General features: G+C 66.0%; 474 protein-coding genes, 12 tRNA genes and 9 pseudogenes (2 of these 495 only partly in view). 255 read left to right on the plus strand and 240 right to left on the minus strand.

From position 1 onward, the window contains the following. Positions 1 to 119 carry the 3' end of an Hsp20/alpha crystallin family protein gene (locus tag LT974_RS00615; RefSeq protein WP_232588611.1) on the plus strand. It extends 283 nt beyond the left edge of the window, so only the last 119 of its 402 coding nucleotides appear in the window; its start codon lies off the left edge, out of view; the stop codon is at positions 117 to 119. A 24-nt stretch (positions 120 to 143) separates the two neighbouring features. Here the strand turns inward: LT974_RS00615 and LT974_RS00620 are convergent, their stop codons facing one another. After that, positions 144 to 614, minus strand: coding sequence for a hypothetical protein (locus LT974_RS00620; protein WP_232588612.1), 471 nt, complete (start codon positions 612 to 614; stop codon positions 144 to 146). A 131-nt stretch (positions 615 to 745) separates the two neighbouring features. On the opposite strand from LT974_RS00620, the gene leuS reads away from it, so the two are divergent. After that, the gene (leuS, locus tag LT974_RS00625; RefSeq protein ID WP_232588614.1) at positions 746 to 3,691 is read left to right on the plus strand and encodes a leucine--tRNA ligase; all 2,946 of its coding nucleotides are present in this window, start codon (positions 746 to 748) and stop codon (positions 3,689 to 3,691) included. Between the two features lie 50 nt (positions 3,692 to 3,741). Next, complete coding sequence (locus tag LT974_RS00630) at positions 3,742 to 3,930, plus strand: DUF7535 family protein (protein ID WP_232588616.1); 189 nt, start codon at positions 3,742 to 3,744, stop codon at positions 3,928 to 3,930. Positions 3,931 to 4,232: 302 nt separating this feature from the next. Here LT974_RS00630 and engB read toward each other — a convergent pair whose 3' ends face one another. After that, complete coding sequence (gene engB / locus LT974_RS00635; RefSeq protein WP_232588618.1) at positions 4,233 to 4,850, minus strand: GTP-binding protein EngB; 618 nt, start codon at positions 4,848 to 4,850, stop codon at positions 4,233 to 4,235. Between the two features lie 112 nt (positions 4,851 to 4,962). Here engB and LT974_RS00640 point away from each other — a divergent pair, with 112 nt between their 5' ends. Together LT974_RS00640 and LT974_RS00645 are read left to right on the plus strand one after the other, a co-directional pair. Beyond that, positions 4,963 to 5,715 (plus strand): SIMPL domain-containing protein, encoded by a 753-nt coding sequence (locus tag LT974_RS00640; protein WP_232588620.1) that lies wholly within the window; start codon positions 4,963 to 4,965, stop codon positions 5,713 to 5,715. A 48-nt stretch (positions 5,716 to 5,763) separates the two neighbouring features. After that, positions 5,764 to 7,059 (plus strand): TIGR00341 family protein, encoded by a 1,296-nt coding sequence (locus tag LT974_RS00645; protein WP_232588624.1) that lies wholly within the window; start codon positions 5,764 to 5,766, stop codon positions 7,057 to 7,059. Here the strand turns inward: LT974_RS00645 and LT974_RS00650 are convergent, their stop codons facing one another. Then, a complete protein-coding gene (locus tag LT974_RS00650) occupies positions 7,060 to 8,046 on the minus strand; it encodes an NOG1 family protein (RefSeq protein WP_232588627.1) in 987 nt (328 codons plus the stop codon). Positions 8,047 to 8,138: 92 nt separating this feature from the next. Here LT974_RS00650 and LT974_RS00655 point away from each other — a divergent pair, with 92 nt between their 5' ends. Further along, positions 8,139 to 8,495, plus strand: a complete 357-nt coding sequence (locus tag LT974_RS00655; RefSeq protein WP_232588629.1) for a DUF5518 domain-containing protein — start codon at positions 8,139 to 8,141, stop codon at positions 8,493 to 8,495. Here LT974_RS00655 and LT974_RS00660 read toward each other — a convergent pair. Genes LT974_RS00660 through LT974_RS00680 form a run of 5 tightly spaced genes read right to left on the minus strand, consistent with a single transcriptional unit; the run spans position 8,492 to position 10,949 of the window. After that, positions 8,492 to 9,349 (minus strand): alpha/beta fold hydrolase, encoded by an 858-nt coding sequence (locus tag LT974_RS00660; protein ID WP_232588630.1) that lies wholly within the window; start codon positions 9,347 to 9,349, stop codon positions 8,492 to 8,494. The genes LT974_RS00655 and LT974_RS00660 overlap by 4 nt on opposite strands. Positions 9,350 to 9,392: 43 nt before the next feature. After that, positions 9,393 to 9,677 (minus strand): phosphoribosyl-ATP diphosphatase, encoded by a 285-nt coding sequence (hisE, locus tag LT974_RS00665; RefSeq protein ID WP_232588632.1) that lies wholly within the window; start codon positions 9,675 to 9,677, stop codon positions 9,393 to 9,395. Further along, on the minus strand, positions 9,674 to 10,120 hold the full coding sequence (locus LT974_RS00670) for a bifunctional nuclease family protein (RefSeq protein ID WP_232588635.1): 447 nt from the start codon (positions 10,118 to 10,120) through the stop codon (positions 9,674 to 9,676). The genes hisE and LT974_RS00670 overlap by 4 nt, the downstream gene beginning before the upstream one ends. 22 nt (positions 10,121 to 10,142) lie before the next feature. After that, entirely contained in the window at positions 10,143 to 10,742 is a 600-nt protein-coding gene (pdxT, locus tag LT974_RS00675) for a pyridoxal 5'-phosphate synthase glutaminase subunit PdxT (protein ID WP_232588637.1), read from the minus strand. A 45-nt stretch (positions 10,743 to 10,787) separates the two neighbouring features. Further along, on the minus strand, positions 10,788 to 10,949 hold the full coding sequence (locus tag LT974_RS00680) for a preprotein translocase subunit Sec61beta (RefSeq protein ID WP_058980779.1): 162 nt from the start codon (positions 10,947 to 10,949) through the stop codon (positions 10,788 to 10,790). Positions 10,950 to 11,099: 150 nt separating this feature from the next. On the opposite strand from LT974_RS00680, the gene trxA reads away from it, so the two are divergent. Together trxA and LT974_RS00690 are read left to right on the plus strand one after the other, a co-directional pair. Continuing rightward, complete coding sequence (gene trxA, locus LT974_RS00685; protein ID WP_232588639.1) at positions 11,100 to 11,369, plus strand: thioredoxin; 270 nt, start codon at positions 11,100 to 11,102, stop codon at positions 11,367 to 11,369. Positions 11,370 to 11,453: 84 nt separating this feature from the next. Next, the gene (locus tag LT974_RS00690) at positions 11,454 to 13,316 is read left to right on the plus strand and encodes an SLC13 family permease (RefSeq protein WP_269785420.1); all 1,863 of its coding nucleotides are present in this window, start codon (positions 11,454 to 11,456) and stop codon (positions 13,314 to 13,316) included. Between the two features lie 12 nt (positions 13,317 to 13,328). Here LT974_RS00690 and LT974_RS00695 read toward each other — a convergent pair whose 3' ends face one another. Both LT974_RS00695 and LT974_RS00700 read right to left on the minus strand, forming a co-directional pair. Beyond that, a complete protein-coding gene (locus LT974_RS00695) occupies positions 13,329 to 14,510 on the minus strand; it encodes an inorganic phosphate transporter (RefSeq protein WP_232588642.1) in 1,182 nt (393 codons plus the stop codon). Positions 14,511 to 14,547: 37 nt separating this feature from the next. Beyond that, complete coding sequence (locus tag LT974_RS00700; RefSeq protein WP_232588644.1) at positions 14,548 to 15,348, minus strand: hypothetical protein; 801 nt, start codon at positions 15,346 to 15,348, stop codon at positions 14,548 to 14,550. Between the two features lie 282 nt (positions 15,349 to 15,630). On the opposite strand from LT974_RS00700, the gene LT974_RS00705 reads away from it, so the two are divergent. Together LT974_RS00705 and thiD are read left to right on the plus strand one after the other, a co-directional pair. Continuing rightward, positions 15,631 to 16,560, plus strand: a complete 930-nt coding sequence (locus LT974_RS00705; RefSeq protein ID WP_232588646.1) for a sulfide-dependent adenosine diphosphate thiazole synthase — start codon at positions 15,631 to 15,633, stop codon at positions 16,558 to 16,560. Beyond that, complete coding sequence (gene thiD, locus LT974_RS00710; RefSeq protein WP_232588649.1) at positions 16,560 to 17,936, plus strand: bifunctional hydroxymethylpyrimidine kinase/phosphomethylpyrimidine kinase; 1,377 nt, start codon at positions 16,560 to 16,562, stop codon at positions 17,934 to 17,936. Before LT974_RS00705 ends, thiD begins: the two co-directional genes overlap by 1 nt. Here the strand turns inward: thiD and npdG are convergent. The 4 genes from npdG to LT974_RS00730 are packed head-to-tail and all read right to left on the minus strand — an operon-like array spanning position 17,907 to position 20,266. Continuing rightward, positions 17,907 to 18,575 carry an NADPH-dependent F420 reductase gene (npdG, locus tag LT974_RS00715; protein ID WP_232588652.1) on the minus strand — a complete coding sequence of 223 codons (669 nt, stop codon included), beginning with the start codon at positions 18,573 to 18,575 and terminating at the stop codon, positions 17,907 to 17,909. The genes thiD and npdG overlap by 30 nt on opposite strands. Positions 18,576 to 18,618: 43 nt before the next feature. Next, positions 18,619 to 18,903, minus strand: a complete 285-nt coding sequence (locus LT974_RS00720) for a hypothetical protein (protein WP_232588653.1) — start codon at positions 18,901 to 18,903, stop codon at positions 18,619 to 18,621. Positions 18,904 to 18,947: 44 nt separating this feature from the next. Then, complete coding sequence (locus tag LT974_RS00725; protein ID WP_232588658.1) at positions 18,948 to 19,823, minus strand: TIGR01548 family HAD-type hydrolase; 876 nt, start codon at positions 19,821 to 19,823, stop codon at positions 18,948 to 18,950. A gap of 32 nt (positions 19,824 to 19,855) precedes the next feature. Continuing rightward, entirely contained in the window at positions 19,856 to 20,266 is a 411-nt protein-coding gene (locus tag LT974_RS00730) for a UPF0146 family protein (protein WP_232588659.1), read from the minus strand. A 40-nt stretch (positions 20,267 to 20,306) separates the two neighbouring features. On the opposite strand from LT974_RS00730, the gene LT974_RS00735 reads away from it, so the two are divergent. Then, on the plus strand, positions 20,307 to 20,828 hold the full coding sequence (locus LT974_RS00735; RefSeq protein WP_232588662.1) for an archaemetzincin family Zn-dependent metalloprotease: 522 nt from the start codon (positions 20,307 to 20,309) through the stop codon (positions 20,826 to 20,828). A 313-nt stretch (positions 20,829 to 21,141) separates the two neighbouring features. Here the strand turns inward: LT974_RS00735 and LT974_RS00740 are convergent, their stop codons facing one another. The 3 genes from LT974_RS00740 to LT974_RS00750 all read right to left on the minus strand — a co-directional run bounded on the left by LT974_RS00740 (position 21,142) and on the right by LT974_RS00750 (position 24,466). Continuing rightward, a complete protein-coding gene (locus LT974_RS00740; protein WP_232588666.1) occupies positions 21,142 to 22,110 on the minus strand; it encodes a hypothetical protein in 969 nt (322 codons plus the stop codon). A gap of 218 nt (positions 22,111 to 22,328) precedes the next feature. Continuing rightward, positions 22,329 to 24,164, minus strand: a complete 1,836-nt coding sequence (locus LT974_RS00745; protein WP_232588667.1) for a ribosome biogenesis/translation initiation ATPase RLI — start codon at positions 24,162 to 24,164, stop codon at positions 22,329 to 22,331. A gap of 2 nt (positions 24,165 to 24,166) precedes the next feature. Then, a complete protein-coding gene (locus LT974_RS00750; protein ID WP_232588669.1) occupies positions 24,167 to 24,466 on the minus strand; it encodes an EMC6-like membrane protein in 300 nt (99 codons plus the stop codon). A gap of 120 nt (positions 24,467 to 24,586) precedes the next feature. On the opposite strand from LT974_RS00750, the gene LT974_RS00755 reads away from it, so the two are divergent. Beyond that, positions 24,587 to 24,865: a MarR family transcriptional regulator gene (locus LT974_RS00755; protein WP_232588672.1), complete on the plus strand. Its 279-nt coding sequence runs from the start codon at positions 24,587 to 24,589 to the stop codon at positions 24,863 to 24,865. 19 nt (positions 24,866 to 24,884) lie between these two features. Here LT974_RS00755 and LT974_RS00760 read toward each other — a convergent pair whose 3' ends face one another. Together LT974_RS00760 and LT974_RS00765 are read right to left on the minus strand one after the other, a co-directional pair. Then, a complete protein-coding gene (locus LT974_RS00760) occupies positions 24,885 to 25,655 on the minus strand; it encodes a hypothetical protein (RefSeq protein ID WP_232588674.1) in 771 nt (256 codons plus the stop codon). Positions 25,656 to 25,710: 55 nt separating this feature from the next. Continuing rightward, entirely contained in the window at positions 25,711 to 27,558 is a 1,848-nt protein-coding gene (locus tag LT974_RS00765; protein ID WP_232588676.1) for a PINc/VapC family ATPase, read from the minus strand. Positions 27,559 to 27,693: 135 nt separating this feature from the next. Between LT974_RS00765 and LT974_RS00770 the strand changes: the two genes are divergently transcribed. From LT974_RS00770 to LT974_RS00795, 7 genes are all read left to right on the plus strand, one after another. Then, positions 27,694 to 28,818: a M20 family metallopeptidase gene (locus tag LT974_RS00770; RefSeq protein WP_232588679.1), complete on the plus strand. Its 1,125-nt coding sequence runs from the start codon at positions 27,694 to 27,696 to the stop codon at positions 28,816 to 28,818. A 66-nt stretch (positions 28,819 to 28,884) separates the two neighbouring features. Beyond that, entirely contained in the window at positions 28,885 to 30,396 is a 1,512-nt protein-coding gene (locus LT974_RS00775) for a carboxypeptidase M32 (protein WP_232588682.1), read from the plus strand. 91 nt (positions 30,397 to 30,487) lie between these two features. Next, positions 30,488 to 31,528, plus strand: a complete 1,041-nt coding sequence (locus LT974_RS00780; protein ID WP_232588685.1) for a zinc-dependent alcohol dehydrogenase family protein — start codon at positions 30,488 to 30,490, stop codon at positions 31,526 to 31,528. Between the two features lie 63 nt (positions 31,529 to 31,591). Continuing rightward, a complete protein-coding gene (locus LT974_RS00785) occupies positions 31,592 to 31,768 on the plus strand; it encodes an HVO_0416 family zinc finger protein (protein WP_169793377.1) in 177 nt (58 codons plus the stop codon). A gap of 68 nt (positions 31,769 to 31,836) precedes the next feature. Beyond that, on the plus strand, positions 31,837 to 31,995 hold the full coding sequence (locus LT974_RS18005) for a DUF7563 family protein (RefSeq protein WP_169793378.1): 159 nt from the start codon (positions 31,837 to 31,839) through the stop codon (positions 31,993 to 31,995). A 70-nt stretch (positions 31,996 to 32,065) separates the two neighbouring features. Then, positions 32,066 to 33,895: a UvrD-helicase domain-containing protein gene (locus LT974_RS00790; RefSeq protein ID WP_232588688.1), complete on the plus strand. Its 1,830-nt coding sequence runs from the start codon at positions 32,066 to 32,068 to the stop codon at positions 33,893 to 33,895. Further along, positions 33,896 to 34,921: a M24 family metallopeptidase gene (locus LT974_RS00795; RefSeq protein WP_232588691.1), complete on the plus strand. Its 1,026-nt coding sequence runs from the start codon at positions 33,896 to 33,898 to the stop codon at positions 34,919 to 34,921. It begins immediately after the preceding gene. Here the strand turns inward: LT974_RS00795 and LT974_RS00800 are convergent. Beyond that, positions 34,915 to 35,151, minus strand: a complete 237-nt coding sequence (locus LT974_RS00800) for a DUF7533 family protein (protein WP_232588692.1) — start codon at positions 35,149 to 35,151, stop codon at positions 34,915 to 34,917. The two genes, LT974_RS00795 and LT974_RS00800, sit on opposite strands and share 7 nt — an antisense overlap. Before the next feature lie 377 nt (positions 35,152 to 35,528). Between LT974_RS00800 and LT974_RS00805 the strand changes: the two genes are divergently transcribed. After that, entirely contained in the window at positions 35,529 to 36,119 is a 591-nt protein-coding gene (locus LT974_RS00805) for a riboflavin synthase (protein ID WP_232588694.1), read from the plus strand. Here the strand turns inward: LT974_RS00805 and LT974_RS00810 are convergent. Further along, on the minus strand, positions 36,113 to 37,195 hold the full coding sequence (locus LT974_RS00810; protein WP_232588697.1) for a PrsW family intramembrane metalloprotease: 1,083 nt from the start codon (positions 37,193 to 37,195) through the stop codon (positions 36,113 to 36,115). The genes LT974_RS00805 and LT974_RS00810 overlap by 7 nt on opposite strands. A gap of 120 nt (positions 37,196 to 37,315) precedes the next feature. Between LT974_RS00810 and LT974_RS17710 the strand changes: the two genes are divergently transcribed. From LT974_RS17710 to LT974_RS00820, 3 genes are all read left to right on the plus strand, one after another. Continuing rightward, entirely contained in the window at positions 37,316 to 37,447 is a 132-nt protein-coding gene (locus LT974_RS17710; RefSeq protein WP_269785422.1) for a hypothetical protein, read from the plus strand. A gap of 253 nt (positions 37,448 to 37,700) precedes the next feature. Then, a complete protein-coding gene (locus LT974_RS00815) occupies positions 37,701 to 38,093 on the plus strand; it encodes a DUF7532 family protein (RefSeq protein WP_232588700.1) in 393 nt (130 codons plus the stop codon). Beyond that, complete coding sequence (locus tag LT974_RS00820; protein ID WP_232588701.1) at positions 38,090 to 39,514, plus strand: DUF402 domain-containing protein; 1,425 nt, start codon at positions 38,090 to 38,092, stop codon at positions 39,512 to 39,514. The genes LT974_RS00815 and LT974_RS00820 overlap by 4 nt, the downstream gene beginning before the upstream one ends. On the opposite strand, the gene LT974_RS00825 is transcribed toward LT974_RS00820, so the two are convergent. From LT974_RS00825 to LT974_RS00845, 5 genes are all read right to left on the minus strand, one after another. Next, positions 39,511 to 39,882, minus strand: a complete 372-nt coding sequence (locus LT974_RS00825; protein ID WP_232588703.1) for a NifU family protein — start codon at positions 39,880 to 39,882, stop codon at positions 39,511 to 39,513. The genes LT974_RS00820 and LT974_RS00825 overlap by 4 nt on opposite strands. Before the next feature lie 132 nt (positions 39,883 to 40,014). After that, entirely contained in the window at positions 40,015 to 41,460 is a 1,446-nt protein-coding gene (locus tag LT974_RS00830; protein WP_232588707.1) for a PGF-CTERM sorting domain-containing protein, read from the minus strand. Positions 41,461 to 41,763: 303 nt separating this feature from the next. Continuing rightward, positions 41,764 to 42,732, minus strand: coding sequence for an ROK family protein (locus tag LT974_RS00835; protein ID WP_232588708.1), 969 nt, complete (start codon positions 42,730 to 42,732; stop codon positions 41,764 to 41,766). Between the two features lie 57 nt (positions 42,733 to 42,789). Next, on the minus strand, positions 42,790 to 43,401 hold the full coding sequence (locus tag LT974_RS00840) for an AIM24 family protein (protein ID WP_232588710.1): 612 nt from the start codon (positions 43,399 to 43,401) through the stop codon (positions 42,790 to 42,792). Between the two features lies 1 nt (position 43,402). Beyond that, positions 43,403 to 43,855, minus strand: a complete 453-nt coding sequence (locus LT974_RS00845; protein WP_232588712.1) for a universal stress protein — start codon at positions 43,853 to 43,855, stop codon at positions 43,403 to 43,405. Between the two features lie 60 nt (positions 43,856 to 43,915). On the opposite strand from LT974_RS00845, the gene LT974_RS00850 reads away from it, so the two are divergent. Further along, positions 43,916 to 44,656 (plus strand): SDR family NAD(P)-dependent oxidoreductase, encoded by a 741-nt coding sequence (locus LT974_RS00850; protein WP_232588714.1) that lies wholly within the window; start codon positions 43,916 to 43,918, stop codon positions 44,654 to 44,656. Between the two features lie 184 nt (positions 44,657 to 44,840). Here LT974_RS00850 and LT974_RS00855 read toward each other — a convergent pair whose 3' ends face one another. Beyond that, entirely contained in the window at positions 44,841 to 45,026 is a 186-nt protein-coding gene (locus tag LT974_RS00855) for a hypothetical protein (RefSeq protein ID WP_232588715.1), read from the minus strand. A gap of 99 nt (positions 45,027 to 45,125) precedes the next feature. Here LT974_RS00855 and LT974_RS00860 point away from each other — a divergent pair, with 99 nt between their 5' ends. From LT974_RS00860 to LT974_RS00880, 5 genes are all read left to right on the plus strand, one after another. Further along, complete coding sequence (locus tag LT974_RS00860) at positions 45,126 to 45,596, plus strand: YbaK/EbsC family protein (RefSeq protein ID WP_232588717.1); 471 nt, start codon at positions 45,126 to 45,128, stop codon at positions 45,594 to 45,596. Between the two features lie 170 nt (positions 45,597 to 45,766). Further along, positions 45,767 to 48,733: an excinuclease ABC subunit UvrA gene (uvrA, locus tag LT974_RS00865; RefSeq protein WP_232588718.1), complete on the plus strand. Its 2,967-nt coding sequence runs from the start codon at positions 45,767 to 45,769 to the stop codon at positions 48,731 to 48,733. An 85-nt stretch (positions 48,734 to 48,818) separates the two neighbouring features. Then, positions 48,819 to 49,529 carry an HNH endonuclease gene (locus LT974_RS00870; RefSeq protein ID WP_232588720.1) on the plus strand — a complete coding sequence of 237 codons (711 nt, stop codon included), beginning with the start codon at positions 48,819 to 48,821 and terminating at the stop codon, positions 49,527 to 49,529. A 93-nt stretch (positions 49,530 to 49,622) separates the two neighbouring features. Beyond that, the gene (locus LT974_RS00875) at positions 49,623 to 50,279 is read left to right on the plus strand and encodes a lactate utilization protein (RefSeq protein ID WP_232588722.1); all 657 of its coding nucleotides are present in this window, start codon (positions 49,623 to 49,625) and stop codon (positions 50,277 to 50,279) included. A gap of 39 nt (positions 50,280 to 50,318) precedes the next feature. After that, positions 50,319 to 51,452, plus strand: a complete 1,134-nt coding sequence (locus tag LT974_RS00880) for a geranylgeranyl reductase family protein (protein WP_232588725.1) — start codon at positions 50,319 to 50,321, stop codon at positions 51,450 to 51,452. Here the strand turns inward: LT974_RS00880 and ygfZ are convergent, their stop codons facing one another. Continuing rightward, positions 51,453 to 52,538, minus strand: a complete 1,086-nt coding sequence (gene ygfZ / locus LT974_RS00885; protein ID WP_232588726.1) for a CAF17-like 4Fe-4S cluster assembly/insertion protein YgfZ — start codon at positions 52,536 to 52,538, stop codon at positions 51,453 to 51,455. Between the two features lie 55 nt (positions 52,539 to 52,593). Continuing rightward, positions 52,594 to 52,887, minus strand: a complete 294-nt coding sequence (locus LT974_RS00890; protein WP_232588731.1) for a DUF6432 family protein — start codon at positions 52,885 to 52,887, stop codon at positions 52,594 to 52,596. Positions 52,888 to 52,968: 81 nt separating this feature from the next. Here LT974_RS00890 and LT974_RS00895 point away from each other — a divergent pair, with 81 nt between their 5' ends. From LT974_RS00895 to LT974_RS00910, 4 genes are all read left to right on the plus strand, one after another. Continuing rightward, positions 52,969 to 53,877 (plus strand): DUF7093 family protein, encoded by a 909-nt coding sequence (locus LT974_RS00895; RefSeq protein ID WP_232588733.1) that lies wholly within the window; start codon positions 52,969 to 52,971, stop codon positions 53,875 to 53,877. A 37-nt stretch (positions 53,878 to 53,914) separates the two neighbouring features. Beyond that, positions 53,915 to 54,310, plus strand: a complete 396-nt coding sequence (locus tag LT974_RS00900) for a DUF5611 family protein (RefSeq protein ID WP_232588736.1) — start codon at positions 53,915 to 53,917, stop codon at positions 54,308 to 54,310. A gap of 204 nt (positions 54,311 to 54,514) precedes the next feature. Continuing rightward, positions 54,515 to 54,904, plus strand: coding sequence for an IS200/IS605 family transposase (tnpA, locus tag LT974_RS00905; protein ID WP_232588738.1), 390 nt, complete (start codon positions 54,515 to 54,517; stop codon positions 54,902 to 54,904). Between the two features lie 2 nt (positions 54,905 to 54,906). Further along, a complete protein-coding gene (locus LT974_RS00910; protein WP_408611691.1) occupies positions 54,907 to 56,085 on the plus strand; it encodes an RNA-guided endonuclease InsQ/TnpB family protein in 1,179 nt (392 codons plus the stop codon). A gap of 12 nt (positions 56,086 to 56,097) precedes the next feature. On the opposite strand, the gene LT974_RS00915 is transcribed toward LT974_RS00910, so the two are convergent. The 4 genes from LT974_RS00915 to LT974_RS00930 are packed head-to-tail and all read right to left on the minus strand — an operon-like array spanning position 56,098 to position 58,341. Next, positions 56,098 to 56,454, minus strand: a complete 357-nt coding sequence (locus tag LT974_RS00915) for a cell division protein SepF (protein ID WP_232588742.1) — start codon at positions 56,452 to 56,454, stop codon at positions 56,098 to 56,100. A 51-nt stretch (positions 56,455 to 56,505) separates the two neighbouring features. Then, positions 56,506 to 56,841, minus strand: coding sequence for a rhodanese-like domain-containing protein (locus LT974_RS00920; protein ID WP_232588744.1), 336 nt, complete (start codon positions 56,839 to 56,841; stop codon positions 56,506 to 56,508). Then, positions 56,838 to 57,131, minus strand: a complete 294-nt coding sequence (locus tag LT974_RS00925) for a sulfurtransferase TusA family protein (protein ID WP_232588746.1) — start codon at positions 57,129 to 57,131, stop codon at positions 56,838 to 56,840. Before LT974_RS00925 ends, LT974_RS00920 begins: the two co-directional genes overlap by 4 nt. Positions 57,132 to 57,165: 34 nt before the next feature. Beyond that, the gene (locus tag LT974_RS00930) at positions 57,166 to 58,341 is read right to left on the minus strand and encodes a YeeE/YedE family protein (protein WP_408611728.1); all 1,176 of its coding nucleotides are present in this window, start codon (positions 58,339 to 58,341) and stop codon (positions 57,166 to 57,168) included. A gap of 238 nt (positions 58,342 to 58,579) precedes the next feature. Between LT974_RS00930 and LT974_RS00935 the strand changes: the two genes are divergently transcribed. Further along, positions 58,580 to 59,293 (plus strand): DUF1028 domain-containing protein, encoded by a 714-nt coding sequence (locus LT974_RS00935; protein ID WP_232588750.1) that lies wholly within the window; start codon positions 58,580 to 58,582, stop codon positions 59,291 to 59,293. Here the strand turns inward: LT974_RS00935 and LT974_RS00940 are convergent, their stop codons facing one another. Beyond that, positions 59,294 to 59,773 (minus strand): RNA-binding protein, encoded by a 480-nt coding sequence (locus LT974_RS00940; RefSeq protein WP_232588751.1) that lies wholly within the window; start codon positions 59,771 to 59,773, stop codon positions 59,294 to 59,296. Between the two features lie 331 nt (positions 59,774 to 60,104). Between LT974_RS00940 and LT974_RS00945 the strand changes: the two genes are divergently transcribed. Beyond that, positions 60,105 to 60,383 (plus strand): DUF7562 family protein, encoded by a 279-nt coding sequence (locus LT974_RS00945; protein WP_232588753.1) that lies wholly within the window; start codon positions 60,105 to 60,107, stop codon positions 60,381 to 60,383. 43 nt (positions 60,384 to 60,426) lie between these two features. Beyond that, positions 60,427 to 61,713 carry an RNB domain-containing ribonuclease gene (locus LT974_RS00950; protein ID WP_232588754.1) on the plus strand — a complete coding sequence of 429 codons (1,287 nt, stop codon included), beginning with the start codon at positions 60,427 to 60,429 and terminating at the stop codon, positions 61,711 to 61,713. 26 nt (positions 61,714 to 61,739) lie between these two features. Here LT974_RS00950 and LT974_RS00955 read toward each other — a convergent pair whose 3' ends face one another. From LT974_RS00955 to LT974_RS00965, 3 genes are all read right to left on the minus strand, one after another. Then, positions 61,740 to 62,771 (minus strand): matrixin family metalloprotease, encoded by a 1,032-nt coding sequence (locus LT974_RS00955; protein WP_232588756.1) that lies wholly within the window; start codon positions 62,769 to 62,771, stop codon positions 61,740 to 61,742. A 79-nt stretch (positions 62,772 to 62,850) separates the two neighbouring features. Next, a complete protein-coding gene (locus LT974_RS00960; RefSeq protein ID WP_232588757.1) occupies positions 62,851 to 63,915 on the minus strand; it encodes a DNA cytosine methyltransferase in 1,065 nt (354 codons plus the stop codon). A gap of 4 nt (positions 63,916 to 63,919) precedes the next feature. Beyond that, positions 63,920 to 64,084, minus strand: coding sequence for a hypothetical protein (locus LT974_RS00965; protein ID WP_232588758.1), 165 nt, complete (start codon positions 64,082 to 64,084; stop codon positions 63,920 to 63,922). Between the two features lie 127 nt (positions 64,085 to 64,211). On the opposite strand from LT974_RS00965, the gene LT974_RS00970 reads away from it, so the two are divergent. Genes LT974_RS00970 through LT974_RS00980 form a run of 3 tightly spaced genes read left to right on the plus strand, consistent with a single transcriptional unit; the run spans position 64,212 to position 66,003 of the window. Next, positions 64,212 to 64,505 carry a transcriptional regulator gene (locus LT974_RS00970; protein WP_232588759.1) on the plus strand — a complete coding sequence of 98 codons (294 nt, stop codon included), beginning with the start codon at positions 64,212 to 64,214 and terminating at the stop codon, positions 64,503 to 64,505. After that, the gene (locus tag LT974_RS00975) at positions 64,502 to 65,485 is read left to right on the plus strand and encodes a hypothetical protein (RefSeq protein ID WP_232588760.1); all 984 of its coding nucleotides are present in this window, start codon (positions 64,502 to 64,504) and stop codon (positions 65,483 to 65,485) included. The genes LT974_RS00970 and LT974_RS00975 overlap by 4 nt, the downstream gene beginning before the upstream one ends. Then, positions 65,482 to 66,003, plus strand: coding sequence for a hypothetical protein (locus LT974_RS00980; RefSeq protein ID WP_232588761.1), 522 nt, complete (start codon positions 65,482 to 65,484; stop codon positions 66,001 to 66,003). Before LT974_RS00975 ends, LT974_RS00980 begins: the two co-directional genes overlap by 4 nt. Before the next feature lie 425 nt (positions 66,004 to 66,428). Here LT974_RS00980 and LT974_RS00985 read toward each other — a convergent pair. From LT974_RS00985 to LT974_RS01010, 6 genes are all read right to left on the minus strand, one after another. Then, positions 66,429 to 66,500, minus strand: a tRNA-Ala gene (locus LT974_RS00985). A 143-nt stretch (positions 66,501 to 66,643) separates the two neighbouring features. Further along, entirely contained in the window at positions 66,644 to 66,952 is a 309-nt protein-coding gene (gene rpsJ, locus LT974_RS00990; RefSeq protein WP_058980897.1) for a 30S ribosomal protein S10, read from the minus strand. A 3-nt stretch (positions 66,953 to 66,955) separates the two neighbouring features. Then, complete coding sequence (gene tuf / locus LT974_RS00995) at positions 66,956 to 68,221, minus strand: translation elongation factor EF-1 subunit alpha (RefSeq protein WP_232588763.1); 1,266 nt, start codon at positions 68,219 to 68,221, stop codon at positions 66,956 to 66,958. 142 nt (positions 68,222 to 68,363) lie between these two features. Beyond that, positions 68,364 to 69,305 (minus strand): homoserine dehydrogenase, encoded by a 942-nt coding sequence (locus LT974_RS01000; protein ID WP_232588765.1) that lies wholly within the window; start codon positions 69,303 to 69,305, stop codon positions 68,364 to 68,366. Next, positions 69,302 to 69,823, minus strand: coding sequence for an amino acid-binding protein (locus LT974_RS01005; RefSeq protein ID WP_232588767.1), 522 nt, complete (start codon positions 69,821 to 69,823; stop codon positions 69,302 to 69,304). Before LT974_RS01005 ends, LT974_RS01000 begins: the two co-directional genes overlap by 4 nt. Positions 69,824 to 70,172: 349 nt before the next feature. Continuing rightward, positions 70,173 to 72,362, minus strand: a complete 2,190-nt coding sequence (locus tag LT974_RS01010) for an elongation factor EF-2 (protein WP_232588769.1) — start codon at positions 72,360 to 72,362, stop codon at positions 70,173 to 70,175. Positions 72,363 to 72,527: 165 nt separating this feature from the next. On the opposite strand from LT974_RS01010, the gene LT974_RS01015 reads away from it, so the two are divergent. After that, positions 72,528 to 73,292: a DUF5781 family protein gene (locus LT974_RS01015; RefSeq protein WP_232588770.1), complete on the plus strand. Its 765-nt coding sequence runs from the start codon at positions 72,528 to 72,530 to the stop codon at positions 73,290 to 73,292. A 16-nt stretch (positions 73,293 to 73,308) separates the two neighbouring features. Here LT974_RS01015 and LT974_RS01020 read toward each other — a convergent pair whose 3' ends face one another. The 9 genes from LT974_RS01020 to LT974_RS01060 all read right to left on the minus strand — a co-directional run bounded on the left by LT974_RS01020 (position 73,309) and on the right by LT974_RS01060 (position 84,501). Then, entirely contained in the window at positions 73,309 to 74,673 is a 1,365-nt protein-coding gene (locus LT974_RS01020) for a PQQ-dependent sugar dehydrogenase (protein WP_232588772.1), read from the minus strand. A gap of 116 nt (positions 74,674 to 74,789) precedes the next feature. Beyond that, positions 74,790 to 75,404, minus strand: coding sequence for a 30S ribosomal protein S7 (locus LT974_RS01025; RefSeq protein WP_232588774.1), 615 nt, complete (start codon positions 75,402 to 75,404; stop codon positions 74,790 to 74,792). Between the two features lie 2 nt (positions 75,405 to 75,406). Then, positions 75,407 to 75,835: a 30S ribosomal protein S12 gene (locus LT974_RS01030; RefSeq protein ID WP_157500124.1), complete on the minus strand. Its 429-nt coding sequence runs from the start codon at positions 75,833 to 75,835 to the stop codon at positions 75,407 to 75,409. A 478-nt stretch (positions 75,836 to 76,313) separates the two neighbouring features. Continuing rightward, positions 76,314 to 76,739 (minus strand): NusA-like transcription termination signal-binding factor, encoded by a 426-nt coding sequence (locus tag LT974_RS01035; RefSeq protein ID WP_232588776.1) that lies wholly within the window; start codon positions 76,737 to 76,739, stop codon positions 76,314 to 76,316. After that, positions 76,739 to 77,926 carry a DNA-directed RNA polymerase subunit A'' gene (rpoA2, locus tag LT974_RS01040; protein WP_232588778.1) on the minus strand — a complete coding sequence of 396 codons (1,188 nt, stop codon included), beginning with the start codon at positions 77,924 to 77,926 and terminating at the stop codon, positions 76,739 to 76,741. The genes LT974_RS01035 and rpoA2 overlap by 1 nt, the downstream gene beginning before the upstream one ends. Positions 77,927 to 77,970: 44 nt before the next feature. Continuing rightward, the gene (locus LT974_RS01045; protein ID WP_232588779.1) at positions 77,971 to 80,883 is read right to left on the minus strand and encodes a DNA-directed RNA polymerase subunit A'; all 2,913 of its coding nucleotides are present in this window, start codon (positions 80,881 to 80,883) and stop codon (positions 77,971 to 77,973) included. Next, the gene (gene rpoB / locus LT974_RS01050; RefSeq protein ID WP_232588783.1) at positions 80,880 to 82,706 is read right to left on the minus strand and encodes a DNA-directed RNA polymerase subunit B; all 1,827 of its coding nucleotides are present in this window, start codon (positions 82,704 to 82,706) and stop codon (positions 80,880 to 80,882) included. Before rpoB ends, LT974_RS01045 begins: the two co-directional genes overlap by 4 nt. Before the next feature lies 1 nt (position 82,707). Further along, positions 82,708 to 84,273, minus strand: coding sequence for a DNA-directed RNA polymerase subunit B'' (locus tag LT974_RS01055; RefSeq protein ID WP_232588785.1), 1,566 nt, complete (start codon positions 84,271 to 84,273; stop codon positions 82,708 to 82,710). After that, complete coding sequence (locus LT974_RS01060) at positions 84,274 to 84,501, minus strand: DNA-directed RNA polymerase subunit H (RefSeq protein ID WP_059055416.1); 228 nt, start codon at positions 84,499 to 84,501, stop codon at positions 84,274 to 84,276. It lies immediately after the preceding gene. 178 nt (positions 84,502 to 84,679) lie between these two features. On the opposite strand from LT974_RS01060, the gene LT974_RS01065 reads away from it, so the two are divergent. After that, positions 84,680 to 84,752, plus strand: a tRNA-Asp gene (locus LT974_RS01065). A gap of 418 nt (positions 84,753 to 85,170) precedes the next feature. Here the strand turns inward: LT974_RS01065 and LT974_RS01070 are convergent. Beyond that, a complete protein-coding gene (locus LT974_RS01070) occupies positions 85,171 to 85,416 on the minus strand; it encodes a type II toxin-antitoxin system HicA family toxin (protein ID WP_232588786.1) in 246 nt (81 codons plus the stop codon). Beyond that, entirely contained in the window at positions 85,416 to 85,679 is a 264-nt protein-coding gene (locus LT974_RS01075; protein ID WP_232588787.1) for a type II toxin-antitoxin system HicB family antitoxin, read from the minus strand. The genes LT974_RS01070 and LT974_RS01075 overlap by 1 nt, the downstream gene beginning before the upstream one ends. 616 nt (positions 85,680 to 86,295) lie before the next feature. Here LT974_RS01075 and LT974_RS01080 point away from each other — a divergent pair. Continuing rightward, positions 86,296 to 86,895: pseudogene (locus LT974_RS01080) on the plus strand (RNA-guided endonuclease TnpB family protein); the annotation flags it as partial. A gap of 50 nt (positions 86,896 to 86,945) precedes the next feature. Here the strand turns inward: LT974_RS01080 and LT974_RS01085 are convergent. Further along, complete coding sequence (locus LT974_RS01085) at positions 86,946 to 87,305, minus strand: helix-turn-helix domain-containing protein (protein WP_232588791.1); 360 nt, start codon at positions 87,303 to 87,305, stop codon at positions 86,946 to 86,948. Between the two features lie 234 nt (positions 87,306 to 87,539). On the opposite strand from LT974_RS01085, the pseudogene LT974_RS17845 reads away from it, so the two are divergent. Further along, positions 87,540 to 87,847 (plus strand): annotated as a pseudogene (locus tag LT974_RS17845) (toxin-antitoxin system TumE family protein). Continuing rightward, positions 87,828 to 88,295 (plus strand): HVO_A0114 family putative DNA-binding protein, encoded by a 468-nt coding sequence (locus LT974_RS01095; RefSeq protein ID WP_232588795.1) that lies wholly within the window; start codon positions 87,828 to 87,830, stop codon positions 88,293 to 88,295. The pseudogene LT974_RS17845 and the gene LT974_RS01095 overlap by 20 nt, the downstream one beginning before the upstream one ends. Positions 88,296 to 88,339: 44 nt before the next feature. Here the strand turns inward: LT974_RS01095 and artA are convergent, their stop codons facing one another. From artA to LT974_RS01125, 6 genes are all read right to left on the minus strand, one after another. Beyond that, positions 88,340 to 89,242, minus strand: a complete 903-nt coding sequence (gene artA, locus LT974_RS01100) for an archaeosortase A (protein ID WP_232588797.1) — start codon at positions 89,240 to 89,242, stop codon at positions 88,340 to 88,342. 51 nt (positions 89,243 to 89,293) lie between these two features. Further along, positions 89,294 to 89,689 (minus strand): PIN domain-containing protein, encoded by a 396-nt coding sequence (locus LT974_RS01105; protein ID WP_232588799.1) that lies wholly within the window; start codon positions 89,687 to 89,689, stop codon positions 89,294 to 89,296. Positions 89,690 to 89,692: 3 nt separating this feature from the next. Further along, the gene (locus tag LT974_RS01110) at positions 89,693 to 89,950 is read right to left on the minus strand and encodes an AbrB/MazE/SpoVT family DNA-binding domain-containing protein (RefSeq protein ID WP_232588800.1); all 258 of its coding nucleotides are present in this window, start codon (positions 89,948 to 89,950) and stop codon (positions 89,693 to 89,695) included. 90 nt (positions 89,951 to 90,040) lie between these two features. Further along, the gene (locus LT974_RS01115) at positions 90,041 to 90,295 is read right to left on the minus strand and encodes a type II toxin-antitoxin system HicA family toxin (RefSeq protein WP_232588802.1); all 255 of its coding nucleotides are present in this window, start codon (positions 90,293 to 90,295) and stop codon (positions 90,041 to 90,043) included. A 7-nt stretch (positions 90,296 to 90,302) separates the two neighbouring features. Then, entirely contained in the window at positions 90,303 to 90,584 is a 282-nt protein-coding gene (locus tag LT974_RS01120; protein ID WP_232588804.1) for a type II toxin-antitoxin system HicB family antitoxin, read from the minus strand. 86 nt (positions 90,585 to 90,670) lie between these two features. After that, a complete protein-coding gene (locus tag LT974_RS01125) occupies positions 90,671 to 90,991 on the minus strand; it encodes a MarR family transcriptional regulator (RefSeq protein WP_232588806.1) in 321 nt (106 codons plus the stop codon). A gap of 222 nt (positions 90,992 to 91,213) precedes the next feature. Here LT974_RS01125 and LT974_RS01130 point away from each other — a divergent pair, with 222 nt between their 5' ends. Further along, a complete protein-coding gene (locus LT974_RS01130) occupies positions 91,214 to 91,546 on the plus strand; it encodes a helix-turn-helix domain-containing protein (protein ID WP_232588807.1) in 333 nt (110 codons plus the stop codon). A 51-nt stretch (positions 91,547 to 91,597) separates the two neighbouring features. On the opposite strand, the gene LT974_RS01135 is transcribed toward LT974_RS01130, so the two are convergent. The 5 genes and pseudogenes from LT974_RS01135 to LT974_RS01150 form a co-directional block, all read right to left on the minus strand. Then, positions 91,598 to 91,777, minus strand: a complete 180-nt coding sequence (locus tag LT974_RS01135) for an AbrB family transcriptional regulator (RefSeq protein ID WP_232588808.1) — start codon at positions 91,775 to 91,777, stop codon at positions 91,598 to 91,600. A 205-nt stretch (positions 91,778 to 91,982) separates the two neighbouring features. Further along, positions 91,983 to 94,205, minus strand: a complete 2,223-nt coding sequence (locus LT974_RS01140; protein ID WP_232588810.1) for a DUF7827 domain-containing protein — start codon at positions 94,203 to 94,205, stop codon at positions 91,983 to 91,985. Positions 94,206 to 94,478: 273 nt separating this feature from the next. Next, positions 94,479 to 94,568, minus strand: a pseudogene (locus tag LT974_RS17850) (surface glycoprotein); the annotation flags it as partial. A 329-nt stretch (positions 94,569 to 94,897) separates the two neighbouring features. Beyond that, positions 94,898 to 95,125 (minus strand): hypothetical protein, encoded by a 228-nt coding sequence (locus tag LT974_RS01145; RefSeq protein ID WP_232588812.1) that lies wholly within the window; start codon positions 95,123 to 95,125, stop codon positions 94,898 to 94,900. A gap of 281 nt (positions 95,126 to 95,406) precedes the next feature. Further along, on the minus strand, positions 95,407 to 96,435 hold the full coding sequence (locus LT974_RS01150; RefSeq protein WP_232588813.1) for an ATP-binding protein: 1,029 nt from the start codon (positions 96,433 to 96,435) through the stop codon (positions 95,407 to 95,409). A 75-nt stretch (positions 96,436 to 96,510) separates the two neighbouring features. Between LT974_RS01150 and LT974_RS01155 the strand changes: the two genes are divergently transcribed. Further along, complete coding sequence (locus tag LT974_RS01155; protein WP_232588814.1) at positions 96,511 to 96,975, plus strand: carboxypeptidase-like regulatory domain-containing protein; 465 nt, start codon at positions 96,511 to 96,513, stop codon at positions 96,973 to 96,975. On the opposite strand, the gene LT974_RS01160 is transcribed toward LT974_RS01155, so the two are convergent. Both LT974_RS01160 and LT974_RS01165 read right to left on the minus strand, forming a co-directional pair. Continuing rightward, positions 96,972 to 97,703 carry a protein-L-isoaspartate O-methyltransferase family protein gene (locus LT974_RS01160; RefSeq protein WP_232588816.1) on the minus strand — a complete coding sequence of 244 codons (732 nt, stop codon included), beginning with the start codon at positions 97,701 to 97,703 and terminating at the stop codon, positions 96,972 to 96,974. The genes LT974_RS01155 and LT974_RS01160 overlap by 4 nt on opposite strands. A 21-nt stretch (positions 97,704 to 97,724) precedes the next feature. Beyond that, entirely contained in the window at positions 97,725 to 98,645 is a 921-nt protein-coding gene (locus tag LT974_RS01165; protein WP_232588817.1) for a methyltransferase domain-containing protein, read from the minus strand. A 117-nt stretch (positions 98,646 to 98,762) separates the two neighbouring features. Between LT974_RS01165 and LT974_RS01170 the strand changes: the two genes are divergently transcribed. Then, positions 98,763 to 99,047: an AbrB/MazE/SpoVT family DNA-binding domain-containing protein gene (locus LT974_RS01170; protein WP_232588819.1), complete on the plus strand. Its 285-nt coding sequence runs from the start codon at positions 98,763 to 98,765 to the stop codon at positions 99,045 to 99,047. Beyond that, on the plus strand, positions 99,040 to 99,507 hold the full coding sequence (locus tag LT974_RS01175; protein ID WP_232588823.1) for a hypothetical protein: 468 nt from the start codon (positions 99,040 to 99,042) through the stop codon (positions 99,505 to 99,507). The genes LT974_RS01170 and LT974_RS01175 overlap by 8 nt, the downstream gene beginning before the upstream one ends. Positions 99,508 to 99,695: 188 nt before the next feature. Here the strand turns inward: LT974_RS01175 and LT974_RS01180 are convergent, their stop codons facing one another. The 5 genes from LT974_RS01180 to LT974_RS01200 all read right to left on the minus strand — a co-directional run bounded on the left by LT974_RS01180 (position 99,696) and on the right by LT974_RS01200 (position 103,116). Then, positions 99,696 to 100,355: a protein-L-isoaspartate(D-aspartate) O-methyltransferase gene (locus LT974_RS01180; RefSeq protein ID WP_232588825.1), complete on the minus strand. Its 660-nt coding sequence runs from the start codon at positions 100,353 to 100,355 to the stop codon at positions 99,696 to 99,698. A gap of 21 nt (positions 100,356 to 100,376) precedes the next feature. Further along, positions 100,377 to 101,036, minus strand: coding sequence for an HVO_0476 family zinc finger protein (locus LT974_RS01185; RefSeq protein WP_232588826.1), 660 nt, complete (start codon positions 101,034 to 101,036; stop codon positions 100,377 to 100,379). Between the two features lie 293 nt (positions 101,037 to 101,329). Continuing rightward, positions 101,330 to 102,274, minus strand: a complete 945-nt coding sequence (locus LT974_RS01190) for an aminopeptidase (protein WP_232588827.1) — start codon at positions 102,272 to 102,274, stop codon at positions 101,330 to 101,332. 168 nt (positions 102,275 to 102,442) lie between these two features. Then, on the minus strand, positions 102,443 to 102,844 hold the full coding sequence (locus tag LT974_RS01195; RefSeq protein WP_232588828.1) for a hypothetical protein: 402 nt from the start codon (positions 102,842 to 102,844) through the stop codon (positions 102,443 to 102,445). After that, on the minus strand, positions 102,841 to 103,116 hold the full coding sequence (locus LT974_RS01200) for an AbrB/MazE/SpoVT family DNA-binding domain-containing protein (protein ID WP_232588829.1): 276 nt from the start codon (positions 103,114 to 103,116) through the stop codon (positions 102,841 to 102,843). The genes LT974_RS01195 and LT974_RS01200 overlap by 4 nt, the downstream gene beginning before the upstream one ends. Positions 103,117 to 103,293: 177 nt before the next feature. Between LT974_RS01200 and LT974_RS01205 the strand changes: the two genes are divergently transcribed. Then, positions 103,294 to 104,301, plus strand: a complete 1,008-nt coding sequence (locus tag LT974_RS01205; protein WP_232588831.1) for a type II glyceraldehyde-3-phosphate dehydrogenase — start codon at positions 103,294 to 103,296, stop codon at positions 104,299 to 104,301. 43 nt (positions 104,302 to 104,344) lie between these two features. Beyond that, entirely contained in the window at positions 104,345 to 104,728 is a 384-nt protein-coding gene (locus LT974_RS01210) for an Hsp20/alpha crystallin family protein (protein WP_232588832.1), read from the plus strand. Here LT974_RS01210 and LT974_RS01215 read toward each other — a convergent pair whose 3' ends face one another. Together LT974_RS01215 and LT974_RS01220 are read right to left on the minus strand one after the other, a co-directional pair. Further along, positions 104,729 to 105,580 (minus strand): ATP-grasp domain-containing protein, encoded by an 852-nt coding sequence (locus tag LT974_RS01215; protein ID WP_232588833.1) that lies wholly within the window; start codon positions 105,578 to 105,580, stop codon positions 104,729 to 104,731. A 104-nt stretch (positions 105,581 to 105,684) separates the two neighbouring features. Next, the gene (locus tag LT974_RS01220; RefSeq protein WP_232588834.1) at positions 105,685 to 106,215 is read right to left on the minus strand and encodes a 50S ribosomal protein L16; all 531 of its coding nucleotides are present in this window, start codon (positions 106,213 to 106,215) and stop codon (positions 105,685 to 105,687) included. A gap of 184 nt (positions 106,216 to 106,399) precedes the next feature. Between LT974_RS01220 and LT974_RS01225 the strand changes: the two genes are divergently transcribed. From LT974_RS01225 to LT974_RS01240, 4 genes are all read left to right on the plus strand, one after another. After that, a complete protein-coding gene (locus tag LT974_RS01225) occupies positions 106,400 to 107,623 on the plus strand; it encodes a carboxylate--amine ligase (protein ID WP_232588835.1) in 1,224 nt (407 codons plus the stop codon). Positions 107,624 to 107,829: 206 nt separating this feature from the next. Then, positions 107,830 to 109,176, plus strand: coding sequence for an LLM class flavin-dependent oxidoreductase (locus tag LT974_RS01230; RefSeq protein WP_232588836.1), 1,347 nt, complete (start codon positions 107,830 to 107,832; stop codon positions 109,174 to 109,176). Positions 109,177 to 109,226: 50 nt separating this feature from the next. Further along, positions 109,227 to 110,903 (plus strand): helicase HerA domain-containing protein, encoded by a 1,677-nt coding sequence (locus LT974_RS01235; RefSeq protein ID WP_232588837.1) that lies wholly within the window; start codon positions 109,227 to 109,229, stop codon positions 110,901 to 110,903. A gap of 59 nt (positions 110,904 to 110,962) precedes the next feature. Next, complete coding sequence (locus tag LT974_RS01240; protein ID WP_232588838.1) at positions 110,963 to 111,802, plus strand: aldo/keto reductase; 840 nt, start codon at positions 110,963 to 110,965, stop codon at positions 111,800 to 111,802. Positions 111,803 to 112,060: 258 nt separating this feature from the next. Here LT974_RS01240 and LT974_RS01245 read toward each other — a convergent pair whose 3' ends face one another. From LT974_RS01245 to tnpA (LT974_RS01260), 4 genes and pseudogenes are all read right to left on the minus strand, one after another. After that, complete coding sequence (locus tag LT974_RS01245; RefSeq protein ID WP_059055516.1) at positions 112,061 to 112,255, minus strand: cold-shock protein; 195 nt, start codon at positions 112,253 to 112,255, stop codon at positions 112,061 to 112,063. A gap of 107 nt (positions 112,256 to 112,362) precedes the next feature. Beyond that, a complete protein-coding gene (locus LT974_RS01250) occupies positions 112,363 to 113,022 on the minus strand; it encodes an HAD family hydrolase (protein ID WP_232588839.1) in 660 nt (219 codons plus the stop codon). Between the two features lie 210 nt (positions 113,023 to 113,232). Then, positions 113,233 to 113,306, minus strand: a tRNA-Phe gene (locus LT974_RS01255). Between the two features lie 292 nt (positions 113,307 to 113,598). Further along, a pseudogene (gene tnpA, locus LT974_RS01260) lies at positions 113,599 to 113,777 on the minus strand (IS200/IS605 family transposase); the annotation flags it as partial. Between tnpA (LT974_RS01260) and LT974_RS01265 the strand changes: the two are divergent. From LT974_RS01265 to LT974_RS01285, 5 genes are all read left to right on the plus strand, one after another. After that, positions 113,752 to 113,901: a hypothetical protein gene (locus LT974_RS01265; protein ID WP_232588840.1), complete on the plus strand. Its 150-nt coding sequence runs from the start codon at positions 113,752 to 113,754 to the stop codon at positions 113,899 to 113,901. The pseudogene tnpA (LT974_RS01260) and the gene LT974_RS01265 sit on opposite strands and share 26 nt — an antisense overlap. Positions 113,902 to 113,996: 95 nt before the next feature. Further along, the gene (locus LT974_RS01270) at positions 113,997 to 114,221 is read left to right on the plus strand and encodes a hypothetical protein (protein ID WP_232588841.1); all 225 of its coding nucleotides are present in this window, start codon (positions 113,997 to 113,999) and stop codon (positions 114,219 to 114,221) included. 276 nt (positions 114,222 to 114,497) lie between these two features. Then, a complete protein-coding gene (locus tag LT974_RS01275; protein WP_232588842.1) occupies positions 114,498 to 115,481 on the plus strand; it encodes a tyrosine-type recombinase/integrase in 984 nt (327 codons plus the stop codon). 65 nt (positions 115,482 to 115,546) lie between these two features. After that, the gene (locus tag LT974_RS01280; RefSeq protein ID WP_232588843.1) at positions 115,547 to 115,819 is read left to right on the plus strand and encodes a hypothetical protein; all 273 of its coding nucleotides are present in this window, start codon (positions 115,547 to 115,549) and stop codon (positions 115,817 to 115,819) included. Between the two features lie 4 nt (positions 115,820 to 115,823). Continuing rightward, positions 115,824 to 116,150, plus strand: coding sequence for a hypothetical protein (locus LT974_RS01285; protein ID WP_232588844.1), 327 nt, complete (start codon positions 115,824 to 115,826; stop codon positions 116,148 to 116,150). A gap of 6 nt (positions 116,151 to 116,156) precedes the next feature. Here LT974_RS01285 and LT974_RS01290 read toward each other — a convergent pair whose 3' ends face one another. Further along, positions 116,157 to 116,513, minus strand: coding sequence for a hypothetical protein (locus LT974_RS01290; RefSeq protein WP_232588845.1), 357 nt, complete (start codon positions 116,511 to 116,513; stop codon positions 116,157 to 116,159). A 690-nt stretch (positions 116,514 to 117,203) separates the two neighbouring features. On the opposite strand from LT974_RS01290, the gene LT974_RS01295 reads away from it, so the two are divergent. After that, complete coding sequence (locus tag LT974_RS01295; RefSeq protein ID WP_232588846.1) at positions 117,204 to 118,370, plus strand: hypothetical protein; 1,167 nt, start codon at positions 117,204 to 117,206, stop codon at positions 118,368 to 118,370. 338 nt (positions 118,371 to 118,708) lie between these two features. On the opposite strand, the gene LT974_RS01300 is transcribed toward LT974_RS01295, so the two are convergent. Then, complete coding sequence (locus LT974_RS01300) at positions 118,709 to 119,020, minus strand: helix-turn-helix domain-containing protein (protein ID WP_232588847.1); 312 nt, start codon at positions 119,018 to 119,020, stop codon at positions 118,709 to 118,711. 90 nt (positions 119,021 to 119,110) lie between these two features. Here LT974_RS01300 and LT974_RS01305 point away from each other — a divergent pair, with 90 nt between their 5' ends. Together LT974_RS01305 and LT974_RS01310 are read left to right on the plus strand one after the other, a co-directional pair. After that, on the plus strand, positions 119,111 to 119,335 hold the full coding sequence (locus tag LT974_RS01305) for a hypothetical protein (RefSeq protein ID WP_232588849.1): 225 nt from the start codon (positions 119,111 to 119,113) through the stop codon (positions 119,333 to 119,335). After that, a complete protein-coding gene (locus tag LT974_RS01310; protein ID WP_232588850.1) occupies positions 119,307 to 119,579 on the plus strand; it encodes a hypothetical protein in 273 nt (90 codons plus the stop codon). The genes LT974_RS01305 and LT974_RS01310 overlap by 29 nt, the downstream gene beginning before the upstream one ends. Before the next feature lie 2 nt (positions 119,580 to 119,581). On the opposite strand, the gene LT974_RS01315 is transcribed toward LT974_RS01310, so the two are convergent. Next, positions 119,582 to 119,980: a hypothetical protein gene (locus LT974_RS01315; protein ID WP_232588851.1), complete on the minus strand. Its 399-nt coding sequence runs from the start codon at positions 119,978 to 119,980 to the stop codon at positions 119,582 to 119,584. 139 nt (positions 119,981 to 120,119) lie between these two features. Here LT974_RS01315 and LT974_RS01320 point away from each other — a divergent pair. The 17 genes from LT974_RS01320 to LT974_RS01395 all read left to right on the plus strand — a co-directional run bounded on the left by LT974_RS01320 (position 120,120) and on the right by LT974_RS01395 (position 134,839). Beyond that, positions 120,120 to 120,203: transfer RNA gene (locus LT974_RS01320), tRNA-Leu, on the plus strand. Between the two features lie 212 nt (positions 120,204 to 120,415). Further along, a tRNA-Ala gene (locus LT974_RS01325) sits at positions 120,416 to 120,487 on the plus strand. 2 nt (positions 120,488 to 120,489) lie between these two features. Continuing rightward, positions 120,490 to 120,564, plus strand: a tRNA-Thr gene (locus tag LT974_RS01330). 533 nt (positions 120,565 to 121,097) lie between these two features. Beyond that, positions 121,098 to 121,448, plus strand: a complete 351-nt coding sequence (locus LT974_RS01335) for a hypothetical protein (protein WP_232588852.1) — start codon at positions 121,098 to 121,100, stop codon at positions 121,446 to 121,448. Between the two features lie 58 nt (positions 121,449 to 121,506). Beyond that, complete coding sequence (locus tag LT974_RS01340; protein ID WP_232588853.1) at positions 121,507 to 121,764, plus strand: hypothetical protein; 258 nt, start codon at positions 121,507 to 121,509, stop codon at positions 121,762 to 121,764. A gap of 71 nt (positions 121,765 to 121,835) precedes the next feature. Continuing rightward, on the plus strand, positions 121,836 to 122,477 hold the full coding sequence (locus tag LT974_RS01345) for a hypothetical protein (protein WP_232588854.1): 642 nt from the start codon (positions 121,836 to 121,838) through the stop codon (positions 122,475 to 122,477). 96 nt (positions 122,478 to 122,573) lie between these two features. Further along, a complete protein-coding gene (locus LT974_RS17855; RefSeq protein WP_408611729.1) occupies positions 122,574 to 122,843 on the plus strand; it encodes a S24/S26 family peptidase in 270 nt (89 codons plus the stop codon). A gap of 65 nt (positions 122,844 to 122,908) precedes the next feature. Then, on the plus strand, positions 122,909 to 124,756 hold the full coding sequence (locus LT974_RS01350; RefSeq protein ID WP_232588855.1) for a carboxypeptidase regulatory-like domain-containing protein: 1,848 nt from the start codon (positions 122,909 to 122,911) through the stop codon (positions 124,754 to 124,756). Between the two features lie 71 nt (positions 124,757 to 124,827). Then, positions 124,828 to 125,028, plus strand: a complete 201-nt coding sequence (locus LT974_RS01355) for a hypothetical protein (protein WP_232588856.1) — start codon at positions 124,828 to 124,830, stop codon at positions 125,026 to 125,028. 58 nt (positions 125,029 to 125,086) lie between these two features. Beyond that, on the plus strand, positions 125,087 to 126,454 hold the full coding sequence (locus LT974_RS01360; protein ID WP_232588857.1) for a carboxypeptidase-like regulatory domain-containing protein: 1,368 nt from the start codon (positions 125,087 to 125,089) through the stop codon (positions 126,452 to 126,454). Between the two features lie 115 nt (positions 126,455 to 126,569). Continuing rightward, positions 126,570 to 128,141, plus strand: coding sequence for a hypothetical protein (locus tag LT974_RS01365; protein ID WP_232588858.1), 1,572 nt, complete (start codon positions 126,570 to 126,572; stop codon positions 128,139 to 128,141). A 116-nt stretch (positions 128,142 to 128,257) separates the two neighbouring features. Beyond that, positions 128,258 to 128,980 (plus strand): hypothetical protein, encoded by a 723-nt coding sequence (locus LT974_RS01370; protein WP_232588859.1) that lies wholly within the window; start codon positions 128,258 to 128,260, stop codon positions 128,978 to 128,980. Between the two features lie 131 nt (positions 128,981 to 129,111). Next, the gene (locus LT974_RS01375) at positions 129,112 to 129,888 is read left to right on the plus strand and encodes a hypothetical protein (RefSeq protein WP_232588861.1); all 777 of its coding nucleotides are present in this window, start codon (positions 129,112 to 129,114) and stop codon (positions 129,886 to 129,888) included. Further along, complete coding sequence (locus LT974_RS01380) at positions 129,872 to 131,047, plus strand: zonular occludens toxin domain-containing protein (protein ID WP_232588862.1); 1,176 nt, start codon at positions 129,872 to 129,874, stop codon at positions 131,045 to 131,047. Before LT974_RS01375 ends, LT974_RS01380 begins: the two co-directional genes overlap by 17 nt. A gap of 749 nt (positions 131,048 to 131,796) precedes the next feature. Continuing rightward, the gene (locus tag LT974_RS01385) at positions 131,797 to 132,456 is read left to right on the plus strand and encodes a hypothetical protein (protein WP_232588863.1); all 660 of its coding nucleotides are present in this window, start codon (positions 131,797 to 131,799) and stop codon (positions 132,454 to 132,456) included. Positions 132,457 to 132,566: 110 nt separating this feature from the next. Beyond that, positions 132,567 to 133,091, plus strand: coding sequence for a hypothetical protein (locus LT974_RS01390; protein ID WP_232588864.1), 525 nt, complete (start codon positions 132,567 to 132,569; stop codon positions 133,089 to 133,091). A 2-nt stretch (positions 133,092 to 133,093) separates the two neighbouring features. Beyond that, positions 133,094 to 134,839 carry a DUF262 domain-containing protein gene (locus LT974_RS01395; protein WP_232588865.1) on the plus strand — a complete coding sequence of 582 codons (1,746 nt, stop codon included), beginning with the start codon at positions 133,094 to 133,096 and terminating at the stop codon, positions 134,837 to 134,839. Here the strand turns inward: LT974_RS01395 and LT974_RS01400 are convergent. Beyond that, entirely contained in the window at positions 134,836 to 135,528 is a 693-nt protein-coding gene (locus LT974_RS01400; RefSeq protein ID WP_232588866.1) for an MjaI family restriction endonuclease, read from the minus strand. The two genes, LT974_RS01395 and LT974_RS01400, sit on opposite strands and share 4 nt — an antisense overlap. Positions 135,529 to 135,716: 188 nt before the next feature. Here LT974_RS01400 and LT974_RS01405 point away from each other — a divergent pair, with 188 nt between their 5' ends. The 5 genes from LT974_RS01405 (at position 135,717) to LT974_RS01425 (ending at position 137,807) form a co-directional block, all read left to right on the plus strand. After that, positions 135,717 to 135,935: a hypothetical protein gene (locus LT974_RS01405; RefSeq protein WP_232588867.1), complete on the plus strand. Its 219-nt coding sequence runs from the start codon at positions 135,717 to 135,719 to the stop codon at positions 135,933 to 135,935. After that, a complete protein-coding gene (locus LT974_RS01410) occupies positions 135,932 to 136,174 on the plus strand; it encodes a hypothetical protein (RefSeq protein ID WP_232588868.1) in 243 nt (80 codons plus the stop codon). The genes LT974_RS01405 and LT974_RS01410 overlap by 4 nt, the downstream gene beginning before the upstream one ends. Before the next feature lie 193 nt (positions 136,175 to 136,367). Then, complete coding sequence (locus LT974_RS01415) at positions 136,368 to 136,589, plus strand: hypothetical protein (protein WP_232588869.1); 222 nt, start codon at positions 136,368 to 136,370, stop codon at positions 136,587 to 136,589. Between the two features lie 316 nt (positions 136,590 to 136,905). Continuing rightward, positions 136,906 to 137,193, plus strand: a complete 288-nt coding sequence (locus tag LT974_RS01420; protein ID WP_232588870.1) for a hypothetical protein — start codon at positions 136,906 to 136,908, stop codon at positions 137,191 to 137,193. Then, positions 137,190 to 137,807, plus strand: a complete 618-nt coding sequence (locus LT974_RS01425; RefSeq protein WP_232588871.1) for a tyrosine-type recombinase/integrase — start codon at positions 137,190 to 137,192, stop codon at positions 137,805 to 137,807. The genes LT974_RS01420 and LT974_RS01425 overlap by 4 nt, the downstream gene beginning before the upstream one ends. Before the next feature lie 6 nt (positions 137,808 to 137,813). Here the strand turns inward: LT974_RS01425 and LT974_RS01430 are convergent, their stop codons facing one another. Further along, the gene (locus LT974_RS01430) at positions 137,814 to 139,295 is read right to left on the minus strand and encodes a hypothetical protein (protein ID WP_232588872.1); all 1,482 of its coding nucleotides are present in this window, start codon (positions 139,293 to 139,295) and stop codon (positions 137,814 to 137,816) included. 91 nt (positions 139,296 to 139,386) lie between these two features. Between LT974_RS01430 and LT974_RS01435 the strand changes: the two genes are divergently transcribed. Continuing rightward, on the plus strand, positions 139,387 to 139,743 hold the full coding sequence (locus LT974_RS01435; RefSeq protein WP_232588873.1) for a hypothetical protein: 357 nt from the start codon (positions 139,387 to 139,389) through the stop codon (positions 139,741 to 139,743). Between the two features lies 1 nt (position 139,744). Here LT974_RS01435 and LT974_RS01440 read toward each other — a convergent pair whose 3' ends face one another. The 6 genes from LT974_RS01440 to LT974_RS01465 form a co-directional block, all read right to left on the minus strand. Further along, positions 139,745 to 140,245: a hypothetical protein gene (locus tag LT974_RS01440; protein ID WP_232588874.1), complete on the minus strand. Its 501-nt coding sequence runs from the start codon at positions 140,243 to 140,245 to the stop codon at positions 139,745 to 139,747. Further along, entirely contained in the window at positions 140,245 to 140,733 is a 489-nt protein-coding gene (locus LT974_RS01445; protein ID WP_232588875.1) for a hypothetical protein, read from the minus strand. Before LT974_RS01445 ends, LT974_RS01440 begins: the two co-directional genes overlap by 1 nt. Then, positions 140,730 to 140,963 carry a hypothetical protein gene (locus LT974_RS01450; protein WP_232588876.1) on the minus strand — a complete coding sequence of 78 codons (234 nt, stop codon included), beginning with the start codon at positions 140,961 to 140,963 and terminating at the stop codon, positions 140,730 to 140,732. The genes LT974_RS01445 and LT974_RS01450 overlap by 4 nt, the downstream gene beginning before the upstream one ends. Continuing rightward, positions 140,953 to 141,297 carry a hypothetical protein gene (locus LT974_RS01455; RefSeq protein ID WP_232588877.1) on the minus strand — a complete coding sequence of 115 codons (345 nt, stop codon included), beginning with the start codon at positions 141,295 to 141,297 and terminating at the stop codon, positions 140,953 to 140,955. Before LT974_RS01455 ends, LT974_RS01450 begins: the two co-directional genes overlap by 11 nt. Before the next feature lie 82 nt (positions 141,298 to 141,379). Beyond that, positions 141,380 to 141,664: a hypothetical protein gene (locus tag LT974_RS01460; protein WP_232588878.1), complete on the minus strand. Its 285-nt coding sequence runs from the start codon at positions 141,662 to 141,664 to the stop codon at positions 141,380 to 141,382. Positions 141,665 to 142,106: 442 nt separating this feature from the next. Further along, a tRNA-Val gene (locus tag LT974_RS01465) sits at positions 142,107 to 142,180 on the minus strand. A gap of 82 nt (positions 142,181 to 142,262) precedes the next feature. On the opposite strand from LT974_RS01465, the gene LT974_RS01470 reads away from it, so the two are divergent. Continuing rightward, on the plus strand, positions 142,263 to 142,745 hold the full coding sequence (locus tag LT974_RS01470) for a DUF192 domain-containing protein (RefSeq protein ID WP_232588880.1): 483 nt from the start codon (positions 142,263 to 142,265) through the stop codon (positions 142,743 to 142,745). Positions 142,746 to 142,829: 84 nt separating this feature from the next. Next, positions 142,830 to 144,746 carry an ABC transporter ATP-binding protein gene (locus LT974_RS01475; protein ID WP_232588881.1) on the plus strand — a complete coding sequence of 639 codons (1,917 nt, stop codon included), beginning with the start codon at positions 142,830 to 142,832 and terminating at the stop codon, positions 144,744 to 144,746. Positions 144,747 to 144,791: 45 nt separating this feature from the next. Here LT974_RS01475 and LT974_RS01480 read toward each other — a convergent pair whose 3' ends face one another. Then, complete coding sequence (locus tag LT974_RS01480) at positions 144,792 to 145,079, minus strand: DUF5789 family protein (RefSeq protein ID WP_232588882.1); 288 nt, start codon at positions 145,077 to 145,079, stop codon at positions 144,792 to 144,794. Between the two features lie 334 nt (positions 145,080 to 145,413). On the opposite strand from LT974_RS01480, the gene LT974_RS01485 reads away from it, so the two are divergent. Further along, complete coding sequence (locus LT974_RS01485) at positions 145,414 to 146,151, plus strand: creatininase family protein (protein ID WP_232588883.1); 738 nt, start codon at positions 145,414 to 145,416, stop codon at positions 146,149 to 146,151. 2 nt (positions 146,152 to 146,153) lie between these two features. Here the strand turns inward: LT974_RS01485 and LT974_RS01490 are convergent, their stop codons facing one another. Both LT974_RS01490 and LT974_RS01495 read right to left on the minus strand, forming a co-directional pair. After that, entirely contained in the window at positions 146,154 to 146,597 is a 444-nt protein-coding gene (locus LT974_RS01490) for a DUF5790 family protein (RefSeq protein WP_232588884.1), read from the minus strand. Between the two features lie 60 nt (positions 146,598 to 146,657). Beyond that, a complete protein-coding gene (locus LT974_RS01495) occupies positions 146,658 to 146,984 on the minus strand; it encodes a dihydroneopterin aldolase family protein (RefSeq protein ID WP_232588885.1) in 327 nt (108 codons plus the stop codon). Positions 146,985 to 147,104: 120 nt separating this feature from the next. Between LT974_RS01495 and azf the strand changes: the two genes are divergently transcribed. From azf to LT974_RS01515, 4 genes and pseudogenes are all read left to right on the plus strand, one after another. Then, entirely contained in the window at positions 147,105 to 147,872 is a 768-nt protein-coding gene (gene azf / locus LT974_RS01500; protein WP_232588886.1) for an NAD-dependent glucose-6-phosphate dehydrogenase Azf, read from the plus strand. 95 nt (positions 147,873 to 147,967) lie between these two features. After that, positions 147,968 to 148,081, plus strand: a pseudogene (locus LT974_RS01505) (NAD(P)-dependent oxidoreductase); the annotation flags it as partial. A 136-nt stretch (positions 148,082 to 148,217) separates the two neighbouring features. Beyond that, positions 148,218 to 149,027 (plus strand): M48 family metallopeptidase, encoded by an 810-nt coding sequence (locus LT974_RS01510; protein ID WP_408611730.1) that lies wholly within the window; start codon positions 148,218 to 148,220, stop codon positions 149,025 to 149,027. Then, positions 149,028 to 149,264: a hypothetical protein gene (locus LT974_RS01515; protein WP_232588888.1), complete on the plus strand. Its 237-nt coding sequence runs from the start codon at positions 149,028 to 149,030 to the stop codon at positions 149,262 to 149,264. Here LT974_RS01515 and LT974_RS01520 read toward each other — a convergent pair. From LT974_RS01520 to LT974_RS01530, 3 genes are all read right to left on the minus strand, one after another. Beyond that, a complete protein-coding gene (locus tag LT974_RS01520; RefSeq protein ID WP_232588889.1) occupies positions 149,261 to 149,872 on the minus strand; it encodes a DUF309 domain-containing protein in 612 nt (203 codons plus the stop codon). The two genes, LT974_RS01515 and LT974_RS01520, sit on opposite strands and share 4 nt — an antisense overlap. 36 nt (positions 149,873 to 149,908) lie before the next feature. Continuing rightward, the gene (locus tag LT974_RS01525) at positions 149,909 to 150,664 is read right to left on the minus strand and encodes a PHP-associated domain-containing protein (RefSeq protein ID WP_232588891.1); all 756 of its coding nucleotides are present in this window, start codon (positions 150,662 to 150,664) and stop codon (positions 149,909 to 149,911) included. Between the two features lie 179 nt (positions 150,665 to 150,843). After that, positions 150,844 to 150,916: transfer RNA gene (locus LT974_RS01530), tRNA-Arg, on the minus strand. Positions 150,917 to 151,099: 183 nt separating this feature from the next. On the opposite strand from LT974_RS01530, the gene LT974_RS01535 reads away from it, so the two are divergent. Continuing rightward, positions 151,100 to 152,515, plus strand: coding sequence for a single-stranded DNA binding protein (locus LT974_RS01535; RefSeq protein WP_232588892.1), 1,416 nt, complete (start codon positions 151,100 to 151,102; stop codon positions 152,513 to 152,515). Here the strand turns inward: LT974_RS01535 and LT974_RS01540 are convergent. Further along, a complete protein-coding gene (locus LT974_RS01540; protein WP_232588893.1) occupies positions 152,512 to 152,739 on the minus strand; it encodes a hypothetical protein in 228 nt (75 codons plus the stop codon). The two genes, LT974_RS01535 and LT974_RS01540, sit on opposite strands and share 4 nt — an antisense overlap. A 91-nt stretch (positions 152,740 to 152,830) precedes the next feature. On the opposite strand from LT974_RS01540, the gene LT974_RS01545 reads away from it, so the two are divergent. Both LT974_RS01545 and LT974_RS01550 read left to right on the plus strand, forming a co-directional pair. Continuing rightward, positions 152,831 to 153,262 carry a histone family protein gene (locus LT974_RS01545; protein WP_232588894.1) on the plus strand — a complete coding sequence of 144 codons (432 nt, stop codon included), beginning with the start codon at positions 152,831 to 152,833 and terminating at the stop codon, positions 153,260 to 153,262. After that, positions 153,259 to 154,098, plus strand: a pseudogene (locus LT974_RS01550) (histone deacetylase family protein); the annotation flags it as partial. The gene LT974_RS01545 and the pseudogene LT974_RS01550, both read left to right, overlap by 4 nt. On the opposite strand, the gene cca reads toward LT974_RS01550, so the two are convergent. Next, a complete protein-coding gene (gene cca / locus LT974_RS01555) occupies positions 154,044 to 155,432 on the minus strand; it encodes a CCA tRNA nucleotidyltransferase (RefSeq protein ID WP_232588895.1) in 1,389 nt (462 codons plus the stop codon). The pseudogene LT974_RS01550 and the gene cca sit on opposite strands and share 55 nt — an antisense overlap. Before the next feature lie 100 nt (positions 155,433 to 155,532). Here cca and LT974_RS01560 point away from each other — a divergent pair. Beyond that, positions 155,533 to 155,605: transfer RNA gene (locus tag LT974_RS01560), tRNA-Asn, on the plus strand. A gap of 379 nt (positions 155,606 to 155,984) precedes the next feature. Then, a tRNA-Ile gene (locus tag LT974_RS01565) sits at positions 155,985 to 156,093 on the plus strand. Positions 156,094 to 156,224: 131 nt separating this feature from the next. Here LT974_RS01565 and LT974_RS01570 read toward each other — a convergent pair. Beyond that, positions 156,225 to 156,452, minus strand: a pseudogene (locus LT974_RS01570) (sensor histidine kinase); the annotation flags it as partial. Between the two features lie 307 nt (positions 156,453 to 156,759). Here LT974_RS01570 and LT974_RS01575 point away from each other — a divergent pair. Continuing rightward, complete coding sequence (locus tag LT974_RS01575; protein ID WP_232588896.1) at positions 156,760 to 157,605, plus strand: DUF7260 family protein; 846 nt, start codon at positions 156,760 to 156,762, stop codon at positions 157,603 to 157,605. 199 nt (positions 157,606 to 157,804) lie between these two features. Further along, positions 157,805 to 158,620 carry an SAMP-activating enzyme E1 gene (gene ubaA / locus LT974_RS01580; RefSeq protein ID WP_232588897.1) on the plus strand — a complete coding sequence of 272 codons (816 nt, stop codon included), beginning with the start codon at positions 157,805 to 157,807 and terminating at the stop codon, positions 158,618 to 158,620. A 3-nt stretch (positions 158,621 to 158,623) separates the two neighbouring features. Here ubaA and LT974_RS01585 read toward each other — a convergent pair whose 3' ends face one another. Further along, positions 158,624 to 159,517 carry an alpha/beta fold hydrolase gene (locus LT974_RS01585; protein WP_232588898.1) on the minus strand — a complete coding sequence of 298 codons (894 nt, stop codon included), beginning with the start codon at positions 159,515 to 159,517 and terminating at the stop codon, positions 158,624 to 158,626. A gap of 156 nt (positions 159,518 to 159,673) precedes the next feature. Between LT974_RS01585 and LT974_RS01590 the strand changes: the two genes are divergently transcribed. Then, positions 159,674 to 160,078 (plus strand): DUF7522 family protein, encoded by a 405-nt coding sequence (locus LT974_RS01590; protein ID WP_232588899.1) that lies wholly within the window; start codon positions 159,674 to 159,676, stop codon positions 160,076 to 160,078. A gap of 15 nt (positions 160,079 to 160,093) precedes the next feature. Here LT974_RS01590 and LT974_RS01595 read toward each other — a convergent pair whose 3' ends face one another. The 6 genes from LT974_RS01595 to LT974_RS01620 all read right to left on the minus strand — a co-directional run bounded on the left by LT974_RS01595 (position 160,094) and on the right by LT974_RS01620 (position 169,718). Then, positions 160,094 to 161,482, minus strand: coding sequence for an FAD-dependent oxidoreductase (locus LT974_RS01595; RefSeq protein WP_232588900.1), 1,389 nt, complete (start codon positions 161,480 to 161,482; stop codon positions 160,094 to 160,096). Between the two features lie 101 nt (positions 161,483 to 161,583). Beyond that, the gene (locus tag LT974_RS01600) at positions 161,584 to 162,831 is read right to left on the minus strand and encodes a hypothetical protein (RefSeq protein ID WP_232588901.1); all 1,248 of its coding nucleotides are present in this window, start codon (positions 162,829 to 162,831) and stop codon (positions 161,584 to 161,586) included. A 111-nt stretch (positions 162,832 to 162,942) separates the two neighbouring features. Continuing rightward, positions 162,943 to 163,893: a bifunctional 2-dehydro-3-deoxygluconokinase/2-dehydro-3-deoxygalactonokinase gene (gene kdgK1 / locus LT974_RS01605; RefSeq protein WP_232588902.1), complete on the minus strand. Its 951-nt coding sequence runs from the start codon at positions 163,891 to 163,893 to the stop codon at positions 162,943 to 162,945. Between the two features lie 24 nt (positions 163,894 to 163,917). Next, positions 163,918 to 165,930 (minus strand): DNA mismatch repair endonuclease MutL, encoded by a 2,013-nt coding sequence (mutL, locus tag LT974_RS01610; protein ID WP_232588903.1) that lies wholly within the window; start codon positions 165,928 to 165,930, stop codon positions 163,918 to 163,920. 40 nt (positions 165,931 to 165,970) lie between these two features. After that, complete coding sequence (gene mutS / locus LT974_RS01615; protein WP_232588904.1) at positions 165,971 to 168,607, minus strand: DNA mismatch repair protein MutS; 2,637 nt, start codon at positions 168,605 to 168,607, stop codon at positions 165,971 to 165,973. A gap of 82 nt (positions 168,608 to 168,689) precedes the next feature. Beyond that, on the minus strand, positions 168,690 to 169,718 hold the full coding sequence (locus LT974_RS01620) for an AIR synthase family protein (RefSeq protein WP_232588905.1): 1,029 nt from the start codon (positions 169,716 to 169,718) through the stop codon (positions 168,690 to 168,692). Positions 169,719 to 169,835: 117 nt separating this feature from the next. Between LT974_RS01620 and psmA the strand changes: the two genes are divergently transcribed. Together psmA and LT974_RS01630 are read left to right on the plus strand one after the other, a co-directional pair. Continuing rightward, positions 169,836 to 170,558 (plus strand): archaeal proteasome endopeptidase complex subunit alpha, encoded by a 723-nt coding sequence (psmA, locus tag LT974_RS01625; protein ID WP_232588906.1) that lies wholly within the window; start codon positions 169,836 to 169,838, stop codon positions 170,556 to 170,558. A gap of 72 nt (positions 170,559 to 170,630) precedes the next feature. Then, positions 170,631 to 171,023 (plus strand): thioredoxin family protein, encoded by a 393-nt coding sequence (locus tag LT974_RS01630; RefSeq protein WP_232588907.1) that lies wholly within the window; start codon positions 170,631 to 170,633, stop codon positions 171,021 to 171,023. Position 171,024: 1 nt separating this feature from the next. Here the strand turns inward: LT974_RS01630 and LT974_RS01635 are convergent, their stop codons facing one another. Together LT974_RS01635 and LT974_RS01640 are read right to left on the minus strand one after the other, a co-directional pair. Next, the gene (locus LT974_RS01635) at positions 171,025 to 171,744 is read right to left on the minus strand and encodes a DNA-directed RNA polymerase subunit epsilon (protein WP_232588908.1); all 720 of its coding nucleotides are present in this window, start codon (positions 171,742 to 171,744) and stop codon (positions 171,025 to 171,027) included. A 277-nt stretch (positions 171,745 to 172,021) separates the two neighbouring features. Continuing rightward, entirely contained in the window at positions 172,022 to 172,648 is a 627-nt protein-coding gene (locus LT974_RS01640) for a DsbA family oxidoreductase (protein ID WP_232588909.1), read from the minus strand. Between the two features lie 238 nt (positions 172,649 to 172,886). On the opposite strand from LT974_RS01640, the gene LT974_RS01645 reads away from it, so the two are divergent. From LT974_RS01645 to nucS, 3 genes are read left to right on the plus strand one after another with little or no spacing between them, the layout of a single operon-like run. Next, positions 172,887 to 173,555, plus strand: coding sequence for an adenylyltransferase/cytidyltransferase family protein (locus LT974_RS01645; protein ID WP_232588910.1), 669 nt, complete (start codon positions 172,887 to 172,889; stop codon positions 173,553 to 173,555). A gap of 38 nt (positions 173,556 to 173,593) precedes the next feature. After that, positions 173,594 to 174,370 (plus strand): NAD+ synthase, encoded by a 777-nt coding sequence (locus LT974_RS01650; RefSeq protein ID WP_232588911.1) that lies wholly within the window; start codon positions 173,594 to 173,596, stop codon positions 174,368 to 174,370. Positions 174,371 to 174,424: 54 nt separating this feature from the next. Further along, positions 174,425 to 175,132, plus strand: a complete 708-nt coding sequence (gene nucS, locus LT974_RS01655) for an endonuclease NucS (RefSeq protein WP_232588912.1) — start codon at positions 174,425 to 174,427, stop codon at positions 175,130 to 175,132. Here nucS and mutS (LT974_RS01660) read toward each other — a convergent pair whose 3' ends face one another. Together mutS (LT974_RS01660) and LT974_RS01665 are read right to left on the minus strand one after the other, a co-directional pair. Continuing rightward, positions 175,133 to 177,850, minus strand: coding sequence for a DNA mismatch repair protein MutS (mutS, locus tag LT974_RS01660; protein WP_232588913.1), 2,718 nt, complete (start codon positions 177,848 to 177,850; stop codon positions 175,133 to 175,135). A 58-nt stretch (positions 177,851 to 177,908) separates the two neighbouring features. Continuing rightward, complete coding sequence (locus LT974_RS01665; protein ID WP_232588914.1) at positions 177,909 to 178,340, minus strand: CopD family protein; 432 nt, start codon at positions 178,338 to 178,340, stop codon at positions 177,909 to 177,911. Positions 178,341 to 178,454: 114 nt separating this feature from the next. Between LT974_RS01665 and LT974_RS01670 the strand changes: the two genes are divergently transcribed. After that, positions 178,455 to 180,194, plus strand: coding sequence for a MutS-related protein (locus LT974_RS01670; protein WP_232588915.1), 1,740 nt, complete (start codon positions 178,455 to 178,457; stop codon positions 180,192 to 180,194). On the opposite strand, the gene LT974_RS01675 is transcribed toward LT974_RS01670, so the two are convergent. The 5 genes from LT974_RS01675 to LT974_RS01695 all read right to left on the minus strand — a co-directional run bounded on the left by LT974_RS01675 (position 180,195) and on the right by LT974_RS01695 (position 185,318). Next, positions 180,195 to 180,851: a DUF2306 domain-containing protein gene (locus tag LT974_RS01675; protein WP_232588916.1), complete on the minus strand. Its 657-nt coding sequence runs from the start codon at positions 180,849 to 180,851 to the stop codon at positions 180,195 to 180,197. It lies immediately after the preceding gene. 131 nt (positions 180,852 to 180,982) lie between these two features. Then, positions 180,983 to 181,573 carry a 50S ribosomal protein L15e gene (locus LT974_RS01680; RefSeq protein ID WP_232588917.1) on the minus strand — a complete coding sequence of 197 codons (591 nt, stop codon included), beginning with the start codon at positions 181,571 to 181,573 and terminating at the stop codon, positions 180,983 to 180,985. Positions 181,574 to 181,763: 190 nt separating this feature from the next. Further along, positions 181,764 to 182,732 (minus strand): restriction endonuclease, encoded by a 969-nt coding sequence (locus LT974_RS01685; protein WP_232588918.1) that lies wholly within the window; start codon positions 182,730 to 182,732, stop codon positions 181,764 to 181,766. A gap of 79 nt (positions 182,733 to 182,811) precedes the next feature. Beyond that, complete coding sequence (locus tag LT974_RS01690; protein ID WP_232588919.1) at positions 182,812 to 184,515, minus strand: DUF7282 domain-containing protein; 1,704 nt, start codon at positions 184,513 to 184,515, stop codon at positions 182,812 to 182,814. A gap of 164 nt (positions 184,516 to 184,679) precedes the next feature. Further along, the gene (locus LT974_RS01695; RefSeq protein ID WP_232588921.1) at positions 184,680 to 185,318 is read right to left on the minus strand and encodes an NAD(P)-dependent oxidoreductase; all 639 of its coding nucleotides are present in this window, start codon (positions 185,316 to 185,318) and stop codon (positions 184,680 to 184,682) included. A gap of 136 nt (positions 185,319 to 185,454) precedes the next feature. Here LT974_RS01695 and LT974_RS01700 point away from each other — a divergent pair, with 136 nt between their 5' ends. Further along, entirely contained in the window at positions 185,455 to 185,793 is a 339-nt protein-coding gene (locus LT974_RS01700) for a winged helix-turn-helix transcriptional regulator (protein WP_232588922.1), read from the plus strand. A 58-nt stretch (positions 185,794 to 185,851) separates the two neighbouring features. Here LT974_RS01700 and LT974_RS01705 read toward each other — a convergent pair. After that, a pseudogene (locus LT974_RS01705) lies at positions 185,852 to 186,583 on the minus strand (IS6 family transposase). A 272-nt stretch (positions 186,584 to 186,855) separates the two neighbouring features. Between LT974_RS01705 and LT974_RS01710 the strand changes: the two are divergent. Beyond that, the gene (locus LT974_RS01710) at positions 186,856 to 190,824 is read left to right on the plus strand and encodes a thrombospondin type 3 repeat-containing protein (protein ID WP_232588923.1); all 3,969 of its coding nucleotides are present in this window, start codon (positions 186,856 to 186,858) and stop codon (positions 190,822 to 190,824) included. Positions 190,825 to 191,783: 959 nt separating this feature from the next. Here the strand turns inward: LT974_RS01710 and LT974_RS01725 are convergent. Further along, on the minus strand, positions 191,784 to 192,686 hold the full coding sequence (locus LT974_RS01725) for a serine/threonine-protein kinase RIO2 (protein ID WP_232588924.1): 903 nt from the start codon (positions 192,684 to 192,686) through the stop codon (positions 191,784 to 191,786). Between the two features lie 427 nt (positions 192,687 to 193,113). Next, complete coding sequence (locus LT974_RS01730; protein ID WP_232588926.1) at positions 193,114 to 194,748, minus strand: transposase; 1,635 nt, start codon at positions 194,746 to 194,748, stop codon at positions 193,114 to 193,116. A gap of 444 nt (positions 194,749 to 195,192) precedes the next feature. Between LT974_RS01730 and LT974_RS01735 the strand changes: the two genes are divergently transcribed. Further along, positions 195,193 to 195,816, plus strand: a complete 624-nt coding sequence (locus LT974_RS01735) for an ATP-binding protein (protein ID WP_232588927.1) — start codon at positions 195,193 to 195,195, stop codon at positions 195,814 to 195,816. A 137-nt stretch (positions 195,817 to 195,953) separates the two neighbouring features. Here the strand turns inward: LT974_RS01735 and LT974_RS01740 are convergent, their stop codons facing one another. Beyond that, entirely contained in the window at positions 195,954 to 197,120 is a 1,167-nt protein-coding gene (locus LT974_RS01740; protein WP_136361172.1) for an ISH3 family transposase, read from the minus strand. A 234-nt stretch (positions 197,121 to 197,354) separates the two neighbouring features. Here LT974_RS01740 and LT974_RS01745 point away from each other — a divergent pair, with 234 nt between their 5' ends. From LT974_RS01745 to LT974_RS01765, 5 genes are all read left to right on the plus strand, one after another. Next, a complete protein-coding gene (locus LT974_RS01745) occupies positions 197,355 to 198,668 on the plus strand; it encodes a hypothetical protein (RefSeq protein ID WP_232588928.1) in 1,314 nt (437 codons plus the stop codon). Positions 198,669 to 198,710: 42 nt separating this feature from the next. Then, positions 198,711 to 199,814: a DNA adenine methylase gene (locus tag LT974_RS01750; protein ID WP_232588929.1), complete on the plus strand. Its 1,104-nt coding sequence runs from the start codon at positions 198,711 to 198,713 to the stop codon at positions 199,812 to 199,814. Between the two features lie 185 nt (positions 199,815 to 199,999). Beyond that, the gene (locus LT974_RS01755) at positions 200,000 to 200,614 is read left to right on the plus strand and encodes an adenylate/guanylate cyclase domain-containing protein (protein WP_232588930.1); all 615 of its coding nucleotides are present in this window, start codon (positions 200,000 to 200,002) and stop codon (positions 200,612 to 200,614) included. Positions 200,615 to 200,616: 2 nt separating this feature from the next. Continuing rightward, positions 200,617 to 201,108, plus strand: coding sequence for a Pycsar system effector family protein (locus tag LT974_RS01760; protein ID WP_232588931.1), 492 nt, complete (start codon positions 200,617 to 200,619; stop codon positions 201,106 to 201,108). 158 nt (positions 201,109 to 201,266) lie between these two features. After that, a complete protein-coding gene (locus LT974_RS01765; protein ID WP_232588933.1) occupies positions 201,267 to 201,800 on the plus strand; it encodes a homing endonuclease associated repeat-containing protein in 534 nt (177 codons plus the stop codon). A gap of 209 nt (positions 201,801 to 202,009) precedes the next feature. Here LT974_RS01765 and LT974_RS01770 read toward each other — a convergent pair whose 3' ends face one another. Continuing rightward, positions 202,010 to 202,210, minus strand: coding sequence for a hypothetical protein (locus tag LT974_RS01770; protein WP_232588934.1), 201 nt, complete (start codon positions 202,208 to 202,210; stop codon positions 202,010 to 202,012). 377 nt (positions 202,211 to 202,587) lie between these two features. On the opposite strand from LT974_RS01770, the gene LT974_RS01775 reads away from it, so the two are divergent. The 6 genes from LT974_RS01775 to LT974_RS01800 all read left to right on the plus strand — a co-directional run bounded on the left by LT974_RS01775 (position 202,588) and on the right by LT974_RS01800 (position 209,214). After that, positions 202,588 to 203,238: a hypothetical protein gene (locus LT974_RS01775; protein WP_232588935.1), complete on the plus strand. Its 651-nt coding sequence runs from the start codon at positions 202,588 to 202,590 to the stop codon at positions 203,236 to 203,238. Further along, positions 203,231 to 203,725, plus strand: coding sequence for a hypothetical protein (locus LT974_RS01780; RefSeq protein ID WP_232588936.1), 495 nt, complete (start codon positions 203,231 to 203,233; stop codon positions 203,723 to 203,725). The genes LT974_RS01775 and LT974_RS01780 overlap by 8 nt, the downstream gene beginning before the upstream one ends. A gap of 3 nt (positions 203,726 to 203,728) precedes the next feature. After that, a complete protein-coding gene (locus tag LT974_RS01785; RefSeq protein WP_232588937.1) occupies positions 203,729 to 205,402 on the plus strand; it encodes a ThiF family adenylyltransferase in 1,674 nt (557 codons plus the stop codon). Positions 205,403 to 206,540: 1,138 nt separating this feature from the next. Beyond that, positions 206,541 to 206,924: an ArsR/SmtB family transcription factor gene (locus LT974_RS01790; RefSeq protein ID WP_232588938.1), complete on the plus strand. Its 384-nt coding sequence runs from the start codon at positions 206,541 to 206,543 to the stop codon at positions 206,922 to 206,924. 2 nt (positions 206,925 to 206,926) lie between these two features. After that, positions 206,927 to 207,886, plus strand: a complete 960-nt coding sequence (locus LT974_RS01795; protein ID WP_232588939.1) for a permease — start codon at positions 206,927 to 206,929, stop codon at positions 207,884 to 207,886. Between the two features lie 518 nt (positions 207,887 to 208,404). Next, positions 208,405 to 209,214 carry a lipoate--protein ligase family protein gene (locus tag LT974_RS01800; protein WP_232588940.1) on the plus strand — a complete coding sequence of 270 codons (810 nt, stop codon included), beginning with the start codon at positions 208,405 to 208,407 and terminating at the stop codon, positions 209,212 to 209,214. Here the strand turns inward: LT974_RS01800 and LT974_RS01805 are convergent. Further along, positions 209,207 to 209,740 (minus strand): redoxin domain-containing protein, encoded by a 534-nt coding sequence (locus LT974_RS01805; RefSeq protein ID WP_232588942.1) that lies wholly within the window; start codon positions 209,738 to 209,740, stop codon positions 209,207 to 209,209. The two genes, LT974_RS01800 and LT974_RS01805, sit on opposite strands and share 8 nt — an antisense overlap. Positions 209,741 to 209,819: 79 nt before the next feature. Between LT974_RS01805 and LT974_RS01810 the strand changes: the two genes are divergently transcribed. From LT974_RS01810 to LT974_RS01820, 3 genes are all read left to right on the plus strand, one after another. Further along, positions 209,820 to 210,656 carry a deoxyribonuclease IV gene (locus tag LT974_RS01810; RefSeq protein WP_232588943.1) on the plus strand — a complete coding sequence of 279 codons (837 nt, stop codon included), beginning with the start codon at positions 209,820 to 209,822 and terminating at the stop codon, positions 210,654 to 210,656. Between the two features lie 86 nt (positions 210,657 to 210,742). Beyond that, the gene (locus LT974_RS01815) at positions 210,743 to 211,537 is read left to right on the plus strand and encodes a class I SAM-dependent methyltransferase (RefSeq protein ID WP_232588944.1); all 795 of its coding nucleotides are present in this window, start codon (positions 210,743 to 210,745) and stop codon (positions 211,535 to 211,537) included. A 67-nt stretch (positions 211,538 to 211,604) separates the two neighbouring features. Continuing rightward, positions 211,605 to 212,699 carry an aminopeptidase gene (locus LT974_RS01820; protein WP_232588945.1) on the plus strand — a complete coding sequence of 365 codons (1,095 nt, stop codon included), beginning with the start codon at positions 211,605 to 211,607 and terminating at the stop codon, positions 212,697 to 212,699. Between the two features lie 129 nt (positions 212,700 to 212,828). Here LT974_RS01820 and LT974_RS01825 read toward each other — a convergent pair whose 3' ends face one another. After that, the gene (locus tag LT974_RS01825; protein WP_232588946.1) at positions 212,829 to 213,476 is read right to left on the minus strand and encodes a DUF7095 family protein; all 648 of its coding nucleotides are present in this window, start codon (positions 213,474 to 213,476) and stop codon (positions 212,829 to 212,831) included. Between the two features lie 132 nt (positions 213,477 to 213,608). Between LT974_RS01825 and LT974_RS01830 the strand changes: the two genes are divergently transcribed. The 3 genes from LT974_RS01830 to ncsA all read left to right on the plus strand — a co-directional run bounded on the left by LT974_RS01830 (position 213,609) and on the right by ncsA (position 216,759). Further along, a complete protein-coding gene (locus tag LT974_RS01830; RefSeq protein WP_232588947.1) occupies positions 213,609 to 214,994 on the plus strand; it encodes an HD domain-containing protein in 1,386 nt (461 codons plus the stop codon). A gap of 288 nt (positions 214,995 to 215,282) precedes the next feature. Then, on the plus strand, positions 215,283 to 215,651 hold the full coding sequence (locus LT974_RS01835; RefSeq protein WP_232588948.1) for a hypothetical protein: 369 nt from the start codon (positions 215,283 to 215,285) through the stop codon (positions 215,649 to 215,651). Between the two features lie 145 nt (positions 215,652 to 215,796). Continuing rightward, complete coding sequence (gene ncsA, locus LT974_RS01840) at positions 215,797 to 216,759, plus strand: tRNA 2-thiolation protein NcsA (RefSeq protein ID WP_232588950.1); 963 nt, start codon at positions 215,797 to 215,799, stop codon at positions 216,757 to 216,759. 54 nt (positions 216,760 to 216,813) lie between these two features. Here the strand turns inward: ncsA and ftsZ (LT974_RS01845) are convergent, their stop codons facing one another. The 3 genes from ftsZ (LT974_RS01845) to LT974_RS01855 all read right to left on the minus strand — a co-directional run bounded on the left by ftsZ (LT974_RS01845) (position 216,814) and on the right by LT974_RS01855 (position 218,868). Beyond that, positions 216,814 to 218,004: a cell division protein FtsZ gene (gene ftsZ / locus LT974_RS01845; protein ID WP_232588951.1), complete on the minus strand. Its 1,191-nt coding sequence runs from the start codon at positions 218,002 to 218,004 to the stop codon at positions 216,814 to 216,816. Between the two features lie 2 nt (positions 218,005 to 218,006). Next, positions 218,007 to 218,174, minus strand: coding sequence for a ribbon-helix-helix domain-containing protein (locus LT974_RS01850; protein WP_058981067.1), 168 nt, complete (start codon positions 218,172 to 218,174; stop codon positions 218,007 to 218,009). 175 nt (positions 218,175 to 218,349) lie between these two features. Beyond that, positions 218,350 to 218,868: a zinc ribbon domain-containing protein gene (locus LT974_RS01855; RefSeq protein ID WP_232588952.1), complete on the minus strand. Its 519-nt coding sequence runs from the start codon at positions 218,866 to 218,868 to the stop codon at positions 218,350 to 218,352. A 378-nt stretch (positions 218,869 to 219,246) separates the two neighbouring features. On the opposite strand from LT974_RS01855, the gene LT974_RS01860 reads away from it, so the two are divergent. After that, positions 219,247 to 219,320 (plus strand) — tRNA-Tyr (locus LT974_RS01860). A gap of 100 nt (positions 219,321 to 219,420) precedes the next feature. Here the strand turns inward: LT974_RS01860 and LT974_RS01865 are convergent. Next, positions 219,421 to 219,609, minus strand: coding sequence for a hypothetical protein (locus LT974_RS01865; protein WP_232588953.1), 189 nt, complete (start codon positions 219,607 to 219,609; stop codon positions 219,421 to 219,423). 181 nt (positions 219,610 to 219,790) lie between these two features. Between LT974_RS01865 and LT974_RS01870 the strand changes: the two genes are divergently transcribed. The 3 genes from LT974_RS01870 to LT974_RS01880 are packed head-to-tail and all read left to right on the plus strand — an operon-like array spanning position 219,791 to position 221,551. Then, positions 219,791 to 220,261 carry a hypothetical protein gene (locus LT974_RS01870; protein WP_232588954.1) on the plus strand — a complete coding sequence of 157 codons (471 nt, stop codon included), beginning with the start codon at positions 219,791 to 219,793 and terminating at the stop codon, positions 220,259 to 220,261. Next, the gene (locus LT974_RS01875) at positions 220,254 to 221,027 is read left to right on the plus strand and encodes a nucleotide-binding protein (protein WP_232588955.1); all 774 of its coding nucleotides are present in this window, start codon (positions 220,254 to 220,256) and stop codon (positions 221,025 to 221,027) included. The genes LT974_RS01870 and LT974_RS01875 overlap by 8 nt, the downstream gene beginning before the upstream one ends. Further along, positions 221,024 to 221,551, plus strand: a complete 528-nt coding sequence (locus LT974_RS01880; protein ID WP_232588957.1) for a hypothetical protein — start codon at positions 221,024 to 221,026, stop codon at positions 221,549 to 221,551. The genes LT974_RS01875 and LT974_RS01880 overlap by 4 nt, the downstream gene beginning before the upstream one ends. Here the strand turns inward: LT974_RS01880 and LT974_RS01885 are convergent, their stop codons facing one another. The 7 genes from LT974_RS01885 to LT974_RS01915 are packed head-to-tail and all read right to left on the minus strand — an operon-like array spanning position 221,552 to position 228,314. Next, positions 221,552 to 222,049 carry a DUF7261 family protein gene (locus LT974_RS01885; protein ID WP_232588958.1) on the minus strand — a complete coding sequence of 166 codons (498 nt, stop codon included), beginning with the start codon at positions 222,047 to 222,049 and terminating at the stop codon, positions 221,552 to 221,554. Next, entirely contained in the window at positions 222,046 to 222,471 is a 426-nt protein-coding gene (locus LT974_RS01890; RefSeq protein WP_232588959.1) for a DUF7262 family protein, read from the minus strand. The genes LT974_RS01885 and LT974_RS01890 overlap by 4 nt, the downstream gene beginning before the upstream one ends. Next, positions 222,464 to 223,126, minus strand: coding sequence for a DUF7263 family protein (locus LT974_RS01895; protein ID WP_232588960.1), 663 nt, complete (start codon positions 223,124 to 223,126; stop codon positions 222,464 to 222,466). The genes LT974_RS01890 and LT974_RS01895 overlap by 8 nt, the downstream gene beginning before the upstream one ends. After that, positions 223,123 to 223,599, minus strand: coding sequence for a DUF7266 family protein (locus LT974_RS01900; RefSeq protein ID WP_232588961.1), 477 nt, complete (start codon positions 223,597 to 223,599; stop codon positions 223,123 to 223,125). Before LT974_RS01900 ends, LT974_RS01895 begins: the two co-directional genes overlap by 4 nt. Next, positions 223,596 to 224,306, minus strand: coding sequence for a DUF7289 family protein (locus tag LT974_RS01905; protein WP_232588962.1), 711 nt, complete (start codon positions 224,304 to 224,306; stop codon positions 223,596 to 223,598). Before LT974_RS01905 ends, LT974_RS01900 begins: the two co-directional genes overlap by 4 nt. Beyond that, complete coding sequence (locus LT974_RS01910; RefSeq protein WP_232588963.1) at positions 224,303 to 226,147, minus strand: type II secretion system F family protein; 1,845 nt, start codon at positions 226,145 to 226,147, stop codon at positions 224,303 to 224,305. Before LT974_RS01910 ends, LT974_RS01905 begins: the two co-directional genes overlap by 4 nt. Before the next feature lie 25 nt (positions 226,148 to 226,172). After that, positions 226,173 to 228,314 carry a type II/IV secretion system ATPase subunit gene (locus LT974_RS01915; RefSeq protein ID WP_408611692.1) on the minus strand — a complete coding sequence of 714 codons (2,142 nt, stop codon included), beginning with the start codon at positions 228,312 to 228,314 and terminating at the stop codon, positions 226,173 to 226,175. Between the two features lie 112 nt (positions 228,315 to 228,426). Between LT974_RS01915 and LT974_RS01920 the strand changes: the two genes are divergently transcribed. Genes LT974_RS01920 through LT974_RS01935 form a run of 4 tightly spaced genes read left to right on the plus strand, consistent with a single transcriptional unit; the run spans position 228,427 to position 231,806 of the window. Continuing rightward, positions 228,427 to 229,374: a DUF4129 domain-containing protein gene (locus LT974_RS01920; RefSeq protein ID WP_232588965.1), complete on the plus strand. Its 948-nt coding sequence runs from the start codon at positions 228,427 to 228,429 to the stop codon at positions 229,372 to 229,374. Beyond that, positions 229,374 to 229,949, plus strand: coding sequence for a DUF7269 family protein (locus LT974_RS01925; RefSeq protein ID WP_232588966.1), 576 nt, complete (start codon positions 229,374 to 229,376; stop codon positions 229,947 to 229,949). Before LT974_RS01920 ends, LT974_RS01925 begins: the two co-directional genes overlap by 1 nt. 1 nt (position 229,950) lies before the next feature. Further along, on the plus strand, positions 229,951 to 231,312 hold the full coding sequence (locus tag LT974_RS01930) for a DUF58 domain-containing protein (RefSeq protein ID WP_232588967.1): 1,362 nt from the start codon (positions 229,951 to 229,953) through the stop codon (positions 231,310 to 231,312). Then, positions 231,309 to 231,806, plus strand: a complete 498-nt coding sequence (locus LT974_RS01935) for a DUF7519 family protein (protein ID WP_232588968.1) — start codon at positions 231,309 to 231,311, stop codon at positions 231,804 to 231,806. The genes LT974_RS01930 and LT974_RS01935 overlap by 4 nt, the downstream gene beginning before the upstream one ends. Here LT974_RS01935 and LT974_RS01940 read toward each other — a convergent pair. Continuing rightward, positions 231,788 to 232,756 (minus strand): AAA family ATPase, encoded by a 969-nt coding sequence (locus tag LT974_RS01940; protein ID WP_232588969.1) that lies wholly within the window; start codon positions 232,754 to 232,756, stop codon positions 231,788 to 231,790. The genes LT974_RS01935 and LT974_RS01940 overlap by 19 nt on opposite strands. A gap of 101 nt (positions 232,757 to 232,857) precedes the next feature. Here LT974_RS01940 and LT974_RS01945 point away from each other — a divergent pair. Both LT974_RS01945 and LT974_RS01950 read left to right on the plus strand, forming a co-directional pair. Continuing rightward, positions 232,858 to 232,942 (plus strand) — tRNA-Ser (locus tag LT974_RS01945). 116 nt (positions 232,943 to 233,058) lie between these two features. After that, on the plus strand, positions 233,059 to 234,312 hold the full coding sequence (locus tag LT974_RS01950; protein ID WP_232588970.1) for an RNA-guided endonuclease InsQ/TnpB family protein: 1,254 nt from the start codon (positions 233,059 to 233,061) through the stop codon (positions 234,310 to 234,312). A 416-nt stretch (positions 234,313 to 234,728) separates the two neighbouring features. Here the strand turns inward: LT974_RS01950 and LT974_RS01955 are convergent, their stop codons facing one another. Both LT974_RS01955 and LT974_RS01960 read right to left on the minus strand, forming a co-directional pair. After that, positions 234,729 to 236,264 carry a 2-isopropylmalate synthase gene (locus LT974_RS01955; RefSeq protein ID WP_232590295.1) on the minus strand — a complete coding sequence of 512 codons (1,536 nt, stop codon included), beginning with the start codon at positions 236,262 to 236,264 and terminating at the stop codon, positions 234,729 to 234,731. A gap of 111 nt (positions 236,265 to 236,375) precedes the next feature. Then, positions 236,376 to 236,723 carry a DUF192 domain-containing protein gene (locus LT974_RS01960; protein ID WP_232588971.1) on the minus strand — a complete coding sequence of 116 codons (348 nt, stop codon included), beginning with the start codon at positions 236,721 to 236,723 and terminating at the stop codon, positions 236,376 to 236,378. Positions 236,724 to 236,782: 59 nt separating this feature from the next. Between LT974_RS01960 and LT974_RS01965 the strand changes: the two genes are divergently transcribed. From LT974_RS01965 to LT974_RS01980, 4 genes are all read left to right on the plus strand, one after another. Then, a complete protein-coding gene (locus tag LT974_RS01965; RefSeq protein ID WP_232588972.1) occupies positions 236,783 to 237,298 on the plus strand; it encodes a DUF7097 family protein in 516 nt (171 codons plus the stop codon). 149 nt (positions 237,299 to 237,447) lie between these two features. Beyond that, a complete protein-coding gene (locus tag LT974_RS01970) occupies positions 237,448 to 237,885 on the plus strand; it encodes a VOC family protein (RefSeq protein WP_232588973.1) in 438 nt (145 codons plus the stop codon). 46 nt (positions 237,886 to 237,931) lie between these two features. Then, a complete protein-coding gene (locus tag LT974_RS01975; RefSeq protein ID WP_232588974.1) occupies positions 237,932 to 238,483 on the plus strand; it encodes a GMP synthase subunit A in 552 nt (183 codons plus the stop codon). A gap of 4 nt (positions 238,484 to 238,487) precedes the next feature. Further along, complete coding sequence (locus LT974_RS01980) at positions 238,488 to 240,440, plus strand: DUF2070 family protein (RefSeq protein ID WP_232588975.1); 1,953 nt, start codon at positions 238,488 to 238,490, stop codon at positions 240,438 to 240,440. 66 nt (positions 240,441 to 240,506) lie between these two features. Here LT974_RS01980 and LT974_RS01985 read toward each other — a convergent pair whose 3' ends face one another. From LT974_RS01985 to LT974_RS02010, 6 genes are all read right to left on the minus strand, one after another. Beyond that, positions 240,507 to 240,764 (minus strand): DUF3194 domain-containing protein, encoded by a 258-nt coding sequence (locus LT974_RS01985; RefSeq protein ID WP_232588976.1) that lies wholly within the window; start codon positions 240,762 to 240,764, stop codon positions 240,507 to 240,509. Positions 240,765 to 240,767: 3 nt separating this feature from the next. Further along, positions 240,768 to 241,148 (minus strand): prefoldin subunit beta, encoded by a 381-nt coding sequence (locus LT974_RS01990; protein ID WP_232588978.1) that lies wholly within the window; start codon positions 241,146 to 241,148, stop codon positions 240,768 to 240,770. Between the two features lie 86 nt (positions 241,149 to 241,234). Then, positions 241,235 to 241,492, minus strand: a complete 258-nt coding sequence (locus tag LT974_RS01995; RefSeq protein WP_232588979.1) for a KEOPS complex subunit Pcc1 — start codon at positions 241,490 to 241,492, stop codon at positions 241,235 to 241,237. A gap of 6 nt (positions 241,493 to 241,498) precedes the next feature. Beyond that, positions 241,499 to 241,633, minus strand: a complete 135-nt coding sequence (locus tag LT974_RS02000) for a DNA-directed RNA polymerase subunit P (protein WP_230887819.1) — start codon at positions 241,631 to 241,633, stop codon at positions 241,499 to 241,501. 2 nt (positions 241,634 to 241,635) lie between these two features. Next, a complete protein-coding gene (locus LT974_RS02005; RefSeq protein WP_232588981.1) occupies positions 241,636 to 241,956 on the minus strand; it encodes a 50S ribosomal protein L37ae in 321 nt (106 codons plus the stop codon). A 142-nt stretch (positions 241,957 to 242,098) separates the two neighbouring features. Next, the gene (locus tag LT974_RS02010) at positions 242,099 to 242,821 is read right to left on the minus strand and encodes a DUF2103 domain-containing protein (protein WP_232588982.1); all 723 of its coding nucleotides are present in this window, start codon (positions 242,819 to 242,821) and stop codon (positions 242,099 to 242,101) included. Positions 242,822 to 242,931: 110 nt separating this feature from the next. Between LT974_RS02010 and LT974_RS02015 the strand changes: the two genes are divergently transcribed. Further along, positions 242,932 to 243,258 (plus strand): hypothetical protein, encoded by a 327-nt coding sequence (locus tag LT974_RS02015; RefSeq protein WP_232588983.1) that lies wholly within the window; start codon positions 242,932 to 242,934, stop codon positions 243,256 to 243,258. 14 nt (positions 243,259 to 243,272) lie between these two features. Here LT974_RS02015 and truD read toward each other — a convergent pair whose 3' ends face one another. Both truD and pth2 read right to left on the minus strand, forming a co-directional pair. Beyond that, on the minus strand, positions 243,273 to 244,625 hold the full coding sequence (gene truD, locus LT974_RS02020) for a tRNA pseudouridine(13) synthase TruD (protein WP_232588984.1): 1,353 nt from the start codon (positions 244,623 to 244,625) through the stop codon (positions 243,273 to 243,275). A gap of 2 nt (positions 244,626 to 244,627) precedes the next feature. After that, positions 244,628 to 244,966, minus strand: a complete 339-nt coding sequence (gene pth2, locus LT974_RS02025; protein WP_232588985.1) for a peptidyl-tRNA hydrolase Pth2 — start codon at positions 244,964 to 244,966, stop codon at positions 244,628 to 244,630. Between the two features lie 162 nt (positions 244,967 to 245,128). Between pth2 and LT974_RS02030 the strand changes: the two genes are divergently transcribed. From LT974_RS02030 to LT974_RS02040, 3 genes are read left to right on the plus strand one after another with little or no spacing between them, the layout of a single operon-like run. Then, positions 245,129 to 245,389, plus strand: a complete 261-nt coding sequence (locus LT974_RS02030; protein WP_232588986.1) for a hypothetical protein — start codon at positions 245,129 to 245,131, stop codon at positions 245,387 to 245,389. A 33-nt stretch (positions 245,390 to 245,422) separates the two neighbouring features. Then, positions 245,423 to 246,010: a dCTP deaminase gene (gene dcd / locus LT974_RS02035; protein WP_232588987.1), complete on the plus strand. Its 588-nt coding sequence runs from the start codon at positions 245,423 to 245,425 to the stop codon at positions 246,008 to 246,010. Further along, positions 246,007 to 246,909: a thiamine-phosphate synthase family protein gene (locus tag LT974_RS02040; RefSeq protein WP_232588988.1), complete on the plus strand. Its 903-nt coding sequence runs from the start codon at positions 246,007 to 246,009 to the stop codon at positions 246,907 to 246,909. The genes dcd and LT974_RS02040 overlap by 4 nt, the downstream gene beginning before the upstream one ends. Here LT974_RS02040 and LT974_RS02045 read toward each other — a convergent pair. The 3 genes from LT974_RS02045 to LT974_RS02055 form a co-directional block, all read right to left on the minus strand. Next, on the minus strand, positions 246,901 to 247,665 hold the full coding sequence (locus LT974_RS02045) for a DUF7552 domain-containing protein (RefSeq protein ID WP_232588990.1): 765 nt from the start codon (positions 247,663 to 247,665) through the stop codon (positions 246,901 to 246,903). The genes LT974_RS02040 and LT974_RS02045 overlap by 9 nt on opposite strands. 96 nt (positions 247,666 to 247,761) lie before the next feature. Next, positions 247,762 to 248,505, minus strand: a complete 744-nt coding sequence (locus LT974_RS02050) for a 4-phosphopantoate--beta-alanine ligase (RefSeq protein WP_232588991.1) — start codon at positions 248,503 to 248,505, stop codon at positions 247,762 to 247,764. Between the two features lie 65 nt (positions 248,506 to 248,570). After that, entirely contained in the window at positions 248,571 to 249,407 is an 837-nt protein-coding gene (locus tag LT974_RS02055; RefSeq protein WP_232588992.1) for a pantoate kinase, read from the minus strand. An 89-nt stretch (positions 249,408 to 249,496) separates the two neighbouring features. Here LT974_RS02055 and LT974_RS02060 point away from each other — a divergent pair, with 89 nt between their 5' ends. Both LT974_RS02060 and LT974_RS02065 read left to right on the plus strand, forming a co-directional pair. Further along, a complete protein-coding gene (locus LT974_RS02060) occupies positions 249,497 to 249,799 on the plus strand; it encodes a UPF0175 family protein (protein ID WP_232588993.1) in 303 nt (100 codons plus the stop codon). Further along, on the plus strand, positions 249,796 to 250,314 hold the full coding sequence (locus LT974_RS02065) for a hypothetical protein (RefSeq protein ID WP_232588994.1): 519 nt from the start codon (positions 249,796 to 249,798) through the stop codon (positions 250,312 to 250,314). Before LT974_RS02060 ends, LT974_RS02065 begins: the two co-directional genes overlap by 4 nt. Before the next feature lie 42 nt (positions 250,315 to 250,356). On the opposite strand, the gene aspS is transcribed toward LT974_RS02065, so the two are convergent. The 3 genes from aspS to LT974_RS02080 form a co-directional block, all read right to left on the minus strand. Beyond that, positions 250,357 to 251,661, minus strand: coding sequence for an aspartate--tRNA(Asn) ligase (gene aspS, locus LT974_RS02070; protein ID WP_232588995.1), 1,305 nt, complete (start codon positions 251,659 to 251,661; stop codon positions 250,357 to 250,359). A gap of 82 nt (positions 251,662 to 251,743) precedes the next feature. Beyond that, positions 251,744 to 252,448 carry a phosphoglycerol geranylgeranyltransferase gene (locus LT974_RS02075; RefSeq protein WP_232588996.1) on the minus strand — a complete coding sequence of 235 codons (705 nt, stop codon included), beginning with the start codon at positions 252,446 to 252,448 and terminating at the stop codon, positions 251,744 to 251,746. A gap of 103 nt (positions 252,449 to 252,551) precedes the next feature. Then, on the minus strand, positions 252,552 to 253,514 hold the full coding sequence (locus tag LT974_RS02080; protein WP_058981163.1) for a transcription initiation factor IIB: 963 nt from the start codon (positions 253,512 to 253,514) through the stop codon (positions 252,552 to 252,554). Positions 253,515 to 253,693: 179 nt separating this feature from the next. Here LT974_RS02080 and rnhA point away from each other — a divergent pair, with 179 nt between their 5' ends. After that, on the plus strand, positions 253,694 to 254,290 hold the full coding sequence (gene rnhA / locus LT974_RS02085; protein WP_232588997.1) for a ribonuclease HI: 597 nt from the start codon (positions 253,694 to 253,696) through the stop codon (positions 254,288 to 254,290). Next, positions 254,283 to 254,867 carry a DUF7108 domain-containing protein gene (locus tag LT974_RS02090; protein WP_232588998.1) on the plus strand — a complete coding sequence of 195 codons (585 nt, stop codon included), beginning with the start codon at positions 254,283 to 254,285 and terminating at the stop codon, positions 254,865 to 254,867. The genes rnhA and LT974_RS02090 overlap by 8 nt, the downstream gene beginning before the upstream one ends. A 55-nt stretch (positions 254,868 to 254,922) precedes the next feature. Here LT974_RS02090 and LT974_RS02095 read toward each other — a convergent pair whose 3' ends face one another. Further along, on the minus strand, positions 254,923 to 255,273 hold the full coding sequence (locus tag LT974_RS02095; protein ID WP_059055725.1) for a PadR family transcriptional regulator: 351 nt from the start codon (positions 255,271 to 255,273) through the stop codon (positions 254,923 to 254,925). Between the two features lie 222 nt (positions 255,274 to 255,495). On the opposite strand from LT974_RS02095, the gene LT974_RS02100 reads away from it, so the two are divergent. The 5 genes from LT974_RS02100 (at position 255,496) to LT974_RS02115 (ending at position 259,734) form a co-directional block, all read left to right on the plus strand. After that, a complete protein-coding gene (locus LT974_RS02100; RefSeq protein WP_232588999.1) occupies positions 255,496 to 256,029 on the plus strand; it encodes an inorganic diphosphatase in 534 nt (177 codons plus the stop codon). 136 nt (positions 256,030 to 256,165) lie between these two features. After that, entirely contained in the window at positions 256,166 to 256,294 is a 129-nt protein-coding gene (locus LT974_RS17715; protein WP_269785427.1) for a hypothetical protein, read from the plus strand. Between the two features lie 61 nt (positions 256,295 to 256,355). Then, positions 256,356 to 257,465, plus strand: coding sequence for a DHH family phosphoesterase (locus LT974_RS02105; protein ID WP_232589000.1), 1,110 nt, complete (start codon positions 256,356 to 256,358; stop codon positions 257,463 to 257,465). Between the two features lie 87 nt (positions 257,466 to 257,552). Continuing rightward, a complete protein-coding gene (locus tag LT974_RS02110; RefSeq protein ID WP_232589001.1) occupies positions 257,553 to 258,899 on the plus strand; it encodes an alkaline phosphatase family protein in 1,347 nt (448 codons plus the stop codon). Between the two features lie 112 nt (positions 258,900 to 259,011). Next, positions 259,012 to 259,734 (plus strand): universal stress protein, encoded by a 723-nt coding sequence (locus LT974_RS02115; protein WP_232589002.1) that lies wholly within the window; start codon positions 259,012 to 259,014, stop codon positions 259,732 to 259,734. 38 nt (positions 259,735 to 259,772) lie between these two features. Here LT974_RS02115 and LT974_RS02120 read toward each other — a convergent pair whose 3' ends face one another. Further along, positions 259,773 to 260,846, minus strand: a complete 1,074-nt coding sequence (locus tag LT974_RS02120) for a tubulin/FtsZ family protein (RefSeq protein WP_232589003.1) — start codon at positions 260,844 to 260,846, stop codon at positions 259,773 to 259,775. A 79-nt stretch (positions 260,847 to 260,925) separates the two neighbouring features. Here LT974_RS02120 and LT974_RS02125 point away from each other — a divergent pair, with 79 nt between their 5' ends. Genes LT974_RS02125 through LT974_RS02195 form a run of 15 tightly spaced genes read left to right on the plus strand, consistent with a single transcriptional unit; the run spans position 260,926 to position 275,501 of the window. Then, the gene (locus LT974_RS02125) at positions 260,926 to 261,378 is read left to right on the plus strand and encodes a DUF7310 family coiled-coil domain-containing protein (RefSeq protein ID WP_232589004.1); all 453 of its coding nucleotides are present in this window, start codon (positions 260,926 to 260,928) and stop codon (positions 261,376 to 261,378) included. Further along, positions 261,375 to 261,863 carry a DUF7311 family protein gene (locus LT974_RS02130; RefSeq protein ID WP_232589005.1) on the plus strand — a complete coding sequence of 163 codons (489 nt, stop codon included), beginning with the start codon at positions 261,375 to 261,377 and terminating at the stop codon, positions 261,861 to 261,863. Before LT974_RS02125 ends, LT974_RS02130 begins: the two co-directional genes overlap by 4 nt. After that, positions 261,811 to 263,607 carry a type II/IV secretion system ATPase subunit gene (locus LT974_RS02135; protein WP_232589006.1) on the plus strand — a complete coding sequence of 599 codons (1,797 nt, stop codon included), beginning with the start codon at positions 261,811 to 261,813 and terminating at the stop codon, positions 263,605 to 263,607. The genes LT974_RS02130 and LT974_RS02135 overlap by 53 nt, the downstream gene beginning before the upstream one ends. After that, on the plus strand, positions 263,600 to 265,177 hold the full coding sequence (locus tag LT974_RS02140; RefSeq protein ID WP_232589007.1) for a type II secretion system protein: 1,578 nt from the start codon (positions 263,600 to 263,602) through the stop codon (positions 265,175 to 265,177). Before LT974_RS02135 ends, LT974_RS02140 begins: the two co-directional genes overlap by 8 nt. 32 nt (positions 265,178 to 265,209) lie before the next feature. Continuing rightward, positions 265,210 to 265,680 (plus strand): DUF7283 family protein, encoded by a 471-nt coding sequence (locus LT974_RS02145; protein WP_232589008.1) that lies wholly within the window; start codon positions 265,210 to 265,212, stop codon positions 265,678 to 265,680. Further along, on the plus strand, positions 265,658 to 266,050 hold the full coding sequence (locus LT974_RS02150) for a DUF7285 family protein (protein WP_232589009.1): 393 nt from the start codon (positions 265,658 to 265,660) through the stop codon (positions 266,048 to 266,050). Before LT974_RS02145 ends, LT974_RS02150 begins: the two co-directional genes overlap by 23 nt. Further along, complete coding sequence (locus tag LT974_RS02155; protein ID WP_232589010.1) at positions 266,047 to 266,505, plus strand: DUF7284 family protein; 459 nt, start codon at positions 266,047 to 266,049, stop codon at positions 266,503 to 266,505. Before LT974_RS02150 ends, LT974_RS02155 begins: the two co-directional genes overlap by 4 nt. Next, positions 266,502 to 269,465: a DUF7286 family protein gene (locus LT974_RS02160; RefSeq protein WP_232589012.1), complete on the plus strand. Its 2,964-nt coding sequence runs from the start codon at positions 266,502 to 266,504 to the stop codon at positions 269,463 to 269,465. The genes LT974_RS02155 and LT974_RS02160 overlap by 4 nt, the downstream gene beginning before the upstream one ends. 51 nt (positions 269,466 to 269,516) lie before the next feature. Further along, a complete protein-coding gene (locus LT974_RS02165) occupies positions 269,517 to 269,948 on the plus strand; it encodes a DUF5791 family protein (protein WP_232589013.1) in 432 nt (143 codons plus the stop codon). Further along, positions 269,948 to 270,850, plus strand: a complete 903-nt coding sequence (locus LT974_RS02170; RefSeq protein WP_232589014.1) for an SDR family oxidoreductase — start codon at positions 269,948 to 269,950, stop codon at positions 270,848 to 270,850. The genes LT974_RS02165 and LT974_RS02170 overlap by 1 nt, the downstream gene beginning before the upstream one ends. A 20-nt stretch (positions 270,851 to 270,870) precedes the next feature. Then, the gene (locus tag LT974_RS02175; RefSeq protein WP_232589015.1) at positions 270,871 to 271,959 is read left to right on the plus strand and encodes an aldo/keto reductase; all 1,089 of its coding nucleotides are present in this window, start codon (positions 270,871 to 270,873) and stop codon (positions 271,957 to 271,959) included. Between the two features lie 39 nt (positions 271,960 to 271,998). Continuing rightward, positions 271,999 to 273,198, plus strand: a complete 1,200-nt coding sequence (locus LT974_RS02180; protein ID WP_232589016.1) for an MFS transporter — start codon at positions 271,999 to 272,001, stop codon at positions 273,196 to 273,198. A 26-nt stretch (positions 273,199 to 273,224) separates the two neighbouring features. After that, positions 273,225 to 274,421 (plus strand): glycosyltransferase family protein, encoded by a 1,197-nt coding sequence (locus LT974_RS02185; protein ID WP_232589018.1) that lies wholly within the window; start codon positions 273,225 to 273,227, stop codon positions 274,419 to 274,421. Next, positions 274,418 to 274,861 (plus strand): DUF7109 family protein, encoded by a 444-nt coding sequence (locus LT974_RS02190; RefSeq protein ID WP_232589019.1) that lies wholly within the window; start codon positions 274,418 to 274,420, stop codon positions 274,859 to 274,861. The genes LT974_RS02185 and LT974_RS02190 overlap by 4 nt, the downstream gene beginning before the upstream one ends. A 46-nt stretch (positions 274,862 to 274,907) precedes the next feature. Further along, positions 274,908 to 275,501, plus strand: coding sequence for an NUDIX hydrolase (locus LT974_RS02195; RefSeq protein WP_232589020.1), 594 nt, complete (start codon positions 274,908 to 274,910; stop codon positions 275,499 to 275,501). Between the two features lie 8 nt (positions 275,502 to 275,509). Here LT974_RS02195 and LT974_RS02200 read toward each other — a convergent pair whose 3' ends face one another. Continuing rightward, the gene (locus tag LT974_RS02200; protein WP_232589021.1) at positions 275,510 to 275,677 is read right to left on the minus strand and encodes a hypothetical protein; all 168 of its coding nucleotides are present in this window, start codon (positions 275,675 to 275,677) and stop codon (positions 275,510 to 275,512) included. A 121-nt stretch (positions 275,678 to 275,798) separates the two neighbouring features. Here LT974_RS02200 and LT974_RS02205 point away from each other — a divergent pair, with 121 nt between their 5' ends. Beyond that, positions 275,799 to 276,932 carry an NAD(P)/FAD-dependent oxidoreductase gene (locus LT974_RS02205; RefSeq protein WP_232589022.1) on the plus strand — a complete coding sequence of 378 codons (1,134 nt, stop codon included), beginning with the start codon at positions 275,799 to 275,801 and terminating at the stop codon, positions 276,930 to 276,932. Positions 276,933 to 276,938: 6 nt separating this feature from the next. On the opposite strand, the gene LT974_RS02210 is transcribed toward LT974_RS02205, so the two are convergent. Further along, positions 276,939 to 277,373, minus strand: a complete 435-nt coding sequence (locus tag LT974_RS02210) for an Hsp20/alpha crystallin family protein (RefSeq protein ID WP_232589023.1) — start codon at positions 277,371 to 277,373, stop codon at positions 276,939 to 276,941. Then, on the minus strand, positions 277,370 to 277,528 hold the full coding sequence (locus LT974_RS02215) for a DUF7559 family protein (RefSeq protein ID WP_169793380.1): 159 nt from the start codon (positions 277,526 to 277,528) through the stop codon (positions 277,370 to 277,372). The genes LT974_RS02210 and LT974_RS02215 overlap by 4 nt, the downstream gene beginning before the upstream one ends. Positions 277,529 to 277,635: 107 nt before the next feature. Between LT974_RS02215 and LT974_RS02220 the strand changes: the two genes are divergently transcribed. Then, positions 277,636 to 278,913, plus strand: coding sequence for a glycosyltransferase family 87 protein (locus LT974_RS02220; protein ID WP_232589024.1), 1,278 nt, complete (start codon positions 277,636 to 277,638; stop codon positions 278,911 to 278,913). Between the two features lie 35 nt (positions 278,914 to 278,948). Beyond that, positions 278,949 to 280,643 carry a radical SAM protein gene (locus LT974_RS02225; protein WP_232589025.1) on the plus strand — a complete coding sequence of 565 codons (1,695 nt, stop codon included), beginning with the start codon at positions 278,949 to 278,951 and terminating at the stop codon, positions 280,641 to 280,643. An 18-nt stretch (positions 280,644 to 280,661) separates the two neighbouring features. Here the strand turns inward: LT974_RS02225 and LT974_RS02230 are convergent, their stop codons facing one another. The 4 genes from LT974_RS02230 to LT974_RS02245 form a co-directional block, all read right to left on the minus strand. Further along, a complete protein-coding gene (locus LT974_RS02230; RefSeq protein WP_232589026.1) occupies positions 280,662 to 281,066 on the minus strand; it encodes a TRAM domain-containing protein in 405 nt (134 codons plus the stop codon). 75 nt (positions 281,067 to 281,141) lie between these two features. Further along, positions 281,142 to 281,837, minus strand: a complete 696-nt coding sequence (locus LT974_RS02235; protein WP_232589028.1) for a YkgJ family cysteine cluster protein — start codon at positions 281,835 to 281,837, stop codon at positions 281,142 to 281,144. Between the two features lie 232 nt (positions 281,838 to 282,069). Beyond that, complete coding sequence (locus tag LT974_RS02240; RefSeq protein WP_232589030.1) at positions 282,070 to 282,840, minus strand: MBL fold metallo-hydrolase; 771 nt, start codon at positions 282,838 to 282,840, stop codon at positions 282,070 to 282,072. 38 nt (positions 282,841 to 282,878) lie between these two features. Further along, complete coding sequence (locus LT974_RS02245) at positions 282,879 to 283,148, minus strand: MarR family transcriptional regulator (RefSeq protein ID WP_232589031.1); 270 nt, start codon at positions 283,146 to 283,148, stop codon at positions 282,879 to 282,881. 254 nt (positions 283,149 to 283,402) lie between these two features. Here LT974_RS02245 and LT974_RS02250 point away from each other — a divergent pair, with 254 nt between their 5' ends. Together LT974_RS02250 and LT974_RS02255 are read left to right on the plus strand one after the other, a co-directional pair. Continuing rightward, positions 283,403 to 284,107: a class I SAM-dependent methyltransferase gene (locus tag LT974_RS02250; RefSeq protein WP_232589032.1), complete on the plus strand. Its 705-nt coding sequence runs from the start codon at positions 283,403 to 283,405 to the stop codon at positions 284,105 to 284,107. 89 nt (positions 284,108 to 284,196) lie between these two features. After that, positions 284,197 to 285,117, plus strand: a complete 921-nt coding sequence (locus LT974_RS02255; RefSeq protein ID WP_232589033.1) for a glycosyltransferase family 2 protein — start codon at positions 284,197 to 284,199, stop codon at positions 285,115 to 285,117. A gap of 27 nt (positions 285,118 to 285,144) precedes the next feature. On the opposite strand, the gene LT974_RS17720 is transcribed toward LT974_RS02255, so the two are convergent. Genes LT974_RS17720 through LT974_RS02270 form a run of 4 tightly spaced genes read right to left on the minus strand, consistent with a single transcriptional unit; the run spans position 285,145 to position 287,537 of the window. Then, positions 285,145 to 285,267: a hypothetical protein gene (locus LT974_RS17720; RefSeq protein ID WP_269785428.1), complete on the minus strand. Its 123-nt coding sequence runs from the start codon at positions 285,265 to 285,267 to the stop codon at positions 285,145 to 285,147. Positions 285,268 to 285,314: 47 nt separating this feature from the next. Further along, the gene (locus LT974_RS02260) at positions 285,315 to 286,133 is read right to left on the minus strand and encodes an amidohydrolase family protein (protein WP_232589034.1); all 819 of its coding nucleotides are present in this window, start codon (positions 286,131 to 286,133) and stop codon (positions 285,315 to 285,317) included. A gap of 42 nt (positions 286,134 to 286,175) precedes the next feature. Continuing rightward, entirely contained in the window at positions 286,176 to 286,979 is an 804-nt protein-coding gene (locus LT974_RS02265) for an SAM hydrolase/SAM-dependent halogenase family protein (RefSeq protein ID WP_232589035.1), read from the minus strand. A 42-nt stretch (positions 286,980 to 287,021) separates the two neighbouring features. Then, positions 287,022 to 287,537: a nicotinamide-nucleotide adenylyltransferase gene (locus LT974_RS02270; protein WP_232589036.1), complete on the minus strand. Its 516-nt coding sequence runs from the start codon at positions 287,535 to 287,537 to the stop codon at positions 287,022 to 287,024. A 206-nt stretch (positions 287,538 to 287,743) separates the two neighbouring features. Between LT974_RS02270 and lonB the strand changes: the two genes are divergently transcribed. Then, the gene (lonB, locus tag LT974_RS02275; RefSeq protein WP_232589037.1) at positions 287,744 to 289,825 is read left to right on the plus strand and encodes an ATP-dependent protease LonB; all 2,082 of its coding nucleotides are present in this window, start codon (positions 287,744 to 287,746) and stop codon (positions 289,823 to 289,825) included. 224 nt (positions 289,826 to 290,049) lie between these two features. Then, positions 290,050 to 290,715 carry a CPBP family intramembrane glutamic endopeptidase gene (locus LT974_RS02280; protein WP_232589038.1) on the plus strand — a complete coding sequence of 222 codons (666 nt, stop codon included), beginning with the start codon at positions 290,050 to 290,052 and terminating at the stop codon, positions 290,713 to 290,715. Here LT974_RS02280 and LT974_RS02285 read toward each other — a convergent pair whose 3' ends face one another. Beyond that, the gene (locus LT974_RS02285; protein WP_232589039.1) at positions 290,716 to 291,171 is read right to left on the minus strand and encodes an MGMT family protein; all 456 of its coding nucleotides are present in this window, start codon (positions 291,169 to 291,171) and stop codon (positions 290,716 to 290,718) included. Positions 291,172 to 291,293: 122 nt separating this feature from the next. Between LT974_RS02285 and trpC the strand changes: the two genes are divergently transcribed. From trpC to LT974_RS02305, 4 genes are read left to right on the plus strand one after another with little or no spacing between them, the layout of a single operon-like run. Then, positions 291,294 to 292,049 (plus strand): indole-3-glycerol phosphate synthase, encoded by a 756-nt coding sequence (gene trpC / locus LT974_RS02290; RefSeq protein ID WP_232589040.1) that lies wholly within the window; start codon positions 291,294 to 291,296, stop codon positions 292,047 to 292,049. Beyond that, positions 292,046 to 293,401 (plus strand): tryptophan synthase subunit beta, encoded by a 1,356-nt coding sequence (gene trpB / locus LT974_RS02295; protein WP_232589041.1) that lies wholly within the window; start codon positions 292,046 to 292,048, stop codon positions 293,399 to 293,401. Before trpC ends, trpB begins: the two co-directional genes overlap by 4 nt. Continuing rightward, positions 293,398 to 294,228: a tryptophan synthase subunit alpha gene (gene trpA, locus LT974_RS02300; RefSeq protein ID WP_232589042.1), complete on the plus strand. Its 831-nt coding sequence runs from the start codon at positions 293,398 to 293,400 to the stop codon at positions 294,226 to 294,228. Before trpB ends, trpA begins: the two co-directional genes overlap by 4 nt. Before the next feature lie 24 nt (positions 294,229 to 294,252). Beyond that, entirely contained in the window at positions 294,253 to 295,047 is a 795-nt protein-coding gene (locus tag LT974_RS02305; RefSeq protein ID WP_232589043.1) for a 2-amino-3,7-dideoxy-D-threo-hept-6-ulosonate synthase, read from the plus strand. 19 nt (positions 295,048 to 295,066) lie between these two features. On the opposite strand, the gene LT974_RS02310 is transcribed toward LT974_RS02305, so the two are convergent. After that, positions 295,067 to 295,366 carry a hypothetical protein gene (locus tag LT974_RS02310; RefSeq protein ID WP_232589044.1) on the minus strand — a complete coding sequence of 100 codons (300 nt, stop codon included), beginning with the start codon at positions 295,364 to 295,366 and terminating at the stop codon, positions 295,067 to 295,069. Between the two features lie 113 nt (positions 295,367 to 295,479). Here LT974_RS02310 and LT974_RS02315 point away from each other — a divergent pair, with 113 nt between their 5' ends. Next, positions 295,480 to 296,646: a 3-dehydroquinate synthase II gene (locus tag LT974_RS02315; RefSeq protein ID WP_232589045.1), complete on the plus strand. Its 1,167-nt coding sequence runs from the start codon at positions 295,480 to 295,482 to the stop codon at positions 296,644 to 296,646. Positions 296,647 to 296,660: 14 nt separating this feature from the next. Here the strand turns inward: LT974_RS02315 and LT974_RS02320 are convergent, their stop codons facing one another. The 3 genes from LT974_RS02320 to LT974_RS02330 form a co-directional block, all read right to left on the minus strand. Beyond that, positions 296,661 to 297,116 carry a DUF6677 family protein gene (locus LT974_RS02320; RefSeq protein WP_232589046.1) on the minus strand — a complete coding sequence of 152 codons (456 nt, stop codon included), beginning with the start codon at positions 297,114 to 297,116 and terminating at the stop codon, positions 296,661 to 296,663. Between the two features lie 47 nt (positions 297,117 to 297,163). Next, entirely contained in the window at positions 297,164 to 297,847 is a 684-nt protein-coding gene (locus LT974_RS02325; RefSeq protein ID WP_232589048.1) for a type I 3-dehydroquinate dehydratase, read from the minus strand. 366 nt (positions 297,848 to 298,213) lie between these two features. Then, positions 298,214 to 299,167 carry a transcription initiation factor IIB gene (locus tag LT974_RS02330; protein ID WP_059055800.1) on the minus strand — a complete coding sequence of 318 codons (954 nt, stop codon included), beginning with the start codon at positions 299,165 to 299,167 and terminating at the stop codon, positions 298,214 to 298,216. A 135-nt stretch (positions 299,168 to 299,302) separates the two neighbouring features. Between LT974_RS02330 and LT974_RS02335 the strand changes: the two genes are divergently transcribed. Then, complete coding sequence (locus LT974_RS02335; protein WP_232589049.1) at positions 299,303 to 300,133, plus strand: helical backbone metal receptor; 831 nt, start codon at positions 299,303 to 299,305, stop codon at positions 300,131 to 300,133. Positions 300,134 to 300,157: 24 nt separating this feature from the next. Continuing rightward, positions 300,158 to 300,658 (plus strand): DUF84 family protein, encoded by a 501-nt coding sequence (locus LT974_RS02340; RefSeq protein ID WP_232589050.1) that lies wholly within the window; start codon positions 300,158 to 300,160, stop codon positions 300,656 to 300,658. A 2-nt stretch (positions 300,659 to 300,660) separates the two neighbouring features. On the opposite strand, the gene LT974_RS02345 is transcribed toward LT974_RS02340, so the two are convergent. Continuing rightward, positions 300,661 to 302,496, minus strand: coding sequence for a flippase-like domain-containing protein (locus tag LT974_RS02345; protein ID WP_232589051.1), 1,836 nt, complete (start codon positions 302,494 to 302,496; stop codon positions 300,661 to 300,663). A gap of 194 nt (positions 302,497 to 302,690) precedes the next feature. On the opposite strand from LT974_RS02345, the gene LT974_RS02350 reads away from it, so the two are divergent. Further along, positions 302,691 to 302,930: a DUF7123 family protein gene (locus LT974_RS02350; protein ID WP_230887757.1), complete on the plus strand. Its 240-nt coding sequence runs from the start codon at positions 302,691 to 302,693 to the stop codon at positions 302,928 to 302,930. 170 nt (positions 302,931 to 303,100) lie between these two features. Here the strand turns inward: LT974_RS02350 and LT974_RS02355 are convergent, their stop codons facing one another. The 5 genes from LT974_RS02355 to pyk all read right to left on the minus strand — a co-directional run bounded on the left by LT974_RS02355 (position 303,101) and on the right by pyk (position 307,733). Next, positions 303,101 to 303,709 (minus strand): winged helix-turn-helix transcriptional regulator, encoded by a 609-nt coding sequence (locus tag LT974_RS02355; protein WP_232589052.1) that lies wholly within the window; start codon positions 303,707 to 303,709, stop codon positions 303,101 to 303,103. Positions 303,710 to 303,777: 68 nt separating this feature from the next. Continuing rightward, entirely contained in the window at positions 303,778 to 304,947 is a 1,170-nt protein-coding gene (locus LT974_RS02360) for an SPFH domain-containing protein (RefSeq protein ID WP_232589053.1), read from the minus strand. A gap of 72 nt (positions 304,948 to 305,019) precedes the next feature. Continuing rightward, positions 305,020 to 305,541, minus strand: a complete 522-nt coding sequence (locus tag LT974_RS02365; protein ID WP_232589054.1) for an NfeD family protein — start codon at positions 305,539 to 305,541, stop codon at positions 305,020 to 305,022. Positions 305,542 to 305,780: 239 nt separating this feature from the next. Beyond that, the gene (locus tag LT974_RS02370; protein WP_230887753.1) at positions 305,781 to 305,951 is read right to left on the minus strand and encodes a DUF7312 domain-containing protein; all 171 of its coding nucleotides are present in this window, start codon (positions 305,949 to 305,951) and stop codon (positions 305,781 to 305,783) included. Positions 305,952 to 305,999: 48 nt separating this feature from the next. Further along, complete coding sequence (gene pyk, locus LT974_RS02375) at positions 306,000 to 307,733, minus strand: pyruvate kinase (RefSeq protein WP_232589055.1); 1,734 nt, start codon at positions 307,731 to 307,733, stop codon at positions 306,000 to 306,002. A 105-nt stretch (positions 307,734 to 307,838) separates the two neighbouring features. On the opposite strand from pyk, the gene LT974_RS02380 reads away from it, so the two are divergent. Continuing rightward, positions 307,839 to 308,126 (plus strand): GYD domain-containing protein, encoded by a 288-nt coding sequence (locus LT974_RS02380; protein WP_232589056.1) that lies wholly within the window; start codon positions 307,839 to 307,841, stop codon positions 308,124 to 308,126. A 356-nt stretch (positions 308,127 to 308,482) separates the two neighbouring features. Here LT974_RS02380 and metG read toward each other — a convergent pair whose 3' ends face one another. The 5 genes from metG to ppsA all read right to left on the minus strand — a co-directional run bounded on the left by metG (position 308,483) and on the right by ppsA (position 316,006). After that, a complete protein-coding gene (gene metG / locus LT974_RS02385; protein WP_232589058.1) occupies positions 308,483 to 310,582 on the minus strand; it encodes a methionine--tRNA ligase in 2,100 nt (699 codons plus the stop codon). 135 nt (positions 310,583 to 310,717) lie between these two features. After that, a complete protein-coding gene (locus LT974_RS02390; protein WP_232589060.1) occupies positions 310,718 to 311,290 on the minus strand; it encodes a VTT domain-containing protein in 573 nt (190 codons plus the stop codon). 26 nt (positions 311,291 to 311,316) lie between these two features. After that, positions 311,317 to 312,387 carry a tyrosine decarboxylase MfnA gene (gene mfnA / locus LT974_RS02395; protein WP_232589061.1) on the minus strand — a complete coding sequence of 357 codons (1,071 nt, stop codon included), beginning with the start codon at positions 312,385 to 312,387 and terminating at the stop codon, positions 311,317 to 311,319. 45 nt (positions 312,388 to 312,432) lie between these two features. Beyond that, the gene (locus LT974_RS02400) at positions 312,433 to 313,671 is read right to left on the minus strand and encodes a M48 family metallopeptidase (protein ID WP_232589062.1); all 1,239 of its coding nucleotides are present in this window, start codon (positions 313,669 to 313,671) and stop codon (positions 312,433 to 312,435) included. Positions 313,672 to 313,756: 85 nt separating this feature from the next. After that, the gene (gene ppsA, locus LT974_RS02405) at positions 313,757 to 316,006 is read right to left on the minus strand and encodes a pyruvate, water dikinase (protein WP_232589063.1); all 2,250 of its coding nucleotides are present in this window, start codon (positions 316,004 to 316,006) and stop codon (positions 313,757 to 313,759) included. A gap of 174 nt (positions 316,007 to 316,180) precedes the next feature. Between ppsA and LT974_RS02410 the strand changes: the two genes are divergently transcribed. Next, positions 316,181 to 316,618: a hypothetical protein gene (locus tag LT974_RS02410; protein WP_232589064.1), complete on the plus strand. Its 438-nt coding sequence runs from the start codon at positions 316,181 to 316,183 to the stop codon at positions 316,616 to 316,618. Here LT974_RS02410 and LT974_RS02415 read toward each other — a convergent pair. Together LT974_RS02415 and LT974_RS02420 are read right to left on the minus strand one after the other, a co-directional pair. Then, positions 316,615 to 317,532 (minus strand): PhzF family phenazine biosynthesis protein, encoded by a 918-nt coding sequence (locus tag LT974_RS02415; RefSeq protein ID WP_232589065.1) that lies wholly within the window; start codon positions 317,530 to 317,532, stop codon positions 316,615 to 316,617. The genes LT974_RS02410 and LT974_RS02415 overlap by 4 nt on opposite strands. Before the next feature lie 403 nt (positions 317,533 to 317,935). Then, positions 317,936 to 319,315: an alpha/beta hydrolase gene (locus LT974_RS02420; protein ID WP_232589066.1), complete on the minus strand. Its 1,380-nt coding sequence runs from the start codon at positions 319,313 to 319,315 to the stop codon at positions 317,936 to 317,938. Between the two features lie 129 nt (positions 319,316 to 319,444). Between LT974_RS02420 and LT974_RS02425 the strand changes: the two genes are divergently transcribed. The 3 genes from LT974_RS02425 to LT974_RS02435 all read left to right on the plus strand — a co-directional run bounded on the left by LT974_RS02425 (position 319,445) and on the right by LT974_RS02435 (position 322,048). Further along, on the plus strand, positions 319,445 to 320,146 hold the full coding sequence (locus LT974_RS02425; protein WP_232589067.1) for a phosphoribosyltransferase: 702 nt from the start codon (positions 319,445 to 319,447) through the stop codon (positions 320,144 to 320,146). A gap of 251 nt (positions 320,147 to 320,397) precedes the next feature. Continuing rightward, entirely contained in the window at positions 320,398 to 321,252 is an 855-nt protein-coding gene (gene mtnP, locus LT974_RS02430) for an S-methyl-5'-thioadenosine phosphorylase (protein WP_232589068.1), read from the plus strand. Between the two features lie 88 nt (positions 321,253 to 321,340). Then, complete coding sequence (locus LT974_RS02435) at positions 321,341 to 322,048, plus strand: DUF7504 family protein (protein ID WP_232589069.1); 708 nt, start codon at positions 321,341 to 321,343, stop codon at positions 322,046 to 322,048. Here the strand turns inward: LT974_RS02435 and LT974_RS02440 are convergent. From LT974_RS02440 to LT974_RS02450, 3 genes are read right to left on the minus strand one after another with little or no spacing between them, the layout of a single operon-like run. Then, on the minus strand, positions 322,045 to 323,100 hold the full coding sequence (locus LT974_RS02440) for a segregation and condensation protein A (RefSeq protein ID WP_232589070.1): 1,056 nt from the start codon (positions 323,098 to 323,100) through the stop codon (positions 322,045 to 322,047). The genes LT974_RS02435 and LT974_RS02440 overlap by 4 nt on opposite strands. Beyond that, complete coding sequence (gene smc / locus LT974_RS02445; RefSeq protein ID WP_232589071.1) at positions 323,093 to 326,665, minus strand: chromosome segregation protein SMC; 3,573 nt, start codon at positions 326,663 to 326,665, stop codon at positions 323,093 to 323,095. The genes LT974_RS02440 and smc overlap by 8 nt, the downstream gene beginning before the upstream one ends. Before the next feature lie 18 nt (positions 326,666 to 326,683). Continuing rightward, positions 326,684 to 326,971, minus strand: coding sequence for a DUF7518 family protein (locus LT974_RS02450; RefSeq protein ID WP_232589072.1), 288 nt, complete (start codon positions 326,969 to 326,971; stop codon positions 326,684 to 326,686). A 131-nt stretch (positions 326,972 to 327,102) separates the two neighbouring features. On the opposite strand from LT974_RS02450, the gene gatB reads away from it, so the two are divergent. Next, positions 327,103 to 328,578: an Asp-tRNA(Asn)/Glu-tRNA(Gln) amidotransferase subunit GatB gene (gene gatB, locus LT974_RS02455; protein WP_232589073.1), complete on the plus strand. Its 1,476-nt coding sequence runs from the start codon at positions 327,103 to 327,105 to the stop codon at positions 328,576 to 328,578. On the opposite strand, the gene LT974_RS02460 is transcribed toward gatB, so the two are convergent. Continuing rightward, complete coding sequence (locus tag LT974_RS02460; protein WP_232589074.1) at positions 328,575 to 328,856, minus strand: hypothetical protein; 282 nt, start codon at positions 328,854 to 328,856, stop codon at positions 328,575 to 328,577. The two genes, gatB and LT974_RS02460, sit on opposite strands and share 4 nt — an antisense overlap. A 133-nt stretch (positions 328,857 to 328,989) precedes the next feature. Here LT974_RS02460 and LT974_RS02465 point away from each other — a divergent pair, with 133 nt between their 5' ends. Further along, positions 328,990 to 329,307 carry a winged helix-turn-helix domain-containing protein gene (locus tag LT974_RS02465; protein WP_232589075.1) on the plus strand — a complete coding sequence of 106 codons (318 nt, stop codon included), beginning with the start codon at positions 328,990 to 328,992 and terminating at the stop codon, positions 329,305 to 329,307. 460 nt (positions 329,308 to 329,767) lie between these two features. Here LT974_RS02465 and LT974_RS02470 read toward each other — a convergent pair whose 3' ends face one another. Next, entirely contained in the window at positions 329,768 to 330,124 is a 357-nt protein-coding gene (locus LT974_RS02470) for a hypothetical protein (protein WP_232589077.1), read from the minus strand. Positions 330,125 to 330,311: 187 nt separating this feature from the next. On the opposite strand from LT974_RS02470, the gene LT974_RS02475 reads away from it, so the two are divergent. After that, positions 330,312 to 332,798, plus strand: coding sequence for a DNA topoisomerase I (locus LT974_RS02475; protein WP_232589078.1), 2,487 nt, complete (start codon positions 330,312 to 330,314; stop codon positions 332,796 to 332,798). 3 nt (positions 332,799 to 332,801) lie between these two features. On the opposite strand, the gene LT974_RS02480 is transcribed toward LT974_RS02475, so the two are convergent. Next, complete coding sequence (locus LT974_RS02480; protein WP_230887732.1) at positions 332,802 to 332,939, minus strand: hypothetical protein; 138 nt, start codon at positions 332,937 to 332,939, stop codon at positions 332,802 to 332,804. A gap of 220 nt (positions 332,940 to 333,159) precedes the next feature. On the opposite strand from LT974_RS02480, the gene nreA reads away from it, so the two are divergent. The 3 genes from nreA to LT974_RS02495 all read left to right on the plus strand — a co-directional run bounded on the left by nreA (position 333,160) and on the right by LT974_RS02495 (position 335,531). Further along, positions 333,160 to 334,425: a DNA repair protein NreA gene (gene nreA / locus LT974_RS02485; RefSeq protein WP_232589079.1), complete on the plus strand. Its 1,266-nt coding sequence runs from the start codon at positions 333,160 to 333,162 to the stop codon at positions 334,423 to 334,425. Positions 334,426 to 334,474: 49 nt separating this feature from the next. Then, complete coding sequence (locus LT974_RS02490; RefSeq protein ID WP_232589080.1) at positions 334,475 to 334,693, plus strand: hypothetical protein; 219 nt, start codon at positions 334,475 to 334,477, stop codon at positions 334,691 to 334,693. A gap of 61 nt (positions 334,694 to 334,754) precedes the next feature. Beyond that, positions 334,755 to 335,531: a CPBP family intramembrane glutamic endopeptidase gene (locus tag LT974_RS02495; RefSeq protein WP_232589081.1), complete on the plus strand. Its 777-nt coding sequence runs from the start codon at positions 334,755 to 334,757 to the stop codon at positions 335,529 to 335,531. Here LT974_RS02495 and LT974_RS02500 read toward each other — a convergent pair. The 3 genes from LT974_RS02500 to LT974_RS02510 all read right to left on the minus strand — a co-directional run bounded on the left by LT974_RS02500 (position 335,528) and on the right by LT974_RS02510 (position 338,190). After that, positions 335,528 to 336,022 (minus strand): DUF302 domain-containing protein, encoded by a 495-nt coding sequence (locus tag LT974_RS02500; RefSeq protein ID WP_232589082.1) that lies wholly within the window; start codon positions 336,020 to 336,022, stop codon positions 335,528 to 335,530. The two genes, LT974_RS02495 and LT974_RS02500, sit on opposite strands and share 4 nt — an antisense overlap. A 71-nt stretch (positions 336,023 to 336,093) precedes the next feature. Continuing rightward, on the minus strand, positions 336,094 to 337,842 hold the full coding sequence (locus tag LT974_RS02505) for a methyl-accepting chemotaxis protein (RefSeq protein WP_269785431.1): 1,749 nt from the start codon (positions 337,840 to 337,842) through the stop codon (positions 336,094 to 336,096). Positions 337,843 to 337,905: 63 nt separating this feature from the next. Then, entirely contained in the window at positions 337,906 to 338,190 is a 285-nt protein-coding gene (locus tag LT974_RS02510) for a DUF5789 family protein (RefSeq protein WP_232589083.1), read from the minus strand. Positions 338,191 to 338,397: 207 nt separating this feature from the next. On the opposite strand from LT974_RS02510, the gene LT974_RS02515 reads away from it, so the two are divergent. Further along, positions 338,398 to 339,309 (plus strand): DUF7139 domain-containing protein, encoded by a 912-nt coding sequence (locus tag LT974_RS02515; protein ID WP_232589084.1) that lies wholly within the window; start codon positions 338,398 to 338,400, stop codon positions 339,307 to 339,309. Here LT974_RS02515 and LT974_RS02520 read toward each other — a convergent pair whose 3' ends face one another. Genes LT974_RS02520 through LT974_RS02530 form a run of 3 tightly spaced genes read right to left on the minus strand, consistent with a single transcriptional unit; the run spans position 339,310 to position 341,983 of the window. After that, on the minus strand, positions 339,310 to 339,750 hold the full coding sequence (locus LT974_RS02520; RefSeq protein WP_232589085.1) for a DUF5615 family PIN-like protein: 441 nt from the start codon (positions 339,748 to 339,750) through the stop codon (positions 339,310 to 339,312). Continuing rightward, a complete protein-coding gene (locus tag LT974_RS02525) occupies positions 339,747 to 341,552 on the minus strand; it encodes a helix-hairpin-helix domain-containing protein (RefSeq protein ID WP_232589087.1) in 1,806 nt (601 codons plus the stop codon). The genes LT974_RS02520 and LT974_RS02525 overlap by 4 nt, the downstream gene beginning before the upstream one ends. Further along, the gene (locus LT974_RS02530; protein WP_232589088.1) at positions 341,549 to 341,983 is read right to left on the minus strand and encodes a DUF5788 family protein; all 435 of its coding nucleotides are present in this window, start codon (positions 341,981 to 341,983) and stop codon (positions 341,549 to 341,551) included. Before LT974_RS02530 ends, LT974_RS02525 begins: the two co-directional genes overlap by 4 nt. A 621-nt stretch (positions 341,984 to 342,604) precedes the next feature. Here LT974_RS02530 and LT974_RS02535 point away from each other — a divergent pair. From LT974_RS02535 to LT974_RS02545, 3 genes are read left to right on the plus strand one after another with little or no spacing between them, the layout of a single operon-like run. Further along, entirely contained in the window at positions 342,605 to 343,561 is a 957-nt protein-coding gene (locus LT974_RS02535) for a rhomboid family intramembrane serine protease (protein ID WP_232589089.1), read from the plus strand. A 1-nt stretch (position 343,562) separates the two neighbouring features. After that, a complete protein-coding gene (locus LT974_RS02540; protein WP_232589090.1) occupies positions 343,563 to 344,375 on the plus strand; it encodes an endonuclease V in 813 nt (270 codons plus the stop codon). 51 nt (positions 344,376 to 344,426) lie between these two features. Continuing rightward, the gene (locus tag LT974_RS02545; RefSeq protein WP_232589091.1) at positions 344,427 to 345,242 is read left to right on the plus strand and encodes an SDR family oxidoreductase; all 816 of its coding nucleotides are present in this window, start codon (positions 344,427 to 344,429) and stop codon (positions 345,240 to 345,242) included. Here the strand turns inward: LT974_RS02545 and LT974_RS02550 are convergent, their stop codons facing one another. Continuing rightward, positions 345,243 to 346,277, minus strand: a complete 1,035-nt coding sequence (locus LT974_RS02550; RefSeq protein WP_232589092.1) for an ArsA family ATPase — start codon at positions 346,275 to 346,277, stop codon at positions 345,243 to 345,245. 112 nt (positions 346,278 to 346,389) lie between these two features. On the opposite strand from LT974_RS02550, the gene LT974_RS02555 reads away from it, so the two are divergent. Continuing rightward, positions 346,390 to 346,584: a hypothetical protein gene (locus LT974_RS02555; RefSeq protein WP_232589093.1), complete on the plus strand. Its 195-nt coding sequence runs from the start codon at positions 346,390 to 346,392 to the stop codon at positions 346,582 to 346,584. 1 nt (position 346,585) lies between these two features. On the opposite strand, the gene LT974_RS02560 is transcribed toward LT974_RS02555, so the two are convergent. Beyond that, positions 346,586 to 347,692, minus strand: a complete 1,107-nt coding sequence (locus LT974_RS02560; protein ID WP_232589094.1) for a pyridoxal phosphate-dependent aminotransferase — start codon at positions 347,690 to 347,692, stop codon at positions 346,586 to 346,588. 103 nt (positions 347,693 to 347,795) lie between these two features. Between LT974_RS02560 and LT974_RS02565 the strand changes: the two genes are divergently transcribed. The 3 genes from LT974_RS02565 to LT974_RS02575 are packed head-to-tail and all read left to right on the plus strand — an operon-like array spanning position 347,796 to position 349,237. Further along, on the plus strand, positions 347,796 to 348,146 hold the full coding sequence (locus tag LT974_RS02565; RefSeq protein ID WP_232589095.1) for a nuclear transport factor 2 family protein: 351 nt from the start codon (positions 347,796 to 347,798) through the stop codon (positions 348,144 to 348,146). A 40-nt stretch (positions 348,147 to 348,186) separates the two neighbouring features. Then, complete coding sequence (locus LT974_RS02570) at positions 348,187 to 348,705, plus strand: CinA family protein (RefSeq protein WP_232589096.1); 519 nt, start codon at positions 348,187 to 348,189, stop codon at positions 348,703 to 348,705. 49 nt (positions 348,706 to 348,754) lie between these two features. After that, the gene (locus tag LT974_RS02575) at positions 348,755 to 349,237 is read left to right on the plus strand and encodes a metal-dependent hydrolase (RefSeq protein WP_232589097.1); all 483 of its coding nucleotides are present in this window, start codon (positions 348,755 to 348,757) and stop codon (positions 349,235 to 349,237) included. Here LT974_RS02575 and LT974_RS02580 read toward each other — a convergent pair. Next, positions 349,234 to 349,989 carry a PHP-associated domain-containing protein gene (locus tag LT974_RS02580; RefSeq protein WP_232589098.1) on the minus strand — a complete coding sequence of 252 codons (756 nt, stop codon included), beginning with the start codon at positions 349,987 to 349,989 and terminating at the stop codon, positions 349,234 to 349,236. The two genes, LT974_RS02575 and LT974_RS02580, sit on opposite strands and share 4 nt — an antisense overlap. Before the next feature lie 344 nt (positions 349,990 to 350,333). Between LT974_RS02580 and LT974_RS02585 the strand changes: the two genes are divergently transcribed. Both LT974_RS02585 and LT974_RS02590 read left to right on the plus strand, forming a co-directional pair. Then, the gene (locus LT974_RS02585) at positions 350,334 to 350,675 is read left to right on the plus strand and encodes a DUF7565 family protein (RefSeq protein ID WP_232589099.1); all 342 of its coding nucleotides are present in this window, start codon (positions 350,334 to 350,336) and stop codon (positions 350,673 to 350,675) included. Positions 350,676 to 350,727: 52 nt separating this feature from the next. After that, positions 350,728 to 351,450 (plus strand): fumarylacetoacetate hydrolase family protein, encoded by a 723-nt coding sequence (locus tag LT974_RS02590; RefSeq protein ID WP_232589100.1) that lies wholly within the window; start codon positions 350,728 to 350,730, stop codon positions 351,448 to 351,450. A 411-nt stretch (positions 351,451 to 351,861) separates the two neighbouring features. Here the strand turns inward: LT974_RS02590 and LT974_RS02595 are convergent, their stop codons facing one another. Together LT974_RS02595 and LT974_RS02600 are read right to left on the minus strand one after the other, a co-directional pair. Continuing rightward, positions 351,862 to 352,299 (minus strand): transcription elongation factor Spt5, encoded by a 438-nt coding sequence (locus tag LT974_RS02595; RefSeq protein WP_058981570.1) that lies wholly within the window; start codon positions 352,297 to 352,299, stop codon positions 351,862 to 351,864. Between the two features lies 1 nt (position 352,300). Further along, positions 352,301 to 352,474 carry a protein translocase SEC61 complex subunit gamma gene (locus LT974_RS02600; RefSeq protein WP_230887710.1) on the minus strand — a complete coding sequence of 58 codons (174 nt, stop codon included), beginning with the start codon at positions 352,472 to 352,474 and terminating at the stop codon, positions 352,301 to 352,303. A 95-nt stretch (positions 352,475 to 352,569) separates the two neighbouring features. Between LT974_RS02600 and LT974_RS02605 the strand changes: the two genes are divergently transcribed. Beyond that, entirely contained in the window at positions 352,570 to 352,854 is a 285-nt protein-coding gene (locus tag LT974_RS02605) for an amphi-Trp domain-containing protein (protein ID WP_232589101.1), read from the plus strand. A gap of 161 nt (positions 352,855 to 353,015) precedes the next feature. Here LT974_RS02605 and ftsZ (LT974_RS02610) read toward each other — a convergent pair whose 3' ends face one another. The 4 genes from ftsZ (LT974_RS02610) to LT974_RS02625 all read right to left on the minus strand — a co-directional run bounded on the left by ftsZ (LT974_RS02610) (position 353,016) and on the right by LT974_RS02625 (position 357,963). After that, a complete protein-coding gene (gene ftsZ, locus LT974_RS02610; RefSeq protein WP_232589102.1) occupies positions 353,016 to 354,179 on the minus strand; it encodes a cell division protein FtsZ in 1,164 nt (387 codons plus the stop codon). 26 nt (positions 354,180 to 354,205) lie between these two features. Then, positions 354,206 to 355,561 (minus strand): D-aminoacyl-tRNA deacylase, encoded by a 1,356-nt coding sequence (locus LT974_RS02615; RefSeq protein WP_232589103.1) that lies wholly within the window; start codon positions 355,559 to 355,561, stop codon positions 354,206 to 354,208. Between the two features lie 68 nt (positions 355,562 to 355,629). After that, on the minus strand, positions 355,630 to 356,949 hold the full coding sequence (locus tag LT974_RS02620; RefSeq protein WP_232589104.1) for a sodium:calcium antiporter: 1,320 nt from the start codon (positions 356,947 to 356,949) through the stop codon (positions 355,630 to 355,632). 57 nt (positions 356,950 to 357,006) lie between these two features. After that, the gene (locus LT974_RS02625; protein ID WP_232589106.1) at positions 357,007 to 357,963 is read right to left on the minus strand and encodes a calcium/sodium antiporter; all 957 of its coding nucleotides are present in this window, start codon (positions 357,961 to 357,963) and stop codon (positions 357,007 to 357,009) included. A gap of 78 nt (positions 357,964 to 358,041) precedes the next feature. Here LT974_RS02625 and LT974_RS02630 point away from each other — a divergent pair, with 78 nt between their 5' ends. The 6 genes from LT974_RS02630 (at position 358,042) to LT974_RS02655 (ending at position 362,996) form a co-directional block, all read left to right on the plus strand. Then, positions 358,042 to 358,845, plus strand: coding sequence for a shikimate dehydrogenase (locus tag LT974_RS02630; RefSeq protein WP_232589107.1), 804 nt, complete (start codon positions 358,042 to 358,044; stop codon positions 358,843 to 358,845). Positions 358,846 to 358,890: 45 nt separating this feature from the next. Then, entirely contained in the window at positions 358,891 to 359,400 is a 510-nt protein-coding gene (locus tag LT974_RS02635) for a helix-hairpin-helix domain-containing protein (protein WP_232589108.1), read from the plus strand. A gap of 45 nt (positions 359,401 to 359,445) precedes the next feature. Next, positions 359,446 to 360,924: an aminodeoxychorismate synthase, component I gene (pabB, locus tag LT974_RS02640; RefSeq protein WP_232589109.1), complete on the plus strand. Its 1,479-nt coding sequence runs from the start codon at positions 359,446 to 359,448 to the stop codon at positions 360,922 to 360,924. Beyond that, positions 360,921 to 361,505: an anthranilate synthase component II gene (locus tag LT974_RS02645; protein ID WP_232589110.1), complete on the plus strand. Its 585-nt coding sequence runs from the start codon at positions 360,921 to 360,923 to the stop codon at positions 361,503 to 361,505. Before pabB ends, LT974_RS02645 begins: the two co-directional genes overlap by 4 nt. Beyond that, positions 361,490 to 362,344, plus strand: coding sequence for an aminotransferase class IV (locus LT974_RS02650; RefSeq protein ID WP_232589111.1), 855 nt, complete (start codon positions 361,490 to 361,492; stop codon positions 362,342 to 362,344). Before LT974_RS02645 ends, LT974_RS02650 begins: the two co-directional genes overlap by 16 nt. Positions 362,345 to 362,576: 232 nt before the next feature. Next, on the plus strand, positions 362,577 to 362,996 hold the full coding sequence (locus LT974_RS02655; RefSeq protein ID WP_232589112.1) for a Rieske (2Fe-2S) protein: 420 nt from the start codon (positions 362,577 to 362,579) through the stop codon (positions 362,994 to 362,996). On the opposite strand, the gene LT974_RS02660 is transcribed toward LT974_RS02655, so the two are convergent. Continuing rightward, on the minus strand, positions 362,993 to 363,283 hold the full coding sequence (locus LT974_RS02660; protein ID WP_232589113.1) for a transcriptional regulator: 291 nt from the start codon (positions 363,281 to 363,283) through the stop codon (positions 362,993 to 362,995). The genes LT974_RS02655 and LT974_RS02660 overlap by 4 nt on opposite strands. Positions 363,284 to 363,341: 58 nt before the next feature. Here LT974_RS02660 and LT974_RS02665 point away from each other — a divergent pair, with 58 nt between their 5' ends. Next, entirely contained in the window at positions 363,342 to 364,310 is a 969-nt protein-coding gene (locus LT974_RS02665; RefSeq protein ID WP_232589114.1) for a sugar phosphate nucleotidyltransferase, read from the plus strand. Here the strand turns inward: LT974_RS02665 and LT974_RS02670 are convergent, their stop codons facing one another. Further along, complete coding sequence (locus LT974_RS02670; RefSeq protein ID WP_232589115.1) at positions 364,311 to 364,934, minus strand: rubrerythrin family protein; 624 nt, start codon at positions 364,932 to 364,934, stop codon at positions 364,311 to 364,313. A gap of 60 nt (positions 364,935 to 364,994) precedes the next feature. Here LT974_RS02670 and LT974_RS02675 point away from each other — a divergent pair, with 60 nt between their 5' ends. Next, complete coding sequence (locus LT974_RS02675; RefSeq protein ID WP_232589116.1) at positions 364,995 to 366,116, plus strand: MBL fold metallo-hydrolase; 1,122 nt, start codon at positions 364,995 to 364,997, stop codon at positions 366,114 to 366,116. Position 366,117: 1 nt separating this feature from the next. Here the strand turns inward: LT974_RS02675 and LT974_RS02680 are convergent, their stop codons facing one another. Further along, complete coding sequence (locus LT974_RS02680; RefSeq protein WP_232589117.1) at positions 366,118 to 366,444, minus strand: 2Fe-2S iron-sulfur cluster-binding protein; 327 nt, start codon at positions 366,442 to 366,444, stop codon at positions 366,118 to 366,120. Positions 366,445 to 366,552: 108 nt separating this feature from the next. Between LT974_RS02680 and LT974_RS02685 the strand changes: the two genes are divergently transcribed. Beyond that, positions 366,553 to 367,968: a geranylgeranyl reductase family protein gene (locus LT974_RS02685; protein WP_232589119.1), complete on the plus strand. Its 1,416-nt coding sequence runs from the start codon at positions 366,553 to 366,555 to the stop codon at positions 367,966 to 367,968. Here the strand turns inward: LT974_RS02685 and LT974_RS02690 are convergent, their stop codons facing one another. Continuing rightward, complete coding sequence (locus tag LT974_RS02690; protein WP_232589120.1) at positions 367,969 to 369,306, minus strand: amidohydrolase; 1,338 nt, start codon at positions 369,304 to 369,306, stop codon at positions 367,969 to 367,971. It abuts the gene before it with no gap. An 87-nt stretch (positions 369,307 to 369,393) separates the two neighbouring features. Between LT974_RS02690 and LT974_RS02695 the strand changes: the two genes are divergently transcribed. Together LT974_RS02695 and LT974_RS02700 are read left to right on the plus strand one after the other, a co-directional pair. Then, the gene (locus tag LT974_RS02695; protein ID WP_232589121.1) at positions 369,394 to 370,950 is read left to right on the plus strand and encodes a Na+/H+ antiporter NhaC family protein; all 1,557 of its coding nucleotides are present in this window, start codon (positions 369,394 to 369,396) and stop codon (positions 370,948 to 370,950) included. Continuing rightward, the gene (locus tag LT974_RS02700; RefSeq protein WP_232589122.1) at positions 370,947 to 371,210 is read left to right on the plus strand and encodes a DUF7513 family protein; all 264 of its coding nucleotides are present in this window, start codon (positions 370,947 to 370,949) and stop codon (positions 371,208 to 371,210) included. Before LT974_RS02695 ends, LT974_RS02700 begins: the two co-directional genes overlap by 4 nt. A gap of 62 nt (positions 371,211 to 371,272) precedes the next feature. Here the strand turns inward: LT974_RS02700 and LT974_RS02705 are convergent, their stop codons facing one another. Next, positions 371,273 to 371,605, minus strand: coding sequence for an uS10/mL48 family ribosomal protein (locus LT974_RS02705; RefSeq protein ID WP_232589123.1), 333 nt, complete (start codon positions 371,603 to 371,605; stop codon positions 371,273 to 371,275). Positions 371,606 to 371,730: 125 nt separating this feature from the next. On the opposite strand from LT974_RS02705, the gene LT974_RS02710 reads away from it, so the two are divergent. Together LT974_RS02710 and LT974_RS02715 are read left to right on the plus strand one after the other, a co-directional pair. Then, entirely contained in the window at positions 371,731 to 372,162 is a 432-nt protein-coding gene (locus LT974_RS02710) for a bis(5'-nucleosyl)-tetraphosphatase (protein WP_232589124.1), read from the plus strand. 100 nt (positions 372,163 to 372,262) lie between these two features. Further along, a complete protein-coding gene (locus LT974_RS02715; protein WP_232589125.1) occupies positions 372,263 to 373,279 on the plus strand; it encodes a DUF5787 family protein in 1,017 nt (338 codons plus the stop codon). Between the two features lie 267 nt (positions 373,280 to 373,546). On the opposite strand, the gene LT974_RS02720 is transcribed toward LT974_RS02715, so the two are convergent. Further along, a complete protein-coding gene (locus LT974_RS02720; RefSeq protein ID WP_232589126.1) occupies positions 373,547 to 374,059 on the minus strand; it encodes a DUF5797 family protein in 513 nt (170 codons plus the stop codon). A gap of 79 nt (positions 374,060 to 374,138) precedes the next feature. On the opposite strand from LT974_RS02720, the gene LT974_RS02725 reads away from it, so the two are divergent. Genes LT974_RS02725 through LT974_RS02735 form a run of 3 tightly spaced genes read left to right on the plus strand, consistent with a single transcriptional unit; the run spans position 374,139 to position 375,569 of the window. Continuing rightward, complete coding sequence (locus tag LT974_RS02725; protein ID WP_232589127.1) at positions 374,139 to 374,909, plus strand: enoyl-CoA hydratase/isomerase family protein; 771 nt, start codon at positions 374,139 to 374,141, stop codon at positions 374,907 to 374,909. Between the two features lie 49 nt (positions 374,910 to 374,958). After that, positions 374,959 to 375,216, plus strand: a complete 258-nt coding sequence (locus LT974_RS02730; protein WP_232589128.1) for a DUF5789 family protein — start codon at positions 374,959 to 374,961, stop codon at positions 375,214 to 375,216. Between the two features lie 38 nt (positions 375,217 to 375,254). Beyond that, positions 375,255 to 375,569, plus strand: coding sequence for a transcription factor S (locus LT974_RS02735; protein ID WP_232589129.1), 315 nt, complete (start codon positions 375,255 to 375,257; stop codon positions 375,567 to 375,569). A gap of 231 nt (positions 375,570 to 375,800) precedes the next feature. On the opposite strand, the gene LT974_RS02740 is transcribed toward LT974_RS02735, so the two are convergent. The 3 genes from LT974_RS02740 to LT974_RS02750 all read right to left on the minus strand — a co-directional run bounded on the left by LT974_RS02740 (position 375,801) and on the right by LT974_RS02750 (position 377,592). Then, positions 375,801 to 376,520, minus strand: a complete 720-nt coding sequence (locus LT974_RS02740) for a methyltransferase domain-containing protein (protein WP_408611693.1) — start codon at positions 376,518 to 376,520, stop codon at positions 375,801 to 375,803. Further along, on the minus strand, positions 376,517 to 376,903 hold the full coding sequence (locus LT974_RS02745; protein WP_232589130.1) for a nascent polypeptide-associated complex protein: 387 nt from the start codon (positions 376,901 to 376,903) through the stop codon (positions 376,517 to 376,519). The genes LT974_RS02740 and LT974_RS02745 overlap by 4 nt, the downstream gene beginning before the upstream one ends. A gap of 218 nt (positions 376,904 to 377,121) precedes the next feature. Then, entirely contained in the window at positions 377,122 to 377,592 is a 471-nt protein-coding gene (locus tag LT974_RS02750; RefSeq protein WP_232589131.1) for a PUA domain-containing protein, read from the minus strand. Positions 377,593 to 377,693: 101 nt separating this feature from the next. On the opposite strand from LT974_RS02750, the gene LT974_RS02755 reads away from it, so the two are divergent. Together LT974_RS02755 and LT974_RS02760 are read left to right on the plus strand one after the other, a co-directional pair. Continuing rightward, on the plus strand, positions 377,694 to 377,882 hold the full coding sequence (locus tag LT974_RS02755; RefSeq protein WP_230887681.1) for a hypothetical protein: 189 nt from the start codon (positions 377,694 to 377,696) through the stop codon (positions 377,880 to 377,882). Between the two features lie 158 nt (positions 377,883 to 378,040). Then, a pseudogene (locus tag LT974_RS02760) lies at positions 378,041 to 378,430 on the plus strand (zinc ribbon domain-containing protein); the annotation flags it as partial. Positions 378,431 to 378,441: 11 nt separating this feature from the next. Here LT974_RS02760 and LT974_RS02765 read toward each other — a convergent pair. Together LT974_RS02765 and LT974_RS02770 are read right to left on the minus strand one after the other, a co-directional pair. Continuing rightward, a complete protein-coding gene (locus LT974_RS02765) occupies positions 378,442 to 378,939 on the minus strand; it encodes a LabA-like NYN domain-containing protein (protein ID WP_232589132.1) in 498 nt (165 codons plus the stop codon). Positions 378,940 to 378,987: 48 nt separating this feature from the next. Further along, complete coding sequence (locus tag LT974_RS02770; protein WP_232589133.1) at positions 378,988 to 379,629, minus strand: metallophosphoesterase family protein; 642 nt, start codon at positions 379,627 to 379,629, stop codon at positions 378,988 to 378,990. Positions 379,630 to 379,919: 290 nt separating this feature from the next. Between LT974_RS02770 and dapA the strand changes: the two genes are divergently transcribed. Genes dapA through LT974_RS02800 form a run of 6 tightly spaced genes read left to right on the plus strand, consistent with a single transcriptional unit; the run spans position 379,920 to position 385,627 of the window. After that, positions 379,920 to 380,825, plus strand: coding sequence for a 4-hydroxy-tetrahydrodipicolinate synthase (gene dapA / locus LT974_RS02775; protein ID WP_232589134.1), 906 nt, complete (start codon positions 379,920 to 379,922; stop codon positions 380,823 to 380,825). Continuing rightward, entirely contained in the window at positions 380,822 to 381,619 is a 798-nt protein-coding gene (gene dapB / locus LT974_RS02780) for a 4-hydroxy-tetrahydrodipicolinate reductase (protein WP_232589135.1), read from the plus strand. Before dapA ends, dapB begins: the two co-directional genes overlap by 4 nt. After that, positions 381,616 to 382,494 (plus strand): 2,3,4,5-tetrahydropyridine-2,6-dicarboxylate N-succinyltransferase, encoded by an 879-nt coding sequence (locus LT974_RS02785; RefSeq protein WP_232589137.1) that lies wholly within the window; start codon positions 381,616 to 381,618, stop codon positions 382,492 to 382,494. Before dapB ends, LT974_RS02785 begins: the two co-directional genes overlap by 4 nt. Next, positions 382,491 to 383,723 carry a diaminopimelate decarboxylase gene (lysA, locus tag LT974_RS02790; RefSeq protein WP_232589138.1) on the plus strand — a complete coding sequence of 411 codons (1,233 nt, stop codon included), beginning with the start codon at positions 382,491 to 382,493 and terminating at the stop codon, positions 383,721 to 383,723. The genes LT974_RS02785 and lysA overlap by 4 nt, the downstream gene beginning before the upstream one ends. A gap of 22 nt (positions 383,724 to 383,745) precedes the next feature. After that, a complete protein-coding gene (gene dapF / locus LT974_RS02795) occupies positions 383,746 to 384,564 on the plus strand; it encodes a diaminopimelate epimerase (protein ID WP_232589139.1) in 819 nt (272 codons plus the stop codon). Next, positions 384,557 to 385,627, plus strand: coding sequence for a M20/M25/M40 family metallo-hydrolase (locus LT974_RS02800; RefSeq protein ID WP_232589140.1), 1,071 nt, complete (start codon positions 384,557 to 384,559; stop codon positions 385,625 to 385,627). Before dapF ends, LT974_RS02800 begins: the two co-directional genes overlap by 8 nt. Here the strand turns inward: LT974_RS02800 and LT974_RS02805 are convergent. Further along, on the minus strand, positions 385,599 to 385,739 hold the full coding sequence (locus tag LT974_RS02805) for a zinc ribbon domain-containing protein (protein ID WP_232589141.1): 141 nt from the start codon (positions 385,737 to 385,739) through the stop codon (positions 385,599 to 385,601). The genes LT974_RS02800 and LT974_RS02805 overlap by 29 nt on opposite strands. 201 nt (positions 385,740 to 385,940) lie before the next feature. Then, a complete protein-coding gene (locus LT974_RS02810; protein ID WP_232589142.1) occupies positions 385,941 to 386,426 on the minus strand; it encodes a hypothetical protein in 486 nt (161 codons plus the stop codon). 17 nt (positions 386,427 to 386,443) lie between these two features. Between LT974_RS02810 and LT974_RS02815 the strand changes: the two genes are divergently transcribed. Genes LT974_RS02815 through LT974_RS02830 form a run of 4 tightly spaced genes read left to right on the plus strand, consistent with a single transcriptional unit; the run spans position 386,444 to position 387,921 of the window. Next, complete coding sequence (locus LT974_RS02815; RefSeq protein WP_232589143.1) at positions 386,444 to 386,653, plus strand: winged helix-turn-helix domain-containing protein; 210 nt, start codon at positions 386,444 to 386,446, stop codon at positions 386,651 to 386,653. 38 nt (positions 386,654 to 386,691) lie between these two features. Further along, positions 386,692 to 386,964: a ribbon-helix-helix domain-containing protein gene (locus tag LT974_RS02820; RefSeq protein ID WP_232589144.1), complete on the plus strand. Its 273-nt coding sequence runs from the start codon at positions 386,692 to 386,694 to the stop codon at positions 386,962 to 386,964. A 10-nt stretch (positions 386,965 to 386,974) separates the two neighbouring features. Continuing rightward, positions 386,975 to 387,271: a type II toxin-antitoxin system RelE family toxin gene (locus tag LT974_RS02825; protein WP_232589146.1), complete on the plus strand. Its 297-nt coding sequence runs from the start codon at positions 386,975 to 386,977 to the stop codon at positions 387,269 to 387,271. A gap of 29 nt (positions 387,272 to 387,300) precedes the next feature. Further along, on the plus strand, positions 387,301 to 387,921 hold the full coding sequence (locus LT974_RS02830) for a hypothetical protein (protein WP_232589147.1): 621 nt from the start codon (positions 387,301 to 387,303) through the stop codon (positions 387,919 to 387,921). A 27-nt stretch (positions 387,922 to 387,948) separates the two neighbouring features. On the opposite strand, the gene purB is transcribed toward LT974_RS02830, so the two are convergent. Beyond that, complete coding sequence (purB, locus tag LT974_RS02835) at positions 387,949 to 389,325, minus strand: adenylosuccinate lyase (protein WP_232589148.1); 1,377 nt, start codon at positions 389,323 to 389,325, stop codon at positions 387,949 to 387,951. A 168-nt stretch (positions 389,326 to 389,493) separates the two neighbouring features. On the opposite strand from purB, the gene purH reads away from it, so the two are divergent. Together purH and folP are read left to right on the plus strand one after the other, a co-directional pair. Then, entirely contained in the window at positions 389,494 to 391,104 is a 1,611-nt protein-coding gene (gene purH / locus LT974_RS02840; protein WP_232589149.1) for a bifunctional phosphoribosylaminoimidazolecarboxamide formyltransferase/IMP cyclohydrolase, read from the plus strand. Positions 391,105 to 391,314: 210 nt separating this feature from the next. Beyond that, positions 391,315 to 393,744: a dihydropteroate synthase gene (folP, locus tag LT974_RS02845; protein ID WP_232589150.1), complete on the plus strand. Its 2,430-nt coding sequence runs from the start codon at positions 391,315 to 391,317 to the stop codon at positions 393,742 to 393,744. Here the strand turns inward: folP and LT974_RS02850 are convergent, their stop codons facing one another. Then, on the minus strand, positions 393,745 to 394,812 hold the full coding sequence (locus LT974_RS02850) for a glycosyltransferase (protein WP_232589151.1): 1,068 nt from the start codon (positions 394,810 to 394,812) through the stop codon (positions 393,745 to 393,747). 147 nt (positions 394,813 to 394,959) lie between these two features. Here LT974_RS02850 and LT974_RS02855 point away from each other — a divergent pair, with 147 nt between their 5' ends. Genes LT974_RS02855 through LT974_RS02865 form a run of 3 tightly spaced genes read left to right on the plus strand, consistent with a single transcriptional unit; the run spans position 394,960 to position 397,312 of the window. Next, positions 394,960 to 395,139, plus strand: a complete 180-nt coding sequence (locus tag LT974_RS02855; protein WP_232589152.1) for a hypothetical protein — start codon at positions 394,960 to 394,962, stop codon at positions 395,137 to 395,139. 48 nt (positions 395,140 to 395,187) lie between these two features. Continuing rightward, positions 395,188 to 396,258, plus strand: coding sequence for a M48 family metallopeptidase (locus LT974_RS02860; RefSeq protein WP_232589153.1), 1,071 nt, complete (start codon positions 395,188 to 395,190; stop codon positions 396,256 to 396,258). 19 nt (positions 396,259 to 396,277) lie between these two features. Continuing rightward, positions 396,278 to 397,312, plus strand: coding sequence for a lysylphosphatidylglycerol synthase domain-containing protein (locus tag LT974_RS02865; RefSeq protein ID WP_232589154.1), 1,035 nt, complete (start codon positions 396,278 to 396,280; stop codon positions 397,310 to 397,312). Here LT974_RS02865 and LT974_RS02870 read toward each other — a convergent pair. From LT974_RS02870 to proS, 4 genes are all read right to left on the minus strand, one after another. Continuing rightward, complete coding sequence (locus tag LT974_RS02870; protein ID WP_230887662.1) at positions 397,309 to 398,367, minus strand: NAD(P)-dependent glycerol-1-phosphate dehydrogenase; 1,059 nt, start codon at positions 398,365 to 398,367, stop codon at positions 397,309 to 397,311. The two genes, LT974_RS02865 and LT974_RS02870, sit on opposite strands and share 4 nt — an antisense overlap. Before the next feature lie 63 nt (positions 398,368 to 398,430). Next, positions 398,431 to 399,420, minus strand: a complete 990-nt coding sequence (locus tag LT974_RS02875; protein ID WP_232589156.1) for an SDR family oxidoreductase — start codon at positions 399,418 to 399,420, stop codon at positions 398,431 to 398,433. A gap of 87 nt (positions 399,421 to 399,507) precedes the next feature. Then, positions 399,508 to 403,962: a glutamate synthase large subunit gene (gene gltB / locus LT974_RS02880; protein WP_232589157.1), complete on the minus strand. Its 4,455-nt coding sequence runs from the start codon at positions 403,960 to 403,962 to the stop codon at positions 399,508 to 399,510. 228 nt (positions 403,963 to 404,190) lie between these two features. After that, complete coding sequence (gene proS, locus LT974_RS02885) at positions 404,191 to 405,693, minus strand: proline--tRNA ligase (protein WP_232589158.1); 1,503 nt, start codon at positions 405,691 to 405,693, stop codon at positions 404,191 to 404,193. A gap of 208 nt (positions 405,694 to 405,901) precedes the next feature. Between proS and LT974_RS02890 the strand changes: the two genes are divergently transcribed. Both LT974_RS02890 and LT974_RS02895 read left to right on the plus strand, forming a co-directional pair. Further along, on the plus strand, positions 405,902 to 406,624 hold the full coding sequence (locus LT974_RS02890; RefSeq protein ID WP_232589159.1) for a helix-turn-helix domain-containing protein: 723 nt from the start codon (positions 405,902 to 405,904) through the stop codon (positions 406,622 to 406,624). 78 nt (positions 406,625 to 406,702) lie between these two features. Continuing rightward, complete coding sequence (locus LT974_RS02895) at positions 406,703 to 406,843, plus strand: hypothetical protein (protein WP_197407710.1); 141 nt, start codon at positions 406,703 to 406,705, stop codon at positions 406,841 to 406,843. 51 nt (positions 406,844 to 406,894) lie between these two features. Here the strand turns inward: LT974_RS02895 and LT974_RS02900 are convergent, their stop codons facing one another. Continuing rightward, complete coding sequence (locus LT974_RS02900; protein ID WP_232589160.1) at positions 406,895 to 407,383, minus strand: hypothetical protein; 489 nt, start codon at positions 407,381 to 407,383, stop codon at positions 406,895 to 406,897. Between the two features lie 257 nt (positions 407,384 to 407,640). On the opposite strand from LT974_RS02900, the gene LT974_RS02905 reads away from it, so the two are divergent. The 3 genes from LT974_RS02905 to LT974_RS02915 all read left to right on the plus strand — a co-directional run bounded on the left by LT974_RS02905 (position 407,641) and on the right by LT974_RS02915 (position 410,504). Further along, on the plus strand, positions 407,641 to 409,566 hold the full coding sequence (locus LT974_RS02905) for a beta-CASP ribonuclease aCPSF1 (protein WP_232589162.1): 1,926 nt from the start codon (positions 407,641 to 407,643) through the stop codon (positions 409,564 to 409,566). Between the two features lie 84 nt (positions 409,567 to 409,650). Continuing rightward, the gene (locus LT974_RS02910; protein ID WP_232589163.1) at positions 409,651 to 410,100 is read left to right on the plus strand and encodes a DUF7332 family protein; all 450 of its coding nucleotides are present in this window, start codon (positions 409,651 to 409,653) and stop codon (positions 410,098 to 410,100) included. A 44-nt stretch (positions 410,101 to 410,144) separates the two neighbouring features. Continuing rightward, positions 410,145 to 410,504, plus strand: a complete 360-nt coding sequence (locus tag LT974_RS02915; RefSeq protein ID WP_232589164.1) for a hypothetical protein — start codon at positions 410,145 to 410,147, stop codon at positions 410,502 to 410,504. On the opposite strand, the gene LT974_RS02920 is transcribed toward LT974_RS02915, so the two are convergent. Further along, on the minus strand, positions 410,501 to 411,409 hold the full coding sequence (locus LT974_RS02920) for an endonuclease III domain-containing protein (protein ID WP_232589165.1): 909 nt from the start codon (positions 411,407 to 411,409) through the stop codon (positions 410,501 to 410,503). The genes LT974_RS02915 and LT974_RS02920 overlap by 4 nt on opposite strands. 56 nt (positions 411,410 to 411,465) lie before the next feature. Next, complete coding sequence (locus LT974_RS02925) at positions 411,466 to 411,879, minus strand: DUF371 domain-containing protein (protein WP_232589166.1); 414 nt, start codon at positions 411,877 to 411,879, stop codon at positions 411,466 to 411,468. Between the two features lie 302 nt (positions 411,880 to 412,181). Here LT974_RS02925 and LT974_RS02930 point away from each other — a divergent pair, with 302 nt between their 5' ends. The 4 genes from LT974_RS02930 (at position 412,182) to LT974_RS02945 (ending at position 416,163) form a co-directional block, all read left to right on the plus strand. Then, positions 412,182 to 413,084, plus strand: a complete 903-nt coding sequence (locus LT974_RS02930; protein ID WP_230887651.1) for a coiled-coil protein — start codon at positions 412,182 to 412,184, stop codon at positions 413,082 to 413,084. Positions 413,085 to 413,199: 115 nt separating this feature from the next. Further along, positions 413,200 to 414,198: a signal peptide peptidase SppA gene (gene sppA, locus LT974_RS02935; protein ID WP_232589167.1), complete on the plus strand. Its 999-nt coding sequence runs from the start codon at positions 413,200 to 413,202 to the stop codon at positions 414,196 to 414,198. Positions 414,199 to 414,246: 48 nt separating this feature from the next. Further along, positions 414,247 to 415,404 (plus strand): DUF373 family protein, encoded by a 1,158-nt coding sequence (locus LT974_RS02940; RefSeq protein WP_232589168.1) that lies wholly within the window; start codon positions 414,247 to 414,249, stop codon positions 415,402 to 415,404. 36 nt (positions 415,405 to 415,440) lie between these two features. Continuing rightward, positions 415,441 to 416,163, plus strand: a complete 723-nt coding sequence (locus tag LT974_RS02945) for a diphthine--ammonia ligase (protein ID WP_232589169.1) — start codon at positions 415,441 to 415,443, stop codon at positions 416,161 to 416,163. A gap of 157 nt (positions 416,164 to 416,320) precedes the next feature. On the opposite strand, the gene LT974_RS02950 is transcribed toward LT974_RS02945, so the two are convergent. Together LT974_RS02950 and LT974_RS02955 are read right to left on the minus strand one after the other, a co-directional pair. Beyond that, entirely contained in the window at positions 416,321 to 417,559 is a 1,239-nt protein-coding gene (locus LT974_RS02950; protein WP_232589170.1) for a mandelate racemase/muconate lactonizing enzyme family protein, read from the minus strand. A gap of 10 nt (positions 417,560 to 417,569) precedes the next feature. Then, complete coding sequence (locus LT974_RS02955) at positions 417,570 to 418,511, minus strand: dihydrodipicolinate synthase family protein (protein WP_232589171.1); 942 nt, start codon at positions 418,509 to 418,511, stop codon at positions 417,570 to 417,572. 101 nt (positions 418,512 to 418,612) lie between these two features. Between LT974_RS02955 and LT974_RS02960 the strand changes: the two genes are divergently transcribed. Beyond that, the gene (locus LT974_RS02960) at positions 418,613 to 418,882 is read left to right on the plus strand and encodes a MoaD/ThiS family protein (RefSeq protein WP_232589173.1); all 270 of its coding nucleotides are present in this window, start codon (positions 418,613 to 418,615) and stop codon (positions 418,880 to 418,882) included. Positions 418,883 to 418,884: 2 nt separating this feature from the next. On the opposite strand, the gene LT974_RS02965 is transcribed toward LT974_RS02960, so the two are convergent. Beyond that, entirely contained in the window at positions 418,885 to 420,099 is a 1,215-nt protein-coding gene (locus LT974_RS02965) for an HAD family hydrolase (protein WP_232589174.1), read from the minus strand. A 123-nt stretch (positions 420,100 to 420,222) separates the two neighbouring features. Here LT974_RS02965 and LT974_RS02970 point away from each other — a divergent pair, with 123 nt between their 5' ends. The 3 genes from LT974_RS02970 to LT974_RS02980 all read left to right on the plus strand — a co-directional run bounded on the left by LT974_RS02970 (position 420,223) and on the right by LT974_RS02980 (position 422,742). Further along, positions 420,223 to 421,290: a glucose 1-dehydrogenase gene (locus tag LT974_RS02970; RefSeq protein ID WP_232589175.1), complete on the plus strand. Its 1,068-nt coding sequence runs from the start codon at positions 420,223 to 420,225 to the stop codon at positions 421,288 to 421,290. Beyond that, on the plus strand, positions 421,287 to 421,922 hold the full coding sequence (gene gfcR, locus LT974_RS02975) for a transcriptional regulator GfcR (protein ID WP_232589176.1): 636 nt from the start codon (positions 421,287 to 421,289) through the stop codon (positions 421,920 to 421,922). Before LT974_RS02970 ends, gfcR begins: the two co-directional genes overlap by 4 nt. Before the next feature lie 412 nt (positions 421,923 to 422,334). After that, entirely contained in the window at positions 422,335 to 422,742 is a 408-nt protein-coding gene (locus tag LT974_RS02980) for a glutaredoxin family protein (protein WP_232589177.1), read from the plus strand. A 49-nt stretch (positions 422,743 to 422,791) separates the two neighbouring features. Here the strand turns inward: LT974_RS02980 and LT974_RS02985 are convergent, their stop codons facing one another. Genes LT974_RS02985 through LT974_RS03010 form a run of 6 tightly spaced genes read right to left on the minus strand, consistent with a single transcriptional unit; the run spans position 422,792 to position 428,774 of the window. Then, positions 422,792 to 423,481 carry a TOBE domain-containing protein gene (locus LT974_RS02985; RefSeq protein WP_232589178.1) on the minus strand — a complete coding sequence of 230 codons (690 nt, stop codon included), beginning with the start codon at positions 423,479 to 423,481 and terminating at the stop codon, positions 422,792 to 422,794. A gap of 42 nt (positions 423,482 to 423,523) precedes the next feature. After that, the gene (phoU, locus tag LT974_RS02990; protein ID WP_232589179.1) at positions 423,524 to 424,204 is read right to left on the minus strand and encodes a phosphate signaling complex protein PhoU; all 681 of its coding nucleotides are present in this window, start codon (positions 424,202 to 424,204) and stop codon (positions 423,524 to 423,526) included. 5 nt (positions 424,205 to 424,209) lie between these two features. Beyond that, positions 424,210 to 425,091, minus strand: coding sequence for a phosphate ABC transporter ATP-binding protein PstB (gene pstB / locus LT974_RS02995; protein ID WP_232589180.1), 882 nt, complete (start codon positions 425,089 to 425,091; stop codon positions 424,210 to 424,212). Between the two features lie 6 nt (positions 425,092 to 425,097). Then, on the minus strand, positions 425,098 to 426,744 hold the full coding sequence (gene pstA, locus LT974_RS03000) for a phosphate ABC transporter permease PstA (RefSeq protein ID WP_232589181.1): 1,647 nt from the start codon (positions 426,742 to 426,744) through the stop codon (positions 425,098 to 425,100). 1 nt (position 426,745) lies between these two features. Then, on the minus strand, positions 426,746 to 427,705 hold the full coding sequence (pstC, locus tag LT974_RS03005) for a phosphate ABC transporter permease subunit PstC (RefSeq protein ID WP_232589182.1): 960 nt from the start codon (positions 427,703 to 427,705) through the stop codon (positions 426,746 to 426,748). A 55-nt stretch (positions 427,706 to 427,760) separates the two neighbouring features. Then, a complete protein-coding gene (locus tag LT974_RS03010; protein ID WP_232589183.1) occupies positions 427,761 to 428,774 on the minus strand; it encodes a PstS family phosphate ABC transporter substrate-binding protein in 1,014 nt (337 codons plus the stop codon). Between the two features lie 225 nt (positions 428,775 to 428,999). Here LT974_RS03010 and LT974_RS03015 point away from each other — a divergent pair, with 225 nt between their 5' ends. Continuing rightward, entirely contained in the window at positions 429,000 to 430,004 is a 1,005-nt protein-coding gene (locus LT974_RS03015) for a phosphate signaling complex PhoU family protein (RefSeq protein WP_232589184.1), read from the plus strand. A gap of 103 nt (positions 430,005 to 430,107) precedes the next feature. Continuing rightward, positions 430,108 to 431,079: a phosphoadenosine phosphosulfate reductase family protein gene (locus LT974_RS03020; protein ID WP_232589185.1), complete on the plus strand. Its 972-nt coding sequence runs from the start codon at positions 430,108 to 430,110 to the stop codon at positions 431,077 to 431,079. Positions 431,080 to 431,367: 288 nt separating this feature from the next. Here LT974_RS03020 and LT974_RS03025 read toward each other — a convergent pair whose 3' ends face one another. From LT974_RS03025 to LT974_RS03040, 4 genes are all read right to left on the minus strand, one after another. Next, positions 431,368 to 432,195, minus strand: a complete 828-nt coding sequence (locus LT974_RS03025) for an aldo/keto reductase (RefSeq protein ID WP_232589186.1) — start codon at positions 432,193 to 432,195, stop codon at positions 431,368 to 431,370. Between the two features lie 61 nt (positions 432,196 to 432,256). Beyond that, complete coding sequence (locus LT974_RS03030) at positions 432,257 to 433,495, minus strand: digeranylgeranylglycerophospholipid reductase (protein ID WP_232589187.1); 1,239 nt, start codon at positions 433,493 to 433,495, stop codon at positions 432,257 to 432,259. A gap of 533 nt (positions 433,496 to 434,028) precedes the next feature. After that, positions 434,029 to 434,898 (minus strand): 2-oxoacid:ferredoxin oxidoreductase subunit beta, encoded by an 870-nt coding sequence (locus LT974_RS03035; RefSeq protein ID WP_232589188.1) that lies wholly within the window; start codon positions 434,896 to 434,898, stop codon positions 434,029 to 434,031. A gap of 3 nt (positions 434,899 to 434,901) precedes the next feature. After that, complete coding sequence (locus tag LT974_RS03040; protein WP_232589189.1) at positions 434,902 to 436,644, minus strand: 2-oxoacid:acceptor oxidoreductase subunit alpha; 1,743 nt, start codon at positions 436,642 to 436,644, stop codon at positions 434,902 to 434,904. 274 nt (positions 436,645 to 436,918) lie between these two features. Between LT974_RS03040 and LT974_RS03045 the strand changes: the two genes are divergently transcribed. Both LT974_RS03045 and LT974_RS03050 read left to right on the plus strand, forming a co-directional pair. Then, positions 436,919 to 437,560, plus strand: coding sequence for an FAD-dependent oxidoreductase (locus LT974_RS03045; protein ID WP_232589190.1), 642 nt, complete (start codon positions 436,919 to 436,921; stop codon positions 437,558 to 437,560). 88 nt (positions 437,561 to 437,648) lie between these two features. Continuing rightward, complete coding sequence (locus tag LT974_RS03050; protein ID WP_232589191.1) at positions 437,649 to 438,167, plus strand: NUDIX hydrolase; 519 nt, start codon at positions 437,649 to 437,651, stop codon at positions 438,165 to 438,167. Here the strand turns inward: LT974_RS03050 and mce are convergent. The 3 genes from mce to LT974_RS03065 all read right to left on the minus strand — a co-directional run. Continuing rightward, the gene (gene mce, locus LT974_RS03055; RefSeq protein WP_232589192.1) at positions 438,164 to 438,553 is read right to left on the minus strand and encodes a methylmalonyl-CoA epimerase; all 390 of its coding nucleotides are present in this window, start codon (positions 438,551 to 438,553) and stop codon (positions 438,164 to 438,166) included. The genes LT974_RS03050 and mce overlap by 4 nt on opposite strands. Positions 438,554 to 438,608: 55 nt before the next feature. Then, positions 438,609 to 439,565, minus strand: coding sequence for an oxidoreductase (locus LT974_RS03060; protein WP_232589193.1), 957 nt, complete (start codon positions 439,563 to 439,565; stop codon positions 438,609 to 438,611). Between the two features lie 107 nt (positions 439,566 to 439,672). After that, positions 439,673 to 440,730, minus strand: partial view of an acyl-CoA mutase large subunit family protein gene (locus tag LT974_RS03065; RefSeq protein WP_232589194.1) — the 3' portion only. It continues 628 nt past the right edge of the window; 1,058 of the gene's 1,686 nt are visible here — the last part of the coding sequence; the start codon falls outside the window, past its right edge; it ends in the stop codon at positions 439,673 to 439,675.

The following is a 440,730-nucleotide window of genomic DNA, read 5'->3' on the forward strand; positions in this document are numbered from 1 at the left end:
CGCTCCCCGAGGAAGTCGACGAGGAAGGTGCGTCCGCATCCTTCGAAAACGGCGTGCTGACCGTGACGCTCCCGAAGTCCCACACGAGCGAGGAGTCCACGAGCGTCGACATCGAGTAGCGTCGCAGACGACGCGAGTTCTTCTCAGACGCGGCCCGTGATACGGTCGGCGGCGCGCTCGACGGCGTCCCGCCAGTCGCCGGGCGGGTCGTCGCCGCGGACCGGCGGCGCGAGCGCGAGGTCGACGGCGTGGTAGTCGAAACCGTCGAGGGCGTCGGCTGCGAGACCGCCGACGAACTCGGCGTTCTCGCGCTTCGAGGAGTGGCCGCCGTCCGTCAGCGCGTAGTAGTCGCTGAACAGGTGCACGAGGACGACCGGCCGGTCGAGCGCACCGTCGGCGGCGTGTCGGGCGAGTTTCACGGGGTTGTTCGCGGGGTCGGCGCGTCGCATCTCCACCTCGACGAGTACGAGCGGCGCGGCCGCCGAGTCGGGGACGCCGGCGACGTCGACGGGCGTGCGCCGGACGTACCACTCGGTCGTCCACTCGCGGTCCGGGTCGCGGGCGGCGAGCGCGGCGCGGAGGCGTGCGTGCACGGCGTCGGTGAACTCGCCCACGAGCTCGCGAGAGACGCCGGGGCGTGAAAGAAGTTCTGCGTGCGCCGACACCGGCAAATGAGTCCGAGAAGCGAACAGGCCGCACAGTCACGATGGGAGGGCTTTTGCCCCGGCAGAGTGTCACACCGGATATGACCTACGAGCCACGGGAAGTCGAGCGGAAGTGGCAGGACCGCTGGGAGGACGGCGGCCGCTACCACGCCGACCCGCCGGCGAACGCCGGCGAACGAGCGAGCGGCGACGCCGAGAGCACCGACGAGGACGCGACGTTCGTGACGGTCCCGTACCCGTACCCCTCCGGCGGGATGCACATCGGGCACGCTCGCACGTACACGGTGCCGGACGTCTACGCCCGCTACCGACGCTTGCAGGGCGACAACGTCCTGTTCCCCATCGCGTGGCACGTGACCGGCACGCCAATCGTGGGTGCCGTCAACCGCCTCCAGAAGCGCGAGGAAGAGCAGATGTCGGTGCTACGGGACACCTACGACGTCCCCGAGTCCGAACTCGAACAGTTGGAGACGCCGATGGGGTTCGCGCGCTACTTCATCGAGAACCACTACAAGCAGAACATGAAGTCCCTCGGCCTCAGCATCGACTGGCGGAGGGAATTCACGACCAACGACGAGCGCTACTCGAAGTTCGTCACGTGGCAGTACGAGACGCTGCGCGACCACGGGCGCCTGGAGAAGGGCCTCCACCCCGTGAAGTACTGCACCGACGAGGAGAACCCCGTCACCACCCACGACCTGCTCGAGGGTGAGGAGGCGGAGTTCCAGGAGTACACGCTCGTCAAATTCCGGAAGGGCGACACGGTCGTGCCGATGGCGACGCTGCGCCCGGAGACCGTGCGTGGCGTGACGAACGCGTACATCGACCCGGACGCGAACTACGTGGAGGCGAACGTGGACGGCGAGACGTGGCTCCTCAGCGACGAGGCCGCGGAGAAACTCGTCCTCCAGCAGCGCGACGTCGAGATTCTCGACCGGTTCACGGGCGAGGCGCTGGTCGGCGAGCGCGTCACCAACCCCGTCACGGGCGAGGACGTGCTCGTGCTGCCCGCGAGCTTCGTGGACGCGGACAACGCCACGGGGATCGTGATGTCCGTGCCGGCGCACTCGCCGGACGACTGGATGGCCCTGCAGGAGGCCAAACGCGCGGCGCGAAGCGCCGCGGAACGAGCGAGCGGCGACAGCGATGCGCCACGAGCAGCCGACGACGAGCGGCTGCGCGAGTACGGCATCGACCCCGCAGAGGTCGAGGAGATTCAGCCGAAGGCCATCATCGACGTAGACGCCTACGACGACCCGTTCCCCGCGCGGGCGGCCGTCGAGGAGCACGGCATCGAGGGAAGCGACGACCCCGCGCTCGAAGAGGCCACGCAGGAGGTGTACAACCGCGAGTTCCACGCGGGCGAACTGAAGGACATGTACGACGAGTACGCGGGTGCCGTCGTCGAGGACGTCCGCGACGAACTGGCCGAGCACTTCCGCTCGACCGGCGAGTTCGACTCGATGTACGAGTTCTCCGAGGAGGTCGTCTGTCGCTGCGGCGGCGACGTCGAGGTCGCCAAGCAGGACACGTGGTTCCTGACGTACAGCGACGACGACTGGAAGGAACTCGCCCACGACGCGATTAGCGAACTGGACGCGCGCCCGGACAGCGCCGGCGACCAGCTCGACCACACGGTCGACTGGCTCAACGAGTGGCCGTGCATCCGGAACTTCGGGCTCGGCACGAACCTGCCGTGGGACGACGACTTCGTCATCGAGCCGCTGTCGGACTCGACGGCGTACATGTCCTACTACACCATCGCCCACCGGCTCCAGGACGTGCCGCCGGCGGAGATGGACCGGGAGTTCTTCGACACGCTGTTCTACGGCGAGGACGCGGTCGACGACCCCGACGAAACTGCGCTGGACCTGCGCGAGGAGTGGGACTACTGGTACCCCGTCGACCAGCGCGTCTCCGGCAACGACCTCATCTCGAACCACCTGACGTTCTACCTCTTCCACCACACCGACCTCTTCGAGGAGGCGAAGTGGCCGGAGGGAATCACCGTGATGGGGATGGTGCTGCTGGAGGGCGACGCGATGTCGTCCTCGAAGGGCCACGTCGTGCTCCCCACCGAGGCCATCGAGGAGTACGGCGCGGACACGGTGCGGTTCGTGCTGTTGAACTCCGCTGAGCCGTGGCAGGACGTCGACTGGCGCGACGACGAAGTCGGCACCACGAAAGACCAGCTCGCGCGCTTCTACGAGCGAGCGCAGGACGTAATAGCGGACGCCGAGGGCATCGGCGACCGCGAGGACGTCGAGCTGAAGCGCATCGACCGCTGGCTGCTGTCGAAGCTCCAGTCGACGATTCGGGACGCGACGGACGCGATGGACGAGTTCCAGACGCGCGCCGCCAGCCAGGAGGCGTTCTACCACTTCGAGGAGCACCTGACGTGGTACCGCAAGCGCACGGACCTCGACCGCGACGGCGCGCGGTGGACGCTCCGCGACGTGCTGCGGACGCGACTCCGCCTGCTCGCGCCCATCGTGCCGTTCCTCTCGAACGAACTCCACGAGCAGCTCACGGGCGAGCCGGTCGGGCAGGACGACTGGCCGGCGGCCGACCCCGAACTGGAATCCGAGCGCGTGGAGGTCGAAGAACAGCTCGTGGAGTCGCTGACCGACGACGTGCGCGAGGTCATCGACGTGACCGACACCGACCCCGGCCAGATTACGGTGTTCACGCCCGCGCCGTGGAAGCAGACCGTCTACGAGACGGTCCGGGAGACCGGCACGGACATCGGCGCGGTGATGGGGAAAGTGATGCAACACGAGAGCCTGCGCGAGAAGGGCGACGCGGTCAACGACCTCGTGCAGGACCTCGTCGCGGACGTCCGCGAGCGCTCCGCCGAGGAGTTGACGGCGCTCGACGAGGTCGACGAGCAGGACGTCTACGAGAACGCGGCGGGCTTCCTCGCGCGCCAGTTCGACGCCGACGTCGATGTCGTCCCCGAGACCGAAACTGACGCCGAGCGCGCGTCCCGCGCGGTGCCGTTCCGTCCGGCCATCGAACTCGAATAGCGGTCCCGGCGGCCAGATTGCTTTTTCCGCGCCCAGTCGAACCCCGACGCATGAGCGACCAGAACGACGAAGCGCCGCGGAGCGTCCGACGACACGCGGAGGTGCGGCGGAATCCCGAGATGACCAGCGTCGGCTACGCGATGCTGCTCGGCCTGCTCGTGTTGCTGCTGCCGCTACTGCCGTTCCTCGTCATCATCTGGATCATCGCGCGGCTCACGGACTACGCTGCCGGACGCTGAACAGCCGTGGACGAGCATTCGCGGTGCGAGCGGTCTGACAGACCCGAGCACCGCGATTCACCGAGCGCGAACATAGTGAGCGCTCGGGCCGACGAGCGACCGTAGGGAGTGGTTCGAAAGGCGCGAAGCGCCTTTCGTCATCACGAAAGACGGCGGAGCCGTCTTTCGAACGACGAGGAGTGCTTTTTCCGCAAATTTTTGCCAGCCGAGCGAGACCGAAGGTCTCGCTGGCCGTGCGAACGGGCGCGGAGCGCCCGTGAGCAGAGAGCGGCCGCAGGCCGCTCGCGCAGCAAAAAGTGCGTTTAGAAGAACTTCTTCAGGTCGTCGCGCTTCTCGGCTTCGAGGTGCGTACGGATTGCATCGTCGAAGGCACCGGTGCGGCCGTGTTTGGCGGCGATGGGGGCGATGGTGTCCTGCCACTGCTTCCACGGAGGGTGGAGGCCGAGGCGGTCGGCGATGTCGTCGAGGCGTTCGTCGCGGTCGTCGACTTTGTCCATCTTGTTGACGGCGACGACCGGCTGGATGTCGAGGTCCTGGAGGAGGTAGAACAGTTCGACGACGTGGGGGATTTCCTCGTCGCTGGTGTGGCGGTCGATGATGTCGACGGCGGCTTTGCCGTCGAGAACGAGCACGCCGACCATGATGTGCTCGGCGTTGTCTTCGAGGTAGCGGACGACGTCGGTCTTGATGCGTTCGCGGACGTCGTCCTCGACGCCGGACATGAACCCGAAGCCGGGGAGGTCGGTGACGACGAAGTCGTCGCTGGTCCAGTCGTAGTGGTTGGGTTTCCGGGTGACGCCGGGTTTCTGGCCGGTCGCCACGCTGTGGCCGGTAATCTCCCGCATGAGCGTGGACTTGCCGACGTTCGACCGACCGACGAGGACGACCTCGTCGCTTCGGTCGGGGCGGGTGTCGAACATACCGTTCGTAGCCGGTCGGCGGGGTTAAGTCCCGCGTCCGGCGGCGCACGCTCAAACGCGGGTTTCACTCTGAACGAGGTTGAAGGGGTCGCCCGTCGTAGCGTGGTGTGTGATGCGACAGCAAACACTCCTGCTCGCGGTCCTCGGTACCGCCCTGCTGGTGACCGCCGGCGTCGCCGGTGCCCTCACTCTCGGGAGCGGGTCGGCGACAGCCGGCCAGGCAGCCCCCGAGGGACAGTCGATTACAGTTTCCGCGGACGGCACCGTGGAGGCGTCGCCCGACCAGGCAGTCGTCCGGGTCGCGGTGACGGCCACCGGAAACGACTCGTCGGCGGTCCGCGACGAGATTGCCGAGCGCGCCGGGGAGATGCAGTCGGCGCTGGAATCGTACGGTATCCCCTCGGAAAACGTCCGCACCGCGCACTTCAACATCCGGCAGGAGCGCGAGCGGACCGGCAACGGCATCGAGCGCGGCCAGTACGTCGGCACGCACGCGTTCGAAATCACCGTCGAGGACACCGGTGCGGCCGGCGAGGTCGTCGACACCGCCGTGAACAACGGTGCCGACCGCGTGGACGGCGTCTCGTTCACGCTCTCCGAACAGAAGCGCGAGTCCCTCTACCAGGACGCGCTGACGAACGCGATGGGCAACGCGGAGACGCGCGCCGCCACGCTCGCCGACGCCGGCGGGCTCTCGGTGACGGACACCCACACCATCGTCTCGACGAACACGAACTACCGCGCGTACCAGGTGGAGACGGCCGCGATTTCGAGTGGTGCCGCGGCGTCCGGGACGTCCGTGGAGTCCGGCCCGGTCACCGTCACCGCGGACGTCCGCGTGACGTACAACGCGACCGTCGCCTGAGCGGTCGTCCCCTGAACGCTTTTCTTCTGCCCCCGTGAACGCGCAGTCGTGCGACTCGTTCAGGCGACCGTTCCGACGGGCAAACGCGAGGCCGTCCTCGACGCGCTCGACGACGAGGGCATCGACTACGTGGTCAGCGACGAGACCAGCGGCCGCGACTACAACGCCGTCGTCCACTTCCCGATACCGACAGAGGGCGTCGAGGACGCGCTGGAGGCGCTCCGCTCGGCGGGGCTCTCCGAGGACTCCTACACCGTCGTCCTGAGCGCGGAGACGGTCGTTTCCCGGCACTTCGACGACCTCGAAGAGCGCTACACCGAGGAGGAGGAGAACGGCGACAAAATCGCCCGCGAGGAGCTCGTCGCGCGCGCCAAGGACCTCGCGCCGTCGCGGCGCACGTACGTCGTGATGACGCTCGTCAGTACCATCATCGCGACCGCGGGCCTACTGTTGGACTCGCCGGCGACGGTCGTCGGCTCCATGGTCATCGCGCCGCTGCTGGGCCCCGCGATGTCCGCGAGCGTCGGCACCGTCGTCGACGACGAGGACCTGTTCCGGCGCGGCGTCTACCTCCAGTTGGTCGGCGTCGTGCTCGCCGTCGTGGGCGCGGCGGCGTTCGCGTTCTTCGTGAAGTTCACGAACGTCGTCCCGCCGGGGTTAGACGTGCTGACGCTGTCGGAGGTCAGCGAGCGCCTGCGCCCGGACTTCCTCTCGCTGGTGGTCGCGCTCGGGGCCGGCGTCGCGGGCGTGTTCAGCCTGATGACCGGCGTCTCCTCGGCGCTGGTCGGCGTCGCCATCGCCGTCGCGTTGATTCCACCGGCGGCCAGCGTCGGCATCGGCATCGCGTGGGGCGTCCCGACGCTCGCCGTCGGGTCCGGCGTGCTCGTCATGGTGAACGTCCTCTCCATCAATCTCGCGGCGCTGGTCGTGCTGTGGTACTCGGGCTATCGCCCCCAGCGGTTCTTCGAAATCGGGCAGGCGCGCTCGGCGCTGCTGAAGCGCGGTGCCGCGCTCGTCGTCGCCATCGTCGTGCTGTCGGCGTTCCTCGGCGGCGTCACGTACACGTCCTACCAGTCCGCCACCGAGGAACAGGCCATCAACGACGCCGTCGGCGACGTCCTCTCGCAGTCCCAGTACGAGGACGCCGCGCTGCTGGACACGCGCTACGAGTACGAACAGGGGTTGATTCAGCGCGAGTCACAGCGCGTCGTCGTCACCGTCGGCGTCCCGCCCGGCGCTGACTACCCCGGGCTCTACGACCGACTGAACGAGCGCGTCGCCGCGACGACGGACCACGACGTCGCCCTAGAAGTCAGGTACGTCTACCGCCAGCGACCGGACTGACTACTCCTCGTGGGGGAGCGTCGGCTCGTGGCCGACGGCCTCGACCGCCGCGTCCAGCGTCTCCTGGACGCCCTCGCCGTTCTCGACGCTCATGTAGCAGTCCGCTGCCACGTCCTCGGAGAGGTCCGCTTTGTTGCAGACGGTCACGAGGGGGACGTCGCCGAACTGGTCGGCGACCTCCGCGCGGAGCGCGCGCTGGTCCTCGAGCATGTACCCGCACGTCTCGCTGGCGTCGAGGAAGAACAGGATAACGTCGCCGGCGTGCGCGAGCGCTGAGACGGCCTGGTTCTCGATTTCGTTGCGCTCGTCGACCGGCCGGTCGAGCAGGCCGGGCGTGTCCACGATTTGCCAGCGCACGCGCTCGACGTCGAGGTGGCCGACCTCGATACCCTTCGTCGTGAACGGGTACTCGGCGGTCTCGATGTTCGACGTCGAGACCTCGTTGACGAACGACGACTTGCCGACGTTCGGGTAGCCCGCGACCACGATGGTCGGGTCGTCGGGGTCGATTTCGGGGAGATTCTTCAGGGCGTCACGGGCGCGGCCCACGGCGTCGAGGTCCTCCTCGATTTGGTCCATCACGGAGCCCATGCGCGCGAACCCCTGCTTGCGGACTTTCCGCATCGAATCCGTGTCGCCCCGGGGGAGCTTCCCGATGTACTCCCGGCCGAGGTCGTGGGTCTTGTTCGCCGCCCACGAAATCTCGGAGAGGTGCTGGCGGAGCGCGTCTATCCCACGGTCGTCGTCGAACTCCCGTCGGAGCACGGCGTCCGCGAGTTCGTAGTAGAACGGGTCGACAGTGTCGAAGTCCGGCCACGCCGTCACGACGTTGTGGAGGTTGTCACCGAGGATGTTCGACGACGTCTGCAGCATCGACTCCTGGGCCTCGTAGCCGCCCTTCGCGCGGCCCGCCCGGGCTGCCCGCGAGAACGCCTTGTCGAGGAGCTCCTCCGACGTCGGCGTCGTCGGCAGGTTCTCGAAAATCATACGGCGAAGTAGGCCCGCGGGACGTAAAAGCACACGTATCGGCACCGACGCGGCCCGCGAGGCTTTTCGGTGTCGCCCACCTCTCCCACGGTATGGTCAACTGGCGTGCGGTCCTCACTGGGTTCGCCGTGGAGTTCGTGCTGGGCGTGTTCGCGTTCGCGCTCCCCGGTATCGGGCACGCGGCCGCCGGCCTCGTCGGCGGGTTCGTCGCGGGCTGGCTGGCAGACGACGGCGTCTGGAGCGGAGCCGCCCACGGCTTCCTCGCGGGCGCGCTCGGCGGCCTCCTCGTCGCCGTGCTCGTCCTCGTGCTCGGCGTCGTGTTCTCCGCCACCGGCCTCCTGCCGGTCGGCCTGCTCGGGCTCGGCGTCGGCACGATAGCGCTCGTCTTCTTCGGCCTGCTCGCCATCGACAGCGCCGTCGCGGGTGCTGTCGGCGGTTTCCTCGCCTAGCCCCGCGCGAACTCGTGGACCGCGTCGGCGAGCTGTTCGGGCGCGGTGTTGATGCCGAGGTGCCCGACACCCGCTAGCTCGGCGCGCTCCGTCTCCGCGAGCGCGCTGTCCAGCACCTCTACACCCTCGCGGAGGTGTTCGGGACCCTGTTCGCCGAGCACGAGGAGCGTCGGTACGCCCGTCTCCGGGTCGTCGAGGTCGTAGTCCTCCACGACCTCGATTTCGCGTGCAACCGTCCCCACGATGCCCGCGGCCTGCGCGACCGCCGGCTGCGGGAGCAGGTCGGCAGCGCCGACCGCGTCGAGGAACACTTCGACGGCATCGACGCGGTCGCCGTCCGCGAGGCGCGCGCGTATCCGCTCGGCGAGGTCGCCATCGTGGTGCTCGCCCACCAGAATCGAGGGCTCGTACAGCACCAGCCGGTCGATGTCCAGCCCGGCCGCGGCTTCGAGCGCGACCAGCCCGCCGAAGGAGTGCCCGAGCACGATGGGGGCGTCGCCGACAGACTCGACAACCGCTCGGAGGTCCTCGACTTCGCGCTCGAAACGGTACTCGTCGCTGTCACTGCTCGCGGCTCCACCGTCTTCTCGCGGGCGCTGCCCGCTCGAATGGTTCGAGAGGCTCCGTCCCTCGCCACTCGCTTGTTCCGCGTCCTCACGCTGCTCGGACGCGCTACTTCTACCTCTGCCACGCCGGTCGTAGGTCACGACCTCGAAGTCGTCGGCGAGGTGGGGCACGAGGTCGCGGAAACTCTCCTTGCGCGCGCTGGTCCCGTGGACGAGTACGAGCGGCTGGCCGTCGCCGTGCGTTTCGTACCCGAGCTCGGTGCCGTCCGCAGAAGTGACAGCGTGCATGTGCCGGGCTTTCGCGCCCGGCTACTTGAGCGACACTAGTCGGCTACCGCCGCGCTTCCAGTTCGTCCAGCAGGTCCTCGGCGTCCATGTCGTGCTGGGCGAGCACGACGAGCATGTGGTAGATGATGTCCGCGCCCTCGTGGGCGAGTTCGTCCTCGTCGCCGTCCTTCGCGGCGAGCAGGAACTCCGTGGCTTCCTCCCCGAGCTTCTCCAGAGCGGCGTTCTCGCCCTTCCCGTGCGTGAACAGCTCCGCCGTGTAGGAGTCCTCGGGCAGCGTCTCCTTGCGGTCCTCGATGACGGCGAACAGTTCGCGGAGCACGTCGCTCACGCCGCCATCACCTCGCGGATGTCGTCGAGGTCGTCGAACTCCGCGGGGTCGCGGCGGCCGTCCTCGAAGACGGCTTCCGCGACCTCGATGGGGGCGTCGATGCGTGCCGCCAGCGCCAGCGAGTCGCTCGGGCGCGCGTCCACGACCGCCCCGCCGCGCGGCGTGTCGACGTGGAGGTCCGCGTAGTACGTCCCCTCGTCGACGTCCGACACGGAGACGTGGTCGATGCGGCCGCCCAACTCCTCGACGAGGTCGAGCGTGAGGTCGTGGGTCAGCGGCCGCCCGATGTCCGTGGCGTCCAGCCCGCGTGCGATGCTCGTCGCCTCCTCGAAGCCGACGAAGATGGGGAGCACGTCGTCCTCGCCGTCGACGCCGACGAGCACGACCGGCAGCGGGCCGTCCGGCGTCCCCGCCACGCGGACGCCGTCGATGTGTGCGTTCATGCCCATGTTTTCGCGAGGACGCTCAAAAGCTTGCCTCCTCGTTCAGGAAGAACGCGAGGTCGTGCAGCCGCGAATCGTTCGTGAGCTCCGGATGGAACGACGTGCCGACGACCGGGCCGTCGCGGATGGCGACCGGGTTCCCCTCCCAATCCGCGAGCACGTCCACGTCCTCGCCCACTTCCGCGACGAGTGGGGCGCGGATGAACACCGCGGGGAACGGCTCGTCCAATCCCTCGACGGAAAGCGGCGCTTCGAAGGAGTCCTTCTGCCGGCCGAACGCGTTCCGGTCGACGGTCGCGTCCACGAGGTCCAGCGTCTGCACGCGGTCGTCGTTGGCGTCCGTCGCGGAGACGATGAGGCCCGCACACGTCGCCAGCATCGGTTTGCCGGCGTCGACGTGTGCCTTCACTTCCTCGTCGATGCCCTCCCGGACGAGCAGCCGCGAAATCGCGGTCGATTCCCCGCCCGGCAACAACAGGATGTCACACTCGGGAACGAGCCCGGAGCGCCGAATCTCGGTGACCTCGGCGTCCAGCCCGTGCTCGTCGGCGGCCCGACGGATGGCGTCCGCGTGCTCGGAGACGTCCCCCTGCACGGCGACGACGCCGGCGCTGACAGTCATGTGCCCGCTTACGAACCGCCACGGAAAAAGCCTCTCGGGGTCGGGCTACGCGAAGAACTGCAGTAGTAGTACGGCGATGCCGAAGAACGCGCCCGTCGCCACCACGGAGCGCGGGTCGATGCGGATGGCGTTCGGGTCCTCTGAGTCGAAGTACCGGACCAGCCCTGCGCTGGACATCAGCCCGCCGGAGTTCTCACCACTGCTCATGTATCCGAGTCGGAACTGAGCCCGCGTAAACCTTTCGTGTCCCGGCGACTCGCCGCCGGAACGCCGCTGTGAGCCCCACAGCGGTGAAGCGGCGAGGGTCGTCCCGTGAGAAACCCTTATGCGGGGCGCGGGGCAAGGGCAAATAGACCGATGACAGTCACCATCAAGGACTTCTACGCCGACTGGTGTGGTCCCTGCAAGACGCAGGACCCCATCCTCGAGGACCTCGAGGAGGACTACGGCGACCGCGTCACCTTCGAGAAGATTGACGTCGACGAGAACGAGGACGTCGCCAACGAGTATCAGGTTCGCTCGATTCCGACCGTTGTCGTCGAGGACGACGACGGCGTCGTCGAGCGCTTCGTCGGTGTCACGCAGCGCGACCAGCTCGAGGACGCGCTCGAAGAAGCCGGCGCGTAAGCGACCCGACAGTTCCATCCTCCGTTTCTCGCAGAACGCGTAGCGACCGTTAGGCTGTTGTAACCCTCCGCCCACTGTCACCCCATGTTCTCGGTGCTGCCGCTCGCCGCCGCCGGGGGACTCCCTCCGGTGACCGTCGAGATGGCTGTGGTCTTCGCGCTCGTCGCCGTCACGCTCGTGCTGTTCGTGACGGAGGCGCTGCCGCTGGACGTCACCGCGATTCTCGTGATGGTGACGCTGATGGTCCTGCAGCCGTGGACGACCATCAGCGTCGAGCAGGGCCTGTCGGGGTTCTCGAACCCGGCGACAATCACCGTGCTGGCGATGCTCATTCTGAGCAACGGTATCTCCCGGTCGGGCGTCGTCCAGATTCTCGGTCGGTGGATGTCGGCGTTCGCGGGCACGAACAAACACCGCCAGCTCGCGTCGACGATTCTCGCGACCGGCCCGGCGTCGGGGTTCATCAACAACACGCCCGTCGTCGCCATCCTCGTGCCGGTCATCAGCGACCTCGCGCACAAAGGCGGCACGTCGCCCTCCAAATTGCTGATGCCGCTGTCGTTCGCGTCGATGCTCGGCGGGATGCTCACGCTCATCGGGACGTCGACGAACATCCTCGCGAGCCAGACCGCCGAGCGCATCGGCACCGAGCGCGGCGTCGAGGCCCTGCACGCGTTCTCGATGTTCGAATTCACGCACCTCGGCGCACTCGTGCTCGTCGTCGGCTCCGCGTACCTGATGACGATTGGCTACTGGCTGCTCCCCGAGCGCGTCCCCCCGGAGGAGGACTACCTCGCGGAGTACGACATGCAGGACTACCTCAGCGAGGTCGTCGTGCAGGCGTCCTCGCCGCTCGTCGGGAAGACCGTCTCGGAGGCCATCGACGAGCAGCGCTTCGACGCCGACGTGCTCCAGCTCGTGCGCGGCGGCGAGCGCTTCATCGAGCCCATCGGGCAGAAAGTCATCAAGCCCGGGGACGTGCTCACGATTCGGACCGACCGGCAGACGCTGGGTGCTATCGCGGACGTCGACGACCTCGCGCTGACGGGCGCGCCCGAAACTGACCCCGAGTTGGAGCCCAGCACGGAAGCAGAGCAGACGCTCGTCGAACTCGTCATCCAGTCGGGGTCGTCGCTGGTCGGCGAGACGCTGCAGTCGTCGTCGTTCCGCGGGCGCTACGACGCGAACGTGCTGGCGTACCGCTCCCGCGGGGAGACCGTCCGCCAGCGCATGGACGAACTCAAGCTCCGCGTCGGCGACACGCTGCTGATTCAGGCACCCGAGGACAGCATCGACCGGCTCTCCCAGAGCCCGGATTTCATCCTCGCGTACGAGCCCGAGGAGCCCGACTACCGCACCGAGAAGATTCCGTACGCCGTCGCCACCATCGTCGGCGTCATCGGCGCGGCGACGTTGCTCCCTATCAACATCGTCGTGTCGGCGCTCGCGGGCGTCGTCGCGATGGTCGCCACCGGCGTGCTGCGGCCCGGCGAAATCTACGACTCCGTGGACTGGAACGTCATCTTCCTGCTGGCGGGCGTGATTCCGCTCGGCATCGCCCTCGAGCAGACCGGCGGCGCGGAACTGCTCGGTTCGCTCGTCGCGGCGACCGGCGATTTCCTCCCCGCCATCGGCGTGCTGTGGGTGTTCTACGTGTCCACGAGCCTCATCACGGGCGTCATCTCGAACAACGCCAGCGTCGTGTTGATGATACCGGTCGCCGTCGAGGCCGCGTTGGAGGTCGGCGCGAACCCGTTCGCGTTCGTGCTCGCGGTGACGTTCGCGGCGTCGACGGCGTTCATGACGCCCGTCGGCTACCAGACGAACCTCTTCGTCTACGGGCCCGGCGGCTACAAGTTCAGTGACTACGTCCGCGTCGGGATGCCCTTGCAGTTGCTGTTGTCGGTGGTCACGGTCGCCGGCATCGCGTTCTTCTGGACGCTGTAAACGTCGTCCCCGTTAGAAGCCGAAGATGGGGACGAAGCGGAACGTGAGGTACGCGCCGACGGTCGCCAGCAGCGGGACGACGTTCTGCATCAGGACGACGCGCGCGGTCGTCCCGGGGTCGAAGAGGTCCGACGCGCTCGGAATGTCCTCGGGGTCCTCCTCGCCGATTTCCGGGACTTCCTCGCCGCCGTCCTCGTCGGCAGCGAGCCCACCCACGGAGACGGGAACCTCGCCCTCGCCGCGGACCGCCTCGGGCACAGAGACCGGCCGCGTCGCGCGGCCCCAGCCGAGGCCGACGATGGACATGGTGGCGATGACGACGAAGCTCGCCGGGATGCCGATAGCCGACAGGAAGATGACCAGCGACGCGCTCACGACGGCGACGACGATGGCCGCCGTCAGCGGGAGTTCCGTGATGTCGCTGCCCATCGTTTCGAGCGTGCGGCGCGCGATGGTGAACGCGCCGATGCCGACCGCCACGCAGCCGATGATGATTGCGGGGTTCATCTCCAAGACGCCGCTCCCCACGAGCGGCGCGATGGCGTTGGCGACGTTGCTCGTCCCCGAACTGAACGCCATCAGACAGCCGATTGCGATGACAGTCGTGACGCCGAGCAGTTCGCGGCGGTTCGTCGTCTCCGTGGGTCGCGGCACCGGCACGACGCCCGAGCGGTCGACGTCCAGCAGGTCGCCGGCGCTGCGCTCCATCGCGATGAGCCGGTGCAGCCGCGCGTAGAAGTACCGGCCGATGACCAGCGACACCCAGAAGCCGATGACGGGCGCGACCAGCCACCAGATGGCGATTTCGCCGAACACCGCCCAGTCGAGGGCATTACGCGCGACGCCGAGGCCCGCGATAGCGCCGACGGCCGTCATGGACGTCGACGCGGGGACACCGAAGAAGTTCCCGACGAACAGCGCCAGCCCCACGAAGAACAGCACGCCGATGCTGGCTTCCAGCGTGAAAATCGCGGGGTTCGTGACGAGTTCGCGGCCGAGCGTGTCCACGACGCGGCGGCCGAGCGTCCACGCGCCGACGGCGAAAAAGCCGGTCATCAGCAGCGCCGCGACGGGCTTCGAGATGGCGTCCGCGCCGACCGCGGGGCCGAACGCCGGCCCGGTCGTCGACCCGCCGACGTTGAAGCCGACGAACATCGCCACCAGAATGCCCACGAGGAGCAGGACGCTAATCACGCCGCCACCCCGCTGTCGGCCCGCGTAACGAGCGCGTTCATTTGGGCTCGCCTTCGTCGGGCTCGACGTCGTCTCTGGACCCCTTCTCCTCGCCCTCGCTGTCGTCGTCTTCGCCGTCCTCGTCGCCGTACCGCTCCTCGACGGCTTCGACCTTCTCCTCGACCGATTCGTCGGCCGATTCGCTGTCGGCCGTTGTCTGCTCGACAGTTTTCTCGACGGTTTCTTCGACAGTTTTCTCCACCGTCTCCTCCATCGTTTCTTCGACCGTCTCCTCGACGGTCTCTTCGACGGTTTCGCCGACTTTCTCCTCGACGGTCTCACCGACGGTTTCTTCGACGGTTTTCTCCACGGTTTCCTCGACGGTTTCGCCGACTTTCTCCTCGACTGTGTCGCCAACCGTCTCCTCGACAGTCTTCTCGACTGTCTCGCCGACCTTCTCTTCGACCGTTTCACCGACAGTCTCCTCGACGGTTTCTTCGACAGTTTTCTCGACAGTTTCGCCGACGGACTTCTCGACGGTTTCTTCGACCGTCTCCTCGACGCTGGCTTCGACGGTCTCGTCGACGGTTTCTTCGACCGTCTCCTCGACGCTGGCTTCGACGGTCTCGTCGACGGTTTCTTCGACGGTTTCCTCGACGGTGTCGCTGACGGCCTGGGTCATCCAGTCGGGGTCGAAGCGCGCCATCTTCCACGCGATGTGGATGACGAACGACGCCAACACCCCGAGCCCGAACGCCAGCCCGGTCTGGGTCCCGACGACCGAGAACAGCACCACGGAGACGAAGATGAGCACGCCGTACGCGAGGTCCGTGAGGCTGTCCACGCGATTCGGGTTCACGCGCCCACCCCCGGCCACGCGACCGCGCCGCTCTCGCTCGCTGTGTGGGCCGTTTGCAATTCACGAGGCCGTGTGTAGCCCGGCGCTAGCGGGCTACGCTGAACGAGAAATGTGATACTAGAACAGAGGGCGCGCACGGAGAAAGGGATTCCGATGGGTGGGGTGTCGCCGCGCCGGGCGCGCGCCACGCTTCGAGGTGCGCGACGTCGAATTCCACTAACCGTCCCGCCGCCGCAATCGTACACCCCAACCGATAAGTAGTCGGTTGTATCACTAGAGAATATGTCGTTCGACTCGTTCGCCGACGCCGACGAAGCACAGGTCACGCGCGCAATCGCCCGCCAGTGGACCGAGGAGTTCATCGACGACACCGAGACCGACGTCATCATCGTCGGCGGCGGCCCCTCCGGGCTGATGGCCGCCAAAGAACTCGCCGAACGCGACGTCGACGTCACCGTCGTCGAGAAGAACAACTACCTCGGTGGCGGGTTCTGGCTCGGTGGCTTCCTGATGAACAAGCTCACCGTCCGCGCGCCCGCCGACGACGTCCTCGACGACCTCGGCGTCCCCTACGAGTACGACGACGAGACCGAGGGCCTGGCGGTCGCGGACGGCCCGCACGCGTGCTCGTCCCTCATCAAGGCCGCCTGCGACGCCGGTGCGCGCATCCAGAACATGACCGAGTTCACCGACGTCGTCGTGCGCGACGACCACGAGGTCGCGGGCATCGTGATGAACTGGACGCCCGTCCACGCGCTCCCCCGCGAACTCACGTGCGTCGACCCCATCGCCGTCGAATCCGACGTGGTCGTCGACGCCACCGGCCACGACGCCGTCGTCGTCTCCAAACTCCAGGAGCGCGGCGTCGTCGATGCGGCGGGCATCGAGCACGCCGACGAGAACAACACGGGCATGGACAAGACCGAGGACGGCGAGTACGGCGCGCCCGGCCACGACTCCCCCGGTCACGACTCGATGTGGGTCGCCGACAGCGAGGACAAGGTCGTCGAACAGACCGGCAAGGTCCACGACGGCCTGATTACCGCCGGCCTCTCCACGGCGACCGTCCACGGCCTCACGCGCATGGGCCCGACGTTCGGCGCGATGCTGCTCTCGGGGAAGGCCGCCGCGAACGCCGTCCTCGACGAACTCGGGTCGGACGAACCCGCGGTCGAACTGCCGTCGCGGGCAGCGCCCGCCGCCGACGACTGATGCGCCCCGTCGCGCTCACGGTCGCCGGGTCGGACAGCGGCGGCGGCGCGGGCGCACAGGCCGACCTGAAGACGTTCGAAGCCTGCGGCGCGTTCGGTACCTCGGCGCTCACCGCCGTCACCGCGCAGAACACCACGGGCGTCACCCACAGCACCGTCCTCGACCCCGCGGCCGTCCGCGCGCAGCACGACGCCGTCGTCGCGGACTTCGACGTCGCCGCCGCGAAGACCGGGATGCTCGGGGACGCGGACGTCGCCGCCGAAGTCGCGGATGCCCTCGGGGAGTCGGACTTCCCGGTCGTCGTCGACCCCGTCGTCGTCGCGCAGTCCGGCGACCGCCTGCTCACCGAGCGCGGCGTCGACGCCGTGCGCGACCGGCTCCTCCCGGAAGCGACGGTCGCCACGCCGAACGTCCCCGAGGCCGAACTGCTCGCGGACGTCGAAATCGAAGCCGAGGCCGACCTCCGCGAAGCCGCCGAGGCCGTCCGCGACCTCGGCCCGGATGCGGTCCTCCTGACCGGCGGCCACCTCGACGGCGACCCCGTAGACGTCTACGCTGGCGAGACGACCCGGGCGTTCACCCGCGAGCGCGTCGACACCGACGACACGCACGGCTCCGGCTGCACGCTCTCGGCGGCCATCGCCGCGCACCTCGCCAGCGGCGACGACCTCGAAGTGGCTGTCGAGCGCGGCGTCGACGCGACCGCGCGTGCCATCGCGTCGCCCCTCTCGCTCGGGTCGGGCGCTGGCCCCGTCGACCACGCCGCAATCGCGGACGGGCGTCGTGCCATCGCGGACGGCGAACGTGCCGGCGTGAGTCGTAGCTACGGCACGACCGACGCCATCGAAGCGGTCCGCGACGTCGTCGCCGCGCTCGAACGCGAGTGGCCGCCCGAACTCGTTCCCGAGGTCGGGACGACCGTCGCGGTCGCACCTGCCGACGCGACTGTCCCCGACGACGTGGTCGCTGTCGACGGCCGCCTGCACGCGACGAGCCGCGGCGTGCGTGCCACGGGCGGCGTCGCGCCGGGCGCGTCGAGCCACATCGCGCGCTTCCTGCTCGGCGTCCGCGAGCACGACTTACGGAGTTCCGCGGCCGGGAACGTCCGCTGGAGCCGAGCGCGCGAGTCGGCGCTGCGCGAGCGCTGGGACGTCGAACTCACCGACCGCACCGACGAGCCCGCGGACGCGGACGGAACGATGGACTGGGCCGCCCGCGAGGCGATGACCGACCGGGAGCGCGCGCCCGACGCCGTCGTCGACCGCGGCGCAATCGGGAAGGAAGCGATGATTCGCGTGGTCGCAAAAGATGCCGACGCGCTGCTGGAGAAGTTCAGCGAGGTTGCGTCACTCGAACGTGACGCCGACGTCGTGTAGGCCCTCGTTGTGGAGCGCGAGGTCGACGAGGAGTGGCGTCAGCGACTCCACCTCTGCGGCGTTCGCCAGCGGGCCCGCGTCGAGCATGCGGATGCCCTCGATGCCCGCCGCGAGGTCGACGACGTTCTGCTTGGCGTCGCCGTCGTCGCCGACGACGAGCGTGTCGAGGTCCAGTTCGACGTCGAGGTTCGCCAGCCGGTCGGCCGCGAGGTTCTGGAACGCGCCCACCACGGACACCTCCTCAGGTGCGGCGTCCGCGACGAGTTCGGTGACGCTGCCCGCGCTCGGCGGGTTGTAGTCGAAGCCGCCATCGCGCTTCTTCATGCCGACGGCGGGCGAAATCAGGAGCGTGTCCTCGTCGAGGCGGTCCGCGATATCCGCCACGAGATCGGCGACGTGGTACGGCGGTACCGCCAGCACCACGACGTCCGCGCGGTCGGCCGCCATCCCGTTGGCGAACCCCGTGATTTTCTCGTCGACGCCGCGGCTATCCAGCTCGGTCTCGTACTCCTCGGCCTTCGCGCGGGCCCGTTCGGGGTCCCGCGAGCCGACGACGACGTCGTGGTTGGTGTCGTACGCCCACCGCAGCGCCAGCCCTTCGCCGATGTCGCCAGTCCCGCCGAGTAACGCGATTCGCATACCTCACTGTCTCCCGGCGCGCGGTTAAGAATTGTGTGGGCGACTATCCAATATGGGTCTCGACGTCCACGCCCGTGAGTTTCCCGAGTTCCTCCCACTCGTCGTCGCGGGCGTGGCGGCGCTCGACGGTCACGTACTCGTCGCTGGTCTTCGGCGTCGTGAACCGGAACAGGACGTTGTCGGCTTCCAGGTCTCGGCCTTCCGCGTAGAACCCCTGTTCGCCCTCCTCGGCTTCTTCGAGTTCGACGTCGTGCTCCCACTCGTCGTCGACTTCGATGTGCACTGGGCCGGCTTCCTGCTCGCGGAGAATCGTCACGAGTTCGTCCATGTGGGTGGCTGCGACGGCCAGCGTGTTATGCCATGTGGCCGTCGCTACCGCGGGTCGACGGCGCCGTGGAGGTCGTTCACGGAGTCGAGCACGCCGTCCGCGCCCGCGTCCTCGTACTTCCGGCGGCCCTCCGGTCCCGTCAGCCCGCCCGTGAGCACGCCGAACGCGTAGTACGTCCGGTTGGGGTCGGCCTCCCGGGCGTTCACCACCGTCTCGACGTCGTCGAGGGTGTCCCCGACGAACGCGACCGACTCCGCACCGGTGCGTTCGGCGAGCGCAATCAGCGCCCGCGGATTCGGCTTCCCCTTCTCCCAGTCGTCCATCGTGAACCGGTACTCGTCGGGCACGTCCAGCCCCACGCGGCCCAGCGCGATTTCGGCCTCCGCCTCGGGGCGACCCGTCAGTACGCAGACCGGGAACGCGCTGGTGAGCGCGTCGACGGTCTCGGGGGTCACGATGACCGGCTCGTCGTTGATGTAGCCCTCCTCCGCGGCGAGGTCGGGCTCCGCGCCTTCCAGTTCTTCGTAGCGGTCGGTGCCGAGGTACAGCTGCTGGAACACCTCGCGGAGCCGGTCGGGGTGCCAGTCCTCGCGCACGCGTTCGACGCCGCCCGGGTCGAGGTGGGACTCGACGACTTCCTCCGCGCCCACCAGCCCGCCGCCGTGTGCGGCGACCTGGTCCGTGAACTCGCCGACGTCACCGGTGTACCCCTCGCGTCGGGCGAGCACGAACAGCGCCGCCGCGTCCGTCAGCGTCCAATCGTTGTTGAACCCGCCCGCGTCCTTGAACTGCTGGACCGCGGCCTTCTCGATGGTGTCCCCGTAGACGTACTGGACCGACTCTACGATGGCGCGCCGGTAGGAGTCCGCGACGTCCACGAGCACGCCGTCGACGTCGAGCACGACCGCGTCCACTTCCATACCACCACCGACGCGGCCCGCCGAAAAGACAGTTACGTCCCCGGGCGCACCGACTCGCCGCGCTCCCGTGCGACGTACAGCGTCCCCGAGGCGACAGTCCGGCGCTTGACGGGGACCGCGGGCTGGTCGCCGCCCAGCGTCGTGAACAGGCACGCCGCGTCCGCCGCCTCCGCCACGGCCACGAGCGCGCTGTGGAGTTCGGGCGGGCAGTTCAGGGCGTACACGGCGTCTGCATCCGCGTACACCGACGGCTCCGGGTCGGTCACGTCGTCCCGCACGAACGCGACGTTCTCGGGGACCTCGCGTTCGTGGACGTCCGTCGCGGTCACGTCCCGCCCGCGCGCCGCTAACTCGGCTGCCACGTCCGGTCGCTTGCCCACGCCGACTTCCACGAGTCGCTCGTAGCCAGCGAGCACGTCCACGACCGCGGGTGGGTTACCCATGCCGGGATGTTTATGCCTCACGCCGCTTAACTTCGTCTTGATGCGGGTCGACATCGTGCCCGTCGGCGACGTTCCCGCGAACGTCAAACGCGAGGCCTCCGCCAGCCTTCGGAGTATCTACGACTGCGACGTCGTCGTCGCGACAGAACAACCCGTCCCCGAGAGCGCCTACGACGACGCCCGCGGCCAGTACCGCGCCGCCGAATTCATCGACGTCGCCACCCGCGCCGGCAGCGGCGACAAGACTATCGCCGTCACCCCCGAAGACCTCTACTACCGCCGCCGCAACTACGTCTTCGGGCTCGCGTACCTCGACGGCCGCGGCTGCGTCGTCTCCACGTACCGCCTCCAGACGTCCAGCGACGGCGGCTTCTCCGAACGCCCCGCCAGCGACGTCTTCGCGGACCGCGTCCGCAAAGAGGTCGTCCACGAACTCGGGCACACGCTCGGCCTCGAACACTGCGACAACAACCGCTGCGCGATGAACTTCTCCCCCACGGTTCAGGAAGTCGACCGCAAGGAACAGCACCTCTGCGGCAGCTGCCAGCGTACTGTTTTCTAGAACGCACTTTTTCCAGCGTTCGGCGCGCTCCGCGCGCCTCACTTGCAAAAACTTGCGGAAAAAGCGCCGTTACCCCACCTCCGGTGGGGTTCGGCGCCCGCGCTCCCTCCGGTCGCGCGGTGAACCGCTCGCCTCGGGACCTTCGGACCGCTCACGGGTCACTGCGTTCCCCGTTCGCGCAGTCCGAGGCGCTCGTTCCTCGCGCCTCGCGCCGCTCGGCTCGCGCATGCTCGTTGTCGGCTGCTTCGCTCTGCTGTCCATCTATGTTCGGTGAGTAGCGCGAAGAAGAGCCGACTGCGACCGTACGACCCGGTCAGGGGAGCAGCGGGGCGAGCACGCTCAGGTCGATGAGCGGGCCGTTCCCGTTACCGTTGCCGGGATTGTCCGGCGGCCCGGGTTCGTCGCTCGTCTCGTTGGTTACGTTCGCGCCAGGTCCGTTACCGGACGCGCCCGGCGAGTTTCCCGGCGTATCACCCTCGCCGGGGCTCGTGGCTGTCTCGTTTTTGCCGTCCTCTTCAACGGGTGCGTCGGGTCCGGTCCCGGGGTTGTCGGGCGCGCCGCCCTCGCCGGGATTCGTCTCGTTGTAAGCCGTCTCGTTCTCCTCGTCACCGGGGGTCGCCGGCGTGTCGACTGGTGGGCCGGCCATGCCGTTCCCGAACGGCGGTCCCGTGCTGTTGTTCCCCGGCACACCGGCGATGTTCCGGGCGATAGCCGCGACCTCGGGGCCCGAGAGGTTGCTCGCGGACGTCCGGAGGCGTTCGAGCGCGGAGACGTTCACGCCGCGCTCGGCGAGCGCCTCCTCGGGCAGGCTACGCGCGGTCTCGGCGGTCTCGTTGGTCATCGACTGGAGCGTCGAAACCCGGGCGGCCAGTCCTGCCATCTCGGCGCGGTAGCGGCCCTCGGAAATCGAGCCGTTCTCGCGGGCTGCCTCCAGCTCCTGCTTGCGCTCCCGGAGCGCTTCGAGGCGCTGGTCGAGAGTCTGCGTGTGGTTGGCGACGACCGACGCCTTCGAGGCGTTCGAGTTCGCCGCCGCGACCTGCAGGCCGAACGACCGCTGCTCGACCTCGCCCTCGACCTCGGCTCCCTGTACGTCGACGACGCCGGCGAGCTGGGCACCGGGCGCTGTCTCGGTCTCGTTGTCGGTTTCGTTCGCTGCGTCCCCGTCCTGCACTGCCACGGACCCGGCTGCTGCCGGTCCGTCGGCCGTCGACGCGGCGACCGCCATCGGCGCAGCGGCGCCGACGACGAGGAGTGCAGTCACGAGCAGTACGGTCGCTTTCATCTCGACCGGTCGTTGGGCGTCCCGGGGCTTATACCCGCGGGACCGTGCACGCGACTTCCGTACAATTAACGCCGATTAAGTCGGGTTAAGCGGCTGTCCGGCCCGAACAGGCGACTCAGCGCGTGAGCACTCGTCGAATCCTATCGGGGACGAACTGCGCGCGGCGACGACTCGCGCAAAAACCTGCTCCAAAAAACCGCAAGCGGCGCGCCGGCGCGCTACTCGGTGGTGTAGTAGTATTCGCCTTCGCGCTTCTGTTGCTTGTCGAGTTGGCTGCCGGGCTTGTTGATGCGCGGGCGGCCGAGGTTCTCGTCGCGGCGGAAGGTGACGTCGAGGTTCGCGAGGAACTCGTTCATGCCCGAGCGCATCGGCTGCGGCGTGGACGCGCGGCCGTGTTCGGCGGGCTCGCCGTCGAACACCATCAGGCGGTCGCTCACGAGGTCGATCATATAGATGTCGTGGTCGATGACCATCACGGTGGTCTCGCGGTTCTCCGCGAACCGCCGGATGGCGCGGGTCGCGAGCACGCGCTGCTCGACGTCGAGGTGCGCGCTCGGCTCGTCCAGCAGGTAGAGGTCGGCGTCCTTCGAGAGCGTCGCGGCGATGGCGACGCGCTGGCGCTCCCCGCCGGAGAGGTCCGTGAGGTTCTGTTCGAGAATCGGGTCCAGTTGGAGCGGGTCGCCGATTTCCGTGTTCCAGTAGCTCGTGCCGAAGTCGTCGGTAATCGAGGAGAGGAACGCGTCCACGCGGATGTGCTGGTCGGCCTCGACGTACTGGGGCTTGTACGCGATGTCCAGGCCGACGTCGAGGTCCGCGCCCGCCTCGCCGTCGACGGTCGTCGGGTCGAGGTCGCCCGCGAGCAGTTGGGCGAACGTGGACTTCCCGATGCCGTTCGGGCCGACGACACCCAGCACTTCGTTGCTGTGGATGTCGCCGCCGTCGACCGTGAGCGTGAACTCGCCCTCGCCGTAGGACTTCGTGAGGTCCGGATAGGAGACCAGCGTCTCCTCGCGGGAGGCCTCCCGTGGCGCGTGCTCCTCGAACGTGATGGCCTCCGGCCGGATGCGCATGTTCTCGTTGTCGAGGTACCCCTTCAGGTACTCGTTGATGCCGTTGCGCACGCTCTTCGGCGGCGTGACGACGCCGTACACCGAGGGTTCACCGTACGCGACGTGGATGGAGTCCGCGAGCAGGTCCAGCACGGCGAGGTCGTGCTCGACGACGAGCACGGCCTTGTCCTCTTCTTCGGCGAGTTCGCGGACGATGCGCGCCGCGGTGACGCGCTGGCCGATGTCGAGGTACGGCGTGAGCTCGTCCACGAAGTAGAAGTCCGCGTCGCGGGCGAGCGTCGCCGCGAGCGCGACTCGCTGGAGCTCGCCGCCCGAGAGCGAGTCGATGGACTGGTCGATGACCGGGCGAATCGAGAGCCGGTCGACCAGGTCATCGAGGACGCCGCGCTCGTCCGTGCGTTCGAGCAGTTCCCGGGTGGTGCCGTCGAACTGGTCGGGAATCTGGTCGACGTACTGGGGTTTGCGCGCGACCTCGATGTCGCCGGCGCGGACGGCTTCGAGGTAGTCCTGGAGTTCCGTGCCGCGGTACTCGTCGACGACCTCGTCCCACGACGGTTCGTCCTCGTGGCGGCCGAGGTTCGGCGTGATTTCGCCGGCGAGAATCTTCACCGCGGTGGACTTCCCGATGCCGTTCGGGCCGAGCAGGCCCGTGACCTTCCCGGACTCGGGGACCGGGAGGCCGTACAGCGAGAACGCGTTCTCGCCGTAGCGGTGGGTGGGCTCGTCCTCGAGCTCCTGCGGGAGGTTGATGATTTCGATGGCGTCGAAGGGACACTTCTCGACGCAGATGCCGCAGGTCTCCCCGAGACAGATTTCCTCGGAGATACGAATCTGGTCGGGGTCGCCGTCCTCGGCCTCCTCCCCGCGGAGCGTGATGCACTCCTTGCCCGTCCGGTTGGGCGGGCAGTAGTTCGAGCACTCGTAGTTACAACGGTCGGGCTGGCACCTGTCCAGGTCCACGACCGCGATGCTGTCCTCGGCCATCGTTAGAAGGTGATGCCTTCGGAGAGCAGTACGCCCCACGTGATGAACCAGAGGGCGAACGACATGAAGCCGACGTAGAGGTGGTCTTTCGCCGAGAAGTCGGTGACGTCGACGCCGGCGACGCGCATCAGCCCGAGTTCGACGGCGACCACGGCGAGCAACACGAGCAGCCCCGTGCGGCTGGTCGCGTCGGCGACGACCGCCTCCGAGGCGAACGCCGCGACGACGCCGCCGAGGGTGGCGATTGTGGTCACCTTCAGGCTGCGCCGGTGGGCAGCCGTCGGGTCCACGGTTTCTGTCATACCCACACGTCCGGGAGCCGCGGTCAAAAGGTGTTCGCTTGCAGCACGGCCGCTTCCGCCGTCGGTGGTCCGTGGGAGCGTCTCCCGCACTTTTAAGCTCGTGGAGTGTTTCGAAACGTAATGATGGCTGAAGACGACAGTGTGCTGGAGGGCCTCCCGCCGAGTGCCAAGCTCGTCTACAAGGTGCTCGAGTACGACGGCCCCCTCACGCAGAAGCGAATCGTCGAGGAAACCATGCTCTCCGCGCGCACCGTCCGGTACGCGCTCGAACGGCTCGAAGACCGCGGCGTCGTCGACGAGGACATCTACTTCGCCGACGCTCGCCAGAGCCTCTACCAGTTGACTCGCGAGAAGGAAAGCGAGGACGCGGCTGCGGACGCCGACGCCGAAGCCGCCTGATTCACGCCCACGAAGCGGCCTACTTCTCGACCTGTATGGTTCGACTACCGCCGTCGCTGCCCCAGGTGTAGTTCACGCGCTCCTCGTTCTCGCCGTAGATTGGAACCCGCAGTTCCAGTCGACCGGTCGCGTCCGGTTGGACCGTGACGGCCTCTAGCCCCCACCCGCTGATGGATTCTGAGGTCGCCGCTGCCCGGAATGTCCCAGGGCTGCCACCGCTGTTCTTGACGGTCACCGTGACCGTGGTGTGGCTACCGGACTGCACGGACTCCGGGGCTGCCACGTCGGTCACCGAGAACTCGGGTGGGTCCGAGAGGAACGCCAGCTGTTCGGCATCGAGCGCGGCGTCCCCGTCCGACCCGCTCGCGGCGTCGACGGGCTCCGGTAGTTCGTAGGACACCACCCTGCGGTCGTCGGTGTCCCGCCGGGAGAAGACAGCATCGGCTCCCGTGCTGCCCGGAAGCTCGTCGGCTGGCTCGTGAGACTCTCCGTCGAGTACGAGCGACGGTGGCTCACCGTCACCGACGAGCGCGAACACGAAGACGGGACCGTCGCCGGTCACCGTGTAGGCGTTGTAGTGCGCGCCGGCGTACAGGTAGGTGAACGAGCGGTCGATCCAGACGTCGCTGTCCACGGGAGCCGCGGTGGTCGCGTGAGTAGTCGAATCCGTTGTCGTCCCGCTCGCCGACCGCCCCGTCGTACTGGTTGTCGCGTCGTCCCCACTGGTACAGCCAGCGACGACTACCGTGGAGAGACTGGCAGCAGCGGCGAGAACCTCGCGGCGTTGCATGGCGTTATCGACTGGGCGGATCGGTAAGTGCTTTCAGTGGATGGCCCCAGCGAAGTCACTCGTTCGGCACGACCGTAATCGTCCGCTCGCGGTCGATGGCGCGCTCTAGTTCCTCAGCGATGGCCGACCCCCGCGAGACCTGGATGTCGCCGCCGCGGCCGACCGTCGCCGTGAACAGATACTCGCCGTCGGCCTGCACTTCGACGGTCTCGCCCGCGCGGTCGCCGGACAGCGGCAGGATGATGTGCCGGGACGTGACCTCCGGGGTCACGATTTGGCCGGCCTCCTGTTCGTTGCTCCCGCCGCCCGAGGTCTCGGTGGTGCGTTCGCCGAGCGTGCGCACGTCGATGTTGATGCCGAGGCGGTCCTCGATGTCCGAGATACGGCCGCCGCCCTTCCCGATGACGTGGCTGATTTCGTCCTCGGAGACGTACACCACGGCCTCGTTCGGGCCGCGGATGTCCACCTCGACGGGGCCGCGGGTCGCGGACTGAATCTCGCGTTCGACCTCCTGTTTCGCGAGTTTGTCCACGCCGGATTCGGGGGCCTCCTCGGTCTCCTCGAGGGGGACCGTGACGACCTGGCGGTTGAACGTGTAAATCTCGTAGGCGGGCGTCCCGGTCGCGAAGTCCTTGACCTGGATGACCGGGCGCGCGAGGTCCTCCTCCATGAGCCCCTCCGGCACCTTCACCTCCGTCGTCACGTCGTAGACGGTCTCCACGTCGCCCTCCTCGATGTAGACGACGGTGTCCACGATTTGCGGAATCATGCCGAGTTCGACGCGGCCGACGAGCCGCTGGAGCGCGTCGATGGGGCGGGTGGCGTGCACGACGCCGACCATGCCGACGCCAGCAAGGCGCATGTCCGCGAACACCTCGAAGTCGTCGGTCTTCCGGACCTCGTCGTAGATGGTGTAGTCCGGCCGCACCATCAGCAGGGAGTCGGCGGTCTTGGACATCTCGCCGCCCAGTTCCGTGTACTGGGTGACCTCCTTGCCGACCTGCAGGTCGCGGGGCTTCTCCATCGTCTTCACGACGTTGTCGTGCTCGGAGAGGAACTCCGCGACGGCCTGCGCGAACGTCGACTTCCCGGCACCCGGCGCGCCCGCGATGAGCACGCCGCGGTCCCGTTCGAGCAGCCGCTCGCGGAGCTCGTCGGCGTGCTCGTAGTCCTCCATCGTCGTCTTCACGATGGGGCGCACGGCGGTGATTTCGACGGCCTCCGAGAACGGCGGCCGCGAGATGGCGATGCGCATGTCCCGCACCTGCGCGATGGTCATCCCCTCCTCGGAGAGCTCCACGAACGCGTCGTCGGCGCGCTTCGCGGTCGTAATCACTTCGTTGGCGTACTCCTCGACGGTCTCGCGGTCGATTTCCTCCTCGCTTGCGGGCTGGTATTCGATTTCGCCGACCTCGCCGCGCTTGACCATCGGCACCATCTCCTCTTTGAGGTGGACGCTCATCGTGAGCTCGTCGAAGTACTGCTCCAGGCCGAGCTCGCCGAGTTCGCGCTCGAGCGGTTCGAGGTACTCCACGTCGATGCCCTTCCCCTTTGCGACCTCGGCCTGCACGATGTCGCTGGTGAGCAGGCGCGCGTCGTGGGCCATCGCTACGTCCCGGATGATGGCGTCGATGGCGCCCGCCGCCGCCCGCTGGATGTCCTCCTCGCCGGCGCGCTCGCCGACGTACTTGATGCTGATTTTGCCGTCGTCCGCGAGTTCGACGAGCCGCTGGAGCTCCTCCAGGGCGTCCCACCCGGTCTGTCGGCCGCTGTTCGCCTGCGCTTCGACCTCGCCGACGACCGCCTCCGGAATGTAGACGGTGTCGCCGTCGTACTCGCCGTCCTCGACCCGCTGAGAGATGCGGCCGTCGACGACGACGCTCGTGTCGGGCACGATGTTCATGTTACCTCGGCGTAGTCGCGGCGTACTGATAAGGGTACTTGCCTCGGCCCGCTGCCGTCCCCGTGCGGGCCGTGATTCTCGGGAATCTCGCTCCCGCCGAAGCCGACTAACCCCTCGAACGCGTCGGGCCGCGTGATGGGCGAACTCCGCGACCTCACCGAATGCCTCGTCTCGATTCCGAGCCACGACGACGAGACCGCCGCCGGCGACGCCATCGCGTCGTGGCTCCGCGAGGAGACCGACGCCGACGTGGAGCGCGACGACGTCGGGAACGTCCTCGCGTGGCGCAACCCCGAGGCCGACGGCGACAGTCTCGCGCTCGTCGGCCACCACGACGTCGTGCCGCCGGACGAATCACAGATGGAAGACGGCGTCGCGACGGAGTCGCAACGAGACGGAGGCGGTGAAACCGCCGCTGGCGACTACGTGATTTTCGAGGACGAGGGCCGCCTCTACGGCCGCGGCACGGCGGACATGAAGGGAGCGGTCGCGGCGATGCTGCTGGCGTTCCGGGACGCCGACCCCGACGGCCCGCTCGCGTTCGCGTCGTTCGTCGGCGAGGAGTTGGGCGGCGTGGGCGTCCAGCAGGCCATCGACGAGGGGTTCGCACCCGACTACGCCGTCGTCGGCGAGGGGTCGACGGGGTACTCCGCGCCCGGCGTGCTGGACGTCGCGGTCGCGCACAAGGGCCGCCGCGCGAGCACCGTCACGGCGGCCGGCGAGGCCGCGCACGCCAGCGAGGTCGAATCGGGGAAGAACGCTGTCTACCGTGCCTGCGACGCGGTGGACGTGCTCCGCGACCTCGACGCGCCCGACGCCGACGTGCTCGGCCAGCACCTTGCGGGGAGTCTTGCAGTCACGGAAATCGAGGGCGGAACGGCGTGGAACGTGATTCCCGAGTCCTGCGAGGTCACGGTCGACGAGCGTGCGGTCCCGGGCGAGCGCGCGGACCTCGAACGCGTCGAAGCCGTCGACGGCGTCTCGTGGACGGTGGACCAGGACCTCCCGCCGATGGCCTGCGACGACCCCGGGTTCGCCGACAGCGTGCTCGACGTCGTGCAGACCGTACAGGATGGCGCTGGCGAGCACGTCGCCAAGCCCCACGCGACGGACGCGGGCTGGCTCGCGGCCGCAGGGACGACGTGTCTAATCTGCGGGCCGGCCGAACCGGGCGAGGCGCACACGGCCGACGAGAGCGTCTCGTTGGACGTGCTCGCGCGGTGTCGTCGGGTGTATGCAGACGTCGCGGGAGCGTGGTAGACCGCAGGGAGACCACGCAGCTCCGGGAGGGCAATCCTGATAGGCCACGCCGCGTACGCCTAGGGTATGTCGACGCAGGCCTCCGAGGAGACGCCCGACGCCTACGCGGCGCTCCTCGACCACTACGAACAGATTTCGAACGTCAACGACGCCAACAGCCTGCTCTCCTGGGACCAGGAAGTGATGATGCCGGAGGGCGGCACGCCCGCCCGCTCGAAGCAGAAGTCCGCGCTCTCCGAACTCTCCCACGACCTGCTCACCGAGGACAAGGTCGGCGAATGGCTGGACGAACTCGAGGATGCGGACCTCGACGACGAGCAGGCCGCCGTCGTCCGCGAGATTCGACGCGAGTACGAGCGCGCCGACCGCGTGCCCAGCGAGCTCGTCGCGGAAATTTCGGAGACGACCTCCGAGGCGCTCCCGAAGTGGAAAGAAGCGAAGGAAGCGGACGACTTCTCGGTGTTCGCGTCGATTCTCGAAGACCTCGTGGAACTCAAGAAGGAGTACGCCGAGCACATCGACCCCGACGCCGACGCCTACGAGGTGTTGTTCGCGGACTACGAGCCGTACCTCGACCTCGACACCGCCGAGCGCGTGCTCGAACGCCTCCGTGAGGAACTCGTCCCGCTCATCGAGGACGTTCGCGAGAGCGACGTCGAACTCGCCGACCCCTTCCAGAGCGAGTTCGACGTCGACACGCAGGAGGAACTGGCGCGGGACGTGCTCGACACGCTCGGCTACGACTTCGAGCACGGCCGCCTCGACACCGCGCCGCACCCGTTCTCGACGGGCAACCAGTTCGACGCCCGCGTCACCACGCGGTTCAGCGAGGACGACCCCGTGGACGCCCTGATGAGCACGATTCACGAGTTCGGGCACGCCCGCTACACGCTCGGCCTCCCCCGCGAGGAGTACGGGAATCCGCTCGGCGAGTCCCGCGACCTCACCGTTCACGAGTCACAGAGCCGCCTCTGGGAGAACCACGTCGGACGCTCCCGCGTCTTCTGGGAGAAGTTCCTGCCTGCGATGAAGGAGCGCTTCCCGCAAATCGAGGACGCCACGCCGGAGGAGGCCTACGAGGCCGCCAACGAGGTGTACGAGGACAACCTCATCCGGGTCGAGGCGGACGAACTCACCTACCACATGCATATCATCGTGCGCTTCGAAATCGAGCGCGAACTCATCGAGGGCGACCTCGACGTCGAGGACGTGCCCGAGCGCTGGAACGACAAGTACGAGGAGTACCTCGGCGTCCGCCCGGAGACGGACGCGGAGGGCTGCCTGCAGGACATCCACTGGAGCCACGGCTCGTTCGGTTACTTCCCGACGTACTCGCTGGGGAGCGTGCTCGCTGCCCAGATTTACGACGCCCTCGAAGCCGACGTCGGCGACGTCGACGAGAAAGTCCGGAACGGGAACTTCGACGTCATCGCCGACTGGCTCGAAGAGAACGTCCACCAGCACGGCGCGAAGTACACCACGCCCGAACTCGTCGAGGAGGCGACCGGCGAGGCGTACAACGCCGACCACTTCGTGGACTACGTCACCGAGAAGTACACCGAGCTGTACGACCTGTAGCGGCACTCGCCGCGCCTGTGACGAGCGCCGATTCCGGCGAGACCGTCGCCGGCCGGGTGGCTTTTTCCGCGCTCCGCACTCAGTCGTAGCCATGCGTGCAGCAACCTACCAGGGTCCCGGCGACATCACCGTCGAGGACGTCCCGAAGCCCGAAGTCGAGTCGCCAAGCGACGCCGTCGTCCGCGTCACACACACCGCCGTCTGCGGGTCGGACCTCTGGTTCTACCGCGGGGAGAGCGACCGCGAGGAGGGGTCGCGCGTCGGCCACGAGCCGATGGGCATCGTCGAAGCTGTCGGCGACGACGTGACCTCCGTCGAGCCCGGCGACCGCGTGCTCGCGCCGTTCGCGATTAGCTGCGGGGAGTGCGAGTTCTGCCGGAAGGGCCTGTACACGTCCTGCGTGGCCGAGGAGTCGTGGAGCGGCGAGAACGGCGGCGGGCAGGGCGAGTACGTGAAGTGCCCGTACGCGGACGGCACGCTCGTCCGGGTGCCGGACCGCTACGCCGACGACGAGGAGACGCTCGAAGCGCTGCTGCCGCTGACGGACGTGATGGGGACGGGCCACCACGCCGCGGTCAGCGCGGGCGTCGGCGAGGGCGACACCGCCGTCGTCATCGGAGACGGCGCAGTCGGGCTCTGTGGCGTGCTCGCCGCCCAGCGCCTCGGCGCCGAGCGCATCATCGCGATGGGCCACCACGAGGAACGCCTCGAACTCGCCGAGGAGTTCGGCGCGACGGACACCATCGCCGCCCGGGGCGAGGAGGCCATCGAGCGTGCGACGGAACTCACGCACGGCGGCGCGAACCACGTCATGGAGTGCGTCGGTGCGGCGTCCGCGATGGACACGGCCATCGCCATCGCGCGGCCCGGCGGGACGGTCGGCTACGTCGGCGTGCCGTACGGCGTCACCGAGGAAGGGCTGGACGTGTTCACGATGTTCAGCGACAACATCACGCTGAACGGCGGCGTCGCGCCGGTGCGTGCGTACGCGGAGGAACTGATGGACGACGTCTTGCAGGGAACGCTGGACCCGTCGCCCATCTTCACGAAGACCGTTGGCCTCGACGACGTGGACGAGGGCTACCGCGCGATGGACGAGCGCGAAGCCATCAAGGTGCTCGTGAAGACCTGACGTTGTCCGTGGCTGTCACCTCGATAGATTCAAGTGGTGGTATGACATAGCGTACCACGTATCATGTCGAGCGCATCGACGCCGGACGACGACTCGCTTCTGGACGAATTCCTCGAAGACCGCGGCCACGAGACACAGACGTGGGAGGAGAGCTACAACAAGAAGCAGTGTCCGGAGTGCGGTGGGCTCCACGACGGCAACGCGCGAACCTGTACAGTGTGTGGCTGGTCGCCCGCGTAGTCGGTCAGCCCCTTCCTTCGACGGCCAGCACACCTAAGACGAACCCCGAGAAAGGTTGGCGTGAAGTCATGCCGGAGTGCCAGAACTGTGGGTCGTTCGTGACCGACGCGTACGCGAGAGTGTTCACGCCGAACGAACAAGGCGCCCCGCGCGTGTGTCCCAACTGCGAGGACAAGATTCGCGACGGCGCGGAAGTACGGGAGGCGAGGTCTACTCGCCGGACGTAGCTCCTCCGTCCTGTCTGTGTAGCGGAGAATTTCAAGCGGTTTATACCGTTTCGGTTCCTCTAGTTGTCTAATGACGGACTCGGAGCCGGAAGTCACGCGGCTGTTCGGTGGTCCGGGGAGCGGGAAGACGACCGCGCTCCTCGACCACGTCGAGGAAATTCTTGAGGACGACGGCGTAGACGTACGCGACATTCTCGTCGTCTCGTACACGCGTGCCGCAGCGGCCGAGGTCCGCGAACGGCTCGCCGAGCGACTCGACATCAACCCGCGCTCGCTGCGCGGGAACGTCGCCACGATGCACGCCAAAGCGTACGAACTGCTCGGGCTGTCGCGTGGCGACGTTGTCGGCGAGGACGCCAAAGAGGAGTTCTGCGAGGAGTACGGCATCCCCTTCGAGGACGAGTACTCCTCGGGGTCGCGGCGCACCGCGCGCTCGACCACGCTCGGGAACAAGGTCATCGCGACCTCCCAGTGGCTCCAGCGAACCAGCCGCGACGTCGCCGACTGGTACGACGTCCCGTTCCGCTGGAACGACGAGGAAGTGCGGCTCCCGCCGGAGATCGACGAGAACGCGCAGGTCGGCAACAAGTACACGCCGACGTGGCCGTCCAGCGACGAGCGCTACGACATCCCCGAGGCGATTCGGGCGTGGCGCGCGTACAAGGGCGAGAACGAGCTCGTCGGGTTCGCGGACATGCTCGAACGCGTCCAGCAGCGCTCGCTGCTCCCCGACGTCGACTACCTCGTCATCGACGAGTTCCAGGACATCACCAGCCTCCAGTACGACGTCTACGAGGAGTGGCGGCCGCACATGGAGCGCGTGCTCATCGCGGGCGACGACGACCAGGTCGTCTACGCGTGGCAGGGCGCCGACCCCGAACTCCTCCTGAACACGAAGGTCACCGACGACGTCGTGCTCCCGAACTCCTACCGACTGCCCTCTGAAGTGCTGAAGATCGTCCAACAGGAGATTAGCCACATCGAGACCCGCCAGGAGAAGGACCTCGAACCCCGCAAGGAGGGCGGCAGCGTCGAGGCCGTCGAGAGCCCGTCGATGCTGGACCTCGTGCGGAACGTCCGCCGCACCGTCGAGGGCTCCGAGGACGAGACCGTGATGGTGCTGTTCCGCGCGCGCTACCAGCTGTTCGACTTCGTCGACGAGTTCATCGGCGAGGGCATCCCGTTCAAGGCGCTGACCGACCAGCGGCTGTGGACGGACCGCCTCCAGCAGTACATCTCCGCGGTCGAAGCCCTCGAAAACGACGACCCCGTCGACGGCCTGCAGGCCCGCCGCCTGATGGACATGCTGCAGGACTCGGCGTTCGGCACCCGCGAGCGCAACGACCTCCGGGAAGCCATCGACGAGGCCCAGGGCGAGGACACCGACCTCACGGAGCTCACGTTCACCGCGGAGTTCATCCGCGACTACGTGCCGTTCGTGCCCGGCCCCTCGGCCGCCGCGGACATGCTCCGGAAGGTCACGCGCTACCAGCGCCGCAGCATCGACGCGTACTTCCAGGGCGACTACCGCGGCATGGACCCCGACCGCGTGCGCGTCGGCACCATCCACTCCGCGAAGGGTCGCGAGGCCGACCACGTCTTCGTCTCGACGGACCTCACCGAGAAGGTCGTCGAGCAGATGGCCGCGACCGCCGACCCCGAGGACGTGCCGGAGGACATGGAGTTCACCTCGAAAACCAGTCCAGTCCCGATTCTGACGGACAACGAGCGCCGCGTGTTCTACGTCGGCATGAGCCGGGCCCGCGAACGCCTCGTGCTCCTCCAGAACCTCATCAACGGCGCGCCGACGCTCCCCATCGACGTACTGTTGTACGGCGAGCAGACCGGGCGGTCCCTCGACGAGGCCCTCGAAGCCGATACCCCCGTTCACCTCCCGTGAATGCGGCCCGCGGTTCTCGACAGCGCGCTCGCCGATGCGAGCGCTGACGCCTTCGTTTTCGTCGGCCCGGCCGGTGACCCGCTCGTTCGCGCCCTGAGCGATGCCGCTCTCCCGTGTCGTGCGGCCGTCGTCTACGCCGGCCGCGTCGCCGTCGTCCCCGAGCGCCCGCTCCCCGACTACGTCTCCGTCCACGACGACGCAACCGTCCTCGACCCCGCGGCGACGCCCGCCGAGCGCCTCCCCGGCCTCGTCGGGGACTCGGTGTTAGCGCCGCGGACGCTCCCGCACGACGCCGCGCTCTACCTCGACAACGCGGGCGTGAACGTTTCTTCGACGGACGCCCACCTGCGAGCGCGCGAGCGGAAGACCGGCGGCGAACTCGCCGCGCTGCGCGACGCGCAGGCCGCCGCCGAGGACGGGATGGCGGCTGCCGCCGCACTCCTCGCCAACGCTGCTGGCGACCCGCTCGCGGACGACGCGGGCGACGTGACTGCCGAGCGCGTGCGCCGCATCGCGAACGCGGCGATGGCGCAGGCCGGCGCGAACCCCGAAACCGTCGTCGCCGCAGACGGGCCGATTGCCGCCAGCGACCCCGTCCCGATTCGCGTCACCCCACAAATCGACGGCTACCACGGCTGGCTCGCGCGCACGTTCGTCGCGGACAGCGACGGTGGCTGGGAGCGCCGCGCGACGCTCGCCGGCGAGTACGCCGTCGACGCCGGCATCGACATCGTGGACGTCGGCGAGACGACCGTCGACGCAGCCGCCGACGAAGTCACCGCAGAACTCGGCTCGTACGGCTTCCAACCGACCGCCGGCACTGGCACTGTTCACGGCGTCGGCCTCGAACGCCGCGAACTCCCCGCCGGCGACGACGTCATCGAGCCGGGCGCGGTGCTGACGGTGCGCGCGGAACTGGACGGCGAGAAGACGGTGTGGGTCGCGGACCTCGGGGTCGCCACCGACGACGGCGTCGAGCGAGTCGGCGACTTCCCGCGCTCGGTCGTCCCGAAGCCCGACTACTGATTCTCGTCGTCCGGCTCTTCGACGACCGCGTCCGTGGCCTTCTGCGCGGCGAGAATCGGCACGTCCGTCGGCATCGTCACGTACTGCTCGAAGGCGACGATGCCCGCGGCGAATCCGAGGAACACCCAGCCCGTGGAGTCGCCCGCGAGCAGCGTTTCGACGCCGAACAGCGCGGCTGGCGCGGCGAACGCCACCGCGACGGCCAGCGAGACGGCGTCGAGGAGCTTCATAGCTGTTCGTGGGCACTCGGCGCACATAAGCCCGTCCGCCCGGCGGTGTTCAGATAAGGACTGAAACTGGCTTGATGTGCTCGCCGATACAGCCGGTAATCCTGGCGGTCGCCGGGAGAGCAACGCTCTCCCGAGGCCTCGGAAATCGGAGATTTCCGGCGGATTGAAAGGGCGAGGCGTCTCGGCGAACCCCGGCGACACAAGCACGTGAGCGACCAGCGGGAGCGAACGCGCGCAGCGAGCCGCGGGAGCCGAGACAGCCGAGGGCTTTCAGCTGTTCCCCACAACTCTGCTGCTGGAAACTGCTTATCTGAACACTACCGTCCGCCCGTGCCGAAACCCACAGCGTTTTTGTTACGAGTCACGAATTTGACGGCGTGTTCACCGGCATCATCGAGGAGACGGGCACCGTCGAGCGCGTCGCCGACGAGCCCGACGGCCGCCGCATCCGTATCGCAACCGACGACCTGCGCGGATTCGGCCACGGCGACAGCATCAGCGTCGGCGGCGTTTGCCTCACCGTCGAAGAGTTCGGGGACGGTTGGTTCACGGCGTTCACCGCCACGGAGACCCTCGAAGCGACCACCTTAGATTCGGTCCACGAGGGCGACGAGGTCAACCTCGAACGCGCGCTCCCCGCCGAGGGCCGCCTCGACGGCCACATCGTGCAGGGGCACGTCGACACCACCACGGAAGTCGTCGCTGTCGAGGAAGTCGGCGAGGACTGGACGTACACGTTCGCGCTCCCAGAGGGCCACGAGCAGTACGTCGCGCAGAAGGGTTCGATTACGCTCGACGGCATCAGCCTCACCGTCGCGAGCGTGGACGACCAGGCTGGGACGTTCTCGGTCGCCGTGGTGCCGACGACCGACGACCTCACGACGCTCTCCGAGCGCGCGCCCGGCGACCGCGTGAACGTCGAAGTCGACGTCGTCGCGAAGTACGTCGAACGCCTCGACACCTACTGACGGTCGTTCTCTGATTCGAGGTCGCTGACGAGGAACTCGACGTCTTCCCGCTCGCGCTCGGGTTCAGATTCCTCGAACATGCTGGCTCCCGTGCGCTCGTACGCCGCGCGGTACGCGACGAGCTTCCGGTAGAGCACGTAGAACAGCGTGCCGTCGTAGACGACGACGAACCCGATGAACGCGAGGCCGGGCGCGACGCCGAGCGTGTCCGTCAGGATGCCGAGGTTCGTCACGACCGTGTTGTACGTCGCGTGGATGACCGCGGCGATGACCAGCCCCTTCACGACGATGGGGCCGGCGTCGTCGGGGTTGAATTTCGCGAGCCCGAGGTAGTAGCCCGCGAACGCCGAGTAGATGACGTGGCCGGGGCCCGCGAGCGTGCGCACCGCGGCCGTCTGGAGGCCGACGTCGATGGCCGCGGTGCCGCCCGTGGCGCTGGCGGCCATCACCACCTCGCGGCCGATGTAGATGGCGTTCTCGATGGTGGCGAACCCGAGGCCGGCGACCGCGCCGTACACCGCGCCGTCGACGACCGCGTCGAAGCGGTCGCTGCGGAACGCGTACAGCCGAATCGCGAGCCACTTCACGGTCTCCTCGACCGGGCCGACGATGAGGAAGTAGTACAGTGCGGGCGCCAAGACGGCAATCCACAGCGGCGCGTCCGCCGTCACCGACCCGAGGAACAGCCCCGAGAAGACGGTGTTCAGGATGGCGGCGAACCCCGCGAACAGGAACCCGAACGCGAACGTCACCACGAGCAACTCGATTGGCTCGCGTCTCGTCGCGTCCGCCTTCCAGACGAACCCCGCCATCGCCAGCGCCGGCACCACCGACAGCAGGACGTAGAGCGCGACGGCCGGCCTGTCGACGAACACCAGCCCGAGCGCGGCCGCGAACTGCGCGACGACGATGAGCACCGCGAGCGCGACGACGCCCGCCCGCGCGCTCGTCACGATGCCGCCGTACAGCCACGACGAGAAGCGGTCGAGCGCCGTGCGTGGCTCCCACGTCGCCACGTCGTAGAGGTCTTCGCCGCCCTCGCTCGCGCGCTGGACTGGGTCTCGTTCGGCCGACATGGGCGTCCCGTTTCTTGGCCTCCCCCTTGAGTGTGTTCGCGGAACCAGGTCTCGCCCCTTGTATGTTACCATGTACCTTAAGGGGCAGCCTTATGGGTGCTTGCGGGCTCCCGCAGGAGTATGGCATACAGTCCCAGCCGCGGCCTGCTGTACTCCGCGCCCCCAGCACCCGAATCGGAACGACGAGACGACGCCGAAGCCGAGGAACCCGACGCGAGCGCCGAACCGACGCCCGCCGCCGCCGACGACTGACGCCGTACTACGTTTTCTGCGAATTCGACGGCCGGCAGCGACAGCGCCGACGACACTGCTGTCCTGGCGGATGAAAGGGCGAGGGTGGCTCGCGTTCACTCGCTCGCTGCACGACATATCGCTCGCTGCGCTCGCGATAGGGGTCGTGCAGCGTGCGCGAGCCGCCCGAGGGCTTTCCAGACATCAGTTGGTCCCTCGGTCATTCATTCGCCTAGGCGGCAACGCTCAAAACCCCGCGCGTCGAAGGACGGGTATGCTCTTCGACCAGCGGACCCGGGCGGCGCTCCGGGACGCCGGACTCTCGCGGGACGACATCGCCGAAATCGAGGCCGACGTGGCCGAGCAGGCGCGGGAGGACGCCCGCCGTGTCGAGTCCTTCTTCGAGGGCCACGCGGTCGTCTACTCGGACATGGACCTCACGCACTCGCGCTCTGACTACCCCGAACACGACTTCGACTACGTCGACCTGTTCACGCACAGCGAAGACATCCGCGGATTCGTGCGCTTCGAGACGTGGGGCGCGTACGTCGAGGGAGCGCGCGTGCTGGAGGAAGCGGACGGCGAGCCGACGGTGGTGGAGTTGACGCTCGGGCCGACCGTCGACGCCCGGGTGCGCTTCGCCGGCGAACGGAGACAACTCGAATGACCCGGGTTCGCGTCCGCGGCATCTACAGCACCGCGCTCACCCGCCGACTGCTCGACGCCGGCTTCGACGTGGTGGACGCGTCACCGCCGATTCGCGAGCGCTTCGACGCCGACTTCGACACCGAGGAATACGACGTCGACGTCTGGATGACGCCCGACCGGCAGGGCGTCGGCATCTCCGGGCAGCCCGACGCTGCCGACGACGTGCTGGACGTGGTCGGGGACACCGGCATCGACACGTTCGTCTGGCCGGACCGCGCGGCCCGCGGCGCCATCTTCAACGGCGTCGTCGAGCGCACCGTCCGAGGTGGTGCGGTCGTCGCGCTCGCTGACGACCACGAGGGCTACCTGCCGTTCGACGCCGCCGACCGGCACGTCGAAGAGGGCGACCACGTCCGCGTGCAGGTTCACGACACGAACCCGTGGTGGCTCGACGACCGCCCGGTCGTCGGCACGGACCTGCACGCCATCGGCGGGCTCGCGAGCCTCGAACGCGGCGTGGACGCGCTCGTCGCTGGGACGCCGGACGGCTCGCGGAACCACGAACTCGCGCGCACCACCGAACTGCTCACGCCCGACGTCCCCGACCAGTGGGGCGTCCAGTGGCACTACGCCGCGGACGGCGCGAGCATGGACGCGCTCGGCGACGGCCTCGACGACGTCGTCGTGCTGGCGAACCGCCTGGAGGAGGCGATTTCGGACGCGCCAGCGCCGAGCGACACCGCGCCCTACCGCGTCGTTGCGCCCGAGCGCACCGTCTGGACGTGGTTCGGTCGCGACTCCCGGTTCGCGCTCGACGACGCGCGCCGCACCGTCACGGAGACGATGGACGGCCACCACCGCATCAAGGCCGGCAGCGAGGCCGCCAGCGGCGCGGTCGACTTCGCGGAGGCGCTCGGCGCGAGCACGGACGGCTTCCCGTTCGGCGCGGTCACCGACCAGTTCGGGCCGACCGAGGGCGACCTCGTCGCCATCGAGCACGGCAAGCCCGACGGCCGCCTCATCACCATCGGCCGCGGCGAAGTCACGGACCGCGACCGCGACGCCGGCCGCGTCACCGTCCGCCGCGAGATGAGTCCCGGTGGCGCCTACGACGCGCTGGGCGTCGAACGCGAGCGCGGCGACGTCGCCACCACGCGGTTCACGGAAGGGAACTGGTGGTATCCGACCGTCTACAAGGGCACGGACGGCCACGTCAAGGGGACGTACCTCAACATCTCCACGCCCGTTGAGGTGTTCCCGGACGCGGTGCGCTACGTCGACCTCCACGTCGATGTCGTGAAACACGCCGACGGCACGGTCGAAGTCGTCGACGAGGACGAACTTCAGGGGTGCGTGAACGCGGGACTGGTCAGCGAGGCTCTCTCGGAGAAAGCGCTCTCGGTCGCCGAACGCGTTCGTGCCGCCGTCAGCGACGACTAGAAGTGGGAGTCGGAGTTCGGGCTGCCCTCGCCGCGGCCGCCGCGGCCGCCCTCGTTGCGGTCGACGCCCATGTAGCTCTCGGGCTGATCGCCGCCCCAGCCGCCGCCGTCGCCGTCGGTGAACCGGACGACCACATCGTCGACCTCGTCGAACTCCGCGGCGAGATCCATCTTGATGCGCTGGGCGGTCCGAGGGCTGATGCCACAGCCCGAGCACGCGCCGCCGAGTTCGACGACGACCTCGCCGTCCGAGGGATCGGCCTTCCGGATGGCGCTGGTGCCGCCGTGGCTCCTGATAATGGGCATCTGGGCGGTGAGCCACGTCTCGACGCGCTCGTGGAGACTCCCCGCTCCCGCTGTCTCGCTCATAGTCGGCTCTTCGGGCTCGACGGGTGATGTACTTTCGGTTAAGACACTAGGCATCGTTCGTGTTGGACCCGTCCGTTTCGACTGGACTCGCGGAAAAACGCAGTCGGCTCTTCGCTTCTCGACGTTCGCGTGTCAGGCGTCGTCGTTCCGCCGCCACGCCGCTAGCGCCGCCCCCGAGACGCCAGCGAGCGCGGCGAGCGCGCCGAACCCGGGGACGCTACTCCCTGACTCGCCGGTCGTCGTGGTCTCGGTCGCCGTCGGCGTCGCCGCCTCAGTCGCCGTGGTCGTCTCCGTCGCGGTGCTCGTCGGCACCGTCGTCGTTTCGAGCGTCGGCGGGTCGGGCTGCTCGCCCGCGCGATTCGGGAACGTGTAGACGCCGGCCGCGTACGTCTGCCCGCCCATGTTCCCCGCGACGAACGCCTCGTCGGTGGCGTACTGCGCGGTCCAGAACCGTGCTTCCTCGGGCTGCCGCCACCACGCCAACTCCTCGGGATTGGCGGGGTCGCTCACGTCGTGCAGCTTCACGCCGCCCTGGTACCAGGACGTGTACAGCCGGTCGCCGTGGAACTCGAAGTTGTGGCTGGTCGTCCACGTCCCCTGGCGGGTGCCGTCGGGTGTCGGCGGTGGCGCGATGAACGCCAGTTTCTCAGGATTCCGCGGGTCGCTGACGTCCCAGAGGTCGATGCCGCCCTGCCCCGGGTCGGAGTCGTCGGTGTCGACGTCCCACGCCTCCGCGCCGGACGCGAGCACGGACGCGTCCTCGTTCACCGCGACGTAGTGGGCGTTCCCGGGAACGGAGAGGCTCTCGGCGCCGGCCTCTCCCGCGGGAATATCCTGTAGGTCCTCGACGCTGTAGTGCCCGAAGTGGTTGACGTACTCGGGGTTCGCGGGGTCGCTGACGTCCACCAGCCACGTGCCCGCGTCCCAGTACGCGATGTAGAGCGTGTCCTCGTGCACGTAGAGGTCGTGGCACGCTCGCATTCCCGCGTAGACGTCCTGCCAGCGCTCGTCGTAGTCGACGTTCGACCACCTGCCGACCTCCTCGACGGTGTCCCCGGAGACGTCGACGAAGACGGCGGGATTCTTCGCGCCGTCGTTCTCCGTGAGGTACGCGACGCCGTCCTGCAGGTAGGCGTTGTGAATCGGGAACTCGGTCTCGTGGAACCCCGTTTGCCGGGGGTTCGCGGGGTCGCTGACGTCGAAGACGACCACGCCCTGCACGGTCTCGGTCTGCGTCGGGTTCGCTGGCCCGACCGCGATGAGTGTATCCCCTTCCAGTTTCACGTCGTAGACCATCCGCATCGGCCCGTTTTCGTGGTCGTCTAGCAGCGGCGCGACGCCAGCGAGCTGTTCTGGATTGGCGGGGTCGGAGATGTCGACGGTCGCGATGCCGTCGGTCGTCGCCACGTACGCCGTCTCCCCGGCGTCGCCGACCACGACCTCTTTGGTTCCGTCGAGGGCGAGCACGCCCAGCGGATCGAACGCCGACTGCTGGCCGGTGGTAGATGAAACAGTCGTACTCGCGAGCGGGAGGGCGGCCGTAGCGGCACTCGCGCGGAGCACGTCTCGTCGTCGCATACGCCCCCTCCGGCGGTTGCGTGGAAAAGTCCTGCGGGCATTCGCTCTGCTTGATTTGCTGGTGTTCTCGCTCTTGCTCTTCTCGTTCACGTTGTTTCCTCCTCGAAAGCCCCGGCGCGGTCGCGTCCGCTCGCTCGCTGCGCTCCTCGGCCTTCGGCCTGCGGTGCTTGCGTCGCGAGCGAACAAGTGAACGCGACCGTGCCGCCCCTTTCAGTCCACCCCGCGGCCGTCGGTTGGTCCATTCGCTACTGTCGTGCGGTTACTCGCTTGGGCGACGGAGAGATGAGAAGTCGGAGAAGGGGGTTATCGCGTTCGCTCGCCCGTACCACCAGTGATGGCGGAAGCGACGGCGCCGTGGAGCACGACGTCGTCGCCGAGCGAGGTGAGCCGGACCTCGGGGACGTTGTTGAACACGCCGTCGTCGAGGTACTCGCGGATGGGGTCGAGGACGCGGTCGGGGTTGTTGAGCGCGACCGCGCCGCCGACGTAGACGACCAGCGGGGCGTACGACTGCACGAGGTTCGTGATGCCCATCGCGTTCCAGAAGCCCACTTGGTCGACGACGTGGCGGGCGAACTCGTCGGTGCCCGCGTGCTCGAAGACGTGCTTCGCGGAGAACTCCGGGTCGTCCAGCGGGAGCGCGGTCTCGACGCTGGCGTCCTCCTCGGCGAGCATGCGGGCGTACTCGGGGATGTTGTTCCCCGAGCAGTACGCCTCCCAGTGGCCGTCGCGCCCGCAGCCACACGTCCGCCGGCCCTGCGGGTCGACGAGCATGTGGCCGAGTTCGCCGGCGTTGCCGTCCCACCCTTCGAGGACGTTGCCGTCGACGGCGACACCCGCGCCGATGCCCGAGGAGATGGTGACGTACGCCATGTCGTCGGGGTTGCTGTCGGCGTGGAAGCGCTCGCCGATGACGCCCGCGACGGTGTCGTTGTGGAGGTAGACGCGCTCGGAGTCGATGAGGTTCGAAATCGGCCCGACGAGCGGGACCGTCCCGACCGAGTCCGGGAGGTTCGCGGGGCCGTCGATGGTGCCCTCCGCGAGGTCCAGCGGGCCGATGCTGCCGATTCCAGCGGCCCGCACCTCTGCGGGGTCGACGCTGGCGTCCTCGCAGGCCGCGCGCACGGCGTCGAGGACGGCTTCCGTGACGTGAATCCCCGTCGGCCCACGGGGCGTCGGCCGCTTGTCGCTGGCGACGACGGTCGCGTCGTCGTTTGCGACGGCGGCGCGTAGGTTCGTCGCGCCGAGGTCAACGCCGACGTAGTACGGCATCTACCTCGATTAGGGCCGGCATCGCACTTAACTACACAGTTTTCACTCGCAGCCGCGTTAGTTCGTCGCGCCGGGCGCGGGCCGCGTCGCCGTCCAGACGGTCGCCGGCCCGCGAATCCGACAGACCGGCGCTGCGTCCTCGATTGCGCCGACGCGCTCCACGGAGACCGCCGCGTCCGTGTCGAAGGCGACGACGTTCGCGGCTGCGACGACGCGCTCCTCGCCCTCGGGTAGCGGCACGCGTTCGACGCGCCCGCGGCCCGCGAGGTACGCCGTTCCGCCGCCGGAGACGGTCGTGAGGAAGAGGCCGCTGCCGCGAGCGGGGGCGTCGCCGACGCGGTCGGCACCCACGCGGACGTCGCCGGTCGCCGCGACGAACGCCTCGCGGGTCGCTGCCACGTCGTCGTCGGCGAGGTCCGCGGCGACGACGTTGCCGTGGTGGGGCGGCGCGAACCGCACGGTCGTCGCCGCGTCGGCGGTCACGCGAATGGGCGTGCGCTGGCGCTCGCGGGCGTTCGCCACCGACCGCAGCACGCCCTCGCGAGCGCGCTCGACGCGGAGCTTCCCGACGTAGTCCACGAGCGCGCCGGACGCTGCGAGCAGGGACTCCCCGGCGTCCAGTTCCACGACGAGCAGCCCGCCCGTGCCGCCCTCGGCGGTCGCGTCCATCTCAGTGGTCGCTGCGCACGAACGTCACCGGGCACGGGGCCGACAGCAGCACGGTCTGAGCGGTGCTGCCGAAGACGGCCTTCCCGGCGGGCGAGCGCTTCCGCCCGCCGACGACCGCGATGTCGGCGTTCACGTCGTCCGCGAGCGCGACGATGCTCTCGCCGTGCTCGCCGATGTGGCCGCGCACGCCGTAGTCGACGCCCGCGTCGCTCAGGTGGTCTTCGAGGTCCCGAATCGTCGCGTGGCGGCGCGCCACGACGTCGGCAGTCACCTCGTCGCCCTCCTCGAAGCCGAGGTTGTCGGCGATGTCCTCGTACTCCTCGCGCGTGAAGACGTGCGCGAGCGTCACCGTCGCACCCGCAGGGCCGGCGATGTCCGTCGCTGTGCGCGCCAGCGGCTCGATTCGCTGGTCGTCCGTCGGCCCGACCGCCAACAACAGGTTCTCGATTGCCATGTTTCCGGCCTGTCCCGGCAACCCCATAAGAATATCCCGGCCCACACGGGAGTACGACGCATGCTCGCTCCCGACTTGACCGACCGCACCGCGCTGGTCACCGGCGGCGCGAAGGGACTGGGTCGCGCGCTCTGCCTGTCGCTGGCCGACTGCGGTGCCAGCGTCGCCGTCCACTACCACAGCAGCGACGTCGCCGCCAGCGAGACCGCCGCCGACGCCCGCGAACGCGGCGCGCCCGCCGCCGCGCCCGTCCAGGGCGACGTGACGAACCCGGAGGGCGTGGACGCCATCTTCGACGCCGCGGAAACCCAACTCGGCACCGTGGACGTGCTCGTGAACAACGTCGGCGACTTCGCGCCCGCCCACTGGGAGGACATCGACTTCGAGACGTGGAACCGCGTCCTCCACACGAACCTCACGGGGACGTACCTCTGCTCGAAGCGCGCGCTCGACGGGATGCGCGGCCAGCAGTGGGGCCGCATCGTCAACGTCGGCTACGCGTCCGCCGAGAAGGGCCTCGTCGCCCCGAAGAACTTCCCGTACTTCGCCGCGAAACAGGGCGTGCTCATGTTCACGCGGATGCTCGCCGCGGACACCCAGGACGACGGCATCACCGTCAACGCCGTCTCCCCGTACGTCGTCGAGACCTCCGACAAGTTCCCCGAGGACGCGCCACGCGGCCGCTGGGCCTCCATCGACGACATCGCGCAGGCAGTCCGGTTCTTCTGCGACGAGGACTCCGACTACATCTCCGGCGAAAATATCGAAGTGGACGGCGGGTGGCTGCCCGAGGACGTGTAGCGCTGTTCAGCGCCTACGAGCATCCGCGAGCGAAGCGAGCGGTTCGCTGCCGGAGCGGGGCGCAGCCCCGCGGAGGCAGGTGTTTTTAGCGTAGATTTTTGCGAGGAGTGGTCGCCGGAGGCGACCCGACGAAGTAAAAAGGTACGTGTACGGCGGGTGGCTGCCCGAGGACGTCTGAATTCAGTTAGTGACTGCTCCACGGGCCGACGCCGAAGACGTTCCCGAGCACCCAGCCGACGAGGAACGGCGTGACGACGGCCAGACACGCGAGCCCGACCCAGCGCGCGGGCGGCGGCTGCGTCGCGAGGTAGACGAGGTACGCCGTCCCGGCTGCCGGGAGCAGGCGGGCGAGCACGGAATCGGTTGCCATACGCCGACTACCGCGCTCGCACGGAAGAACCCACTTCTCCCCGTCCGTCGATTGCGCAGAACGGTACGCCTTTGCTCTCGCACTCAGTCACGCCGGTACATGCACGAGCGAGCCGCGGAGTTCGTCGAGCGGGCGCGCGAGGAGTACGGCGTCGACGTGGACGTCCACGAGTTCGACGAGGGGACGAAGACGGCGGCGGACGCGGCGGACGCGGTCGGCTGCGACGTCGCACAAATCGCGTCCAGCATCGTCGTGGTGGCCGACAACGAGCCCGTCGTCGTGGTGACCAGCGGTGCGAACCGCGTGGACCTCTCGAAGGTTGCGGTCTACGAAGACGCCAGCGACGCGCGCATGGCCGAAGCCGACGAGGTGAAGGAGGCGACGGGCTGGAGCATCGGCGGCGTGCCGCCCATCTGCCACGCGACGGACGTGCCCGTCCTGCTGGACGACACGCTCCTCGACCACGACGGCGTGTGGGCGGCGGCCGGCACGCCGACCGCGGTCTGGCCAATCGAGCCCGAGCGCTTGCGCGACCTCGCGGACGCCGAGGCGGTCGACGTCGCAGAGTGAGCGCTGCCGGCAGCCCGACCTTTTCGCTGCCATCACGCGACTGTCACGTATGGATGACGACGTGTACACGGGTTCGCGACGATGCTGTCGTCACCGGACCTCTCCCGCGCGCACGAGGCGGCCACCGCGACCGACAGACCTTCACTGGCTCGTGCGGTACTAGACGCCTAATGAGCGATGACTACATCGAGGTCCGCGGGGCCGAGGAGAACAACCTCGCCGACCTCGACGTACAGATTCCACGCGAGGCGCTGAACGTGGTGACCGGCCTCTCCGGGTCGGGGAAATCGTCGCTGGCCTTCCAGACCATCTACGCGGAGGGCCAGCGCCGCTACATCGAGAGCCTGTCGGCGTACGCCCGGAACTTCCTCGGGCAGATGGACAAGCCACAGGTCGAGTCCGTCGAGGGCCTCTCGCCCGCCATCAGTATCGACCAGAAGAACGCCGCGAACAACCCCCGGTCGACGGTCGGCACCGTCACGGAACTCCACGACTATCTCCGCCTGCTGTACGCCCGCGTCGGCGTCCCGCACTGTCCGGAGTGCGGCCGCGAGGTCGGCGAGCAGTCCGCCCAGCAGATGGTCCGCCGCATCCTCGAACTCCCCGAGGGCACGAAGGCGAAAATCGCAGCGCCGGTCGTCCGCGACCAGAAGGGCGCCTTCGAGGACCGCTTCGACGACCTCGTCAGCGAGGGGTACTCTCGCGTGGAGGTCGACGGCGAGAGCTACGACCTCGCGTACGACCGCCCCGACCTCGACGAGAACTACGACCACACCGTCGACGTCGTCGTCGACCGCGTCGCAGTCAGCGAGGACACCCGCTCGCGCATCAACGACAGCGTCGAGACCGCCCTCGACGAAGCCGACGGCGTCCTGAAAGTCATCGTCCCCGACGCTGACGACGACCTCGAACTCGGCGGCGCGACGGCGCGCTCGACGGGCGATTTGGCCGGCGAGGCGCGCGACCGCTTCGTCGTGGAGTTCAGCGAGGACCTGGCCTGTACGCACTGCGGCATCGACATCAGCGAAATCGAGACGCGCTCGTTCTCCTTCAACAGCCCGCACGGGGCGTGCCCGGAGTGTGAGGGCATCGGAAACACGAAGGAGGTCAGCGAGGACCTCGTCGTCGTCGACGAGAGAAAGCCCGTCAAGCACGTCTTCGAGGCGTGGAGCTACAACCGCTCGTACTACCAGACGCGCCTCGACTCGGTCGCCGAGCACTTCGGCATCAGTCTCGACACGCCGTTCGAGGACCTCGACGCGAACGTCCAGCAGGCGTTCCTCTACGGCACCACCGAGGACGTCGTCTTCAAGCGCAACACGAAGAACGGCGTGCGACGCAAGGAGAAGCCCTTCGAGGGCGTCATCCCGAACCTCGAACGCCGCTACGTCGAGACCGACTCCGAGAGCACCCGCGACCACATCGAGGAGTACATGTCCGTCACAACGTGCCCGGCGTGTGACGGCACGCGCCTCAAGCCCGAGTCCCGCGCGGTGCTCGTCGACGACACGCCCATCACCGAAGTCAACCGCATGAGCATCGGCGACGCCCTCAAACACTTCGAGGGGATGGAGGCGCGCTTCGACGACCGTGACCGCAAGATCGCCGAGGAGATTCTCAAGGAGATTCGCGCGCGCCTCGGCTTCATGACCGAGGTCGGCCTGGAGTACCTCACGCTCGACCGCGAGGCCTCCACGCTCTCCGGCGGGGAGAGCCAGCGCATCCGGCTCGCCACCCAGATTGGCTCGGGGCTCGTGGGCGTGCTGTACGTCCTCGACGAGCCCTCGATTGGGCTCCACCAGCGCGACAACGACCGCCTCCTGAACACCCTCGAAGAACTCCGCGACCTCGGGAACACGCTCGTCGTCGTCGAGCACGACGAGGAGACGATGCGGCGCGCGGACAACGTCGTGGACATGGGCCCTGGGCCGGGCCGGCACGGCGGCGACGTCGTCGCGAACGGCGACGTCGAGGACCTCATGGCCGCCGAGGACTCCATCACCGGGGACTACCTCGCGGGCCGCAAGCAAATTCCCGTCCCCGAGGAGCGCCGCGACTGGGAGGACGCGATCACCATCGAGGGCGCGCGCCAGCACAACCTCCGCGACCTCGACATCGACCTCCCCATCGGCGCATTCACCGCGATTACGGGTGTTTCGGGCTCCGGGAAATCCACGCTGATGCACGACATCCTCTACAAGGGCCTCGCCCGCGAGATGAACGACAACACCAGCGTCGACCCCGGCGAACACGACGCCATCGAGGGAATCGACAACGTCGAGACGGTGCGGCTCATCGACCAGTCGCCCATCGGCCGCACGCCCCGCTCCAACCCCGCGACGTACACGGGCATCTTCGACTACATCCGCGAGAAGTTCGCCGAAACCAAGCTCGCCAAGCAGCGCGGCTACGAGAAGGGCCGGTTCTCGTTCAACGTGAAGGGCGGGCGCTGTGAGGCCTGCGGCGGGCAGGGCACCCAGAAGATCGAGATGAACTTCCTCTCGGACGTCCACGTCCCCTGCGAGGAGTGTGGGGGCGCGCGCTACAACGACGAGACGCTGGACGTCACGTTCAAGGACGCGACCATCGCGGACGTCCTCGACATGAGCGTCGAGGAGGCTCACGACTTCTTCGAGGCGGACAGCCGCCTGGGCCGCCGCCTCAAACTCCTGATGGACGTCGGCCTCGACTACATGAAGCTCGGCCAGCCGTCGACCACCCTGTCGGGCGGGGAGGCCCAGCGCGTCAAGCTCGCCGAGGAACTCGGGAAGAAGGACTCCGGCGACACCCTCTACCTGCTGGACGAGCCCACGACGGGCCTCCACAGCGCCGACGAGCGCAAGCTCGTCGAAGTCCTCCAGCGGCTCACCGACCGCGGCAACACCGTGGTCGTCATCGAGCACGAGCTCGACCTCGTGAAGAACGCCGACCACGTCGTCGACCTCGGCCCCGAGGGCGGCGAACACGGCGGCGACCTCGTGGCCGCCGGCACCCCGGAGGAAGTCGCGCGCAACGACGCCAGCCACACCGGGCGCTACCTCCGCGACAAACTCCCGAGCGTGGACCTCGAAGGCCCGCGCAGCGACCGTGAGAAGCCCGCGAAGGACGAACAAGCGGCGCCGGCGGTCGACGATTAACCACGTTCGGTCTTCCTCGCTTATCGACGAGTCGCACGGTCACCTCCTCCGAAGGCTTTAGATCGGAGGATCCGAAGCGGACGCCATGTCGCGATGGCGCCGCGTCGTCCGGCGGGAACTCGCTCGGTACCGCGACGACACTGGGTGGCGGGTCGTCGAGTTACAGGAACTGTACGATCAGATGCTCCCGGTGCTCCGTAATGAGTTCCCCGACAACCACAATCGGGAGGCGAAGCTCCGTCAGGTACTTCAACAGCTCGGCGAGCGCGGCGAGATTGCGTTCGTCGACGGCGACGGCACCTACCGGATCCTTGAATTGGACGACGCAGCGGAACCAGTCGGCGCCGATGGACCGGGTGGTAGCGCCGACTCGGATGACGATGGCTGGGCGTACGAGGCCCGCGAATACGAAACGGCAGTCGGTGCTCGGTCGTTGCCGACGGCATTTCGGGAGGCTGTCCTCGCACGATACGACGCCATGTGCCCGGTTTCCGGCGTCGATCACCCGCGACTGCTCGATGTCGCACACGTGCTGTCTTGGAGCGACCACGAGTCGCTACGCACGGACCCGGGCAACGTCGTCGCACTCGACAAGACCCACCACGCGGCGTTCGACGCGGGACTGTACACGCTCGATACCGACTTCCGCCTCCGCGTTGCTCCGTCCTTTGAGACGGACAGCGACCTTCTCCGCCGAACACTCGTTCAACGGGACGGCGAACGTGTCGACGTCGGTTCCGACCTCCTCGACCCGACGTACCTCGAACGGCGAAATCAGTTGCTCGACTGGTGGTAACTCCGTACTAACCCGGTGACGCCGGGGTTACTCGTTCGGGCGCGACTCGCCGATGCCCGCACGTTCTTTCCCGCGAAGCCACACTGCTCGTACGTGAGCCAGCAGAAAGCCGACTACGTCGACGACGTCGACGTGGACGACGACTGGGATAGCCACCCGACAGCCGACGAACTTACGGAAGCCGTCGAGAACCTCGAAGCCCACGGCTTCGACGTCGAAGTCGTCGAGGACGCCGCGGCGGCCCTCGACGTGCTCGTCGACGAGATTCCCGACGGCGCGTCCGTGATGAACGGCCACTCCACGACCCTCGAAGAAGTCGGGTTCGACGAATACCTCGACGACGGCGACCACGATTGGGAGGACCTCGCCGCGGAGATCTGGAGCATCGACGACGACGAGGAGCGCGACGCCGCGCGCCGCGACGCCCAGACCGCGGACTACTTCCTCGGCGGCGTGAACGGCGTCGCCCAGACGGGCGCGCTCGTCGCCGCGGACCTCTCCGGGAGTCGCGTCGGCGCGTACCCGTTCGCCGCGAAGCACCTCCTGCTCGTCGCCGGCGTCAACAAGGTCGTCGAGGACGTCGAGGCCGCCCGCGAGCGCCTCCACGAGTACGCCTACGAGTTCGAGAACCAGCGCGCCCAGGACGCCTACGGCGTCGAGAGCGCGCCCTCGAAGGAACTCATCTACCGTCAGGAGGGGACCGAGGGTCGCACGACCGTCGTGCTCGTCGAGGAGACGCTCGGCTACTAAGCGAAGCCTCTTTTCGCTCTCGCGCCGTACGCGACAGTAATGTACGACTTCGCGGTCGTCGGCGTCGGCCCCGCGGGTGCGCGGTTCGCGCGCCGTGCGGCCGAACGCGGCTACGACGTGGTCGCCTTCGAGCAGGGCGAACTCGGGAAGCCGCTGGCGTGCTCGGGCCACGTCAGCCTCGACGTCTGGGACTACGTTCCAGAATCCCGGGACTCTGGAGCTCGGCAGAACTCGGAGCGTTCTGGCGGTGTTCCCGAAGATGCCCGCGATGACCTCTTCCAGAACGAGATTCGGGGCGCGCGCTTCCACCTCGGCGGCGCGGACTCCGAGGCGTACCCGTTCTACGAGGACGAGGCAATCTCGAACGCCGTCGACCGCGTGCAGTTGGACAAGGTGCTCGCCGACGCCGCCCGCGACGCGGGTGCCGACGTCCGCGAGCAGCATACGGTCACGGAAGTCTCGGAGTTCAACGACCGCGTTGAACTCACCGTGCGCGGCCCCGACGAGACCTTCGACGTCACCGCGAAGATGGTCGCAGGGAGCGACGGCCCGCGCTCGCGCGTTCGGGACGCACTCGGCCTCCCGGAACCGGACGAGTTCCTGCACGGCGCGCTCGCGTTCGACCCCGAGCCCGACCACGAGGCGTTCGTGGACGTCCACCTCACGGTCCCGGAGTTCTTCGCGTGGCGCATCCCCCGCGGCGAGGGCGGCGTCGAGTACGGGCTCGCGGCCGCGCCCGGCGAGGACGTCCCCGGGCTGTTCGACGCGTTCGTCGAGGACTACGGCGTCGACATCGAGCACCGCTGCTCGGGCATCATTCCAATCGGTCCCCCGGACATCGTCACGAGCACGCGGGGGTTCCTGCTCGGGGACGCCGCCGGTCAGACGAAGCCGTTCACGGGCGGCGGCATCCTCTACGGGATGACGGCCGCGGACTGCGCCGCGCGCGAAATCGACCCCGACCGCCCCACGACGCTCACCGCCTACGAGGACGCGTGGCGCGACGAACTCGGGCGCGACATCCAACTGGGCCACCTCGTCCGCAAGGGGTACTCCGCACCCCAACCGATTCAGCGCGCGGGGATGCGACTGTTCGAGGGGGAAATCGGCGTCCACATGGACCAGCCGACGAGCCTCTTCTCCGCCGAACAGTTGCGCGCGCTGCTGCGATAATTAGTTCTCGTACGTCGGGAGGCGCGCCGAGCGCCCCGTGCACTCGACGAACGGCAGGTCCGTAATCTCCGCAGCGGCGTCGCCGTCGTCGGTTTCGACGGTCACGCTGCCGGCATCGACGTCGTAGTTCACTTCGGCGAACGCGATTGGCTCCTCGCGCAGCGGGCTGACGACTGCGCGCGTGATTTCGCCGACGTCGTCGCCGTCCTGCGCGACGGCTGCGCCCGCGTCGGGAAGTTCCTCGGCGACGAGCCCCACCAGCCGGCTGCTCGGCCGGCCGCGGTTCTTCACCTTCGAGACGACCTCCTGCCCGACGAAACAGCCCTTCTCGTAGTCGACGGCGTTGCCGAGGCCGAGCACGTTCGGGACCCGGCCTTCCAGTTCCGTCTCGAACAGCGGCGTCCCGGCCTCCAGCGTGAGCGTCTCCCACGTCCGCCGGCCGAACGGCGTGGCGTTCAGCCCGCGGACGACCAGCGTCTCGAAGACGGGGTCGGCGTCGGCGGCCGCGCAGACGACGAGGTAGCCCTCCTCGCCCGCGAGGTCGTCGTCGCGGATGACCGTCACGCCCTCCTCCATCGCGCCGCGCACGAACGTCAGCGGCTCCTCGGGCGGGCTCGCGCCGCCGAGCACGCTCGCTATCTTCTCCGTGGCTTTCGGGCCGTGCGCGCCGAAGACGCCGAAGCGGTCGGTCGCGTGCTCGACGTCGACGTCCTGGACGAACGTCCGCTCGCTCCACTCCTCAGCGATGGCCTCGCCCTCGCCGGCCGGGAAGAACACGAGCAGGCTGTCGCCGGTCGCGAACGCGTAACAGTCCACGCGAATCCGGCCCTGCGGGTCCAACAGAAGCGCGTACGCCCCCTCGCCGTCCGCCGTGGGGACGTGGTTGGTGACGGTGTCGTCGACGAACTCGTGGCGGTCCTCGCCCGTGACGACGACCACGTCGAAGGCGTGCTCGGTGACGCCGACGACGTTGCGCACCGCGCGGTGCGTGCGCTCGGGCCGGCCGTACTCCTCGGGGAGCGCGCGACCCGCGACGTCGCGGAACGACGCGCCGTGGTCCTCGTGGAGGTCCCTGACGACTGTCATTACCCGTAGAGTCGGCGCTCGCGCGGGTAAACCCACCGGGTTCCGGTGTCCGTTGCTACAGCCCGATGCGCCGCCGGAGTTCGTCCAGAATCGACGGCTCGGTCTGCTCGTCGCCGTCGGGGAAGATGCGGTCGTCGGCGGTGAACACCGTCCGGCCGTCGGTCTCCTCTGCGTCGATGAGGTCGTCGGCCTTCAGCGCGCCGAGCGCGTCCTCCAGGTCGTCGATGCTCGCGTCGACGTGCGAGCGCAGCTCGAACAGCGTCATCCCCTCGCTCGGCCGGTCGACGAGCGCGTCGAGTACCGCCACCTCCGTCTCCGGTCGGTCGCGATACTCGGGTTTGACGTGCATACGTCGACCGATGGCCGCCGTCGCCTTAGCAGTATCCCCGAGCGGTAGTCTTTTGCCGCTGGCTCGGATACTGCCGTCCTAATGGGTCTCAGGTGCTCCCTGCTCGGACACGACTACGGCGAGGCGTTCGTCGAGCGGGACCGCGAGGAGCGCGGCGACGAAGTGGTCGTGACTGAACGCGAGCTCAAGGAGTGCGCGCGGTGTGGCTCCGAGAAGGTCACTGCGGAGAACACGGAGGTCCGGTCTCTCCAGGCCGAGCGACGCGAGCGCGCCGACGCGGCCCCGGAGCCTGACCAGTCGACGACCGAAGAGTCGACGAGTGAACCCGCGACGGCCGCCGACGACGGCGGCGCGGCGAGCGGCGCGTTCACGTCGGCGACCGACGCCATCGAACAGGCCGAGGCCGGGATGGAGACCGACGACGCGCTGGCGGGCGAACCCGACGAGGACGACGCGGTTATCCTCGACGGCGACGCCGGCGACGAGCCGGGGAGCGACCAGTGGGAGGAGCCAGCCGAACCGGAAGCCGACCCCGACCCGGAGCCCGTCGAGGACGACGCGGAAGTCGTCGACGCGGGCCCGGCCAGCGAGCCCGAATCGTCGGGCACACAAACCGAGTACGTCGAACAGCCCCAGTCCCAGCCGGAGTCGGAATCCACGGACCTCGACCGCGAGCGCGGCGCGTGGCCGGACGCCGACGGCGAGGACGAGGGCTTCGACGCGACCGAGACCGCCGACGTCGACGCGGAAGTGAGTGCCACCGAGACCGACGATTCGACGTTCGAGTTCGGTGCCGAGGAGGGCGTCGTCGAAGCCGACACCGGGTTCACGAGCGCGGGGCCGCTGGACAACGACGAGTCCGCCGACGAACTCGACTTCGCGCTGTACTGTCCGGAGTGTGGCTTCGAGCGCTACGCCGCCGGCTCCAGCCTGCGCGCCGGCGACATCTGCCCGGAGTGCCAGCGCGGCTACCTGGCCGAAGACCGGTGACGAAGCCGTTAAACCCCTCGCTGTCCTTCTCGCGTTCATGAAAGAGTACAAGATGCGACGTGGCGAGTACCTCGAAGAGCGGATGCCCGACCTCAAGTCGGAAATCGAGGGTTACTTCGGCGAAATCACAGACACGGAGGGGTTCAAGGGCAGCGACCTCTACGTCGTCGAAGACCCCGACAACCCGGTCTTCGAGCGCATCACCGCCGGCGCAGTCGAGTACTCGGGGAAGAAGGACAAGCTCGCGGTCGACTTCGAGGAGCGCCCCGCCGAGGAAGTCATCGCGGAGGGCGACGCCGAGGCCGCCGCGGACGCCGTCGACGCGAAAAACGACTTCCTCCTCGAAGCGACTGGCCGTGACGCCAAGTCCCGCCGCGACTCGATGAAGCGCTCCGTCGAAGACGACGCCGACACTCCCGACGACGTCTCGTAACCCGAATTTCGAGAACAGTACTGTCGTTCTTCTCGCGGACGATGCGACGCTCGGTAGCTGCCCGCTTACAGGAATTCGAGGAGAAAGCCCACGACTTCAGTCGTGAGATGAATCCAACCACATACGCCACGATCAATTCTCGATAGCCGACTAGGGGTTGATGGAACCATAACACCTAATATAGAATGATGTCTATCTAACGGTATGCCACGTGGGTATAGTCGAGAGCGAACGTCGGTACACAACCTCCACTACCACTTCGTGTGGTGCCCGAAGTACCGTAAGCCGGTGCTGACCGACGAGGTTGCCGACCGCCTCGAAGTCCTCATTAAGGAGAAAGCCGACGAACTCGACCTCGACATCCTCCAGCTGGCAATCCAGCCCGACCACGTCCACTTGTTCATCACGGGCAATCCGAAACTCGCCCCGAACAAAATCATCCAACAGGTCAAGGGCTACACCTCGCGCAACCTCCGCGAGGAGTTCGACTTCGGCCTTCCGTCGCTGTGGACGCGCTCGTACTTCGTCTCCAGTGCGGGCGAGGTGTCAGGCGAGGTCATCGAGGAATACATCGAAGCACAGACCGGCCAATAACGATGCACCGCGACGTCACCACAACGGTAAGGGTGAAACTCCACTCGCTCACCGAGCGGAAAGCCCGACTCGTCGAACGCGAATACGCCGCGTTCCAAGATGCCGTCGACGGTGACAACAACGCGAATCTCTACTCCGCCACCAGCCAACAGGCGGGGAAAGTCCGGTCGAACAAGAACCCACGCGAGGACACCGAGCAACCGGTTGTCCTCCGCAACGACTGTATCGCCATCGAACACGACGAAGAAACGGTTCTGTCGTCGTGGTGGTTCAAACTCCCTGTCTACAATCCCGTCAAAGAACAGGGTGACAGCATCTGGGTGCCCGTTCATGTCCCCGAGAAGGACACGCACTTGCTCCGCGAGGAGTACATCTGTGATTCGGAACTCGTCTATCGAGACGGCGAGTGGTACGTCCACCTCGTTTGCGAACGGTCTGTGGCCGTTGCAGACGAGTATGACGACGTTCTCGCCGTTGATATGGGCGCGAAGTGGATCGCCGTCAGTACGTTCCTCTCCGACCGCGACACGCAGTTCCACGGCGCTGAAGTCCGGCGTGTCCGTGAACACTACAAACAACTCCGCAAAAGCATCGGGAAAGAGAAAGTCCGCTCGGGAGCGCAGGTCATCGAACGCATCGGTGACAAGGAGTCGCGGACGGTCGAGCACGAGTTGCATCAGGTGGCGAACGAACTCGTCGCTCGCGCTCGCGAGCGTAACGCGGTTATTGTGTTCGGTGATATGACTGGGTTGCGCTTCGACAACGATGAGGGACGGTACGTCAACGACAAGACCCACAAGATGCCGTATGCGAAGCTGGCGAATATCCTCACGTACAAAGCCCACCTCGACGGTCGAGAGTGCATTCCAGTCGAAGAGTACAATACATCTGTGACGTGCTGGCGATGTGGCTCCCAGAACACGCGTCGTGAGGTTCAGGGGCGTCTCGAGTGCCATGACTGTGGGTTAGAGGATAATGCGGACAAGAATGGCGCGTCGAACATCGGTCAACGAGCCGTCGGTAAGGACATCCAGAGCCCGCTATCGACGGCGGGGGCTGTTGTGGCTCAGCCCGAAACGCAGGTCGTACTCAAGGGACCAAACGGTGAGACAGAACCTGCGAACTCCCTAGATCCAGAAGACGTGGGCCTAACCCTCAGTGAGGGAAGTCCACGACTTTAGTCGTGGGAGAAGTCACTGCCGGTTGAGTTTCGTCCGGCTGATGGCGAGCCCGTTCGGCACGACGATGAGCTGGTCGTCGCCCTTCTGGACGATGTCGCCGCCGACCTCCTGGGCGACCTGCCGGAGTTCGTCGACGATGTGTTCGACCGTGCGGTCCTCCGTGCGGAGGCGCGTGATGTCCGCGATGACCACGTCGCCGTCGTAGACGGCGTCCTTGATGGCGATGACGTCCTCCTGTCCGTCGATTTCCGCGATGTGGACGGTGACGCTCGCCTCGCCGCCGTTCGTGTCGAAGTCCTCGACGTCTAGTTCCACGTAATCCTCGGTGGAACTCCCGCTCCCGCCGAGAATCTTGTCCATGAAGCCCATGGCGGAAAGAGGGGGTCGCCGCGTGCATAGTTCTTGCGTCAGACGCGGCAGTCAGTCGGCGTTCGCGAGCGGTTCGACGTCCTCTGCCCACGTCTCGTAGCCGCCGTCCATGCTCGCGACGGCGTCGGCGTTCCCGTACTCCTCGACGAGGCGCGCGGCCTGCACCGAGGTCTGGCCGACGTAACAGTAGACGACGACCTCGTCGTTCCAGTCGCGCTCGGCGACCACGGCTTCGAGTTCTTCGACGGTGAGATGTTCGGCCCCCGGGAGGTGGCCGTCCTCGTAGGCGTCGGCTTCGCGGATGTCCACGAGGTCGAAGTCGTCGTCGCCGGCGTCGAGGCGCTCGCGAACCGTTTCCGGGTCGACGGTGTCGACGTCCCCGCTCATCGCTTTTCGAGGTAGATGCGGTAGACGCCGTCGCCGCTGCGCCAGACGCGGGCGTCGGCGTCGTCGCCGACGGCGCGTGGGACGTTCTCCGTGCACGGGACGTGGTCGGTCTCCTGCACGAGGAGGTCGCCCTCGTCGAGGTTCTGGAGCCCTTTCTTCGCCTCGACCTGCGGGTACGGGCAGACTTCGCCCATCATGTCCTGGACTTCGTCGGCCTGCTCGAACAGCGACTGGGCTTCTTCGTCGGACAGTTCGTCGGGTGCGTCGGTGACGTCGTCGATGGATGGCATGAGTGTGTGTTGGTGTGGTCAGTTGGCGGGCGATTCAGATCGCGCAGCCGACTTCGCGGTAGATCCAGTGGGTCATCACGTAGACGCCGAGCACGATGCCGGCGGCCGCGATAAAGGAGTGCACCGACAGTTCGGCGATGCCGGAGTAGATGTTCCCGATGTTGCAGCCGGGGGCGAGCCGGGAGCCCGCGCCCATCATGAAGCCGCCGACGATTGCGTTCGGGAGCCGGCGGCGCTTCGGCACGCGAATCGAGAAGTCGCCGCTCCACGCGGCCGCGAGGCCGGCACCGACGATGACGAACCCGATCATCACCATGTCGGTGGTGACGCCGACGCCCGCGCCGCGGAAGAGGATGGCCCCCCAGTACTCGAAGCTCCCGGCGTCGACGCCGACCTGCGAGAGCAGGTATCCGGTCCAGCGGGCTTCCGGCCCGGTAACGCCGACGATGGAGACCTGCGTGAACCAGAGGACGGCGACCGTGGTGATGCCGAGCGCGGCGGTCCGCGGGTCCCACGGCCGCTTGCTGGACGCGACGGGCGTTCGCCACGCCGCCGCGAGGCCGCGGACGTACTGGCGGGTGCCGCGGGCGAACTGCCGAGCGCCGACGACCGGCGCGAGCAGCCCCGAGAGCTGGGCGGACGCGACCGTCGCGCGCTCCTCGGGGTCGCCCTTCTTCGCCGCGCCGCGACCGACGAGCGTCGCGTACACGAGCGTGACGCCGGCGGCGACGAGCAGCGCGAGCAGCCCCGCGGGAATCGGCGAGACGGTGAAGAGGCTGACGCCCTCGCCGAACTGCAGCGGGCCGAAGTACGTGCTCTGGAGCGTCGGGAACGCGACGGTGAACACCGCGTAGCCGACGCCCATGAATGCGAGCGTGAGCCAGAACTGGAGGTAGCCCTCGCCGGCGCGGTACAGCGTGCCGCTCGCACAGCCGCCGGCGTAGGTCATGCCGACGCCGAAGATGAAGCCGCCGACGAGTCCGGTGAGGCCCCACGCTGGCGTCCAGAGCCCCTGGTAGTACCCTAGTTGGTAGGCGATGCCCCAGAACACCATCGTGAGGAGGGTCGCCGCGAGCACGCCCTTCGTCACCCGGGAGTCCTTGTACGCGAAGAAGTCCCGGAAGGCGTTCACGAAGCAGAATCGCCCCTTCTGGAGGAACGCGCCGAGGCCGAGTCCGACGACCGCTGCCACGAGCAGACTGTTCACGATGTCTCACGTACACGCGCTCGGGGCAGTTAACGGGCGTCGAATCGGGAAGCGCTGCCCAGGTACGGGACGCGACAGAATCGCCGAAAGAGAGACTGTCCGGCCCAAATCTGGGCGCTGCGACGGCTCCACGGCCACAGAGGCGTCCGAGATACCGGCAAATCCCACGCATTCCGAGCGAATCCGGCGGTTGGCGTGCCGGAGGACCGGGCTTATTTCACCGGAGTGACTCGGTCCGGCCGTGACCTTCAGCATCTGCGTTCGGGAATCCTACGAGGACGACGGCGACCAGCAGTACCGCTTCGGCATCGCCATCACGACCCGGCTGCCCGCGGTCGGCGTGCCGTGCCCGCACGTCAACGAACACGGCGCTGTGGCCACGCAGAGCGTCACGAACGAGCGACTCGGGTCGAAGGGCATCGAGTACCTCGCGGACGGCCTCGGCGTCGAGGACGCCCTGCAGGCGCTGTTGAACGCCGACGAAGGCAGCCCGAGCCGCCAACTGCACGGCGTCTCCCGGGACGGCGCGTTCACGTTCTCCGGCGACGAGTGCAACGGCTGGTACGGCCACACGAGCGGCGAGAACTACACTGTCGCGGGCAACCTCCTCACCGGGGAGGCGGTCGTCGAGCGTACTGCGGAGACGTACGAGGACGTCGCGTTCGGCGACGAACCGCTCGCCAAGCGCCTAATCGACGCGCTCGGCGCGGGGCAGGCCGCGGGTGGCGACAAGCGCGAGGACCTCACGATTCAGAGCGCGGCCGTCACAGTCGTCGACACCGGCGAGGACGAGCGCCCGTACTACGACGACCTCCGCGTGGACGCCAGCGAGGACCCTATCGTCGACCTCCGTGAAACCTACCGGCTCGCGAAACAGGGCTACGAGGACGCGCTCGAACGCTACGAAGAGAGCGAGGAAGCAGACCGTGAGGACGAAGAAGAACGCGACGCGTAGCTAGACGGTGAACTCGTAAAGTTCGTCGCCGACGTGGTGGCGGTTCTCGACGACCTTCCCGGAGTCCCCGACCATGTCGTCACCGCTCGTGAGTGCGCGGCCGACCGCCAGCGCCTTCCCGTGGTTCTCCTCCTCGACGACGACGAGGTCGCCCGCTTCGATGCCGTCGTCGGCCTCGGTGATGCCGGGGCGCATGATGTCGGCCCCGTCGCTGACGAACGAGATGGCGCCCGAGTCGACCGTGACGACGCCCGTCGACGGGTCGAACTCGTTGGCGCCCTGCACGGTGACGAACGGCTCGCCCTCCGGATACCACACCAGCGGGTCGCCGTCGACGAGCACGACGTCGAAGTCCTCGTCGGCGATCTCCACGAGTTCGAACGAGTCCGCGTCCAGTTCGACGCTCAGCCCCTCCCGGAGCGCGTCGGCAATCTCGCGCACGGCGTCGCTCCGCAGGTGGTGACGAGAGGACACTTCCATACCGTGGGTTCGGGCGGCTCCACGCTTAAAACCGCCGCTCCGTCGGCGTTCGCGTGGTGGTGTTCAGATAAGGATTGGTCTGACTGCAGCTTCAGCCGGCGAATCAGCCGGTTCCCTGGTGGATTGAAAGGGCGAGGTGGTCTCGACGAACCCCGGCGAAGTAAGCACGTGAGCGACCAACGGGAGCGAACGTGCGCAGCGAGCCGCGGGAGTCGAGACTGCCGAGGGCTTTCAAAAGGCAACGTCGTCTCCGCTACTTTCGTCTGCTTATCTGAACACTGCCGTTCGCGTCGGCCAAACCGCTAAGTGCACGGCCGGGCAACCACCGCGTATGCTGGGGTCCGGGGACGAGTCAGTCTCCTGTATCGCCTGCGGAGCGTCCGTGCCCCGCGAGGACGCCCGCGAGTACGACAAGCACGGCGACCGCTGGGACCGCGACGGCAAGCGCTTCGAACACCTCTGCAAGCCGTGTTTCCGCGACCTCGCCAAGCAGCCCCGGCGCGGACTCGAAGCCACGCTCGAAGCCGCGGGGGCGGGGCGCGTCGACGACGCGGAGTTCGTCGCGCGATTCCTCGACGCCGCTGGCGAGGAACAGCCGGGCCGGGAGTGACCACGGCGACACGCCTAACTGCGGGTGCCGGCTACACTGTAGTATGTCAAACGACGCAGAGGCGGCGCAGGGGTCCATCGAGGACCAGGGCCCCGTGGAGATTTCCCCGGAGCTCGACCGCCAAATCGAGAACAAGCGCGACGACCTCCTGGAGAAGTTCGAACTCCACGACGGCTTCGCGCCCGAGGTCATCGAGGAAGCCGAGGAGCGCGTCGAGGACGTGCAGGCCGAGATTCAGGACGAGGTCGAGGAGCGCGCGGACATGCGGCCGCTGCCCACGTGGACGACCGACCCCGTGGACGCCCAGGACTTCGACGACGCCGTCAGCGTCCTCGAACGCGACGAGGAATACGTCGTCTGGGTACACATCGCCGACGTCACCCACTACGTCCACCCCGGCTCGAAGATGTGGGACGCCGCGATGGAGCGCGGGAACACCATCTACCTCCCCGGCTACACGATTCACATGCTCCCGCCGGTGCTCGCGGAGACGGTCTGCTCGCTGGTCCCCAACGAGGACCGCCTCGCGCACACCGTCGAGATGCACCTCGACAAGGAGGACCTCTCGTATCGCAACATCGAGATTTACAAGTCCGTCATCCACAGCGACGAGCGCCTGACGTACAAGGAGACGGAGGCGCGCCTCGACGACGAGGACGCCCCGCTGCACGACGAAATATCGCTCGTCTTCGAGCTCGCCGACCAGATGCACGAACAGCGCAAGGAGGAGGGGAGCCTCGTCCTGAACCCGCGTCGGGACCGCGCGCACACCATCATCGAGGAGTGCATGCTGAAGGCGAACAAGGCCGTCACGCACGAACTCATGTGGGACCGCGGCGTCGAAGCCGTCTACCGCGTCCACCCGCAGCCGTCGCCCGACGAGTGGGACGACGCGCTCCGCGAGATTCAGGAGCTCGACGGCGTCTCCATCCCCGGCGACTCCTGGGATGACCCCCGGAAGGCGGTCAACGCCACCCTCGAACAGGCGCCCGAGCGCCAACTCGGGAAGATCCAGTGGGCGGTGATGAAGGTGATGCCCCGCGCCCGCTACATGAACGACCCGTTCGGCGGCCACCACGCGCTCAATTTCGAGATCTACGGCCACTTCACCAGCCCCATCCGCCGGATGAGCGACCTCGTCAACCACTGGATCGTCTACCAGAACGACGTCCCCGAGACCCTCGTGGAACTGTGCGACCACGCCAGCGACCAGCAGAAAGCCGGCGAGTCCGCGGAACGCGAGTACCGCAACTTCCTCGAAGAGGTCGGCCTCGACCCCGACGCGGTGAACAACCGCGGCGTCGAGGTCGTCGACGAGGACGAGGCGTAGTCTCGACGAGTAATCGTTTCTCCCGCTCACCACGTGCCCGCTGGCGGGTGCTCGTTCGACCGGAACGGCCCCGGGACGCCGTTCGTCCACAGCGACTTGCCCAGCCAGTAGCCCGCGTGCCAGCCGGCGCGGTCGTGGCCGTCGAGTGCGACGACGATGCGGACGTCCGTGTAGTACTCCGGTATCCCGTCGTCGTCGACGTCCGGGCCGTCCCAGTGCGCGCACGAGGAGTCGACGCCGAGGACGTCACAGTGAACGGACTCCTGGAGCGCCACGACGACGTCCGCGTTCTCGGGGTCGTCGACCATCTCGAACTCCGGCGGGAGCGCGACGGTGCCGTCCGCGCCGCGCTCGTAGTACCCGACGGCTTCCCGGACTTGTTCGCGTGCCGCGTCCGTCGTTGTCACCTCCGAGACGACGGCGACCTGCAGCGTGTCCGACGCCCACGAGTACGTCCGCGCGGCCGCGTCGGCGACGTCGCCGTCCACGCGCGACGAGAGGTTCGGTGCCATCACGTCCCCCGGTCCCTCGCCGTGGTGGAAGCCGAGCACGTGGCCGAACTCGTGTTTCAGGATGGCGCGCATCGTCGCCGGCGTGTGCCCGGCGCGCACCTGTACGGTCACCTCGTCGGTCACGGTCGCGTTCGTCGGGACGACCGGCGCGCACCCGAGCGCGACGTCGTCCTCGTGGACGCTACACCGCTCGACTGCGGCTTCGACCGTCACGCGGACGTCCGCTGACTCGTTCCCCTCGACCAGTTCGAACTCCGGCCGGTAGCGGTTGCCCGCGTAGACCGCGTTCTCCCAGAACGTCAGCGTCTCCCGGACTGCCGGCCGGACGTCGCGGGTCGCGCCCGTGTGGTCGTCGACGACGACCGTAATCGGTCCCGGCCCCCACGGGTTCGTGGTCCGGTCGACGGTCCGGTCGGGCACCGTGAACGGCGCGTCTGCCGTCGGTTCCGTCGGGCCGTCCGGCCCGACGGCTGCCGGCTCCGCCGTCAGACAGCCCGCCGCGACGACGAGCGCGAGCACCGCGAGTACCGGCAGGACGCGCGTCATCGTCTCAAATCTGTCGCGTGCTCCGCATTAACGCACCGCTCGTGTGCACGCCGTGCAGCCGAAAACAGGCGGGTGGCCGCTACGCGGGGACGGTCTGCTCGGCGATGGCCTCCGCGACGGCGCGCCCGAGCAGCGGCGGCACCGCGTTGCCCGTCATCTGGCGCTGTTTCGCGATGGGGCCCACGAACAGGTAGTCGTCGGGGAACGACTGCAGGCGCGCGCGCTCCCGGACGCTCAACCCCCTGTCGTCGGTCGGGTGCGCGAAGTGGTAGGTCGGCCGCGGGCCCGCCAGCAGCGTCGGCGCCGGCTCGCCGAATTCGAGGCGTCGCTTCTGGGACCAGCTGTCGTAGGGAATCTTCTCGCCGGGCGCGGTCTTCTCGATGCGGCCCGTGACCGTCTCCCCGTGGTTCGGCGCGCGGTGGTTGGTCAGCTCCGTCCCGTCGGCTCGCATCTCCGTCTGGTACTCGCCCTCGGGGTCGGCGGTGTAGGTCGTCTTCTCCTCGCCGGGGGCCAGCGACGGCAGGTCGCCGAACGCGTTCTGGACCGTCCGCGGCGGCCGGCGGTCCGCGAACAGCGTCTGCTGGTCTCTGGACTCCCGGAACGCCGCCTCCGGGAACTCGAACGCCTCGCCAGTCTTGTGGCCGACGAAGAACGCCCGCCGGCGGCTCTGGGGCACCCCGTAGTCGGCCGCGTTCAGGACCGTCCACTCGGTGTCGTAGCCGATTTCCGCGAACTGGTCGAGCAGGTACTCCAGGACCTGGCCGTCCTCCATCGTGGTGATGCGGGGGACGTTCTCCATCACGAACCAGTCCGGGTCGATTTCGTACACCGACTTGACGAAGTTGGTGACGAGGAAGTTCCGCTCGTCCGCGGGGTTCGTCTTCGCGCCGGCCAGACTGAACCCCTGACAGGGCGGCCCCCCGATGACGCCGTCGAGGTCGCCGGGGTCGTAGCCGAGTTCGGCCAGAATCGCCTCGCCCGTGACCTTGCTCAGGTCGGCCTCGACGAACTGCGCGTCGTGGTTGTGCTCGAAGGTCTCCGCGAACGCGTCCTCGTGGTCCACGCCGCCCACGACGTCGTAGCCCGCCTGGTCGAACCCCGCCGAGAGCCCGCCCGCGCCACAGAAGAGGTCCAGAACGGCCATCCGCTCACTCCCCACTGTCGTGTTGTTGGCCGCGGTGGATGTTCAGCCCCCGCTTCGAGTCGAACTCCCGCCCGCAGTCCGCACACGCGAACGACTCGTCCTCGTCGGCGTCGTCGCCCGCAAACGGATACCTCGAAATCACCTCGTCAGAATCACGCTTCTCGGCCATCTTGGCTGGGAGTTGTGCGCCACGGTTATTAGCTTTTGTGAGGTAGTCCGTCCCTCTCTCGTGTGTAATTCGTGTCCACTCTGACGCTAACGCTTATCTATCCCGTGTGCATTCGTTCGTGCATACGATGCCCGACGAGGCCGAACGCGATGGCCTGTCCGACGAGGAGTTAGACCGGTACGGCTACGTCTCCAGCAGCCAGCGACGCGTCGCCGTCGTCACCACCCTGAAGGACAGCCCGCGGACACCGAAGCAGATATCAGAGCACACCGACATTCGACTGAACCACGTGAGCAACGTGCTAGCAGAACTCGCCGACGAAGACGTCGTGACGTGCGTGAACCCCGACCGGAAGCGCGGCCGGGTGTACCGACTGACCGAGCTGGGCGACACCGTCTCCGCGGAGGTGGCCTCGCGGTGAGCGACTACACGATTGTCCACGACGCGATTCAGGAGGCGGACTGGTTCCAGCAGCTCGCCGACGAGCTCGCGGGCGCGGCCATCTCCCGGCTGGACGACGACGCCCCCGAAGCAGTCCTGGAGATTGCCAGCTACGACCGGCCGGACATCATCCTGCTCGACGGCGACGAGCCCGTGCTCGTCGTCGAGAAAACCGGCCACGTCCCGACCGGGAAGAACCCGATGCAGCGGGTCGCGCGGCTGGTGAAAGCCGCCGAACTCGGCGTCCCCGGCGTCTTCTTCGTCCCGTACGCCGCGAAGAAACACGGCGAGAACGCCAGCAAGACGAACCTCAACTACCGCGCGATTCAGGCGCTGCGCCGCATCGAGGCGGTCAACGACACGCCGATGCTGATTCCGCCGTGGCCGACCGACGACGACTACGAGCTGGTCCACGACGGCTCCGAGGACGAACTCATCGGCCGCTTCGTGACGCAGTTCCTGCGCAACGGCTGCGACGCGGACGTCCCCGCGGCCGAGGAAACCCGGGAACAGTCCGAGCGTGGCGCCGAACGCATCCTCTCGGAGTACGCCCCCTACGAGCAGCCGCCGAACTCCGTCGCCATCGAGCGGACGGACGACGTGGTCGCCCGGGACGACGGCCTGCCCGGTGGGTCGTTCCGGACGGACCGCGCCGAGACCGTGGTCTGTGACTTCGGCTTCCGGACGCGACGCACGGACCCGTACATCGGCGCGCAGTTCGCCTACGACTACCTCTACTGCCGCACGGGCCCGTCCGTCAGTGACCGCGACCGGAACCTCGTGCTCCACATGCCGAAGCTCGACCGCGAGACGTGGTTCGACTACCATCCCTACAAGCCGGGCAACAAGACCGCGCTGTGGTACGCCTGCGCGGACGCCCTCGTCCTCTCGGACGACGCGCTGACTGACTTCGACCAGTTCCGCCAGCGCGACGAAGGCCGCCTCGACCAGTACCGATGACCGCCGAAGCGGAGGTGTACGTCTGGACCAAGCGCCTGTTCCGCGCGCGGGACTGGACCATCCTCGCCAGCGACCCGCCACGCGGGACCGACGTGCCACGCCTCGAAATCAAGGAACCCGGCGGCACGCAGAGCCGCACGAAGAACAAGAACGCCATCATCAACGACCTCGTCTACTGCAAGGACGGCACGCTTGCGCTCGTCGAGTGCAAGGACAGCGCCACCAAGACGTCGATGGACGTCGAGAAACTCGACCGGCTCCGCGAGGAGCGCGCGTGGCGCGACTCCCTCGTCACGGCGATGTCGGAACGCTCCCTGTTCGCCCGCGACGGCGCACCGAGTCCGAGCGCGGTCCGAAGCGGGGCGGCGTTGGTCCCCGTGCTCGCGTACCCCGGCGGCCCACAGCCAGGACTCTCCGAGTTCGTCCAATTGACCTTCGACCAGGGCGACGAAACCGTCACGGTCGGAAGCGACCTTCCCGAGCGCGCCAGCGAACTGTTCGGCGCGCTCTCGGTCTGAATCGCACGCGGCCACTGGCGTCCGACCTCCGATTTCGACGCGAAGCGACAGACGCGTCGCTTCGCGGTCGAGTTCACAGACGGAGACTCGCTGGGGTTCTCGCGAGCGCCGAAAGAACGAATTCTTTCGAGCCCGCGTTCGCTTCGCTCACGCGGACGAAGCGAGCGAGAAGTCAGGGAGGAAACGAGACGAACGGAGTGAGTCGAGTGGACTCGCTGGAACTGAGCGAAACCAACAGTTTCTCGAAGGTCGGCAGACTCGCGTCGCGAATCTGCCAGGATTTGAACCCAGAGCCAGACGTTCCTGCTCGCTGGCGCTGCGCGGGCTGCGACTGGCAGGGCTTCAAATCCCAGCTTCGTCAACATTCACGCAGTGCCACCGACGAGCGACATAGACGTCGCTCGTCGATGGCGTATTGAGAGAAGTGGACTCGCTGGGATTTGAACCCAGGGCCTCTTCCTTGCGAAGGAAGCGATCTACCACTGATCTACGAGCCCGCACACGATTGAAGTCGACCGACGTATTTCAGACTTCTGTTTCACGGCCCACCAGTGAACGACTCACGTACGTCGTAGTGGCGACACGGCTGGGGCTACGCGGTTCGAATAAAGCGAGGAAAGGCGCGTGTGACAGCCCGCGGTCAGTCTTCGAGAACGATCTCGATGCTGACTTCGTTGGGCACCTGAATCCGCATCAGCTGGCGGAGCGCGCGTTCGTCCGCATCGATGTCGATGAGACGCTTGTGGACGCGCATCTCCCAGTGCTCCCACGTGGCCGTCCCTTCGCCGTCGGGGGACTTCCGCGAGGGGACTTCGAGAGTCTTCGTCGGGAGCGGGACCGGCCCACTGAGCTTCACGCCGGTCTTGTCCGCGATTTCCCTGACGTCGTCGCAGATGTTGTCGAGGTCGTCGGGATTGACGCCGGCGAGACGAACGCGTGCCTGCTGCATGGATTAGGCTTCGTTGACGTCGAGGACTTTGCCGGCGGCGATGGTCTGACCCATGTCGCGGACGGCGAACGAGCCCAGCTCCGGAATCTCGGAGGACGGCTCGATGCTGAGGGGCTTCTGCGGGCGCACGGTGACGACCGCAGCGTCGCCCGACTGGATGAAGTCCGGGTTCTCCTCCTGGGTCTCGCCCGAGGAGGGGTCCATCTTCTTGTCGATGGATTCGATGGTACACGCGACCTGCGCCGTGTGGGCGTGGAAGACCGGCGTGTAACCCGCCGTGATGACGGACGGGTGCTGCATCACGACGACCTGCGCCGTGAACGTCTCGGCGACGCTCGGCGGGTCGTCGGCCGGACCACAGACGTCACCGCGACGGATGTCGTCCTTGCCGATGCCGCGGACGTTGAACCCGACGTTGTCACCGGGTTCAGCCTTGTCCACCTCCTCGTGGTGCATCTCGATGGTCTTGACCTCGCCACCGACGTCGGACGGCTGGAAGCTGACGTTGTCGCCCATGTTCATGACACCGGTCTCGATACGTCCGACGGGGACGGTACCGATGCCGGAGATGGTGTAGACGTCCTGAATGGGCAGACGGAGGTCGGTGTCCGTCGGCGGGGACGGCTCCGGGAGGTTGTTGAGGGCCTCCAGCAGGGTCGGGCCGTCGTACCAGGGCGTGTTCTCGGAGTGCTCGGCGACGTTGTCGCCCTCGAACGCCGAGGTCGCGATGAACGACGCGTCCTCGGTCGCGAAGCCGACCTGACCGAACAGGTCCTTGACGTCGGAGACGACCTGGTTGTACTTGGACTCGTCGTAGTCGACGATGTCCATCTTGTTGACAGCGACGATGAGTTCGTCGATGCCGAGCGTCCGCGAGAGGAACACGTGCTCGCGGGTCTGGGGCGCGACACCGTCGTCGGCGGCGACGACGAGGACGGCGTTGTCGGCCTGGGACGCACCCGTAATCATGTTCTTCACGAAGTCGCGGTGGCCAGGACAGTCGACGATGGTGAACTCGTACTCGTCGGTACTGAACTCCTGGTGGGCGATGTCGATGGTGACCCCGCGCTCACGCTCCTCGGCGAGGTTGTCCATGACGTAGGCGAACTCGAAGCCGCCCTTGCCCTTCTCCTCGGCTTCTTCTTTGTGCTGTTCGATGACGTGCTCGGGAACGCTCCCCGTTTCGTAGAGGAGTCGCCCGACCATCGTGCTCTTGCCGTGGTCGACGTGGCCGATGACGGCCAGGTTCTGGTGTCGTTCGTCGCTCATTGTCTAGTATCGCGCGAAAGGCGCGCTCTGTGGGAATCATTCGTCAGTTCGCACTAAAACCATTTCGGTACGCGCTCAGTACGACCCCGCCGCACTCCGGGGGTTTGTGGGAACACGCCACACGAATCGGATGGCGCGTCGCTCACTCCAGCCGGTTCACGTCGCCCAGCACCGCGGTCGCCGTCTCGGGACCGCCGGCACCTCGCCCGGAGAGGTTCAGGCGGCCGGCGTGCTCGGTCTCCAGCTGGACGATGTTCATCGTCCCGGCCACCGCGAGCGTGTGGTTCTCGGGGACGAGCCGCGGGCCGACCCGGGCACCGTCCTCGGTCACTTCGCCGATGAGTCGGACCGTCCGGCCATCCTCGGCGGCGAGCTCCAGCGCGGACGGCGGGACGTCCGTGATGCCCTTGACGTCGACGTCGGCCAGTGAGTAGCCGCCGCCGTGGATGACGTTCGCGAGAATCGCGCACTTCAGCGCCGCGTCCGTTCCCTCCACGTCGAAGGCCGGGTCGGCTTCCGCGACGCCGAGGTCCTGGGCTTCTGCGAGCACGTGTTCGTAGTCGAGGCCGTCGGTCGCCATCCGCGTCAGGATGAAGTTCGCCGTGCCGTTGAGTACGCCGCGCGCGGCAGTCACGCGTTCGGCACCGATGCCGTCGATGGTCGACAGCGCGGGGATTGCGCCCGCGACGGTCGCCTCGAATCGAATCGACCCCGCGCTGTCCGCTTCCAGCGCGCGGAGGTCGTCGTAGCGCTCGGCGACCGGGCCCTTGTTTGCGAGGACGACGTGGCGGTCGGTTTCCAGCGCCGCGCGTACGTGCTCGAAGCCCGGGTGGGCGTCGCCGAGCGTCGTCGGCGTCGCCTCCACGAGCGCGTCGTACGTCGCGCCGAGCGCGTCCGCGGGGTCGCCTTCGCCGACTCTGCCGACGCGCTCCTTGTGGTCGAGTGCGGCGTCGGCGTCGATGCCGTCGGGGTCGACGACGGCGCTCGTCGAGTCCGCGAACGCCGACACCGTGTGGCCGTATTCGTCGGCGAGGTCGACGACGGCGCGGCCGACGTCGCCGGCGCCCATCACTGCCAGTTTCATAGTTCCCCCACGAGCGGCTCGACGATAGCGAGGTCCTTCTGTGCGGCCACGTCCCGGACCTGTTCGAGCGCGCGCTCCGTGCTCCCGGATTCGATGGCCAGCCGGACGCGAGCGCTGGAGACGCCCTTCGTCCCCTTCTCGGTGGTCAGCGAGAAGTCCGCGACCGTCGCACTCCCACAGCCCTCCAGTTCCGCGAGCGTATCGGAGAGGTCGGTGTCGACGAGGTCGCCGACCAGCAGGACGCTGAGCGCTTCGCCGTACCGCTCGGAGTCCGCCTGGATGATGGTGACGCCGGCATCCCGGAGCGCGTCGACGACGTGCTCGAAGCGCTCGGGCGAACACTCCAGGTCGACCTCTACGGGGATGTGGCCGCGCGGCGTCAGCGACCCGCGCTCGTGGAAGATAGAGAGGAGGTTGCCGCCGTTGTCCGCGATGGGGGAGAGCGCGCGCAGCAGCTCGCCGGGCTCGTCGACGAGCTCTAGACGGAGCGTGTGCGCGCGGTCGTCGGCCTCACTCATCGTCTCCCCCCGCTGGCGACGCCCCGGCTGTTGTTGTCGGCTGCGAGCGCGAGTGCCGTCGCTCCGTGCCGATACCACGCCGGGCGCGTCTGCCTGCGTGCATACACTCTTACTGGGGGACGTTCGCGCTATAAGCCTTCGGCCCGCACAAATCCTACCGATTGCCGGATGGTACCGTACTGGTAGGCACTGACGAGAAGACAGCATACGCGCGGCGGAGCCGCGGGTTTCACTGCGCGAACGAAGTGAGCGCAGGGAGTTTTTAGCGTAGATTTTTGCGAGGTGGATTCCCGCAGGGAGCGCCGTTAGGCGCTCCCGAGGAAACCCGCCGAAGTAAAAAGGTCCGACTTTAGAAGTAGCCGATCTGCTCGGGCAGTTCGGTCTTCATGCCCTTGCGCTCTCGAATCTGCTTGATGATTTCGGGCTGGAGGTTGTCGGCCATGACGCGGAAGCCGGCGTTCTCGGTGTTCCAGGACGCGCGGCCTTCGGTGGCCGAGCGGATGTCGCTGGAGAAGCCGATCATCTCCTCGACGGGCGCGATGCCCTCGACGACCATCATGCCGCCTTCCTGGTACATGTCGTCGACGCGGCCACGGCGACCCTGAATCTCGCCGGACGCGGCGCCCATGTGCTCGGAGGGGACGTCGATGCGGACGTCCTGAATCGGCTCGAGCAGGCGAATCTCGGCGTCCATGAGGCCGCGGTGGACGGCGTCGCGGACGGCGGGGATGACCTGTGCGGGGCCGCGGTGGATGGCGTCCTCGTGGAGGCGGGCGTCGTGGAGGCGGATGAGTGCGCCTTCGACGGGCTCGGCGGCGAGCGGACCGTCGTCGAGGGCTTCTTCGAGGCCTTCGACGACGAGTTCCATCGTCTCGTTGAGGTGCTGGATACCCTTCGTGTCGTCGATGAAGACGTTCTTCCCGATGATGTTCTCGACGTTCTGGGAGGTATCCTTGTCCATGCCGGCATCCTGGAGCGCTTCGCGGCGCTCCTGTTCGGGCATGTCCATCGTGACGTTGCCGAGGCGGAGCTGCTCGAGGGCGTCGTCGTCGAGCTGATCGATGGTGATGTAGAACTTGTTGTGGCGGTTCGGGGAGACGCCCTCGACCTCGCGGGAGTCGCCGGTCGGGGACTCGCGGAAGACGACGATGGGCTCCCCGGTGTTGACGGGGATGCCCTGGTTGCGCTCGATGCGCTGGGTGATGACTTCGAGGTGGAGTTCACCCTGCCCGGAGATGAGGTGTTCGCCGGTGTCCTCGTTGATCTCGATCTGGATGGTCGGGTCCTCCTTGGCGACCTGCTGGAGCGTCTCGATGAGCTTCGGCAGGTCGTCCATGTTCTGCGCCTCGACGGACTTCGTGATGACCGGCTCCGAGATGTGCTCGATGGACTCGAACGGCGTCATCTCGATGCTGGACACCGTCGACCCCGCGATGGCGTCCTTGAGACCGGTGACGGCGGCGATGTTCCCTGCGGGGACTTCGTCGACTTCCTCGCGCTCGCCGCCCATGTAGATGCCGACGCTCTGGATGCGGTTCTTGCCCGCGGTCCCGGAGACGTACAGCTCCTGGCCCTTCTCCAGCGTGCCGGAGAAGACGCGACCCGCGGCGATTTCGCCGGCGTGCGGGTCGATACCGATGTCGGTGACCATCAGGACGACTTCGCCGTCCTCGTTGACCATCCGCATCGTGTCCGCGATTTCGGATTCGGGGTCGCCCCGCCAGATGCGCGGGATGCGGTGGGGCTGGGCGTCGATGGGGTCCGGGAAGTGCTTACAGACCATGTCGAGGACGACGTCCGACAGCGGCGTGCGCTCGTGGAGCTCCTGGCGCTTGTCGGCGCGTTCGAGGTCCATGATGTCGCCGAAGTCCATGCCCGTGCGCTGCATCGACGGCATCGAGACGCCCCACTTGTAGAGCGCGGAGCCGAAGCCGACGGTGCCGCCTTCGACGGAGACCGTCCAGTCCTCAGTGATGTCGTCCATCTCCTCGGTCATTCCGCGGATGAGCTCGTTGACCTCACGGATGACGCTCAGGAGCCGCTCCTGCATCTCCTCGGGCCCCTCCTGGAGCTCGGAGATGAGGCGGTCGACCTTGTTGATGAACAGCGTCGGCTTGACGCCCTCGCGGAGCGCCTGCCGGAGCACCGTCTCCGTCTGGGGCATCGCGCCCTCGACGGCGTCCACGACGACGAGCGCGCCGTCGACGGCGCGCATCGCCCGCGTCACGTCGCCGCCGAAGTCGACGTGGCCGGGGGTGTCGATGAGGTTGATGAGGTGGTCTTCGCCCTCGTACTCGTGGGTCATGGAGACGTTCGCGGCGTCGATGGTGATGCCGCGTTCCTGTTCGTCCTCCTCGGTGTCCATCGCGAGCTGCTCGCCGGCGGTGTCCTCGGAAATCATGCCGGCGCCGGCCAGCAGGTTGTCGGTCAGCGTGGTTTTACCGTGGTCGACGTGCGCGGCGATGGCGATGTTCCGGATCTGCTCCGGCTCGTCCATCAGCCGTTCGCACTTCTCGACAATCTTCTTGCGTCGGCCCATTAGGGATTCATACTGCTAGCGGGTTCAAAAGGATAGTGTTTTGCCGGGAGTACGGCACGCCGAAACACGAGGCGTAGCCGCCGACTCGTCTGGTTCCTCCCGGCGACAGTGGTGGCTGCCGCGGGCGAAAGAGTCTTTGCCGCGAGCACCATGTGAATATATACCATGCAGTTGCGCGTGACGGGTGGGGGCCCCGCCGCACCGTTTCTCGGCGCTCGCGACGTCTTCGAGACCGAACACGACCTCGAACAGCCGGTCGAGGTGCGCGTCCGTGAGAACCCCGACGAGCGAACGTGGGCCGGCCACTACGATGACCACCACGTCCTCAACATCTCCCAGCAGGCCGCCACGTCCGCGATGGCCCGCGAGCTCGCCCTCCACGAGTTCGCGCACATGCACCGCCACGAACACGACCATCCGAGCCACGTCCTCTCGATGGACGAAGTCCTCTTTCTCGCGTTGACGGGGCGCAGCGTCGAGCGCCGCGTGCTCACGCACTGCTACCAGATTGCCAACCACGTCAAGGACATCTACGCCGACGACATCACGCTCTCGGTCGGCCCGACGGACAAGCTCGTCGCGTTCCTCGAATCCGAGCTCGCGGCCGCCGTCGCCGACCAGCCGGTCGTCGGCCCGTCAGTCGGCCAGCGGCTCACCGCGGGCGCGGACCCCTCGATGACCGCCGTCAACGCCGCGTTCGCGCTCGCACTCCTCGAACGCCACGACGCCGTCCCCGACGACCACCGCATCTACGACCTCGCGCACGCCGCCGCCGAGGACGCCCCCGAAATCGACGTCGAGGCATTCCGGGCGCGCTTCGCCGAACTCGCCGACGACCCCGACGAGAGCGAGTGCCGCCGCGGCCTCGTCGACGCCATCCGCACGTACGTCGACGCACAGGAGACCACGACCGGCCCGGCCGCGGACTGACCGCGCCGCCGACTGCTCACGCGGGCGTGATGCGGACGAGGCGGTCGTCGACCTCCCGCGGGAACTGCTCGCCCTGCGCGCGGCCGTCGCGATTCGACGTCACCGCGTACAGCGTGCCGTCGGGCCCCTGCTCGACGTGCCGGATGCGTCCGAGTTCGTCCTCCAGCGCCGTGTGGTGGGCCGCGCTGTACTCTGGGTCCATCCAGTCCGCGTCGAAGCGCGTGCCGCCGTTCTCCGCGGACGCCGGTTCGCCGTCCGTCGGGTAGATGGTGACGAGGTTGATGCGCTGGGAGATGAGGCCGCCGATGACGAGGCGGTTCTGCCACGACGGCACCGCGTCGCCCGTGTAGAACACCGACCCCGGCGGCGCCCACGTCTCGTTGCCCGTGTTGACGAGCGGCCGCGCGTAGTCGGTGCCACGGTACGTCTCTGCCGTGCGAGCGCGCTCGCCCTCCACGTCCCAGCCGTAGTTCTCGCCGGCGCTGAGGACGTTCACCTCGTCGTGGGCGGCCGGCCCGTGCTCGTTCTCCACGGGCGTCGCGTCCGGCATGAACGTGAGGCCCTGCGGGTTCCGGTGGCCGTACGTGAACACGCGCGGGTCGCCGCCGAGGTCCGGGTTGTCCTCGGGCGCGCTCCCGTCGGGGTTCAGCCGTAGCACCTTCCCCACCAGCGACGACGGGTCCTGTGCGAGGGCGGGCTGGCCGGCGTCCCCCATCGTCACCCAGAGGTAGTTCTCCGGGCCGAACGTGATGCGCGAGCCGTTGTGGTAGGACTCGCCCGGAATCCCCTCGATGACCGTCGTCGCGTCCGACTCGTCGCTGCTCACGTCGTAGTAGACGAGCTTGTTCAGCGTCTCCCCCGACTCCACGTACGTGTAGAACGCGTACACGAGCGGGACTTCTGGGTAGTTCGGGTGGATGGCGTTGCCCATCAACCCACCCTCGCCGCCTGCGGCCCACCAGCCGCCCTCGTCGTCGACGTCGATGGCACGCGCGTCCACGATGTCGTTCGGCGACGCCACGCTCTCGACGGTCCCGGACTCGTAGCGCAGCAGCCGGCCCGGCCGCTCGGTGATGAACAGGTCGCCGTTCGGCGCGAACGAGAGGTCCCACGGGATCTTCAGGCCCTCGACGACGGTCTCGGTCGTCACGTCGAGGTTCGGCGCGGCGGTGGGATGCGACCAGTCGGGGTCGTATTTGGCCCACTCCTGGACGTCGTGGGTCACGCCGAGGTCGTAGGCCGGGTCGTCGACGGTCGTGACCGGCGGTGCTTCTGTGGAGGTCGTCGTGTCGCTGGGTTCGTCTGGCGACGTACAGCCGGCGAGCCCGGCGACACCGGCCAAGCCGAGGGAAGCGAGAAACGAACGGCGGTTGTATCGCATACCCGGTGCTTGCGGAATCCAGAGTTAACTGCTTTCAGGTATCGCGTCCGCGTCGGCGAAACGCCGCCGCTCGAAACTGAAGAAAGAACCGCAGAACCGAACCGAGTGGAACCGCGTTAGCGGGCCGCGGCCGCGACGCGTTCCTTCTCTTCTTTCTGCCCGACCGCGTACGTCTGCACGTCGTAGTCGGCGGCGCCGATGAGCTGGTTCGCCAGCGCTTCGGCGGCGTCGACGGGCGTCTTGAACGACGACGAGTGAGCGCCGTCGGCGATGAACTTCAGCGCCTGGTCGACGCGGCGCTGGGGCGCGACGTCGACGGCCTTCGGGACGGAGATGCCACCGTACTTCAGGCGGACGGTCTCCTCGCGGGGCGCGGAGTTCTCGACGGCACGCACGAGCACCTGAATCGGGTTCTCCTCGGTGCGCTCGTGGATGCTGTCGAAGGCGTCGCGGACGATGCCGAGCGACTGCTGCTTCTTGCCCGCGTTCGCGCCTGTCTTCATCAGGCGGTTCGCGAGCCGCTCGACGATACTAATCTCGCTCTTCTTGAACTGCTTCTGCGCGTGGCGACCCATCGTGTGCGCGACGGGCGTCACGGAGAGGTAGCGGCGCGTGCTCGGGTCACGGTACTGGATGTCCGTGACGTCCCACTTGCCGAAGAGCTTCGCATTGACGTCCTCCTCGTCGGTGCCAGCGGGCGCGTCGGGTTCGGGGGCTTCTTCCTCGCTCATGATTATCGCACCGGCTTCTCAGCGTTCCCGCGGACCAGTTCGATGAGGCTCACGCCGTTGACCTTCTCGACCTTGTAGTTCACGCCCGAGAGGTCGCCCATCGCACGACCCTTCGCACCGCCGATACCGGCGATGGTGACCTCGTCGTGCTCGTCGATGAACGAGATAGCGCCGTCACCGGGACAGAACGCGGTGACCTGCTTCCCGTTCTTGATGAGCTGAACTCGCACGCACTTCCGAATCGCGGAGTTGGGCTGTTTTGCTTCGATACCTACCTTCTCGAGGACGATCCCGCGACCCTGCGGTGCACCCTCGAGGGGGTCGGACTCTTTGCCGAGCCCCCGTTCTCGCCGCGCGTACTCCGAGTCGGACCACCGGTGCTTCTGGCGGTCCTTCTTCAGTTTCCGAGCGGCGTACTTGCCGTTCGACATACAGTCGTTTACCCAGCGGAGGCACTTAAACTCGGCCTTTCGCATCCACTTTTTGCTGCGCTCGCGGCCTACGGCCGCTCGCTGGCAAAAACGTGGTGAAAAAGCACTCCTCGCTCACTTCGCGCTCTTCGAGCGCTCCGTTCGCTCGTCGGCCCGCGCTCCCTACGGTCGCGCGGCGAACGGCTTCGCTCGGGTTCTTCGAACCGCTCGCTCGCCGATGCTTGCAGCAGGAGGTCAATCGACTGTTTTGCATTCGCGGCCCGAGTGGTCCGGAGGACCCGGAAGGGCCGCGATTCACCGAGCGCGAACGATGCGAGGCGCTACGCGCCTCGGAACATGCGAGCGGCGAGCGCAGCGAGCCGTAAGCAGTGAGCGCTCGGGCCGACGACTGAGGGACGGAACGGACCGAAGGAGGAGTGCTTTTAGCGTAGCTTTTGCCAGCGAGGGCGGCGAAGCCGCCCGAGTGCAGCAAAAGGTACTACGTGAGCTGAATGTCGTCGACGTCGAAGTGCCGTTTCGCGAGCTGTTTGGCGGCTTCGATGTTCTTCCCGCCGGTGCCGATGGCGACGCCCTTGTCTTCGTGGGCGACTTCGGCGTACGCGACCGTGGTGTCGTTCTTGCTGATGGTGACGTTGTAGACGGCCGCGGGGGAGAGCGCGTTCGCGACGAAGCCCTCCGGCGTGGGCGCATCCTCGACGAGCATCACGTCGCGGCCGAGTTTCGCTTCGAGCTCCTCGACGCGGCTGCCGCCGGGGCCGATGGCCGACCCCATCTCGCCGGCGGCGACGACGAAGATGACGCGCTCGTGTTCGTCGTCGACGACGCAGTCGACGGCGTCGGCGTCGGTCTCGTCCTCGAACGCGGCGATGAGGCGGCGCGCCTCGTCGGAGAGCCTGACTGTCATCAGTCGGACTTGCTGGCGCCCATCCGGAGGTCGACGTCGCCGGTGCCGAGCTGGACGGGCTTCCCGACGATGACGTTCTCGATGACGCCGTCGAGGTCGTCGGCCTCGCCGTAGATGGCGGCGTCCAGGAGGTGACTGACCGTCACCTCGAACGCCGCGCGGGCGAGCACGGAGTCCTTGTTCCCGGAGATGCCGTGTCGGCCGATGGACTGGATGGTGCCGTCGTTGGTCATGATGTCCGCGACCAGCATCAGGTGGCGGATGTTCACGTCGTCGAGGCCCTGCTCTTCGAGCGTGGTCATCGTCTCCTCGATGATGGCTTCGCGGGCGGCCTCGATGCCGAGGGTCTTGTGAACCTCGTGGATGTTGTTACACGACGTGCGGGAGGCGTCGACGCCCTCGATGCTGAGCGCCTTCTTGAACGCCGACCCCTCCGTGTAGAGGACGAACTCCTCGCCGCGCTCGGTCTCCTCGCGGCGGATAACGACGCGAGAGACGTCCTCGATGCCCTTGAACACGATGTCGCGGAGCTGTTCGACGAGCTGGAGCAGCTCGCGGTACGACGGCTCGCTCGGGCCGAACTCCAGGACGGTCCCCTGCTGGGTGACCTGGACGCCGAGGCTCCCCTCGATGGTTTCGGCGATTTCGCCCGCGATTTCGTTCGTGGAGTCCTTGAGCGGCCACCGCTCCTGGAGCGTGTCCTCGTTGAGGTCGATCTGGACGACCATGTCGGCGACGTTCGTGGAGATGTCCCCGAGCGCGAGAATCTTCGTCGCCTCGATGCTCCACACGACCTCGTGGGCGCGTTCGCGCTCCTCGGCGTACTCGTCTTCGAGGTACACCGTCATGATGGGCGTGTCCGGGGTCTTTCGGGCGTCCACGAGCTCGATGAGCCGCGGCAGGCCCTGCGTCACGTCCATCTCCGCGACGCCCGCGTAGTGGAACGTGTTCATTGTCATCTGCGTCCCCGGCTCCCCGATGGACTGCGCGGAGACGGTCCCCACGGGTTCGAGGGGGTCGACGCGCGTGTCGACGTACTGAGACTCGACTGCGGTCGCGATGTCCTTGGCTTCCGGGATGGTGACGTCCTCGCGGCCCTCGATGGTGTCGTAGACGCGTTCCTTGAGGCGTCGCGGGAGCTCCGTGCCCTCGACGTGGTCGCGAATCGCTGGCGTGATTTCAGTCATCGTTCACCTCCGTGGCAACGGCTGTGAGCCTGATTGAACGGAGTTCAATCATCGGATTCCACCTCCCAGGACGCGCCGTGCTCGGAGAGGTTCGTCGGCGGCTCCTGGATGCCGAGGAACTCCTCTTTCTCCCCGGTGCTCTCGAATTCGGATTCGATGATGCGGTCGGCGATCTGTTCGACGTCGATGTCGACCTCCTCGCTGGAGGACACCTCGACGGGCGACGTGCCGTCCTCGCCGAACTCGAACTGGACGATGGTGTCGCTGGTGTCGCGGACCGTGCCGTCGTACTGGGTCTCCAGCTCGGAGAGCGCGTTGATGAGGCGGCGCTGGAGGTAGCCGGACTTCGACGTCCGGACTGCCGTGTCCACCAGCCCCTCGCGGCCACCCATCGCGTGGAAGAAGAACTCTTTCGGGGTGAGGCCGCTCGTGTAGGAGTTCTCCACGAAGCCGTGGGCTTCACTGGAGAGGTCGTTCGGCTCGAAGTGACTGAGCGTGCGGTCCTCGTAGCCGCGGTTGATGCGCTCGCCACGAACTGCCTGCTGGCCGACACAGCCGGCCATCTGCGTGAGGTTCAGCATCGACCCACGCGCGCCGGAGTCGGCCATGACGACTGCGGGGTTGTCCGCGTCGAAGTTCTCCGCGGCGACGTCGCCGGCGGAGTCGCGGGCCTTCCCGAGCGTCTGCATGATTTTCATCTCGAGGGTCTCGTCGACGGTGCGGCCGGGCAGGGATTCGAGGTCGCCGTTCTCGTAGCTCTCGATGAGCTCCTGCACGCGGTCGTACGCCGACCCGATGGCATCGTCGATGCGCTCGCGGGCTTCCGTGGAGACGGTCTCGTCGTCGATGCCGATGGAGAACCCGAAGTGCATGATCGAGCGCATCGCCAGCGAGGCGACCTCGTTGATGAAGATGCGCGCGCGGGTCTTCCCGTGGACCTTCGCGATGGTGTCGACGATTTCGCCGCCGAACCCACCGATTTCGTTCTCGGCGATGGTGCCTTCGAGGAGCTGGCCGTTCTCGATGACGACCGGCTCACCGACGGTCCCCGTGAAGTCGAGGTTGAGGTCGTCGGGCAGCAGTTCGCTGAAGATCTGTCGCCCCTCCCAGTAGGGCTCGCTGTCCTCCGTTCCGGCGGGCTCGGGGAGCTCGTCGATGCTGGTCTGGCGCAGCAGGTCCGACGCCTGCGTCTCGTTGAACCGCGGGTTGTCGTGCGTGAGCAGGTACGTCCCGCTGATGTGGTCCTGAATCGCGCCGATGATGTTCTCACCGAAGCGCGGCGAGAGAATCTGCTCCTGGACGCGCATCAGCACGCGCGCCTCGGCACGCGCCTCCTCGTTCTGGAGGGCGTGCATGTTCATCTCGTCGCCGTCGAAGTCGGCGTTGTACGGCGGACAGACGACGGTGTTCAGGCGGAACGTCTTGTACGGCATCACCACGACCTCGTGGGCCATGATGGACATCCGGTGCAGCGACGGCTGCCGATTGAAGATGATGATGTCGCCGTCGATGAGGTGGCGCTGGACCTCCCAGCCGGGCTCGACGCGCTCGGCGAGCTCCTCGCAGACCTTCTCGGTGACGCGCACGCGGCGGCCGTCGGGTCGCGTGACGTAGTTCGCGCCCGGGTGGCCTTCGGGGCCGTTCCGGACGTACGTGCGGGCGCGTTCGACGTTCTGGTCGTTGACGACCATCGTCTGGGTCATCTCGGTCGCCACGCGGTCGGGCACACCAACCTCGTTCAGCGACAGCGTCGGGTCCGGGCTGATGACGGTCCGCGCGGAGAAGTTCACGCGCTTCCCGGACAGCGAGCCGCGGAACCGCCCCTCCTTGCCCTTCAGGCGCTGGCTGAGCGTCTTCAGCGGGCGGCCCGAACGGTGGCGGGCGGGCGGCGTTCCCGAAATCTCGTTGTCCATGAACGTCGTGACGTGGTACTGCAGCAGCTCCCAGAGGTCCTCGATGATGAGCTGGGGCGCACCCGCCTCGCGGTTCTCCATGAACCGCTGGTTGATGCGGATGATGTCCACGAGCTTGTGCGTGAGGTCGTCCTCGCTGCGCTGGCCGTTGTCGAGCGTAATCGACGGCCGCGCGGTCACCGGCGGCACCGGGAGGACGGTCAGAATCATCCACTCGGGCCGGCTCTTCTCGGGGTCGATGCCGAGCACGGCGAGGTCCTCGCCGGGGATGTCCTCGAACCAGTCCCGGATGTCCGAGGGCATCAGCTTGTTCATGTCCTCGGTGGTGAGGTCCGCGCCGATAGCGGCCTCGATGGCCTCGCGGTCCTCGCGGCGCGGCCGGAACTCCCCGGAGAGGATGTCGTTGATGCGGCTGATTTCGATGTCCGTCTGCTCGGCGAGCTCCTGCGGGCTGATGCCCGAGTCGTCCTCGTCGGGGTCGGGCTGCATCGCGGCCGCGATGCGCTCGCTGTAATCGGAAGCCAGCACCTGCTGGACTTCGTAGTACGTCGTCGGCTTCTCGTGTTTGACGTCGTACTGGACTTCCCCGCAGTGCGGGCAGTGGTCCTTCTTGCGGGCCTCCCGGATGGCGGCCTTCGTGACGTCGGAGACGTCCTCGCGGAGGCTGCGCGTGCGGTCGAGGTCTTCGCGGTACTCCTCTTTCTCCTCCTCGGTGAGCAGGAGGCGCGCGCAGTCCCGGCACGTCCCGCGCAGCAGCCGGCGGATGAGCTTCGCGAACCCGACGTGGATGACGGGCGCGGCGAGCTCGATGTGGCCGAAGTGGCCGTTACAGCTCCCGGAGCGCTGGCCGCACGTCTTGCACTCCAGCCCGGGGTCGATGACGCCCAGGCGCGGGTCCATCAGGCCCATGTCGATGGGGAAGCCGTCGTCGTCGTACGTGTCCGCGGTGATGACTTTCGTCGCGGACATGTCCCGGTACTCCTCCGGGTCCATCAGCCCGAAGCTGATTTCCCCGATCTCCTTGGGTGCTTGTCCTGTGCTCATACTGCGTCCTCCAGTTCGAGTCGCGGCGCGATGCCGAGCGCTTTCATCTCGTCGAGCAGGAGCTTGAACGCGTAACTCATTTCGAGGCTGTGCACGTCCGTCTCCTCCTCACAGTTCGGGCAGTAGACGCGGCGCTGCTCGTAGTTCTCCACGGCCGTCATGCCGCAGTTGCCACAGACGTGAATCTCCTCGCGGTCCGAGGAGTCAAGCAGGCGCTCCTTGAGCACCATCGCCGCGCCGTGGCCGATGACGGTGTCGCGCTCCATCTCCCCGACGCGGAGGCCACCCTCGCGGGCGCGTCCCTCCGTCGGCTGCCGCGTGAGGACCTGGACCGGCCCCTTCGAGCGGGCGTGGAGCTTGTTCGACACCATGTGGTAGAGCTTGTGGTAGAAAATCGTGCCGACGAAAATCTCGGCCTCGATCTTCTCCCCCGAAACGCCGGAGTACAGCACTTCCTTGCCGGAGGACTTGAAGCCGCGTTCCTCCAGCGTCGAGCGCAGTTCGTCCTCGTCCTCGCCGGTGAACGCCGTCCCGTCGACGGAGCGCCCGTCGAGGGAGCCGGCTTTCCCGCCGAGCATCTCCAGCACGTGGCCGACCGTCATCCGGGACGGCAGCGCGTGCGGGTTCAGCACGAGGTCGGGCACGACGCCTTCCTGCGTGAACGGCATGTCCTCGTGGGGCGCGAGGTGGCCGACGACGCCCTTCTGGCCGTGGCGGGACGCGAACTTGTCCCCGAGCTCGGGGATGCGTTCGTCCCGTACGGAGACCTTCGCGAGCTTCGAGCCGTCCTCGCCCTCCATGAGGGTGACCGTGTCCACGACGCCGTCTTCGCCCGAGCGCATCGTCACGCTCGTCTCGCGGCGCTTCTGCGGGCTGAGCCCGCCCATGTCCTCGGGTTCTTCGAGGAACCGCGGCGGGCTCGTCTTCCCGAGCAGTACGGAAGAGTCGTCGACCTGGGTCTCGGGGTTGACGAGGCCGTCGTCGTCGAGGTGCGTGTACGCGTCCTCGCCGCGACCGCCGCGCACGTCGTCGGAGGGAATCTCGAAGCGGTCCTCCTGGCCGCCGGGGTAGCGGCGCTCCTCGCCTTCGTACGTGCGGAAGAAGTGCGAGCGCGAGAGCGCGCGGTCCACGGAGCCCTGGTTCATGACGAGGGCGTCCTCGATGTTGAAGCCCTCGTAGGACATGACGGCGACGACGAAGTTCTGGCCGGCCGGCCGGTCGTCGTAGCCGATCTGTTCGGTGGTCTGGGTGTTCACCATCGCCTTCTGCGGGTAGTGCAGGAGGTGCTGGCGGGTGTCCGGCCGGATGCGGTAGTTCGCCGCCGGCAGGCCCAGACTCTGTTTCATCATCCCCGCGCCCATCGTAATCCGCGGGCTCGCGTTGTGCTCGGGGTACGGAATCATCCCGGCGCCGATGCCGAAGATGAGCTGCGGGTCGATTTCGAGGTGCGTGTGGTTGTCCGTGAGCTCGTCCTGGTCGACGCCGACGAGGACGTCCTCCTCTTCCTCGGCGTCGATGAACTCCACTTTCCCCGCGCGAACGAGGTCCTCGAAGTCGATGTCGTCGTTTTCGACGGCGCCCATCTCCTCGTCAGTGACGAGCGGTTCGCCGTCCTCGACGACGAGCAGCGGGCGGCGCGCGCGGCCCGCGTCCGCGTTCACGATGACTTCGTTCGTGCGGTCCTTCACGGAGACGTTCACCATCTCGGAGACCTCTCCCCGTCGGCGCGCCTCCCGGATCTGTGCTGCCAGCTCCTCGGGGTCCTCGTGGGTCCCGACGAGACTGCCGTTGACGTAGACTTTCGCTTCTCGTTCCGTGCTCATGTTAGTCGTCCGCTGGTGTCGTCGCTTCCGTGCTGATTCCGGGGATGCCCTCGACGCCCATCGACGAGAGTTCGCGTTTCAACTCGCGCTCGTCCTCGACGTTCTGGGAGAGCTCCATCGCCTGCGCGAAGTTCTTCACCAGGCCACAGTTCGGCCCCTCGGGGGTCTCGGAGGGACAGATGCGCCCCCACTGGGTGGCGTGCAGGTCACGCGCTTCGAAGTGCGGCTGGGAGCGGCTCAGCGGGCTGCGCAGCCGGCGCAGGTGGCTGAGCACGCCCATGAAGTCCGTCCGGTCCACGAGCTGGCTGACGCCGGAGCGCCCGCCCACCCAGTTCCCGGTCGCGATCGGGTGTTCGAGGCGCTCGGTCAGCACGTCCGAACGAACCACCGTGTTCACGGTGAGTTCGCGGTTGCGCATGTTCGCGCGTTCGAGCTGGTACTTCACGTCGCGTGCCAGCTTGTTCAGCGCCGTCCGGAACAGGTCCTTCATCAGGTCGCCGGAGACCTTGAGGCGCTTGTTCGCGTAGTGGTCCTTGTCGTCGGACTCGCGGCGGTCGAGCGCGAGCTCGAAACACGCCTCGGCCATCCGACAGAGGTAGTAGGACTTGTTGATGCGCGTCTCCTCGTCCTCGATGCCCTCCTCGTGGAGGTGCGGGAGGAGGTAGCGGTCGATGACGTAGTTCGCGCGCTTCAGCTGGTAGTTCTTCCCCTGGCCGGAGGCGACGCGCTGCCCGAGCTCCTCGATGGCCTCCTCCTGGGTCTGGACGTCCGCCTCCTCCAGGTTCTCCAGCATGAACTTCACAATCTCGGGGTCCTCGCTGACGCGGTGGACGATCTCCTCGTCGGATTCGAGGCCGAGCGCCCGCACCAGCGTCACGAAGTTGATGGAGCCCGAGACCGAGGGGAACGACACTTCGAGTAGCCCCTCGCGGTTGCGTTCGACGAGCACCAGCGCACGATACCCGCGGCGCTGGCTGAACGTCTTCGCGACCTGAATCTCGTCGCCGTACTTGGAGTCGTACTCCGCGAGAATCTTGTTCGGCGCGAGGTCCTCGCTGGTCATCAGCACGCGCTCGCTGCCGTTCACGATGAAGTAGCCGCCGGGGTCGGCGGGGTCTTCGCCGATTTCGATGAGTTCGTCCTCGGAGAAGCCCGCGATGTTGCACTTGTCGGAGCCGACCATGATCGGCATCCGGCCGACCTTCGTCTCCGTCGTGTCCAGCACGCGCTCTTCTTCCTCTTCGCCGCCGCGCACGATGCTCATCTCCATGAACACCGGCGCGGAGTACGTGATGTTGCGCAGCCGCGCTTCCTGTGGGTACAGCAGCTCCTCGGAGCCGTCCGCCTCCCGCACGCGCGGGGTCGTGATGCGGACGTCGCCGAGTTCGACCCACACCGGCTCCTCGTCTTCCTTGTCACCGATGTCAGTCTCGATGCGCTCCTTCTCGGTGACGACGTCCTGCATGCCGCGCTTCAGGAACGAGTTGAACGACCTGAAGTGGTGTTCCGCGAGTCGTTCTTTCGAGAAATACGCCCTCGACAGTTCGCGTCGGTCTTCGATTTGCATTTATTCGATCACCAGTCGGTACACGATGGCTTTGTCCGTGGTCCGCGAGTCCCGCACGATTTTGACGACGTCGCCGACCTCCGCGTCGTCCGGCAGGGCAGGGTCCTTCCGTTTAATCTTCGGCAGGTCCGTCCGGTCGATGTCGTAGTCCACGAGCACGTCCTCGAGTTCCTCCTCGTCGAGAACTGTGTGCTCGGGGACGAGTTCGTGTTGGCTTACGTCTACCATGGGTGTGCCTGGATGGGGGGAGAACTACCTCTCACGAGATACTACAGGCCAATTCACCCGCAGCGCACTTAGGTCTTGTCAACTACGATTCCGGTCGAGGCCCGCGCCACCACGACGCACACGTCCCGCCGTTTGGAAAGTCTTAAGAATACAAGCCGGCTACGAATGAGTGCAGCAAGCCCGGATGGTGTAGTGGCCCATCATACAACCCTGTCACGGTTGTGACGCGGGTTCAAATCCCGCTCCGGGCGTACTTCTACTGAACTCAAACAGCGAGCGACCAGCGTGCTGTGTCGCGAGCAACGAGTTCAGTGAATACGCCCGGGATTCGAACCCTGTCAGGCGCGCACAGCGAACAGACGTGAGCGAGCACGTCTGACTCCGGTTCAAACTCCGGCAGACTCCGTCTGCCGGGGTCACGCTCGCGCTGCTCGCGTGACTCCCGCTCCGGGCGCTTTCCTTTCGACGCTACATTCGATAGTGGTTGATCTGCGTTTCTTGGCGTCTCAACGAGATAGATGCATGTCCTCGAAAGCCCCGACGGGCTCGCGGTCGCTCGCGGACATATCTGCTCGCTTCGCTCACAGATAGCGGTCCGCGAGACGACTAAACTGGACGCGAGCCCGTCGCCCCTTTCTGTCCACCCGCTACCGGCTGTTCAGTTGACCGTTAGCTGTGGTTGTCGAGCCATTCGCAGAAGGTATGGAAGTCGTCGGCGCCGCACTGGTCGGCAATCGAATGGAGCGTCCCGATTCTGACCTCGTCGTGCAGCGGGACGTCGACGTTCCGAACCTCGCCAGTATCGGCGTTCTCGTACTGTAGTCGAACGTGGCTTCCGTGCCGCGAGACTGGCGTGTAGCCGAAACTCTCGAGTACGCCGACGATTTCGCGGCCGGAGAACGTCGTCCGCACCACTACTGGAGGAATTCGGGAAGGTCGTCGGTTCGCTCGGAAGGTTCGATGCCGAGCTCGTCGCGGAGAAACGCGTCGGAGTCTTCGATGGGGTCGCCGCGGTCCTCGTGGAGCGCGAGTGCGTCCGCGAGCTGGGAGAGCGCGTCCGATTTCGTGTCGCCACCGCGAGCGAGCCCGGTCTCCTCGTCGACGGCGGTGACACTCCCGTCGTCCTCGTGTACGAAGTGAACTCCGTCCTCGTCCGGGTCTCGGGATGCGCTCGCCATTACACCTGCGTGTACGCCGAACTCGTGTAAAAGGATTCGGACGGCCTTACTCCGCGAACGTCAACGCGACGAGTGTGACGTCGTCCCGTCACTCGGTTACTCGCTCGTCGCGGTGTACTCGTGGAGTTCACGGACGGCAGCATCGACGATGTCTTTCGAGAGTTCGCCTTGTTGGTCGTCAAAGTCGCGGTGCTTCATCGTGGCGACGTACCACGGCGAGATATAGGCAGGCCTCTGTGAGCCGCCGCGAATCCACGCGTCGTCCGGAACCGGAACGCCCTGTGGATGCTGTTGGGTCGTCAACGTTACCTGTAACAGCGAGAGAGTCCCCGCCATTCCCGTGTGGGACGGGTGTTCCGACAGTCTATCGGAACCGAGGACCGAACTGGGCGGGTGTGAATCGCGTCAGCTTCGGTGAGTAACCGCTGCGTTATTGCTGGTCTTGAGTCTCCAACGCTTCTAGTCCTGTTTCTAACACCTCTGTATAGGCTTCCGAGAGGTCCAAATCGTTTGCTTCTGCGTAGTCTTTGACTCGCCCACCGAGCGTGTGCGTGATGTCGATGTTGGGCCGCATGACGAAAAGACTTTAAGTCGAATAGTATAAACATCTATTGTTGTGAAGCGGACCAACACGTTCGCCGTGCGACCGCTCTCCAACAAAGGAGAGCAACTGCTACGGGATCTGTTGGACGCTTCCGCCGCGCTCTGGAACGAGGTCAACTATCAGCGCCTCATGCGGTACAACGACGAGGCTGACTTCGACGGCGACGTATTCGACGCCGATACCGGCCGACTTGAGGGCAAATACAAAGGCGTTCTCGGTGCATCCACCGCCCAACAGGTAATTCGGAAGAACAGCGAAGCGTGGCGCGGGTTCTTCAAGCTGAAAGACCAGTACCACGACGAGTCGAACACGTCGGTTACGGAACACCCGAAACCGCCGGGATTCCGTGGTAACGAGAAGGATGGACGCCAACTCAAGACCGTCATTCGTAACGACGCATACACGCTTGAGTGGGGCGAGCGGTCCCGGATTGAGATACTGGTCGGGAGCGAATTGAAGGATAGATACGACCACACCGGGCGTCTCCGGCTTGAAATCGCTGGCAACCCGAATTGGCCCGACTACGAGAAACAGGGCCGGTTGGACCTGTGGTACGACGAGACTGAAAGCACCTTCCGAGCTTCCCAACCCGTGACTATATACGACGGGGCGGACTTGTGTGGCGCAGGTCCCCACCAGACGTCACCTTTCTCGACCGGCATCTACTCGCGCTCGCTGTCGTCGTCGACGCCTGGCCCCCACTCGTCGGGGTCTTCGGCACCCAGCCGTTCGGTCGCGGCTCGCGCCGTCGCCATCGAACTGAGTGTCACGTCGAGGTCCTCGACGTCGCCGATCGCCCAGTAGTCGCCGCGGTGGCGAACGAGGCCGCGGTCTTCCAGCCGGGAGAGGACGACGCCGACGCTTCCGCGTGCGACGGTCGTTCCTTCGTGGATTTCGCTGGGGGTGTAGGCCTGGTCCGGCGACGCGGCGAGGAACGCGAGCACCTCCTCGGCGTTCGTTCGACCGCCCGCTCGGAGGTCGGCTTCGTCGCCTTCCTCGAAAGACTGGATGTCGATTGGCACACGTGGCACTATGTAATCTGATGTAATAGATGTAACGGCAATCGCGATTGGGGAGCTCGTCACAGATCTCGACAGCTATCGAGCCAGCGATTCGGACGGGGCTACTCCGCGAACCGCTCGGTGGTCTCGTACTTGGTTCCGGTCGCGACGTACGCGACGTCCGCTTCCAACCTCCAGTCGCTCGTCGAGGCCTAATGTTTAACACCGTTGGGTGCTAGCCCCAACATACGGAGGATGGGCGCAAACCGCGTTTACCGGGACGAAAGCACGAAGCCAGACGGAAGCCGATATGTGATGAAGGCGTGGCAAGTCCCGGAAAGCGAGGAGTTCCCGCAGGGGTTGAAATACAGCTTCAGTACATGGACGCTGACGGCGACACACTCCTGCGGTACGACAACACGCCCTACCACCTCGACGTAGGGCGACACCACCGACACACACCCGACGACGAGATTGCGGCCCTCGATTTCACCGGGCTCCGCGACCTCGTCGACCAATTCCACACCGAGGTGAATGAAATCTATGCCCGACGAACCAACTGACACCGAACCCACGCACGACGAATTCACGCCCGGGCCCGAGGAGGTTGACTACCCCTCGACGCTCCGAATCACCGCGCTCCCCGCCGAGCAAGCGCAAGCCGCCGCGCTCGAGCGCGCCGAGCAGTGGGAGCACGGTGAGGAAGTCCCGCACGTCGTGAACTTCGAAGACCGCGCGCAGCTGCGCGAACTGCTCACCGACCGGCGGATGGAGCTGCTCGAAGAAGTGATGGAGCGGCCCCCCGAGAGCATCCGCGCGCTCGCCGACCGCCTCGACCGCGACGTCCACGACGTCCACGACGACCTGCATCTGCTTGCGGACTACGATATCGTTCACTTCAAGGAAGCCGGGCGTGCGAAGAAGCCGTACGTTCCCTACGATACGGTGCGGCTCGAAGTTGAGTTTGGTCTGTCTCGGGACGGTGGAGCGGAATCGCAGGCGTCCGCCTAACAGTTGTTGCTAGCACGACCTCTATTCAGTCTCTTGGCTGAATGCTACTCCGCGAACCGTCGCGTAATCTCGTACTCGTTGCCGGTCGCGATGTACGCGACGTCCTCGACGACGCCGCCGAGCTCCGGGACGATGCGGAGCAGCGCGAACGTCAGGACGACGAGCGCGACGACCGACGCGGACTGGGCGAGCATGCGGTCGGCGAACAGATACGACACCATGTTGCCGTCGGTCGTCGGGAACACCGCGAACGCGAGCGTCTCGTAGATGCCGCCGCGGAACCACTGCTCGCCGTGCGCGACGGCGATGAACACCACGCGAATCACGTTCAGCCCGTAGATGACGGGGAGCGCGACAGCGAGCGCCTGCATGCGGCGCTTCAGCGGAGCCTTCACGGCGAGCGCGAGCCCGCCGACGATGGACATGCTGCCGATGCCCGTGCACGCCATCAGGACCGTCGTCGTGTAGCGGTGGCCGGGCTCGCCGGTGACGGACTCGCCGGTGAACACGAACTTCGCCAGGTAGCCGTGGTCGCCCTCCACGACGGGCGGGTAGTAGCCGAACTGCGCCATCAGCCACTCGGCCTGCTGGGCGACCGTCTCGATGGCGAACTGGCGCGCCGGCTCGATGGTCTGGAACGGCAGGAACAACAGCCCCATGATGGCAATCGAGCGCGTCAACGTCACCAGTTGGCGCTTGCCACTGCCGACGAGGTACGCGGTGTACAGACACGCGGGCACGGCGACCGCGCTCAGCACGCCCTCGATGACGCTCAAGTGCTCGAAGAAGTAGTACGGCACCAGCAGCCCCCAGAACGCCGCGAACAGCGTCCACGCCGCGACGGCCGCGTACCGGCTGTACTGGCGGTGGTTGGTCTGGAGGATTGCGCTCGTCCCGAACGCCGCGATGACGACCCACGCGAGCGTGTCGGTCAACGCGGATACCATTACGAGACGGGACGGGCGTCGCGAGTATAGGCGTGTTGGTGTCGGCGGGCGTCACTCTCGTTCGTCGACTAATCGTACGTGGTCGACACCAACTGTCTCGTACGCCGTCTCACTGGCTAGCAGCGTCTCGTCGCGTGTCGCTGCTAGCCCTGCGTGGAGGGCATCGAATGGCGTCAGCTCTTCGTCCTCGATGAACGTCGCTGCCGCGAGTACGGCGTCCTCGTGGGTTCGCGGAACGACCGGAACGAGTTCGAGGAGGTTTGTCACGGCACGGGGAATGTCGATCTCGTACGAGCCCTGCTCTCGGTCGTAGAACAACACGAGCAGCTCGGCGTACGCCAGAATCGAGGTGTGTGGATCGTACTCGTCGAGAGCCTGCACTGCAGCGTCCTGCAGCCAATCGTCGTCTTTGGCGAGCGCGACGAGCGTGTCTGTTTCGACGTACACGGCTCAGTTCTCGTCACGCCCTTCGTCGTTGTCGCGGGCTGACTCCGCGAGAGCTTCCCGTGCCTGCTCTTTCAACTCCTCGACGTTCTCGTTCTCGAAGGCATCGCCGACTGCCTCCTGCACCCCTTCGAGGGGGTCCTCGTCGACCGGGAACAGCGCGACGTGGCTGGGGAGTTCGACGACGCGATACGTCTCCCCGAACCGTTCCCGCACGTCCTTCGGGAGATACAGCCGCCCGCGTTCGTCTGTCGACTTCGACATCCTTGGCTACGCTTGTGTGGGAAGAATCAAAAATCTTCCCGCAAATAGGGAAATTATCACGCCAGCTGCGACGAACGACGAGAATCGACGTCATCGATTCCGGTCGACCCACTCGCAGAACGCTCGAAAGTCTTCGGCTCCAGCCTGTTCGGCGATACTTCGAAGCGTTCCAGTGTCGAGACGGTCGTGTCGCGGAACCGTCACCGTACGCGGCTCAGTATCGTGGCTCTCGGGGGGACTCCACTTCAAAATCACGTGGTCGCCGGACGTCCGCTTCCACGCGAACCCGCCGACGTTGACGAGCACCTTCACGACGTCGTTGCCGGAGAAGTCACGCGTAACCATCCAGCGACTACTTGAGGACGTCCGGCAGGTCGCCCGACGCGTTTGCGTCCGGTTCGATGCCGACCGCCACGACCTCCTCGTCTGTCGGCGCGCGCCCGACGTCACCCCGGTAGAGCGCGACCGCTTCGTCGAGGTTCTCCAGGGCCGCTTCGCGTGTCTCCCCCTGAGAGGCGACGCCGGTTTCCTCGTCGCGGGCCATCCAGAGGTCCCCGTTCTCCCCGAGCGAGAGTGTGATTTCAACTGGCGCATTCGGGGAGTCTCGCCCTCGCCCGTCGGTATCCGCGCTCATGCGACGACGTACGGCGGGTTCACGGATAAATTCTCGGCCGTTCCGAGGTGGCAGCCGGGATTCGTGGCTGTCCTCCGCCGGGTTCGTCACTCATCGTCGCCGTAGTAGTCGTCGGTCGTCGACGACGAGCTCGCTGCGGTCTGCGCGGCGTACGACGCGAGCCGGTCGTCGTTCCCGATGGCCCAGTAGCGCCCGCGGTGGCGGACGAGTCCACGGTCTTCGAGCCGGGACAGCGCGGCGCCGACGCTCCCGCGCTTGATGCCGGTCGCTTCGTGGAGTTCGGTTTGCGTGAACGCCTGGTCGTCGTTCGCGGCGAGGAACCGCAGGATTCGATGCGGCTGCGTTCCCTCCCGGACGTCGAGCGCGTCGCTTCGGTCGTCCTCGAAGCGGTCGATTCCAATCGGCATGTGTAATAGAACGCAATACAACGCAATAAGTGTGCGGGCAGTGCTCGCGCCGAAATTCGTCCTTACGCCCAGTGGGGTAGTCGCCGTCAATCGCTGAGAGCTCGAGGAGCGCTTCCTCTGTGTTGGACGGTGAAGCCACTCCCGGATGAAGGATGTTAATTGCTGTTAACGGGGGTGGAAATGCTCATGCACTCCCGGGTGTTGTCTCTCTGTACGAGCAGCATGGAGCACGCGGCCGACCGCGGTGAGAAGAAGCGACTCCGGAAGGAACACCCTAGCGGGTGGTTCTACCTCACGCAGCACGACGCCGTCCCGATTCTCGTCGATGCGTTGCTCGACCTGCCGCCGAATCGAGAGTTCAACAAAACCGAGCTCGCGGAGCACGCCGGCGTCACTCGCCAGACTGTCGGCACCTACACCGATCTGCTGGTCGAAGTCGAACTCATCGAAGCAGTCCCGGAGACGTCCCCGCGTCGATATCGCGTCGCGGACAGCGCCGTCGTCCAGGAGCTCTTCGGGTTGAACAGCGCGCTCAACAACGTCGGCGACGAGTAGCGCACGGGCTTTCCACCGACAATCGCGGTGTCGCTGCTCGCGTTTTGAACGCTACGCTGCGTTCGTCCGAACGTCTGCCGCTCCGAATTCGCCTTCCACGTCGACAGCGTTCGTCTCGCCGACGTCGACGGGCTCGAAGTCGTCGAAGACGCCGTCCCGTTGCTGGACGACTTCGATAGGTTGCCGTCGGTCGTCCAGCCGTCGTCGGAGCGCCGCCGGAATCGTGACCATCTCCCGGTCGCTGACGTTCGTCTGTTCGTTTCAGTCGACGCGAGACAATCACAGGCCGACCGTGCCGGTCCGAATCGTAGCTGTCGTCCAACTTCGCGAAGCGTTCGCGTCGGACGGCGCTGTGGCTGTCGAGTTGTGAGCGCGAAAGAAAAGTGCGGGTAGGGGTATCGGGGTGACTGCGTTACGGGCAGTCAGTTCGTGTTGGTTAGTTCTGGCGGAGTGCGAGCAGGGCAGCACCGAGGACGGCGATGAGCGCGATGCCCATGCCGAAGCCGGGGATGCCGCTGCCGGACTCGTCTTCAGAGGTTTCCGTAGCGGTTTCCGTCGCCGTTGCGGTTTCCGTGGCCGTTGCGGTCTCGGTGGCCGTTGCGGTGGCGGTTTCCGTGGCGGTGGCGGTTGCCGTGGCGGTCTGTGCGGATTCGACGACCGAGCCGTCGGCGCTGACGGTGCTCACGAACTGGCCGCCCTGGAGGGTGGCCGTGAACGTGTCGTTGGCCGAGCGCTCGCTGAAGTCGAATTCGCCGGAGAAGGTGCCGTCAGCCTGGACGGTGACGGTCTCGCTCATGACGAACCGCGGCTGGGTGTCGCCGGACGAGCGGACGCGAACCGTCAGCTCGCTACCGGGTGAGATAGTCGACGTGCCGGAGATCGTCTGGCTGGATGCGGCTTCGACCTGGATCTCGTCGTCGGCGATGTCGAAGCTACCTTCGCGGTCGACCATTTCGATGTGGTCAGAGACCGACTGCGGGTCCTCGTCGCCGAGGAGCCGGGAGTCGTTGACCGTGAAGGTGACGTTCAGCACGTCTTCAGCCGTCAGCGCGCGGTCGCTGCCGGTGTCGAAGCTGTTGGAGTCCGTCGCGACGTAGTAGGTGTCGCCGGACTGGAAGACAGCGTCGAAGCTGACGTTGGAGACGTTGACCGTCTTCGGCTGACGGTTCGCGCTCGTGGACTCCTCAGTCTGGTTAATCGTCACGTCGATTGCCCCGCTCTCCACGAGGGACGCGAACTTGTCGGTGGTGGAGTCGGTGGACTGGTTGTTGAGAACGCCTTCGATGCCGGAGGCGTCGAACTGGTGGATGATCGTGTCACCAGCGTCGCCGGTGCGGGCGAAGGTGTCGCTCTCGGTGATCGTGTTGTTGTTGACTGCGGCCGTGAGGTCCTCGGCGGATTCGAGGTTATTCACGGTGGTGTCGGAGGCGACCCAGAGGTTCAGCCCCGTGGTCGCGCGCTCCTCAAGAACTGCAACGGACAGATCGTTCGGATTGCTCAGCGTCTCGGATGCACTACCGGTGCTGACGGAGAGGTCGTAGTCTCCCGCGTCCAGCAGCGCACCTTCGAGGTCCGTCTGACCGTTGTTGTGCAGGCTGACGTCGTCGTCGCTGTTGCCAGCTTCGACGAGTTCAGCGCCGGGCTCACCGGCTTCGTAGGAGTTGAAGAGGACGCTGACCTGACCGTCATCGTTGCTGTCCGCGAACGAGATGTTGGCCTGGTAGCCGACTGCCTCTTCATCACCGACGACGAGGGTGCCGGAGGTGGCGGCCTCGCTGAGGTCGATGGTGACGTTGACGATGTCGCCCTGCTGGTCAACGTACGTGTTCTGCGCGAAGGACACGTCGCCCGCACCGACTGCGTTCACGGTGATGTTGGACGTGTCTTCGGCGGTGGTGTCGGTGACGGCGTAGTTGAACGTGTAGTTACCAGCGTCGACACTCGTGAAGTTCGCGTAATCACTGATGTCGCCGCCCTGCTCGACTTTGAGTTCGACGCCGTCTTCTTCGACGTCGCTTTCGACGTTAACGTCAGTGACGTCGAAGCCGTCGTTGAAGATTTCGACGAGTTCGCTGTCGTCGAGGTTCTCCGAAGTGACGGTGAGGTTGTAGGGTTCGCCCTGGCGGTTGGTGGAGGTGAATTCGGCGCTGATGTTGGTGTCGCCGCGGTTGTCGACAGTGTCAGCGTCGAAGCTCGCGCTGAAGTCCTGCTCACGAACCGTGAAGTTGCTCTGTGCGGAGTTCTGCGGGTTGGAACCGTCGTTACTGATGAAGTACGTCGTACCAGTGTCGAGGCCGGACGTGCTCACGTTCACGAGGTCGGCAGCATCGTTGTAGTTCAGCGAGCGGACCGGCGAGCCGGTCGTGGAGTCCACACGCTCATAGAGCGTGTAGCTGCCAGAGTTAGCGTTGCTGTCGCGGTCGCCAGCGTCGTAGACTGCGGTCTGGCCCTGGAAGACGATGCTCCCGTCACTGAACGACGAATCATCGAGATTGTCGCCGGGAGTGACATCGCTGATGGTGAGCGATTGAATCAGGAAGTCACCATTATTACCACCGGTATCGTCAACTGCGACACGGAGTTCGGTGGTTTGATCACTCGAGACGTTCGGGTAGTCAACTTCTAGGGAACTAATGTTGAATGCCGCTGTAACGTTCATACTCGACGGCTGAGCGGTGAATGTCAGGTTCCCATCTGCAACGTTTTGGTTCGCAGAAGAGATGTTTGAGCTGACACCGGATGTACTCGTGATATTTGCACCGTTAGTCAGATACACCTCGAAATTAACGGTATTGCCGCCAGTATCTCCATCATTCAGGTTCTGTGCTGTGAAATTGACTTCGTTGTGGACAACGGTCGTCCCTTCATCAACGGTTCCATCCGATGGGTTGGATACGTTGGTATCGGTAACGCCCGTAATCGCCGCAGCACTTCCTGTGAACGCGATGCCGGCTGCAAATACCGAGCCGATCATCAGCGCAGTCAGGAAGACCGCGCGGAGCTTGTCTGTATTGCTTGTCATGGTTTGGTAATCTGCTATTTCGGTACCGAGGTCGGTCACGTCCCGGATAGGACGGTACTGGACGCTGGCACCAGTGGGTAGGGGTATTGTCACTATCTTTCCTTTACCGGGAAATGCCTTCTGGCTGTTCTGGGTGCTTTCCCTGGCGTTTATACGGGAATCGGGCCGATTCGGCCACAAGAGCTTAATAGCTATTCGTGAGCCCGTGCTACTCTCCACCACTCCGTCGTCTCACTTCGCTCGACGACGCGGCTCGCGCCGCGCAGTCTGGTGCCGGGATGCGGCGCTGTCGAACGCCGCGTAGAAGACGCCCGTGTCGACGAACGTACTCATCCGTACAGAATCCCGTCGATGTCCGCCTCGTCCGTCTCGACGTCCGAGTCAAACGTCGCCTCAAAGAATGCGACAACTCTGTCTTTCTCCTCGTAGGCGTCGTCAATAAGCCGCGACAGTACCTCCTGGTGGCTGACTTCCCGGCCCGTCTCGACGCGAATTTTCGCTTGTAGCTCTTCGAGACGAGATTTCGCGTCCTCGTCGACCCTCACCTCCTCCGACATGTGCTCTCGTCCTCTCTGAAACTGGGTAAGCGTTTCCACGACCTCTCGTTCAATTCACTCGCCCACGCGGCTCACGGCTCACTCCGTTCACCGCTCGCTCAGTCCGTCGTCTCCCCCCGGTCGACGACGCGGCTCGCGCATCGCTACGCTCACGGCTCGCGGTGCTCGCCGTTTGCCGTTCCGTGCTCTCCCTTCGGTCGAGCACGCGCTCCGCGCTCGCTACACCGTGCTCTCCCTTCGGTCGAGCACGCGGCTCACGGCTCCCTCCGTTCGCCGTTCGCTCAGTCCGTGGCCTCCTTACAGTCGGCCACGCGGCTCCCACCCCCGTGCTCCGTCCGCCGCTCCCGCACCCGAACCGTACACACCGTCTCGGTCGCGTCGTCGACGACCAGCGCGTCCCCGGTCCGCGACGGCAGCTTCGCACCGACCGAGCCCGAGAGGTACGTCGGCCGCGTCGCCGCCAACGCGTCCACGTCCCGCTGCGACGTGAGCCGGTGCGCGACCACCAGATCCGACTGCGAAATCGCGGTCTCCGGCAGCGCGTTCGGACGCTGCGTCGCCAGCACGACGCTCGCGCCGGGTGCACGACCGCGCGTATACAACGTATCCACCGCACCCGCGGCCGCGCCGCTCGCGCACGCGTGCGCTTCGTCTACAAGCAGCCACGGAAGGCCCCCCATGCCATCGACCGCTGCCTGATATAATCCCGCCGCAGTAGCCGCGACGACCGCCTGCAACGCCGCCGTTCCGAGCCCCGTCCCATCGAGTACCGCGCCGTCCGCGAGCAAGTCCACCGCGGTCGGCGCATCTGACGCGAAACACCCCCGCGAGTCGGCGAGCGCGAGGTGGTTCGCGGCCGCCCGCCGCGCCGCGGCCGCAGCGTCCGCGTCCGCGACCCACGCCCGCATCGCGTCCAGCGTCTCCGCCTCGCTGGCCGCCCGCCAGACGAGCGTCCCCGCGGGGCTCGCCGGGTCGAGGTCGAGCAGCTCGCACCACGCTCGCGGCGGCAGCGCGCTCGCCCGGACGCGCGGCTCGATGACGGGCACGCCAGCCGACCCAAGCCCGCCGAACGCGCCCATCGGGTCGACGACCACGGGCGCAACACCCGGCGTATCCGCCAGCCCCTCGGCGAGCACGCCGAGCGTGTACGACTTCCCGCTCCCGCGCTTGCCCACGACGACGCCCGCGTGCGGCCCCGAAAAATCGACGCCGACGCGCGCCCCGAGGCTCCGGTCCGCGGCGAGATACCGGCCGAACCGCCCACAAACCTCATCCCCGTCCTTCCCGCCGTCGCGTCCGAGCACGTCCATACCACGCTCTCGCTCGGCTTCCCGGATGAACCCCCGTCCGAGCATTCAAATGCGAAGCCACGACCAATCCGTGGCGTGTTCGACTCCAACCCGCTCCGGCTCGACCAGTTCGCGCGCGACGAGCGCGCAATCGAGGGGCTGCCCGTCCGGCTCGTCATCGCGTTCGTCGTCGGCGTCGCGACGCTCAGCGTCATGCTCAGCATGGTCTCGGGCGTCGACACGCTCTCGGTGAGCGAACTCGACGCCAGCCCCGAACCCGACGTCGTCACGCCCGGCGACCAGTCCGTCGACGTGACCGCGGTCGACGCGGACGGCGACCCGGTCGCGGGCGCGACAGTCGTGGTAAAAGCAGGGACCGCGGACCTCGACGGCGTGGCGACTGCAACTACGGGGGACGACGGAACTGCAACCCTCGACATCGACCCACAGCTCGGCCCGAATCAGGCCGACGGCACGCTCGAAATCTCCGTGAAGCCGCCGTCGGGGTCGGACTACGCCGACCGCCGCGAGAACACCGAGATACTCGTCGTCCGCGACTAGTCCCAGTCGATCCAGTCCTGCTCCCAGCCCGTCCGGGACTGGGCGTCCTGGGCGGCGCGCTCGCGGTCCTCCCGAACAGTCCGATTGCGCTCGACGGAACTAGCCTGCTCGCCGTCGACGAGCAGCGGCGCGAACGCGACGGGGCCGTGCACCGAGACCGTCTCACGCCCCTCTATCGCGACGAGTCGCTGGCCGGTCGTCCCCTCCGGATAGACGAGCCGGCCCCCAGTCACGAGCTGGTCGAGCAGTGTCGCGGGCGGGTCGACGGCCGCGGCTTCCACGAGCACGCGGTCGAACGGCGCGTACTCGGCCAATCCGCGCGCGCCGTCCCGGCAGTCGACGAGCACGTCGCCGTAGCCGGCGTCTGCGAGGTTCGAGCGCGCGTCGTAGACGACGCGGCGGTCGATGTCGACGGCGTGGACGCGCTCCGGGCCGACGATTTCCGCGAGCACGGCCGCCGTGTACCCGACGCCCGCGCCCACGACGAGCACGTCGTCGCCCTCCTCGGGTGCGAGGGCGTCCACCAGCCGGCCCACGGTAGAGGGCGCGAGCACGCGCGTCCCGCGGTGCTCCAGCGACTGGTCGGTGTACGCGCGCCGGCCGCCGTCCACGAACTCGTGGCGGGGCACCTCGCGCATCGCTCGCGCGGTCGACTTCGCCTGGACGGCGGCCTTCGTGTCGTGTTCGAGGCTGTCGACCATCTCCGCCCGGAACGCCGCGAACTCCATACCAGAAAATTGCCGCCCAGCCTATTGAGTGGCCCGCCTCCGGCCGGCGACGAACCGGTAGTCCGTGCCGGGTACGTCGCCCGCGCGGACGTCCGCGAACCCCGCGTCCGCGAACCACTCGCCGACCGCGCCCTCCTCGTAACAGCCGCCGTGCTCGGTCGTCGCGAGCAACTCCGCGGCGACCGCGGCGTCCGGCGTTCCGTTCCGGAACGTGTCGACGTGAATCGCGAGCGCGTTCTCGGCGGCGGCGTCGCTGGCGGCCGACAGCAGCCGGCGATTGTCGTCCGGGCCGTACTCGCGCGCCACGCCCGCGTGGAAGACGATGTCGAATCCACCGCCGACGCCCTCAACGCCCTCTAGCGGGTCGCCGGCGACGAGGTCCACGCGCTCGCGCTCCAGCAGCGGGTCGACGGCGTCCACGACCGCTCGCGTGTCGAGTAGCGTCGCGTCGAACCCACGTCGCGCGAACTCCACGGCGTGCCGACCCGGCCCGTCCGCGACCACGAGCACGCCCTCCGCGTCGGGATGCTCACGAACGGCCGCGGTGACGGCTGCGCGAACGCTGGCGTCGTCTTCGGCAGCCTGCGCGCCGAGCCGGTTCCGCGTCCAGCTCCCTGCTCGCTCCGGCACCGCCCCGGTCTGCATCGTCTCCGGGAGGTCGACCAGCGCCTCCACGGTGTCGAGTTCGTGCGGTAGTCGCCCGATAGAGCGCACGTCGGTCTTCGTCACGAACCCCAGCATTCGATTCGTCGGCTCCACGCCCTCCTCGACCTCTTCCAGCAGGCCCATGTCGAGGAGTGCGTCCACGGTCACGCGCGCAGCGCGCTCGGTCACGCCCGTCTCGCGCGCGACGTCATCTACTGTGTACGCGTTCGAGACGAGCGCGTCCAGCACGCCCGTCTCCCGGGCCGCCCGCAACAGCAACAGCTCGCGGTAATCCATACGTCAGCGTCTCCCGCCTCGCGCATAACAGTAGCGACGGGTTCTCCGTTTCGTCTGGCGGACGTCAGTAGTGGTCTGACCAGAACGACTATCACTTCTCCCACTCTATGTGGGAACATGGCGAAGGTGGATTCGAAAGGGCGAATCGTCCTCCCGCAGGAACTGCGAGAGCGACTCGGCATCACTCCCGGGACGGAGGTCGAAATCCACGAAGAGGACGGGAAGGCCGTCGTCACATCCGAAGACGACCCGGCAGAGATCATCGAACGCATGGAACAACTCGTCGAAGAAGCGGCTTCGAAGCGAGCGGACACAGAGCCCCTTTCCGAAGGCGTCGATCCGGTCGCTCGAAAGCACAGAGCGGCTGTTCGAAACGGAGCAGAGCACACCCGCGATGAGTGACGCTGGCGGCCCGTATCTGTTCGACGTCGATGTGATTGCGCTCGCACACACGGAAACCCCGGTTCGTGATACTGCCCTCTCGTACGTCAGAGACGCTATCGCCGGCGAAATCGACGCCGTGGTTCCGTATCCCGCGCTTGTGGGTGCGCACACCGTTCTCACGACGTATTACGGGCATTCGAGCGGAAACGCGTCTCGCCTGCTACAGAACTTCATGGACGCGAAACGAATCCGCTGGTACGACGGGAACCACGAAGCCGTCGTTCGGGGTGGATTCTCACGGGCGAGCGACGCGAATGTCGGGGGTTGGGACGGGTACTATGCGCAGGTAGCGATCGACGAGGGGGTGAACACTGTATTGACCATCGACGACGATTTCGAACGGTTCGACGCGTTCAATACCAGGGTCATTCTCTCTCCCGACGAATTCAGCGAACTGAACGAATTTCTCGAACCCTGATCTGTGCTTCGGGCTGGCTCAGTAGCCAGCACGCCCCCTCGAACGACTGGGTGGTGGGGCTGTAAGGAGCCGTAATCGCTAGCCGAGGCGACGCAAACCCGTAGTGCAGCGAGCCGCAGGCAGCGACCGCGCCGGGGCTTTCGAGGTGGTAACACCCCATTCCCCTCAAGAATAGCGGTCGGACCGTCCTACTCGCCGCCCTGCATCCGCACGAACCGCACGGGGCCTTCGTCGGATTCGACGAGCCCGCCCTCGTCAGTTTTCTCCGCGCGGACGAGGCGCTGGCTGACGTCGCCAATCGGGCCGACCAGCCGACCGCCCTCTCGCGCCTGTTCGACGACCGCGTCCGGAAATTCGGGCGCGGCACACGTCAGATACGCGGCGTCGTAGGGCGCGTGCTCGGGCCAGCCGTCGTGGCCGTCGCCCTGCCGGACCGCCACGTCGCCGTAGCCAGCGCGGGCGAGATTCTCGCGCGCTCGCTCCGCGAGGTCCTCGACGTACTCGACGGAGTAGACGTGCTCTGGGCCGACGAGTTCGGCGGTGACGGCGGCGTGGTAGCCACACCCCGTCCCGATTTCGAGCACGTCGTCGCCCTCGCGGAGGTCGAGTTCGCTCGCGATGATGGCGACCACGTGCGGTGCGCTGACGGTCTGGCCCTCCCCGATTGGGAGCGGGCGGTCGTCGTACGCCCCGTCGCGGTGCTCTACGGGAACGAACTCGTGGCGTGGCACCGCGCGAATCGCGTCCGCGACGCGCTCGGTGACGTTCGGTCGGGCCGCGAGCGCGTTCGCGAGGTCGTCGCGCTCGCGCTCGAAGTCGTCGCCAGTATCAGATTCCTCGTCGGTCATGGGCCTGAATTCAGTAGTCAGCTACCAGGGGGACCAGGCACCGCTGGTCTCGTCGTCGCCGTAGACGCGCTTGACGTCCTTCGCGAACACCATGTCGCCCTCGTCGCCGAGCTTCGGGAACTTGTAGCTGTCAATTGCGTTCTCCCGGACGTGGATGCCGGTGATGGTGAACGCCTCCTCGCCGAACTCCTCGGTCTCGCCGACCGTGAACTCGTAATCCCCGGGGACGTGGACTTCGATGCTCCGGCTGCCCTCCTCGCTGTCCTCTTTGGGGTTGATGGTGATGTCGACGCTGACGTTGCCGACCTCGCGCGTCCACACGGTATCGACGTCGGCGGCGTCGGCGCGCGTCGTGCGGTCCTCCGGCCCGGCCTCGATGCTCGTCACGCGCACCTGCGCGATGACTGCCTCGGTCTCCACGACGAACTCGTCGCCCTCGTAGATGGTCTCCTCCGGGTCGAACTCCGCGGTCCCCGTGAAGGACTCGCCGTCCTGCGAGACGACGACGTCGACGCTGACGGTGGTCTCCTCCTCGACGGGCTCCTTGTGGACGTGGCCGCAGTCGGTACACTTCACGGTCGCGTTCCCGCCACCAGTAGTGAGTACCTCGTGGACGGTTTCGAGGTCCGGCGAACACGACGGACACTCGAAGGGGACGTGCTCCCCGACGTTTTCGCTCATGGTGGCGTATAGCGGCCCCGTACGTAAAAGACCGCGGAGTTAGGGTTTTGGAAGTCGCCACTGGTTTTTCTCTTCGGCTCTGACGACGCTTCCTCGAAAGCCCCGGCGGGGTCGCGGTCGCTCGCACGCATATCGCCTCCCGTTGGTCGGCGATAGGGGCCTGCGAGACGACTACACGGAGCGCGACCCCGCCGCCCCTTTCATTCCCGGAAGACTCACTGCGTTCGTCTTCCGACCCTCGCGAACGCTACGCGTTCGCTCAGTCCACCCGCTACCGGCTGGCCAGTCCGGAGCTACGGACTCGGAAGTTCGACTTCCTCTCCATCAGCAAAGACCGTGGGCTCCCGGATGATGCCGTCGAGGTGCAGCGGCGCGTCGGTGTCGCCGCCGATGCCGGCGTCGTCGCCGATGGCGATGTGGACCGTCCCCGCAGCCTTCTCGTCGAGGAGGACGCTCCCCACGAGCTCGGTGACGGCGACGTTCGTGCCGATGCCGAGTTCCGCGAGGTTGTAGGCGTCCCGGCCGACTTGCTCGCTGGCGGCTTCGACCTGCTCGCGGACCTGGGTGTCGGAGATGTCCGTAACGAAGCCGTCCTCGACCTCGAAGCGGAGCTGTTCGTCCGCGTCCAGTTTCCCGTGGGGCATCATCGTGCCGTCCACGACGTACGTCCCGTTCGCGTTTTCGGGGGAGACGAACACCTCGCCCGCGGGGAGGTTCGAGAAGTCGCCGGGCTCGTGGACGATGCCGGTGTCGTCGCGCCACTCGCGGTCGCCCGGCCCGAACGTGATGTCCGTGCCCGCGGGCGTGGTGACGCGGAGTTCGTCAGCGCCCTCGACTTGCGCGAGCACGTCCTCGCAGTGCTGGCGGATGGTCTCGTAGTCGGCGTCGAGGCCGGTCGTGAACACGTCCGCCGTGATGCCGGGGAGGGTCGCGCCGCGAGCGCCGGCGTCGTTGGCGGCGCCACGAGCGCGCGTGTGACTCAGACTCTTCGTCGTCGGCGCGAGGAACACGTCCGCGTCCAGCATCGCCGCGGCGACGGGGCTGGGCGGCTCCTCGCCGTGCTGGTCGCCCGGCGGGTAGCGCAGAATCGTCGCGTCCGTAATCTCGCTGGCGACGTCGTACAGCGCGTCGCCGATTGGCTGGCGCTCGTCGTCGGTGACGATAACGCAGGACTCGTCGGCTTCGAGGCCGAGGCACTGTTCGACGGCGGTCTCGGCGGCCGCTCGCAGGTCAGTCATACGTCGGGATTCTCGTGCCGGGAAGAAGGCGTTACTGGTTGTCCTGCTCGCGGAACGAACGCCACGGGGTACGGTCACAACTCTTGCTCGGTGGCGAGCAACTGCGGCGTCCCGCGGAATCGCGTGCCAGCACACGGAAACGAGGCTGGCTCCGCACGCCGTCGTCGGCTACGTCCAGATGGTGTCCTCGGCGGCGAACGCTTCGTCTGCCGTCACAATCGCTTCGGTCCCCCGGACTCGGTGGTTGGCGATGAGGAGCGCGTCGTGGAGCGTGTGGTGGTCGATGAGACTCCCGTAGACGGCGAGATCTTGCTCGTCAGTCGGCGCAAGCTGTACCGGGCCGTCGTTCACCAACCCGCGTAGCACCGCATTCGGCGTCGTATCGACCGCGACGTCCGCAATCGTCCCCTTGTTGGCCGCCGTCCAGATGGCCTCGCTCACGGCCACTGTCGGGGCTTCGATCACGTCGATTCCCTGTTCGGCTCGCTGGAACACGTCGTCTGCGGCGGGTGGGAGTTGGTCGACGAGGTAGCGTGCCATCGCCACGCCGTCGACAGTGTACCGGGTCATTCAGGTGTCCATTCCGTTCGGCACTTCTCACGAATCTCTTCGGCCATTTCCTCGGCCATCTCCTCGCGTTTTTCCTCGGGGACGTCGTCGTCGACGAGCATCCCACGTCCCGCGGAGCGCGTCGCCTTCCGCACTCGGATGCCGTCCTCGGCTTTCTCCCACCGGAGTTCGTCGCCTTCTTCGAGGCCGAACTCCTCGCGGAGCGCTTTCGGGATGGTGACCTGCCCTTTCCGGGTGACGCGGGTGGTTTCGGCGTCGTTTCCGGTACTCATATCGAGTACTACGAGTCGTAGTACCTTAGAACTGTCCGTGGCCTAGGTGGTCGCTTCTGCCGCCCAAAGGTACTGCTACTGCGGTTCTCGGGGCTCTTCCTCGAATCGGGATTCACTCGCGTCGCGGTAAATCGGTGCTGCGAAACGGTTAACCGCCGTCGCGTGACACTCTCGGGTATGATTCGCGTCGGCATCAACGGCTACGGCACCATCGGGAAGCGCGTCGCGGACGCGGTCCGCGACCAGCCCGACATGGACGTCGTCGGCGTCGCCAAGACCAGCCCGAACTACGAGGCCGAACAGGCAGCCGAACGCGGCTACGACCTCTACGCCGCCATCGAGGACCGCGCGCACACGTTCGCGGAGGCCGGCATCGAAACCGCGGGCCTCGTCGACGACCTCGTCGCGCAGAGCGACGTCGTCGTGGACGCCACGCCCTCCGGCATCGGCGCGCAGAACCGCGCGCTCTACGAGGAGCACGACACGCCCGCCATCTACCAGGGCGGCGAGGACGCCGACGTCGCGGACGTCTCGTTCAACGCGCGCTCGAACTACGACGACGCCGTCGACGCCGACCACGTGCGCGTCGTCTCCTGCAACACGACCGGGCTCTCCCGTCTCCTCGCGCCACTCCGTGAGGCGTACGGCGTCGAGAAGGTGCGCGCGACGCTCGTGCGCCGCGGCGGCGACCCCAGCCAGCCGAACCGCGGCCCCATCAACGACGCGCTCCCGGACCCCATCTCGATTCCGAGCCACCACGGCCCCGACGTCAACACCATCTTCCCCGACCTCGACATCGACACGCTCGGGCTGAAGGTGCCGACGACGCTGATGCACGTGCACGCCATCAACGTCACGCTCGCCGCCGAACCCGACGGCGACGAGGTCCGCGAGCTGCTCGGCGAGCAGTCCCGCATCACGGTCGTCGACGAACACCTCGGCATCGAGGGCACCGGCCAGCTCAAGGAGTGGGCGCTCGACCGCGGCCGCCCCCGGGGTGACCTCTGGGAGAACTGCCTCTGGGGCGAATCCGTCACGACGGAGGGCAGCGACTTCTACTGCTTCCAGGCCATCCACCAGGAGTCCGACGTCGTCCCCGAGAACGTCGACGCGATTCGCGCGGTCACCGACAGCGCCGACGCCGCCGAGTCCGTCGCCACCACCAACGACGCCCTCGGAATCTAAGACAGTCCGAACGCTTTTCCAGCACGCGGCCTAACTTCGTGGTATGAGACGCGACGACCGGGACGACCCATTCGACGACATCTTCCGCGAGATCGAGCGGATGATGGACGAGATGATGGACGGCACGAACGGGTTCGAGGGCGACCAGTCCGGCTTCTCGACGGACACCCACGTCGACGTCCACGAGACCGACGACGAGGTCCGCGTCATCGCCGACCTCCCGGGCGTCGAGAAGGAGGACATCTCCGTGCAGTGCGACGGCGAGCAGGTCACCATCAGCGCGAGCAGCGAGCTGCGCGAGTACGACGAACGCATCGGCCTCCCCGGCCCCGTCGACCCGCGCTCGGGTGCCGCGAGCTACAACAACGGCATCCTCGAAGTCACCTTCGAGCGCACCGGCGAGTCGACGAACATCGACGTCAAGTAGCTACCGTTCCGCGGCTCGCTCGATTAGCGCCGCCAGCCGGTCGTAGAACCCTTCCTCGTACTTCTCCTCGTCGTCGATAGTCGGTCGCGCGTTCGTCTCGTTGACGACCGCACGATTCTCCGTCACGAGCAGGTCCACGCCGAGGAAGGTCACGTCCAGCGCTTCCGCGGCGTCCACCGCGAGTTCCCGGAGTTCATCGGGCAACGCGACGCCCGCTGCGTCCGCGCCGCGGTGGACGTTGTGCTTCCAGCCGTCGGGCGCGGCGCGCCGGACGGCACCGACGACCTCGCCGTCGAGGACCATCACGCGGTAGTCCGCGGCGTCGGGCAGGAACTCCTGAATCAGGTAGGACTTGTCGCCGGTTGCGCGGTAGTCGTGGACCAGTTCGAGGTAGTCGGTCACGCCCGACAGCGAGTCCGCGTCGTGGACTTTCGTGACGCCGACGCCGCGCGTCGTCGAATTCGGCTTCACGACGACGGGCGCGTCGAAGGACTCGAACGCCGCCGGAACCTCGTCCTCGTCGGCGGGATTCGAGACGTAGACCGTTTCGGGAACGGGGACGCCGGCGTCTGAGAGAATTGCGAGCGCGCCGGCCTTGTTCCGGGAGCGCAGCACGGCCGCGCGGTCGTTCACCCACGGCACGTCGAGGAACGCGTCCACGACGCCGCCCTCCATCAGCCGCCCCGGGAACACGAACCCCGCGTCGAACCGTTTCGGGTCGAACGGCGGGTCAGCGAGGTGGGTGACGTGCTCGCGGACGGAGACGTGTTCGGCGCGAATCCCGCGGTCCGCGAGCGGGTCGCGCATCCGCTCGAACGTCTCCGTGTCGTTGGCGACCGCCAGCCCGAGCATACGCTGGCGTCGTCGCTGTGGGACTAAAAGACGCCGGTCGGAGCCGAGAAGCCGACAGGAGCGCCGTCGCTACGTAACGGGAAAGTCGGAGAGAAGCGGCCGGATTACCGGACGAGCAGCTCTTCACCGCGCTCGACGTTGATCTTGCACGGCGGCGTGATCTTGTTGTACGCGCGGCGGAACGCCTCCTTGACTTCTTCGGCCTGGTCGACGTCGCAGTACGCCGTCATCAGCTTGTCGCCGGGGGAGATGCGGGCCGCGGTGCCGACCGGGACGCCGAACGCCTGGCGCATCCCGTCGGAGACACGGTCCGCACCCGCGCCGGTCGCCTGCTTGTTCTCCCGGATGATCTGGTGGGGGAACTTGCGGAGCTGCATCTTGTAGTTGCCCTCGCCGAGTTCCTTGATGAGGTGGCGGTTCGCGGAGAGGCGCGCGGCCTCGAGCGAGCCGTGGCGGAGCTGGCACTCCTCCTCGGGGGCGAGGCTAATCTGGACGGGGTAGTCGTCCCCGTCCGCCTGCAGGTCGCCCATCTGGTGCTGTGCAATCTTCGAGCCCGGAATTCCCGTGACGTAGTCGCGACGGGTGTACGACGGCTTGTCGATTTTCCGGTACATGGAGGCCGGGTTGTCCGACATGGTTACTACTGGATGCTCACGGCCAGCGCGCGAATAAAGGCTTCGAACCCGCTCCGTCGGCGTGGCCGGCCGTTCCGCCGCTGACGCCCCGAGGCGGGCGACCCGAACCGCCGCCCACTCCCGGATACCGGCGGACGAGGGCGGGAATCAGGCCGCTTTAGCCCCAGCATCCACAACTCCGCCCATGACCTTCCACGAGTTCGAGGCCCTCCGCGACGCGCTCGCGGCCGCTGACTTCGACCGACCGCCGGCCTTTGTGGCAAACGCCCACGTTACGGGCGTCTCCGTCGCTCGCGCGCTCGACGCCCACGACGTGCCCGTCGTCGCCCTCGACCGCTCGGGGGACGGCGCTGCGCCCCCCTCCAACGCCGTCGACTACGCGGGCCGCGTCACGTACCCGCTGGACGACGAGGCCGGCTTCCGCGCGGACGTCGAGGAACTCGCCGCGCAACTGGACCACGAGCCGGTCGCGTTCGGCTGCATGGACGAGTGGGCGCTCGCGTTCGCCGAGACCGAGCTCGAGGGCGTCCGCCTGCCGTTCGCCGACAGCGAGACGATGGACGCCGTCCTCGACAAGAGTTCGCTCTACGAGACCTGCGAGGACCTCGGCGTCCCCCATCCCGAGACCTACCGGCTCTCGGAGGTTGACCCCGACGAGGCCGCGGACGAACTCGGCTTCCCGCTCGTCGTCAAGCCCGCGCGCAAGCGCGAATTCGAGGAGGCCGTCGGCACGAACGTCATCGAGGTCGCGGACCGCGAGGAGTACCTGGACGTCGTCGAGATGGCCCAGGAGACCGGCATCGAAATCATGGCCCAGGAGAAGGTCCCGGTCGCGCGCGGCGAAGACCACTCGCTGGCCTCCTACGTCCCCGAGGACGGCGACCCGCTCGCGGTTGTCGGGAACGCACGAATCCGCGCGCCGCTCGGCTACGGCACCTCGTGTGTCGTCGAGCGCGTCGAACGCCCCGAAATCCGGGAGCACGCGCTCGCCGTCATCGAGGACGCGGGCTACCACGGCATCAGCGAAGCCGAGTTCGTCTACGACCGCGACCGCGACGAGTTCGTTCTCCTCGACGTCAACACGCGCCCGTGGAAGTGGATTAGCATGCCCGTCGCTGCCGGCGCGAACCTCCCGATGGCCGCCTATGCCGACGTCACCGACGTCGACTACGAACCCGATCCATCGAAAGACGCGCGCTGGCTCTCGCTGGAGGACTACCTCCCGCTGCTCGCCGGCGGCGATCTCGCGGACGTCCTCGCCACCGACGACTGGGAAGCCCTCGTCTCCGGCGACTTCGAGACCACTGGCGACCTCACGACCGCCGTCTACCGACCCAGCGACCCCGCGCCAATCGCGCACCGCCTCGACGTCGAGTTCGGCGGCCGCGACTACTACTGCTCCTGCTGACGAACGTTCAAGTACGAAGCCGGGACCAACCCGGCGCGTGTCCTGACGCCCGCCCGGCGCGGTTCCGCGGGAGTGCGACGACCCGTGCCGGCACTGATTCGTCGCCTGTCAGCCCCGACTCGGAGAGCGTTGCCGCCGTCAGTGACAACGCGACGCGAACGTCGTGACCGGCCGAATTAAACGCCACATTCCCCTACGCGGGTGTAATGACCGACCGGATGCGGCTGAACCTCTTCACGATGAACTCCGTGGAGCACGTCTCCGTGGGGTCGTGGCAACTCCACGGCGACCAGTCCCACCGCTACCACGACCGCGACTACTGGACCGACGTCGCGCGCACCGCCGAGCGCGGCGGCTTCGACGCCGTCTTCTTCGCCGACGTCCGCGGCATCTACGACGTCTACGGCGACAACCGTGAGACGGCGGTCGAGAAAGCCGTCCAGACGCCGTCGAACGACCCCGCGTACCTGATTCCCGCGATGGCCGAAGTCACCGACAACCTCGGGTTCGCCATCACGAAGTCGACCTCCTACAACCACCCCTACCAGCTCGTCCGCGAGTTCTCCACGCTCGACCACCTCACGGACGGTCGCGTCGCGTTCAACGTCGTCACCTCCTACCTCGAGTCCGCCGCGGCCAACCTCGGCTACGACGACCGCATGGACCACGACGAGCGCTACGACCGCGCCGACGAGTTCATGGACGTGCTCTACGCGCTCTGGGAGGACTCTTGGAACGACGACGCGGTCGTCCGCGACCGCGACAGCGGCGTCTACACCGACCCCGAGAAGGTCTCGGCCATCGACTACGATGGCGATTACTTCGACGTCCCCGGCCCGCACGGCGCGGAGCCGTCCCCGCAGCGCACGCCCGTCCTCTACCAAGCCGGCTCCTCGGACCGCGGCCGCGAGTTCGCCGCCGAGCACGCCGAAGCCGTCTTCGTCAGCCAACCCTCCATGGACGCCGTAGAGGACTACGTGGACGACCTCCGCGAGCGCGCCGCAGACCACGGCCGCGACCCCGACACCCTCGCGTTCTTCCCTGGTATCGTCCCCATCGTCGGCGAGACCGAGGCCGTCGCGGAAGCCAAGTACGACGCGTACACGGACGCCATCGACGCCGAGGGCGTGCTCGCGCTCCTGTCCGGGTTCGTCGACATGGACCTCTCCGAGCTCGACCCCGACCAGCACCTCGAACACATCGAGACCGAAGCCATCCAGGGCGTCGTGAACGCGTTCACGTCCAACGACGACCGCGACTGGACGGTCCGCGAGGTCGCGGAGTTCGCCGGCCTCGGCACCACGTCGCCCGTGGTCGTCGGGACGCCCGAACAGGTCGCCGACGAGTTCCAGTACTGGTTCGAGGACGTCGGCGTCGACGGCTTCAACGTCAAGGAGGTCGCCCGTCCCGACAGCCTCCGGGACTTCGTCGACCTCGTCGTTCCCGAGCTCCGCGAGCGCGGCCTGCTCCGCGACGAGTACGAAGGCGAGACGCTCCGCGAGACGACGTTCGGCCGCCGCGGCCTCCCCGACAGCCACCCCGGTAGTCGATAGTCCCGTTTCGAGGACAACGGTTTTCTCCCCGGCTCGTGTGACTTCCAGCGATGGCAGACACCGCAGCGGACGGCGACCAGCAGATTCACGTGGGGGAGACGGCAGACGGCGACCGGCTGGAGTTTCCCATCGTGGAGATGCTCACCGGCCGCGGGTTCGTCACCGGGAAATCGGGGAGCGGGAAGTCGAACACGACGAGCGTCGTGGTCGAGGAGCTCCTCGAAGCCGGCTACCCCGTCCTCATCGTGGACACGGACGGCGAGTACTACGGCCTCAAGGAGGAGTACGAGCTCCTGCACGCGGGCGCTGACGAGGAGTGCGACATCCAGGTGAGCGTCGAGCACGCCGAGAAGCTCGCGCACCTCGCCCTGGAGGAGAACGTCCCCATCATCCTGGACGTCTCCGGCTACCTCGACGACGAGGAGGCCGACGACTTGCTCCGGGAGACAGTCCGACACCTCTTCGCCAAGGAGAAGAAGCTCAAGAAGCCGTTCCTGCTCGTCGTCGAGGAGTGCCACGAGTACATTCCGGAGGGCGGCGGCGTCGGCGAGACGGGCAACCTCCTCATCAAGGTCGGGAAACGCGGCCGCAAGCACGGCCTCGGCGTCGTCGGCATCAGCCAGCGCCCCGCGGACGTGAAGAAAGACTTCATCACGCAGGCGAACTGGCTGGTGTGGCACCGACTCACGTGGGAGAACGACACGAAAGTCGTCGGCCGCATCGTCGGCAGCGACTACGCCGACGACGTCGTCGACCTCGGTGACGGCGAGGCGTTCATCCAGACGGACTGGAGCGACGACATGGTCAAGCGAGTCCAGTTCAAGCGCAAGCGCACGTTCGACGCGGGCGCGACCCCCGGCCTCGACGACTTCGAGCGCCCCGACCTGAAGTCCGTCAGCGGGTCGCTGATGGAGGACCTCGGCGACATCACCGACCGCAAGGAACAGGAGCAGAACCGTGTCGCGGAACTCGAATCGCAACTGGAGAACCGCGAGCAGCGCATCGCCGAACTGGAGTCCGAACTAGAGACCGCGCGCGACGTCTCCGCGGCCGCTCGGAAGATGGCGAACGCGCTCGCACACGGCGACGGCTCCCCACCCGAGGGCTACCAGGCAACCCTCCAGACGAAGAACGAACACATCGACCACCTGGAGGAGCGCATCGACGAACTCGAAGCGCGCTTCGAGGGTGACGTCGCCGCGGACACCGTAGAGGAAGCCGACGAAACGACGGCTGCACCGTCCAATACGTCGATCAGCAGTGACGCCGCCGACGAAACCCGTGACGCGCTCGTGGACGCCGTGCAGGACCGGCTGCGTCGCCGCGGGGAGCGCAGCCAACGCCGCGACGGGAGCGACGATGCGGACGCGACGCCGGAGGAACCCGCAGGGCCGACAGCCGAGACAGTTGTCGACCTCCTGCAAGCACCCCCGGTCGTCACGCGTGTGAACGCGGCACGCCGCGACTCGAAGTGCAACGACGACGCCGCGTGGCAAATCGTCTCCGAGCTCGCGACGAACCCTGGCGCGAGCGCGCACGACCTCGCGACCGCCGCGGGCGTCGACGTCGAACCCGCCCACACGCTGTTGCGCGAGTTCCGGACCCGCGACCTCGTCGTACGCGACGACCGAACGTACGCGTTCAACGCCGACCGCATGCGCACGCTCGTCGAACACGACGACCCCTCGAAGCCGCGGACGGAACTGCGCGACCAGTGGGAGCCCTGACCCCGGCGGGCGAGTCCGTTTCACCAACACCTAAGCGACCGGCTGCTGACCGCTCCCGTATGGCAGTCGAGAACGACAGCGACACGTTCGACATCGGTGACGAACTGACCGTCCACCGGCTTGGCTTCGGCGCGATGCGCATCACCGGCGCCGACGTCATCGGGTCGCCCGACGACGAGGCCAACGCCCACGACGTCCTCCAGCGCGCGGTCGACCTCGGCGTCGACTTCGTCGACACGGCGGACTCCTACGGCCCCGGCGTCAGCGAGCGCCTCATCCGCGAATCCGGCATCGCCGATGACGCTGTCGTCGCGACGAAAGCCGGCCTTCTGCGGAACGCGACCGGCGACTGGATTCCCCACGGCGACCCCGACTACATCAAGAACCAGGCGCTGGCGTCCATCGACCGCCTCGGCGTCGACTCCATCGACCTCTACCAGTACCACCGCCCCGACCCCGACACGGACTTCGAGGCCGCCGTCCACGCGTTCGCGGAACTCAAAGACGACGGGCTCGTCGACCACGTCGGCCTCAGCAACGTCACCGTCGAACAGCTGGAGACCGCCCGCGAGGTCGTCGACGTCGCCACGGTCCAGAACGCGTACAACGTCGTCGACCGCGAGTACGAGGACGTCCTCGAAGCCTGCGAGGACTACGACGTCGGGTTCATCCCGTACTTCCCGATGGGTGGCGGGGACCTCGGCGAGAAGCGCACGGACCTCGAAGCCGTCGCCGCCGACCACGACGCCACCGTGCGGCAGGTCGCGCTCGCGTGGCTGCTCGACCACTCGCCCATGACGCTCCCGATTCCCGGGACGTCTAGCGTCGACCACCTCGAAACGAACGTCGCCGCGAGCCACCTCGACCTCACGGCCGAGGACCGCGCGCGCCTGGAGTAGGCTCGCAGCCGCTCACCGATACCGCGCGACTGCTGCGACGGCGAGCACGAGTGTACCGGTCACGAACGTGCCGGGAATCGGCAGCACGAACAGGAATGCGCCGACCGCGAACGCGAGTGTGGACGTTCGCACGCGTCGCTAATCGGGAGTCGTACTGGTACGCCTTGTGGCAGCAGAACGCGGTCGCTACGTCGTTTGGGGAATAGTCGAAAAACGATTCGTCCTGCCCAGCGTCAGAGACGCTGGCCTTTCACCGAATTACAGCCGAGTGAGGTTCGTCGCGCGGGGGCCCTTGTCGGCCTCCTCGATGTCGAACTCGACTTCCTGACCTTCCTCCAGGTCCGGGCCGCCGATGTCTTCCATGTGGAAGAACACGTCCTCGTCCGCGTCGTCAGTCTCGATGAATCCGTAACCGCCAGTGTCGTTGAAGAAGTCAACCGTACCGGTTGCCATTGCAACCGTAGGGAAGCGCCGCTCGTTGATAACCTTTGCGGGTGATGACGGCGGCGTTCGCCGGCAGAACGAGTGATTCTCCGGGCTGGAGCGTGGCTCTACGACCGTTAGGGGCTGCAGATGTCGTGGAGGTCGTCGAGGCCGTCGATTTCCCACGTCGGCCACACGTTCAGTTCCCAGTCGCGGCGGTGGGGCCGCCGGATGAACGCCGAGTCGATGCCCGCGTTCTCCGCGGCGCGCACGTCGGACTCGTTGTCCCCGACGAACAGCGCGGAATTCGCGTCCAGGTCCGCGAGCGCGCGGTCGATGTAGTGGGAGTTCGGCTTCCGGCGATTCAGGCTCTCTATCGTCGGCTCGCGCCCGTAGGCCGCGCCGAACAGGTCGTCGACGCCGAAGTGGTCGAGCACGAAGTCGACGGTCGCCTGCTGGTTCGAACTCACGATGCCCATCGAGACGTCCAGGTCGTGGAGCGTGTCGAGGTCGTCGTAGAGGGTCTTGCGGCCCTCCCGGACTTCCTCGTACTGGGCTTCCGCGGCGGTCTGGTCGCGCGTCGGCCAGAACTCGGCGGGCTTGAGCCCGTAGCGGCTACAGACGTCGCTGACGGTCTTCGGCGTCGCGCCGATAGTCATCTCCTCGATGTCGTCGGGGTCGGGGTCCGTGACCCCGAACTGCTCGAACGTGTCCTCGGTCGCCGCCTGCAGCACGTCGTACCGCGTGCGGCCCACGAGGACGCCGTCGTTGTCGAACACGACGGTGTCGTAAGTCATACACGTAGATTGGGCGTTCACACTGATAAGGGTTTCATCGTTCGGAACGCCGTTTCACCCGAGCGAGAAGCCACTTCAAATAGAGTTGGGATGCCGCCTCCCCGATTTGAACGCCGTGAGACGTGCTCGCTTCGCTGCGCGCGACTCACGAGCACAAATCGCGTCGGCGCCCTTGCTGTGGCTGCTCACTTCGTTCGCAGCCACGGAATATGCCGCCTCCCCGATTTGAACGGGGGACAGCTCGATCTTCAGTCGAGTGCTCTCCCAGTCTGAGCTAAGGCGGCGCGCAGTCGAGACGACGGCAGTTGTAGGAAAAAGCGTTTCGAATCGCTTCGGGGCGGTGGGGCGCTCCCCGTCCGTCCTGCGGGCGACTGCTCGCTGGCCACAAGTGTAATCTACCCGACGTTAGATGCGGCAGCCATGGAGCAACTGGCCGCGCAGGTCCGCGACGCGCTACAGGCAGAACTGCCCGGTGGTCTCATCGGCGTCAGCTACTACGACGAGAACGGCATCGGCCACGTCTACAGATGAGCCAGGCGAGTGCTTCGGGGCTTGACCCCGAGGTGAAGCCGACACTCAGACGTGTTCTGTTCGTTCGATATATCGTTCAATCGTCCCGCTGGATACCTGCCCGCCGTTCCGATGTAGTACGACTTTTTCCAGAACCCACCGCTCCATAGACACTCCTCCAAGTACGGTTCGTGCTGTTCCCACATCTGCCGCGCCGTGATGCTCTTGACCGCCCGTACAATCTCGCAGTCCAGCGGTGTCGCATTCGCACTCGACCGCGACGCGGACTACGACCTTCGCAACGCGGTTCACGTCGTCGCGGGTATCGTCGAAGACTCCGAGTACGAACGGACGGCGGTGGAATCGTGAGCACCGGCTTCCGACGCGCTAGCCGTAGAATTTTAGTGAATCGGGATGGTATCTTCTCACGAAGAGCCAGTCGTGGAACGGTGGCGAGTCGGCCGATGGAGGGAGACACCATGACCGACCCAATCGACGACCTCGGCGAAATGGAACCGATCGGGGACGAACCCGAGATCAGCGACCGGCAAGAAGCCCGAATGGAGTTAGACGAGGAACAGACGGTCATCAGCGAGCGAACCGACAAGTTCGAGCTGACGAAGACCGACGACGCGGGCCGCGCCGACAAGGACCTCTACCACGAGGACATCGCGGAAGACCTCGAATAGGTCGTGCGCTGCTCGTGTCGTACGACCGCGGTCGACACGCTGTTCGCTCGTCGCAGGAAGTGAGTGGATTCTGGCAGATTCGAACCGAAGGAAGACGTGCTCGCTCACTGCGTTCGCTGCGCGCGACTTCCAGGGGTCGAATCCTTCCTCACCTCATTTACGACGGTCCGACGCGCTCAGCGACACAGCAGTCGCTGAGCGGCGTCGGTTTGCTGAAAATGGGTTCGGGCGGATTCTACCATCCTCCCGTCTTGCGATTCTGGAGACGTTTGAAAGATGAATCCCAGTCTGTCAGTCCCAGAAGCAAAGACCACGTACATAGAATCACGCAAAACCGATGTAAGGGAAAGCACGCTCCAGAGTCACCATTACCGATTGAAGCACCTCGTGCGTTGGAGTGAAGAAGTCGCTAACATAGACACCGTAGGAGAGCTTGAGCGAGCCGACATAGACGAGTATGCGAAATGGCGACGAGATGATGGCGACTTGTCCAAGTCTTCGATGAAAGGACAGATGGACACGTTGAGAGTGTTCTTGAAGTACCTCGAACGCATCGGAGCCGTGGAAGATGATCTCTACGAAGCCGTTCCGAGTGTGTCCATGTCTCCTTCCGACCGCACGAATGACCGAATCGTAGAATCCGAGGAGGCACGGGAAATCTTGGATACATTAGACCGGTATCACTACGCCTCCGTGAAGCACGTATGGTTTCTCTTGGCTTGGCGTACCTGCGCCCGCATTAGTTCACTGCGTGCGTTGGACGTGGAAGACTACGACCCCGAAGAGCAGTTCATCTATTTCCGAGAACGGGACGAGACTCATTTGAAAAACGGGGGGAGTGGTGAACGTCCCGTAGCCCTCTCAGATGAAACTTGCACTATATTAGACGACTATCTGGAGCAGAATAGAGTAGAGGTCGAAGACGACCAAGGACGTAACCCCTTGATTTCGTCTGCGCAGGGGCGAGTCCATAGGAACACAATGCGCAGGTGGTGTTACACTCTCACTTGTCCCTCGTTCTACTCAGACAACGATTGTGAATGCCAGCGGAATTCTAAGAATGCCTCTGAGTGTGAAGATTCAGTTTCTCCTCACGCCATTCGAAGAGGAAGTATCACTCATTTCCTGCAGAACGATTTGCCAGAGAAAGTTGTGAGTGATCGAGCTGACGTTTCCGAAGAAGTGCTGGACCAACACTACGACTCCCGTTCACAAATGGACAAAATGGAACAGCGGAGAGATTACCTCAACAACGTCTAATTCTTACTTTTACTTAGGTTCAGTTCGAATATTTTAAGTTACTGCAAATCAAACAAGTATATGTTATGAGCTTCGGAAACAATCCAGAACGAGAAGCGAGTAAGCCAGATGTAAAGTATCATGAATTCCGAAAAACAGTGCAGGAACGAAACGAGCCGAAGCACGAATGGGTGGAAAACGGCATCATGAGTGTTTCTGAGTTCAACCGACTCAAAGAAGCAGATGAGCAAGCTGAATATCGAGAAATTTGGGAGTCGGTTGAGCAAGACCGCCGTGAAGAAATGATGAGGGGTCGAGACCGTCACGGGCGAGAAGCTGAGCGACGTGAACGTAGATAGGGCTATGGACGAATGGCAATTAGTCGCCAGATGCAAGAACGAACGTAGCTATCTCTACCGTCGCCCGGACTCCGATATCTTCGAAGTGAGGTCAGTACATGAAGATGATCAGTTGTTCAAGATAGAGAATCCTGATCACGATTTATTCGAACCCATAGTTGTGGACTTCTACCCACAAATGAATTCGAAAGCAGTTCGAGCGATTCAGAGCAATCAGATTGAAGCATACGACGAATTAGATATCGAAGAAGGATTTGCTGTCGTTGATGAGGATAAGATTGAGTTTGAGTGTTCCACAGAGTCGGAAGAAATCCTTTCTGCTTCGTTGTAGATCTAACTATACACTCACTTCGTTCGCTACAGATTCCTCCGCAGTACGATATTCTTCAAATACCACATCTGGATCTTTGTGCAGTAGAATCAGAGTTTCCTCAAAATCCGCCTTAGAATTGTTACCCCATCGTGACGTGTAAATAGTCCAAGAATCCTCGCTCAGCTTCCCCACGGACACATTATTCGTATCATCGATGTGGAATAAATACTCAGTTCCATCAGTCGAATCCGTGATAGACCATTTGTCTCCATTTGCTGTTTCTTTGTATTCGATCTCGTTAGGCTCCACGTCATCCATATCCTCCGCCATTTGTTCAACCGCAAGTAGCCTATTATGTATGAAATCTTTACTAAATACCATACCTAATTATAGGGAATCAAGAAACATAAATGTAATGAACTGACTCTATCTGGAAATATTCCGATAGTCGATCACGGTACTGCGAACGCATTATAACGCCCACACAGTATACTCAGGTTTTACCTGCACTCCACCAGCTACAGCAGTGAATAATCAGCCACAGCTGAGGAAAGTGTGTATATACCTTTTTCTGAATCTTACCAAATCACAATTCACGTTTACTTATTTTCTCGAAAATACCCAAAGTAATTTAGGCATAGAGGTTCTAACTATCAATATAGCAATAATATAGTGGTGATTCACAATGAGCATACATCAAAAACAATCTGAAGATCGAACAGTGAAAGTCTGCAACATTCATTCGGTTTTATACGACCCAGATAAGCGAGATCAATGTCCAATCTGTGCGAAATCCTCTAACTAACCTTTCTCAAAAATTATTTTGTGAGCAGTTCTCACCAGAGAGTGCGAAGGAAAGGGTGTGTTCAGAAACCCAATCAGTCCAGAGAAGCCTTCTCTCCGCAAAATCCATTTCGGGACAACCCCCCTGCCACCACCGCAACCGCTAACTATACTATATACTAACTATACTAACTAACACTTTACTTACTACTTACTACTACTGTAGAACTCTAACTAACAGTTAAACTGTGGCAACTTATTTAGGGTAGGAAACATATTGTATTTGGTATGAAGATGAACGAAACTCTCTATCAGAATACAGAATCGAACAGAAAGCAACCAACGATGCCATTTTGGACGTATGAGTGGCTGAAAAGAGGTGATGATGAGGTAATGTCCAAGGGAGTCAAAGCGTATGAAGCTCTTCTCTTCGCTAACGATGAATATGAGGACTCTGCGAACGATTTAGAGGAGTTTGTTGATGACCGATTGACCACCCTTGCTTCCCCCTCTCTACTCACAGCCGTTCAAAAAATAAAATTTGAGAAAGCTGTTGGCAATGTTGAAGAATTCGCTTCAGATTACGCTGATTTTGACTCAGACGAGCGTGCAGATCATGTCAACATCCATTTGCCGACGACTCTGACTGAACAACTAACAGTACAGCGTGGGTTAGGCGATCACATTGCTGATGCTGTATATGACCTCGTAGAATCAGCATACAGTGACCGAATGGATCGAATCCAATGCAAGAAAGAGTTGGTCGAATTCCTCGAAGATGAACGACGGACTCTATCTCACGATGTTGCTCAGGCTGTTGTGGAAGGCGACTCGGATAAATACAGAGTAGATGAAGCTCACCGGGAACTGAATCTTGTTCGTTCTGATGACTGGCACGAGTCCGATTCAGTCACTATCTCTATCCTCGAAGACCGTGGCGAAGATATCACAGAGGGCGTATCGAACCGAAGCCAAGCTCTCGATACTGCTCTTAAAAATTCGGATCGAGATTGGGATAGAGAAGAGGCGATTGAGAAGGCGAAGGAAGTGTTTGGTGTCCACGAGTCTACTGCCGAAGAGTACGTTGATACAATCCAGATTTCCTCAATGACTGACGACGTTGTGGAAGTGGATACGACCAAGATCGTAGATCACATCGCAAACACGGGCTGGGACTGGACTGATCACGACGAATCTCAAGACATGTATGAATACGTTGGACTGAATGAGGATGATATGATCGAAGGTGAATTCACTACAGACGAGGCACACGAGTTGGTGGATGACCTATCTGCGAAAACAATGAAAGCAGATGCATATGATGATACAAGGCAAAATGCTCAAGAATCACTCCACACGCTCGTTGTTGCCCTCCGCAAGGTACTGGATGATGGGTATGATGATGAGAAAAGGTCGCACAGGGTTTTGAAAAGTATTGGCGCAGTCGATATCTGAACTGCTCAGAAAATAAAATATGATTTATCCTACTGTATTGGTGTACTATTCTCTCTATTTCTCTATCTTGAGAGTTTCAAACCAGTATTTTCGGGGTGTGAATTAGGGCTATTTTGAAAACGTAATGAACATAATTTCGTGAATTAGTTTCTGAGACCGTTCGAATTCCTTTCATTTCTACCTCGCTAATATAGTTTGAAATTTTCCCAGCTTGGCTGTAATGCTTTTGCTGAATTTCTCGCCCGACAACCTTTGTTATGGATCCTATCTGAAAATCAACTGCAGAAAAAATACGCCTAATCTGAACAACCTGACTTCCTAAATATATCTAAGTATACCTATACTGGGAAGAAATCATCTGAGTTCTCATACATCTCAGATTCATCTGGCTGAGGTAACATAGATTCATCTGGCTGAGGTAACATAGATTCATCTGGTATGTAGAAACCTGTCTGAGAGACTTCTGATACTGTTATGAGTCCTTCTTCTTCCAGAGTTTGTAAACACTCTCTAACCGTTGGCTCACTAATTTCTACCCAATCTCGCATATACCGATATAATTCGGGTGCTGTGAATCCACGTCCATTCTTTTGATAATACATCTGTGCATATTTCTGTACTCTCACGACATTCCTGTGCGATTCACTCATACATATACATAGAACCCAACGCCCTATAATAATTTCCACCAAATTTTAAGGCGAATATTATTAGGATGGTCTACATACATATAGTATGTAATGAATCTAATAGATTATCTCGAAGGCAGTACAGATTACGATGACAAAATGGAGATATACGAGGAATTCGCACAGCGAGCCTTAGAGAGAGATGACCTCGAAGAGTACTACGCTTCGCAGTCAGAGGAAGACGTTATTTCTTCTCTGACGATGTTTGATTATGCAGTACAGGACCACGCTGGGAAGCAGGATTCTGATGGCGAAGGAGGTGAATCAGATGAGTGAATCACCTACTGAATTCTTCGAGTCAGTCATCGATGACGTAGATGAACGCCGTGAAGAACTGATCCGAGCGCACGAGGAGCTGGACCGAGAGAAAATCATCCGAGTAGAGAACATGGACACTGGCGAGTACGACTATACGCCTGTCCGAGTGGCGCAACCGCCTATTCTGGAGAGTGCATTAACGGAGGAATGCAAACAGGCGACCGTAATTGATGAAGTGCAGTATATGGCTGAGGACGTATGAATTCAGATATTGTGCGCAGTGTGGATTGATTCTCCTTCTTCAGATGCATACACTAAATGTAGATCATCGTCTTCAATCTGCTCCCAGTCCTCTTCGTCTGGGTCTGTGATATATGCCATACGTATACCCAGATGCTTCGCATAGAGGAGATCTACATCAGTCACATGGGCGATTGGATCATCCTCTGTAATCCGTACAATTTCGTGTGTAATGTCTGAATATGTTCCGCTCGGAACGTTGTCTATATCGAAGTCAATATCGAGTAAAGCGTCGAGCAGGGTTTCGGTATCCTCGTGGACGTATTTATCCACGATCTTCTGAGCGATTGTATCTCCTACCCCGTGTACGTTCTCTGTTAACCAACTCTTAGCTAACCGTCTTTTAGTTTCTACGTCTACCATACCTCTGTTTTGTATGACTACATTTGTTATTCTTTTCACATCCTTCAATCAGTTTTCTGCGCATTTGGCGATACATTTTTAGGATAGTTGACACTATTATAGGTTGTTCACCGCCGGGGGTTTCTATACCTCTTTCCGTGAGAGTGTGCCCGAGTTTGGTCAAAGGGAGTGGACTTAGGATCCACTGGTGAGTCCTTCGCAGGTTCAAATCCTGCCATTCTCATTTGGGGTCGATGGAACGGCAGGAATCAAATCAAAACTGTCGTGATGACCCAAATAGAACTCGTGAAGCCTCTGTATATGCTGTTAGGGGACTTTCAATAGGGCTATTAGCCTGAATAGGGCGAATGCCACCAGAGAGTGTGGTCCAATTCGGCAAGACACTCGGCTTACATCCGAGAGGTTGGAAGTTCAAATCTTCCCTCTCTCATTTGTGGGCTGATAGTTCAGTGGTAGAACGCCATCTTTGCAAGATGGAAGCCGTGAGTTCGACTCTCACTCAGTCCATTGCTCGTGTAGCTCAGGCTGGTCAGAGCAATTGCCTTGTAAGCAATACGTCAGGGGTTCGAATCCCCTTGCGAGCTTCTGAGAGTGTGTCCGAGTGGTCAAAGGAGATCCGCTTAAGACGGATTGGTGCAGACCTACGGAGGTTCGACTCCTCTCACTCTCATTCGCACACGTGACTTACTCATTTTGAGCCAAACACAGGCACGTATTCTTACTCAGAACAGACTAACCAATCTTCTATGAGTATTCCATCGTCTACAAGAAGAAACCGCTTAGAATGCGTCTCAATCAATTCAGGTAATAGATTTTCCCGTGCTTCTCGTGATCCATATGACCGGATTCGACAGCTGACCTGAACACTCGCCGGATTGTATTCTCGTGTACGTCTTGATCGACTCGCTCTTTCATATCCTGTACTGTCCACGCTCGCCTGTCGTATTTCATCAATTCAATCCAAACTAAATCTCGTTTGCTTGATACCATATAGTCAACTACGTGATACTATGGTAAAAGAATTTTGCCGTTTGTAACCTTATTCGCTAAGTTCCTTATCAAATGTGGTTATATCACCCCAACATTAATAAGGGTCGCTCTCATTTGTAAGTATGTAATGATGACAGAATCAAAATATAACGAGGATGGCACAGTAAGTAAGCAAAAAGTCGGTTCGAATTTCAAGGCAGAGGGGGCGTGCGCACTATATGAACCACACACGATGGACGATGATCTATTTGAATTTCTTCAAGGAATTGAGTACGAAGTGGTAGCAACTGGATGCGGTTCGTGTGGTGGTTCTGAAGCCGATCTAACGTACACGCAGCAGCACGATCACGCTGGCAAGATATATCTCAATTACAGTGATATAGAGATAGCTCAAGAGGTTGCTGAACAGGCTGAAGACGCTGGTCTAACTGTCGATTGGGACGGTACAGAGATAGAAGCAGTCGGTATTGAAGCATAATCCTGAGCTGGTGCTAATTTCGGTTCGATTCCGATTCAGGACTTCTGGTGAATGATTAATGTCCAATGAAATAGAATGGTATCACGTGATTGGCGAGTATACTGATCGAGGCGATTACATCAATCAAAACACCGTCTATCGGACATTCCAGAAGGAGGAGTATGAATGGGAAGTAGATTGGACGGATGACCTTACGGTATTAGAGGATATAATTTCTGACGAGGAGTTGGACTGGAGTGAGGTTGAGATTGCAGAAGACTATGAATCACGTTCTGAGTACGATTATCCGCCTGAAGTCGTTGCCAATATGATTTAATTGCGCCTACTGGTGTTTGGAGGTTCGATTCCTCTGGGGCGTCTTCCCTCGTCTAAGAGGGTGTATTGACTATGAACATGGAACTAACAAAGGAGAAAGAATGGACGTATAGAAAGCAGGAGTGTGCCCGGTATTCCGTTGAGATTGATGAGCTGGACTTTGACCTCGAAGTGAGGATTGAGGGACCAACAACGCAGTGTAAGAGCGTCCCAATGCCAGTGTCCTATCGGTCGGCAGATGCCGTCAACTACGATAATAATCGAAAGACGTGGTGGGTCGGAAAGCAGGCTGTCTCGGCAGGAGGAGACAACTTCGCTACGGTCGTGAATATCGAGGAGAAGGTAGACCCTGAGACAGACAAAATAGCGGAGAAGTACGTTGTCTCGACGCTACAACATGAAGGTGGGTTCGAAGATGAAATCGAACTGGTCTTTTGGGGCAGCGAGATCGACGCCGATGAAGGTGATAGAGTGTATGTCTCTGCTGTAGGACTGGATTCGTTCAAAGGAGAAAAGTATCTCTCTGTAGCTGATTATGCTGCTATCCAAACCCTTGACGCCTCGATGACTTCGGAGAGAATATCTGAGTACTGTAAGGCGGCAGAGAAGGCAGTTGATGACGACTTCGAGCAAGACGGAGAGGATGATGCAACTGATGAAAATCAAGAGGGCTTAGACGCCTTCTCACCAACGTCTGTTTCTGAAAGTGATTGAATCATGTTTCGCAAAATACTCATCTCAATATTGGCTGTCGTTCTCCTCTCGCAGTTCTTGACGTACTATATGATTGGTATCGGGTCTGGAGAGTCAATGGAACCTGTTATCGATAGCTGCGATATTCTGGTTGTAGACAAGACCCAAGACACGATTTCAGAGGTAGAGAGTGGAGATATCATCGCATATGAAAGCATAGATGGAAATCTTATCGCACACAAATTCTACACTACTGCTGGGCTACCTAACGAGCTTAAATACATCGTAGCGAAAGGAGTGAATCGGTCTTCAGTAGACCGTACTCCAATCTACAACGAGGACTTAGTTGGCAAAGTCAGTCGGGTGTATGATCTTCCTTTCTGTTAGTGTGCTTCCTGTAACTGTCGAAACACATTTACTCGAAGAACAGGCTTCTTTTATATACAATTCATATGAAATTAGATGAAATAAAAGACAAGATTACTAATTCGAGTATAGAGCGAAGATCGATTGCGTCGATGTTTATCACAGCGATGCTCATAATGAGCGTTTTTGTGATTCCGATCTCACCAGTTTCGGGAGCGACTTCTACAGTGTTCTCAACTGGGTTCGAGAGTGGATCTGTTCCGAGTGAACTCACGGAATCTACTGTTGACGGCTCAGCGAGCGTCCAGTCAACAACTGCGCTGAATGGATCTTACTCCGCCAAGTTAAGTGGCACAAATACTGGGGATGGTGCGTCTGATAGTGTTCACTACGTATACAATCCTTCCTCTGGCGTAGATTCTGGCGTCTTCAGCCAAACTGTACAGTGGAATACTGGAGGCTTAGCAAATATAAAGATATTTGATAGTTCAGGGGCAGAACAGTATTCTTTGCAGTACCGTGCAGGCTCAAACACAGTCCAGATATATGATCATTCTGCTGGTAGTACGGTGGCATCTACGAATTATACGTTGAATTCTGGAACAAAATACGATTTGAAGGCAAAATACGTCGGAAATAAAATAACACTGTATTCAAATGGTACTGAAGTTCTCGTATATAATTCAGCAAGAGATATAACCGTTAAAAAGACAAGATATCAGATTTCTGTTGATGATGGTACTGTCGGATATATCGATGATATTCAGCACAATTCTTATTCTACAAATAGCGCCCCGACAGCCTCGTTCACAGATTCTGATGCTACGAAGACAGTCACTCCGAATACAACAGTAACAATCGATGCAGGAGCGTCCAGTGATCCAGATGGAGATAGTCTGACTTATTCATGGGATGGTCCTGATTCGGATAGCACATACGACGACAAAACTGGTAGCTCGATCACGGTTTCAAAGTCGTCTAATGGCACGTACAACTGGAATCTGAAGGTCAGCGACGGTAGTGCAACTGATACTGCGACCTACACACTGAACGTAGAATCTGGAAGTATGGATGTAACGGTCAACGATGCTTCTGGAACTGCGCTCAGCGGAGCTACAGTTGATATTGTCAATAGTTCCGGTACTACTGTAGCTACGAAGAACACAGATAGCAATGGAGTTGCGTCGTTCTCGCAACTCGCTACTGGTGATTATACGCTCAACGTCAGTCACCCAGACTTTGCCAACAAGACTGGAGTCACGACCTCGATCTCCAACAATACGACTACGACGAAGACAATTCAGTTGTCCACGACGACTACAACGGCTAAAATATCGGGCGTAACAGACAGCGTAGGCAACTCTCTCAGCTCCTTCGATGTGAGTGTCGTTCGACTATCGGATGGCTCTGAGGTACGGTCTCAGACAGGCGTATCTGCTCCAATGAGTTTCAACCTTGACCCTCAGTACGACTACGATGTTACAGTGTCTAAGTCAGATTATTCGTCTCAAACAAAGCAGTATACGCTCTCTTCAGGCAGTACAACCAGTAAATCGTTCAGTCTTGCACAAGAAACTGGTTCGCTCGACGTGACTGTGACAGCGAATGATACAGTCATTGATGGGGCGACGGTCAAACTTCTGAATGCAAATGGAGATGTAGTTCAGTCTACGAAAACTGATTCATCTGGCGTAGCTTCGTTTACTGCGCCTACGAACGATTACACAGTGGATGTCACAACGTCAGAGTATGGTACTTCGACTGGAAATCAGGTCACGATCACTACGGATTCGACGGCGACACTCTCTGTTTCCATGACGGATTCAACAGCAGGTGGTGGATCAGGGACTGCCCCAGATGAGAATATCTATATGATCGTTGTGTTCGGCGTTCTGTTCATCATAGTCAGCACATTCATCGCAGTCAAAGACTGATCTATCTCTATTTTATTCACTCTCTATTTTGCGTAATATATTTAGTATAGGTACTATGATATGTATGTGTTATGGCAGACAAATATCTCGAAAAAGGCGTATCGGCAACATCAGGCATTTTCACGGGCACATACGGGTTCGACCTCGTATTACCTAACACAGAATTAATCGGCTCTCTCGGCTCGGCTCCAGCAGCTGTTCTCGGAGTGATTCTGGTTCTCGTCGCCGCAGTGACTGTCTATAAATCGCTAATCGATTCTTTCGTCAACTAACGGTGATATCATGAATGTAAATACTATTAGAACGGCTAAAATCGGCGGAATACTGGCTATGGTAGCACTCGTGCTACTTGCCGGACCAGCTTCCGCTGCGCAGGCTACTCTCGTCTCTATGGACGCTGGAAGCGATTTCAGCGGGAACGAGAGTTCAGTCACAGGTACAGTATCGTATAACAGCACAGGGGTACAGATTACTGAAGGTGGTAGCTATACATCTACCACCCAAAGTCTAAGCGAATCAGCTGACACATTCAACTACAACGTTAGCTCGCTCGGAGCAAACGTCACACTGGAACTCTACAATGCATCTGACTCTACGCTGATTAACAGCAAGACTGTCAGTGCTACTGGTAGTGGTTCCTTTGATGTGTCCTCGTCTTCAGCAACCTCGGTCTACGTCGTAATCAACGTACCTGACGATGCTGACGGTACGACAAGTGAGACGACAACAGTTGACTCTGTTTCGCTTGTCGCATCAAATGATTCTCCATCTGCTGATTTCGTTGACTCAGATAACGCAAAGACAGTCGCAGTTAATGAGTCAGTTACAATCGATGCAAGTGCTTCTTCCGACCCAGATTCGTCGGATACACTGAGTTTCGACTGGGACAAAAATGGAGATGGAACATTCACTGACGCAACTGGTTCCTCGATCACCATCAGCAAGTCCAGTGCAGGCACGTACAACCCTGCTGTCAAAGTCACAGACGGTAATGGTGGCAGTGCGACGGCTACCTACACGCTTACCGTAGAGAATGCGACTGGATCGGCTGAAATCACAGTCAACGATCCAAGCGGAAACGTACTCTCTGGAGCAACTGTTGAACTTAAGAATTCCAGTGGAACAGTCGTTAGCACTGTTGATACGAATTCATCTGGCGTAGCGTCATTCTCTGGTGTCGCAACAGGCGATTACACGGCTGTAATCTCCCACGCTGACTACCCAACGTTCACATCGAACACGTTCACAGTCACGGAGAATTCGACTACGAGCAAGACGTTCAGTGTTTCAGCCGGACATACTCTTGACTTCACGGTCCAGAACGCTTCTGGAACAGCCATCGAAGGCGCAACTGTCGAGGTTTCACAGAGTGGTAGCGTAGTCAAGTCAGCTACAACGGACGCAAATGGTGCTGCATCCGTATCTGGACTCGCAGACGGTACTTACTCCGTTTCAGTCAATGCGACTGACTACAAGAGCGTCTCACAGTCTGTCGATGTCTCTGGAGATATGAAGGTGACAGCAGATCTCGTATCTTCGAGTAGCATCGAAACCTCTTCCATGACTGTTTCCACAGCTGGTACTGGTGGTGGAAGTGGATCACCGACTGATATCTTGAATTCTACGATTATTCAGATACTTGTCGTCATCAGTGCCCTCATTACGGTACTGACTACGTTCCTTGCGATTAAGGATTAGACGACTCGATTCTGCTTTTTTATTTAGGTCCAGTACTATATTCTCGCACTATTTTTCCTTTCCTAATGTTGCGTAATATATTTACTTATTGACAGACATTTTACTAAACAGATATATGAGAAATTCAATCAATCGTATCGGTAGTATAGTACTCATCACTCTTGTCCTGTTCTCAACTGTAGGGATGCCGCTGATGGCGTCCCCAGTACAGGCACAATCAGAATCTGAGGATGGAATATGGGAAAATTCGAATGAAGCTATTTGTACAGCGGGAGGTCCACTCTATATCCTGATTTCCGAGTGTAACGTTGAGTATGGCGACGTAGATGGCGCTACTGCGCAGCAAGTCCAGTATGACATCTATGCTGACGGAGTAATGATGCAAGATCAGCGTCGGCAGACAGTGAAGGAGAAGTTGTCCTACGTCGAGCAGACGCAGGGTATCGCACTGGCTGAAGCCAAACTGACGATTGTAAAGTGCATGAATAACGGGAATGCTCAAGCTACGTGTGAAGATAAAGGTCGGCAGGAAGTGACGAAGGTGTTCTCCGAGGTTCAGAAGTCAATCTATGTTTCCCAGAACCGCCAGATACAGCACTGGAAAACGATGCAGCAGCAGATCGACCAGACTGATAATCTGGCTATTGGATCTGTGTATCAGACTTCTTTCGATACTGTAAAATTCGCAACTGTAAAAACGCAACTCTACAGCGGAGAAACTGTGGAGGTGACAGTTGGGTCAGCCGTGTATAATTACAATTACGGCGACACATTTCATGTCACACCATACTATTACAACGGGAATATCGATGCTCCGACGAGCCCGAATACAGTGACTGGAAACTCATCTGTGGTTAATGTGAAAGCTCCTGATGATTCTGGATCTACCGCTATTGCCGTAGATGGTGGAACATACGAGACGGCTCTCACAACGCTTGATGACAAGTACAACGCTGCGACGACATCCGTCCACAAGATGGCTAACAGCATTTACTCCAGCTACGATCCCGGTGAAATTCAGGTGCAAGATATAGCTGGTCCATTAGAAATGATGGTCACATCTTCGACCAACAACGACCCACTATCATACCGTCTAAAGTCCGCTCAGGCTGCAGGATATGCGGTTGCTGGTGATGGAAAGACGGTCAAGGTCAAAGCTGACTTCAATGGAGATGGGACAATCGCTTCAGATGAAACGAAGAGCGGTGTCATCTACTCTGATAAAGGAGTATTCCCCGAGAATACAGTCAAGACTGGAACGACCTACGTACACTCCTCTGATAGCGATAGTGCAACAGTCACAATCACTGGCAGTGTGACGTTCATTTCAAATCCATCTGACTCAGCTCCTCAGAGTTACCCGCTTGGAAATAAGAAATTCACTGTTGTCCAAGTCTACGACAGCGAAGGTAACAAGACATCATCGATGACCCTCCAAGCTAATAACTTCGCTACAACAGACACAGCCCACCTTAATGAGCAGATTTCCGATCTGATGGATAAGATGGAGGAATTAGAAGACAAGTACGAAGCGAATTCAGGTGGCGGTGGCGGATCTGGGTTCTCGCAAGACGCCATCAAGAACTTCCTTCAGAACCTCGGAATCGGTGTGGCTGGCGGAGCTATGATTGTTGTAGTTCTCGCTATCATGGCTCTGTTCGCCTACGTCAAGATTCTCACAATCTAATCAGCAGGCTTCTTCTCTGTTCTATCTTCGTTTCTTTCGACCTCTGCGTAACATATTTACCTGAGTTTTGACATTTGTATAATAGGTAAATTATGAAACATATAGCGAGTATAGCTGTGGTATTGACTGCGTTTCTTATTGGTTCAGCAGTTATCTCTGCAACTGTCACTGCGCAGGATTCTGAACCGATTCCAGAGGATGTCGAGTCCATACTACAGTCCGACATGAGTACAGTCACGGCAGAACAATTACAGACGGTTCAGGAGTGGTATTCAGCCAATTCTGATTCACTTCCTAAACCTGCAAAGCAACGGGTTTTAGACTGGATTGTAGAGGCTGAGAATTCTGATATACAGTCGTCTGGAGATTCGGGCTCATCCGAAACTGAATCTCGGCAATACAATGGATCCGAATGGGATACCGTTGAGATCGCTAACGAAGCTGAGTGGGCGAATACACGTGTGTATGATGTAGTCTACGACTACGAGGAAGATGTCGCTCGTGTGTACGTTGAAACCGACTCTGCGACTACTATCACACTCATCGACGGCACACCTACGCAGTCGATGTTCCCTAACAAAACGTCAACCACAGTAAACGGGCGAGCGATTATAGAAGTCAAACTCTGGAAGACTTCGAACGAACACATCACGATCATCGCTGATGGGCGTCAGTACTACCACTTCGGACAGCAGACTGAGCTGAAATACGATGAACCAACGAAGTATCCGATTGTAGTTGGAGTCGGTACTGGAATCATCGTACTCGCACTGATTGTAGGGTTGCACAGGTTTAGCGCACGATACAGAAACGAGGCGAAGAATCCAATTGAAGGGTGATATACATGTTAAGAAATGATAATAACAATCAATCTACGACACGATATCTGATAGACACGCTCGGAAATCTACTGAAGAGATTCAAGAACTGGTCTGTGTATATGATCGCTACGTATGCGATTATTGCGCTGATGTTCGTCTACGGCGGATTAGGAATCCTCGAACTGGTTTCCATTAACACCGGAATTCCTGACCACATCGTTCCATACGTCATTCCATCTGCTCTGACTGTGTGGGCTCTTCTCCCATTCACAGAATTAGTCCGAAAATACGTCGCAAACCCACCGAAGGAGATACTACACGAAGTAGACCCTGAGCAAGGAGATGCAGGGATGAAATATCTATACCCGAATCAATGGCAGAATCTAACCGTTGTAGACGTTGTTCGTGCTGACGATGGAACGCTCGTGGAAGTCGAAAAAGAACGCACAGACCTACACAACATCGATATAGACACTGACGGCGGTGTTGTCCAAGGACATGAATGCGAATTCTATGATCCTGATGAAGGCAAGGCGTATGTGTCCTTCTTTGGCTCCGATGTATCTGGAACCGAAATACGACGACACAGAGACTCTGCAGAGTATTTGAAACACGAAGCTTCCGCCGAGAAAGACATTCACCAACGGTTGCGGAATCTATACCCAGATCTTGTCGAACAGGCTGTTCACAATCGGATGAACTACTATATTCACGTTGTGGAAGGTGAGCAGGTGCCCGGTAAGAAGTCTATCCGAGACATAATCAATCAAGGGATCAAATCCTCAGAATTGCAAGAATACGTCGAGGAAGACCCTGACTTCTCCGATATGATCGACATGGATGATCCATTCGGAGAGGAGTCTATGGCAAAGCAATATCAGCAGATGATGGAGTCGAGGAACGCAGGTGATGACGATGAGCAGTGAATCTACTTCATCGCTTGATACAGATGCGAAGATGTTCCTTGCCTCTGAAACACGTGAATATGCGCAAGGTACTCTCGACCACCAATTAGACCACGCCGATATCAGACGCCACGCAGGGATTGTTCAAGACGAAGAAGTAGAAGTTGTGCTGAACGTTGCTGAAGAGGCGTATGAACCGCATACTGACGAAATGCCAGATTCGTTCTGGGAAACGAAATTTGCCCAGAATATCTTGAAGAATCACGGGACGAAGACGGCTCGGAAGGCTCTGAATGCAGGGAATTTCGCATATCTCGACTATCTCACTGGGATGACCAACTACGACCCTGATATATCAGGCATTAACACCCTCATGTGGATAATGAGATGGTTGTCTCGAACTGCGTCGATGAACATTTTAGCAGGTCACATGGGAACGGGAAAGACCGATATGGCGCTCCTCTTCGCCCAAGTTTGGGTTCATCACTGGACTGTTGTTGAAGGGTTAGATGAGGACGAGATAGAAGTAATATCAAACATCACCAGCTGTCCTCAAGTCTACGAGGTAGAGTCTCAGCAGGAGCTGGTCGAGAGGTTGCAGGAGGATAAGAAACAGCTGGTGCTAATCGACGAGGCTTCGAGTAACTTCAGTGCAGGAACCAACCAACACGACGTAGAGAAGCAGTTCAAGCGGACCACGAGGATGATTCGGAAGCACGACGGCTACTTGCTTCTCATCTCCCACAGAGAGGACGCACGGGACGTTCACAAGGACGTTCGAGTACTATCCGATATCATCTACAAAGAGTCTCAGAAAACGGCGAAGATCTACGAAGGAACTGGTTCAGAAGACCCAAAGAAAACCCTCTCTCAGATTCCGCAAACGGACTGGGAATACGATACGCTGGAGGAATCCGAATGGGAATGGGATCTCGATGACGACGATGAGGACATCAACTGGGACGAGTTCTGGGGTCAGTGCCTCTTCGAGAAGGATAATGGCGAACGATGCGGGAATGAGAACGGACTCGATTCACACGGCTTCTGTGCCATCCACGATGACTCTGATCAGGCTGAACGAGTTGCTGAGAACGAGGACAAGATGGTTGAATTCCTCCGAACCCTCGCCCAACGAGAATCTAAGGAAGAAGACGAAGAACAGTGGGTGGAAGAGGGTTAGCTCGATTTTCACCCTCGAACTATCTATTTTGACCCTGATTTAGCAAATAGAAGCTTTCTCCGTAGGTATTGGGTGGGGTTTCAGGGTTTGAGAGCGATTTCTTACCAATTCTGACCCTGATATTGGAGATAGAGCGTTTGAGAACATTCTCTGGATGGGGTTTCAGCGATTTAGCCGATTTCTCTTACCAAATACCTTCTTCTGAAAGTGGATTTTGAGAGTAGACAGACTGATAGTAGGTTCTGGATGGGGTTTCAGGGTTTGACGGCGTTTTCTCACCTTGTTTACCCCTGATTCTTGGAGTAGAACGTTTCTCCGTAGGTACTGGATGGGGTTTCAGTAAATACGGGGTAAAATGCCCTATATTTGGGGTATATTTCGACCCCCTAAACTCGGATATTCTGGCGGTAGAATGGTATGAGGTGCTGGATTTGTTCACGGGCGCACGTACAAGCGCATTGGAGTGGGGGGTAGGGTGGGTTAGTATAGGACAATATATTTAGTACTTGTAATATATTTGGTAAATACCTATGAATCTGAACAAAGAAGCAATTGAATTATATCTGAAAATTGAAGGTAGAGCAACGATAGACGACATCAAACAGGATTTAGATGTAGATTATATTGAATTGTTCCCGATATTGGATTTGCTGACAGATGAAAATCGGATTTCAAAGGAAGATCGGTTCTATTCTGTGTCGTGATAGGCACCAAGTAATTCAAGTATCGTACATTCAACGTTCTAATTGATGAAGTTGGAGAAGGCTGCTGCTGTTATTGTTATCATTACTGGTCTACTTGACCTCGTTCTGCGTCTCTCCACTGGAGCTTGGTTGATCTTATCGTGGGTAGTCGCTGTATACGATTTCATCATTTCTGTTCCTTTCCTTCCGCCTATACTCACGCTCATACTCGGATTCGCCGCTGGTCTGCATCTTGGAGTAAGAGTTGGAGCAGCAGATTCGTCTACTTCGTCTGGTTCGGTCGGAATGCCTAATCGCATCTATGGCTGTTTAGAGATTAACGACGTACTCTGGAAAGCAAGAGCGGATCTTTCGAACCTATCTGTATCTCGGCTGTACGTTGAGTCTGAGCCATATTGCCCAGAATGTAATACAGTATTGGATGGAGATACAGTGTACAAGAGTGCTGCCCGTCAAACGAATATCTGGGAGTGCGCTAATTGTGGATTCCGAACAGAGCGAGAGTCAGACACGAAAAATAAAGCTGAACGAATCGTTGAACGGCACTTCCGCCAGATCACAACTAACCAAGACGAAGACTACGCTTACGGCAATCTCATGGAGAAAATTGAAGAAGACGATAGAGAAGTCACGGGCGAGTCTATCTGGAACGAATACGTCTCAACAGTTGATGATGAGTACCTTTCTACCGATTGTTTCGTGTAAAGATTTGCTCGATGAACTGAATTAGGAGGTCATACTGCTGTATTTAGAGTCGATTTGCTGGCTTACTCGACAAGAACTAAGGGGTATGGCTTGTTTAGCCTGAGTATCATATGTCCCACGGAAAAACCTCTCACGAATTTAGCGGAGCGAAGCCCAAAGAGCGGGCTATGGCTATTCTGAGTACTTACGACGAAGAAGTAGTAGATAAGATCAGAATAGAGATCGAAGAGTCATTTGACGACATTCCAAACGAAAACACAACTGAGGAAGATACGGAAGATAAGAGCGATACAGAGGAATTCTTTGAGGTAGATTCTGGATCTGAAGAGGAAGAAGAAGAGGAAGAGGAAGAAGAGGAACGATACCTCGGGGAAATCAGTTCTGGAACGAATCATCAAACAGTCCTATATGCAATACAGAACTTGGATCACGAAGCTCCAGTAGAAGCATCGAGAATTGAGGAGTGGATTTCGAATAATATGGATAAGGAGCTAAAGCGAGGCTCTGTGTTTGGGTCTCTTCACGACCTATACGAACGCCGTCTTATAGACCGAGAGAAGAACGACCAGAATAACAATATGTATCAGATTACTGTTCACGGAGACGATCAACTGCAGACAGTAGGTGAACCGTAACTATGTCCTCTGAGCTGAATATCCAAGCAAACGAAGACACTATCAAATCGGTTCTAACCCGTGGCTCATACCGATTCAAAGTCCCAGAATATCAGAGGCAGTATGCGTGGGAGGAGCCACAGTGGGAGGACATGTGGAATGACTTGGAAGAGTTAACTGAGTCAGAGAGTTCTCACTTCTTAGGTTCTGTTGTAGTCGTTCAAGAGGAGACTCGGATGGGCGACCTCAACATTATGGAGGTTGTGGATGGTCAACAACGACTTGTCACTATCTCCTTGTTGTTGTGCCTGATTCGGGACAAGCTACAGGAAATTGATGAAGACGATTGGGACAAGGACTTAGATCCGCAGGCACGAGCTGAAGAGATTGAATCGGATTATCTGTACAAGAAAGACGAGCAGATGCGTAGTCATCCGAATATGACTCTCTCTACGTTTGACGACGATGACTACCAAGATGTTCTGGATAGCCGGCAACCAAGTGACGAAGAGAGTCAGCTCACCGAAGCAGTCGAATACTACTCTGAGAAGCTATCTGAAGTTGATTACGAGGATATTGAGGAGATGCGCAAGCACCTCGTGAACTCTATGACTCTTGTGACTATTCGGTGTAATAGCGAAGAATCTGCATTCAAGCTGTTCGAGACTCTGAACGACCGAGGATTGGATCTTACTGCTGTAGACTTGATGAAGAACCACCTATTCTCGGTCGCAACTCAATCTCCACAGCACATACTGAACTACGAGCAGGTGAAGTCAGATTGGGAAGAAATGATTCGACTCATCAAACCAGAGCTGACCAAGCCTGCTCGATTCTTCCGCCACTACATGATGTCTGCTGAGGAGCCAGATATCTCTGAAGCTATATCTTCTTATATGCTCTATGACCGCTTCTGTGACTTGGTAGACGAAGAGATTGAGGAGAGCGATACGACTATCCAAGAGTATATTCGGGATATGAAGGACAAGTCGTACCTCTACGTAGATATAGTGAATGCGGATACTGAGGAGTTCAACAGGCGTGCGAATGAGAAGATCAATCGGTATCTGGAGAACCTGAACATCTTAGGGGCAACTCAGGAACGAACTCTCCTCCTTGGTCTATTCAGTAACATCGACAACTCCAACGACCTAATCCGAGGGCTAAGTGCAATTGAGTCGTTCATCTTCCGCTGGAGGGTTACAAACCAGACCACGGGTACGGACGTGGACGAAATCCACGCCAAGCTGTGTTCCGAGATCTTTGACGAACCCAATCCGATTGACGAGCTTGTCGATGAATTAGAATCGAAGGCTCCCTCGGATTCGGAGGTTCGTGTGGCGATTATGACGAACGAATTCCCGAGGAACGAGCGGACTCGATATATTCTCAGTAAGATCGAGATGGATGGTTACTCCAAGGACAAGAGCAAGGTTGTGGATTCAACTACCATCGAGATCGAACACATCGCCCCTCGGAAGTCGTTCACTGCAGACAAATACGTTGCTTGGGGAGACTACATGGACTGCGGAAAAGAAACGTTCGAGGAATACTGCAACAAGATTGGCAACCTCACCTTGCTTAATGAGCGTATGAACGCAAGGGCACAGGACAAGCCATTCGACCAGAAAAAGAGAGAGTACGAAGCATCCGAGTTCGTGATGACTCAGGAGATCACCAACATCGACCACTGGTCTACTGAGAAGATCGATGAACGTACTAAGGAATTAGCCGAGAAAGCGCCTGAAATCTGGAATTTCGATATCTAATTGAGCAGGTCGAGAAGAAGGCTATTGATCTGGTGAACTGTTTCCTCTAAGTTCTCCATTTCGCCGTCATCGTCGTAGTACAGATAATATACTGGATGGTCGTATGTCCCGTTCTTCTCCAGATTTTGGAGCTTCACGTTCTCGCTCGTGTGTTTGTATGAAGTTGGTTTGACTTGGATACCGGCGAAGACCGTACTACCATATAGTACCTCAATATCCACTGCTTGCTCGCTATCAGTTTTCGAGTCAGCTAATTCAAACTCAAACTTCTCATCAGCCTCTCTGAGTTGCTGAATCGCCTCTTGCTCCTTCAATTCGCCGTCAATCATGCGTTTGATGAACAAATTGTAAGACCAGCAGATGCAGATTGATTCGGAGTATCTGTATTCGCTCCATTCGTCACTCTGTGCTTCGTGGAGCTGTCGTCCACATTCAATAGGGTCGTTTGTCGTCTCCGTCCAACAATCCTCAATGCCACAGCCTCCGCCCTTGTGGGCATTGATAGTATCCATCAATTCACTCTCCGAGCGGATAGAATGATGCTCAAATAAGCATTTCAAGTGGACGCTGTTTCGATAATCGTTGAGTCCGTGTTCTTCGTTCAATCTGTTCAAATCTCGCTCAATACTCGATGGAACGTCGCCACCCAGTATCTGATTAATCGTATCAATTGAATTGCTCGCTGCCATCTTATCATATATTTTATAACTTCACCCCAAAGGTTCTCGCCTCAGCTTTGGAGTCTACTAACAGAATCCAAAACTCAACCTCTATTTGAGGCTCTATAGGTAGGGTTCGAGCGAAAAAATCGGATTCAATTACGGACTCCAAAACTCGCAGAAGTTTTTTACCCTACCATTTACATTATAATATTGTTATGTCAAAAGGTAAGATTGAGTATATAACTGCGATAAGAGAAGGTGCGAGTGTAGAAGAGGCGAAACAACGAGCTTGGGATGCCTATATTCAGCATCTCCAAGAACTTGACGAGGAACCAGAATTAACAGAATATCTCGAAGATTCCGACGTGGATGCAGAAGAGATCGTAGCGGAGCTTGAGGAATCTATGGGGGATAGCGAGGGTGATTCTGAATGAAGAACCCAGATCTTCGAGATTTCACAGTTGAAGAACTCGCTGCTGAACTTGCTGAGCGTCACTGTGATCACGATTCTGGAGATAACAGGTACATCTCTATCGAAGTGAATATGGATGGCAAATTTGTGGCATCCTATGCAATCCAACAAACCTGTGTAGTAGACGAAGAATTCGTCTATCCTGAGTCTGCACGTCCGACAACAGATGGTTTCGAAGAAGATGAGAGTGATGCAGAATGAGTGTACTCAGTACCATCTTCAAGGTCTTATTCGCCTTCATAGTAGGACCAATTCTCGGCGGGATAATCGGTGGACTCCTTCAGTCGATGGGCATCATTAGCTTTGGTCCAGCAGACCCTGCTTCCATCGTATTCTCTATTGGAGGTGTATTGATTGTAGGTATCGCAATTAGCTGGGTGAGTGGGTGATCACAATGGATGTACTCACAATTGCTCTCGGAGTGGCACTCGGGGTTCTACTCCTTGATATACTGCTAATACTACTCTCCGCAGTAGTAGTTGGAGCATTCGAATTATATGAATATCTCCGACCTGAACGAACTCTCCTATACGAAATTGACCCAGCGGGTGACTCAATTGCTGTCTACGAAATTGAGGACGAAGAAATCGTAGTAGAAGGAGGTGATGCAGAATGACTACTCACTGCCCTCAAGGAGATGATTATGTCGTTCTGTTCGAAGACGGTCGATATGAGTATGCTTGCGAGGTCTGCGTTGAATTCGAAAAAGAACGCCCACACGTCGTCCAAGTCGTAGAGCTTGATAATTCGGAGAGTAGCAGTGGAAATGACGCTGGAATACGGTCGTATGAAATGCACATAGATTGCCCAGAATGTGGGCGAGATATCTCTTTCTCTGAAATCGGAGTCGTAGAATGTCCTATGTATGTAGGATGTGGCTCAAAGTTTAGAATAACAACAGAAATTGAAACGGTCGAAGTGGGTGATTCTGAATGAGTGACGATATAGAAGGCGAAGAGGAAGATTCAGAGAAAACGTGGGACGAGTATGTCCTTGACGTATTCGTAGGAATCAGTTTCTTAATCGGGATTATAGTAGTCTGTCTCGTTGTAATCTGGTTTAGCCTTCAGATGTTGGTAGGTATACAGAATTTACTGACCGAAGCTCACAGCCTCATGTACACGCTTACCAACCCAATGATGGTCGGACTAATGTACGGAATCGTTCTCTCTTACATCGTATACAGAGGTCGAGAAAGATGGGGTGATAGATTACTATGAGTGAACAAACAATCCACCGACGAGTCACAGTCGATCAGATCGATCAGATGCGGGACGCTGCCCACGATATAGGCGGAAATATGGCTGACCGGAATGAAGTAATCGTGGTCATACTGGCGGACTTCGCTCTTCGAGTAGGAGAAGCGCAACAGTTGAAACGGAGTCACTTTCGTTTGGACGAAAATGAACTACTGTTGCCAGCTGATATTCAGAAGGACTATCCTACGCAACAGTCGCCAACATCGGTCACAATGAGAATTGATCCATACAATCTGTTTGGAACCAAGCGACTCCTGAAACGCTACTTCAATTCTGACTGGTGGCAGAATCAGGACGGTGACTACGTGTTCCCATCGAGGCAGAGTGAGAAGATGACTACAGAGAGTATGAGGAACGTCGTAGAGCAGTTGGCTGGGGAAGCTGATGTTTCCCCCAGAAGGTCGGATGGAGAGCCAGCAGAGCCGTCAGAAGCCCATCCTCATATGTTCAGACACAGCCTCGCCTCGTACATGTTGCAGGATGAAGACACTCGCCTAATCGATGTGAAGAATCGTCTTCGGCACCGGTCTATATCCACGACAGAGCGGATTTATGAGCATTATCAGAGGCGGTAGAATCGATTACCGTCCATTCTCTAAACCAAGATCTGTTCCAAATACATTATTCTCTGGTTCAATCGCATAGCGAAGCCTTGCTTCACGAACACCACCGAACGGGATTCCCCCAATAGGGGTTGACGCAGTGGACTCAATATATACCCATGGATACTCACCAAGCGAGTCGGGTTGGATTGCCGGATCAATTATGTCAGAAATCTTGTCAATATATCGAGTAGCCGAAGAGTTATTGTGGAACGTCTCTGGGTATTCATCAGGGAAATCGGACTCCATCACACTCTCAGGGATTGGCATACAAACCGCAATATGATTTGCATTTCGACCCGTCCTATCAAGAAATGCGATACCACAAGTGTACCCCATATTATATAACAACCAGCACAATTGGTAGGAATGCCCTACACAATTTTCATTTGGATTTGACCAATATGCCTCAGGGAGGTGAATAGGCAGATTAGTGACGCCCCTATCTTTTTGATCATATGGATTTGATTGAATCGTGAGTGAAGCCTCCAGTATTTTTCCATAATGGTTATTTATCCCATAAGATGTGTGGGCACCATTAATTGCGTCAGCCATTTTTTGGTAAATCGGGTTGTCTAAGACATCATATACACCTCTGCCATAGTAATCATACCCCGATGGAACAGGAGTGCTAAAAGTGAATGCGTCGTATGATTCACTCACCCCTGTATCCATGAATTCTTCAGACATTTCTACATGGGATTTCGGCATCTCAATTCGTGTCCCTTTAAATGGGAGGCAAGTGGGACCTCCTGATCGATACATATCATTATCAACCTTGTACGCCTCACGGGAATATGGAACTTCTTCAGCAAGCTCGGGAGCAGGAAACTCTCGACCTCCCGCAAAATTCACAATATATTTATCCCCCACATCTTGGAACCGATTCCGATTAACTGGTCCATCACCCTCAATGATAGAATAGCTATTTTTACTAACTGCGGTCTTCAAATCTCCGTATTCCTCGTAATAAACTACCCGTTGATCCATCTGCCATTCAGTATCTCCAGTGTTATTATTCGTAGCTTTCAATCGGAACCGTATCTGCTCATTCTTCGGAATATCCGAGAATGATACATCAAAAATCTCACTAATACCTGACGGGACGTTTGTTTTTTCCGCTACCTTGGTCAATGTGACGCCATTTCCTACAGGGAATGTATCGTAGACGAATAGCTCAAAAGTGACTTCATCTTCAAAATACAGGTCAGGGTCTCCGGGCGTTGTCGCTGGTTTAAAAATTGCTTCAATAGATACGGATCCATTTGCGGGGGCTCCCTCTCCCTGTAGCTCGACAACGGGGGGGATAGTATACTTTTGAGTCTCCTCATTAGTGGTAGTATTCTTTTGCTCAGGGTTGTCTGTATCAGAATCGTCTGAATCGCTTGAACAGCCAGCTAAAACTGAAGCAATCGACGCACCTCCTACCTGTAACAACCTACGCCGAGAGTGACCCGACATCTATTACCAAATTATAGTAGAGAAACCATTTACCTTCTGGTTGATTTTGGAGAACACCTTTGCCCTGTTCCACTCTATTAACAGACAGATTATGACTGATAGCGATAGCGTAGAGAATTCATCAGAAGTGTACTGGCGCATAGAATCGGATGACGAATATATTGAAACATGGGCGGAAGACGATCAAGTAGTTGCTCTCGATACTCGTCACGAATTATCTTCTTATGGCGATTCTGAAGAAGATGCAATAACGAACCTGCAGGAGGCAGTCAAGGAATATCTTGTTCTGAAATACATTCGGAAGAATGAGCCTGTCGCTGTACAAGAAATTGAGGAGTCGTTGAATATGGGGATGAGAGATCTTGTCGGAACGCTTGATCCACTATTCAAGAAGGGCGAACTCTTCGAGCCTCGTAGAGATAAACTCAGATACGTTCCCGACGAATAGCTTATTCTCGTTCTGCGTCAATCAACTGGTCCTGAATGTCCCGAATCATCTCGTTGTAATCATCTGCTCCGAATTCTCCCTCAACCTCCGCCGTGCGAATGTAATATCGATATTCCGACTCAGAATATTTTCCTCGCCGGGCTCGAACTTCAGCACTATTTCCTTTAAGAATCGAATGGAAATACGGCGGGTCGATGTAGATATCTTCCAGATCTACTCTCAGCCCGCCCGCTACGTATTTACATTCATATATAGAGCGAGCTGTCCACCGAACAGCCGAATGCCAGTCGTTGTAGTCCTCATATTCCCACTCATACTCTATCTCTCCGTTTTTAACCAAGATCAGATAGCCAATATCCTCTACCCAAGCAGACATCTTCCATTGGTCATCTTCACCGTGGGTGAGAGCGTCTTGTTTGGATTCGTTTTCGCTAAAATCAACCGAAGGGAGAGAGATAGCAGGAGTAGAGACAACCGATTGAATGAACGTTCTCCTGTCCATCACAGATACTCCTCCAGCTCCTGCTTGCATTTGCTCGCTATAGCAATCTGCGCCGAAGAGGAGTACATCCTACGTTCATCCCACGACTCTCCAACGTGCCTAACGACCGCTGTATACTCTTCTTCCTCCGTAGGGTCTCGTTTGATAGTCACTTCAAGTCCACACTCGTGAGAAAAATGGGAGCGAGAGTAACTACCGTTGTACAATGAAACAAGAGAGAAATCAAATAGATCCACGGTATGGGGCAAGTCAGATTTCTCACTGGATTCCTGAATAGTCTCAGTGACCCAATCGTTGTAGGTCTCAAACTCCTTCTCTATATGATCATCATCGAGCCTGATGGCGAGATGTCCTGTATCGTCTTCCCGCCTCCAAACGCCACGCACGCTCCAATTCTCCCTCTCCGACTCAGTATCTCCAAATTCGGGGATGACGGACGGAGTGAGCGGTACAACTGCCATCGACTTGACGAAGTTTCTACGGTTCATTTTTGAGCCTCGTAATTGATTTCCAAGAGGTAATTTCGAAGGCGATTCAGTTTCTGGACTCGTTCGGGATGGTGAACGTTCTTTTTCGCCTGTTCAATCTGATCCATTCGCTTCTCGATCTCGTTCGTCGTAGGGTTATTCAGCGGGTTGATGTGGATGCCCGCACTGTGCAAGATATTTTCATAGCAAGCGATTCCGTCGTTGAAATTCTTGATAGCGTCAGACTGCATTCGTTACACCTCCATTCCTTCCATCATCCTCACCAGAATCAACCGAAGACGGTTCAGCGGGCTTCGAAATCTGTTCGAAGAAACGGTAGAAATCAATCAGTTCTTGAACCGACTGGCGGGCACGGATAATCCGACGACGTTCAGTAGTGTCCAACGGTCGCTCTTCAGAGACTTTGTTATACAGCCGACGAAGGTCCTCGTCAATTTCTCGCAACTGGCTCAGCGTTGGAACCTGATCTTCCCCCGGTACAGGGAGCTTGTAAATCTGCCAGTCGTACTCGTGATTGAGGATATCGATGTTATCGTTAGCCTCTCGAACCACTTTCTCGATCATCAGAGTAGTCACCTGAATAGGCAAGTTAAGACTATTCTCGCCTTCGTCTTCGTCGTTCGAATTCTTACCAAACAGTCCCAATTCACTCACCTCCGAACATCATCGAGAACAAGTCTTCCTGCTCCAATTCTTGATATTCTCCGATGAGAGCCTGCGTCATCATCGAATCCATCTCACAGGAAACCATCTGCAACAGCTCCCGCATTCCCGTTTCCTCACTCTTAGCGTCTATCGAAAGGTCATACGCCTGAATCCGAATCTGATTCTTCCCTTGCGCCTGTTCATCCAACCGCTCAACTTTGTTTTCCAGTTTTTCGACCTTCTCGTGCAACTCAGAGTTGTCACTATCTGTGGTAGTATCGGGCATTAGGACGACCTCTACCCTACAATAGGAACGTAGACAACTTATAGATTTTGTCTATACATTACCTGCGCAGTGAATAGACCCAAGATATACAATCACAGTAAATAAAGCGCCCACGATGACCGGGAAACGAACTCAAATCAATCTCCGTCTATCTGAAGAGCAAAAGGAACGGTGGGAACAGCACGTTGAGGACGATCCTCGATTCAATTCACTTTCCGACTTCATTCGATACTCCGTAGAGGAAGAAATCCAGCAGTCAAACAGATGAATCGCACAACCACTGTATAGACAAATTATATACGGTTGGCGTGCGTCGTATCTGGTAGAATCGCAGGACGGAATAGATGGGCAACAACAGGGTAGTTCGACTCTCCCGATTCCCGCTCCCAAAACGATCCTAATCCCCGTCCCTTCGTTCGATTCCAAGACCACAGAAAGTGAGTGGGTTCGGGCGGATTCGAACCACCGACCTCGGCCTTGTAAAGGCCGCGTCATAACCAACTAGACCACGAACCCGCGTTTCGAGGGAGTCGCGCCGCGACCTAAACGGTTTCCTTTCGGCGGAACGTCCAAACCGACGGCGGTCGTAGCCGTGGGCATGCTCGGACGTACGCTCGCGGTCGTCTGTCTGCTCGTCGTCGCCGGTTGCGCGGGGCTCCCCGGTGGCGGCACGTCGACGCCGGGAGCCACTACTGCCGCACAGGACGGGACGCAGGTGTTCGTCGAGAACGAGAACGGCACCGAACTCGGGAACGTTACTGTCGAAGTCGCGGACACCCAGAGCGAGCGCTACACTGGCTTGAGCGAGCACGAGTCGCTCGGCCCGAACGAGGGGATGCTGTTCGTCTACGACAGCGAGGGCAGCCACACGTACGTGATGCGCTCGATGTCGTTCCCCATCGACATCGTCTACATCGGGGCGAACGGCCGCATCACGTCGATTCACCACGCGCCCGTCGAGGAGGATAACGAGAACCTCACGGGCTACGACGGCGTCGGGAAGTGGGTGCTGGAGGTGCCGTACAACTGGACGACCGAGCACGGCGTCGAGGTCGGCGACCGCGTCCGCATCGAGGACTGAGCAGACTGCGGTCGTGAGCGCGCGAGCGGGTGTTTCGATTCGTAGGGAAGTGCTTTTGTTGGGTCGTCACTTCTGCCAACGGGAATGAGTACAGCGACAGAAGACGACGACCCCTTCGAGGAGCAACGCGAAGAGGTCGACGACGCGATGTACCGCCTGTTCGACGAGTACGGGCGGGACAACTGGGTGGCGGCGCTGGTCGGCGTCGTCGCCAGCATCTTCGCGCGCGTGCTCGACCTCGTCCCCGCCATCATGCTGGGGTACGCCGTCGACGCGTTGACCGAGGGGCAGTCGTTCCTCCCGTTCCTGCCGGCATCGATGCGGCCCGCGACGCGGACGCAGGAGCTCTACACCGCGGTCGCGGCCATCGCGGGCGCGTTCCTCCTCGGCGCGGCGTTCCACTGGCTGCGCAACTGGGGCTGGAACTCCTTCTCCCAGCACATCCAGCACGCGGTCCGCACGGACACCTACGACAAGATGCAGCGCCTGAACATGGACTTCTTCGCCACCAAGCAGACTGGCGAGATGATGTCCATCCTGTCGAACGACGTCAACCGCCTCGAACGGTTCCTCAACGACGGGATGAACTCCGTGTTCCGGCTCTCCGTGATGGTCGTCGCCATCGGCGTCGTCCTGTTCACGTACAACTGGCAGCTCGCGCTCATCACGATGCTGCCGGTGCCCATCATCGCGTGGTTCACCTACCGGTTCGTCAAGGCGATTCAGCCGAAGTACGCCGACGTGCGCTCCTCCGTCGGCCACCTGAACTCGCGGCTGGAGAACAATCTCGGCGGCATCCAGGTCATCAAGACGTCGAACACGGAGTCCTACGAGTCCGAGCGCGTCGAGGGCGTCTCCCAGGAGTACTTCGACGCGAACTGGGGCGCTATCACCATCCGCATCAAGTTCTTCCCGGCGCTGCGCATCATCTCCGGCACCGGCTTCGTGTTGACGTTCCTCGCGGGCGGCTACTGGGTGCTCGTCGGCCCGCCGCCGCTGATGTCCGGGTCGCTGTCGGCTGGGGAGTTCGTCGTGTTCATCCAGCTCAGCCAGCAGTTCGTCTGGCCGATGGCGCAGTTCGGGCAGATCATCAACATGTACCAGCGCGCCCGCGCATCCAGTGAGCGCATCTTCGGGCTGATGGACGAGCCCGCGCGCATCGAGGAGAACCCCGACGCCGCCGAACTCGGCGTCGACGAGGGCGAGGTCGTCTACGACGACGTCACCTTCGGCTACGACGACGAGCCCATCGTCCAGAACATCGACTTCGAGGTCGAGGGCGGGAACACGCTCGCGCTCGTCGGCCCGACGGGCGCCGGCAAATCCACGGTCCTCAAGCTCCTGTTGCGGATGTACGACGTCGACGAGGGCGAAATCCGCATCGATGGCCAGGACATCTCCGAGGTGACGCTGCCGAGCCTGCGCCGCCACATCGGCTACGTCAGCCAGGACACGTTCCTGTTCTACGGCACCGTCATGGAGAACATCGAGTACGGCACCTTCGACGCCGACCGCGAGGAAGTCGTCGAGGCCGCGAAGGCCGCCGAAGCCCACGAGTTCATCACGAATCTCCCCGAGGGCTACGACACGAAGGTCGGGGAGCGCGGCGTGAAACTCTCGGGTGGCCAACGCCAGCGCATCGACATCGCTCGCGCCATCCTCAAAGACCCCGAGATTCTGATTCTCGACGAGGCCACCAGCGACGTCGACACCGAGACGGAGATGCTGATTCAGCGCAGCCTCGACCGCCTCACCGAGGACCGCACCACGTTCTCCATCGCGCACCGCCTCTCCACCATCAAGGACGCCGACAAGATCGTCGTCCTCGAAGACGGCGAAATCGTCGAGCGCGGCACCCACGACGAGCTGCTCGCCGAGGATGGCCTCTACGCGAATCTCTGGGGCGTGCAGGCCGGCGAAATCGACGAACTCCCCGACGAGTTCGTCGAGCGCGCCGCCGAACGCACCGCCGACGTGGACATCGACGAGACCGAGGACTGACGCGACACCTGCGGTCGCGCTTTACCGCTCCGCTTCTCGCTGCCTTCAGAAGCTCTCGCGGTCGCCTTCGCCGGCTGACCCGCCGCGGTCCGTGTAGTTTCGGCGGCCGACGGCTTCGCCGCCGACGCCGTCCTCGATGGTCGCGACGAGGTCCGCGTGGCTCTCGAAGTGGTCGTCGTCGACGCGCCCGAGTGCATCCTCGACGGACTCCTCGCCGCCCGCGAGGTCGAGGTCGTAGTCGCCGTACGACTCGACGACGTACTCCCGGTCGAGCGGGTACGTTTCGTCCTGCAGTTCGGCTTCCAGTTCGCCGAGTCTGACAGTCTTCCCCATACGCCCGCGTGGGCGGCCGCCGCCAAGCCCGTTGTGGCGGCCCCGGCTCGCTCGCCGGGGCAGTGTTCAGATAAGCAGACGAAAGTAGCGGAGACGACGTTGCCTTTTGAAAGCCCTCGGCAGTCTCGACTCCCGCGGCTCGCTGCGCGCGTTCGCTCCCGTTGGTCGCTCACGTGCTTACTTCGCCGGGGTTCGTCGAGACCACCTCGCCCTTTCAATCCACCAGGGAACCGGCTGATTCGCCGGCTGAAGCTGCAGTCAGACCAATCCTTATCTGAACACCACCCTCGCCGGAGGGGCAGGCTACAAAACCGGGGCGTGCGTTCGGTCGTATATGCGACTCGCGGACGCGACCTGGACGGACGCTGACGCGCTCGACACGAACCTCGCCGTGCTCCCCGTCGGCAGCACGGAACAGCACGGCCCGCACGCGCCGCTCGGTACCGACCACGTCACCGCCGAAACCGTCGCCGAGACCGCGGCGTCGAACTACGACCGCGAGGTCGTGGTCGCGCCACCCTTGACCGTCGGCGTCTCCGAGGAACACCGCCAGTTCACGGGGACGCTGTGGGTCTCCCCGGAAACGTTCCGCGCGAACGTCCGCGAAGTGACCGAGAGCCTCGCGAGCCACGGCTGGGACCGCGTCGTCGTCGTGAACGGCCACGGCGGCAACGTCCCCGCGCTCGGCGAAGTCTGCCAGCGCGTCACCCGCGACGGCGACGCGTACGCGGTGCCGTTCACGTGGTTCGACGCCGTCGGCGACCACAGCGACGACATGGGTCACGCCGGCCCCCTGGAGACCGCGTTCCTCAGACACACCCACCCGAAGCTCGTTCGCGAGGACCGGCTGGACGACGCCCGCGAGGGCGCCAGCGACCACTGGGGGGACTGGCAGTCACACACGAACCTCGCCGTCGATAGCGCCGAGTTCAGCGAGAACGGCGTCGTCGGCGACCCGACGGAGGGCGACGCCGACCGCGGGGAGGAACTGCTGTCGCTGGCCGCGGACGCGCTCTGCGACCTACTGGACGCAGTCGGGGACCGCGACCCGAGCCGGCCGCCGCACAAGTAGCGCTACTCTTCGGCTTCTTCGTCGCTCTCCTCGTCATCCTCGCCGCCCTCACTCCCTTCGTGGGCCTCTTCGAGCGCGGAGCGCAGCGCCGGCACCGTGGACGCGAGCTCACCGACCTGCTCGCGGGCGGTCTCGATGTCGCCGAGCACGTCCTCGACGGCGTCGATTTCGGCCTTCAGGTCGTCGGCGTCCTCGAAGGCGTCCGCGCGCTCGCCCACGACGAACGCCTTCTTCGCGTCCCGGAGGTGGGATTCGACGTCCTCGACGTCCAGCGCGGAGCGGAGCGCGTTCAGCACGCCGAGCGTGTTGTCCGCCTCGACGTCCCAGACGTCGTCGGCCGCGGGCAGTTCCGCGCGAGCGGCGTCGAGGTGCTCCTCGACGTCCGCGCGCATCTCCTCGGCGGCCTCGCCGAACAGTTCCTCGTCGTCCAGGGATGACTGACTCATGTCCCGTGATTCGCCCGCATCTGGTTTAAAAGCACGCCTCGTGGTGGACGTGAACGCGGCTTACTCGACGCTCGCCAACTCCATCAGCGGGTAGCCGTCCTGCATCGCCATCTCCGCGACGACCTCGCGGCCCTCGTAGTCGACGACGATTTCGACTTCCATGTACTCGCCCGTGAGTTCCGTGTAGCCGTGGTCCGTGTCCAGTTTCTCGGTGAGCACGTCCACCGTCACGGACTCGCAGAACGGCTGGTTCTCGATGGACTCCTCGATGGCGGTCTCGAGGCTGTCCGCGCTCTCCGGGCTCACGGGCGTGCCCGCGAACTGGTGGTAGAGCGCGCCGAATTTGATGCCCGCCTCGAAACACGCCTGCTGGGCGTCGGATGCCATACCGGATGCTCGGCCGGCCGCGGCTAATCGTTGTCGCCTCGGTCGTGCTGTCGGGAATTCGACCACTTCGGCGGGCGAACCGCATCTTTCATTTCGGTGGTCGCCGAGACTCTCAATCGAATGGACGAGCCGGTTCTCCTCACGGGTGCCGCCGGGCGCGTCGGGCAGGCCATCCTCGACGGCATCGGCGACGACTACGACTGGCGGCTGTTCGACCGCGAACCCCCCACGGGGGACACCGACCACGAGGTCGTCGTCGGCGACGTCACCGACGAGGACGCCGTCCGCGAAGCCGTCGCTGGCGTCGGCGCCGTCATCCACCTCGCCGGCGACCCGCGCCCCGAAGCTCCGTGGGAGAGCGTGCTCCGGAACAACATCGACGGCGCGCAGACCATCCTCGAGGTCGCCGTCGAGGAGGACGTCGGGAAGTTCGTGTTCGCGTCCTCGAACCACGCGGTCGGCCACTACGAGACCGAGCGCAAGCCCGACCTCTACCGCGAGGACGACGACTTCCGGCTCGACGGCACGGAACTCCCGCGCCCCAGCAACCTCTACGGCGTCTCGAAGGCCGCCGGCGAGACGCTCGGCCGGTACTACCACGACGAACACGACCTCCCGTTCGTCGCCGTCCGCATCGGCAACCTCACCGAGGGCCATCCGCCAATCGACTACGAGCGCGGGCAAGCGATGTGGCTCTCCCACCGCGACTGCGCGCACCTCTTCGACTGCTGCCTGCGAGGCGAGTGCGGCTACGAAATCGTCTACGGCATCTCCGACAACGAGCGGAAGTACTACAGTCTGGAGCGGGCTCGGGAAGTCTTGGGCTACGACCCGCAGGACAACTCCGCGGAGTGGGACGGTGACGAACGGGTCACCGACGCGGAGTAGTTCGGCCCTTTCTCCTCGACCGCTACGAAATCGTCTACGGCATCCTCGCGAGCGGAGCGAGCGAGGGCTCGACAGGCGAGCGAAGCGAGCCTGTCGGTGTCTCCGACAACGAGCGGAAGTACTACAGTCTGGAGCGGGCTCGGGAAGTCTTGGGCTACGACCCGCAGGACAACTCCGCGGAGTGGGACGGCGACGAGAAGGTTTCGTAACCGCCGACCTGTCAGGGGCTGTATCGGAGCGCCGACCGCCGGAGAGCGTCGGGGGCCGCGTCACCCCTTCACAGATGGATTTATACGTGCGAGTGCGTAATTCTCCCGTATGCGACACATCGGCCTCAAAGTACGGATGGCCATCGTCGGTGCCGTCCTCTTCGCGTTCTACTCGGTGGCAGTGGCTGCCGCGTGGTTCTTCTTCGGCCAGTCCACCACCATCCTCGGCATCGCCGTCGTGGGCAGCGTCCTTCTCGTCGGGGTCCAGTACAAGATCGGCAAGTGGGCGGCGCTCCGCAGCGTCGGCGCGGAGGACATGGACGAACGGGAGTACCAGCAGATTCACCAGTTCGTCGAGAAGGTCTGTCGCGACCGGAAGATGGAGAAGCCGAACCTGAAGGTCGCGAGCATGGGCGTACCGAACGCATTCGCCGTCGGCCGCCGCGGCGACGGCACGGTCGTCGTCTCCCGCGAACTCATCCAGTTGCTCGACCGCGACGAACTCGAGGGCGTCATCGCCCACGAGCTCGCGCACATCGACAACCGCGACGTCGTCATGATGGTCATCGGGCAGGGAATCGCCTCCGTCGTCGGCATCGTCGCCCAGTACATCGTCCTGTTCACGGGCGACAACGACCTCGCGGACTTCTTCCTCGCCATCGTCGTCGGCAACCTCGTGCAGTTCTTCGTAATGTTGTTCGTGCTCGCCATCTCCCGCTACCGCGAGTACGTCGCCGACGCCGACGCCAAGCGTACCATCAACGGCGGCGACCCGCTCGCGCGCGCCCTCGAAAAGATTCAGCAGGGCAACGAGCGCTCCCAGGACTCGAAAATCGACGAGAACGTGAACGCGCTGTGCATCTTCGGCGAGGACCGCGGCCTCCTCCAGAAGCTCGTCTCCACGCACCCGCCGACCGAGAAGCGCATCGAGCGGCTCCGCTCGTAGATGGCCGAGTTTCGCGAACTCCTCGCGGTCGTGCTCGGCGCCGCGCTCGGACTCGCGATGCTGCTCGCGCCACGGGCGGCGCTCCGCCTCTCCGTGTTCATGGGACCGAACCGTCGCCGCCGCGGCGACTACGGCACTGACGAAGCCATCCCCGGCTGGTGGGCGTGGCTGGTACGTGCACTCGGCGTCGCGTGTCTCGGTATCGCCGCGCTCATCGCCTACCAGACGTACGCCTAATCGAACAGTCCCGCTACGTCCTTCTCGCGGCGCTGCCGCCGCTGCACGTGCTGGCGGAGCCGCGTCGCCACGAGCGCGCGCTGCTCGTGCTCGGTGACGAAGTCACAGAGCAGCACGCCGAACTCGTTCAACTCCCCCTCGGCGAGTCCTTCGCGAGCGTACTCCGCGCCCGTCTCGACGAAGTCCTCGTCGTAGCCGAGGGCTTCGGCGAGCGCGACTGCGGCCTCCACGCCTGCCGGCGCGTCCAGCTCGCCGAGCTCGAGCGCCCGCCCCTCGTACGTCAGCGTTGGTGGTGCCACGCGTTCGACGCGCTCCGGGTCGCTGCCGAGCGCGTCCACGTACGCCCGAACCCCGTCCACGTTCACGCCCCGGTAGTCTGACGGGAGGTCCGCGAGGTACTCGCCCGCGCTCTCACAGAGCCCGACCGCACCCGTCCAGTTCCCGTCGCGAGCGTGGTGGATGGCCGCCGAGAACTGGATGAGCCCGTGGAGCAGTCGCTCGTCGGCTCCGTCGTCGAGCGCGAGCCACTCCGCCTCCCACGCGTCGTGGGCGGCGTGGTAGTGGCCCGCGTTGTGAATCGCGATTCCCGCGCGCAGCGCCGCATCCATACCACGGCTTCGGCTGCCGGACGCAAACGCGTTTCGTCAGGCGCTGTCCATCGACGTCGGCCACGGGCTGACGTACGGCAGGCGCTTCGTCAACAGGTACGCGCTCTTCCGCGCCGCACCCTTCGCGTACTGGCGCGTGCTCCGGTGAATCGGCGTCCGCTTGCCCCGGATGTCCGTCTCGCCCGCGCGCAGCGCCGCCAGCACGGTCTCGGTCGGAATCTCGCCAGCCGGCGTCTCGGGATCGACATCCGGCAGCGCGACGTCCGTGTACGCCCGGCCGACGTTTCGAATCGAGTGCGCGTCGCTCGCGCCGAACCGCGGGTAGTCGTGGCGCTGCGCGAACTTCCGCGCGCGCCGGTTCCGGTAGCCCGTGAACACCATCGAGTTGTACACCTCGATGCCGTCGCACTCCCCGAGATTCCGCCGCCGCACGCCGTGTCGACTCCGCTGGAACGGGTGCGGGACGACTGCGACGCCGCCCTGCTCGCGGATTTCGCGCACGGTCGCCTCGAACGGCTGCCCGCGCTCCGGGCACTCCTCGACGCCGATTGCCAGCACGTGGCCGACGCCCGTCGACACCTCCACGCCCGGAATCCCGACCAGCCCGTACTCCGGTGCCAGCTCTGCCGCCCGCAGCGACTCCTTGATGCTGTCGTGGTCCGTTATCACGACCCCGTCGAGTTCGATGTCGCTAGCGTGCTCGAGGATGAGCTCCACGGGCTCGTTGCCGTCGTACGAACCCTCCGAGTGCACGTGCGGGTCTATCGACAGCACCGCCCGGTCCTCGCTCATTACCCACACCTACTCGGCCCACCGCTAAGAACTTCGTGCCCAGGCTGGTGGTAGCGGGCGGCACGGCGGTCGCTCGCGGTCGTGGCAGCGCGAGAATGTAGCGTCCGGACGGAGTCCGCGCGAGCAGAGCGAGCGCGGGCACGTCCGGTCGTTTTGAGCGAGCGCTAGCGAGTGAAAAACGTCCGGACGGAGATTTGAACTCCGGTCCCTGGCTCCGCAAGCCAAGAGGATAGTCCACTACCCTACCCGGACTCACTCTGTCGTAGCCCGGACTTACGTAAAGCGGTTACGATTCGGGGTGCACGCACAGTCCGTAGGTTCAAACCGGAGGCCGCGCCATCCTGCCGTGTGCCATCCACGACCCGCGGACGGAGACGGCGGAATTCCCCAAGGACAACGCTTATGCGCGGCTCGCGTCTGGGGTGAACTACGATTATGGGCGACGACATCGAGGACGTCTACGGGGACCTCGACACCGACGTGTCCCTCGAGGAGTTCCGGGACGCCGTCGAGTCGAAGGTCGAACAGATGGGCGGACTGGCCGACGAGGAGACGGCCGCCATGCTCATCGCCCACGAGCTCGAGGACGGCGAGGTCAACGGCGTCGCGGACGTCGAACCCGAGATGGACGAGGTGAAGTTCATCGCGAAGGTGACGAGCGTCGGCGACGTGCGGACGTTCGAGCGCGACGACGACGAGGACCCGGAGGGCCGCGTGGTCAACGTCGACGTCGCCGACGAGACCGGCAGCGTCCGGCTGTCGCTGTGGGACGAGCAGGCCGAGGGTGCCAAAGACCAACTGGAAGTCGGCGACGTACTCCGCGTGAAGGGTCGTCCGAAGGACGGCTACAACGGCATCGAGGTCAGCGCCGACCAGGTCGAGGTGGACAACGACGAGGAAGTCGACGTCCCGGTGCAGGACGAGTACCGCGTCGAGGACCTCTCGCTGGGCATCTCGGACGTGAACCTCACGGGCGAAGTGCTGGGCACCGAGGAGGTGCGGACGTTCGACCGCGACGACGGCAGCGAAGGGAAGGTCTCGAACGTCGTGCTCGGCGACGAAACCGGGCGCGTGCGCGTCACGCTCTGGGACGACCAGGCCGAGACCGCGACCGAACTCTCGCAGGGCGAGGTCGTCGAGGTCGTGGACGGCTACGTCCGCGAGCGCGACGGCAGCCTCGAACTCCACGTCGGCGACCGCGGCGCGGTCGAGCCCGTCGACGCGGACGTCGCGTTCGTACCGGACACCACACCCATCGAGAACCTCGAACTCGACGACGTCGCCGACATTTCGGGCGTCATTCGCTCCGCCGACCCCAAACGTACGTTCGACCGCGACGACGGCAGCGAAGGTCAAGTCCGGAACGTGCGCGTGCAGGACGACACGGGCGACATCCGCGTGGCGCTGTGGGGCGACAAGGCCGACCTCGACATCGGCCCGGGCGACGAGGTGGCGTTCGTGGACGTCGAGATTCAGGACGGCTGGCAGGACGACATCGAGGCGTCCGCGGGCTGGCAGTCGTCGGTCATCCCGCTCGCAGACGGCGCGACGACCGGCGACGACGGTGGCGACTCGAGCAGTAGTCCAACTGGACTGTCGGCATTCGAGGACGGCAACGACCCGAGCAGCGACGACGCTGACGACGGCTCGTCGAGCGAGGACGGCGACACCGACGACGGCGAAGAAGTCGAGTTCACGGGCGTCGTCGTGCAGGCCCAGAACCCCGTCATTCTGGACGACGGCGCGGAGACTGTGAGCGTGGAGACGGACGCGGACGTGACGCTCGGGCAGGAAGTGACCGCCCGGGGGCTCCTCCAGGACGGCCGCCTCCGCGCCGAGGAGCTACACTAGTCCCACTCGGCGTCGTCCGGGTGGTTGTCCGCGTTCGTCTCCTCGCGGGCTTCCTGGTAGCGCTCCTCGTCCTCGTGCTCGATTTCCTCCTTGATTCGTTCCTCCCGATACTCCTCGTCGGCTTCGCGGCGCTCCTCGACGACCTCCTCGGCTTCCTCCTCGTCGGCGTCGACCTCCTGGTCGGCGGTTTCTTCGGCGTTCGCCTGGTGGGGATTTTTCGCCATATCCAGTGGTTTGGGTGCAGTTCCCAAATGCGTGGTGGCGGAATGCGTTTCAACGGAAACAGTTAAGCGTGCGACAGCCACCCATTGACGCATGAGCGTCGAACTCCCGTTCGCGCCGGTCGACACCATCATCCGGCGACACGCGGGTGACTTGCGGGTGAGCGCTGACGCGGCCGAGGAACTCGCACGGCGCATCCAGCGCCGCGGCGCATCGCTCGCGCAGGACGCCGCCGAACGCGCGGCCGCGGACGGCCGAAAGACCCTGATGGCGGCGGACTTCGGCGTCGACGAGGTGCCCGACGCCGACGAACTCACGCTGCCGGTCGCGCCGGTCGACCGCATCGCGCGTCTCGACCTCGACGACCGGTTCCGCGTCTCCAAGGACGCCCGGGTCGCGCTCGCGGACCTCCTGGAGTCGTTCGCCTCGGACGCCGCGCAGGGCGCTGCCGTGCTCGCCGAGCACGCGGGACGACGCACCGTACAGGCCGAGGACGTCCAGACGTACTTCGAGCTCGTGGAATGAGATTCGGGTTCAGCGAGACGTGTCTCGCACACGACCCGGGCCCGCGCCACCCCGAGAGCCCGGACCGGCTGCGCGCCATCAAGCGCGGGCTCGCCAAGCGCCACAGCGTCACCTACGAAGGTGCCACGCCCGCCACCGAAGCCGACGTCGCGGCGGTCCACGACCCCGCGTACGTCGACGAGATTTGCGAGTTCTGTGAGTCCGGTGGCGGTGACTGGGACCCGGACACGACCGCCTCCGAGGAGACGTGGCCGGCCGCGCTCGCCAGCGCGGGCCTCGCAAAGGACGCCACGCGCGCGGCGGTGAACGGCGCGGACGGCCGGAACACGCCGTTCGCGCTCGGCCGGCCACCAGGCCACCACGCGGTCTTCGACGACGCGATGGGCTTCTGTTTCCTGAACAACGCCGCCGTCGCCGCCCAGTACGCCCTCGACGACCTCGGCGCGGACCGCGTCGCCATCTTCGACTGGGACGTCCACCACGGCAACGGCACGCAGGACATCTTCTACGACTGCAGCGACGTCTTCTACGCGTCCGTGCACGAGGACGGCCTCTACCCGGGGACCGGTGACGCCGACGAGTACGGCGAGGGTGACGGCGTCGGCTCGACGCTGAACGCGCCGTTCCCCGCGGGCTCCGGGGACGCGGATTTCTGTGCGGCGTTCGACGAACTGCTCGAACCCGCACTCGCCGAGTTCGACCCGGACGTCTTCCTCGTGAGCGCGGGCTTCGACGCGCACCGCCACGACCCAATCTCGCGGATGCACGTCACCACCGAAGGCTACGGCCTGCTCGCCGACCGCGTCCGGACGCTGGCCGACGCGACGGACGGCTCGAAGTACGCTGCGAGTTCCACACCGAACCCGTCCGCGAGTTCCGAAACCGCCTCGCCAGCGAGCACTTCGTAGTCGCCGGCTTCGACGATGGATTCGACGTGCGCGCCGAGAGCGACGTCTTCGAGTTGGGTCTCGACGAACTCCCGGGCGGTCGTGACGGCGCGTTCGCGCTCGACGACGTACCGGTCGCCGTCGAGGAACGGACCTGCGGCGTCGCTGTCCGCGTACTTCTCGTAGAACCCCTGCGCGTGTCCGCCGACGTGGACGGGTGGCCCCTCGTGGCGCTCGACTTCCGGGAGCTCGCTCACGGACAGCTCCGCGAACAGCACCGCGCGGTCCTCGGCCCACGTCGCCGCGCGCAGCACCTCGAACCCCCCGATTTCGAGTCCGCGCACGAGCCCGTCCCGGGAGCGATACAACTGCGGGTAGAGTTGGTCTTCCACGAGGTCCGGCGCCTCGAAGACGACCGCCAGCGGTGTCGTCCCGCGCTCGGCAACGTACTCGCGGACCGCCTCCGCGCCGAGCGGGTCGGGCGTCGTCGGCTCGAAGACGCTCTCGTCGGGGTCGGCGAGGAACTCGCGGACGTAGTGCTGGACGCGCGCGACGTTCTCCGCGGAGACGACCGCGGCAACGTTGCGCTCCGGGTCGGTCGGGTCGACGACCACCAGCGGGTCGTCGAACTCCGCTTCCGCGTGGTCCTCGGGGTCGAGGACGACCGGCGGCTGCCAGCCCCGAATCGCGTCCAGCGTCTCCCGAAATCCGCCGTACTCCAGCACGAGCAGTTCCGTGAGATAGCCTGAGAACCCCTGCGTCCGGAGGTCGCTGCCGTACGCGCCGATGCCCTTCAGGAACTGCTTGAACAGCCGCACGTCGCCGGCGTCCGCCTCGCTCAGGCGCGCTTCGAGGTACGCGTTGTGGAACGGCGTGCGGTCGACCGCCGACTGGATGTCGGTCGCGGACTCCAGCCGGTAGCACGGCACGAGGTCGACGTCGTACCCCTCGAACGTCCCCTTCACGTAGGGGTGTTCGGCGTACTCCTCGCGGCCTTCCGGCAGCACGCCGTTCCCGATTTCGAGCCCGTACTCCTGCAGTTCCTCGCGCGGCAGGTCCGGCGGGAATCGCACGAACAGGTCGATGTCACGGTCGCCCGCGACCCACGTCCCGCGCGCCGTGCTCCCGACCTGCATGACATCCGCCTCGACGGGCAACTCCGCGATGGCGTCCCGCGCTCGGTCGGCCAGTCGCTCTGCGGCCTCGGCGAGCGCGCGCCGTTCGGCCGGCGTCGGGTCCACGCGCTCGCGGACGGCGTCGAGGACCGTCTCGAAGTCGCTCATGCGGCCGAATTCACGCGGCCGCGCCTAAGCCGTGTCGATGCCCGAGCCTGCTGGCGAAACGAAAGCCATTTCAAAACGCACCGGGTAGAAACGGGTGCGAGCCGCCATAGCTCAGTTGGTAGAGCACCTGGTTGTTACCCAGGTTGTCCCAGGTTCGAGCCCTGGTGGTGGCGTGAATTTCTGCGAAATTCACGGCCCGAGAGACGTAGTCTCTCGACGGCGTACTTCTCTCACCGGCTGCTCGCGCAGCGACGGCTGCGCGACAGCCGTAATCGTAGTCGCTGAAAGGGCTCGTGCCCGAGAGTCGCAGCCCGCGTGGTTCGAAAGGCGTTTCGCGCCTTTCGTCATCACGAGAGAGCTTTGCTCTCTCGAACGACAGCCGGGCGACGCGAGGCGAGCAGGAACGTCTCTCGACGTTGCCAGACTACGTCTGGCGGGCCGAGGAACTTCGTTCCTCGACGGCGCTTCTTCCACACTCACTCGCGCCGCGCCGACTGCGCTGTCGTGGAATCCCGACAGGCTAAAGGTTCGGCCACGGGAAGCGGTGTGCGAGGGGCCTTAGCTTAGTCTGGTTCAAAGCCCCCGGCTCATATCGGCGCTCGTCTCTAAGCGGGTGTCGTGGGACACCGGGTGAGCGGTGGTTCAAATCCGCCAGGCCCCATGCAGGTGTCGCTCGCTACGGCGAGCGACGACGAACCGGTTGGCGGATTTGGACCCTGGAAGTCGCGCGCAGCGAACGGAGTGAGCGAGCACGTCTTCCTCTGGTTCACAATCCGCCAGGCCCTCCTCTCGCTGTGCGTCAGCTTCGACGAACTCGAAGCGCGCGCCGCCGCTCGCGCTGTCGGTCACGACGACGTCCCAGCCGTGGGCGTGCGCGACTTCCGCGACGATGGCGAGCTCGAACCCCGTTCCCTCGGGGGTCGTCGAGTAGCCCCGCTCGAAGACGGGCTGCCGTTCCTCCTCGGGGATTCCGGGGCCGTCGTCCTCGACGTAGAAGCCGTCGTCGAGGTTGCCGACCGTCGCCGCCGCCAACTCGGCGTCGGTGTAGCCGGTCACGTTCCCGGCGGCCCGGTTCCCCACCACGACGGCTCCGTCCTCTCGAACTCCAGAAACACGTCGTCGAGCGCGTCCAGAAACGGGGACTCCGGCGCGTCACTCATCGGCAATCACGTACTCGGCACCGCGTCGCGCGTTCATCTCTACTTCGCTACTGACGACGCGGCCACCTGAACGCACCGGCCGAACTCGGTCCCGGGTGGGGACGGGCACCGAGACCAATATAGTACTCCTAGCAGGCTTCTATACGAGCGCTGTCGAAGCCACGGCTATGCCACAGTCTGCCACTCGGGGGGACGGGACCGCCGCGACCGCGAGCTTCGGGGAGTGGATTCTCGACGCGCGCCGCGCGCTCCGCCGCGAGCGCCACATCCTCCAGACGGAAGCAAACGCGTTCGGGCGGTTCTGTCGGCGCGTCCAGTCGGTCGACGCCGACGCCGGGGCGGCCGACTCGGTGCCCGCTCGGTCGGCGACGACCACGCTCGCCGCTCGAAGCGACCACGCCGACAGCACCGCGAGCGCCGCGATTCGGGAGGCGTACGTCGAGACGGTCATGGACACCCCGCATTACGCGGCCGAGTACGGCGACACCTACTGGGAGAGCGTGGCCTCGGAGTTCGGTGCGGAGTTGGCGATGGTGCTCCGGCAGGCCGCTCGCGTGACGCCGCTCCTGCGCGACCAACTGCTCGCCGCGGGCCGCGAGTCCAAACGCAGCCGCAAGCGACTCCGCTCGGACCTCGACGACGAGGCGAGCGCGCTCGACGACGCCGAGCGGACGCTTCACGCGGTCCACGAGGACCTGGTGGCGATTCGCTCGCGGCCGTTCTACGGCTGTCCGCCGCACGAACTCCGGCAGCTCCTCGCGGACCTCGATGCCCTCGAAGCCGACTGCCAGGACCTCGCCGTCCGCCGCCAGGCGGGCGACCTCGAACCGAAGACCGTCCACGTGCCGTCGGCGGCGGCGCGCCCGCTCAACGAGTATCTCTACCAGTCGCTGTCGTCCTCGCATCCGCTGTTGAGTGCAATCGGGCGCGCGAGCGACGAGGTCGTCACTACAGCCCGACGAGTCCGTCGCGCGCTCCCGCCCGAATCAGAAACCGCCGAATACGGCGGATAGAGGGCTTCTTCTGGGAATTAGTCTACCGCAGCAAGCAGCGATTCGACCTGACAAGACATTTACCGGGGGAGTCGGTATGAGCCACTGCCGGGTAGGGGTACCCGTAGTTCTTTCGTCGCTGCACCCGCCAGCGGCAGCCTCGTCGACGCGTACTGCCCGACGGGAAACGCTTACCCGCGCCCGCGCCGTCTCCCCGGGTATGTCCGGGCTGAATCTCGACCCGGTGCAGCTCGACCGCTACTCGCGACACATCATCATGGACGACGTCGGTGCCGAGGGGCAGAAACGCCTGCTCGACGGCGACGTGCTCGTGGTGGGCGCGGGCGGTCTGGGCGCGCCGGTCATCCAGTACCTCGCGGCCGCGGGCGTCGGCCGGCTCCGCATCGTCGACCACGACGACGTCGAGCGCTCGAACCTCCAGCGCCAAATCATCCACGCAGACGCCGACATCGGCCGCCCGAAGGCCGAGAGCGCTCGCGAGTACGTCGAGGACCTCAACCCCGACGTGGACGTCGACGCGCACGTCACGCGCCTCGACCAGTCGAACGTCGGCGAGTTCCTCGACGGCGTCGACTACGTGGTGGACTGTTCGGACAACTTCGCGACGCGCTACCTCGTCAACGACGCGTGTGTGCTCCGCGACATCCCGTTCAGCCACGCCGCCATCTACCGCTTCGAGGGCCAGGCCATCACGTACGAACCCGGGAACGCCTGCTACCGCTGCCTGTTCCCGGAGGCACCACCCGAGGGGACGATTCCGGACTGCGCGACCGCGGGCGTCCTCGGCATCCTCCCCGGGACGATGGGCTGCATTCAGGCCACCGAGTGCGTGAAGGGATTGCTCGACTACGGCGAGCGCCTCACCGGCCGCCTCCTCTTCTACGACGCCGGCGACATGTCCTTCGAGACCGTGCCAGTCGCGAAGAACCCCGACTGTCCAGTCTGTGGCGACGACCCCGCCATCGACTCCGTCGCGGACGTCGAGTACGTCGAAGGCTGCACCGTCCCATCGTAACGCCTACCCGCCGCTCGCGCTCTCCTCGTGCCCGACCGCCCAGCCGAAGACGTCGCGCGCCTCCTCGACGATTGGCCGGAAGTGGCCCGCGGCCTCGTAGACCGTGAGGTCGGCGTCCGGCACCGCGCTGGCGACGCGTTCGCCCGCCGCGACCGGGACGTTGGTATCGACTTTCCCGTGGAACACGCGCGTCGGCACCGTGACGTCCGCGAGGTCGAAGTCCCACGCGCCGTAGAGCACGCTGTAGTCGGTTGCTAGCGGTGTCGTCCCCTGACGCAGTCCCTCGCGGAAGTCAGCTAGGAGCACGCGCCCGCTCTCGCCGCGCCGCGGGTCCGCGAGGTCCGTGTCGGGTTCGCCGACCACGTCCGTGAACGAGTCCGCGCTCGCGACGGTGCGCGCCATCAGCCAGACGAGCGGCCGGCCGAACTGCGGCGACACCCGCGACGCGGACGCCAGCGCACGCTCGAACCCTAGGTCGCCGCGCGCAGAGCCGGGCGGCCCGATGCCAGAGACGACGGCACAGCCCGTCACACGCTCGGGATTGTGCGCGGCGCACGCCAGCGCGTACGGCCCACCCCCGGAGAAGCCGACGACGGCGTACTCCTCGATGTCGAGGTCGTCGGCGAGCGCCGCCACGTCGGCGGCCCAGTCCGCGAACCCCCGACCGGGCTGGCGGTCGGACGCGCCGAATCCCGGGCGGTCGGGCGCGATTACTCGCGCGCCGACGTCGGCTTTCGCGTCGCGGCCGAGCTGTCCGGAGATTCGGGACCCCGGCGTGCCGTGACAGAAGAACACGGGCGTGTCGTCGGGGTCGCCGTACTCCACGTAGGCCAGCGTGCGGCCGTCGGGCAACTGTACCTCCTCGGTCGGAACGTCGTCGCGCAGGTCGGGGACCATCCCGTTCGGGTGGTTCTCGGCCGCCGAGAAAAACGTTGTCCGGCTCAGTACTCGTTCAGCTCGACGAGCCGGTCGGCGATGCGGTGGGCGCCGCGCACTTCCCGGTTCGTCGTAGCTCACCCGTGATTTTTTACTGGCCCTCTCCGCAGACCCAGTATGGGAAACGATAGCAACCTCGACGAGGAGTTCGCGGACGAACTCGTCAGCGTCTGCCGAACCACGGTCGGCGACCGCCTCCGGAGCGTCACGTACTTCGACACCACCCACGAGCAGCAGATCTACCTCCGCGACGACCTCGAATCCGGCGCGAACATCGTCGGATTCGCGAACGAGGAGCGCAGCGGCTTCAAGTCCAAGCGCATCTACGAGGACACCGAACTCGGCGACTACCAGTTCACCATCCGCGCGTTCGAGCACGGCTACCTCACGCGCGTCATCCACGGCTACCACGGCGCGTTCGTCACCACCGACCGCCTGCCGACGGACCGCTTCGAGGAACTCGCCAGCGCCGTCGACAGCGTGCTCGGCGAGTACGACACCGCGTGGCTGCGCCCGGACTGACGACGCCAGCGCTCCCTACAACTGCGCGGCGGTCTCGCGGAACAGCCCGTCCAGAATCTCGGGCGTCGTCGGGTGGTACGCGCGGTCCGGGAGCTCCCGGACGTCCATCGCTCCCTCCAGAATCACCTGCATCGTCTTCGCCATCGCGTCCGCGTCGTAGTGGAGGCCGTGGTAGCCGAGCACGGTGCCGTCGTCGGCGTCCACGACCAGCCGCGCCGTCCCTCGCGAGGCGACCTTCGCTTTGAACACGCCGTCGTCGCTGGCGTCGCGTTGCGCGGTCACGACTTCGTGGCCTTCCGCGCGCGCCTGCTCGGCCGTCAGCCCGAGTGACGCGAACGGGTAGACGCCCGCGCCCGAGAACATCACCTTGTGCGGGAGCGGGTCGTACTCTTCTAGGGGTTCACCAGCCTCGCGGTGGGCGACGTTCCGGCCCGCGAGGTACCCCTCCTCTTTGGCCGTGTGCAGGAGCATGCGGTCGCCGACGGCGTCACCGACGACGAACACGCGGTCGTCGTCCGTGGCCTGCATCGTGTCCCCGACCCAGCCTGAATCCGGGGAGAGCGCGGTTCTCTGTATTCCGTCCGGGAACGACGGTTTGCGGCCCGTGAACAGGAACAACTGGTCGCCCGCGGCGACGGAGCCGTCGTCGAGGTGGACGCGTGCGCCGCCATCCGCCGTCGCCTCGACGCGCTCCTCGCGGACCTCCGTGCGAATCTCGACGCCGAACTCCTCGCGGTACATCTCCAGCAGTTCCTCGCCGAACGACGGATGGTAGTCGTCCAGCGGCCGGTCGTCGTGCTCGATGACGGTGATGTCCATCCCCGCCGCTTCCGTGAGGTACGGGACGAGTTCGAGGCCGACGTAGCCGAACCCCATCACGACCCCGGAGTCCGGGAACTCCGTCGCGTCGAGCACGTCCCGGCTCCCCATCCAGTCCACGTCGTCGATGCCCGGGAGGCCGGGGACATTCAGCGTCGACCCGGTCGCGAGCACGACGTAGTCCGCTTCGACGCGCTCGCCGCCCACGTCCAGCGTGCGGTCGTCGACGAACTCGACGGTTTCGTGGTGGAACGCGACGTTGTCGCGGTCCGCGAGATCGTGGACCGCGCTCCGGCGGTGCTCGGCGTATCCGAGCACGTTGTCGTCCTTCCGCTCGACGACCGCGTTCAGGTCGACGTCCGGCACGCTCCCGACCAGCCGGTCGTCGTGGCGCGCCTGATAGCGGTGCGCGACCGCCGATAGCACCTCCTTCGAGGGCATGCACCCGCGGAGGATGCAGAGCCCGCCACCGGGCTCGCCGTCGTCGACGAGTGTCAGTTCCACGTCCGCCTCGGCCAACGCTTCGGCGGCCGCGACGCCCGCGCTCCCGTACGCTCCGACGACGACTACGTGCGGTCGCGTCATAGTCGACTCGACGAGCGCCCGCGAGAAATGGTTTCGGCCCGGAGCGACGCGCGCCGGAGTCGGCCGCGCCGAGAGAATGTGCGGAAGTCGGTTCGCAGTCGCTACTGCCGGAGCGCGTACAGCGCCGCGCCGAGCACCGCGACCAGCGCGGTGCCGAGACCGAATCCGGGCGCGCCGCCGCCGGTCTCGCCGCCGTCGCCACCAGACTCGGTGGTGTCTGCGGCCGTCGTCTCGGCGGTGGTCGTCGTCTCACTCGTCACCGTGCCCTGCGCCGTCTGCGTCGTTTCGGTGGTTTCGCTCCCCGTCATCTCGATGGTGCGCTTCGAGAAGTGGCTGAGCGCGACGTACACCTTCGCCTTCGACGACGCGGTCGACGACTGCTTCACCATGTACCGCGAGGCGTCGCCGCCGATTGCGCCCTCCAGTTCGCTGTACGCGGACGCTTCGACGGCGGCTTCGCCGTCCACCGCCACGTTGAGGTCGGAGACGGTCCCGACCGCGGCCTCACTGACGCTCGTGACGACGATTTTCCCGCGCTCGCGGGTGCGGTTGACGGTCACGCGAACGGTGTCCTCGGCGGCCTGCTCGGCCGCGATGGCCGTCTGCTGGCTGTACGTCACCGTGTCAGTCACCATCTCGCCGTCCTGCTGTTCGACGTACACCTCGCCGGTCGCCGTCCCGGACGCGATGTACTCCTCGGTCTGGTCGTCCTCGCTGGACTTCTCCTCGGGGTACGCGCGGAACACGAGCCGCGAGTTGCTGTCGAGCCGCGCGGAGACGTCGCCGTCCTCGTTGACGGTTACGGAGCCGTTCCCGACGACCACGAACGTCCCCTGGGTGCCGTTCGCCGTCGTCACCTCGACCTGACTGTCGGACTCGCTCTCGGCCGTCGTTCCCTCGGAGACGTTCGCCACGACCACCTGGCTGTTGCCGCCCGCCGCCACGACGAGGATGCCGTGGTCGTTGTCGTGGGCGGTCATCGACGCCGACCCTTCGGCGGCGATTTCGGCTCCGGCGTTCGCGCTCGTCCGCATCGAGAGCGCGCTCCCGGCGATGCTCGTCACCGTCGAGAGGTCGACGCCGACGTCCACGCCGACGCCGCCGTCGGTGGCGGACTCCGACTGGACTTTCACGCTGTCGAGGGCGGCGTCCCCGCCGACGCTGTAGTTCACCACGGCGTTCTGCCGGACGTCGAACTGCACGTGCGTCCCGGCGTACGCCGACCCACTCTGTGCCTCTGACACTGCGCCACTGCCCTGCGTACTGGTCGCTGCCGCCGCGGCAGCCGTCGTCCCGGCGCTCGCGACGACCAACACCGTCAGCAGTGCAGCGGTCGCTGTTCGTTTCATCGCGTTCGAACCGGAGTGCACTCGGACAAAAACGCCTTGCGGCCACGTGTTATCCCGCCTACCCGACAAACAGGTAACCGTTTCCGACGGGTCGGCTGGCGACCGCGCGCGTCAGCGGTTGATTGCCGCGCCCTCGCCCGCCAGCACGCCCTCGACCTCCTCGCGCGTGACCAGCGCGGTGTCGCCGGGCATCGTGCGCTTCAGCGCCGCGGTCGCCGCGCCCCACTCCAGGGCGTCCCGCACGTCGCCACCCTCGATGCGGCGCGCGAGGAACCCACCGACGAAGGCGTCGCCCGTGCCGACCGCGTCGTACGTGTCGGCCTCGAACGCTGGCTGCTCGTAGACGTCGCCGTCGTGGACCGCGAGCGCGCCGTCCGCGCCCAGCGTCACGATTACCGTCTCGAAGCCAAACTCGTCGGCCAGCCCGCGCCCGATTTCGCCGGTGTTCCCCTCGCGGGCGAGCACGTGGCGGGCGTCTCGCTCCGCGACGACGAGCACGTCCACGTCCGGGAACAGCGTCTCCAGCACCTCGCGGGCTTCCTCGCGCTCCCAGAGCTTCGCGCGGTAGTTCACGTCCAGCGCCGTCGTCGTCCCCGCGGCCTTCGCGCGCTCCAGCAGCGTGGCGGTGGTCTCCGCGAGCGTCTCCGAGAGTGCGGGCGTGATGCCGCTCGTGTAGAAGTACTGTGCCGCGTCGACGCGCTCGGTCGCGAGCTCGTCGGGCGTCGCGGTCGTCACCGCGGCGTTCGCGCGGTCGTAGACGACGTTCGTCCCGCGGGGCTCGCCCGCCTGTTCGAGGTAGTACGTGCCCTGCCGCCCGGTCTCGCTCCACGCCACGTCGGGCTCGGTGCCCTGCGCACGCAGCGTCGCCGTCACCTTCCGGCCCAGCGGCGAGTCCGGGAGCTTCGACAGCCACGCGGTGTCCGCGCCGAGCCGGCCGGCGTTCACCGCGACGTTGCTCTCCGCGCCCGCCGCGCGGAACTGTAGTTCGGTCGCGCGCTCCAGTCGCTCCTGTCCGGGTGGCGAGAGCCGGAGCAGGGTCTCGCCGAACGTCACGAGGTCCATACCCCGCGGTACGGCGGCCGGGGTTTAGTTCCCGCCGTCTTCGCGTCGCCGCCCGCCGTGCCCGGGGTAGTCGCGCTCGAAGCGCTCGGCGAGTTCGTCGGCGTCCACGCGAATCAGCGTCGGCCGGCCGTGCGGGCACGCGTACGGGTTCTCGCAGCCGGCCAGTCGCTCCAGCAGCGCCACGACCGACCCTTCTGTCAGCGACGTGTTCCCGGTCACGGCGGGCCGACACGCGAGGTCCGCGAGCAGGTCGTCCGCGGCGTCCGCGACCGGGTCACCGCCCGCGTCCGCCACGAAGTCCGCGAGCACGTCCCGCGCCAACTCGGGGTCGAGTACGTCCGCCAGCACCGCCGGCACCGCCGTTACGCGTGCTGTCCGCCCCGACAACTCCGCATCGAATCCGAGCGAGCGCAGGTCCTCGATTGCCGCGTCGAAGACCGCCGCCTCCCCCGCCGTCAACTCCAGTTCGACCGGCGAAACGAGCGCCTGCGACGCGCCGCCGACTTGCTCGCGCAGCCGCTCGTAGTGGACGCGCTCGTCGGCCGCGTGCTGGTCGACGAGCACGAGTCCGTCGTCGGTCTCCGCGACGACGTACGTCTCCGCCAACTGGCCGAGCACGCGCAACTCCGGCAGCGAATCGAAGTCGTCCGCTGCGTCCTCGTCGTCCGCCCCGTCGGACTGCTCCGTGAGTCGCGCGTTCTCCGTCGGCGCGTCGAACGACGAACGAGTGCTCGCGCGCTCGCTGGATTCGCTATCGCTCGTCGTCGCGTCTCCCGTCGACTCGCTCGTGTTCGACTCCCGTTCAGTCCCGCTCGGCTTCCGCTCGGTCGACTCGGGCTCGCTGTTCGACAGCGAGTCCGTCACGCGGCTCTGGTGTTCCGCGCTCTCGACGGCGACGTCCGCGGGCGCGCTGGACGTGTCGGCCTCGCGCGTCGCCCCTTCCGCAGAATTCTCGCTCTCGTCGCGGTCGTTCGCGGGCGAAATCGTCGCGTCTCCTGGTTTCGACGCACCCCGCGGTGCCTGCGAGCGCACGATGCCGGCGTCCAGCAGCGCGTCACGTACCGCGTCCTCGACGGCTGCCTGCACGCCATCTTCTTGCTCGAACCGGACCTCCATCTTTCGCGGGTGAACGTTCGCGTCCACACCGTCTGTCTCCACGAACAGCACCGTGAACGGGTAGCGGTCCGCGGCGAGTTGGCCGCCGTAGGCGTCGAGGACGGCTTCGCGGAGCACCGAGTCGCGGACCGAGCGGCCGTTCACGTACGTCGCGAGGTACTCGCGGGTCGAACGCGTCGTCTCCGGCTCCGAGACGTAGCCGTGCACGCGCTCGACTGGGCCCTCGGGTGTCGCGTCCACCGGAACGAGCGATTGGGCGACCTCACGGCCGTACACCGACAGCGCCGCGTCCCGTACGTCCCCGCTGCCGGTCGTCGCGAACACCTCGCGGCCGTCGTGGGTCAGCGACACCGCTACGTCCGGGTTCGCGAGCGCGTATCGCGTCACCGCGCGGTTGACGTGCGCGAACTCCGTCGCCGGCCGCTTGAGGTACTTCCGGCGCGCCGGCGTCTCCGCGAACAGGTCCGCGACCTCCACCGTGGTCCCGGCCGGCCGCCCAGCCGGCTGTACGTCCCCGACGCCGCCGTGTTCGACGGCGAGCGTCGACCCGGAGTCGCCCGCGTCCCGGGCGCGCGTCGTCACCGTCATCCGGGAGACCGAGCCGATGGTGTAGAGGGCTTCACCCCGGAAGCCAAGCGTCGCCACGGCGTCCAGCTCGCTGGCGTCGCTGAGCTTGCTCGTCGTATGCTGGTGGACCGCCGCGCGAAGGTCCTCGCCGGTCATCCCGTGGCCGTCGTCGGCGACGACGATTCGGTCGCGGCCGCCGCTGGCCACGGTGACGTCGATGCTCGTGGCGTCCGCGTCGAGGCTGTTCTCCACGAGCTCCTTCACCACGCTCGCGGGTCGCTCGACGACCTCGCCCGCCGCAATCTGGGCTACGGTCGCGTCGTCCAGCTCCCGGATGCGGTCGCCGTCAGTCATACTCGCCGGCAGGCGGCCCGCGCGTATCAATCCCGCGCTGCTACTCCTCCAGCCGCCGCTGCCACTCCTGCACGCGCGAGAGCAGTTCCACGGGCGGCGTCTCGTCCACGTCCACGTCACGGAGGTTGTCGAGGACTTCACGCGCCTCGGGGTCGAGTTCCGTTGCCTCGCCGCCGTCCGCCGCGCTCTCTGCCTCTGCTGCCGGCTCACTCGCGCTGCCCGCGTCGAACTCGCCGGAGTCGAGGTCGAACACCGCCTGCACGGGTTCGCTCGCGGAGCCGCGTGCTTCGACGGCTTTCTCCTCGCGGAGGCGGTCCAGTACCTCCCGCGAGCGGTCCACGACCGGGTCGGGAACGCCTGCGAGATCCGCAACGTGGACGCCGTACGAGCGGTCGGTCGCGCCGTCCCGGACTGTCCGCAGGAACGTCACGTCACCGTCGCGCTCCTCGGCGGCGACGTGGACGTTCGCGACGTCCGCGAGGTGATCGGCGAGCGCCGTCAGCTCGTGGTAGTGCGTCGCGAACAGGGTTTTCGCCCTGACTTCGTTGTGCAGATACTCCGTGGCTGCCCACGCAATCGAGATGCCGTCATAGGTCGCCGTCCCCCGCCCGACCTCGTCCAGAATCACGAGCGAGCGCTCGGTCGCGGCGTGGAGGATGCGGCTCAGCTCCTGCATCTCCACCATGAACGTCGAGCGGCCCTGCGCGAGTTCGTCCAGCGCGCCGACCCGCGTGTAGATGCCATCCACGAGCCCGATGCGGGCGCTGTCCGCGGGGACGTAGCTGCCGACTTGCGCGAGCAGGACGATGAGCGCGACCTGCCGCATGTACGTCGACTTCCCGCTCATGTTCGGGCCAGTGACGACGAGGAACCGTCTCCCTTCGCCGAATCGGGCGTCGTTCGGCACGAACTCGGTGGTCTGCTCGACGACGGGGTGGCGGCCGCCCTCGATTGCGAGGTCGTCGCCGTCCACGAGGTCGGGGCTCACCCAGCGGTTCGCGGCGGCGTGCTCGGCGAGGCTGGCGAGCGCGTCCAGTTCGGCGAGCGCGCGGCCGACGCGCTGGAGCGCTTCGGCGTGCCCGCCGACCCATTCGCGCAGGTCGTCGAACAGCTCGTACTCGAGGTCGCCGCGCTCCTCCTCGACGCGCAGAATCCGGCGCTCGCGCTCTTCGAGCTCCTCGGTGGTGTACCGCGTGGAGTTCTTCAGCGACTTCACCTCGCGGTACGCCTCGGGCACCGCGTCGGTCTCGGACTTGCCGACCTGGATGTAGTAGCCGTCGGTCTTGTTCCGGTCGACCTGCAAGTGCGTGATGCCCAGCCGGTCTTTCTCGCGGGTAGCGAGCCCGTCCAGCCACTCCTCGTGCTCGCGGGCTTCTTGCAGCAGTTCGTCGAGTTCGTCGTCGTAGCCCTCCCGCAGCAGCCCGCCCTCGCGGAGCGTCTTCGGTGGGTCGTCGGCGAGCGCGGCGTCCAGTTCGGCGCGCACGCCTGCGGCCGCCTCGCGGTCCACGCCGTCGAGAACCTCCGTCACGGGCGAGTCCGCGAGGTCGGGGTCGGATTCGAGTGCGTCCGCGGCCTCGGGGAGCGCCGCCAGCGTCTCCCGGATTCGGAGCAGGTCCGTCGCGTCGGCGCGCCCGCCAGCCGCCCGGCTCGCGAGGCGTTCGAGGTCGTAGACGTCGCCGAGCACGTCCCGGAGCGCGTCACGCGCGAGCGGCGCGTCCGCGAGCGCGCCGACCGCGGCCTGCCGGCGCGCCAGTTCCGCACGGTCCCGGAGCGGACGGGTCAGCCACGCCTGGAGGCGTCGGCCGCCCGCCGCCGACACCGTGTGGTCGAGGGTAGCGAACAGTGACCCGTCGCCGTCCCCGCCCATCGTCGCGGTGAGTTCGAGGTTGCGCTGGGTCGTCGCGTCCAGTTCCACGTGGTCGTCCGCGCGGTACGGCTGGAGGCGGGTCAGCGACGCCAGCACGCCCGCGTCCGTCGCCGCCACGTAGTCGATGGCCGCACCCGCCGCCCGCGCTGCCGGACTGTCGCTGTCGACGCCGAGGCTGTCGAGCGCGCCGTCGCCGAACTGCTCGCGCACGCTGTGGGCGGCCTTCCCGGGCGCGAACGCCGACGCCTCGTGCAGCGTCAGCGTCGCGTCCGCGCGCTCCCGGAGCGCGCCGAGGAAGTCGTCGTCGCTGCGCAACTCCGGACCGGGCAGCACCTCCTCGGGGCTGAAGCGGTGGAGTTCCGTCAGCACGTCCGTCTCCGTCTCGGCGTCCGCGACGTGGAACTGGCCCGTCGTCACGTCCACGAACGCCAGCCCCCACGCGTCGCCGCGGACGACCGCCGCGAGGTAGCGGGTGTCCGCGCCGGTCACATCCACGAACGTCCCCGGCGTGGCGATTCGGGTGATTTCGCGTTCGATGTCGTCGGCGCCATCCTCGACTTGGTCGGCGATGGCGACCCGGTAGCCGCGCTCGACGAGCGTCGCGACGTACGGCGTCAGATCGTCGACGGGCACGCCCGCCATCGGGTACGACGACCCGTGCGCGGACTTCTCGGAGACCTGCAGGTCGAGGACGTCCGCGACCGTGCGCGCGTCCGCCGCGAAGAATTCGTAAAAATCCCCGACCTGCATCGCGAGCAGGTCGGCGTCGGTCTCGTCTTTCAGGTCGAGGAACTCCTCGACTATGCCCATGGCTGGTTCCTCGCTCGCATCGTCGGAACGCTGGCCGCGCGTCGCAAAGAACCCTCCGGACGCCGCCCGACACTCGGCACCCTCACTCGCTCCGGAACCGCTCGCGTCCGGTCTCGTAGGCACCCCACAGCGGGTCGGATTCGGGTTCCGGGAGCGGAACGCCGTCTACAGTGACGCGCTCGCCGTCCGGGGTTCGCTCCCCAACTGACCCGACTTCCGCGGCCGGAATGCCCTCGCTGTCGAGCGCCGCTAGCACCGCGTCTACGTCTCCGGGAGCGACAGTCGAAACTACGGTCCCTTCGCTGGAGGTCGTCCACGGGTCGATGTCGAAGTACTCGCAGACCTCGCGCACGCCCGGGAGCACGGGGACGCGGTCGCGCTCGACTGCGAGCGAGACGCCGCTGGCAGCCGCGAGTTCGTGGAACGCGTTCGCGAGCCCGCGCTCGGTCGCGTCGTGCATCGCGGTCACGTTCCCGGCGGCCGCCGCGGTGAGCGCGTCCCGGACGGGGCTGACGTCGTCGAAGCGCTCGCGGGCCGCCTCGACCGTGGCTTCGGGGAGCGGGAGGTCGTCCCCGAACAGCACGCCGAGCACGCCCGTCGTCTCGATTGCCGGGCCTTTCGTGACGACGACGCGGTCACCCGGCCGCGCGCCCGTCGGCACCACGAGGTCGTCGGGGCCGCCAATCGAGAGCGCGGTCGCGCCGCCGACCGTCGGGAACGCACACCCCTCGTAGGTGCCCGTATGGCCGGTCGTCAGGCTCGTGCCCAGTTTCTCGGCTTCCCGGTCGAAGACGTCCCAGATTGCGTCGAACGTCTCCGTGCTCGTGCCCGGCGGGAGGTTGAAGTCCACCGCGAGATGCGCGGGCGGGAGGCCCGACAGCGCGGCGTCGCTGACGCAGATGTGGAACGCGAACCACGCCGCCCGCTCGATGCCGAGGTCACGGAGCACGAACACGGGGTCGGTCGCCATCGCCACGACGCGGTCGCCGACGTCTACGACGCCGAAGTCCGCGCCGTACGTCGGGCCCAGTCGGACGTCCTCGCGGTCCGCGCCCGTCCGCTCGGCGACGTGCTCCTCGAAGAACCGACGGCTCGCCTTCCCGGAGTCCATACTCGGTGCTCGCCGCCCCGCCACAAGTACCCCGGCGGTTTTGCCGCTGCTCGGCACCCCCTGCCGAAAGTCAAAGCCCTTTACGTGAGCGCGGCTTACATTTGGTCAACGAAGACAATGCAGGGTCAGAACCAACAGCAGGCCTACGACCGCGGTATCACGATTTTCTCGCCGGACGGCCGCCTCTATCAGGTGGAGTACGCGCGGGAAGCCGTCAAACGAGGCACCGCGAGCATCGGCGTCCGCACCGAGGACGGCGTCGTCCTCGTCGTGGACAAGCGCACCCGCTCGCCGCTCCTGGAGGGCTCCAGCGTCGAGAAGCTCCACAAGGTCGACGACCACGTCGGCGCTGCCAGCGCCGGCCACGTCGCCGACGCGCGCAAACTCGTCGACCACGCGCGCCAGCAGTCCCAGGTCGAGCGCGTGCGCTACGACGAACCCATCGGCGTCCGTACCCTGACGAAGGAAGTCACCGACCACATCCAGCAGTACACGCAGGTCGGTGGCGCACGCCCGTTCGGCGTCGCGCTCCTCGTCGCGGGCATCTCCGACGGCGAACCCCGTCTCTTCGAGACGGACCCATCCGGGACCTCCAACGAGTGGAAGGCCGTCGCCATCGGCTCGGACCGCTCGGTCATCCAGGAGTACCTCGAAGACGAGTACGAGACCGACCTCTCCCTCGACGAGGGCGTCGACCTCGCGCTCCGCGCGCTCAACGAGGGCCGCGACGACGAACTCTCCGCGGAGGGCGTCGGCGTCGCCACCGTGGACGCCGACTCCGAGCTGTTCCGCGAACTCCAGACCGAGGAGACTGCGGAGTACCTCGAAGACCTCGAATAAGCTGTTCCGTGGGCGGCGGCAGCACGCGCCCCCGCAGCAGTCCTTTTCCGCGCTCGCACCCTACATTTCTACATGAGCACGGAGTCACAACAGAACGCACAGAAACCGATTCGCGTCGCGGACGGCGACGAACTCCGCGACGTCCTCGCCAGCCACGACCGCGTACTCGTGGACTTCTACACGAAGGGCTGCTCGCTCTGTCAGGCAATCGAGCCCGTACTCGGAAATGTAGCCAAAGCCACGGGTATCACGGTCGCGATGGTCAACCCCGGCGACGACATCTCGCTGGTCGACGAGTGGGACGTGCGGAGCGCGCCGACGCTGGTGCTCGTCGAAGACAGAGAGGCGTCGAAGACGCCTCAGGCAGACGGCGAAGCCGTCGACTACGAAGAAGTCGCGCGGCTCGCCGAGGGATTCCAGGGCGGCGACGACATCGAGGCGTTCCTCGACGAACACCTCGACTGAGCTAGTCGTCGCTGGGCACTTCGTCGGGGACGTCGCGTTCGGTGACGTCGGGGAGGTGGGGGTCGCGGTTCGGGTTCCGGCCGAACGCCGGCAGCCCGTCGGGTAACTGTGCTTTGAGCACGCGACGCAGCCGGTTCAGGCTCGTCTTGTCGAGGCCGTAGCGTTCGGCGAGCTCCGCGAACGCGGGCTCGTCGGTGATGTCGTGGCTGCGGTAGCGCTCGTAGAGGTCGTTCATGCGCTCCTGCGAGAGGTCGTCCGCGTCGAGGTCGTCGAGCCCGAAGTACTGGCGGCGGTCGACGTCGACGACGTGGCGGACGACCACGAGCGCGACCTTCTCGATGGCGCGCTGGCTGCCGAACTCCGTGAGGTCGATGTCGCTCATCACGCCGAGCGCGACGTCGCGCTGCCACGGCGTCACGTCGATGGCGTTGCAGAGCGCTTGCGTCGTCCGCAGGCGGTCGAGATGGTGGGTGCGGCGGCTGTGTCCCTCGGTCGCGGTGTGGCGCTCCTCGTGGAGCCGCCGGATGCTCTCCGAGAGGTCCGCTTCGGGGGACTCGGCGCGCCCGATGACGGTCGCGCTCGGGGAGACGACGCCCCACTTGCGGACCGTGGTGTCGCGCTGGGCTTCCGCCCGCGAGAGCGCGCCCGAGCCCGGCCGGTGTTCGACGCGGCGCTCGTCGCGCGTCTCCCAGCGAATCCGGTCGCCGCCGTCAGCACTCATTACCGGTACCTGTGGCCTCGCACGGTTTAAACTCTCGGCTGGCGGCGCTGTCGCTGTGGAACGGAACTCCCCGAGAAGTCCTTCGTATCTATCCCTTGTCGCCAGAGATACTTAAACCGGAACCGCACTTCGAACGACGCTCGGCGGTTGCTCGCTATCGACAGCGCCGCGGCTACGAGGCGTAGCACGCTGAGAAGCTCTTCGTATCTATCCCTTGTCGCCAGAAGCACTTAAAGAAAAATCGCGTGTCGGCCGACCGTGGACCGCCGGCCCGTGCTTACGTCCCTTCGACGAGGCGGCGGAGCTGAGACGGCGGGACGGCACCGCGCGCGCCGTAGCCATCGTACGCGAACGTCGGGACGCCGGTGACGCCGTGCTCTTGGGCCTCGCGGAACTTCGCGCGGAGTTCGTCGTGGTACTGTTCGCTCTCGACGACTTCCCGAATCTCCTCGGGGTCGAGGCCGACGTCTTCGGCGATGTCCGCGAGCACGTCGAGGTCGCCGATGTCGCGGCCCTCCTCCCAGAGCGCCTCGAAGATGGCGACGTCGAAGTCCAGCCACTGCTCGGGGTGCTCCTCGCTGACGTACAGCGACGCGGCTTGGGCGTCCAGCGAGTCCACCTCGCGGGAGAAGTCCATCTCCATCTCGTCGGCACCGTACTCCTCTTTGAGGCGCTGGACGTTCTCGCGGGCCTTCTCGAAGTACTCGTCGTCCTTGCCGTCGTCGACGTCGTGGTCTATTTCGCCGTCCGGCCCGCGCTTCTGCGCGCGCAGGTCGAAGGGCTGCCAGTCGATGTCGAGGGGGTCCTCGCGCTCTGCCTGGTACTCCGACAGCGACTGCCGCCCGAGGTAACAGAACGGGCAGACGTAGTCCGAGTACACCGTGATTTCGTCGGCGTCGCTCATCGCTACTCGGTACGACGCGCACGCCGAAAAGGTCCCTGCTGGCGGGGGTTCCCGCTGGAGCCGCGACGACCGACGAGCCACCGGCTTCGCACTCGATATCTCTGAGAAGCCCTTCGTATCTATCCCTTGTCGCCAGAGATACTTAAAGCGAGAGCGGCTGTCGGCACGCACCCCTACGGAGAAGATGTTCGGCGCAACGCCTTCTCCCGTCCGCCAGCACCGTCCACGTGCGAGGCTGGTGTCCCCTCGTGGCGGGTCCGCCGCGACGACCAGCCCGCAGTGGTCTGACGTAACCGATGGCGAGTGCTCCACGCTCTCGCTGCTGGCCGGGGCCGCCGGCCAGCGTGGTTTTTCGACGCGTCCAGCCCAAGCATCCAAGTCGCCGCCGTCGGTAGCGCTGCTCGTGCCCGAGCGCGCAGCGTTTCCCGGCCGCTTCCAGCCGTTCCACGTCGGCCACTACCGGACGGTCCGCCGGTACCGCCGCGAGTACGACCTCGTCCTCGCCATCGGCAGCCCGCAGAAAGCCCGGACGCCGCGCAACCCGCTCACCGCTGCCGAACGCGAACACGTAATTCGCGAGTGCTTCCCGGACCTCGACCTCGTGCGCGTCCGCGACGAGGACCGCGGGGAAGCCGGCTACCCAGACTGGGGCCAGCGCCTCGTCGCGCGCACGGACGCGGACGTCGTCGTCACGGGCAACGAGACGGTCGCCGACATCGTCCGCGAGTACACCGACGCGCGCGTCGAAGCCCAGCGCATGCACGAGCCCGGCCGCTACTCCGGCACCGAAATCCGCCGTCGCATCCGCGAGGGCGAGCCGTGGCGCGACCTCGTACCGGACTGCTGCGAGGACCGCGTCGCGACGTACGCGCCCGTTATCGCCGAGGCGGGCGAGAACGCCGAGTAGCCACGTGCTTTTTGCCGGTGGCGGCCGCGCGTTCGTCCGTGACCGACTTCGACCTCGACCTCGCGGACGCCGCCGACGAGATTCGGTCGTTCCTCGCGAACTACCTCGACGCCGCGCCCGCGGACGGCTACGTCGTCGGCGTCAGCGGCGGCCTCGACTCCGTGCTCGCCACGCACCTCCTCACGGACGCCGTCGGCCCCGAGCGCGTCACCGGCCTCCTGCTGCCCGCCGACCCCAGCGACCCCGAGAACGTCGAGGACGCGCGCGACGTCTGCGAACGCCTCGGCGTCGACCACCGCGAGACCGACATCCAGCCCATCGTCGACGACGTCACCGCCGCCCGCGAGGACCTCTCGAAGACTACTGTGGGTAACGTCCAGGCGCGCGTCCGGATGGTCCTGCTCTACCAAGCCGCCAACGACGAGGGCACGCTCGTCGTCGGCCCGAACAACCGCTCGGAACTCCTCCTGGGCTACTTCACGAAGTACGGCGACGGCGCTGCCGACGTCGCGCCCCTCGCGGACGTCTACAAGACCGAGGCATACGACCTCGCCCGGGAGGTCGGCGTCAGCGAAGACATCGTCGCGAAGACGCCGACTGCCGAACTCTGGGAGGGCCAGACCGACCCCGGCGAGCTCGGCGAACCCTACGAGGTCATCGACCCGATTCTGCACGCGTACGTCGACGAGGATCGCAACGTCGAGGAGACCGTCGAGGCCACCGGCGAGGACCGCGAGACGGTCGCGGAGTTCGTCGAACGGTACGAGTCCTCGACGCACAAGCGCGAGCGCCCGCCCTCTCCGGGCATCCGGTAGCCCGCCGGCTGCCCCATCCGCGCGCTTTTTCCCGTCGACCGCGTACCTGTCGCCGTGACCCGCGCGCTCTCGACCCCCGACGCCGACCGCGCCGCCGCCTTCGCCGCGGACGCTCGTAGCGACGGCCTCGCGGTGTCGCTCGTCGGCGAGTGCGCGACGGAATTCGAGGGACGCGCCGAGCGCAGCCTCCCCGCAGGCGTCCGGAGCGTCCTCTGGAAGCCCGACGACACCGTGCTCGTCCACGGCGCGACCGGCCGCGACCCCGACGCGTGGGCAACCGGCGGCAGCGTTGCCGTCGAAGCAAATCAGGGAACGCTCGAACTTCGCTGTGGGGACGGCGACGCCGCGGACGCGCTCACCGTCCGGTTCGAGTCGGTCCACCACGCTGCCGCGTTCGACCCCGCGGACGCCGACGCCGACGCCGAGGTCTCCGGCACCGAGTCCGACCTCAAGGAGCGCGTGCTCGCCAACCCCGACCTCGTCGAACCCGGGTTTCAGCCGCGCAGCACGGAACGCGAGACGCCCGCCGGCCCCGTGGACGTCTACGGTCGCGGCCGCGACGGAGCCGTGGTCGTCGTCGAACTCAAAGCCCGCCGCGTCGGGCCGTCGGCCGCGTCGCAACTGGAACGCTACGTGAACGCGCTCCGCCGCGACCTCCACGCCGACGCCGACGTCCGCGGTGTGCTCGTCGCCCCAGAAATCACCGAGAAGACTCGCTACCTGCTCGCGGAGAACGGGCTCTCGTTCTCGCCCGTCGAGTAGTCAGTCGAGGTCTCGTTTGAGGTCGTTCAGCACGTTCAACGCCTCCACGGGCGTGAGTTCCGCGACGTTCACGTCCCGGAGCGAAGACTCGACGGCCGACTCGTTGGCCTCGGCGTCCACTTCTGTCGCGCTCGTCTCAGTCTCCTCGTTCACGTCCGCGTCCCGTTCCGCGTGCTGCTCGTCCACGTCTACCGCGTCGAGGAACTCGCGAGCGCGCTCGACGACCGTTTCCGGCACGCCCGCGGTCTGTGCGACCTCGATGCCGTACGAGGCCGTCGCGGGACCGTCCCGAACTTCGTGCTGGAACGTAATGCCGTCGTACTCGCGGCGCTCGCACGACGAACCCCCGCTCGTTTCACTCGCGGGGACCCCGTCCCCCGCGCGCGTCGCGCCGAAGTGGAGGTTCACGGCGTCCGCGAGGCGGTCGGCGTCCGCCGTGAGTTCGTGGTGGTGCGTCGCGAACAGCGTCGTCGCGCCGAGTTCGTCGTGGACGTACTCGGTGACGGCGCGCGCGATGGCGAGGCCGTCCGTCGTCGAGGTGCCGCGGCCGACCTCGTCCAGCAGGACGAGCGAGTTTTCGGTGGCCGCGCGCAGAATCGAGGAGAGCTCGGTCATCTCGACCATGAACGTCGAGCGCCCGCCCGCGATGTCGTCGCTCGCGCCCACGCGGGTGAAGATGCGGTCGACGACGCGGAGTCGCGCGCTCGCCGCGGGAACGAAGCTCCCGGCCTGCGCGAGCAGCGAGACGAGCGCGACCTGGCGCATGTACGTCGACTTCCCGCTCATGTTCGGCCCCGTGATGACCGCGACCCGCCGCTCGGGCGTGAGGTCCGTGTCGTTGGGCACGAACCCGGCTTCCGTGCGCTCCACGACCGGGTGACGGCCGCCCTCGATGTGGATGCCATCGCCGCCCATCTCGGGGCGCGCGTAGTCGTGGCTCGCGGCGACCGTTGCGAACGACGCGAGCGCGTCCACGGACGCGACCGCCGCTGCCGTCGCCTGCACGCGCTCGGCCTCCTCGGCGACCCGGCTCCGCACCTCGCGGAACAGGTCGTATTCGAGGTCCTGAGAGCGCTGCTCGGCGCGCACGATGTCGTCCTCGCGCTCCTTGAGTTCGGGCGTGACGAACCGCTCGGAGTTCTTCAGCGTCTGGCGGCGCTGGTAGTTGTCGGGGACGGCGTCGAGATTCGGATTCGTCACCTCGATGTAGTAGCCGTGGACCGCGTTGTGGCCGACCTTCAGCGAGTCGACGCCCGTGCGCTCGCGCTCCTGTTGCTCCAACTCGTCTATCCAGCGCTTCCCCGAGCGCTCGGTCTCCCGGAGGCCGTCCAGCGCCTCGTCGTAGTCGTCCCGGATGACGCCGCCCTCCGTGAGTTCCTGGGGCGGGTCGGGGACGATGGCTCGCGAGAGCAAGTCCCGGATCTCCGGGAGGTCGTCGAGGCTCGCACGGAGCTCCCGGAGCTTCTCGCTATCTGCGTCCGCCAGCAGCCCGCGAATCTCGGGCACCACGTCGAGGGTGTCCTTCAGCGCGCGGAGGTCCCGGGCGTTCGCACGACCCCGCGACACGCGGGAAATCAGTCGTTCGACGTCGTAGACGTCCCGCAGGTGCTCGTGGAGTTCCTCCCGCGTCAGGGGGTCCGCGAGCAGTTCGCCGACCGCCTCGTGGCGCGCCTCGATTTCGTCGGCGTCGGTCAACGGTCGGCGCAGCCAGTCCGTGAGCGTCCGCCGCCCGAGTGCGCACGCCGTCTCGTCGAGCACGTCCACGAGCGCCGTGCCCGCCGCGCCGTGGACGCTGCGCTGCTCGAACACTTCGAGGCTGCGCAGCGCCACTGCGTCCATCTGGAGGTGCTCGCGGGGGTCGTACCGCGTCAGGTGGTTCAGGTAGTCCAGCCGGTCGCCGTCTTCGCTTCCGCCGGACGCATCCGCGTCCGGACGACGTGTCGAGTCGCTACGCGACGCGACACCCCCGCGCGTGTACTCGGCGTAATCGAGGAGCGCGCCACAGGCTGCGACTTCGGCGTCGCCGGCGAGCGCGTCCACGCTCCCGAAGTACGCCTCCACGGTCGCCTCGGCGCGCTCGTCGTCGAACGCCGCGTCGTCGTACTCGGCGACGAACGTCCCGTCGTCGAAGCGCTCCGCTGCCACGCCGGGTCCGGTGACGAGTTCGGCGGGTGCGAATCGCCCGAGTTCGTCCCGCACGCGCGCCGCGTTCGGGAGGCTCGTCGCGTAGAAGTCGCCCGTCGAGACGTCCAGCAGCGCGAGGCCGAACCCACCATTTTCTGCTGCGGCGACCGTCGCGACGAAGTTGTTGTCGTCGCCCGCGAGCAGTTCGTCTTCGGTCAGCGTCCCCGGCGTCACGACCCGAGTGACCGCGCGCTCGACGACCCCCGTGACCTCGTCGGGGTCCTCGACCTGGTCGGCGACCGCGACCCGGTAGCCCGCGTCCAGCAGGTCGTCGATGTACGGCTCCGCGTTGTCGATGGGCACGCCCGCCATCGGATACTTGCCGGTCGAGTCCTCGCGTGCGGTCAGCGTAATCTCGCAGATGCGGGCGGCCGCCTCCGCCGCGTCACAGAAGAGTTCGTAGAAGTCCCCGACCTGGAAGAGCACGAGCGCGTCCTCGTAGCGCCGCGTGAGCTCGAAGTACTGGCTCATCATCGGCGTGAGGTCGCTCTCGTTGGCGGCCATCTGGTCGGGTGGCCCGAGCGCCGCGTCCATGCACGAAGGCAACGGGGTGGCGGCTGTTATGCTCGTCGGTCAGTGCCCCTCGCTCGCGTCAGAGCAGGCCGGCGAGCACGAGCAGCGCGACGCTCACGACGGCCGCCGCACCGAACCACGGTGTCGCGCTGTCGGCAGCAGACTCGACGTCGTGGCCGGCAGTGAGGCGACTCGTCGCGACGTGCGCGAGCCCCGCGAGCACCAGCCAGAGGCCAGTCATCCCCACGACGAGGTGGCCGCGCGAGGAGCCCGCCAACGCCTCGAACGTGTAGAGGTTGCCGGCGAGGTGGCCGCCGGTCAACAGCATCGCGAGGACGCTGACGACGCTGAGTTTCGTGAAGCGGTCGGCAATCCACTCGACGGGCGCGGCGTCGAGCACGCCACGGCGGGCGGCGGGGACGACGAACAGCGCGACGGCGAGCGTGCTCCCGGTCCACGCCGCGCCGAAGACGACGTGGACGACTCGAGCGACGGTGATGTCGAAGCTCATCGCTTCCGGATTCGCAGACTGGCGGGAAATAACGCGTCGGTCTCCGGCCGGCATCGTCCGCTGGGCGTCGGAATCCACGTAACGCTTTACCCACGTGGTCGCCCACTCGCAGGTATGCGATTAGAGGAGTACTGGGGGGTCGGCCCGAAGACCGCCGACAAACTGGAGACCGAACTCGGCGTCCCCAACGCCGTCGACGCCATCGAGTCCGCGAACGTCCGCGCGCTCGTCGATGCCGGCATCTCGCGGGGCCGCGCGACGCGCATCCTGCGGCGCGCGAACGGCGGCGAGGGGATGGACGCGCTCGCGACCGACGACGCCCGCGCCGTCTATAAGGAACTGGTCGCACTCGCCGCCGACTACGCCGTCACGCCCGGCGCAGCGGACAGAATCCGCGTACGGACGCCGCTGACCGACCGCGACGAGATGACCTCGCGCCTCGACGACGTGCAGGCCGCCCGCGAGACGTGGGCACGTCTCGACAGCGAGACCAAGCAAGCCGTCCTCGACACGTTCGACGCGCACGACGACGCAGGGGACACACAACGCGCGGCGGTCGAGACCGCGCTCGCCCTGCAGGCCGCCGTCAGCGACGACTCCGGCGTATTCGCGGCGGTCACGACGCTCGACCGCGACGCGCTCGAAGACGCTGCCGAAGCGCTCCGCCACCTCACTGGCGACGGTGTGGCGGCCGGCGCGGACGCGAAACTCGACCGGCTCCGGGAGCGCGCCAGCGACCTCGAACGCCTCGAACGCGACACGTTCGACGTGCTCGAAGACGTGCGCTCGCAGGGCGTCGAGGGCACCGACGAGTTCCGCGAAGCGTTCGTCCAGTACGTCGGCAGCGAGGCCGGCGTCGAACCGCGCCGCGTGCGGAACGCCATGACCGCCGACGCCGCCGACGCCGCGGACTTCGTGAGTACGACGCTGCGCGCGCTCGCCGACGACGTCCGCGAGGACGAACAGGACCGCGAGAACGAGGTCGCGGCGGAGCTTCGAGGAGCTATCTCGAACGCGCGCGAGGAGGTCGACGCCGCGGTGACGGCCGTCAGCGACCTCGCGGTCGACGTCTCGCTCGCCCGGTTCGCGGAAGCTCACGACCTCACGCGCCCCGAGTTCGTGGACGCGGACGCCATCGCCGTCGAGAACGCGCGCAACCTCTCGCTCGCAGCGGACGGCGGGGACGTCCAGCCGGTGACGTACGCGGTCGGGGACCACTCCCTCGACCCGCCGAACGGCGACCGCGTCACCGTGCTCACGGGCGCGAACTCCGGCGGGAAGACGACGCTGCTGGAGACGCTCTGTCAGGTCGCCGTGCTCGCCGCGATGGGGCTGCCGGTGCCCGCCGACCGCGCCGAACTCGGCCCCGTCGACGCAGTCGTCTTCCACCGCCGCCACGCCTCGTTCAACGCCGGCGTGCTGGAGGCGACGCTGAACTCCGTCGTGCCGCCGCTGGCCGAGGGCGACCGCACGCTCATGCTCGTCGACGAGTTCGAGGCCATCACCGAACCCGGGAGCGCCGCCGACCTCCTCCACGGCCTCGTCACGCTCACCGTCGACGAGCAGGCGCTGGGGGTGTTCGTCACGCACCTCGCGGACGACCTCGAACCGCTCCCCGACGTCGCGCGGACCGACGGCATCTTCGCCGAAGGACTCAGTCAGGACCTCGACCTGCTCGTGGACTACCAGCCCCGCTTCGGCACCGTCGGAAAGTCCACGCCGGAGTTCATCGTCTCTCGGCTCGTCGCCGATGCCGGCGACCGCGCCGAGCGGGCCGGTTACGAGACGCTCGCTCGCGCCGTCGGCGAGGAAGCCGTCCAGCGCACGCTCGCGGACGCCGAGTGGTCCGAGTAATCAGATTCTGCCGGCCAGCGGCCCCACGTCGGCGTACTCGGCCTGCCAGTACCAGATGAGCGGGACGCCGACCGCGGTCGGCCACAGCCACGCGACGACCTCGGGAGCCATCGAGATGTTGACGACGGACACCGCGGTGACCGTGGCGATGTACGCGCCGACCATCCGCGAGAGGTGGTCGACCAGCCACGTCCGATTCGTACCCCGCCAGTACGCGCGGAGGTCACTCGTTCCGAGCACGCCGCCGATGCCGCCGAAGACGACCATCACGACCCCGAACGAGTCCCCGCTAGCGACGACTATGGCCCCCCACGCGCCGAGCGTGACGCACGCGGCGACGACCGCGACTGCCGCGGCCCAATCCACCGTTTCGGGGCCGTCGCTCGGGTGTTCGCGGGCCAGTACGCGATACCCCGAGAACGCGAAGTAGCCGCTGAACACCGCGACCAGCAAGAGGAACGTGCGGAAGAACGTCGGATCGAGCGCGAACAGCGGGAGCACCGTCGCGACAACGACGGCCATCGCCGCGACGTAGACGCGTCCCGCGCGCCGATGGCGGCGACCGCCCTTCTCGGTCGCGAGGGCGACGCCGCCGGCGACCAGCGCGGCGACACCCGCAGCGATGTGCGTCCAGAGCGCCGCCGTCTCCACCGTCATCGTATCAACTGATGATGAGTTATCAACATAAACGTTCCTGCGGCGGTCCCGACATCGAGCAGGAACTGTTAGAGGAGGACTGACGGCGCTGTCGCTGGGCGGCGAGAAAAAACGGGAAAGAAGTTGTCGCGTTACGACTTCCGGCGCTTGCCGGCGTTCGTGCTCGGGCGCAGGTGCTCGGTGCCCTTGCCACGGTTCTGGAGGCCGCGGGCGCGCTGCCCGGCGCTGGTCTTCCCGTGGAAGACGCGACCCTGCTGGCTCTCGTTGCAGATCCAGTTGAGGTCGTCGTCGTTCTCGATTGCGCCGTGCTCGGGGTCCAGGAGAATCGCTTCGAACCACTTCTGCGAGCCGTCCTCGCCGACCCAGTAGGAGTTCAGCACGCGGAGGTTGACGTACTTCTTCGACGCACGCTCCTCGGCGATGCTCTGGAGGTTCTTCGCGCGACCGATGCGGTTGACGCCCTGCCGCTTCGTGCGGCGGCCAGCCTTGAACCGGGACTTCCGGGCGGTACCCTTCCGGACGCTGACGCGCGCCACGACGACGCCCTGCTTGGCCTTGTAGCCGAGTTCGCGGGCCTTGTCGAGGCGGGTCGGGTGGTCGACGCGGACGATGGCGCCCTGTTTGCGCCAGTCCTGCTTGCGCTGCCACTGGAGCTCGGCGAGCTTCCCGTCGTCGGGGTCCCGCCAGGCTTCCTTGATGTGGGAGTAGAAGCTTCGTGTCATGTGTTGTCCGCGGGCGTTGGGTGGTTCAACCGTCGCCTCGCGGCTGACGCCGCTCGGCCGAAACGAGGTCCGATGGACCTCGCAGGTCACATTCCGTCCTGACTCCCGTCAGGAGCCCGCTGGAGCCCGCTCGCCAGCGAGTTACCCGAGTTTCGTCGTGGCGGGGGTTAAGAACTTCGAATCCCCGCGGTCACTCGACGTCGGACGCCAGGTCGGCGTGCTCGAAGCGCAGCCCGGGGCCGTCCGGCCGTTCGACGAGCGTCGCGCCGTCGAAGTCCTCGGGCACCGAGAACACGACGAGCATCCGGCCGGACTCGCCGGGCGCGGCGGTCACCGCCGACAGTTGCTGCCGGAACTGCTGGCTGGCGTTCTCGAAGCGCTGGTGGCCGTAGTTCGTTCCGTTCACCGACAGTGCGAAGTTCTGGTTCCGCACAACGACCTGCGAGTCGCCCGCGGTCACGTTCAACTGGACGACGACGAACGTCTCCCCCTCGTTTGGCTGGTAGGTGTTGTTCGCGGTCTGGATCTCGTCCTGTACGCGAGCGTCCCACTCCGCGGTCGCGGTGGTGTTCTCCCCGGCAGCCATCGAGAACGCCGTGAACGCCGGCCCCGCGTCGCCGCCACCGCCGCCGACGAACGGCACGAAGCTCAGGACGGTCCCGCCCGCGAACACGGCCGCCAGAATCACCACCACTGCCACTGCGATTGGGACGACCGGGATGCCGCTGGGCACGCCGCCCGGCGGGCTCGGCACGTTGTCGAGCAGCGACCCGTCGTCGCTCCCAGTGAACTGTTCGACGAGGCCCTCGGCACCCTCGTCGCGGACCGACGACGCGAGCTCGTTCGGGTCGAGGAGGTGGACGTCGCCCGCGTCCGCGGCACTCCGCGCGCCGGTCGTGAACCGGCCGCGGGTCGCCATCACGCGCACGTCGACGCCCTTCTTGTCGCAGAACGCCGCGAAGTCCTCGACCTCGGAGGCACCGATTTCCGTGTCGGTGTCCGGTCGGACGCCGATGAGCCCACGTTTGCCGCTGTCCTTGTCGCCGCCGACGAGGTACGTGCCGTCGTCGTTCTCCGTGACCGACGTCGACCATCCCTTCTCCTCCCAGAACGCTGCGAGGAAGTGCGGGAACTCCGACGCCGCCATCTCGTCGAACATCACGCGGCCCTCCCGGCCGGACGCGTACTCTGTCCCGTCATGCAGTCCTCAGGTGTATCGTAATCACCACAGCGCCCCCTCATAAACGGTCGGGTCCGCGGCGCGCCGCCAACAACAGCGCGGCGATGACCGCGACGAGTGTGGTCACGGGCGACAGCGGCACGAACCCGCCCGACGAGTTGTCGTTGCTCGCGACTGGCGCGATTGGCTCCGCGTCGTTTACGTGCAGCGTCACCTCCGTCGAGGTCGGCGCTGCGGTCTGCGTCGCGGTCGTGGTGTTGTTCGGCTTCGACGACGTCGCCGGCTCGATGATTGCGGTTCCAGCGACCGGCGAGCCCGACGCCTCGTACGCGGGGTCGCTAGCGTCTAGCTCCCCGTTCCCGTTCGCGTCCACGATAGCAGTCGCGGTCACGTTCGTCGGACCGTCCAACGACGCGTTCAACGGAATGTCGACGCTGCCGTTGGTCGTTTGTGGGAGCGACTCCGAGGTTCCGAGCGTCTCGTTGTCCGCAGTCAGCCGAAGGAACCCGCCGCGGGAGAGCCTCACGCGCTCGACGGTCACCGTGCCGTTCTTGACCACCTGCGAGGGGAACAGTATCGACGCTCTCGCAGCGGTCAGCCGGACCGTCGTCCGGGTCTCCTCCTCGTAGGTCTGCACCCACAGCGGGAACGTCGCCGGCCGGTCGGCGTTCGAGAAGTCGAACGTCGTCCCGAACGTTCCGTCCCTCGACACCCCGACGTCGGACTGCCAGAGCCGCGGCGGGTTCCCGTCCTCGTGGAGCGCACGCACGTTCAGCGTGGTCCCCGGGAGGAGGTTCGCCTCCCCCGAAATCTGCATCTGGTCGCCATCCCACGGCGCGAGCGTGTAGCCGGGGTCGGCGCTGATGCTCACCGACGGCTCTACGAGCGTCACGCGCTCCGTGAGCAGCGTCTGGTTCTTCGAGAACAGGGGGTTCTTCGTCTCGTCGACGGTGAGTTCGAACTCGTAGGTGTGGTTCGACCCCGTACCGAGGTCGACGCTGCTGGTGTCCCAGAGCGCGGCGAACTGGCCGCCACCGTCACCGAACTGGGCGGCCACGCGCAGGTCCTCGGCGGTGTACGTCTCGGCTTTCGTGTTCGGCTCCGGGTCGAGTTCCTCGATGCGCATCTCGAAGCCCTCGCTGGCTAACGCTTGCGCGGACACGTCGCCGTCGAACGGCGCGCCGTAGCCGCTCTCGTTCTCGTCGACCACGAACGCCGCGTAGTCGCCCAGCACGACGTTGTCGTTGCCGCGCCCGATTTCCGCGTGCGTCTGGACGGCACTGAGCCCGTTCCCGCCGTCATCCTCGAAGAAGCCGCCGCGGAGTGCGCCGGTCTCGCTCACCAGCTCGCCGTTCGGGAGCACCGTGAGCGTCCCGTACGCTTCCGTCTCTCCGTCGATGGTCACCTCCAGCACGTACTGGCCGGGCTGGATGGCTTCGTCGAGCGGCGGCTCCTGCATGTCCGCCGCACCGCCCGAGATGAAGTCGCTCGCGTTCTCGTCCGAGCGGTACGTGTCGAACGTGACCGTGTCGGACCCACTCCCCCCGAGCCCGACCAGCACCTCGAAGCCGCCGCCCGAGATGGTGAGGTTCGCGGGTCCGGAGTGGCCGATGTTGATATTGACCGTTCCGCCCCGCGTCACGGTGTAATCCCCGACGGACGCGGACGCCTGCGTGCTCGCGGCGACTGGCGCGACACCTGTGAGTACGGCGGCGACCAACACGAGCGCGGCGACGACGGGGACGAATCGGGTGTGTGCCATGACCGATTGCAGTTCGGCCTTCACTTCCGCGCCGTCGTATAAATACAGCAGGGTGTCGAGTTAGATGCCGGACACGTCTGGCTGGAGCGCCGCTTTTGTCTGCTCGCTGTTGTAGCGACCGTCGGAACCACATTCGGTCGCGTTCACTTTGTCGTCTATACGTCTTAGTAGCCGACGGCGAGCTGTGTGTGAATCGAGTCGCCGTTTTCGAGTTCGTCGACGAAGGCGATGGCGAAGTCCTCCATCGAGATGTAACTCTCTCCGCCTTCGCCGGCGACGAGCTGTCCTTCCGCCGTTCGGTACTCGCCCGTCCGCTCCCCCGGCTCAATCTGTGCCGGCGGCGCGACATACGACCACTGGAGGTCATCAACATCGAGAATGAGTTCAAAGCCGTCGATGTGTGCCTCCGCGAGCGGCACAAGTTCGTCCGGGAAATCGTCGGTTTCGACGAGCTGTGTGTCCGGCCCGACGTTCAGGCCGCCCGCACCGCCCGTCCAGCCAAACCGATCAACGTCTGTCTGTCGGAGGCCCTCGATGAGTGTCTCTGCCATCTCGGGGAGGATTTCGACGCTTTCCTCTCCCGATGGGCCGAGCGCCGATGCGACGACGTCGTGGCCCTCAGCGAGTTCTGCGATCTCATCGGAGTCGGTTGCGTCACCAGCGACCGCCTCGAAGTCAGGGTCGTCGATTCCGTCGATGTCGCCGCTTCGGGAGACGCCAGTCACCTCGTGGCCGCGTTCGAGGAGTTCGTTTGTAATTCGTTGGCCGATTCGTCCGCTTGCACCGAGTAGTAGTACGTTCATAGTATTGTGTGGGGGTCGTTGGTAGTCGTCTGGCGATGCGTGATGAGGCCCGCAGTTACGGTCATATCTTCACACCTGATATTGGAACGTGACCTTCTTATAGTTCAGCGAACGTAGGTATGACCAAGTCACATCAATGTCATCGGACGCAGCCCTCGAAGCAAAATACGACAGCTGCCCCGTCCTCAAAACCCTCGAAGAGGTCGGATCTCGGTGGCAAATGTCCGTCATTCACGTCCTCAGGGAGGGAAATCTCCGGTTTAACGAGATCAAGCGGGCGACGGATGCGAACTCACAGACGTTGTCCCGCGTGCTGGATGATCTTGAAGAGAAGGATTACGTCAACCGCCGGGTTGAAGAGGGAAGTCCAGTCGCGGTCTATTATTCGTTGACGCCAAAGGGTGAAGACCTCATCTCCGCGTTTGACGAAATTTATGAATGGGGCGAAAAATGGCTTGACAGCGAAAACGAATGAGTTGGTACAGATTGGTTGATATGCAGACCTACTGACCAGTTGGTTCAAACGGCACTGTCTAGTTTAGGACCTCGTCAGCTGGCGTTCGATCACCAAGCAATTGATGCGGTCTGAGGCGGTTGTAGTAATGCGCAAATAACGCAAGCTACTGGCGAACGCTCCGCCGACTGCCCACCCACGAGATATGGAAACGGTCGAGCCGCATTTTCAGTGTGTGAAACCATTTTTCGATGAGGTTTCGGTCGGTGTAGTCAACCCGACCGTTCAGTCCTAATCGTCCAAGTGCAGTCCGGTAGCGAACTGATAGACGAGAAACGTGGTGTCTGAAAGATCGTGTTTCTTCACCAGTCCAGCGAGGAACGCAGCCGCCGGATCGGTGCCATGGCGTCCGAACAACGCAACGTCAAGAATGAGCTTTGTGTCGAGGTCTATTGCATCGTACAACCAAGACCACTCACCGTTAATTTTGACAGCAGTTTCGTCAACCGCGACCCGCTTCGGCTGCGCCTCAGGCGGGTCGGGAACGCTATCAGACAGCCGATGTACCCACTGTCAAACTGCTTGGTGAGAGCGTTCCACGCCCAATTCCGCGAGAATTATTGTTGTCTCCCTGAGCGAACAACCGGTCGCGTGAAGGCGGACGGCGAACGCCCTGACGGGCGTCCTCAGAACCCAACGGTTCTGATGTGCGAACGAGACGCGGAGCGCCTCGTCACGTCGCCGTCCGCTCACGCTCCCAAGTTTCTTCTAAATCCGCCCCAGGGCACTCGCTGAGCAGGTCTGCGAGCATCTGAACCAACTCACTCAACGACCTGCTCACTTCTCAAACTGGCTTAACTAGACAGTGCCTTATCATCTTCCCCTTCGCATGGAATCAGCTTATCTGAAAACCACCACAGCACCAAAACTTAATATTGAATACCCAATTATTCTTAATGAATGATTGTGAAGAGATCGACTATCGCGACCGCGATGACGATTGTTCTCATCGTTGCCGTTCTCCCACCATTCTTCGTCAATGGAGTAGCTGCAGGTGAGTTCACGGCCATCAGTTGTACCCAAGTGGACACGAATAGCGGGGTTTCGGTGGAGATTATCGGAATCGAGGCCAGCGACGGCGACTGCCAGGTGACCCCCGACGAGACGCTGAACATCACCCTCCAGGACTCGATTGTCGGCACGCTCGGTGCGGACGACATCGTCGTTGTCGACGTGGACACCAACACGACGAACGACGAACTCAACAACTTCGGCTTTCTGGGCCTTGGCTCCGACCGCTACCTCATTAATATCACTCACGCCAAGTTGACCACCCTCAGCGACGAGCCGAACGACAAACTCATCATCCGGGTGGAGTCGAGGGCGCTAACTCTCCTCGGGACGGGCCACACCGACGCGTACCGTGTGTTCGCGGATTCGGATGGCGACGGCATCGCCGACAGCACGGAGGTGACCGGTGACGCCGACGGCGACGGCACTCCAAACTACCTCGATACGGACTCGGACGGTGACGGCATCGCTGACAGCACGGAGGGGACCGGCGACGCCGACGCCGACGGCACGCCGAACTATCTTGATGCAGATTCCGACGGCGACGGCATCGCCGACGGCACGGAAGGTTCGGGGGATGCCGACGCCGACGGAATCCCGAACCATCTGGATTCGGACGCGGACGGCGACGGGCTCTCCGACAGCTCCGAAGGGACGACTGATTCCGATGGCGACGGGGCACCGGATTATCTCGATGAAGATTCGGACGGTGATGGCATCTCCGACCGCACGGAGGGTGCGGCCGACACTGACGGTGACGGGACACTGAACTACCTGGATCCGGATTCAGACGGCGACAGCATCTCCGATGGCACGGAAGGAACCGGGGACGCTGACGGCGACGGTATTCCGAACTACCTCGATACGGATTCGAGCGGTGACTCCGACGTTGACGGCGACGGCATCTCGGACGTGACTGAGGGCACCGGTGACGCCGACGGTGACGGCACTCCAAACTACCTCGATACGGATTCGGACGGTGACGGCATCTTGGACGGCACGGAAGGCACCGGCGACGGGGACGGCGACGGTACCTCAAACTACCTAGACACCGACGCCGACGGTGACGGCATCTCCGACAGTTCCGAAGGGACGACTGATTCCGACGGCGACGGCACGGTCGACTATCTGGATACGGATTCGGACGGCGACGGCGTCTCCGACAGCACGGAAGGATCGGGGGACACCGACGGCGATGGCACCCCAAACTACCTCGACTCTGACGCGGACGGCGACAGCATCGCCGACGGCACGGAGGGAGCGGGCGACGCGGATGGCGATGGCACGGCCGACTATCTGGATACGGATTCTGACGGTGACAGCATCGCCGACGGCACGGAGGGAGCGGGCGACGCGGATGGCGACGGCACCCCGAACTACCTCGATGCTGACGCGGATGGCGACGGCATCGCCGACAGCACGGAAGGCACCGGCGACGCGGATGGCGATGGCACGCTGAGCTACCTCGACACCGACGCCGACGGTGACGGCATCTCGGACGGAACAGAAGGGACCGGTGACATCGACAGTAACGGTATCCCGAACTATCTAGATACTGACTTCGACGGCGACGGAATCTCGGACGTGACTGAAGGTACCGGCGACGCCGACGGCGACGGCACCTCGAACTACCTCGACACGGATTCTGACGGTGACGGCATCTCGGACTTGACTGAAGCCACCGGCGACGCCGACGGCGACGGCACCCCGAACTACCTCGATACAGATTCCGACGGCGACGGCATCGCCGACAGCACGGAGGATTCGATCGACGGGGACGGCGACGGCATCCCGAACTACCTCGATACCGACGCCGACGGTGATGGGACCTCCGACAGGTCGGAAGGCACCGGTGATGCCGACGGTGACGGTATCCCGAACTACCTGGACGCCGATGCGACGGATTCGGACGGCGACGGCATCGCCGACAGCACGGAAGGCACCGGCGACGGGGACGGCGACGGCACCCCGAACTATCAGGATCTGGACTCTGACGGCGATGGCGTCTCCGACAGCGATGAGGGCTCAATCGACGCGGACGGCGACGGTTCCGGGAACTACCTAGACGAAGATTCGGACGGCGATGGCTTTTCGGATGGGACTGAAGGCACCGGCGACGGGGACGGCGACGGCATCCCGAACTACCTAGACACCGACGCCGACGGTGATGGGACCTCCGACAGGTCGGAAGGCACCGGTGATGCCGACGGTGACGGTATCCCGAACTACCTGGACGCCGACAGCGACGGCGACAGCATCTTAGACAGCATCGAGGGTGTTAGTGACACCGATGGTGACGGAACGTCAAACTACCTTGACAGCGACGCCGACGGTGACGGAATAACCGATAGTGACGAGGGTACGGATGACGTGGACGGCGACAGTACCCCGAACTACTTCGATACAGATTCCGACGGCGACGGCATCGCCGACGGTATAGAAGGGATGATTGATTTTGACGGCGACGGGACGGCGGATTATCTAGATGGGGACTCGGACGGTGACAGTATCGACGACAGCACAGAGGGCTCGGGAGACACCGACGGTGACGGAACCCCGAACTATCTGGATTCGGACTCCGACGGCGATGGCATCGCCGACAGCACGGAAGGCACCGGCGACACGGATGGCGATGGCACGCTGAGCTACCTCGACACCGACGCCGACAGTGACGGCATCTCGGACGGGACGGAGGGGGTCGGTGACGTGGACGGCGACGGCACCCCAAACTACCTCGATACGGATTCCGACGGGGACGGCATCGCGGACAGTGACGAGGGTCCGAGCGACGCGGACGGCGACGGCACCCCAAACTACCTCGACACCGACGCCCACGGTGATGGCATCCCAGATAGCACCGAGGGGACGGGCGACGCCGACGGTGACGGTACCCCGAAATACCTGGACGCCGATTCGAGCGGTGACTCCGACGGCGACGGCATCGAGGACCATATCGAAGGTACCGGTGATGTCGACGACGATGGGACACCGAACTACCTCGACAGTGACTCCGACGGCGACGGCATCTCTGACGGGATGGAGAGGGTCGGTGACGCGGACGGCGACGGCACGCCGAACCATCTCGACACGGATGCCGACGGTGACGGCATCTCGGACAACGAGGAAGGGACGACTGATTCCAGCGGCGACGGGACGTCGAACTACCTCGACACGGATTCAGACGATGACGGCATCACCGACAGCGCAGAAGGCGCCGGTGATGCGGATGGTGATGGGACGCCGAACTACCTCGATACAGATTCGGACGGTGACAGCAACTTCGACGGCACGGAAGGAACCGGAGACGTGGATGGGGACGGGACACCGAACTATCTCGATACGGATTCGGACGGTGACGGCGTCGCCGACAGCGAGGAAGGGACCGGCGATGCGGATGGCGACGCGACACCGAACTACCTCGACAGTGATTCCGACGGGGACGGAGTCTCCGACGGTGCAGAAGGTACGACCGACGCGGATGGCGACGGCACGCCGAACTACCTTGACGCCGATTCGAGCGGAGACTCCGACGGCGATGGCATCCCGGATGGGTCAGAGGGAACCGGCGACGCCGACAGCGACGGCACGCCGAACTATCAGGATATGGACTCTGACGGCGACGGTATCTCGGACGTCAAGGAAGGGGTCAGTGACGCCGACAACGACGGGAGGGCGAACTATCTGGATGCGGATTTAGATTCAGACGGCGACGGGATCTCCGACGGCACTGAAGGTACCGGTGACGCCGACGGTGATGGCACGCCGAACTATCTGGATGCCCTCGCAGACGGCGGTACCACCGGAACGACCGATAGCACACCGACCCAGAAGAAGACGGATACTGATGGTTACCGGCAGCCGTTCTTCGAGGACACGGGAGAGTCCATCTGGTTCCTGGGCGCAGGCCTCGCCCTGCTGTTGCTCCTTCTCATCTTGGTGTTGGCACGGCGACGGGACGAGGAGGAAGAGGAATCTCCCTAACGCTGCTGGACGGTTAGAACTCGTCTAACCCTGCTTGTTCTGCCACGATTACGTCTTCTACCGTCGACCACGACGCCCGTGCACAGCCCGGTAGCTCGCTGAGGAATTCGCGGTCGGTCGGATCCGAGGGATAGCCTGAACTTACCAGAATTGAGGCGAGAATGCCCCCTCCTTAAGGAATGAGTGCAAGCGAACGAGTAGGGAGGGGATGAATCGCCGTACAGCAATACAAGGCGATCACAGGCGTGCATTCCCCTTAACTTATCACACTCTCTTATTTCAAATATTATATGAGAACGTATTCGGGATTCACTCGAACTGCTATACTTACCGAGCCAACGTTCAGTTGAAACTAAAGCAGCTAGCTTTATTTGTGACAACGACTCGGGCGTCACAGCGAGCTGTCTTCCGACAACTCTCTCGGGAACGATATTATGAGTGGCCGGCCTACGATTCGACGCCGCTCTACGATCGGAGTTCGATAGTCAGCACGTCCTGGAGATGATTATTCGGACTCAGGTTCTTCTACTTCGCGTTTGCGTGCCTCCTGTACTCGGTTTGGCGAGCGGTTGATTTGCTCGTCCAAGTTGAGTTGACTGGTGGGTACCAGCGCTCACCAATCGTGACTGCCGACAATACGCTCACGCTGCTGAAGGCGGAGACTGGAATTGGGTAGTGAGGTTCTTAATCTCGGGACAGCGCAGATTTCTAAGTGGCAACGCTGTCGAGGATTTCGGAAACCTATCGATATAGTTAGCATTCATACAGGAAAGGCGTTTGAGAGGAGATTTGAAGCATCTCCCAGTCACTGATTCGTCCGAGACCACGCATCACAGGTCCGCTAAACCCGGTGTAATCTCAACGTCCAGTACGGGAATTCTATATCGCAAAAAGCAATTTATACGAGTGAACCGAGAGTACAGCCACTAAGGAATCTGTGAGCGAGAAACGCGAATGCGTCAGAATTCGGTAACTGAGCCGAACGAACCGCTCGCGACCGCGTCTGCGATTGCCGACTCGTCGACGTCGGGGACGTCGCTGGGGTACTTCTGCTGGAAGTAGCCGACGACGTTCCCGACGTCGCGGGCCAACAGCTCGCGGGCGTTCTCGTGGTCGCTCGGCGTGGCCTGCGGCCAGTCGAACAGCGTCACGCCGTCCTCGCTGACGAAGACGTTGTACTCGCTGATGTCGGCGTGCACGTAGCCCGCGTCGTAGGCGGTCGCCATCTCCCGGAGCACCAAATCGAGGACGCCGCTTGCTTGCTCGGGTTCTAGTTCCGCGCGCGAGAGTTCCACGCCGTCGATGCGCTCCATCACGATGGCGTGGCGGTTCTGGTCGACCGGCCGCGGGACGTTCACGTCCGGGTATAGCGTCTCCAGGGCGTCATACTCGCGCTCGGCGGCCTTCCGCGCGGTGTACTGCCAGGACGTGTGTTCCTTGTCGCTGGTGTAGTCCCGCCCGCGGTGGACCTCCCGAAATTGGGTGTAGCCCTCGCGGTGGAACTTCAGCGCCATCGGGCGGAACGACTGCACCTCGTAGACGTCGCTCTCCTTGCCGACGCCGAGCGGCGAGCCGAAGCCCTCGACGGTGTCGCGTTCGGCGAACGCGTGCAGCGCGAGCGCGTCGTAGCCCGCGAACGTGAGCTGGACGCCCTCGTACTGGATGGTCTTCCGTTCGAGGAACTCCAGGTCGAGCATGCGGTCCAGCCGGTAGTCGACTTCCTCCTGTGTCAGCCGGGAGAATTCCGGGAGCTTCTCGCGGCTGACCCACTCGGAGAACCGCATTCCGTGTTCGACCCCGGAGAGCAGGTGGAAGTCCTCCGGGTCGAGGTCCGCCATCTCGGCGGCGACGTTCCGAACCATTCACGCGAATCTAGCGGACCGGCAGGTAAAAGCTACGCGCCGTGCGGCGACGACGCGAACTCCGCGTCGCAGAAGCTATCGTCGGGGTAGCACGGCTTGCCCCACGCGAATATTGATGGAAATCGACGCTTCGACGGCTCTATGGCCGTCTTTGCCCGGTATTCTATGTTCCGCGAAAATTCGGCCACACGCTCGATAAATTACATACTACGATATAGAATTGTCGTGCAGTAGTTGCGAATGTGCACGAGAAGCGGTGGAGATCAGTTCGAACTCTGGCCTGAACGAGGACACACCACATTTCCGGAGTCAGAAGGAGCAGTCAAATTCGGTGAGACCTGGTTCTAGAGCGCGAGACGGCTGGATTACGAGAAAAATGAGTTCAGTTGTGACTGGCTGCAGAGCGAGCCCGCCGCTGGTGGGAGTGTTAGCCGTACATATTGAGGACGGTTTCTGCGAGGTTACGGAACCGTTGTGCGGTCAACCGAGGCTTATCGCGGACGTCAGTGTCAAGGCTGATTTGGATGAGGAAGTCGACTAGTCGCCACATGTTGAACATGAGGACGCCGAAGCCGAAGTGGAACAATCGCACTGAGTAGTCCTTCGACGTCGTCTTCGGTAAGAACTCCTCAAGAGCGCGGTAGTTTGTCTCGATGCCCCACCGCCGCCGGTAGCGGTTGATCAGATTCTCTGTCTCACGACGATCCAATTCGATTTCGTCGTCGACGTCCTGGTTCGTCGCGAATACTACCGTTTCGTCGGGGTTCTGGTTTTTCGGTACCCCGACGTGCGTAGTCTCGACACGCTCTCTCGTGCTACCGCCGACAGTCGGGCCGTAGATGCCGACATCTTCCTCGACCCAGACATCGTGGTTCGCTCGTGCTATCTGGCGCTTCACCCGCTTGTTCGCGGGCACACGAATGAGATAGTTTGAGCTGGATTCTTCGAGTGTCTGGATGACCTCTGCCGAGTAGAATTCGGCGTCAGCGTAGACGGTCTGGATGCTAACGTGCTCGGCTGCTGCCCAGTAGATCTCGCGAACGAGCTCGCCAACCGACTGCCCCTTCGTGTGCGGGCGGACAGCCAACATGAACCGAACGTTGTCGCCGACGATGGAGACGGTCGCGAACTTATAGCACCAGTCGAAGCCCTTCGAGGGCGGAGCACCCATCACGACGACCTGCTCGTCATTTGGCCCGTAGTTGACCTCTGGACCGTGTTCGCCGTAATATCCGACGTAGGTCATGTCGATGCCAATCTCGACGGGACGAGTGAACTCGAGGTGGCGCTTCGCGCTCTTGAGTTGCACCTCAATCGCCTCGTCGAGAATGTCGTGGATATCAGCCGGATCGAGTTGTTTGATGTAGTGCAGTAGTGTCTCGCCTTCTGGAACATCGACACCCTTCGGAGCGTTGTCTTCGTAGATTTGGCTGCCTCCGTTAGCAGCACAGGCCTCACTACTCAGGAAACTCTCCAACCCGAGGAGCTCCCCTGTATCGTACTGTGTTCCTGCTTCTGGCCGGTCGAGGTCAATAGACCCGTATAGCAAGTCGCGGAACTCCTCGGTGACCTCTAGCGTTTTCTCCCGGATGAGTCGGTCCTCAGTTCGGTCTGAGACCTCATCTTTCTCGTCTGGTTCGAGTGACTTGAGACCGAGTGGATTGCCGTGCTCGTGGGCGTATTCCAGGATGCGATGGGTCGTGTGCTGAATCCGTGTTCGAGTCTGTTCGGTGATCCGGTTCTGCCACGTCCTGACGAATGTCGTCCGTGATGGGAGCCCTTCGAAGCCGAGCCTACGTGCTTCGTCTGGATTATTACTGAGACGGCGATGGAGTTCCGTATCAGAATACCCCATCAAGTCCTTGAGGTAGAGCGTTCGAATCATCGCCTCAAACGGATACGAAGCGTGCCACTCGTCGTACGCGTCGCCCTGAGACCGATAGCTGCTCACGTCTACTCGGGCGACGACGTTGATGGCGTTCGCGCCTTCGTCGATGAGCTCGATTGCTTCCTTTTCTATTTTGGATCGTGATTTCGTGTTTCGTGGGTTCTCGTTTGGCATTAGAGCCGGTCGAGACGTCAGTCGACTGGGTGGCAAGGCCAGTCTCGATTGGCGTGGGCGCTACGGTGGTTAGACACCAGTGAGACCGGTGCTCACCGAGACTGCCAAGATAGCTGTTGCTAATCGCGCCGCAACAACTATGTCGGAGCAGTCCAAGGAAGCAGATGTCCACTCCGCTTCCGTTTTTCGTGCGATTGCCTATCTTTCCAGCCGCGAGTTTACGATGCGATTGTAAAAAGATTCCCCGAGAAACCGCCGTTATTCCGGCTAAACCTAATGTCTATCCGGACTATCTCGGTGAACCTGGCATACGTAGACTTGCTCGAACAGCTGAGACTGTAACGCGCTAGCTATGCTCTAATCTATATTTAGGGCTTGACCAACCACCTTATCTCAGGATACCAATAGTTAAATTGAAGAACATCGCTACTACGTTACACTCTAATGAAAGAGAAATACGACCTCAGTCCTAGCAAAGATACCTATCGCTCTTTGAAATCCGACGTTTCACCCGTATCTGCGGTAAAGGAGCTTATCGATAATGTATTAGATAATTGGGTTAGGGTGGACCAGAAGAAGCCGGACGTAACAATTGACATCGAATTTGATGCCGAGGAGGGCCATTTTCGTATTCGAGACGACAGCGGTGGTATTGAAGAGGAACATATTGACAAGATATTCGCCTTAGGTGAGACAACAGTCGGAGAAGTCCCCAAATCGATTGGGGCTTTCGGGATGGGAGCGAAAAAGGCCATCGTACGTATAGGTAAAACTGCAACAATCAAGAGCCGAACTCAATCTAGCTCCTCCGGATACGGTTTTACTGTTGATGAAGAGTGGCTGAACGAGCCAAATAACTGGATGGTAGAGAGCGAAGAATTCCCGGAGATGGAGCTAGGAACTACAGTAATATCTATAGAAGATCTCCAGCTGTCTTTTGCTAACAGTGATGATGAGGAGGAGAGGGAGGTCAGGTTTACTGATCCGGAGCAGTTTTTGGATGAATTAGTTGACGAGCTTAGCCAAACATCAGTACCTCACAAAGCATCGCCAGTTAGCCTGACCTGAGCCATCTGTTCTGTTGTGATGAGTCGTCAGTAACGGTCGAGCAACGCTGATCGAAGAGGGAGCTGTCGCTGTCGGCGGCAGTCAGCCGCCGACGCGACAGCGTTGCCACTCCTGAAGGGAGCTTGCTCGGTCGGTGACTACCGGTGGAACCGGTCGTCAGGTGGCCGATTCGCGGGGACGGCCCGACGCACCGCGAGGGCCGTCCACGCAGCCCGCCGAACCATATTCACGAACTCCTTGTACGGCCACCACCAGAGGCGACGCCCGCCTCGGCGCGGCGTCGCCACGTATTCGTAGTGCAGATACCGCCACGCATTCTGCAAGAGCAGACTCACCACAACGTACAGAAGTCTCACCGTCGCGTTTCGCGTCGTTGTCGTCGCTATCGCTTGCTCGGACAAGCGATAGCTTGACTCGATACCGAAGCGTTTCGAGTAATGGTATCGAGCCTGGCGTGGTGTCTCGATAAACGGCGCGTCAGCGGCGTAGCCGTGACGCGCCACACCGTGGTCGTCGTACCGTCCGTTCAGGTACGTACAGTCGATGTAGACGGGAAACTCGACGGTCCAGCTGTGACCGTCGAGTTTCCCCGTCAGATCGTGTTGAATGACGCGACTCCACCCTTCCGCAAGTTCCTGCTGAATCGTCTTCCCCCACTGAATGATCGGGACCACGTAGGCGTAGTTGTGCGCCTGCAACAGCGTGAGACACTTGCTGTCGTAGAATCCGCGATCAAGGTAGACGGCCTTGACATCGGCGTCAAGGCCGTCGAGTACACCAAGAAACTCAGCGAGGACACTGCTGGCGGTGTCGCCGTCTTCGAGACGGCGCACCGCCAGCGTATATCGTTTGTTCTTCACACGCGCGTAGAGTGTGGCGTAGGCGTGGAATGCGGTGGTTCCACGCTTGGCTTCCGAGTGATAGAGGTTCTCCGTGTCGTCTTCATCACCGTAGTAGGGCCGCAGGTGGAGGTCTGCGCAGACCTCCACCTGCTCAGGAAGCAGTTCGACGATATCTCGTCGAAGAAGCGTGTTAGCGACTCGTTCGAGCCGTTTGGGCTCGAACTTCGTCCGGAGATGGTAGAGGATCGTGTTGGCAGCGGGGCCGTTCTGACTCGACGCACAGAGCGTAGAGACAGAGGTCCCGTCGGCGCAAGCGCCGACGAGGACCTCATAGATGCCCTCAGTAGTGATTTCAGCGTTATTGGCTAAGGAAAGCGGAACTTCCTCCTCAAGGGTGTTGACGAGAAAGTTAAGAAGCTGGTCCTCGTGAATCTCACTGTCTGCTTGCTGGGTCGTAGACACACCTTCAGCAAGCAGACGTTCTAACTAAGCGGCTTTGTGATGTACTGAACATACGAGGAATTTCTAACTGGAAGGGCAGGGCCCAACGAAGGCGAACTGTCCATCCTCGTTAATGGTACTAAAGTTGAAGCGCCGGCACAACCGAGCTGGTCATACACTCCTTACGACGATTACCACGTACGAGAGTTTGAGAATATTGAACTGGATGTACCAAAACGAGAGGAGCCAGTTTATATGGACCTGACCACGGGATTGCTTTCTTCAGGGGGGCAAGAAGATGCTGGCACCGATATCTACATACAAAATAGGAAAATTGTCTCGAGGAGTACTGAGGAAGATGGAGGCTGGGGAACTGAATTTCTCCCGAATTACCAGCCAGGTTTAGGGCGAACTCGATTCCAAATCCGACTATATACCGATGGAGAAACAGACAGCCTCCCGTGGGACACTCAAAAAAGCAATATTGACCCATATCACCCTATCATGCGGGAGGCTTTCAATTGGGTCAAGCGAGCGGGAGAGAAGTTCACTATCACATATGAGCGTTTCCCGGGTAAGTTCACGGAGCCGTATGTAGATTCAAACTCACACTCTTTAGAGAGGGAACCGTATGATTACTCTCGTCGAAAGCATGTGAGCCATCAGAAGGGACATACACCAGATGAAGAAGTGCCGCAATCTACGGAGGTGGATGACGCAGTTCAGGCTCATATAAGCGAATATTCGGTTTACGCCCCAAGCCTGGTTAAGGAGGAACTCCGGCCAGGGTATGAAGCGCAATATGACTACCATAGCGATCAGATATCGTGGGAAGTTCCGGAAGAGAAAGTATCGGAACTTGAGGAGGCGACACTATACGGTTGGTTGGAAGAGATCGACAAAGTAGCCCGAAATGATGCTAGTAACGCTCAAAGGATAGAATTTGGGGAAGAAGAGCCTTGGTGGGTACCCTATTACGACCAACAACTTTCCCAATATTCCGACGCAGGGTCTTTCGAATCCTCTAGGGAAGAGCCTCAGATAGAAGAGAAAGTCGAAGAAAGAAGGTCCACGGATAGCCTTCCGGAAGCAATTCTTTCAGAATTAACGCGATCTACCGTCGAGGAATCTGACGGTGAAGAAAGCACGTCTGGTAGTTCTAGCGGTGGAGCGGAGGATGAGTCTGGGGATAAATCAACAAAGAGTGAGGGAACGGAAAACCAAGATTCGAAGACAGAAGAGGAGCAAGATGACGAAGAACTAGAAGAGGAGGAGGGCGATGATGACGAGGAACTGGAAGAGGAGAAGAAGGACCAAAATGGCGATTCTGGAGACACAACGGAAGAATCTGGCCAAGGGCGAACAGAATCCCGTTCAGGCACTCGAAAGGCAGATGAAGACACGGAGTTAATCATAATAGAAGCAGAGGAGGAAACGTACGAACTACTCTGTGATGAATTAGACGTCTCAGAGGATGCACCACCAGAAAAAGTAGGCAACGAGCTGCTCTTGGAGTTTATTGACTTACTCCAAACAGCCGATGATACCGAGCTCGAATCTAGCGAGTAGACGATATCAAGATTTTTACTTAGTACCTTTGTAACCCCTTCCATGTCGAAATCAATTGGAATTGAGACGAGGAAAAACCCTACTAACTCTGAGGACGGTCAAAAGAGAGATACACAGTTTCCATCAACAAGATACCAAGGTTGTAAGAGGCAAATTATCGACGAGCTGTGGGATATTATTAGTGATATCGAACATGACTCCCTTTTAGATCTATTTGGTGGGACAGGCGTAGTCTCGTATAAGGCCAAATCTGCCGGGAAGAGGGTCTTGTACAACGATGTTCTATCATTTAATGGACGGGTTGGGAAAGCACTTATTGAGAATTCGAAAATACGTCTTACTCCTCAAGACGTGGATAATCTTCTCACTTTTGACCTAGATTCTTATCCATCCTTCATAGAGGACGAATTTGAAGGGATATACTTCACCGATGAGGAGAATCGGTGGTTGGATCGAATGCGGAAGAATATAACAGTAAAGCTGGATAATCGATATAAGAAGGCGATTGCGTTTGCTGCGGTAGGGCAGGCGTGTCTTACAAAACGCCCTTATGCGTTATTTCACCGCGCGAATCTGTATATGCGCCAAAACGATGTTGAGCGGTCATTTGGTAATAAAACTACTTGGGAGAGGCCATTTGAGCACTACTTTCGGAAGTTTGTAATCGAATATAATCGTGGAATTTTCAATAACTACCGTGAGAATAGAGCCTTCTCAAGGGACGCTACTTCATGGGATTATCCACAGACTGACCTTGTTTATTTAGACCCTCCATATTATGCGAAGGACAAGTCGAATCCAGTTTCAGATTATCATCTATACTATCACTTCTTAGAGGGGTACATTAAGTACGCCGAATGGCCGAGTATGATTGATCGGTCAGTTAAAACAAAGAAGATTGAGTATGATAGGTCACCCTGGAATGATCCGGATTTGATTTATGACGTCTTTGAACGGATTTTTAGAGAATGTTCCGACCGGAAAATCGTTCTTTCTTATAACACGGAATCCGCACCAACCCCGGATGAGATCCAAACGCTACTCTCGAAGTATAAAGAGCAAGTGAAAGTAGTGGATATTCAACACAAATATTCGCTTAATGCAAGTGACTCAATCCAAGAGCTTGTGTTTGTTGGGTATGACTAAGTGAATAGAATAGATTCCTAGTAATGTCTGGGCAATTGACTCCACCGAGAAAACGCAAAATCAGAAATCGAGTCGAAGACCGTCTGTCCAAGGTTGAGGACCGACTGGAGAGTATCTCTTCGGGACGAACTCAACCGAGGATGGAGTATCTCCGCCTTAATGAGTCTAAAGAATACCGGTTGGGTATGGTATTCCTCGACATAAACTCGTTTTCTGACTATCTCTTTGATAATTCGGAAGATGAGGCACTTCGAATGTTGAATATATTTATTCCGGAGGTATTAGATATAATTCGCGATTATGGTGGTGTATTTGAGAAGAACACTGGGGATGGAGTTCTGGCGTATTTTGGTGCCGGCAAATCCGATACCGTCGCTGTCCGAACAATCTTGGATTTCTTGGCTACTGTAAAGTGGGCGCTAGCAAACGTCATTAACCCACAACTTCAGGAGAAAGGTATCGCACCGATCTCAATTAGTTGCGGTGCAACTTATGGCACAACTTACTTATCCAGGATTGGAGTAAAGAGTGGAAATCAGCAGATGAATCGCTTAACCGCTGTTTCTAAAATCGCGAATACCGCCTCTCGTCTTGAAGAAAAAGCAGGAATGAATGAATATCTTGTAGGCCCCCGTATTGAGTACTATTCTCAAGAAACCTCATGGGATTCTTGGATGGAATTTCGAGAAGTGTTGGAATATAGGTGGAGCCCGAAATCGGATTCGGACGAGCGTCTCTTTCGAATCTATGACTTCGTTGGCGAATGGAATAGTACCAAAACAGAGAACCTTGAACCATAATCATGGACGAAAAATTAGACCAAGCTGAATTTTCCAAGCTCACTAAAGACCATTTAAACTCTTATATAAAGTTAGCCAATCAGAAGGCCTCCATTCTGCTGACCGCGCAACTAGCCTTTTTAGGGATTTTTATAAATGGCCTGCGTCAACCGACGCTCAAGGAAGATCAGCTTCTATTGGTAGTAACGACACTTACGGCTATTTCCGCAGTGATTGCAGCATTCTATGCGGCTAGAACAATCTATCCAAATACTCCCGAAACTACCCAGGGGCTTCTATTATGGGATTCCATAGTTGAGAAGGGGTTAGACAAGTACAAGGAAGAGATCGTCAGTGCTGACGAGGATGCCTATATAGATGAGCTAATAGAAGAGAATTATCAGCTAGCGCGTGTCTCCAAGAAGAAATATCAGAATTTGAGGTTCTCCATTATTTCAACGGGGATGATGGTTTTGTTCTCCTTGTTCGTTGGAAGTATCCTCCTATTGCGATGAGCCGAGATTGCACAGATTTTGTTGGACCACCTACGACGTAGGAATTCTCGAGGTGCGCTCGAAAGCGTGTTAGAATATAACCTAGGCCAGATTCGGCCCGCATACTGATAGACTGTCAATCGCTGGCTTAACGGCCCAAGCTCGTGAATCCACCTGGCATGCCGCGTCCGAAGAAGTATAGCGACGAGGAACTTCTCGACAACCTCCGCGAACTCGCTGAGCGAGTGTCGGAGGCACCACCGACAAAGGCTCAAATGAACGACCGTGGGCCGCACGGCGCACGCACCTATCAAGACCGATGGGGCAGTTGGTCGGCAGCTGTCGAAGCAGCTGGCTTTGAACCACGCGAGGTACCTGACCACTTCGAAGAACGACCGGACGCATGCCCACTCTGCGGCTCCGAGGAGACCGGCTTGGACTTCCACCACTGGAAGTACGCAGACGGTCCAGGCGACGATGAGGAAGTCGGCTGCTACTTCTGTCGCGACTGCCACGACCGGATCCACGAGGGCAAAGCGAAGACCGCAAACACAAACTGGTTGGTACACTGCGTCGCGAATCTCGTCGCCGTACACATCGAAAACCACCCAAAAGAGACTGATGTCGAAGCCATCATCGACCGCTACAGCATGACGGACGTCCATCCTCTCGTTAAGCGCGAGCTCCAGAAGCACATCGACACGTCGACGTAGGCTAATGCCCTGAATTCAGAACACTCTCTTAGCGCGATCCATATAGGATTCAGGTATAAACACGGCTATCAGCCGCTAAACTCCCTGCTAAGTCCGAGGGATTTAACAACCCGTACGACACTATGGTTAATTGCACTCGACGAAATCGGGGGGCGGATTTTGATGTCCCTCCGTACTTTTCACCCGACAGTCTTGCCTATAGACCTCTGTCAGTAGTCTCGATAACCTATCTCTTCTTCCGCAAGAATCCCCCTCAAATATAGCAGTTTTTCAGCCCTCTTGACGGCAAGTATCATCGACTTCGGAGTACTCCTCTTCGAGGGGGTGAATTTAGCCCGGATAATGTGCTTGAACTCCCGGAGCTTGAAGGAATATTCACCGCATTTTCTACCCCTCTTTCTCTTATACACACAATCACCCCACGTCAGACAATAGTAGGGGTGATGATACGGGGTCTAAACGGCGTATATTAGCCAATATCGGTGCTTGAGTAATTGTGTGGTTAATTATTAACCTGCGTAAGTCTTATAAGTCGCAGGCGTTGAGATTAAGGCGCCGGAGCGCCCCCGATTTCGTCGAGTGCCAGTCGGTTCTCCCGACTGCGACGAGAGTGGGTTTCTCCGCGCCTACGCCCGCAACGTGCGGGCCGGCTGAGTGAGCCTACTCTCTGGCGTGGCGCCAGGCACATAGCGATGTCCATGTCGCTATTCTCCACCCTGAACCACCCAGATAGCGGCTACTGTAGCCAGAGCGCGGACACCTCATCGGGGCTTCTGGCACCCCGAATATGACGTCTGACCAAACCCCCGCCGATGAAGGCGGGAACGACACGCAGGAAGCATCGCAGTCCAAAGAGACTACTCTCGGCAACATCGCCGGCAAAGCCCAGACGGTTCAAGCCGCCATCGAGTCCGTCGAGGACGACGTCCCCACCGAGGTCTTCCGACGGCTGACCCACATGAAGACGGCTATCAAGGCCATCCAGGACTGGGCCAAAGACGCGGACCCCCACGACACCGACGCGGTCGTAGGCGCTTCCACCATCGTTGACGCCGAGCGCACGCGCGCAGGCGACATCCGCCAGGAGGTACCCGACGGCAACACCACCCTCCTACAGAAGTTCGACACTCTCGAGAACCGCCTCGAGGACCTCGCTAACGCCGTCGACGCGCGGAAGTTCAGCACTACCCAGTATGTCGTCTACGTCAACAAACAGTTCGTCAAGCGGTACGCCGACCGCTCGGTAACCGTGGAGACAATCTTGGTGGACGCCGGCAAGAAGGACCCCGACGAACTCGGACTTTTCCCGCTGGACGGCCTCCTCGGAAACCGGCAGGAAGACCAGGCCTTCCCCGCTGAACGAGACCTGAACCTCAGCGACGACTACCGCACGTTCTTCGAATCCACCAGCGACGGAGGCAAGATTGCGCATGAGTGAGGGTACACCGCCTGACGACTCCGAGAACGACAACGGCGGAGACGGCGACCAGGAGAATCTCCGTCGCCATCTCACCGACCGCTGTCGGACCGCCATCGACGAACTCCGAGACGAGCGCCCCGAGGCCGAGCTCATCGCCGTCCACGGCGACTGGGCCTGGGTCAGCATCGGCACCGTCAATCCTTCCCTGGTCAACGATGTCTTCGACCAAGAGGAGGTTCTGGCAATCCTCCGAATTCCTACCGACTTCCCGAACGGGCGGCGGCCTTACGGCATCGTGACCTACCCCTACGTTACGAAGCACGACGGTCAGGAGGTCGACAGCGTCCACCGCAACCACCAGAAAGGCAGGCCAGCACGAGACGCCCTTGACGTCGACGAAGTCGCTCTCTGGAGCTACCAGTGGGAGGGATTCACATGGAACGAGCCCGCCGACCTGCGGAAAGCGCCGGAGGTCGTTCGGTCACGCTTCGAAAAGGAGGACTAACCCATGCCTAAGGGTACACCAGCGGACTGGTTGAGCGCAGCCGACGCCGACGAAGTCCACTTCGTGCTACCGCGCGAGGTTCACAACGCCCTGATGGACGTCCTCTTCCCGAGCGAAGGCCACCCCTTCCACGGGATGCACGAACGTGGCGCGTTCGCCGTACTCGCGAAGAGCACCGGCGCTCAGCGCGCCAACTACATCGTCGAGGATGTCGTCCATCCTGAGTCGAGCGACGACCTCGAACTGAAAGGGAACGTCAGCGGAGGTGAGTCCGACGGCCGTTCCATCGGGTCGTGGTTCGGGGGTAACTCTGACAACGACGTGTCGAGCGACGACTCGATGGCCGGCTACGAGTTCAGTGAGGCCTACCACGAACGCGCTGTCGAGCGCGCACGCGACCGTGGCGGCGGCCTCGTTCGAATTCACACCCAGCCCGGTGGAGTCTCCGAGAGCACGGTGGATACCGCCTCAGCAGCACGGGTCTTCGAAGCTGACCGCGACCGACTGCCGGGTGGTGCCCCGTTCGCAGCGGCCATCACGAACGAGCCCGGCGACTGGTCAATGCGGGTGTACGAACCAAGTCGCGACCCCAGTGCGGACCCGCAAGTCACGCACGCAGACCGTGTCCGCGTGGTCGGTCCAAGTCGCGACGAACCCGCTCTGCACGTTCAGGACACCGGCCGTCGAAGCCCCTCCACGAACCACCTCCGTGGCGACGACGAGCGCGATTCCACAATCCAACTGTGGAGAGAAGAGGGACAAGCCCGATTGGCAGACCTTCGCGTCGGTGTTGTCGGTTGTGGCGGTGTCGGGTCGATTCTCGCCGAACATCTAGCCCGGCTGGGTGTCGGCGAGCTAGTGTTTGTGGACTTCGACCGTCTTGAGCGCGCGAACTTCAATCGTTCTCAAGGCGCTCAACGAATCGACGTCCGCCAAGAGCGCCTGAAGACGGAGGTGGCAGAACGCGTCGCGCGACAGAGTGCGACATCTGAGGACTTCGACACGCGCGTCGTCGACGGGAGCGTCGTTGAGGACGCGCTGGAGTACGCGGCTGTGCCGGATTTGGTGGACTGCGATATCATTCTTTCCGGTGTAGACGCTGCGCGTCCCCGTCAAGTCCTGGGAGCGCTCGCTCGCGCACACTGTATTCCCGTAATCGACGGCGGGAGTCTCCTACACGCCGACGAACAGGGTATGCTGGAGAAAGAAGCGAAAGCCGAGACGGCGGTCGCAGGTCCCGGCTGGCCGTGCTTCGAATGCCAACGGGTGTGGACCCAGGACGCCGTGGACTACGAGGGTGGTCATCCCAAATTCCGCGGCGAACGCGGGTACGTTCCCGGCGGAGTAGACCCCGACGAAGAAGATCGCGACCCGTCGGTCATCGGCGTGAACGCGATAGTCGCCGGGCTGATGCAGCGGCGATTACTCGCAATCACGCTGGATGTGGCGCGCGCAGTCGTCGGCACGCTACGATTAAATCTCCGGGACGTCGAGGCGAACATGTCGTCTACGTGGGGATGTGAGTCGGACTGTGACGCGCCAGCCGTCGGTGCCGGTGACCGTGAGGCGCTGCCGACGGGTACGGACTGGGCGATGCGATATGAACGTGAGGACATGGAAATGCCTGAGAAGAAGACAAAGGACGCGAGCGGACTTGCCGACGACCTCGGTAACTAGCGGCCACTATCTCCGGACACTTTCCGTTACCTAACTCGGAATAGGATCGGTTCTATCCGACAGAATAGTGGATATCTATACCGGTCTCGTGCACAGATTCTGTCGTTCTAATCTACTGGTCGTGGCGCAGCCGTCCTGCTTTAGCTGTTTGGCTTACTACAAACCACCTGCTCAGTGATATGAATGATGCAGTAGTTGACCTCAGTCTATTCTGGAGCGTAAATTGGCATTAAGTCGATCAATAGGTCTGTAGCTGCGGATGCCAAGATCGCTAAACGAGATTCGTTGGAAGTTCAGAAATGTGTCTCGCAAGAAACTAACTCGGTCTGTAGGTTTGCAAATGTACTATGTCCTCTCCTATATTTGGTTATATGTAATACCGACTCCAGAAATAGACGAGCTAATAGAGGATACCGATGGGTACTAGAACTGCCAGTGAACTACCCCGACCTACCGCGCTCGGGCCTACCCGGCCCTCGCTTGTTGAGGTCGGGGCTTCCTGTTTCTGCGTCGGAGCTTGCATCCGGCTGGACACAGCGGCTCCAGACTCCGCAGGCGGCTTCCCTTCACGGGCGGGTTTGGAGTGTCCCACTCCTACCGATTGGACACTCGGCCACAACCGACGTTGCACGCTTCTTGTCGCGTTTGAACAACGCCGACGGCGTGGCGAGCATTGTACTACCTCCTTCGATCGCCGGGATAGTAAGAGTGCTGATACACACGAAAATAAACGATGACGGCGCTGTATCCCCACCCTACTCGCTTGTGCTTCCGACACACGTCGGAAGCCCGGTGCTCGTTGAGGGTGGGGGCTTAGCGCCTGCAAAAAGCTAAATGAGACGGACCCGGCTTGCTCTGCAGATTCTCATTCTGAACTGTTCTGGCTCCCGCCCATCATGGTCAGTCCAACGAGACAGTGTCCTGTTAGATCTCCCAAAGATTTATTCGTATCGCAAAAATACGATATGAGGTAATGGCTCAAAGCACACTCGATCGCATCTGGAATCGCCTCGTAAACCGCTACGAGCAAGACGGCGAGTCAGACTGTTGTGGTCCTAATATTGAAGAAGTACAATCTGACTTGGCAGAGACTGAATCGGACAGTTGCGGCGAATAAATCGAACCGTCAAATTACAATATGTCTGACACAGAATCACCACCTGACGACGCCTACAACGCACTTGACCGGCTGTATGATGACCCGGATGAACGAGTCGCCGCTCTCCAAGAGATTAAACCATCCGAAGATAATGTCGCCGGTCAGGAGTCCGTGTTCAAGGCCCTCGGGAATAAAGACCGGCTCCGCGTTCTCAGCGCACTCCGTGAATCTGAATGCTGCGGCTGTGAACTCCAGGTCATTCTCGATGCACCACAGTCAACAGTCGCCACACACCTCCGAAAACTGAAAGACGCGGGGTTGGTCAAATCCCGCAAGAAGGGCAAATGGAGCTACTACCGCATCGCTGATACCGCCGTCTTCGAATTACTCGATCTCGCCCACGCAATCGAGGAGGACACCTAAGAATGCTCTCCCCTGGCCTCTCTAATGCCCTCCTTGACTCGTGGTATTACTTCCTCCACCTCGCAGTTATCCTCGTCCCACTGTTCATCGGCGCGTCCTTCCTCGTCGGACTTGCACAGGAGTATCTGCCTCCGGAAAAAGTCGAACGGAAACTCCGCGGACACGACGAAGGTAGCGGCAACGTCGCAGCCGCCGGTCTCGGTGCGGTAACACCGTTTTGCTCCTGCTCCACTGTTCCGGTGCTAGCAGGGCTGCTTCAAGCAGGTGCACCACTCGGGCTGGCGTTCTCGTTCTTGCTTGCGTCACCACTCGTTAACGAGATCGCCGTGATTCTGCTGATCGGCTTATTCGGCATCGAAGTGACCATCTGGTACGTGGTAATCACATTCGTGGCAGCTGTGGTCGGCGGGGTTGTCATCGGTCGGCTTGGGCTAACCGAGCACGTGAAAGACGTTCGGGTCACGGCCGATACAGATCAGGCTGTCGCCGCTGACGGTGGGACAGTTGACTGCTGTAGAGGAAACTCAGCAGACGTCAAGCAGACCCATCGGCAACACATCGGGACGGCCGCACGCGAAGCATGGTCGTTCTTCGTCGATACACTTCCATATCTCATTCTCGGGATGACGCTCGGGGCGCTCATTCACGGTGTCGTACCAGTAGATATGGTTCATGCCGTCCTTGGTTCGGAGAACCCGCTTGCCGTGCCCCTCGCTGCGGTCGCCGGTGCTCCAGTGTATATCAGCCTCAGCGGAATGTTGCCCATCGCAGCGTCCCTTAGTGAACAAGGTATCGCTGTCGGGACGGTCTTAGCGTTCATCATCGGCGGCGCGGGTGTAAGCATTCCGAACCTGATTCTCCTGAATAAACTGTTCAATCGCCGACTGTTACTCGTCTATGCTGGAACAGTCGTGACAATCGGAATCGTCGTTGGTGTTATCTTTAATAGTTTCATCGTCTAATCAGCGGTCGCAGAATTGGGCCTGAGATTTTCTGCCCCTGTAATAAGTAGAATTCTTTTGTCCCCGCTCTGTTGCAATCCTCTTCTGGAAAAATCTATGGCAGAGGATTTCAACAGAGTCGAGGATTCGGAAATTCCATACTCTTCCCTTCGATAACCGACGGACTGCTCGTGTACGGATCCCGGAAGACACTGGATATCAAATCATTCCACGTCACGTTCGACGAGTCGTTCTGGCACAATATCGTTCAATAGATGTCAGCACACACCGAGTACGAGGAAGACAGTGAGCTCCCGCCAGCAGACCCTGAACGAGAATGGGAGTGCGCGTATTGTTCACCGATTAGGTACGTCGCTAACCCCCGTGTTTCGTTTGTATATTCGCCAAACAGCCAAGTCAGGGCCGTTCGCCGGTCTGGACTGGCCACAGATTGCCGCGCCGCTCGCCGCCCTCGATGGACGCAGACGAGCCGAACTGCAGACGCACGGCTTTTTGCCGGTGGCCGCGAACCGCGTGGTATGACGCTGGCCGACCGCGAATGGCGGCTGATTTCAGAGGAGGACCGCGACGGACCGATGCAGATGGCTCTAGAGGAGGTTGCCGCGGAGACTGCCGCCAACGGTGGTCCGCGGACGGTCCGCGCGTATCAGTGGTCGCCGTCGACGCTCTCGATGGGGTACCGTCAGGACGCAGGCTCCGTCGACTGGGAGTTCGCCGAAAGTGAGGGAATCACCGTGACGCGCCGCCAGACCGGCGGTGGCGGCATCTACCACGACGAACACGCGGACATCTCTTACAGCATCGTCGCGCCCGCCGACGAACTTCCCGGTGATTTGATGGACTGCTACGAGGTGCTCTGCGAGCCGATTCTGTCGGCGTTCCACGCGATGGGCGTCGACGCCGAGTTCGTCCCCGAGGAACACCCCGCGATTCACGAGCCCGCGTGCTACCTGCGCGCGCTCCACCCCGCCCACGACATCACGGTCGACGGTCGGAAAATCAGCGGGAACGCCCAGTACCGCACCCGAGACGCGGTCATTCAGCACGGGTCGCTCTCGTACGCGCTCGCACCCGACGCCCACCTCGGCGTCTTCGTCGACCCAGGTATCGACGCGGAGCGGTTCCGCGAGCGCGTGACGAACATCCACGAGGAAGCCGGAATCAGCCGTGACGACGCGGTTGAGGCGCTGGAGGACGCGCTCGCGGAGTGGTGTGACGCGCGCGTCGGCGAGTGGACCGACGACGAACTCGAAGCGGCGCGCGAGCTCGCCGACGAGAAGTACGCGACCGACGACTGGACGCGGGAGCGGACGGCACCGACTAACTGAACCCGAACGTCTCCGGCTCGCCGCCAACGTGGTCCTCGACGGCTTCTCGAATCTCGCCCAGCGGCGGCTGGTCGCGGGTCGGGTCGAGTGGGTGTTCGCCGATCCAACGGTACTGGACGACGCCGTCGGTGTCCACGAGGAACACCGAGCGCTTCGCCCGCGGCAACAGCTTCAGCGCGCGGTACGTGACGCCGAACGCGTCCGAGACGTCGAGGTCGGTGTCGGCGTACAGCGGGAAGTCGATGTCGAGGTAGTCGATGAACCGTCGGTGGGTCGGCACGCGGGACTTGCTCGCGCCGACGACGCGCACGTCCTCGGTGGACGTGAACCAGCCGTAGTCGCGGAACGAACACCACTCGCTCACGCAGTCGGGGCTGAAGTCGTTCGTGTAGAAGACGACGAGTACCGGCCGGTCGGCGTAGAGCTCCGACAGGGGCGTCTCCGCGATGCTGTCGTCGGGATGGACCAGTGGTGCCGTCACGTCGGGCACCTCGTCGCCTACGTCGAGCGCGTCCCCCGAGGTCATACCGTCACGAGCGCGCTCGGCCGGCAAAGGTGTTGCGACGGTTCGAAGCCTCTTTGCCCCCCGCGGCGAACGACAGCGTATGCGAGTAGGTGCACACGTCTCTATCGCGGGCGGCGTCGACAACGCCGTCGAGAACGAACTGGACGTCGGCGGGAACTGCGGGCAGATTTTCACGCACTCGCCGCAAGTCTGGCAGGACCCGAATATCGGCGACGACGAAGCCGCTACATTCCGGGACGGAACCGACGAACACCTCGACGGCCCGTGGGTCATCCACTCGTCGTACCTCGTGAACCTCTGCACGCCCAAAGACGACCTCCGCGAGAAGTCCGTCGACAGCATGCAGAAGGAGGTCGACGCCGCCGACAAACTCGGCATCGAGTACGTCAACGTCCACCTCGGCGCGCACACCGGCGCGGGCGTCCAGCAGGGCCTGGACAACGCTGTCAGCGCGCTCGACGAACTCGGCATCCCCGACGGCGTCACCGTGCTCGTGGAGAGCGACGCGGGCTCGGGCACGAAGCTCGGTGGCGACTTCGACCACCTCGCGTACGTTCTCGACGAGTCGGCCCACGACCTCGGCGTCTGCGTCGACACCGCGCACGCGTTCGCCGCGGGCTACGACCTCTCGACGGCCGACGCCGTCGCGGAGACGCTCGCGGAGTTTGACGACGTCGTCGGCTTCGAGCACCTCCACTGCGTCCACCTCAACGACTCGAAACACGACTGCGGCACGAACAAGGACGAGCACGCCCACATCGGCGAAGGGCTCATCGGCGAGGAGGGGATGGACGCGTTCGTCAACCACGACGCTATCACCGACGTGCCGCTCGTGCTGGAGACGCCCCACGAGGACGGCCGCGGCTTCGCGTGGAACATCGAGAAGGTGCAGGAGCTGCGTGGCCGAGCGGAGTGAGGCCACGTGAACGCGAGCTGCGAGGCGCGTAAGCGCCAAGCACTCGGACCCCGCTGCTTTTGCCGACCCCGGTTTTCAGTGGTGGTGTGCGCCGATTCAGCGCCGACTACCTCGAGGAGACGCGCCGCGGGATGTGGGCCGAGCGCGAGGCGTTGGACGCGCTGGAGCTGTCCAGCCGAGAGCGGATTCTCGACGTCGGCTGCGGCACGGGTGAACTCACGGGCGTGTTCCGCGAGGAGTCCGACGCCGACGTGCTCGCACTGGACGCGGACACTGACCTCCTCCGGCACGTCGACGCCGACGAGCGCCTCGTCGGGGACGCGACGCGGCTGCCGTTCCGCGAGGACGTCTGCGACCTCGTCGCCTGTCAGGCGCTGCTCATCAACCTTCCAGACCCCGTGGCTGCCGTCCGCGAGTTCTCACGCGTGTCCTCGGACCTCGTGGCGGCCGTCGAACCGAACAACGCCGCCGTCACCGTCGAATCGACGGTCGCGAGCGAGCCGCCGCTCGCGGCACGCGCACGCGACGCCTACATCGAGGGCGTGGAGACGAACGTCTCGCTGGGCGCGGACGCCGCGGACTGCTTCGAGGAAGCGGGACTCGTCGGCGTCTCGACGACGCAGTACGAGCACGTGCAGGCCATCCAGCCGCCGTACGGCGAAGCGGCACTGGAGGCGGCTGCGCGGAAGGCGACCGGGGAACGGCTCGCCGAGCAGCAGCCGACGCTCGCTGCGGGCGGGCTCTCCTCGGACACCTACGACGCGCTGCGTGCGGAGTGGCGGGAGATGGGGCGCGAGGTCGTCGCGCAGATGCGCGAGAACGACTACGAGCGCGTCGAAACCGTGCCGTTCTACGTGACCGTCGGCCGCGTTCCCGAGTAATCGCCCACGAACTGCGGTGGGTTTCCGCTTCTCCGGAGTTTATTCGCGTCCGGGTCGATTTCGTCGTATGGACGACAGAGCCCGCCGCCATGCCGAGATTCTCGTCGAGGACTGTACCGACGTCCAGCCCGGGGATATGGTGCTGGTGCGCGCGTCGAAGGAGGCCGAAGCCCTCGTGGTCGCGCTGTACGAGAAACTCGGCGAGGTCGGCGCGCGACCGACCACACAGTGGGGGAATGCCCGCGCAGCGCGCGCGTACAACCGAGCGATGGACATCGACGACTACGAGACGAAAGCCCACGACCTCGCCGCGATGGAGGAGACGGACGTCGTCTTCCTGATTGGGGGTGGCGGGAACGCCTTCGAAACCAGCGACGTGCCGCCGGCGAAGTCGCAGGCCGCGAGCCGCGCGAACGGCCCGATTCTCGAAGAGCGGCTGGGCAAGCGCTGGGTCATCACCCAGCACCCGACGGCCGCGGGCGCGCAGAAAGCCGAGATGAGCACGGAAGCCTACGAGAAGTTCGTCTACGACGCAATCAACAAGGATTGGGACGAGCAGCGCGAATTCCAGGCCCAGCTGGTCGAGATTCTCGGCCCCGCCGAGGAAGTCCGCATCGTCTCCGGCGACACCACCGACGTCACGATGAGCGTCGCGGGGATGGACGCGGCCAACGACTGGGGCACGAAGAACATGCCCGCGGGCGAGGTGTTCACGTGCCCGGTGCCGGACAGCGTCGAAGGCGAGGTGCTGTTCGACAAGCCGCTCATCCGACAGGGCAAGGAAATCACGGACGCGTGGCTGCAGTTCGAGGACGGCGAGGTCGTGGACTTCGCCGCGGGGCAGAACGAAGCCGCGCTCGAAGGCATCCTGAACACCGACGAGGGGTCGCGCCGCCTCGGCGAACTCGGCATCGGGATGAACCGAGATATCGACCGATTCACCTACAACATGCTCTTCGACGAGAAGATGGGCGACACCGTCCACATGGCCGTCGGCGGTGCCATCGCGGAGTGCGTCCCCGACGACCAGCCGTTCAACGAGTCCGCGACGCACGTGGACCTGATCGTGGACATGAGCGAGGACTCGTTCATCGAGGTCGACGGGGAAGTCGTCCAGCGCGACGGGACGTTCCGGTTCGAAGACGGGTTCGAGGACGAGTAATCGTACTGGCGTCTCGCCCACCTTCAGGGCTGACAGGCGGCACCGAATCCGACTGGGACCGCCGCGCTCCCGCCTCCCCCAGCCGGCGAGTCGTCAGGTCACGTGCCGGGTTGGTCCCGGCTTCGCACTTCAAACTACGTCGCCGCGGACGGTCGCGCCCTCGGCCCGTTCGCGGCGGGTTTCGACGGCGTCGGCGGCGATTTCGGCTTCTTCTTCGTCCGCACCGAGCATTTCCAGCGCGCCAGCGAGCGTGGGGAAGACGAGTTCGCCGTCGCGGAGCTTCCGGAAGGCGTCGTCGCTGCGCTCGCCGTCGGCCCACAGGCAGACGCCGCGGGGGTCGAGGACGTTCTCGTAGGTTTCGGTCGCTCGTGCGCCTTCGAGGCGCTGGGTGACGTTGTCCTCGAAGCCCGCGTTACACACTTCGAGGTGAATCGGCTCGTCGTCGTCGAGGAAGTGTGCGGCGAGACAGCGCTCGGGCGCGACGTGGCCGCTCTCGTTCGCACGCAGGTACTCGGGGTGGTCGTCGGCCCACGACGCGCGCACGGTCTTGCCGACACCCTTCACGCCGTACTCGCGCTCGAACTCCGCGGCGCGGTCGGCGTCGTCCCCGCGCATGAGGATGTCCTTCGTGAGGTAGACGTCCAGGCGCTCGACGGGGTCGAGGCCGAGCGCGACGTCGCCGTACACCCAAATTTCGTGCACCGGGACCGGCATCTCCTCGCTCGCGACGGCGTCCACGAGCTCTTCCACCCGGTCGACGGCGGCAGCTCTGTCCATCGATTGCTCGTAGCCCGCGAACGCCGAAAACGGTTCCGCACGCGCCCACCGACGGCGGGAATCGAAAGACCGACCCCCGCCGAGCCCGTACTACGGGTAATTCGGGTCGGTCCGCTCGGACCGACGATACACATGCCAGCCACGCAAATCAAAGACCCCGTCCACGGCTACGTCGAACTCGATCAGCCGCTCGTCGACAACGTCCTCGACAACCGCGCGTTCCAGCGCCTCCGCCACGTCCGCCAGCTCTCGGCGACCTATCTCGTCTACCCGGGCGCGAACCACACGCGCTTCGAGCACTCGCTGGGCGTCTACCACCTCGCGCGCACCGTCTTCGAGAACCTCCGCGAGCAGTCGTACTTCTACCGCGACGCCACCACCGCGGAACTCGACGACATCCAGCGCACGCTCGAATGCGCGGCGCTCCTCCACGACGTCGGTCACCCGCCGTTCTCGCATCTGGGCGAGCGTTTCATCGACACCGACGACCTCCAAGACCGGCTCGCCGACCGCGGGCTCCGCGAGGCGTTCGACGACGCCGGCGTCGGCGACGCGCCGATTCGAGAGGCGTCTGCGCACGAACTCTTGGGCTGTCTCATCGTGCTCGAGGCGTTCGCCGACGGCCTCCACGAGATGGGCGTCGACCCCCACGACGTCTGCGCGCACATCCTCGGCTACAGCCTCGAATACGAGCGCGGCGGCCGCTGGCAGCACGGCGTCGCTGCCCAGATTCTGCACTCGCCCATCGACGTCGACCGCCTCGACTACATCACGCGGGACAACCAGATGACGGGCGCGGACGTCCTCGGTTTCGACACCGACCGCATGGTCGGCTCCTACACCGCCCACCCCGAGGAGGGGCTCGCGCTCTCGGACAAAGCCCTCTCGACCATCGGCAACTACCTCGAAGGCCGCATCGCGGTGTACATGTGGGTGACTCAGCACCACAAGTCCGTCTACGCCCACGTGCTCCTCAGCGAACTCCTCGACGAACTCGCCGCGCTCGCGGACGAACCGCCGGTCACCGCCGACCGCATCCTCGACGACGAAATCGACGACAACACGCTCATGGAGCGCCTGCGCGTCGCCGCCAGCGAGCACCCCGACTCCACGCTCGCAGCGCTCTACGACCGCTTCCGCGCGCGCCGCTTCCCCGAGACCTGCTGGAAGCACCGCATCGCGTACGCCGACCGCGTCGACGCGGACTTGGACGCGTTCAGCGACTGGCTCGTCGCCCACGTTGATCGCCTCGAAGCCGACCTCGCCGCCGAACTCGGCGTCCCCGACCACGAGGTCTGGGTCGAACAGTCGTACGTCCCCGAGTACGAGCCCCAGGACCTCGAAGACATCCCCATCGCGTACGGCGGCACCACCCGCTCGGTCGGCGACTGGGGGCTCTACGGCGAGCGCGCGTTCGACCGCCCCATCCCGTTCGTCTACGTCCCCCACGGCGTCGAGAAGGAAGCCACCGGCACGCTCGTCGACTGGTTCCACGCCGAGAAGTACGACCAAGCGTAACGGCGGCTGTTCTCTGAATTTTCGCGATTGATTGGGCTGCTCGTAGTGACGTCGTCGGTAGACGGCCGCTTGCGGGTCGCTTCGCTCACGGTTCACTGCGGTCACCGTTCGCCATTCCGTGCTCTCCCCTTCGGTCGAGCACGCGCTCCCCGCTCGCCATAACGTGCCCTCCCTGCGGTCGGGCACGCTGCTCACGCATCGCTGCGCTCCGCGTTCGCCTAACGCGGCCGTCTGTCGACGGCCGCGCTGGCCACAACGGTCAAGCGCCATCCGCCACCGCGCCTACATATGGGCGACCAGACTTTCCGCGTGCTCGCAGCGCTCCGCGAACTCGCCGACGAGACACCGCCGACAGACGAAATCGCGACCCGTGCGGCCGTCTCCATCGGCGTCGCGGAACGCGAGTTGAACACGCTCGACGCCGTCGGGGCCGCCGAGGAACTGAAGCCGGACGGTGAGCGCTTCGAGCCGACGGATATGGCCGTCGAGGACGTGGCGCGACGCGTCGACACCATCGACGAACTCGACACCGACGAGCGCTCGGCGTTGCTCAAAGCGCTCCGGCGTGGCGACGTCGACCCCGCAGACGTGCTCTACGACGTCCACGACGCTCGCGACGCCGCCGACCGCGCCGCGAGTTCCGAATTCGCGGGCTGACTCACCGCTCGCGCTTTTTCGCGACCGATTCTGTGCCCGAGATTCCCGCGCAGCCGCCGATTTGTTATCCCGAAATGAGGTTTACGGGTCGTGGTGGTTCGTCGAGACGTAACGGTGAAACGCCGGCGCTGCCAACGTGTACGTAATGGATTGCACCAAGTGCGACCGCGAGGCCGTGATGCACGCGGCGTACTCAGGCGCGCACCTCTGCGAGGGCCACCTCTTCGAGAGTGTCGAACGCCGGATGCGGCGGCGCATCCGCGAGGACGACATGCTGCCCGACGACGCGACGCCCGAGGACCCCGAAACGTGGGTCATCGGACTCTCCGGCGGGAAGGACAGCGTCGTCCTCACGGACATCCTCTCGGAGACGTTCGCGGAGGACCCGCGCATCGAGATGGTCGCGCTCACCATCCACGAGGGCATCGAGGGCTACCGCGACGAGAGCCTCGCGGCCTGCGAGAACCTCACTGCGGACCGCGACATCCGCCACGAGGTCGTCACGTACGCCGACGAGTTCGACGTCGAGATGGACAACGTCGTCGACGACGACCCGCTGGACATGGCACCCTGCGCGTACTGTGGGGTGTTCCGTCGAGACCTCCTCGCGCGGTACGCCGATGAGTACGACGCGGACAAACTCCTCACCGGCCACAACCTCGACGACGAGGCCGAGACCGCGCTGATGAACATCTTCGAGGGGAACGTCGAGCAGGTCGCCAAACACTTCGACGCCAGCCTCGGCCCCTTCGACGAACGCACGCCCAAGGAGGACATGATTCCGCGCGCGAAGCCGCTCCGCGACGTTCCGGAGAAGGAGGTCGCGCTGTACGCACAACTCCGGGACCTTCCAGTCCACATGGCGGAGTGCCCACACTCCAGCGAGGCGTTCCGCGGCGAGATTCAGGACCTCCTGCTGAAGTTGGAGGAGAACCATCCGGGCACGCGGCACTCGATTATGGCTGGCTACGAGGAGCTCGCGGGGCTCGCGGCCGACCAGTACAGCGACGAGGACGCGGACGTGGGCGAGTGCGAGGAGTGTGGCGCGCCGACGACCCGCGACCAGTGCCGGAAGTGTGCGCTGATCGACGCCGTGAACGCAGTGTAACCGTGCGACACCCGCTGCTTCGGGTTCGCTGACGACCGCAAAAGAACAGGACGGTTACCGGATGACGTCGAGGCCGTTGTTCTTCTCGACTTCTTCCTTACCGCCGTCGGAGTGCGCGCCGAACTCGTTAGTCGTGCCGGCGCCCTCGTCGACGGCGCGCTGCTTCGCGTCGGCGTCGACGTCCTGGAGCTCCTGCCGGGACTTGTCCGCCTGCTTCTGCGTGCTCGGTCCGAGCACCTGCGCGGACTGCACGCCGGTCATGATGGCCATGACGCGGACCTTCCCCTTGTAGTTCTCCTGGATGCGGGCGCCCCAGATGACGTTCGCGCTCGCGTCCAGCCGCTCGGTGATGTTGTCCGCGATGCCCTCGGCCTCTTTCAGCGTGAGGTCCGGGCCACCCGTGATGTGGACGAGGCCACCGCTCGCGCCGCGGTAGTCGACGTCCAGCAGCGGGTGATTCATCGCGTCCTTGACCACTTCGTTGGTCTTGTTCTTGTCCTGGGTCTCGCCGACGAGCATCACGGCGACGCCACCCTGATTCATGATGGCGGTCATGTCGGCGTAGTCGAGGTTGATGAGACTCGGCTGGGTAATCGTCTCGCTGATGCCCTTGACGGTCTCGGCGATGATCTGGTCCATCACGGAGAACGCCTTCCCGATCGGGAGGTTGGGCACGTAGTCGAGCAGCCGGTTGTTGTCGAGGACGATGATAGAGTCCGCTTCTTCGCGGAGCTTCTCCAGGCCTTCCTCGGCCTTGACCGTACGAGCGCGCTCGACGTTGAACGGCGTCGACACCATGCCAACGACGATTGCGCCCTGCTCTTTGGCGATCTTCGAGACGACGGGTGCAGCACCGGTGCCGGTCCCACCACCCATGCCGGCGGTCACGAACACGAGGTCCGCGTCGCCGAGCACCTCTTTGATTGTGCCCTGGGCCATCTCGGTGGCGCGCTCGCCCATCGAGGGGTCGCCACCCGCGCCGAGGCCGTTCGTCAGGGACTTCCCGACGAGAATCTTCGTGTCGGCCTCGATCATCTTGAGGTGCTGTTTGTCGGTGTTGATGGCGACCGTGTCGGCGCCTTCGACACCGATGTTGTACAGCCGGTTGACGGTGTTGTTGCCCGCGCCGCCCGCGCCCACGATGACGATTCGCGGGTCGCCGAACTCGTCGCCGTCGCCGCTGGCGTCCATCTCGCGTTGTTCGGCTTCGGCGTTGTCGAGGGCGTCCTGAACGATGTCCTGCATCGTTACACCTTCGCCCAGCTGTTCGTGCTGGTCTGTTCGGTTTGTTCGTCTATCATTTCACGGACCGCCGACCGAATCGCCTCGCTGCGATTCGGGAATTTACCCCGTTCGACCATCTGTTCGACCTCGTCGATCTGCTGTTTCGGAATGCGGAGTGTCACACGCTCCATATTTTTGTATCCCCGTTGTGGTAAGACGGCATTTGATTCGGTCTGTGTCTTACAGAATCGTTTGGCAGGTCATAATCCCGCGCTGTCGTGCGATTCTGTGTAAGACAACCGTCTTACGTACCACTACCCACACCGTCACAACGTATATAATTAACGGCGGATGTAAACGATTGTCTTACCGGGCGAACGCGTCCGCCGACGCAGTCCGCCGCCCGCAGTGCGGACAGAACGACCAGTCCGCTCGCACCTCGTCGCCGCACTCGCAGAACACGCGGTGGGTCGCCTTCTCCCCGCAGTTCGGACAGAACACGTGGTCGTCGGACAGCGACTCCCCGCACTGCGCGCAGCTCTGCTCGTGGCCGCGGTCCGCTGCCCGCCCGCGATCCTCGCCGCGTGCCGGTTCGCGACGCGGTGCACGCTGGTCGTCGCGCCGCGGCTCCGCGCGCAGTCCGTCGGCGGTATCGACCGTAATTCGTACGTTTACGTCGTGTTCGCGGGTTCGTGGGCCGAGTCGCCGCTCGACGAGTTCGTCGACGCGCTCGGCGACGACGTCGTCGATGCTGTCGTCCGCGTCGGCCGCCTCGCCGTCGAGGTACGCCCGCAGCGCCGCGCGCATGACCTCGCTCTTGGACTCGTCGAGGTCGTCGACGGCGTCCACAAGGTCGTCGTCCGCGCGGAAGGTGATCTTCGACATACCCGTTCGGTAGTACGTACCACCGCCGGGAACTTCAAACTAGGTAGTGAGGTGGATTCCCCGCCCCACCGTGGGCGGGGAGGAAGCCGACACTCGCTGCCTTAGCCATATATTGAAGTGAATGGCATCCCAACTTAGTGGTACGTGATGGGAGGCCAACAGTTGTCGCGGTCACGGGCTGCCGTCAACCGGCCCTGTAGTCAAGGATGCCGACTCGTGAACGCCCGAAAGCCCTTCGGGTACGACGCGGCGAGTCCACTGACAAGTCTCGCACCACCGTGCGCGGGGTAGTTGACCCCATCCCACGCGTCTGATGCTCGTCGTCCGTTTCCGAATGGTAACCCTTAAATCCGAACCACGGCGTACGCAAGAGTGCATCCGCCCTTAGCTCAGACTGGTAGAGCAGTCGACTGTAGATCGACTTGCCCCCCGTTCAAATCGGGGAGGGCGGATTTGCTTTTCCGCGAACCAAACGGTGAGCGGGCCGCACGTCCAACCGACTTTCTCCCCGGTCAATTCGTGGCCGTTTACGCGACATTAGATGTGGTCGCGCTATCGGCTCACGCCCGCCTCGCGTGCACGCAAACCCGTGTGAATGACCGGCGTCGCGAGGAGGACGGACGCGACGCTGAGGAGCGCGGGGACGAGCACGCTCCGCACTGGAGTGATGAGGGCTGTCAGGGCGAACGTGGCGAGGAAGACGGCCCAGCCGCCACAGATGACACACGCTTCGTGTCGCATACACGAGCACGTTTCACAGCAAATACATAAGTGCGGCGTCGTGTTCTCGCGCGCTGCAGTACCACTCACAGCATCGGCCACTCCTTCGACTGCTCCGCACGGGAAATTCGTACCTAATCTGGGTGGAATTTTCGACAGCCCGCCCGAAAATATTTTGCCGGACAACGCGGAAACACCGCACGTGACACATCTAGTCGCGGACGGCACCCGGCGGTCACTCGCGGACGTGCTGCCGGACGACGTGGTGACCGTCGACGCTGCAGCAGTCCGCGATGTCGTCGCCCGCGACGACCCCGACGTCGTCGTCGTGGACGCGGCCACGGTCGTCGACCCCGCTGCCGTCGTGAACACGGTTCGTTCGACCACCGACGCGGCCATCGTCGCCATCGGGACGACCGCGCTCGACGCCGACGTCGCGTGTGCGTCGACCTGTGAGACGGCCGTCCGTGCCGCCATCGAGCGTGCACGCCACATCGCTTCGTATCGGCGTTCGGTGTCGGACCTCTACGAAGCGTGCCGCGAGCGCGGGGTCGGCCGGCCCGACGAAGACGTCCGCGAACGCCGCCGTGCCGCCGACGAGGAGTTCGCGTCGCTGCCCGACGACCGCGAGGCGTTCGCCGCCGCACTCCGTCCGGGGGACGAAGATGGTTGAGGCGTTCGCCGTCGCGTCCGGGAAGGGCGGCACCGGGAAGACGACGAGCACGCTCGCGCTCGGGATGGCACTCGCCGAGGATTACGACGTCACAGTCGTGGACGCCGACACGGGCATGGCGAACCTGCTGTTCCACGCGGGGCTCGCGGACGTGGACGTGACGCTCCACGACCTCCTCGTCTCCGGCGGGAACGCGGCCGTCTCCGACGCCGTCTACGAGCGCTACGGGATGTGCGTCGTCCCCTGCGGCACGGGCCTGGGCGACTTCCGCGCGGCGGACCCGACCCGGCTCCGCGACGTCGTCGCCGACCTCGCCGCCGACACGGACGTCCTTCTCCTCGATTCGCCGGCGACGCTCGCGAGCCGCAGCGCCGTCCTCCCAGTGGTGCTGGCGGACCGCGCGGTGCTCGTCGTCCAGCCGACGATTCCCGCCATCTCGGACGCGCTCAAAGTCCAGGAGTACGCCACGTCGTACGGCACGGGCGTCGCGGGCACGCTCTACAACAAGGTCCAGGACCCCGAGGCGGTCGAGCGCATCGCCGCGAAGTCCGGGCAGTACTTCGAGGGCGAGACGCTCGGCACCGTCCCCGAGTCCGAGGCGGTCCGGTCCGCGCGCCGCGCCGGCGAGCCGTTGCTCGCGCACGCGCCGGAGAGCGACGCCGCGGCCGCGTACCGGCGCGCCGCGGACGCCATCGACGTTCGGGACGCCGACGCCGCATCGGTTGCCGACCGCTTCCGGAGCGCGGTCGTCCCCGAGCAGCCATGACCGAACTGACGTTCGCGCGCGTCGTCGACGACGCGGCGGCCGCGCTGTCGCTCGCGCTCGACCGCGAACTCACCGGACACGCTGTTCTCACCCCACAAGAGGCGCTCCTCCTCGACGGCGACGGCGAGGGCGTCGTCGCGTTCACCGACGGCGTGCCGACGCACGTCCACCACACTGCGACGGGCCGTGGTGGTGCGACGGCGCTCGCGGACCTCGCGATGACCGGCCCGCTGCGCGTGGCGTGTTACGCCGGCGACGACGGTGACGTCCCTCGAACGGACCAGTACGCGGTCGCGCCTGGGACGCCAGCCGAACGACTCGCCGGCGACGACGCACTCGCCGAGCGAACGCGCGAGGCTGGCCGAGAAGCCGGCATCGCGGACGCCGACGGCGGCGCGGGCGACCTGGACGCCGTGGAGGCGTTCCTCGCGGACGAGGAGAAGGTCGAGGCGATTCGGGACCGCGCCCGCGAGGAAGCGCGGGAGCGCGCCGAAGAGTGGGGCTTCGACGACCTCGACGCCTAACTACTGCGGGCGAGCGACGTGCCCGAACCGCGTCGTCCCGGCCGGCATCGTGACGCGAACGTCGAACGCGATGGCGACGACGACCGTCTCGCCCGCGCGCTCCTGAACTACAACACCGCCGTGGACCTCGCACGCGCCGAACGACCGTCCATCAGCGCTCGGACAATCCACGCGCTCCGCGAGCGCGCCGTCGTAGGACACGTTCACGACGACGCCGTCGCCGAGCCGCGCCCGCTCGACCGTGCGGAGCCGTGGTGCCAGCGACGCTTCGACCCGCTCCACTGCAGCCTCTCTGTCTCCCCAAGCGGTTCCCGTGGCGGTCTCCGCCGCGCCGTCCGCGACACGGTCGAGCACCCGAGTGACGCGCTCGCCGTGGTCCGCGTCGACGTCCGCGACCGCCGGCGCGTAGCCGAACTGGAGGTACGCGGCCGCGACCGGGACGAGCGCGAGTGCAGCGACAGCCGCTGCGACGAGCACGAGTTGGCCGCGGTCACTCATGCGTACCACACCCACACGGTGACGCGACCGCTCCCGGTGGGCACGCGTGCGACACCCACCGCTGCGTTCGACGGTCGGACGTGACCGACCGCGCCGTGAGGCGTCCGCACCCGAAACATCAGATTGTCCGGGAGGATGCGGTCGACGCGCCGTTCGAGCGCGCCGCGCTCCCGCTCGAACGTCACCTCCGAGGCCGCGACCTCCGCCAGCCGCGTCGCGTCGCCGTGCTGTGGCGGCTCGTTCGCCAGCACGGTCGCCGCGTCCTGCGCGTACGCGTCGAGTTGCGCCTGCTCGCCGACGCCGCCCGCGGGCGTGCCGAACGCGAACGCGCTCGCAACGGCGACCACGAACAGCACGCCGACGCCGGCTTCGACGACCGACAGCGAGAGCTGGCCGCGCTCGCATCTCGTGCCGTCACGCATCGACGGTTACCCCGAGCACGGCTTTGGTCGTCGTCTCCACGCGGTACGCGATAGTGACGCTGCCCGGCGCGAGTTCGCCGTCGGTGTCGAACGCCAGCGTGACCGTGTCGTATCGCGCGAGGTCGACGTCGTACGCGCCATCCAAGCCACCCTCGTCGTGGAGGACGACGCGGTCGTTCGCACGCACGGCTGTCACGTTCGCTGTCCCGGTGTCGAACGTCAGCGTGGCGCTCCCCGTCCGTCGCGGCAGCGTGACCTCCATACTGCCGTCGAACGCCGGCGAGAGTTCGCGCTGACTCGCGTCCGCGACGAGCACGACGCGGCGCATCGTCGCCCCACCTGTCGGATTCCCGCGCTCGGCGACCGTCTCGCCGTCGAGCGTGACCCGGACGGCGGTGGCTCCCGGAAGCAAGCGGTCGAGATTCGCGCTCGCGTTCGCGACGGCAGCCCGCGAGAGCACGTTCGCTCGCACGGTTAGTGGCCCGTTAGCGGTGACGAGGCGCTCGGCGGCGCTGGCCGCGAGCCGGCTGTCCGCGGGGTCAGTGTTCGCACCTGCGAACGCGCTTCCGGCGAGCCCGATGGCCGCCGCGACGCTCGCGACGACCAGCAGGAGCGCTATCGCGAGCGCGGGGAGGTTCGCTTGCGCGCGGGTCACGCCGTCGCCTCCGCAAGTTCGACGACCAGGCCGCCGTCTGGGTGTGCTCGTACGCGAACCAATCCTTCGCTGTCGGTCCAGTTTCCCCGAACGGCTCGTACGCGGTCCGGGAGCACGAGCGGCGTCGTGCTGCCCACGTCGGCGTGCTCGTGAACGAGGGCGAGGCTGGTGTCGTTCGCGGTGACGCGGTAGCCTCGGTCACGAATCGTCGCCGGGAGGCTGACGCGGCGCTCCGCGACGACCTCGCCCGCGCCGGCTCTCGTACCCGCCTGTGCTGGGACCGCTGCTTCGACGTTCGTGGCCGCGTGCTGGAGCGTGCGCTCGCCGACTTCGTCGGCCGCCGCCGTGCGCGCGTTCGGGACGACGCCGCCGTACAGCGTCGTCGTCAAGAGCGCGACGAACAGCACGACGATGCCGGCTTCGAGGGCCTTCCCGACTGCGGGCGCGGCGGCCCGACTCGTTTCTCGGATCACGTCACGGTCACCGCCGTCTCGTGAACGACCACGTACGCGGTCCGCGCGCCGGGGAAGTCAGCGACGACGCTCGGTGTCCCGTCGCCGTCGATGTCGCGCTGGCTGACGGTGGCGTTCCACCGCTCGAACTGCGCGCGGACCGCGTCGGTGTGCTCCGTCTCGACGGCGACGCGGTAGCCGCCGCGCCCGAGATTTCGGCGTTCGTGGGAGACGTTCGACCGCAGCGTGTAGGTCACGCCGCCGCTGGCCGTTCGCGCCACGTCGCCGCGGAGCGCGGGCACACTCACGACGAGCACGTCCGGGTCCGCGGTCACGGTGACCGGCGAGCGCGTGCGCGACCAGCCGTCGCCGTGCGCGAGCACCGACCCCGCGAGGTAGGTCGCGCCCCGGTTGCCAGTCGAGAAGCGGAGCGCGTTCGCGTCCACGACGGAGGCGTTGCCGCCGCTGTCGAGCACGCGCACCTCGCGGTCGAGCGTGTCGAGGCTCCCGCGCGTGAACGAGACGCTGCCGCGGCGCACGCCCGTCGTCTCGACGGGCTGGAGCGCCTCGTCGAGGTCGCTGGCGACCCGCTGGGCGTCGCTGGCGGCGGCGTGCTGGTCGACGACGGTGCCGACGCTCGCCGTCAGCAGGCCGAGCGCGACCACGGTCACGCCGAGCAGGACGGCGACGCCGACGACGTTCGACTGTCCGCGTTCGCTCGCGCTCACAGCATCCCCACCCCCGCGAAGACGGCGTACGCGAACGCGACGAGCAGGCCCGAGTGCAGGAGCGCGTCGTACCGGCCGCGGCTCGCCGCGCCCGCGAACCAGCCACACGACAGCATCGTCGCCTGCGTCACGAGGTAGAACCGGTAGCGGTCGCGTTCGAGGTCGACCGCACCCGGGTCGATGGCGAGCCCGCCCGCGCTGGCGGCGTTCGACACCGACGACAACTGCGCGAAACTATCGAGGACGGCGAGGTTGACGGCGACCGTGATGCCGACGACGAGGATGGCGGTCGTCCAGCCGACCGCGACGTAGACGAGCAGCCGCGAGCGCAGCGCGCGCTTCTCGTGGTAGAGCCGCCCGACTTCGGCTTGTAGGGCCTCGAAGGCGGCGTCGGCGTCGCTGCCGGCGTCGAGCGCGCCGGAGACGAGGCCGACGGTCTGGGCGGCGAGCTGGGTGTCGACGCGCTCGACGAATCGGTCGAGCGCGGCTGCTCGCACGTCCTCACCGCGGGTGGTGACGCCGAGGTTGAACGCGAGGTCGCGGATGTCCGGATTCAATGGGCCGGCGTCCACGTCGCGGGCGACGCGCTCGACGGCGTCCCCGAACGGCCGCCCGAGGCTGACGTGCCCGGAGACGGCGTGCACGAAGTCCTGAATCTCGCGGTCTTTCGCGTCGTCGATGCGCGCGCGGCGGACGGCGACAAATCCCACAGGGACGGCGAACGCGACGTACGACAGCAGGACGGCGTTCGCGGGTCGAATATCAATCTTCCAGAGGGCACCGCCGACGACGAGCGTCGGGAGCGCGAGGATAATGGCGGCGTCTGCGGGGTTCCGCGTGACGTTCGCGAGGACGGCGAGGCCCGTAGAGCGGTCGTGGCCGCCCCACGTGAACCCGCGCGGGCGCATCGTCTCCACGAGGTACGCGGCGAGCGCGCCGACGACGAGCACGAACCCGCCGCTGCCGAACACGAGCAGTTCGCGGACGGTCGCAGCTCCGAGCGGCGTCGCGACCGTGCGGCCGAGCCCGGGCGCGAGCACGCTCAGGACGGTGGCGACGATGACCAGCAGCGCGGGCAGCACCAGCAACACGATGAACAGTTCGGCGACGAGTTCGAGGAAGCCCGCGGCGCGCTCGCGGGTGCGTTCACGACGGTTCGCGAGCATCCGGGATTCGAGCTCGAGGTACTGTGCGACCGCATCCGGCCCCTGCGCGGCGTGCTCGCGCAACTTGAGGAGGAACGGCGCGAGCAACTCCCGGCTCGGGGTGTCGCGGGCGACCACGCGCAGCCCGCGGTCGACGCTCCCGGTGAGGTCGGCGGTGTTGAGCACGTCCTGAAACGCCGCGGCGGTCTCGCCGTACGCGGTCGGCCGGTCGGCGACCCGCGAGAGCAGTTCGCGCTCGTCCGTGGTGCCCGACGCGAGCACGGAGAGGTAGCGGACGGCACCCGGGAGCGTACCCACGATGTCCGTGCGGCGGCTGCGCGCCCGCCAGCCGAGGTAGCGGCCGCCGAGTTCGACCGCGACGCGCTTCGCGACGAGGCCCGACGGCAGCCCGACGACGAGTGCGGCCGTGACCGATGGAGCGAGCGGGGAGGTCGTGGCGAGCGGGCCGAGCGCCGTGGGCGGCAGCAGGAGCGCGGCAGCTGTGGCTGCGAGCACACTCCCGGACGCGAAGGCTAGCCACGACGCGCCGTAGACGCGCGCGAGGAACACGTCGAAGCTCACGGGCAGCCGGCTCGCACGGTAGCGCTTCCGGTCGGCGTCGTGGCGGCCGCGGTCGGCGTGGCGCGCGAACAGCGCGTACAGCACGCGGTCGACGACGCCCAGCGACGCCGTCACGGCTCGCCCTCCGTCTCTCGGCAGGTCACTCGCCGGCCCTCCGCTGGAGGCGTTCGACCGTCGCGGTCTCGTCGGTCCGGAGGTCCGACAGCAGACCGAACAGCTCGTCGAACGCGGAGACGTCCTCGCGGTCGAGGTACTGGACGTACCGGCGTTTCTGCGCGAACTCCTCGTGGACGTCCTCGACGGGGCGGTCCGTGCGCGCGGCGAGCTGGTCGAAGAAGCCGACGGAATCCGCGCCGGCGAAGTCGAAGCCGCCGTCGGGCGTGCGCTCCAGTATCCGGCGGTAGTGAACCTCGCTGCCGTCCTTCTCGACGGTTTCGGTGTCGTCGCCGGCGTCGCCGACGAGCTCCACGATTTCGCCGACGTAGCGCTCGCCGTCGACGTGCCGCGGGAACACCACGAGGTCGACTTCGCGGAGGAGGTACGCGGGTACGCCCTGCTCGATGGCGCGGTTCACGAGCGTCTCGACGTTCTCGGCGTGCGTCGTGCCGACGACGCCGTGGCCCGTGTTCAGGACGTTCGCGAAGCTCTCGAAGCTCTCCTCGGTGTTGATCTCCGCGATGACCTCCACGTCCGGATTCAGATAGTTCGTCTCGGTCATCAGGTCGGCCATCGAGACGCGCTTGAACTCGCGTTCGTGCTCGCGGGTCGTCAGGGAGACACCGGTCTCGTGGGGGAGTCGGACTTCGCGGCTGCCCTCGTCGATGCTGATGGGGCGGTCGTCGAAGGGGACGAAGGGCATGTGGGCGTTCATCAGCGTGGTCTTCCCGACGCCCGTCGGGCCGGAGAAGAGGACGACGCCGTGGTGCTCGTAGACCATCCACAGCAGCGCGACGACGTCCACGGAGACGGTGTCCTGCTGGAGCAAGTCCACGGGCGTCAGCGGCTCCGCGGCCTGTTTCCGGATGGAGACGTGCGGGCCGTCCTCGCTGATGACGGGGAGCGCGACCGCACAGCGAATCGTGACGTCCGCGTCGACCTCCGCGGGTTCGAGGTTGACCTTCGCGGAGGGATTGGAGGCGTTCAACTCGACGCCGTCCCGCGCGGCCAACTGGGTAACGAGGTTGACGAAGCGCTGCTCGTCGTCCAGCGAGAGGTTCGTCGGGAGGCGGGCGGCGGCCGCGCCGAGGCGGCCACGGGGAACGACTTTCACGCGCTCGCCGACGGCGTTCGCTTCGACGTCTTCGAGGCGGTCGTCGCGGATGGGGACCGTGAGTTCGCCGTCGCCGACGAAGTCCCGGAGCACGTAGTACGTCAGGTCGTCGAGGCGGTCGTCGCTGAAGCGGCGGCCGACCGGCGGCACCGCGAGGCCGTACTCGGCGAGCGCGGAGCGGACGCGGTGTCTGGTGGCGTCCAGCCACGCCCGCGTGTTGCGGACGGTAAGTCGGCGCGTGAGAAACGTGCGTGCGCGGTCGGCGACGAACGCCGCGCGGCCCTCCGCGTCGCCGAGCCGGCCTTCGACGTTGGCCTCCCAGATGCGGGACTTGCACTCCGCGATGAGTTCGTCGTCACCGGGGAGGCGGTCGGGTTCGCGGACGGCGTACTTGGTGTCGAAGGCGTCCCGACCGAGCACGCGCTCGCGGTAGACGACGACGGGGACGTCGAAATCCCGGAACGGGACGGTGTAGCGCGCGACGCGCTCGGAGAGGAAGCGGTCGAGGTGTGGTGGGTCGGCGGGCAAGCCGGTGATGGCGGGCGCGTACTCGCTGGTGTGGACGACCAGCGAGTCGGCCGCGGCGTCCGCGACTTCGACGCCGTCGTCGAGCGCGAGCGGCGTGAGGTCGCCGAGCCCCCGGAGTTCGCAGAGCGCGTGGAACTCGATGCGCCGGCGGGCGGCCCGCGAGCAGTCGGTGAGGCGAGCGAGCACGCGGCGGTGTTTCTCGCCGAGGCCGGCGGCGACGCGCTCCCGCGTTCCCTCCCGGGTGCGTGGCCGGGCGATCTGGGCGTCCACGAAGTAGTCGGTGACGCGGGCGAGCGCCGTCTCGTCGCCGGCACCGAGCGGCGGCGTCCGGACGCCGTACGCGAACTCGCCGTCCCGCTCGGTGACGGTGACGACGACGCCGGGGTGGACTTCGTACTGGCTGCGGACGTCGGGTGCGTACCACGCGTCCGGGTCGTCCGGCGGCACCGGCGACGGGACGGCGTGGTCGGCGAGCATGGGCATTACGAGTAACTGGTTCGTCACTTAATTTAAAACTTCACGAATAGCACTGAAAACGAGTGTGGCGAGTGAACTGTTCGCAAGACCTATACTGTGCACATCGTAAACGCCGGCAGTGGTCCGCAACCGACGCGCCCTCCTGGTCGCCCTCCTCTGCGTGCTCGCGGTGTCGCTGGCGGCCGCGACGCTCGCAAACCCCCAGCAGCCCGCCGGCGGCAGCGGCATCGGCGGCTCCGGGCCCGACCCCAGTGGCACCGCTGCCCAGTCCGGCGACGGCGGCGACGGCTTCGACAACCCCGAGCCCGCCGACGGCGAGGAGTCGTTCCGCCTCGAACCGGTGTGCGTCCCAATCCTCGCGACGCCGACCGCGGGCTTCGCCGTCTTCGGGTTCGCCCTGCTGCTCGGCCTCGTTGCGTACTGGCGCGACGGCATCGTGCCCGCGTTCATCGTCGTGTTCGTCACGTCGTCGGTGCTGTTCCCCGCGTGGCTGTTGCTCACCAACTGCAGCCGAGACATCGAGGGACGCGGCGGCAGCAGTCTCATCCCCGAACTCCCGTCCGACCCGGCACCTGGCGGCGAGGCCGGCGGCAGTGCCGGCAGCGAACTGTTGTTCTCGCCGCCGACCGTGCTCCTCGGCTTGCTCGCAATCGCCGTGTTGCTCGGCGCCGTCGCGTTCCGCGCGACCGGCGACGACGAACCACCCGAGCGCGAGCCCGTCCCCGAACCCGCTCCCGCGGCCGACGACGAGACGCTCGGCGCGCTCGGGAACGTCGCCGGCGACGCGGCTGACCGCATCGCCGCGGACGCGGACGTCGAGAACGAAGTGTACCGCGCGTGGCGGGAGATGACCGACCACCTCGACGTCGCCAACCCCGAGGCGAGCACGCCCGCGGAGTTCGCGGCCGCCGCCAGCGACGTCGGAATGGCCCGCGAGCACGTCGACGAACTCACGGACCTCTTCCGGTCGGTCCGGTACGGCGGCGCAGCGGTCACGGCGGACCGCGAGCAGCGCGCGGCCGACGCGCTCCGCGCCATTGAAGCCTCTTACGGGGGTGACGGGTAGTGCTGCGGCGCGTCCTGCTCGTCCTCGGCCTCGCGTTCACCGCGCTCGGCGTCGCCATAGCCGCCGCGCCCTCGATTGCGACCACGCTGCGGCTGCCGGACGTGCCGCGCGTCGTCGTCGCCGCGCTCGCAGTCGTGTTCGCGCTCGCGACACACGCCGCCCGCAAGAAGGTGGACTTCCGCGACCCCGACGAAGCGGTCGTGCGGGCGTCCGGCCTAGAGGGTCGCTACGAGCCGCCACGACCCGGCGCGGAAATCGGCACGGAACTCGCTGTCGGCCCGCGGGACGGTGCGTCGAGCGCCGACACCCGCCTCCGGGAGCGCCTGCGCGTGCTCGCGGTGCGCGTGCTGTCCGACGCCGAGGGCTGGTCCGCGGACGAGGCGCACCGCCGCCTCGACGACGGCACGTGGACCGACGACCGCACCGCCGCCGCGCTGTTCGCCGAGGACGTCAACCCGGCAGCACAGCACCTCGTCGCCTCGTTCGCGGGCATCGAGTCGACCCACGAGCGCGAAGTCCGGCACGCGCTCGCCGAATTGGAACGCCGCTCGGGCGTCGACGCCGGAGGTGACTGACGTGAGTACGAGCACCACCGAGGCGGCCCCGCCAACCGGCGCGGACGGCGCGACTGACGCCGATTCGGACGCCGAGGGAATCGGCACGACGCTCACGGGTGTGACCACGCGCGAGACGAACCGCTGGCGTGGCGTCACCGCGCTCTCGCTGCTCGCGGCCGCGGCCGGCATCGCGTCGTCGTCGCCGGCCGCGCTCCTGCTCGCCGTGCTCGGCGTCACGTACGCGGCCTACGGTGCGCTGTTCGCAGCGTCATCGCCGTCGCTGGCCGTCGAGCGGACGATTCACGCCGACGACCCCGAGCCCGGCGACGAGGTCGACGTGACGCTGTCGGTCACCAACGACGGCGCGTTCCTCCCGGACCTCCGCGTCGTCGACGACGTGCCCGCGGGCGTGGAGGTCGTCGACGGGTCGCCGCGGCTCGCGACCGCGCTCCGCTCGGGGAAGTCGGCGACGCTCCGGTACACCGTCGAGAGTCACCGCGGCCAGCACGACTTCGACTCGGTGCACGTCCGCGCGCGGGACCTCAGCGGGGCCCGCGAGACGGAAGCCACGATTCCGACGCCGTCGAGCGTCGCGTCCGTCCCCGAACTCCCCGACTTGTCGTCGTTCCCGCTGCGCGAGCAGACCGTCCAGCGCGTCGGCCGCGTCCCCACCTCGCAGGGCGGGTCGGGCGTGGAGTTCCACGCGACCCGCGAGTACCGGCCCGGCGACCCGCTCTCGCGCGTGGACTGGCACCGGCTCGCGCGAACCGGCGAACTCTCGACCGTCCAGTACCGCGAGGAGCGCGCCGCGACCGTCGTCGCCGTCGTGGACGCCCGCGACGCAGCGCACGTCGCCGACGAGAACGGGGAGGACGCCGTCGAGTACGGCGTCGAAGCCGCGGGCGGGGTCGCGTCCGCGCTGCTCGACGCCGGCGACCGCGTGGGCGTCGCCGCGTTCGGCCCACACTGGGAGTGGCTCGCGCCCGGGACGGGCCGCGACCACCGCGCCCGCCTCCGGGACGCGCTCGCTCGCGGCCGGGGGTTCGCCGCGCTCGCCCCGGACCGCCGGTTCCTCGGCGCGCTCGTGTTCCGCCGGCTCCGCAAGCACCTGCCCGCGGACGCGCAGGTCGTGTTCTGTTCGCCGCTGGCCGACGACAACGCCGCCGAGTACGTCCGCCGGCTCGAAGCCGGTGGCAACCCGGTGACGGTGGTATCGCCGGACGTCACCGGCACCGACACGCTCGGCCAGCAGGTCGCGCGCATCGAGCGCGCCACCCGGATTCGGTCGCTGCGCCGCGCGGGCGTCCGCGTCGTCGACTGGCCGGCCGAGGACTCGTTCCCGGTCGCCGTCGCTACTGCCAGCCGGAGGTGGTCGCAGTGAGCGAGTTCGACGCGCGCCCGCCCACGCTCGCTGTCGTTCCTGCGACCGCCGCCGCCGCGCTCGTCGTGCTCCCGGTCGCAGCGGGCTCGACGGCCGGCCTCGTGCTCGCCGGCCCGGGTGCTGCAGCTGTCGTCTTCGGCGCCCGTAGCGCGACCCGGTCGTACGTCACGCTCGGCGGTACGTTCGCCTTCCTCGGTGTCGCCGTCGGCGCCGCGACTGGCCTTCCCACCGCGCTCGCGCTGATTGCGGGCATCGCCGCGCTCGTCGCCTACGACACCGGCGAGCACGCGGTCACGCTCGGCGTCGACGTCGGCGCGGACGCGGCGGTCGCACAGTCCATCGCCGTCCACACCGCCGGGAGCGTCGCGGTCGCGTCGCTGGCCGCCGCTCTCGGGTTCGGTATCTACCAGTTCGGCCCCACAAGTCTCCCCGTGACCGGTTTGGTTGCGCTGCTGTTCGCGGCCGTCTTCCTCGCCTACGTGCTCGGCGACTGACTCTCGATGGTCGGCACCGGCACCGAGTCGAGCACGTCGTCGACGACCTCGCGCTTGTCCGTGTTCTCGACGGCCGCGTCCGGCGTCAACACGAGCCGGTGCGCGAGCACGTTCGGCGCCAGCCGCTTCACGTCCTCGGGAACGACGTACTCCCGCCCGCGGAGCACCGCGCGTGCCCGTGCCGTCTCGAACAGCCGCTGGGTGCCGCGCGGGCTCACGCCCACCTCGACGCGGCGGTCCTCGCGCGTCTCCCGCGCCACCGACACGACGTACTGGAGGAGGTCGTCGTCGACGCGCACGTCCTCGGCGACCGCCCGTACCGCCTGCACGCGCTCGGCGTCGAGGACCGACTCGACGCCCGGGCTGCGCGACGACCGCCCCGCACGCCGTCGGAGGAGTTCCAGTTCGCCGGCTTCGTCCGGGTAGCCGATGCCCGCCTTCGCGACGAACCGGTCCATCTGGGCCTCGGGGAGCGGGAAGGTCCCCTCCTGCTCGACGGGGTTCTGGGTCGCGATGACCAAAAAGGGCTCCGGCAGCGCCATCGTCTCCCCGTCGATGGTCGCCTGCCCTTCCTCCATCGCCTCGAGGAGTGCGGCCTGTGTCTTGGGGGGTGCGCGGTTGATTTCGTCCGCCAGCAACACGTTTGCGAACACCGGCCCGGGCTGGAACTCGAACTCTCGGGACTTCTCGTTGAACACGTGCGTCCCCAGCACGTCCGCCGGCAGCAGGTCCGGCGTGAACTGGATGCGGCTGAAATCGAGGCCGAGGGCGGTCGCGACGCTACGCGCGGTCAGCGTCTTCCCGGTGCCCGGAACGTCTTCGAGGAGGACGTGGCCGTCGGCCAGGAACCCGACGAGGACCGTTTCGAGGAACTCGCGGTCGGTCACGACCGCGCGCTCGACTTCGCTCAGGACGGCGTCGCAGTCGTCACTCGCAGCAGTGACGTCCATAGGCGTTCGTTCACCCCGTCGCGTTTAGTGGTATCGGTTGACACGACCTCGCTCCCGCCAACCGTAATCCCTAAATCCGACAACGGCGTTCTCCCGAACGAGCCGAGGTAGCCTAGCCTGGCCAAGGCGGTTGCTTCGAGAGCAACTGTCCTCACGGACTCGAGCGTTCAAATCGCTCCCTCGGCGCTTCTCTCCGACGCTGCACGACCGGTTAGATGTAGCTAGGCCTTTCTAACCACTCTCGATAAATCTCACCTCACACGAGCACGAATTTTAAGTAGTATCTCGATGACATCGGTCGTGTGGCCAGTGACTACGTGCGTCGGACGGCCATCACGCGTCTCTCCGTCGACGACGAGCAGCGCGAACTGCTCGAAGAGACGATTACGGAGTGGCGTCGCGGCTGCCAGATTGCTACAGACATGGCGTGGGAGAAGTGCCGCGCGAAGCGCGACGTGCAGTCGCTGGCGTACGATTCCGTTCGGGAGGAGACGGCGCTCGGTAGTCAACACGCGATTCTCGCGACGCATCAGGCGGCCGAGGCAATCAACAGTTGTCTCGAACGTCGCACGGACGGGAAGCCGGTGAGTAAACCAACGTTCACTGCGCCGACAGTCACGTACGACGCGCGGTCGATGACGCTGTTCGACGACGACACCGTCTCACTGTCGACCTCGGATAGCCGCGTCCGTTGTCCGCTCGTCCTTCCCGACGACGAAGACGGCTATCAGCGCCAGTTCCTCGACTCGGACGAGTGGAGCGTCACTGAGAGTACGCTTACTGTCCGAGACGGCGACTTCTTCCTGCACCTCGGATTTCGACGCCACAAGACTGACGCCGAGCGTGATACCGCCGAGGACGGGACGGTCCTCGGGGTAGACCTCGGCGTAGAGAACCTCGTGGTCACCAGCACGGCATCGTTCGTCAGCGGTCGACGGTTGACGCATCGACTTTGCGAGTTCGAGAACGTGCGCGCAGGACTACAACAGACGGGCACTCGTAGCGCACACCGTACTCTCACCCGAGCGAGCGGCCGTCAGCTGCGCTACATTCGGGACATCGCCCACCGCGCCGCGAACGACATCGTCGCGGAGGCGAGACGATTCGACTGTGACGTTATCGCGTTCGAGGATTTGACTGGAATTCGCGACCGGACGAACGCAGCCTGGGGACACAGGTGGACGTTCCGTACCATCTACGAGTACGTCGAATACAAAGCCGAAGCCGCCGGTATCTCTGTTCAGCAGGTCGATTCTGCCAACACGTTGGTTCGCTGTGCGGAGTGCGGCTTCACGTCGGCGGCGAATCGCCGTTCACGCGCGCACTTCCAGTGCCAAGAGTGTGGAACTGAGGCGAACGCGGACTACAACGCGGCGAAGAACGTCGGATTGCGGTACGTCCGTCGCGGCCAACAGTCGTCACGACGGACGGGCGACAGCCAACTCGCCCTGAAGTCCGGAACCGTGACGCCGAACGGCCAGTTCTCGGCCTACCCGGACGGGTTCGAGGCAGAGTTCACGGACAACCCCGAACGTTCGGTGACGTCGTCGGACTGAGAAAGACGGGGCGTTGGTATCTCCTCCTCGGCGCTTCGCTTCGACGCGACCGTTTTGTTCCAATTGAATCCAACGCTTCCTCGAAAGCCCCGGCGCGGTCGCCCGTCGGGAGACTCGCAGTGCTCGTCTCCCGTGGTCTCGTTCGCTGCACTCACGAGACTCCCGCGGCTCGCTGCGCTCCTCGCTTCGCTGCGGTGCTTGCGTCGTCCTCAGAACGCTGCGCGTTCTGATGGGCTGCGGAAGACGCGATGCGTCTTCCGAACGCCGGGGTTCGGCGACCGCGCCGCCCCTTTCAGTCCCGGAAGACTCACTGCGTTCGTCTTCCGACCCTCGCGAACGCGTAGCGTTCGCTCAGTCCCGCCCTGTGTTAGTGGAACAGCCGATTACGCGGGCCGCGAAAATCAGCGGAGCGTCCGTCAGTCCGCGGTCGTCGTCGCCTCCTTTTCGGGGAGGAGGCGGTCGAGGGCTTCGACGACGGCGTTGACGCTGGCTGCGGTGATGTCCGCGTCGCTGGCGTCGACGGTGACCGTGCGGTCGCCGCGCGAGACGGTGACGTGGACGGTGACCACGGCGTCCGTTCCACCGGTGATGGCGTCGACGTGGTACTCTTCGAGGTGGAAGGTGACGTCGCCGAGGGCGTCGCGGACGGCGGCGATGGCGGCGTCGACGGGGCCGCTGCCGGTGCCGGCGGCGCTGTGCTCCTCGTCGTCCACGCGCAGGCGGACCGACGCGGTGGGAGTGCCGCCGCCGCTGGCAGCCGTGAGGTCGAGCACTTCGACGCGGCGGTCACGGTCGCCGCCCTGGACGTCCTCGGCGACGGCGAGCAGGTCGGCGTCGGTGACGCGCTTGCCGCGCTCGCCGAGCTCATTCACGCGCTCGACGACCGCCGCGAGTTCGTCGTCGGAGACTTCGACGTCGTGTTCGGCGAGGGCAGCGCTGACGCCCGCGCGGCCGGCGTGCTTCCCGAGGACGAGGCGGCGTTCGCGGCCGACCGCCTCCGGGGAGTACGGCTCGTACATGCGGTCGTCCTTGAGCGTGCCGTCGGTGTGGATGCCGGACTCGTGGGCGAACGCGTTCTCGCCGGAGACGGCCTTGTTCGGCGGGAGCGGGACGCCCGTGGCCTCCGCGACCGTCGACGCGAGGTCGTAGAGGCGCTCGGTGTCCAGCGGTTCGACGCCGTAGCAGTGCCAGAGCGCGACCGCGACCTCTTCGAGCGCGACGTTGCCGGCGCGCTCGCCGACGCCGTTGACGGTGGCGTGGACGAGATCCGCGCCCGCGGCAACGCCAGCGAGCGCGTTCGTCACGGCGAGCCCGAGGTCGTCGTGGGTGTGGACGCTCACCGGGCCGTACTCGGCAACCGCATCCACGAGTTCGTAGACGCGCTCGGGGCTGGCGTGGCCGACGGTGTCCGCGACGCAGAACCGGTCCGCGCCGGCGTCCGCCGTCGTCTCGGCGAGCTCCGCGAGGAACGCGTCGTCGGCGCGCGAGCCGTCCTCGCCGATGACTTCGACCCAGAGGCCGTGGTCGGTCGCGTACTCCACGAGTTCGCGGGTCGTGTCCAGGACGCTCTCGCGGCTGGTGCCGACCTTCTCTTCGACGTGGCGGTCGCTGGCGGGGACGACGAGGTTCACGCCGTCGACGTCGCAGTCGAGCGCGAGGTCGACGTCGCGCTGGATGCCGCGACAGAAGCTCGTGACCGTCGCGTCCAGGTCGAGGCCGGTGACGCGGCGAATCGTCTCGCGCTCGCCGGCGCTCGTGCACGCACTGCCGGCTTCGACGACGGAGACGCCGGTGTCGTCGAGTTTGCGCGCGATGGTCGCCTTCTGGTCGGCGGACAACGAGATGCCCGGGGCTTGTTCGCCGTCGCGTAGCGTGGTGTCGAGGAACTGTACGTCGGGTGCGCCGCCGTCGAGAGCGGCAGGGAAACTAGTGCCGGAGAATTTCTCGGCCAGCCGCCGTGAGGCGACTTACTCTATCCTCCGTGCCGGTGTGGTCCGACATGGTGTGTGTGTCGTAGCGTGCCACACACGTTTGAAGGTGTGGGGTCTGACAGATGTTGCCTGTCAGTTCGCGAGGTAGACGCGGTCGCCGACGCGGACGTCGTCGGCCGCGCCCGCCGGAAGTTCGACGAGCGTGTCGCAGCGCGCCTCGCCGCGTCCCGTCCACGCGGAGAGGCGTTCGACGCGCTGGACTTCCTCGTCCTCCACCCAGACGGCGTCGAGGTCGAACGGCACGAACAGCATGTGGACGTCGCGGCTGGCAGCGCCGTCGAAGTCGAAGACGAGCGCGTAGCCGTCGGGAATCGACCGCCGGAACATCAGCCCGCGGGTCTGCGCGAACAGCGAGTCGGCGACGTCGACGTCAGTCGCGAGCGTCCGCGCGTCGCCGTCGCGTTCGTGGCGGAGGTGCACACCCGGAGTCGGCGGCGGGCAGCGAAAAGCGTTACCCCGTTCGGTCGCTACGCCGGGGCGTGAAGAAGACGCCGACTGGGACCGCCGTCGGGGTCGACGACCCCTACGACCACGCCGGCGTCTGCGACTACGCGACCGACGACGGGAAGTGCCGGTACGCGTTCGAGCACGGCCAGCACGACCCCGAGTTCGCCGCCGAGCGCAGCGCCGACGACTTCGCGTGCCCCGTCGCGGACGGCGACTGGGAGTGGGCTGACTGTCCCCACTATCGGTGCCGCCAGCGCGACCGCGAGTGCGCGCGCTGCGGGCTCGAAGAGCGCCGGCAGGCCCACGACGACGAGCGCCCGCTCCTCGAAGAACACCACCTCGCGTACGACGACGACGAGGACGTCGGCCACGAAATCACCGTCTTCCTCTGTCGGTGGTGTCACGCGAAAGTCCACGACTCGTGGGCGCGCATCGACGACGACGCCAGCCCCGACCCCGAGGCCATCGTGGCCGCGGAGGGCCGGCGCAGCGAGGAGCAGTCCGAGCTCTCCTTCGACACCGCGGCCGACCGGTACGGTGACGAGTAGTACTGCTCCGATACTGTTCAGGTAATGACGGCCATGAAGCTAGTTTCTGCTCGTCGATTTCTCAGTATCCTGGTGGATTGAAAGGACGAGTGAACACTACCACTGCTTCGACCCCCGACGGCTAACTGTCCTCGCACCAAACGTCTGGTATGAACGACACGCCGTTCCACCTCGGCCACGTCCACCTCAAGGTCCGCGACCTCGATCGCGCCGTCGCGTTCTACGAGGACGTCTTCGACCTCGAAATCACGGAGACGGAGGGACGGTTCGCGTTCCTCTCGTGGGGCGAGCACCACCACGACGTCGCGCTGCAAGCCGTCGGGGCCGACGCGCCGGATGCCGGCCGCGGGGTCGGCCTCTACCACGCCGCAATCGAAGTCGACGCCGAGGAGCATCTGGGTGACGTCTACGACGCACTCTGCGAGCGCGGCGTCCCCTCCACGCCCGTCGACCACGGCATCAGCAAGGCGCTGTACTTCTCGGACCCCGCGGGCAACGGCCTCGAAGCGTACGTCGACACGCGCGCCGAACGCGACCGCTCGGCGTGGGACCGGGAGAATCGGCGCTTCGACCCGTCGGCGCTGTAACTCCGAACGAGTGGGTTTTTAGTCGCGAATCGTGTAGCCCGCCCTAATGACACGCATCCTCGTCGTCGACAACCACGGTCAGTTCACCCACCTGGAGCACCGGGTGCTCCGGGACATGGACGGGGTGGAGACCGAGACCGTCGACAACACGACGCCGCCAGCGGACATCGACGCCGACGGCCTCGTGCTCTCCGGCGGCCCCGACATGGACGACGTCGGGAACTGCCCCGAGTACCTCGACCTCGACGTCCCGATTCTCGGCATCTGTCTCGGCATGCAGCTCATCGCCACGGAGCTCGGCGGCTCCGTCGAATCCGGAGACTACGGCGGCTACGCCGACGTCGACGTCGAGATTCTCGACGAGGACGACCCGCTGCTCGGGTCGCTCGCGCCCGAGACCCGCGTCTGGGCGAGCCACGCCGACGAGGTCGTCGACGTCCCCGAGGGGTTCACGCGCACCGCCCGCAGCGACATCTGCGACGTCGAAGCCATCTCGGACACCGACCGCGACCGCTACGGCGTCCAGTGGCACCCCGAGGTCGCGCACACCGAGGAGGGCGAAGCGGTCTTCGAGAACTTCGTCGACATCTGCGAGTAGGCCGATGACGGAGACGCAGGGCGAACTGGCGAGCCTCTCGAAGTACATCTTCCGCGCGCCCCAGTGGTACACGAGCGTCGCGCTCTCGCTAGTCATCGCGGCGCTGGCCGGCATCGCGGCCTTCGACAGCCAGTACGTGCTCGAAGACGCCTGGCAGGGCGTGTTCTTCATCGGCGTGCCGACGGTCGTCGCGAGCCTCGGCACCACGCCGGTCGACCGCTACTTCGGCGGCCAACTCACGTACAGTCGGTCGTCGCTGTTGGCGTTCGCCTGTGAGGTCGTGGTCGTGGTCGTGCTCGTGGCCGCCGGCGTCGTCGCCACGCTCACCGGCCGGTTCGGGCAGAACTTCGTCTTCGACGCGCTCATAGCGGCGCTCGGGCTCGTGTTCGCGATACGGTTCCTCGTGGTGCTGGCGGTCTCCCGGGACTCCCCGCTGGTCGCCGCGATTCCCGCGAGCATCCAGACCCTGACCGCGGGCCTGCTGTTGTTCGTCTACAGCGGCACGATGAACTACCTCACGACGGGCGGCCGCCTCCTGAGCGCCTTCCTCTCCCGGCCCGCCGAGGCACCGCCGGAGATCCAGTACGCGTTCGCGCCCCGGGACTTCGTGTTGTTCGTGTTGCTGACCGCGCTGTACGGCGTCGCCGCCTACGGGCTCGTCGTCGCCATCGACCGCCCGTGGAAGCGCAGCCTCGGCGTCAGCGTCCTCGACTTCGTCAGCGGGTTCATCGGTCACATCGCCGAGGGAACCCGGGAACTGGAGGACTTCTTCGAGCAGATTGGCGAGGAAGCGGTCGTCCCCGTGACGGTGCTGGCGTTCCGGAACGCCGACGACGGCGAGGAGAAAGCGCGGTTCGTGTTGCCGATGATTCACCCCGGCCCGATGGGGGAAATCGGCGGCGGGAACCTCCCACAGCGCGTCGCCGAGTCCGCGACCGGGCTGGCGTTCCCGCCCCACGCTACCGCCGGCCACGACTTCAACCTCGTCACCGAGCGCGAAGTCGACACGCTCATCGACGCCGCCGAGCGCGCCCACGCGTCCATCGACTACTCCGACCGCGCGACCCCCGCGGTCCGCGTCCAGGAGGGCGAAGCGAAGCTCCTCGGGCAGGCGTTCGGCGACGACGCGCTCCTCGTCTCCACGTTCTCCCCCGAGTTCGCCGACGACGTCGAGTACGCGGTCGGCCTCTCCGCGACCGCCGAAGCCCGCGTCGAGGGCATGGACGACGTCCTGCTGGCGGACGCGCACAACTGCAACAACGGGCTCGGCGGCGACGACCTCGGGCACGTCTACCCCGGGAGCAAGCGCTCGTTCGACATGATTCAGGCCGCCGGCGAGGCCGCGCGCAGCCTCCGCGACGCCGACGAGGACAGCCTCGAACTCGGCGTCGCGTGGGACCGCACGCCGTGGCGGCCCGAGGACGGCATCGGCCCGCTCGGCGTCCGCGTCGCCGTCCTCGACACTCGGAAGACAGAGTCTTCCGAGATGACGAGAGACGCCGATGGCGTCTCTCGAACCACCCAGCAGAACTCCCAGCGTTCTGAGGACACGGCCGGTGACCGCACGGCGTACGTGCTCGTCGACGGGAACAACATGGAACCCGGGCTCCGCGAGGAACTCATCGACGCGCTCGACGGCGTCGACCACGCGGAGATCATGACCACGGACACCCACATCGTCAACACCGTCGAATCCACGAACCAGGTCGGCGCAACCATCGACTGGGACGAGCTCGTCGACCTCGTCGCGGAGCTCACCGCCGAGGCCGTCGCCGACCTCGAACCCGTCGAAGCCGGCATGGCCAGCGAGCGTGCGGAAGTCACCGTGTTCGGCAACGACCGCACGGAGACGCTCGCCAGCCACGCCAACGCTGTCATCGCGATGGGCGGCGTAATTGTCGCGCTCGCCGTGCTCGCCACCGTCGCCATCAGCATTCTCATCTTCTTCCTCACGTAGCCACCGTCGCGCAATCGCGACGGCTGGCGCTACGCGTTGTGCAGTAGCACGAACGAGCGAGAACGGTTACTCGTCCGCGAACAGGTCGTCGACGGCGGCGCGCGCAGCGAGCGCGGCGTCCTCCGCGACCTGGTCGACGTCGGCGTCGGCGTCCGGCGCGTGGACGTAGACGTCTACGTCGAGCACGCCCTCCTCGAAGGTGACGGTGACATCGAGGTCGTCGACGTCACCGGTCGCGAGCCGAGAGAACACGAGGCCTTCGGCGGCCTCGGCCGCGGTCTCGACGACTTCCTCGTCGGACGGCGTCGCGTCGTCAGTCGCCATCAGTTACGCGCTCGGGCCGCCCATCGGACCGCCGCCGCCGGCACCGCCGAGCATCTCCTGGAGCTCCTCCTGGAGTTCCTCGAACTGCTCCTGCACGCGCTCCTCCTGCTTCGAGAGGGTATCGACGCGCACTTTGAGGTTGTCGACCTTCTCTTCGAGGTCGTCGGCGGCGTCGTCGTAGTCCGTCTCCACGAGGAGTTCGCCGACCTCGCGGTACATCGTCGCGCCCTCTTCGATGTCGTCGAGGGCGTCGACGGCGGTCTGGGCTTCCGTGAACTGGGTCTCGGCCTGCTGCTTCTGGGCCGCGACCGTCTGCGCTTTCTCCTGAAGGTCCTGTAGCTGCTCGAGCTTCTCCTGTGCTTCCGGCGGCAGATTGCCCTGCATACGCCTGGGGAGGCGCGCCCGACAGAAAAACCCCCGTATTACGCTCCGCGAGGCCGACGAGCTTCAGGAACCGGTAATCCGGTGAATCAGCGCCGCTCGCCGCCGGTAGCGTCCGCCACGCGCTCGGCGACCTCCACGAGCGTCAGCCACGTGTTGTTCCCGGCGCGCAGCGCGGTCAGGTCCGCCGCGTCGACGGTCACCGTGACGGTCGCATCGTCGCGCCGGACGGCCGCGTCGCTACGGTCGCCTTCGATGTCGCCGGCTTCGACCGCGACGCTGCGCTCGATAGCGCGAGCGACCGCGGGAGAACCGTACTCGAAAACCAGTTCCGTGGAGTGGTCCACCGGCCGTTATCGGACTTCGACTTCCTTGATGTCGCGGCTCCGCTCTTTGAGGAGGACGCGGTGCCCACAGTACGGGCACCGAACCCCGCCGTACTCGTCGAGTTCGACGTCGCGCTTACAGCGGGAGCACTTGTACGCCATGCTTACTCCTCGACGGCTTCGACGTCGGCCTCGGCTTCGACGTCCGCTTCGCCCTCGCTCTCGCCGAGCGCCGCGCGGATGGAGCGGCTGACGGTGCGTCCGCCCGGCGTCTGGGGCTTGTACGCGCCGCCGGCGTACTTGTAGTCACACTTCGAGCACTGCCAGATGCCGGTCCCCTGTCGGGAGACGGCGTCGGAACCGCAGTCCGGGCAGGCGTGTTTCTCGTTCATCTCGTCCTCGATTTCGGAGACGCGACGCCGAGAGACGCGGCCGTAGCGCGCGCCGAATCGGCCGGCGCTCCCCGTGGAGCCCTTCTTAGCCATAGTGAACGCTTCTACCGTCGGGGCGCACATAAACGCTACGTTGCGTGGTCGAGCGCAGCGAGACCACGTTACCGCGAACGGCGAACGAAGTGAGCCGTGAGCTGCGTGCCCGGGTAGCGCGAGACCACGTTACCGCAAGAATTCAGTCCCGTAGTTCTTCCTCGGCGAGCGCGTCGTTGAGGTCCGCGCGGACGCGCTCGCCGGTGTCGCGGTTCATCGCGGTCGTCACGACGCGGTTCTCCTGGACGCTGGAGCCGTCGCGGACGAGCAGGCGGAGGTTACCGTTGTCGTCGGCGCGCGTGACTTTCGCACGGACGCCGGTGCGTGAGCCGGAGCCGCCGGCGTCGATGGGGCCCGGGATGACCTTCTTGACGTTCGGATGGTCGGCGACCGTGCGAATCGCGCGCTGGCCGTCGCGGTCCCCGATGAGCGTGGAGTGGCGGCCGCCGATTTTCTCGCGGGCGGGTTTGTCGACGACGTCCAGCGAGCGGTCGCCGCGGCGCTCGACCACCGATTCCACGGGGTTCTCGCGGGGAACGCGGTAGACCTCGTAGTGGAGGTCCGCGCGCACTGCGCGAATCACATCGTGGTCGCCCGCGACGAAGACGTCCTCGGGGCGCTTGCGCCGGATTTCGTCGGCGATGCGGCCGGCGAAGTTCCGGAGCTCGACGACGCCGGTCTCGCCGCCCTCCTCGGGAACGGTGGCGATGTCGGTCTGCCCGATGACCTCTTCGTCGTCGAGGAACGTGAGCGTCGCGTGGTCGCGGTCACAGGCGGCGACGACGGCGTCGCAGTTGGCGGTGTCACAGACCAGGCAGTAGTCGCCCGGCTTGCGCAGGGGCGTGCCACACCGCCGACAGTCCATATCCCGGGAAACGGTGCCGCCGCGCAAAAGCCCGGTGTTTCGAGCGGTCGCGGACGGACTGTCGCGTCGCCGGTGGTCCTTTCAGCGAGCCGGCAGTACGCCTCGACGTGATGACGCCCTCCAAAACGGCCGCCGTGCGCGGGCTGACCGTCCTCGTGGTCGCCGCGTTCCTCGGTGTGTTAGGCTGGTACCTCGGCCAGCCCGGCTACACCTCGGCACGGTTGACGTTGTTCGTGGCGCTCGGCGCGAGCGCAATCGCGGGTGCTGCTGGTGTGGTCTCGGGACGGGCGTTCGTAGCCGTCGGCGGCGCGTGCGCCCTGTTTCTCCTGGGTTTCTGGCAGGCTGCGCTCTGGCTGTACGTCTTCCCCGTCGCCGGTTTCCTGGTCGTCGCTGCCGTCGTGGTCGCGGCCGACGGCGGCACGAACGCGGCCGTCTGATACGGGGTCGCCCGTCAGAGGTCCGTCGGGTCCGACTTCAGGTACTCGCGCAGGACGACCGTGGCGTAGCTCCCGGAGGGAAGCGCGAAGTCGAAGGTCAGGGGGTCGCGTTCGACATCAAGGTCCGGGCGGAGCAGGATTGCGCGCCGCGTCCCCGAGGAGTCGAACTCGCCCGGGAGGTCGAAGTCCCCGGATTCGAGGTCGAGTTCACCGAGGACGGCGCGCTCGATGTCGCCGGGTTCACCCTCGGCGAGTTCGGTGTCGGTGCCGACGAGCGGCGCGGTGACGAACGCCCGGCCGCGCGCGCAGTGGCGCGCCATCACGTCCACGCGGTCGGCGGTGACGCGCTGCTGGCGGCTCGAATCTGGGCGGGCGACGCCCTCGGGCGCGTCCGATTCCGCGAACCAGACGACGTCGCCCTCGACGGGCTCGTGGAACGGCAGCCCGCGCTCCATGCGCTCGGAGAGCATGCGGTTGAACGCGTACGACTGGGCGGCGTGGATGAACAGCCGCTGGAGGTTCGACGGAAACGTCTCGACGGCGTCCCGGAAGCTCCCGCCGTCCGCCAGTTCGTGCAGCATCGTGCGCTCGTAGCGCAGCCGGTTCGGGAACTCCTCTAAGGCGGCTTCCCAGTCGCGAGTGTCCTCGACGAACCGGCGGGCGCGCTGGCTGTCCTCCGGCTCGTACTCGCTGGGCGCGCCGAGGTACGCCATCGCCGCGCCCTCCCAGTCGTCGCGGAGGATGGCGAGCCCGACCTCGTGCGTGATGGGGCGCTTGCTGCCGAAGCGCTGCTGGCCGAAGAAATTGGGGACCGCGGGACGCGCAGCGTCCCGATTCGAGCGAGCGGACGTCGCCCGCGAGCCCGGTTCGCCGCCGCCGAACGCCGCGAGGTCCGCGGTGACGGCGTCGGCCTGTTCGGGGTCGTCCGGGTCGCGGACGACGACGCGGAACTCGTTGCCCGCGAGGTCGCCGAACTGGAGGCCGCGGCCCGCGCGGCCCACGACGTCGATGCCCGCGTCCGAAATCTCGGGGACGTCCTCGGGTTCGATGTCGCGGACGGCGAACAGTTGGGTGGTGACCGCGTGGCGGTCTTTCGTCCCCGCCCACGTCACGCGCTCGCGGCTCATCCCGAGGCGATTGGCGAACTCGCGGGCGAAGTCGTTGGTGTCCCACGACGTCAGCGTCACGCGCAGGACGAGCCACGGGTAGTCCCCCCGGTCGGCGTCGACGGGCTGCGTGTCGAAGTCCTCGATTTCGGTGACGCGGAAGTCCGACGGCGACTCACGGAGGCGGCCGCCGGTGCCGTCGCTGTCGCTGGCGTAGTACCACATGCCGACCGCGCGTTCCAATTCGTGAGCGTCCCGCATTATCAGAACAGCGAGAGGTCGCCGGTGATTTCGTCCACGTCGGCGTCGGCAGCCGGACCGACCGCGACCGCCGTGGGCGTCCCCGGCTCCAACTGGGTGCGGCCGGCGTCCTCGATGACCGCGGACGGCAGCCCCTTGGCTTTCGCTTCCTCCGCAATCTGGTAGAGTTCGCGCTCGCCGCTGGCTTTCACGACGACCTTCGTCTGGCCCTGCTGTTTCCACTGGCGCTGGGCCCGTTCGTCGGCGTACTCGTAGGCTTTCAGGGAGGCGTGTGCGACCTGCGCCGCGAGCTTCCCCTTCCCCATCCCGATGTCCGTTCGGGCGGCGATGACCTGCTTCATGCCACGGCGTAGGGGCGGCGCGGGCAAAGTGTTGGCTACTCGCGGCCCGACTGACGCCGACAGACATTTGCCGGTTCCGCCGGCAGGCCGGGACATGGCCCCGCACACTCCGCTCTCCAGACCGCGCCGGTACTTCCAGGAACGCGGCTTCGACCTGCGACCGTGCCGTCGATTCTCAACGCCGTGCTCGCGTTCGCGCTCCAATCCGCGTCCCTCGACACCCCCGAGGCGTTCGCCCGGCAGTTCCAGTCGACAGTCGGTTCGACGGGCCTCCTCCACGGCGCGTTCACGTTCCTCGTCGCCGGCTGGCAGACGTACATCTACACCGAGGGGTTGTACGTCGAATTCGACGCCGACGAGGGCAGCGCGCTCGTGGTCGCGGTCGTCGTCGCGTACGGCGGCTGGCTGCTCAGCCTGTTCTGAAACCTTTAGGCGCTCCGGGGTTCACGACCCAGTATGATACTCTCCGACCGGGACATCCTCTCGCGGCTGTCCGAGGGCGACCTCGTCGTCGAACCGCTCGACGACGTCGACCTTCAGGTCCAGCCCGCGAGCGTCGACGTCCGCCTCGGCCGCCGCTTCCTGGAGTTCGAGCGCGCGAACGTCCCCTGCATCCACCCCAACAGAGAAGAGGAAGTCGAGGACTACGTCACCGAGACTGTCGTCGAGGACGGCGACGAGTTCATCCTCCACCCCGGCGACTTCGTGCTCGGCACCACGAAAGAGCGCGTGGAGGTACCGCCGGACCTCGTCGCGCAAGTCGAAGGCCGGTCGTCCTTGGGACGCCTAGCCGTGGTGGTTCATGCCACAGCAGGTTTTATTGACCCTGGTTTCAACGGAAAAATAACGCTTGAGCTCTCGAACCTCGGGAAGGTCCCGGTTGCGCTCACGCCGGACATGCGCATCAGCCAGCTCGTGTTCACGAAGCTCTCCAGCCGCGCCGAGCGGCCGTACGGCGAGGAGCGCGGCTCGAAGTACCAGGACCAGGACGGCCCGCAGGCCAGCCGCATCCGCGGCGACCGCGAGTTCGGGGGCGACCAATGAAGTTTCTGGAGGAAGTCGTCGTCGAGGAGTTTCTGCCGACGTTCCGCTCGCTGCTCGCCGCCGACCTCCGCGAGCGCGGGCTCACCCAGCACGAGGTCGCGGCCCTGCTCGGCGTCAGCCAGTCCGCGGTCTCGAAGTACGCCCACGGCGAGGTCACGGTCAACGGTGAGGTCGCCGACGACGAGCGCGTCCGCGAGACCGTCGAGCGCATCGGCGAGGGGCTCGCGAGCGGCGACGTGTCTCAGGTGCAGGCGCTCGTGGAGGCGGAAGTGCTGATTCGGCGGCTGTCCGCGCGCGGCGACGTTATCGCGGCCCTCCACGAGGAGGCGATGCCGGAGCTCGCGGAGTACGAGGGGGACTTTCGGGTCCACGACCCCGAGAGCGAGGTGCGCGTCCGCGAGCGCGTGCTCTCCTCGCTGCGCCGCGGCGTCCGCATCCTCGAACACGCCAGCGGGTTCGCGACGCTCATCCCCGCGGTCGGCTCGAACCTCGTGGAGTGCACGCCCGACGCCGACGGCGTCGAGGACGTGGCGGGCGTCCCCGGCCGGATTCTGGACGTGATGGGGCGCACGGAGATTCCCGCCGACCCCGAGTTCGGCGTCAGCGTCCACGTCGCGTCCATCCTGCTCGCCGCGCGCGACGCGGGCAGCGACGCTCGCGCGTGCCTGAACGTCCACTACGACCCCGCCATTATCGACGAACTGGAATCCCTCGGCTACGAGACGGTCGAGTTCGACCCGGAAGGCGAGGCCTCCTCGGAGGCGCTCCGGCCCGTGGTCGCGGACCACCCGGAGGCGGACGTGCTCTACCAGACCGGCGGCTTCGGCGTCGAACCAATCGTCTACGTGCTCGCGGACAGCGCGCCGGCGGCCGCCGAGATGGCGCGCGAACTACTGTAAGGGAGCGGTCGCCAATCCTACGGGGCCGCCGTCGAGTCGCGCTCGGACGCCCTCGCCGGCGCGGTCGAAGACTGGTTCTGCGTCGGGTTGCACCGCGAGCACGGCGACCGCTGCGGGGAGCGTGACGGCGGCATCGACGACCCGGACCGTTGGGTCGAACCGCCAGCCGTGGGTCGTCTCCGCGAGCGCGTCCACGAGGTCCGCGCCGGCGACCGTCGCCAGCGCGTCGCCCACACTGGCCGCGTTCGCGGCGAAGTCCGCCCGGCGCGCCGCGTCCGCGAGCACGACCGCCCGCTCGCTGGCTGTGAGTTCCTCGTCGAGCGTGCGCGCCGTGCACCGCAGCAGGACGACGCAGAGGTCGTCGGGGTCGGTGGTGGCTTCCGCGGCGGCGAAGTACGCGTCCAGAATCGTGCGCTCGGCGTCGCGGTGGCCGGCCGCGCTCAACGCTTCGAACACCGCGCCGGTGACGTCGTGGCAGGCGTCCGGCAGGGAGGGCGCGTCCGCTGGCGGCACGGGCTCGGTTCGCTCGTGGACGACGAGGTCGTAGTGGGGCGCTCGCGGGTCGTAGCGCTCCAGCGTCCGGCGGTACTCGCTCGCCAGCTCGACGGCGTCGGCGGCCGTCTCGCGGTCCGCGAACCGCAGGCCGCCGACCGGGAACGGGCGTTCGCCGGTCCGCGCGCAGGCGACGTAGAAGCGGCCGTCCTCGCTGGCGAGGCTATCGAGCCGCTCGCGCATCGTCCGGAGGTCGTCGCCCATCACGCTCCCCTCCCAGCGTCGTCTGGAGCCAGTCGCTCGCACATGAATTTTAGGCTAACCTAAAGAATGAAAAAGCTATCGGGACCGACCACGTGCTCAGTCGAGGTCCCCCTCCCGAATCCGCCGTTCCGCCGCCTCCAGCGCCACCTCGCGGTCGAACTCCGCGACGATTTCCTCCAGTTCCTCGCGGGAAGCGTCGCGGAGCGCGCGGGCGTGCTCGGTAATCGACGGGAGCGCGCGGATGATGTTGTCCACGATGGGGACAGCGGCGCTCTGCGCGGACCGCGACATCGGGTTCAGGTCGACGACGAGTTCGGTCTTGCCCATCGCCGCCAGCGCCTCCGCGCGGTCGCCGTCCTCCAGAGGAACGAGCACCACGTCGGCGTCGTAGATGCCGTCACGGTCCACCTTCGCGCGCTCGTGTTCGAGCCCGGGAATCCGGGCGTCCGCATGCAGCCCTTTCACGTCCTGTGCGCCGTGCTCGCGGAGGTGCTCGGCGATGGTCTCCATCCGTTCGGCCGTGCGGTTGAAGAGGTTCACCTCGACGTCGGCACCGACGACCTCCGCGAGCGCGACGACCTCACCCGGCACGAGCGCCGCGACGTTCCCGTTCACCGACAGGACCGGATGTTCGGCGAGCAGGAGGTACGCGGCCGCGGCGCGCTCGGCGTCGTTCGCGGACGGAATCGTCTCCTCGCCGAGCAAGTAGTCGAACGCCTCCCCGCGGCCCTGCGCAACCAACCCCTGCTTCGACGTGATGCCTTTCTCGACCCCCGCCTCGATGCGGTGACGTGTCACCAGCGAGTCGTGGCGCGGGTGGTCGGCGGGAATCTCGGCCATACTGTCTCTGGCGCCCCGTCGCGCAAAAATCGTCCGCTTGCGGGTCGCTGTTGCTGCTCGTTAACTCAGATATCGAGCGTCGCGCCCGCCGGATGCACGCGACACACCTCGGGGTCGTAGCCGGCGTCGGACAACCCCGTCCCGAGCGCGAACACCGTCCGCCCGAGCATCGCCATCGCGGCCTCGCCGCCCGCGTCCGCGACGGCGTCGACGGCCGCTTCGACCTCCCCGTCGAGCAAGCCCGCGTCCCGGGAGAACTCCCGCGAGAGCGCCATGAACCGCGGGAGCGTCGGGTGCTCGCGGAGGGACGCGAGCGCGTCTTCGCCCGCTTCCGATAGCGTCGCTGTGTCGCCGCCGATGACCTCGCTCGTCGAGAGCCCGCCGAAGGAGACGTACTCGACGCGGCCCGCGTCCGGCACGCCGTCGAGGCGACCGTAGGCGGGCGCGCCGGGTTCCACGCGAATCGGGACGCCGCCACGGGCTTGCGCCACTACGTCGCCCAGCCCGGTTCCAGCTTCGACCTCCGCGGCGTGCGCGACCGTCACGAGGTCGTTTTCGGATAGCCCCGCGTCGAATGCACTATTCGCGGCAAGCGCCGCGCCCAGCGCCATCGCGCCGGAGACGCCGAACCCCGCGCCCAGCGGCAGCGATGTCTCCGCGGACACCGTCGCCGTCGCGCCGAGTGTGTCCAGCACGCGCGTCACGCTCTCGACGGCAACCTCCCGGCCGTTCAAGCGCACCCGCGTCTCGTCGCCGGGTTCGACGCGCGTCGTCACGCCCTCCGAGAGCGTGATGCCCGCACCGCGGGACCCCGTGCGCTCGGGGCTCCCGGTGCGCTCCACGCTGAAGAACCCCGTCACGTGGCCGGGCGCGAACGCCGTCGCCGCGTCGCCGTCGCTCATCCTCTCGGAGTCGGGGGTCGCGCGGATTAAGTGTTGCACTCTCGGCACGCGAACGTTCAAGTGTGTTTACGTCTAAGTACGACGTATACATGCCTTCGATTAGCGCCCGCATCCCCGACGACGAGGAAGAGTCCCTCGCGGAGGTCGCCGACCTGCTCGGCGAGGACAAGAGCGCCACCATCCGGAAGGCGCTCTCGGAGGGCCTCCACGACCTCCGCGTGCGCGTCGCCGTCGAGCGCTACCAGTCCGGCGACGTCTCCGTCAACGAGGCCGCCCGCATCGCGGACGTCAGCCTCGGCGAGTGGCTGGAAATCGCGCGCGAACACAACCTCACCACCCAACTCTCGCCCGACGACCTCGAATCGGACGCCGACGCCGCGCTCGACGTATGAGCGACGTCGTGCTCGTCGACGCGACCGCGCTCATCGCGCTCGGGAGTGTCGGCCGCGTCGACCTCCTGGCGAACCTGGATGGCGACGTTTTGGTTCCGGAGACCGTCGTCGACGAGGTGACGACCGAGCCAGCGAGGACGAACGTCTCGACGTTCCTCGATTCCCAGCAGGTCACCGACAGTGTCTCCGACGAGTTCACCGCGGACGCGCAGCGCCTGCTCGGTGACGAGCGCGTTCACGGTGACGTCGAACTCGTCGCTGGCGTGCGCTCCCACCACGCCGACGACCGTTCTGTCGCCGTCGTCTCCGACGACCGACGAGTACGTACTGTCGCGGAGGGACTCGGCGCGACGGTCACCGGAACTGTCGGCGTCGTCGTTCGTGCGGTTCACGAGGGGATGGACCCCGAGGACGCGAAAGATCTGGTCCGAGAAATCGACAGCCACGGCTTGCACATGACCGGGGAACTCCGCGAAAAAGCGTTCGAGTTAATCGACGACGCGGCCGGCGATTAGGGCTCAGACGTTGCCGGTCCTGCGAGACGCTTCCTGTCCCGCCTATGGCGACAGGCGCTGTCTGTCTCGCGGGAAGAGGACGGCCTCCCGGATGTTGTCGAGGTCGAGCATCGTCATGACGAGGCGCTCGACGCCGTACGCCCACCCGGCGTGGGGCGGCATGCCGTACTTGAACATCTTCGTGTAGTACTCGAACTGGTCGGGGTCCAGGCCCTGCTGCTTGAAGCCCTCGACGAGCGCGTCGTAGCGGTGCTCGCGCTGGCCGCCCGAAACCAGTTCCATGCGCGGGTGCATCAGGTCGAACCCCTTCGAGAGTTCGGGGTCGTCGTCGTCGTCCTGGATGTAGAACGGCTTGATCTCGCTGGGCCAGTCGGTGACGAAGTAGTGCCCGCCGACGTCGACGCCGAGCGCCTTTTCGCCCTCCGTGGGGAGGTCGTCGCCCCAGACGAGCTGTTCGTCGAGTTCGCCGGTGGCGTTGATGCGCTCGATGGCTTCCTCGTAGGTGAGCCGCGGGAAGTCCCCAGAGGGTGCCTCGAACTCCTCGGCGAGGCCGAGCGCTTCGAGTTCCTCCTGGCAGTTCTCCTCGACTGCCGAGTAGGCCGCCTGTAGCGTCCCCTCGCAGATGTCCATCGCCTCCTCGTGGTCGATGAACGCGGACTCGAAGTCGATCATCGTCGCCTCGTTGAGGTGGCGCGGGGTGTTGTGCTCTTCCGCGCGGAAGATGGGGCCGACCTCGAAGACGCGTTCGAGCCCGGAGCCCACCATCAGCTGCTTGAACAGCTGCGGGCTCTGGTTCATGAACGCCTCCTCGCCGAAGTACGTCACGGGGAACAGCTCCGTGCCGCCCTCCGTGCCGGTGGCGACGATTTTCGGCGTGTTGATCTCCGTCGAGCCGACGCTCCGGAAGTACTCCCGGACCGCGCGCAGCACTTCCGCGCGAATCTCGAAGATGGCCTTCGTCTCGGGCTTGCGGGCGTCCAGCGTCCGGTTGTCCAGCCGCGTCGAGAGGTCGGCGTCGACCTTCCCGGAGGGGTCCAGCGGGAGCTGGGGGTCGGCTTCCGCCATCACTTCGATGGAGTCGGGCGTGATTTCGACGCCCGTCGGCGCGCGTTCTTCCTCCTCGACGTCGCCGGTGACCTGGACGACGGACTCGCGCTGGACGTCGATGCCCGTCTCCACGAGCTCGTCGTCCATCTCGTCCTTCTCGAATTTGACCTGAATCTTGCCGGTCTTGTCGCGGAGGATGAGGAACGCGATGCCGCCGAGGTCGCGGACTTCGTGCACCCAGCCCGCGACCGTCGCGTGGTCGCCGGGTTCGGCGTCCGCTGTGAACGTTCGGTCCTTCATACCACCCGATTCACGTGGACCGGCCTTAAACGCCGTCATTTCCGGCGTGGCCGAACCCGGCCGCGTCGGGGGACGAGCGTCGTTACTCGTGGGCGTCGTTGACGCCGCGAACCGTCTCCGTGACGGCGTCCACGCCCTCGTCGTGGAGTAGGTCGCCGACGACGATGGTGTCCGCGCGCTCGCCCATCTCGTAGGCGGCGTCGTAGCCGCGGATGCCGCCGCCGTAGAATAGCGTCGCGTCGTCGAGCGCGTCGCGGGCAGCACCGACGGCGTCGGGGTCGCCGAGCATGCCGGAGTACTCGACGTAGACGATGTCCTGGCCGAGCATGCGTTCGGCGACCTCCGCGTACGCGGCCACCTCGTCGGCGTCGAGGTCGCAGTCGGCGTCCGTGTACTCGGCAACGCTCGCCTCGTCGTTCAACACGATGTATGCCTCGGTAGCGGTGCGCTCCCAGTCGAGGTCGCCGATGCGGACCCACTCCTTGTGCGCGCCCGTAATCCAGAACGGGTCGCCGGCGTTCAACACGACCGGCACGAGGTAGCCGTCGAGGGCGTCGTCCTCGACGACGACTGCGGGGTTCGACGGCTCCTGATAGAGCGGTACGTCGTGTTTCCGGCAGGCGTCGATGACCCGCCGCATCTTCTCGGTCGTCACGTCCATCGTGCCGCCGATTTCGATGGCGTCGGTGCCCGTCCGGCAGACGTCGTCGAACGTGTCGCCGTCGGCCAGCGACTTGTCCGGGTCCACCTTGAGCACGTGGTCCCAGTCGTCCCACGGGGTAGTCATGTGCCCCCATTAAAATGGCCGGGGCAAAACCCCTTCGATGCGGGTGGACTGCCGGCAGCGGCGCTGCTGGAGAGGCTGAGAACGGAACCCGAGGCGAGACGGCCTAGCTGTGGATGCCCATCGCCTCGATCTGCTCCTGGTAGCGGTTCCGGATGGTGACTTCCGTCACCTGCGCGACGTCCGCGACCTCGCGCTGGGTCTTCTTCTCGTTGCAGAGCAGGGACGCGGCGTAGATTGCGGCCGCCGCGTAGCCGGTCGGGGACTTGCCCGAGAGCAGTCCCTTCTCGGCAGTCGTCTCGATGATTTCGTTGGCTTTCGCCTGGACTTCCTCGGAGAGTTCGAGTTCCGAGCAGAACCGGGGCACGTACTTCTTCGGGTCCACGGGCTTCATCTCCAGCCCGAGCTCCTGGGAGATGTAGCGGTACGTGCGACCGATTTCCTTGCGCTCGACCCGGGACACCTCCGAAATCTCTTCGAGACTCCGGGGGATGCCTTCCTTCCGACAGGCCGCGTACAGCGCGCTCGTCGCGACGCCCTCGATGGAGCGGCCGCGGATGAGGTCCTCCTTGAGCGCGCGGCGGTAGATGACCGACGCGACCTCGCGCACCGAGCGCGGCACGCCGAGCGCGGAGGCCATGCGGTCGATTTCCGACAGCGCGAACTGGAGGTTGCGCTCGCCTGCGTCCTTCGTGCGGATGCGCTCCTGCCACTTCCGCAGGCGGTGCATCTGCGAGCGCTTCTTCGACGAGATGGAACGCCCGTAGGCGTCCTTGTCCTTCCAGTCGATGGTCGTGGTCAGCCCCTTGTCGTGCATCGTCTGCGTGGTGGGGGCACCGACCCGCGACTTCTCCTGTCGTTCCTGGTGGTTGAACGCGCGCCATTCCGGACCGGGGTCGATCTGCTCCTCCTCGACGACCAGACCACAGTCGTTGCAGACCAGCTCCGCGCGGTCCGAGCTCTTCACGAGGTTGTCAGAGCCGCACTCCGGGCACTCCCGTACGCCCTCCTCGGACTCCTCCTGCTCTGTCGCCGTTTCTCGCTCCCGCTGGCGAGTGGACCGTGTCATCGCATTTTTATATTAGCGTTTCGCAAACGTTTAAATCCGTTGGCGGTTTGGAACCTCTCACAGGCGACACAAGTGTGACGAGTAACACCGTGAAACCCACGGTAACGCCGCCGAGACCCTCCCGAACGTGCGTTCCGGGATAGTAACCCATATACGGGAGGCGGGGTGACTTCGCCTTAATGCCCGTCGTAGAGTGTGACGTCGACGACGCGCGCGAACGGCTCGACGCAGCGGGCGCGTCGTTCAGCGAGGGGAACTCCGAGTACGAGCGCTGGCAGGCCGCCCTCGGGGACGCCCACGCCGTCGCCTACGACGACAAACTCGTCGTGCAGGGCGGCAACCCCACGGACATCACCGCCGTCGTCGAACCGGACCGCGGCGGCCGCGTCCACGCCTACTTCGACGGCGCGAGCCGCGGCAACCCCGGCCCCGCCGCCGTCGGCTGGGTGCTGGTCTCCGGTGACGGCATCGTCGCGGAGGGTAGTGAACGCATCGGCCGCGCGACCAACAACCAGGCCGAGTACGAGGCGCTGCTCGCCGTGCTGGAAGCCGCCGCCGACTTCGGCTTCGACGAAATCGAGATTCGCGGGGACTCCCAGCTCGTCGAGAAACAGGTCAAGGGCGCGTGGGACACCAACGACCCCGAACTCCGGGAGAAGCGCGTCCGCGCCCGGGAACTGCTCGAACAGTTCGAGGAGTGGTCGCTGACCCACATTCCGAGAGAGGTAAACGACCGCGCCGACGAGCTAGCCAACGAAGCCCTCGACGATGACTGACCTCCCCGACGACGTAGTCGACGAAGCCGAACGCCTCACTCGCCTCGCCCGCGACGCGGTCGACGACGCCGCGGCCGAAGCGTACCGCGACCGCCGCGAGAGCCTGCTCGCCGAACACGGGTTCGTTCCGCGCCTGCGCGATCGCGACGACACCCTCGTCTGTTACCCCGGTGAATGGCTCGACGACGACGGCCGCGTCCGGTTGGGCGACGTCGAAGACACCGACCGCGCGGCCGAAGTGTCGCTGTCCGGCCCCGGCGAACAGGGCGACTACGAGGAAGCCGCCGCGCGCAACGAGCGCCACGTCGAGCGCGTGCGCGAGCGTCACGGCGACGTCCACGGCGACAACGCCGCGGCGTTCGCCGAGTTCATGAACAACTACTACGCCCGCCCGATGGACACGGCCGACGACCGCGAACGCGAAGAGTTCCTCGCGGAGTACTTCCCGCGGAACGCGTGGCCGACCGAGGAACAGCGGGAACGCGTCGAGGCGTCGCTGGAGTTGATTTTCGAGGTCGCGGCCGGCGAGGAGCGCGACGACTCGGCGTCTGCGTCCGACCCTGCGCCCGAACAGTAGGCGGCGCTGCCGCTACGAGCCGTCGAGTGTGAAACGTTGTAGCGCTGGAGAACCGTTAGTTCTCGGCGACGATGTCGCGGACCTGCTCCTTGCGGTCCTCGTCGGTGAGGAACTTCGAGAGCGTCCACTCCAGGTCGTCGAGGACGGCGTCGAAGCCGTCGTCGGTGAGCTCGTACTGGTTCGTGCGCTTGTCGAGCTCGGACTTCTCGACGAGCCCCTTGTTGACGAGGTCGTCGAGGTTCGGGTAGAGTCGGCCGTGGTTGACTTCCTGCCCGTAGTAATCTTCGAGTTCGCGCTTGATGGCGAGGCCGTAGCGCGCTTCCTCGGCGAGGACGGTGAGGATGTTCTTCTGGAACGCAGTCAGGTCGCGCACGTCCGTACGTGCAGCAGGTTGTGCCTCTGACATAGCTGACCGAAAGGCATCTGGCTATTTAACTTCTGCGAGGTGGCATTTTCCGGCCTAACGAGTGATTCACGCAATTTTCTTCGGTGAAAACGTCGAAAAGCAGCCGTTTCCGACCGGTTCATCGACCCTGACCGACCGTACGTTCGAGGCATGTTATAACATGGCCTACCTGCTCGTACCGGGATGGAAAAGCCTATTTCCGCCCGACAAACACCGTCCGCCATGGCGAATCTCTGGGAAGACCTCGAAACCGGACCGGACGCGCCCGACGTGATTTACGCGGTCGTCGAGTGCCTGAAAGGCGAGCGCAACAAGTACGAGTACGACAAGGACATTCCGGGCGTGGTGCTCGACCGCGTGCTCCACAGCAACGTCCACTACCCCTCGGACTACGGGTTCCTCCCGCAGTCGTACTACGACGACGAGGACCCCTTCGACGTGCTCGTGCTCGTCGAGGACCAGACGTTCCCCGGCTGCGTCATCGAGGCGCGCCCGGTCGCGCTGATGAAGATGGACGACGACGGCGAGAAGGACGACAAGGTCATCGCGGTGCCCGACGAGGACCCCCGCTACGACCACATCGACGACCTCGAAGACGTTCCCCAGCAGCAACTCGACGAGATCGAGGAGTTCTTCGAGACGTACAAGAATCTGGAAGCCGGCAAAGAGGTCGAGACGCTGGGCTTCGAGGACGCCCAGGCGGCCAAGGACGCCATCGAGCACGCCCAAGACCTCTACGACGAGAAATTCGCGTAACGCCGCGACCCTCCTACTCTCACGTTATTCGCGCCGACCAGCGACGACCATAACCACGAGGTATCACGCGCCGCTGCGCCGATGTGTTATGCGCATGGGTAATTATTTCTGGGGGTGAGCCGTACAAGTGAGTGTAATGGCTGCCAGTCACCCCGACTTCGGCGTTCGCCACGTCACTGTCGTTCCGACGAACTTCCAGCCCGCGGACAGCGACGACGAGGCCGACCGAACGGTCGCCACGAGCGCGACGGATACCACCCGCTGAACCGGCCACAACGTACCCGGCGGGACAACATACTTAACGATTCGCGTGGACTCTCGGCGTAATGCTCCCCGAGGTCGGCACGGTCTCAGCGCCCGTGCTCGCGCTCGCCGCCGGTGTCGTCGCAGTCGGCGGTGCCGGCGGGTACGCCGTCACTGCGGCGCTCCGACGCCGCCGCGCCGAGCCGGACGACCAGCACTTCGCGCAGCTCCGCGACACCATCGCGGGCCTCGAATCCGTCGCGCTCGTCGTCCCCGAGAACCCAAGCGTCGACGCGCTCGCCGCCGCCATCGGTCTCCGCGAACTCTGCAACGACTGGGGTGTCACCGCGCGCATCCTCGCCGAGGACGACGTCACCAGCGACGACGCGAAGGCTTTCTGTAACCTATTCAACGTCTCGCTGGACGTCGCCGGCGGCTCCCTCGACGACCACGACGGCGCGGTCGCAGTCGGCGGCGGCGGCACCGTACCGTCGTTCGCCAACCGGCTGCCGGTCGTTGCCGTCATCCGCCACCGGCCCGCCGCCGTCAACCACTCGCTCGTGATTGCCGGCGACGAAGCCGGCTCGACGTCCACCATCGTCGCTCGGTTCGTCGAGCGCGCCGGCCGCACCCCCGAACAGGACGTCGCCACGGCGCTCCTCTACGGCATCCGCGCCGGCACCAGAGAGTTCCGGCGCGTGCGCTCCCGCGAGGACTTCCGCGCCGCCACCTTCCTCCAGGAGTTCGCCGACCAGGGCACCATCGATGCGCTCCGCGCGCCCGGCATGAGCGGCGAGACGTTCGACGTCATCGGGCACGCCATCGCCAACCGCGAACGCCGCGCGAGCTTCGCGGTCACGAACGTCGGCAGCGTCCCCTCCGCGAGCGCGCTCGAAGAAGCCGCCGACACCCTCCTCCGACTCGACGGCGTCTCCTCGGCGGCCGCGTTCGGCGTCCACGAGGACACCGTCGTCACGGCGTGTCGCGCCGACGACGTACGCACGAGCGCGATGGACGTGCTCTCGTCGGCGTTCGATCAGACGAACGCGCTCGGCGGCGACGCCGACACCGCCACCGCGCGCGTCCCGCTCGGGCTGTTCAGCCGCGTGAGTTCCGACCAGCAGTCGACGCTCGACGAACTCATCGACGCGAGCACGCGGAAGGCGCTGTTCTCGGCGTTCGAGCAGGCCTGAGCTGGCAAACGTGGCTGGTGTCGCTGACACCGGCCAGTTGCCGCCGTAAGACGAACCCTTTAGTGCGTCAGCGGCGACTCGGCGTGTATGGGTCTGTTCGACCGACTCCGCGGCGACGACGGTTCGCGGGTCGCGTTCATCGGCATCGACGGTGTCCCGTACAGCCTGATCCGGGACGAGCCCGAGACGTTCCCGAACCTCCACGACGTCATCGAATCGGGTGGCGGCGGTGCCATCGACAGCATCGTCCCGCCCGAGTCCAGCGCCTGCTGGCCGTCGCTCACGACGGGCGTCAACCCCGGTGAGACCGGCGTCTACGGGTTTCAGGACCGCGAGGTCGGCAGCTACGACACGTACGTGCCGATGGGCCGGGACGTCCAGGCCGACCGCGTCTGGGACCGCGTGACCGACGCCGGCCGGGACGCCACCGTCCTCAACGTCCCCGTCACGTTCCCACCCCAGCGCAACGTCCAGCGGATGGTCTCGGGGTTCCTCTCCCCGGGCATCGAGAAGGGCTCCCACCCCGAGGAGGTCGGCGACTACCTCGACTCCATCAGCTACCGCATCGACACCAACGCCAAACTCGGCCACCAGGAGGACAAGACCGAGTTCATCGAGGACGCTCACGAGACCATCGACGCCCGCCAGGAGGCGTTCCTGAACTACGTCAGCGAGGACGACTGGGACCTCTTCTTCGGCGTGTTCATGACGACCGACCGCGTCAATCACTTCCTGTTCAAGGATTACGAGCAGGACGGCGAGAACAGAGACGAGTTCCTCGAGTTCTACGAGAAGGTCGACGAGTACATCGGCGAAATCCGCGACGAACTCGACGACGACGTCTCGCTCGTCGTCGCCTCCGACCACGGGTTCACCAGCGAGGACTACGAGGTCCACCTCAACCAGTGGCTCGAGAACGAGGGCTGGCTCTCCTTCGAGGACGAGGACCACGAGAGCCTCGAAGACATCAGCGACGACACGAAGGCGTACTCGTTCATCCCCGGGCGCTTCTACATCAACCTCGAAGACCGCGAGCCCCGCGGGAGCGTCCCCGAAGCGGACTACGAGGACGTGCGCGCGGAACTGAAGGAGGAACTCCTCGCGCTGGAGGGCCCGGACGGCGAGCCGGTCGTCGACCGCGTCGTCCCCAAGGAGGAGGCCTTCGACGGCGCGCACGACGAAATCGCGCCCGACCTCGTCGCCATCCCGAACCACGGCTTCGACCTCAAGGCCGGCTTCTCGGGCGCGGACGACGTGTTCAGCGTCGGCCCGCGCAACGGCATGCACTCCTTCGAGAACGCCACGCTGCTGTCCGACGCCGCCGACGTCTCCGTCCCCGAGGGGACGGACCTCTTCGACATCACGCCGACGCTCTTGGACCTCCTCGACGTCGACTTCGACGCCCGCGAGTTCGACGGCGAGACGCTCGTGTGAGCGGCTGACGCGACCGGCGTCGTACCGGTTCGCTCGTTCTCGTGCGCGACTCCCGCTTCCCGGAAAATCCGACAGCCTATTGGTCTCCGTCCGGCGACTCCGACCCATCGAGATGTCCGCACAAACGCTGCTGGTCCCGGTCGTGTTCCCGGACCCCGATGTCTATCCGCTCGACGACGGCAACATCGTCGGCCTGAGCGGGTTCGACGTCGTCCTCTTCGGGTACTGGGAACTCCCGGAGGGCGTCTCCCCGGAGACCGGGCGCGCGGCCAACGAGGCCGACGCCCAGGCCGTCCTCTACGAGATGGCTGCGCAGTTCAGCCGCGGCGGCGCGTCGACGTCGGTGCAACTCCACTTCGGCCGGCCCGGCGCCGCGGAGGCGGCGCTCCAGGACCGAATCGCCGAGTCGACGGACGCCGACGCGGTGCTGGCCGGCGGCCACATCACGATGTGGACCAACGTGCTCGTCCCCCTCCGGGACGCCCGCCGGCGGGACGAGGTCGTCACGTTCCTCTCCGGGCTGGACGTGGACTCGCTGTTCACGCTGGAACTGTTCCACGCCGCCAGCGACCGCGGCGAAATCGACGCCGCGACGGAGACGCTGGAGTCCGTGAAGGCGGCCCTCGTCGAACGGGGGTTCGCGGCGGACGCCGTCGACGTCACCGTCGAGGTCCACGAGGACGCCGGCCGCGCAATCGCGGAGCGCGCGCAACGACACAACCTCGTCGTCATGGGCGAGACCCAGGAACTCCCCGACGACGCGAAGTTCCTCGGCCCCGTCTCGCAGGCGGTCCTCGACCGGGCCGACACGCCGGTCGTCGTCCTCCGGGAGTGACAGGGGACTACAGAAGACTGCGTTCGCGGGTGCCGCGTTCAGAGCAGGTCGTCCAGTTCGTCGTTCTGGAAGTCCTCGGTGACCTGTTCCTCCTCCACGGACTCGCTGGCCGCCTTCGCGCGCTCCATGAACCGCTCGATGCGCTCGGAGCGTGCGATGCCCGAGAGGAGGACGAGTACGGCGATTTTGTCGGAGTCCAGCGGGAAGTCCCCGCCCCGGACCTGCATGCTGCGGGTCTCCGCTTCGACCCACGCCCGCGCCTTCTCGACGCCCTTCCGGGAGACGCGGTCGGCTTCGCCCGCGACGACGACGAGCGCCGCGCCCGCTTCCGTCGTCTCGGGGACGCTCATCCCCGTGAGCAGCGACTTGCGCGCCATCGACGTGATGACGTTGACGTTCTCGCCGGCGTCGGGGGCGGCGTCCGCGCTCGCGAACCCGACCGCGGACATGTTCCCGGACTTGAGCGTGTTGATGACCTCGCTGGCGTCGACGACGCTCTCCCCGACGCCCTCGACGTTCTCGCCGGCGGCGAGCAGGATGCCGACGCGGCGCGCGATGCGCTCGTTGATGGCGTCGAACGCCTCCGTGACGCTCTCGCCGGTCTTCCGCCACGCGTCGTTGTCCACGAGCAGCGTGGAGTCGGCCTCCCGCACGAGCGTCTTCAGCGAGCGGCCGGCGTTGGCCTGATAGATGCCGCCTTCGTCGCGGCCCGGGAGGATGCCGAGCGCGTACACCGGAATCTCGTGGACGCGCTGGAGTTCCTTCGCGAGCACGGGCGCGCCGCCGGAGCCGGTGCCGCCGCCGAGCCCGGCGACGACGAAGATGGCCTCCGTCTGCGCGTCGACGACGCCGTCGAGTTCGCCGACGACCTCGCCGAGGTCACTCTGCATGACTTCCGCGCCGAGTTCGTTGTCCGCGCCGACGCCGTGGCCCTTCACGCGCTCCTGTCCGACGAGCACGGTGTCGATGTCGAGCGGTTCGAGGTCGGCCTTCGCGGTGTTGACTGCGAGTGCGCCACGGACGGCGTCGTAGCCGGCACGGCGGTCTTCTTCGAGGAGGGCTTCGGTGACCTTTCCGCCGGCCTGGCCGACGCCGATGAGGGCGGCTTTCATACTCCCTGCATCTCGACGGGCAGCCATCAACGTTGCGCCGCCCCGATACTTAACCCGGAGAGCGCGACCACTCCGTGGCGTGTCCGACGACGACCTCGCCGAACGGCTGCGAGCGGTAGAGCGCGTGGTGACCGACGCCGACACCGCCGTCAGCGACCTCTCCGACGCGGCGGCCGTCCACGACCGCCTCGACAGCATCGAAGCAGACCTCGCCGAACTCGCGGAGCGACTGGACGCTCTCGACGCCACCGTGCAGTCGCTGCACGGCTACGTCGGCGACCTCGAAGCCGTCAACGAGCGCGTCCAGCGGCGCGCGGACGCCGCCCGCGAAGCCGTCGAACGCCTCGAAGAGCAGCAGTCGCAACCGTCCCGAACCACCCGCGACACGGCACACGACGAGCGCGTCGCCGCCGATAAAACCGGAGACGCTGCGCGCCGCGACCGACCGAACAGCGCCAACGCTCCCACCCTCGATGCCGAACGCTCCGAGGACGCCGACTCGCTGCTCGACCGCGTTCGGGAGTCGCTGTGACCGTCCGAGTGGTGCTGGCCGTTACGTTCGCGCTCGCACTCCTCGCGGCCGCCCAGCCGGCAGTCGACCACGCGACCCGAACGCGCGACAGCGCGGCGGTCAGCGCGAGTGCCGACCGCGTCGCTGACGCCGTCGACAGTCTCCATCGCCGGAGCGACCCCGGGGAGACCGTCGAAACCGCCCCGCGACGCACGCTCCGACTCGACCTCCCCGAGGACGCGACGCTCGCCGTCCGCGACAGTCCGCCGCGACTCGTCGCGAAACTCCCGGACAGCCCCGCACACCAGCGCACACTCCCCGTACGTGTCGCGACGTGCAGCGACGACCCGACGCTCGACGGTCCGACGACGCTGGCGTACGTCGAGCGTGCTGACCGTCCCGTGGTACTCGCGCTGCGAGGGTTTATCCGGGGGAACGCGACCACCGCGCCCCATGCGTGCGCTCATCGAACGCTTCGCGGCGGACGACCCGGACTGCGGCTGTGACGCCACCCACGACGGCAGCGCGCTCCGCGTCGATGCCGGCGGCTGTCCCGGTGGTGGCGACCTCACCGCCCAGCCGGCGTGTCGCGCGGCGGTCGCGGCCGCGTGCCGGCAGGCCGACGCCGACCGCATCGTCGTGGACGCGTCGGGCTTCCGCCGTGAGTACGGCCCACGTGCCGTCGCGCTGTTCACCGCAGCCGGTCGGTTCGCCGCGCGAGTCGCGGACCGCGACCAGCGGCTCGCAGCCCGCGCCCGCACTGACCCGCTCGTGGCGGCCGCGGAAGCCAGCGGGCGCGCAGGTCCCGTCGCCGAAATCACCGCCGAAACCGGGTTCGCGGCCGCCGCAGGCGACCTCCCGGACTACGACGCGCTCCGGCCCCGAGTCGGCCCCGCGCTCGCTGACGCTCGCATCGGACCGACGCCCCCGCCGGACGGACGCCTCCGAGACACGCGAACGCTCGAAACCGAAGCCACCGTCCGCGAGTACGCGGTTCCCGACGACCTCCCGGTCTACCACGTCGTCCCGCCGGAGTACGAGTTCTCGCCCGCGGACTGCCGCGTGCTCGCCGACGCGCGCCGCCTGCTCGCGGACGGCTCGATTCCCGACGGCGAGGACGCGCCGGGTCGCGCGGTCCGCGAGGCAGCCGGCGAGCACCGCGAACCGCTGGCGGACGCGCTCCACAAGCACACCCGCGGCTTCGGCGTCCTCGAAGACCTCTTCGCAGACCCCCGAATCTCGGACGTGTACGCGAGCGCGCCGGTCGCCGAGGGGCCGCTCCGCGTGACCGTCGACGGCGACGACACTCGGACGAACGTTCGGTTCACGGACGCCGGCGCGGAACGCCTCGCGTCGCGGCTGCGCGCGGAGAGCGGCCGCCCGTTCTCCCGGGCGAACCCCACGCTCGACACCGCCATCGACGGGCTCGGCGCGACGGGGCGCGTGCGAGTCGCGGGCGTCACGGACCCGGTCAGCGACGGCACCGGGTTCGCGTTCCGCGCGCACGACGCCGACCCGTTCCGGCTCCCGGACCTCGTCGCGAACGGCGCGCTCCCGCCCCATATTGCCGGCTTCCTCGTCGAAGCGCTACGGCGCGGTGCGTCCGTGCTGTTCGCTGGCGCGCGCGGCGCTGGCAAAACCACGCTCCTGGGTGCGACGCTCTGGGGACTCGCCGCCGGCACGCGCCTCGTCACCATCGAGGACACGCCCGAACTCCCGGTACGCGCGCTCCGCAGCGACGGCCGCGACGTGCAAGCGCTGTACGCGAACGCCGACGGTGCGGGCGCGGACGTCTCGATGGCGGACGCGCTCCGCACCGCGCTCCGGCTCGGCGACGGTGCCATCGCGGTCGGTGAAGTCCGTGGCGAGGAGGCGCGCGTGCTCTACGAGGCGATGCGCGTCGGTGCCAGCGACGCCGCCGTCCTGGGCACGATACACGGCGAGGGCGCGGCCAGCGTCCGCGAGCGCGTCGTCTCCGACCTCGGCGTCTCCGCGTCGTCGTTCGCTGCCACCGACCTCGTCGTCACGCTCGCCGACACTAACGCCGGGCGGCGCGTCACGCGCGTCGAGGAAGTCACGGACGACGGTGCCGCCACGCTCTACGAGGACGACGGGAGCGGTGCAGTACCGACCGGACGCGTCGCGCGCGGGAACAGCAGCACGGTCGCCGACCTCGCGGCACCCGGCGAGACGTACGCCGACGTCCGGGCCGCGATTCGCGCCCACGCCGACCACGTTGGCGATGACTGAGCCCGCGAACTGGCGACAGGCACTCGTCGCACTCGCCCTTACAGCCGCGGCCGCGCTCGCCGCCGCCAATTGGAACCCGTACGCCGGCACTGCCGCCGCGTTCCTGGGCATAGCGACAGCCGCTACGCTCGCGTACGGCCCGCACGTCCGCTCAGTCGCCGACCGTTCGCGTGCGCTCGGTGCCGCACCCGACATCGTCTGTCTAGTCGCGCTCTCGCTCCGCCTCGATCCCGCGCTCGAACGCGCCACCGACTTCGCCGCCGAGCACGGGAACGGTCGGCTCGCGGCCAGCCTCGCCGCACACGCTCGGGAATCTCGCGGGACGCCCGGAGCGGGATTTACGGCGTTCGCGGCGACGTGGGACGACCACCTGCCGTCGCTGCGGCGCGCCGCAGCCCTCGCCGACGCCGCGGTCGACGCGCCCGCTGGCGAGCGCGGACGACTCCTCGACCGCACGCTCGCGGTGGTCGTCGAGGGCGCACAGGAGCGCGCCAGCGAGTACGCCGACGCCGTCCACGGGCCGACGATGGGCGTCTACGCGTTCGGCGTCGTGCTGCCGCTCGCGCTCGTCGGCGTCGTTCCCGCGGCGGCGAGCGCTGGCCTCCCAGTCACGCTCGGCGCGGTTGCACTCGCGTACGGCGTCGTGCTGCCGTTGGCGGTGCTCGCCGTCGTCTGCTGGATTCTCGCACGGCGTCCGGTCGCGTTCCCGCCTGCGGCCGTGCCGAGCGACCACCCGAAACTGGACGACCGTGCGCGAAACGCCGCTCTCGCGGCAGTCTGTGGCGTCGTCGCTGCGCTCGTCACCTCTCGGCTGCTGCCGTCGTGGGCGCTCCCCGTGTTGCTCGTCGGCTGGCCGGTCGGCGGCGCGCTCGCCTACTGGTTCCGGCCCGCCTGCGAAGTCCGTGAGGACGCCCGGAACGTCGAGGCCGGCCTCGCAGACGCGCTCGCTGTGCTCGGGCACCAACTCCGCCACGGCCGCGCGGTCGAGGCTGCCGTGACAGATGCCGGCGACACGCTCGACGGTCCCACGGGTGACGTCTTCGACGAGGCGGCGCGCCGGATGCGACGATTTCGCGTGGGGGTCGCGGATGCGTTCTTTGGGGAGTTCGGCCCGCTCGCGCGAACCCGGAGTCAGCGCGCCCGTGCCGCGGTCTCGTTGGTCGTCCACGCCGCCGACGCGGGGCCAGCGGGCGGCCGCGTGCTCGTGGACGTCGCGGACCTCTTCGACGACCTCACTGACCTCGACCGCGAGGTCCGCCGCGAGTTCGCCTCGACCACGCGCACGCTCCAGTACACCGCGCTCGTCTACGCGCCCCTCGTCGCCGGCGTCACGGTCTCGCTCGCCGGTAGAGTGAGCGGTCTCGACGGCGCGTCCGCCCTGCCGGCGGGCCAGCTCGCGCTCGTCATCGGTGCCTACGTGCTGTGGCTGGCGGCCGTGTTACCGGCGCTCGCGGTCGGCCTCGACCGCGGGCTGGACCGCGCGCTCGTCGGCTACCACGCCGGCCTCGCGCTCGCGGCCGCGGCCACCGTCTACCCCGTTACCGCGCTCGCCGCCGGGCGCGTCCTCTAACTTTAAACCGGAGGCCACGACCAACCCGCCCCATGTTCGACACGCTCGCCGACGTGCCGCCGCTGCTCGTCGCGCTCTCGCTGGTCAGCACGACGCTGCTCGGCGTCGCACTCGCCGCGAAACCGACCACACAGCCGCGTGCTGCCCCGCTCGCGAGCACCGTCGACACCGTCGCTAGCGCGGACCATGCGAGCTCCGAGACGCGCGCCATCGACGCGGACACGATTCGCCTCACTCGGCACGCCATCGAAGTTCGCGATGGGGGCGACACGTCCCGCGAGACGTACGCGTATGGGCCAGTTGCTCCCGTCCGACGCGACACAGTGCTCTGGCGAGTCCTCCACGGAACGCTCCCTGACGATGTTTTCGACGACGAACGCGCCTTCGAGCGCGCAGTCGCCGACGCCCGCGACCGCGACGCGGCGTGGCGCCGGGACCGCCAGCAGTTGACCGTTCGCCGCGTCACGTGGAGGGGTGTGGATGTCACGCTCGCCGGCGCGTGAGGCGCAAGTCGAGCCGCTGCCCGCACTCGTCGCCGTCGCCGTCGTGTGTCTCGCCGTCGGCGCGTTCGCGACGGTGCGCGCGGACGTGCTCCCTGTCGCCACGGGCGACGCGCCCACCGACGAAGTGCTGTCGGACGCCGTCGAGGCAGCGTCACCCGCCGATACTGTGGTCGTCGTGCCCGAGCGTCTCGATGCCTCGGTCACGCCCGAGGGCTACGAGGTCAACGTGACCGTGACTGTCGGCGACCGCGAGTGGGCCGCTGGCGAACAGCCACCGCCCGACGCGGCGACCGCGAGCCAGCGCGTACCGGTGCGCGTCGAAGAGGGCCGAACCCGGCCCGGCCGACTCACCGTCGAGGTGTGGTCGTGAGCCGTGCTATCAGCACCGTACTCGACGCGTCACTCGCCGTCCTCCTCGTCAGCGCGGCCGCCGTCGCGCTCGTCACGATACCGGGCAGCGACCAGCGCCCACCCGACCCGGACGCCGCCGCGCGCACGGTGCTCGCGAGTACGACGACCGCCGAGTACCAGACCGCGAACGGCAGCGAACGCTCGGTCTCGGGGCGGGTCGGAACGCTGCTCGCGCACGCCGCGGTCGCCGACAACCGGTCGACGAACTCCCGGTTCGCCAGCGCGGTCGAGGACGCCGTCGCGGACGTGCTCGCGGACGCAAACGGCCGCATCGCTATTGCCGCGACTGGCGGAGGCGGGACGGTTCGCGTCGGCGAGCGCCCGCCGCCGAGTGCGTCAGTCGCGGCGGTGTCGCACGAAGCCGTCGCCGAGAACGACTCCGTGACCATCACAGTCCGGACGTGGTCGGCGTGAGACTCGCCGACGACGACCGCGCCCGCGTCCCGTTCGCGCTGGTCGGCGTGGTGTTGCTCGTCGCGAGTGCGACTGCAGCAGCTACGCTCGCCGGCCAATCGCCGGTGCCGTCGGAGACGCGAACTGACCGGGCGGTCGAGCACGCAAAGACGAGCGCGGACACTGCACTCGCCAGCGCCGCTCGCACGGCCGCCGCCGAGGCCGTTCGGAATCCAGTCGTCACACCCGCGAACACCAGTTTCGGCGCGGCAATCGACCCCGCGCACGCGTTCCGCGATGCGCTGGCGCTACGGGTGTACGCTCGCACGGAGCGCGCACTCCGCGGCCACGAATCGACTGCCGGGGCGGTGTCGGCGTCCGTGTCACTCCCACGCCTCGAAACCACCGCGGACGCCGAGCGCGCCATCGAACGCATCGCGCTCGAACGCGTCGGCGGCGACCTGATTCGCGTCACCCTCTCTGGTGTCCGCGTCGACGTCGAGCGCGATGGCCAGGTTGTCTCGCAGTCGACGACCAACGTCTCCACGACCGTCCACAGTCCCGCGCTGGCGCTCCGCGACCGCGTCCAGCGCTTCGAGCGCTTGCTCGACCGCGGCGCGTTCGATGGTCCGGGCTTGGACCGGCGACTCACAGACTACCTCCACCGCGTCGTCTGGCTGCGCGGGCCGCTCCAGTACGCCGGCGTTCCGATTTCGAACGTGCTCGCGAACCGTCACGTCGAGCTGATGGCCAACCGCGCGCTGCTCGACGTCCAGCGCACCGCGTTCGGCCGCGAGGACGACGCGGGCCGGGCTGCGTACGGCCGTGCGCTCGCTCGCGTCGGCCTCGGCGACGTGCTCGCCCTCGTAGAAGGGAGTGCGAAGAAGCGCGCGGGCGCGGTCCTCGACCGGACTGGCGGGTCGGCGACGCCGACGAAGGCAGGCCTCTCGTCCGCGCTCGACGCAATCGACCAGTCCAGCCAGTCCGTTCCGGTCGGCGTCAACGCGACCGCGGACCGCGCGTTCCTCGACCTCGTGGAACGCGCGGACGAAACCTCACTCGACGGGACGCTGCGCGCCGCGTACACCTCGCTCGCCCGGCGGACAGTCGATACGGCACTCGCTGACCGGAGTCACTCGCAGTCCGGGCACGCGCCCGCGAACTGGACGCTCGTGAGTGCGACCGACGACCGCGATGTCGAGGTCGATGGTGCAGTCGAACCCTCAGACGTGCTCGCGGCCGACCAGCGAGCAGTCGAAACGTACGGTCGCCGTGTGGTCGTCACTGAGCGCGAGACGCGCCGCTACACGAACGGCAACCGGAGCCGCCGGGTAGTCGAGACGACCGAGAGCACGTACCGCGTCTCGGTCGGTGTGAGCTACGAGGTACAGCCACCCGCGCGAGAACTACCGAGCGAGCGCGCCGAGCGCGTGCTCGACGCGGACATAGTGACAGTCACGCCAGCCGTCCACGACCGCATCGCGTCTCGCGCGAAACAGTCGCTCGTCGCGGACGCTGGCGGCATCGAGGCGCTCGCTCGGCGTGCAGTTGCTGGCGATGATGCCCTGACTCGGGAAGCACTCATTCGACCGGACGTTCCACAGTCAGTTCGCAAGCGCGCGTACCGGGCGGCTGCGACGCTCCGAACGCGGAGTCGGAACGTCTCCGCCGACGTCTCCACGCGCGGACTAGCAAGTGGCCGCGTCCCAGTCGACACGCTCCGGGACCGCGTCGTGGCGCTTCACGACGCCCGTGACAGCTACGGCTCCGCGACCGACCGCGCCGTCGCCGCGGTCCGCGAGACGTACCTCGCACGGGTGGCCGGGCGGCTGGGCGAACGGCGCGCGGACGGCGCGCTCGCATCGATAGGTGAAGCGCTCGGCGACCGTGGCCTCGAAGTACCGCCGACGGACCACGGAAGCGAGCGTGAGGCTGGCCCCGTCTCGGCCGTCGAAGGAGCACCCGCGTACCTGACGCTCGCGGAAGTCTCGCCACGAACTGAATCAGAGAACGACGCGCGCTACCACCCGCTCGTGGCGCGGAATGTGAACTGGTTCACGATTCCGCACGGCGACGCGGCGTCGGCGGTCGTCGACGCGGCGATGCCCGAGCCCCCGGAGTCGGTTCGTATCGGCACCGCCGCGCAAGCGCTCTTGGCGGTGAACGGCACGCTCGCGGCCGCGCCGAACCGTACGCTCCACGACCAGCGTGCAGAGCTACGGGCGGCGGTCTCGGACAGCGTGTCGGCAGCGAGCCGGGAGTACCGCAGCGTGCTCGCGGCGTCGCCGCGCTCGTTCACGGAGCGCGAGCGCCAGGCGGCGACGCGGCGCGCGTTCGAGCGCTGGGACACCGTCCACGCGCGAGGGATGGCCGTCGGCAACGGCTCGGCGGCGGCAGCGGTCGCCGCCGAGGCGGCTCGCATCGCCGACGCCACGCCACAGCAGCGCGACCAGCTGGCGACGCGGCTCCGTGCAGCCTCGGCAGAAGTCGCGGACAGCGAGGCGGTTCGCGTGGAGAGCACCGTCGTGCGGGACACGGCGAACCTCGCCCACCGAATCGGGGGCGCAATCACGGAGAACGCGCTCTCCGAAGCCGGGTCGATAGCGGCCGAGCAAGCCGCCGAGCGGCTCGGTGCGGCGGACGTCGGCGCGGTGCCGGCAGGCTTGCCGGTAGCGCCCGTCCCGGGGTTCTGGTACGCGACGGCGAACGCGTGGTCGGTGTCCGTGCGCGGGTCGTACGCCCGGTTCACGGTTCGCGCCGACGGCGGGTCGCCAGTCGGGCCCGGGGAGGGAACGGCCTACGTCCGGGAGAACGCGAGCGTCGCGTTCGACGTGGACGGCGACGGCGACGTGGAGCGCGTCGGGCGCAACGAGCGGGTGTCGTTCGAGGTCGAGGCGACGGTCGGGGTGGTCGTGCCGGCGGGACCGCGCGGCGTCGGCGACGTGGACGGGAACGCGGACGAGCAGTCCGCGGGGTGGTGAGTCGTCGCGGCAAGCGTAGCCTCCTTGAACGCCGAGCACGTACGGGCGAGCGTGCTAGCCGACGAAATTCAGGACGCCGAGGCAGTGACCGCCGGGGACGTTCGCGCGGAGTACGAGGCGGCGCTGGCGCGCGTCGTCGAAACGGAGGGCGTCGACGCCGTCGCGGAGGCGTCGGGCGTCGACGCGGAACGACTCGCAGCGCTCGTCGACGGCGAATTCGTGGAACTCACCGTCGAGGAGACCGCGGGCGTCTTCGCCGTCAGCGACGACTGGCCGGACGCCGAAGGGCTCCTGCTGGAGGTCCGGGACAACCTGATGCTCCAGATGAGTTCCGCCGTGATGGACGTGGAGTCGCTCGCCAGCGGGCTCGACGACCAGTTCGACCCGAAGGAGATTCAACAGAAAATCGAGGGCCGCCAGCCGATGACGCTCGACGAGTACGCCCGCATCTACCGGCACATCGCCAGCGAGAACCCGTACTGATGGACGTCGCGATTCTGGGCTGCGGATACGTCGGGCTCGAACTCGGCCGCCAGCTCGCAGTCGTCGGCCACGACCCCGTGGGCGTCCGGCGCTCCGAAGAAGGGATCGCGGCGATTCGGGACGCGGGCTTCGACGCCGTGCAGGCGGACGTCACCGACGCCGAGTCGCTGTCGGCGGTACCGGACGTCGACGCCGCGGTGTTCGCGGCAAGTTCGGGCGGCCGCGACGCGAACGCCGCGCGCGAGGTGTACGTCGAGGGCTTGCGGAGGGCAATCGAGCACTTCGGCAGTCGCGAGGACTCGCCAGACCAGTTCGTCTACACGTCGAGTACGGGCGTCTACGGCGACCACGACGGCGACTGGGTGGACGAGGAGACGCCGCTTGACCCGACTACGGAGAAGACGAAGGTGCTCGTGGAAGCCGAGCGCGTCACCCGCGAGCGCGCACCAGACTTCGGGATGGACGCGACCGTCGTACGGTTCGCCGGGCTCTACGGCCCGGACCGCTACCGCTTGCTCCGATACCTCGACGGCCCCGTCACGGAGGGCTACCTGAACATGGTCCACCGCGAGGACGCCGCTGGCGTCGTGCGGTTCGCGCTCACCGACGCCGCGGCCGCCGACGCCGAGGTGCTGCTGGCGGTGGACGACGAACCGGTCTCGAAGTGGGCGTTCGCGGACTGGCTCGCCGACGAAGCCGGCGTCGACCGGCCCGACAAGCAGACTGTCGAGGAGCGGCTGGCCGCGGGCGACCTCTCCGAGCCCGCCGAGCGCCGCCTGCGCACGAGCAAGCGCTGCTCGAACGACCGCCTCCACGAGTTGGGCTACGAGTTCGCCTATCTGACGTTCCGCGAGGGGTACCGCGCGGCCGTCGACGCGTTCCGTCGCGGGGAGTACAAGTAACGCGGCGGTGAAGGGCCGGTATGGCTACTGCTGACGGGACGTTCCAGTACAAGGAGCGCTTCAGCGAGGACAAGGCGCGGACGTACTTCCGGAGCGTGCGCGACCGCGCGGTCTCCAGCGTCGGGCTCGGCACGTACCTCGGCGAGCCGACCGACGACGTCGACGACGCCTACTACGAGACGATTCGGGCGGCCGTCGAGGGCGGCTGCAACGTCGTGGACACGGCCATCAACTACCGCCACCAGCGCAGCGAGCGCGTCGTCGGCCGCGCGCTCGTGGACGCCGACGTGGACCGCGAGGAAGTGTTCCTCGCGACGAAGGGCGGGTTCGTGCCGTTCGACGAGTCCCGGCCCGACGACCCCGGGGAGTTCGTCGCCGAGGAGTACGTCGACAGCGGGATTCTAGACGCCGACGACCTCGCGCACGGCAGCCACGCCATCGCGCCCGGCTTCATCGAGGACCAGTTGGACCGTTCGCTCCGAAATCTCGGCGTGGACAAAATCGACCTCTACTACGTCCACAACCCCGAGACGCAACTTGACGCGCGGCTCTCCGGCGCGGTCTACGACCAACTGGAGGCGACGTTCGAGCGCCTGGAGGAGCGCGTGGCTGCGGGCGACATCGAGCATTACGGCGTGGCGACGTGGGAGGCGTTCCGCGTCCCACGCACCCACGACCACTTCCTCGACCTCGGCGAAATCATCTCGCGGGCGCGGTCGGCTGCGAAGGCGGTCGGGAACACGGCGACGCACCTGCGCGCGATTCAGGTGCCGTTCAACGTCTTCATGGCGGACGCGTTCACCGTCAAATCGCAGGAGGGGCCGGAGGGCGACCAGAGCGTCCTGTGGTACGCCCACGAAGCCGGATTGAACGTGTTCACGTCCGCGAGCCTCGCACAGGGCCAAGTCCTCGAGGGGCTGCCTGACGACGTCGAGGAAAAGCTCGACGGCGACACGCTCGCCCAGCAGGGCTTGAACTTCGCGCGCAGCGCGCCCGGCGTCACGTCCGCGCTCGCCGGCACGACCAGCCCCGAGCACGTCCGCGAGAACATCGCTGCGGGGACGTTCGAGCCGCTGGGCGCGGACGCCTTCGACGCGGTCTTCGAGTAGAACCACAAGAATTGACCTCGGGGGCCGTCAAGTCCGCCCGTGCCCAGTACGTCCGCCAGTGACGCGCGCCGCGTCCGGCTGTTCGGCTCGCTGTGCGCGCTCGTGTTCCTCGTGAACTTCGGGCGCGTCGTGTTCGCGCCGCTGGTCGCGCCCCTGCAGGCCGACTTCGTGACCAGCGACGCCGCGGTCGGGCTGGTGGCGACGCTGGCGTGGCTTGGGAGCGCGCTCCCGCGGTTGCCGACCGGCTGGCTGCTGACGCGCGTCGACCGCCACCACGTCGTCCTCGGCACGGGCGCGCTGCTCGCGGTGTCCTCGGCGGGGATGACGTTCGCGCCGTCCATCGAGTTCGTGATGGTCGGCGCGTTCCTCGTCGGCCTCGCGTCGGGCGCGTACTTCGTCGCCGCGAACCCGCTCATCAGCGAACTCTTCCCCGAGCGCGTCGGCCGCGTCGTCGGCGTCCACGGCACCGCCTCGCAGTTGGCGGCCGCGCTCGCGCCCGTGCTCGTCGGCCGCGTCCTTCTCGAAGCGTTCACGTGGCGCGCGCCGTTCTACCTGCTGTCCGCGGCCGCGGTCGTCGTCACGGTCGTCATCTACGTGCTCGCCGGCCGCACCGACCTCCCGGAAGCCGGCGCCGCCGACCGCGACCTCCTCGGCGCGATTCGCCGCCAGTACCGCATCGTGGTGCTCGGTGTCGTCATCGTCGGTGCCGCGGCACTCGTCTGGAACGGCTTCTTCAACTTCTACATCAAGTACCTCACCGAGACCAAGAACATCCCGAGTAGTACTGCCGAAACCCTCCTCACGGTGGTGTTCGCTGCGGGCGTGCCGGCGTTCTGGTACACCGGCCGGCTCGCCGACCGATTCCGCCACGTGCCGCTGATGCTCGCGGTGCTCGGGGGCTTCGTCGCGTCGCTGCTCGCGATGACGCTCGTCGACGGCGTGGTCGCCGTCGCGGCCGTCTCCGTGGTGCTCGGGTACGCCGTCCACAGCCTCTTCCCCGCCATCGACACGTTCCTTTTGGACAGCCTGCCGGACAGCGACCGGGCGAGCGCGTACGCCGGCTACAGTTCCGTGATGATGGTCGTGCAGGCGATGGGGAGCGTCGTCATCGGGTCGCTGGTCGGCGCCGGCTTCGCCTACGACGGCGTCTTCCAGGTCGCGGGCGTCGCGCTCGCCGCGCTCCTCGTCGTCCTGGTCGTGCTCTACCGCGGCGGCCGGCTGCCCGCTGGCGCAAGTTAGTTCCCGCCGGCGCGCCGAGCCAGGGTATGGACTACACGCAGGAGCGCGTGGCGACGCTCCACGACTACGGCGACGCCGACCCGGACGCGCCGACGGGCCGGGCGGCCGTCGTCGTTCCGATGACCGACCGCGAGTACGCCGGCCTCGCCCCGGAGCGCGTGTTCTCCGAGCTCGAACGCGTCGACCCCGCGGAGGTCGTCGTGCCGCTGCGCGCGCCCGCCGAGCGCGTCCCCGAGTTCCGCGACTGGCTCGCCGAGTTCGACGTGCCCCTGACCGTGCTCTGGTGTGACGGCCCGCGCGTCGAGGGCTTGCTCGACGACGCGGGACTTGCGGGCGAACGCGGGAAGGGCCGGGACGTCTGGCTGGCGCTCGGCGTCGCCGCGCGCCACGACTACGTCGTCGTCCACGACGCCGACACCACCACGTACGAGGCCCGCGACGTTCGGAAGCTACTCTTTCCGCTCGCCGAGGGCTTCGACTTCGCGAAGGGCTACTACGCGCGCGTCGAGAACGACCGGCTGTACGGCCGGCTGTTCCGGCTGTTCTACGAGCCGCTCGTGGACGCGCTCGCGGACCTTCGGAAGACGACGGCGTCGTCTTCCGCAGCCCATCAGAACGCGAAGCGTTCTGAGGACAGCCACGACCACGAGATTCTGGACTTCCTCGGCGCGTTCCGGTACGCGCTCGCCGGCGAGTGCTCGATGACCGCGGAGCTGGCGCGCGGCCTGCGCGTCCAGCGGCGCTGGGGGCTGGAGGTCGGCACGCTCGGCGAGGCGTTCCGGCTCGCCGGGACGGACGGCACGGCGCAGGTCGACCTCGGGCGCTACGAGCACGACCACCGCGCGGTCTCCGGCCCGACGGGGCTCTCGGAGATGAGCGAGGGCGTCGGCGCGGCGCTGTTCCGCGCCGTCGAGGACGCGGGCGTAGACGTGGACTACGACGCGCTCGCTGAGCGCTACCTCGACGCGGCCGACCGGTTCGTGCGCGCGTACGGCGCGGACGCCGCGTTCAACGACCTCGACTACGACGGCGAACAGGAACGTGCCCAGACGCGGACGTACGCCGACGCCATCGCCGAGCCCGGCGCGGACGCGCGGCTGCCGGCGTGGAGCAACACCAGTCTCGACGCGGGCGACGTGGCTGCGGCGGCCGCCGCGGACGCCGAGGAGGCCGCCGCGGCAGCGGGAGATTCAAGCGACTCCGCGACCGACGGGGAGCCGTGAACGGCGACGAACTCGCGGGCGTCGTGGACCTCTTCGGCGCGCTCACCCGGCAGGAACTCCACGACGCGCTCGAAGAACTGGCGTTCAAACGCGGCGACGACCTCGACGCCGACGCCGCCGACGAGGCCGTGATGGACGCGCTCCGCGAGTACTACCTCGTGGCCGTCGAGCGCGAGGACGGTGACCGCGTACTCGCCCCCGGTCCGGTCGCGTTCCCCGAACTCCCCGAGCACGCGGTCGACCTCCCGCACATCCTGGACGTCGAGCCCCGGGACCTCGACCGCGAGACGCTCGCGGACGCGGTGCGTGCGCGCCTCGAATCGGACGTCTCCGACGCCGACGGCGAGCGCGCGCGCTACCTCGTGGACGTGACCTACGACGCGGAAGCGTGGGCTCCCGTCGACCTCGCGGACGTCCGCGACGCGCTGACCGAGGCGTGAGCGAGACTGCGCGTGAGTTAAGAGTGTCGCGGTGTTTCCCCCGGGTATGGACCTGTCGCGGGTCGCCGCCCACCAGCCGGAACGGGTCACCGACGAGGACCGCGACGCCGCGGTGCTCGTCCCCGTCGTCGAGCGCGAGGACGGCCCGGCGCTGGTGTTCACGAAGCGCGCCGACCACCTCGGCGAACACCCCGGCCAGATGAGTTTCCCGGGTGGCGGCCGCGAACCGAGCGACGACGACCTCCGGGAGACGGCGGCCCGCGAGGCGTACGAGGAGATCAGCCTGCTGCCCGAAGAACTCTCCGACGCCGGGCGACTCGACGACATCGCCACCGTAACTGGGTACTCCGTGACGCCGTTCGTCGCGCGCGTCCCGGACCGCGAGTTCGTCCCCGACGAGCGCGAGGTCGACGAGGTCGTCGTGCTCTCGCTGTCGGACCTCACTGACCCCGACAACTACGAGGTCGAGAAGCGCATTCATCCCTCCTACGGCGAAGCCATCGTCCACTTCTTCCACGTCGACGGCTACACCGTCTGGGGCGCGACCGGCCGCATTCTCGTGCAGTTCCTCGACCTCGCGTGCGGGTGGACGCCACCCGACCGCGAGCCCGAAGTCGTCGAAGTCGACCCCGACGACTGACGCGCCGGCTACTCGACGGTGACGAGGAACGTCTTCCCGCCGCGGCGCTCGATGAACGCCTCCTCGTGAGTGTCGGCGTAGGCGGCGACGCCGGCGGCGGTCATCTCCGAGACTTCGATGCGGCGCTCGGGGCTATCGGCGGTCGACTGCGAGCGGCGTCGGTGCTGCAGTGCCATACATCCTCGATGCGGTGCTACCCGCTTGAACCCCACCCGTACACGGTGAAAGTGAAACTGACGGACTGCGCCGGCCTCCGCGGTTCGCGGCAGTTATGCCGGTCGCGGTACATCCGCCGGCATGGACGAGTTCAGCGACGCCGACGACGACCGCGGCGCGGGCCACTCCGTCGCGGTCGTCGGTGCCGGTGCGGTCGGACTAACCGCCGCCCACGACCTCGCAGCACGCGGCGCATCCGTCACCGTCTACGAGCGCGGCGAGGTCGCTGGGGAGAGCACGGGCCGCGCTGCGGGTATTCTCTACGACGCGTACGCCGAGGACGTGGACGCGCGCATCGCTGCGCGCGCCATCGAGCGCTTCCGCGCGCTCTCGGGGACGGGTGAGTTCACGTTCGCGGAGACGCCGTACCTCTGGTTCGTCACCGAACCCGGCCGGAAAGCCGACGCCATCCGCGAGCAAGTCGACGGGATGCAGCGCAACGACCGCCGCGTCGAACGCGTCGACCCGGACGACCTCGCTGCGGAGTTCCCCGCGCTCCGCACCGAAGACGTCGTCGAGGCTGCCGTCTCGCGCAACGCCGGAGTCGCGGACACCGCGGCCTACGCCGACGCTCTCGCAAAATTGGCGGTCGAGGAAGGTGTCGACCTCCGCGAGCACACGGCCGCGAGCGTCGCGCTCGACCCACCGCGCGTGAACGGGGCTGAGTACGACGCCGTGCTCGTCGCAGCAGGTGCGCACACCGCCCGCGTGCTCGCGGATGTCGGCGTCTCGATTCCCCTGAAGCCGTACCGCGTGCAGGCGCTCACCGCCGACTTCTCTGCGGAGGTTCCGACGCTCTACGACGCGACTGAGGGCTACTACGCGCGCCCACACCCCGAGGGCGTGCTCGCCGGGGACGGCACCGAGGAGGTCGAAGCCGACCCCGAGAGGTACGACCGCGACGGCGACGACTGGTTCGTCGACGCGATGCGCGAGCGACTCGCGGACCGCCTCCCGGGCTACGAGTCCGAGATTCACCGTGCGTGGGCGGGCCTCTGCACCGCCACCCCGGACCGCGACCCGCTGCTCGGCGAACTCGCCGACGGCCTCTACGTCGCGGCCGGCTGGCAGGGCCACGGCTTCATGCGCGCGCCAGCGACCGGCGAAGCAGTCGCAGCAGAAATTCTGGGCGGGGAGGGCGTCCCCGCGTTCGACCCGACGCGCTTCGACGGCGACGAAGTGTTCGAGGTCGTCGAAGGGATGACCGTCGAGTGAGGCGCGCTACTCGTCGTCTTCGTCCGCGTCGTCTGGTGTCGTCACGTCCACTTCGGTGCCCTCCGGCTCGCCCTTCGGGAGGAAGACGTACAGCGCGCCGTTGTCGCGCAGTTCCGCGCGGGCCTCGTCGGCGTCCACGACGGCATCGTCGGGGAGTTCGGCGCGGCCGTCGAGTTTCAGGCCGCGGCCCGGGAACACCATCTCGAAGCCCTCGCGGAACTCCCGGAAGCGGTCGACGCGGACCTCGACCGCGCCGCCGACGTAGTTCACCTGCACGTCGCTGGCGGTCGCGCCCGGCGCGTCGAACACCACGAGGTACTCGTCGTCGCTTTCGAGGACGTCCACCGGCAGCGGCGACTCCTCCTGCATCTGGGAGGCCGCGCGGCCCAGCCGCTCGAAGACGGCGTCGCCGACGCTCTCCGCGAACTCGCGTGCCCTCATAACTCGATGCGTTCCAGGCAGTCGGTGCCACCACACAGCGGACACTGCAGGTCCTCGATGGTGAGGTCCTCGCTGACGTCGTACGTGTAGTGGTTCTCGAACATGTCCAGCTCGCAGTCGTCGCTCGTGCACTTCAGTTCCTCAGTAGCGGGCATACGCGGTCGTTGGAGCGGCGAGTGCAAAAAGGGGCGGGCCGCGGTGAGAACGACTGCTGGCAGCCGCCTCCACAAGACGAAAGTACTGCGGCGTCGGTGCGTGAGTCATGCCTTCGGTCCGCGCGCCGCGACTCGTCCTCCTCGCCAGCGTGCTCGTGGGCGTCGTGAACACCGTCTTGTTCCCGCTGCGCAACCCCGAGCAGGTCGCGCTCGCGACGGACGTCTACTACTACTCGGCGCGCGCCGCGCTCCGCGGCGCGGACTTCTACGCCGTCAACCCAATCGGGCAGGCCGGCTTCCGGTATCCGCCCGCGGTCGTGCTCGCGTTCTCCCCGCACGCCGCGCTCGGCGACCCCGTGCTCGCGTACGCGCTCCAGACACTCCTGAACCTCGCCGCGCTCGCGGCGCTCGCCGTGCTCGTAATTCGTACCGTCGAACGCGCCGGCGTCACGCTGGCACGGGTGGACCGCGCGGCTCACGGTTGCACCGCTCGCTCAGTCCGCGGTCTCGCTACGCTCGACCGCGCGCTCCTCACCGCTGCCGTGTTCCTCGTCGGCCCCGTCGGCGTCAACCTCGTGATGGGACAGGTGAACCCGCTGCTCGCGCTCGGCCTCGCGGGCGGGGCCGTCCTCCTCGAACGCGACTGCGACACTGTCGCCGGCGCGGCGTTCGGGCTGGTCGCGCTCGTGAAACTGTTCCCCGCGCTCGTCGGCGTCTGGCTGCTCCGCCGGCGCGCGTGGCGCGCCGTCGCCGCCGCAACCGCGACGGGGATCGCCGGCCTCGCTGTGGGCCTGCTCGTCTTCGGCCCGGACGCCTCGGTCACGTACGTCACCGAGACGCTCGCCGGCGAAACCGCGGTCGCGTCGTTCGCCGGCGGCCCCGACCCCACCGCGCCGTTTGTTACGATTCGCCGGCAGTTAGCCGTGCTCGCACCCGGGCTTCCTTCGTCGTGGCTGCTCCCAGTCGGGGCGCTCGTGCTCGCACCCGTCTTCGTCGGCGTGAACCGCGTGGTCGCGGACCGCCGCAGCCGCCTCGTCGCGCTCCAGGGGACGCTACTCGCCACGCTCCTGTTGCTCCCGCTAGAACCGTTCTACGTCGTCCTCGTCCTGTTTCCGCTGTTCCCGCTGCTCTACGTGCTCGACGACGGGTGGCCGCGGCGACTCTTCCTCGCCGGAGCGCTCCTGCTGCTGGTCCCGGTCACGTGGGCGAGCGTCACCTCGATGACGGCCGTGCTGCCAGCAGGCGCCGCTAGCGTCGTCCGGGACGCAGCGACTGGCCTGTTCTCGTTCGTGCTCCCGCCGACGATTGGCGCGTGGCTCGTGCTCGCGGGCTGCCTGCTCTATCAGCACCGGGCGGCGGCCGAGCGGCCGGACGCGCCCGTGTAGTCACGTTCTTACGCGTCGAAGCCCAACGCTGGTGTATGATTGACCCCGCGGAGTTGGACGTGACGCTCGTCGACGGCTACGTCGACGAGCCGGCGCACTTCGGGGTGCCGCCGTACATCTCCACGTATCCGCGGTACGCGGCCGGCGCGCTCGTGGACGCCGGCATCCCCGAGGACCGAATCACGTACCACACCATCGACGAACTCCGCGAGGACAAGTCGAAGTTCAACGACGTCGCGGATGCGGACCTCTTCGTCTACGTCGGCGGGATGACCGTCCCCGGGCAGTACGTCGGCGGGACGCCCGCCGAACCCGACGAAGTCCGCGAACTGGCGTGGGTCGCGGAGGGCACGAGCATCATGGGCGGGCCCGTGCGGTTCGGTGTCGGCGAGGAGAACGCGGGCGCTCAGGAGATGGAGCGCTCGGACCTCGACTTCGACTTCCTCGCGATGGCGGACATCGAAGCCGCCGTCTACGACCTCGTCGGGAACGGCCTCGAAGGGTTCGAGGACCGCTACCGCGACAACGACGAAATCGATAGGTGGGCCGCGTCAGGCGCGTTCGTCGTCGAGCAGCACCCGAACTACCCCGACTACCTCATCTGCGAGATGGAGACCTCGCGGGGCTGCGCGTACCGCTGCTCGTTCTGCACGGAGCCGATGTACGGCGACCCCGGGTTCCGGAGCGCCGAGAGCGTCGTCCGGGAGGTCGGGAACCTCTACGACCACGGCGCGCGTCACTTCCGGCTCGGCCGACAGGCCGACATCCTCGCCTTCGGCGGGGACGGCGAAGCGCCGAACCCGGACGCGCTCCGTCGGCTCTACAGCGGCATCCGGGAGGTCGCGCCCGACCTGGAGACGCTGCACCTCGACAACATGAACCCGGTGACTATCGTGGACTACCCCGAGAAGTCCCGGGAGGCCATCCGCATCATCGCCGAGCACAACACCGCCGGCGACACGGCGGCGTTCGGCCTGGAGAGCGCCGACCCCGTGGTGCAGGAGGAGAACAACCTCCTCGTGTCCGCCGAGGAGTGTCTGGAAGCCGTCCGCGTCGTCAACGAGGTCGGCGGCTGGCGGCCGGGCGAGTCCCCCGAGGATTCGCCGACGTACGGCGACGAGGCGACGAACCGGCTGCCGAAGATTCTGCCCGGCATCAACCTCGTGCACGGCTTGACGGGCGAGCGCGAGGAGACGTTCGCGCACAACAAGCGCTTCCTCCGGAGCGTCCTCGACGAGGGGCTGATGCTGCGGCGTATCAACATCCGGCAGGTGATGGCGTTCGAGGGCACCGACATGGCGGAGACGGGTGCCCAGCTCGCCGAGGACCACAAACAGCAGTTCAAGCGCTACAAGCAGGAGGTCCGCGAGGAAATCGACAACGCGATGCTGAACCGCGTGGTGCCGCCGGGCACGCTCCTGAAGGACGTCCACCTGGAGTACCACCAGGACGGGAAGACGTTCGGCCGGCAACTGGGGACGTACTCGCTGCTCGTGGGAATTCCCGGCGAGCGCGAACTCGGGCAGACTATCGACATCGCGGTCACCGACCACGGCTACCGCTCGGTCACGGGCGTCCCGCACCCGCTGGACGTCAACGAGGCGTCGATGGACGAACTCACGGCGATTCCCGGCATCGGGACGTCGACGGCCGGCGACCTGCTCGTCGACCGGCCCCACGACTCCGCGCCGAGCGTCGACGACGCGGACCTCGCAAAGTTCACGCAGTGAAAAACGGGTGCGGCGCGCTCAGTACTCGTCTTCGATGATTTCGCCGACCGCGAAGTTCGACTTCACTTCGGTCACTTCGACTTTCACGCGCTCGCCGATTTCGGCGTCCGGCACGATGATGACGTAGCCGCGTTCGACGCGCGCGATGCCGTCGCCCTGCTTGCCGATGTCCTCGATTTCGACGTACCGAATCTCGCCCTCCTCGACGGGGGGCTGGGGTTCGGACTCGGCGGGCTCGCTCGTCGTCTCGGTTTCGGTGCCGGCCTCGGCTTCGGCCTGCGAGATGAGCGCGACGCGGTAGACGTCGCCGGGTTCGACGGAGCCAGCTTCGACTTCGCTCCGCGGGATTTCGACGACGTACTCGTCGTCCTTGACAGTCACTTCCGCACTGAACAGACAAAGGAGTTGGTCAGAGATTTCCATGACGGGCCTCCATTCGTGCGTGTCGGCCCCGTGACTTAATCGTTGCCACGGCCCCGCCGCACGACGACCACCCACTCAACCCTCGTAGGCCGTCCCATCCGGACGTTTCGCGCCCTCGGAGTCGTGCACGACTGTCTCGTCGGGGCCGAGGTTCGCGGGCTCGTAGTTGTCCCGGACGGCGATGGCCTCCTCGATGTCGCGCACCGCCCGCTCCTTCAGCGCGTCCGCCAGCGACTCGGCGTCCTCGCGGGAGATGTTCCGCCCGAGTCCCTCGCACTCGTGGGCACGAACCATTCCTGACTCGTCGCCGGTTTCACCGGCTTCCCGTTGCCCGTCTAGAGCAACGCTGTCCACCGCTTCGCCCATCGGCTGACTCGTCCCACCGAGCGCGACGCTGAACGGGTACGTCTCGCAGATGAGCGGCCGACTGTCGTGGACTGTGCACGCCCCTGTCCCGTCCTCGTCCTCCTCGTAGAACGTGCAGTCCCCGCACGCGGCCGTCTGGAGCGCCCACTCGAACGTCTCTCCTGTCCCGTCCTCGTCGAGCCCGTACGGCATCGGGCGCGCAATCTCGCGCCAATCTCGCTCTGTTGCGTCCTCCAGTTCCCGAACTTCGTCGGGGAACACGGTCGCCGTGTGCGGGTCGTCGTCCTCGCTCTTACAGCACGCCCCACACCGCGTGCACTCGAAGCCGATGGTCTCGATGGCGTCCGCGAGGGCCGCCACGTCGAGACTACGGGCGCGTTCGAGTTCGACTTCGAGCTCCTCCATGGCCGTGGGTTGGCAGCGAGTGCGGAAAAGATTCGCGGGCTAGGGATTGCCTGTTCTATTTCTCCGATAGGCTCTGGCTACGACACTTCGAAAGCCCCCTCCCGCTCGCGGCCGCTCGCTCGCTGTGCTCCTCGCTCACTGCGTTTGCTGCGGTGCTTGCGTCGCGACCGACCGCGACCGGTCGGCCCCTTTCAGTCCCGCCCTATCGGCTGATTCAATTTTTCACCGGCTACTATTGGCCGGCTGGCAGGCTGGCGCGGTCGCCGTCCCACTCGACGTGCCCCTCGACGGCGAGCTTCTGGAGGTGTGCGCGGACCACCTTCGCGGCGAGGCTGCGGGCGTCGCCGAGCGCTTTCTCGTAGGCGGCGTCGAGAATTTCGTCGACGGTCTCGGCGCCGGAGTCGACGGCTGCGCGGACGCTGCGCTCGCGGTCGCGGCGGTGGAAGTACGTCTCGCGGATGCGCTCGTCGGGATTCTCGATAGGGTCGCCGTGGCCGGGGTAGAGCGTGTCGAAGTCGCGAGCGAGCAGGCGGCGGAGGGACGCGAGATACGTGCGCACGTCGCCGTCGGGCGTACCGACGAAGACGCTGCCGTCCGCGAACACGAGGTCGCCGGTCACGGCTTCGCCGTCCGCGACGAACGCGACGTGGTCGGGGGCGTGGCCCGGTGTCGTCAGCACGGAGACGCCGGTGTCAGCGATGGTGTCGCCCGGGTGGAACAGTCGGTCGGGTTCGACGCCGGTCGCGTCCGCGAAGCGCTCGGCGAACGACGCGTGCGCCCAGACGGTCGCGTCGGCTTCGGCCGCGTAGTCGGCGACGGCGTCGACGTGGTCGGGGTGCGTGTGTGTGACCGCGACGTGGTCGATGGATTCAGCGGCGTCGTCGAGGGCGGACGTGCGGGCCGCGGGGTCGACGAGCAACCGCTCGTCGTCGCCGAGGACGTAGGCGTTCGTCGCGCCGCCGGGCACCGGCAGCTCCACTGGAACGGCGTAGAGCGCTATCACGGGTGCAGAGACGAGGCCTGCGAGGAAAAGTCGGTGGTCTAGTCGTCGAGGAAGTACACTTGCTTGCGGGCGTCCTGGAAACTGTAGCGGGAGCCGACGAGGTCCGCGTCGTCGAGGCGGTTGAGCGCGTACCGGACGGTGCGGTCCGGCAGCAGGGACTCCTCGGCGAGCTGGCCCTGCGAGAGCGGCGCGTCGATTTCGAGCACTTTCGCGACGAGTTTCGCGCTCGGCGGAAGCTCGCGAAGACGCTCGCGGAATTCTTCGTCGTCCTGGATGAGTGACCGGTGTTCCGTGGCGGACGTGCTCATGGAACTCCCTCACATGCTGAAAGAGGTAAAGGTTGTCTACCCGTGGGACTATACACCTTATATCGTATAATGACGATGCGAGCAAGCCCGCCGCCCGACGGCGACCCGTCACGTCACCTCGGTGTGGGCGAGTTGCAGGGACGACTGGGGGTCGTTCCTTCGGAGCGGCGCGCGTTCACGTCGTGGTACCGGTGTTCGTCGCGTGTTTTCCAGTACGGTTTTAACCACCCGTCTCCGAAGTGCAAGCGAGAAGCGTGAAGGGACAGGAGTGGTACCAGGCCACGGAGGTCGCCGAGGAGTACGACGAGAAGCGATTCTCCCGTGGCGGCCGGCTCATCGACCGACGGGAGAAACAGGCCGTCCTCGACGCGGTGGGACCGGTCGAGGACCAGCGCGTCCTCGAAATCGCGTGCGGCACGGGCCGCTTCACCGTGATGCTCGCCGAGCGCGGCGCGGACATCACGGGACTGGACATCTCCGGGCCGATGCTCCAGGAGGGACGCGAGAAGGCCCAGCGCGCGGACGTCGCCGACACTATCGACTTCATGCGCGGCGATGCCGGCCGGCTCCCGTTCCCGGACGACCACTTCGACACCGTGTTCGCGATGCGATTTTTCCACCTCGCGGACACGCCGGCGAAGTTCCTCACGGAGATGGCCCGCGTCTCCAAGGACACCGTGTTCTTCGACACGTTCAACCGGTTCAGCACGCGCTCGCTGTACAACTGGCTGCTCCCGATGGGGTCGCGGCTGTACGGCGACAGCGAGGTCCGCGGGCTCGTCGGCGAAGCCGGACTGGACCTCGTGCGGGACGAACACGACTTCGTCGTCCCGTACGGGTTCTACCGCAAAGTTCCGGACTGGATCGCCGGCCCGATTCGGCGCGCGGACACGGCCATCGGCGAGACGCCGGTCGGCCGCGCGCTCGCGTCGGTCTCCTACTGGCACACGAGCGTCTGACGGAAACCCGCGGTTCGTATGAGCTCGCGGACGATTTCGGCGGGTTTCGACCCGGGACGTTTTTACCACCGCGTAGACTCGTGTACGCTATGGACCTCTCGGTAGTGGTGCCCACCCTCAACGGCCGCGACGTGCTCGCTGCGTCGCTGGACGCGCTCGCGGCCCACGCACCCGACGCCGAGGTCGTGGTCGTCAACGGCCCGTCCGTGGACGGCACGTCCGGGATGGTGCGCGACCACGACGCAGCCGACTTGCTGTTGGAAGTCTCCGAGCGGAATCTCAACGCCTCCCGGAACGCCGGCATCGCCGCCGCGGACGGCGACGTCGTCGCGTTCGTCGGGCAGGACTCCCAAATTCGGGAGGGCTGGGTAGAGGCCGTCGAGCAAGCACTCGACGGCGGCGCGGACGCGGTCACTGGCCCCGTCCACCACCGCGTCGAAGGCGGCGTCACCACGGAATCCGTCGAGACAGCGACTGTCGCGGGCCGCCACGTCACGTACTTCGACGGCGGTAACGTCGCGTTCGTCCGAGACGCCATCGACGCTCTCGACGGGTTCGACGAGTACCTCCAGACCGGGGCCGCGCGGGACGCCGCCCACCGGCTCGCAGGCATGGACCGCGACGTCGCGTGGGGCGCGGACGCGGTCGTGCTCCGCGAGGAGAAAGACGACATCCGCCACCGACTCCCGGAGGACGCCGAGGAGACCGCGTGGGGGCTGAAGTACCGCGCGCTTGCGTACCGCCTCGTGAAGAACTACGGGTTCGGCGCGCGCATCGCCGCCCGCATCGCGAAGTACGCGGTCGGGGATGCGTTCTCGGTCGGTGGCGACGTGCTCCGCGGCGACGTCAAACTCACGGAGTGGGCGGCCGCCGGCAGCGCCGTCGTCCCGAACGTCTGGACGGGCAGCCAGGACGGGATGTCCGCGCGCATGGCGGACCGAACACTCCGACGCAACCCCAACGGCGTCTCCGCGCGCATGGACCGCACGATGGTCCGCCACGACTGCTGACTGTTCTAGACGCTGCGCTCCGCGGCGTCAGGCGTCGCCGTGCAACCACTCAGCGAGGAACGACGCGAGGTTGACGAACGTGTACGCGCCGTACAGCATCACGCCGACGGCGACCGCGAGCAGCACCATCCACTCTAACTGCGCGCTCATACGTTCCGACACTCCCGGCGGCTGGATAGGCTTTCTGTCGGCCGGCGTCACTCCCGGTCGAGGCCGGGGACGACCCGCACCGGGTTCTTCCCGAGCACCTTCCGCATCGCGTCCTCGGTGACGTCGAGGGTGAGTATCTCCATGACCGCGACGTTCGGGTGGGTGTCGGGCGCACCGCTTCCGAAGACGACGCGGTCGGGGTGTTCGACGATGGCGTGTTCGAGGAGTTCGCGGTACCGCACCGCCGCAGTATCGAGGTAGAGGTCCTCGTAGGAGTCGAGCAGCGAGACGGCTTCGTGCATCAATTCGCGGTCGAGCGGGTGGCCGCCGAAGTGCGCGAGCACGACCGGGAACTCGCGGTCGAGCAGCGTGGCTTCGAGCGCGCTCGGCGGGAACCCCTCGCCGCCGTGAACGAGCACCGGGAGCCCGACGTCGTCGAGCACGTCGAGGACGTCTGGTTCGGGGAGGCCGTCGCGGGTCGGGTCGAGCTTGAAGCCGTGGAAGCGGTCGTCGTAGGCGTACTGTTCGACGTCCTCGGGGGAGGTCTGCCAGTCCGACCGATTCGACCGGAGGTTCTTCAGGCGGGAGGTCGCGCTGTCGCCGGGGTCGCGCGGGCCGTCGATGCGCGCGAACGCGATGAACGGGCGCTGGACGGCCTGCCGGGCGACCGCGTTGTTCGCGCGGAGGTAGCCCTGTTCGCCCTTACGTGGTCCGGGGAAGACGACCGAGCGGACGACGCCGGCTTGGTGCATCTCGCGTTCGAGGTCTTCGCCGTCGATGGTGCGGCCCCGGACTGGTCGCCCCGGGCCGGCGTGGAGCCGCGCGTGCAGGTCCACAATCCGGAACCCGTGCTCCAGTTCGAGCATACGCGTAGGTCACTGTCCGGGTATTTCGATGTGACGGTGCCCCTACAGCGAGAGTTCCACGGGACTGCCGGGTTCGACGCCGAACGCGTCGTCGCCGCGCCCGCGGTTCACGGCGAGTTCGACGTTCCCGTGGCTGCCGACCGTCACGACGCGCTCGCCGGGCTCGACGTGAGCGTACGAGGGTTCGACGCGCACGCGGTCGCGGTTCACGCGCACCGAGTCACCGACGCGGTCGGCGACGACGCGCCCCGGGAGGTTCGTGATGGCGTTCCCGAAGCCGTCCACGACGAGCACCTCGCCGCGGAGCACGTCGCCCGTGAGGTCGGGGTCGGGGAACGCGACGGCCGCGTAGTCGTCGAGGCGCTCGTAGCCCGGGTAGTCGTCGAAGGCCTCGACACCGTTATCAGAACTGCATTCTGATAGCCCGTCAGACGTAGTCTGACGACTGCGCTCGTGCACCTCAGCGGCCGCGGGCGCGAACACGTCCCGGCCGTGGAACGTCGAACTCGCGGGGTCCTCGACCGCGATTTCGAACACCTCCACGTCCTCGGCGAGCCGTCGCGCCGCGGGAATCGCGACGCCGTTGTCCGGCGCGACGATGGCGTGACGGCCCGCGCGGACGACCACCGCCTTCCGGTCCGTGCCGACGCCCGGGTCGACGACGACCAGGTGGACCGCCGGCGGGAAGTACGGCAGCACCTCGCGCAGCCAGAACGCCGTCGCGCGCACGTTCTGCCGCGGGAAGTCGTGTGCGACGTCGACGAGGCGCGCGTCCGTCGACTGGAGGACGACACCCTTCATCGCCGCCGGGTACGGCGAGCCGAAGTCGGAACTCAGCGTTATCATACGTCGTGCTTACAGCGCCGTCGTTGAAAACTGCTCGCCGGCCTACTCGCCGGTGTCCGTGTCGCTGACCCTTCGGATGCGGTCGATGCCGTCGATTTCGTCGATGACGTCCGCGACCGGCTTCGGGATGAGTTCGCGCCAGTCGCCGCCCGCCGCCATCCGGCGGCGGATTTCGGTGCCTTCGAGCACGTCGCGCTCGAACATCGGGGACTGCCGGACCTCGATACCGGCTTCGTCGAACAGCCGGATGACCAGCGGGTTGTTCGAGTACGCCACGTCGAAGTTCGGGCTCATCGACTGGACGTGGCTCACCCAGACCGCGTTCCGGTCGAGGTCCTCGATGGGGACCGCGTACGTCACGAGGTCGAAGTCCACGAGGGACTTCGTTATCATCATGATGCGCTCGCCCGCGGTGAACGGGTTCCGCGTGGTGTGGGAGTCGCCGGCGCTCCCGATGCCGACGACGAGCTCGTCGACCTCGGTGGCAATCTGCTCGACGACGCGGTGGTGGCCGTTGTGGTACGGCTGGAAGCGACCGATGTAGAACCCGCGGGTCATTTCCTCACCTCGAAACACCTCGTCAGCGCCTATAAGAATGGCGAGTTCGGCGCAACCGGCTGTTCGGCCCTGCTAGTGCCGGTCGGCGAAATCCTGTTCGGGTGCCTGAGCGCTCGAAACCGGGGAATACGGCCGGTTACGCGTTCCGACGAGGGAGAAAGTATATCAGTCGCCCGTCCTTGGTTTCACGTGTCGAAATCACTTCTATGAGCAACGAATCGACCGAAGACGAGCCCCACCACGAGGACCCCGACGCCGACGCCCCCGACGCCCCCGAAGCGGGCGAGGAGTCGACGGCCGAGTCTGCCGAACCCCTCGACGACCTCGAGGACCTCGGCAGCGAGGTCGGCGTGGAAGGCGACGTCTCTATCAACGAGGACAACGCCGAGGACGACCTGCTTGGCGGCCTCGAAATCCCGGACACCTCGGCCATCGAGGTGCCCGAACGGCTGGTCGACCAGGTCATCGGCCAGTCCGAGGCCCGCGACATCATCCTGCGCGCGGCCAAACAGCACCGCCACGTGATGATGATCGGCTCCCCGGGGACCGGGAAGTCGATGCTCGCGAAGGCGATGAGCCACCTCCTCCCGAAGGAGAGTCTACAGGACGTTCTCGTCTACAACAACCCGGACGACTCCAACGAGCCGAAGGTCCGGACCGTCCCCGCCGGAAAGGGCGAGCAAATCGTCGAAGCCCATCAGGAGGAAGCCCGCAAACGCAACCAGATGCGGTCGTTCCTCATGTGGATCATCATCCTGCTCGTCGTGGGTTACGCGCTCCTCATCGCCCACCAGCCGCTGCTGGGCGTGCTCGCGGCCGGTGTCATCTATCTGGCGTTCCGCTACACCGACCGCGGCGGCGACGCGATGGTGCCCAAGCTCCTCATCAACAACGCCGACAGCCAGACCGCGCCGTTCGAGGACGCGACCGGTGCCCACGCCGGCGCGCTGCTCGGCGACGTCCGCCACGACCCGTTCCAGTCCGGCGGCATGGGGACGCCGAGCCACGAGCGCGTCGAAGCCGGATCCATCCAGAAGTCCCATAATGGCGTGCTGTTCATCGACGAAATCAACACGCTCGACGTCCGCAGCCAGCAGAAGCTGATGACGGCGATTCAGGAGGGCGCGTTCTCCATCACCGGCCAGTCCGAACGCAGTTCGGGCGCGATGGTCCAGACCGAACCCGTCCCGTGTGACTTCATCATGGTCGCGTCCGGGAACATGGACGCGATGGAGAACATGCACCCCGCGCTCCGTTCCCGCGTTCGCGGGTACGGGTACGAGGTGTACATGGACGACACCATCGAGGACACCCCGGAGATGCGCAGGAAGTTCGCGCGCTTCGTCGCCCAGGAGGTCGAACGCGACGGCCAGCTCCCGCACTTCGACGCGGACGCCGTCCGCGAGCTCATCCTCGAAGCGAAGCGCCGCGCCGGCCGCAAGGACCACCTCACGCTCGAACTGCGCGACCTCGGTGGGCTCGTGCGAGTCGCCGGCGACATCGCGAGCTCGAAGGGCAACGAATTCACCACGCGCGACGACGTGCTGCAGGCGAAGAAGCGCTCGCGGTCCATCGAACAGCAGTTCGTGGACAACTACATCGAGCGCCGCAAGGACTACGAGCTCGGCACCTCCCAGGAGGAGGCCGTCGGCCGCGTGAACGGCCTCGCGGTCATGGGCGGCGACTCCGGCATCATGCTGCCCGTGATGGCCGAAATCACGCCCGCGCAGAGCCAGGAGGAGGGTCGCATCTACGCGACCGGCCAGCTCAAGGAGATGGCCGAGGAGGCAGTCGAGAACGTCTCCGCCATCATCAAGAAGTTCAGCGACGAGAACATGTCCGAGAAGGACGTGCACATCCAGTTCGTCCAGGCTGGCGAGGGCGGCGTCGACGGCGACTCCGCCTCCATCACGGTCGCGACCGCGGTCATCAGCGCGCTGGAGGACATCCCCATCGCGCAGGACCTCGCGATGACCGGCAGCCTCTCCGTCCGCGGGGACGTGCTGCCGGTCGGCGGCGTCACGCACAAAATCGAGGCCGCCGCGAAGGCGGGCTGCACGCGCGTCATCATCCCGAAAGCCAACGAGCAGGACGTGATGATCGAGGACGAGTACAAAGACCAGATCGAGATCATCCCGGTCTCGCACATCAGCGAAGTCCTCGACGTCGCGCTCGTCGGCGAACCCGAGAAGGACTCGCTGGTCGACCGCCTCAAATCCATCACCGGCAAGGCCCTCGAAGGCCAGACGGAGTCCGGTGCGACCGGCGGCTCGCCGAGTCCGCAATAGTACCTTTTTCAGCGCTCGCTTCGGCGGCTTCGCCGCCTTCGCTCGCTTGCAAAAAGCTACGCTAAAAAGCCTCGCGGCTCCAGTCGCGCACCGAAGGTGCGCGGTAGTCGCCACTCGCCCCACTCGCTCACTCCGCTCGCTCGTGGTGGGCGTTCTCTCTTCTTAGCCTCCGCGACCACTGCTGACCGCCACTTTTCTACGCGCGTCCCGCGTGCGCCGACGTGATGGCGTACTGGGTCGCGTTCGCGGCGTTCGCGCTGCTGGTGACTTCTGGGCTCGTCGCGCTTACGCGGGCGTCAGAGGGCGTCGTCGGCGAGGGAACCGAGGAGTTCACGGCGGGTGAGTTGCTGTTGCAGACGACGCTCTCGCAGGCCGTCGTCGGCGCGCTCCTCGTGGCCGCGCTGTGGTTGGCGCGGATTCCCCTCGAATCGCTCGGCGCCGCCGTCTCCGTCGACCTCGCCGCCGTTGGCGTCGCCGCAGGGCTCGTACTCGCGCTCGGGAACGAGGCCGCGATGCACGTGCTCGACTCGGCGGGGCTGGGCTACGATGCGGAACTCCGGGAGACGCTGACGCCCGACCAGCGTCGCGGCTGGCTGATTCTATTCTGCGTCGCGCTGCCCGTCGTCGCGGGCTTCGAGGAACTGTTGTTCCGCGGGATTCTCGTCGGCGCGCTCTCAGTGGGCTTTGGCGTGTCGCCGTGGGTGCTCGCGGCCGCGTCGAGCGTCGCGTTCGGGACGGCGCACACCGCGCAGGGCACGACTGGGGTCGTCGTCACGACGCTGTTGGGGTTCGCGCTCGCCGCGGCGTACGTCCTCACCGGCAGCCTGCTCGCGGTGTTCGTCGCGCACTACGTCGTGAACGCCGCGGAGTTCGCGGCGCACGCGCGGTAGTCAGGACTCGAGCGCGCGGAGGCGGTCGACGACTTCCGGTGGCGCGCCGCTCGGACCGTCACGGACGCGGTGGTCCGGGACGAACAGTGGGACGGGGTTGCTCGCGAGCGCGGCGCGCGCGGTTTCGCGGGCGTCGCTGTCCTCGGGGTCCGTGTCGGGGACCATCGAGAGGACGCGCTTGACCGTGACGCGCTCGCCGTACGGGACGTTCCGGACGGCTTCGAGCACGACGCGGTGGTTCGTCGGGACAGTCAGGCCGACCTCCACGTCGTCGAAGTCGTCCTCCGCGCCCTCGAAGTACGCCTCGACGCGGTCGAGCAGCGGGTGGTCGGGGTCGGCGTCCGCCGGCACGCCCTCGGGGAAGGAGACGCTGATGACGCGGTCGCCCGCGACGCCGAGTTGGACGGCTCTGTCGAGATACGACGACTCGCGTGCGTAGATACCGGCCGCAGCCATGTGTGCGTCCACGGCCGACACGGCCTTGTACGTTCGGCCACCGGTGAGTCGGGCAGTCTCCGGCCGGCTCGACGCGCACCGACGCAAGACTTATGTACAAACTAGTGCATTAATGCACAATAATGGACGAGAGTGACGGGCTCGCGCCGGCGGTGCAGTCAATCCTGAACGCGGCCCGCGAGCGAGAACCGGACAGCGGCCGGGTATCGGTGTCTCCCCGGTCGCTCCCGGACGCGTTCGCGGCCGCCGAGGCGGACGGGCGCGTGCCCACGATTGCGGAAGTGAAACCGACAAGTCCCACCACGGAGGGCGGGCGCCACGACGACCCCGTCGACCTCGCCGAGCAGATGGTCGCGGGCGGCGCGGCCGCGCTCTCCGTGCTCACCGAACCCGAGCACTTCGGCGGCAGCCCCGAGAACCTGCGCGCGATTCGGGACGCCGTCGACGTGCCCGTGCTCCGGAAGGACTTCCTACTACGGGAGGCGCAACTGGACGCCGTCGAAGCCGACGTCGTCCTGCTCATCGCGCGCTTCCTCGGTGACGACCTCGAACCGATGCTGGCGGCGGCCCGCGAGCGCGGCTTCCAGGCGCTCGTGGAGGTCCACGACCGCGACGAACTCGACCGCGCAGTCGACGCCGGCGCGGACATTATCGGCGTGAACAACCGCGACCTCGCGAAACTGGAGGTCGACCTCTCGACGTTCGAGACGGTCGCGCCCCACGCCCCCGAGGACGTGACGCTGATTGCGGAGAGCGGCGTGAGCACGCCCGCGGACGTCCGGCGGATGCGCGAGGCGGGCGCCGACGGCCTGCTCGTCGGAAGCGCCATCATGGCCGGCGACGTAACCGAGAACACGCAGACGTTAGTGAACGCATGAGCGAGGAATCTAAGCGAACGACGGGCGCACAGTCGGAGACGCAGGCCGGGAAGTTCGGGGCGTACGGCGGCCAGTACGTCCCCGAGGTCCTGATGCCGGCGGTCGAGGAACTCGCGGATGCCTACGAGCGCTACGTCCTCGGCAACGAGGACGGCTTCGTGGACGACTTCCGCCAGCGCATCCGGGAGTTCGGCGGGCGGCCGACGCCGCTGAGCCACGCCGAGAACCTCTCGGGGCGCTACGGCTTCGACGTCTACCTCAAGCGCGAGGACCTCCTGCACGGCGGCGCGCACAAGCTCAACAACGCGCTCGGGCAGGTGTTGCTCGCGAAGTACATGGGCAAGGAGCGCATCGTCGCCGAGACCGGCGCAGGCCAGCACGGCACCGCGACCGCGATGGCCTGTGCGTACCTCGACATGCCCTGCGAGATTTACATGGGCCGCACGGACGTGAACCGCCAGCGGCCGAACGTCTTCCGGATGCGCATCCACGACGCCGAAGTCAACCCGGTCGACGTCGGCTCGGGCACGCTGAAGGAGGCAATCAACGAGACGATGCGCGACTGGGCGACGAACGTCGAGGACACCCACTACGTCATCGGCAGCGTCGTCGGCCCGCACCCGTTCCCGGCGATGGTCCGGGACTTCCAGTCGGTCATCAGCGAGGAGATGCGCGTGCAGTCGGAGGACCAGCTCGGCCGGCTTCCCGAAGCCGTCATCGCGTGCGCCGGCGGCGGGTCGAACACGATGGGTGCGTTCGCCGCGTTCGTCGGACGCGCGGACCACCGGTCCGCGGAACAGGGGAGCGGCGGAGTCGCGACCAGCGCTCGACTCCCGGGTGCGCCCGAGGGCACGCACGAGCCCGCGGCGGACGTGGACCTGCTCGCTGTCGAGGCGGGCGGCTCCAGCCTCGGCGTGGACAAGGCGGAGGGGTACGCGCCGAACTCCGCGAGCCTCTCGACGGGGACTGAGGGCGTGCTCCACGGCGCGCGCACGAAACTCCTCCAGACGGAGGAGGGCCAAATCGTCGAGTCTCACTCCGTGAGCGCGGGCCTCGACTACGCGGGCGTCGGCCCGGAACTGGCGTACCTCGTGGACGAGGGCCGCGTCGAGCCCGTGAACGTCGACGACGACGCCGCGCTCGAAGCCTTCCACCGCCTCTCCCGCGAGGAGGGCATCATCCCGGCGCTCGAATCGAGCCACGCCGTCGCCTACTTGGAAGGGTACGAGGGTGACGGCCCGGTCGTCGTGAACGTCTCCGGCCGCGGCGACAAGGACCTCGACACGGTCATCGAGGAGTCCGCAGCGCGCGACATCGCCGGCGCGCCCACGATGGAGGTGTTCGAGGAGTGACCCGCAGCGAGATTCGCGCCGCGTTCGAGGGCGGCCCCGCGCTCGTCTCCTACGTCGCCGCGGGCGACCCGAGCGCGGAAGCCACGAAGGAGTACGTCGAAGCACTCGTCGACGGCGGCACCGACGTCGTCGAACTCGGCCTCCCGTTCTCGGAGCCGGTCGCCGAGGGCACCACGATTCAGAACGCCATCAAGCGCGCGCTGGAGGCCGGCATGACCCCGGACGCCTACCTCGACCTCGTTCGGGAGTTGGACGTGGACGTGCCCGTCGTCTGCATGACGTACTACAACCTGATTTACCAGTACGGCTCCGAGCCCGGCCCCGAGGAGTTCGTCGAAGCTGCCGCCGAGGCGGGCATCTCCGGATTCGTCGTGCCCGACCTCCCAGTCAACGAGTCCGAGCCGATGTACGAGGCGTGCCGCGAGCACGGCCTCGACTTGGTGTTCATCGTCGCGCCGACGACGACGCCCGAGCGCCTCGAATCGATGCTCGACCGCACCACCGGGTTCGTCTACGTGCAGGGCCGGCTCGGCACGACCGGCGCCCGCGACGAGGTCAGCGAGAACACGCCCGAGGCGCTCGAACGCCTGCAGGACGCCGACGTCCCGAAGGCCGTCGGGTTCGGCATCTCGTCGGGCGATCAGGCCCGCGAGGTCGTCGCGAGCGGGGCCGACGGCGTCATCGTCGGGAGCGCGTACGTCGACATCATCGCCGACGGCGTCGAAAACGACCTGCCGATCGAGGCGGTCGCCGACCGCCTCGAAGCGCTCGCCGCGGAACTGAAGGCGGGGGCGCGGAAGGGTCTGCCCGAACCGGAACGCAAATAGCCGACCGTTTGCTACTCACTACCAATGACACCAGGGAAGACAGCGCGACTCGACCGCATCGGCCGGGATGGCCGATTCGTCACCATCCCGATGGACCACGGAATCACACTCGGCGCCGTCGACGGTCTCGTCGACATCGAATCCACCATCGACGCAGTCACGAGCAACGGTGCCGACGCCGTACTCACGCAGAAAGGCATCGCCCCCCGCGTCCACGGGAACAAGAACGACGCCGGCTATATTGTCCACCTCAACGCCTCTACGTCTATCGGGCCGGACTCCAACGACAAGCGCTTCACCGGCACCGTCGAGGAAGCCGTCCGAGCCGGCGCAGACGCCGTCTCCTTCCACATCAACGTCGGCAGCGACCACGAACCGGACCAGATTACGCAGCTCGCGGGCGTCGTCGACGACGCACAGGACCTCGGGATGCCCGTGCTTGCGATGGCGTACGCCCGCGGCCCGGGCGTCGACGAACACGACGCCGAAAGCCTCGGCCACGCCGTCCGACTCGCGGAGGAACTCGGCGCGGACGTCGTGAAGACCGCCTACTCGGGGAGCCGCGAGAGCTTCGAGCGCGTCGTCGAGTCCACGAGCAAACCGGTCATCATCGCCGGCGGCAGCCCCGACGGCGACCGCGAAACCCTCCAGAACGTCCGCGACGCGATCGACGCCGGCGCTGTGGGCGTCTCGACGGGTCGCACTGTCTTCCAGCACGACGACCCCGGCGCGATGACGGCCGCCATCGCCGCCGTGGTCCACGAGGACGCCGCGCCCGACGAAGCGCTCCGCGAGGCCGGCCTCCCCATCGAAGCCTGACCCGTCGTCTTTCGCTTTCTCAGACGTCGGCGTACGCGAGTTCCCACGCTCCCGGGAGCGTGTCGAGCACGCTCCGGAACTCCGTGGCGGCCAGCCCGTAGAACTTCTCGCGGCCGACGGCCGTCCGCACCCGCACGACGACCGTGTGGTCGGTCGCCTCGAACGCGGTTAGTGAGCCGCCGCCCGCGCGTTCGAGGCGCGCGCACTCGGGTTTCCGGTCGACGAGCTCGGAACCGAGGTCCCAACTGAGGGACTCGGCGGCGTCGAGCGCGAACGGCACGCGCTCGCCCATGATGCGGCCCTGTCCACTCGTTGCCATACCACGTCCTCAGTAGTTCAGCAGTATAAATCGTGTCATTCCGGCACACGCGCCGCCAGCAAGTACGCGTTGCTCCGGTACGTTCAAGGCCGCACCGCGTCTCCATCTGCCTAATGACACGGTCCGTCTGGCTGAAGGCCGACGACGCGGTCGGTGACTGGGAGACGCGCAAGCGACGCATCACGACCGGCTTGGAAGCCGGCGTCGACTGGGTGCTCGTCGACGACGAGGACGTCGAGCGCGTCCGCGAACTCGGCTCGGTGAACGTCGCGGCGTTCCGCACGGACGACGGCGACGTCATCGAAGAAGCCGACAGCGAGGAGCCCGCCGAACCCGACGCGTACGTCGTCGGGAAGGACGGCGAGGGCGACGGCACCGTCGACCTCCCGGAGGACTTCTCGGGGAGCGCGGACCTCTCCACGATTCGCCGCGGGAACGCCGACGCCGCCTACGTCCGCATCCTCGACGAGCGCTACGAGGCGTTCGCCGAGGAAGCCGCACAGGACGCCGAACACACCATCGTCGTCGGCGAGGACTGGACTATCATCCCGCTGGAGAACCTCATCGCGCGCATCGGCGACGAGACCACGCTCGTCGCTGGCGTCGAATCCGCCGCGGAGGCCGAGACTGCCTTCGAGACGCTGGACATCGGCGCCGACGCCGTGCTGCTGGACAGCGACGACCCGGACGAGATTCGCCGCACGGTGCAGGCCCGGGACGCCGCCGAGCGCGAGCGCCTCGACCTCGCGTGGGTCACCGTCACGGAAATCGAGGAAGCCGGGAGCGCGGACCGCGTCTGCGTCGATACGGGCACCCTCATGGAGGACGACGAGGGGATGCTCGTCGGGTCGATGTCCCGCGGCCTGTTCTTCGTACACGCCGAGACCGCCGAGTCGCCGTACGTCGCATCCCGGCCGTTCCGCGTGAACGCGGGGGCCGTCCACGCCTACGTCCGGACACCCGACGGCGGCACGAAGTACCTCGCGGAACTCTCCAGTGGCGACGAAGTGCAGGTCGTCGACCGCGAGGGCCACACGCGGACCGCGGTGGTCGGGCGCGCGAAAATCGAGAAGCGCCCGATGTTCCGTGTCGAAGCCGAGACCGAGTCTGGGGACCGCATCGAGACGCTGCTCCAGAACGCCGAGACCATCAAAATCTCCACGCGCGAGGGTCGTACCGCCGTCACGGACCTCGACGAAGGCGACGAGATTCTGGCCTACCTCGAAGAGGGCGGTCGCCACTTCGGCGAAGCCATCGACGAGCGCATCATCGAACAGTAAGGAGCCGTCGGCCGCTACGCGGATTCGGCGTCGTCGGTCGCAGTGTCGAATCGCGTCGTACACCACGGACAGAAGTCGAGGTCACGGTCGAGTTCTTTGCCACACGCCGGGCATTCGGCGGGTTCACCAGCAGCGTCCGCGTCGGCATCGCCGTGCGTCGGCACGCGCTCGGCGACGTTGTTCGCCGTGTCCCGGACCGCGACGAGGTACGCGTCGACGACGTTCAGCACGCGAATCACCAGCAGGCTGAGCGTCACTTCGAGGCCGAAGCTCTCGCTGGCTTCCACGAGGCCAGCGAAGCCGTCGGTCTGGAACGCCTGGTACGCCGACTCGGGGACGACCAGCGCGGCCGTCACGAGCGCGAGCACGAACCACGAGACGGCGCGCACCCAGCGCCGCAGGTAGACGTGTCCGAGGCCGGGGTAGACGAAACCGAGTACCGCCGCGATGACGCCGCGTCGATTGACCACAGTTACCGGGACTCGGTGCCGCGCGCTCCTAAAGCCACCGAAGCCGGCTACTGGAGGTTGTCGACGAGCGTGCGTAGCGTCGCGGCGTCGTACTGTCCAGGCGCGGTCGCGTTCTCGGGGTCGGCGGGCGCGTACCCGATGCGGGAGCCGTACAGCGGTGCGACCGCGCGCGTGTGCCGGCCCGCCTCGCCCATCGCCATCGTGGCGACGGGCGCATCCACCGCGCTGAACTCGTGGGTGACGCGCAGCAAGTCGAGGGCGTCCTCGCGGTCCTCGGCGGTGACTGCGAGCTTCCCGACGTCCCCCAACGAGCACGCTTCGCCCAGCAACTCCGCGAGCACCTCCATCTCGGGCGTCCCCTCGAAGTCGTGCACCGAGACGATGGCCGCGGTGTCCTCGGCGCGTGCGGCCGCCAGCGCCTCGACGCCGTCGCCGTCCTCCTCCGTGAGCGCCGCGAGTTCGACGTCGATGGCGTCCACGCAGTTGGTGCGCGCGGCCTCCGCGAGCGCGTCGATACGGCCGTCCTCGCCGCCCTCGCCGCCCTCGCCGCCCTCCCACTCGGCGCGGTTCGTCGCGATAACCGGGAGCTCGCCGTCGTAGTCGTCGAGCCCCGGCAGCGGGTCGTCGGTGAGGTCCATCCGGAACTCGACGGCGTCTGCGTGCTCGCGGGCGGCCGGCTCGTCCCCGAGGTCCGAGACGGGTGCCGCCAACACGAACTCCTCGAAGTCCATGGGGTGTCGTGTGCGGGCCGTCCGCAATACGGTTTCGGAGTCCGCAACGAGCTCGTCGGTTCGACGGCGTGTCCTCGAAAGCCCCTGACCGTCTCGCGTCCGCTCGACAGCATCCCGCTCGCTCGCTGCGCTCGCTCACGGGTCGCTTCGCTCCCCGTTCGCGCATTCTGAGGCGCTTCGCGCCTCGCGTCGCTCGCGGGAGCCCTGCTGTCGAGCGAACGAGTAAACGCGAGACGGCCAGCCCCTTTCAGTCCCGAAGACTCACTGCGTTCGTCTTCCGCCCACACGACCGGCTGGTCGTCCGGGAGACGCACGGCTGTCGTCTCGGAAAGCGCGGAAAACGGTCGTCGGTCGTCGAGTGCGCGCTCAGACCGGAATCGTGTCTTCGGCTTCGAGCAGCTCGTGGTAGCGGTTCCGGATGGTGACCTCGGAGATGTCCGCGACCTCCGAGACCTTCGCCTGCGTCGTCTTCTCGTTGGTCAGCAGCGCGGCGGCGTACACCGCGGCCGCGGCGAGGCCGACCGGGCTCTTGCCGGAGTGGACGCCCTTGTCCTTCGCAGTTTTGAGGAGTTCACGGGCGCGGTGGGCGGACTCGTCGGAGAGTTCCAGCGACGAGGCGAACCGCGGCACGTAGCTCTCGGGGTCGGCGGGCGCGACTTCCAGGCCGAGCTCGCGGACGACGTAGCGGTACGTGCGCGCGATTTCGGACTTCTCGACGCGGGAGACGTCCGCGATCTCGTCGAGGCTGCGCGGGACGCCGGCCTGCCGGGCGGCGGCGTACACGCAGGAGGTCGCGACGCCCTCGATGCTACGGCCGGGCAGCAGGTCGTCTTCGAGCGCGCGGCGGTAGATGACCGACGCGGTCTCGCGGACGTTGTCCGGGAGGCCGAGCGCGGAGGCCATGCGGTCGATTTCGCCGAGCGCCTGCTTGAGGTTGCGCTCTTTGGCGTCGCGGGTGCGGAAGCGCTCGTTCCACTTGCGGAGGCGTTGCATCTTCTGGCGCTGGTTCGAGGACAGCGAGTTGCCGTACGCGTCCTTGTCGCGCCAGTCGATGTTCGTCGACAGCCCCTTGTCGTGCATCGTGTTCGTGGTTGGGGCCCCGACGCGGGATTTCTCGTCTTTCTCCTTGGAGTCGAACGCGCGCCACTCGGGCCCGCGGTCGATGCCGTCCTCCTCGACCACGAGGCCGCAGTCGGCGCAGACCGACTCGCCGTGCTCTTCGTCCTGGACGACGAGACCGCCACACTCCGGGCAGCCGTCCGTCGTCTCTTCTTCGTCCGTGCGCTCCTGCTCTCGGGAGCGCATGCGTGCATCTGTCATTAGCGTGAAATCACCGGAAAACCCGGGTGAGTCGTAGCCCATCGGTTAGGGCAAAACGCACTTAACCGTTGCGCTATTCCGACGAGGGGAGACCCGACCGCGTCGGTTTTTACCACGGGGTGCCAACCCACGGCCATGCGCGTCGTCTCGCTCGCACCGAGCGCCACCGCTACCGTCGCCGCCCTCGGCGGTAGCGACCGCCTCGTCGGCGTTACCGCACATTCTAGAGATATCGACGCCCCCGTCGTCGGCGGCTGGCTGAACCCCGACTTCGAGACGGTGGCCGACCTCGACCCGGATATCGTTCTCACCAGCGACGCCCTCCAGCGCGACGTCCGCGACGACCTTTGCGACCGCGGCTTCGACGTCCACCACGTCGAGCCGGCGACGCTCGACGACGTCCTCTCGACGTTCGCGGCAATCGGCGACGCCGTCGGCCTTCCCGACGCGGGCACCGAACTGGAAGCCGAGAGCCGCGAGCGGGTCAGGGAAATCGAAGCGCGCGTGGCCGACCAACGGGAGGCCACGGAACGAGCGAATGGCGAGGGACTACGTTCCTCGAACCGTTCGAGCGGGCAAAGCCCGCGAGAAGACGGGGAGGAACGACCCGTGAGCCGAGCGCCCGACGACGGCCCGGTCGTCTACTGCGAGGAGTGGTCGGACCCGCCGATGGCCGCCGGAAACTGGGTGCCCGACGTGGTGGAAGCCGCGGGCGGCCGCTACCCGTTCGTGGACGCCGGCGAGCGCTCCCGAGAGGTCGAAGCGAGCACGGTCGAAGCTGCGGATCCCGAGCACGCCGTCGTCCACGTCTGCGGGAAGGGCGACAGCGTCGACCCGGACTTCGACGGCCGCGGCTGGACGTTCGACGCCGACGTCCACGTCATCGACGACAGCCTCCTCAACCAACCGAGCCCGCGGCTGCTCGACGGCCTCGAAACGCTCGCCGCGCGAATCCACGGCGACTAAGGCGCGGGCCGCCCGCTTCCCGGTATGCGAGTCGCAGTCGGCTCCGGGAACCCGGTGAAACGCGACGCGGTCGCGGCCGCGCTCCCGGACGCGACAGTCGAATCGGTCAGCGTCGCCAGCGGCGTCCCCGAGCAGCCGTGGGGCGACGACGAGACCATCGAGGGCGCGCAGAACCGCGCGGAGCGCGCGCTCGACGCTGGCGAGTACGACCTCGGGGTGGGACTGGAAGGAGGAGTGGTAGAACGCGATGGCGACCTCTTTCTCATTATGTGGGCGGCCGCGAGCGACGGCGAGCGCGTCGAAATCGGTGGCGGGCCGCGGATGCGCCTTCCGGACGACGTGGCTGCACGGCTCCACGACGGTGCGGAACTCGGCCCCGTGATGGACGACCTGCTCGACACCTCGGGCGTCGCGGAGAATCAGGGCGCAGCGGGCGTGCTGACCGGCGGCATCACGAACCGCACCGAAGCGCTGCGAACCGCGGTCGCTGGCGCGCTCGGGCCGTTCGTCACCGACTACTACTAGAACTACTCCTCGACGGCGACGGCGTCCGAGGAGAGGTCCGCCTCGTCGCCCTCGACGGCTTCCGTCAGCGAGACGTCCAGCCACGTCATCGACACAGCGCCGCCCGCGACCGTCACGACGTTCTTCACCACGTGGTCAACGACGGCGACACTGAGCGCGGACCCGAACGGGACAGGAAGCAGCGTCCAGACAATCGCCGCAAACGCCGCCTCGTAGATGCCGATGCCGCCCGGCGGCCCCGGGATGACTTTCGCGAGGTTGCCGATGCTGACGGCGAAGAAGCCGACCGCGAGTAAGCTCACGAGCGCGACGTCGAAGCCGAACGCGAGGAAAATTAGTAGCGCAGTGGCGACGTCGATGGTCCAGATGAGCACGCTCGTCGCGCCGATGCGCGCGAACGCGCGGCCGTCGGCGGCGACCCGCTGGATGTCGCCGACGAACTGCTCGAAGACGCTCGCCACCATCTCCGTGTAGGAGTCGTCGCTGGCCCACTCGACCACCCGGCGCACGTAGTTGGTGTCCGAGCGCGCCGACCAGACGATGGCGACGACCGCGGCGACTGCGAGCACGCCGACGACGGAAGCCACGACGACGGCCTGCTGGAACGCCTGTGACTCGTCCCCACCCAGCCCTTCGCCTGCGGCCGTCGCCGCGAGTTCGGCGACCGTCTCGGGTGCGAACGTCGCCAGCGCGACGAGCACGCCGCCCGCCAGCACCGTGATGGTGAGCAGGTCGTAGACGCGCTCGACGGTCAGCGACGCGAATCCGGTCGTGTACGGGATGCCGCGTCGCGCTTTCACGACGTACGCGCGGATGGCGTCGCCGGCGCGCGCGGGTATCACGAGGTTCCCGGTCTGACTGATGAACACCGCGCCCGTCAGGAACCACGTGCTCTCGCGGTAGCCCAACTCCGTGAGGATGTCGCGGTAGCGCAGGCCGCGTAGCGGCCACGACAGTAGGTAGACGGCCCCGCCCGCCGCGACCAGTGCGGGGTCGGCGTCCTGCACCGCGTCCACGAATTCGCCGACATTAATGTAGAAGAACATCAGCGCGAACGCCACCACCGAGAGCAGGACGCCGACCACGGTGCCCGTGCGGCGGTTCGCGTACGGGCTCACGTTGAACTCCCAGAAGCAGCGCAGAATCTGGCTGCCCATCCCGAAGACGTCCCGCACCAGGTCGACTTTCGAGTCGCCCTTCGGCGTCCAGTCGACCGGGAACTCCTCGACCGTGAACCCGCGGCGCTGGGCGCGCACCAGCATCTCCGTGTCCCAGAACCAGTGCTCGTCCTCGACCTCGCCCACGAGGTTCTCGAAGGCCTCGCGGTTGAACGCCTTGAACCCGCACTGGTGGTCGCGCAGGTCCGAGCCCAGCAGCGTCCGCACGGCGAGGTTGAACCCCCGCGAGGGGATGCCGCGCTTGGCGGGTCGGTCGGCCTGCTCGCCGGGAATCCACCGCGACCCCGTCGCGACGTCCGCGTCCCCGGAGCGCACGCTCTCGATGAGCTCTTCGAGGTGGCGCATGTCCGTCGCGAGGTCCGTGTCGAAGTACGCCAGCGTGTCCCCGTTCGCGGCCCGGAATGCGGCGTTCAGCGCGCCGCCGCGGCCCAGGCGTTCGTCGCTGTGGAAGTGGCGGACGCGGTCGTCTTCTGCGGCGAGCCGCGAGGCGATTTCGGGCGTCTCGTCCTCGCAGCCGTCCTCCGCGACGACGACCTCGTAGCTGCCGGCGGGGAGGAAGGCGTCGAGCGTCGAGAGCGTCGTCCGGACCGTCCGCTCGATGGTGTCGGCCTCGTTGTAGGCGGGGAGGACGACGCTCACTTCGACGCGCGACGCTGTCATTATCCGAGGATTCGGCCGTGACCGGGTAAGAACTTTCTGCCTCGGGTCGCGCGCGGCCCGGCGTTAACCGCGCCTACCAATACGCCCGCTCCGGGCCACCACCCCCGGCACGGAGCACACCAAAACCGCAAGACAGCAGCCGATTTACCACGCGTACCAAACCCCTCTTGGGGTGGCCGTGCCACTGTACTGGTATGAGCGCGACAGCCGCGGCGAGTCAGGCACTCACCCCGAAGCAGCGTCGCATCCTCGACTACCTCCGCGACCACGCCGACGACCGCACGTACTTCAAGTCGCGGCTCATCGGCGACGAACTCGACCTCTCCGCGAAGGAGGTCGGCGCCAACATGCCCGCCATCGAGGCCGGCGAGTTCGACATCGACGTCGAGCGTTGGGGGTACTCCTCCTCGACGACGTGGAAGGTCGAGGCTTGACCGCCGACTGACGGTTCGGCCCGCGCGGACTCGTCATCCACCCGCGCGGGATTCGCGTTCTCCCCAGCTCGGCCGGGAATCCAGTGTCTGTCGCAGTCCCGCTCGGGCTGCACTCGTTTTCTCCCACGGAGCCGTCGCTACGCGTCGTGAACGCGCCGCCCGACTCGCGGTCAGGGTTCGTAGGAGAGGAGGTCGGCGGCCTCGCCGGCGAACTCCGCGGCGTTCGCGTCGAAGGAGTCGGCGTACCGCACGAGCAGCGTGATGAGGGTCTCCGGGCGCTCGACGGCGTAGCCGTCCGCCCGCGAGAGCACGCCCGCGTCCTCCAGTTGTGCGGCGTACTTGCTCACGGTCGCCGGCGACACGTCCAGCGATTCCGCGAGGCCGCTGGCGGTCGCGTCGGGGTTACGGAGGAGTTCGACGACCATCCCGCGCGGCGTCTCCCGACGGAGGTAGCCGAGCGCGCGCTTCTCGAACGGCGAGAACCGCTCTGCGGGGAAGAAGCGCTTGTAGTCGCCGTCGCGCTCGCTCTCGACGGCGGACTCCTCCAGCAGCCGCCGGAGGTGGTGTTGGGTCTCTCCGGTGCCTAACTGGAGGTCGTCCCGGAGCTTCGAGAAGTGCGCGCCCGGCGTCGCCGTCACGTAGCCCGTGATGGCGTCGCGGACGTCGCTGTCGCCGCCCTCGCCGTCGTCGTCACCGCCGGCGAGCCGCGTCAGCGGGCTCGCTGCGCCGACGGCGGCGAACCGGCGGAGCGTCGAGCGCTTGTCCTCGTCGATGCCCATCTACGCGGCCCTAGGTTGTCACCCGAGAAAAGCGTTCGGTACCAGGTGGCACGCCAGCGTGGACGCAGTTACGCGTCCTTGTTGTCGTCGCCGCTGTCGCTGTCACTGCCGTTAGCGCTGCTGTCGCCCGTGTCGAGTTCCTGGTCCATCTCCTCGATGACCTCGTCGGTCGACGTCAGGCCGGCGTCCTCGCCGCGCTGGACGGCCTCGGCCTGCTCTTCGAGCTTCTCGGGGTCGATGTCGGCTTCCTGGCTGATCTGGTTGAGAATCTCGTCGATGTCGTCGAGGCCGATGAGTTCGCGGGTCTCGGCGTCGAATTCGAGGCTGTCGAGCTCGGTGCCGCCGCCGGCGACGTCGCTGCCGGCGAGGTGCTTGCCGTAGCGGCCGACGAGGCTGGTGAGCTCCTGCGGCAGGACGAACGTGTTCGACTCGCCGTCGCCGATGCCCTCCAGCGTCTCCATGCCCTTCTCGATGATGGCGCGCTCGCCCATCGACTCGGCGGACTTCGCGCGGAGGACGGTGGAGATGGCGTCCCCCTGCGCTTCCAGAATCTGGGACTGCTTCTCACCCTGCGCGCGGATGATGTTCGACTGCTTGTCCCCCTGCGCGTTCTCGATGGCGGACTGGCGCTCACCCTGCGCTTCGAGAATCATCGCGCGGCGGCGACGCTCGGCGCTGGTCTGTTGCTCCATCGCCTTCTGGACTTCCTGGGAGGGGTTGACTTCGCGGACCTCCACGCTCTCGACGCGAATCCCCCACTCGTCGGTGGGTTCGTCCAGTTCTGTGCGGATGCGCGCGTTGATCTCCTGGCGCTTGTTCAGCGTGTCGTCCAGTTCCATGTCGCCCAGCACCGCGCGCAGCGTCGTCTGCGCGAGGTTCGAAACGGCGGTCTTGTAGTGGTCGACTTCGAGGAACGCCCGCTTGGCGTCCCGCACGCGGATGTACACGACGGCGTCGGCGGTCACCGGCGAGTTGTCGCGGGTGATGGCCTCCTGCCGGGGCACGTCGATGGTCTGCGTGCGCATGTCGAAGGGGTACGTGCGTGCGACGAACGGCGGCACGATGTTGATACCGGGTTCGAGGAGGCCGCGGTACTCCCCGAACACCGTGAGCGCCTTCTTCTCGTAGGCGTCCACAATTTCGACGGTCTCGTAGACGACGACGGCCAACAGCAGCAACAACAGCAGCCCGACTGCCGGTATCACTGCGCCGCCCGTCTGTAGCGGGGTTAACTCCATGTGTGAACGTTCGGCGAGCGGACAATAAGTGTTGGTACGCTTCGCGCCGCGAGCGACCGCCGGCCCGCAGAATCAGTCGCCGTCGGTGTTCCCGCTATCCCGGTCGAGTTCCCGGTCGATGTCGTCGGCACCGTCGACGGCTTCTACAGTGAGGATGTTGCCTCCGCCGGGGTCGACGACCACGATTTCCGCGTTCTCCTCGATGGTCCCGGAGATGCTGCGCGCGCCGTACGTCGGGTTGAAACCGCCGGATTCGAGTTTCACGCGTCCGGAGCGCGGCGTCACTTCTTCGAGGACGTAGCCGCGCTCGCCGCGAAGGTCCTCCGCGTCCAGCGTCTGGCCGCGCCCGGTCCCCTGGTAGATGTCGTAGTTGCGGTACAGGTAGAGGGAGACCAACCCGATGCCCAGCACGAGGCCCGCGAGCACGAACGGGGTCGCCGCTGCCGGCACGAACAGCCCGATGAGGCCGGCGATCAGGAGCGCGATGCCGAGGACGATTAGGTGTGCACCCGGCGCGAGCGCCTCCATGATGCACAGCGCCGTCCCGGCGAGGACGAGCAGGAACGACAGCGACTGTCCGAACAGTTCGGCCATACACGGGAGTTAGGCGCGCGGCGGGAAAACCGTTTACCCGCGTGGTCGACCGCAGGGAGACCACGTTATGACGAACGGCGAGCAACGCGAGCCGTGAGCAGCGTGGCCTCGCTGCGCTCGGCCACGTCTCGAGCGAGCGGGGAACGAAGTGACCCGCGTGGGCGGGCACAGCGAGGCCACATTTGAGAGCAGAGAGACCACGTTCGAGCCGCGTGTTCGTGCACAAAAGAACCGAACGTTCAGAACAGCAGGAGCGCGAGCACGCCGACCATGGCGGCGACGCCGAGCAGGAAGAACGCGACGTTCTCCGGGTTCGGCGACCCGGGTTCGATGGCTCGCACGTCGGGTTCGGCGTCGGGGCCGACTTCGTCGACCTCGTAGCGCCACGCGCGCTCGTCGTTCTCTGACATGTCCGTTTCTACCCCGTCGACGGGGAAAAACTCGCGGGTTCGGTGGATTCAGGACTCGCCGGCGTAGACGACGCCGCGTTCGCCGTCCACGGTGACGGTGTCGCCGTCCACGATGTCGTCGAGGTCGGCGTCCCCGACCATCGGCACGTCGAGTTCGCGCGCGACCATCGCGGGGTAGCCGGTCATCCCGGACTGTGCGCTCACGATGCCCGCAATCTTCGAGAGGTCGCCGTGGAACTCGTCGTCGAAGTCCGGCCCGAGCACGACCACCGCACGCTCGGGAACCTTGGAGAGGTCGCCGTCGTCGAGCACCGCCACGGGCGCGGTGACGCGTCCCTTCACGACGGACTGGCCGACCGTGAGGGTCTCCGCGGCGACGTGGACTTTCAGCGTGTTCGTCGTGCTCGCGCCTTCGAGGTCGGTCATCATGCCGACGAGCACGACCACGGTGTCGCCGCTGTCGACGATGCCGGAGTCGACCGCCGACTGGACCGCGTGCTCGACGACCGTCGTCGCGTCGCCCTCCGCGACCGCGGCGTACTCGGCGTGGACGCCCCAGTTGAGCGCGAGTTCGCGGCGCACGCGGTGGGAGGGCGTCGCACAGACCACGGGGACGCGCGGCCGGAACTTCGCGGCCTTCCGTGCGGTGTAGCCGGATTCGGAGGCGACGACGACGGCGCTCGCGTCGATGTCGCGGGCGAGGTAGCGTGCCGACCGCGCGAGCGCGTCGGTCTTCGCCGTGCCGTTCGCGGTCGGGACGCGTTGCTCCTGCAGTTCGGCGTACTCGCCGCTGGATTCGACTTCGCGCACGATTCGGTCCATCGTCTCCACGACCCGCGTCGGGTTGTCGCCGACCGCGGTTTCGGCGGACAGCATGACGGCGTCCGTGCCGTCGAGGACGGCGTTCGCGACGTCGCTAGCCTCGGCGCGCGTCGGCCGGCGCGCGTGCACCATCGAGTCCAGCATCTCCGTCGCCGTGATGACGGGGACGCCGGCGTCCCGACAGCGGCGGATGATGCGCTTCTGAATCATCGGCACGTCCTCCATCGGGCACTCCACGCCGAGGTCGCCGCGCGCGACCATCACGCCGTCCGCGGCCTCGACGATGTTGTCGAGGTTGTCGACGGCACCCGCGCGCTCGATTTTGGCGACGACGGGCACGTCAGCGCCGAACGATTCGAGCACGCGCTCGACTTCGAGGACGTCGTCGGCGTCCCGGACGAAGCTCGCTGCGACGTAGTCGACGCCCTCCTCGGCCGCGAGTTCGAGGTCGCGGCGGTCCTTCTCCGTGACCACGTCGAGGTCGAGGTCGACGCCCGGGACGTTCACGCCCTTCCGGCTGCCGAGTTCGCCGCCGGACTCCACGCGAGCGGTGACGACGTTGCCCTCGACGTCCTCCACGACGGTCTCGATGCGGCCGTCGTCCAGCAGTACGCGGTCCCCGGGTTCGGCCGCCGCGACGCTCGTCGAGAGGCCGATGGTCTCGCCCGTCGTCTCGCCGCCCGGCATGAACTCCACCAGACTCCCAGTTTCGATGTGAACCGGTTCGTCGGTCTCGGCCGTCCGGACCTCCGGCCCCTTCGTGTCTAACATGACGGCGACCGGCTTCTCGGTCAACTCGTCGACCCGTCGCGCCGTCCCAATCAGGTCGCGGCGGTCGTCGAGGTTGCCGTGGCTCGCGTTGATGCGCGCGACCGACATCCCCGCGTCCACCAGCGACCGTATCGACGACTCGTCGTCTGTCGCCGGCCCCAGCGTACAGACGATTTTCGCGTTTCTCATACCCCGCGGCTACGACGCCGCCACGCAAAAACGTACGTGGTTAACTCGCCGCCGAGTTACAGCCCGGCCACAGCGACTTTTCGGCGGCCGACACAACCCCCGTGTATGCCGACGTACGCCGCCATCGCCACCGTCGAGACCGGGAAGTTCCAGAACGCCCAAGAACTCGCCGCCATCTGGGGTGACGTCCGCGCCGACCTCGAAGCCCAGGACTGCGACCTCCAGGACGCCTACATCCTCCTCGGCGAACGCGACGTCCTCCTCGTCTTCGACGCGCCCGACCGCGAAGCCGCGCTCCAAGCCTCTATTGCTGCCGAACGCTACGGCATCGACATGCAGACCATGGAAGCGATGGACGTCGAGAAACTCGGCGACGTCGTCGAGGATCTGTAAACGCACTTTTTGCTGCGCTCGGCGGCCTCCGGCCGCCGAGCTGGCAAAAACTTGCGGCAAAAGCACTCCTCCCTCCCGATGGTCGGTCGTCGGCCCGCGCTCACTCCGTTCGCGCGGTGAACCGCTCGCCTCGGGCTCTCCGAGCCGCTCGGATCGCGGATGCTTGACGCCGGACTACGTAATCAGGTGACGAGTATTCGCGGCTCGAACGGTCCGTAGGTCCTGAGCGCCGCGATTCTCCGCGCGACCGTAGGGAGCGCGGGCGTCGAGGACCCCGTAGTGGGGTCCGACGGCGCTTTTTCCCCAAGTTTTTGCAAGCGAACGCGCCGAAGGCGCGTGAGCGCAGGAAAAAGTGGCTACTTGATTTTGGTGCCCGGTTCGCTGTCCTCGTGCGTAGTGAGGAGGTCGGCGTCCTCGCCGGCGGCGAGAATCATGCCGTTGGACTCGACGCCGAACAGCTCGGCCTTCTCGAGGTTCGCGACGATGACGACGCGCTTGCCCGGTAGTTCGTCGAGGTCGTGGAGCTGCTTGATGCCCGCGACAATCTGGCGGACTTCGTGGCCGATGTCGACTTCGAGGCGCGCGAGGTCGTCGGCATCTTCGATGCCTTCCGCGTCCTCGATTTCGCCGACGCGCAGGTCCAGCGCCTGGAAGTCCTCGAAGCTGACGCGCTCGTCGGCGAGCGGTTCGAGCTCGGTCTCGGATGCTTCGCTCACGTCCTCGTTCTCTTCCTCGTCGCTACTAGCGGCTTCGATTTTCTCCTGGAGCTTCTCGTCGAGCTCCTCGACGCGCTCGTCCTCGACCTTCGTGAACAGCTCCTCGGGCTCGCCGAACTCCGCGGGCGGTGCCTGCAGGCAGTCGCCGATGGTCGCGTCCGCCACGGAGCCGTCCTCCTCGATTTGCGTCCAGATTTCGTCGGCCTTCTCGGGGACGAACGGCTGCAGCAGGACTGCGACGGCCTTCACGAGCTGCACGCAGTCGCGGATGACTGGCGCGGCCTCCTCGTCGTCGAGCTTCCAGGGCTCGTTGCGCTGGATATACTCGTTGCCGTAGCGAGCGAGCGCGACCGCGCGCTCCCCCGCGGACTTGAGGTCGTAGTCGTTGAGCGCGTCCTCGTAGTCGTCCATCGCGGCCGCGATTTCGGTCTCCACGTCGTCCGAGACCGCGGCGTCGGGCGTCCCGTCGAAGTTCCGGGTCGCGAACAGCAGCGCGCGGTAGACGAAGTTCCCGACGACGTCCGCGAGTTCGCTGTTCACGCGCTCGGCGAAGCGGTCCCACGAGAAGTTCACGTCGCGCTCGAACCCGCTGGCCGTCGCCATGTAGTAGCGCAGCAGGTCCGGGTGGAACCCCTCGTCGAGGTACTCCTCGGCCCAGATGGCGCGGTTCTTCGACGTCGAGAGGCCCTTGCCGTCGATGTTCACGAAGCCAGTCGCGCAGACCGCGCGCGGCTCGGTGTAGTCGGCGGCCTCCAGCATCGCCGGCCAGTAGACGGTGTGGTGCTGGATGATGTCGCGGCCGATGACGTGGACGATGTGGCCGTCGCCGTCCTTCCAGACGGGTTCCCAGTCGAAGTCGCCCGTGCGCTCGCTGTACTGCTTGGTCGTGGAGACGTATTCGATGGGGGCGTCCACCCAGACGTACAGCACGAGGTCGTCCGAGCCGTTCGCGGCTTCGCCGCTCTCGTTCCGTTGCTCGTCCCGAGCAACGCTCTCCCCGGGGTAGTCGATGCCCCAGTCCATGTCCCGCGTGATGCAGAAGTCCTCCAGTTCGCCCTCGATCCACTCGCGGGGCTGATTCTGGGCGTTGCTCGTGCCTTCGAGGCGGTTGATGAACCCCTGGAGGTGATCCTGGACGTCCGAGAGCCGGAGGAACTTGTGGTCGCGCACGCGGTACTCCGCGGGGTTGCCGGTGAGCGTCGACACGGGGCCCTCGATTTCGCCGGGTTCGAGGTGGCGCTGGCAGCCCTCGTCGCACTCGTCGCCGCGCGCGTGCTCGCCGCAGTACGGACACGTGCCCTCGACGTAGCGGTCGGGGAGCCACTGGTCGGCCTCGGGGTCGTAGGCGACGTTGATCTCCTTCTCGTGGACGTGGCCGTTCTCCTCCCACTTGCGGACGAACTCCTTCGTGAGCTCGGTGTTGGTTTCGTCGTGGGTGTGGCCGTACTGGTCGAAGTCGACGTTGAACTTCGGGAACGTCTGTTCGTACTGTTCGTGGTGGCGGAGCGCGAACTCCTCGGGGCTGACGCCTTCCTCGGCGGCGTTGACGGCGATAGGGGTGCCGTGCATGTCGCTGCCGCAGACGTAGATGGCGTCCTGGCCGAGCTTTCGGAGGCCGCGCGTGAACGCGTCGGCGTTCACGTAGCTCCGAAGGTGGCCGATGTGGAGGTTGCCGTTGGCGTACGGCAACCCCGCGGTGACCACCGTCTGCTCGTCGGTCGGGAAGTCCTCGTAGGTCATGGTTCCTCGTTCTTCCGGCGCGGGCCTAAAGCCCGCTGGTTGCGTCGCGACGTTCCGGTTTCGTGGCTGTGGCTGGCGGGTGGCGCTCGTGGAGAAGCGGGGATCGCGTCCACCTGGCGGCCGCATGAAAGCCCGTCACGCGACGAACAGCACGCCCTCGATGAGCGCGACGGTGATTGCGAGGCGGCCGACGCTGCCGGCGAACGTCGCGAGCGCGAACCGCCGGTAGTCCTTCTCGATGACGGAGAACGCGTACAGCGAGATGGTGTCCGGGAAGAACGGCACACTGAGCCCGACGGCCATCCCGTAGTAGCCGTACGTCTGAACGAGGTCAACCATGCGAGTCTTCGACCACTCGACGGGGTCGAAGCCGAGCCGGCGGAGCGCGCGCACGACGACGCTGGAGTGGCTGGCACCGTGGCCGACCGAGAGCGCGATGACGCTGCCGAGGGACTTCCCGACGCCGCTGACCACGACGACGATTCCGACGAGTACGGGGCCGGGGAGGCCGAGGCCGAGCGTCGCGGCGCTCCCGCAGACGTAGCCCGCGGGACACAACACGACCTCGCTGGGCAGTGGGAGGACGAACGCGATGAGAAACGAGTAGACGAAGATGATGCCGAGTCCCGGCCAGCCCGTCGCGGCACGGACCGCTCCCTCGACGGCGCTCAGGTCGATGGAGAGCGCGAGCAGGACGGACGAGAGCACTGTCTGTGTGGAGGACTGTCGCGGGATTAAACGTTACCGACACCGGACAGCGCCGCGAGGAAGTCGTCGAGCAGTTCGCGGGTGACGTGGGGCATGCAGACGACGCGGAGTTCGCCGGTGCCCGTGCGGGAGATGCGCCAGCCCTCGTCGCGGAGCGCCTCGAACTCGGCGTCCGGGAGGTCCGCAGCGACCAGCGGGAGCACGGGGTCGACGACGTCGTAGCCGTGGGCGTCGAGTTCCGCGGCGAGGTAGTCGGCGTTGGCCTGCGAGCGCTCGTACTGGTCGCGGTAGCCGTCCGGCCAGAGGGCGTCGAGGGCGGCGTGGGTGCCGGCGACGCCCGCGCCCGAGCGCGTGCCGCCGAGCGTCGGCTGCGTGTCGGATTCGAGGTAGGGAGTGTCGATGGCGAGCGCGTCCAGCGTCTCGGCGTCCCGCGCGAGGAAGCCGCCGGCGGGAATCGGCGCTTGCCCCATCTTGTGGGGGTCGATGGTCATCGTGTCGACGGGCGCGTCCGCGAAACTCCACTCGTGGTCGGTGAACGGGAGGACGAACCCGCCCCACGCGGCGTCGACGTGGAGGCGCGCGTCCACGTCCGCGGCGACGTCCGCGAGCGCGGGAATCGGGTCGACGCGGCCGTACTCCGTCGTGCCGGCGACGCCGACGACGAGCGCGGTGTCGTCGTCCGCGAGGTCGAGGACGCTGTCCACGTCCGCGCGGTGGTCGTCGTCCGTGGGCACGAGCCGGAGTTCGACGTCGAGCACGTCGGCGGCCTTCTGGAAACTGAAGTGCGCGCTCTCGGGCGCAACAACGTTCACGTCGCCGTCGGCGAGATTGCGGGCGGCACGAACCGCTTGGATGTTCGCCTCGGTGCCGCCGGAGCCGACGTAGCCGTGCGGGTGGTCGAGCCCGACGACTTCGCCGAGAGTGTCGACCGCTTCGGTTTCGAGGTCCGCGACGGCGGGGTAGGTGGCGGGGTCGCCGGGATTGTCGGCGAGGAACGCCACCGCGGCCTCGCGGGCGGCCGGGTGGGGCTCCGTACACATCGAGGAGAGCACGCGCTCGAAGTTCTGCGGGGTGGGCGTCGGCTCCGCGCGTGGCATACTGTCTGCCAGTCGAAGGAGCGATTTAGCGGTTCCGCTCTCGGGTCAGTCTTCCGCGAGGTAGCGGATGCGCTCGGGGACGGGCGGGTGCTGGTAGTGGAACGTCTCGTACAGCGGGTGCGGGAACGGGTTGCCGAGGTTCTCACTGGTGAGCGCAGCGAGCGCGCCCGCGAGCGGCTGGCCGCCGTCCATCACGTCCACGGCGAACGCGTCGGCTTCGCGCTCGTTGGCGAGCCAGAGGCGGTTCGAGAGCGGGCTGGCGAACTGGCTCACTGGTTCGACCCACAGCGCCGCGAGCAGCAGGCCCGCGGCGGGCACCTCGGGTGCGCCGAACATCGCGTACAGCCACGACGACTCCACGAGGAACTGCGCGACGAACAGCAGGATGCCGGCCTGCACGACGCTGGCGGCCATCCCCTGCCAGATGTGCCCCTCCTTCCAGTGCGCGAGTTCGTGCGCGAGCACGCTCTGGAGTTCGGTCTCGTCGAGCTGGTCGACGAGCGTGTCGAAGAGGACGACGCGCTTGGTCGCGCCGAAGCCCGTGAAGAACGCGTTCGAGTGGCCCGAGCGCGAGCTCGCGTTCATCACGTAGACGTCGTCGCAGGTGAAACCGGCGCGCTCGAAGACGTCGTCGACGGCGTCGCGCAGACTCGAATCTTCGACCGGCTCGAAGTCGTAGAACAGCGGCAGGAACACGCGCGGGACGATAATCTGGGTGGCGAGCAGGAAGACGCCGACGACGCCGGTGGCAGCGAGCCACCACCACTCGGGGAACGCCTCGACGACGAACAGCACGGCAGCGCCGAGCGCGGCGACGAGGACGACGGCGAAGGCGGTGCTGACGAGTTTGTCGCGGACGAACAGTTTCGGAGACTGCTCGTTGAAGTCGAACGCGTCCTCGACGGCGAACGTCTCGAAGGCGTCGAACGGCACGCGGAGCGCCTGCATCGCGAGCGCCGCGCCGACGAACACCGCGACGCCGGCGAGCAGGTCGTTCCCGATTGTCTCGTGGACGGCGGCGACGGCGTCGCCGAACAGGCCAGTGTAGAGCACGAGCAGGACGACGCCGAGCACGACGACGCTCTGCAGTTGGCTGGCGGCGGTCGTCAGCCGATGGTAGTCCAGTAGCTCCTCGGGGTCGTCGACGCCGACGGTGTCGGCCAGCCACTCGGTGCGCTCACGGACCGCGCGGTCGGCGTGCCGGACGTTCAGCGCGGCGAGCGCGACGAAGAAGCCGGTCGACCCGGCGACCAACAGCACGAAGACGGCGTGGTACGCGAGCATGCGTCGAGATAGGAACGCGGCGGTGAAAACGTCTGTCGTGTCGACGAGCGGACCGGAGGAAGGTGAGGCGGGGCGGGACGAGCGGTTAGTCTCGGGCGGAGTCGAGGATGAGCCGCTGTTCGACGCGCTTGACCTCGTGTTGGACGTCGCGGACGGCGTCGATGTTCGCGGAAATCGAGGAGATGCCGGTCTCCACGAGGAAGTTCACCATCTCGGGCTTCGAGCCGGCCTGCCCGCAGATGCTGGTGGCGACGTCGTGCTCGCGGCACGTCTCGATAGCTCCCTCGATGAGGTCCAGGACGGCGGGGTGGAGTTCGTCGAAGCGGTCGGCGACGTTGCCGTTGTTCCGGTCGACCGCGAGCGTGTACTGGGTGAGGTCGTTCGTGCCGAACGACGCGAAGTCGATGCCCTCGCCGGCAAGCTCGCCGACGGAGAGCGCGGCCGCGGGCGTTTCGATCATCGCCCCCCACGTGCGTTTCTCGGTGTCGAGGCCGACCTCGGTCATGAGCTCGCGGGCCTGCCGGACGTCGTCGGCGTCGTTCACGAGCGGGAACATGATTTCGACGTTGTCGTACCCCATCTCGTACAGTTCCTTGAACGCCTCCAGTTCGTGTTTGAACACCTCGGGACGGTCGAGGCTGCGGCGGATGCCGCGGTAGCCCAGCATCGGGTTGTGTTCGTGGGGTTCGTCGCTGCCGCCCTCCAGTTGCCGGAATTCGTCGGTCGGCGCGTCGAGGGTGCGGACGCGGACGGGGCGCGGGTAGAACTCCTCGGCGACCGTGCGCACGCCGGAGACGAGTTCGTCCACGTAGGCGTCCTCGCCGTGGTCGGCGATGTAGCGCTCGGGCGTCTTGTTCGTGGAGAGAATCATGTGCTCCGTGCGGAGCAAGCCGACGCCGTCGGCCCCGGTCGCGGCGGCCCGCTCGGCGGCCTCCGGAATCGAGACGTTGACCTTCACCTCGGTCGCGGTCATCGGCTTCACGGGCGTCGTCGGGCGCGCTTCCTCGATTGGCTTGCGCTCGGACTCCGACTCGGTGCGGCCCTCGGTGATGGTGCCGCGGTCCCCGTCGAGCGTGACGATTTGGTCGTCGTGGAGCACGTCCGTGGCGTTCGTCGCGCCGACGACCGCGGGACAGCCCAGTTCGCGGGAGACGATGGCAGCGTGGCTGGTCATGCCGCCCTCGTCGGTGACGATGCCAGCGCCGCGCTTCATCGCCGGCACCATGTCCGGGGTCGTCATCTCGGTGACGATGATGTCGCCCTCGCCGACCTTGTCGAGCTGGTCGAGCTTGGTGACGACGCGAGCCGGGCCGGACGCGATGCCCGGGCTCGCGCCGAGGCCGTTCACGAGTTCCTCGCCGGTGTCGCCGTTTTCGGTCATCTCGGTGTCCTCGTCGATGGTCGTGATCGGGCGGGACTGCAGCATGTAGATGTCGCCGTCAGTCATCGCCCACTCGACGTCCTGTGGTTCGCCGTAGTGGTCCTCGACGCGCTCGCCGATGGTGACGAGGTCCAGAATCTCCTCGTCGGAGAGCACGCGCTGCTCGCGCTTCTCCGCGGGGACCTCGCGTTCGACGGTCTCGCCGGTGTCGGGGTCGCGGACGCACATCACCTTCTTGTCGGCGACCGAGACCGCCTCGACGGTGTTCGTGTCGCGGTCGACGTGGTAGTTGTCCGGGGAGACCGAGCCGGAGACGACGGCCTCGCCGAGCCCCCACGCGGCCTCGATGATGGCCTTGTGAGCGCCCGTCGAGGGGTGGCTCGTGAACATCACGCCGGACTTCTCGGCGTCGACCATCTTCTGGACGACCACCGCGATGTCGACCTTGCGGTGGTCGAAGCCCTGCTCCTCGCGGTAGTAGATGGCGCGCTGCGTGAACAGCGACGCCCAGCAGCGCTTCACGCGGTCGATGAGGTCCTCGCGGGTGATGTTGAGGAACGTCTCCTGCTGGCCCGCGAAGCTCGCGTCCGGGAGGTCCTCGGCGGTCGCCGACGAGCGCACGGCGACCGACGCGTTCCCGTCGTCCAAATCGTCGTACGACGACAGGATGTCCTCCCGGATGTGTTCGGGGAGTTCGGTGTTTAGGATGAGGTCTTTCGCGGCCGCTTCGGCGTCGGCGAGCGCGCTGGAGTCCTCGGGGTCGACTTCGACCGCGTCGAACAGCTCGTCGTCGATGTTCGCGTCCTCGATGAACGTGCGGTACGTCCCCGCGGTCACGACGAACCCCGGGGGGACGGGGAGCCCGGCGTCCGTGAGTTCGCCGAGCGACGCGCCCTTGCCGCCGACACTGTCGATGTCGTCGGCCCGTACGTCTTCCAGCCATCGAACAGCCATTGACAGGTAGATACACCAGAACTGCTCATAAGAAGGTTGCGAACCCCTCATACGCAATAATTGCAAACTCGGTTCCGAGTACTGATTGTCCGTTCGCAGCCCGGTCGCCACCGGTGCGCTCTCGTCGCAGCCGCCAGCGGAGGATTTTAGCCAGCGGCTCGTCACCACTCGGGCATGGACGCGAAACGCGCAGCCGTTCACGCCGGCAAGTACTTCCTGTTCACGTCCGCGTTCGCGGTCGTCGGCCTCGCGCTGGTCGGCGGCGGCGTCGCGCTCGGCGGGCTCGAAGCGTGGGACATCCTCTCGGCGGACTCCTCGGCGACGGGGCAAGCGCTGACGGCCGCCGCGCCCGGCATCGCGCTCGCCGTCGCGGGCCTGCTCGTCTACCGCTTCGGGAAGGCGTGGTCGCTGTACAAGACGCTCACCGCCGCCAACGAGGACGCGCTCTCGGACACCTTCGACACCCAGCGCGTGAAAAGCGACATCGTGAGCGTGCTCGACGACCGGCTCGCGGACATGCAGAACGACCTCCAGTCGGTGAACCGCGAACTCCGCAAACTCAAGGAGGACGACGCGTTCGACTTCGGCGACGCGCCGAACTCGAAGGACTAGGCTTCGAGGATGTCGTCGGTCTCGGCCGGCGGCACCTGTAGCTTCCCGTCGAGCGTCTCGACGGCCGTCCCGCCGACTTTCGGCGCGCCGCCATCCTGCACCCGCACTCGGACGCGGCCCGGCCGGTCGACGAAGTGCCCTTGCTCGAAGCCCATCTCGTCGGCGACATCGCCGCCGAACGCCGCGTAGTGTTCGAGGTACGCCCCCGTCGCGCCGCTCGCCGTTCCAGTCACGGGGTCCTCGTCGACGCCCGCGCCCGGCACCCACGCACGCCCGTGGAGCGTCGACTCGCCGGCCAGCGCATCGAACGAGAACGCGTACACGCCGGCCGCGCCCACCTCGTCGGCGAGCGCCTCGACTGCGTCGAAGTTCGGACTGGCGTCGCCAAGGTCCGAGAGGTACGTCACGGGCGCGACGAGGAACGGCAGCCCCGTCGAAGCCACCGCCAGCGGCAGGTCGTCGCTGGCGCCTCGTAGTGCTTCCTCGTCCAGCCCCGTCGCAGCCGCGACGCGCTCGTAGGTCACGTCCACTTCCCGAATCTCGCGCGGATTCTGCGTCATCCACACCGTCCCGTCGTCCTCGACTTCGATATCGAGCACGCCGACGTTCGTCTCAAGCGTGTGCTCGCCTGCCTCGATGGCGCCGTCCGCGAACAGGTGCGCGTGCGTCGCGATGGTCGCGTGCCCGCAGAGGTCGACCTCGGTCGTCGGCGTGAAGTACCGAATCCGGCGGTCGGCGTCGCCACTCTCGCGGACGAACGCCGTCTCGCTCGCGCCGAGTTCGGCGGCGATGGCCTGCATCTGGCCGTCGGTCAACTCGTCGGCATCCGGCACCACGCCAGCCGCGTTCCCCGCGCACGGCTCGTCGGTGAACGCGTCCACGAGAAGCGCTCGCGCTCCCATTTTGGTCGGCATACTAGTTGGAAGAGCTGATTATCTAATAGAACTGTCGTCGGGAGGTTTCAAAAGAAGTGACGCCCTTTAGGGTTCAGCTGTAAGTGGATTTTGGCAGTAGCGGGAGGATTGTGGGGGGGTCTTCAATCGTTCTAACGTTCTTCTGTAACCTCCTCCGAAACCGCTATTATTGTGCGGTTTTTAACTACTGCCCGCAGTAGACATTTGTCTGCCTGTGCTTGCGTGCCGGCTGAGCCGATCTTGGGTCGGCATCGCCGGCAATTTAATCTTGTTGCATTAGCCACCCCTTTCCATTTCTACCTTTTGCCTGTCACATAGTAAAGCTTTCCCCCCACACAAAGAATTTCACTGGGTGAATTCAGAAACGCTTCCCTTCTAAGCGCTAGTGGGTACTTTCTATCCTCTAACCCATCCACTTTACGAGGTCCGTCACGACCGCCTCGGCGACGTTCCCGGGCTCGAAGTACTCGTTCGGGTTCGGGTCGCCCACGCCGGCTACGAACAGGTGGTTCAGGTCGTCGTACAGCGCCGTGTGGCTCTCGCCGAGCGCGTCCTGCCACGCGGGGAAGTCCGCGGTCGGGCTCACCTGGTAGTCGCGGCCGCCCTGTAGCGCGTACACCTCGCTGTCCAATTCCGTCGCGGTCGCCACCGGGTCGTACTCCGCGACCGCGCGCCAGAACGCCGCGCTCCACGCGAGGCCGCCGCTCTCGTAGTTCCCGTTCGCGAGTCGTTCGGCGGTCGACTCCGCGTCCTCGATGCGCGAGCGTTCGGCGTCGGTCACCGTGTCGTCGAGGTTCGCGAGGTAGCGCAGTTGGTCGGGGACGAGTTCGTACAGCGGGCGTGACGGCGCGGCGAGCAGGAGCGCGGCCGCGTTGCCGTCCCGCTCGGCGATGCGGGGTGCTGCGTACCCGCCGAGGCTGTGCCCGACGACCGCGGAACTGCCCACGTCGGTCTCCGCGCGCAAGCGGTCGAGCGCGGTCAGTGCGTCGTCGGCCACGAGCGCGTCGAACCCGAGGTCGCCGGTCGCCACGTCGCAGGCGTACGTGCGCTTGTCGTATCGCAGTACGGCGACGCCCTCGGTCGCCAGCCCCCACGCGAGGTCCTTGAAGGGCTTGTTCGGGCCGATGGTCTCGTCGCGGTCGTTCGGCCCCGAACCGTGGACGAGCACGACGCCGGTGTCCGCGCCGTCGGTTGGCACCGTCAGCGTCGCGTCGAGGTCGCAGGCCGGCGACGACAGCGCCAGTTCGCGCTCCTCGAATGCGGACTCGTCGGCGTACGTGGGCGGCGAGTACGCCCCCTGGAGCGGCACGAACTGCAGTCCCTCGATGGATGCCTGCTCGAAGGCCAACTGCACGCCGAGCACGCCCGCCTCGAACTGCGCCTGCACGACGAGCACGTCGTAGCCGCCCGTCGGCTCCCGGGTCGTCCCCGAGATTCCCTCGAAGCGGCCGTAGTCCGCGGTCGTCTCCGTCCAGTCGGTCTCCAACCGGGTGGCGGAGTACTGGCTCCGAATGTTCTCGGAGAGCATCCCGAACGCCGTCTCGTACTCGCCGGCCGCCAGTATCTGCACGAACTCGATTGCTTTCTCGCGCTGGGCGGCGTCGCTGACGGTCGTCGGCGTGGTCGTGGTCGACTCCGCCGTCGTCTGGGTCGGCGCGGTCGTGGCTCCGTCGCCGTCGCCGCCCGAACAGCCCGCGAGGCCGGCGAGCGCGACTGCGGCCGCGGACTGGAGGACCCGACGGCGACGGGGGTCGGTCGGCGTGTCGTTGGAGGGCGGTATCACGTTTTCGGGTTCAGCCACGCGCGGCTTCAACCTTTCCCGCGTTCTCGCTGACTGACTCGCTGACACGTTCAGGCGGCCGAGCGCACCTGTAAACCGTTAAGTAGCGAGGTGCCCGAGGGCCAATACGTAATGAGCGACCTCCCGGACGAGTTCAAGTGTACTATCACCAACTGGGAGTACATCTACGGTCTCTGCCGCGACGTCAGCGACGACGTCAAAACCTCCGAGTTCGAGCCCGACGTCGTGGTCGCGCTCGCCCGCGGCGGCTGGTTCGCGGGCCGGTGTCTCTGTGACTTCCTCGGGCTCGACGACCTGACCAGCCTCAAGATGGAGCACTACGTCGGCACCGCCGAGAAGGCCGACGAGCCCGAAGTCCGATACCCGATGCCGGAGGGCTCCGTCGAGGACAAGGACGTTCTCATCATCGACGACATCGCCGACACCGGCGGCTCCATCGAGCGCGCCCACGAGTACGTCGCCGACCGGGACGCCAACGAGATCCGCACCGCTACCCTCCAACTGCTCGGTACCAGCGAGCACGACCCCGACTACGTCGGCGAGTACCTCGACGAGTGGGCGTGGGTCGTCTACCCCTGGAACTTCATCGAGGACATGATAGACCTCATCTCGGGCGTCATGGAGAAGGACGGCGACGGCCCCTACACGTACGAGGGCATCCAGAACCTCCTCGCGACGTACCACGACGTCGAGCGCATCGAGATGGAAATCGCCCAGCCCGACCGACTCGACGAAGTGCTCGAGGAGATGGTGCGCCGCGACGTGCTCGTGAAGGCCGGCCCCGAGGAGTGGAAGCTCCGCGTCGACGCCTAGCCTGTTCTCGCTGGCATATCCGTTCCCGGTGGTCGCGGATAGTGGCCAGCGAGACGACCAAGCAAGCGCGAGCGGTCCTCGCCCTTTCAATCCGCCGGAAATCGGAGATTTCCGAGGCCTCGAGCGAGCTTCGCTCTCTCGGCGACCGCCAGGGCTATCGGTCGTCGCGTCGGCTGAACCCGTTCACCTGACGGAGTCCGGGGCAACTCCGACCCGAGTCCTTTACGGCGCTGCCGGCACATCTCCGGGACATGATCGGTTTCATCGGCGGTTCCGGCATCTACGAAGCGCTCCCGCTGAGCGACGTCCGCGAGGAGGACGTGACGACGCCGTACGGCGACCCGAGCGCGCCCGTCACCGTCGGCGAGTTCGGCGACACGGGTACGGAAGTCGCGTTCCTGCCGCGCCACGGCCCCGACCACCAGCGCTCGCCGACGAACCTCCCGTACAAGGCGAACATCTACGCGCTCAAGCAGCTCGGCGTCGAGCGCATCCTCGCGTCGAACGCCGTCGGCAGCCTCACGGAGGAGCTGCCGCCGCAGACGCTGGTCGTCCCGGACCAGATTTTCGACCGTACGAAACACCGTGACGCCACGTTCTTCGGGGACGGCATCGTCGTCCACCAGCCGTTCGCGGACCCGTACTGTCCACACATGGTCGAACACCTCCACGAGTCCGCGGAGGAAGCGACCGACGCGAAAACACAAGACGGCGGCACGTACGTCTGCATCGAGGGTCCGCAGTACTCGACGCGCGCGGAGTCGGAGTTCTACAAGGCGCGGGGCTGGGACCTCGTCGGCATGACCGCCATCCCGGAGGCCAAGCTCGCGCGGGAAGCCGAGATGTGTTACGCCACGGTCGCGGGCGTCACCGACTACGACGTCTGGAAGGCGGACAGCGAGGTCACGCTCGAAGAGGTGCTGGAGAACGCCGCGGCCAACGAGGAGGCCATCAAGCGCACGGTCGAGCACGCCATCGAGACGCTGCCCGAGGAGCGCGACTGCGACTGCGGGCACGCCCTCGACGGCACCGTCAACACCCCTACTGAAGCCATCCCCGAGGAGACCCGCGAGCGCGTCGACGCGCTCGTCGGCGACTACCTCTGAGGCCGGCGCGCTGAGGCGGGTAACGCGGTAAGATTCGCGGCTGCGGACCAAAAATGTAAATACTATTCGTGCGTTTGTTAGGTCGACTATGGGGGAGCACGCGGACGCCGAAGCGTTCTCGACCGAGCTCGCGGCGCTGAAGCGGGACGGCTGCAACGTCCTCGTCGTCAGCGACGCTGCGGGCCGCGACGCCGCCTGCGAGCGTTTGCTCGGTGCCCCCGAACTCGACCGCCGCCACGTCTTCCTCGAAACGTCGTCGGACGTTTCGACGGTGCTGGACCGCCACAGCCCGCGCCGCACCGACCCCTCGACGCTCGGCGTCGTGGACGCCACGCCCGCCACGGGCGCGCGCTCGGCGGCCGCCGCAGCCCCCAGCACGAGCGAGTTGCCGACGCCGCTCGGCGAGTGGTACGAGCGCGTCGACGACCCCACCAACTTCGTGGCGCTCACTACTGCCGTCACCGACGCCTTCGATCGCGTCGCCGCGACCGCGGACAATCCCAGCGAGCTCCGGTTCTGCGTGGACGGCCTCGACCCGTTCTTCGACGCCGTGCACTCCGGGGATATCTCCGAGGAGCGGCTGTTCCGCTTCCTTCACCTCCTCACGAGCTCCGTCCGCAGCGTCGACGGCATGGGTCACTTCCACGTCTCCGCGAGCGCCGACGACGACCTCCTCGCGACGGTCGAGCCGCTGTTCGACGCGACGCTGTCCGTCGAAACTGGCGAAGGAGGAACCGTCCGTCAGCGCTGGCGGCTCCACGACTCGGGCCGCGTTACCGACTGGTTCGCGTTCTAGGTCGGCGTTGGCGTTTCGGTCTCCGCGTTCTCGCAGACCCAGAGGTCGCCGAACAGGTCGTCCTGTTCGAGCGTGACCGCGCCGCGGTGCGCCAGAAAGAGTAACGCGAGGAACGTCTGCACGCGCGACTCGCCGGCGTCCGCGACTTCCTCGTAGAGGACTTCCGTGCGGCCGCCGCCGTACTTCTCGTCCAACACCGTGCGGACGTCGACGATGGTCGCCTCGATGTCCTCCTCGTGGGCGTTCCCGAGCGCCTCCTCGGCGGTCGGCTCGTCGTCCATCCGGAACTCGTCCCCGGAGTGATAATCCAACTCCTGGACGCCGCGCCGGAACCCCTTCGGGGAGTCGCTGGTGTCGTACTCCCTCGACTCCTTCCACCACGATCCGCGCTCGGCCTCCCGGAGGTCGCGCACGAGCTCGTCCAGCGTCTCCGGGTTGCCGCGGGCGTGCTTGCGCTCCAGCCGGCGGTCCATCTCGGACTCGAGCGCGTCCACGGGGTCGTAGGCCGGGCGGCCGTCCGCGTCCGCCTCGGCGGGCGGAGACTCCCACGGCGGCCGCTCGACTTCTTCCTCCTCGGGTTCGTCGTCGCCGTCGTCGAGCATCACGTCGCTCTTCATCCGCAGGAGGACGCTCGCGTAGAACAGCGCGCGCCCGGACGTCCGCAGGTCGGCCTCGTCGAGCGCCTCGAGGAATTTGTCCGTCACCGCGACGATGTCGATGTCCCACGGCTCGATTTCGCCGTTCTTCGCGAGCTGCACGAGCAACTCGACGGGCTCGACCTCGTCGTCGGGGTTCGCCTCGGGTTCGGCCGGCGACTGCGCGATGAGTTCCGCGGCGCTGTCGGGCGTGTCGTCGGTGTCGTCTCCGGGCGCGTCCGCGGTCGTCAGCCCGCCGTCGGGCTCCGCGTCGCTGGACTCCCGCTCGGCCTTCCGGTCCTCGTGGCCCGTGATGTCCAGCGGGACGTCGTCTCCTGATTCACCGTCTCGCGGCTCGGTTCGCTTCGCTCCCTCGCCGCTCGACTGTTCGGAGTCGCTTCGCGACTCCCTAGTCATTCGCTGTCGCCCCCGGCGCGGAGAGGTCGATACCCGTGACGATGCTGCGGTTGTCCTCCTGCATCGTGACGCCGATTGCGCGCTCGGAGCGGTCGAGCATCGCCGAGCGGTGGCTGACGACGACGAACTGCGCGTCCCCGGCGAGTTCGTCGACCAGTTCGCCGACGCGGTCGGCGTTGACGGCGTCGAGGAACGCGTCCACCTCGTCGAGCGCGTAGAACGGCGCGGGGTTGTGCCGCTGGATGCCGAAGATGAACGCGAGGGCGGTCAGGGACTTCTCCCCGCCGCTCATCGCGTCGAGACGCTGGACGGGCTTGTCCGCGGGCTGGGCCTTCATCGTCAGCCCGCCCTCGAAGGGGTCCTCGGGGTTCTCCAGTTCGAGTTCGCCCGTGCCCGCGGAGAGTCGCGAGAAGATGCGCTGGAACTGGTCGTTGATGGCGTCGAAGGCGTCCATGAACGTCGACTTCTTCTGCTCGTCGTACTGGTCGATGCGGTCCTGGATGCCGTCGCGCTCCTCCACGAGCGTCTCGCGCTTGTCCTCGAGGTCGTCGAGGTCGGCTTCGACGTCGTCGTACTCCTCGATGGCCTTCATGTTCACCGGTTCGAGGGCTTCCATCTGGCGTTCGAGGCGCGCGACGTTCTCCTCGACGTCGTCGAGGTCCGGAATCTTCTCGGGGTCGTAGTCGCCGACGGCCTCTTCGAGGTCGTCGATTTCCTCGGCGAGCCGCGACTCCGCCCGGCGCAGGCTCTCCAGGCGGTTCTCGACCTTCTCGACCTCGCTGGCCTGCTCGTCGCGGGCTGCCTTCGCCTCCTTGAGGTCGTCTTTGAGGTCCTCGCGCTCGCTCTTGAGGTCCGCGAGTTCCGCCTCCAACTCGGCGACGGCGTCCTCCTTCTCGGCGAGCGTCTCCCGTTCGGCCTCGATTTGCTCGCGGAGGTCGCCGATGCGTTCCTCCTGTTCGGCCTTCTCGTTCTGTGCCTCCTCGATGTCGTCGTGGAGGTCCTCGACGGCGTCCTCGGCGTACTCCTTCTCCAATTGGAGGCTGTTCAGTTCGCCGTCGAGGTCGTCTACGCGCGACTCGAGGTCCGCGATGTCCGCCTCGATGTCCTCCTTCTGCGAGGCGAGTTCGGGAATCTTCGAGTCCGCGAGCTCGCTCTCCAACTCGGCGATGTCGTCCTCTAAGGCCGCGAGTTCGTCCTGCTTCGCGGCGATGTCGGCCTCGATTTCCTGCATCTCCTCGTCGACGTCCTCGCGTTCGCCCTGCAACTCCTCGATTTTCGCTTCCAAGTCGTCGATTTCGCCCTCGACGTCCTCGCGCTCGCTCTCGGCGTCCTCCACGTCGTTCTGGAGCGAGCGCACCTGGTCGGTGGCGTCCTGCCGGCGGTCGCGGGCGTCCTCCAAGCGGTCGTCGATTTCCCGGACGTCCTCCCGAATCTCGGCGCGCTCGTCTTCGAGGCGCTGGATGCGCTCGGCGACCCGTTCGAGTTGGCCTTTGCCGGACTTCGAGAACGAGTACCTCGAGCCCGACCGCGACCCGCCAGTCATCGCGCCGGACTTCTCCACGAGTTCGCCCGAGAGCGTCACCAGCCGGAAGTCGCCCATCAGGTCGCGGGCGGTCTCCATGTTCTCCACGACGAGCGTGTCCCCGAGCACGTACGAGAAGATGGGCTCGTACTGCTCGTCGAAGTCCACGAGGTTGTACGCGAAATCCACCACGCCCGGCATGTCGGGCGTGCTCGGGAGCGAGCGGTGGCGCATCTTCGTGATGGGGAGCATCGTCGCGCGGCCGGCGTTGCGCTGCTTGAGGTACTCGATGCAGCGCTGGCCCGTGCCGTCGTCGTCCACGACGACGTTCGCGAGGCGGCCGCCCGCCGCCGTCTCACAGGCAGTCGCGTACTGTTCGCTCACGCCACCGAGCTGTCCGACCGTGCCGTGAACGCCCTCCACGTCGCTGTTCAGAATCGTCGTGACGGCCTTCCCGTACGAGCTATCCCCGGACTGGTCGGCCTGCGCTTCGAGGCGCGCGTACTCCTCCTGTGCCGCGGAGAGGTCGTCCTCGACGTCTTCGAGGTCGTCCTGGCGCTCGCGTTTCTCCTGCTTGAGGTCCTCGACGACCTCCACGATTTGCTCGCGGTTGCGCTTCGCCTTCGCGAGTTCGTCCTCGAGGTCGTCGAGCACCGCGTCCAGTTCCGGCAGGCGCTCGCGGGCCGCTTCGAGGTCGGATTTGGCCTCGTCGACGGCCTCCGAGCGGCGCTTGGCCTCGTCCAGCAGGCGGTCCTGCTCGCGCTGGAGGTCGTTGCGCTCGCTCTTGGCGTCCTCCAACTGCTCTTTCTTCTCGGCGAGTTCGGCTTTGAGTTCGTCGAACGCCGTGTCCACGGACTCGATTTCCGCTTCGACGTCCGCGAGGTCGGACTCGCGCTGCTGGATGTCCGCCTTCACGGACGCCTTCTCGACTTTCAGGTCCTTGATGTCGCCTTCCAGCTCGTCGATTTGCTCCTGCTTGCGGTCGATTTCGACGAACGCCTGCCGGCGCTCGTTCTCCGCGGCCTCGATGCGCTCCTCGGCGGCCTCGACCTTGTCTTCGAGCCGCGAGATGTCGCCTTTGACTTCCTCCATCTCGCGCTTGATGGCGAGCTGCTCGTCCTCGCCCTTCCGCTCGATTTCCGCGTTCAGGTCTTCGAGGTCTTCCTCCAAGCGGAGGACGACGCCGCGGCGCTCGTCCAACTCTTCTTGGAGTTCGTCGAGTTCGTCCTCGCGCTCCGTGATGTCCGTGCGCGTGGCGTCGAGGTCGTCGTGCTTCTCTTCGAGCTCGGCGGCCTTCGCGTAGCTCTCGTACTCCTGTTTTTCGTCGCGGAGGCCCTGGTACTCGAGCGCCGTCTCGCGCTCGTCTTCGAGCTGTTCGAGGCGCTCGCGCTTCTCGTCGATGCGCAGGTCCGCCTCGTTGATGCGCTCCTCGACGACCTCCAGTTCCGCGTAGGCGTCCTCCTTCTTCGCGTCGAACTCCGCGACGCCCGCGATTTCGTCGACGATTTCGCGGCGCTCGCCCGGCGTCATGTTGATGATGCCCGTGACGTCGCCCTGCATCACGACGTTGTACCCCTCGGGCGCGACGCCCGCCTGCGCGAGCAGGTCGCGGATGTCCGAGAGGTTCACCGAGCGGCCGTTCAGGTAGTAGTAGGAGTAGTAGTTGTCGTCCGTGCGCTTCACGCGACGCTTGACGGTGATGGTGTCCACGTCGCCGACCTTCTCCGAGCCCGCGGCGGCCTCCACCTGCGAGCGCGAGAGCGTCCCGTCGCCGTTGTTCAGCACGACCTCGACGCTGGCCTCCTTCGGACCGGCGGTCGCGTCGTCGCCCTCGTGGCTGGGGTTGTAGATGAGGTCCGTGAGCTTCTCCGCGCGCATCCCAGAGGTGCGCGCGAGCCCGAGCGCGAACAACACCGCGTCGATGATGTTCGACTTCCCGGAGCCGTTCGGCCCGCTAACCGTCGTGAAGTCCTCGTAGAACGGGATGCGCGTCGTCCCGGCGAAGCTCTTGAAGTTCTGGAGGACGATTTCGTCGATGTACATGCTGGGGAGGGGAGCGGCCTACGCGACGATGATGTCGTCGAGGCCCGACTCCTCGTTGTCGTCAGCCTCGCCGTCCACAGGTTTAGTCGCTTCGTCTGCCCCGGTGTCGGGGTCGTTGTCGGGCTCGATGACGCCGCCCTCGCGGGATTCGCGGAGTTCCTCCGTGCTCGGCGTGCGGTCGAGTTCGGCTTCCAGCGTGCGGATGCGCTCGCTGGCGTCCACGAGTTCCTCGGTGAGGCCGCGGACGGTCGCCTCCAGTTCTTCGACGCGCTGTTCGAGTTCCTCGACGTCGGTGTCGTCAGTCATACGTCCTGAACGGGACGCGAGACGGATAAGTATAGGTCGGACGAGCGTCAGACAATTTTGATTAGTGGCGCGGGGCCGGCCGCGTGGCCCCTTCGTTAGTCCTAAGCGGCCACCCCTCGAATCGTGGCGTAATGAGTACGCAGGCCGCCACGCAGGACCTCGCCGCGGTCATCGGCCTGGAGGTCCACGTGCAACTGGAAACGGACACCAAAATCTTCTGTGGGTGTTCGACCGACACCGGCGACGCGGAGCCGAACACGCACACGTGTCCGGTGTGTCTCGGGCTGCCGGGCGCGCTCCCCGTGCTGAACGAGGGGGCCGTCGAGGCCGCCGTCAAACTCGGGAAGGCCATCGACGCGGACATCCCCGAGCGCACACGCTTCCACCGGAAGAACTACTTCTATCCCGACCTCCCGAAGGGGTTCCAGATTACGCAGTACGACGCCCCCATCTGTCAGGACGGCGAACTCGTGGTGACCGTCGAGGACGACCGCCGCGGAATCGGCATCGAGCGCGCGCACCTCGAAGAGGACCCGGGGAGCCTCCAGCACGTCGGCGGCAGCATCGACACCGCCGACTACACGCTCGTGGACTACAACCGCGCGGGCACGCCGCTGATGGAAATCGTCACGCGGCCGGACTTCCGGAGCGCCGACGAGGCGCGCGCGTTCCTGGCGAAGCTCACGGACGTCCTCGAGTATCTGGGCATCTTCGACGCGGAGCGCGACGGCAGCCTGCGCGTGGACGCCAACATCTCGATGGTCGACGCCGAGAAACTGGCAGGCGGCATCAGCGACGAGGACCTCGAAGCCGCGAACCGCACCGAAGTGAAGAACATCTCCAGTCACAAGGGCGCACAGAAGGCGCTCTCCTACGAGATTACGCGCCAGCGCAACCAGATTCAGCGCGGCCGCGAGGTCGAACAGGAGACCCGCCACTGGGACGAGTCCCGCGGCATCACGGTGTCGATGCGCTCGAAGGAGGAGGAGAAAGACTACCGCTACTTCCGGGAGGCGGACATCCCGCCGCTCGAAGTTTCGGACTGGAAGGAGCAGATTCCGATTCCGGAACTGCCGGACGCGCGCCGCGAGCGGTTTCGCGAGGAGTACGACCTCGGCGCGGAGACCGCCTCGAAGCTCACGTCGCGGAAGGCCGTCGCAGACCTCTTCGAGGAACTCGCCGAGGAGTACGAGCCCGGGCTGGCGGCGACGTGGGTCGCGGACAACGTGCTCGGCGAACTCAACTACCGCGGCATGGAGGTCGGCGACATCGCCGACCGCATCGACGAGTTCGCGCGCCTCGTGGAACTCGTCGCCGAGGACGAGATTACCGCGAAGAACGCCGACGAGGTCGTGCTGCGGGAGATGCTCGACGAGGGCCGCGAGCCCGACGAGGTCGTGGAAGCCGAGAATCTCGGGAAGACCACGGGCGGCGAGGTCGAGGCGGCGGTCGCGGAAGCAATCGACGAGAACCCCGACGCCGTCGAGGACTACGACGCGGGCGAGGGGGGCGCGCTGAACTTCCTCGTCGGCCAGGTGATGCAGAAGACCGGCGGGAGCGCCGACCCCGGCCAGGTGAACGAACTGCTGCGCGAGCAGTTAGATTAGTCCCGTAAGCCCCACGGGAGGTCGCCACCGTGCTCTCGGATGTACGCTTTGGCGTCGCTGATACTCGTTAGGCGGACGTTGTCTCGACTGCCGCCGTAGCCCTGGAGTGGCGCGTCTGGTTCCCGAATCATCTCTCGTATCAGCTCTTCGGCTCTCCCCTGCTCGTCGGTGGCAAACCAGTTCTTGACTGTCTCTACCTGCTTTTTGTGGTTACCGACGACCTTCTTCCGCGCTAGTTTCTTCACCACCTTGACTCGAATCGCTTCGTCATCGGCCATCGATGGCCCTCACTCGCCCGCGTCAGCCCAAATAACTGTTGGAAAAATACTACAGCCTATAGTTTTATGAGTGGTTGTGGAATTTATTATTGCAACACTATTATCAACAGCCAACCCGAACAGGCTGGTAACGATGGCCCAGTCCGAACCCGTAGAAGCTGCCGCGTCGGAAACCGTCCTCACTGACGTGCTCGGTGGGCACGCGAAAGTCCGGATCCTCACTGCGCTCCTCGGAGAGCCGGAACGTGACCTCAACGCGACGGAAGTCGCTCGGCTCGCTGGCATCGACCGCAGTACGTTCTACGACCACATCGACGACCTGCTCGCCTACGACGTCGTGATGGAAACGCGAACAGTCGGGAACAGCACGATGTATCAGATAAATCGAGAGAGCGACGCGGCGGAGGACCTGGCACAACTGGAGTGGGATTTACTGGAACAAGTGGAGTAGCGACGCGCGCTGTCGGCACCGACACGGCTTTCTTCTCGCTGTCGCCACTCCCGGTATGGCGTACGAACTCCGCGAACGTGAACCTGATGGCGGACGTGGAGGCAGTGTTCAGATAAGCAGACGAAAGTAGCGGAGACGACGTTGCCTTTTGAAAGCCCTCGGCAGTCTCGACTCCCGCGGCTCGCTGCGCGCGTTCGCTCCCGTTGGTCGCTCACGTGCTTACTTCGCCGGGGTTCGTCGAGACCACCTCGCCCTTTCAATCCGCCGGAAATCTCCGATTTCCGAGGCCTCGGGAGAGCGTTGCTCTCCCGGCGACCACCAGGGAACCGGCTGATTCGCCGGCTGAAGCTGCAGTCAGACCAATCCTTATCTGAACACCACCGACGTGGACGGCTTCTACGAGGAGTGGGGATTCGAGGAGACGCGGCCAGCGTCGAAAGGGATGTTCTGCCGGGCGTAGTTACGCGGTGTCGAAACTCTCGTGCTCGATGACGTAGAGCACGCCGATTGCTGCGAGCGTGAGGCCGCCGACAACGACGAGCGCGGCGTAGACGTAATCGCTGGTCTCGGCGCCGTCGAGCGTCGTGATGCCGGAGACGACCAGCGAGGCACCGAGCGCGATATTCCCGACGCCCGCGAGCAGCGACCAGCGCACGCGGTCCGTCACGCCGGCCGCGACGAACAGCGCGCCGGCGGCCGCGAGCAACGCCATCTGGACGCCGAGCAGCAGCGACGGCGGGAACATCAGTACGAAGCCGCCGACGCCGACGACCAGGAGGAACGCGCCGACCCAGCGGTTCACGCGTCGTTGGACCATGCCGCTACTCGAACGGCGGCGGGGTTAGTCGTTGCGCGTGCTCGCACGCCGCGCGAGTACCCGCACTCGTGGGCAGGCGCGAGCGCGCCTTGTCCCGTCGCTTGCTTGCGGTTCTCGGTCCCGAAATCTTTACCCGCAGTAGCGGCGTATCCGTCTCCAAGACCACCCCGGCGGGTGGAGGTACACCGTGGAACTCATCGTCACAGAGAAGAACAACGCCGCGCGACGCATCGCCGACATCCTCTCGGAGGGAGGGGCAACCACCGACACGACCGCGGGCGTCAACGTCTACGAGTGGGGGGGCCGCCGCTGCATCGGGCTCTCCGGCCACGTCGTCGGCGTCGACTTCCCGCCCGAGTACTCGGACTGGCGGGACGTCGAGCCCGCCGAACTCGTGCACGCCGACGTCGTCAAGGAGCCCACGCAGGAGGACATCGTGAACGCGCTCCAGCGCCTCGCCCGCGAGGCCGACAGCGTCGTCATCGCGACGGACTACGACCGCGAGGGCGAACTCATCGGGAAGGAGGCCTACGAGCTCGTCCGCGAGGTCAACGAGGAGGCGCCCATCCAGCGCGTGCGCTTCTCCTCGATTACGGACAACGAGGTCACGTCCGCGTTCGCGGACCCCGACGACGTGGACTTCGACCTCGCCGCGGCGGGCGAGGCCCGCCAAATCATCGACCTCGTGTGGGGGGCCGCGCTCACTCGGTTCCTCTCGTTGTCCGCCCGGCAGATGGGGGAGGACTTCATCTCGGTGGGCCGCGTGCAGTCCCCGACGCTGAAGCTCATCGTGGACAAGGAACGGGAAATTGAGGCGTTCGAGCCCGACGACTACTGGGAGCTGTTCGCTGACCTCGCCAAGGAGGACGTGGAGTTCGAGGCGCAGTACTTCTACGAGGGCGAGGACGGTAACGAGGCCGAGCGCGTCTGGGACGAGGACGCCGCCGAGCGCGCGTTCTCGGTGCTCCGGGAGGCCGGCGAAGCGGTCGTGGAGTCGGTGTCCCGGCGCACCCGCAGCGACGACCCGCCCGCGCCGTTCAACACCACGCAGTACATCCGCGCTGCTGGCTCCCTCGGATACTCCGCGGGTCGCGCGATGAGCATCGCCGAGGACCTCTACACCGCGGGCTACATCACGTACCCGCGGACGGACAACACGGTCTACCCCGAGGACTTGGACGAGCGCGACCTGCTCTCGGAGTTCGAGCAGACGGTGTTCGGCGACGACGCCGAGACGCTGCTCGGACGGGACGACCTCTCGCCGACCGAGGGCGACGAGGAGACGACCGACCACCCGCCGATTCACCCGACGCCGGACTTCCCCGACCGGAACAAGCTCTCCGAGGACGAGTGGGAGGTGTACGAGCTCGTCGTGCGGCGCTTCTTCGCGACGCTCGCCGAGCCCGCGGTCTGGCAGCACCTGCGCGTCGTCGCGGATGCGGACGGCGAGTCCCTCAAAGCGAACGGCAAGCGCCTCCTCGAAGAGGGCTACCACGCGGTCTACCCGTACTTCAACACGACCGAGAACTACGTGCCGGACGTCGACGAGGGCGAGCACGTCGACCTCACTGACCCCCGGATGGAGGCCAAGCAGACCCAGCCGCCGCGCCGGTACGGCCAGAGCCGACTCATCGAGACCATGGAGGACCTCGGGGTCGGGACGAAATCGACTCGCCACAACGTGATTGAGAAGCTCTACGACCGCGGCTACATCGAGGGCGACCCGCCGCGCCCGACGACGCTGGCGAAGGCGGTCGTGGAGGCCACCGAGGAGTACGCCGACCTCGTGGTCAGCGAGCAGATGACCAGCGAACTGGAGGGCGACATGACCGCCATCGCCGAGGGCGAGAAGTCCCTCGACGAGGTCACCGCCGAATCCCGCGAGATTCTGGACCGGGTCTTCGACGAACTCACTGACTCCCGCGAGGAAATCGGCGACCACCTCCGCGACTCCCTGAAGGCGGACAAGACGCTCGGGGAGTGCCCCGAGTGTGGTGACACGCTGCTCGTGCGGCGCTCGCGGACGGGCTCGTACTTCGTGGGGTGCGACGGCTACCCCGAGTGTCGGTTCACGCTCCCGCTGCCCTCCACGGGCGAACCGCTCGTCTTGGAGGAGACCTGCGAGGAGCACGGGCTCCACGAGGTGAAGATGCTCGCAGGCCGGGACACGTTCGTCCACGGCTGCCCGCTCTGTGCGGCGGAGGAAGCCGAGGAGAGCGAGGACCGCGTCATCGGCGCGTGTCCCGAGTGTGGTGCCGAGGAGGGGGGAGAACTCGCAATCAAACAACTCCAGACCGGTAGCCGGCTCGTCGGCTGCACGCGCTACCCTGACTGCGACTACTCGCTCCCCCTGCCGCGTCGCGGCGACATCGAGATTACCGACACCTACTGCGACGAGCACGACCTCCCCGAACTCGTCGTCCACGATGGCGACGACGACGAACCGTGGGAACTGGGTTGTCCCATCTGCAACTACGAGGAGTACCAGGAGCGCCAGCGCAAGCAGGGCGTCGAGGCGCTGGACGGCATCGGCCCTGCGACGGCGGAGAAACTCGAAGAAGCGGGTATCGAGGACGTCGGCGACCTGGCGAGCGCGGACGCCGACGAGCTCGCCGAGACGGTGTCGGGCGTCAGCGAGGAGAACGTCCGCGAGTGGCAGGCGCAGGCGGACTAGCGGTCAGGCTTCTCTGAACTCGCCGCTCCCGCACGCGGGGCAGTTCAACCGCTGGCGCTCGTAGCGGGCCGCGCAAATCCCGCACTCGAATTCAGTGGGCGAGTCCTCCACGCGTTGCCGGAGCTGTTCCACGACGCTCATGTTACAAGTTACCACACAACGAAGGAATAAATAGATTTTGGCGACCGTTGGCTATTTTGGAATAGAGGAAGATGTATCGGTACGTATGTGGGTATTGTTGGTTGTATAGGTACTGTCTACACTATTCCCAAAACGTTTGATTACTACTTCTGTAGCAGAATGCGGGAGACTACGTGCGCGCGGCGAAGCGGGTAAGTGGACGCCCGCGCAAGTAGCAGGCGTGCGTCTCGACGACTACATCGAGGGACTCCAGCCCGACGAGTCCGCCCAGCGACGCCAGCTCGCCGAGGAGAAGTCCTACGAGGTGCTGGACTACCTCGACGACGTCGAATCCGGGTTCGAGTCCGCCGTACAGGGGGACACGCTCGTCGGCGCGACCGCGCCGTCGGTGTTCGTCGGCAGGTCGTCGTATCCGAACGTCTCCGCGGGCATTCTCTCGCCGGTCGCGGGCGGCGCGGACCCCGAGGAGTACGCGACCAGCGGCGAGTGGTACCAGCAGGGCCTGGACATCGACAACGTGCTCCAGTACCGGACGGGCCTGCTGAACTCGCGGCGCTCCGCGAACGTCAACGTCCACGACGTCTGGGACGGCTTCGTCGGCACGCAGCGCGAGGTCGCGATGGCCGATCGGCCGGTGGACGTCGAAATCGGGCTCTCCGACACGCCGGACTTCGACGCCAGCGAGTACACGAACCCCGCGGCGAACGCGCCCTCCGGCCCGAACGCGAGTGCGGAGTCCGCGGCGCTCACGGAGAACCCCCACGTGCCGCGGTACGTCGAGAAGACCCTGGAGGACGACGACTGGGCGGCGGAGGGCGCGATGACGTATCTCTACCGCCGCGGCTTCGACGTCTACGACATCAACCGCGTGCTCTCCGTGGGCGCGCTCGGGCAGGCCGACCACCGCCGGCTCGTCCCGACGCGGTGGTCGATTACGGCCGTCGACGACACGATTGGGCAGTTCCTCCGCGGGAAGATTCGGGACAACCCCAGCGTGAACCGCGTCACCGTCCACGTCAACGAGTACATGGGGAACCGCTACTGGGTGGTGCTCGCGCCCGGCTCGTGGGAGTACGAGCTCGTGGAGATGAAGGCCCCGGGCAGCATCTGGAACCCGGACCCCGCGGGCGACATCTGGATGGCGTCCGCCAGCGAGGGCTACGAGGGTCGCTCGGGCTACGTCGACGAGACCGCGGGCGCGTACTACGCGTCCCGCCTCGGCGTGCTCGAACACCTCGACAGCATCGGCCGGCAGGCGAAGGCGCTCGTGCTCCGCGAGGTCAGCGACGACTACTGGGCACCCGTCGGCGTCTGGCAGGTCCGGGAGAGCGTCCGCAACGCATTCGACACCGAGCCGGGCGAGAGCCAGTCGTTCCACGGCGCCGTCCGGGAAGCCGTCGACCACCTCCCCGTCTCGCTGGGCGCGCTGCGCCGCAAGTCCAGCATGGTCGCGGGCGTCCAGAGCGACCTCTCGGAGTTCTCGTAGCCCGCGATTCGGGGGTTCGTTTATGCCGTTACCCGGCCAACAGCACCGCATGGTCCCTGCATTCGTCGGCGGCCTCCCCGGTGGCATGGAGTTCGCGGTCATCTTCCTGATGCTGGTGTCGTTCGCAATCGCCGCGTTCGTGGTCGTCGCGGTCGGCAGAATGGCGTTCGGCGGCGGCAGCGACGACCAGCGCGTCGCAGAACTAGAGGCGCGGGTCGCGGAACTCGAAGCCGAGCTCGCCGAGGAGCGACAGGACGACGAGCAGTAGGTCGCCGCGCGTCGCTGCCGCAGTCACGGGTTTTTTCGCAGCCGGCCCCGAACCGCCAGCCATGAGCGCTGTCTCTACTGGCCGCCCACGACTGCGCGCGGTCCTCGTCGCGTTCGGCGTCGCCCTCCTCGGTTTCGCGCTGGCGATTCCAGCAGGCCTCGTCGTCGGGAGCGTCTACACGGTCGCCACGGGCAACCAGATCGGTCCGGTGGCGAGTCTCGGCGTCTCGATGGTCTCGCTGCAGGGCATCGCGTTCCCGGCGGCCGCGTGGGTGTACGTCCGGCGGCGCGGGCTCTCGTGGGACTACGTGCCTGCCTCCGTCCCCGACCTCGACGACTTCAAGTACGTCGTCGGCGCGTACGTCGCCGCGTTCGCCGCGCTGTACGCCATCAGTGTCGTGCTCGCGCTCACCTCCACGGAAGCCGCGACGAACACGGGTGCGACGACCGCGCTCGAACACCCCGAAATCATTCCGTACCTGATTCCGCTCCAGTTGCTGCTCATCGGCCCGGGCGAGGAACTCCTCTTCCGCGGCATCATCCAGGGCCGGCTCCGCGAGCGCTTCGACGCGTGGCCCGCTATCGTCGTCGCATCGCTGGCGTTCGCGCCCGCACACATCCTCGCGCTCTCCGGCGGCCCGACGGCCGTCCTTGTCTCCATTAGCGTGCTGTTCGTGCCCAGCGTGCTGTTCGGGTACACGTACGAGAAGACCGGGAACATCGCCGTCCCCGCGCTCACGCACGGCCTCTACAACGCCACGCTGTTCACGCTGATGTACGTCGCGGTGACGTACGCGCCGGAAGCAACCGGCGAAGCGACATCGCTGCTCGCGTTCTAGTCGGCGGTTTCGAGATTTGCGAACGCTTCGTCGACGTACTCGCCGGTCTCCGCGACGATTTCCGCCCACGTCTCGTCGTCGGGCGCCATCCCGAGCAGTCGCGCGATGCGCATGATGGAGACGTGGTAGACGCGCTGTTTGCCGGGTTCCTCCTGCCAGACCACGACGTTGCACGGGAACAGCGCGCCGATTTTGTTGTCGCTGGCGTCCAGCGCCCTATCCGCGACCTCGGGGTTGCACGCGCCCAGCACGTAGTAGGGGTCGCGGTCCGCGTCGTCGGACTGCGGCCGACTGCCTGAGGCGCTTTGCGCCTCTCTGTCGACTTTCTCGTTGAGGAGCTCCGAGGGCGAGAACTCCGCGGGGAACCCGAAGCCGGCCTCGGAGAACGCCTCGCGGACGTGCTCGACGGCTTCCTCGTGGTCCATCGCCAGCACCGCCTGCTCCTCGCCGTACTCCTCGGGGTCGATGTCGCTGGGGTCATTCGGCAGCATACCCGGTAGTCCGAGCGCCGCGAAGATAAAGCCCGGCAAGCCAGCAGCGCGCTCGCCCACACTCCGACCTGCTACTCGCCCCAGTCGAACGCCGCGCTCGGGCCGCCGTCGGTGGCGGCAGCACTCGTGCGTCCGTCGCTGTTCGCACCAGCATCCCCGTCTGTGCCCCCGCCGGCGTCCTCCAGCACCTCGAACTCGCCGAGCAGCGCCGCGAGGTCTTCCGTGCGCTCCGCGAGCGCGGCCATCCGCTCGGCGACCTCGTCGGTCGCCGCGGTCTGCTCGTCGGCCGCCGCCGCGACCGTCTGTGCCTCAGCGGCGGTCTCTTCGCTGACGCTGCCGACCTCGTCGACCATCAGCGCGACGTCGCTGGTGGACTCGGCGCCCTGCTCGGTCGCCGCCGAAATCTCCTGCACGGCGGCGTTCACGTCCGTGACCTCGTCGACGATGGCGTCGAATTCGCGGAGCACGGTCTCGGCGTTCGCTATCTTCTCGTCGACCTCGTCGTTGACGTCGTCGATGGCGGCCACCGCCTCGTCGGCCTGCTCCGTCACCTCCGTGACGAGCGCGGAGATGTCGCCCGCCTGGTCGCTGGTTTCCGCCGCGAGCGTCTTCACCTCGTCGGCGACGACGGCGAACCCGTCGCCCTCGGCGCCCGTGCGCGCGGCCTCGATGGACGCGTTCAGCGCGAGCACGTTCGTCTCTTCGGCGATGTCCTCGATAACGGCGGTGATGCCGTCGATGCGGTCGACGGCGTCCGCCAGCGACGCCACCGTCTCCGCGACTGCACGGCTCTGCTCGCGGAGGTCGTGGAGTTCCTCGATGGTTTCCTCGACCTGCTCGCGGCCGGCTTTCCCGCGGTCGGCCGCGGATTGGGCGGTCTCGGCCACGTCGTCCGCACTCGCCGCAATTTCCTCGACCGACGCCGACAGCGTGTCCATCTCCGCGGCGACGTCGTTCAGGCGGTCGGTCTGCTGGGCGGCGCCCGCCGCAATTTCGTCCACGGAACTGCTCACTTCCGCGCTGTGCTCGGCGACGTCCGCGACCCGGCGGTCGGTCTCCCGGGACGTTGCGAGCACGTCGTCGGCGAACGACTGGATGTCCGCGACCGTGTCCCCCAGCGTCCCAACGAGCGCGTCGAAGTCCTCGACGACTTCGCGGTGCTCGGTGCCGACGTCAAGTCCCTCGGCGTCGATTGTCGCCGTCAGGTCGCCGCGCTGGGCAGCCTCCGTCGCCACCGACAGCGCGTCCACGAGCCGTTCGAGGCGCGCGGACTGCGCTTCGAGCTCGTCGGTCTTCGCCTCCAGCTCGCGCGTGTACGTCTCCATGCTGTCGGCCATCGCCGCGATGCTGTCCCCGAACTCGCCGGGCACCTCTTCGTCGAGCGCGGGGTCGTCGAACGCCTGTCGTGCGAGCGCGTCGGCCTGCCGGGACGCCGCCGCGAGGTTCGCCTGCATCTCCTCGAACGACCCCACGAGGTTCGCAATTTCGTCGCGGCGGTCGCTGTCCGGGACGTCGACGTCCTCGAACTCGCCCGCGGCAATCTCGGAGGCCGCCGCGTCGAGCGCGACCAGCGGCTCCACGAAGTCGCGCTTGGCGACGAGGTACGTGTTGTAGAACGCGACCGCCGACAGCACCAGCATCGCCGCGACGCCCGCGACCTGTACCGTTCCGCCCGCGAACAGGGCGAACGCCCCCATCGCGACCGCGCTCGCGAACTGCAGGCCGACCGCGGTCAGCATCTTCCGCTCGACCGACCCGTCCGCGCCGGCCAGCGCTATCGACCGCCAGAGCAGCGACTCGTACGTCCCCCGGAATGTCATGCCCGCGGCTTCGCGGGGACTCGTAAAAGGCAGCGACGGTGATTCCCAGAATCTCGGAGCTCGCTACTCGGTCGGCACGGGGCCGGTGCCGACGACTTCCCGGACGGCGTCCTCGAACTCGCGGCGCGTCTCGAAGTACGTGATGTCGACGTCTTCGAGGAGCGCTTCGAGTTTCTGGGAGCCGTCGGGCGTCCGGACGACCGAATCGCCCTCCTTGCGGGCGACCTCGCTCTTCTGCTGGGCCCACGTCAGTCGGGACGCCACGCGCGACAGCGGCGCGCCCTCGACCGGCTCGCCCTCGCCGAGTTCGACGGCGGGTTCCTCGTCCTCGTCGGTCTCGTCAGCCATACCCGGCGATTCGAGGGGGCGTGGATTCAACCTTTCGGAGCGTGGCCGAGCAACGCGAGGCCACGTTATGGCGAGCGGTGACCGCAGGGAACCGCGAGCAGCGTAGTCGAGAGTCACCGACCGACCCGCGAGCAGCGAGCCCTCCCGTCGCCCGCGCCGTCGAACGTCTGACGTACTGTTTTTACCCTGCACGTCTAACGGCCACGCATGACCAGCCTGGGGGAGACCTACGACCGGCGCGCGGGCGAGGCCAGCCAGCGACGCGTCTACCTCGGCACCGGCCTGTTCGCCGCGGGCGCGCTGCTCGTCGTCGGGGGGATTCTCGCCGGCGCGACGGGGCTCCTCATAAACAACGGCTTCGGGCAGTACGAGAGCCGGGAGATCGCGGGCATCCTCGCGGGATTGGGCGTCCCCGCGGTGTTCGTCGGCATCTTCACGGTGCTGCCCGCGAGCCGCGTCCAGCGCGCTGCCGCGGCCGTCGGTGCGGGCCTGACCGTCCTCGGCGTGATGTTGTTCCGGGCGACGTACCCGTACCTCTACGTCCCGAACTCGGGCGGCGTCCCGTCGACGGCGACGCTGGCGTTCGTGCTCGTCTACGCGGCCGGCATCATCACGACGTTCTGGTGTCTGTTCACCGCGGTCGCGACGTTCAAGACGCGCAACGACCCGGGCGGCAGCGTCACGCTCACCGTCACGAAGGACGGCGAGACGCACACCGTCGAGGTGCCCGCCGACGACGTCGAGAGCGCCCGCGAGAAACTCGCGTCCGGGAGTTTCGGCGGCGTCGGCGTCTTCGGTGGCGTCGAGGACCCCGACGAGCGCACTCGCGCGAACGCGTCCGAACCGAAGCCGTCGTCCCCGTCCACGCAGACAGAGTCGACGCCTGGCGCGTCCCCCTCGGTCTCGGACGGCGGCGCGGCCACCGACGACATCGCCTCGCCGCTCGACGACGCGGGCGACTCGCCCTCCGCGGGCGGCCCGACGCCGGACAAGTACTGCGGGAACTGCGCGCACTTCGAGTACGCCGGCAACGACGGCATGCAGCCGTACTGCGGGCTCTACGAGGAGGAGATGGCCGACATGGAAGCCTGCGAGTGGTGGGAGCGCAACGACCAGTAGTTACAGTTCTTCGAGCCGCACTTCGACGTCGTCCCAGTGACTGCCCTCCCAGAAGTACTGCCCGCAGTCCTCGCACTGCCAGACGGGCGAAGCGTCGTCGGGGACGTACTCCGGGAATTCGTTTCCTTCTCCATCGACTTCGTGGAGTTCGCCGTTGCACGCGCCGCAGCGCTCGCCCGGCGTCGGTGTCAGGTCCACGCCCGCGGCGGCGACTTCGCGGAGCTGGGCGTCGATGTCTTTGGACTCGACGAGGACGCTCTCGGGCGCTCGCTCGGCCAGTTTGCGGTCCCGCGTGACGAGCACGCAGTCCTCGCGGGCGGCGAGGTCACGAATCGCGTCGTCGTCCTCGACCCCCCGGTCCAGACAGTACGCGGCGTCGTGCCCGCACATCCGCAGAATGCGCGCGAGACTGCCGAGCATCGCGTCGAGCAGTAGTTTCACGAGTCGAGGAATTCGCGGAGGCCGTCCGCGTCCCGGGCGTTCAGCACGTCGCTGGCTTCCGCCCAGCCGCGGCGCGCGGTGTGGACGCCGTACTCGATGTAGTCGTACTCGCTGGTGGAGTGGGCGTCCGTGTTGACTGATATCGTCGCGCCCGCGTCGACGGCTGTCTGGACGACGCTTCCCCAGAGGTCGAGGCGGTGCGGGTTGCTGTTGATTTCGAGTGCGGTGCCGGCCTCCGCGGCGGCCTCCGCGAGCGCATCGGGGTCGAACTCCATCGCTGGACGGTCGTTGATGAGCCGGCCCGATGGGTGGCCGAGAATGTCGACGTGCTCGTGTTCGACGGCCGCAATCAGGCGCTCGGTCTGGTCGCCGCCGTCCTCCCCGAGGCCGCTGTGGGGGCTCGCAATCACGACGTCGAGGTCCGCGAGCACGTCGTCGCTGATGTCGACGACGTTCCCGTCGGTGTCGACGTTCGCCTCGATGCCGTGGAAGACGGTGATGTCGGCGTCCTCGCGGGCGGCCTCGATTTCGTCGACCTGCTCGTGGATGTCCGCGTCGGAGAGCCCGCTGTCCCCGAACACGCCCGGGCCCTCCGCGTGGTCGGTGATAGCGACGTAGTCGTGGCCGAACTCCGCGGCCCCCTCGACCATCTCGCGGGCCGTGAGGTCGCCGTCCGACCACTCCGTGTGCGCGTGCACGTCGCCGCGTACGTCGCCTTCCTCGATTAAGTCCGGGAGGTCGCCGGCGGCCGCAGCGTCGACCTCGCCGCGGTCCTCGCGCATCTCCGGCGGAATCAACGGCAGGCCGAGCGCGTCGTAGACGGCGTCCTCGGTTTCGCTGGCGAGCCGCTCGCCCACGCGCTGCCTTCCGTCGGCCCGCTGGTCCGACGACGTTCGCGAACCGTCGGTTCCTTCACCCGCGTCCGGGTCCTCCACGTCCGAGACGTCGAAGACGCCGTACTCGTTGACCTTCTTGTCCTGGTCGATGGCGTGGTTGCGCAGCGTGATGTTGTGGTCCTTGCTGCCCGTGAAGTACTGCAGCGCCGACCCGAACTCCTCGTCGACGACGACGCGGAGGTCGATGCGGAGCTGGTTCGACCGCACGCTCGTCTTCGTCGGCCCCAAGTCGAGGGTTTCGTCCACGCGGTCCCACCCCGTCAGCGCCTCGCCGACCGTCTCGCCGGCGTCGCTGGCGACGAGCACGTCCACGTCGCCGATAGTCTCGCGCCACCGCCGCGTCGACCCCGCAACCTCGACGCGCCCGACGGCGTCGAGGTCCGCGAGGAACGACCGCACGTCCTCGGCGATGGGGCGGCCGTTCCCCAGGAGTTCGCGCTCCTGGGCCTGCCGCGCGAACCCGATGTGGTCGAGGATGTTCTGCTCGGTCTTCGGTCCGAACCCCTCGACGTCCTGAATCTCGCCCGCCCGCGCGGCGTCTTCGAGGTCGTCCAAGGTCTGCACGCCGAGCGCGTCGTAGAGCTTCTTGACGGTCTTCGGCCCGACCCCCTCGACGGAGGTCAACTGTTCGATGTCCACCGGGAGCTTCTCGCGCTCCGCCTCTACCTCCTCGATTTCGCCGGTCTCGACGTACTCCACGACCTTCGACGCGATGGCGTCGCCGACGCCCTCAATCTTCTGGACGGCGTCGCTACCCTCCGCCGCGAGGTCCTCGACGGCTTCGGGGTAGTCCCGGATATTCGACGCCGCGCGCCGGTACGTGTTCGGCTTGTAGCCGACGTCCTGGGCCTCCAGCAGGTCGGCGTACGCTTCGAGCACGCTCGCGACCTCGTTGTTCCGGCTCATCGCTTGATGCCCTCCTCGTTGTCGTGGCCCAGCGCCTCCTTCAGGAACGAGAACCAGCGCTTCTTGTCCGCGCGCTCGCTGGCCTCGATTTCCGCCTCGATGCTCGTCGTCCCCAGCGATTCGAGCGCGTTCAGCGCCCGCTCGATGCCGATGATGGCGTTCACGAGTTCCTCGCCCTCCTCCCGCGTGATGTCCGCGTCTTCGAGGCGCTCGCGGCGCTGCAGCCGCTCCCGGCGCAGCAGCTTCTTCGCTTCCTGAATGTCCTCGCGGCGCTCGGCCGGCACCGTATCGAGTTTCTTCACCTCGAAGACGAACTCCCGTAACTCGAACTCCTCGCCCTGCACGTCGAGCGTGTCCGGAATCGACGCTCCCACCGTCGCGGCCTCCCGGTCGACGCGTTCGAGGAGCTGCTTCCGCTCGAACTCGCGCATACTCGTGTTACCGCCGGCTCCCGCAAAAGCCCCCCGGCTACTTCGACCCGAACTCGAACTATTCGGCTCTGGGTCTGCTTCCACCCGGGTATAGAAAGCCCCGAGGCTGTAGACTCGGTGCGCTCGCTGCGCGCGCTCCCTACGGTCGCGTGCTTGCTTCACGCGCCTTCGTCTACCGGGCGGTCGGCTCCGCCGACCGCCTCATGCCGTGGCGGCGAAGCCGCCACTCGAGCCTCGCCCCTTTCAGTCCCACCCACTACCGGCTGACCAACCGGCGGCGGGTGGACTGAAAGGGGCGGCGAGCTCGCGCTTGCTTGGTCGTCTCGCGACGCAAGCACCGCAGGCACGAGCGTAGCGAGTGACGAGGAGCACAGCGAGCGAACGACCGCGAATGCGTGGCCGACCGGAGGGAGGCCACGGAAATCGCGAACGGAGAGCGTAGCGACCCGTGAGCGAGCCCGCCGGGGCTTTCGAGGTGTCGTAGGCAACGAGGCCGTAGCAGACAACGAAGCCGTCACAGGCAACGAAGCCGTGTAGGTATCGAAGCCGTCGCCCGCGAAACAATCCGTACGGAGGCCCGAGACCCAAAACGATAACCACGCGCCCACCCAACCGCCGGTAATGGCGACGTGTGACCGGTGTGGCGAGCAGGAGTCGATGCCGTACCAGTGTCGGCTCTGCGGCGGCACGTTCTGTTCGAACCACAGGCTCCCGGAGAACCACGACTGTCCGGGCCTCGACGAGTGGAACGACCCCGGCGGCGTCTTCGACAGCGGGTTCGACGACAGCGTAGGCCAGTCCCAGGACAGCGGCGGGTTCGCGGCGAAAGTCCCGTTCGACACGGGACCGGGCGGCGTGCTCGGCTACTTCCGCGGGAACGTCTCGTTCGCGCTGCTCGCGGTGATGTGGCTGACGTTCGTGCTGCAGTACGCGGTCGCCCCCGCGCTGGGCGTGGAGGCGTACAGCCCGCAGTGGTTCAATATTTTCACCATCAACACGACGGAGCCGCTGGCCGTCTGGACGTGGGTGACGTCGGTGTTCGCCCACGGCGGCTTCGGCCACATCGTGTTGAACAGCATCGTGCTGTACTTCTTCGGCCCCGTGGTCGAGAAGCGCATCGGCTCCGGGAAGCTCGTGGGGCTGTTCGTGGTCGCGGGCGCGCTCGCCGGCCTCGCGCAGGTCGGCGCGGCGCTCGTGATGAACCCCTCGTGGTACGGCCAGCAACTTACACAGTTTACCGGCTCCGCGGTGCTCGGCGCGAGCGGTGCCATCGCGGCGCTGATGGGCGTGCTCACGGTGCTGAACCCGAACCTCCGCATCTACCTCTACTTCATCATCCCGATGCCGCTGTGGCTCGCGACGCTTTTGTTCGCGGGCTACTCCATCTTCGTCTCGACGGTCGGCGGCGGCATCGGTGCGGGCGGCGTGGCGCAGTTCGCGCACCTCGCCGGCCTCGGCATCGGCCTGCTGTACGGCGTGAAGCTCAAGCGCGAGGGCGAGCGGGCACCCAAGCAACTCCAGTTCGGCGGCCCCGGTGGGCCGGGCGGCCCGGGCGGCCCCGGCCGCCGGCGACCCTGACATGGAGGTCGTTCGCCCCGAGTTCCTCCCGGACCCGGACCGCTCCCACGAGGAGATGGAAGCCCTCCAGCGCGAGATAGCGGCGACGGCGTCCTTCGAGGACGACTTCGACTTCGACGTCGCGGACATCGAACTGGACGAGTCGCCGACGGACGCGCCGACGGCGGCGGGGAGCGTCGGCGAACAGGTCACGCTCACCGACAGCGACGCGCCCGTGGTCGTCGGCGTCGACCAAGCGTTCGTCGGGGACGACTACTCCGTGAGCGCCGCGGTCGCGATTCGAGACGGCCGCGTCGTCGAGCGCGCCGCGGGCCGCGCGGAACTGGAAGTGCCCTACATTCCCGGACTGTTGGCGTTCCGCGAGGGCGACGCCATCGTGGACGCGCTCGAATCGCTCTCCGTAGAGCCGGACGTGCTCGTGCTCGACGGGAGCGGCCGCATCCACTTCCGGCAGGCCGGCCTCGCGACGCACGTGGGCGTGCTCTTCGACGTTCCTGCCGTGGGCGTCGCGAAGAACCTGCTCTGCGGGACGCCCCGAGAGCCACTCGACGAACCGCTGCCGGAGGGCGCTCGCGTCGCCATCGAGGCCGACGACTCGATGGACGCACCCGAGGGGACCGTCGTCGGGTACGCCTACCAGTCCCGGCAGTACCCCAACCCCGAGAAGCGCCACGTCAACCCGCTCATCGTGAGTCCCGGCCACCGCGTCAGCGCCGAGACCACCGTGGACGTCGTAGAGGCGACCTGCACGGGGTACAAGCTCCCCGCGCCGACGCGGCTCGCGGACGCGTACGCCGACGACCTGAAGGACTGACCACGCGCGGACTACTCAACTGTTAACTGCGGGGGCAACGACCCACCGGGCATGGAGAAGGTCGCACTCGTTACGGGGTGTTCGTCGGGCATCGGCGCGGCAACCGCCCGATCGCTGCTCGCCGAGGAGTGGACGGTCGTCGCGACCGCCCGGGACACCGACGACCTCGCGGCGCTCGCCGACGAGGGCTGTGAGACTGCCGAGCTCGACGTCACGAAGCCCGCGCAGTGCCGGAACGTCGTCGACGAGGTCGTCGCGGACCACGGCCGACTGGATTGTCTCGTGAACAACGCCGGCTACGCCCAACTCGGGCCGCTGGAGGACATCCCTACCAGAGAGCTCCACCGGCAGTTCGACGTGAACGTCTACGGCCCGCACCGCCTGATTCGCGCCGCGCTCCCACACATGCGCGAGCGCGAGGACGGCACCATCGTCAACGTCTCCAGCGTCTCCGGACGCGTCGCGACGCCGGGGATGGGCGCGTACAACGGCTCGAAGTTCGCGCTCGAAGGGATGAGCGACGCGCTCCGCGCGGAGGTCGCGCCCGACGACGTCGACGTCGCCATCGTCGAACCCGGACCGGTCGAAACCTCGTTCTCGGAGCGCGTCGAAGCGGAAATCGAGGGCCTGGACCGCAGCGGCGCCTACGAGAAGATCTACTCGTTCTTCGAGGACGCCAGCGCGGTCAACGGCGTCGGCGCGGTCCCGCCCGAGAAAGTCGCGGAAGTCATCACGGAGGCCGCGGTCAGCCCCGACCCGAAGTCGCGGTACCCCGTCGGGACGCCGGGTCGCGTCGGCGTGCTCGCACGCTTCCTCCCGGACCGCTGGTTGGACGCCGGCTACCGGCTGCTCCACCGCTTCGCCTGACTACTCGTCGAGACAGGCCGCGACGACGCGCAGCGGACGCTCGCCCCGCACTTCGTCGGCGAGCAGCGGGACGCGAGCCACGTCGTAGTTTCTGAACAGTTCCTGGGCGTCCGCGAGCGCGGCTTGCTGGACGTCCCAGCGGCGCGCGCAGAACTCACAGCCCTCGTGGTTCGGCGCGACGAACGCGTCGCCGGGGACGTCCGCGGCGTCTGCCAGCGGCTCCATCACGCGGTTGACGACGACGGTCCCCACGGGAACGCCGAACTCGTCGAGGCGGTCGGTGAGCCGTTGGGCTTCCAGCACGCTCATCTCCTCGGGCACGAGCACGACGCGGAAGTCGGTTCGTGCCGGGTCCGTGAGCACGTCACGGAGCCGTTCGACGCGCTCCTCGACGGCGTCGAGGTTCCCGAAGCCGGGCTGTTCGTCCTCGCCGTCGCCCTGTCCGAACATCCCCGTGAGGTCGTCCATCATCCCGCCGAAGCGGTCGCGCAGCTGCATCATGCGGCCGACCATCGAGTCCAACACCTCCGGGAGTTCCAGCAGTCGGAGCGTGTGGCCCGTGGGCGCGGTGTCGACGACGACGCGGTCGAAGCGCTCGTCGTCCATGTATTCGAGGAGGAGTTGAACCGCGGCGGCCTCGTCTGCGCCGGGCATCATCGCGCCGTCGTCGCCAGCGCCGCCCGCGCCGCCGAGCAATTCGTCGAGACCGCCCGTGAATCCGCCGTCCTGCCCGAACATGCCGGCCTGCGAGAGCGCGTCGTCGGGGTCGATTTCGACCGCCCACAGCGGGCTGTCCTCGCGCACCTTCGCGGGCCGGCTCGGCACGTCGAACTCCAGCGTGTCCGACAGCGAGTGCGCGGGGTCCGTCGACACCACGAGCGTGGCGGTGCCGTCGTTCGCGCTCGCCAGCGCGGTCGCCGCCGCCATCGTCGTCTTCCCCACGCCACCCTTTCCGCCGTACAGCACGTACTCGGCGGTGTCGCTGACTACCCCGGGGTCGAGGGAGTCGACCGCCTCGACCTCGATTTCGTCCATACACGGAGTGGACGACCCAGCGGGGTCAATCCGTCGGTCGCGGTCCTCACGGGCAGCGTCCCGAACGTCTTGGCCGGAGCAGTTTTCCGCGCAGAGCGTGACACTAGCCCGCATGGAGGGCGTACTGAACGAGCGCACGGCGACCGTGCACAAGAAGGGGGTGGAGAACCCCTACAGCCGGACGAAGTGTGGCGCGACCAACGACGTGGGCCACGACGACATCCGGACGGTCGCCGTCGAGCGCGCGCTCGACGACTTCGACGCCTGCCGCTGCGGGCGGTGTTTCTCGGACGCGGGCGGCTACTGAGCTACCGGTCCGCGAAGTAGGCCGCGAGCCGGTCGGCCGCTTCCTCGGCGCGTGGTGTGACGAGCGCGAACCGCAGCCACTCCTCGCGCGCGGTCCCGAACTCGGAGCCGGGCATCCCCGCGACGCCGGCCTCGTCGATGAGCTCGAACGTGTTCTCCAGCGTGCCGGGGAACTCCGGGAAGCGCGCGAGCACGTAGAAACTGCCGTCGGGCTCGGTGTACTCCGCGCCCGCGTCGTCCAGCGCCGACGTGAACGTGTCCACGCGCTCTCGCAGCGTCTCCCGGGTCTGCTCGTAGTACTCCGGCTCGGTCTCGCGGAGCGCGTGCAGGACGGCGGCTTGCCCCGGGCGCGTCGTTGCCACGTTCGTCAGCATGTGCCGGGACTTCATCGGCTCGACGTGGCGCTCGGGCACGATGCAGTACCCCACCCGGAACCCCGTGATGGCCAGCGACTTCGAGAACGCGTTCACGACGATGCGGTGCTCCGACTCGAATTCCAGCGCGGAGGTGAACCGCCCGGAGAAGTCGAAGTGGTCGTACACCTCGTCGCTGACGAGGATGGCGTCGTACTCCTCGGCGACGGCGACGAGTTCGCGCATCGTCTCCTCGCTGTACACCGCACCTGTGGGGTTGTTCGGCGTCGTCGCCATGATGCACGCCGTGTCCTCGCTGGCGGCGGCGCGCACGTCAGCGGGGTCGAGGCTCCCGTCTTCGGCCGTTTCGACGAACACCTGCTCGCCGCCGAGCATGTTCGTCTTCCCCGGGTAGTAGGGGTAGACCGGGTCGGTCATCACGACTTCGTCGCCCGCGCCGCGTTCGAGCGCGCGCCCCATCCCGAGGTAGTTCGCCTCGCCCGCGCCGTTCGTGACGATGACCTGCTCGACGGGGACCTGTCGGCGCGCCGCGATTTCCTCGCGGAGCTCCCGGAGCCCCTCGCTGGGCGGGTACTGGAACTGGCGGCCGCCCGTGTCGGCGTACTCGTGGAGGCCCTCCGCGAGCGCAGGCGGCGACCCCCAGTCGGGGTTCCCCGAGACCATGTTCACCACGTCGGTGTCTGACTTCACCGCGTACTCCATCACGCGGAAGAACAGCGGCTCCTCGTACTCCATACACCAGCGTCTCCGTCCCGCCACGTGGCTCTTTCGCCCGCGGAAACGGGCGGCAGTTGCCGGTACTGTGCGGTTGATTCGCCGGCCGGCCGTCGGTCCATCCATGACCGACTACACTGCACGCGTCCGCGAGTACTACGACGCCGTGGACGCCGACCGCATCGACGACCTTCTCGCCCTGTTCGACGACGACGTCGTCTACGACCGGCCGGGGCAGCCGCCAATCGAGGGCAAGGCCGACCTCGAAGCGTTCTACCGCGAGGGCCGCCCGCTCGAAGACGGCAGTCACACCGTCCACGACGTGCTCGTGGACGGGTCTCGTGCGGCCGTCCGTGGGACGTTCTCGGGCGTGCAGGACGGCGAGCCGGTCGAGTTCGGCTTCGCGGACGTCCACGTCTTCGAGAACGGTCGCATCGCACAGCGTTACACGTACACCGACCGCGACACCGTCTAACGCCACCACCTTCTTGCTCGCCGGCGCGGTAGCCCCGAGCATGCGCGAGTACGCCGCCGACCCGCCGATAGAGGAGGAACTCAACGACGTGCTCCCGGAGGCCGGCCACACCGTCGCGACCGCCGAATCCTGTACCGGGGGGCTCATCGGGTCGCTGCTGACCGACGTATCGGGGTCCAGCGACTACTTCGACCGCGCGCTGGTGACGTACACGTACGACGCCAAACTCGACACCGGGGTCTCCCGCGAGGCGCTGGACGAACACGGCGCCGTCAGCGAGCCCGTCGCCCGACAGATGGCGCAGGCGACCCGCGACGCCGCCGGCACGAGGTGGGGCGTCTCCACGACCGGCATCGCCGGCCCGACCGGCGGAAGCGAGGCCAAGCCCGTCGGAACCGTCTACATCGGCGTCGCGTACGCCGGCGAGTGGGGCACGCAGTCCAGCTACACGGCCGTCGAGCGCCGGGAGTTCGACGGCACGCGCACCGAAATCAAAGAACAGGTTGCGCGGCGCGCGCTCCGCAAACTCCGCGAGGAAGTCGAGGAAGTCCGCAGGTAGCGGCCGCGTGCCGAAACGGTCACGTGGCCGCGTGCTCTCGACCCCGATAATGAACAAGGGCGACCACATCCTCAACGGCATCCTGCTCGCCATCGGGCTGGGTTACGTGCTCTATCCGTCGGGTGGCGTCGAGACGCTGCGCACCATCGCCGCCGTGCTCATTCCCGTCGTGCTGGGCGCGCTGTTCCCGGACGTCGACACCGACTTCGGGAAACACCGCAAGACCCTCCACAACATCCCGGTGCTGGCGCTCTTGTACGTCTTCCCGATGTACTTCGGGAACCTCCAGTACGTCTGGATTGGCGTCGCCACGCACTACGTGCTCGACGTCGTCGGGAGCAAGCGCGGCATCGCGCTGTTCTACCCGCTCTCCGACCAGGAGTACGGGCTGCCGGTCGGCGTCACCACGGTCTCGAAGTACGCCAGCACGGTCACCGTCGTCATCACGCTCGTCGAACTCGCGGCCATCGCGGTCGTCGTCCACGTCGCCCCGCAGTACGTTCCGACCGACGCCGTCAGCGGCCTGCTCTAGTAGACGGCGACGTCGTCGAACTCGCCGCCGTACGCGATGTGACGGGGGTGAGTGGGCTCCATGCCCGAGAGGAGGAGGCGGTCGACCTTCTCCCAGGTGTTCTCGTACGCGAGGTGGGCCTTCTCCACCAGTTCGCGCGCCCGGAACCGCGGATTCCGCTGGTGGTAGGTCCGCCGCGCCACGCCCGATGTGAGCGCGTCTACGAGGTCCGCTTCCGACTGGATGTCGGCGTCGAACTCCGTCCAGACGCCGCCCACGGTCGCCGCGCGGTGGGCGTACGAGGACGCGAACGCGGGGATGTCGTAGCCGTCAGCGAGCGCTCGCGCGCGGTCGTTGTCCCACGGGAAGTGCTTCGGGTTGTACGTCTCCACGGCGTCGACGTCCTCGCGGAACCGCTCGATTTCCGTGGCCGTCAGACTCACCGTCAGGTACTCCGGGTGAGGGGCGAGCACGGCGGCGTCTTGCTCGCGGAATGCCGCGAACGCGCCGTCCAGCGTCACGAAGTCCGGCACCGGGTCGTCGAGGCCGACCGCGAGCACGTGCTTGCGGTCCCGCCACGACCCCGTGAACACCTCGCGGCCGGGCACCACCAGTAGCTCCTCGTCCGAGTACTCGGCCGCGCGCTCGCGGGCGTCCGGCAGCCGCGTGAAGTGCGGGGCGTACACCAGCACGTCGATGCCGGCGGCCTTCGCGCGGCGGACCGCGTCGTCGTCGAGCACCTTCGCGTGGAGGTCGACCCGTGTCGTCGGCACGTGCCCGGATTCGTCAGCCGAGGATTAGCGGCTTACGGTTCCGGCCGATAAACTCCGCGCCCGCTGTTGGGCGTTCGCGGCCGTTTATGCCCGTGGCGACCCAACTGCCGGTATGAGTCTGCATCTACTCTCCGAGGACCTCGTGCCCGAGCACGCGCTCGACGTCAATCGCGACGCCCGGGACTTCGCCGAGAAATTCGGTAGATGAGCGTTAATACCCGACTAAACGGCGTCTCACTGGCGATAATTTGTCTGACAGGGCGCAGACAAATAGCGGACGGAGCGGGTTCAGTGGTCGAGAAAGCGACACAAGGTTTATTTGCGCGCTCAGGTTACAGAGAGCTATGTCTGCGTGGGAGTGCGCGATTGTCGGTTGTGGGTCGACGTTCGGGAGCGTCGAGGCGCTGTTGGCCCATCAGGTCGCGGACCACGACGCTCACGAGTGCGAAATCTGCGGGGAGACGGTCCCCGAGGGCTTCTTCGCCATCAAACACGGGCTCCGCGAGCACACGCGCGCCGAGTACGTCCGATTCTACGACGGCGACGCCGAAGCCATCCGCGAGCGCGAGCGCGTGCTCGACGACGTCGCCGAGGAACTCGACCCGTCGGTGCTCGAAGACCTTCTGAGCGACGAACCCGTCGACGTCGGCGAGGCCACCGACGCCGCGCACGCCACCACGAGCTAGCTTCTCTGGCCGCGTTCGTAAGCAATTTGCCGCGCCTCCGTGACGTCCAGCCATGCGACTCGCACGACTCCGGACCGACGACGGCCTCGTCGAGGGCGAGTACCGCGACGGCGTCGTCGCCACCGAGGATACCGAGTACGTCGTCGGCGAAGATGGCACGCTTGCGCCGCCCTGTGACCCGTCGGCGCTGTACTGCGTCGGGCGCAACTACGCCGAGACGCTCGACCAGATGGACTACGAGCGCCCCGAGCAGCCCGACTTCTTCATCAAGCCGCCGGTCTCCGTGGTCGGCCACGGCGACGACGTGCCCTACCCGACGTTCACGGACGAATTGACGTACGCGGGCGAACTCGCGGCCGTCGTCGGCGAGCGCTGCCACCGCGTCGACGAGAGCGACGTGCCGGACGTGCTCCGCGGGTTCACCGTGATGAACGACCTCGACGCGCTCGACCAGCCCGGACGCACCGCGCGCAAGGCCTTCGACGGCTCCGGGCCGCTCGGGCCGTGGATCGAGACCGACGTCGACCCGCGCGGCATCGACATGCACACCGACGTCGCGGGCGAGCGCCGTCAGGAAGCCAACACCGAACTCATGCTGTTCGACCCTTACGAGGTCGTCTCGTTCCTCTCCGAGCGGTTCACGTTCCAGCCCGGGGACGTCGTCGCGTTCGGCAGCCCCGCGAATCCGGGACTCGTCGAACCCGGCGACACCGTCGAAATCACCTACGAGGGCGTCGGCACGCTCGAAAACACCATCGTCGAATCGCAGAACTGAGCCGCGACCGCTACCGTTCTTCGGAATACGCTCGCGGCTACGCCGCTCGCGCTGCTTGAGGAGCGCTTTTAGCGCTCCTCACTGGTTTCGTGAGCGACAGCGAACGAGACGTCGAAGAACGCGTTACCGTTCTTCGGAATCCAGCACGCGAATCTGGTCGCCACGGACCGTCACGCGCCCACTTTTTGCTTCGTCGGATCGCCGGAGGCGACCACTCCTTGCAAAAACGTGGTGAAAAACGACCTGCTCGCGCCCGCCGGACGCGAGCAGTGAACCCCCTCGCTCTGCTCGGCGGACGTTACCATTCTTCGGAATACGCTCGCGGCTACGCCGCTCGCGCTGCTTGAGGAGCGCTTTTAGCGCTCCTCACTGGTTTCGTGAGCGACAGCGAACGAGACGTCGAAGAACGCGTTACCGTTCTTCGGAATCCAGCACGCGAATCTGGTCGCCACGGACCGTCACCGGAATCGGGACGGTGGCCTCGTACAGTTCGACGGTGACCTGGTCTTTGCTCTCGTCGATGCGCTGGACTTGGGCCTTCTCGCCCTTGAACGGGCCGGCGATGAGTTCGACGATGTCGCCCTCCGCGATGCCCTCGACGTCGGGCTTCGGGGAGAGGAAGTGCTCGACCTCGCTGATGCCGGATTCGCCGGGGACGAGGCTGCGGGCGTGAGGAATCTCCTCCATCACGCGCTCGATGATGTTGTGGTCGTCTGCTTCGACCATCACGTAGCTGGTGAGCGCGTCCGGTGCCAGCACCGCGTGAATCTCGTCGGCTTCGCGGTTGGCAATCATACTGGCGACGGTCTGCTCCTGGCTCGCGGTGGTCTTGACGGCGTACACGCCCATCTTATATCACCGACGTGACTGCTTCCATCACCAGGAAGATGACGAAGCCGAGCAGGCCGACCAGCAGGATGCCGGCACCGGCGATTTTCGAAATCTGGGAGAACTCCTCCCACGACGGCGTGCTCGCCAGCCGGAGCACGCGCGTATACGCGGAAAGCTCTAGGGGAACGTCCATACACGTGTAGAGTCGGCGGGCGCTCTTTTATCTATTGATGCCGCGCGAGGGGCGGCCCGCTCGTTTATCGGTGCGGGCGACGTACATCCACTGGTATGCCAGAAGAAATCCTCTTCGAGTCCGAGAGCGACCGTAGTCGCGAGGAAATCGCCACGTACCTCCGCACCGTCGCGGACAATCTCGAATCCGGCGGCGCAATCACGTTGAAAGCGAGCGGCGACGAGGTCACCCTCGACCCGCCGAGTCGCCCGACGTTCGAGGTCAAAGCCGAACGCGAGGGACCGGCCGACGGCCCGAAAGAACTGAGCGTCGAGTTCGAATTCGAGTGGCCCGAGGACGGCGAGGCAGCCGGCGAGAGCGGCGAACTCGAAATCGAGTAGTCGTAGCGGTGCGGGATGGCTGTACGGAGCGGGAGCATCAGCGCGCGTAGCGCGCTGTTCGCTGCGCGAACGGAGTGAGCGCAGGACGTTTTTAGCGTAGCTTTTTGCGAGGAGCGGTGCGCGAGCGAAGCGAGCGCACCCGACGAAGTAAAAAGGTCCTTCTACTCGACGTAGTCGATGTCGTCGATTTCGCTGTCGCCGCCGTCGGGCTCGGGTTCGGGCTCGGGCTCGGGGGCGTCGTTGCGGCCGTAAATCTGCGGGGAGGCGACGCCGGTGACGACGACCATGGTGCGCATTTCGCCGTCGAGGTCTTCGTCGATGCTGGTCCCCCAGATGATGCGGGCGTCGGGGTCGATGCGGTCGTAGAGCTGCTCGACGACGCCTTCGGCCTCTTCGATGCTCATGTCCGGTCCACCAGTCACGTTGACGAGCGCGGAGTTCGCAGAGGAGATGTCGACGTCGAGCAGTGGGGAGCGTAGCGCGCTCTTGACGGAGTCCGCAGCCTTCGCGTCGGAGTCGGCTTCACCGAGGCCGATCATGGCGACGCCGCCCTTCTCCATGACGGTGCGAACGTCGGCGAAGTCGAGGTTGACGAGGCCGGGCTTGGTGATGAGTTCCGTGATGCCCTTCACGGAGCGCATGAGGACTTCGTCCGATACTTTGAACGCTTCCCGGACGGGGAGCTTGCCGACGGAGTCCAGGAGGCGGTCGTTGGGGACGACGATGACGGTGTCGGCAACGTCGCGGAGGCGTTCGAGGCCGGCTTCGGCGTTCGTGCGGCGGACCTCGCCCTCGGCGGTGAACGGCGTAGTGACGATGGCGATGGTGAGCGCGCCGGCTTCGCGGGCGGCCTTCGCGACGACGGGCGCGGAGCCAGTACCGGTGCCGCCGCCGAGACCGGCGGTGACGAACACCATGTCCGAGCCCTCGATGGAGTCCCGAATTTCGTCCTGAGATTCGAGAGCGGCTTCCTCGCCGACCTGCGGGAGCGAGCCGGCACCTCGGCCCTGGGTCTTCTGTTGGCCCATGAGAATCTTGGTGTCGGCCTCGATTTCGACGAGGTGCTGGACGTCGGTGTTGGCGGCGACCAGCGATGCGCCGTGGATGCCCTCCTCGAACATTCGGTCGATAGTGTTCGAGCCCGCCCCGCCACAGCCCACGACCGTGATGCTCGTCTGGAGCTCTTGGAGGACGTCCTCGAGTTCGTCGTCAGTCATCTCGCCGGTGGGGACGCTGGCAGTCGACCCCTCCGATGGGACGTCACCTGCCTCCGAAGCCGAGTCCTCCTCGGCTTCGTCGATGGCGTCCTGCACAATCGAATCCATGTTGCGTAACGGGTAGCGTGTGAGGCTTAATTACCTTTCCCCTCCGCGTCGGACGGGCGTCGCACGCGCTCACGCGTCCGCTCGCGGAATCCGACCGAAACGGTGGTCGTCTCGGTGCGGGTGACGTCTGCAGGTCGGATTTCCGCGTCGTCGACGGCCACGGGTTCACCGGCGGCGAGTGTCCCGAACTTCGGGCCTTCGGGAACGCCGAGTTCGCTGGCAGCGGCGGGGTCGAACGCGTCTCGCGTCGCGGCCAGCGTGGCGTCCTCGCGGGTCACGTCGTAGTCGCGTTCCAGAATGGCTGCGACGCTGTCGAGGAACGCGTCGTAGGCCTCGTCGTCCGCGAGCGCGGCGGGGCCGGCGAGTCGGTTGCCGTTCTCGTCGGTGGCGTAGGCGAGCGCGGTCTCGGCGGCGGCGTCGACGGCCGCCTCGGGGTCGGTCGCGTGGACGGTGTCGAGCAGGTCGGCAGGCAGGTCGACGACCGCGTAGCCGCCCTCGTAGCCCACAGCAGGCGTGCCGAAGCGGAGGCCGTCGTCGACTGTGCCAACGCGTTCTTCGACGCTGTCCACGAGGTCGAGGGGGACGTCGTCGGTTTCCCGGACCCACGTCTCGCTGACGACGCGGTAGCCCAACTCCGAAACGACGCGCTCGACGGCGGGTTTGTCCCCGTCCACGACGGCGTGCTCCGCGCCGCTCGCCTCGAACATCCGCTCGATGACGTCTCGGTGGTCCTCAGGGTCGCCGAGGTCGTCGAGACACCAGTCGGCGGCGACGTGGCCGACGCCCCAGTCGGTCTCTCTGACGATGCGGGTGGGGCGAGGCGCGTAGTGGCCGCCGCCGAACGCGACGAGCGCGCGGTCCGAGCGCGCATCGATGCCACGGAGGTCGAGGACAGCCTGCGCGACTGCTCGCGCTCCGTCCGGGTCGTCCCACTGCGCCTCGTCGCTGCCGAGTTCCACGAACATCGACGGCGCGCTCACCTCGGTCGGGCCGTGGTGCGTGCACTCCATGCCGACCTCGTAGCCGTCGGGAGCGTGCTCGCGGAGCGCGTCGACGACCTCGCGGTGGGCGTTCGGGCAGGCGTCCGCGAGTGCGCGGTCCTCGCCGCCGTACTCCGCGCCTCCGAAGTTCCCGGTGTGGTGGGCGGTCAGCAGTGCGCCGGTGTCGCCGGCGTGCCGGGAGACGACCACCACGTAGTCGGGGTCGTCGAAGGCCGCCGCGGGATCCTCGAGGTCGATGTGGAGGTCGTCGAACTCCCGGAGCTCGAACCCCTCCGCGCGGTAGACGCCGTCCCCGGTCTGCTCGAAGCCGCCGAGCGCCAGCAGCTGCTCGCCGATGTGTTCGGACGCGCTGTCGGCCCGGCTCACGACGATTCCAATCACGGCCCGCGGTACGCGGCGGCCCGTAAAACGACTGCCGTTCCCCGACGAACTGGCCGCGTCCCGCGTCGCTACTCGAACGCCGAGCGAGCGCCGCGTGCGGTAACTCGGAGGAGCCGGGCGACGGACTCGCGGCGGCGAACGAGCAACACCGCGGCGAGTGCGAGGTAGACGACAGTGTAGGCGTACAGCACGAGGATGCTGAGTTCGGTCGCCCGGGGTTCGGCGACCAGCCGGATGATGCCGAACTCCACGAACACCTGCGTGAGGAACAACCCAAGGAGCGTGACGCCCTCCCAGACAGCGATGTTGAGGTTCGCGAGGATGGCGATGGCGAAGAGGCTCTGGGCGGCGGTAATCCAGATTTCGGCGGCCTGCTTCTCGTCGAACGGGAGCGTGGCGATGCCACCGTACGCGATGCTGTAGACGACCGCCAGTGTCCCGATGAGTAGCGTCCACTGGTTGAGCTTCGAGGAGATGAGTGCGTTGAACCCGGCCGTCGAGCGCGCCTTGTTCACGAGGTAGATGACGACGATGAGCTCGGGTGCCTCGGAGGCCAGCGGCGCAATCCACTGAATCATGAAAAACGGTGGGATGCCGGCCCCCTCGCCGAGCACTTCGAGGCCGTGCGCGAACGGGTGGACGGCGGTGTAGATGACCGCGCCGGAGAACGCGAACAGCACGAGCACGGTGAGGACGCGAATCGGCCGCCGGAACTCCTGGAGGTACGCGGGGACGCCGACGTGTTCGGTGTCGTGGGAGACGTCGCCGCGGATGATGATGGCGATGTAGGCCGTGAACAGTCCCACGAGCACCACCGTGTCGACGATGTCGATGCCGCCCCGGAGCGGCACGAGGAAGGCGTACGCGGTCGCCGCGAGCAGGAACGTGATTTCGGTGGCGATGGCGGGGTCGAGGTTGACGACGCTGCGGAGGCCGCCGCGCTGCTCGACCGCGGGGTCGTTCGAGGAGCGGGCCTTGTAGACGGTGAACAGCGCGACGCCGGACCACCCGAGCCCGATGAGGATGCGGTTCGCGCCGGTCATGTTCGCCACCGCGAGGTTCGCGGCTTCGATGCCGCGCGCGGTCCCGGCGTTCGCGCCGGCGGTCCACGCGTACAGCGCGTCGACGGCGTACTCTGGGGCGACTGCGAGCACCGCGAGCACGGCGATGGCGAATGCGGGCGGTACGTCCTTCTCGGCGGTCTCGGCACCCCACGCCAGCAGGAACGCCGCGCCGAGCACGGCGATACCGCTGACCGCGACGGTCGTGGCTTCGCCGAATCCGTACGCGTCGGGGCCGCCGGTGAGGAAGACGCCGACCCACGGCGCGGTCAGCAGCGTCGCGAGCGCCAGCGCCGTCAGTGGGTGTCGCAACTGCGCTCGAACCATACCCACACTGTCCGCGAAGCGCTTCCTAACGCTTGCGGTTGGGCGACGAATTCCGGGTTACGGCAGCAGGAAGTAGACGAAGCCGACGTAGCCGACGACCAAGCCAGCGCCCTCGACGCGCGTGATGCGGTCGCCGAACGCCATGATGGCGAGCGCGGCGACGGTGAACGCCAACATCACGGGGAACTCGTAGCCAATCGTCGACCCGGACACCGAGATGGGGACGACGACGGCGACGACGCCGATGACCGCGAGCACGTTGTAGATGTTCGACCCGACGACGTTCCCGATGGAGAACTCGGCCTCGCCGCGAATCGCGCTCACCAGCGACGTCGCCAGTTCGGGGACGGAGGTTCCGAACGCGATGATGGTGAGGCCGATGAAGAGGTCGTCGAAGCCCCACGCCATGAGGACGCCGCGCCCGCCGTCGATGAGCGCGCGGGAGCCAGCCAGCAGGAGAACGATTGCACCGACGAGCGTAACGTACTCGCGGAGTCCGGCGGTTGTGGCGTCTTCGTCCATCTCGACCTCCTCGGGGAGCGCGATGTCGTCCTCCTGCTGGGACTTGTAGTAGAGGAAGCCGGTGAAGCCGGCCAGCAGCGCGAGGAGGACGACGCCGTCCAGCGTACCGATGCTGCCGTCGAGCCCGAGGCCGACGAGCGCGACGGCGGCCGTGAACATGAACGGGCCGTGCTGGTAGAGCGTCTTGTCGTCGACTTCCATCGGGCGGACGAGCGCGGACGCGCCGAGCACGAGCCCGATGTTGGCGATGTTCGACCCCACGATGTTGCCGAGCGCGATGCTGTCGGAGGCGGTCAGCGCGCCGGTGGCGCTGACGAACAGCTCGGGCGCGGTGGTGGCGAACGCGACGATGGTGACGCCGACCGTCGCCGCCTTCACGCCGTGGGAGAGCGCGAGGGCGGACGCCGCGGCGACGAGGAACTCGGCACCGACGTAGAGCAGCAGGATGCCGACGAGCAGTATCGCGCCGTCGGCGAGGAGTGTGCCGGCCATACGCCGGGAAACTGGCTCGCGGGCAAAAACCGTTCGGAGTGGGTATCAGTTATAAACGGGCGGCGAATGGGTCGACGCGTGCAGGTATTCGGACTCGTCGGGAACCCGGTCGAACACTCGCTGTCGCCGCCGATGCACGAAGCCGCCTACGACGAACTCGGGCTGGACGCCCGCTACGTCACCTTCGAGCCGGCACGCAAGGACGTCGAGGCTGCAATCGAGGGCGCGGACGCGCTCGGCGTCGCCGGCTTGAACGTCACCATCCCGTTCAAGCAGGCGGTCCTCGACGTCGTCGACCCGGACGACCTCGCGGCCCGCATCGGCGCGGTCAACACCGTCGACTTCTCCGGGAACACCGTCACCGGCCACAACACGGACGCGGAGGGCGTGCGTCGCTCGTTCGCCCACCACGACGTCGAACTGGACGGCCGCGACGCGGTCGTCGTTGGTGCGGGCGGCGCGGGCCGCGCGGCGGCATTCGCGCTCGCCGACGCCGGTGTGACCGTCAGCATCGCCAACCGAACCGTCGAAACCGCGGAGCTACTGGCCGACGACGTCGGCGACGCCGTGTCCGCCCACGGCCTCGACGCGCTCCCCGAACTGCTCGCGGACGCCGACGTGCTCGTGAACGCGACGAGCGTCGGGATGGAGGCGGACGAATCGCCCGTTCCGGCGGCCGCGCTCCACGCCGACCTCGCGGTGCTGGACGCGGTGTACGCGCCGCTGGAGACGCGGCTGCTCCGGGACGCCGACGCCGCGGGCGCGACGACCATCGACGGCGCGTGGATGCTCCTGTTCCAGGGCGTCGCGGCGTTCGAACTGTGGACGGGTCGAGACGCGCCGATAGCCGCGATGAACGACGCGCTGCGCGCGAAACTCTGACCGTCGGGCACGGGTTTAAGTGCAGTCGGGGGATATAGCCAGCTAATGGGACTGCTCTCGACACTCAAATCGCTGCTCGGAATGGAGGAAGAGGGCCGCTCCACCGGGAGTGGCGTTGACGTGACCGTCGAACACGAGCCGTCAGCGGAATCCGAGCGAGCGGTCAAGGAATCGGACGCGGAGCACGAAGCCGAAGCTGAAACCGAAGCGGAAGACGAGGCGGAAGGCGTCGACGAGCCGGTCGCGACGGAGACCGACGCGGCCGCCTCCACGGAGTCGCTGGTCGACGACGAGCACACCGACGACCCGACGCGGGCCGCCGAGCCCGCCGAGGCCGCGAGCCCCGGCGAAGAGGAGACGCCGACGTCGGTCGACGGCGAGCCTGTCACCGTCCTGAAGGGCATCGGGCCGGCGTACGCCGACCGCCTCGAAGACGCGGGCACCGAGACCGTCGCGGACCTCGCCGCGGCCGACTCCGAGGAGCTCGCCGAGCGCGTCGACCTCTCCGCAAAGCGCGTCGGTCGCTGGGTGGACACCGCCCAAGACTACGAGTGATGGCGGTCTCGGGACGACTCTCAGTCGCCCGCAACCGACCGACGCATGGGTGAGCCGGCGACCGTCGTCACCGACCGCGTGGACGTTCGAGCCGCCGCAGCGGACGCGTCGACTGACGCGCGCGTCGTCGTGGAAGCCCGCGTTCCGGTCGACGACCCCTTCGAGGCGTACCGGCGCGCTCGCGGGGACGACCCCGAATTCTACTACGAGACCACGGGTGGGAGCGACGGCTGGGGGTACTTCGGCGTCGCGCCTGACGAGCTGTTGACCGTCGGGGCCGGCGAATCCGGCGCGCTCGACGTGCTCGCGGACCGCACTGGTGTCCCGGTCCTGTGCGGCGACTGCGAGGTGCCCCACCCCGGCGGCCTGTTCGGCTGGCTCTCCTACGACGTCGCCCGCGACCTCGAAGCCCTCCCCAGAGACGCCGTCGACGACCGCGAACTCCCTCGCCTGCAGTTCGGCGTCTATCCAGTCGTCGCCGCCTGGCGCGAGCCCTTCGCGTCCGACGACCCGCTCCGGCTCGTCGCCACCGTCCCGCTGGACGGCGACGCGGACGCTGCTTTCGACGCCGGCGTCGAGCGCGTGCAGGCGCTCGCCGCCCGAGTCCGCGACGGTGACCCCGGCGTCGGACCGCCGCCGACCGACGACCGCGGGGGCTTCGAGAGCGCGTGCGGCCGTGCCGCCTACGAGGACCGCGTCCGCACCGTCAAGGAGCACGTCCGGGACGGCGACACGTTTCAGGCGAACGTCAGCCAGCGCCTCGAAGCCCCGGCGAGCGTCCATCCGGTCGCGGTGTACGCCGCGCTGCGCGACACCAACCCCGCGCCGTACTCCGGGCTCGTGGAGTTCCCGGGCATCGACCTCGTGTCCGCCAGCCCCGAACTCCTGCTGGCGAAGCGCGGCCGCGACCTCGTCACCGAACCCATCGCCGGCACCCGACCCCGCGGAGACACCGACGAGGCGGACGCCGCCCTCGAAGCCGACCTCCGGCGCGACGAGAAGGAGCGCGCCGAGCACGCGATGCTCGTGGACCTCGAACGCAACGACCTCGGGAAGGTCGCCGACTACGGCAGCATCGAGGTCGACGAATACCGCCGCGTGGACAAGTACAGCGAGGTGATGCACCTCGTCAGCGAGGTTCGGGGCCATCTCCGCGAGGAGTGCACGCTCGCGGACGCCGTCGCCGCGGTGTTTCCCGGGGGAACTATCACCGGCGCGCCCAAGCCCCGGACGATGGAGTTACTCGACGAGGTGGAAGCCACTCGCCGCGGCCCCTACACCGGGAGCATGGCGGCCGTCGGGTTCGACGGCGACGCCACGCTCAACATCGTCATCCGCACGCTCGTCCGATTCCGCGACGAGTACCACCTGCGCGTCGGCGCAGGAATCGTCCACGACTCGGACCCGAGCGCGGAGTACGACGAGACCCTCGACAAGGCTCGCGCGCTCGTGACCGCCATCGACGACGCGCTCGACCGCACCGGCGACGCGTTCGCGCTCCGCGAGGAGGAGGGCGAGCAGTGACCGTCCTCGTCGTGGACAACTACGACTCGTTCGCGTACAACCTCGTCCAGTACGTCGGCGAACACGCCGACAGCGTGGTCGTCCGCCGTAACGACGAAATCGACGTCGAGGCCATCCGCGACCTCGACCCGGACGGCATCGTCGTCTCGCCCGGCCCTGGCACGCCCGACGACGCCGGCGTCTCGATTCCCGTCTTCCGCGACCTCGACTACCCGACGCTGGGCGTCTGCCTCGGCCACCAGGCGCTCTGTGCGGCCAACGGCGCGCCCGTCGAGCACGCGCCGTCGGTCGTCCACGGGAAGTCCTCGGTCGTCCGCCACGACGGCCGCGGCATCTTCGCGGGGCTCCCGGAGCGCGTCGAGACCGGCCGCTATCACTCGCTGTCCGTGCCCGAGGCCGGACTCCCCGACGACCTCGTGCCGACCGCGTGGACCGTCGACGAGCACGCCGACGGCATGGTGATGGCGGTCCGCCACCGCGAGCGACCCCACGCGGGCGTCCAGTTCCACCCCGAGAGCATCCTCACGCCGACCGGCGAGCACCTAATCTGTGGCTTCGTAGAGACGTGTACTACCACGTAGACGGCGAGGTCGTGGCCGCCGAGGACGCCACGGTGAGCGTCCGCGACCGCGGGTTCCAGTACGGCGACGCCGCCTTCGAGACGTTGCGCGCGTACGGCGGCCAGGTGTTCGCGTGGGACGCCCACGCCAGCCGCCTCCAGGCGACCTGCGACGCGCTCGGTATCGACCACGGGCTCGCGGACCGCGACCTCCGCGGCCGTATCCACGCCACGCTCGCCGCCAACGACCTCACCGAGGCCTACGTCCGTCTCACCGTCTCCCGAGGCGTCCAGTCCGGGCGGCTCACACCTGACGAGGACACCGACCCGACGGTCGTCGTCGTCGCCGAGGAACTCCCGCGCGGCGGCGTCGACGGCGAACGCGTCTGGAACGAACCCGCGACGGTCGCCACTGCCGCAGTCGAACGCGTTCCCGACGACGCGCTCCCCGCAGTCGCGAAGACCCACAACTATCTCAACGGCGTCCTCGCGCGCATCGACGCCGACAGCGCCGACGAAGCCATCCTCCTCGACGCCGACGACCGCGTCACCGAGGGTGCCACGAGCAACGTCTTCTTCGTCGACGATGGTACGCTCCACACGCCCAGCCTCGACCTCCCGGTCCTCCCCGGCGTCACGCGCTGGGCGGTCCTCGAACTCGCCGAGGACCTCGGCGTCTCCGTCGAGGAAGGCCACTACACGCCCCGCGACTTGCGCGCCGCCGACGAACTGTTCCTCACGAACACCACGTGGGAAGTCCGGCCCGTCGCCGCCTACGACGACACTACCTACACCACGTGCAAGGTCGGCGCGCGCCTCGCCCGCGCGTTCGCCGAGGAAATCGAGCAGAGACATTACTAACGCACTTTTTGCGCTGCGTGAGGTGCGCTCCGCGCACCTCACTCGGCAAAAACTTGCGGAAAAAGCACTCCTCCTTCACTTCGCGCCTACGGCGCTCCGTTCAGTCGTCGGCCCGAGCGCTCACTACGTTCGCGCTCGGTGAACCGCTCGCGCCGTTCGGCGCGAGCGGATGCTCGAGGAACGCCGGCCGCTTCCGGTATCCTAAAACCAATTGGGTCGATAGCCGGAGTCGATGGGAGACGAGCGCATCGCTGCGGTCGAGGAGGTGCCGGCCGAGGGAACGCTGCTGTACACGCTCGCCGACGGCGGCGACGAGCGCGAGGCCATCCTGCTGAAACTCTCAGACGGCACCGTCACATCGTTTTTGAACTACTGCATGCACTGGACGGACGTGAAACTCGACACGGGTGACGGCGCGCCCGTGCGGAACGGCGACGTGGTCTGTCGCAAGCACGCCGCGACCTTCGAGAAGGACTCCGGAGTCTGCACGCACGGCCCCTGCGAGGGCGCACACCTCGACCCCGTCGCGGTCGAGGTCCGGGACGGCGACGTCTTCCTCGCGGCCGACGACTACGAGTTCGTGCGGGCGGGCGTCGAGAATGACGACCCCGCCGACCTCTCGACGTCCCCTGGCGCGCGCCTCGGCTTCTAATCGTCCTCGACGACGAACGCGGGCTCCTCGATGCTCTCGCTCTTGCACTCGGGGCACCGCGACGGCACGTTCACGGGGTCGTCGAAGCCGTCGAACCCGCAATCCCGGCACTCCGGCGGCTTCACGAGCAGTTCCTCGTCGGTCCCTTCCAGCGTCTTCGAGAGGTGACGGACGTGGGTCAGCACCGTGCCGCGCGAGACGCCGAACTCCTCGGCGAGGCCGCTGGGCGTGTCGGGGCGCTCGCGGAGTGCGTCGCGGATGCGTTCACGGGTGGTCTGGTCGTCCATGCCCGGACAGGGCGGCTGGATGAAAAAGGACTTATCGGACGCACGGCACGGTCGGGGTATGAAAGCCGTCGTCCTCGCCGGCGGGTACGCGACCCGGTTGTGGCCCATCACGAAGCACCGGCCGAAGATGTTCCTCCCGGTCGGCGACTCGACAGTCATCGACGAGATTTTCGCGGACCTCGAAGCCGACGACCGCATCGAGGAGGTGTTCGTCTCCACGAACGAGCGCTTCGCGGAGGACTTCCGCGAGTACCTCGCCGACAGCGACTTCCAGAAGCCGACGCTCACCGTCGAAGACACCTCCGAGGAGGACGAGAAGTTCGGCGTCGTCGGCGCGCTCGCCCAGCTCGTCAACCGCGAAAACGTCGACGACGACCTCGTCGTGGTCGCCGGGGACAACCTCATCAGCTTCGACATCGCGGAGTTCGTGGACTTCTTCGAGGCGAAGGGGACGCCCGCGCTGGCCGCCTACGACGTCGGTAGCCTCGAACGCGCGAAGTCCTACGGGCTCGTGGACCTCGACGGCGACGAGGTCGTCGACTTCCAGGAGAAACCCGAACACCCCAAGAGCACGCTCGTCTCCATCGCGTGCTACGCGTTCCCCCGTGAGACGCTGCCCGACCTCCAGACGTACCTCGAAGAGGGCGAGAACCCCGACGAGCCCGGCTGGTTCCTCCAGTGGCTGCAGGCCCGCCAATCCGTCCACGCGTTCACCTTCGAGGGCGCGTGGTTCGACATCGGCACGCCGGAGTCGTACCTCGACGCCGCGCGCTGGAAGCTCGACGGCGACAACCTCGTCAGCGACGACGCCGTCGTGGAGAACACCACCATCGGCGAGAACGTCCACGTGATGGCCGACGCCGAACTCCGCAACTCCAGCGTCGACAACTCCGTCATCTTCCCGGACGCGACGCTGCACGACTGCGACGTCCGCGACTCCATCATCGACGAGCAGACCCACCTCGAAAACATCGACTTCGCGGGCGCGCTCATCGGCGCGCACACCACGATTTCCAACGGCGAATAATCAACAGACGGATTTGGCGTTCACGCCCATCGATTCGAGCGCCTCGACGTACTCTTCGTAGGCGACGTTCACGACCTCGACAGCCGCCGCTCTCGCGCGCTCGATATCCGCTTCGTCTTCTGCTACGTTCGCGAGCAGGGAGAGCGCAGCCTCGGTGTCCGCGTCGGTGTCGGCGCGCAGTTCCCGAAACAGGTCCGCGCGTGCTTCGTCGGCGCTGTTCACGAAGTAACTCACGAACTGCGCGAGCGTGCGCTCCGCGACGAGGCCGCGGCCGACGACGCCGCCCGCGCGCTCGACGGTGTCGTCGAGGTCGCGGAGGTAGTCGTGGACTGCGCCGGATTCGGCAGCCACGTCGTCGCCGAGTTCCGCGGCGACGCGCTCGTAGTGGTCGCGCTCGCGCTCCGCAAACGCGGCGAACGTCTCGGCGGCGTCACCAGTTTCGTCCGCCGCCCACGCCGCGAACACGTCGGCTGCGGCGGCCTCGCTGGCGGCGGCCGCGCGCAACACCGTCTCGTCGTCGAGGCTCGCGTCCGTGAGCGCGACGAGGCGCTTCGAGGAGCCGAGGCGGTCGAGTTCGGTCTCCACGGCGGCCGCGACGTCGTCGCGGAAGTCGTCGGCGTTCATACCGCTCGATTCGCGCGCCGTGCACGTGAGCTTTTGCCACTCCCGACCCTACGTCCGGCTGTGACTTCGCCAGCCATCACGCCACGCGACCTCTACGACCGCATCCGGAGCGGCTCGGTCTCCGTGCTGGACGTCCGCGACCGCGACGAGTTCGAGGCGTGGCACGTCGACGGCCCCGACGTGACCGCCGCCCACGTCCCCTACATGCAGTTCGTCTCGGCGCAGGTCTCGGGCGACACGGCCGACCTCGTCCCGGACGAACTGGACGAGCCAATCGTCGTCGTGTGTGGGGTCGGCGAAGCCAGCGACGAGGTCGCGGCGGTCCTCCGCGAGGAGGGCGTCGACGCTGTGAACCTCGACGGCGGGATGGAGGCGTGGGCGGACCTCGTGGTCGAGCACGACCTCGGCGAAGGTGTCGTGCAGTACGAGCGGCCGTCCTCCGGTTGCCTCTCCTACCTGCTTGCGGACGGCGACGAAGCAGTGGTCGTCGACCCACTGGCGGCCGCGAGCGAGCGGTACGCCGACGACGCGGCCGAGCGCGGCCTCGACCTCCGGTGGGCCGTCGACACGCACGTCCACGCGGACCACTTCTCGGGAGTCCGTGCGGTCGCCGCGAAGACGGACGCCGAGCGCGTCCTCCCCGCGGGGGCGACGGAGCGCGGCCTCGACTACGACGCGACGCTGCTCGCGGACGGGGATTCGCTCCAAGTCGGCGACCGCGAACTCGTGGCGCGGCACGCGCCCGGCCACACCACCGAACTCGTCGTGCTGGAGTGGGGTGACGCGTTGCTCACCGCGGACTGCCTGTTCCTCGACGGCGTGGGTCGCCCCGACCTCGAGGACGCCGACCGCGCCCGCAAACTCGCCGCGCGGCAGTACGACACGCTCCACGACCTGATTTTCGCGTACCCGGACGACACCCGTGTGCTCCCCGGGCACGTCGAGGCGACGACACCGCTGGCGGACGACGGTTTCGCTCGGAGTCTCGGCGCAGTTCGGGAGTCGCTGGACGTCGCGGACCTGTCGCGCGAGGCGTTCGTGGACGCGCTCACGACGGACCTGCCGCCGCGGCCGGCGAACTACGAGACAATCGTCGTGACGAACCTCGGCCAGCGAGAACTCGACGCGGAGACGCTAGAACTGGAGCGCGGGCCGAACAACTGCGCGGTGTCCTCGACGTGACTCAGTCGTCGTCCGCTGCGGCCGCCCCCGCGGCGGCGTCTTCCTCGATGCTCGGCGGGTACTTCCCGCGGTCGAGTTTCAGGTCCGACTGCGGGCGCGCCATGCACGTCAGCGCGTAGTTCTGTGCTTCCGCCTCGGTGAGCCCGCGGACGGCGGGCTGGGTGACGTCGCCCTCCTCGATTTTCGCGGAGCACGCCAGGCACATCCCGACGCGGCAGGAGTACTCCTGGGCGATGCCCGCTTCCAGGCAGGCCGACAGCACGGTCTCCTTGTCGGAGACCTGAATCTCCTCGCCGGTTCCGACGAACTCGACGGTGTACTCGGTCATAGCTGGCGGTTGCAGGAGAACGGGTAAAACTCTTTGTTCGTCCGTGTCCGCGCCGGAAGGACAGATTGTACGTAAAGAGTTTTCCTCGCGGGCGCGAACCCGAAGAGTATGACCACCCACGAGTCCGAGACCGACTCGCACAGCGAGTCGACTCCCCAGACGTGGTCTGGGGATGTAGTCGTCGTCGGGGCCGGCACTGCGGGCTGTTACACGGCCGCGACGGTGGCGAAGGCCGGCTACGACGTCGCCGTCGTCGAGCGAAAGTCCGAGGCGGAAGCCGGACACATCGCCTGCGGCGACGCCCTGAAGGGCGCGGACGCGTTCCCGGAAGCCATCCCGAAAGAGCGACTGGAGCCCGCGTTCACGAACACGGGCGTCGACCACGGGCGCTTCGAGATTCCTCAAGAGGACACCGTCCTCGAAATCCCCGTCCCCGGCGAATTGGCAGTCATCGACCGGTGGGAGTACGGCCGCCGCATCATCGAGGCGACCGAGGACGCGGGCGCGGACTTCTACTACGACGTCGTCGTGCAGGACGTGCTCCAGGACGACGACGGCACCGTCACCGGCGTGAAGGGCACGCGCCGCGGCGGCGTCCACGAGTTCGACGCCGACGTCGTCGTCGACGCGGCGGGCGCGCTCTCCATCCTTCAGGACAAGACCGACTTCTCGAACGCGACCTTCGACACGAACGTCTCCTACTCGCAGTTCTGCTCGGCGTACCGCGAAATCGTCGAAGTCCCCGAGGAGGTCGAGTGGGACGACGCGCTCGTGTTCAAGCCCACGGAGCGCGCCGCGGGCTACCTCTGGTACTTCCCGCGGACGAGCACCGAAATCAACGCGGGGCTGGGCTTCCAGATGAACGAGGAGCCCATGGAACTGGTCGACGACCTGAAGCAGGACCTCCGCCAGCGCGAGGAGTTCGAGGGCGGCGAGGTCACGGACAAGCTCGGCGCGGCGCTGCCGACGCGGCGGCCGTACGACTCCGCGACCGCGCCCGGCTACATGGCCGTCGGCGACGCCGCGGCGCACGTCAACCCGACGACCGGCGGCGGCATCGCAGGCGCCGCGTACGCCGGCAAGTACGCCGCCGAGGCAGCCATCGACGCCATCGAGGCCGGCGACGTCTCCGAGGCGATGCTCTGGGAGTACAACGAGCGCGTGATGGACCACTACGGCGCGCGCTACGCCGCGCTCGACGTCTACAACATCCTCTCGACGGCGGTCGACGTCGACGACCTGATGGGGCTGCTCGCGTCGCTCCCCGGCGAGAAGCTCGCGGAAGCGCTCTACGGCGGCAGCACGGAGTTCAGCCTCCAGTTGAAGGTCGTCACCGCGCTGAAGTCCTTCGGCTACTGGTCGAACATCTGGGAGTTCTACAAGACCAAACAGCAGGCCGACCGCCTCCTGGAGCACTACGAGAACTACCCCTCCAGCCCGGACGCGCTCGCCGACTGGCAGACCCAGCGAGACGACATCATGGACGACGTCTACGAAGTCACTGGCGCGGACCCGAAGTACTGACTACGGCTGCTCGCGGGCCACCCGCAGAATCGCTTCTGTGAGACTCTCCACGCCGATACTAATCGACCGCTCGTCCACGTCGAACGTGGACGTGTGGTGGCCGCCGGGGTGGTCGGTACCGACGCAGACGTAACACGCCAAGCCACCCTGTTCCTGCACGCGTTTCATGAGGAAGGTGGCGTCCTCGCTGCCGCCGAGGTCGTCGCGGTCCAGAACAGAATCGACGCCCGCCACGTCCGCGGCTTCCGCACCGAAGACGTCGCGGAGTTCGTCGTCGCTGGTGGCGCTCGGTGCTTCGCCCTTCGTGGAGAGTTCGACCTCGCAGTCGTGCATCTCCGCGGCCGAGTGCAGCACGCGGTCGGCTTTCTCCTTCATGTAGCGCATCAGCTCGGTGGTCTCGCCGCGGACCTCGCCCTCGACGAAGGCGTCCTCGGGGATGATGTTCGTCGCGGTGCCGCCGCCCGCGCGCCCGGCGTTCACGCGCGTCGCGCCGCCGTCGTGGCGCGGAATCGCGTAGAGGTTCTGGATGGCAGTCGCCATCGCCTGCACCGCGTTCCGGCCCTGTTCGGGGTGGGCTCCGGCGTGCGCGGGTTCGCCGTCGAACTCCGCGAGCAGGTGGCTGACCGCGAGGAAGCCGTCGATGCCCGCGACCACCTCCCCCGTGGGGTAGTCGAGGCCGAGGTGGACCGCGTAGAGGTAGTCCACGTCGTCGAGGTGACCGCTCTCCGCGACGGCCTTCCCGCCGCCGACGCGCTCCTCCGCGGGCTGGAAGACGACTTTGAACGTGCCCGCGAAGTCGCTGGCTGCGATTGCTTCGAGGACGCCGACGCCGATGGCAGCGTGGCCGTCGTGCCCGCAGGCGTGCATCTGCCCCTCGTGCTCGGAGCGGAACCCCTCGCTCGCGGGATGGTGGTTGCCGCTCTCGGACTCGGTGATGTGGAGCGCGTCGATGTCCACCCGTAGCGCGACGGTCGGCCCCTCGCCGCGTTCGAGCATCGCGACGGCACCCGTGTGGCCGCCCTCCAGTCGTTCGAGAATCTCTGGGTCCGCACCCTCGTCGCGGGCGCGCTCGAACCAGTCCGCGAGTTCGTCGTCCTCGGGCACCGCCATTCGCGCCTCCGGGTCGATTGCGTCGCGGCCGACGTGGAGTGTGTCCACGCCCCCAGAACTCGGAGAGTTTTGGTGTGCAGACGAATCGCGTTGCGATTCGTCGACGCCGATTCGTCGGCACGCCTCGACGATGCGCGCGGTCGTGTAGAACTCACACCACGCCGGCTCCGGGTGGCGGTGGAGGTCCCGGCGCAGGGCCACCAGCCGCTCGGCCGTGTCAGCGCTCATGTCTCCGGGGAGGCGCGGCTACCACATAAACCGTCACGTCCCACGATGTAGGTTTTTAATACGTGCGGCGAAGTGAGGGAAACACGTATGGCAACCGACGACAGCGACGTAGCGGACGAATTACACGATTCCGGCGAAGGCGGCGGCCACGACATCGAGTTCTACGGTGGCCGCATCGCGAGCGCGATGCCGCTCGTGCTTTTCGTCGCGTGGGCCATCTTCCAGAGCGGCGTCTTGCAGGTCAGCGACACGACCGGCCTCGTCATCGGCATGCTCGCGGCGCTCGTCGTGGGCATGTTCTTCACGAAGGGGTCGTGGGCGTCGTACGCCAACACCATCTTCGAAGGGATGACCCAGCGGGTCGCAGCCACCGCCATCGTCGCGTGGCTGTGGGCCGGCATGTTCGCACAACTGCTCCAGGACGGCGGCTTCGTGCAGGGACTCGTCTGGGCCGCGGACGTGGCCAGCGTCTCCGGGCCGCTGTTCCCCGCAGTCACGTTCCTGCTCGCCGCGCTGTTCACCACCGGTATCGGTACCGGGTACGGCGGGACTATCGCGTTCACGGGGCTGTTCTACCCCGCGGGCGTGTTGCTCGGCGCGAACCCCGTGTTGCTGTTCGGTGCCATCCTCTCCGGGGCCGTCTTCGGCGACAACCTCGCCCCGGTCAGCGACACCACCATCGTCTCCGCGGTCACGCAGGACGCCGACATCGGCGGCGTCGTCGCGTCGCGGTTCAAGTACGCCATCCTCGCCGCGGTGATTGCGTTCGCCGGCTACGTCGTCGCCGGCCAGGTGATGCCGGGCTCGGACGTCGCCACGAGCGCGAGCGCGTCCCTCGACGGCCAGCCGCTCGGACTCGTCCACGTGCTATCGATGCTGACGGTCATCGGCCTCGCGGTCGCCGGCCGCCACATCGTCGAAGCCATCTCGTGGGGCATCATCGTCGCGCTCGTGTTCAACGTCGGCTCCACCCTCCTCGCGTCGTGGGGCGTCATCGAGAGCGGGCTCCAGACCGCGCCCGCGCTGCTGTTCCGCGCGCCCGCCAGCTCCGGGCTGGCGCAGTCCCTCGACTGGCTGCCGTTCGTGCTCACCGTCGAGGAAGGCACGGGCGTCGTGGGCAGCCTCTACGGCGGCGCGTCCGGGTTCTTCCCGCTCATCGTGCTCACGCTGCTCATCGTCGCCGGTGCCCGCATCATGATTCAGGGCGGCGGCTTCGAGGCGATTCAGGCGTTCCTCCTGAACCGCGTCGCGACGAACGTCCGCCGCGCCGAGACCACGATGGTTCTCGGCACCGCGACCGTCAACGCGATGATTACCATCAACACCGCCGCGGAGATTGCCATCGCGCCGTACATCGCGCGCATCGGCGAGCGGTTCAACATCAACGGCTACCGGCGCGCGAACATCCTCGACGCCAACACCAGCGCGCTCGGCTACATCTTCCCGTGGGGTGGCGGCGTGCTCGCCGGCTACGGGGCGATGCGCGGGCTCGGCGAGAACATTCCCGTGGTCAACCCCATCGACGTCTGGCCGTTCGTCTTCCACGGCTGGCTGCTCTTTTTCGTCTTCCTGGCGGCCGCCGTCACGGGGTACGGCCTGGAGTACGTTAGCGACCGCGAATCCGAGGAGGTGAGTCGCGCATGACGCTCGGCTCGTTCCTCGCGGGCGTCGGCTTCCGCACGAACACGCCGGCGTTCGAGGCCGGCGAGGAGATTACGGCGTTCGTTACCGGCGTCGAGGACGGGACGGCCGTCGCGCGCGTCGGCGACTCGAAGCTCCGCATCTCGAACGCGCCCGCCGACCCCGTCGACACGCTCGTGCGCCTGCGCGTCGAGGGATTCAACGAGGACACGCACGTCGGGCAGGCGGAGTACCTCGAAACCGTCGGCGAGAGCTCGTTCTAGCTCGCCGGCGCCGTCGCTATCGCTTCTCGACGTCGTCCAGGAGAGTTAGAGAGAAATCCCAGCTACGAGGAACCCAGCGGCTTCACTTGCTCCAGTTCGGCCTCGACGTGGACGCTGTCCGGGAAATTCCGCTCCATGATGTCGCGGGCGAGGTCGTCGTGGCCGTACAGTTCGATGCGGCGGCGGTAGACCGTGTAGTGCCACGCGCCGGTCTTCTCGTCGTCGCGGCCGCCGAGGCAGCTGTACAGCGGGACGGACTGCTCGTCCGGGCTGTCCGAGTGCGGGCCTTTCATTTCCGCGCCCTTTCGACGGCACGTCGCCTTGATGTCGGCGACGACGCCGTCGAGGGCGGCTCGGTCGCCGCTCTTCAGCGAGAGTTTTGTGACGAAGGTCATAGCTGGGGGTGCTGTACGAACGCACACGCTCCACCGTGAAAAAGCGTGTGTTTAGCGGGCTGGCGCGTGCCAGTCACCCACCCACTCCGACATTCTCTTAACTGGTCGTCCACTACTTCGTGTTAATGACGGTCGAAGCGACCAGCGCCGGAGCCATCTTGTTCCGCGACACGCGGGACCGGCGCGAATACCTCCTCCTGAAGAGCCGGCCCGGGGACTGGGAGTTCCCGAAGGGCGGCGTGGAGGGGGACGAAGAGCTCCAGCAGACGGCTATCAGAGAGGTACAGGAGGAAGCCGGCATCGAGGATTTCCGGCTCTTGGACGGCTTCCGAGACGACTACGACTACGTGTTCGAGGCAAACGGCACTCGCATCCACAAGACGGTCCACCTGTTCGTCGCGAAGTCCTTCGAGGCGAGCGCCGAACTGTCGAACGAACACTCGGACCTGCAGTGGCGCGACTACGAGCAGGCCATTAACACGATTACGCAGGACGGCCCGCGGGACATCCTCCGGGACGCCCACGAGTTCATCGACCAGCAACTCGAAGAAGCCTGACCGGTCTCCCACCGGTCGCTATTTTACTGCCCCGTAGCGGTGCTTCTCTCCCGACGGGATCAGCGAAAGACGTAGGAGGACGAGCGGCCTCACCCCTCTCGTGGTCGACTCCGAGTTCGCGTTCGAACTCCGCGTCTGCGCGTGGGCCGAACACCACTGGCACCCCGACGGCGAGCGCCCCTGCATCGTCGCGCGCCAGCTCGGCACGAAGCGGCGGCGCTGGGACACCGTCGTCGTGGAGGTCGACCCCGAAGCGCTGGCGGCGCGCGCGAACTTCGGCACCGACCGACTCGACTCGGACCTCCTGCACGTCGTCCGGAACGCACCCGAGGACTGGCAGTACTACCGGGACGCGCTCCCGCACCCCGGCTACCCGTGGCGCTACGTCCGCGAGGCAATCCACGAGGCCGCCGACCGCGGCGTCGTGGAGACGCGGCGGAACGGGAACAAGATAGAACTCAAGCGGAAGTGGCCGTACCCCGACTGGGTCGAGCGCATCGTCGCAATCGAGAACAAGCCCGACCTCGACGCCGCCGCGGCGGACGCGCTCGCCGACCAACTGGAGCGCGACGTGGCGCTCGGACTCGCCGACGAGGTGTGGCTGGCGACCGAGTCCAGCGACGAGCGCGGCACCGAGCGCGCGCTGTTCGCGGAGATGCCAGTCGAAGCTGGCGTCCTCACGTTCGCGGACGGCGAGGCGTCGGTTGCGTGGCACCCGCGGTCGCTCTCTCCCGACGGCGTCGGCACCAGAATCACCGAGCGGCCCGCCGGCAGCGAGTTCGACCAGTCGCCCGCGAGCTTCGAGTACGTCGACGCCGACTGGAAGGCCGACAAGCGACTCGCTATCGCCGAACGCGCGTACGAACGGGGCTGGCGGTCGTACCTCGACACGATGCGGCCGGACTGCCGGCACTTCGCGGTCCAGCGAGACGCACATGGTTACGTGCCGTACTGCGCAGCGAAGGGCCGCGAACAGACGGCCGCGGAGTGCTCGGGATCGTGTCCCGAGTACGAGCCCGAGCCACCCACGTGGCGACAGGGCGGGTGGCCAATCGAGGGTGGGCCGGGCGCGACGATTCGGCGCATCCTCGACGAACGCCGGCAGCGAGAGCGGTAGCTGGTCGGGTTCGTCTCGGACGTCGGAGGGGCGCTACTGGACGAGTTCGAACTCGATGACGTGTTCGTCGCCGTACGTCGCCTGGTGTTCGTCGCGGAATTCGAAGACGTCGTCTAACGCCTCCATCTCGCGCGTGAAACTACACAGTGTGCAGGTCACCGTGTAGGGCATGGAAAACCACTACTCGAAGATACGGTCTCCAGATGGATAGTGTCCCACATTTACCACATAATCAACAGCGACAGTCGGCACGAGCGGCCGGCAGCGTCAGGCTTCCGAGGCGGCGGACTGCTCGTCGTCGCGCTCCGCGATGTTCACGTCCTCGCGCGGGACCGCGAGCTTGTACGTCGGGACGGTGCGGTGTTCGACGGTCACGATGCCCTTGCGCTTGAGCGTCTGGAGCGCGCGCCGAACGTCCGCCGATTCGAGGTCGGGCACGTCGAACTCGTCGCGGACCGCGTGCAGCACCGAGACGACGCTCTCGGCGCGCTCGTCCGGGCCGGCGATGACCGCGAACACGCGGCGCTCGTTCTCGGACATGTGGACGGCGGGTGCCTCGCCGCTCTCGGGCGCTTTCCCGACGAGTTCGGCGGCCTCCGCGGTCGCGCGAATCAGGCTGTTCTCGTCGCGGTAGTAGTAGTCCCGCAGCTCCGACTCGAGGTACTGGTGGACGTCGCTGCCGCTTTCCACGTCCCAGCGGTCCTGGAGCACGCCGTTTTTCGTCGGCTGGAGTTCCACGATGTCCGCCAGCCGCTCGCGGTCCTCCTCGGAGAGGGTCATGGAAGTCGGTACTCAGCGCCAGTATTTCGGGCTTGCGAAGACCCCGGCCATTATTTGCGCCGTCCACGTCCACACGCGCATGGCAGACACAGTCCGCTCCGAGTTCGAGGACGGCGTCGCGACCGTCACCGTCGACCGCCCCGAGAGCCTGAACGCGCTCAACGTCGAGACGCTGCACGCACTCCACGACGCCGTCGAGGAGGCCGAACGGCGGGACGCTCGCGTGCTCGTGCTCACGGGTGCCGGCGACGACGCGTTCGTCGCGGGCGCGGACATCGCCCACATGGCCGAGATGGACTCTCAGGAAGCCCACGAGTACGCCGAACTCGGTCACGACCTCGCGGACGCCATCGAGTCGTTCCCCGTGCCGGTCGTCGCCGCCATCAACGGCTACGCGTTCGGCGGCGGGATGGAGCTCGCGCTCGCCTGCGACCTCCGCGTCGCCAGCGAGACCGCCGTGCTGGGGCAGACCGAAATCGACCTCGGCATCATCCCGGGCTGGGGCGCGACCCAGCGGCTGCCCCAGCTCGTCGGCGACGAGACCGCGCGCCGCCTCGTCTACTTCGGCGACCGTCTCGACGCCACCGACGCCTACGAGGAAGGCCTCGTCGGCGAAGTCGTCGCACACGACGAGCTCGACGACCACGTCGCCGAGCTCGCGGCCGACCTCGCGACCAAGTCACAGACGGCGCTCAGCGCCGCCAAGGACGCTATCAACCAGAGCCACGAGACGCCACTCGACGCCGGGCTGGAGTACGAACGCCGGACGTGGGCGAGCCTGTTCGGGAGCCACGACCAGCGCGAAGGCATGCAAGCGTTCCTCGACGACCGCGAACCGGACTTCGAGTAGTCCAATTAGAGGGGCAACAGTTAGGGACGTATGCCTGGTACGGTCCAGCATGGCACCCGACGTGAAACTCAACGAGCTCCGGGCGGAACTCGACTCGCTCACCTACCCCGCGACCCGCGAGGACGTCCTCGCGGAGTTCGACGACGTTGTGTTGCGGTACGCGGACGGCGAAGAACGCCTCGGGGACGTCGTCGGCCGCGTCACCGAGGACGTGTTCGTCAGCCCCGACGACCTCGAAGCCGCCCTCTACAACAACCTCCCGACGGAAGCCGTCGGCGAATCCGGCCAATCGGAGGGCGACGGGTGAAACAAGGGGCTTAACTTACACGACGGCGTTCACGTCGTATGGAGTTCTGCGACGAGTGCGGCTCGATGATGAAAGCGGAGGACGGCCTCTGGGTCTGCGGCGGCTGCGGGAACAAACAGCCCAAAGACCCCGACGCCTCCTTCGTCGTCACCGAAGGGCAGGAAGAGACCGAAATCGTCGACGTCAGCGACGCCCAGGACCGTGGGCTCCCGACGACGGAAGTGGTCTGCCCGAACTGTGAGAACGACACCGCTCACTGGTACATGCAGCAGATTCGGTCCGCCGACGAATCCGAGACGCGTTTCTTCATCTGCACGGAGTGCGAGCAGCGCTGGCGCGAAGACGACAACTAGAACGTACCTTTTTACTATGGGGGTGCGCCTGGGCACCCCCATAGTAAAAATCTACGCTAAAAACGTCCTGCGCTCACTCCGTTCGCGCAGTGAAACGCGCGGCGGAGCCGCGCGTATGCTCGCTAATTTTAAATACCGAAGCGCGACCAGCGACGGCCATGCAGTAATCGAGCGCGGGACGGTGGATGCAGCGAGGCGGCGAGCCGTCCCCGAGAACGAGCCGCCGGACAGCTACGGATTCCGCGCGAACGTCAAGTAGCCGGTGTGGCCGACGCCCGCCGTCGATGGCCGCGAGCCGCGCTCGTCGAGGTCCATCTCCCGCTGAATCGTCTCTATCGTCTCCACGTTCGCCAGGCCTGCGTCCTCGGCGGCGAGGTTGACCTCGCGTGCGTCCTCCACGAACGGCGAGTAGACGGCGGCGTAGCCGCCCGAGACCAGCAGGTCGTCCGCGCGCTCGACGACCGTCGGCGCGTTCGCGGTGTCCAAGGTCAGCAGGTCGAACGCCGCGAGGTCGTCGAGGTGGTCGGTCACGTCGCCCGTGCGAACGTCGACCGTGTCCGCGACTTCCGCGAGTTCCATGTTCTCCCGCGCGACCTCCGCGAACTCCGGGTCGCGCTCGTAGGTCACGACGTCCGCACCCAGTCGTCCGAGGTAGGCGGCGAGCACCCCGGTGCCGGTGCCGGCGTCGAGCACACGGTCGCCCCGCGACGCGCCCGTGTGGCCGACGACCAGCCCGATGTCCTTGGGCATCATCGGTGCGCCCGTCCGGTCGAGGTGGTTGAACAGGTCCGGGCCGCGAAGCTCCCGGACGGTGAACGGCTCGCCGAGATGCGTCTCCACCGTCTCACCGGGTTCGACGCTCTCGGGGACGTCGATGACGCCGAGGTCGGTGTGGACTTCGTCGCCCGGTGCAGCGAGGAACTCTCTGTCCTCCCGAACGAGCAGAATCACTCCAGCCGGGAGATAGCCGCGGCGAGGTCGCCGTCGGTCGCCTCCAGCGCCGCGCGCGCGTCGGCCTCGGTGGCGCCGGTCCGCTGGACGACCAGCTCGATGTCGTCTTCGGGAATGCCGCCGTCGCTACCGCCTTCGTCGGCGGCTTCGTCGGCGGCTTCGACCTCGCCCGCGCTCTCGACGGTCTCGGGCTCGCCGATAATCTGGTAGGTCTCCTGCCCGCGAGCGTCCATCTTCGTGACGTCCGGGTTGTCGAAGACGAGCTGGTCGCCGTCGGTTCGCTTGATGACGACCTCGGTGGCATCGATTTCGTCGACGTCGATGCCCATCTGTTTCATCATCTGTTGCATCTTCTGGGGGTTCATGCCGCCTCCGCCAAACATGCCCGAAGCGTCGCGTCGCGGTGTGAAAAGGATGACGAACGACCTTTTGCTGCACTCGGTCGCTGCGCTCCCCCGTTTGCAAAATCTCGGCCAAAAGCCAGCGTCATCGTTCGAAAGACGGCTCCGCCGTCCTTCGTGATGACGAAAGGCACGAAGCGCCTTTCGAACCACTCCCTACAGTCGCTCCTCGGCCCGGACTCGCTTCGCTCGTCCGGTGATTACTTCTGGACGCTGTCCCGCACCATCACCGCCATTCCCGTGTCGAAGTCGAGCATCGAGCCGGCGTCGAGTTCCGCGCGGCCGACCGCGAGCAGCGCGCCGCGCTCGTGGACGACAGCGACCTCGTCGCCGGCGCGGACGTCCGGATCGACCGTCTGGACGAACTTCGAGAAGACGTTCTTCCCCTCGCGGACGAACGGCTCGCTGTCGTCGCCGACGACCACGCGCGCCGCGGGATGCGCGAGGTTGTCGACGAGCCGGCGGCCACCCGCAGCGCCGAGCGTGAAGCGGCCGTCCATCCCGACGGAGACGAGGCGCGCGCCGTCGTCGCGGGCGACCTGTTGGGGGCGGCCGGTGGTCGAGCGCTGCACCTCGAAGCGTTCCTCCGGCGGGAACAGCGCCGCGCCCGCGCCGGCTCCGAACTGGTAGTCGGCGACGGTCCGCAGCGATTTCACGTCCGCGTCCTGCATGCGTCGAGGGTCGGCTGGCGGGCGTAAAGCCACTTCGGGTCGCCGTCGTGGGCGTCCGGAAAGTGGATGCGTTTATGTGGTGTGGGCCGCAACCCGGAGGCATGAACGAGACCGCGAAAATCGGGATTGCGGCGGTGCTGCTCGCTGTCGGTGCCGCGATGTTGGTGTGGGCGAGCTTCGACCCCTCGGGGACGACGCTGCTGCTGGTCGTGGCGGCTGTCGCGACGACGCTGCTGGCGGCCGGGTCGCTGTTGATGGGGTCGACCGGCACCGACGGCCGGATGGTTTAGCTGAAAGTAGGCGCTAAGCCCCCTTCCTCAGCGAGCGCCGACCGAAGGGAAGGCGCGAGCAGGGAGGGGATACAGCGCCGCACGATTCGGTGGCAGGCCCACAGGCCCACGCAATCGCAATATTTTTGCATTAGGTACCGTACTACAGGACGAACCCAATAGAGTACGACCTCGACTCGGGGGTGCACTTCGTGGCGGTCAACCCGAGAGGGACGACCAAGGAGTGCGCGTCCTGCGGCGTCTCGACGGAGAAGCCGTTGTGGGTCCGTGAACACTCCTGTCCCGCCTGCGGGTTTGAGGCGGACAGGGACGCGAACGCGGCGTGGAACATTCTTTCTCGCGGCCTCGAAGATGTAGGAGTGGGATACTCCGAATCAACGTCCCCAGAAATCGAAGATTTCTGGTGTGCGAACGAATCGCAGAGTGATTCGTTAACGCCTGTGGAGACTGCGCTCCCTACGGGAACCACTACGGTTCCTGCAAAGCGCGTCGTGGAAGCAGGAAGCCCTACCCCCAAGGAGCGAACGGCGTCAGCCGTGAGCGAGTAGGGTAGGGTAGTTCACAGCAGGAACGTCTCTTCTCGCTCGCTGAGGTCGACGAACGCGTCCGCGACGTCCACGAGTTCCTCCGCTGTGGACTCCTCGAAGGCCATCACTTCCACGCGCACGCCCTCGTGACGGAGGTGATTGCAGAGCCGCGAGAAGTCGCCGTCGCCCGTACAGAGCACGACGGTGTCGACGTGGTCGGCGAGCGTCACCGCGTCGAGGCTCATGCCGACGTCCCAGTCGGCCTTCTTCGAGCCGTCGCCGAACGTCTTGATGTCCTTGATTTTCGTCTCGAAGCCGATGTCCCGCAGCGCGTCGAAGAAGCTGTCTTCGTCCTCGGACTGGGCGCGGATGACGTACGCGATGGCGCGCGTCAGCTCGCGGTCCTGGACGGCCTTTTCGAGGAGCGAGGAGTAGTCGATGTTCCGAGAGTAGACGCTCTGCGCGGAGTGATAGAGGTTCTGCGAGTCGGCCAGCACGGCGACTCGCTGCCCCGGTTGGATTGGAGCCATACGGACCGTACGCGCTGGTGCCGTAAAGAAGGTGCGCGACCCGCCGGGTCAGGCGGGCGGCGTGTCGTGACGCGTCAGCGACAGCGATTCGGCGTCGAGTTCGTAGTACGAGTCCCACGCGGGAGCCAGCGAGACCACGTGCGTGGGGCCGAACTCGCTCTCGGCGTGCTCGTGGTGGTGGCCGACCAGACAGAGGTCGGGTTCGAGAGTTTCGAGGACGTCGTCGATGTGCTTGCAGCCGACGTCGTACTCCTCGGTGACGGGGAGCCCATGGGGGGCTTCGTGCGCGAGGAAGATGTCGACGTCGTCGAGCTGTTTGGCCCGCTCGACGTCGTCGCGCACGAAGTGGCGGCGGCGGTCGTCGTAGAGCTGTTCGCGGGACTTCTCGAACTGTGTGGGCGCGTAGTTCCCGGAGAGGCCGGCGACGCGCAGCCCGTCGACGGTCTCGGCGGTACTGTGGAGGAGGTGGGTGTTCGAGACGTCGTCGCTCTCGATGCGGCCGTGGCGCAGCGCTTCGACGACGTCGAAGTCCTCGTTGTTGCCGCCGATGAAGTGGGTCGGTATCGGGAGGTCGTAGTACATGAGGTCCCCGGCCTGGAGCGCGACGTCGGCGTCGGCCGCGCGGTACGCGGCAAACAGCGACTGCCGTCGGTCGGGCGTGCTCGCGTGTGCGTCCCCGAGGACTAGCATCTACACGGACCTGCGACCAGACGCGGCAAAAACCTCCCGGTGCGCGCTTCCCGGGCCGGCAGTCCTTGCGCGCGGCGACAACTCTTTACTCCCGGACGCCCACGCTTGAGCGTATGAGTGGTGCTCTCGGGACACGGTTCGTCGCCGTCGAGAGTGCCGTCTCCTTCTCGGGTAAACGCAAACGCAGCACAGTCGACACGCACGGCTCGCTGCGGGCGTAGCGCTCCCGTGCCGGGCCGCCGACGGACGCACGGCCCGCACACCGACTCCGACGCGACACCCAAACCCAGATGGACCACACAACATTCGTGAACGGCGTCTTCCCGGCGATGACGACGCCGTTCGCGGCCGACGGCAGTATCGATTTCGACCGACTGCGAGCGCACGCGCGACGCCTCGTCGACAGCGGCGTCGACGGCCTCGTGCCCGTGGGTTCGACCGGCGAGAGCGCGACGCTCACCCACGACGAGCACGTCGAGGTCGTGGAGGCCGTCGTCGCCGAGGCCGGCGACGAAGTCCCGATTATCGCGGGCGCGGGCAGCAACTCGACGCACGAGGCGCTGGGGCTCTCCCAGCGCTCGGTGGACGCGGGCGCGGACGCCCTGCTGCTCATCTCGCCGTACTACAACAAGCCCGAGCCGGAGGGCATGGAGGCCCACTACCGGGAAATCGCTGACCGCGTGGACGCCCCCCAGATTATCTACAACGTGCCCTCGCGGACCGGCCGCAACATCGCCGTGGAGACCGCCGAGGCGCTCGCGAGCCACGAGAACGTCGTCGGCTACAAGGCCGCCAGCGGCGACGTCGGCCGCGTCAGCGAGGTCGTCGAGCGCACGCGCGAGGAGGACTTCGGCGTGCTCTCCGGCGACGACGGCCTGACGCTGCCCGTCCTCTCGGTCGGCGGCACCGGGACCATCAGCGTCACCGGGAACGTCGAACCCGAGCGCGTCAGCGACCTCGTCTGGTCGGCCCACGACGGCGACTACGAGACCGCGCGCCAGCGCCACCAGGAACTCGAACCGCTGAACCGCGCGCTGTTCGCGGAGACGAACCCGATTCCCGTCAAGGCCGCCCAGGAGATTCTGGGCCACGGCCCCGCGAACTACCGCTCGCCGCTCACTGACGCCTCCGAGGAGACGCGCGAACGGCTCCGCGAGGCCCTGGACGCGCTCGACGACGCGGAGGTACCCGCATGAGAATCGGGGTTACTGGTGCGACCGGGCGGATGGGCCGCGAGGTCCGCGAGGAGGCCGCCGAGCGCGGCGTCGAGGTGGCGTTCGCGACGACCCGCAACCCCGGCAGCGACCTCGACCCGGCCAGTGAGTTCGCGTCGCTGGTGGCGGCCGAGAATCCTGACGCGGTCGTGGACTTTACCGTGCCGGAGGCGAGCGTGGAGTACGTGACCGCCTGCGCGGCCGCCGGCGTCCCCATCGTCGTCGGCACCACCGGCTTCGACGACAACCAACTGGACGCGCTCCGGGACGCGGGCAGCGACGCGCCCGTGCTGCTCGGCGCGAACTTCTCGCGGGGCATCCAAGCCCTCCTGGACGTCGTCGAGCAGGCAGTCGGGTCGCTCCCCGAGTACGACGTCGAGGTCACCGAGACCCACCACAACGGGAAGCGCGACGCACCCAGCGGCACGGCGAACGTGCTGCTGGACCGTATCGAGCGCGCGGCCGAGCGCAGTGAGGCCGCGGAACGAGGAGCCGGGAGCGCGGCGACCGGCGATAGCGGCGAGTCCGAGCGCGTCCACGGACGCGTGGGCGACCAGCCCCGCGAGGACGGCGAAATCGGCGTGCACGCGCGCCGCGCCGGCGACGTCACCGGCGAGCACGAGGCGCTGCTCGCCGGGAACGACGAAGTGCTGGAACTCACACACCGCGCGGGCGACCGGTCGGTGTTCGCGGCGGGCGCGCTCGACGCCGCCGCGTGGCTCGCCGACCAGCCCGCCCAGTTCTACCGATTCGAGGAGGTTGCTTCCGAACTATGAGTCTGGAATCTGACGTACGAGACCTGTGGCAACGACACGAAGACGGAGAGGCGTCGAAGACGCCTCAGGCAGACGGCGAAGCCGTCGACGGCGACCTGACCGCGGAGACCGCGAGTGCCGACGACGCGGACACGCTCGAAGCGTTCCTCGACGCGCTCGAAGCCGGGGACGTGCGCGCCGCCGAGCAGTCCGGTGGCGAGTGGGAGGCCGTCGAGTGGGTCAAGCGCGGCGTCCTCCTGAACTTCGCGCTCCGGGAGACCGAGCCCCGCGAGTACGGCGACGTCACCTACCACGACGTGCTCCCGCTGCGCGACACCAACGACCTCTACGAGCGGGGCACGCGGAACACGCCCGACGGCACGGTGCTCCGTCGCGGCGCGCACCTCGGCTCGGACTGCATCGTGATGTCCCCGGCGTTCGTGAACATCGGCGCGCACGTCGGCGACGGCACGCTCGTCGACTCCTGTGACACCGTCGGCTCGTGCGCACAAATCGGCGAGGACGTGAAGCTCGGCGCGAACACGCTCATCGGCGGCGTGCTCGAACCCGTCGAGAGCGCGCCCGTCGTCGTCGAGGACGGCGTCTCGCTGGGCGCGGGCTGCCGGGTCACGTCCGGGTTCGTCGTCGGCGAGGACTCCGTGGTCGGCGAGAACACGCTGCTGACGCCGCGCATCCCCGTCTACGACCTCGTCGAGGAAGAGATTCTGTACGGCGAACTGCCGCCCGAGCGGCGCGCATTCACGCGCTACGTGGAGTCCAGCGTCGGCGACCACGACCTCTTCGACGGCGGCGCGTTCAAGCCCGCGGTCGTCGCGATGGACCTCGAAGCGGAGACGCTCGACGCGACCCAGCGCGAGGAGGTTCTCCGGTCGTGACGCGCGTCGAGGCCCCCGCCGTGCGGCGGCTCGCGGACTGGTCGGCGGCCGACCTCCGCGACCTCGCAGCCGAGTACGGCACGCCGCTGTACGTGCAGGACCTCGACCGCGTCGGGGAGAACTACGACCGGCTCTCGGCCGCGTTCCCGGACGCGGACGTCCACTACGCCGTGAAGGCCAACGCCGGCCGTGCGGTCCTCGAAGCGCTCCGGGACGCGGGCGCTGGCGCGGAGTGCGCGTCCGCCGGCGAAGTGTACCGCGCGCTCGACGCCGGCTACGAGCCCGACGAGATTCACTACACGGCAGTCAATCCGCCCGCCCGCGACCTCGACTACGTGCTCGACGCGGCACCCGAGGCGACGTTCGTCGTGGGTGCGCGCGACACAATCGACCGCCTCGAAGAGCGCGGCTTCGACGGCCGGCTGGCGGTCCGCGTCCATCCCGGCGTCGGTGCCGGCCACAGCGACGAGGTGGCGACCGGTGCGGACGCCAAGTTCGGCATCTCCCACGACCGCGCGGCGGACGTGCTGCGCGAGGCCGACGCCCGCGGCTTCGACGTGATCGGGATTCACGCCCACGTCGGCAGCGGGATGCTCTCCGAATCGGACGTCGACGCCCACCGCGAGGTCGTCGAACGCCTCGCCGCGGTCGCACGCGACGCGCCCGTGGACCTGGAGTTCGTGGACGTCGGCGGCGGTTTCGGCGTTCCGTACCGCCCAGAGGAAGACCCGCTTGACCTCGACGCAGTCGCGGACGCGACCCGGGACGCGCTCGCGGACGTGGACGCCGAACTAGTCGTCGAACCCGGGCGCTTCCTCGTCGCGGATGCGGGCGTCCTGCTCGCGGAAGTGAACACCGTCAAGCGCACCGACGGCCCGACGCTCGCGGGCGTCGACGCCGGCATGACGACGCTCTTGCGGCCCGCGCTCTACGACGCCCACCACGAAGCGCGCACGCTGACCCGCGACAGCCACGACCGCCCAGACCGTACAGTTACGGTCGTCGGGCCCATTTGTGAGAGCACAGACGTACTCGCACAGCGCCGCCGGCTCCCACGACCGGAGCGCGGCGACCTGCTCGCAGTCGGGAACGCGGGCGCGTACGGCGTCGAGATGGCGTCCCAGTACAACTCCCGACCGCGACCTGCCGTCGTCGCCGTGGAGGGCGGCGACCACCGGCTCGCCCGCGAACGCGACTCGCTATCCGACCTCACCACCCCAGAACGATGACCTCTGTACTCGCCCCACAACGATGATTCCCTACGAACGATACCACGGCACCGGCAACGACTTCGCAATCGTCGACGCGTCGAACTACGTCCCCGACCGCGGGGCGTTCGCCGAACGGCTCTGCGCCGATCTCGGCATCGACGGCATCCTGTTCCTCGCGCTGGAGGACCGCTACACGCCGCCGCGTGCGGTGATGACGCTGCGCCAGCCCGACGGCTCCACCGCCGACATGTGCGGGAACGGCGCGCGCTGTGCGGCCCGCTGGGTCGCCGAGCAGACCGGTGCCGACGCCGTCATGCTGGACACGCAGGCAGGGACGCGGCGCGCGGACCTCGACGGCGCCGAAGTCACCGTCGAAATGGGCGAGCCGTCGTTCGCGCCCCGCGACGTGCCGGCGTTCCGCGACGAGCCGATGGACCGCGAGGAACTCGCGGGCTACGAGGTCACCGCCGTGAACACGGGCGTGCCACACGCCGTCGTGTTCGTCGACGACGTCGACGACGTGGACATCGAGGCGGCCGCCCCTGACATCCGCCACCACGAGGCGTTCCCGGACGGCGCGAACGTCACGTTCGCGTCCCCGGACGGCGAGGACGCGTTCCGCCAGCGCACGTTCGAGCGCGGCGTCGAGGGCGAGACCGACTCCTGTGGCACGGGCGCGGTCGCGGTCGCCGCCGTCGCGCGCCGCGAGGGCCGCTGCGGGGACCGGGTCGCGGTCCGGCCGCCGGGCGGCGAACTCCGCGTCGACCTCTCGGGCACCACCGCGATGCTGCGGGGCCCGACCGAGCACGAACTCGACGGCGAAGCCGAGGTCGTCTCCGCGCGCCAGCTCGATGCCTGACTCGTTCTCCGTTCTGGACTTCCACGAGCGCGCAGTCCGCACGCCCTCCCACGAGGACGTCGAGGAGATGCGCGAGTTGCTCGTCGAAACGCTGCGCGAGCGCGGCCACGACCCCGAGGTCGACGACGCCGGGAACGTCCTCGCGTCGAAAGGACGTGGGGAGCCCCACGTCGTCCTGAACACGCACATCGACACCGTGCCGCCGCACGTCGAGTTCGCGCGGGACGGCGACGTCGTCGAGGGGCGGGGCGCCTGCGACGCGAAGGGGCCGCTGGCCGCGCTGCTCGCGGCGTTCTTCGCCGTCGACGCCGACGAGGGGAAGGTGACGCTCGCGATTACGCCCGACGAGGAGACGGACTCGATGGGCGCGGCCGCCCTCGACCTCGACGCGGACGGCTTCATCGTGGGCGAGCCGACGGACCTCGACGCGTGCACGAGCGCCCGCGGCCGCTTCCAGGGCACCGTCGAACTCGCGGGTGAGGGTGCGCACGCCGCCGAACCCGAGACGGGCGCGAACGCGGTCGCCGCGGCCGAGCACGCGCTCGAAGCGGTGCGGACGTACGACGCGTCCCGTGGCGCTGCCGAGCACCCGGAACTCGGGCCGCCGACGCTCACGCCCACGCGCATCGCAGGCGGGGACGCCGCGAACCGCGTGCCCGACGACTGCACCATCGTCTTCGACCGGCGGACCGTCCCGCCGGAGACGCAGACGGAGTTCTTCGACAGTTTCGCGGCGCACGTCCGGGACGCGGTCCCCGAGCACGTCGTCGTCGCGGTCGGGCCGGCCGAGCGGGAGACGCCGTTCCTCGAAGCGTTCGACACGGCCGACGACAGCGCCGTCGTCGAAGCGCTCGTGGACGCGGGCGCTGGCAGCCCGCGGCCGTTCGGCGCTGCGACGGAAGCCTCCTACTTCGCCGTGGACGCACCCACGGTCGTCTTCGGGCCGGGCGTGCTCGCCGACGACGAGGGGCCGGTCGCACACGCCCAGCGCGAGTACGTCAATCGGTCGGATGTCGAGCGCGCCGCCGAAATCGTCACGGCCGCGCTGGACTCGGTGGTCTAACGAAGAAGACGTCCGCGAGGTCGGTGCCGCGCGAGGCGACGTCCGCGAGGTCGGTGCCGCGTGAGGCGACGTCCGCGTACAGTTCGGTGTACCCGCAGGACGTGCAGGCCACCGTCTGGATGTCGCAGCTTGGAGAGCCCGGAGCCAGTCGCCGAGATGGAGCCGGCGTCGCCTACCAGTTGTCGGTAATACGATTTCTTTATGCAGCCCCATCGCTGTATCTTTCTCGCCCGATTCATCCTGAATCTGGTGTTCTATTGGTGGCCTGTTAGTCGTTACTTCTCTGATTACTGATACTGTTCGCCGAGGGGCTTCAGCCGCAGTTTTCCGAAGCCGTATCGGGAGTGTGAGCGACCCGCTGGAGGCCGTTCTTCGCGGTCTCCACCGGGCGGTCGCCGAAGTACTTCACCCGGTCGCTTCCCAACTCACCTTCGCCCACAGCAGGCCCGTCGATTCGGTCGGGCACGTTGTCGCTGGTGTCCATCTCGTAGTTCCACGCGTCGGGGTTTTCCGCCCGCCACCGCTTCGTGTCGCGGGCGGCCTCGATGAGCCATCGCCCGAGCAGTTCGGCGCGGTCAACATCGAGGGAGATGGACGTTTCAACGTCCCCTTTCCTGATTTTCAGGCTAATGCCCATTCCCCACTGGAGCGCGTACTGGTAGAACTCCAGCTCCGTGACGTCGCCGAAGTCCTCGGACTCGGCCCGCGTCGATCTGCTCCAGGTCTCCGAGGCGTAGATCCCGGTGAGTGCGTGACCGGTGCCATCCTTCATCCGGCGCGTGTTCGGGTAGTCGTTCATACGTGGGAGCAACAAAGATGGAAGCGGACGAGTTGATAGAGAGTGACCGAGAGATACTCGATGAACTCCAGAAAGGGAGGTGTACGCCTGCTGTTCTTGTGGATTGTACTGGTCTGTCGAAACAGACCATCCACAACCGTCTGAATGTTCTTGTAGTTGGTGGACATGTCGAAAAGGTTCACGAGAGTGGCCTCTACGAACTGGTTGATGATCCCCGCAACGACTGAGCGACAGTTCTTTGAGTACCACTCGCGTACCACGACGTATGAGCACGGGCGCGGACGACAACGGCGACGGGGACATGGTGAAGTTGAACGTGAAGGTCCCGAAGCGGCTTCTCGAAGAGATCGACGAACTGGCCGAGGAACTGGAGTACACCAACCGCTCGGAGTTCATTCGTGAGGTGCTACGCGACACCACGGAGCCAATTCTGACGCCCGGAGCGCAGGAGGGCGTCTCGGAGGGCTACGCGGACGTCGCGGCGGGACGGACGATGTCCACGGACGAGGCCCGCGAACGCCTCGGTATCGACGACTGAGGGCTGAGCGGTGGCTCACGAGGTCGTTCTGACGGAGACGTTGGTCGAAACGCTGGAGCAGTTCGAAACAGAGGACGCTGAACGGATCATCAACAAGCTGGGGGACATCGGCGACTTCCCGGACCACTTCCTTGACCGGTTGAAGAACCACCCTGGCTACAAGCTTCGTGTCGGTGACTTCCGCGTCCTGATCGATTGGGACAAGGACAACGAGGTAATCTACGGCATCGACGCCTTTGAGCGGAAGAAGGAGTACCGCGAACTCGGCAAGTATCGGGAGGTATGGGGGTCGTGGCGTGATGAGTAGGTGGTGAAAGGCCGTGGCGAAGGAGAAAGATGACGACGCCGACCGCGATTCCGAATCGAAGGGGGAAATCCACGAGCGGTGGCAGGAGAAGGCGGAGATATCGAAACGATACACCGAGCCAAGAGCAAGCTGCCAGACGACCCGCGGACAGATCCGTGGGCGTACACGGCACTCCTGAGCCGAAACCCGGCCAAGAACATCACGCCGCCGCTGTGGGAATCCATCAAATCACGCGCCTACCGCGTCCATCGGCGGGCGGAAAGACGGAACCGGCCAGACGCACCGGAGACGCCCGAAAACCGGCTTGCAGAGGCTCTCGGGAACGTCCAGATTCGTCCCTACTACTGGTCGCAAGGGACAACGAGAACCTCACCGAGAATCTGGACGGCGAGGACGCAACGCGGCTGTATCTGTTCTTCGACCGCTCGACACTCAACCAGTCGGGTGTGGCGCGTGCCATCAACGACACTGAAATCCGGGACTCGTTGGGCATCGAGAGCTCGATGAATCAGCCGACGCTGAACCGAATACCGGGCCGGATGGACGAAGACGACCGGCACTACTACGCGAGTGAGACCGAAACGCTGGTCCGCCAGTTGCAGGATAGAAGCTCGAACACTGGTTTCGAGATTCGACGCCGGACACAATAGAATGACCGTGTTTTCAACAACTGGTAGTCAGGCGTCCCGCGCGAGGTCACCGGCGACGCCGGTGTACGAGGCGGGCGTGAGCGCGCGTAGTTCCTCGCGCACCGACGCCTCGACGTCCAGGTTCGTGAAGAGGTCGTGGAAATCGTCGAGGGTGACGCGCTCGCCGCGCGTGAGTTCCTTCACGCGCTCGTAGGCGTCGCCGTGGCCCTCGCGGCGGAGAATCGTCTGGACGGCCTCCCCGACGACTTCGGGGTTGGCTTCGAGGTCCTCGCGCATGACTTGCTCGTTGGGCGTGACCTTCGCGAGCCCGTTCTGGAGTTTCGTGTACGCGAGCAGGCAGTACGCAAGCGACGCGCCGATGTTGCGCTTGACCGTCGAGTCCGAGAGGTCGCGCTGGAGACGGCTCGTCGCGAGGTACTCCGAGAGGAAGTCGAGGTCGCTGTCGGCCTTCGAGAGGTTGCCCTCGGCGTTCTCGAAGTCGATGGGGTTGACCTTGTGCGGCATCGTCGAGGACCCCGTTTCGGACTTGGCGGCGTCCTGTCCGAGGTAGCGCTGGGAGACGTACAGCCAGACGTCACGCGAGAGGTCCAGAAGCACGCCGTTGACGCCCGTGAACGCGTCGAACAGTGCGCCGAGGTCGTCGCTCGGATTCACCTGTGTAGTTGGTTCGACGTACGCCAGCCCGAGCCCTTCCACGAACTCGCGGGAGAACGCGCGCCAGTCGACCTCGGGGAACGCGGCGTGGTGGGCGGCCCACGTGCCGGACGCGCCCGCGAGCTTCCCCGCGAGGTCGCCGCTGGCGGCCTCGACGCGCGCGATTGCGCGGCCGAGGCGGGCGGCGTAGACGGCCATCTCCTTGCCGAACGTCGTCGGCGTCGCGGGCTGGCCGTGGGTGCGTGCGAGCATCGGGAGGTCGGCGTAGTCGTGCGCGAACTCCACGAGCGCGTCCCGGACCTCGCGGAGCTCCGGCACGAGCACGTCCTCGACGGCGGGCTTGACGAGCAGGCGGTGCGCGAGGTTGTTGACGTCCTCGCTGGTGAGCGCGAAGTGAATCCACGGGTGCGCGCGCTCGGGGGCGTGCTCGCGGACGAAGTACTCGACGGCCTTCACGTCGTGGTTGGTGGCGTCGTAGCCGCGCGCGCCCTCGGTCTCGATTGCCTTCACGAGCGCCGCGTCCTCGTCGTCGAACGCGTCGTAGGCCGCGCGGAGGGTCTCGCGCTCAGCATCGGTGAGGTCGAGGTCAATCGGGTCGAGGTCGGCGAGCGCGAGCAAGTACTCGACTTCGACGCGGACGCGAGCGCGCATCAGCGCCGCCTCGCTGGCGTACTCCCGCAGTGGTTCGGTGCGGCCCGCGTACCGGCCGTCCAGCGGCGTCACGGCGTGGAGGGCGTGGGTGTCGGTCATGCCTCGGAGTGGCCGCGCTCGCGGCAAAAGCCTGCCGGTCGAGCGAACCACGAGCGTGCATACACTCGCAGTAACTTCGGCAGTAGTCGCGCGTTTCTATGCCAGTTCGTGCATACTCCCCGGGAGCGAACCGCAACCACTTTGCCGACGGGCGCCGGTCGTTGTGGCATGACGAACGTAGCCGGCTTGGCCAGCAACCGCGGCCGAAACCTCCTGCACATCGACGACCTGCGTCCCGGCGGCGCCGACCTCGCCGTCGTGCTCGCCGACGACGCCGACGCGCCCGTTCTCGACGCGGCCGACGCGCGCGACATCCCCACGGAAGTCGTCGAGCACCGCGAGGACGAGTCCCGGCGCAACCACGAACAGCGCGTCGTCGACGCCCTCGAAGAGTACGACGTCGACCTCGTCTGCCTCGACGGCTACATGCGCGTGCTCTCGGCGGTGTTCCTCGACGCGACGCCGCTCACGCTGAACGTCCACCCGAGCCTCCTGCCGTCGTTCCCCGGCACGGATGCCCACGAGCAAGTGCTTGACGCGGAGGTCTCCGTGACGGGCTGCACCGTCCACGTCGTGACGAACGCCGTCGCCGACGACGGCAGCGTCCGCACCGAGGACGTCGACGCCGGCCCCGTCGTCACCCAGGAGCCGGTCCCCGTCTACGCGGACGACGACACGAGCGACCTCAAGGAGCGCGTGCTCTACGACGCCGAGTTCGAGGCGTACCCGCGCGCCGTCCGCTGGGCCGCGAACGGCGACCTCGACGTCACCGACGACGGCGTCACCGTCGACGCGGACACGGGCGGCGACTTCCCGGTGCGCCGGCTCGTGAGCAACGACCGCGACAGCGACCTGCGCTACGGCGAGAACCCCCACCAGGACGCCGCGCTCTACCGCGACGACACCTGCGAGGAGGCCAGCGTCGTCCACGCCGACCAGCGCAACGAGGGCGCGAAGGCGCTCTCGTACAACAACTACAACGACGCCGACGGCGCGCTCAACCTCATCAAGGAGTTCGACGAGCCGGCGGCTGCCGTCATCAAGCATACTAACCCTGCGGGGGCCGCGGTCGCGGACACGCTCGCCGAAGCCTACGCCGACGCGCTCGCCACCGACGCCAAGAGCGCGTTCGGCGGCATCGTCGCCCTCAACCGCGAGTGCGACGAGGAGACCGCCGAACTCGTCGTCGACTCGTTCAAGGAGGTCGTCGTCGCGCCCGGCTACACCGACGCCGCGCTCGACGTGCTCACCGCCAAGGACAACCTCCGCGTGCTCGAAACCGGCCCGCTCGGCGAGGTTTCGGAGACGCTCACGGAGAAGCCGCTGGTCGGCGGCCGCCTCGTGCAGGAGCGCGACCTCTGGGCCCCCGACCGCGACGACCTCGAAGTCGTCACGGAGCGCGAGCCCACCGACGACGAAGTCGAGACGATGCTGTTCGCGTGGCGCGTGCTCAAACACGTCAAGTCCAACGGCATCCTCTTCGCGGACGGCACCGAGACGGTCGGACTCGGCGTCGGGCAGGTCTCCCGCGTGGACGCCGTCGAACTCGCCGCAAAGAAGGCTGAACGCGACGCCGACGGCAAGAGCGCTGAGGGTTCCGTGATGGCTTCCGACGCGTTCTTCCCGTTCCCGGACGGCATCGAGGCCGCCGCCGACGCGGGCGTCGAAGCCGTCATCCAGCCCGGCGGCTCCGTCAACGACGAGGACGTCATCGAGGAAGCCGACGAGCACGGGATGGCGATGGTGTTCACCGGGCACCGCACCTTCAGACACGACTGACCAGTCTCGTTTTCGAAGGAGAGTGGAGCGCCAGCGGGCTGACACAGGTGAGAGGGGATTGGAGGTGGGGGGTTCCGCGGGCCGGTGGCGCTCCAGTTGGGTCGTCGCCTGCCGGTACCAAGTTCGTTCTGGAGAGTCAAACGGCGCTTTGAGAGATGCCCCAGTCCCGGGTCCGACAGCCTAAAGCGGGCCGCCGCGCTCGATTCAGGTATGCGATACGACGAGGCGGCGAACTTCCTGCTGAACCTCCGCCGCTACCGACCCAAGCCCGGGACGGACTCGACGGCGGACCTGCTGGCCGCGCTCGACGACCCCCACGAGGGCCCGCAGTACGTGCAGGTCGCGGGGTCGAACGGGAAGGGGTCGACGGCACGGCTGCTCGAATCCGTGCTCCGGGAGACCGGCCTCGACGTCGGCCTGTACACGTCCCCGCACCTCGACGACGTGCGCGAGCGCGTCACCGTCGACGGCCGCCGGCTGTCGGAGGCGGCGCTGGCGGAGTTCGTGGAGGAAGCCCGGCCGCGCGTGAACGAGCGCGCCGCGAACGGGAACGCGCCGACGTTCTTCGAGGTCGTGACGGCGATGGCGCTGTGGCAGTTCGGCCGCGAGGACGTCGACGTCGCCGTCCTCGAAGTCGGCATCGGCGGGCGCTTCGACGCGACCAGCGTCGTGACCCCGGTGGCGAGCGCGGTGACGTCGGTGAGCCTCGAACACACGAGCGTGCTCGGGGACACCGTCGAGGAAATCGCCCGCGACAAGGCCCACGTCGCGCCCGAATCGAACCCACTCGTGACGGCGACGACCGGCAACGCCCTCGCCGCAGTCCGGGACCACGCGGGTGACGTCGTGACCGTCGGCGAGGACGGCGACGTGCGCGCGACCTACGAGGGCCGCACGAACCACACCGAAGCCGAAGTTTCGCTGGCCGGCGCGGATTGGGCCGTGGACGCCCAAATTCCGCTGCTCGGCTCGTTCCAGGCAGCGAACGCGGGCGTCGCCGCGACGCTCGCGAGACAGGTCGCGGACGTGGACGAGGACACCCTCGAACGCGGCCTGCGGAAGGCGTACTGGCCGGGGCGCTTCGAGGTGATGAGCGCGGCCCCGGTGACCGTGCTGGACGGCGCGCACAATCCGGCGGCGTGCGAGGCGCTCGCCGGGACGCTCGCGGAGTTCGACTACGAGAACCTCCACTGCGTGTTCGGCGCGATGCACGACAAGGACCACCGCGGGATGGCCGACGCGCTGCCGACGCCCGACCGCGTGTGGGCGTGCGAGCCCGACTCCGAGCGCGCCGAGGACGCGGACGTGCTCGCGACGGTGTTCGACGAGGCTGGCGCGGACACGACGGTCACACGCTCGGTCGAGGCGGCGCTCGACGACGCGCTCGACGCCGCGGGCGAGGACGACCTCGTGCTCGTCACGGGGTCGCTGTTCGCGGTCGCGGAAGCGCGCAAGCGCTGGACGCGCACGAACGTCGAGAAGGACGTGGACACGCTCGACGACTCGCGGGACGTGCTGGAGGGCGCGCACGTCACGCCGCCGGGCGTCTGGCGGATGCGCGCGAAGGGCGTCCACCGCGTCGTGGAGACCCGCGTCCAGAAGCGCCAGGCGCAGTATCTCAAAGAGGAGATGTTGAGCCTCGGCGGCGAGTGCTCGCTCTCGGGGTTGAACGCCCAGCCGCGGGGCTACCTCGACGCCGTGCTGATGGGGACGCTCGCGCAGTTCAAGCGCCTCTGCGAGAAACTGGAGGGGCAGCCGTTCGGCCTCTCCGTGTACGCCGACGAGCTCCGGGAGACCCTCGGCATCCAGACCGAGCCCGAGACCCACGGCTATCCGTGGGAGGACGGCACCGCCGTCATGGGCATCCTGAACGTGACGCCGGACAGTTTCCACGACGGCGGCGAGTACGAAGCCGTCAAGGACGCCGTCTCGCGTGCCGAGGCGATGGTCGACGCGGGCGCGGACGTCATCGATATTGGCGGCGAGTCCACGCGTCCGGGCGCCGACCCCGTCCCGCTCGAAGAAGAACTGGACCGCGTCGTCCCCGTCGTCGAGCGCATCAGTGACCTCGACGCCATGATTTCCGTGGACACGCGCAAGGCCGAAGTCGGCCGGCAGGCGCTCGAAGCGGGCGCGGACATTCTGAACGACGTGACCGGGCTCGAAGACCCTGAGATGCGGTTCGTCGCCGCCGAGTACGACGCGCCGCTCGTGGTGATGCACTCCATCAACGCGCCCGTCGAACCCGGCGACGAGGTCCACTACGACGACGTCGTCGACGACGTCGTCGACGAACTCACCGAGCGCGTGCTGCTCGCGGAGAAGGCCGGCCTCCCGCGGGAGAAAATCATCGTCGACCCGGGCCTCGGCTTCGGGAAGTCCACCGCGCAGAACTTCGAAGTGCTGGACCGCACCGACGAGTTCCACGCGCTCGGCTGCCCTGTCCTGATTGGCCACAGCCACAAGTCGATGTTCGACGCCGTCGACCGCTACCCCGACGAGGGCGGCTACGCGACGGTCGCCGGCACGGCGCTGGCGGCCGAACGCGGCGCGGACATCGTTCGTGTGCACGACGTCGAAGAGAACGTCGCGGCGGTCCGGGTCGCCGAACGGACGCGCCGCGGCGCGGACGACGAGTAATCAGAGCAAGCCGGCCTGTTCCTGCGCTTCGCGGTAGACGTCGAGGTACGCTTCGAGGAAGTGTTCGTGGTCGTACTCGGCGAACGTCTCGTCGACGGCCATGCGTTCGAGGTCGCCGGCCGCGACCAGGCACTCCGTAATCTCCTCGTCGTTGGTCGCGCGGAACCCCCGGTCGTACGTCTCGACGAGTTCGTGGGCGCTGGACTCGGCGTGGTACTCGACGATGCCGACGCAGCCGCAGGCGAGCGCGCGCAACAGGTCGAGGCCGAAGGAGGTGCGTTCGGCGGTGTGGACGTAGACGTGGGCGTCCTTGAACAGGCGGACGCGCTCCTCGACGCTCTTCTCGCCGACGAACTCCACGCGGTCGTCGATGCGGAGGTCCCGGGCCTGGCGCTCGTAGCCCGCGCGAGCCGGGCCGTCGCCCACGATAGTACAGTTCCAGCCGTACTCGCGGAACTCCGCGAGCGCCAGGAACAGGGATTCGAGGTTGGCGTCTTCGTCGAGGCGGCGGCTGAACACGATGTCGCCGGCCTCGGCGGGCTCGACGGTTCGAATCCCCTTCATGTCGATGCCGGTGGGGACGACGCGGACCTCGTCGCCGTCCGCGCTGCACTCCCGCGCGCTCGTCTTCACGGTCCGCGACGGCGTGACGACCGTGCTCGGTTTCCGCGCGGCGTAGCGGTACGCGCGGCCGCGCAAGCCGTCGGTACTGTCGTGTGGGTCGTACCAGTCCAGAATCAGCGGCGCGCCCGCGAGCAGCGCGCCCCAGCGCGCGCCGTAGACGTGGCCGGGCGTCCGGCTCGTGCCGTGGACGACGTCCGGGTCGAGGTTCCGGAGGGTGGCGGCCGCCTTCGGCGAGAACCAGCGCTGGCCGCGCTCGGCAGTGACGGCGTGGTACGTCAGGTCCTCGTGCTCGAACGTGTCCGGTTGCCCCTCCCACCACTGCGCACAGCAGACGTGGACGTCGTGGCCGCGCGCCGCGAGCAAGTCCCCCAGCAGGCGCAGGCGGTCGACGTCGTCGGCGTCGACGTGGTGGGCGGTCGTCTCCGAGACGAACGCCACGCGCATACTCGCCGGGACGCAGTACGCCGGTAAAAACGGTTCTGTTCCCTGCTGGAGCGAACCTCCGTTCCACGACGAGTGCGTGGCGTTCGCGTCGTTCACTTCCTCGACGAACACGTCTAACTACTTACGGCGCGGGCGTCACCGTCCGCCATGGAAGTCGACTTGACGAATCCGTGGCTGTTCGGCGCGCTCGTCGTCGCGCTGTGGGTGGCCGTGTTCGTGGCGGCCGAACTGTTCGTTCTCGACGGCGACGTCGCCGGCGCGGTCGTCCGCGGGGTCGCCGGCGGGCTCGCGTTCGCCATCGTATACGCGTACATCCAGCGAGAGTGACCTCCCTCCGCGACAACTGTTAGTGGGAGCCCGAGTTACCGCCACGTGATGCACGCTGCCGTGGTCCTCGCCCTCCCCGTCGTCGCGTACGCCACGAGCCGACTCGCCGGCGCTGCTGCCGTCCGCACGACGGACCGCGTGACGGCCGCGTCGCGGCTGCGGCGCGCGAATCGCCTTTTGCAGGCGGGGGCCGCACTGTTCGGCCTGTTCACGGTCACTGAGTCACCGCTCGACGACGCGTTCGCGGCCGTGCTCCCCGTGCCGGCCGCCGTCGGCGCGTTCGGCGCGCTCGCCGCGACCGTGCTCGTCGGTGGCGTCGTCCCGGCGCTCGCCGTCCACCTCGGCACGCGGCCCGCGTGGGCGAGCGTCACCGGGAATGCGACGGATTACGCGGCGACCGTCCGGCGGTTTTTCGGACTCGCCGCCGTGCTCGTCGCGCCCGCGCTGTTCGTCGTCGGCGTGTGGCTGGCCGCTCCGAACGGGACCACGAGCCTCGTCGCGGTCGTCAGTGCCGCCGCGGTCGTCGCCGTCGCGCTCCCGCCGCTGGCCGCCCGCTTCGGACCCGTGCGAGCACCGACTACCGCGGAGGCCGCCGTCGTTCCCGCGTGCGCCGACGGCCTGCGCGTGCGCGTCGTCGAGACTGGCCGCCACCCAGTTGCGAACGCCGTCGCCGCGGGCGTGCTGCCCGGCTCCCGGTACGTGTTCGTGACGGACGCGCTGTTCCGCATGCTCGACGCCAACGCTACAACTGCGGTCATCGCCCACGAGGTCGGCCACCACCGCCGCGGCCACGTCGTCGGGCGCTTCCTCGCCACCGGCCTCGCGCTCGCACCCATCTTCCTCGTCGCGAACGGCGTCGTGGACGCGTTCGTGCCCGCACTCGTGCTCTCGTTCGTGTTGCTGCTCGCGGTCGGTCCGCTGGTGCGGTGGACGGAGTTCGACGCGGACGCGTACGCCGCCGCCCGCGTCGGCGACGCCGCGATGGAGCGCGCGCTCGCCACGCTCGCCGACCGCGGGCTCGTCCCCACGGAGCGCTCGCGGCTCGCGTGCCTGGTCTCGTTCCATCCCGCGGTCGGCCGTCGCCGCAGCCGGCTCCGGCGACCCAACCGTTTTTCCTGACTCGCCGCGAGATGCCACCGTGGACTTCGACCGCCGACGCGTCGCGTTCCGGGTCGTCGTCGCCGTCGCCATCGCCGCCCTGCTGGTCACCGGTGTCGGCTGGGACCGCGTGCTCCGGAACCTCCGCGACGCCAACCTCGCCGTCTACGCGTTCGCGCCGCTGGGGGCCGCGCTCGCGCTGCTCGCCGGCGGAGAGGGGACGCGGGTCGCGCTCGGCTTCCCAGTGTGGAGCGTGCGCGGTGCGCTCGCGCGGCGGGCGTTCTACGGCGCTGCCATCGTCCGGAACTTCCTCCCGGCCGGGAACGTCGGCGGCGGCGGGTTCGTCGCGTACACGGTGAGCCGCCACGGCGACGTCACCGTCAGCGAAGCCATCGCGGGCGTCGCCGGCTGGGAGTTCGTGATGATGGTCGCGTCCGCCGTCGTCGGCGGCGTCGGCGTGCTCGGTGTCGTCGCCGCTGGCCAGGACCCCGCGGGAACGGTCGGCCTGTTCGTCGCGTTCGGTGCGGTGCTGGCAGCCATCGCCACGGCCGGCGTCGTCCTCGAAGCCTACCGCGAGGCCGTCGCTGCCGTCGTCACCCGACTCGCACTCGCGTTCGAGCCCGTGTTGGCGCGCGTCGTTCCCGGCCACGACGTGCGCCTCGACGCCGGACGTGTGCGCCGCGGCCTCGACGAGTTTTTCGCGACGCTGAGCCGGCTCGCGGCGGACCGCTCGCGGTTCGTGACCGTGCTCGCCGCGGCTCACGCCGCGTGGCTCTGCTGGATGATTCCGCTGTTCGTGAGCCTGCTCGCGGTCGGCGTGGTGGTGTCGCCCGCAGTCGTGATGGTCGCGGTGACGGTCTCCGGATTCGCGCGCGCCGTCCCGCTGCCCGCCGGCATCGGCCCGGTGGACGTCGCGCTCGGCGGCGTGCTCGTCGCGCTCACGCCGCACTCGCTTGGCGAACTCGCGTCCGCGCTCGTGCTCTACCGGTCGAGCATGGTGCTCGTGCAGGTGATGGCCGGCGGGCTCTCGCTGTGGACGCTGGACGTCGCGGCGACCGGCAAACTCGCCGACTAGATGACGCCCGTTCTCGTCGCGGCCTCGACGGCGGCGTCCTCGCTGATGCCCGACCCCAGAATCGTGTAGCGGTCCCGAATCTCGTGGGCGGACGTCAGCGCCTCCAGCACTTCCTCGTCGGTGACGCCGAGCCCGTCCGCGGTCGTCGGCGCATCGAGGGAAGCCAGCGCGTCCCGGACCGACCGCCACTCGCCCTGCTCGCCCGAGTGGAGGTACTCCGCGAGAATCGAGCCGACGCCGACCTGGTGGCCGTGGAGTGCCTTCCCGGGCGCGATGCGGTCGAGTTGGTGGCTGAACAGGTGCTCGCTCCCCGACGCGGGCCGCGAGGAGCCCGCGATGGACATGGCGACCCCCGAGGAGACCAGCGCCTTCATCACCATCCACGCGGACTCCTCCAACTCCGGTTTGATGGAGTCCGCGCTGTCGACGAGCATCTCCGCGGTCATCTGACTGAGCGCGCCCGCGTACTCGCTGTACGGCACGTTCTGGAGGCGGTTCGCCAGCCGCCAGTCCTTCACCGCGGTGTAGTTGGAGATGATGTCCGCGCAGCCCGCAGTCGTTAACTCCCACGGCGCGTCCGCGATAACGCCCGTGTCCGCGACGACCGCGACCGGCGGCGCTGCCGCGACCGAGTGGCGGGTGTCGCCCTCCGGCACCGACCCGCGCCCGGAGACGATGCCGTCGTGGCTCGCCGCCGTCGGCACGCTCACGAACCCGACGTTGAGGTGGTCGCTGGCCATCTTCGCGATGTCGATTGGCTTCCCGCCGCCGACGCCGACGAGGTAGCCGACCTCCATCCCGCGCGCGACGTCCAGCACGTCCTCGACGGCCTCGAAGGTCGCCTCCTCCACGACGACGATTTCGGGGTCGTCACCCGCGGCCTCGAACTGCGCGACGATGCGGTCGGCGGCCACCTCCCGGGGCGTCTCGCTGGTGACGACCAGCGGCCGCCCCGTCAAGTGGGTCTCGACGACGACCTCCCGGGTCTGCGAGAGCACGTCGTGGCCGAGCACGACGCTCCGCGGGAGGCGTATCCACTTCGACTTCTCGAACATGTCCAAGCCTCGCCCGGGGACGAGTAAAAGTCTACTCGTCGTCGATTCGTGCGCTCGTACCGCTCAGACCGTCCCGAGCACGTCGAGGAGGCGCTCCTCGTCCTCGCGGTCGGGGCCTTCCTCCTCGCCGGTACGACCGTGCTCGCGGTGGGCGTCGACGGTCTTCGCCATCGCCTCTTCGACGGGCGTCGACTCGTAGCCCAGTGCCTCGACTTTCGACGTGTCCAGCACGTGCGGGTAGTCGCGGTACAGCGGGAAGTCCTCGAGGGCGAGGTCGACGATGTCGAGTTCCCGGGGGCTCGTGTACACGCGCCCGATGTCCGTTCCGAGTGCGTCCGCAATCAGGTCGAGCATCCGGTCGAGGGTGACCGCGTTCCGGTCGCCGACGTTGTACGCCTCGCCCGGTTCGCCCTCCTCGGCGACGAGCCGGAGGCCGCGGGCGACGTCCTCGACGTAGACGCGCTGCCAGAGGTTCGTGCCGTCCCCGGGGACGACGGCTTCATCGTGCTCGGCGACGCGATCAACCCAGTACGCGAGGCGCTCGGTGTAGTCTTGGGGGCCGTAGACGACCGGCGGCCGCACGCTCATCGCGTTCACCCCGCGCTCGGCGGCCTCGAAGACGATGCGGTCGCCGGCAGCCTTCCGCGCACCGTACGTCTCCATCGAGTCGTCGGTCGCCTGCTCGGCGGTACAGCTCTCCAGCGTCGTCTCGTCCTCGCGCTTGGGAACGTCCTCGTCGGCGTACGCGGAGCCGCTAGAGACGTAAACGTAGGCGTCGACGCCGCCGAAGACGTCGATGGCGTGCTCGACCTCGCGGGGCTTGTACGCCACGCAGTCGAAGACGGCGTCGGGCTCGACCTCCCGCTTCGCCGTCAGCAGGGCCTTCCGGTCGGTGCGGTCGCCCTGCACGTGGTGGACGCGGTCGTCCTCCGCGAACGGGTCGTCGTGCTTCCCGCGGTTGAACGTCGTGACGCGGTAGTCGTGGGCGAGCAGTTCCTCCACGAGGTGGCGGCCGACGAAGCGCGTGCCGCCGACCACGAGCGCGGAATCCATACCGGAGGGTGGGGTGGCCGCCACAAAAGCGGTGGCTATTCGAACGCCAGCGGCGCGAGAAAGGCGGACGAATCCGGGGCTACGGCGTTAGTCGGCGCTGCCGGCGAGCGAGCCTTCGATGGCGCTGGCGGGCAGCGAGCGGCGCGCGTCCGCTTCCGGCCGCTCGTCGATGGCGTCGCGGTAGGCGTCCGGCATGACGACCGCGAACTCCGAGACCGCCTCCTCCCAGTTCGCGAGCAGTTCGGCCGCGCGGTCGCTGTCCGTGCGCGCGGCGTGGTTCTCCACGAGCCGGCGAATCGCGGACTCGTCGCGCTCCGAGGGGTCGCGCGAAACCGCGACTATCCCGGTGTTGCAGCGGTCCTCGAAGTCGCCGTCGGGGTCGTGGACGTACGCGACGCCGCCGGACATCCCCGCGGCGAAGTTCCGCCCGACGTCGCCGAGCACGACGACGATACCGCCGGTCATGTACTCGCAGCCGTGGTCGCCGACGCCCTCCACGACCGCGTGCGCGCCGGAGTTCCGCACCGCGAAGCGCTCGCCGGCGACGCCGTTGACGTAGCACTCGCCGTCGGTCGCGCCGTACAGCGCGACGTTCCCGACGAGCGTGTTCTCCGCGGGCTCGAAGCCCGCTTCCGGCGGCGTCTCGACGGCGACCGTGCCGCCCGAGAGCCCCTTCCCGACGTAGTCGTTGGCGGCCCCGGTCAGCGACATCGTGACGCCGGACGCGAGGAACGCGCCGAACGACTGGCCGGCGTTCCCTTCGAGCGTGACGTCGAGCGTGTCGTCGGCCAGCCCCTCGACGCCGTGCTCGCTGCTGACGGCGTGGGAGACGCGCGCGCCGACAGTGCGGTCGCGGGTCGTAATCTCGCGGGTCAGCGAGACGGACTCGCCGTCCGCGATGGCCGCCTGCGCGTCCGCGATGATGCCCTCGTCGAGTTCCATGTCGGGCTGGTCCTGCTCGACGGTGTGCGTGCGACCGTCGCCCTCGGGTTCGGCGAGCACGCGCGAGAGGTCGATGTGCTCACCCTTCGGGTGGACGCTCTCCGGCTGGGAGAGGTGTTCGACGCGGCCGACGGCGTCCTCGACGCTCGTGTAGCCGAGTTCCGCGAGCAGTTCACGGAATTCGCGCGCGACGAACGTGAGGTAGTTCGCGACCTTCTCCGGCGTGCCGCGGAAGCGCTCGCGGAGGTCGTCGTCCTGCGTCGCGACGCCGGTCGGGCAGTTGTTCGTGTGGCAGATGCGCGCCATCACGCAGCCCGCCGACACCAGCGACGCGGTGCCGAACGCGAACTCCTCGGCGCCCAGCAGCGCGCCGACCGCGACGTCGCGGCCGGTCTTCAGGCCGCCGTCCACGCGCAGCGTCACGCGCGAGCGGAGGCCGGTCTCCACGAGGAGCTGGTTCGCTTCCGCGAGCCCGAGCTCCCACGGGAGGCCAGCGTGCTTGATGCTCGTCTTCGGGGACGCGCCCGTCCCGCCGTCGTGGCCGGAGATGTGGATGCAGTCCGCGCCCGCCTTCGCGCAGCCCGCCGCGACCGTGCCGATGCCCGCCTCGGAGACGAGCTTCACGTGGACGCGGGCGTCCGGGTTGCCCGCTCGGAGGTCGGAGATGAGCTGCTTGAGGTCCTCGATGCTGTAGATGTCGTGCTGGGGCGGCGGGCTGATGAGGCCGACGCCCGGCGTCGAACACCGCACGTCCGCGATCATCTCGTTGACCTTCTTCCCGGGGAGGTGGCCGCCCTCGCCGGGCTTCGAACCCTGCGCCATCTTGATTTGGAGGTCGTCGGCCGACGAGAGGTACGTGCTCGTGACGCCGAACCGACCGGACGCCACCTGCTTGATGGCGCACTCGCGGTCCGTGTCGAAGCGCTCGGGCGGCTCCCCGCCCTCGCCCGTATTCGCCCTCGCGCCGAGCTCGTTGGCGGCCTCGGCGTTCGTCTCGTGAGCCTCCGGGCTGAGGCTCCCGAGGCTCATCGCGGCCGTCGAGAACCGCTCGACGATATCAGCCGCCGGCTCCACGTCCTCGACGGGGACGCTCTCGCGGTCCTCGGTGTCGATGTCGAGGAGGCCGCGCAGCGCCTGGAGCTGTTCGGCCTGGTCGTTGACCTGTTCGGCGTAGTCCTCGAACGCCTCGTAGTCGCCGTTATCCACGCCCTCCTGGAGGCTGTGGACCGTCTGGGGGTTCCACTGGTGGAATCGCCCGGCGGTGCGGTTCTCGAATTCGCCGATGCGCTCGATGTCGGCTTCGTCGTCGAAGCCCGCGGCGTGGCGCGCGCGGATGTCGGCTTCGAGTTCGTCGAAGCCGACGCCCTCCGTGCGGTTCGGCGTCCCGGAGAAGAACCGGTCGACGACCGACGAATCGAGGCCGACGACCTCGAAGATTTGCGCGCCCTGGTAGGATTCGACCGTCGAGATGCCCATCTTCGCCATCACCTTCAGCAGCCCGTCTTCGAGGGCCTGCAGGTACGACGACACGGCTTCCTCGGGGTCGGGGCCGTCCGGCCCGGCGACGATGTCGCGGGCGGACTCGATAGCGAGGTAGGGGTTGACCGCGCCCGCGCCGTAGCCGACCGTCGCCGCGAGCTGGTGGACGGTGCGGACGTCGCCGGCTTCGACGACGAGCCCGGCGCGCGCCCGCAGCCCCTCGCGGGTGAGGTGGTGATGGACGGCACCGGTCGCCAGCAGGCTCGGCACCGGAATCGCGTCCTCGCCGGCCTCGCGCTGGGAGAGCACGAGCAGTTCGACGCCGTCGCCGACCGCGTCGGCGGCCTCGCGCTGGACGCGCTCGACGGCGGCTTCGAGGGACTCCTCGGGACCGAACGAGAGGTCGATGGTCGCCGCCGAAAGCCCCGCGTTCACGACCTCGTTCAGGTCGCTGTCAGCCAGCACCGGGCTGTCGAGGACGATCTGCTCGGCGTGTTCGGGGGATTCGCCGAGGAGATTGTTCTGCCGGCCGAGGCGCGTCTCCATGCTCGTCACGAGGTCCTCGCGGATGTAGTCGATTGGCGGGTTCGTGACCTGCGCGAACAGCTGGCGGAAGTACGACGCCAGCGGGTGGTTGAACTCCGAGATGCCGGGGAGCGGCGCGTCGTCGCCCATCGAGCCGACGGGGTCCTTGCCGTCCTGGACCATCGGCGCGATCAGTTCGTCGAGTTCGTCGCGCGTGTACCCGAACATCGCCTGTTCGGAGCGCAGGTCCTCGGTCGGGTCGCTGGGTAGCACGTCCTCGCCGGTCTCCGGGCGGAGCTGGTTCTGTTCGACCCACTCGCCGTACTGCTCGTCGGTGAGCTCCTCGAAGACGTCCTCGTCGTCGACGACGCCCTCGCCGGGCTCCGCGAGGAACAACTGACCGGGGCGGAGGCGGCCGCGCTCCTCGACCTCGCTGACGTCGCCCTCCAAGGCGCCCTGCTCGGAGGCCATCACGAGCGTGCCGTCCGCGCGCTTCTCGTAGCGGCACGGGCGCAGGCCGTTCCGGTCGAGGACGCCGCCGATGCGGTCGCCGTCGGTGCCGATGACGAGCGCGGGGCCGTCCCACGGCTCCACGAGGCTGGCGTGGTAGTCGTAGAACTCCTTGCGCGCGTCGCTCATCTCGTCGTCGCCCTGCCACGCCTCGGGGACGAGCATGCGGAGCGCGTGCGGGAGCGAGCGCCCCGTCTGCATCAGCAGTTCGAGCGCGTTGTCGACGCTGGCGGTGTCGGACTGCTCGGGGTCGTCGATGACCGGCAGCACCGTCTCGAGTTCGTCGGCGGTGAACTCCTCAGCTTCGAGGTCCGACTCGCGGGCGCGCATCCAGTTGACGTTCCCGCGGATGGTGTTGAACTCGCCGTTGTGGACGATGTTCCGGTAGGGGTGGGCGAGGTGCCACGCGCCCAGCGTGTTCGTGGAGAAGCGAGCATGCACGAGCGCGAACCCGGTCTCGACGCGCTCGTCGGTGAGGTCGGGGTAGTAGTCGGCGACCTGGTCGCCCTTCAGGAGGCCCTTGTAGACGACGGTGTCCTCGTCGAGCGAGCAGACGTAGAAGCGCTCGTGGTCGACGGCTGCTTCGACGGCCTGGCGGCCGACGTACAGCGCCTTCTGGAAGTCCTCGGCACCGTTCGGACGTACTACGGCCTGCGCGACGTGGGGTTCGGAGTCGACGGCGGTCGCGCCGAGGTCGCTGTTGTTCGTGGGGACGTCGCGCCACGCGTCGACGGCGAGGCCGTGCTCGGCGAGCGCGGCTTCGACGGTTTCGACGACTGCGGCGCGTTCGTCTGCGTCCTGCGGGAGAAAGAACGAGCCGACGGCGTAGGTTTCGGGGAGGCCGCCGAAGACGTCGGCGAAGAACTCGTCGGGCGTCTGGATGAGCGCGCCGGCGCCGTCGCCGGTGTTCTCCTCGGCACCCGTGGTGCCGCGGTGTTGGAGATTCTCCAGTACGTCGAGTGCGTCAGAGAGAACGCGGTGGGACTGGCCACCGTCGAGGTCGACGACGACCCCGACCCCGCAGTTCGACCGTTCGTCGGTCGGGTCTGCGAGGAGGCGGTTGTTCGTGCTGTCGGACTGGTGCATGTGGCAGCCTGTGACACGACCGAGTAAAACCCTACTCCTGAATCACTAAGGGTAATATAGATGCGTATAAGGTAAATTAAGGTGTCCGGACGCCGCGTTCGTTCCGCCCGTGAACCGTATCGTCGGTGCCTCTCGGCACCGTCTGGCAGTTGATTCCGTGGCTGTGGTTGTTACTGCCTTCGACCGCATCCACCATTAAATAATCGACCGTGACAAATAGTCGCCGGCTCAGTACGACTTCGCGAAGAACGCCGTCTCCTCGGCGGGCTCCCCACAGACCGCACACTCTTTGCCCTCGTGGTCGGGCGTCGGGAGGTGCTCGTCCTCGAACTCCGAGGCGGCGCGCGCGGCGCTGTCCTCGGCCAGCGGCACGAGCACGATTTCGGCGTGAATCTGGTCTTTGATTTCGTCCTCACAGGCCTCGTCGCCGCACCACGGGGCCTTCACGTAGCCGCCGTGCTGGCCGATAGTGCCCAGGATCTCCTCGCGGCTCTCGGCCTCCCGCACGTTCTCGTCGAGGCGCTCGGCGGCCGCGTCGTAGAGCTTCTCGTAGACGTCGTCGAGGTGGTCGTGGACGGTGGCCGTGATGTCCGCGCGGTCCTCGACGGCGTCCTCGCCGTCGGGTCGGTGGACGACCGTGACTTCCTCGTCCTCGACCTCGTTCGGGCCGATTTCGAACCGCACGGGGACGCCCTTCAACTCCCACTCGTTGAACTTGAAGCCGGGGTTGCGCTCGTCGCGGTCGTCGAGGTGGACGCGTACCCCCTGCGCCTCCAGTTCCGCGGCGATTTCCGAGGAGTACTGGAGCACGTCCTCCTTCGTCTCCTCCTGCCAGATGGGGACGATGACGACCTGCTTGGGCGCGACCGTCGGCGGGAGCACGAGCCCCTGGTCGTCGCTGTGGGACATGACGAGCGCGCCGATGGCGCGCCACGACAGCCCCCACGAGGTCGTGTACGCGGTGCGCTCGGCCTCGTCGACGTCCGAGAACGTGATGTCGAACGCCTCCGCGAACGACTGCCCGAGGTGGTGACTGGTGCCGCCCTGCACGGACTTCCCGTCGGGCATCAGCGCCTCGACGGTCGTCGTGGTGTCCGCGCCCGGGAACTTGTCGTGGTCGGGCTTCCGCCCGCGCAGCACGGGCATCCCGAGGACGTCCTCGTAGAGCCGCTGGTACTGGTCGAGGCGCAGCGTCGTCTCGGCCCACGCCTCCTCGTCGCTCTCGTGGGCGGTGTGGCCCTCCTGCCAGAGGAACTCCTTCGTGCGGAAGAACGGCTTCGTCTCCGTGGCCTCCCAGCGCACGACGGAGTTCCACTGGTTCAAGCGCAGCGGGAGGTCGCGGTGCGAGCGCACCCACTGAGCCATGTACGGCGCGACGATGGACTCGGAAGTCGGCCGGACGGCGAGGCGCTCTTCGAGTTCCTCGTGGCCGCCCTGCGTGACCCACGCGACCTCGGGGTCGAACCCTTCGACGATGTCCTTCTCCCGTTCGAGGTACGATTCGGGGATGAACATCGGGAAGTAGGCGTTGTCGACGCCGGTTTGCTTGAACCAGCCGTCGAGGTTGTCCTGAATCGCCTCCCAGAGGGCGTACCCACGGGGCCGGGTGACGATGAACCCGCCCATCGGCGCGTAGTCGGCCAGCTCCGCCTTCTGGACGACTTCCGCGTACCAGTCGCCGGGACTGTGCTCTTTGGACTCGGTGATGCCGAGCTCCTGTTCGTCGCTCATTACCCCAACTGTGGCCTGACTCGCTCTTAAAACCCGTGAAGGTGTGCGGGCGCGCGACGAACCCGACGAGGATTGGTTATAACTAACTCTTGAAGGAGGAATTCGAGGGAACTACGCATAGTGCACGTTGACCGGCTGATTCGTCAGAAGCACGAAGTGCTGAGAGGTTAGCAGTAATTAATTAGTGGTCGGGCGCGTACGAGTGGGCGTGCGCGAGTTCGAGTTCACCGTGACGTTCGAACCGGGGAGCGACGCCCTCATGGACTGCTTCGTCGAGCACGACAGTCTCACGGCGTGGACCTCGGTCTGTTTCACGACCCGCGAGCGGATGTGGCGCATCGACCACGCCACCGGCACGGAGGAAGCCCTGGCCGCCTTCGACGACGTCTTCCTCGACGAATCGCGGTGCAACGAGTGCCTGGACCTCCCGGACTGTGACACCTACCGCGAGTACCACGTCCTCGACGAGTCCACGAACTCCCGGACCGTCTACACGTTCCGCGAGGAGGTCCACGGCTGCCACTCGGTCCCCCACTACGTCCACGAGCACGTCGGCGACGGCGTCGTCTTCGAGGCGCGACGTAGCGACAACGAGTACCGGTGGCGCGTGCTCCATCCCGACGAGCAGCCGGTCGGCGGCGTCTACGATGCCATCGAAGCCCAACTGCGCGACGGGCTCTCGCTGTCGCTGTCCCGCCTCTCCAGCGCCGGGAACTGGAACGCCGAATCCCGGGTCGCTGCCGAGTTGACGCCCGAGAACCGCGCGGTGCTCGAAGCCGCCGTCGAGCACGGCTACTACTCGCGGCCGCGGGAGGTCACCGTCAGCGACCTCAGCGACGAACTCGGCATCCCGCGCTCGACGCTCCAGTACCGACTGCGCAGCGCCGAGGACCTCGTCGTCTCCCAGTTCGTCGACGACGCGCTGTCGTGAACCGCGGAAACTCGGGGCCGTTTCGCGTCGCTGGCGCTCGGCGAGAGAACTAAGTGGCATGGGAACGTCACCCAGGGTATGGGCGACACGAAACGCGGCCGCGAACGGCAGGGTCAGAAGAAGCGCGAACAGCTCCGCGAGCAGGAAGTCGAGCGCACACTGACAGCCGCCGACGACCCGCCGGACCCGCAGGAAGACGAAATCGAGTTCGAGGAGTAGCGACCCGCGGCCGTCGAATTTTTCTTGACCGACCGAACCACGTAGCCGCAGCTACCGCCGCGCGACGTCGAACGGGCTCTCGGTCTCCGTCCACGCCCAGCCCGGGAGTCGCGTCTGGACGCCGGCCGCCAGCGCCGCGTCCAAGTCGTCTCGGCCGGCAGCGTCGTCGCCGTCGCCGCTAGTGTGGACGTCCGCGTAGTGGAACGTCGACTCCGCGAGCAGCCGGCGCGGCTGCTCGCCCGCGATCACCGCGGCGAGCTCGCGGCCGAGCAGTTCGTCCACGACGAACCCCGGATAGTCGTCGGTGACGTCGAGGTCCCGGAGCAGCGCCACGAGCGCCGCGACGTTCACCGCGCGGTCGCCGTCCGCGAACACGTCCTCGACCGCGCTGCGGTACTGTGCGTCGGTCACGGTGGCGACGTCGGTGTCGAAGGCGTCGCCGAGCGCGTCCCGGACGTCGTTGACCAGCGGGACGACGACGGCCGCCCGTTCGAGCACCCACTCACGCTCCCGTACGACCGCGTCGGCTGTCAGTTCCATGGGCACCGTCGTGCGTCAAGGCCTACCAAGTTTGCGAAGGCTTTTATAACCGGAACCGCATACTGCCGAGTAAGCGGGTTCTCCTGTAGTAATCCCCGCGGCCCGGCCGTCCTCGGCCGGAACACCGGTCTCCATACTGGAATGACGACAGCGTGTGTCTACTCACCACGTTCTACGGTCCACTCCTCACCCCGCCTCCGGCGGCTCGCGAGTGGCCCTAACGGAGACGCGGACGCAGGAGGCCTCATTCACTGACTATGAGCACTGTAGACCAGCAACTCGAAGAGTTACAGGACCAGATTACGAACGAGATTCCGCCGGACATCTCGGTGACCGACGTGAAGTACGAGGGCCCCGAGCTCGTCGTCTACACCCGGGACCCGAAGCAGTTCGCCCAGGACGGCGACCTCGTTCGGCGGCTCGCGAGCAAACTCCGCAAGCGCATCACGGTCCGCCCCGACCCCGCGGTGCTCTCCCGCCCGGAGACCGCCCGCGAGAAGATTCTGAACGTCATCCCCGACGACGCCGGCGTCACCGACCTCGACTTCCACGAGGACACCGGCGAGGTCGTCATCGAGGCCGAGAAGCCCGGGATGGTCATCGGCCGCCACGGCTCCACGCTCCGCGAAATCACGGAAGCCGCGGGCTGGACGCCCGAGGTCGTGCGCACGCCGCCCATCGAATCCTCCACCGTCTCGAACGTCCGGAACTTCCTCAAGTCCGAGCGCGACGAGCGCCGCGACATCCTGGAGAAGGTCGGCCGCCAGATTCACCGCGAGGAGATGAGCGACGACGAGTACGTCCGCATCACCACGCTGGGCTGCTGCCGCGAGGTCGGCCGCGCGAGCTTCATCCTCTCGACGCCCGAGACGCGCATCCTCGTCGACTGCGGCGACAAGCCCGGGAGCGAGGACGAAGTCCCCTACCTCCAGGTGCAGGAGGCGCTGGGCGCGGGCGCGAACTCCATCGACGCGGTCGTGCTCACGCACGCCCACCTCGACCACTCCGCGTTCATCCCGCTACTCTTCAAGTACGGCTACGACGGCCCCATCTACACCACGGAGCCGACCCGTGACCTCATGGGCCTGCTGACGCTGGATTACCTCGACGTCGCCGCCAAGGAGGGGGGCACGCCCCCGTACGACTCCGAGATGGTTCGCGAAGCCATCAAGCACTGCATCCCGCTGGAGTACGGCGACGTCACGGACATCGCGCCGGACGTGAAGCTCACGTTCCACAACGCCGGCCACATCCTCGGGAGCGCGGTCTCGCACTTCCACATCGGCGACGGCCTCTACAACGTCGCGTTCTCCGGCGACATCCACTACGAGGACACGCGGCTGTTCAACGGCGCGGTCAACGACTTCCCGCGCGTGGAGACGCTCGTCCTCGAATCCACGTACGGTGGGCGCAACGACTACCAGACCGACCAGGAGGACTCCGAGGAGAAGCTCAAACGCATCATCAACGAGACCTACGAGGACGGCGGGAAGGTCCTGATTCCGGCGTTCGCGGTCGGGCGCTCCCAGGAGATGATGCTCGTCCTCGAAGAGGCGATGCGGAAGGGCGACATCCCCGAGATGCCCATCCACCTCGACGGCATGATTTGGGAGGCGACCGCCATCCACACCACCTACCCCGAGTACCTCCGCGACGACCTCCGCGACCGCATCTTCCACGAGGACGAGAACCCGTTCCTCGCGCCCCAGTTCAACCACATCGACGGCGGCGAGGAGGAACGCCAGGAGGTCGCCGACGGCGACCAGTGTATCATCCTCTCCACCTCGGGGATGGTCACCGGCGGCCCCATCATGTCCTGGATTCAGCACATCGGCCCGGACCCGGATTCGACGATGACGTTCGTCGGCTACCAGGCCCAGGGGACGCTCGGCCGCCGTATCCAGTCCGGCTGGGACGAGATTCCGATGCCCGACTCCCGCGGCAGCGGCCGCGCGGAGCGCCTCCAGCTCGAGATGGACACCGAGACCGTCGACGGCTTCTCCGGGCACGCCGACCGGCAGGGCCTCGAGGACTTCGTGCGCACGATGAACCCCCGCCCCGAGAAGGTGCTGTGCGTGCACGGCGACGAGTCCTCCACGCAGGACCTCTCCAGCGCACTCTACCACGACTACAACATGCGGACGTTCGCGCCGAAGAACCTCGAAACGTTCCGCTTCGTCTAGGCGCCTCGGCTCGGTTCTGACCGTTTTCGCCGTGCGGTCGTGGAAGCCGACAGCACTATACTCCGCGTTCCGGTACTGTGCGGTGTGAGGTCCACACGAGCGGCGAGTCTGTTCGTCGTGGCGCTGGTGGTGTCGACGGCGTTCGTCGGTCCCGCCGTCGCCGCGCAAGCCGCGCAGGTCGCGCAGCCCGGCCAGCCGGTCGAGGGCGACGGCGGCTACCGGTTCGATGTCGGCGGCAACGAGACCAACATCACGTTCTGGCTCCACCTGGACCTGTTCACGAACCTCGGCGCGGCCGGCGACTTCGGGTTCAGCGCGGTCGGCCACGCGATGGACACGCAGGTCGTCGCCGTCGACGTCCAGCTACGCTTCGACGGAGTCGGCGACCTCGGTAATTTCCTCTCGAACCCCTTCTCGCGGTTCTCCGTCGTCGCGGAGTGGGAGATGAACCTGCCGTTCCTCTCGGCAGGGCCGGCTTCGGGCGACGACTTCAGCTACGAGGGCAACGAGACGATAAACGGGAGCAACGCGTAGCGCGGAGCCGAACTTTCAAGCCCGCACGGCTGTTATGTCAACTCATGTCAGAGGGCGGCGAGCTCGTCGCGGAGCTCCAGCAGCAGGCCGGAGACGCACTGCGTGTCGTCGCCGAGTACGACAGGGAAGGCTACGACGTCCACTACGTCCGCGAGGACGTCGGCGCGCGTCTGGACGAGCGCGCGGACGCCATCCACCGGAACCTCGTGCTCGAAGGCATCAGCCGCGAGCACCTCGAAGACCTCTTCGGCGCGGGCGACCTCCACTGCTCGATGCATCGCTTCGACGAGATGACCGCGTTCCACTTCGCCGAAGAAGAGTACACGGGGCTGTTCGTCAGCGTCGAGTCCGACGCGGACCTGCCGCTGGCGTCGTTCACGGACACCTGCTGGCGGAGTCTCTAATCGGCGGCCTCGGCGGGGTCGACGACTTCTTCGGCGAGTTCGTCCACGCCCACCCTATCGCAGAGGTCGTACAGCGGACACGCCTCCGGGCCGTCGAGGCACGCGGGCTTGCGCGCCGAACAGTACTCGCGGCCGAACTGAATCATCGCCGTATGTCCGAACCCGCACTTCTCACCCTGGACCTCGGCCTCTAGGGCTTCGCGCACGTCCTCGTGGTCGGCATCCGGGGCGGCGAGCCCGAGCCGGCGCGCGATGCGGTGGACGTGCGTGTCCACGGGGAAGACGCCGTCGCGCCCACCCGCGAACAGCAGCACGCAGTCGGCGGTCTTCGGGCCGACGCCCTTCATGTCCAGCAGCGCGTCGCGAACCTCGTCGGGGTCGTTGCTCGCGGTTTCACCGTCTTCTCGCGGGCTCCGCCCGCTCGAACGGTCCGAGGGACTTCGTCCCTCGCTACTCGCTCCGTCCGTGGAGCGTTGCTCCACGCGCCCCGTGCGAACGAACTCGTCGAACGCCGCTTCGCCGCCGTACTCCTCGCAGATGCGGCCGGCGATGCGAATCAGCGTCTCGGATTTTTGATTGTAGAGTCCTGCCGAGGAGATCGTCTCGGCGAGTTCGTCCTGGTGGGCGTCCGCGAGCGTCGCCGCGAGGTCCTGCCCGGCATCGTATCTGTCCATCAGCGCGTCGTGGGCGGGCTGGCTGGCGACGTCGCTGGTGTTCTGACTGAGAATCGTGCGAACGAGACACTCGAAGGCGTCGCGGCCCCCGTACGCCTTCTGCCAGTACATGTCCCCGAGCCGGTCGACGACGGCGTCCGCGCGGCTCGTGTCGTTGCCGGGCTCGAACTCGGTGAAGCGGCCGGCGGCGGCGTCACCACCCGAGATGTTCTCCGCGGGTTCGTCGTCCATGCTTGGAGGTCTGTCGGCGAGCCCAAAAAGCACCGCGACGGCTCCCAGCCGGTGGGCTACTCGACGCGCAGCGTCGCCGTGAGGTCCGCACCGTCCGCGAGCGCGGCGACGAGGTCGCGGTCGAGGTCCACGGCGGCCTCGTCGGCGTCCACGAAGATGGTGCGGTCGTCGACGTACGTGCTCGTGCGCCCGACCATGCTGCGCTCGTTCGTGTATTCGAGGTCCGGGTGGCCCGACCCCGTCACTTCCTCGCGGTGGCCGTCGGCTTCGAGCACGAGCGTAATCGTGGCGTCCTCGTCCTGACAGGCGGCGACGAACTCGCGGTCGAAGTCCGCGGGCGCGCGGTCGGCGTCGATGCCGACGATGCAGTCGCCGGCGGGCGTGAGGTAGTCGTCGGTCGTCACTTCCAGCGTGGACGCGTGTTCGGCCGTGACGTGTTCGTGGCCGGTCGCCCGCACGACTTCTTCCATGGGCTGGGGTTGCCGGTAGCCGCACTTGTGTGCGGCGTTCCGCGACCACTCTTTAAGTGCAGCTACCCACTCCTGTGGGGGCCGTTACCACTCGCTGAAGGGGGTCTGACAACTGCTTGCACGCGACGCCCCGTCGGAAATTTTAAGTGGCGTGGAGGAGTATTACCCGTTACCAGAACGCTGCGTGCGTTCGTGCACAGCCCGAGAGAATGACAGGACGTTCTCCTTCCGACCGGGAAGTCACACGCTCCGAGCGACGGCTGTCTCGAACACCCAGCGGGTATGGCATCGAGGTTTGAACAATGGCTGAGGAAGAACAAACTATCGAAGTATCGAGCGCAGACGAACTCATTACTGACGAAGAACTTCAAGAGAAGTCCAAGGGTCAGCTCATCAAGAACGCCGGCCAGTTCCGCGACCGCCGGAACGAGCTGAACCAGCTCGCCAGTTCCCGCGCCTCCGACCGCGACGAACTCAACGCGAAGACCCGAGAGAAGGTCGACGAGGCCCAGGAACACCGCGAGAAGCGCGACGAGCTCAACGAGCGCGTCCAGGAACACAAGGAAGTCCGTAACGAGCTCAACGCCGAGGCGAACGAGCTCTTCGACGAGGTCGAGCAGCGCAAAGAGGACCTCGAACTCGACGAGGGCAAGGACCTCGAAGAGCTCAAGGAGGAAATCGAGCAGCTCGAGTTCAAGCAGCAGACCGAGGTTCTCTCGACGGAGGACGAGCGCGAACTCATCGAGAAAATCGAGGACAAGCGCGAGGAGTACCAGGATCGAAAGGAGAAACTCGACGCCTCCGGCGACCTCGAAGAGCTCGTCGACGAGGCCGAGGAAGTCCGCGCGGAAGCCTCCGAGCACCACGAGAAGGTGACGGAGCTCGCGGACAAGGCCCAGGAGCACCACAACGAGATGATCGAGGCCTACCGCGAGGCCGACGACATCCGTGACGAGGCCGACGAGATGCACGAGAAGTTCGTCGAGGCTCAGGAAGCCGCCGACGCCCACCACGAGGCGTTCGTACAGGTCCAGAAGCGCCTCCGCGAACTCGACAAGCAGGAAGAAGAGGAGCGCGAGGACGAGCGCGCCGCCGAGCAGGCCGAAGCCCGCGAGGAAGCCGAGGAAATCTACGAGCGGTTCAAGGAGGGCGAGACCCTCGACACCGAGGACCTCCGCAAGCTCCAGAAGTCCGGCCACCTCTAAGCTGTCTACTGCTGATTTCTCCGTATTTTCCCGCGCGTAGCGGCGGCACTGTCCCGACTGTGGTCCAGATGAATCGGCCGCGTGAATTACGGGCCCGGCCGCCGACGCCGTAGCCATGGACACGCTCCCCAAACGAGTCGGCCGACTGACCGTGCTGGCACTCGGCGTGGTCGTCGGCGTCGTCGTCGGCTGGGTGTTGTTCGTGCGGACGCCGGCCGGCGGCCCCACGATTCTCGGCGTGCTGTTGACGCTCCTCACCGGCGTGGTGTTCCTCCAGTTGGGCGGGAACGCCGCGGACACGGTGTTCGGCGCGTACGACACCGCCGAAGTCCGCGTGGAGGGCCCGATAGCACGGGACGGCGGGCAGTCGCTACCGACCGACCCGCGCCAGATTCCCGCGGACGCCGTGGTCGACCAAATCGAGCGTGCGGACGAGGACAGCAACACGAACGCGCTCGCGGTCCGCCTGAACACGCCCGGCGGCGAAGTCGTCCCGAGCGACGACATCCGGCGCGCGGTTCTGGAGTTCGACGGGCCGACAGTCGCGTACGTCACCGACGTCTGCGCGAGCGGCGGTTACTGGATTGCCAGCGCCTGCGACCACGTGGTCGCCCGCGAGAACAGCCTCGTCGGCAGCATCGGCGTGCGCGGGTCGACGCTGAACGCCTCGGCGCTCGCCGACGACCTCGGCGTCGACTACGAGCGCTTCGTCGCCGGCGAGTACAAGGACGCGGGCAACCCGCTGCGGGAGCTGCGCGAGGACGACCGCCGCTACCTGCAGGGCCTGGTCGACGACTTCTACGAGTCGTTCGTCGAGCGCGTCGCCGAGGTTCGGGACCTCTCTCCCGAGCAGATTCGGGACACGGAGGCTCGTGTCTACGTCGGCCGGGACGCCCACGAGCGCGACCTCGTGGACGACCTCGGGACGCGCGACGACGCCGAAGCCTACCTCGAAGCCGAACTCGGCCACGAGATCGACGTTCGGGAGTTCGAGCCGCCGCGCGGGATGTTCGTGCGGATGCGGCGGACGGCGGTCGGCGCGGCGTACGCGTTCGGCGCGGGGCTGGCCGACGCAGTCGGTGACGGCAACGGGACGAACGTCGAACTCCGGTGACCCGAGCGCGGGGTTTTTATCACGGCAGCGTGACGCTGTGGACGATAGATGCGCACGCTGGTCGTCTGTGTGGACCGGACCGGGGACATCCCCCGACAGACCGGGTTGCAGACGCCGGTCGCGGGCTGGGAGGCGGTGCAGTCGCTGGTCGTGGAGATGGGCATCGCCGACCCCGAGGACTCCGCCGTGAACTGCCTGCTGGAGGCGCTCCGCGTCACCCGCGACCTCCGCGACGGCGAGGACGACGCGGTCGTCGCCGCCATCTCCGGGAGCGGCGACGGCGTCTCCGCGGACCGCTCGGTCGCCGACCAACTGGACGACTTCATCGACCGCTACGACCCCGACTCGGCGGTCGTCGTCATCGACAGCGCCGAGGACGAGCGCGTCGTCCCCATCGTGGAGAGCCGCCTCCAGGTCGACGCCGTCGACCGCGTGGTCGTCCGGCAGGCCCGCGACCTCGAATCCACGTACTACCTCCTCAAGCAGTTCCTCGCCGACGAGGAGCTCCGCCAGACCGTGCTCGTGCCGCTGGGCATCGTCCTGCTGGTGTTCCCGGCGCTGATGATGGTGACCGGCAGCCTCGCGGTCGCAGTCGCCGCCATCACCGCCGTTATCGGCCTATTCGTCCTCTACAAGGGGTTGAGCATCGAGAACTACCTCGCAGAGGTCCCCGCGCAGGCGCGGGACGCGCTGTACTCCGGCCGCGTCTCCATCGTCACGTACGTCGTCGCGGGCGGGCTCGCGCTCGTCGGCGTGTTCGCGGGCGCGCTCGGCATCTCCGACCTGCCCTCGGAGACGCCGCTGTTGTTGACCGCGATGGCGTTCACGTACTACAGCGTGCCGTGGATAACACTCGGCGGATTGGCGGCCAGCGCCGGCCGGCTCTTCGACGAGTTCATCCGCCACGAGGAGGTCCGCACGTCGTTCCTCAACCTCCCGTTCGGCGTGCTCGCGGTCGGGCTCGTCGTCCGCGGGTTCTCGGCGTACTTCATGGAGCTGGCCGACGAACTCGACGCCGTCGCGGTGCCCGCCGCGGAAGTCGGCGCGCTCTCCATCGAGGGATTCGTGCTCTCCCCCGAGGAGCGGCTCGCGGCGTTCGTCGTCGCCGGCGTGCTCGTCAGCATTATCGGCCTCCGCGTCGCGACGCGGTTCAGCGACGTCGACGTCGACGACGTAGAAGACGGCGAGGAGCCCGTGGAGCCATAGAGTGGAGTATTTCAACGCCGCGGTGCAAGCACGCGTATGACTGACGGCCAGTGGGTGAGCCTGTTCTCCGGCGGGAAGGACTCCTCGTGGGCGCTCTACCGCGCGCTCGAAGCGGGCCTCGATGTCGCGCGCCTCGTCACCGTCCACCCCGAGGGCGACTCGTACATGTACCACGTGCCCGCGACGCACCTCGCCAGCCTCGCCGCCGAGAGCATCGGCATCCCGCTCGTGGACGTCGAACCCGACGACTTCGGCGCGGCGGCCGCAACCGAGTCCGGTGAGCAGGGAGACACCGAACTCGAACCGCTGGAGGCCGCGCTCGCCGACCTCGCCGACGACCTCGACGGCGGGCTCGCGGGCGTCACCGCGGGTGCCGTCGAGAGCGAGTACCAGACCTCCCGCATCGAGTCGATGGCCGACCGACTGGGCTGCGAGGTGTTCGCGCCGTTGTGGCAGCGCGACCCCCGCGACCTCGCCGACGAGATGCTCGCCGCCGGCTTCGAAATCACCATCGTCCAAGTGGCGGCGTACGGCCTCGACGAGTCGTGGCTCGGCCGCACGCTCGACCGCGAAGCGCTAGACGAACTCGAAGCCCTCAACGAGCAGTACGGCGTTCACGTGCTCGGCGAAGGCGGCGAATTCGAGACGTTCGTCACCGACGGCCCGCACATGTCTCGTCCAATCGAGTTGGAGTACGAAACCGTCTGGAACGGCGACCGCGGCCACGTCGAAGTTACGGACGCGCGCCTCGGCGAGTAGGCGATACGGGCGCGAACGGCCCGGAGAATTGGGGTTCTGTGTTATACCGCTACGCGGGGTCGAACGCCGACAGACTCGCTGCGCTCGTCTGTCGAGCACGACGAGGCTTACGCCTCGTCGAACGCCGCTGAGCGAAGCTCAGCGTGCTCGATGAAGCTCACGCTTCATCGAACAGCGTCTCGCCGTCGACCATGTGTTCTTCGACGGCGTCCATGTCGAGCGTGAGGCCGAGACCGGGCTTCTCGGGGACGGTGATGGAGCCGTCCTCGATGACGTCCTCCTCGACGAGGTCGCTCCACCAGCCGAGTTCGTAGGAGTGGAACTCCACGGCGAGGCTGTTCGGGATGGCGGCACCGACGTGCGCGCTCGCCATCGTCGCGATGGGCGAGGAGACGTTGTGCATCGCCACGGGAACGTAGTACTGGTTGGCGACGTCCGCGATTTTCTGGGTCTCGCGCATGCCGCCGACCTTCGGGAGGTCGGGCGCGACGATGTCCACGGCCTGGTTCTCGATGAGCCGGCGCTCCTCGGTGACGCGGTAGCGGTTCTCGCCGACCGCGATGGGAGTCGTCGTGGACTTCGTGACTTCCTCCTGCACGTCGAGGTTCTCCGGGGGAACGGGGTCTTCGAGCCACCAGACGTCGTACGCTTCGAGTTCGCTGGCGAGGCGTTTCGCCGAGCCACCGGAGAACGTCCAGTGGCAGTCGAAAGCGACGTCAGCGCGGTCTTTCACGCGCTCGGTGACCTGCTCGACGATTTCGGCCTTGTGGCGAATTTCGCCCGGGCGGAGGTGGCGGTTCGCGCGGTCCTTCTCCAGCCCGCTGGGCACGTCGAGGTCGAACTTGAGGGCGTCGTAGCCGAGTTCCTCGACGACGCGCTCGGCCTCGTCGGCGCACGCCTCGGGGTCGGCTTCCTCCTCGGTGTGGCAGTCACAGTAGACGCGCACGTCGTCGCGGTACTTCCCGCCGAGCAGCTGATAGGCGGGGACGTCCAGCACTTTCCCGGCGAGGTCGTGGAGCGCGACCTCGATGCCGGAGATAGCCGTCACGGTAACGCCTTCGACGGAGCCCTCGCCGCTCATCTTCTGGACGAGGTGCTCGAAGAGGCGGTCGATGTCGAGGGGATTCTCCCCGATGACGAACGGCTTCATCCGCTCGATGAGCTCGGGGACGCCCGCGCCCCAGTAGGCTTCGCCGGTGCCGACGACGCCCGCGTCGGTGTAGACGCGGACGAGCGTCCACGGGAAGTTGCCGTCGACCATCGTCGTCTGTACGTCCGTGATTTCGAGGTCGCGGGGTGCGGGCCGCTCCCGGTCGGCTCCCATCGTCTCCGCGGAGAGCTCGCGCATCGTGTACTCCGCGTTCGGGTCGTGGAGGTCGCTGTAATCTATCCCCATAGTGGGTCGTTCACTCGTTTCGGTGTAAATCTATGGTTTCGAGGAGGCCGAGTTCGTCCAGGCGGAGTTCGAGGGCCTCGCGCTGGTCGTCGTCCATCGTGCGCAGCGGCGAGCGCAGCGGGCCGGCGTCGAACCCGCGCAACTGGAGCGCGGTCTTCACGCCGGCCATGTACGGCCCCTGCTTGAGCGCCGTGCGGACGTCGTATACCGTGCTTTGGAGGTTGCGCGCGTGTTCGACGTTCCCCCCGTCGTAGGCCTCGTAGAGGTCGACGACGAGCTCCGGGAACGCGTTCGCGACTGCCGACACCATGCCCGTGCAGCCGAGGTCGAGGCCGGGCACGAGCAGCGAGTCCGAGCCCGCGACGAAGGTGAGTTCGGGGTGGTCGTCGATGGCCTGTCCGAGCCACGGGACGTCCTTCGAGGAGTCCTTGATGCCCGCGAGATTGTCGATGGCCGAGAGGTCCTCAAGCACGTCCAGGGACAGCGAGTTCCCCGTCTTCGAGGGGATGTGGTAGACGTAAACCGGGAGGTCGACGGCGGCGGCGACGCGCTCGTAGTGCGCGACCGTAGCCTCGTCGTCCAAGGGGTAGTAGTACGGCGTGACGACGACGACGCCGTCGACGCCGGCTTCCTCGGCGTGTTCGGCGTGTGCGACCGTCTGCCGGGTGCTGGGCGCGCCGACGCCGGCGATGACCGGGACCTCGCCGCCGACTTCGTCGACGACGGCTTCGACGACGCGCTGTCGTTCGCCGCCCGTCAACAGGGGGAACTCGCCGTTCGTCCCGAGCGGGAAGACGCCGTCGACGCCGCGGTCGACGACGAACCGGGCGTGCTCGGCGGTGCGCTCGAAGTCGACCGTCTCGTCGTCGTGGAACGCTGTCACAATCGGCGGGACGACCCCGTGGAGGTCGAGGGGGTCGTCCGCGCCGGGGGCTGGTGCGTGGTCTGGCACGTGCGGCGGGTCGCCCGCCGCCAGCATAAGCGCCGTGGTTCCGACGACGACTTTTCCATACGTGAGTAAACTCTTTGGCGACGCGGCCGGTACGTACTCGCATGGACGTCGAGGTGAAGCTCACGGGAACGCTCGCCGCTCGTACCGGCACGCACAGCGCCCGCGTCGGCGTCACCGACGACGCCACCGTCGCCGACGTCGTGGACGCGCTCGCCGACGAACTCGGGTCGCACGTCCGCGCGGGCGTCCTCGAAGGGTCGCGGCTCCGCACGGACACGGTCGTCGTCCGGAACTCCACGGACAGCGAGCCGCTCTCCGCCGGCAGCCGCCTCCACGAGGGCGACACCGTCCGCTTCAGCCTCGCCAGCTAACCTTACTGTTCTGCGAGTCGATTCAGCGCCCACGCGGTTCTGAGCACCTCGTCGGCGGCACCCTCGTCGAAGACGAGGTCGTCGGTCTCCCAGACGTGCTCTAAGACGCGCTTGGAGGCGTGGTCGGGCGCCGCCGCGATGCCCGCGTCCTCCTCGGCGACCCACTCCATCACGCGCAGGTCGCTCTTGCTGTCGCCCATCACGAGCGCGAACGGGTCGTCGACGTCGAGCACGTCGAAGGCACCCTGTACGCCCACGACCTTGTTCAGTTCGCGGGACGCGATTTCGGCGGCGTCGGCCTCGTAGTACGCCACGTCGACGCGTTCGAGCACCGCGCGCACGTCCTCGGGGACGGTGACGTCCTCCGGCTGTTGGTCGGCGTCGGCGAGGACGCCCGCGATTTCGGGGTCCTGGTCGGCGTAGAACGCGCGCACGTGGTCGGCAGTCGCGCCCTCCACGCAGTCCGCCAGCAGTTCGAGTTCGTACCGGAGCGCGTCGTCGATGAGTTCCCGCGCGCGCTCGCTGCCCGTCTCGAAGTTCGGCTTGAGCGTGACGTTGAACTCGTTGCCCTGGAGGTGACAACCCTGTCGGATGCCCTCCGGGGCGTCAGAGAGCACGCGGGCGCGCACGTCGTCGAACACGCCGCGCACGTCGTCTTCGAGTCCCTCGTAGAGCAGTTGTTTCGTGTCGGGGCCGTGGCCGGGCGTGAACACGCCCGTCCCCGCCTCGTAGACGATGGAGACGTTCCCCGAGTGGACGAGTTCGTTGCCGAGTCCCTGAATCAGGAACCCCTTGACGTTCTCCAGGGTCTGGCCGGTGCAGATGACGATGGGAACTCCCTGTTCGTGGAACTCCGTGAGCAGGTGCAGCGTCTCGCGGGGAATCTCGTTGTCCGTGTGGCCCGCCGAGCGCAGCGTCTCGTCGACGTCGAGCACGAGCACGTTGACGCCGCGGTCGTACTTCGCGTGGAGGTCGAGCGCCGCGAACGCCTGTTCGCGGGACGCGCGCGCGACCAATTCGGCGTACGTGTCGCCGTCGTCAAACGCCGCGCGGACGTCGTCCTTCCGCGCGGCGAGTTCGTCGCTGGCGGACTCCCAGTACTCCAGGGCGACCCGGGAGTCGACGGGCGGGAACAGGTCCACGAGGTCCTGGTAGGCGCGTATCGTCTCCGCGTCGAACTCGTCGTAGAGTGCGTACAGTCGGTCGTACCGTTCCATACCGGCTGGACGGGCGGCACCGGTTTAGGTGTGGGTGGGAGCCGGCGCGCGGGCAGAGTTCGCCCGCGACAACTTACTCGATACATAATAAATATTTAGTCGGTGTGGATGTGAGTGGTGGGCATGGACGCAATCGCCGTCACCCGCGACGACCGGACGCCGCGCGTCGTCGACCTGCCGCGACCCGACTCGGCGCACGGGGAAGCGCTCGTGCGCACGCTCCGCGTCGGCGTCGACGGCACGGACCACGAAGTCATCGCGGGCAGCCACGGCGGCTTCCCCGAGGGCGACGACCACCTCGTGCTCGGCCACGAGGCCGTCGGCGTCGTCGAGGACCCGAACGGCACCCACCTCGACGCCGGCGACGTCGTCGTGCCGACGGTCCGCCGGCGGCCGAACGGTGCCAACGACTACTTCGAGCGCGGCGAACCGGACATGGCACCCGGCGGCGAGTACCACGAGCGCGGCATCGAGGGCGCGCACGGCTTCATGGCCGAGTACTTCACCAGCCCCGCGGAGTTCCTCGTCGAAATTCCCGCAGCCCTCGCCGAGCGCGGCTTCCTCGTCGAACCCGTCAGTATCTCCGAGAAGGCCTTCGAGCACGCGTTCGCCTCGCGGTCGGCATTCGACTGGCAGCCTGAGACCGCGCTCGTGCTCGGAAACGGCTCGCTGGGCCTGCTCACGCTCGGAATGCTGGACGCTGACGACCGATTCGAGCGGACGTACTGTCTCGGTCGCCGCGACCGCCCCGACCCCACAATCGACGTCATCGAGCGCCTCGGCGCGACGTACGTCGACTCCCGCGAGACCGCCGTGCCCGACATCCCAGCCGGCCACGAGCCGATGGACTTCGTCTACGAGGCCACGGGCTACCCGAAACACGCCTTCGAGACAATCGAGGCGCTCGCGCCCAACGGTGTCGGCGCGCTCCTCGGCGTGCCCGAGGACTGGGCGTTCTCGGTCGACGGCGGCCGCCTCCACCGCGAGTTCGTCCTCCAGAACAAGGCGCTGGTCGGCAGCGTCAACTCCGGCGTCGAGCACTTCGAGGCCGCCGTCGACACTCTGCAGGCGCTCCCGGAGTGGCTGTTCGACGACCTCGTCACCGGCGTGTACGACCTCGACGACTTCGAGCGAGCATTCGTCGACGACGAAACGACCATCAAGACGGCGGTTCAATTCGACAGTAGATGAAGAACGTCGACGACCTCATCGACAGCGCCTCGGAGCTGGCGGCCCGCGGGCTGTCGCGTGGCGAAATCGCGGACGAACTGAACGTCTCCCGGGAGACCGCGAGCTGGCTCGTCGAGCGCGCGGGCGGCACCGCGACTCCCGTCGACGAAGAACCGGCCGGTGGCCCCCAGGACGTCCACGTGGACTGGAGCAACATCGGCGAAGCCGGCGCGCGCCTCAACGCCATCGGCATGGCGCTGGCGGACGCGCTCCGCGAGCACAGCCACGACGTCGACCTCATCGTCGGCGTCGAGAAGGCGGGCGTGCCGCTGGCGACCGCCGTCTCGAACGAACTGAAGACCGACCTCGCGACGTACACCCCGCGCAAGCACCAGTGGGAGGAAGGCGACATCGAGAATCTCGGCGGGAGTTTCAGCCGAAACTTCGCGAGCGTCGAGGACCGCGAGTGCTTCCTCGTCGACGACACCATTACCTCGGGCACCACTATCTCCGAGACCGTCGACGCAATCCGCGACGCCGGCGGTAAACCCGTCGCCTGCGGCGTGCTCGTGGACAAACAGGGCATCGCCGACGTCGACGACGTCCCCCTCGAATCGCTGTTCCAGGTCATCCGCGTCGGCAACGACGACTGACGACGCTCGGCTTTCACACGTTCCGCGAACCCACTCAGCCGACAACGGGCGGATTGAAAGGGGCGGCAGCGTGGCGGCAACGCCGCCACGACATTCGGCGGTCGGCTCCGCCCGACCGCCCGGCTCGCGTTCAGTTTAGTCGTCTCGCGACGCAAGCACCGTAGCGAACGTAGTGAGCGAGGAGCACAGCGAGCGCGAGGCCGACCAACGGGAGGCCTCGGAACGTGTGAGCGGTGACCGGAGGGAACCGCGAGCGAGCGACCGCGAGCCAGCCGGGGCTTTCGAGGAAGACCCATTCTGCGGTCGAGCACGCGGCTCGCGGCTCCCGCTGGTCGCCGCTCGCTCTAACGTGGCCTCACTTCGTTCGGCCACGCTACCCAAACCCTTTCTCCGTGCTCTACCTAGAGCAGGTATGGCTTTCGACCCGATGGACTCCGCGATGGAGCAGGAAGCGGTCGACGAAATCGTCGCCGAGGCGATCGAGAACAACGACGTCGTGCTGTTCATGAAGGGGGACGCGCGGATGCCCCAGTGTGGGTTCTCGAAGCGCGCGGTCAACCTGATTTCGCAGTACCGACCGGACGTGCACACGGTGGACGCGCTCCAGAGCCTCGACGAGTTCCGCGTCGCGCTCGAAGAGCGCAGCGGCTGGGAGACCATCCCGCAGACGTTCGTCGACGGGGAGTTCGTGGGCGGCAGCGACATTCTCGGCGAACTCGAAGAGCGCGGCGAGCTCGCGGACGAGCTGAACGCCGACGACGATGTCGACGAGGACGCCGCGGCGACGAGCGCCGACGACGGCGTCGAATCCCCGTTCTGAGACGCATCTAGGTATTTTCTTCGACGCCCGCCGGCAGCGACGGCGACCGCTATTCGACGGGGACGCCGCGCGTCGCGGTGGCTTTGAAGGAGACGACGACGTCGCGGCCGGCCGCCAGCGAGAGGCGCTGGCGGCTGTCCTCGGTGACGAGCGCGAGCACCGGGTCGTCGGCGCCGACGTCGACGGCGACGCGCGCGACGCGCTCGCCAGTTTCGACGCTCGTGACCGTGCCGGAGAAGCGGTTCCGGGCGCTCGTGTGTTCGGGCGTCGGCGTGTCCACAGGATCGGTCAGCGTCACGGCGTCCGCGCGCAGCGTGAGGTGGACGTTGTTGTCGGCCTCCGGAACGAGCGCGCGCACGCGGCCCGCGGCCGTCTCGACCGTCGCGAGTTCGCCGTCGCGCTCGACGACTGTCCCCGAGAGCACCGTCTTCGCGACGTCCGTGATGCCCTCGAAACTCGTCTGCACGCGCTCGAACGTCGCGAGCAGTTCCGTGGCGGTGTCCGTGAGTTCGCTGCCGCCGCCACCGGAGCCGCCGCGCTGGCGCTCGACGAGCGAGCCGAACGCGTCTTCGAGTTCGACGACGCGGCGCTGGGCGTGCGCGTACGAGCGCCCCAGCGACGCCGCCGCGCTACTCAGCGAGCCCTCGTCGTCGATGGCGCGCAACAGCGCGACGTCCCGCGTGTCGAGGGTCACCCCGTCGCTGCCGACGTACGCGTCGAACTCGGGGTGGGTGTCCATGCGTCGCTGTAGCCCGAGCACGCGCAAAAGGATTGGGTCGCGTTAGTAGATGAGTTCGTCGTCCTTCTCGACCATGTAGACGGTGCGCGCGGCGACGTTGACCGCGTGGTCGCCGACGCGCTCCAGGTCCCGCACCGTCAGCAGCATCCGGGAGACGTCGTTCATCAGCGCCTCGATGTCTTCCTCGCTGGACTCGGTGTCGACTTCGGTCTCGATGAGGTCCCGCATCACCGTCTCGGAGGCCTGCCGACAGCGTTCGTCGAGGTCGTCGTCGCGCTCCGCGATTTCGTAGCAGGCGTCGACGTCCTCCTCGGCGTAGGCGTCCATCGCGTCCTCGACCATCTCGATGGTGGTGGTGCCGATGGCCTGGATGTCGACCTCGGGGAACATGTCGCGGTCCGCGTCGAGGGTGTACTCCGCGAGGTTCGTCGCGAGGTCGCCGATGCGTTCGAGGTCGGTCGTAATCTTGAACGACGACGCGATGAGCCGGAGGTCGCCGGCGACGGGCTGCTGGAGCGCGAGCAGGTCGATGCACTCCTCTTCGAGGTCGAGGTAGAGTTGGTTGACCTCGTCGTCGCCCTCGATGACCTCCCAGGCAGCCTCCTCGTCTTTCTGTTCCATGGCTTCCAGCGCCAGCCGCAGGCGGTCGACGACCACTTCGCTCATGTAGAGGACGTCGCTGCGGAGCGCGTCGAGTTTCTCTTGGTAGCTCTCTCGTGGCATGGTTGTTACCCGAACTTGCCCGTAATGTAATCTTCGACCCGGTCGTGCTCGGGGTTCTCGAAGATCTGGTCGGTGTCACCGAACTCGACGAGCTCCCCGCCCGTAAGGAACACGGCCGTCTTGTCGGAGATGCGGGCGGCCTGCTGCATGTTGTGCGTGACGATGACGACGGTGTAGTCCTCGGCGAGCTCCTCGATGAGGTCCTCGACCTGGCTGGTCGCGACCGGGTCGAGCGCCGAGGCCGGCTCGTCCATCAGCAGGACCTCGGGGTCGGGCGCGATGGCGCGCGCGATGCAGAGGCGCTGTTGCTGGCCGCCGGAGAGTGCTGTCCCGGAGCTGTCGAGCTGGTGGCTGACCTCGTCCCACAGCGCCGCGCGCTTGAGGGACTGCTCGACGATTTCGTCGTGGTCGCCCTCGACGTCCTGGATTTCGAGGCCGTAGGCGACGTTGTCGTAGATGCTCTTCGGGAACGGGTTGGGTTCCTGGAACACCATGCCGACGCGGCGGCGCAGCGCCACCGGGTCGACGTCGGGGTCGTAGACGTTCTTCCCGCGCAGCGTCAGCTCGCCGTCGACGCGGCAGGCCTCGATGCGGTCGTTCATCCGGTTGATGCAGCGCAGGAACGTCGACTTCCCGCAGCCCGACGGCCCGATGATGGCGGTGACGCGGTTCTCCGGGATGTCGATGTCGATGCTGTCGAGGGCCTGTTCCTCGCCGTAGAACACGTCGAGGTCCCGCGAACGGATGATGGGGTCGGGGGTGGTCGTCGTCTCGCTGCTGGACGTCGCGCTCGCGACGTCGGTCTCGATGACCATGTCGTCGGCCGTCGGGTCGGCGGTCTCTCCGTCGCCCGCGTCGGCGCTGAACTCTGATGTGTTGTCGCTCATAGTGAATCACTCCGTGGACTGGTACTTGTTCCGCAGGACGATGGCGATGGAGTTCATCGCCAGCAGGATGGCGACGAGCACCACGACGCCAGCCGGGACGGCCTTCTGGTAGAAGTCGTCGCCGGCGTAGAGACTCGACCACGCGTACACTTGTAGCGGCATCGCGCTGGCGGCCTCCGAGAGGCCGGCCGGCAGCGAGTATTTGACGTTCGGCGCGCCGATCATGATGAGCGGCGCGGTCTCGCCGATGGCGCGGCCGAGCGCGAGAATCGTCCCGGTGAGGATGCCGGAGAACGACCGCGGCAGCACGACGTTCTTGACGGTCTGCCACTTCGTCGCGCCCATCCCGTACGACGCCGCGCGCGTCTCCTCGGGGACCGCGCGGATGGCCTCCCGCGCGGAGATGATGACGATGGGGAGGATGAGCAGGCCGAGGGTTGCGCCGCCGAGCAGCACCGTGCCCGGGGGCTGGTCGAGGTACGTGACGAACAACCCGAGGCCGAGCAGCCCGTAGACGACCGACGGTACGCCCGCGAGGTTCGAGATGTTCACGTCGATGATTCGCGTGAACCGGTTGTTCGGGGCGTACTCCTCGAGGTAGACGGCGGCGCCGATGCCAACGGGGAACGCGAGCACGGCCACGGTCAACATCAGCAGAATCGAGCCGCCGATAGCGGGGTAGAAGCCGGCTTCCGCGGCGGTGCTGCTGTGCGAGTTCGTGAGGAACGTCCAGTCGACCCACGACTGCGGGCCGGCGAACCCGGCGACGTCTGCGGCTACGGCCCCGACGAGCGACCCGACGACGACGGTCGCCGGGACGAGCAGGCCGACGCGTTCGGTCGGGCGGTTCACGGCGGTGCCGGCCGCGTAGACGAGCGGCGGCGCGAGGCCGACGGCTGCGACGACGACGCCGGGAACGGGGTCGACGCCCGCGAACGGGGCGAGCGCGCCGCCGGCGAGCACGACCGCGAGGACGCCAGCACCGACCAGCACGTGGGTGCGTCGGTCACGGTCGGCGGCGACGTATCGGCTCCCGACGTACGCCACGGGCGGCCCGAACGTCCCGGCCATCATCAGCCACGGTGGCGGCGCGAACGGTAAGCCGGCGACGAAGCCGAACAGGCTCGGGACGACTGTCGAGACGCCGGCGAGCGAGCCCAGCGGGCCGGGTACGCCGAACAGCGAGAGGTAGAACGCGGCGACGGTGACGACGAACTGCGTGACGAACGAGATGCGGTGGTCGTAGCTGACGACCGCCATCGTGACCGCGGTGGGGACGGCGAGCGCGACCAGGAACGCCAGCCACGTCAGCGGCTCGACGATGTCCACGAAAATCATCGCCGCGCCGCCGCTGAACATCAGCGCGACGACGACGAAGCCGATGGTGAACACGCCCGTGCGGAGCGCTTCGATGCCACATCGGTTGGCGTACACGCCTACCGCCAGCGTCGGTAGCACGAGCGTGAGGAAGAACGTCAGGTGCCAGCCGGGGTCGGCAGTCAGCGGCTGGATGGCGTCGTTGGCGACGTAGACCAGCAGTATCGTGACGAAGACGAGGCCGAACAGCGTCGCCGCCAACAGCAGGTAGCGGAACAGCGTGCCCGCCGTCCGGCTGACGCGCCCGAATCCCTCGATTTCGTTGTTCGTGGCCATCTCAGTACTCCTCCCGGTAGCGCTGTGCGACGTAGTCGCTGATGACGTTCATGGCGAGCGTGATGACGAAGAGGGTGATGCCGATGGCGAACACGCTCCGGTACGCGATGCCGCCGCCGGTCACGTCCCCGCCGATGAGTTTGATCATCGCGGCGGTCATCGGAAGCGCGCGCTCGGTGTACGTGGCGGGGTTGAAGGGGTTGAGGAACTGCGCGGTCGAGCCGGCCGCGATGGTGACCGCCATCGTCTCGCCGATGGCCCGCGAGAGCGCGAGGATGAACGACGAAAAGATGCCCGAGAGCGCCGACGGGACGACGATGTCCGTCGAGACCTCGAACTTCGTCGCGCCCATCCCGTAGCCGGCCTGCCGGAGTTCTTCGGGGACGGCGGACATCGCGTCCTCGCTGATGGACGCGACCATCGGAATTATCATGATGCCGACGACGATACACGCGGACAGCATGTTGAACGTCCCCAGCCCGGGGACGAACGGCTGGAGCATCGGCGTGATGTAGATGATGGCGAAGAAGCCGTAGACGACCGTGGGGATGCCCGCCAGAATCTCCAGCCCGGGCTTGAGTATTGACCGCACGCGCGGGCTGGCGTACTCGCTGAGGTAGATTGCGGTGCCGACGCCGAGCGGCAACGCGATGACCGAGGAGCCGATCATCACCATCAGCGTCGCCGTCACGAGCGCGAGCACGCCGAACTGTCCGCTGGTTGGTTGCCACACGGTGCCGGTGAGGAACTCGACGAGGGTCGCAGTCTCGCCCTCGACGCCGACCAACTGCGCGGAGAACGTGAAGAACTTCGCGGCCTCCGTCGTCAGGAGGACGATGAGACCGATGGTCGTGGCTATCGAGAGCGCGGCACACACGAAGAAGAACGTCCGCGAGAGCAACTCCGGTGGCGCGTTCTGGGTCCGACGAGTGAGGTCGTCCGCCAGGCTGTCGCCGCTCATTAATTTGTTCCGGTCATGCTGAACCTATAAGCTCTTTGTTCGGCCGTGTGGGCGGTTAACTCTGCGCTTCCTCGATGGCCGTTTCGAGGACGTCGAGCTGTTCCTGTTTGGCTTCCTCGCTGAGGGGAACGTAGCCGACGTCGTTGGCGACGATTTCCTCGCTGGTGGAGTACTCCAGCCAGAAGCGCGCGAACTCCGCGACGTGTTCCTCGGCCAGCGAGGACTTCGCGGGGTACGTGAACAGCGGCCGCGACAGCGGCTGGTACTCGCCGGAGCGAGCGGTTTCGAGGCTCGGCTTGACCGGCTCGCCGTCGCCGTTGTCGATGGCGAGGGCTTTCACCCGGTCCTTGTTGGTGGAGTAGTACGCGTACCCCATGTAGCCCATCGCGTACTTGGAGCCTTCGACGCCCTGGATGATGGTCCGGTCCTGTTCGGTGCCGGAGTAGTCTTGACGGTGGCTGCGTTCCTGGTCGCCGCTGTGGAGGACGGACTCGATGAAGTAGTCGTAGGTGCCGGAGGCGTCCGACGGCCCGTACAGTTCGAGGGGTTCGTCCGGCCAGTCGGCGTTGACGTCGCTCCACAGCTCGGGCTGCTCCTCGGCGGACCAGATGGTCGCCAGCTCCTCGACGGTGATGCTGTCGATGTCGAGGTCGTTGTTGACGATGACGGTGAGCGCGTCCGTCGCGACAGTCAGCTCGACGGGTTCGACGTTGTTGTCGGCGCACTGCTGTTGTTCCTGCTCCCGGATCTGGCGGGAGGCGTTGTTGAAGTCGGTGTTGCCCGGACAGAAGTGGTTCGCGAAGCCGCCACCGGAGCCCGTCGACTGGAGGTTGAAGTCGACCTGGGAGTGGGGTTCGCCGATGTCGTCGCCGAGGAACGCCTCGGACATCGCTGTCGCGAGCGGGAAGACCGTCGAACTCCCCGCGATGTCGATGGTGCCCGAGAGCCCGTCATCCGACCCGTTGCTATCGCCGGTGCTCTGACAGCCGGCGAGCGCTGCGGCCCCGACGGCACCGACACCGGTCAAGAACTGGCGACGCGTACGAACAGCCGACTCGTTGCGAGTCATCAACTGTTGGTGAGGGAGATGTAGATAAATACTCTACTATGTTATCTATATAGGTGTACCTATGCAGACGTTACCACGGGTACTTCGCGGCGCGTTCGGCAATCGGAAAACCGCCTAGGAATGGATATAACCCGGCATAACGCCACTTCTGGACCACTCCTGTTGACGTGTATGAGATATATATGGTTGGAAGGATTTATATTGGTACACTCTCAACGGCGAAGTATGGAACGCAGGAAGGTCCAAGTCACCGGGGGCTCGACGTTCACTGTCTCGATTCCGAAAGACTGGGCGCGAGACCACGACGTCGAAGCCGGCGACGAAGTCGGCTTCCACCCCGACAGCGGGTCGCTGCTGTTGACGCCGGTGACGCCGGCCGACACCGAAGAGGGAACACTCGACATCTCCGGGATGGAGGGCGACGAGCTCATGCGCGCGGTGATGACGATGTACGTCAGCGGCTTCGACGTGCTCGCGCTCGAAGCCGACCGCATCAGCTCCGACCAGCGACGCGTCATCCGCAACGCCACCCAGGGGCTCGTCGGCCTCGAAGTGCTCGAAGAGACCGGCAACCGCGTCGTCATCCAGGACCTGTTGGACTCCTCGGAGCTCTCGATTCACAACGCCGTCCGCCGCATGCACCTCATCTCCACCTCGATGCTCGGCGACGCCGTCGACGCGCTCGGCAACCGCGACCTCGACGTCGCCACCGACGTCATCGAGCGCGACGACGACGTCGACCGCCTCTGGTACGTCGTCTCCCGCATCTTCCGCGGCGCGCTGCGCTCCCCGAAGGTCGCCCAGGAGATCGGGCTCGGCCGGGAGACCGCCTTCGACTACCACTCCAGCGCCCGCCAGCTCGAACGCGTCGCCGACCACGCCGCGAAAATCGCCAACGTCACCCACGAACTCGACGCCGACGTCCCCGACGACGTGGCGGGCGCGCTCGCGGACCTCGAAGCCGACGCCACCGACATCGTCGGCACCGCGATGGAGGCACTGTTTACCGACGACCCGGAGGAAGCGACCCAGCTCGCTAACGCGGCCCGCGCGGACGTCCGCGCCATCGACGAACACACCCGCGCCATCGACGACCTCCTCCACGACCTCGACCCCCACCACGCCCAGCACCTCGGGCTCGTCGTCGACTCCCTCTCGCGGAGCGCCGACTACGGCGGCAACATCGCCGAGACCGCGCTCCAGAAGTCCGCGCCCACGCCCGACCCGTGACGCCGTACAGCCAGGACCGTGTAAGTTCTGCCGGCGTCCGTGACTACTGACACCGGCACTCGATATCCACAAACCTATACGTGACAGCGTTGATTCCGAGCGTATGAGCGAGGACTTCCCCGACTACCTCGACGTCGACTACACGGACGGTGAAGGCGAATCCCCCGAGGACTACCCCACGCTCGAAGACAAAATCGAGAAGGCAATCGAAGTCACGCGCAAGGGCCTCGAAGAGTACGACAACCCCGCCATCATGTGGACCGGCGGGAAGGACTCCACGCTCACGCTGTACTTCGTCAAGGAGGTCGCCGAGCAGTTCGATCTCGAAGTGCCGCCGACCATCTTCATCGACCACTTCCAGCACTTCGACGAACTCCACGACTTCGTCGACCACTGGGCCGACGAGTGGGACCTCGACGTCGTCTACGCCCGCAACGAGGACGTCGGCGACTACGTCGACGAGAACGACCTCGAACCCGGCGACGACATCCCCATCGACGCGCTCGACGAACAGAACCAGCACCACGTCCGCGACCTCCTCGAATACGAGGAGGACTCGTTCCCGTTCCTGCTGGACACCTACGTCGGCAACCACCTCCTGAAGACCGTCGCGCTCAACAACGCCCTCGAAGAGCACGACGTCGACGGCATCCTCTCGGGCATCCGCTGGGACGAACAGGAAGCCCGCGCCGACGAGACGTTCTTCAGCCCGCGCCACGACCCCGACGTCTACCCGCCGCACGACCGCGTCCAGCCGATTCTCCAGTTCGACGAAGCCGCCGTCTGGGACGCCTTCTGGTTCTACGTCGTCCCCGAGACCGTCGAAGACTACCCCGACGAGGGCTACGTCCCACAGGACTACGACGACCTCCCGAACGGCCTCACGCACGAGGACGTCCCCGTCTCCCCCAAGTACTTCAAGGGCTTCCGCTCGCTCGGCAGCGAAATCTCCACCGACAAATCCGCCGACGAGCCCGCCTGGCTGCAGGACCTCGAAAATACTACCGAGCGCGCAGGCCGCGCCCAGGACAAAGAAGACCTCATGGAGCGCCTGCGCGACCTCGGGTACATGTAAACGCACTTTTTGCTGCGCTCGGCGGCCTCCGGCCGCCTCACTGGCAAAAACTTGCGGCAAAAGCACTCCTCGCTCCCGATGGTCAGTCGTCGGCCCGCGCTCGTTCGCTGCTCACGGCTCGCTTTGCTCGCCGTTCGCCCAGAACGAGGCGCTTCGCGCCTCGCACCGCTCACTCGCGCGGTGAACCGCTCGCCTCGGGTCTTTCAGACCACTCGGCTCGCGGATGCTTGTTACGTCTCTTCTCGGTTCAGCGAAGGCGCGTCCGGTGGCGATTCCGCCACAATCAGGTCAGTTCCACGGCGCGAACCCGGGGTCGACCTGCCGCTCGCGCGCCTCGATGCCGTCGATTTTCGCGACATCCTCGTCGTCGAAGTCGACCGCGAGGCTCCCGAAGTTGTCCACGATGTGGGACTCGCTGGTGGCCTTCGGGATGGCGGTGACGCCCTTCTCGCGAACCCACGCGAGGCTGACCTGCGCTTCGCTGACGCCGTGTTTCTCCGCGACGTCCTGAATCTCGGGGACGTCGAAGACGTCGCCGCGCGCGAGCGGCGAGTACCCCACGATTTCGAGGTCGCGACCCTCGGCGTACTCCCGGAGTTCCTCCTGCGGGAGCAGCGGGTGGAGTTCGACCTGATTCGCGAACGGGTCCTCCCCGAGCACGTCGCGGGCCTCGTCGAGGTGCCGGGGTTCGAAGTTGCTCACGCCGATGCGGTCGGTGAGTCCGTCCTCACGGAGCTGCTGGAACGCCGACAGCGTCTCCTCGGCGTCGTACTCGCGGGACGGCCAGTGGACGTACAGGAGGTCCACGGCGTCCACGCCGAGCTTGTCCAGGCTTTCCTCGGTCGTCTCGATGACGTCGTCGTGGCCGAGGTTGTCGATCCAGACTTTCGTCGCGAGGAAGACGTCCTCGCGGGGGACGTCGGCCTCCGCGATGCCGCGCCCGATGGCTTCCTCGTTGCCGTACGCCTGCGCGGTGTCGATGTGCCGGTAGCCGGCTTCGAGGGCAGTACGGACGCTCTCGGCGCACTGTTCTGAATCGTCGTTCTGCCACGTGCCGAGCCCGAGCATCGGCATCTCGTTCGCCAGCGGTGCGCGTCGCTGCTCGTTCTGAGACATGGTCGAATCGACGGCCGCCGCGGGGTTAGTGCTTGTGGAGGCGGCGAGGAACTGCCCCGACCTACCGCTCGGCGAGGCGCTGTTTCGCGAACTGCGCGAGCAGCGGCAGGTCGTCGAGGTGGACGAGCTTCGAGATGCCGCGCAGCCCGCCCTCGTTTGCTTCGCCGAGCGTCTCCACGTCCATCGCGTTGAGGTCGTCCATGAGCCGGTCGTAGCGCTCGTTCGGCGTGAGGTAGAGGAGTTGGGTCATCGCGAGCCGGCGGCGCATGTCGGGGGCGACCCGGCTCCGCCAGAGGTCGTCGTAAATCGACATCGCGTCCGCGGACGTGTCCGTCTCCGTCCCCATCAGACAGCGGTCGGCGGTGATGGCGGCGGCGCGCGCGGACTCCATGCCCTTGTGGATGCCCTCCCCCCACAGCGGGTCGATGGTGGGGACGGTGTCGCCGATGGCCATGAAGTTGTCCGTACTGAAGCCGTCGGGCATCTGAATGTGCGCGGAGCCGCGGTGCTGTTGTTTGTCCGCGATGCGTTCGGCGTTCTCGAAGCGCGGGTCCTCGTCCAGCCACGCTTCGAGGTGTTCGTCGATGCTCCGCGTCGTGTCGCCGTACTGCTGGTAGCGCTCGTGCTGGATGTAACAGAGCCCGACCTTCGCCGTGTCCTCGCCCGTGTGGAAAATCCACGAGTAGCCGCCGGGGACGACGTCGTGGTCGAGACGCAGCATCATCGCGTTCGACAGGTCCGCGAAGTCGGGGTGGTCGACGTCGACGCCCTCCATCTCCCACTCGATGCCGACCGCCTGGTGTTGGCGCTGGAGGTCGCAGACGCCGAGCTTCTTCGCGAGCGGCGCTGCCGGCCCCGTCGCGTCGACGACAATCTCGGCGTAGACCTCCTCGTCGCCGGCGTACTGTACGCCGACGATGTCCCCATCCTCCATGATGGGGTTGTTCACGCGCGCGTCGAAGCGGTACTCCGCGCCGTGCTCGCGGCCCTCCGCGACGAGCCACTGCTTGAACTCCGCGAACTCCAGCACTGCGCCGGGCTGGGTCTGCACGAAGTACTCGTTCGGGGATTCGAGGACGACCTCGTCGGTGTACTGCATCACGATGTCGTCGGGAATTCCGAACGCGCCCGTCATCGACGCGAACGTGCCCGCCGTGGACTTGTTCGACTGGCGCGGGAACCCGTCCTCGGGTTCGGCTTCCAGCACGAGGACGTCGTAGTCCCGCTGGGCGAGGTCTCGCGCGCACTGTGCTCCTGCCGGACCAGCGCCGGCGACGACGACGTCGTAGTGCTCAGACATGGCGTAGAGGGTCGGCGTGTAGGTGCGGCGCTCGGGCCGCGGTGGTCGGACGGACGCCGGGCTGTGAGTGTCGGCGCTCGGGCGAGTGCCCGCCTCCGTAGCCGGCCGCGTCGGCGTCCGCAGTCACTGTTACTCGACGTAAGTCGCGTCGCAGGTAAAAAACACGCGGGAACGTTCCTGACGCCCGCGAAAGGGCGGAATACTGTGGATCGACTTCGAATTGCTCGACGTAATCCCGTAGTATCTCTTTACACGCGTACCTTAATCTGCTTGAGCGAAGCAGAGTCTATTGAATGTCGTCAACCGACGGAGACGATGAATCACAGTTCGACGAAGTTGTCGACTCTCTCGATAGCGAGCATCCGCGAGCGCCGCGAGGCGCGAGCGGTTCACTCCGCGACCGGAGGGAGCGGAGGCCGACGACTGACTAACGCGCCCGGAGGGCGCGGCAGGAAGGAGGAGTGCTTTTGCCCCAAGTTTTTGCCAACGAGCGAGGGCGCGTTAGCGCCCGAGCGAGTGCAGCAAAAAGTGGCCTAATAGAACTCCCGAACGAGGTCGGTCGCGCCGTCGGGTGCGCCGTCGGGAAGCTCGGCCATGTTCTCGTGGACGCCGTGGGCTTCGTGGTACGGCGTGGAGTTCTCGTCCTGGTAGAGGACGCCCATGTACTCCTTGTCGGCGTCGAGGATGGCGTCCTTGGCTTGGTCGTAGTCGTGGCGGTCGTAGTCGTCTTCCTCGGAGAGGTCCACCAGACTGTCGCGGAAGTAGTCGTAGGTGTCGACGTCGTTGAACGTGACGCACGGGCTGAACGTGTTGACGAGGCTGAATCCGTCGTGTTCGATGGCTTCCTTGACGATTTCCGTGTGGCGCAGCGCGTCGGAGGAGAAGCTCTGCGCGATGAACGACCCGCCGGCGGACATCGCGAGTGCGAGCGGGTTGACCGGCGGCTGCTTCGGGCCTTCCGGGGTGGTGGAGGTCTCGAAGTCGGGCCGGCTGGTCGGGGACGCCTGGCCCTTGGTGAGGCCGTAGATGCGGTTGTCCATCACGACGTACGTGATGTCGACGTTCCGGCGGACGGCGTGGATGAAGTGGCCGACGCCGATGGAGTAGCCGTCGCCGTCGCCGCCCGCGACCATCACTTCGAGGTCGGGGTTGGCGAGCTTCGCGCCGGTGCCGACCGGGAGCGCGCGGCCGTGGACGCCGTGGAGCGCGTACGAGCGCATGTACGTCCCGATTTTGCCGGAGCAGCCGATGCCCGCGACGACGAACGTGTCGTCGGGCGTGTTGCCGGTCTCCGCGAGCGCTTTCATCATGCCGTTCATGGTGCCGAAGTCGCCGCAACCCGGGCACCACGTCGGCTGTTTGTCGGACTTGAAGTCGGTGAATCGGACGTTCTCTGAGCTCATGAGTTAGGCCTCCAGGGTCTGCTTGATTTCGTCGGCGAGTTCGTCAGCCTTGAAGTCGACGCCGTCGTACTTGTTGATTCGGTCGACGCGTTCGAGGGTGTCGTGTTCGACGACGTTCGCGAACTGGCCGGTGGCGTTGGCTTCGATGACGACGACGTCGTCGGCGGCCTGCACGTCGTCGGTGAGGTCGGGCCGCGGGAAGATGTACGGGACGGAGAGCACGCGCACGTCGAGGTCGTCGAGGTAGTCGAGCGCTTCGACGATGGTGCCCTCGTTGGAGCCCCACGAGATGACGAGGCTGTCCGCGTCGGCGTCGCCGAACTCGCGGTAGTCGAAGTTCTCGCGTTCCTCGGCGGTCTCGACTTTGCGGTTGCGCTTGTCGACCTGTTCGACGCGCACGTCCGTGTCCTCGGTCCGGCGGCCGAGTTCGTCGTGCTCGAGGCCGGTGGACATGTGGACGCCGCCCTCGGTGCCGGGGACGGCGCGCGGGCTGATGCCGTCGGCGGTGACGGCGTGGGCCTTGAACTGGTCTTTCTCGTTCTGCCACGCGGAGATTTCGTTCTCGTCGACGAGCTTCCCACGGTCGATTTCGACCTCGTCCATGTCGAACTCGTCGGGCTCGTAGGTGCGCTCGGTGACGGCCATCGAGAGGTCGGCCGTGAGGTAGACGGGGAGCTGGTACTTCTCGGCGAGGTTGAACGCCTCGACGGTCTTGTGGAAGCACTCCGCGACCGACGTGGGCGCGAGGACGAACCGCGGGACTTCGCCGTGGCCGCCGTACAGCATCATGTTGAGGTCGCCCTGTTCCTGCTTCGTGGGCATCCCCGTGGAGGGGCCCGAGCGCATGACGTTCGTGATGACCAGCGGCGTCTCGCTGGTGGCGACGAGGCCGAACGTCTCGCTCATCAGGTCGATGCCGGGGCCGGAGGTCGCGGTCATCGCGCGAGCGCCGGCGCGGGCTGCGCCGAGCGCCATGTTGATGGCGGAGAGTTCGTCCTCGGCCTGGACGACGTGGCCGCCGAACTGTTCGATGCGGCCGGTGAGGTACTCCATGACGTCCGTCGCGGGCGTGATGGGGTAGCCGGCGTAGAACCGGCAGCCGGCGGCGATAGCGCCCATGCCGATGGCTTCGTCGCCGTTCAGCAGGACGTAGTCGTTGTCGGTGGTCTCCAGCTCGTAGGGGTTCTCGACGTCGGCGTACTCGTCGTTGACGTACTCGTAGCCGAGCCGGGCGGCCTGTTTGTTGTTCTCGACGATGCTCTCGCCTTTGTTCCCGAAGCGCTTCTCCAGGGACTCGTCGAGGTTCTCGATGGGGAAGTCGGTGACCGCGCAGACGGCGCCGAGCGCGACGATGTTGCGCATGATGGCGCCGCCGGCGTCCTCGGCCAGCGACTTCAGGGGGATGTCGAGGCCGACGGTGTCGTCGGGGGCCTCGAAATCCGAGAACTCCGTGCGGTCACCGTCGAAGATGATGACCGACTCCTCGTGGAGTTCGTCGAGGTTCTCGTCGACGGTGCGCTCGGTGAGCGCGATGAGCACGTCGAGTCGGTCGACGACACTCTGCACCTCGTCGACGGACGTTCGAATCTTGTAGGCGGTGTATCCGCCGCGGATTCGGGACGCGAAGTCCTTCGAGGTGAAGACGTGGCGACCCGCGCGGGACAGCGCCTGCGCGAAAATTTTCCCGGTGGACGCGATTCCATCGCCGGCTTCGCCGCCGATGGCCCAGTTCAGGTCGTCGTGCATGTGAGTGGGGGTAGCCGTGCCCCTCGCAAAAAGCCTTCTGAACCCGTACGCCCCTCCGAAACAGCCGATTCTCGGCGTGAAGCCGATATAATTGGGCATTCGTCCATGATAGATTGTGGGGTCGTAATGGACAGCCGTTACACGCGCGCGTTGCGCCCGCGTGTCTACCGCAAAATTCCGATTCCCGAGTTGTCGTTGTGCCGTGATGACAGCTCACTCGGGGTCGGCTGGCCGGGAAGCGAATCCATTTGGGTCGCGGGCGCGAACCCGTCGTATGGACGAGACAGCAGTTTCGGTCCGGGCGGTCCGCGACGCGGGCCCCGACACCGTCGCCGTGGTGTTCGAGAGCCCCGAGGGGTTCGAGGCCGAGCCCGGCCAGTTCGTACAGGTGTTCGGCGAGTTCGACGGCGAGCGCGAGGGGCGCTTCTACACGCTCTCCTCGCCGGACGTCGAGGAGACGTTCGAGATTACGGTCGAAGTAGACCCGGAGGGGACGCTGGGGCCGTGGCTGGCGTCCCGCGACTCCGGTGACGAGGTCGTCTTCTCGGGACCGTTCGGCGACGACTACTACGAAGGCGAGGATAGCGTCGTCGTGCTCGCGGGCGGGCCGGGCGTCGGGCCGGCGGTCGCGGTGGGCGAGCGCGCGCTCGCCGACGGCGCGGACGTCACCGTCGTCTACCAGGACGACGAACCCGTCCACGAGGACCGCCTCGCAGCGCTCGCGAACGCCGGCGCGCGCGTCGTCTTCGTCTCTGACGGCGTCGCGGCCGCGGTCCAGTCGCTCACCGGGTCCGCGGACGCCGTGCCGTTCGTCTACGGGTTCGCGGGGTTCTGCGAGGAGGCCGTGGACGCGCTCGACGCCGCCGGGTTCGATGTCGACGCCGCAAAAGTCGAGAGCTTCGGGCCCGCGCCGTAGCGTCCGGGCGTTGATAGTCCCGCGGACGGGACTGTAGGCGTCTCTCGAAGCCAAACGAACTAAACCCGAGGATTCCTTTGGTGGTCCCGTGTCGTCTAGTGGTTGGGACGGGGTTCGGCGACGGCTCGCCGCCCTCGAACGAGACTACGGGACGTTCGACGTCGTCGAGGAGGAGACGGTCGTCCCGCGTGCCGTCTACACTGACTGCCTGCAAGCGGCCGAAGCGGGGTCGCTGGGCGGCGCGCGGGTCGTCCTCCGCCACGACGACGAGGTGTTGCTCGTGCGCTACCACGACCACCCCGAAGCGTGGGACTTCCCCGGGGGGTCGACGGAGCGCGGCGAGTCCCCCGCGGACACGGCGAAGTTCCGCGTGCACGACGACGTCGGTTCGACGTGCACGCTGACGGGCGTCGCGCGCGTCATCGAGCAGTCGTTCGCGCTCGTGGAGGGCGGGGACGGCGTCACCGGCCTGTGGGTGTTCTTCGAGGGCGAAACCAGCGACGCGGAGCTCTCGCTGTCCGAGGACGTTCTGGAGGCGCGGTGGTTCGACGCCGCGGACCCGCCGGACGCCGTCGGCCCGCACGTCAGCGCGATTCTCTCCGATTAGTGCTGGACGAACTCCACGAGCGCGCCGCCCGTGTCGCTGGGGTGGAGGAACGCAATTTCGTGGCCCCACGCACCCTCTCGTGGTTCCTCGTCGATGAGGCCGACGCCCGCCTCGCGTGCCGTGGCGAGCGCGGCGTCGATGTCATCCGTCGCGAGCGCGACGTGGTGGATGCCCGGTCCCTCGCGGTCGAGGTACGCGCCGATGTCGGTGTCTGCGTCGACCGGTTCGAGTAGTTCGAAGTAGCTGTTCTCGTCGAGTTCGAGGAAGACGACTCGGAGGCCGTCGAGCGTTTCTTCGTGGACGGCGGGCGCGTCGAAGAGCGTCTCGTACAGCGCCGCGAGGCCGTCGGCGTCGTCGGTGGCGACACCGATGTGGTCGACGTGCATGCGGGGAGGTGGCCGGCGACCCACCATCAAGGCTCCGGCGCGCGCTCGGGCCGCGTCAGTCGTCGCCCGGCGCGGGCAGGTCGACGGAGGCGCCGGTGAGGTCCTCGGAGACCGACCAGAGCCGGCGCGCGGTCGCCTCGTCCTGCGAGCGCTCGCTGGACTGCTGCTCCTCGGGGTGGCCGCGCATATTCAACAAACCACCGGGGCCGACGTACTCGCCACCGTCGATGGACGGGTGCGTGGCAGCGTACAGGAGTGGCCACGCGCCCGCTTCGGCGCTCTGTGCGACGACGGCGTTGGCGGCTTTCATCGCGAGCAGGCGCAGCCGCGACCCCTCGGCTTCGGGGCCGCGCAGTTGGAGGTTCGTCGCGGCGAACCCGGGGTGGCAGGCGACGCTGGTGACGCTCGCGTTCGCGGCGCGCAGCCGGCGGTCGAGTTCGTACGCGAACAGCACGTTCGCGAGTTTCGACTGGCCGTACGCCTCCCACTTGTCGTACTCCTCCTCGTGCTGGAGGTCGTCGAAGTCGATTTCCCCGCTCTCGTGAGCCATACTGGACTGCGTGACGACGCGCGCCTGACCGCTCGTCCGCTGCAGAACGCCCAGCAAGTGGCCGATGAGCGCGAAGTGCCCGAGGTGGTTGACGCCGAACTGCGTCTCGAAGCCGTCCGCGGTCTCCGAGCGCGGAATCGCCATCACGCCCGCGTTGTTCGCGAGCACGGAAAGCGAGTCGTAGGTCGTCTCGTACCAGTCGGCGAACGCCGCCACGGAGTCGAGGTCCGCGAGGTCGAGTTCGTGGACGGTCAGTGACGCGCCCGGGTACTCGCCCTCGATTTCCCATTTGGCGTCCTCGCCACGGTCGACGCTCCGGACGGCCAGCACGACGTGCGCGCCGTGTGCCGCGAACGCTTCTGTCGCCTCGTAGCCGATGCCGCTGTTCGCGCCCGTCACGACGACGTTCCGCCCGGACTGGTCGGGCAGCTCGTCGGCGGTCCAGCCGCTGTCGTTGAACATGTATTCAACTCCGGGCGGGAGCCCCTTGACATCCTCCCCGCCCTGAAGGGCGAGGATTCCCGAGCGTTGGGATAATACGGGGCGTCGCGGCGACGCCGGCCGCGTCCCTACAGCGCAGCGCCGGGCTGGTGCTCGCCGAACACGTCCCGGAGCGCGTTACAGATTTCGCCGACGCTGGCGTACGCCTTCACCGCGTCCACGATGTACGGCATCACGTTCTCGTCGCCCTCGGCAGCGTCTTTCAAGTCGGCGAGCGCGGCCTCGACGGCCTCCTCGTCGCGGTCGTCCTTGACGGACTCGACCTGCTCGACTTTCTGCCGCTCGTCTTCCGCGGTGACTTCCTCGATGTCGACCTCGGGTTCGTCCTCCTCGACCTCGAATTCGTTGACGCCGACGATGACGCGCTCCTTCTCCTCTATCTCTTGCTGGCGCTCGAACGCCACGTCCTGAATCTGGCGCTGCACCCACTGGTCCTCGACGGCCTGCCGCATCCCGCCGCGTGAGTCCACGTCGTCGAGAATCTCGCGTGCCTCCGTTTCGACCTCGTCGGTGAGGTTCTCGACGTAGTAACTCCCCGCCAGCGGGTCGATAGTGTCCGCCGCGCCGGACTCGTGGGCGAGAATCTGCTGGGTCCGTAGCGCGGTCCGCACAGATTCCTCGGTGGGAATCGAGAGCGCCTCGTCTTTCCCGTTCGTGTGGAGGCTCTGCGTCCCGCCGAGCACGGCTGCCAGTGCTTGGTAGCCGACGCGCACGATGTTGTTGTCTATCTGCTGGGCGGTGAGCGTCGACCCCGCGGTCTGCGTGTGGAACTTCAACTGCTTCGACTTGGAATTCTCGGCGTCGAAGCGTTCCTCCATAATCGACGCCCACATGCGGCGCGCGGCACGGAACTTCGCGACCTCCTCGAAGATGTTGTTGTGAGCGTTGAAGAAAAACGAGAGTTGGGGCGCGAACTCGTCGACATCCAAGCCCGCGTCCAGGGCCGTCTCGACGTATTCGATGCCGTCGCCGAGCGTGAACGCGATTTCTTGCGCCGCGGTCGCGCCCGCTTCGCGGATGTGGTAGCCGGAGATGGAGATGGTGTTGAACTTCGGCGTCTCCGCTGCGCAGTACTCGAAGATGTCCGTGATGACGCGCATCGAGGGTTCCGGCGGGAAGATGTACG

It is taken from the genome of Halobacterium noricense (assembly GCF_021233435.1).
Taxonomy (GTDB): Archaea; Halobacteriota; Halobacteria; order Halobacteriales; family Halobacteriaceae; genus Halobacterium; species Halobacterium noricense.

Coding starts and splice junctions, on each gene's coding strand:
- leuS (WP_232588614.1), top strand. CDS start 746: ATGACCTACGAGCCACGGGAAGTCGAGCGGAAGTGGCAGGACCGCTGG.
- LT974_RS00630 (WP_232588616.1), top strand. CDS start 3,742: ATGAGCGACCAGAACGACGAAGCGCCGCGGAGCGTCCGACGACACGCG.
- engB (WP_232588618.1), bottom strand. CDS start 4,850: ATGTTCGACACCCGCCCCGACCGAAGCGACGAGGTCGTCCTCGTCGGT.
- LT974_RS00640 (WP_232588620.1), top strand. CDS start 4,963: ATGCGACAGCAAACACTCCTGCTCGCGGTCCTCGGTACCGCCCTGCTG.
- LT974_RS00650 (WP_232588627.1), bottom strand. CDS start 8,046: ATGATTTTCGAGAACCTGCCGACGACGCCGACGTCGGAGGAGCTCCTC.
- LT974_RS00655 (WP_232588629.1), top strand. CDS start 8,139: ATGGTCAACTGGCGTGCGGTCCTCACTGGGTTCGCCGTGGAGTTCGTG.
- LT974_RS00660 (WP_232588630.1), bottom strand. CDS start 9,349: ATGCACGCTGTCACTTCTGCGGACGGCACCGAGCTCGGGTACGAAACG.
- LT974_RS00670 (WP_232588635.1), bottom strand. CDS start 10,120: ATGAACGCACACATCGACGGCGTCCGCGTGGCGGGGACGCCGGACGGC.
- pdxT (WP_232588637.1), bottom strand. CDS start 10,742: ATGACTGTCAGCGCCGGCGTCGTCGCCGTGCAGGGGGACGTCTCCGAG.
- LT974_RS00680 (WP_058980779.1), bottom strand. CDS start 10,949: ATGAGCAGTGGTGAGAACTCCGGCGGGCTGATGTCCAGCGCAGGGCTG.
- trxA (WP_232588639.1), top strand. CDS start 11,100: ATGACAGTCACCATCAAGGACTTCTACGCCGACTGGTGTGGTCCCTGC.
- LT974_RS00690 (WP_269785420.1), top strand. CDS start 11,454: ATGTTCTCGGTGCTGCCGCTCGCCGCCGCCGGGGGACTCCCTCCGGTG.
- LT974_RS00705 (WP_232588646.1), top strand. CDS start 15,631: ATGTCGTTCGACTCGTTCGCCGACGCCGACGAAGCACAGGTCACGCGC.
- thiD (WP_232588649.1), top strand. CDS start 16,560: ATGCGCCCCGTCGCGCTCACGGTCGCCGGGTCGGACAGCGGCGGCGGC.
- npdG (WP_232588652.1), bottom strand. CDS start 18,575: ATGCGAATCGCGTTACTCGGCGGGACTGGCGACATCGGCGAAGGGCTG.
- LT974_RS00720 (WP_232588653.1), bottom strand. CDS start 18,903: ATGGACGAACTCGTGACGATTCTCCGCGAGCAGGAAGCCGGCCCAGTG.
- LT974_RS00725 (WP_232588658.1), bottom strand. CDS start 19,823: ATGGAAGTGGACGCGGTCGTGCTCGACGTCGACGGCGTGCTCGTGGAC.
- LT974_RS00730 (WP_232588659.1), bottom strand. CDS start 20,266: ATGGGTAACCCACCCGCGGTCGTGGACGTGCTCGCTGGCTACGAGCGA.
- LT974_RS00735 (WP_232588662.1), top strand. CDS start 20,307: ATGCGGGTCGACATCGTGCCCGTCGGCGACGTTCCCGCGAACGTCAAA.
- LT974_RS00740 (WP_232588666.1), bottom strand. CDS start 22,110: ATGAAAGCGACCGTACTGCTCGTGACTGCACTCCTCGTCGTCGGCGCC.
- LT974_RS00745 (WP_232588667.1), bottom strand. CDS start 24,164: ATGGCCGAGGACAGCATCGCGGTCGTGGACCTGGACAGGTGCCAGCCC.
- LT974_RS00750 (WP_232588669.1), bottom strand. CDS start 24,466: ATGACAGAAACCGTGGACCCGACGGCTGCCCACCGGCGCAGCCTGAAG.
- LT974_RS00755 (WP_232588672.1), top strand. CDS start 24,587: ATGATGGCTGAAGACGACAGTGTGCTGGAGGGCCTCCCGCCGAGTGCC.
- LT974_RS00760 (WP_232588674.1), bottom strand. CDS start 25,655: ATGCAACGCCGCGAGGTTCTCGCCGCTGCTGCCAGTCTCTCCACGGTA.
- LT974_RS00765 (WP_232588676.1), bottom strand. CDS start 27,558: ATGAACATCGTGCCCGACACGAGCGTCGTCGTCGACGGCCGCATCTCT.
- LT974_RS00770 (WP_232588679.1), top strand. CDS start 27,694: ATGGGCGAACTCCGCGACCTCACCGAATGCCTCGTCTCGATTCCGAGC.
- LT974_RS00775 (WP_232588682.1), top strand. CDS start 28,885: ATGTCGACGCAGGCCTCCGAGGAGACGCCCGACGCCTACGCGGCGCTC.
- LT974_RS00780 (WP_232588685.1), top strand. CDS start 30,488: ATGCGTGCAGCAACCTACCAGGGTCCCGGCGACATCACCGTCGAGGAC.
- LT974_RS00785 (WP_169793377.1), top strand. CDS start 31,592: ATGTCGAGCGCATCGACGCCGGACGACGACTCGCTTCTGGACGAATTC.
- LT974_RS18005 (WP_169793378.1), top strand. CDS start 31,837: ATGCCGGAGTGCCAGAACTGTGGGTCGTTCGTGACCGACGCGTACGCG.
- LT974_RS00790 (WP_232588688.1), top strand. CDS start 32,066: ATGACGGACTCGGAGCCGGAAGTCACGCGGCTGTTCGGTGGTCCGGGG.
- LT974_RS00795 (WP_232588691.1), top strand. CDS start 33,896: ATGCGGCCCGCGGTTCTCGACAGCGCGCTCGCCGATGCGAGCGCTGAC.
- LT974_RS00800 (WP_232588692.1), bottom strand. CDS start 35,151: ATGAAGCTCCTCGACGCCGTCTCGCTGGCCGTCGCGGTGGCGTTCGCC.
- LT974_RS00810 (WP_232588697.1), bottom strand. CDS start 37,195: ATGTCGGCCGAACGAGACCCAGTCCAGCGCGCGAGCGAGGGCGGCGAA.
- LT974_RS17710 (WP_269785422.1), top strand. CDS start 37,316: ATGGCATACAGTCCCAGCCGCGGCCTGCTGTACTCCGCGCCCCCAGCA.
- LT974_RS00815 (WP_232588700.1), top strand. CDS start 37,701: ATGCTCTTCGACCAGCGGACCCGGGCGGCGCTCCGGGACGCCGGACTC.
- LT974_RS00820 (WP_232588701.1), top strand. CDS start 38,090: ATGACCCGGGTTCGCGTCCGCGGCATCTACAGCACCGCGCTCACCCGC.
- LT974_RS00825 (WP_232588703.1), bottom strand. CDS start 39,882: ATGAGCGAGACAGCGGGAGCGGGGAGTCTCCACGAGCGCGTCGAGACG.
- LT974_RS00830 (WP_232588707.1), bottom strand. CDS start 41,460: ATGCGACGACGAGACGTGCTCCGCGCGAGTGCCGCTACGGCCGCCCTC.
- LT974_RS00835 (WP_232588708.1), bottom strand. CDS start 42,732: ATGCCGTACTACGTCGGCGTTGACCTCGGCGCGACGAACCTACGCGCC.
- LT974_RS00840 (WP_232588710.1), bottom strand. CDS start 43,401: ATGGACGCGACCGCCGAGGGCGGCACGGGCGGGCTGCTCGTCGTGGAA.
- LT974_RS00845 (WP_232588712.1), bottom strand. CDS start 43,855: ATGGCAATCGAGAACCTGTTGTTGGCGGTCGGGCCGACGGACGACCAG.
- LT974_RS00850 (WP_232588714.1), top strand. CDS start 43,916: ATGCTCGCTCCCGACTTGACCGACCGCACCGCGCTGGTCACCGGCGGC.
- LT974_RS00855 (WP_232588715.1), bottom strand. CDS start 45,026: ATGGCAACCGATTCCGTGCTCGCCCGCCTGCTCCCGGCAGCCGGGACG.
- LT974_RS00860 (WP_232588717.1), top strand. CDS start 45,126: ATGCACGAGCGAGCCGCGGAGTTCGTCGAGCGGGCGCGCGAGGAGTAC.
- uvrA (WP_232588718.1), top strand. CDS start 45,767: ATGAGCGATGACTACATCGAGGTCCGCGGGGCCGAGGAGAACAACCTC.
- LT974_RS00870 (WP_232588720.1), top strand. CDS start 48,819: ATGTCGCGATGGCGCCGCGTCGTCCGGCGGGAACTCGCTCGGTACCGC.
- LT974_RS00880 (WP_232588725.1), top strand. CDS start 50,319: ATGTACGACTTCGCGGTCGTCGGCGTCGGCCCCGCGGGTGCGCGGTTC.
- ygfZ (WP_232588726.1), bottom strand. CDS start 52,538: ATGACAGTCGTCAGGGACCTCCACGAGGACCACGGCGCGTCGTTCCGC.
- LT974_RS00890 (WP_232588731.1), bottom strand. CDS start 52,887: ATGCACGTCAAACCCGAGTATCGCGACCGACCGGAGACGGAGGTGGCG.
- LT974_RS00895 (WP_232588733.1), top strand. CDS start 52,969: ATGGGTCTCAGGTGCTCCCTGCTCGGACACGACTACGGCGAGGCGTTC.
- LT974_RS00900 (WP_232588736.1), top strand. CDS start 53,915: ATGAAAGAGTACAAGATGCGACGTGGCGAGTACCTCGAAGAGCGGATG.
- tnpA (WP_232588738.1), top strand. CDS start 54,515: ATGCCACGTGGGTATAGTCGAGAGCGAACGTCGGTACACAACCTCCAC.
- LT974_RS00910 (WP_408611691.1), top strand. CDS start 54,907: ATGCACCGCGACGTCACCACAACGGTAAGGGTGAAACTCCACTCGCTC.
- LT974_RS00915 (WP_232588742.1), bottom strand. CDS start 56,454: ATGGGCTTCATGGACAAGATTCTCGGCGGGAGCGGGAGTTCCACCGAG.
- LT974_RS00920 (WP_232588744.1), bottom strand. CDS start 56,841: ATGAGCGGGGACGTCGACACCGTCGACCCGGAAACGGTTCGCGAGCGC.
- LT974_RS00925 (WP_232588746.1), bottom strand. CDS start 57,131: ATGCCATCCATCGACGACGTCACCGACGCACCCGACGAACTGTCCGAC.
- LT974_RS00940 (WP_232588751.1), bottom strand. CDS start 59,773: ATGGAAGTGTCCTCTCGTCACCACCTGCGGAGCGACGCCGTGCGCGAG.
- LT974_RS00945 (WP_232588753.1), top strand. CDS start 60,105: ATGCTGGGGTCCGGGGACGAGTCAGTCTCCTGTATCGCCTGCGGAGCG.
- LT974_RS00950 (WP_232588754.1), top strand. CDS start 60,427: ATGTCAAACGACGCAGAGGCGGCGCAGGGGTCCATCGAGGACCAGGGC.
- LT974_RS00955 (WP_232588756.1), bottom strand. CDS start 62,771: ATGACGCGCGTCCTGCCGGTACTCGCGGTGCTCGCGCTCGTCGTCGCG.
- LT974_RS00960 (WP_232588757.1), bottom strand. CDS start 63,915: ATGGCCGTTCTGGACCTCTTCTGTGGCGCGGGCGGGCTCTCGGCGGGG.
- LT974_RS00965 (WP_232588758.1), bottom strand. CDS start 64,084: ATGGCCGAGAAGCGTGATTCTGACGAGGTGATTTCGAGGTATCCGTTT.
- LT974_RS00970 (WP_232588759.1), top strand. CDS start 64,212: ATGCCCGACGAGGCCGAACGCGATGGCCTGTCCGACGAGGAGTTAGAC.
- LT974_RS00980 (WP_232588761.1), top strand. CDS start 65,482: ATGACCGCCGAAGCGGAGGTGTACGTCTGGACCAAGCGCCTGTTCCGC.
- rpsJ (WP_058980897.1), bottom strand. CDS start 66,952: ATGCAGCAGGCACGCGTTCGTCTCGCCGGCGTCAATCCCGACGACCTC.
- tuf (WP_232588763.1), bottom strand. CDS start 68,221: ATGAGCGACGAACGACACCAGAACCTGGCCGTCATCGGCCACGTCGAC.
- LT974_RS01000 (WP_232588765.1), bottom strand. CDS start 69,305: ATGAAACTGGCAGTGATGGGCGCCGGCGACGTCGGCCGCGCCGTCGTC.
- LT974_RS01005 (WP_232588767.1), bottom strand. CDS start 69,823: ATGAGTGAGGCCGACGACCGCGCGCACACGCTCCGTCTAGAGCTCGTC.
- LT974_RS01010 (WP_232588769.1), bottom strand. CDS start 72,362: ATGGGCCGACGCAAGAAGATTGTCGAGAAGTGCGAACGGCTGATGGAC.
- LT974_RS01015 (WP_232588770.1), top strand. CDS start 72,528: ATGCAGTTGCGCGTGACGGGTGGGGGCCCCGCCGCACCGTTTCTCGGC.
- LT974_RS01020 (WP_232588772.1), bottom strand. CDS start 74,673: ATGCGATACAACCGCCGTTCGTTTCTCGCTTCCCTCGGCTTGGCCGGT.
- LT974_RS01025 (WP_232588774.1), bottom strand. CDS start 75,404: ATGAGCGAGGAAGAAGCCCCCGAACCCGACGCGCCCGCTGGCACCGAC.
- LT974_RS01030 (WP_157500124.1), bottom strand. CDS start 75,835: ATGTCGAACGGCAAGTACGCCGCTCGGAAACTGAAGAAGGACCGCCAG.
- LT974_RS01035 (WP_232588776.1), bottom strand. CDS start 76,739: ATGACAGTCAGGCTCTCCGACGAGGCGCGCCGCCTCATCGCCGCGTTC.
- rpoA2 (WP_232588778.1), bottom strand. CDS start 77,926: ATGACTGAAATCACGCCAGCGATTCGCGACCACGTCGAGGGCACGGAG.
- LT974_RS01045 (WP_232588779.1), bottom strand. CDS start 80,883: ATGAGCACAGGACAAGCACCCAAGGAGATCGGGGAAATCAGCTTCGGG.
- rpoB (WP_232588783.1), bottom strand. CDS start 82,706: ATGAGCACGGAACGAGAAGCGAAAGTCTACGTCAACGGCAGTCTCGTC.
- LT974_RS01055 (WP_232588785.1), bottom strand. CDS start 84,273: ATGCAAATCGAAGACCGACGCGAACTGTCGAGGGCGTATTTCTCGAAA.
- LT974_RS01060 (WP_059055416.1), bottom strand. CDS start 84,501: ATGGTAGACGTAAGCCAACACGAACTCGTCCCCGAGCACACAGTTCTC.
- LT974_RS01075 (WP_232588787.1), bottom strand. CDS start 85,679: ATGGCGAGCGCATCCCGAGACCCGGACGAGGACGGAGTTCACTTCGTA.
- LT974_RS01095 (WP_232588795.1), top strand. CDS start 87,828: ATGCCCGACGAACCAACTGACACCGAACCCACGCACGACGAATTCACG.
- artA (WP_232588797.1), bottom strand. CDS start 89,242: ATGGTATCCGCGTTGACCGACACGCTCGCGTGGGTCGTCATCGCGGCG.
- LT974_RS01110 (WP_232588800.1), bottom strand. CDS start 89,950: ATGTCGAAGTCGACAGACGAACGCGGGCGGCTGTATCTCCCGAAGGAC.
- LT974_RS01115 (WP_232588802.1), bottom strand. CDS start 90,295: ATGGTTACGCGTGACTTCTCCGGCAACGACGTCGTGAAGGTGCTCGTC.
- LT974_RS01120 (WP_232588804.1), bottom strand. CDS start 90,584: ATGAGCGCGGATACCGACGGGCGAGGGCGAGACTCCCCGAATGCGCCA.
- LT974_RS01125 (WP_232588806.1), bottom strand. CDS start 90,991: ATGCCGATTGGAATCGACCGCTTCGAGGACGACCGAAGCGACGCGCTC.
- LT974_RS01130 (WP_232588807.1), top strand. CDS start 91,214: ATGGAGCACGCGGCCGACCGCGGTGAGAAGAAGCGACTCCGGAAGGAA.
- LT974_RS01135 (WP_232588808.1), bottom strand. CDS start 91,777: ATGGTCACGATTCCGGCGGCGCTCCGACGACGGCTGGACGACCGACGG.
- LT974_RS01140 (WP_232588810.1), bottom strand. CDS start 94,205: ATGAACGTTACAGCGGCATTCAACATTAGTTCCCTAGAAGTTGACTAC.
- LT974_RS01145 (WP_232588812.1), bottom strand. CDS start 95,125: ATGTCGGAGGAGGTGAGGGTCGACGAGGACGCGAAATCTCGTCTCGAA.
- LT974_RS01150 (WP_232588813.1), bottom strand. CDS start 96,435: ATGGACGTGCTCGGACGCGACGGCGGGAAGGACGGGGATGAGGTTTGT.
- LT974_RS01160 (WP_232588816.1), bottom strand. CDS start 97,703: ATGGAGTTCGCGGCGTTCCGGGCGGAGATGGTCGACAGCCTCGAACAC.
- LT974_RS01165 (WP_232588817.1), bottom strand. CDS start 98,645: ATGGATTACCGCGAGCTGTTGCTGTTGCGGGCGGCCCGGGAGACGGGC.
- LT974_RS01170 (WP_232588819.1), top strand. CDS start 98,763: ATGGCGAAGGTGGATTCGAAAGGGCGAATCGTCCTCCCGCAGGAACTG.
- LT974_RS01175 (WP_232588823.1), top strand. CDS start 99,040: ATGAGTGACGCTGGCGGCCCGTATCTGTTCGACGTCGATGTGATTGCG.
- LT974_RS01180 (WP_232588825.1), bottom strand. CDS start 100,355: ATGACCGACGAGGAATCTGATACTGGCGACGACTTCGAGCGCGAGCGC.
- LT974_RS01185 (WP_232588826.1), bottom strand. CDS start 101,036: ATGAGCGAAAACGTCGGGGAGCACGTCCCCTTCGAGTGTCCGTCGTGT.
- LT974_RS01190 (WP_232588827.1), bottom strand. CDS start 102,274: ATGACTGACCTGCGAGCGGCCGCCGAGACCGCCGTCGAACAGTGCCTC.
- LT974_RS01195 (WP_232588828.1), bottom strand. CDS start 102,844: ATGACCCGGTACACTGTCGACGGCGTGGCGATGGCACGCTACCTCGTC.
- LT974_RS01200 (WP_232588829.1), bottom strand. CDS start 103,116: ATGAGTACCGGAAACGACGCCGAAACCACCCGCGTCACCCGGAAAGGG.
- LT974_RS01205 (WP_232588831.1), top strand. CDS start 103,294: ATGATTCGCGTCGGCATCAACGGCTACGGCACCATCGGGAAGCGCGTC.
- LT974_RS01210 (WP_232588832.1), top strand. CDS start 104,345: ATGAGACGCGACGACCGGGACGACCCATTCGACGACATCTTCCGCGAG.
- LT974_RS01215 (WP_232588833.1), bottom strand. CDS start 105,580: ATGCTCGGGCTGGCGGTCGCCAACGACACGGAGACGTTCGAGCGGATG.
- LT974_RS01220 (WP_232588834.1), bottom strand. CDS start 106,215: ATGTCGGACAACCCGGCCTCCATGTACCGGAAAATCGACAAGCCGTCG.
- LT974_RS01225 (WP_232588835.1), top strand. CDS start 106,400: ATGACCTTCCACGAGTTCGAGGCCCTCCGCGACGCGCTCGCGGCCGCT.
- LT974_RS01230 (WP_232588836.1), top strand. CDS start 107,830: ATGACCGACCGGATGCGGCTGAACCTCTTCACGATGAACTCCGTGGAG.
- LT974_RS01235 (WP_232588837.1), top strand. CDS start 109,227: ATGGCAGACACCGCAGCGGACGGCGACCAGCAGATTCACGTGGGGGAG.
- LT974_RS01240 (WP_232588838.1), top strand. CDS start 110,963: ATGGCAGTCGAGAACGACAGCGACACGTTCGACATCGGTGACGAACTG.
- LT974_RS01245 (WP_059055516.1), bottom strand. CDS start 112,255: ATGGCAACCGGTACGGTTGACTTCTTCAACGACACTGGCGGTTACGGA.
- LT974_RS01250 (WP_232588839.1), bottom strand. CDS start 113,022: ATGACTTACGACACCGTCGTGTTCGACAACGACGGCGTCCTCGTGGGC.
- LT974_RS01265 (WP_232588840.1), top strand. CDS start 113,752: ATGCTCTTGACCGCCCGTACAATCTCGCAGTCCAGCGGTGTCGCATTC.
- LT974_RS01270 (WP_232588841.1), top strand. CDS start 113,997: ATGGAGGGAGACACCATGACCGACCCAATCGACGACCTCGGCGAAATG.
- LT974_RS01275 (WP_232588842.1), top strand. CDS start 114,498: ATGAATCCCAGTCTGTCAGTCCCAGAAGCAAAGACCACGTACATAGAA.
- LT974_RS01280 (WP_232588843.1), top strand. CDS start 115,547: ATGAGCTTCGGAAACAATCCAGAACGAGAAGCGAGTAAGCCAGATGTA.
- LT974_RS01285 (WP_232588844.1), top strand. CDS start 115,824: ATGGACGAATGGCAATTAGTCGCCAGATGCAAGAACGAACGTAGCTAT.
- LT974_RS01290 (WP_232588845.1), bottom strand. CDS start 116,513: ATGGTATTTAGTAAAGATTTCATACATAATAGGCTACTTGCGGTTGAA.
- LT974_RS01295 (WP_232588846.1), top strand. CDS start 117,204: ATGAAGATGAACGAAACTCTCTATCAGAATACAGAATCGAACAGAAAG.
- LT974_RS01300 (WP_232588847.1), bottom strand. CDS start 119,020: ATGAGTGAATCGCACAGGAATGTCGTGAGAGTACAGAAATATGCACAG.
- LT974_RS01305 (WP_232588849.1), top strand. CDS start 119,111: ATGAATCTAATAGATTATCTCGAAGGCAGTACAGATTACGATGACAAA.
- LT974_RS01310 (WP_232588850.1), top strand. CDS start 119,307: ATGGCGAAGGAGGTGAATCAGATGAGTGAATCACCTACTGAATTCTTC.
- LT974_RS01315 (WP_232588851.1), bottom strand. CDS start 119,980: ATGGTAGACGTAGAAACTAAAAGACGGTTAGCTAAGAGTTGGTTAACA.
- LT974_RS01335 (WP_232588852.1), top strand. CDS start 121,098: ATGATGACAGAATCAAAATATAACGAGGATGGCACAGTAAGTAAGCAA.
- LT974_RS01340 (WP_232588853.1), top strand. CDS start 121,507: ATGTCCAATGAAATAGAATGGTATCACGTGATTGGCGAGTATACTGAT.
- LT974_RS01345 (WP_232588854.1), top strand. CDS start 121,836: ATGAACATGGAACTAACAAAGGAGAAAGAATGGACGTATAGAAAGCAG.
- LT974_RS17855 (WP_408611729.1), top strand. CDS start 122,574: ATGGAACCTGTTATCGATAGCTGCGATATTCTGGTTGTAGACAAGACC.
- LT974_RS01350 (WP_232588855.1), top strand. CDS start 122,909: ATGAAATTAGATGAAATAAAAGACAAGATTACTAATTCGAGTATAGAG.
- LT974_RS01355 (WP_232588856.1), top strand. CDS start 124,828: ATGGCAGACAAATATCTCGAAAAAGGCGTATCGGCAACATCAGGCATT.
- LT974_RS01360 (WP_232588857.1), top strand. CDS start 125,087: ATGGTAGCACTCGTGCTACTTGCCGGACCAGCTTCCGCTGCGCAGGCT.
- LT974_RS01365 (WP_232588858.1), top strand. CDS start 126,570: ATGAGAAATTCAATCAATCGTATCGGTAGTATAGTACTCATCACTCTT.
- LT974_RS01375 (WP_232588861.1), top strand. CDS start 129,112: ATGTTCGTCTACGGCGGATTAGGAATCCTCGAACTGGTTTCCATTAAC.
- LT974_RS01380 (WP_232588862.1), top strand. CDS start 129,872: ATGACGATGAGCAGTGAATCTACTTCATCGCTTGATACAGATGCGAAG.
- LT974_RS01385 (WP_232588863.1), top strand. CDS start 131,797: ATGAAGTTGGAGAAGGCTGCTGCTGTTATTGTTATCATTACTGGTCTA.
- LT974_RS01390 (WP_232588864.1), top strand. CDS start 132,567: ATGTCCCACGGAAAAACCTCTCACGAATTTAGCGGAGCGAAGCCCAAA.
- LT974_RS01395 (WP_232588865.1), top strand. CDS start 133,094: ATGTCCTCTGAGCTGAATATCCAAGCAAACGAAGACACTATCAAATCG.
- LT974_RS01400 (WP_232588866.1), bottom strand. CDS start 135,528: ATGGCAGCGAGCAATTCAATTGATACGATTAATCAGATACTGGGTGGC.
- LT974_RS01405 (WP_232588867.1), top strand. CDS start 135,717: ATGTCAAAAGGTAAGATTGAGTATATAACTGCGATAAGAGAAGGTGCG.
- LT974_RS01410 (WP_232588868.1), top strand. CDS start 135,932: ATGAAGAACCCAGATCTTCGAGATTTCACAGTTGAAGAACTCGCTGCT.
- LT974_RS01415 (WP_232588869.1), top strand. CDS start 136,368: ATGGATGTACTCACAATTGCTCTCGGAGTGGCACTCGGGGTTCTACTC.
- LT974_RS01420 (WP_232588870.1), top strand. CDS start 136,906: ATGAGTGACGATATAGAAGGCGAAGAGGAAGATTCAGAGAAAACGTGG.
- LT974_RS01425 (WP_232588871.1), top strand. CDS start 137,190: ATGAGTGAACAAACAATCCACCGACGAGTCACAGTCGATCAGATCGAT.
- LT974_RS01430 (WP_232588872.1), bottom strand. CDS start 139,295: ATGTCGGGTCACTCTCGGCGTAGGTTGTTACAGGTAGGAGGTGCGTCG.
- LT974_RS01435 (WP_232588873.1), top strand. CDS start 139,387: ATGACTGATAGCGATAGCGTAGAGAATTCATCAGAAGTGTACTGGCGC.
- LT974_RS01440 (WP_232588874.1), bottom strand. CDS start 140,245: ATGGACAGGAGAACGTTCATTCAATCGGTTGTCTCTACTCCTGCTATC.
- LT974_RS01445 (WP_232588875.1), bottom strand. CDS start 140,733: ATGAACCGTAGAAACTTCGTCAAGTCGATGGCAGTTGTACCGCTCACT.
- LT974_RS01450 (WP_232588876.1), bottom strand. CDS start 140,963: ATGCAGTCTGACGCTATCAAGAATTTCAACGACGGAATCGCTTGCTAT.
- LT974_RS01455 (WP_232588877.1), bottom strand. CDS start 141,297: ATGATCGAGAAAGTGGTTCGAGAGGCTAACGATAACATCGATATCCTC.
- LT974_RS01460 (WP_232588878.1), bottom strand. CDS start 141,664: ATGCCCGATACTACCACAGATAGTGACAACTCTGAGTTGCACGAGAAG.
- LT974_RS01470 (WP_232588880.1), top strand. CDS start 142,263: ATGCTCGGACGTACGCTCGCGGTCGTCTGTCTGCTCGTCGTCGCCGGT.
- LT974_RS01475 (WP_232588881.1), top strand. CDS start 142,830: ATGAGTACAGCGACAGAAGACGACGACCCCTTCGAGGAGCAACGCGAA.
- LT974_RS01480 (WP_232588882.1), bottom strand. CDS start 145,079: ATGGGGAAGACTGTCAGACTCGGCGAACTGGAAGCCGAACTGCAGGAC.
- LT974_RS01485 (WP_232588883.1), top strand. CDS start 145,414: ATGCGACTCGCGGACGCGACCTGGACGGACGCTGACGCGCTCGACACG.
- LT974_RS01490 (WP_232588884.1), bottom strand. CDS start 146,597: ATGAGTCAGTCATCCCTGGACGACGAGGAACTGTTCGGCGAGGCCGCC.
- LT974_RS01495 (WP_232588885.1), bottom strand. CDS start 146,984: ATGGCATCCGACGCCCAGCAGGCGTGTTTCGAGGCGGGCATCAAATTC.
- azf (WP_232588886.1), top strand. CDS start 147,105: ATGGACGAGCCGGTTCTCCTCACGGGTGCCGCCGGGCGCGTCGGGCAG.
- LT974_RS01510 (WP_408611730.1), top strand. CDS start 148,218: ATGGCCATCGTCGGTGCCGTCCTCTTCGCGTTCTACTCGGTGGCAGTG.
- LT974_RS01515 (WP_232588888.1), top strand. CDS start 149,028: ATGGCCGAGTTTCGCGAACTCCTCGCGGTCGTGCTCGGCGCCGCGCTC.
- LT974_RS01520 (WP_232588889.1), bottom strand. CDS start 149,872: ATGGATGCGGCGCTGCGCGCGGGAATCGCGATTCACAACGCGGGCCAC.
- LT974_RS01525 (WP_232588891.1), bottom strand. CDS start 150,664: ATGAGCGAGGACCGGGCGGTGCTGTCGATAGACCCGCACGTGCACTCG.
- LT974_RS01535 (WP_232588892.1), top strand. CDS start 151,100: ATGGGCGACGACATCGAGGACGTCTACGGGGACCTCGACACCGACGTG.
- LT974_RS01540 (WP_232588893.1), bottom strand. CDS start 152,739: ATGGCGAAAAATCCCCACCAGGCGAACGCCGAAGAAACCGCCGACCAG.
- LT974_RS01545 (WP_232588894.1), top strand. CDS start 152,831: ATGAGCGTCGAACTCCCGTTCGCGCCGGTCGACACCATCATCCGGCGA.
- cca (WP_232588895.1), bottom strand. CDS start 155,432: ATGAGCGACTTCGAGACGGTCCTCGACGCCGTCCGCGAGCGCGTGGAC.
- LT974_RS01575 (WP_232588896.1), top strand. CDS start 156,760: ATGCCACAGTCTGCCACTCGGGGGGACGGGACCGCCGCGACCGCGAGC.
- ubaA (WP_232588897.1), top strand. CDS start 157,805: ATGTCCGGGCTGAATCTCGACCCGGTGCAGCTCGACCGCTACTCGCGA.
- LT974_RS01585 (WP_232588898.1), bottom strand. CDS start 159,517: ATGGTCCCCGACCTGCGCGACGACGTTCCGACCGAGGAGGTACAGTTG.
- LT974_RS01590 (WP_232588899.1), top strand. CDS start 159,674: ATGGGAAACGATAGCAACCTCGACGAGGAGTTCGCGGACGAACTCGTC.
- LT974_RS01595 (WP_232588900.1), bottom strand. CDS start 161,482: ATGACGCGACCGCACGTAGTCGTCGTCGGAGCGTACGGGAGCGCGGGC.
- LT974_RS01600 (WP_232588901.1), bottom strand. CDS start 162,831: ATGAAACGAACAGCGACCGCTGCACTGCTGACGGTGTTGGTCGTCGCG.
- kdgK1 (WP_232588902.1), bottom strand. CDS start 163,893: ATGGACCTCGTGACGTTCGGCGAGACCCTGCTCCGGCTCTCGCCACCC.
- mutL (WP_232588903.1), bottom strand. CDS start 165,930: ATGACTGACGGCGACCGCATCCGGGAGCTGGACGACGCGACCGTAGCC.
- mutS (WP_232588904.1), bottom strand. CDS start 168,607: ATGGGCATAGTCGAGGAGTTCCTCGACCTGAAAGACGAGACCGACGCC.
- LT974_RS01620 (WP_232588905.1), bottom strand. CDS start 169,718: ATGGACTCCGGGAAGGCGAGCCGTCGGTTCTTCGAGGAGCACGTCGCC.
- psmA (WP_232588906.1), top strand. CDS start 169,836: ATGCAGGGTCAGAACCAACAGCAGGCCTACGACCGCGGTATCACGATT.
- LT974_RS01630 (WP_232588907.1), top strand. CDS start 170,631: ATGAGCACGGAGTCACAACAGAACGCACAGAAACCGATTCGCGTCGCG.
- LT974_RS01635 (WP_232588908.1), bottom strand. CDS start 171,744: ATGAGTGCTGACGGCGGCGACCGGATTCGCTGGGAGACGCGCGACGAG.
- LT974_RS01640 (WP_232588909.1), bottom strand. CDS start 172,648: ATGAGCGACGCCGACGAAATCACGGTGTACTCGGACTACGTCTGCCCG.
- mutS (WP_232588913.1), bottom strand. CDS start 177,850: ATGGACGCGGCGCTCGGGCCACCCGACCAGATGGCCGCCAACGAGAGC.
- LT974_RS01665 (WP_232588914.1), bottom strand. CDS start 178,340: ATGAGCTTCGACATCACCGTCGCTCGAGTCGTCCACGTCGTCTTCGGC.
- LT974_RS01670 (WP_232588915.1), top strand. CDS start 178,455: ATGCGATTAGAGGAGTACTGGGGGGTCGGCCCGAAGACCGCCGACAAA.
- LT974_RS01675 (WP_232588916.1), bottom strand. CDS start 180,851: ATGACGGTGGAGACGGCGGCGCTCTGGACGCACATCGCTGCGGGTGTC.
- LT974_RS01680 (WP_232588917.1), bottom strand. CDS start 181,573: ATGACACGAAGCTTCTACTCCCACATCAAGGAAGCCTGGCGGGACCCC.
- LT974_RS01685 (WP_232588918.1), bottom strand. CDS start 182,732: ATGTTCGACGAGATGGCGGCGTCGGAGTTCCCGCACTTCCTCGCAGCG.
- LT974_RS01690 (WP_232588919.1), bottom strand. CDS start 184,515: ATGGCACACACCCGATTCGTCCCCGTCGTCGCCGCGCTCGTGTTGGTC.
- LT974_RS01695 (WP_232588921.1), bottom strand. CDS start 185,318: ATGAACGTACTACTACTCGGTGCAAGCGGACGAATCGGCCAACGAATT.
- LT974_RS01700 (WP_232588922.1), top strand. CDS start 185,455: ATGTCATCGGACGCAGCCCTCGAAGCAAAATACGACAGCTGCCCCGTC.
- LT974_RS01725 (WP_232588924.1), bottom strand. CDS start 192,686: ATGGTTCGGAACGTCGCCGCCGAGATGGCGGACCTCGACCCGGAGGAC.
- LT974_RS01730 (WP_232588926.1), bottom strand. CDS start 194,748: ATGCCAAACGAGAACCCACGAAACACGAAATCACGATCCAAAATAGAA.
- LT974_RS01735 (WP_232588927.1), top strand. CDS start 195,193: ATGAAAGAGAAATACGACCTCAGTCCTAGCAAAGATACCTATCGCTCT.
- LT974_RS01745 (WP_232588928.1), top strand. CDS start 197,355: ATGGACCTGACCACGGGATTGCTTTCTTCAGGGGGGCAAGAAGATGCT.
- LT974_RS01750 (WP_232588929.1), top strand. CDS start 198,711: ATGTCGAAATCAATTGGAATTGAGACGAGGAAAAACCCTACTAACTCT.
- LT974_RS01755 (WP_232588930.1), top strand. CDS start 200,000: ATGGTATTCCTCGACATAAACTCGTTTTCTGACTATCTCTTTGATAAT.
- LT974_RS01760 (WP_232588931.1), top strand. CDS start 200,617: ATGGACGAAAAATTAGACCAAGCTGAATTTTCCAAGCTCACTAAAGAC.
- LT974_RS01765 (WP_232588933.1), top strand. CDS start 201,267: ATGCCGCGTCCGAAGAAGTATAGCGACGAGGAACTTCTCGACAACCTC.
- LT974_RS01775 (WP_232588935.1), top strand. CDS start 202,588: ATGACGTCTGACCAAACCCCCGCCGATGAAGGCGGGAACGACACGCAG.
- LT974_RS01780 (WP_232588936.1), top strand. CDS start 203,231: ATGAGTGAGGGTACACCGCCTGACGACTCCGAGAACGACAACGGCGGA.
- LT974_RS01785 (WP_232588937.1), top strand. CDS start 203,729: ATGCCTAAGGGTACACCAGCGGACTGGTTGAGCGCAGCCGACGCCGAC.
- LT974_RS01790 (WP_232588938.1), top strand. CDS start 206,541: ATGTCTGACACAGAATCACCACCTGACGACGCCTACAACGCACTTGAC.
- LT974_RS01795 (WP_232588939.1), top strand. CDS start 206,927: ATGCTCTCCCCTGGCCTCTCTAATGCCCTCCTTGACTCGTGGTATTAC.
- LT974_RS01800 (WP_232588940.1), top strand. CDS start 208,405: ATGACGCTGGCCGACCGCGAATGGCGGCTGATTTCAGAGGAGGACCGC.
- LT974_RS01805 (WP_232588942.1), bottom strand. CDS start 209,740: ATGACCTCGGGGGACGCGCTCGACGTAGGCGACGAGGTGCCCGACGTG.
- LT974_RS01810 (WP_232588943.1), top strand. CDS start 209,820: ATGCGAGTAGGTGCACACGTCTCTATCGCGGGCGGCGTCGACAACGCC.
- LT974_RS01820 (WP_232588945.1), top strand. CDS start 211,605: ATGGACGACAGAGCCCGCCGCCATGCCGAGATTCTCGTCGAGGACTGT.
- LT974_RS01825 (WP_232588946.1), bottom strand. CDS start 213,476: ATGGACAGAGCTGCCGCCGTCGACCGGGTGGAAGAGCTCGTGGACGCC.
- LT974_RS01830 (WP_232588947.1), top strand. CDS start 213,609: ATGCCAGCCACGCAAATCAAAGACCCCGTCCACGGCTACGTCGAACTC.
- LT974_RS01835 (WP_232588948.1), top strand. CDS start 215,283: ATGGGCGACCAGACTTTCCGCGTGCTCGCAGCGCTCCGCGAACTCGCC.
- ncsA (WP_232588950.1), top strand. CDS start 215,797: ATGGATTGCACCAAGTGCGACCGCGAGGCCGTGATGCACGCGGCGTAC.
- ftsZ (WP_232588951.1), bottom strand. CDS start 218,004: ATGCAGGACATCGTTCAGGACGCCCTCGACAACGCCGAAGCCGAACAA.
- LT974_RS01850 (WP_058981067.1), bottom strand. CDS start 218,174: ATGGAGCGTGTGACACTCCGCATTCCGAAACAGCAGATCGACGAGGTC.
- LT974_RS01855 (WP_232588952.1), bottom strand. CDS start 218,868: ATGTCGAAGATCACCTTCCGCGCGGACGACGACCTTGTGGACGCCGTC.
- LT974_RS01865 (WP_232588953.1), bottom strand. CDS start 219,609: ATGCGACACGAAGCGTGTGTCATCTGTGGCGGCTGGGCCGTCTTCCTC.
- LT974_RS01875 (WP_232588955.1), top strand. CDS start 220,254: ATGGTTGAGGCGTTCGCCGTCGCGTCCGGGAAGGGCGGCACCGGGAAG.
- LT974_RS01880 (WP_232588957.1), top strand. CDS start 221,024: ATGACCGAACTGACGTTCGCGCGCGTCGTCGACGACGCGGCGGCCGCG.
- LT974_RS01885 (WP_232588958.1), bottom strand. CDS start 222,049: ATGAGTGACCGCGGCCAACTCGTGCTCGTCGCAGCGGCTGTCGCTGCA.
- LT974_RS01890 (WP_232588959.1), bottom strand. CDS start 222,471: ATGCGTGACGGCACGAGATGCGAGCGCGGCCAGCTCTCGCTGTCGGTC.
- LT974_RS01915 (WP_408611692.1), bottom strand. CDS start 228,314: ATGCCCATGCTCGCCGACCACGCCGTCCCGTCGCCGGTGCCGCCGGAC.
- LT974_RS01940 (WP_232588969.1), bottom strand. CDS start 232,756: ATGGACGTCACTGCTGCGAGTGACGACTGCGACGCCGTCCTGAGCGAA.
- LT974_RS01970 (WP_232588973.1), top strand. CDS start 237,448: ATGAACGACACGCCGTTCCACCTCGGCCACGTCCACCTCAAGGTCCGC.
- LT974_RS01975 (WP_232588974.1), top strand. CDS start 237,932: ATGACACGCATCCTCGTCGTCGACAACCACGGTCAGTTCACCCACCTG.
- LT974_RS01980 (WP_232588975.1), top strand. CDS start 238,488: ATGACGGAGACGCAGGGCGAACTGGCGAGCCTCTCGAAGTACATCTTC.
- LT974_RS01985 (WP_232588976.1), bottom strand. CDS start 240,764: ATGGCGACTGACGACGCGACGCCGTCCGACGAGGAAGTCGTCGAGACC.
- LT974_RS01990 (WP_232588978.1), bottom strand. CDS start 241,148: ATGCAGGGCAATCTGCCGCCGGAAGCACAGGAGAAGCTCGAGCAGCTA.
- LT974_RS02000 (WP_230887819.1), bottom strand. CDS start 241,633: ATGGCGTACAAGTGCTCCCGCTGTAAGCGCGACGTCGAACTCGACGAG.
- LT974_RS02005 (WP_232588981.1), bottom strand. CDS start 241,956: ATGGCTAAGAAGGGCTCCACGGGGAGCGCCGGCCGATTCGGCGCGCGC.
- LT974_RS02010 (WP_232588982.1), bottom strand. CDS start 242,821: ATGGACTGTCGGCGGTGTGGCACGCCCCTGCGCAAGCCGGGCGACTAC.
- LT974_RS02015 (WP_232588983.1), top strand. CDS start 242,932: ATGACGCCCTCCAAAACGGCCGCCGTGCGCGGGCTGACCGTCCTCGTG.
- truD (WP_232588984.1), bottom strand. CDS start 244,625: ATGCGGGACGCTCACGAATTGGAACGCGCGGTCGGCATGTGGTACTAC.
- pth2 (WP_232588985.1), bottom strand. CDS start 244,966: ATGAAGCAGGTCATCGCCGCCCGAACGGACATCGGGATGGGGAAGGGG.
- dcd (WP_232588987.1), top strand. CDS start 245,423: ATGATACTCTCCGACCGGGACATCCTCTCGCGGCTGTCCGAGGGCGAC.
- LT974_RS02040 (WP_232588988.1), top strand. CDS start 246,007: ATGAAGTTTCTGGAGGAAGTCGTCGTCGAGGAGTTTCTGCCGACGTTC.
- LT974_RS02045 (WP_232588990.1), bottom strand. CDS start 247,665: ATGGGCGACGACCTCCGGACGATGCGCGAGCGGCTCGATAGCCTCGCC.
- LT974_RS02050 (WP_232588991.1), bottom strand. CDS start 248,505: ATGGCCGAGATTCCCGCCGACCACCCGCGCCACGACTCGCTGGTGACA.
- LT974_RS02055 (WP_232588992.1), bottom strand. CDS start 249,407: ATGAGCGACGGCGACGCGGCGACGGCGTTCGCGCCCGGCCACGTGACG.
- LT974_RS02060 (WP_232588993.1), top strand. CDS start 249,497: ATGCCTTCGATTAGCGCCCGCATCCCCGACGACGAGGAAGAGTCCCTC.
- LT974_RS02065 (WP_232588994.1), top strand. CDS start 249,796: ATGAGCGACGTCGTGCTCGTCGACGCGACCGCGCTCATCGCGCTCGGG.
- aspS (WP_232588995.1), bottom strand. CDS start 251,661: ATGAAGGACCGAACGTTCACAGCGGACGCCGAACCCGGCGACCACGCG.
- LT974_RS02075 (WP_232588996.1), bottom strand. CDS start 252,448: ATGACTACCCCGTGGGACGACTGGGACCACGTGCTCAAGGTGGACCCG.
- LT974_RS02080 (WP_058981163.1), bottom strand. CDS start 253,514: ATGACACGGTCCACTCGCCAGCGGGAGCGAGAAACGGCGACAGAGCAG.
- rnhA (WP_232588997.1), top strand. CDS start 253,694: ATGCCCGTCGTAGAGTGTGACGTCGACGACGCGCGCGAACGGCTCGAC.
- LT974_RS02090 (WP_232588998.1), top strand. CDS start 254,283: ATGACTGACCTCCCCGACGACGTAGTCGACGAAGCCGAACGCCTCACT.
- LT974_RS02095 (WP_059055725.1), bottom strand. CDS start 255,273: ATGTCAGAGGCACAACCTGCTGCACGTACGGACGTGCGCGACCTGACT.
- LT974_RS02100 (WP_232588999.1), top strand. CDS start 255,496: ATGGCGAATCTCTGGGAAGACCTCGAAACCGGACCGGACGCGCCCGAC.
- LT974_RS17715 (WP_269785427.1), top strand. CDS start 256,166: ATGGCTGCCAGTCACCCCGACTTCGGCGTTCGCCACGTCACTGTCGTT.
- LT974_RS02105 (WP_232589000.1), top strand. CDS start 256,356: ATGCTCCCCGAGGTCGGCACGGTCTCAGCGCCCGTGCTCGCGCTCGCC.
- LT974_RS02110 (WP_232589001.1), top strand. CDS start 257,553: ATGGGTCTGTTCGACCGACTCCGCGGCGACGACGGTTCGCGGGTCGCG.
- LT974_RS02115 (WP_232589002.1), top strand. CDS start 259,012: ATGTCCGCACAAACGCTGCTGGTCCCGGTCGTGTTCCCGGACCCCGAT.
- LT974_RS02120 (WP_232589003.1), bottom strand. CDS start 260,846: ATGAAAGCCGCCCTCATCGGCGTCGGCCAGGCCGGCGGAAAGGTCACC.
- LT974_RS02135 (WP_232589006.1), top strand. CDS start 261,811: ATGCGTGCGCTCATCGAACGCTTCGCGGCGGACGACCCGGACTGCGGC.
- LT974_RS02140 (WP_232589007.1), top strand. CDS start 263,600: ATGACTGAGCCCGCGAACTGGCGACAGGCACTCGTCGCACTCGCCCTT.
- LT974_RS02145 (WP_232589008.1), top strand. CDS start 265,210: ATGTTCGACACGCTCGCCGACGTGCCGCCGCTGCTCGTCGCGCTCTCG.
- LT974_RS02150 (WP_232589009.1), top strand. CDS start 265,658: ATGTCACGCTCGCCGGCGCGTGAGGCGCAAGTCGAGCCGCTGCCCGCA.
- LT974_RS02170 (WP_232589014.1), top strand. CDS start 269,948: ATGGACGTCGCGATTCTGGGCTGCGGATACGTCGGGCTCGAACTCGGC.
- LT974_RS02175 (WP_232589015.1), top strand. CDS start 270,871: ATGGCTACTGCTGACGGGACGTTCCAGTACAAGGAGCGCTTCAGCGAG.
- LT974_RS02185 (WP_232589018.1), top strand. CDS start 273,225: ATGGACTACACGCAGGAGCGCGTGGCGACGCTCCACGACTACGGCGAC.
- LT974_RS02195 (WP_232589020.1), top strand. CDS start 274,908: ATGGACCTGTCGCGGGTCGCCGCCCACCAGCCGGAACGGGTCACCGAC.
- LT974_RS02200 (WP_232589021.1), bottom strand. CDS start 275,677: ATGGCACTGCAGCACCGACGCCGCTCGCAGTCGACCGCCGATAGCCCC.
- LT974_RS02205 (WP_232589022.1), top strand. CDS start 275,799: ATGGACGAGTTCAGCGACGCCGACGACGACCGCGGCGCGGGCCACTCC.
- LT974_RS02210 (WP_232589023.1), bottom strand. CDS start 277,373: ATGAGGGCACGCGAGTTCGCGGAGAGCGTCGGCGACGCCGTCTTCGAG.
- LT974_RS02215 (WP_169793380.1), bottom strand. CDS start 277,528: ATGCCCGCTACTGAGGAACTGAAGTGCACGAGCGACGACTGCGAGCTG.
- LT974_RS02220 (WP_232589024.1), top strand. CDS start 277,636: ATGCCTTCGGTCCGCGCGCCGCGACTCGTCCTCCTCGCCAGCGTGCTC.
- LT974_RS02225 (WP_232589025.1), top strand. CDS start 278,949: ATGATTGACCCCGCGGAGTTGGACGTGACGCTCGTCGACGGCTACGTC.
- LT974_RS02230 (WP_232589026.1), bottom strand. CDS start 281,066: ATGGAAATCTCTGACCAACTCCTTTGTCTGTTCAGTGCGGAAGTGACT.
- LT974_RS02235 (WP_232589028.1), bottom strand. CDS start 281,837: ATGGAGGAGCTCGAAGTCGAACTCGAACGCGCCCGTAGTCTCGACGTG.
- LT974_RS02245 (WP_232589031.1), bottom strand. CDS start 283,148: ATGAGCACGTCCGCCACGGAACACCGGTCACTCATCCAGGACGACGAA.
- LT974_RS02255 (WP_232589033.1), top strand. CDS start 284,197: ATGGACCTCTCGGTAGTGGTGCCCACCCTCAACGGCCGCGACGTGCTC.
- LT974_RS17720 (WP_269785428.1), bottom strand. CDS start 285,267: ATGAGCGCGCAGTTAGAGTGGATGGTGCTGCTCGCGGTCGCCGTCGGC.
- LT974_RS02260 (WP_232589034.1), bottom strand. CDS start 286,133: ATGCTCGAACTGGAGCACGGGTTCCGGATTGTGGACCTGCACGCGCGG.
- LT974_RS02265 (WP_232589035.1), bottom strand. CDS start 286,979: ATGATAACGCTGAGTTCCGACTTCGGCTCGCCGTACCCGGCGGCGATG.
- LT974_RS02270 (WP_232589036.1), bottom strand. CDS start 287,537: ATGACCCGCGGGTTCTACATCGGTCGCTTCCAGCCGTACCACAACGGC.
- lonB (WP_232589037.1), top strand. CDS start 287,744: ATGAGCAACGAATCGACCGAAGACGAGCCCCACCACGAGGACCCCGAC.
- LT974_RS02280 (WP_232589038.1), top strand. CDS start 290,050: ATGGCGTACTGGGTCGCGTTCGCGGCGTTCGCGCTGCTGGTGACTTCT.
- LT974_RS02285 (WP_232589039.1), bottom strand. CDS start 291,171: ATGGCTGCGGCCGGTATCTACGCACGCGAGTCGTCGTATCTCGACAGA.
- trpC (WP_232589040.1), top strand. CDS start 291,294: ATGGACGAGAGTGACGGGCTCGCGCCGGCGGTGCAGTCAATCCTGAAC.
- trpB (WP_232589041.1), top strand. CDS start 292,046: ATGAGCGAGGAATCTAAGCGAACGACGGGCGCACAGTCGGAGACGCAG.
- LT974_RS02305 (WP_232589043.1), top strand. CDS start 294,253: ATGACACCAGGGAAGACAGCGCGACTCGACCGCATCGGCCGGGATGGC.
- LT974_RS02310 (WP_232589044.1), bottom strand. CDS start 295,366: ATGGCAACGAGTGGACAGGGCCGCATCATGGGCGAGCGCGTGCCGTTC.
- LT974_RS02315 (WP_232589045.1), top strand. CDS start 295,480: ATGACACGGTCCGTCTGGCTGAAGGCCGACGACGCGGTCGGTGACTGG.
- LT974_RS02325 (WP_232589048.1), bottom strand. CDS start 297,847: ATGGACTTCGAGGAGTTCGTGTTGGCGGCACCCGTCTCGGACCTCGGG.
- LT974_RS02330 (WP_059055800.1), bottom strand. CDS start 299,167: ATGACAGATGCACGCATGCGCTCCCGAGAGCAGGAGCGCACGGACGAA.
- LT974_RS02335 (WP_232589049.1), top strand. CDS start 299,303: ATGCGCGTCGTCTCGCTCGCACCGAGCGCCACCGCTACCGTCGCCGCC.
- LT974_RS02340 (WP_232589050.1), top strand. CDS start 300,158: ATGCGAGTCGCAGTCGGCTCCGGGAACCCGGTGAAACGCGACGCGGTC.
- LT974_RS02345 (WP_232589051.1), bottom strand. CDS start 302,496: ATGACAGCGTCGCGCGTCGAAGTGAGCGTCGTCCTCCCCGCCTACAAC.
- LT974_RS02350 (WP_230887757.1), top strand. CDS start 302,691: ATGAGCGCGACAGCCGCGGCGAGTCAGGCACTCACCCCGAAGCAGCGT.
- LT974_RS02355 (WP_232589052.1), bottom strand. CDS start 303,709: ATGGGCATCGACGAGGACAAGCGCTCGACGCTCCGCCGGTTCGCCGCC.
- LT974_RS02360 (WP_232589053.1), bottom strand. CDS start 304,947: ATGGAGTTAACCCCGCTACAGACGGGCGGCGCAGTGATACCGGCAGTC.
- LT974_RS02365 (WP_232589054.1), bottom strand. CDS start 305,541: ATGGCCGAACTGTTCGGACAGTCGCTGTCGTTCCTGCTCGTCCTCGCC.
- LT974_RS02370 (WP_230887753.1), bottom strand. CDS start 305,951: ATGTCAGAGAACGACGAGCGCGCGTGGCGCTACGAGGTCGACGAAGTC.
- pyk (WP_232589055.1), bottom strand. CDS start 307,733: ATGAGAAACGCGAAAATCGTCTGTACGCTGGGGCCGGCGACAGACGAC.
- LT974_RS02380 (WP_232589056.1), top strand. CDS start 307,839: ATGCCGACGTACGCCGCCATCGCCACCGTCGAGACCGGGAAGTTCCAG.
- metG (WP_232589058.1), bottom strand. CDS start 310,582: ATGACCTACGAGGACTTCCCGACCGACGAGCAGACGGTGGTCACCGCG.
- mfnA (WP_232589061.1), bottom strand. CDS start 312,387: ATGCCACGCGCGGAGCCGACGCCCACCCCGCAGAACTTCGAGCGCGTG.
- LT974_RS02400 (WP_232589062.1), bottom strand. CDS start 313,671: ATGCTCGCGTACCACGCCGTCTTCGTGCTGTTGGTCGCCGGGTCGACC.
- ppsA (WP_232589063.1), bottom strand. CDS start 316,006: ATGGCTGTTCGATGGCTGGAAGACGTACGGGCCGACGACATCGACAGT.
- LT974_RS02410 (WP_232589064.1), top strand. CDS start 316,181: ATGGACGCGAAACGCGCAGCCGTTCACGCCGGCAAGTACTTCCTGTTC.
- LT974_RS02415 (WP_232589065.1), bottom strand. CDS start 317,532: ATGCCGACCAAAATGGGAGCGCGAGCGCTTCTCGTGGACGCGTTCACC.
- LT974_RS02425 (WP_232589067.1), top strand. CDS start 319,445: ATGAGCGACCTCCCGGACGAGTTCAAGTGTACTATCACCAACTGGGAG.
- mtnP (WP_232589068.1), top strand. CDS start 320,398: ATGATCGGTTTCATCGGCGGTTCCGGCATCTACGAAGCGCTCCCGCTG.
- LT974_RS02435 (WP_232589069.1), top strand. CDS start 321,341: ATGGGGGAGCACGCGGACGCCGAAGCGTTCTCGACCGAGCTCGCGGCG.
- LT974_RS02440 (WP_232589070.1), bottom strand. CDS start 323,100: ATGACTAGGGAGTCGCGAAGCGACTCCGAACAGTCGAGCGGCGAGGGA.
- smc (WP_232589071.1), bottom strand. CDS start 326,665: ATGTACATCGACGAAATCGTCCTCCAGAACTTCAAGAGCTTCGCCGGG.
- LT974_RS02450 (WP_232589072.1), bottom strand. CDS start 326,971: ATGACTGACGACACCGACGTCGAGGAACTCGAACAGCGCGTCGAAGAA.
- gatB (WP_232589073.1), top strand. CDS start 327,103: ATGAGTACGCAGGCCGCCACGCAGGACCTCGCCGCGGTCATCGGCCTG.
- LT974_RS02460 (WP_232589074.1), bottom strand. CDS start 328,856: ATGGCCGATGACGAAGCGATTCGAGTCAAGGTGGTGAAGAAACTAGCG.
- LT974_RS02465 (WP_232589075.1), top strand. CDS start 328,990: ATGGCCCAGTCCGAACCCGTAGAAGCTGCCGCGTCGGAAACCGTCCTC.
- LT974_RS02470 (WP_232589077.1), bottom strand. CDS start 330,124: ATGGTCCAACGACGCGTGAACCGCTGGGTCGGCGCGTTCCTCCTGGTC.
- LT974_RS02480 (WP_230887732.1), bottom strand. CDS start 332,939: ATGAGCGTCGTGGAACAGCTCCGGCAACGCGTGGAGGACTCGCCCACT.
- LT974_RS02490 (WP_232589080.1), top strand. CDS start 334,475: ATGGTCCCTGCATTCGTCGGCGGCCTCCCCGGTGGCATGGAGTTCGCG.
- LT974_RS02495 (WP_232589081.1), top strand. CDS start 334,755: ATGAGCGCTGTCTCTACTGGCCGCCCACGACTGCGCGCGGTCCTCGTC.
- LT974_RS02500 (WP_232589082.1), bottom strand. CDS start 336,022: ATGCTGCCGAATGACCCCAGCGACATCGACCCCGAGGAGTACGGCGAG.
- LT974_RS02505 (WP_269785431.1), bottom strand. CDS start 337,842: ATGACATTCCGGGGGACGTACGAGTCGCTGCTCTGGCGGTCGATAGCG.
- LT974_RS02510 (WP_232589083.1), bottom strand. CDS start 338,190: ATGGCTGACGAGACCGACGAGGACGAGGAACCCGCCGTCGAACTCGGC.
- LT974_RS02515 (WP_232589084.1), top strand. CDS start 338,398: ATGACCAGCCTGGGGGAGACCTACGACCGGCGCGCGGGCGAGGCCAGC.
- LT974_RS02525 (WP_232589087.1), bottom strand. CDS start 341,552: ATGAGCCGGAACAACGAGGTCGCGAGCGTGCTCGAAGCGTACGCCGAC.
- LT974_RS02530 (WP_232589088.1), bottom strand. CDS start 341,983: ATGCGCGAGTTCGAGCGGAAGCAGCTCCTCGAACGCGTCGACCGGGAG.
- LT974_RS02535 (WP_232589089.1), top strand. CDS start 342,605: ATGGCGACGTGTGACCGGTGTGGCGAGCAGGAGTCGATGCCGTACCAG.
- LT974_RS02540 (WP_232589090.1), top strand. CDS start 343,563: ATGGAGGTCGTTCGCCCCGAGTTCCTCCCGGACCCGGACCGCTCCCAC.
- LT974_RS02545 (WP_232589091.1), top strand. CDS start 344,427: ATGGAGAAGGTCGCACTCGTTACGGGGTGTTCGTCGGGCATCGGCGCG.
- LT974_RS02550 (WP_232589092.1), bottom strand. CDS start 346,277: ATGGACGAAATCGAGGTCGAGGCGGTCGACTCCCTCGACCCCGGGGTA.
- LT974_RS02555 (WP_232589093.1), top strand. CDS start 346,390: ATGGAGGGCGTACTGAACGAGCGCACGGCGACCGTGCACAAGAAGGGG.
- LT974_RS02560 (WP_232589094.1), bottom strand. CDS start 347,692: ATGGAGTACGAGGAGCCGCTGTTCTTCCGCGTGATGGAGTACGCGGTG.
- LT974_RS02565 (WP_232589095.1), top strand. CDS start 347,796: ATGACCGACTACACTGCACGCGTCCGCGAGTACTACGACGCCGTGGAC.
- LT974_RS02570 (WP_232589096.1), top strand. CDS start 348,187: ATGCGCGAGTACGCCGCCGACCCGCCGATAGAGGAGGAACTCAACGAC.
- LT974_RS02575 (WP_232589097.1), top strand. CDS start 348,755: ATGAACAAGGGCGACCACATCCTCAACGGCATCCTGCTCGCCATCGGG.
- LT974_RS02585 (WP_232589099.1), top strand. CDS start 350,334: ATGTCTGCGTGGGAGTGCGCGATTGTCGGTTGTGGGTCGACGTTCGGG.
- LT974_RS02590 (WP_232589100.1), top strand. CDS start 350,728: ATGCGACTCGCACGACTCCGGACCGACGACGGCCTCGTCGAGGGCGAG.
- LT974_RS02595 (WP_058981570.1), bottom strand. CDS start 352,299: ATGGGCGTGTACGCCGTCAAGACCACCGCGAGCCAGGAGCAGACCGTC.
- LT974_RS02600 (WP_230887710.1), bottom strand. CDS start 352,474: ATGGACGTTCCCCTAGAGCTTTCCGCGTATACGCGCGTGCTCCGGCTG.
- LT974_RS02605 (WP_232589101.1), top strand. CDS start 352,570: ATGCCAGAAGAAATCCTCTTCGAGTCCGAGAGCGACCGTAGTCGCGAG.
- ftsZ (WP_232589102.1), bottom strand. CDS start 354,179: ATGGATTCGATTGTGCAGGACGCCATCGACGAAGCCGAGGAGGACTCG.
- LT974_RS02620 (WP_232589104.1), bottom strand. CDS start 356,949: ATGGTTCGAGCGCAGTTGCGACACCCACTGACGGCGCTGGCGCTCGCG.
- LT974_RS02625 (WP_232589106.1), bottom strand. CDS start 357,963: ATGGCCGGCACACTCCTCGCCGACGGCGCGATACTGCTCGTCGGCATC.
- LT974_RS02635 (WP_232589108.1), top strand. CDS start 358,891: ATGGGACTGCTCTCGACACTCAAATCGCTGCTCGGAATGGAGGAAGAG.
- pabB (WP_232589109.1), top strand. CDS start 359,446: ATGGGTGAGCCGGCGACCGTCGTCACCGACCGCGTGGACGTTCGAGCC.
- LT974_RS02655 (WP_232589112.1), top strand. CDS start 362,577: ATGGGAGACGAGCGCATCGCTGCGGTCGAGGAGGTGCCGGCCGAGGGA.
- LT974_RS02660 (WP_232589113.1), bottom strand. CDS start 363,283: ATGGACGACCAGACCACCCGTGAACGCATCCGCGACGCACTCCGCGAG.
- LT974_RS02665 (WP_232589114.1), top strand. CDS start 363,342: ATGAAAGCCGTCGTCCTCGCCGGCGGGTACGCGACCCGGTTGTGGCCC.
- LT974_RS02670 (WP_232589115.1), bottom strand. CDS start 364,934: ATGAACGCCGACGACTTCCGCGACGACGTCGCGGCCGCCGTGGAGACC.
- LT974_RS02680 (WP_232589117.1), bottom strand. CDS start 366,444: ATGACCGAGTACACCGTCGAGTTCGTCGGAACCGGCGAGGAGATTCAG.
- LT974_RS02685 (WP_232589119.1), top strand. CDS start 366,553: ATGACCACCCACGAGTCCGAGACCGACTCGCACAGCGAGTCGACTCCC.
- LT974_RS02690 (WP_232589120.1), bottom strand. CDS start 369,306: ATGAGCGCTGACACGGCCGAGCGGCTGGTGGCCCTGCGCCGGGACCTC.
- LT974_RS02695 (WP_232589121.1), top strand. CDS start 369,394: ATGGCAACCGACGACAGCGACGTAGCGGACGAATTACACGATTCCGGC.
- LT974_RS02700 (WP_232589122.1), top strand. CDS start 370,947: ATGACGCTCGGCTCGTTCCTCGCGGGCGTCGGCTTCCGCACGAACACG.
- LT974_RS02705 (WP_232589123.1), bottom strand. CDS start 371,605: ATGACCTTCGTCACAAAACTCTCGCTGAAGAGCGGCGACCGAGCCGCC.
- LT974_RS02710 (WP_232589124.1), top strand. CDS start 371,731: ATGACGGTCGAAGCGACCAGCGCCGGAGCCATCTTGTTCCGCGACACG.
- LT974_RS02720 (WP_232589126.1), bottom strand. CDS start 374,059: ATGACCCTCTCCGAGGAGGACCGCGAGCGGCTGGCGGACATCGTGGAA.
- LT974_RS02725 (WP_232589127.1), top strand. CDS start 374,139: ATGGCAGACACAGTCCGCTCCGAGTTCGAGGACGGCGTCGCGACCGTC.
- LT974_RS02730 (WP_232589128.1), top strand. CDS start 374,959: ATGGCACCCGACGTGAAACTCAACGAGCTCCGGGCGGAACTCGACTCG.
- LT974_RS02735 (WP_232589129.1), top strand. CDS start 375,255: ATGGAGTTCTGCGACGAGTGCGGCTCGATGATGAAAGCGGAGGACGGC.
- LT974_RS02745 (WP_232589130.1), bottom strand. CDS start 376,903: ATGTTTGGCGGAGGCGGCATGAACCCCCAGAAGATGCAACAGATGATG.
- LT974_RS02750 (WP_232589131.1), bottom strand. CDS start 377,592: ATGCAGGACGCGGACGTGAAATCGCTGCGGACCGTCGCCGACTACCAG.
- LT974_RS02755 (WP_230887681.1), top strand. CDS start 377,694: ATGAACGAGACCGCGAAAATCGGGATTGCGGCGGTGCTGCTCGCTGTC.
- LT974_RS02765 (WP_232589132.1), bottom strand. CDS start 378,939: ATGGCTCCAATCCAACCGGGGCAGCGAGTCGCCGTGCTGGCCGACTCG.
- LT974_RS02770 (WP_232589133.1), bottom strand. CDS start 379,629: ATGCTAGTCCTCGGGGACGCACACGCGAGCACGCCCGACCGACGGCAG.
- dapA (WP_232589134.1), top strand. CDS start 379,920: ATGGACCACACAACATTCGTGAACGGCGTCTTCCCGGCGATGACGACG.
- dapB (WP_232589135.1), top strand. CDS start 380,822: ATGAGAATCGGGGTTACTGGTGCGACCGGGCGGATGGGCCGCGAGGTC.
- LT974_RS02785 (WP_232589137.1), top strand. CDS start 381,616: ATGAGTCTGGAATCTGACGTACGAGACCTGTGGCAACGACACGAAGAC.
- dapF (WP_232589139.1), top strand. CDS start 383,746: ATGATTCCCTACGAACGATACCACGGCACCGGCAACGACTTCGCAATC.
- LT974_RS02800 (WP_232589140.1), top strand. CDS start 384,557: ATGCCTGACTCGTTCTCCGTTCTGGACTTCCACGAGCGCGCAGTCCGC.
- LT974_RS02810 (WP_232589142.1), bottom strand. CDS start 386,426: ATGAACGACTACCCGAACACGCGCCGGATGAAGGATGGCACCGGTCAC.
- LT974_RS02815 (WP_232589143.1), top strand. CDS start 386,444: ATGGAAGCGGACGAGTTGATAGAGAGTGACCGAGAGATACTCGATGAA.
- LT974_RS02820 (WP_232589144.1), top strand. CDS start 386,692: ATGAGCACGGGCGCGGACGACAACGGCGACGGGGACATGGTGAAGTTG.
- LT974_RS02830 (WP_232589147.1), top strand. CDS start 387,301: ATGACGACGCCGACCGCGATTCCGAATCGAAGGGGGAAATCCACGAGC.
- purB (WP_232589148.1), bottom strand. CDS start 389,325: ATGACCGACACCCACGCCCTCCACGCCGTGACGCCGCTGGACGGCCGG.
- purH (WP_232589149.1), top strand. CDS start 389,494: ATGACGAACGTAGCCGGCTTGGCCAGCAACCGCGGCCGAAACCTCCTG.
- folP (WP_232589150.1), top strand. CDS start 391,315: ATGCGATACGACGAGGCGGCGAACTTCCTGCTGAACCTCCGCCGCTAC.
- LT974_RS02850 (WP_232589151.1), bottom strand. CDS start 394,812: ATGCGCGTGGCGTTCGTCTCGGAGACGACCGCCCACCACGTCGACGCC.
- LT974_RS02855 (WP_232589152.1), top strand. CDS start 394,960: ATGGAAGTCGACTTGACGAATCCGTGGCTGTTCGGCGCGCTCGTCGTC.
- LT974_RS02860 (WP_232589153.1), top strand. CDS start 395,188: ATGCACGCTGCCGTGGTCCTCGCCCTCCCCGTCGTCGCGTACGCCACG.
- LT974_RS02870 (WP_230887662.1), bottom strand. CDS start 398,367: ATGTTCGAGAAGTCGAAGTGGATACGCCTCCCGCGGAGCGTCGTGCTC.
- LT974_RS02875 (WP_232589156.1), bottom strand. CDS start 399,420: ATGGATTCCGCGCTCGTGGTCGGCGGCACGCGCTTCGTCGGCCGCCAC.
- gltB (WP_232589157.1), bottom strand. CDS start 403,962: ATGCACCAGTCCGACAGCACGAACAACCGCCTCCTCGCAGACCCGACC.
- proS (WP_232589158.1), bottom strand. CDS start 405,693: ATGAGCGACGAACAGGAGCTCGGCATCACCGAGTCCAAAGAGCACAGT.
- LT974_RS02895 (WP_197407710.1), top strand. CDS start 406,703: ATGGGCGACACGAAACGCGGCCGCGAACGGCAGGGTCAGAAGAAGCGC.
- LT974_RS02900 (WP_232589160.1), bottom strand. CDS start 407,383: ATGGAACTGACAGCCGACGCGGTCGTACGGGAGCGTGAGTGGGTGCTC.
- LT974_RS02905 (WP_232589162.1), top strand. CDS start 407,641: ATGAGCACTGTAGACCAGCAACTCGAAGAGTTACAGGACCAGATTACG.
- LT974_RS02915 (WP_232589164.1), top strand. CDS start 410,145: ATGTCAGAGGGCGGCGAGCTCGTCGCGGAGCTCCAGCAGCAGGCCGGA.
- LT974_RS02920 (WP_232589165.1), bottom strand. CDS start 411,409: ATGGACGACGAACCCGCGGAGAACATCTCGGGTGGTGACGCCGCCGCC.
- LT974_RS02925 (WP_232589166.1), bottom strand. CDS start 411,879: ATGGAAGAAGTCGTGCGGGCGACCGGCCACGAACACGTCACGGCCGAA.
- LT974_RS02930 (WP_230887651.1), top strand. CDS start 412,182: ATGGCTGAGGAAGAACAAACTATCGAAGTATCGAGCGCAGACGAACTC.
- sppA (WP_232589167.1), top strand. CDS start 413,200: ATGGACACGCTCCCCAAACGAGTCGGCCGACTGACCGTGCTGGCACTC.
- LT974_RS02940 (WP_232589168.1), top strand. CDS start 414,247: ATGCGCACGCTGGTCGTCTGTGTGGACCGGACCGGGGACATCCCCCGA.
- LT974_RS02945 (WP_232589169.1), top strand. CDS start 415,441: ATGACTGACGGCCAGTGGGTGAGCCTGTTCTCCGGCGGGAAGGACTCC.
- LT974_RS02950 (WP_232589170.1), bottom strand. CDS start 417,559: ATGGGGATAGATTACAGCGACCTCCACGACCCGAACGCGGAGTACACG.
- LT974_RS02960 (WP_232589173.1), top strand. CDS start 418,613: ATGGACGTCGAGGTGAAGCTCACGGGAACGCTCGCCGCTCGTACCGGC.
- LT974_RS02965 (WP_232589174.1), bottom strand. CDS start 420,099: ATGGAACGGTACGACCGACTGTACGCACTCTACGACGAGTTCGACGCG.
- LT974_RS02970 (WP_232589175.1), top strand. CDS start 420,223: ATGGACGCAATCGCCGTCACCCGCGACGACCGGACGCCGCGCGTCGTC.
- gfcR (WP_232589176.1), top strand. CDS start 421,287: ATGAAGAACGTCGACGACCTCATCGACAGCGCCTCGGAGCTGGCGGCC.
- LT974_RS02980 (WP_232589177.1), top strand. CDS start 422,335: ATGGCTTTCGACCCGATGGACTCCGCGATGGAGCAGGAAGCGGTCGAC.
- LT974_RS02985 (WP_232589178.1), bottom strand. CDS start 423,481: ATGGACACCCACCCCGAGTTCGACGCGTACGTCGGCAGCGACGGGGTG.
- phoU (WP_232589179.1), bottom strand. CDS start 424,204: ATGCCACGAGAGAGCTACCAAGAGAAACTCGACGCGCTCCGCAGCGAC.
- pstB (WP_232589180.1), bottom strand. CDS start 425,091: ATGAGCGACAACACATCAGAGTTCAGCGCCGACGCGGGCGACGGAGAG.
- pstA (WP_232589181.1), bottom strand. CDS start 426,744: ATGGCCACGAACAACGAAATCGAGGGATTCGGGCGCGTCAGCCGGACG.
- pstC (WP_232589182.1), bottom strand. CDS start 427,705: ATGAGCGGCGACAGCCTGGCGGACGACCTCACTCGTCGGACCCAGAAC.
- LT974_RS03010 (WP_232589183.1), bottom strand. CDS start 428,774: ATGACTCGCAACGAGTCGGCTGTTCGTACGCGTCGCCAGTTCTTGACC.
- LT974_RS03015 (WP_232589184.1), top strand. CDS start 429,000: ATGGAACGCAGGAAGGTCCAAGTCACCGGGGGCTCGACGTTCACTGTC.
- LT974_RS03020 (WP_232589185.1), top strand. CDS start 430,108: ATGAGCGAGGACTTCCCCGACTACCTCGACGTCGACTACACGGACGGT.
- LT974_RS03025 (WP_232589186.1), bottom strand. CDS start 432,195: ATGTCTCAGAACGAGCAGCGACGCGCACCGCTGGCGAACGAGATGCCG.
- LT974_RS03030 (WP_232589187.1), bottom strand. CDS start 433,495: ATGTCTGAGCACTACGACGTCGTCGTCGCCGGCGCTGGTCCGGCAGGA.
- LT974_RS03035 (WP_232589188.1), bottom strand. CDS start 434,898: ATGAGCTCAGAGAACGTCCGATTCACCGACTTCAAGTCCGACAAACAG.
- LT974_RS03040 (WP_232589189.1), bottom strand. CDS start 436,644: ATGCACGACGACCTGAACTGGGCCATCGGCGGCGAAGCCGGCGATGGA.
- LT974_RS03045 (WP_232589190.1), top strand. CDS start 436,919: ATGGACGAGACAGCAGTTTCGGTCCGGGCGGTCCGCGACGCGGGCCCC.
- mce (WP_232589192.1), bottom strand. CDS start 438,553: ATGCACGTCGACCACATCGGTGTCGCCACCGACGACGCCGACGGCCTC.
- LT974_RS03060 (WP_232589193.1), bottom strand. CDS start 439,565: ATGTTCAACGACAGCGGCTGGACCGCCGACGAGCTGCCCGACCAGTCC.